At 68.4% G+C, this 362,516-nt stretch carries 348 protein-coding genes, 7 tRNA genes and 3 pseudogenes (1 of these 358 only partly in view); 181 read left to right on the top strand and 177 right to left on the bottom strand.

From position 1 onward, the window contains the following. The 3 genes from EV379_RS17085 to EV379_RS17075 form a co-directional block, all read left to right on the top strand. Window positions 1-1,150: MFS transporter (locus EV379_RS17085; RefSeq protein WP_130507188.1), on the top strand; the 1,150-nt coding region annotated here is incomplete at its 5' end. Between the two features lie 103 nt (window positions 1,151-1,253). Further along, window positions 1,254-2,072, top strand: coding sequence for a GntR family transcriptional regulator (locus EV379_RS17080; RefSeq protein ID WP_130507187.1), 819 nt, complete (start codon window positions 1,254-1,256; stop codon window positions 2,070-2,072). A 49-nt stretch (window positions 2,073-2,121) separates the two neighbouring features. Continuing rightward, the gene (locus tag EV379_RS17075) at window positions 2,122-2,889 is read left to right on the top strand and encodes a GntR family transcriptional regulator (RefSeq protein WP_130507186.1); all 768 of its coding nucleotides are present in this window, start codon (window positions 2,122-2,124) and stop codon (window positions 2,887-2,889) included. Window positions 2,890-2,958: 69 nt separating this feature from the next. Here the strand turns inward: EV379_RS17075 and EV379_RS17070 are convergent, their stop codons facing one another. The 5 genes from EV379_RS17070 to EV379_RS17050 form a co-directional block, all read right to left on the bottom strand. Continuing rightward, window positions 2,959-3,927 (bottom strand): carbohydrate ABC transporter permease, encoded by a 969-nt coding sequence (locus tag EV379_RS17070; RefSeq protein ID WP_130507185.1) that lies wholly within the window; start codon window positions 3,925-3,927, stop codon window positions 2,959-2,961. Next, the gene (locus EV379_RS17065) at window positions 3,924-4,820 is read right to left on the bottom strand and encodes a carbohydrate ABC transporter permease (RefSeq protein ID WP_130507184.1); all 897 of its coding nucleotides are present in this window, start codon (window positions 4,818-4,820) and stop codon (window positions 3,924-3,926) included. The genes EV379_RS17070 and EV379_RS17065 overlap by 4 nt, the downstream gene beginning before the upstream one ends. 71 nt (window positions 4,821-4,891) lie before the next feature. Beyond that, window positions 4,892-6,193, bottom strand: coding sequence for an extracellular solute-binding protein (locus tag EV379_RS17060; protein WP_130507183.1), 1,302 nt, complete (start codon window positions 6,191-6,193; stop codon window positions 4,892-4,894). A gap of 97 nt (window positions 6,194-6,290) precedes the next feature. Further along, window positions 6,291-7,388 carry an enolase C-terminal domain-like protein gene (locus tag EV379_RS17055; protein WP_130507182.1) on the bottom strand — a complete coding sequence of 366 codons (1,098 nt, stop codon included), beginning with the start codon at window positions 7,386-7,388 and terminating at the stop codon, window positions 6,291-6,293. Between the two features lie 37 nt (window positions 7,389-7,425). Next, entirely contained in the window at window positions 7,426-9,369 is a 1,944-nt protein-coding gene (locus EV379_RS17050; protein WP_130507181.1) for a DUF8034 domain-containing protein, read from the bottom strand. Window positions 9,370-9,492: 123 nt separating this feature from the next. On the opposite strand from EV379_RS17050, the gene EV379_RS17045 reads away from it, so the two are divergent. From EV379_RS17045 to EV379_RS17035, 3 genes are all read left to right on the top strand, one after another. Further along, window positions 9,493-10,836 carry an MFS transporter gene (locus EV379_RS17045; RefSeq protein WP_130507180.1) on the top strand — a complete coding sequence of 448 codons (1,344 nt, stop codon included), beginning with the start codon at window positions 9,493-9,495 and terminating at the stop codon, window positions 10,834-10,836. An 88-nt stretch (window positions 10,837-10,924) separates the two neighbouring features. Beyond that, window positions 10,925-11,611 carry a response regulator transcription factor gene (locus EV379_RS17040; RefSeq protein WP_130507179.1) on the top strand — a complete coding sequence of 229 codons (687 nt, stop codon included), beginning with the start codon at window positions 10,925-10,927 and terminating at the stop codon, window positions 11,609-11,611. Between the two features lie 59 nt (window positions 11,612-11,670). Then, entirely contained in the window at window positions 11,671-12,720 is a 1,050-nt protein-coding gene (locus EV379_RS17035; protein ID WP_130507178.1) for a sensor histidine kinase, read from the top strand. 31 nt (window positions 12,721-12,751) lie between these two features. On the opposite strand, the gene EV379_RS17030 is transcribed toward EV379_RS17035, so the two are convergent. The 7 genes from EV379_RS17030 to EV379_RS17000 all read right to left on the bottom strand — a co-directional run bounded on the left by EV379_RS17030 (window position 12,752) and on the right by EV379_RS17000 (window position 23,436). Next, a complete protein-coding gene (locus EV379_RS17030; RefSeq protein WP_130507177.1) occupies window positions 12,752-14,914 on the bottom strand; it encodes an alpha-galactosidase in 2,163 nt (720 codons plus the stop codon). A 46-nt stretch (window positions 14,915-14,960) separates the two neighbouring features. Continuing rightward, window positions 14,961-17,408 (bottom strand): glycoside hydrolase family 38 N-terminal domain-containing protein, encoded by a 2,448-nt coding sequence (locus EV379_RS17025; protein ID WP_207226301.1) that lies wholly within the window; start codon window positions 17,406-17,408, stop codon window positions 14,961-14,963. After that, window positions 17,405-18,250, bottom strand: coding sequence for a carbohydrate ABC transporter permease (locus tag EV379_RS17020; RefSeq protein ID WP_207226300.1), 846 nt, complete (start codon window positions 18,248-18,250; stop codon window positions 17,405-17,407). The genes EV379_RS17025 and EV379_RS17020 overlap by 4 nt, the downstream gene beginning before the upstream one ends. Then, complete coding sequence (locus EV379_RS17015; RefSeq protein WP_130507176.1) at window positions 18,247-19,215, bottom strand: carbohydrate ABC transporter permease; 969 nt, start codon at window positions 19,213-19,215, stop codon at window positions 18,247-18,249. Before EV379_RS17015 ends, EV379_RS17020 begins: the two co-directional genes overlap by 4 nt. Window positions 19,216-19,316: 101 nt before the next feature. Next, entirely contained in the window at window positions 19,317-20,609 is a 1,293-nt protein-coding gene (locus EV379_RS17010) for an ABC transporter substrate-binding protein (protein WP_130507175.1), read from the bottom strand. A gap of 366 nt (window positions 20,610-20,975) precedes the next feature. Next, window positions 20,976-22,172, bottom strand: coding sequence for an ROK family transcriptional regulator (locus EV379_RS17005; RefSeq protein ID WP_165397401.1), 1,197 nt, complete (start codon window positions 22,170-22,172; stop codon window positions 20,976-20,978). 175 nt (window positions 22,173-22,347) lie between these two features. Further along, a complete protein-coding gene (locus EV379_RS17000) occupies window positions 22,348-23,436 on the bottom strand; it encodes a mandelate racemase/muconate lactonizing enzyme family protein (RefSeq protein WP_130507173.1) in 1,089 nt (362 codons plus the stop codon). 154 nt (window positions 23,437-23,590) lie between these two features. Between EV379_RS17000 and EV379_RS16995 the strand changes: the two genes are divergently transcribed. The 6 genes from EV379_RS16995 (at window position 23,591) to EV379_RS16970 (ending at window position 28,223) form a co-directional block, all read left to right on the top strand. Beyond that, window positions 23,591-24,295, top strand: coding sequence for a GntR family transcriptional regulator (locus EV379_RS16995; RefSeq protein WP_207226299.1), 705 nt, complete (start codon window positions 23,591-23,593; stop codon window positions 24,293-24,295). A 48-nt stretch (window positions 24,296-24,343) separates the two neighbouring features. Further along, complete coding sequence (locus EV379_RS16990; protein WP_130507171.1) at window positions 24,344-24,973, top strand: signal peptidase I; 630 nt, start codon at window positions 24,344-24,346, stop codon at window positions 24,971-24,973. A 129-nt stretch (window positions 24,974-25,102) separates the two neighbouring features. Next, window positions 25,103-25,705, top strand: coding sequence for an alternate-type signal peptide domain-containing protein (locus tag EV379_RS16985; protein ID WP_130507170.1), 603 nt, complete (start codon window positions 25,103-25,105; stop codon window positions 25,703-25,705). Between the two features lie 105 nt (window positions 25,706-25,810). Next, complete coding sequence (locus EV379_RS16980; protein WP_130507169.1) at window positions 25,811-26,455, top strand: hypothetical protein; 645 nt, start codon at window positions 25,811-25,813, stop codon at window positions 26,453-26,455. Further along, the gene (locus EV379_RS16975; RefSeq protein WP_130507168.1) at window positions 26,452-27,438 is read left to right on the top strand and encodes a hypothetical protein; all 987 of its coding nucleotides are present in this window, start codon (window positions 26,452-26,454) and stop codon (window positions 27,436-27,438) included. The genes EV379_RS16980 and EV379_RS16975 overlap by 4 nt, the downstream gene beginning before the upstream one ends. 8 nt (window positions 27,439-27,446) lie before the next feature. Beyond that, complete coding sequence (locus tag EV379_RS16970) at window positions 27,447-28,223, top strand: LPXTG cell wall anchor domain-containing protein (protein ID WP_130507167.1); 777 nt, start codon at window positions 27,447-27,449, stop codon at window positions 28,221-28,223. A 198-nt stretch (window positions 28,224-28,421) separates the two neighbouring features. On the opposite strand, the gene dcd is transcribed toward EV379_RS16970, so the two are convergent. Together dcd and EV379_RS16960 are read right to left on the bottom strand one after the other, a co-directional pair. Further along, window positions 28,422-29,027 carry a dCTP deaminase gene (gene dcd / locus EV379_RS16965; RefSeq protein ID WP_130507166.1) on the bottom strand — a complete coding sequence of 202 codons (606 nt, stop codon included), beginning with the start codon at window positions 29,025-29,027 and terminating at the stop codon, window positions 28,422-28,424. 9 nt (window positions 29,028-29,036) lie between these two features. Then, window positions 29,037-29,714 carry a hypothetical protein gene (locus EV379_RS16960; RefSeq protein WP_165397420.1) on the bottom strand — a complete coding sequence of 226 codons (678 nt, stop codon included), beginning with the start codon at window positions 29,712-29,714 and terminating at the stop codon, window positions 29,037-29,039. A 118-nt stretch (window positions 29,715-29,832) separates the two neighbouring features. On the opposite strand from EV379_RS16960, the gene EV379_RS16955 reads away from it, so the two are divergent. Next, window positions 29,833-29,906 (top strand) — tRNA-Gly (locus tag EV379_RS16955). 73 nt (window positions 29,907-29,979) lie between these two features. Here the strand turns inward: EV379_RS16955 and EV379_RS16950 are convergent. Then, on the bottom strand, window positions 29,980-30,978 hold the full coding sequence (locus EV379_RS16950; RefSeq protein WP_207226298.1) for a hypothetical protein: 999 nt from the start codon (window positions 30,976-30,978) through the stop codon (window positions 29,980-29,982). A 97-nt stretch (window positions 30,979-31,075) separates the two neighbouring features. Between EV379_RS16950 and EV379_RS16945 the strand changes: the two genes are divergently transcribed. Further along, entirely contained in the window at window positions 31,076-31,675 is a 600-nt protein-coding gene (locus tag EV379_RS16945) for a TetR/AcrR family transcriptional regulator (protein WP_165397400.1), read from the top strand. A gap of 12 nt (window positions 31,676-31,687) precedes the next feature. Here the strand turns inward: EV379_RS16945 and EV379_RS16940 are convergent, their stop codons facing one another. Continuing rightward, the gene (locus tag EV379_RS16940; protein ID WP_207226296.1) at window positions 31,688-32,407 is read right to left on the bottom strand and encodes an NAD(P)-dependent oxidoreductase; all 720 of its coding nucleotides are present in this window, start codon (window positions 32,405-32,407) and stop codon (window positions 31,688-31,690) included. Between the two features lie 293 nt (window positions 32,408-32,700). Between EV379_RS16940 and EV379_RS16935 the strand changes: the two genes are divergently transcribed. The 3 genes from EV379_RS16935 (at window position 32,701) to EV379_RS16930 (ending at window position 34,986) form a co-directional block, all read left to right on the top strand. After that, window positions 32,701-33,351 carry a hypothetical protein gene (locus tag EV379_RS16935; RefSeq protein ID WP_165397399.1) on the top strand — a complete coding sequence of 217 codons (651 nt, stop codon included), beginning with the start codon at window positions 32,701-32,703 and terminating at the stop codon, window positions 33,349-33,351. Window positions 33,352-34,138: 787 nt separating this feature from the next. Beyond that, window positions 34,139-34,264 carry a hypothetical protein gene (locus EV379_RS17570; protein ID WP_278044047.1) on the top strand — a complete coding sequence of 42 codons (126 nt, stop codon included), beginning with the start codon at window positions 34,139-34,141 and terminating at the stop codon, window positions 34,262-34,264. Continuing rightward, a complete protein-coding gene (locus EV379_RS16930) occupies window positions 34,261-34,986 on the top strand; it encodes a Type 1 glutamine amidotransferase-like domain-containing protein (protein ID WP_130507163.1) in 726 nt (241 codons plus the stop codon). Before EV379_RS17570 ends, EV379_RS16930 begins: the two co-directional genes overlap by 4 nt. Window positions 34,987-35,317: 331 nt before the next feature. Here EV379_RS16930 and EV379_RS16925 read toward each other — a convergent pair whose 3' ends face one another. After that, the gene (locus EV379_RS16925) at window positions 35,318-35,755 is read right to left on the bottom strand and encodes an SRPBCC family protein (protein ID WP_130507162.1); all 438 of its coding nucleotides are present in this window, start codon (window positions 35,753-35,755) and stop codon (window positions 35,318-35,320) included. 226 nt (window positions 35,756-35,981) lie between these two features. Here EV379_RS16925 and EV379_RS16920 point away from each other — a divergent pair, with 226 nt between their 5' ends. Further along, a complete protein-coding gene (locus EV379_RS16920) occupies window positions 35,982-38,852 on the top strand; it encodes an HAD-IC family P-type ATPase (RefSeq protein ID WP_130507161.1) in 2,871 nt (956 codons plus the stop codon). A gap of 49 nt (window positions 38,853-38,901) precedes the next feature. Here EV379_RS16920 and EV379_RS16915 read toward each other — a convergent pair whose 3' ends face one another. Continuing rightward, entirely contained in the window at window positions 38,902-39,942 is a 1,041-nt protein-coding gene (locus EV379_RS16915; RefSeq protein WP_130507160.1) for an NAD(P)-dependent alcohol dehydrogenase, read from the bottom strand. 134 nt (window positions 39,943-40,076) lie between these two features. Then, complete coding sequence (locus EV379_RS16910) at window positions 40,077-40,904, bottom strand: CPBP family intramembrane glutamic endopeptidase (protein ID WP_130507159.1); 828 nt, start codon at window positions 40,902-40,904, stop codon at window positions 40,077-40,079. Window positions 40,905-41,164: 260 nt separating this feature from the next. On the opposite strand from EV379_RS16910, the gene EV379_RS16905 reads away from it, so the two are divergent. The 5 genes from EV379_RS16905 to EV379_RS16885 are packed head-to-tail and all read left to right on the top strand — an operon-like array spanning window position 41,165 to window position 43,938. Next, complete coding sequence (locus tag EV379_RS16905) at window positions 41,165-41,560, top strand: PadR family transcriptional regulator (protein ID WP_130507158.1); 396 nt, start codon at window positions 41,165-41,167, stop codon at window positions 41,558-41,560. Between the two features lie 2 nt (window positions 41,561-41,562). Then, entirely contained in the window at window positions 41,563-41,958 is a 396-nt protein-coding gene (locus EV379_RS16900) for a DUF1048 domain-containing protein (protein ID WP_130507157.1), read from the top strand. A gap of 2 nt (window positions 41,959-41,960) precedes the next feature. Continuing rightward, complete coding sequence (locus EV379_RS16895) at window positions 41,961-42,335, top strand: DUF1048 domain-containing protein (protein ID WP_130507156.1); 375 nt, start codon at window positions 41,961-41,963, stop codon at window positions 42,333-42,335. Beyond that, window positions 42,332-43,177: an ABC transporter ATP-binding protein gene (locus EV379_RS16890; RefSeq protein ID WP_130507155.1), complete on the top strand. Its 846-nt coding sequence runs from the start codon at window positions 42,332-42,334 to the stop codon at window positions 43,175-43,177. The genes EV379_RS16895 and EV379_RS16890 overlap by 4 nt, the downstream gene beginning before the upstream one ends. Next, window positions 43,174-43,938: an ABC transporter permease gene (locus EV379_RS16885; RefSeq protein ID WP_130507154.1), complete on the top strand. Its 765-nt coding sequence runs from the start codon at window positions 43,174-43,176 to the stop codon at window positions 43,936-43,938. The genes EV379_RS16890 and EV379_RS16885 overlap by 4 nt, the downstream gene beginning before the upstream one ends. 122 nt (window positions 43,939-44,060) lie before the next feature. Here EV379_RS16885 and EV379_RS16880 read toward each other — a convergent pair whose 3' ends face one another. Continuing rightward, window positions 44,061-44,696: a TetR family transcriptional regulator gene (locus tag EV379_RS16880; RefSeq protein WP_130507153.1), complete on the bottom strand. Its 636-nt coding sequence runs from the start codon at window positions 44,694-44,696 to the stop codon at window positions 44,061-44,063. Between the two features lie 112 nt (window positions 44,697-44,808). Between EV379_RS16880 and EV379_RS16875 the strand changes: the two genes are divergently transcribed. Then, the gene (locus EV379_RS16875) at window positions 44,809-45,594 is read left to right on the top strand and encodes an SDR family NAD(P)-dependent oxidoreductase (protein ID WP_130507152.1); all 786 of its coding nucleotides are present in this window, start codon (window positions 44,809-44,811) and stop codon (window positions 45,592-45,594) included. Window positions 45,595-45,699: 105 nt separating this feature from the next. On the opposite strand, the gene EV379_RS16870 is transcribed toward EV379_RS16875, so the two are convergent. The 5 genes from EV379_RS16870 to EV379_RS16850 form a co-directional block, all read right to left on the bottom strand. Continuing rightward, window positions 45,700-46,371 (bottom strand): cation efflux transmembrane domain-containing protein, encoded by a 672-nt coding sequence (locus EV379_RS16870; protein WP_130507151.1) that lies wholly within the window; start codon window positions 46,369-46,371, stop codon window positions 45,700-45,702. Then, the gene (gene cmtR, locus EV379_RS16865) at window positions 46,368-46,721 is read right to left on the bottom strand and encodes a Cd(II)/Pb(II)-sensing metalloregulatory transcriptional regulator CmtR (protein WP_130507150.1); all 354 of its coding nucleotides are present in this window, start codon (window positions 46,719-46,721) and stop codon (window positions 46,368-46,370) included. Before cmtR ends, EV379_RS16870 begins: the two co-directional genes overlap by 4 nt. A gap of 107 nt (window positions 46,722-46,828) precedes the next feature. Further along, the gene (locus tag EV379_RS16860; protein WP_130507149.1) at window positions 46,829-49,288 is read right to left on the bottom strand and encodes a beta-glucosidase family protein; all 2,460 of its coding nucleotides are present in this window, start codon (window positions 49,286-49,288) and stop codon (window positions 46,829-46,831) included. A gap of 42 nt (window positions 49,289-49,330) precedes the next feature. Beyond that, entirely contained in the window at window positions 49,331-51,202 is a 1,872-nt protein-coding gene (locus tag EV379_RS16855) for a sulfatase family protein (protein WP_130507148.1), read from the bottom strand. A gap of 77 nt (window positions 51,203-51,279) precedes the next feature. Beyond that, on the bottom strand, window positions 51,280-51,903 hold the full coding sequence (locus EV379_RS16850; protein ID WP_165397398.1) for a TetR/AcrR family transcriptional regulator: 624 nt from the start codon (window positions 51,901-51,903) through the stop codon (window positions 51,280-51,282). A gap of 96 nt (window positions 51,904-51,999) precedes the next feature. Between EV379_RS16850 and EV379_RS16845 the strand changes: the two genes are divergently transcribed. Next, a complete protein-coding gene (locus tag EV379_RS16845; RefSeq protein WP_165397397.1) occupies window positions 52,000-53,304 on the top strand; it encodes an MFS transporter in 1,305 nt (434 codons plus the stop codon). 61 nt (window positions 53,305-53,365) lie between these two features. Here the strand turns inward: EV379_RS16845 and EV379_RS16840 are convergent, their stop codons facing one another. Continuing rightward, window positions 53,366-54,262 (bottom strand): aldo/keto reductase, encoded by an 897-nt coding sequence (locus tag EV379_RS16840; protein WP_130507146.1) that lies wholly within the window; start codon window positions 54,260-54,262, stop codon window positions 53,366-53,368. A 133-nt stretch (window positions 54,263-54,395) separates the two neighbouring features. Between EV379_RS16840 and EV379_RS16835 the strand changes: the two genes are divergently transcribed. The 6 genes from EV379_RS16835 to EV379_RS16805 all read left to right on the top strand — a co-directional run bounded on the left by EV379_RS16835 (window position 54,396) and on the right by EV379_RS16805 (window position 60,081). Continuing rightward, window positions 54,396-55,259: a helix-turn-helix transcriptional regulator gene (locus tag EV379_RS16835; RefSeq protein ID WP_130507145.1), complete on the top strand. Its 864-nt coding sequence runs from the start codon at window positions 54,396-54,398 to the stop codon at window positions 55,257-55,259. 155 nt (window positions 55,260-55,414) lie between these two features. Then, window positions 55,415-57,073, top strand: coding sequence for an FAD-dependent oxidoreductase (locus EV379_RS16830; RefSeq protein WP_130507144.1), 1,659 nt, complete (start codon window positions 55,415-55,417; stop codon window positions 57,071-57,073). 112 nt (window positions 57,074-57,185) lie between these two features. After that, the gene (locus EV379_RS16825) at window positions 57,186-57,449 is read left to right on the top strand and encodes a hypothetical protein (protein ID WP_130507143.1); all 264 of its coding nucleotides are present in this window, start codon (window positions 57,186-57,188) and stop codon (window positions 57,447-57,449) included. An 84-nt stretch (window positions 57,450-57,533) separates the two neighbouring features. Then, the gene (locus tag EV379_RS16820; RefSeq protein ID WP_242616432.1) at window positions 57,534-58,349 is read left to right on the top strand and encodes a thioesterase family protein; all 816 of its coding nucleotides are present in this window, start codon (window positions 57,534-57,536) and stop codon (window positions 58,347-58,349) included. Continuing rightward, window positions 58,346-59,488 (top strand): glycerate kinase, encoded by a 1,143-nt coding sequence (locus EV379_RS16815; RefSeq protein WP_242616431.1) that lies wholly within the window; start codon window positions 58,346-58,348, stop codon window positions 59,486-59,488. The genes EV379_RS16820 and EV379_RS16815 overlap by 4 nt, the downstream gene beginning before the upstream one ends. Window positions 59,489-59,730: 242 nt before the next feature. Beyond that, a complete protein-coding gene (locus EV379_RS16805) occupies window positions 59,731-60,081 on the top strand; it encodes a YtxH domain-containing protein (RefSeq protein WP_130507141.1) in 351 nt (116 codons plus the stop codon). A gap of 37 nt (window positions 60,082-60,118) precedes the next feature. On the opposite strand, the gene EV379_RS16800 is transcribed toward EV379_RS16805, so the two are convergent. Together EV379_RS16800 and EV379_RS16795 are read right to left on the bottom strand one after the other, a co-directional pair. Next, complete coding sequence (locus EV379_RS16800) at window positions 60,119-61,627, bottom strand: sensor histidine kinase (protein WP_130507140.1); 1,509 nt, start codon at window positions 61,625-61,627, stop codon at window positions 60,119-60,121. After that, window positions 61,624-62,346 carry a response regulator transcription factor gene (locus tag EV379_RS16795; protein WP_278044055.1) on the bottom strand — a complete coding sequence of 241 codons (723 nt, stop codon included), beginning with the start codon at window positions 62,344-62,346 and terminating at the stop codon, window positions 61,624-61,626. Before EV379_RS16795 ends, EV379_RS16800 begins: the two co-directional genes overlap by 4 nt. 170 nt (window positions 62,347-62,516) lie before the next feature. On the opposite strand from EV379_RS16795, the gene EV379_RS16790 reads away from it, so the two are divergent. The 3 genes from EV379_RS16790 to EV379_RS16780 all read left to right on the top strand — a co-directional run bounded on the left by EV379_RS16790 (window position 62,517) and on the right by EV379_RS16780 (window position 64,290). Continuing rightward, the gene (locus EV379_RS16790) at window positions 62,517-63,179 is read left to right on the top strand and encodes a GNAT family N-acetyltransferase (RefSeq protein ID WP_130507138.1); all 663 of its coding nucleotides are present in this window, start codon (window positions 62,517-62,519) and stop codon (window positions 63,177-63,179) included. A 9-nt stretch (window positions 63,180-63,188) separates the two neighbouring features. Further along, window positions 63,189-63,674 (top strand): 2'-5' RNA ligase family protein, encoded by a 486-nt coding sequence (locus EV379_RS16785; protein ID WP_130507137.1) that lies wholly within the window; start codon window positions 63,189-63,191, stop codon window positions 63,672-63,674. A 352-nt stretch (window positions 63,675-64,026) separates the two neighbouring features. Beyond that, entirely contained in the window at window positions 64,027-64,290 is a 264-nt protein-coding gene (locus EV379_RS16780) for a hypothetical protein (protein WP_130507136.1), read from the top strand. Between the two features lie 76 nt (window positions 64,291-64,366). On the opposite strand, the gene EV379_RS16775 is transcribed toward EV379_RS16780, so the two are convergent. Beyond that, the gene (locus tag EV379_RS16775) at window positions 64,367-64,579 is read right to left on the bottom strand and encodes a hypothetical protein (RefSeq protein WP_130507135.1); all 213 of its coding nucleotides are present in this window, start codon (window positions 64,577-64,579) and stop codon (window positions 64,367-64,369) included. A gap of 184 nt (window positions 64,580-64,763) precedes the next feature. Here EV379_RS16775 and EV379_RS17275 point away from each other — a divergent pair, with 184 nt between their 5' ends. The 4 genes from EV379_RS17275 (at window position 64,764) to EV379_RS16760 (ending at window position 68,305) form a co-directional block, all read left to right on the top strand. Next, the gene (locus EV379_RS17275; protein WP_165397396.1) at window positions 64,764-64,928 is read left to right on the top strand and encodes a hypothetical protein; all 165 of its coding nucleotides are present in this window, start codon (window positions 64,764-64,766) and stop codon (window positions 64,926-64,928) included. A 2-nt stretch (window positions 64,929-64,930) separates the two neighbouring features. Further along, window positions 64,931-65,191, top strand: coding sequence for a DUF7218 family protein (locus EV379_RS16770; RefSeq protein WP_130507134.1), 261 nt, complete (start codon window positions 64,931-64,933; stop codon window positions 65,189-65,191). 88 nt (window positions 65,192-65,279) lie between these two features. Continuing rightward, a complete protein-coding gene (locus tag EV379_RS16765) occupies window positions 65,280-66,380 on the top strand; it encodes a carboxylate-amine ligase (RefSeq protein ID WP_130507133.1) in 1,101 nt (366 codons plus the stop codon). A 113-nt stretch (window positions 66,381-66,493) separates the two neighbouring features. Further along, window positions 66,494-68,305, top strand: a complete 1,812-nt coding sequence (locus EV379_RS16760; RefSeq protein WP_130507132.1) for a flotillin family protein — start codon at window positions 66,494-66,496, stop codon at window positions 68,303-68,305. 191 nt (window positions 68,306-68,496) lie between these two features. On the opposite strand, the gene EV379_RS16755 is transcribed toward EV379_RS16760, so the two are convergent. Further along, window positions 68,497-69,789 (bottom strand): serine hydrolase domain-containing protein, encoded by a 1,293-nt coding sequence (locus tag EV379_RS16755; protein ID WP_165397395.1) that lies wholly within the window; start codon window positions 69,787-69,789, stop codon window positions 68,497-68,499. A gap of 128 nt (window positions 69,790-69,917) precedes the next feature. Next, on the bottom strand, window positions 69,918-71,219 hold the full coding sequence (locus EV379_RS16750) for an ATP-dependent DNA helicase (RefSeq protein WP_130507130.1): 1,302 nt from the start codon (window positions 71,217-71,219) through the stop codon (window positions 69,918-69,920). 134 nt (window positions 71,220-71,353) lie between these two features. Between EV379_RS16750 and EV379_RS16745 the strand changes: the two genes are divergently transcribed. Further along, the gene (locus tag EV379_RS16745; RefSeq protein ID WP_130507129.1) at window positions 71,354-72,619 is read left to right on the top strand and encodes a hypothetical protein; all 1,266 of its coding nucleotides are present in this window, start codon (window positions 71,354-71,356) and stop codon (window positions 72,617-72,619) included. Between the two features lie 215 nt (window positions 72,620-72,834). After that, window positions 72,835-73,737, top strand: a complete 903-nt coding sequence (locus EV379_RS16740) for a hypothetical protein (protein WP_130507128.1) — start codon at window positions 72,835-72,837, stop codon at window positions 73,735-73,737. 133 nt (window positions 73,738-73,870) lie between these two features. Here the strand turns inward: EV379_RS16740 and EV379_RS16735 are convergent, their stop codons facing one another. The 12 genes from EV379_RS16735 to EV379_RS16680 all read right to left on the bottom strand — a co-directional run bounded on the left by EV379_RS16735 (window position 73,871) and on the right by EV379_RS16680 (window position 83,302). Then, window positions 73,871-75,871: a bifunctional copper resistance protein CopD/cytochrome c oxidase assembly protein gene (locus tag EV379_RS16735; RefSeq protein WP_130507127.1), complete on the bottom strand. Its 2,001-nt coding sequence runs from the start codon at window positions 75,869-75,871 to the stop codon at window positions 73,871-73,873. 214 nt (window positions 75,872-76,085) lie between these two features. Next, window positions 76,086-76,376: an HU family DNA-binding protein gene (locus EV379_RS16730; RefSeq protein WP_083362472.1), complete on the bottom strand. Its 291-nt coding sequence runs from the start codon at window positions 76,374-76,376 to the stop codon at window positions 76,086-76,088. Between the two features lie 339 nt (window positions 76,377-76,715). Then, window positions 76,716-77,021 carry a 30S ribosomal protein S14 gene (gene rpsN / locus EV379_RS16725; protein ID WP_047408199.1) on the bottom strand — a complete coding sequence of 102 codons (306 nt, stop codon included), beginning with the start codon at window positions 77,019-77,021 and terminating at the stop codon, window positions 76,716-76,718. Window positions 77,022-77,023: 2 nt separating this feature from the next. Next, window positions 77,024-77,191 carry a 50S ribosomal protein L33 gene (gene rpmG, locus EV379_RS16720; RefSeq protein WP_011187086.1) on the bottom strand — a complete coding sequence of 56 codons (168 nt, stop codon included), beginning with the start codon at window positions 77,189-77,191 and terminating at the stop codon, window positions 77,024-77,026. Continuing rightward, window positions 77,191-77,427 (bottom strand): 50S ribosomal protein L28, encoded by a 237-nt coding sequence (rpmB, locus tag EV379_RS16715; protein ID WP_055841436.1) that lies wholly within the window; start codon window positions 77,425-77,427, stop codon window positions 77,191-77,193. The genes rpmG and rpmB overlap by 1 nt, the downstream gene beginning before the upstream one ends. Window positions 77,428-77,618: 191 nt before the next feature. After that, window positions 77,619-78,041 (bottom strand): Fur family transcriptional regulator, encoded by a 423-nt coding sequence (locus tag EV379_RS16710; protein ID WP_130507126.1) that lies wholly within the window; start codon window positions 78,039-78,041, stop codon window positions 77,619-77,621. A gap of 64 nt (window positions 78,042-78,105) precedes the next feature. Next, the gene (locus EV379_RS16705) at window positions 78,106-78,690 is read right to left on the bottom strand and encodes a DUF1349 domain-containing protein (protein ID WP_130507125.1); all 585 of its coding nucleotides are present in this window, start codon (window positions 78,688-78,690) and stop codon (window positions 78,106-78,108) included. Between the two features lie 89 nt (window positions 78,691-78,779). Next, on the bottom strand, window positions 78,780-79,265 hold the full coding sequence (locus EV379_RS16700; RefSeq protein WP_130507124.1) for a hypothetical protein: 486 nt from the start codon (window positions 79,263-79,265) through the stop codon (window positions 78,780-78,782). Then, window positions 79,262-80,449, bottom strand: a complete 1,188-nt coding sequence (locus tag EV379_RS16695) for a serine/threonine-protein kinase (RefSeq protein ID WP_242616430.1) — start codon at window positions 80,447-80,449, stop codon at window positions 79,262-79,264. Before EV379_RS16695 ends, EV379_RS16700 begins: the two co-directional genes overlap by 4 nt. A gap of 152 nt (window positions 80,450-80,601) precedes the next feature. Continuing rightward, window positions 80,602-81,489 carry a metal ABC transporter permease gene (locus tag EV379_RS16690; RefSeq protein WP_130507123.1) on the bottom strand — a complete coding sequence of 296 codons (888 nt, stop codon included), beginning with the start codon at window positions 81,487-81,489 and terminating at the stop codon, window positions 80,602-80,604. Then, window positions 81,486-82,301, bottom strand: a complete 816-nt coding sequence (locus tag EV379_RS16685; protein WP_130507122.1) for a metal ABC transporter ATP-binding protein — start codon at window positions 82,299-82,301, stop codon at window positions 81,486-81,488. Before EV379_RS16685 ends, EV379_RS16690 begins: the two co-directional genes overlap by 4 nt. Further along, entirely contained in the window at window positions 82,298-83,302 is a 1,005-nt protein-coding gene (locus EV379_RS16680; RefSeq protein WP_130507121.1) for a metal ABC transporter solute-binding protein, Zn/Mn family, read from the bottom strand. Before EV379_RS16680 ends, EV379_RS16685 begins: the two co-directional genes overlap by 4 nt. A 112-nt stretch (window positions 83,303-83,414) precedes the next feature. Between EV379_RS16680 and EV379_RS16675 the strand changes: the two genes are divergently transcribed. Next, on the top strand, window positions 83,415-83,918 hold the full coding sequence (locus EV379_RS16675) for a GNAT family N-acetyltransferase (protein ID WP_207226294.1): 504 nt from the start codon (window positions 83,415-83,417) through the stop codon (window positions 83,916-83,918). Window positions 83,919-84,094: 176 nt separating this feature from the next. Here the strand turns inward: EV379_RS16675 and EV379_RS16670 are convergent, their stop codons facing one another. From EV379_RS16670 to EV379_RS16640, 7 genes are all read right to left on the bottom strand, one after another. Next, window positions 84,095-84,988, bottom strand: coding sequence for a glycine betaine ABC transporter substrate-binding protein (locus EV379_RS16670; protein WP_130507119.1), 894 nt, complete (start codon window positions 84,986-84,988; stop codon window positions 84,095-84,097). Between the two features lie 83 nt (window positions 84,989-85,071). Beyond that, window positions 85,072-86,001 (bottom strand): ABC transporter permease, encoded by a 930-nt coding sequence (locus EV379_RS16665; protein WP_130507118.1) that lies wholly within the window; start codon window positions 85,999-86,001, stop codon window positions 85,072-85,074. Beyond that, window positions 85,998-87,323 carry a quaternary amine ABC transporter ATP-binding protein gene (locus tag EV379_RS16660; protein WP_242616504.1) on the bottom strand — a complete coding sequence of 442 codons (1,326 nt, stop codon included), beginning with the start codon at window positions 87,321-87,323 and terminating at the stop codon, window positions 85,998-86,000. Before EV379_RS16660 ends, EV379_RS16665 begins: the two co-directional genes overlap by 4 nt. A gap of 564 nt (window positions 87,324-87,887) precedes the next feature. Further along, window positions 87,888-89,297 carry a dihydrolipoamide acetyltransferase family protein gene (locus EV379_RS16655; protein WP_130507117.1) on the bottom strand — a complete coding sequence of 470 codons (1,410 nt, stop codon included), beginning with the start codon at window positions 89,295-89,297 and terminating at the stop codon, window positions 87,888-87,890. Between the two features lie 83 nt (window positions 89,298-89,380). Next, window positions 89,381-90,391 carry an alpha-ketoacid dehydrogenase subunit beta gene (locus EV379_RS16650; protein WP_130507551.1) on the bottom strand — a complete coding sequence of 337 codons (1,011 nt, stop codon included), beginning with the start codon at window positions 90,389-90,391 and terminating at the stop codon, window positions 89,381-89,383. Window positions 90,392-90,402: 11 nt separating this feature from the next. Continuing rightward, window positions 90,403-91,527: a thiamine pyrophosphate-dependent dehydrogenase E1 component subunit alpha gene (locus EV379_RS16645; protein ID WP_130507550.1), complete on the bottom strand. Its 1,125-nt coding sequence runs from the start codon at window positions 91,525-91,527 to the stop codon at window positions 90,403-90,405. Window positions 91,528-91,552: 25 nt separating this feature from the next. Then, entirely contained in the window at window positions 91,553-92,707 is a 1,155-nt protein-coding gene (locus EV379_RS16640; protein ID WP_242616428.1) for a histidinol-phosphate transaminase, read from the bottom strand. 90 nt (window positions 92,708-92,797) lie between these two features. On the opposite strand from EV379_RS16640, the gene EV379_RS16635 reads away from it, so the two are divergent. Then, entirely contained in the window at window positions 92,798-93,205 is a 408-nt protein-coding gene (locus EV379_RS16635; protein WP_130507115.1) for a phage holin family protein, read from the top strand. Window positions 93,206-93,223: 18 nt separating this feature from the next. On the opposite strand, the gene EV379_RS16630 is transcribed toward EV379_RS16635, so the two are convergent. After that, window positions 93,224-94,630 carry an alpha/beta fold hydrolase gene (locus EV379_RS16630; RefSeq protein WP_130507114.1) on the bottom strand — a complete coding sequence of 469 codons (1,407 nt, stop codon included), beginning with the start codon at window positions 94,628-94,630 and terminating at the stop codon, window positions 93,224-93,226. Continuing rightward, window positions 94,627-95,007, bottom strand: a complete 381-nt coding sequence (locus EV379_RS16625; RefSeq protein WP_130507113.1) for a hypothetical protein — start codon at window positions 95,005-95,007, stop codon at window positions 94,627-94,629. Before EV379_RS16625 ends, EV379_RS16630 begins: the two co-directional genes overlap by 4 nt. Before the next feature lie 215 nt (window positions 95,008-95,222). Here EV379_RS16625 and EV379_RS16620 point away from each other — a divergent pair, with 215 nt between their 5' ends. Next, window positions 95,223-95,750: a low molecular weight protein-tyrosine-phosphatase gene (locus EV379_RS16620; protein WP_055841776.1), complete on the top strand. Its 528-nt coding sequence runs from the start codon at window positions 95,223-95,225 to the stop codon at window positions 95,748-95,750. Continuing rightward, entirely contained in the window at window positions 95,747-97,135 is a 1,389-nt protein-coding gene (gene purB, locus EV379_RS16615) for an adenylosuccinate lyase (protein WP_130507112.1), read from the top strand. The genes EV379_RS16620 and purB overlap by 4 nt, the downstream gene beginning before the upstream one ends. 103 nt (window positions 97,136-97,238) lie before the next feature. On the opposite strand, the gene EV379_RS16610 is transcribed toward purB, so the two are convergent. From EV379_RS16610 to EV379_RS16580, 7 genes are all read right to left on the bottom strand, one after another. Then, the gene (locus EV379_RS16610) at window positions 97,239-97,583 is read right to left on the bottom strand and encodes a hypothetical protein (protein WP_130507111.1); all 345 of its coding nucleotides are present in this window, start codon (window positions 97,581-97,583) and stop codon (window positions 97,239-97,241) included. Beyond that, a complete protein-coding gene (locus EV379_RS16605) occupies window positions 97,580-98,230 on the bottom strand; it encodes a hypothetical protein (RefSeq protein ID WP_130507110.1) in 651 nt (216 codons plus the stop codon). Before EV379_RS16605 ends, EV379_RS16610 begins: the two co-directional genes overlap by 4 nt. A gap of 93 nt (window positions 98,231-98,323) precedes the next feature. Continuing rightward, a complete protein-coding gene (locus EV379_RS16600) occupies window positions 98,324-99,697 on the bottom strand; it encodes an NAD(P)(+) transhydrogenase (Re/Si-specific) subunit beta (protein WP_130507109.1) in 1,374 nt (457 codons plus the stop codon). Then, complete coding sequence (locus EV379_RS16595; protein ID WP_130507108.1) at window positions 99,694-100,026, bottom strand: NAD(P) transhydrogenase subunit alpha part 2; 333 nt, start codon at window positions 100,024-100,026, stop codon at window positions 99,694-99,696. Before EV379_RS16595 ends, EV379_RS16600 begins: the two co-directional genes overlap by 4 nt. Next, window positions 100,026-101,177 (bottom strand): Re/Si-specific NAD(P)(+) transhydrogenase subunit alpha, encoded by a 1,152-nt coding sequence (locus EV379_RS16590; RefSeq protein WP_130507107.1) that lies wholly within the window; start codon window positions 101,175-101,177, stop codon window positions 100,026-100,028. The genes EV379_RS16595 and EV379_RS16590 overlap by 1 nt, the downstream gene beginning before the upstream one ends. 228 nt (window positions 101,178-101,405) lie before the next feature. Next, the gene (locus EV379_RS16585) at window positions 101,406-102,050 is read right to left on the bottom strand and encodes an NADPH-dependent F420 reductase (protein WP_130507106.1); all 645 of its coding nucleotides are present in this window, start codon (window positions 102,048-102,050) and stop codon (window positions 101,406-101,408) included. Next, on the bottom strand, window positions 102,047-103,081 hold the full coding sequence (locus EV379_RS16580) for an LLM class flavin-dependent oxidoreductase (protein WP_130507105.1): 1,035 nt from the start codon (window positions 103,079-103,081) through the stop codon (window positions 102,047-102,049). Before EV379_RS16580 ends, EV379_RS16585 begins: the two co-directional genes overlap by 4 nt. A gap of 147 nt (window positions 103,082-103,228) precedes the next feature. On the opposite strand from EV379_RS16580, the gene EV379_RS16575 reads away from it, so the two are divergent. After that, window positions 103,229-103,615 (top strand): winged helix-turn-helix transcriptional regulator, encoded by a 387-nt coding sequence (locus EV379_RS16575; protein ID WP_242616427.1) that lies wholly within the window; start codon window positions 103,229-103,231, stop codon window positions 103,613-103,615. Window positions 103,616-103,732: 117 nt separating this feature from the next. On the opposite strand, the gene EV379_RS16570 is transcribed toward EV379_RS16575, so the two are convergent. The 4 genes from EV379_RS16570 to EV379_RS16555 all read right to left on the bottom strand — a co-directional run bounded on the left by EV379_RS16570 (window position 103,733) and on the right by EV379_RS16555 (window position 107,272). Then, window positions 103,733-105,127, bottom strand: coding sequence for an HNH endonuclease signature motif containing protein (locus EV379_RS16570; RefSeq protein WP_165397394.1), 1,395 nt, complete (start codon window positions 105,125-105,127; stop codon window positions 103,733-103,735). 245 nt (window positions 105,128-105,372) lie between these two features. Then, complete coding sequence (locus EV379_RS16565) at window positions 105,373-106,308, bottom strand: serine/threonine dehydratase (RefSeq protein WP_130507103.1); 936 nt, start codon at window positions 106,306-106,308, stop codon at window positions 105,373-105,375. An 81-nt stretch (window positions 106,309-106,389) separates the two neighbouring features. Next, entirely contained in the window at window positions 106,390-106,788 is a 399-nt protein-coding gene (locus EV379_RS16560; protein ID WP_130507102.1) for a RidA family protein, read from the bottom strand. 193 nt (window positions 106,789-106,981) lie between these two features. Next, window positions 106,982-107,272, bottom strand: coding sequence for a DUF4287 domain-containing protein (locus EV379_RS16555; RefSeq protein WP_130507101.1), 291 nt, complete (start codon window positions 107,270-107,272; stop codon window positions 106,982-106,984). A 160-nt stretch (window positions 107,273-107,432) separates the two neighbouring features. On the opposite strand from EV379_RS16555, the gene hrpB reads away from it, so the two are divergent. Further along, the gene (hrpB, locus tag EV379_RS16550) at window positions 107,433-109,988 is read left to right on the top strand and encodes an ATP-dependent helicase HrpB (protein WP_130507100.1); all 2,556 of its coding nucleotides are present in this window, start codon (window positions 107,433-107,435) and stop codon (window positions 109,986-109,988) included. A gap of 152 nt (window positions 109,989-110,140) precedes the next feature. Here hrpB and EV379_RS16545 read toward each other — a convergent pair whose 3' ends face one another. Continuing rightward, complete coding sequence (locus EV379_RS16545) at window positions 110,141-110,527, bottom strand: hypothetical protein (RefSeq protein ID WP_130507099.1); 387 nt, start codon at window positions 110,525-110,527, stop codon at window positions 110,141-110,143. Window positions 110,528-111,306: 779 nt separating this feature from the next. On the opposite strand from EV379_RS16545, the gene EV379_RS16540 reads away from it, so the two are divergent. Next, window positions 111,307-111,939: a hypothetical protein gene (locus EV379_RS16540; protein WP_130507098.1), complete on the top strand. Its 633-nt coding sequence runs from the start codon at window positions 111,307-111,309 to the stop codon at window positions 111,937-111,939. 1 nt (window position 111,940) lies between these two features. Here EV379_RS16540 and EV379_RS16535 read toward each other — a convergent pair whose 3' ends face one another. From EV379_RS16535 to EV379_RS16500, 8 genes are all read right to left on the bottom strand, one after another. After that, window positions 111,941-112,459, bottom strand: coding sequence for a hypothetical protein (locus tag EV379_RS16535; RefSeq protein WP_130507097.1), 519 nt, complete (start codon window positions 112,457-112,459; stop codon window positions 111,941-111,943). 51 nt (window positions 112,460-112,510) lie between these two features. Further along, window positions 112,511-113,890, bottom strand: a complete 1,380-nt coding sequence (dnaB, locus tag EV379_RS16530) for a replicative DNA helicase (protein ID WP_130507096.1) — start codon at window positions 113,888-113,890, stop codon at window positions 112,511-112,513. A gap of 488 nt (window positions 113,891-114,378) precedes the next feature. Further along, on the bottom strand, window positions 114,379-114,828 hold the full coding sequence (gene rplI / locus EV379_RS16525) for a 50S ribosomal protein L9 (protein ID WP_055841351.1): 450 nt from the start codon (window positions 114,826-114,828) through the stop codon (window positions 114,379-114,381). A gap of 11 nt (window positions 114,829-114,839) precedes the next feature. Next, on the bottom strand, window positions 114,840-115,103 hold the full coding sequence (gene rpsR, locus EV379_RS16520; RefSeq protein WP_035835236.1) for a 30S ribosomal protein S18: 264 nt from the start codon (window positions 115,101-115,103) through the stop codon (window positions 114,840-114,842). Window positions 115,104-115,176: 73 nt separating this feature from the next. Continuing rightward, entirely contained in the window at window positions 115,177-115,689 is a 513-nt protein-coding gene (locus EV379_RS16515) for a single-stranded DNA-binding protein (protein ID WP_130507095.1), read from the bottom strand. 5 nt (window positions 115,690-115,694) lie between these two features. Continuing rightward, window positions 115,695-116,072 (bottom strand): 30S ribosomal protein S6, encoded by a 378-nt coding sequence (rpsF, locus tag EV379_RS16510; protein WP_083362447.1) that lies wholly within the window; start codon window positions 116,070-116,072, stop codon window positions 115,695-115,697. A gap of 160 nt (window positions 116,073-116,232) precedes the next feature. Beyond that, a complete protein-coding gene (locus EV379_RS16505; RefSeq protein ID WP_130507094.1) occupies window positions 116,233-117,555 on the bottom strand; it encodes an ABC transporter substrate-binding protein in 1,323 nt (440 codons plus the stop codon). 83 nt (window positions 117,556-117,638) lie between these two features. Further along, a complete protein-coding gene (locus EV379_RS16500) occupies window positions 117,639-119,066 on the bottom strand; it encodes a CCA tRNA nucleotidyltransferase (protein ID WP_130507093.1) in 1,428 nt (475 codons plus the stop codon). A 302-nt stretch (window positions 119,067-119,368) separates the two neighbouring features. Here EV379_RS16500 and EV379_RS16495 point away from each other — a divergent pair, with 302 nt between their 5' ends. The 6 genes from EV379_RS16495 to EV379_RS16470 all read left to right on the top strand — a co-directional run bounded on the left by EV379_RS16495 (window position 119,369) and on the right by EV379_RS16470 (window position 127,376). Then, window positions 119,369-121,621, top strand: a complete 2,253-nt coding sequence (locus EV379_RS16495) for a DUF6049 family protein (protein WP_130507092.1) — start codon at window positions 119,369-119,371, stop codon at window positions 121,619-121,621. Next, window positions 121,614-123,230, top strand: a complete 1,617-nt coding sequence (gene murJ, locus EV379_RS16490) for a murein biosynthesis integral membrane protein MurJ (RefSeq protein ID WP_242616426.1) — start codon at window positions 121,614-121,616, stop codon at window positions 123,228-123,230. The genes EV379_RS16495 and murJ overlap by 8 nt, the downstream gene beginning before the upstream one ends. A gap of 155 nt (window positions 123,231-123,385) precedes the next feature. After that, window positions 123,386-124,363, top strand: a complete 978-nt coding sequence (gene trxB, locus EV379_RS16485) for a thioredoxin-disulfide reductase (protein ID WP_130507090.1) — start codon at window positions 123,386-123,388, stop codon at window positions 124,361-124,363. A gap of 69 nt (window positions 124,364-124,432) precedes the next feature. Further along, window positions 124,433-124,756 carry a thioredoxin gene (trxA, locus tag EV379_RS16480; RefSeq protein WP_047408337.1) on the top strand — a complete coding sequence of 108 codons (324 nt, stop codon included), beginning with the start codon at window positions 124,433-124,435 and terminating at the stop codon, window positions 124,754-124,756. A 234-nt stretch (window positions 124,757-124,990) separates the two neighbouring features. After that, complete coding sequence (locus tag EV379_RS16475) at window positions 124,991-126,304, top strand: aminotransferase-like domain-containing protein (RefSeq protein WP_130507089.1); 1,314 nt, start codon at window positions 124,991-124,993, stop codon at window positions 126,302-126,304. A 73-nt stretch (window positions 126,305-126,377) separates the two neighbouring features. After that, window positions 126,378-127,376 (top strand): D-alanine--D-alanine ligase family protein, encoded by a 999-nt coding sequence (locus EV379_RS16470; RefSeq protein WP_130507088.1) that lies wholly within the window; start codon window positions 126,378-126,380, stop codon window positions 127,374-127,376. 1,320 nt (window positions 127,377-128,696) lie between these two features. Here EV379_RS16470 and EV379_RS16465 read toward each other — a convergent pair. The 8 genes from EV379_RS16465 to rpmH all read right to left on the bottom strand — a co-directional run bounded on the left by EV379_RS16465 (window position 128,697) and on the right by rpmH (window position 134,171). After that, complete coding sequence (locus EV379_RS16465) at window positions 128,697-129,659, bottom strand: ParB/RepB/Spo0J family partition protein (protein WP_130507087.1); 963 nt, start codon at window positions 129,657-129,659, stop codon at window positions 128,697-128,699. 2 nt (window positions 129,660-129,661) lie between these two features. Continuing rightward, window positions 129,662-130,585: a ParA family protein gene (locus EV379_RS16460; protein ID WP_278044054.1), complete on the bottom strand. Its 924-nt coding sequence runs from the start codon at window positions 130,583-130,585 to the stop codon at window positions 129,662-129,664. Between the two features lie 509 nt (window positions 130,586-131,094). After that, complete coding sequence (gene rsmG / locus EV379_RS16455; protein WP_130507085.1) at window positions 131,095-131,724, bottom strand: 16S rRNA (guanine(527)-N(7))-methyltransferase RsmG; 630 nt, start codon at window positions 131,722-131,724, stop codon at window positions 131,095-131,097. 14 nt (window positions 131,725-131,738) lie between these two features. After that, window positions 131,739-132,320: a Jag family protein gene (locus tag EV379_RS16450; protein ID WP_130507084.1), complete on the bottom strand. Its 582-nt coding sequence runs from the start codon at window positions 132,318-132,320 to the stop codon at window positions 131,739-131,741. Between the two features lie 7 nt (window positions 132,321-132,327). After that, window positions 132,328-133,311, bottom strand: coding sequence for a membrane protein insertase YidC (yidC, locus tag EV379_RS16445; RefSeq protein WP_130507083.1), 984 nt, complete (start codon window positions 133,309-133,311; stop codon window positions 132,328-132,330). An 8-nt stretch (window positions 133,312-133,319) separates the two neighbouring features. Continuing rightward, a complete protein-coding gene (gene yidD, locus EV379_RS16440; RefSeq protein ID WP_055841305.1) occupies window positions 133,320-133,628 on the bottom strand; it encodes a membrane protein insertion efficiency factor YidD in 309 nt (102 codons plus the stop codon). Next, complete coding sequence (rnpA, locus tag EV379_RS16435) at window positions 133,625-134,008, bottom strand: ribonuclease P protein component (RefSeq protein ID WP_130507082.1); 384 nt, start codon at window positions 134,006-134,008, stop codon at window positions 133,625-133,627. The genes yidD and rnpA overlap by 4 nt, the downstream gene beginning before the upstream one ends. A 25-nt stretch (window positions 134,009-134,033) precedes the next feature. Next, a complete protein-coding gene (rpmH, locus tag EV379_RS16430; protein ID WP_047408363.1) occupies window positions 134,034-134,171 on the bottom strand; it encodes a 50S ribosomal protein L34 in 138 nt (45 codons plus the stop codon). A gap of 423 nt (window positions 134,172-134,594) precedes the next feature. On the opposite strand from rpmH, the gene dnaA reads away from it, so the two are divergent. The 11 genes from dnaA (at window position 134,595) to EV379_RS16375 (ending at window position 146,527) form a co-directional block, all read left to right on the top strand. Continuing rightward, window positions 134,595-136,070 carry a chromosomal replication initiator protein DnaA gene (dnaA, locus tag EV379_RS16425; RefSeq protein WP_130507081.1) on the top strand — a complete coding sequence of 492 codons (1,476 nt, stop codon included), beginning with the start codon at window positions 134,595-134,597 and terminating at the stop codon, window positions 136,068-136,070. A gap of 437 nt (window positions 136,071-136,507) precedes the next feature. Further along, the gene (dnaN, locus tag EV379_RS16420; protein ID WP_120253995.1) at window positions 136,508-137,656 is read left to right on the top strand and encodes a DNA polymerase III subunit beta; all 1,149 of its coding nucleotides are present in this window, start codon (window positions 136,508-136,510) and stop codon (window positions 137,654-137,656) included. A gap of 96 nt (window positions 137,657-137,752) precedes the next feature. After that, window positions 137,753-138,643, top strand: coding sequence for a phosphogluconate dehydrogenase (NAD(+)-dependent, decarboxylating) (gene gnd, locus EV379_RS16415; RefSeq protein ID WP_130507080.1), 891 nt, complete (start codon window positions 137,753-137,755; stop codon window positions 138,641-138,643). Between the two features lie 44 nt (window positions 138,644-138,687). Next, window positions 138,688-139,911 (top strand): DNA replication/repair protein RecF, encoded by a 1,224-nt coding sequence (gene recF, locus EV379_RS16410; RefSeq protein WP_130507079.1) that lies wholly within the window; start codon window positions 138,688-138,690, stop codon window positions 139,909-139,911. Beyond that, window positions 139,904-140,479, top strand: coding sequence for a DciA family protein (locus tag EV379_RS16405; RefSeq protein ID WP_130507078.1), 576 nt, complete (start codon window positions 139,904-139,906; stop codon window positions 140,477-140,479). Before recF ends, EV379_RS16405 begins: the two co-directional genes overlap by 8 nt. A gap of 121 nt (window positions 140,480-140,600) precedes the next feature. After that, window positions 140,601-142,580 (top strand): DNA topoisomerase (ATP-hydrolyzing) subunit B, encoded by a 1,980-nt coding sequence (gene gyrB / locus EV379_RS16400; protein WP_130507077.1) that lies wholly within the window; start codon window positions 140,601-140,603, stop codon window positions 142,578-142,580. Between the two features lie 146 nt (window positions 142,581-142,726). Beyond that, window positions 142,727-145,309 (top strand): DNA gyrase subunit A, encoded by a 2,583-nt coding sequence (gene gyrA, locus EV379_RS16395; protein WP_130507076.1) that lies wholly within the window; start codon window positions 142,727-142,729, stop codon window positions 145,307-145,309. After that, a complete protein-coding gene (locus EV379_RS16390) occupies window positions 145,302-145,706 on the top strand; it encodes a DUF3566 domain-containing protein (protein WP_130507075.1) in 405 nt (134 codons plus the stop codon). Before gyrA ends, EV379_RS16390 begins: the two co-directional genes overlap by 8 nt. 70 nt (window positions 145,707-145,776) lie before the next feature. Then, window positions 145,777-145,850, top strand: a tRNA-Ile gene (locus EV379_RS16385). Window positions 145,851-145,917: 67 nt separating this feature from the next. Continuing rightward, window positions 145,918-145,990, top strand: a tRNA-Ala gene (locus EV379_RS16380). Window positions 145,991-146,080: 90 nt separating this feature from the next. Next, the gene (locus EV379_RS16375; RefSeq protein ID WP_130507074.1) at window positions 146,081-146,527 is read left to right on the top strand and encodes an NUDIX hydrolase; all 447 of its coding nucleotides are present in this window, start codon (window positions 146,081-146,083) and stop codon (window positions 146,525-146,527) included. Window positions 146,528-146,608: 81 nt separating this feature from the next. Here the strand turns inward: EV379_RS16375 and EV379_RS16370 are convergent, their stop codons facing one another. Next, entirely contained in the window at window positions 146,609-147,133 is a 525-nt protein-coding gene (locus EV379_RS16370) for a DNA helicase (protein WP_130507073.1), read from the bottom strand. Between the two features lie 134 nt (window positions 147,134-147,267). On the opposite strand from EV379_RS16370, the gene EV379_RS16365 reads away from it, so the two are divergent. Then, window positions 147,268-147,807, top strand: a complete 540-nt coding sequence (locus EV379_RS16365; RefSeq protein ID WP_130507072.1) for a peptidylprolyl isomerase — start codon at window positions 147,268-147,270, stop codon at window positions 147,805-147,807. Window positions 147,808-147,958: 151 nt separating this feature from the next. Next, window positions 147,959-148,669 carry a rhomboid family intramembrane serine protease gene (locus EV379_RS16360; protein WP_242616425.1) on the top strand — a complete coding sequence of 237 codons (711 nt, stop codon included), beginning with the start codon at window positions 147,959-147,961 and terminating at the stop codon, window positions 148,667-148,669. A 212-nt stretch (window positions 148,670-148,881) separates the two neighbouring features. On the opposite strand, the gene EV379_RS16355 is transcribed toward EV379_RS16360, so the two are convergent. Beyond that, window positions 148,882-149,124 (bottom strand): cell division protein CrgA, encoded by a 243-nt coding sequence (locus EV379_RS16355; RefSeq protein ID WP_055841269.1) that lies wholly within the window; start codon window positions 149,122-149,124, stop codon window positions 148,882-148,884. A 78-nt stretch (window positions 149,125-149,202) separates the two neighbouring features. Here EV379_RS16355 and EV379_RS16350 point away from each other — a divergent pair, with 78 nt between their 5' ends. The 3 genes from EV379_RS16350 to EV379_RS16345 are packed head-to-tail and all read left to right on the top strand — an operon-like array spanning window position 149,203 to window position 150,794. Next, window positions 149,203-149,997: a class E sortase gene (locus EV379_RS16350; RefSeq protein ID WP_130507070.1), complete on the top strand. Its 795-nt coding sequence runs from the start codon at window positions 149,203-149,205 to the stop codon at window positions 149,995-149,997. Window positions 149,998-150,000: 3 nt separating this feature from the next. Next, a complete protein-coding gene (locus EV379_RS17270) occupies window positions 150,001-150,159 on the top strand; it encodes a hypothetical protein (RefSeq protein WP_165397393.1) in 159 nt (52 codons plus the stop codon). After that, window positions 150,156-150,794, top strand: coding sequence for an anthranilate synthase component II (locus EV379_RS16345; protein ID WP_130507069.1), 639 nt, complete (start codon window positions 150,156-150,158; stop codon window positions 150,792-150,794). Before EV379_RS17270 ends, EV379_RS16345 begins: the two co-directional genes overlap by 4 nt. Window positions 150,795-150,869: 75 nt before the next feature. On the opposite strand, the gene pknB is transcribed toward EV379_RS16345, so the two are convergent. The 7 genes from pknB to EV379_RS16310 all read right to left on the bottom strand — a co-directional run bounded on the left by pknB (window position 150,870) and on the right by EV379_RS16310 (window position 159,820). After that, window positions 150,870-152,567, bottom strand: coding sequence for a Stk1 family PASTA domain-containing Ser/Thr kinase (pknB, locus tag EV379_RS16340; RefSeq protein ID WP_130507068.1), 1,698 nt, complete (start codon window positions 152,565-152,567; stop codon window positions 150,870-150,872). A 64-nt stretch (window positions 152,568-152,631) separates the two neighbouring features. Next, complete coding sequence (locus EV379_RS16335; protein WP_130507067.1) at window positions 152,632-154,371, bottom strand: protein kinase domain-containing protein; 1,740 nt, start codon at window positions 154,369-154,371, stop codon at window positions 152,632-152,634. Continuing rightward, the gene (locus EV379_RS16330) at window positions 154,368-155,822 is read right to left on the bottom strand and encodes a peptidoglycan D,D-transpeptidase FtsI family protein (protein ID WP_130507066.1); all 1,455 of its coding nucleotides are present in this window, start codon (window positions 155,820-155,822) and stop codon (window positions 154,368-154,370) included. Before EV379_RS16330 ends, EV379_RS16335 begins: the two co-directional genes overlap by 4 nt. Next, entirely contained in the window at window positions 155,819-157,237 is a 1,419-nt protein-coding gene (locus EV379_RS16325) for an FtsW/RodA/SpoVE family cell cycle protein (RefSeq protein WP_423203253.1), read from the bottom strand. The genes EV379_RS16330 and EV379_RS16325 overlap by 4 nt, the downstream gene beginning before the upstream one ends. Beyond that, window positions 157,224-158,459, bottom strand: coding sequence for a PP2C family protein-serine/threonine phosphatase (locus tag EV379_RS16320; RefSeq protein WP_130507065.1), 1,236 nt, complete (start codon window positions 158,457-158,459; stop codon window positions 157,224-157,226). Before EV379_RS16320 ends, EV379_RS16325 begins: the two co-directional genes overlap by 14 nt. Before the next feature lie 4 nt (window positions 158,460-158,463). Continuing rightward, window positions 158,464-159,099, bottom strand: a complete 636-nt coding sequence (locus tag EV379_RS16315) for an FHA domain-containing protein FhaB/FipA (RefSeq protein WP_130507064.1) — start codon at window positions 159,097-159,099, stop codon at window positions 158,464-158,466. Then, a complete protein-coding gene (locus EV379_RS16310; RefSeq protein ID WP_130507063.1) occupies window positions 159,071-159,820 on the bottom strand; it encodes an FhaA domain-containing protein in 750 nt (249 codons plus the stop codon). The genes EV379_RS16315 and EV379_RS16310 overlap by 29 nt, the downstream gene beginning before the upstream one ends. Before the next feature lie 239 nt (window positions 159,821-160,059). Between EV379_RS16310 and EV379_RS16305 the strand changes: the two genes are divergently transcribed. Continuing rightward, window positions 160,060-160,143: transfer RNA gene (locus EV379_RS16305), tRNA-Leu, on the top strand. Window positions 160,144-160,298: 155 nt separating this feature from the next. Here the strand turns inward: EV379_RS16305 and EV379_RS16300 are convergent. Both EV379_RS16300 and EV379_RS16295 read right to left on the bottom strand, forming a co-directional pair. Next, entirely contained in the window at window positions 160,299-161,006 is a 708-nt protein-coding gene (locus EV379_RS16300) for an esterase/lipase family protein (RefSeq protein ID WP_130507062.1), read from the bottom strand. Then, window positions 161,006-161,482 carry a MarR family winged helix-turn-helix transcriptional regulator gene (locus EV379_RS16295; protein ID WP_130507061.1) on the bottom strand — a complete coding sequence of 159 codons (477 nt, stop codon included), beginning with the start codon at window positions 161,480-161,482 and terminating at the stop codon, window positions 161,006-161,008. Before EV379_RS16295 ends, EV379_RS16300 begins: the two co-directional genes overlap by 1 nt. 89 nt (window positions 161,483-161,571) lie before the next feature. On the opposite strand from EV379_RS16295, the gene EV379_RS16290 reads away from it, so the two are divergent. The 3 genes from EV379_RS16290 (at window position 161,572) to EV379_RS16280 (ending at window position 163,995) form a co-directional block, all read left to right on the top strand. Beyond that, window positions 161,572-162,189: an NAD(P)H-dependent oxidoreductase gene (locus tag EV379_RS16290; RefSeq protein WP_130507060.1), complete on the top strand. Its 618-nt coding sequence runs from the start codon at window positions 161,572-161,574 to the stop codon at window positions 162,187-162,189. 61 nt (window positions 162,190-162,250) lie between these two features. After that, window positions 162,251-163,150 (top strand): hypothetical protein, encoded by a 900-nt coding sequence (locus EV379_RS16285; protein ID WP_130507059.1) that lies wholly within the window; start codon window positions 162,251-162,253, stop codon window positions 163,148-163,150. Beyond that, complete coding sequence (locus EV379_RS16280; protein ID WP_130507058.1) at window positions 163,147-163,995, top strand: DUF2510 domain-containing protein; 849 nt, start codon at window positions 163,147-163,149, stop codon at window positions 163,993-163,995. Before EV379_RS16285 ends, EV379_RS16280 begins: the two co-directional genes overlap by 4 nt. 24 nt (window positions 163,996-164,019) lie before the next feature. Here the strand turns inward: EV379_RS16280 and EV379_RS16275 are convergent, their stop codons facing one another. Beyond that, window positions 164,020-164,406 (bottom strand): DUF1304 domain-containing protein, encoded by a 387-nt coding sequence (locus EV379_RS16275; RefSeq protein ID WP_130507057.1) that lies wholly within the window; start codon window positions 164,404-164,406, stop codon window positions 164,020-164,022. 127 nt (window positions 164,407-164,533) lie between these two features. Between EV379_RS16275 and EV379_RS16270 the strand changes: the two genes are divergently transcribed. Beyond that, window positions 164,534-165,109, top strand: coding sequence for a TetR/AcrR family transcriptional regulator (locus EV379_RS16270; RefSeq protein ID WP_130507056.1), 576 nt, complete (start codon window positions 164,534-164,536; stop codon window positions 165,107-165,109). A gap of 73 nt (window positions 165,110-165,182) precedes the next feature. On the opposite strand, the gene EV379_RS16265 is transcribed toward EV379_RS16270, so the two are convergent. From EV379_RS16265 to EV379_RS16250, 4 genes are all read right to left on the bottom strand, one after another. Then, the gene (locus EV379_RS16265) at window positions 165,183-166,220 is read right to left on the bottom strand and encodes a DUF2804 domain-containing protein (RefSeq protein ID WP_130507055.1); all 1,038 of its coding nucleotides are present in this window, start codon (window positions 166,218-166,220) and stop codon (window positions 165,183-165,185) included. Window positions 166,221-166,253: 33 nt separating this feature from the next. Beyond that, the gene (locus EV379_RS16260; protein ID WP_130507054.1) at window positions 166,254-166,931 is read right to left on the bottom strand and encodes an HAD hydrolase-like protein; all 678 of its coding nucleotides are present in this window, start codon (window positions 166,929-166,931) and stop codon (window positions 166,254-166,256) included. 77 nt (window positions 166,932-167,008) lie between these two features. Continuing rightward, the gene (gene nucS, locus EV379_RS16255; RefSeq protein ID WP_130507053.1) at window positions 167,009-167,704 is read right to left on the bottom strand and encodes an endonuclease NucS; all 696 of its coding nucleotides are present in this window, start codon (window positions 167,702-167,704) and stop codon (window positions 167,009-167,011) included. A 149-nt stretch (window positions 167,705-167,853) separates the two neighbouring features. Then, on the bottom strand, window positions 167,854-169,122 hold the full coding sequence (locus EV379_RS16250; RefSeq protein WP_130507052.1) for an MFS transporter: 1,269 nt from the start codon (window positions 169,120-169,122) through the stop codon (window positions 167,854-167,856). 145 nt (window positions 169,123-169,267) lie between these two features. Between EV379_RS16250 and EV379_RS16245 the strand changes: the two genes are divergently transcribed. After that, complete coding sequence (locus tag EV379_RS16245) at window positions 169,268-170,341, top strand: LacI family DNA-binding transcriptional regulator (RefSeq protein WP_130507051.1); 1,074 nt, start codon at window positions 169,268-169,270, stop codon at window positions 170,339-170,341. 13 nt (window positions 170,342-170,354) lie between these two features. Here the strand turns inward: EV379_RS16245 and soxR are convergent, their stop codons facing one another. After that, window positions 170,355-170,810, bottom strand: a complete 456-nt coding sequence (gene soxR / locus EV379_RS16240; RefSeq protein ID WP_130507050.1) for a redox-sensitive transcriptional activator SoxR — start codon at window positions 170,808-170,810, stop codon at window positions 170,355-170,357. 92 nt (window positions 170,811-170,902) lie between these two features. On the opposite strand from soxR, the gene EV379_RS16235 reads away from it, so the two are divergent. Both EV379_RS16235 and EV379_RS16230 read left to right on the top strand, forming a co-directional pair. After that, window positions 170,903-171,412, top strand: a complete 510-nt coding sequence (locus tag EV379_RS16235) for a flavin reductase family protein (RefSeq protein ID WP_130507049.1) — start codon at window positions 170,903-170,905, stop codon at window positions 171,410-171,412. Window positions 171,413-171,514: 102 nt separating this feature from the next. Beyond that, window positions 171,515-172,138 carry a superoxide dismutase gene (locus tag EV379_RS16230; RefSeq protein ID WP_130507048.1) on the top strand — a complete coding sequence of 208 codons (624 nt, stop codon included), beginning with the start codon at window positions 171,515-171,517 and terminating at the stop codon, window positions 172,136-172,138. A 9-nt stretch (window positions 172,139-172,147) separates the two neighbouring features. Here EV379_RS16230 and EV379_RS16225 read toward each other — a convergent pair whose 3' ends face one another. Further along, a complete protein-coding gene (locus EV379_RS16225; protein WP_130507047.1) occupies window positions 172,148-173,485 on the bottom strand; it encodes an MATE family efflux transporter in 1,338 nt (445 codons plus the stop codon). Window positions 173,486-174,080: 595 nt separating this feature from the next. Between EV379_RS16225 and EV379_RS16220 the strand changes: the two genes are divergently transcribed. After that, complete coding sequence (locus EV379_RS16220; RefSeq protein ID WP_207226290.1) at window positions 174,081-175,073, top strand: ABC transporter ATP-binding protein; 993 nt, start codon at window positions 174,081-174,083, stop codon at window positions 175,071-175,073. Beyond that, complete coding sequence (locus tag EV379_RS16215) at window positions 175,070-176,794, top strand: ABC transporter permease (protein ID WP_130507046.1); 1,725 nt, start codon at window positions 175,070-175,072, stop codon at window positions 176,792-176,794. The genes EV379_RS16220 and EV379_RS16215 overlap by 4 nt, the downstream gene beginning before the upstream one ends. 159 nt (window positions 176,795-176,953) lie before the next feature. Here the strand turns inward: EV379_RS16215 and EV379_RS16210 are convergent, their stop codons facing one another. From EV379_RS16210 to EV379_RS16200, 4 genes and pseudogenes are all read right to left on the bottom strand, one after another. Then, window positions 176,954-178,384 (bottom strand): FAD-binding oxidoreductase, encoded by a 1,431-nt coding sequence (locus tag EV379_RS16210; protein WP_130507045.1) that lies wholly within the window; start codon window positions 178,382-178,384, stop codon window positions 176,954-176,956. Window positions 178,385-178,581: 197 nt separating this feature from the next. Further along, window positions 178,582-178,689 (bottom strand): annotated as a pseudogene (locus EV379_RS17565) (YccF domain-containing protein); the annotation flags it as partial. Between the two features lie 32 nt (window positions 178,690-178,721). Then, entirely contained in the window at window positions 178,722-180,161 is a 1,440-nt protein-coding gene (locus EV379_RS16205) for an FAD-binding oxidoreductase (RefSeq protein WP_130507044.1), read from the bottom strand. Between the two features lie 232 nt (window positions 180,162-180,393). Then, window positions 180,394-180,765 (bottom strand): YccF domain-containing protein, encoded by a 372-nt coding sequence (locus EV379_RS16200; protein ID WP_130507043.1) that lies wholly within the window; start codon window positions 180,763-180,765, stop codon window positions 180,394-180,396. 113 nt (window positions 180,766-180,878) lie between these two features. Between EV379_RS16200 and EV379_RS16195 the strand changes: the two genes are divergently transcribed. Next, the gene (locus EV379_RS16195; protein ID WP_130507042.1) at window positions 180,879-182,840 is read left to right on the top strand and encodes a M13 family metallopeptidase; all 1,962 of its coding nucleotides are present in this window, start codon (window positions 180,879-180,881) and stop codon (window positions 182,838-182,840) included. 137 nt (window positions 182,841-182,977) lie between these two features. Beyond that, entirely contained in the window at window positions 182,978-183,901 is a 924-nt protein-coding gene (locus EV379_RS16190) for a serine hydrolase (protein WP_130507041.1), read from the top strand. 94 nt (window positions 183,902-183,995) lie between these two features. On the opposite strand, the gene EV379_RS16185 is transcribed toward EV379_RS16190, so the two are convergent. The 3 genes from EV379_RS16185 to EV379_RS16175 all read right to left on the bottom strand — a co-directional run bounded on the left by EV379_RS16185 (window position 183,996) and on the right by EV379_RS16175 (window position 186,015). Next, window positions 183,996-184,739 (bottom strand): Pr6Pr family membrane protein, encoded by a 744-nt coding sequence (locus tag EV379_RS16185; RefSeq protein ID WP_242616423.1) that lies wholly within the window; start codon window positions 184,737-184,739, stop codon window positions 183,996-183,998. Between the two features lie 120 nt (window positions 184,740-184,859). Further along, window positions 184,860-185,294, bottom strand: coding sequence for an NUDIX hydrolase (locus EV379_RS16180; protein WP_242616422.1), 435 nt, complete (start codon window positions 185,292-185,294; stop codon window positions 184,860-184,862). A gap of 19 nt (window positions 185,295-185,313) precedes the next feature. After that, window positions 185,314-186,015 (bottom strand): polysaccharide deacetylase family protein, encoded by a 702-nt coding sequence (locus EV379_RS16175; protein ID WP_207226288.1) that lies wholly within the window; start codon window positions 186,013-186,015, stop codon window positions 185,314-185,316. A gap of 291 nt (window positions 186,016-186,306) precedes the next feature. Between EV379_RS16175 and EV379_RS16170 the strand changes: the two genes are divergently transcribed. Then, on the top strand, window positions 186,307-187,692 hold the full coding sequence (locus EV379_RS16170) for a glycine--tRNA ligase (protein WP_130507040.1): 1,386 nt from the start codon (window positions 186,307-186,309) through the stop codon (window positions 187,690-187,692). A 240-nt stretch (window positions 187,693-187,932) separates the two neighbouring features. Here EV379_RS16170 and EV379_RS16165 read toward each other — a convergent pair whose 3' ends face one another. Together EV379_RS16165 and EV379_RS16160 are read right to left on the bottom strand one after the other, a co-directional pair. Then, on the bottom strand, window positions 187,933-188,661 hold the full coding sequence (locus EV379_RS16165) for a GNAT family N-acetyltransferase (protein ID WP_130507039.1): 729 nt from the start codon (window positions 188,659-188,661) through the stop codon (window positions 187,933-187,935). A 15-nt stretch (window positions 188,662-188,676) separates the two neighbouring features. Next, window positions 188,677-190,047 carry a glutamyl-tRNA reductase gene (locus EV379_RS16160; protein WP_130507038.1) on the bottom strand — a complete coding sequence of 457 codons (1,371 nt, stop codon included), beginning with the start codon at window positions 190,045-190,047 and terminating at the stop codon, window positions 188,677-188,679. Between the two features lie 252 nt (window positions 190,048-190,299). On the opposite strand from EV379_RS16160, the gene hemE reads away from it, so the two are divergent. The 9 genes from hemE (at window position 190,300) to EV379_RS16115 (ending at window position 198,077) form a co-directional block, all read left to right on the top strand. Further along, window positions 190,300-191,481 carry a uroporphyrinogen decarboxylase gene (gene hemE, locus EV379_RS16155; protein ID WP_242616421.1) on the top strand — a complete coding sequence of 394 codons (1,182 nt, stop codon included), beginning with the start codon at window positions 190,300-190,302 and terminating at the stop codon, window positions 191,479-191,481. Next, complete coding sequence (locus EV379_RS16150) at window positions 191,478-193,001, top strand: protoporphyrinogen/coproporphyrinogen oxidase (protein ID WP_130507036.1); 1,524 nt, start codon at window positions 191,478-191,480, stop codon at window positions 192,999-193,001. The genes hemE and EV379_RS16150 overlap by 4 nt, the downstream gene beginning before the upstream one ends. 223 nt (window positions 193,002-193,224) lie before the next feature. Next, the gene (locus EV379_RS17450) at window positions 193,225-193,668 is read left to right on the top strand and encodes a hypothetical protein (protein WP_242616420.1); all 444 of its coding nucleotides are present in this window, start codon (window positions 193,225-193,227) and stop codon (window positions 193,666-193,668) included. 33 nt (window positions 193,669-193,701) lie between these two features. Beyond that, window positions 193,702-194,127: a phage holin family protein gene (locus tag EV379_RS16140; protein WP_130507035.1), complete on the top strand. Its 426-nt coding sequence runs from the start codon at window positions 193,702-193,704 to the stop codon at window positions 194,125-194,127. After that, a complete protein-coding gene (locus EV379_RS16135; RefSeq protein WP_130507034.1) occupies window positions 194,111-194,422 on the top strand; it encodes a DUF3618 domain-containing protein in 312 nt (103 codons plus the stop codon). Before EV379_RS16140 ends, EV379_RS16135 begins: the two co-directional genes overlap by 17 nt. Before the next feature lie 43 nt (window positions 194,423-194,465). Beyond that, window positions 194,466-195,194 carry a hydrogen peroxide-dependent heme synthase gene (gene hemQ, locus EV379_RS16130; RefSeq protein ID WP_242616419.1) on the top strand — a complete coding sequence of 243 codons (729 nt, stop codon included), beginning with the start codon at window positions 194,466-194,468 and terminating at the stop codon, window positions 195,192-195,194. Beyond that, window positions 195,194-196,255, top strand: a complete 1,062-nt coding sequence (locus EV379_RS16125) for a ferrochelatase (protein WP_130507033.1) — start codon at window positions 195,194-195,196, stop codon at window positions 196,253-196,255. The genes hemQ and EV379_RS16125 overlap by 1 nt, the downstream gene beginning before the upstream one ends. Beyond that, the gene (hemC, locus tag EV379_RS16120; protein ID WP_130507032.1) at window positions 196,252-197,226 is read left to right on the top strand and encodes a hydroxymethylbilane synthase; all 975 of its coding nucleotides are present in this window, start codon (window positions 196,252-196,254) and stop codon (window positions 197,224-197,226) included. The genes EV379_RS16125 and hemC overlap by 4 nt, the downstream gene beginning before the upstream one ends. A 92-nt stretch (window positions 197,227-197,318) precedes the next feature. Further along, entirely contained in the window at window positions 197,319-198,077 is a 759-nt protein-coding gene (locus EV379_RS16115; protein ID WP_242616501.1) for a uroporphyrinogen-III synthase, read from the top strand. Between the two features lie 19 nt (window positions 198,078-198,096). Here EV379_RS16115 and EV379_RS16110 read toward each other — a convergent pair whose 3' ends face one another. Continuing rightward, complete coding sequence (locus tag EV379_RS16110) at window positions 198,097-198,681, bottom strand: MarR family winged helix-turn-helix transcriptional regulator (RefSeq protein WP_242616418.1); 585 nt, start codon at window positions 198,679-198,681, stop codon at window positions 198,097-198,099. A gap of 77 nt (window positions 198,682-198,758) precedes the next feature. On the opposite strand from EV379_RS16110, the gene idi reads away from it, so the two are divergent. The 10 genes from idi to EV379_RS17445 all read left to right on the top strand — a co-directional run bounded on the left by idi (window position 198,759) and on the right by EV379_RS17445 (window position 207,684). Further along, window positions 198,759-199,331, top strand: a complete 573-nt coding sequence (idi, locus tag EV379_RS16105; RefSeq protein WP_130507030.1) for an isopentenyl-diphosphate Delta-isomerase — start codon at window positions 198,759-198,761, stop codon at window positions 199,329-199,331. Beyond that, on the top strand, window positions 199,328-200,395 hold the full coding sequence (locus EV379_RS16100) for a polyprenyl synthetase family protein (RefSeq protein WP_130507029.1): 1,068 nt from the start codon (window positions 199,328-199,330) through the stop codon (window positions 200,393-200,395). Before idi ends, EV379_RS16100 begins: the two co-directional genes overlap by 4 nt. Beyond that, on the top strand, window positions 200,392-201,291 hold the full coding sequence (locus tag EV379_RS16095; RefSeq protein ID WP_130507028.1) for a phytoene/squalene synthase family protein: 900 nt from the start codon (window positions 200,392-200,394) through the stop codon (window positions 201,289-201,291). Before EV379_RS16100 ends, EV379_RS16095 begins: the two co-directional genes overlap by 4 nt. Then, the gene (gene crtI / locus EV379_RS16090) at window positions 201,288-202,940 is read left to right on the top strand and encodes a phytoene desaturase family protein (RefSeq protein ID WP_130507027.1); all 1,653 of its coding nucleotides are present in this window, start codon (window positions 201,288-201,290) and stop codon (window positions 202,938-202,940) included. The genes EV379_RS16095 and crtI overlap by 4 nt, the downstream gene beginning before the upstream one ends. Beyond that, window positions 202,937-203,293, top strand: a complete 357-nt coding sequence (locus EV379_RS16085) for a lycopene cyclase domain-containing protein (RefSeq protein WP_130507026.1) — start codon at window positions 202,937-202,939, stop codon at window positions 203,291-203,293. Before crtI ends, EV379_RS16085 begins: the two co-directional genes overlap by 4 nt. Next, a complete protein-coding gene (locus EV379_RS16080; protein WP_130507025.1) occupies window positions 203,290-203,634 on the top strand; it encodes a lycopene cyclase domain-containing protein in 345 nt (114 codons plus the stop codon). Before EV379_RS16085 ends, EV379_RS16080 begins: the two co-directional genes overlap by 4 nt. Next, window positions 203,624-204,511 (top strand): prenyltransferase, encoded by an 888-nt coding sequence (locus tag EV379_RS16075; protein WP_130507024.1) that lies wholly within the window; start codon window positions 203,624-203,626, stop codon window positions 204,509-204,511. The genes EV379_RS16080 and EV379_RS16075 overlap by 11 nt, the downstream gene beginning before the upstream one ends. A 57-nt stretch (window positions 204,512-204,568) precedes the next feature. Further along, window positions 204,569-205,558 carry a porphobilinogen synthase gene (hemB, locus tag EV379_RS16070; RefSeq protein WP_130507023.1) on the top strand — a complete coding sequence of 330 codons (990 nt, stop codon included), beginning with the start codon at window positions 204,569-204,571 and terminating at the stop codon, window positions 205,556-205,558. Next, window positions 205,555-206,880: a glutamate-1-semialdehyde 2,1-aminomutase gene (gene hemL / locus EV379_RS16065; protein WP_130507022.1), complete on the top strand. Its 1,326-nt coding sequence runs from the start codon at window positions 205,555-205,557 to the stop codon at window positions 206,878-206,880. The genes hemB and hemL overlap by 4 nt, the downstream gene beginning before the upstream one ends. A 234-nt stretch (window positions 206,881-207,114) precedes the next feature. Then, complete coding sequence (locus tag EV379_RS17445; protein ID WP_242616417.1) at window positions 207,115-207,684, top strand: hypothetical protein; 570 nt, start codon at window positions 207,115-207,117, stop codon at window positions 207,682-207,684. A 13-nt stretch (window positions 207,685-207,697) separates the two neighbouring features. On the opposite strand, the gene EV379_RS16055 is transcribed toward EV379_RS17445, so the two are convergent. The 7 genes from EV379_RS16055 to EV379_RS16025 all read right to left on the bottom strand — a co-directional run bounded on the left by EV379_RS16055 (window position 207,698) and on the right by EV379_RS16025 (window position 215,630). Beyond that, a complete protein-coding gene (locus EV379_RS16055) occupies window positions 207,698-208,822 on the bottom strand; it encodes a winged helix DNA-binding domain-containing protein (RefSeq protein WP_130507021.1) in 1,125 nt (374 codons plus the stop codon). Window positions 208,823-208,832: 10 nt separating this feature from the next. Next, window positions 208,833-209,885 (bottom strand): MDR family oxidoreductase, encoded by a 1,053-nt coding sequence (locus EV379_RS16050; protein ID WP_130507020.1) that lies wholly within the window; start codon window positions 209,883-209,885, stop codon window positions 208,833-208,835. 52 nt (window positions 209,886-209,937) lie between these two features. Next, entirely contained in the window at window positions 209,938-210,768 is an 831-nt protein-coding gene (locus tag EV379_RS16045; RefSeq protein ID WP_130507019.1) for an ABC transporter permease, read from the bottom strand. Continuing rightward, window positions 210,765-211,676, bottom strand: coding sequence for an ABC transporter ATP-binding protein (locus EV379_RS16040; protein WP_130507018.1), 912 nt, complete (start codon window positions 211,674-211,676; stop codon window positions 210,765-210,767). Before EV379_RS16040 ends, EV379_RS16045 begins: the two co-directional genes overlap by 4 nt. A gap of 210 nt (window positions 211,677-211,886) precedes the next feature. Then, window positions 211,887-212,294 carry an aspartate 1-decarboxylase gene (panD, locus tag EV379_RS16035; RefSeq protein ID WP_130507017.1) on the bottom strand — a complete coding sequence of 136 codons (408 nt, stop codon included), beginning with the start codon at window positions 212,292-212,294 and terminating at the stop codon, window positions 211,887-211,889. An 11-nt stretch (window positions 212,295-212,305) separates the two neighbouring features. After that, window positions 212,306-214,699 (bottom strand): glycoside hydrolase family 3 C-terminal domain-containing protein, encoded by a 2,394-nt coding sequence (locus EV379_RS16030; RefSeq protein ID WP_130507016.1) that lies wholly within the window; start codon window positions 214,697-214,699, stop codon window positions 212,306-212,308. A 127-nt stretch (window positions 214,700-214,826) separates the two neighbouring features. Further along, window positions 214,827-215,630 (bottom strand): isocitrate lyase/PEP mutase family protein, encoded by an 804-nt coding sequence (locus EV379_RS16025; RefSeq protein ID WP_130507015.1) that lies wholly within the window; start codon window positions 215,628-215,630, stop codon window positions 214,827-214,829. A gap of 110 nt (window positions 215,631-215,740) precedes the next feature. On the opposite strand from EV379_RS16025, the gene EV379_RS16020 reads away from it, so the two are divergent. After that, the gene (locus EV379_RS16020) at window positions 215,741-216,664 is read left to right on the top strand and encodes an LssY C-terminal domain-containing protein (RefSeq protein ID WP_130507014.1); all 924 of its coding nucleotides are present in this window, start codon (window positions 215,741-215,743) and stop codon (window positions 216,662-216,664) included. After that, window positions 216,661-217,134, top strand: a complete 474-nt coding sequence (locus EV379_RS16015; protein ID WP_130507013.1) for a hypothetical protein — start codon at window positions 216,661-216,663, stop codon at window positions 217,132-217,134. The genes EV379_RS16020 and EV379_RS16015 overlap by 4 nt, the downstream gene beginning before the upstream one ends. Window positions 217,135-217,219: 85 nt before the next feature. On the opposite strand, the gene trhO is transcribed toward EV379_RS16015, so the two are convergent. Continuing rightward, a complete protein-coding gene (gene trhO / locus EV379_RS16010; RefSeq protein WP_130507012.1) occupies window positions 217,220-218,134 on the bottom strand; it encodes an oxygen-dependent tRNA uridine(34) hydroxylase TrhO in 915 nt (304 codons plus the stop codon). Between the two features lie 86 nt (window positions 218,135-218,220). Here trhO and EV379_RS16005 point away from each other — a divergent pair, with 86 nt between their 5' ends. The 5 genes from EV379_RS16005 to EV379_RS15985 all read left to right on the top strand — a co-directional run bounded on the left by EV379_RS16005 (window position 218,221) and on the right by EV379_RS15985 (window position 223,796). After that, on the top strand, window positions 218,221-218,757 hold the full coding sequence (locus EV379_RS16005) for a YbhB/YbcL family Raf kinase inhibitor-like protein (RefSeq protein ID WP_207226349.1): 537 nt from the start codon (window positions 218,221-218,223) through the stop codon (window positions 218,755-218,757). 30 nt (window positions 218,758-218,787) lie between these two features. Then, window positions 218,788-219,369, top strand: a complete 582-nt coding sequence (locus tag EV379_RS16000) for a cupin domain-containing protein (RefSeq protein ID WP_130507010.1) — start codon at window positions 218,788-218,790, stop codon at window positions 219,367-219,369. 215 nt (window positions 219,370-219,584) lie between these two features. Then, a complete protein-coding gene (gene speB / locus EV379_RS15995) occupies window positions 219,585-220,583 on the top strand; it encodes an agmatinase (RefSeq protein ID WP_130507009.1) in 999 nt (332 codons plus the stop codon). Beyond that, window positions 220,573-222,225 carry a thiamine pyrophosphate-binding protein gene (locus EV379_RS15990; RefSeq protein ID WP_242616416.1) on the top strand — a complete coding sequence of 551 codons (1,653 nt, stop codon included), beginning with the start codon at window positions 220,573-220,575 and terminating at the stop codon, window positions 222,223-222,225. The genes speB and EV379_RS15990 overlap by 11 nt, the downstream gene beginning before the upstream one ends. Window positions 222,226-222,278: 53 nt before the next feature. Then, the gene (locus EV379_RS15985) at window positions 222,279-223,796 is read left to right on the top strand and encodes a sodium:solute symporter family protein (RefSeq protein ID WP_207226286.1); all 1,518 of its coding nucleotides are present in this window, start codon (window positions 222,279-222,281) and stop codon (window positions 223,794-223,796) included. A 75-nt stretch (window positions 223,797-223,871) separates the two neighbouring features. Here the strand turns inward: EV379_RS15985 and EV379_RS15980 are convergent, their stop codons facing one another. After that, the gene (locus EV379_RS15980) at window positions 223,872-224,576 is read right to left on the bottom strand and encodes a LysE family translocator (protein WP_130507006.1); all 705 of its coding nucleotides are present in this window, start codon (window positions 224,574-224,576) and stop codon (window positions 223,872-223,874) included. Between the two features lie 142 nt (window positions 224,577-224,718). Here EV379_RS15980 and EV379_RS15975 point away from each other — a divergent pair, with 142 nt between their 5' ends. Beyond that, on the top strand, window positions 224,719-225,786 hold the full coding sequence (locus EV379_RS15975; RefSeq protein ID WP_130507005.1) for an enoyl-CoA hydratase/isomerase family protein: 1,068 nt from the start codon (window positions 224,719-224,721) through the stop codon (window positions 225,784-225,786). A gap of 146 nt (window positions 225,787-225,932) precedes the next feature. On the opposite strand, the gene EV379_RS15970 is transcribed toward EV379_RS15975, so the two are convergent. Together EV379_RS15970 and EV379_RS15965 are read right to left on the bottom strand one after the other, a co-directional pair. Further along, window positions 225,933-226,823 (bottom strand): CPBP family intramembrane glutamic endopeptidase, encoded by an 891-nt coding sequence (locus EV379_RS15970; RefSeq protein WP_242616415.1) that lies wholly within the window; start codon window positions 226,821-226,823, stop codon window positions 225,933-225,935. A gap of 63 nt (window positions 226,824-226,886) precedes the next feature. Continuing rightward, entirely contained in the window at window positions 226,887-227,666 is a 780-nt protein-coding gene (locus EV379_RS15965; protein ID WP_130507004.1) for a helix-turn-helix domain-containing protein, read from the bottom strand. A 75-nt stretch (window positions 227,667-227,741) separates the two neighbouring features. Between EV379_RS15965 and EV379_RS15960 the strand changes: the two genes are divergently transcribed. From EV379_RS15960 to EV379_RS15935, 6 genes are all read left to right on the top strand, one after another. Continuing rightward, window positions 227,742-228,314, top strand: coding sequence for a VOC family protein (locus EV379_RS15960; RefSeq protein WP_130507003.1), 573 nt, complete (start codon window positions 227,742-227,744; stop codon window positions 228,312-228,314). Between the two features lie 158 nt (window positions 228,315-228,472). Next, complete coding sequence (locus EV379_RS15955) at window positions 228,473-229,138, top strand: GntR family transcriptional regulator (RefSeq protein WP_130507002.1); 666 nt, start codon at window positions 228,473-228,475, stop codon at window positions 229,136-229,138. 26 nt (window positions 229,139-229,164) lie between these two features. Next, on the top strand, window positions 229,165-230,703 hold the full coding sequence (locus tag EV379_RS15950) for an MmgE/PrpD family protein (protein WP_130507001.1): 1,539 nt from the start codon (window positions 229,165-229,167) through the stop codon (window positions 230,701-230,703). Further along, window positions 230,703-231,602 carry a methylisocitrate lyase gene (gene prpB, locus EV379_RS15945; protein ID WP_130507000.1) on the top strand — a complete coding sequence of 300 codons (900 nt, stop codon included), beginning with the start codon at window positions 230,703-230,705 and terminating at the stop codon, window positions 231,600-231,602. Before EV379_RS15950 ends, prpB begins: the two co-directional genes overlap by 1 nt. Before the next feature lie 42 nt (window positions 231,603-231,644). Continuing rightward, complete coding sequence (locus tag EV379_RS15940; RefSeq protein ID WP_130506999.1) at window positions 231,645-232,766, top strand: bifunctional 2-methylcitrate synthase/citrate synthase; 1,122 nt, start codon at window positions 231,645-231,647, stop codon at window positions 232,764-232,766. Window positions 232,767-232,946: 180 nt separating this feature from the next. Further along, entirely contained in the window at window positions 232,947-233,513 is a 567-nt protein-coding gene (locus tag EV379_RS15935) for an acyl-CoA thioesterase (RefSeq protein ID WP_130506998.1), read from the top strand. 162 nt (window positions 233,514-233,675) lie between these two features. Here the strand turns inward: EV379_RS15935 and EV379_RS15930 are convergent, their stop codons facing one another. Beyond that, complete coding sequence (locus EV379_RS15930; RefSeq protein WP_130506997.1) at window positions 233,676-234,356, bottom strand: DUF6226 family protein; 681 nt, start codon at window positions 234,354-234,356, stop codon at window positions 233,676-233,678. A gap of 335 nt (window positions 234,357-234,691) precedes the next feature. Between EV379_RS15930 and EV379_RS15925 the strand changes: the two genes are divergently transcribed. Next, on the top strand, window positions 234,692-235,108 hold the full coding sequence (locus EV379_RS15925; protein ID WP_130506996.1) for a YciI family protein: 417 nt from the start codon (window positions 234,692-234,694) through the stop codon (window positions 235,106-235,108). Between the two features lie 14 nt (window positions 235,109-235,122). After that, window positions 235,123-236,499 carry an RNA polymerase sigma factor gene (locus tag EV379_RS15920; protein WP_130507542.1) on the top strand — a complete coding sequence of 459 codons (1,377 nt, stop codon included), beginning with the start codon at window positions 235,123-235,125 and terminating at the stop codon, window positions 236,497-236,499. A gap of 25 nt (window positions 236,500-236,524) precedes the next feature. Here EV379_RS15920 and EV379_RS15915 read toward each other — a convergent pair whose 3' ends face one another. Together EV379_RS15915 and EV379_RS15910 are read right to left on the bottom strand one after the other, a co-directional pair. Then, window positions 236,525-237,190 carry a GntR family transcriptional regulator gene (locus tag EV379_RS15915; RefSeq protein ID WP_242616414.1) on the bottom strand — a complete coding sequence of 222 codons (666 nt, stop codon included), beginning with the start codon at window positions 237,188-237,190 and terminating at the stop codon, window positions 236,525-236,527. Window positions 237,191-237,311: 121 nt separating this feature from the next. Beyond that, window positions 237,312-237,884 (bottom strand): DUF1097 domain-containing protein, encoded by a 573-nt coding sequence (locus tag EV379_RS15910; protein ID WP_165397392.1) that lies wholly within the window; start codon window positions 237,882-237,884, stop codon window positions 237,312-237,314. Between the two features lie 201 nt (window positions 237,885-238,085). On the opposite strand from EV379_RS15910, the gene EV379_RS15905 reads away from it, so the two are divergent. The 10 genes from EV379_RS15905 to EV379_RS15860 all read left to right on the top strand — a co-directional run bounded on the left by EV379_RS15905 (window position 238,086) and on the right by EV379_RS15860 (window position 247,164). Continuing rightward, a complete protein-coding gene (locus EV379_RS15905) occupies window positions 238,086-238,829 on the top strand; it encodes an MBL fold metallo-hydrolase (protein WP_130506994.1) in 744 nt (247 codons plus the stop codon). Between the two features lie 24 nt (window positions 238,830-238,853). After that, window positions 238,854-239,639, top strand: a complete 786-nt coding sequence (locus tag EV379_RS15900; RefSeq protein ID WP_130506993.1) for an NAD-dependent epimerase/dehydratase family protein — start codon at window positions 238,854-238,856, stop codon at window positions 239,637-239,639. Then, window positions 239,636-240,631: a phosphoglycerate dehydrogenase gene (locus tag EV379_RS15895; RefSeq protein ID WP_242616413.1), complete on the top strand. Its 996-nt coding sequence runs from the start codon at window positions 239,636-239,638 to the stop codon at window positions 240,629-240,631. The genes EV379_RS15900 and EV379_RS15895 overlap by 4 nt, the downstream gene beginning before the upstream one ends. Then, on the top strand, window positions 240,628-241,434 hold the full coding sequence (locus EV379_RS15890) for a hydroxypyruvate isomerase family protein (RefSeq protein ID WP_130506992.1): 807 nt from the start codon (window positions 240,628-240,630) through the stop codon (window positions 241,432-241,434). The genes EV379_RS15895 and EV379_RS15890 overlap by 4 nt, the downstream gene beginning before the upstream one ends. After that, complete coding sequence (locus EV379_RS15885; RefSeq protein ID WP_130506991.1) at window positions 241,431-242,099, top strand: hypothetical protein; 669 nt, start codon at window positions 241,431-241,433, stop codon at window positions 242,097-242,099. The genes EV379_RS15890 and EV379_RS15885 overlap by 4 nt, the downstream gene beginning before the upstream one ends. Next, a complete protein-coding gene (gene otnK / locus EV379_RS15880) occupies window positions 242,096-243,319 on the top strand; it encodes a 3-oxo-tetronate kinase (protein ID WP_130506990.1) in 1,224 nt (407 codons plus the stop codon). Before EV379_RS15885 ends, otnK begins: the two co-directional genes overlap by 4 nt. Continuing rightward, window positions 243,316-243,966 carry a class II aldolase/adducin family protein gene (locus EV379_RS15875; RefSeq protein WP_130506989.1) on the top strand — a complete coding sequence of 217 codons (651 nt, stop codon included), beginning with the start codon at window positions 243,316-243,318 and terminating at the stop codon, window positions 243,964-243,966. The genes otnK and EV379_RS15875 overlap by 4 nt, the downstream gene beginning before the upstream one ends. Continuing rightward, complete coding sequence (locus EV379_RS15870) at window positions 243,963-244,640, top strand: substrate-binding domain-containing protein (RefSeq protein WP_130506988.1); 678 nt, start codon at window positions 243,963-243,965, stop codon at window positions 244,638-244,640. Before EV379_RS15875 ends, EV379_RS15870 begins: the two co-directional genes overlap by 4 nt. A 92-nt stretch (window positions 244,641-244,732) precedes the next feature. Next, a complete protein-coding gene (locus EV379_RS15865; RefSeq protein ID WP_130506987.1) occupies window positions 244,733-245,722 on the top strand; it encodes a nucleoside hydrolase in 990 nt (329 codons plus the stop codon). Between the two features lie 122 nt (window positions 245,723-245,844). Next, window positions 245,845-247,164 carry an MFS transporter gene (locus tag EV379_RS15860; protein WP_130506986.1) on the top strand — a complete coding sequence of 440 codons (1,320 nt, stop codon included), beginning with the start codon at window positions 245,845-245,847 and terminating at the stop codon, window positions 247,162-247,164. Between the two features lie 130 nt (window positions 247,165-247,294). Here the strand turns inward: EV379_RS15860 and EV379_RS15855 are convergent, their stop codons facing one another. Both EV379_RS15855 and EV379_RS15850 read right to left on the bottom strand, forming a co-directional pair. After that, the gene (locus tag EV379_RS15855) at window positions 247,295-248,038 is read right to left on the bottom strand and encodes a GntR family transcriptional regulator (RefSeq protein ID WP_130506985.1); all 744 of its coding nucleotides are present in this window, start codon (window positions 248,036-248,038) and stop codon (window positions 247,295-247,297) included. 151 nt (window positions 248,039-248,189) lie between these two features. Further along, window positions 248,190-249,026, bottom strand: coding sequence for a BtpA/SgcQ family protein (locus tag EV379_RS15850; RefSeq protein WP_130506984.1), 837 nt, complete (start codon window positions 249,024-249,026; stop codon window positions 248,190-248,192). Window positions 249,027-249,361: 335 nt separating this feature from the next. Here EV379_RS15850 and EV379_RS15845 point away from each other — a divergent pair, with 335 nt between their 5' ends. Next, on the top strand, window positions 249,362-251,665 hold the full coding sequence (locus EV379_RS15845; protein ID WP_130506983.1) for a heavy metal translocating P-type ATPase: 2,304 nt from the start codon (window positions 249,362-249,364) through the stop codon (window positions 251,663-251,665). Between the two features lie 85 nt (window positions 251,666-251,750). Here EV379_RS15845 and EV379_RS15840 read toward each other — a convergent pair whose 3' ends face one another. From EV379_RS15840 to EV379_RS15830, 3 genes are all read right to left on the bottom strand, one after another. Then, on the bottom strand, window positions 251,751-252,170 hold the full coding sequence (locus EV379_RS15840) for a cytidine/deoxycytidylate deaminase family protein (RefSeq protein ID WP_130506982.1): 420 nt from the start codon (window positions 252,168-252,170) through the stop codon (window positions 251,751-251,753). Between the two features lie 114 nt (window positions 252,171-252,284). Continuing rightward, window positions 252,285-253,241: a nucleoside hydrolase gene (locus EV379_RS15835; RefSeq protein WP_130506981.1), complete on the bottom strand. Its 957-nt coding sequence runs from the start codon at window positions 253,239-253,241 to the stop codon at window positions 252,285-252,287. A 93-nt stretch (window positions 253,242-253,334) separates the two neighbouring features. Continuing rightward, the gene (locus tag EV379_RS15830; RefSeq protein WP_130506980.1) at window positions 253,335-254,651 is read right to left on the bottom strand and encodes an MFS transporter; all 1,317 of its coding nucleotides are present in this window, start codon (window positions 254,649-254,651) and stop codon (window positions 253,335-253,337) included. A gap of 180 nt (window positions 254,652-254,831) precedes the next feature. On the opposite strand from EV379_RS15830, the gene EV379_RS17635 reads away from it, so the two are divergent. After that, window positions 254,832-254,981 carry a Mu transposase domain-containing protein gene (locus tag EV379_RS17635; protein WP_423203266.1) on the top strand — a complete coding sequence of 50 codons (150 nt, stop codon included), beginning with the start codon at window positions 254,832-254,834 and terminating at the stop codon, window positions 254,979-254,981. An 83-nt stretch (window positions 254,982-255,064) separates the two neighbouring features. Here EV379_RS17635 and EV379_RS15825 read toward each other — a convergent pair whose 3' ends face one another. Then, window positions 255,065-256,258 (bottom strand): AI-2E family transporter, encoded by a 1,194-nt coding sequence (locus EV379_RS15825; RefSeq protein WP_130506979.1) that lies wholly within the window; start codon window positions 256,256-256,258, stop codon window positions 255,065-255,067. 148 nt (window positions 256,259-256,406) lie between these two features. Further along, entirely contained in the window at window positions 256,407-256,913 is a 507-nt protein-coding gene (locus EV379_RS15820; RefSeq protein WP_130506978.1) for an SRPBCC domain-containing protein, read from the bottom strand. A 253-nt stretch (window positions 256,914-257,166) separates the two neighbouring features. Between EV379_RS15820 and EV379_RS15815 the strand changes: the two genes are divergently transcribed. Then, a complete protein-coding gene (locus EV379_RS15815; RefSeq protein WP_130506977.1) occupies window positions 257,167-258,708 on the top strand; it encodes a leucyl aminopeptidase in 1,542 nt (513 codons plus the stop codon). A gap of 186 nt (window positions 258,709-258,894) precedes the next feature. On the opposite strand, the gene EV379_RS15810 is transcribed toward EV379_RS15815, so the two are convergent. Then, window positions 258,895-260,511, bottom strand: a complete 1,617-nt coding sequence (locus EV379_RS15810; protein WP_130506976.1) for a phytoene desaturase family protein — start codon at window positions 260,509-260,511, stop codon at window positions 258,895-258,897. Window positions 260,512-260,567: 56 nt separating this feature from the next. Then, window positions 260,568-260,990, bottom strand: coding sequence for an META domain-containing protein (locus EV379_RS15805; protein WP_130506975.1), 423 nt, complete (start codon window positions 260,988-260,990; stop codon window positions 260,568-260,570). 125 nt (window positions 260,991-261,115) lie between these two features. Between EV379_RS15805 and EV379_RS15800 the strand changes: the two genes are divergently transcribed. Continuing rightward, window positions 261,116-262,678, top strand: a complete 1,563-nt coding sequence (locus EV379_RS15800; RefSeq protein WP_130506974.1) for an SLC13 family permease — start codon at window positions 261,116-261,118, stop codon at window positions 262,676-262,678. Between the two features lie 78 nt (window positions 262,679-262,756). After that, window positions 262,757-263,164 carry a phage holin family protein gene (locus EV379_RS15795; RefSeq protein WP_130506973.1) on the top strand — a complete coding sequence of 136 codons (408 nt, stop codon included), beginning with the start codon at window positions 262,757-262,759 and terminating at the stop codon, window positions 263,162-263,164. A 142-nt stretch (window positions 263,165-263,306) separates the two neighbouring features. Here EV379_RS15795 and EV379_RS15790 read toward each other — a convergent pair whose 3' ends face one another. Next, on the bottom strand, window positions 263,307-264,260 hold the full coding sequence (locus EV379_RS15790) for a LysR substrate-binding domain-containing protein (RefSeq protein ID WP_130506972.1): 954 nt from the start codon (window positions 264,258-264,260) through the stop codon (window positions 263,307-263,309). Between the two features lie 181 nt (window positions 264,261-264,441). On the opposite strand from EV379_RS15790, the gene EV379_RS15785 reads away from it, so the two are divergent. Further along, window positions 264,442-268,152: a proline dehydrogenase family protein gene (locus tag EV379_RS15785; RefSeq protein ID WP_130507539.1), complete on the top strand. Its 3,711-nt coding sequence runs from the start codon at window positions 264,442-264,444 to the stop codon at window positions 268,150-268,152. A gap of 104 nt (window positions 268,153-268,256) precedes the next feature. Here the strand turns inward: EV379_RS15785 and EV379_RS15780 are convergent, their stop codons facing one another. Then, window positions 268,257-268,622, bottom strand: coding sequence for a GntR family transcriptional regulator (locus EV379_RS15780; RefSeq protein ID WP_130506971.1), 366 nt, complete (start codon window positions 268,620-268,622; stop codon window positions 268,257-268,259). 125 nt (window positions 268,623-268,747) lie between these two features. Here EV379_RS15780 and EV379_RS15775 point away from each other — a divergent pair, with 125 nt between their 5' ends. Beyond that, window positions 268,748-269,500 (top strand): ABC transporter permease, encoded by a 753-nt coding sequence (locus EV379_RS15775; protein WP_130506970.1) that lies wholly within the window; start codon window positions 268,748-268,750, stop codon window positions 269,498-269,500. Window positions 269,501-269,570: 70 nt separating this feature from the next. On the opposite strand, the gene EV379_RS15770 is transcribed toward EV379_RS15775, so the two are convergent. After that, window positions 269,571-270,008: an Lrp/AsnC family transcriptional regulator gene (locus EV379_RS15770; protein ID WP_055841017.1), complete on the bottom strand. Its 438-nt coding sequence runs from the start codon at window positions 270,006-270,008 to the stop codon at window positions 269,571-269,573. Between the two features lie 344 nt (window positions 270,009-270,352). Here EV379_RS15770 and ddaH point away from each other — a divergent pair, with 344 nt between their 5' ends. The 3 genes from ddaH (at window position 270,353) to EV379_RS15755 (ending at window position 274,042) form a co-directional block, all read left to right on the top strand. Next, window positions 270,353-271,138, top strand: coding sequence for a dimethylargininase (ddaH, locus tag EV379_RS15765; protein WP_130507538.1), 786 nt, complete (start codon window positions 270,353-270,355; stop codon window positions 271,136-271,138). Next, window positions 271,135-272,370 (top strand): ornithine--oxo-acid transaminase, encoded by a 1,236-nt coding sequence (gene rocD, locus EV379_RS15760; RefSeq protein ID WP_130506969.1) that lies wholly within the window; start codon window positions 271,135-271,137, stop codon window positions 272,368-272,370. Before ddaH ends, rocD begins: the two co-directional genes overlap by 4 nt. Window positions 272,371-272,542: 172 nt before the next feature. Then, window positions 272,543-274,042: a peptide MFS transporter gene (locus EV379_RS15755; protein ID WP_130506968.1), complete on the top strand. Its 1,500-nt coding sequence runs from the start codon at window positions 272,543-272,545 to the stop codon at window positions 274,040-274,042. A gap of 110 nt (window positions 274,043-274,152) precedes the next feature. On the opposite strand, the gene EV379_RS15750 is transcribed toward EV379_RS15755, so the two are convergent. The 4 genes from EV379_RS15750 to EV379_RS15735 all read right to left on the bottom strand — a co-directional run bounded on the left by EV379_RS15750 (window position 274,153) and on the right by EV379_RS15735 (window position 279,371). Next, on the bottom strand, window positions 274,153-274,764 hold the full coding sequence (locus EV379_RS15750; RefSeq protein WP_130506967.1) for a phosphoribosylanthranilate isomerase: 612 nt from the start codon (window positions 274,762-274,764) through the stop codon (window positions 274,153-274,155). A 127-nt stretch (window positions 274,765-274,891) separates the two neighbouring features. Next, window positions 274,892-276,415, bottom strand: a complete 1,524-nt coding sequence (locus EV379_RS15745; protein WP_130506966.1) for a carboxylesterase/lipase family protein — start codon at window positions 276,413-276,415, stop codon at window positions 274,892-274,894. Window positions 276,416-276,529: 114 nt separating this feature from the next. Next, the gene (locus tag EV379_RS15740; RefSeq protein WP_130506965.1) at window positions 276,530-278,071 is read right to left on the bottom strand and encodes a carboxylesterase/lipase family protein; all 1,542 of its coding nucleotides are present in this window, start codon (window positions 278,069-278,071) and stop codon (window positions 276,530-276,532) included. 10 nt (window positions 278,072-278,081) lie between these two features. After that, entirely contained in the window at window positions 278,082-279,371 is a 1,290-nt protein-coding gene (locus EV379_RS15735) for an MFS transporter (protein ID WP_242616412.1), read from the bottom strand. Window positions 279,372-279,586: 215 nt separating this feature from the next. On the opposite strand from EV379_RS15735, the gene EV379_RS15730 reads away from it, so the two are divergent. Then, window positions 279,587-280,297 (top strand): phosphatase PAP2 family protein, encoded by a 711-nt coding sequence (locus EV379_RS15730; protein ID WP_165397391.1) that lies wholly within the window; start codon window positions 279,587-279,589, stop codon window positions 280,295-280,297. Between the two features lie 38 nt (window positions 280,298-280,335). On the opposite strand, the gene EV379_RS15725 is transcribed toward EV379_RS15730, so the two are convergent. Next, window positions 280,336-281,538 carry an ROK family protein gene (locus tag EV379_RS15725; RefSeq protein WP_165397390.1) on the bottom strand — a complete coding sequence of 401 codons (1,203 nt, stop codon included), beginning with the start codon at window positions 281,536-281,538 and terminating at the stop codon, window positions 280,336-280,338. Window positions 281,539-281,564: 26 nt separating this feature from the next. Beyond that, on the bottom strand, window positions 281,565-282,170 hold the full coding sequence (locus tag EV379_RS15720; RefSeq protein WP_130506962.1) for a TetR/AcrR family transcriptional regulator: 606 nt from the start codon (window positions 282,168-282,170) through the stop codon (window positions 281,565-281,567). A gap of 81 nt (window positions 282,171-282,251) precedes the next feature. On the opposite strand from EV379_RS15720, the gene EV379_RS15715 reads away from it, so the two are divergent. Then, entirely contained in the window at window positions 282,252-284,498 is a 2,247-nt protein-coding gene (locus EV379_RS15715; protein ID WP_130506961.1) for a glycoside hydrolase family 3 C-terminal domain-containing protein, read from the top strand. 157 nt (window positions 284,499-284,655) lie between these two features. Further along, on the top strand, window positions 284,656-285,948 hold the full coding sequence (locus EV379_RS15710; RefSeq protein ID WP_130506960.1) for a CoA transferase: 1,293 nt from the start codon (window positions 284,656-284,658) through the stop codon (window positions 285,946-285,948). Between the two features lie 138 nt (window positions 285,949-286,086). Here the strand turns inward: EV379_RS15710 and EV379_RS15705 are convergent, their stop codons facing one another. The 4 genes and pseudogenes from EV379_RS15705 to EV379_RS15695 form a co-directional block, all read right to left on the bottom strand. After that, window positions 286,087-286,338, bottom strand: a complete 252-nt coding sequence (locus tag EV379_RS15705) for a hypothetical protein (RefSeq protein ID WP_242616411.1) — start codon at window positions 286,336-286,338, stop codon at window positions 286,087-286,089. A gap of 45 nt (window positions 286,339-286,383) precedes the next feature. Next, window positions 286,384-286,566: pseudogene (locus EV379_RS17630) on the bottom strand (DUF2510 domain-containing protein); the annotation flags it as partial. A gap of 307 nt (window positions 286,567-286,873) precedes the next feature. Beyond that, window positions 286,874-288,115 (bottom strand): annotated as a pseudogene (locus EV379_RS15700) (alpha-hydroxy acid oxidase); the annotation flags it as partial. After that, entirely contained in the window at window positions 288,109-288,837 is a 729-nt protein-coding gene (locus EV379_RS15695; protein WP_130506957.1) for a FadR/GntR family transcriptional regulator, read from the bottom strand. The gene EV379_RS15695 and the pseudogene EV379_RS15700, both read right to left, overlap by 7 nt. A gap of 194 nt (window positions 288,838-289,031) precedes the next feature. On the opposite strand from EV379_RS15695, the gene EV379_RS15690 reads away from it, so the two are divergent. Then, window positions 289,032-290,030, top strand: coding sequence for an aldo/keto reductase (locus tag EV379_RS15690; RefSeq protein ID WP_130506956.1), 999 nt, complete (start codon window positions 289,032-289,034; stop codon window positions 290,028-290,030). Window positions 290,031-290,184: 154 nt separating this feature from the next. Here the strand turns inward: EV379_RS15690 and EV379_RS15685 are convergent, their stop codons facing one another. Continuing rightward, complete coding sequence (locus EV379_RS15685; protein WP_130506955.1) at window positions 290,185-291,180, bottom strand: NYN domain-containing protein; 996 nt, start codon at window positions 291,178-291,180, stop codon at window positions 290,185-290,187. 136 nt (window positions 291,181-291,316) lie between these two features. Continuing rightward, window positions 291,317-292,180, bottom strand: coding sequence for an AraC family transcriptional regulator (locus tag EV379_RS15680; RefSeq protein ID WP_130506954.1), 864 nt, complete (start codon window positions 292,178-292,180; stop codon window positions 291,317-291,319). Between the two features lie 101 nt (window positions 292,181-292,281). On the opposite strand from EV379_RS15680, the gene EV379_RS15675 reads away from it, so the two are divergent. The 3 genes from EV379_RS15675 to EV379_RS15665 all read left to right on the top strand — a co-directional run bounded on the left by EV379_RS15675 (window position 292,282) and on the right by EV379_RS15665 (window position 298,415). Beyond that, a complete protein-coding gene (locus EV379_RS15675) occupies window positions 292,282-295,221 on the top strand; it encodes a DUF5107 domain-containing protein (protein ID WP_130506953.1) in 2,940 nt (979 codons plus the stop codon). A gap of 125 nt (window positions 295,222-295,346) precedes the next feature. Then, a complete protein-coding gene (locus EV379_RS15670; protein ID WP_130506952.1) occupies window positions 295,347-297,494 on the top strand; it encodes an alpha-galactosidase in 2,148 nt (715 codons plus the stop codon). 3 nt (window positions 297,495-297,497) lie between these two features. Further along, entirely contained in the window at window positions 297,498-298,415 is a 918-nt protein-coding gene (locus EV379_RS15665) for an aldose 1-epimerase family protein (protein WP_130506951.1), read from the top strand. 91 nt (window positions 298,416-298,506) lie between these two features. On the opposite strand, the gene EV379_RS15660 is transcribed toward EV379_RS15665, so the two are convergent. From EV379_RS15660 to EV379_RS15620, 9 genes are all read right to left on the bottom strand, one after another. Further along, on the bottom strand, window positions 298,507-299,490 hold the full coding sequence (locus EV379_RS15660) for a serine hydrolase domain-containing protein (RefSeq protein ID WP_130506950.1): 984 nt from the start codon (window positions 299,488-299,490) through the stop codon (window positions 298,507-298,509). Window positions 299,491-299,669: 179 nt separating this feature from the next. Continuing rightward, window positions 299,670-301,097 carry a rhamnulokinase gene (locus tag EV379_RS15655; protein ID WP_130506949.1) on the bottom strand — a complete coding sequence of 476 codons (1,428 nt, stop codon included), beginning with the start codon at window positions 301,095-301,097 and terminating at the stop codon, window positions 299,670-299,672. Next, entirely contained in the window at window positions 301,094-303,130 is a 2,037-nt protein-coding gene (locus tag EV379_RS15650; protein ID WP_130506948.1) for a bifunctional aldolase/short-chain dehydrogenase, read from the bottom strand. Before EV379_RS15650 ends, EV379_RS15655 begins: the two co-directional genes overlap by 4 nt. Before the next feature lie 60 nt (window positions 303,131-303,190). Continuing rightward, window positions 303,191-304,375: an L-rhamnose isomerase gene (gene rhaI, locus EV379_RS15645; protein ID WP_130506947.1), complete on the bottom strand. Its 1,185-nt coding sequence runs from the start codon at window positions 304,373-304,375 to the stop codon at window positions 303,191-303,193. Window positions 304,376-304,489: 114 nt separating this feature from the next. After that, the gene (locus tag EV379_RS15640; protein WP_130506946.1) at window positions 304,490-304,858 is read right to left on the bottom strand and encodes an L-rhamnose mutarotase; all 369 of its coding nucleotides are present in this window, start codon (window positions 304,856-304,858) and stop codon (window positions 304,490-304,492) included. A gap of 104 nt (window positions 304,859-304,962) precedes the next feature. After that, complete coding sequence (rhaS, locus tag EV379_RS15635) at window positions 304,963-306,015, bottom strand: rhamnose ABC transporter substrate-binding protein (RefSeq protein ID WP_130506945.1); 1,053 nt, start codon at window positions 306,013-306,015, stop codon at window positions 304,963-304,965. A gap of 61 nt (window positions 306,016-306,076) precedes the next feature. Beyond that, the gene (locus EV379_RS15630; RefSeq protein WP_130506944.1) at window positions 306,077-307,144 is read right to left on the bottom strand and encodes an ABC transporter permease; all 1,068 of its coding nucleotides are present in this window, start codon (window positions 307,142-307,144) and stop codon (window positions 306,077-306,079) included. Further along, complete coding sequence (locus EV379_RS15625; RefSeq protein ID WP_130506943.1) at window positions 307,137-308,186, bottom strand: ABC transporter permease; 1,050 nt, start codon at window positions 308,184-308,186, stop codon at window positions 307,137-307,139. Before EV379_RS15625 ends, EV379_RS15630 begins: the two co-directional genes overlap by 8 nt. A gap of 2 nt (window positions 308,187-308,188) precedes the next feature. Beyond that, window positions 308,189-309,712: a sugar ABC transporter ATP-binding protein gene (locus tag EV379_RS15620; RefSeq protein ID WP_130506942.1), complete on the bottom strand. Its 1,524-nt coding sequence runs from the start codon at window positions 309,710-309,712 to the stop codon at window positions 308,189-308,191. 191 nt (window positions 309,713-309,903) lie between these two features. Here EV379_RS15620 and EV379_RS15615 point away from each other — a divergent pair, with 191 nt between their 5' ends. Next, complete coding sequence (locus EV379_RS15615; RefSeq protein WP_207226283.1) at window positions 309,904-310,911, top strand: LacI family DNA-binding transcriptional regulator; 1,008 nt, start codon at window positions 309,904-309,906, stop codon at window positions 310,909-310,911. Between the two features lie 21 nt (window positions 310,912-310,932). Here the strand turns inward: EV379_RS15615 and EV379_RS15610 are convergent, their stop codons facing one another. From EV379_RS15610 to EV379_RS15600, 3 genes are all read right to left on the bottom strand, one after another. Next, the gene (locus tag EV379_RS15610; protein ID WP_130506941.1) at window positions 310,933-311,886 is read right to left on the bottom strand and encodes a 2-hydroxyacid dehydrogenase; all 954 of its coding nucleotides are present in this window, start codon (window positions 311,884-311,886) and stop codon (window positions 310,933-310,935) included. 99 nt (window positions 311,887-311,985) lie between these two features. Next, window positions 311,986-313,455, bottom strand: a complete 1,470-nt coding sequence (locus tag EV379_RS15605) for an MFS transporter (protein WP_130507535.1) — start codon at window positions 313,453-313,455, stop codon at window positions 311,986-311,988. A gap of 5 nt (window positions 313,456-313,460) precedes the next feature. After that, entirely contained in the window at window positions 313,461-313,886 is a 426-nt protein-coding gene (locus tag EV379_RS15600) for a MarR family winged helix-turn-helix transcriptional regulator (RefSeq protein ID WP_341273539.1), read from the bottom strand. A 219-nt stretch (window positions 313,887-314,105) separates the two neighbouring features. Here EV379_RS15600 and EV379_RS15595 point away from each other — a divergent pair, with 219 nt between their 5' ends. Together EV379_RS15595 and lplAB are read left to right on the top strand one after the other, a co-directional pair. Next, window positions 314,106-314,996 (top strand): alpha/beta fold hydrolase, encoded by an 891-nt coding sequence (locus EV379_RS15595; RefSeq protein ID WP_130506940.1) that lies wholly within the window; start codon window positions 314,106-314,108, stop codon window positions 314,994-314,996. A gap of 141 nt (window positions 314,997-315,137) precedes the next feature. Further along, a complete protein-coding gene (gene lplAB, locus EV379_RS15590) occupies window positions 315,138-316,187 on the top strand; it encodes a lipoate-protein ligase LplAB (RefSeq protein WP_130506939.1) in 1,050 nt (349 codons plus the stop codon). A 167-nt stretch (window positions 316,188-316,354) separates the two neighbouring features. Here the strand turns inward: lplAB and EV379_RS15585 are convergent, their stop codons facing one another. After that, on the bottom strand, window positions 316,355-317,374 hold the full coding sequence (locus tag EV379_RS15585) for a zinc-dependent alcohol dehydrogenase (protein WP_130506938.1): 1,020 nt from the start codon (window positions 317,372-317,374) through the stop codon (window positions 316,355-316,357). A 141-nt stretch (window positions 317,375-317,515) separates the two neighbouring features. Here EV379_RS15585 and EV379_RS15580 point away from each other — a divergent pair, with 141 nt between their 5' ends. Continuing rightward, window positions 317,516-318,448 carry a LacI family DNA-binding transcriptional regulator gene (locus EV379_RS15580; RefSeq protein ID WP_207226281.1) on the top strand — a complete coding sequence of 311 codons (933 nt, stop codon included), beginning with the start codon at window positions 317,516-317,518 and terminating at the stop codon, window positions 318,446-318,448. Between the two features lie 112 nt (window positions 318,449-318,560). On the opposite strand, the gene EV379_RS15575 is transcribed toward EV379_RS15580, so the two are convergent. Beyond that, window positions 318,561-318,890, bottom strand: coding sequence for a TFIIB-type zinc ribbon-containing protein (locus EV379_RS15575; protein WP_130506937.1), 330 nt, complete (start codon window positions 318,888-318,890; stop codon window positions 318,561-318,563). Window positions 318,891-318,997: 107 nt separating this feature from the next. On the opposite strand from EV379_RS15575, the gene EV379_RS15570 reads away from it, so the two are divergent. After that, on the top strand, window positions 318,998-319,903 hold the full coding sequence (locus tag EV379_RS15570; RefSeq protein WP_130506936.1) for a DNA-methyltransferase: 906 nt from the start codon (window positions 318,998-319,000) through the stop codon (window positions 319,901-319,903). 4 nt (window positions 319,904-319,907) lie between these two features. Here the strand turns inward: EV379_RS15570 and EV379_RS15565 are convergent, their stop codons facing one another. The 6 genes from EV379_RS15565 to EV379_RS15540 form a co-directional block, all read right to left on the bottom strand. Next, on the bottom strand, window positions 319,908-320,399 hold the full coding sequence (locus EV379_RS15565) for a GNAT family N-acetyltransferase (RefSeq protein ID WP_130506935.1): 492 nt from the start codon (window positions 320,397-320,399) through the stop codon (window positions 319,908-319,910). 13 nt (window positions 320,400-320,412) lie between these two features. After that, window positions 320,413-321,444: a LacI family DNA-binding transcriptional regulator gene (locus EV379_RS15560; RefSeq protein WP_130506934.1), complete on the bottom strand. Its 1,032-nt coding sequence runs from the start codon at window positions 321,442-321,444 to the stop codon at window positions 320,413-320,415. 43 nt (window positions 321,445-321,487) lie between these two features. After that, window positions 321,488-322,963 carry a GH1 family beta-glucosidase gene (locus EV379_RS15555; RefSeq protein ID WP_130506933.1) on the bottom strand — a complete coding sequence of 492 codons (1,476 nt, stop codon included), beginning with the start codon at window positions 322,961-322,963 and terminating at the stop codon, window positions 321,488-321,490. Next, the gene (locus tag EV379_RS15550; protein ID WP_130506932.1) at window positions 322,963-323,865 is read right to left on the bottom strand and encodes a carbohydrate ABC transporter permease; all 903 of its coding nucleotides are present in this window, start codon (window positions 323,863-323,865) and stop codon (window positions 322,963-322,965) included. The genes EV379_RS15555 and EV379_RS15550 overlap by 1 nt, the downstream gene beginning before the upstream one ends. Next, window positions 323,862-324,959, bottom strand: coding sequence for a carbohydrate ABC transporter permease (locus EV379_RS15545; RefSeq protein WP_130506931.1), 1,098 nt, complete (start codon window positions 324,957-324,959; stop codon window positions 323,862-323,864). The genes EV379_RS15550 and EV379_RS15545 overlap by 4 nt, the downstream gene beginning before the upstream one ends. Window positions 324,960-325,056: 97 nt before the next feature. After that, complete coding sequence (locus tag EV379_RS15540) at window positions 325,057-326,373, bottom strand: ABC transporter substrate-binding protein (protein WP_130506930.1); 1,317 nt, start codon at window positions 326,371-326,373, stop codon at window positions 325,057-325,059. A gap of 287 nt (window positions 326,374-326,660) precedes the next feature. On the opposite strand from EV379_RS15540, the gene EV379_RS15535 reads away from it, so the two are divergent. The 3 genes from EV379_RS15535 (at window position 326,661) to EV379_RS15525 (ending at window position 330,294) form a co-directional block, all read left to right on the top strand. Further along, complete coding sequence (locus EV379_RS15535) at window positions 326,661-327,485, top strand: M15 family metallopeptidase (protein ID WP_242616410.1); 825 nt, start codon at window positions 326,661-326,663, stop codon at window positions 327,483-327,485. 104 nt (window positions 327,486-327,589) lie between these two features. After that, a complete protein-coding gene (locus EV379_RS15530; protein WP_242616409.1) occupies window positions 327,590-328,885 on the top strand; it encodes an MFS transporter in 1,296 nt (431 codons plus the stop codon). A gap of 140 nt (window positions 328,886-329,025) precedes the next feature. Further along, window positions 329,026-330,294 carry an amidase domain-containing protein gene (locus EV379_RS15525; protein ID WP_130506929.1) on the top strand — a complete coding sequence of 423 codons (1,269 nt, stop codon included), beginning with the start codon at window positions 329,026-329,028 and terminating at the stop codon, window positions 330,292-330,294. Between the two features lie 98 nt (window positions 330,295-330,392). Here the strand turns inward: EV379_RS15525 and EV379_RS15520 are convergent, their stop codons facing one another. Beyond that, window positions 330,393-332,798, bottom strand: a complete 2,406-nt coding sequence (locus EV379_RS15520) for a cadherin-like beta sandwich domain-containing protein (protein ID WP_130506928.1) — start codon at window positions 332,796-332,798, stop codon at window positions 330,393-330,395. A gap of 217 nt (window positions 332,799-333,015) precedes the next feature. Here EV379_RS15520 and EV379_RS15515 point away from each other — a divergent pair, with 217 nt between their 5' ends. Further along, window positions 333,016-333,669 (top strand): amidase domain-containing protein, encoded by a 654-nt coding sequence (locus tag EV379_RS15515; protein WP_130506927.1) that lies wholly within the window; start codon window positions 333,016-333,018, stop codon window positions 333,667-333,669. A 129-nt stretch (window positions 333,670-333,798) separates the two neighbouring features. Here the strand turns inward: EV379_RS15515 and pgm are convergent, their stop codons facing one another. Next, window positions 333,799-335,424, bottom strand: coding sequence for a phosphoglucomutase (alpha-D-glucose-1,6-bisphosphate-dependent) (pgm, locus tag EV379_RS15510; protein ID WP_130506926.1), 1,626 nt, complete (start codon window positions 335,422-335,424; stop codon window positions 333,799-333,801). A 73-nt stretch (window positions 335,425-335,497) separates the two neighbouring features. Here pgm and pheA point away from each other — a divergent pair, with 73 nt between their 5' ends. Next, window positions 335,498-336,457 (top strand): prephenate dehydratase, encoded by a 960-nt coding sequence (gene pheA / locus EV379_RS15505; RefSeq protein ID WP_130506925.1) that lies wholly within the window; start codon window positions 335,498-335,500, stop codon window positions 336,455-336,457. Window positions 336,458-336,564: 107 nt separating this feature from the next. On the opposite strand, the gene EV379_RS15500 is transcribed toward pheA, so the two are convergent. Beyond that, window positions 336,565-337,584, bottom strand: coding sequence for a diacylglycerol/lipid kinase family protein (locus tag EV379_RS15500; RefSeq protein ID WP_242616408.1), 1,020 nt, complete (start codon window positions 337,582-337,584; stop codon window positions 336,565-336,567). Between the two features lie 64 nt (window positions 337,585-337,648). On the opposite strand from EV379_RS15500, the gene serS reads away from it, so the two are divergent. From serS to EV379_RS15465, 7 genes are all read left to right on the top strand, one after another. Next, complete coding sequence (serS, locus tag EV379_RS15495; RefSeq protein ID WP_130506924.1) at window positions 337,649-338,917, top strand: serine--tRNA ligase; 1,269 nt, start codon at window positions 337,649-337,651, stop codon at window positions 338,915-338,917. Continuing rightward, entirely contained in the window at window positions 338,914-339,726 is an 813-nt protein-coding gene (locus tag EV379_RS15490) for an HAD family hydrolase (protein ID WP_130506923.1), read from the top strand. The genes serS and EV379_RS15490 overlap by 4 nt, the downstream gene beginning before the upstream one ends. A 125-nt stretch (window positions 339,727-339,851) precedes the next feature. Further along, a tRNA-Ser gene (locus tag EV379_RS15485) sits at window positions 339,852-339,936 on the top strand. Between the two features lie 87 nt (window positions 339,937-340,023). Then, window positions 340,024-341,238, top strand: coding sequence for an LCP family protein (locus tag EV379_RS15480; RefSeq protein WP_130506922.1), 1,215 nt, complete (start codon window positions 340,024-340,026; stop codon window positions 341,236-341,238). A 95-nt stretch (window positions 341,239-341,333) separates the two neighbouring features. Next, window positions 341,334-341,424: transfer RNA gene (locus tag EV379_RS15475), tRNA-Ser, on the top strand. Window positions 341,425-341,612: 188 nt separating this feature from the next. Further along, the gene (locus EV379_RS15470) at window positions 341,613-342,797 is read left to right on the top strand and encodes a low temperature requirement protein A (RefSeq protein WP_165397388.1); all 1,185 of its coding nucleotides are present in this window, start codon (window positions 341,613-341,615) and stop codon (window positions 342,795-342,797) included. A gap of 2 nt (window positions 342,798-342,799) precedes the next feature. After that, a complete protein-coding gene (locus EV379_RS15465) occupies window positions 342,800-343,216 on the top strand; it encodes a pyridoxamine 5'-phosphate oxidase family protein (RefSeq protein ID WP_130506921.1) in 417 nt (138 codons plus the stop codon). A 101-nt stretch (window positions 343,217-343,317) separates the two neighbouring features. Here EV379_RS15465 and EV379_RS15460 read toward each other — a convergent pair whose 3' ends face one another. From EV379_RS15460 to EV379_RS15435, 6 genes are all read right to left on the bottom strand, one after another. Continuing rightward, window positions 343,318-344,295, bottom strand: a complete 978-nt coding sequence (locus EV379_RS15460) for a zinc-binding dehydrogenase (protein WP_130507529.1) — start codon at window positions 344,293-344,295, stop codon at window positions 343,318-343,320. A 48-nt stretch (window positions 344,296-344,343) separates the two neighbouring features. Continuing rightward, window positions 344,344-344,766, bottom strand: coding sequence for an organic hydroperoxide resistance protein (locus EV379_RS15455; protein WP_130506920.1), 423 nt, complete (start codon window positions 344,764-344,766; stop codon window positions 344,344-344,346). A gap of 36 nt (window positions 344,767-344,802) precedes the next feature. After that, window positions 344,803-345,252: a MarR family winged helix-turn-helix transcriptional regulator gene (locus tag EV379_RS15450; RefSeq protein WP_207226279.1), complete on the bottom strand. Its 450-nt coding sequence runs from the start codon at window positions 345,250-345,252 to the stop codon at window positions 344,803-344,805. Window positions 345,253-345,363: 111 nt separating this feature from the next. Continuing rightward, entirely contained in the window at window positions 345,364-345,669 is a 306-nt protein-coding gene (locus EV379_RS15445; protein WP_130506919.1) for a YciI-like protein, read from the bottom strand. 85 nt (window positions 345,670-345,754) lie between these two features. Continuing rightward, the gene (locus EV379_RS15440) at window positions 345,755-346,363 is read right to left on the bottom strand and encodes a pyridoxine/pyridoxamine 5'-phosphate oxidase (RefSeq protein ID WP_242616407.1); all 609 of its coding nucleotides are present in this window, start codon (window positions 346,361-346,363) and stop codon (window positions 345,755-345,757) included. Between the two features lie 162 nt (window positions 346,364-346,525). Further along, window positions 346,526-347,554, bottom strand: coding sequence for an LLM class flavin-dependent oxidoreductase (locus tag EV379_RS15435; protein ID WP_130506918.1), 1,029 nt, complete (start codon window positions 347,552-347,554; stop codon window positions 346,526-346,528). A 54-nt stretch (window positions 347,555-347,608) separates the two neighbouring features. Here EV379_RS15435 and EV379_RS15430 point away from each other — a divergent pair, with 54 nt between their 5' ends. Both EV379_RS15430 and EV379_RS15425 read left to right on the top strand, forming a co-directional pair. Then, on the top strand, window positions 347,609-348,604 hold the full coding sequence (locus tag EV379_RS15430) for an LLM class F420-dependent oxidoreductase (protein WP_130506917.1): 996 nt from the start codon (window positions 347,609-347,611) through the stop codon (window positions 348,602-348,604). A gap of 156 nt (window positions 348,605-348,760) precedes the next feature. After that, window positions 348,761-349,207: a hypothetical protein gene (locus EV379_RS15425; RefSeq protein WP_130506916.1), complete on the top strand. Its 447-nt coding sequence runs from the start codon at window positions 348,761-348,763 to the stop codon at window positions 349,205-349,207. Window positions 349,208-349,290: 83 nt separating this feature from the next. Here the strand turns inward: EV379_RS15425 and EV379_RS15420 are convergent, their stop codons facing one another. Continuing rightward, complete coding sequence (locus EV379_RS15420) at window positions 349,291-350,013, bottom strand: flavodoxin family protein (RefSeq protein ID WP_130506915.1); 723 nt, start codon at window positions 350,011-350,013, stop codon at window positions 349,291-349,293. Between the two features lie 74 nt (window positions 350,014-350,087). Here EV379_RS15420 and EV379_RS15415 point away from each other — a divergent pair, with 74 nt between their 5' ends. Next, a complete protein-coding gene (locus EV379_RS15415; protein WP_130506914.1) occupies window positions 350,088-350,492 on the top strand; it encodes an MmcQ/YjbR family DNA-binding protein in 405 nt (134 codons plus the stop codon). Between the two features lie 39 nt (window positions 350,493-350,531). Further along, window positions 350,532-350,604: transfer RNA gene (locus EV379_RS15410), tRNA-Arg, on the top strand. Here the strand turns inward: EV379_RS15410 and EV379_RS15405 are convergent. Continuing rightward, the gene (locus tag EV379_RS15405) at window positions 350,570-350,875 is read right to left on the bottom strand and encodes a helix-turn-helix domain-containing protein (protein ID WP_130506913.1); all 306 of its coding nucleotides are present in this window, start codon (window positions 350,873-350,875) and stop codon (window positions 350,570-350,572) included. The genes EV379_RS15410 and EV379_RS15405 overlap by 35 nt on opposite strands. Window positions 350,876-350,946: 71 nt before the next feature. Between EV379_RS15405 and EV379_RS15400 the strand changes: the two genes are divergently transcribed. The 16 genes from EV379_RS15400 to EV379_RS15325 all read left to right on the top strand — a co-directional run. After that, window positions 350,947-351,834, top strand: a complete 888-nt coding sequence (locus EV379_RS15400; RefSeq protein ID WP_130506912.1) for a hypothetical protein — start codon at window positions 350,947-350,949, stop codon at window positions 351,832-351,834. Between the two features lie 190 nt (window positions 351,835-352,024). Beyond that, window positions 352,025-352,264, top strand: coding sequence for a hypothetical protein (locus tag EV379_RS15395; RefSeq protein ID WP_130506911.1), 240 nt, complete (start codon window positions 352,025-352,027; stop codon window positions 352,262-352,264). Window positions 352,265-352,370: 106 nt separating this feature from the next. Next, window positions 352,371-352,628, top strand: a complete 258-nt coding sequence (locus EV379_RS15390) for a hypothetical protein (RefSeq protein ID WP_130506910.1) — start codon at window positions 352,371-352,373, stop codon at window positions 352,626-352,628. Beyond that, complete coding sequence (locus EV379_RS15385) at window positions 352,621-352,872, top strand: HNH endonuclease (RefSeq protein ID WP_130506909.1); 252 nt, start codon at window positions 352,621-352,623, stop codon at window positions 352,870-352,872. The genes EV379_RS15390 and EV379_RS15385 overlap by 8 nt, the downstream gene beginning before the upstream one ends. 114 nt (window positions 352,873-352,986) lie before the next feature. Next, window positions 352,987-353,316: a hypothetical protein gene (locus EV379_RS15380; protein ID WP_130506908.1), complete on the top strand. Its 330-nt coding sequence runs from the start codon at window positions 352,987-352,989 to the stop codon at window positions 353,314-353,316. Beyond that, window positions 353,313-354,764, top strand: coding sequence for a terminase large subunit domain-containing protein (locus EV379_RS15375; RefSeq protein ID WP_130506907.1), 1,452 nt, complete (start codon window positions 353,313-353,315; stop codon window positions 354,762-354,764). Before EV379_RS15380 ends, EV379_RS15375 begins: the two co-directional genes overlap by 4 nt. Before the next feature lie 55 nt (window positions 354,765-354,819). Beyond that, on the top strand, window positions 354,820-355,983 hold the full coding sequence (locus EV379_RS15370; RefSeq protein WP_130506906.1) for a phage portal protein: 1,164 nt from the start codon (window positions 354,820-354,822) through the stop codon (window positions 355,981-355,983). Beyond that, a complete protein-coding gene (locus EV379_RS15365) occupies window positions 355,976-357,610 on the top strand; it encodes an HK97 family phage prohead protease (RefSeq protein WP_130506905.1) in 1,635 nt (544 codons plus the stop codon). Before EV379_RS15370 ends, EV379_RS15365 begins: the two co-directional genes overlap by 8 nt. A 4-nt stretch (window positions 357,611-357,614) precedes the next feature. Continuing rightward, window positions 357,615-357,944 (top strand): hypothetical protein, encoded by a 330-nt coding sequence (locus EV379_RS15360; RefSeq protein ID WP_207226277.1) that lies wholly within the window; start codon window positions 357,615-357,617, stop codon window positions 357,942-357,944. Continuing rightward, window positions 357,941-358,324: a hypothetical protein gene (locus EV379_RS15355; RefSeq protein WP_130506904.1), complete on the top strand. Its 384-nt coding sequence runs from the start codon at window positions 357,941-357,943 to the stop codon at window positions 358,322-358,324. Before EV379_RS15360 ends, EV379_RS15355 begins: the two co-directional genes overlap by 4 nt. Window position 358,325: 1 nt before the next feature. Continuing rightward, entirely contained in the window at window positions 358,326-358,763 is a 438-nt protein-coding gene (locus tag EV379_RS15350) for a hypothetical protein (protein ID WP_130506903.1), read from the top strand. Next, window positions 358,763-359,167: a hypothetical protein gene (locus tag EV379_RS15345; protein WP_130506902.1), complete on the top strand. Its 405-nt coding sequence runs from the start codon at window positions 358,763-358,765 to the stop codon at window positions 359,165-359,167. The genes EV379_RS15350 and EV379_RS15345 overlap by 1 nt, the downstream gene beginning before the upstream one ends. A gap of 22 nt (window positions 359,168-359,189) precedes the next feature. After that, window positions 359,190-359,483, top strand: a complete 294-nt coding sequence (locus EV379_RS15340; protein WP_130506901.1) for a hypothetical protein — start codon at window positions 359,190-359,192, stop codon at window positions 359,481-359,483. 140 nt (window positions 359,484-359,623) lie between these two features. Then, complete coding sequence (locus tag EV379_RS15335) at window positions 359,624-361,708, top strand: phage tail protein (RefSeq protein WP_130506900.1); 2,085 nt, start codon at window positions 359,624-359,626, stop codon at window positions 361,706-361,708. Next, entirely contained in the window at window positions 361,705-362,199 is a 495-nt protein-coding gene (locus EV379_RS15330; protein ID WP_130506899.1) for a hypothetical protein, read from the top strand. Before EV379_RS15335 ends, EV379_RS15330 begins: the two co-directional genes overlap by 4 nt. Beyond that, a protein-coding gene (locus EV379_RS15325; RefSeq protein WP_130506898.1) for a fibronectin type III domain-containing protein crosses the window boundary here: on the top strand, window positions 362,199-362,516 show its 5' portion. It continues 1,716 nt past the right edge of the window; the window shows 318 of its 2,034 coding nt (coding positions 1-318); the start codon lies at window positions 362,199-362,201; its stop codon lies off the right edge, out of view. Before EV379_RS15330 ends, EV379_RS15325 begins: the two co-directional genes overlap by 1 nt.

Genomic DNA, 362,516 nt, shown 5'->3' with positions numbered 1-362,516 from the left:
CGTCGAGGCGCAGCTCGGCTGGGCGCTCGCCATCGCCGGGCTCTTGATCGCGCTGCTCGCGCCGATCACGGGCCAGCGCTCCGACGCCTCCGGGCGGCGCAAGTTCTGGCTGGCCGTCAACACGTACATCGTCGTCGCACTGTCGGCGTGCATGTACTTCGTGGAGCCCTCGCCGGCCTTCCTCATGCTCGGCCTCGTCCTCGTGGCGGCAGGCAATGTGTTCTTCGAGTTCGCCGGGGTCAACTACAACGCCATGCTCGCGCAGGTCTCCACGCCGCGCTCGATCGGCCGCGTCAGCGGCTTCGGCTGGGGCATGGGCTACCTCGGCGGCATCGTGCTGCTGCTCATCGTGTACTTCGGCTTCATCAGTCCGGAGGTCGGCCTCTTCGGCGTGACGAGCGAGAACGGCATGGACGTGCGCGTGACGATGCTCGTCGCGGCCGCCTGGTTCGGCCTGTTCGCGCTGCCCGTGCTCCTCGCCGTTCCCGAGTACCACGCGCCGACGACGGCCAGGCGCGAGAAGGTCGGATTCTTCGCCTCCTACGCGCGCCTCGGCCGCGACATCGCCAAGCTCTGGAAGGAGAGCCGTCAGACGGTCTGGTTCCTGCTGGCGAGCGCCGTGTTCCGCGACGGGCTGGCCGGCGTCTTCACCTTCGGCGGGGTGCTCGCGGCATCCGTCTTCGGCTTCTCGGCCGGTGAGGTGATCATCTTCGCGATCGCGGCCAACGTCGTCGCCGGCATCTCGACGATCGCCGTCGGCGCGCTCGATGACCGGCTCGGAGCCAAGCCGGTCATCATGACGGCACTCATCGGCCTGATCGTCAGCGGCACCTTCGTCTTCGTGCTGCACGATGGCGGTCAGATCGTGTTCTGGACGGCCGGCCTCGCGCTCTGCCTCTTCGTCGGCCCCGCCCAGTCGGCCAGCCGCACCTTCCTCGCCCGACTCATCCCTCCAGGACGCGAGGGCGAGGTGTTCGGCCTCTACGCGACGACCGGTCGCGCCGTCAGCTTTCTGGCTCCGACGATGTTCGCCCTCTTCGTCACCTGGTTCGGGGCGCCGTACTACGGCATCCTCGGCATCGTGCTCGTGATCGCGCTCGGCCTGGCCCTGCTGATTCCGGTGAAGGCCACGCAGGAGCAGCTGCGCTAGGCCCGGCCTTCACCGCTTCGCCAGCCGCGATTGGTGCCACAGTGCAGCCGTGGCGCGGCCAGGCGGCCAGCCAGGCCCAAGCTGCTAATATCCTATATTCAGAGTGGAATTCAGGGCGGTCGACGCCCCGAGGCAGGGGTGGCACGCGATGGCAGGCAAGGCAACCGGGAGCGGAAACGCATCACGCAGACCGAGCAGGGCCGTGCTCTCCGACGAGACGCACGACGCGATCATGGAGCTGATCCTCGATCACCAGATCGCCCCGGGCGAGCACATCAACATCGACGCCCTCGCCCGCGACCTCGATGTGTCACAGACCCCGGTGCGCGAGGCACTCGCCCGGTTGGAGTCCGAGGATCTCGTCGTCAAGAAGGCGCTGCGCGGCTACACGGCGACACCGCTGCTGACACCGGAACAGGTCGATGACCTGTTCCGTTTCCGGGCGCTCATCGAGCCGTGGGCCGCATCGCGTGCCGCTGTCGTGCACACCGAGGACGACGCCGCCGCGATCCTGGCCGAACTGGACGGTGCCCGTCAGGTGGACGCCTCCGACTTCGATGCCGCCTATGCGGAGCTCGGCAGGCACGACGCCCGCTTCCACGAGCTCGTCGCGCGCACCTCGGGAAGCGCCTATCTGGCTGATGCCCTCACCCGGACGCACTGCCACATGCACATGCACCGCCTGTACCAGGCCCGGAAGAGCTTCTCGCCGGAACAGCAGAGCAACCCCGAGTTCGTCGAGACGGTCTTCCGCGAGTTCTACACCCCGGAGACCGGCTTCCTGACGGTGCAGGGGCACAGCGAGATCGCCGAGGCCATCTTCGCCCGCGACGCAGACCGCGCCGGCGCCCTCATGCTGGACCACATCGAGGGCTCGCGCATCCGCAACTCCTCCGCGATCCAACTCCTCGGCGGCCGCTGAGCGGTCGCCCCTCCGAGGTTCCGTGCCTCACCGTGCAAGAATCGCAGCTATGGTCAACAGCTACACCTCGGGCACGCTGCGCCTGCCGGCACGGTCGGTGCTCTCCGACGACATCCACGATGCGATCATGGGGCTGCTGCTGAGCCATGAGATCGCGCCGGGCGAGCACATCAACATCGATGCACTCTCACGGCGACTGGACGTGTCGCCGACGCCGGTGCGCGAGGCTCTGGCCAGGCTGGAGTCGGAAGACCTCGTCTCCAAGCAGCCGCTGCGCGGCTTCACGGCCACGCCGCTGCTGACCGCCCGCCAGCTCGACGACCTCTTCCAGTTCCGTGCCCTCATCGAGCCGTGGGCGGCCGGCCAGGCCGCCGCCGAGCACTCGCAGGAGGATGCCGACGCGCTCCTGGCCGAACTCGAGCGCGGCGAGGAGGCGACCGAGATCGACATCGAGCTCGCCTACGCGAAGATGTCCGAGCACGATGCCCGCTTCCACGAGCTCATCGCACGGATGTCAGGCAGCCAGCGCGTGCACGATGCATTCACACGCACACACTGCCACCTGCACCTGTTCCGCCTGTACCAGGCGCGCAAGAGCGTCGCCGATGCCGAGACGGACGACGTGGACTTCGCCGACACGCTGTTCGGGCTCTACTACCAGCCGGCGACGGGGTTCCTGGCCCTCCACGAGCACCGTGGAATCGCGGATGCCGTGCTCTCCGGTGACTCGGAGCGAGCAAGCGCCCTCATGCTCAGCCACATCGAGGAATCCAGGAAGCGCAATGCCCCGGCTGCCCGACTGCTGGGCGGCGCCTGAGGCTCCGCTACAACTCGGAAGGCCCCACTCTCCGCTCGGAGGGTGGGGCCTTCTGCGTGTCGCCTGGGACTAGCTCTTGACCGATCCGGCGAGCACGCCGCGGGTCAGGAACTTCGCCGATGCAACGAAGACCAGCAGAATCGGGATCGCGACGAGCAGGCCGACCAGCGCGATCTCCGGCTGGCGGATCGGGAGGATGTTCGCCCCGGCCGCCGGGTTCAGCGCCGGCGTGGAGCTGAAGAGCACGCCGAGTCCGACCGGGAGGGGCATGACCTCGCCGGAGCTCACGAACACGTAGGGCAGGAAGAAGTTCACCCAGGCCGCCGTGAACGAGAAGAAGGCAAGCATTCCGAGCAGGCCCTTCGAGAGCGGAAGGGCGACCCGCATGAATGTGCCGAACTCGCCGCATCCGTCGATGCGCGCCGCCTCGTAGAGCTCCTTGGGAATGGAGCTCGTGAAGTAGATGTAGGCGAGGAACACGCCGAAGGGGTAGAACGAACTGGTCAGGATGATTGACCACGGTGAATCGTAGAGGCCGAGAGCCGTGACCTCGAGGAAGAGCGGCAGCACGAGCGCGACGGGCGGGACGATCATGGCGATGAGCGTCAGGATCAGCAGCCCACGGCGGAACGGCAGCGGGGCGGTGGCCAGGGCGTAGCCGGCGAGGATCGCCGTCACGCAGGAGATGGCCACGATCATCGCGGTGTACCAGATCGAGTTCCAGAGCCAGGTCAGGATCTGCCCGTCCTGGAACGTCATGAGGTTGTTCCAGGCGTTGACGTAGCCCTCGAACGATCCGAAGGCCATCGGATGCAGGGTCGTGATCTCAACGGCCGTCTTCGACGGCGCCAGGACGAGCCAGATCATGGGGATCACGCTGAGCGCCGCGAAGCCGAGAAGAAGGATCCACACCAGGGTGCGGCTGGTGATGCCGCCAGCACGCTTCTGCCTGGATGAGCGGGATGCGCGTGGCCGGTGGGTGGGGTTGACGCTCGTCAATGCGGAGGTGTTCGGGGCAGTGGGGGTCGACGTCGTCATTTCTTGGTCACTCCTGATTCGTCGAAGAAGTCCGTCTTGAAGATCGCGATGAGCGCGAAGATCACACAGACGGCGAGCAGCATGAGCGAGAGCGCGCTCGCTGCCGCAAGGTCACCGGACTCGAACGCGAAGGCGTAGCTCAGCTGGTTCAGCGACCAGTCCTTGGCCAGGCCCGTGTACACGCTGCTGGAGATGAGGTAGGGCTCGACGAAGACCTGGAGCCCTGCCGCGAAGGTGAGGATCGCCATGTACACGAGGTACTTGCGGATCAGGGGAAGCTTGATCTTCAGGGCGATCTGCGCTCCGTTGGCGCCGTCAATCCTGGCCGCCTCGAGGATCTCGTCCGGGATGGACTGGAGCGATCCGTACTGCACGATGATCCAGTTGCCCGCTCCGGTGGCGAAGGCCATCATCACGAAGATCAGCATGAGGTTGGGCTTCGCCCAGATCTGCGAACCCTCGGTGATTCCGACGGCGTGAAGCAGGTCGCGGTACGGGCTGTACGTCGGCTCAAGCATGAAGTACCAGACCAGGATCGAGACCGCTCCGGAGATCGCCGCGGGCACGATGTATGCGGCGCGCAGTCCGACTGTCCACCTGCTGCGCACGGCGTCGAGCAGAAGAGACATGAGGGAGACGACGATCACCATCAACGGCACGTAGATCAGCACGAAGACGGCCACGTTGATGAGGGCAGGCAGGAATCGGAAGTCCTGGAGCACCGTCAGGTAGTTGGCGAATCCTCCGCCGAGGTTGAGCCGCGACGGCTGCAGCGACGTCACCAACGCCATCACGACGGGGACGATGCCGAACGCCACCAAGAGGATGAAGTAGGGGGCGAACATGAGCGAACCGGCGACGGTCCCCTGCCATTTGATTCGTGAGCGTGCCATGAGAAACGAGCCTTCCGGAAATGTTCCCGGGGTGCTGACAGACGCAATGCCCGCCAGCACCCCGGGAGGTGTTACTTGGTGACGACCGTGTAGCCCGAAGCCTCGGCGAGCTGCTCCAGGTTCTTCTGGAAGTCGGTGACGGCCGTCGCGAGCGGAGCACCGCCGATGACCTCCGTCGAGAGCACCGAGGTCACAGCGCCGTCGGCGTTGAAACGAACGGGCTTCACCGCGGGGCTGATCCGGTTGGCCTGCGCAGCCATCGCCGGGATGACGTCGGAAGCGTAGTACGGGTCGGCGCTGATGGCGGTGGACCACACCTCGAGGGCTGGGCCGTAGGCCGGGTAGGTGACGGCATCCTTCTGGATGGAGTTGTCAGTTGCGAGGAAGGTCACTGCGTCAGCGGCGGCCTGCGGGAACTTCGAGTGAGAGGAAGCAACCCACACTCCGCCGCCCCACTCACCGGAGTACGCCTCGTCCTGGCCTGCCCACTTGGGCATCTCGGCGGCAGCGATGCGGCCGGCCGGGATTCCCCACGACTCTGCTGGCTTGAACACGAACTCACCGAACCACGACGGGCCGACGGTCATGGCGACCTTGCCCGCCTGCGGGTACGCCTTCAGGAAGGCAGCGTCGAAGGGGTCCTGGGTGGCCATCACACCGGCGTCGACCAGAGGCTGCAGGAGCTCGGAGACGTCGGTGCACTCCTTGGCCTCCGGCGCGATGCGGATGGTGTTCGGGTCGACGACGTCGGTCATCGGGCAGCCGTTCGGCCACAGGAAGCCGTTGTAGAAGCCGTTGTTGCCGAGGGTTCCCGCGATGTATCCGGTGCCCTTGAGCTGCATGGCCGTCGCCGCGAACTCGTCCATCGTGGTCGGAACCTTGAGGCCGAGCTCGCTGAAGATCGCGGTGTCGTACCAGAGCACGGTCTGAGCGAGGTCGTTCTTGAGGCAGTAGAACTTGCCGTCGATCTCGCACCAGTCGTTCGCGGTGCCGTAGCCCTCGAAGATCTCCGGTGCAACCGTGTCGTTCAGCGCGGCCGCGTAGCCGTTGGCCGGGTCTGCCCAGGTTGCGAAGTCGTTCGGCGCTCCGGAGAACACCACATCGGGCCAGCCCTTGCCCGTGGTGTTGAAGAGCTGGATCTTCGACACGAGTGTCGTCGGGTCGATGACCTCGATCTTGACGTCAACCTCGTCCTTGACCGCATCCTGGTAGATCTTGGCTGCGGGCTCACGGGTGGCGTCAACCCAGATCAGCAGCTCGGGCGTGCCGGCTGCATCGCCGCCACCGCTGCCGCCGCTGCTTGGGCTACAGGCTGCAAGCCCGAGAACCAGCGCCGCTGCGACCGGAAGAGCAAGTGCAAGACGCTTCTTCATGGTGCTTCCTTTCGTACGGGAAAGAACGAAAGAAAAGCTCCTTCGCTCCTACTGTTCCATTGAACATACACGATAAATCGTGGTTCCTATATCCTATTCAATGAAAATTTACTGCGCCCATTTCGAGCAGGGCGGCGGGTACACCGTTCAGCGCCCACTCACTCTCCCAGCCGATCCCTGGCGTGGTCGTGGCGGTGACATTGCCTGAGGCGTCGACCTCCGCCGGGCGGCGCACCGGGTTCGAGTCGACGAGCGCCTCGTAGTACGTGGTGTTCGATATCGCCAGGCAGAGGTGGCGTGCGGCGAGGCCGCCACCGTGGATCTCGGCGCGCAGGAGGAAGGAGTCGGCGAGGTGCGCAGTGCGCATGGCACCGGTGATGCCGCCGCGCAGGCCGGGGCCGGCACGGACGGCGCCGGCGCAGCCACTCGCGATGAAGTCTGCGGTCGCCATGTGCGCACCCTCGGCGACCTCGCAGACCATGAGCGGCACGTCGACCCGCTCGGCGAGACGCTTGTACGCCGTGACGCTGAACTCCCGCATCGGCTCCTCGTACCAGAGGTAGTCGGCTTCGGCGAGCGCCTTGCCGACGTACGTCGCATCGAGGAGGTCGAAGCCGGCCGAACCGTCATACATCAGCGGCACGTCGGGGCCGACGTGCTCGCGCAGGGCGAGGCTGAGCTTGGCGTCCTGCCGCGGGTCGCCCCACGCGTGGAGCTTGATCGCGGTGAAGCCGAGTTCGAGGCACTGATCGGCAACGTCGAGGTACTCCTCGATCGAGCTGTAGGTGACCGTGGAGGCGTAGGCCGGAATCTCGGACCGGAAGCTGCCGAGCAGCTGATGCAGCGGCATGCCGGCTGCCTTCGCGCCGATGTCCCAGAGCGCGATGTCGATCACAGACATGAGCGCCACCGGGTAGCGCTCCATGCGGTCGCTCTCCCACAGTCGGTTCCACAGGTACTCACGGGCGAGCGGGTCCTGCCCGAGGAGTTCCGCGCGCAGACGGCGCTCGACGGCATCCTGCAGGATGGCCCCGCGCCCGGTGAAGCTGAGGCCGACGATGCCGGTGTCGGTCTTCAGAACCAGCCAGGCGCCGGTGACCGCGGGCTCCGAGCCGGACAGGCCCTTCCGCCAGACGAAGGGAGGGTCGTAGGCGGGAACCTCGACCTGCACGACGTCGACACTGGTGATCTTCATTGATGCTCCTTCGGAGTCCGGGCGGGCAGTGCGCTCATCAGTCCTGGACCCGACCCTTGATCAGCGGCGCCCAATCCTCGCGGCGCGACCACGGGGTCTGGTAGCTGGGCTCGTTGGCGTAGCGCTTCATGCCGAGTCGGATGTTCGAGCCGCTGCCCGGCGCCAGACGCACCTCGAACCACTGCGAGTCGACCGCGATCTGCTCGCCGGTCGAGCCGTCGGCGGCGGCGAGCGCGGCCGAGGTGAACTGGTGCTCGCCGAAACCACCGGCCTGAATGACGACGCTGCGCTCCTCGCTGCCGAGGTTCACGAGCTCGAGGGCCACCGCGTCGGCTTCGATCGTGTGGACGAGCGCCGCGACATCCGCCGGCAGTCCGGGGCGCTGCAGCGCGGTCTCGAAGTAGCGCACGGTCGCGTGCTGGAAGCCGCCGTGCGAGATGTGCATCGGCGCACCCCACATGAGTTGAACGAGCGACTCGAAGTAGACGGGGTTGAACTCCATCCAGGCGTGGATGGCGTAGCCGTCGACCTGCAGCGACACCGTGTCGGGGAAGCCCTCGATGTGCGTGAGGGTGTCCCAGCCGGCCGGGTCGCCGTCGCTGGAGCGCATGCGGCCCAGCTGCTGCTCGATGAGTTCGACGTTGGCCTCGAGCAGGCGCTCGGGGTAGCCGGGGTTGCGCCCCTGGGCGTATTCGTACCAGGCCAGCGTGTTCACGTTGTAGTGCTTGACCGCGAACGGAACGCGGGGAACGAGAACCTCGGCCCAGTCGGTGGAGCGCGGCACGCGCTCGACGCGCTCGCGGTCGGCGTCGGAGAGGGTACGTGCCCACATGTGCACGGCATGGAACGGCGAGGCCGGACGGTAGTCGGCCCAGCCGCTGTCGAAACGCTTGTGCGGAACGAGCCAGCTGCCGTTCTCCTCGCGGCCGAGGCCGAAGTTGATGTCGAGCTGCTTCCTGGCAAGGTCGAAATGGGTGTCGTCGCCGGTCAGCAGGTAGGCATTGGTGCCCGCGTTGACGATCGGCTCGATGATCGTGAGGAAGCCGTGCGGCCAGCGCCAGCCGTAGTGGCCGCCCCACCACTTGCCGTCCTGGTACTCGCCGACCTCGCCGGAGAGACCGACGTTGTCGGGGATCACGCCGTCGACGTTGCCCTCGGCCCGCGCCGCCCAGCGCGCGAGGTAGTCCAGCACCCAGGCGCGGTGCTTCTCCTCGCCGCTGTACAGGAAGGAGTGGGCGAACTGGCCCGTCGCGTTGAGGTTGAGCGGAACGTCGCCGCGCGTCGTGCGCTGGTTCATCAGCTCGATCACCTCGGCGAAGATGTCGTCGTCGAGCCAGTTCGCCCGGCCGCGGCCCTCGTCAAACGGCGCGGAGCGCATGTCCTCGAACGGCGGCAGGTAGTCAACCAGCACGCCGCGGTGGCTGTCGAGGTCCTCCGCCGTCACCACGTGCCGCGGGCCACGGCTGCCGCTCTGCGGAGCCGTGATGATGCCGAGCTCCGCGTCGAAGTTGGGGGCGAGCGGGTCTTCACCGTTGTACATCTTGGTGAATTTGTCTGCGCGCTGGCGGTCGACCAACGACGACGGCTTGGTGAGACCGAAGAAGTAGTGGAAGAGGTTGGCCTCGCCGTGGTGCATCCAGTCGTAGTAGCCGTCGAACTCTCGCTCGATCTGGCCGTACTGGGTCCACTGCCAGGTGATCATGTCCCACATCTTGCGGGCGGTCTCGTAGACCTGCTCGCTGCCGCCGAGGCTGTAGAGCAGGGCGAGGTACATGAAGGCCTCGTACGGGTCGTCCGATCCATCCATCCCCGGCCACTCGTCGCGCCAGATGAGGGTGCCGTCTTCACGGGTGTAGCGGGCGACGAATTCGGCGGATGCCGCATCCACTCGAGCCAGGACGTCGCGCTCGAGCACGGCCCAGCGCGGGGCGTCGACCTGAGCATCGACACGCAGGTGGGTGAAGTGGGGGCGATCCGCCATGGGCAACTCCGATCATGGGCACAAAACCCGCTCTGAGGAGCTCCCCGAGCAGGCATTGACCATTATGCTATAGGAAATGCGATTGGCAATGTGGCGAATCAGGGCCACGGGAGGGCACGGCACGTGACCGGCACGATTGACCCCCTTGCTGTACCGCCGACCGGCCCCATCGAGCTGCCGGCTCGTGCTCGCGGCATCCGCGGCGCCGTCGGCTCGCTCGGCTATCGCAACTACCGGCGCTTCCAGGGCGCGCACCTCTTCCTCCACGCGGCCGGTTGGATGCAGCGCATCGCGATCGACTGGCTCGTGCTCGAGCTGACCGGGAGCATGGCGATCGTCGGGCTGCTGGTGCTCGTGCAGTGGGGGCCGATGCTGCTGTTCGGCCAGTACGGCGCGCTCATCGCCGACCGGTTCCCCCGTCGCCTGACGGTGGCGGTCGTCTACGCCTGCCTCGCCGTGCTCTCCGGTACCCTGGCGCTGCTTTGGTTCTTCGACGTGCTCGAACTCTGGCATGTGCTCGTCATCACGTTCCTGATCGGAATCGTCTGCATGGTCGAGATCCCGGCCCGGGTCGTGTTCCTCAGCGAGATGGTCGACCAGAAGCATCTCCCGAACGCGATCAGCATCTACGCGATCGTGTTCTGGACCGGTGGCATGATCGGCCCTGCACTGGGCGGCGGCCTGGTGGCGATCGACGGCGCCGGCTGGGCGCTGGCCGCGTACACGGCCTCCGCGCTGCTCGTGGCCGGCACCGTGCTGGTGCTGAGGAGGGCCGAGCTGTTCCCGGTTCCGCACGCCTCAGCGTCCCCCGCGACGATGCGCGAGGCCGCGCGCTACGTGCGATCCAAACCAACGATCTTCTGGCCGATGGTGCTGCTGGCGGCCGCCGCGATCTTCGGCATGCCGATCAGCGTCGTGCTCGCGGGCATGGCGCAGGAGGTGTTCAACACCGGGGCCGCAGGCTACGGGCTGTACAGCTCGCTGCTCGCGGCAGGTGCGCTGATCGGCGCGATGGCCTCCACGGCGGTCCGCGCCCTGCGCCTGCGCTTCCTGATCATCCTCGTCGCCATCTTCGGCGCGCTGCTTCTCGCCTCGGCGGCAATGCAGTCGTCCCTCGCCTTCTGCGTGGTGCTGGCCGGCGCCGGCTGCATGCGGGTGCTGTACGAAATCGTCTCGGACTCGCTCGTGCAGCTCTCGTCGAATCTGCGCATCCGTGGTCGGATCGTCTCGCTCTACGTCGCGATTCTCGTCGGCGGCCAAGCGATCGGCAGCCCCCTGCTCGGAGCCATCGCGGATGCCGCTGGCCCCCGCATCGCGCTGGTCATCGCCGGCGCTGTCCCGATCCTCGCGGCCGCGGCCATCGCGGCGCACCTCGCACGCACAGGCTCGTTCCGCATGAAGCTCACGCTCAAGCGCGGGGAGTCGATCCTCAGCATCGTCGGCCCAGGACACAACCCGCTCAGCTGAGCGGCGCGGCTCCGGCTCTCGTCGAGCCGGGCGTGCTCATGCCGACGCATACGCTCACGATATGTGCCGCTCCGTACACTGGGGCCTTATGCGTGTACTGATCGTGGAGGATGAGCCGTTCCTCGCCGACGCCGTGCGCGCCGGCCTGCGGCTGGAGGCGTTCGCCGCCGACATCGCCGGTGACGGCGACACCGCGCTCGAGATGCTCGAACTCAACGACTACGACGCCGTCATCCTCGACCGCGACATCCCGGGCCCGTCGGGCGACGACATCGCGCGGCATCTCGTGGCCACCGGGACGCGGACACGCATACTCATGCTCACCGCCGCAGACCGGCTCGATGAGAAGGTGCAGGGTTTCGAGCTGGGCGCAGACGACTACCTCACCAAGCCATTCGCCATGCGAGAACTCGTCGTGCGGTTGCGAGCGCTCTCGCGGAGGTCTGACACGCCCAGGCCGCCCGTCATCGACATCCACGGTGTCACCATCGACCCCTTCCGCCGTGAGGTCCACCGCGATGGCCGGCTCATCTCGCTCAGCCGCAAGCAATTCGCGGTGTTGCAGGTGTTGGGCGAGGCAAACGGTGGCGTGATCAGCGCAGAGGCGCTGCTCGAGCGCGCGTGGGACGAGAACGCGGACCCGTTCACGAATGCCGTGCGAATCACCATCTCCGGGCTGCGCAAACGACTGGGCGAGCCGTGGGTCATCGAGACCGTCCCCGGCATCGGCTACCGCATGGCGGCGCCGGCGACAACGGCAGCACCGGGTTCGTGATCGCGGGCAGCGAGCGGTGGTGGCGGCTGCAGCGCCTCGTGCACAGCGCACGTTTCCGCATGACGGCAGCGTTCGCCGGTTTTCTCGTGTTGGCCGGGGCAACGTTGCTGCTCGTCGCTTTCGCGGTGCTCCGTTTCGTTCCGGACGAAGCCGTTCAGCGTTCAGGGGACGGCGGCTTCGCGCCCAACCGCTCCGACCTCATCGAGGTGCTCGCGCCGACCGCTGGTTACGCGATGCTCTTCTTCGTCGTGATCGGGGTGGCCGGCGGCTGGCTGCTCTCCGGCCGGCTGCTGCGGCCGCTCGACCGGATTCACGCCGGCGTGCGAGCGGTGGCGGCCGGAGACCTCACGCATCGCATCGCCCTGCGCGGGGCCCCGACCGAGTACGTCGAGCTGGCCGAGGCCTTCGACGGCATGCTGGATCGCGTTGAACACACCGTCGACTCGCAACGGCGATTCGCCTCAAACGCCTCACACGAGCTGCGCACCCCCATCGCGGTGATTCGCACGATGCTCGAGGTCGCCGCGCAGGACCCGGATGGCACAGACTACGACGAGCTCGTGCGGCGGCTCGAGATCACCAACCGGCGCAGCCAGAATCTCGTCGACGCCTTGCTGCAGCTGGCACGAATCGAGGCCGGCCCGCGGACCGCCGGTCGTGTCGAGCTGGCAGCGATCGTCTTGCAGGCCACGGACGCCGTGCACGGCGAAGCGGAGGCCTCCGCTGTCACCATCAGCACGACCGTCGAGCCCTGCGTCCTGGGCGGGGACGCCGTGCTGCTCACCCAGTTGATCGTCAACCTGCTGCAGAACGGGATTCGCCACAACCGCGCCTCCGATGCCCGGGTGCTGCTGTCCGTCGAGAGCACGGCATCCGGGGTCGCCGTGATCGTGGAGAACACGGGCCAAGGAGTCGACCCTCACATCATTCCCACGCTCACCGAGCCGTTCGTGCGCGGATCCTCCCGCATCTCGAGTGGAACGGCGGGCACGGGCCTGGGCCTTGCGCTGGTCGCCACAATCGCCGCAGCCCACGGCGCCCGCCTGCTCGTGGAACCGAGCCAGCTCGGGGGTCTGCGTGTGCGTGTCGACTTCGTCACGCGGCACTGAGCGCACGCATCGGGACCGCGCTGAACGGGACCTAGCCGAGGCGGACGAGCTCGGTGATCGAACTGATGAAGTCGCGGTGCGAGAAACGCAGCGAACCGGTCGCCTCGATCACGTGCTCGCGCTCGTGGAACGCCAGGCCGCGGTTCGCGAGGTAGGAGCCGCTGTGCACCGCGCCGGTGTCGAGCACCCGGTAGTCGGCGCGCGGGTCCAAGCCGGGCAGCCGCAGCTGCCGCGGACCGCGATCCAGCGTGCGGCGCGGCTCGAAACAGAAGACGACGACGCGGTCGCCGTGCACGTACTGCACCGCCGACCGCTCCGCGCCCGGCTCGCCGCCGATCCGGTATTGCTCGCCGAGCTGCACAACCTCACGGATGCCCTTGTACTGCTCGATCAGTCGCGCGGCATCCGCACGCTCCTCCTCCGACCAGTTCGCGAGGTTCCCCCCGATGCCGAGGATTCCGGTCATCGCGACGTGGAAGCGGTACTCGAGCGGAACCTCGCGGAAGGTCAGCGGATTGGGTGAGTCGGTCACCCAGTTCGTCATGGCGATCGCGGGGTAGATCTGGCTGAAGCCGTGCTGGATCGGCTGGCGGTCGATGGCGTCGGTGTTGTCCGAGGTCCAGAACTGGTCGGCGTTCGCCAGCATGCCGAGGTCGATCCGCCCGCCGCCGCCGGCGCAGGCCTCGATGCGCAGCCGCGGGTGCGCGGCGCGCAGACCGGCCATGATGTCGTAGACGCCGCGGGTGTGCTCCACCCAGAGCGAATCCTGCTCGTCGGCGGCGCCAGGCCAGCCGGCCTGGGTGAATGGGCGGTTCATGTCCCACTTCAGGAAGTCGAGGCGGTTCTCGCGGACCAGCTCGTCCAGCCAGGCGGCCGCCCATGCCCGCACATCGGGCCTGGCGAAGTTCAGCACCAGCTGGTTGCGCCGCTCGGCGCGCCGACGGCCGGCGAAGTGCAGCACCCACTCCGGGTGCTCCCGGTAGAGCGCGCTGTCTGGATTGACCATCTCCGGCTCGACCCAGAGTCCGAACTTCATGCCGAGGCCGGTGATGTGTTCCCGCAGGGCGTGCAGCCCGTGCGGGAAGCGCTCCGGGTTCGGCGCCCAGTCCCCCAGGCCGCTCCGGTCGTTGGTGCGCGTGCTGAACCAGCCGTCATCCACCACGAAGAGCTCGACCCCCAGGCCGGCCGCGATCTCGGCGAGCGCCCGCTGGCCCTCCTCGGTGACGTCGAACTCGGTGGCCTCCCACGAGTTGTACAGCACGGGGTTCAGCTCGTCGCCGCTCGGGCGGATGCTCTCGCGGGCGAAGGCGTGCCAGCTCCGTGACGCACCCCCGAAGCCCTCTGTGCTGAGCAGACCGAAGGATGCCGGCGTGCTCAGTGCCCCGCCGGGGGCGAGCGTGAGCACAACGCCGTCGTGCCCGAACCCTCCGCTGACGGAGACGCCGCCCTCCGCACGCCGCTGGGTGCTCAGCCGCCAGGTGCCGCTCCAGCCGAGCGCGATCGTGCGGACGAGGCCCCGCTCTTCTGTGGCGGTGCCGTCGTCGAGCATGATCCACGGGTTGGCGCCGTGGCTGGTGAGGCCGGTCCGGCTGGTGAAGTTCAGCTCGCCGGTCGGCAGCGTGCCGCGTTCGAGCCGGGTCTCGCCCGCCCAGTAGCCGTTGACGGAGGAGTAGCGGTAGTCGTCCTGGTCGTCGATGAACCAGTTCGCCGAATCCAGTCGGTGCACCCGGGCGCCTCCGGCGGCCGTGGCGTCGAGGGAGAGCTCGGTCCAGCGCTCGATGACGTCGGAGCCCTCGCGCACGCGGTAGTGCAGTGTGACCGCCAGCATGCCCTTGGAGTCCAGCAGCGTGAGCGCGAGGTGGCTCTCGGAGTCGCTCCGCTCGATGTGCGCCGTCGTGAACCCGAGCTCCGGGGCGCGGTCACCGCCGTCGAGCACGATGTCCAGGCTGGAGACCCCCCAGCGCGAACCGCCGCTCGGGAGCACCTCCTCCTCGACCTCCGACGGGCGGGAACCGTGGCTGTGCAGACTCCGCGAGCGCATCTTGCGGACGATCTGCGGCCAGTCGGACGCGGGCAGACGCGGCCCCCAGTAGCGCTGGTCGGGCACCCCCAGCTCGGAGAGCCCGATCACGTAGAGCGTGTTCGGGGTCTCCAGGAACCAGGCGTCACCGCTCGCGGATGGGGTGATGGGCATTGCGTCTCCAAGCTGGGTACGGAATCAGGCTGCCGTGAAGGGGCGGTCAGTGTCCGGCGAAGCGGCCGTCGCCCGCGGCGGCGCCGTTGCTGGTGACCGGCCAGATCTGCGGCGGCAGCCGGAACTGCTTGGCGCGCTCGGCGAGCGCCGCGGCATCTATCTCGGCGAAGGAGCAGAAACCGTAGCGGAAGGTGTTCGCCCCCGTCTGCATCTGCGCGAAGTTCGTGTCCCAGTAGTTGTTGACGGGCCAGGCCAGCAGCAGTGGGTTCTCGCCGCGCGGGATCGAGTCGAGCGGCTCCTTGAAGCCGAAGTCGCCGAACTGTGCGCCGGGGGCGTCTGGCATGAACATCGCGACACCGCCGCCGTCGCCCCACATGGCGACCATGCTCTCGGCCGTGACCCAGTTGCGGCTCGCGCCGGGCAGCTGGTCGTCATCGAGCTTCACGAACTCGCCTGCTGTATCGAAGCCCGCCTGCCAGCCGCCGGCCATCGCCAGCGGCACGGAGAGGTAGATCGCCTGCGGAGAGGAGGCCGGCACGAGATCCAGAGTGACCTCGACGTGGATGACGGGGTCATCACCGAGCAGCGAGATCCGCTGCAGCACGGTGACCATGCCCGGCGCATCAAAACGGCGCTCGAGGGTGATTCGCCCGTGCGCCTCAGTGACGGTGCAGGCGCTCACCCGGGTGGCGGAGTCGTGGATCGGCTCCCAGTCGACCCAGCAGGAGGCGTCGACCTTTTCGTTGTCGAGGTCGCGGCGGTAGAAGGACTGCCTGCTGCCGTCGACGAGCTCGTCCGGGCGCTCCCGCACGAACGAGAAGAAGTCCATGCCTCGCCGCGTCGCCAGCAGCTCGCGGCCCTGCGCACGGTCGCGCAGCGACACGATCCGACCGGAGCCGACCTCGTACTGCAGGGTGTGGAATGGCGACTCGATCGTGCCGAGCTGCTTGCTGCGCACCGTCTCCGTGGCGAAGTTCAGCTCGCGCCCCTTCTGCGAGGTGGTCTCCACACTGTGGCTGACCAAGGGTGCGGATGCCGCGATCGGCTCGAGCGCGCCGAGGTCGACGTTCTTCCACGAGAACGGCGCCAGTTCGATCGGCGCGAAGGCGCGCACGTGGGAGCCGGGGAACTCGACGCCCCACGAACGCCCCTGGTAGTGCATCCGGCTGGCCCGGTACGTGCGGCCGAGTGCGGCATCCGAGTCGGGGAACCAGTTGTCGGGCAGCACGGGGTGCACGGTGACGGGGTAGGCGGCGGGGTTGGCGAAGAGCGCCCCCTTGATGCCCTTGTCGGCCGGCGGGTTGCCTGCGAGCTTCTCCAGCGAGTCCATCACGGCGAAGGCGGCCGATTCGTGGCCCTCGAAGGCCGCGACGTCCTTGATCGCCTCGCTGGCCTGGGCCTGCGGGTGGTTCGGGTTGCCGTCGAAGTAGCCCCAGGTGTGCTCGTCGTAGAGATCGATCTTCTCGCGCGCCTGCGCGAGCTCCTGGCTCTCCGTGCCGTTGCCGAGGACCTCGGCGGCGTCGACGAGTGCCTTCGCGATCTGGTTGCTGGCGGTGGCGCGCGGGGCACTGCCGTAGCCGAAGCTCCAGTAGTCGGTCCAGTCGCCGCGGAGGTGCGGCAGCTCGGCATCCGGAACCTGCATCGCCCGTTCGCGCAGGTCCTCGTAGGTGACGTAGCGGATCGCGGGGCCGGCCTCCGCCTCGTTCCAGCGCTGGATCAGCGGCGGCATGAAGGGGTTGGGCGGCGCGTTGTCCCAGAGCACGGGCGAGCAGGTGCTGGTGAGGTAGACGAAGTCGAGCGGGTAGTCGATGTCGGTGAGCCGCTGGCTCAGTTCGCCCCAGCCCTCCGCCATGCGCTCGACCGAGTCGTCCCAGGCGTAGAGCAGCTGGTCGAACATCGTGTAGTGGTTGCCGTTGAACACGCGCAGCTCGCGGCCGGACGGCGCCTCCCACATGAACATGCCCGGGCGGGGCGCGACGGCCTTGCCGAGGTGCGGGTTGATCGCCATCACGAAGAAGTCGACGCCGTTGTCCATCAGCGCATCGGCCAGGGGCCATGGAATGCCGTTGACGTCGTGCTGGCTGGCGACGTTGATGCTGCCGCCGAGCGTCTGCTCGAGGCGCTTCTTGCCGTCGAGCAGACGGTTGATGCCCTTGCGGTCGACGGCGGCCGCGACGTTCCAGCGCAACGCGCCCAGGCCGATGCGACCGGCGTCGTAGAGCGCCTGGAAGCGGCGGATGTCGGCGGCCGAGGCCTGCGCGAACCAGCGCTCGACCGGTTCGGTCACCTCGCAGGTCCACTTCGGGCGGGCGCCGGCCGGCATGTCGGCCGTCTGCTCCAGCCAGTCGAGGGCCTCGGAGATGTACTCGACTTGGAAGTTCCACATGAGCGGCTGCGAGTGGGTGTATCCGACGTCGAGGTGACTGTGCGCGAGCACGAGGATCTCGGAGATCGGCTTGCGGCGCCCACCGGGCATAGCGGGGGTCTGGGTCACTTGGAGGCTCCTGACATGAGGCCGTGGATGAACTCACGCTGGCTGACGAGGTAGCCGATGAGCGGCACGATCGCCGCGAGGAACATGATCCCGAACAGCTGCGCGTAGTTGGTGGAGTACTGACCGAGCGAGATGTAGATGCCGGTCGTGATGGTCTGGCCCTGCAGCGGTCCGAGGATGAACAGCGGGTTGAGGAAGTCGTTCCAGACCCAGAGCCCGAGGAAGATGCCGACGGTCGCGGTCGCCGGCCGCACCAGCGGCATCACGATCTTCCACCAGATGCGCAGATCGGATGCCCCGTCGACGCGGGCGGCCTCGATGACCTCCTGCGGCACGCTGCGGAGGAAGCCGACGTAGACGAAGACGGCGAAGGAGAGGTAGCCGCCACCGATGTTGGAGAGGATCAGGCCCGCATAGGAGTTGGCCAGGCCGACGGCCTGCAGCAGCTCGACGATGGGCAGCAGCACGACCTGCGGCGGCACCATCAGGCCGAGCGCAACGACGCCGAGCAGGATCGCCTTGACCTTCGGGGTGCGCTGCGAGATGTAGAAGCTCAGGGCGGATGCCAGCGGGATCAGCGCCCCGACGGTGAGCGCGGTCACGAGCACCGAGTTCATCAGGCCGGCCTGGATCAGATTGTCCGGGCGCTGCAGCGCGTCGATGATGTTGTCGAAGGTGAACGGAATCGGCGGCGACAGCGGGCTGCTGAGGATCTGCTCCTGCGTCTTGAACGCGCTGGAGAACGCGATGTAGATGGGCAGGATGAACGCCAGCGTGACGAGCCAGGCGAGTGCGAGGTGGCTGCCCTTGCTGAACAGCCGGGAACGGGTGGTGTATCTCACAGCTGGGCCTCCCGGCGGCGAAGGATCGCCGTGACGCCGTAGGCGACGAGGGCGGTCATGACGAGCAGAAGAATGGAGATCGCGGAGGAGTACCCGAAGCGGTTGCTCGTGAACGCCACGTTGACGAGGTAGAACGCGGCCGACTCGGTGGAGCCGGCCGGGCCGCCGCCGGTGAGCACGGCGATGATGTCGTAGAGCTTGAAGGTCGTGATCATGCAGAGCACGACGCAGATCGTCATGCCGGGGGCGATCATCGGGAAGGTGACGTGGTGGAAGCGCTTGAACGCGTTGGCCCCATCCATGCGGGCGGCCTCGTAGAGCTCGGCTGGCACGGCCTGCAGCGACGCCGTGTAGACGACGGTCGTGAAGGCGATGGTGACCCAGGAGACGACGATGCAGATCGACATCGTCGCGAGTTCGGGGGTTCCGATCCAGGAGATCGGGCTGTCGATCAGCCCCATGCCGGCGAGGCTCGAGTTCAGCAGGCCGTCCTGGGTCAGGATGCTGCGCCAGATGAAGGCGACGATCACGCCGGAGAGCACCTGCGGGATGAACACGAGGGTGCGCATGATGCGGAAGTTCGTCGTGGTCTTGTTCAGCAGAATGGCGAACAGGATGCCGAAGGCATTCGAGATGACGGTGACGAACACCACGACGACGAGCGTGAAGACCAGGCTCCTGTGCAGGTTCGGGTCGTTGAACATCTCGGTGTAGTTGTCGAAGCCGACGAACGAGCTCTCCAGCTGCAGCGGGTTGCGGTCGGTGAAGCTCGTCATGATGCTGCGCAGGATCGGGTAGATCAAGAAGATCAGGTACAGGCCGATGGCCGCCCAGGCGATCGGCGCCAGCCCGAGCCCGCGGCGGACACGTGTGCGGGCAGACGTCGGACGGGGACCGGTGGCCGCCCGCCGTTCGCTCGGCGCCAGACCGGGCTCTGGGCGTCGGAGACGTGTGTCTGCAGACATCTGTGTTCCTTTCGTCAAGCTGTGACCGCGGTGGTGTCGGCGAGAGAGCTCGCCGACACCACCGCGCGCGAAGGGTGCTTCGCGGTGTTGCGGATGCCGCGTTACTTCGCGGCCTTGTCCCACTCGGCGTCGAGCGTCGCGAGCTGGCCAGCGACGTCAGTGTTGGCGAAGAGCGACTGCGACAGGGCGTAGAACTTGTCGTTGATGCCGGGAGCCAGCGAGTTGTCGTCGTTGACCCAGCCGAATGCGGCGACCTTGAGGTTGTCGTCGGTGACCAGCGGGTAGGTCTCGGTGAAGACCGAGTTCAGCTTGACGTTGAAGTCGTCCATGGTCAGGTTCTTCATCAGCGGGAAGGACCCGTCGCCCTCGACCAGCGGCTCGAGGCTCGACGGGGCCAGCGACCACGCCTTGGCGAACTCGACGGCCTTCTCGACGTTCTTGGACTTCGAGCTCACCGCGGTGGTGCCACCGACGTTGAACGGAACGACGATCGAGCCGTCATCCGTCGGAAGCGGGAACGCGCCGAGGTTCTCGGCCTGCTCCGGGGTGATGTAGCCGGAACCGGTGAACCAGCTGCCCATGATGTACATGCCGCTCTTGCCGTCAAGGAAGTTCTTGTTGGCGGTGGCGAAGTCGACGCTCAGGGCACCGGCGCTGAAGCCGCCCATGCCGATCAGGTCGACGTACTTCTGCATGGCGGCAACGAACTCGGGGTCGGTGAACTGGGTCTCGCCCTCGTAGCGCTCACGGATCCAGTCGGGGTTGCCGCCCATGACGTCGGCGCTGGCGAGAGCGACGATCGGCATGCTCGCGGACCACGGCTCGGCGCCGGCGAGCTCGATCGGGACGACGCCGGCCGCCTTGAGTGCCTCGACGGCCTGCTCGAACTCGGCGTAGTTCGTCGGAACGGCGATGTTGTTCTCGGCGAAGATCGTCTTGTTGTAGTAGACGAGCGGCAGCACCTGGGCGTTCGTCGGCGGCACGTAGGTCTTGCCGTTGATCTCGGCCCCGCGCGGGATGACGAAGTTCTCGTCGAGCCAGTCCTGCTCGAAGGGCACGAGCAGGCCGGCCGCCTCGAAGTCCTTCGGGCTGATCGAGGCCAGCAGGTCGGGGAACTGACCGGTCGCCTGCAGCTTCTTGGCGTAGGCGTTGCGGTCGGCGTCGGGGCTGACGATCCTGTTGATCGTGACGCCGTCGACCTCTGCGGTTGCGGCAGCGATCGACGTGTCCCAGAACTCGGCTGTGACGGCCGGGGTCTCGAACGTCATGAATGTGAGCTCGACGTCGCCGCCAGCCTCACCGCCACCGGTCGGTGCCGAGGTCGAGCAGGCCGCGAGCGACAGCGCCGCGACCGCGCCGAGGGCAATCGAACTGAGTAAACGTGAACGCTTCACTTCATCCTCCTTGATGATTCCGGCGCGGCACTTCCGCTCGGAACGTGGTGCTGGGTGTTGCTGTGATGTTGGGGTGTTGCGGTGGCGGGCCGCTCCGGATGCCGGGCGACACCGCCGGTCAGGCGACCGTGCGGTCCGCGATCGCGGTCCCACTCGATGCCACGTCCGGCGCTCTGCGGTGCGAGGGCGTGGCCGCGGTACGTCTCGGATCAGAGCGAGCTGATTAACCAAAGCGTTTCGCGTTAATGGAAGGGTAGGCACGCAAACATCGGATGTCAAGTGGACAAAGGTCGATGTTGCAGAACCGTCTCGACGCGCGAACGGGCAGAGTCATAGCTCCGACCGTTCCACGTGAGGAGACACGCCCTAGAGCAGCAATGAGGACGCCCGGGGCGACAGCACCGTATCGAGCACCAGGCACGCAGCGCCGACCGCTGGCACTTCGATGCCGATCGTGGAAGAGCTGATCTTGATCTCGCTGTGGGTCCCCCGAAGATCGGAGGTCTGCACGACGTATGCGATGGACGGCAGCACATGTGATGCAATGCGCTCCCAGTACGCCCCACCGAACACGACCTCGGCGATATCGAGAACGCTGATGAGCGTCACGATCATCGCACCGATATTGCGCCCGGCGCGATGGAATATCCGCAGCGCGTCGCCAACGCCGATCTCGGCATCCGCCAGCAAGCGATTGAACTGAGCATCAACATCGTCTCCCGCGCTGATCACTCCCTCCTCCACGGCCTGCTTGACCAAGTACTCTGCCGTGACCAGGTGACCGACCATCTGAGTCTCGGCGTTCGGGACACCGCTGTCAGGCACGATGATGCGCCCGCCATCACCGGCATTCCCGGTGGCGCCGAAGACCACTCTGCCGTCAACCACGAGCCCGGTGCCGATGCCAGAAGCCAGGTAGACCAGCGCGAAATCCCGGCGACCAGGGTCGCCGATCCACTGCTCAGCGACCGCTGCGGCATTCACTCCGCTCGCAAAGACGACCTCAAGCCCGGTCGACTCCGCGATCGCATTGCGGAGGTGAACGTCGTGCCAACCCTTCATGGTCGGATGCCCGATGACGATACCGCGATCGGCATCGATCGGCCCCTGGGAAGCCAGCCCGATACCGAGAACGCGAGATCGCTCGACTCCCGCCGACACCACGAGCGCCTCGATTTCCTGCACCATCTCCGCGACGACCGCTTCGTGATCGTCCGGTGAGGGCGTTGGCCGATGCGCGCTGGCCACCACAGTGCCCGCGAGATCGACAAGCACATAGGAGACGAACGCCGCATCGAGGTTCACACCCACGGCGAATCGAGATCGCGGTTCCAGGCGCAGCATCACGGGCGGCTTGCCCCGACCCTGAATCTGCGTGCCGGCCTCGACGATCAACCCCTCGTCGATCAAACGGGCAGCCGTGTTCGAGACGGTCTGCGCCGACAGCCCGCTGACCACAGCCAACTCTGCCCGGCTCACCCCGTGCTCAGCACGGCGGATGAGCTCGAAGACGACCGTTTGGTTATAGACCCCGACAGAGGGGAGATTTGTACCGCGAAGCATGCGCACTCTCATTCACCGTTTAATAACCCAACAGTATCGTCGAATTCGGTGCCGGCGATGCTTAATGAGAGGGGAAACTGTGTGCGGCGACGTTCATCATGGCATTGTCGGGCGCCCAAGCGATGCCGTTCGGGTTGTGCGGTTGCTGGCCGGAGACCGGGCGCGGCACCGCACCTCAGGCGACCGTTCGGTCCGCGATCGCGTCGCGGTCCCACTCGATGCCGAGCCCGGCGCTCTGCGGCGCGAGGGCGTGTCCGTTCTCGATGGCCATCTCGGCCGTCGTGATCGCGCGCAGCTGCGGGATGTGCTCGACGTAGCGTCCGTTCGGGATTGCGGCGACGAGACTCACGTGCAGCTCCATCAGGAAGTGCGGGCAGACGGAGACGTTGAACGATTCGGCGAGGTGCGCGACCTTCAGCCACGGCGTGATGCCGCCGACCCGCGCGACGTCCACCTGCACGATGCTCGCCGCACCGCGCTGCAGGTAGTCGCGGAACTGCCCGACCGAGTACATCGACTCGCCGACCGCCACGGGGATGCTCGTCGCCTCAGCCAACCGCACGTGCCCGGCGACATCGTCGGCTGGCAGCGGCTCTTCGAACCAGAACAGGTCGACGTCCTCGAAGGCCTTGGCCCGGCGGATCGCCTCGGCCGCGGTCATCGACTGATTGGCGTCGACCATGATGTCCATGCGCGGGCCGACGGCCTCGCGCACCGCGAGGAGGCGCTCACGGTCTTCCCGGCCGGTCGGCTTGCCGACCTTGAGCTTGATGCCGTGCCAGCCGGCGGCTTGGGAGTCGAGCGCACCGCGCACGAGCTCGTCGGTGCTGAGGTGCAGCCAGCCGCCCTCGGTGTCATAGAGCGGCACGGTGCGGCGGAAGCCGCCGGCCACCTTCCACAGCGGCTCGTCCGCACGCTTGCATTTCAGGTCCCAGAGCGCCGTGTCGACCGCGGCGAGCGCGAGCGAGGTGATCGCACCGACCGTCGTGGCCCTGGTCGATGCGAACAGGCGGAACCAGATCCCCTCGATCTCGGCGGCGTCGAGCCCGACGAGCTGGGGGACGAAGTGGTCGCGGAGCATGGCGAGCACCGCCTGCCCGCCTGTGCCGATCGTGTAGGAATAGCCGGTGCCGACGAGGCCGTCGCTGGTCTCGATCTCGACGAAGATCGTCTCCTGCTTGAGGAAGCTCTGCACGGCGTCCGTACGGACCGTCTCCACCTCGAGATCGACGAGAGAGGCGGTTGCGCGGGTAATTGTTGGCATCAGGCGGCGGTTCCTCGACTTCGTTGGCGTTTCATTAACCATCACAATGGATCAAAGATCAAAGATCAAATAGGATCTTCGATAACAAACCCTATCCATGCCCGTGCGATTGTCAAGAGCATGGCCGTGTGACCATCAGAAACGGATGAGACCAGTGAAGCTCGCTCCCGCGCACCCCCACGGGGAGGCGCTCCTGCGCATACCGCGCCGCTCCGTGCTGACGGACGACGTCTACCTGCAGCTCAAGACGCTGATCATGAACAACGCGATCGCCCCCGGCATCCGCATCAACATCGAGGACATCGCCCGCCAGCTGGAGGTGTCGCCGACGCCGGTGCGCGAGGCGCTGGCCCGCCTCGACTCGGATGGCCTCGTCGACAAGCTGCCGCTGAAGGGCTACCGCACGACCCCGCTCCTCGGCGAGCTCGAGGTGCGCGAACTCTACGAGCTCCGCCTGTTGCTTGAGCCGTTCGCAGCCGGGCGGGCGGCCGTGCGGATCACGGACGAGCAGGCCACCGCGCTCCGGGAGGAATTGGCGACGTGCCCGGTCGCCCCGCGGGAATCCCGCTATGAGGACTACCAGCCGCTCACCAGCCACGACACCCGCCTGCACGAGCTCGTGCTGACCATCGCCGGCAACAGCACGGTGACCGACGCGTTTCAGCGCACGCACTGCCACCTGCACCTCTTCCGACTCTCCTACGCAGGCGAACTCGGCGACACGACGCTCACCGAGCACGGCCGGATCGTGGATGCCGTGACATCCAGCGACCCGATCGCCGCCGAGGCCGCGATGCGCGCGCACCTCGAATCCTCGCGCGACCGAATGCTGACCAGCTTCGCCGCGAAGCCGCGCTGATCAGCAACGCCTGAGCTGAAAGCGCGCAGCCGGCACTAGCCTGTTGGCATGAGCGAGACACGCGAATCCCCCACCGCCGGTGGCGTCGGCGCGGAGAACAGCCCTGAAGACGGCAGCGCCGACACCAGCGCTGCCGTGAAACGGTTCAGTCGCGTGCCGCGCTGGCTCCGGGTCGTCGCCACGGTGCTCACCTGGATCGTGATCGTCGCGAGCCTCGCGGCAATCACCGCGCTCGTCGTCGTGCCGCGAATCGCGGGGGCCTCGCCCTACACAATCCTCACCGGATCGATGATTCCGGACATGCCGCCGGGCACGATCGTCGTCGTCAAGCCGCTGCCGTTCGATCAGATCCGCCAGGGCGATGTGATCACCTACCAGATCGAGTCGGGCAAGCCCATGGTCGTCACACATCGAGTCGTCGGCGTCGACGTCGTCGACGGAAAGACCCGTCTGGTGACGCAGGGCGATGCCAACGACGCCCCGGATGCCGAGTCCGTGCGCGAGGTGCAGGTGAAAGGTGTCGTCTGGTACCACGTGCCGTTCATCGGTTTCGCAACCACCCTGATCGACGACACGAGCAAGGGAATCGCGGTGCGGGTACTCGGCGGCCTCCTGATCGCCTACGCGCTGTACGTCGGGGCTTCTTTGCTGTTCAAACGCAAGAAAGTAACCCGTTAGCGGGGCAGTCCGCTCAGCTTCTTCCTAATTTTTGCTCAGTTCCCACACTGAACATCCTTGCCGTTGCAACGATGGCGTCCTGTGGTTCACGTCCGACCCACTGACCCTACTCACGGCAGGACACCCGAAATGAAGAAGATCACAAAGGCCGCCATCGCCGGCACCGTCGGAGCAGCTCTGCTCGTCGGCGGAGCGGGTTCACTCGCATTCTGGACCGACACGGCCACCGGTCCCCAGATCGACATCCAGTCGGGCCAGCTCGACCTCGGCACCGTCGGCACCGGCACCTGGACCATTCAGCAGAGCGCGGCGGGTGTCTCCCCCGCCCAGGCTGCGGCGGTCACCTTCGCCCCGGCATCGGACAAGATCGTGCCTGGCGACGTTTTGACCACGACGGTCAGCGTCCCCGTCACGCTCGATGGCAAGAACATCAAGGCCAAGTTCGATGTCGCGGTCAAGGCGCTCGTGGCCGGCAACGCGACGGCCACCGCAGCGGACACGGCACTGATCACCGCGCTCAACACCGGTGGCGTCAAGGTCACCAAGATCAACGGCACCGCCGTCGCCGCCGGAACCACGTCGGCCAACCTCACCGCTGGCGCAACTGTTCCGGTTGAGATCTCGGTGACCTTCCCCTGGGGCACAGCGGGCGAGTTCAACGGTGCCATGCTCGGCAAGGTGAAGTTCCAGGCGGACTACACCCTGACCCAGATCCCGGTCGCCACGCCGTAGCGGTCACGTTCTCGTCGGGGGCCGCACTGGCACCCAGGTGCGGTCCCGATGAGAGCGTCTTGCAGTTCCCTACATCTGCACCATTCGACGAACCCGGAGTTGTCGATGAAAACCTCACTCTCGCTCGCAGTCGTGGCCGGCCTCGCTGCCGTGCTGCTGCTCAGCGCACCGGGGTCGATGGCTTTTCTGACGGATGCCACGCCCGGGCCGGCCACGATCATCCAATCCGGCAACCTCAGCATGAGCGTCAGCGCCCCGACGGCGGTTGCCAATGAGGTGTACGGCACCGTTCCCGCCGGAACGGTGGTGCGCAAGAACGGCGCGATCAACACGCCAGGCATCGTCCCCGGCATCCAGCGCCAGAGCTACACCTACACGATCACCAATACGGGCAGCGCCCGCGCAACCGCCAAATTGAGCGCATCGCTCGCATTCAGTGCCCTGGTGGAGCCGCGCTACTCGCAACTGCGCAGTGCGCTGCAAGTCGCGGTATCGATCGACGGTCAGCCCGAGGTCATCGTCGTGGCGGCCGGTTCCATGCCGGCCACGGCGGGAACGGTCGAGGTTCCCGCGCAGCCCCTCGTCTTCGCACCGGGTGTCGCCCATACGGTCGCCGTGCGGTTCTCGATCCCGGCGACAAGCGGCACCAGTTTCGCGACGCTCGGTGGGCGCAGTGCGGCAGCAACGGCGAGCAGCCTGTTCACCCTCACCCCGACCTTCACGCTGACCCAGGTTCCGGTGACGCCATGACCCTCAACGCTCGCCAGACTGATAACGCGCCCCGTCGGCGCCGCGGCGTCCGGCTGCTCGGTATCGCGCTGGTCAGTGCGGCCGCCGCCCTGCTGATTCCGAGCGGTGTCACGGGGGCCTACTGGACGACTGCGGCGACCGGCACGGGCGTCACCCCCGGCGTCGGCGACTGGTGCGCGACGCCAGACCCGGCCACCAACCCGCGTGCGGTGCGCCTCTCCGACATGCCAACGGTGCTCGGCAGTGACAACACGCAGATTCGCATCGTTGCCATCCCCGTCGCGAACAACGCCGCGTGGAACCCCAGCGGCGGCAACCGCAGCCTCGCCGTCAAACTGTCGAGCTGCGCGACAACGACCAACTCCTTCAGCCTGCGCATCACGGCGTGGTCGAACTCCACCAGCCCCGGTGCCATCACCTGGGCCAGCGGATCGGGAATCACACCGGGCTCGCGCCTCAACCTGACCCAGGGCTACGGCCTCGAGATCCAGGCGCTCGCGCGCTGGGGCGTCCTGCCGCCGAGCACCGGAGGAACGCAGGTGACCAATGTGAATGCCCGCCGCTTCAGCTGGCTGGTGAGCACCCCGCGCGCGTTCGACGCGGTGAACGGCCAGCCGAGCTGCGCCAATCGGAACACCTGCACGCCCTCCCTGCTCGAGATCGACGGTGGTGACGCCATCACGGTCAACACCTGGGCGGCCGCCGGCAACCCCACCGCCACCTTCCCACCGTCGTACGTCTACCCCGCCGGCACCTATGCGCGGGTCAACGACAACGCCAGCAGCAATGCCGAATGGGCCCTGACGGATCGCCTGAACGGCCCGAACAATGGCGCAGGCACCGCCAGCGCCGTCACCCTGGTGCCGAGCACCGGCGATACCTCGCTCACAAGCGCCGACGGGAACCTCCTGCAGTGGGTCGTCATGGAATGGTGGGGCGGCACGCCCTCGAACGACATCGTCGCAGAGGTCGTGCTGCAGTGAGCGGCCAGATGACCACACAGACGCGCGAGCGGATGCCGCTGCGCGGCCGTCGCGCGGCGGCCGGCGTCGCCACAAGCACGATGGTCGGCGGCGTGCTGCTCGGCGCGCTGTTCGGCGTCGCGCTGATCGGCTCGGCACCCAGTGCCGCCTGGGCCGCGAGCGACTGCGACCGCGACTGGTCCGTCACGCAGAGCGACGGTGCCCCGATCAACTCGTCCACGATGTTCGCGGACGCGCTGGTAGCCCCCGGAGCCAGCCTCGACGGCGAGTTCCTGGTGACGACGGGGCGCGACATCCGTGGCCCACTCGATCTGCGCGCCGTGCGCTCTGACACGGCGCCCGCCCTCGATGCGGCGCTCGAGCGTGACATCCGGATCACGCTGAGCGGATCGAGCCGGGCAGTGACCATGCAGTTGCAGGAGCTGCTCGACGCGAGCGACCCCGTGCGCGTGATCGACACACTCACGCCGGGGGCGCACAGCATCGGCATCACGGTGGAACTGCCGTTCGGCTCGACGAACGCGACGCAGTTCAGCGAGCTTCCGTTTCAGCTGATGGTGACGGTCTCCGATCAGCAGACGGTGATCGGCGCTGCGCCAGCCGAGTGCATCGACCTACCGAGCGGCGGATCCGGCGGATCCGGCGGCCTCGCGTCGACGGGAGCGCAGACCGCCCCGATGATCGCCTGGGCGGCCGCGCTCGGCGGCGTCGGATTGGCGATCGTGGTGGCCTCGCGCCGGAAGCGGCCTGAGCGTGAAACCGAGCCCCAGACACGAGACAGCTAATCGGACGCGCTGGCTGCGCCGTACGCCCGCCGACGGCGCAGCGATCGCTGTGTCGGCAGGCTCAACCGGCCGAGTTCCCGGTGTGGGCCCGCTTAAAGCCCACGGGCCCGGGGAATTCCCCGGGCCCGTGCACTTTAAGTGGGCCGCGAGCGCGGCCCGAGCGGGTGCGCCCAACCGTCGGCCGCGCGCAGCTGCGGATCAGCCGCCGAGGCTGCCGGCCGTCGTGTCGGCGACCTCGCTGCGGTGGAAGTTCTGGAACGAGCGCGACGCCGTCGGGCCGCGCTGGCCCTGGTAGCGGGAGCTGTACTCGGCCGAGCCGTAGGGCTTCTCCGACGGCGACGACAGCTGGAAGAAGCACATCTGGCCGATCTTCATGCCGGGCCAGAGCTTGATCGGCAGCGTCGCGACGTTGCTCAGCTCGAGGGTGACGTGGCCGCTGAAGCCGGGATCGATGAATCCGGCCGTCGAGTGCGTGAGCAGGCCGAGTCGGCCGAGCGAGCTCTTGCCCTCGAGGCGGGCGGCGATGTCATCCGGCAGGGTCACCAGCTCGAAGGTGGAGCCGAGCACGAACTCGCCCGGGTGCAGGATGAAGGGCTCGTCGGGCTCGACCTCGATGAGGTGGGTGAGCTCCGGCTGGTCCTCTGCCGGGTCGATGAAGGGGTACTTGTGGTTGTCGAACAGCCGGAAGTAGCGGTCGAGGCGCACGTCGATGCTCGATGGCTGGATCATCTCGGGCGCGAAGGGCTCCATGCGGATGCGCTCGGCGTCGAGGTTGGCCTTGATGTCGCGGTCTGAGAGAAGCACGGAGCAAGCTTAACGCGCGCGCCGTTGGGGTAGCGCGAGCAGCGCCGCAGCGAGGAAGCAGAGCGCCCCGATGAACGTGCCCAGGTTGGCGAGCGCGGCGTTCGCGACCGTGCCGGATGACGGGAGCACGATGGCCGCGACGGCCGAGACACCGAAGGCGATCGACCCGGCCATGCCGAACCACGTCGACCACCAGGTGCGCGCGTTCGGATCCCAGAGCGACTCCCGCTTGGTTGTCGCAGCGACGGCGAGACCGCTCGCGATCAGGAAGGCGGCGGAACCGTAGAGATCGGGGCGCCAGACATGTCGCACATCGATGTCGACGCCCGTGCTCTGCAACCACGCCGCGAGCGTGCTCACGTTGAACAGCAGGGTGCCGATGAATTGGATCGCCGCCGAGTACCAGTCGAATTGTTCCCCGCTCGTTGAGCCGTGGTGCGGCAGCGGGCGCCCGGTCAGCGTCAGCTGGACCAGCGCGGCGAGCGTGAAGAACAGTGATCCGATGAAGTAGGTGACGTTGTCGGCGACGACTCCGACGGCCGAGGCGTAACCCGGCCAGGCCCCGAGCGCGAACAGCAGCGAGCCGATCGCGAACCCCCACGACTCGCGGCGCAGGCGCAGGCTGCGCTCGGCGCCGCGCCCCCACCTTCTCTGCGAAGTGACTCCACTTTGCTCAGGCACTGCCATCTCGCTCACAGAGGCACGCTAACGCGAATTTCGCGGGCTGTACAGGCTCGTTCGCGCGTCCCGCGGCCGATGACTTGCTAGCATGATCATCACGCGCATTCGGCAACGGATGCCGCACGCGGATGTAGTTCAATGGTAGAACTTCAGCTTCCCAAGCTGATAGCGCGGGTTCGATTCCCGTCATCCGCTCCACATTTCCTGTCCACTGCGGACAACACGCGGTTCAGCGGCTCACGGCAGAGCGGCCGCCCAACTACGCCACGGCTCACTCGATCGCGGCGGGGTCCCGTCGCCGGTCACGAGCCACGGCCAGGAGGTACAGGCCGAGCCCGAAAACGAACCAGATCGCGAGCACGATGATCGGCATCGTGGTGGCGGCCCCGTCGAAGAACGCCGTGTTGCGGAGGAGGGTGCCGGTGGCTCCCGGCGGCAACAGCTGACCGATCGCGCCCCATGGCTCGGGCAGGATCTCGGGGGCGCTGCTGAGACCAGAGAGTGGGTTGCCGAGCAGCACGAGGATGATCGCGGCCATGACGATACCCGCTGCCTTGAACATGCGCTGCATACCGAGAACAAGAAAGCTCGTCGCGGCGATGCCGAGCACCGCACCGAGACTTGTGAGCCAGTAGTTCCCGGTGAACGTGCCCAGCCAGAACTGCAGCACCGCCGTGAGCGCGAAACCGCCCACAACGGCGAACACGCCCGCCGTGATGAGACGCTGACGTGTGCCGTGAATTGCGGACAGGATGCCGACGGCGGCGATCCATCCACCCAGCGCGATGGGCAATGCGCCGGCCGACAGCCCGACGCCGCGTGGGTCGGCTTCGGAGAACGGCACGACATCGTCGACGGTGACAGGCACATCGACAGCGGCGCCGATCTGCTGACCGGCGGCACCGAGCGCGGTAGCGACGGCGTAGCTTGCCGCGGACGCCGTCTCCACGGTGAGCCCATTTGCCGTGACCACGAACGCCCCGAAGGCCTCCCGTTCCTCGATCAGCGCTCGTGCAGCCGATGCGCTCTCGACGATCGTGACGTCAAACGTGTCGGGGCTGGCCACGTCGAGCCCGTCGATGACCGCGCTCGCGAGTGGTTCGGGGGCGACAAGCCCAACTGCGATGTGCTTGACCTCGGAGTTGATGCTGGGAAGGGCGAATGCAACGAGGAACACCACGATGACCACGATGAGAAGTGAGGTGACGCCGGCGATCTTCTTCCAGCTCGACGGCCCTTGTTGGGCCTGCTCCATAGCTTGTGCGCTCATCCAGGGCTCCCTCGCTCAATCAATAAGATACGCAACGTATTCTACTCACGCTTCTGTCAGTATGGAAACGGCACGTTTCTACGGTGAGGATGGCGGGATGAGCGACGAACGCACGACGAGGCGAAGGGGCGAGGCGCTGACGGCGGCGATTCGCGCCGCAACCGCGGCAGAGCTCGCCGAGCACGGCTACGCCGGCGTGAGCTTCGAGGGTGTCGCGCGGCGGGCACAGACGAGCAAGCCGGTGCTCTACCGTCGCTACCACTCGCGGGCGCACCTTGTCATCGATGCGTGGGCCGCACTCGCGCCGCTCGCGCTGCCTACGCACGGAAGCGGCTCATTGAGTGGCGACCTGCGTGGGGTACTGCACGCGATCGACGCACGCTTCCAGCGGGTCGGCATCGATGCATTCCGACGAGTCATCGCCGAGGCCGACGACGAGCTCCTGGAAGAAATCACGCGCTTCACCTGGGCCGCAGCGACCGACACGATCGCGCTCATCCTGCATGAAGCCCGCGACCGCGGAGAGCTCGGCCCCGCACCCATTCCAGAACGGGTCATGCTCCTCCCCCTGGTGCTCCTGCGCCACGAGCTGTTCTTCACCCGTGGCGCACTGACCCCGGATGCCGTGGCCGAGATGGTCGATCAGGTCTGCGTTCCACTACTGATCGCCACGTCCAACACAGAACTCCCCTTGTGAGCGCGCCAACTCTCAGGCGGGCTTCCAGCCCTTCGGCGTCGTGACCAGCACTCGCGCCCCCGAGAGACTCTTGTCCCCTGCGATCTCGACCAGCGCCGTCGCCACGTTCTCGAACGGAAGCGTCGGCAGACCCGGCACCTTGCCAACGTGCTCAAGCCGCTTCACGGAGGCCGCTGGCAACGCGGGGGCTGCCTTCAGATTCACCGGGTAGACGATCGTGTAGTCCACCCCTGAGCGCATCAGCAACGAATCGGATGCGGCTTTGTCGCCGAAGAACGTGCCCAGCACCGTGCGGTAGATCAATCGGGCGAAGCCCGATGCCAGCTCAGCCGTGTCGCCTGCACCGAATGCCGACACCAGCACCAACCGCCCCGCCTTCGCCAACTTCACCGCTTCGATCACCTGCGGAAGCGTGCGCTGCATGAACGTCGCATCCTTCGTCGAGCCCGTGATCGACACGATCACCGCGTCCGCCCCGGCCGCGGCCGCGGCGAGCGCACCCACATCGACTGCATCACCCTGGGCGACGGTCAGGCCCTTTCGTGGAACCATGGCCTCTGGCCGGCGCACATACGCGACCACCTGGTGACCGGCAGCCAATGCCGCATCGACGATTCGTGCGCCGACGTTTCCAGTGGCTCCAACAACAACGATCTTCATGCTTCCTTCTCCTCTGCGGTCGGCTTGACGTCGGGACTCAGCGCCGCTCGAGCGGGCGATGCCCACCGCCACGCGACCGCCTCGTCGTGATGGGCGTGGCGCAGGACCTCGGCCGAGGCACCGATTCCATTCTAAGGTACGACGCGTATCTAGTGCGCAGTTGTGCCCCCGGGGCGAATCGTGCGCACACGCGCTCCGACGCCGTTCCAAATGGCCGGACCTCAACGAGAAGACTTTCGCAATCGCAGTACTCTGCTGATCGGGGGCCTCAGAGATCTCCAATATTGCGGGGTTGAACAGAGGCAGCGCACGGAAACCGGCCACCGCGCCCGGTGGCACCCCTGCAAGCCGTGGAAGGGATGACAATGCCACACAGTACTTCCCGAGTGCCGTTGCTCGTCATTGCCGCGATCATCCTGGTGGTGGCGACCATCGGCCAGATTGCTCGTGATGAAGCGCGGGGCTTCTCGCTGGGTCTACGGATTCTTCTTCCGATCCTCGGACTCAGCCTTGCCTTCCTGCTCTTTGTCGGCGTGCTTCGGTTCGTAAGTCGACAAGGGCGACAAAGAATCCGGAAGTTACGGAGTGCGGCGCCGGATGTCGTCATGTATACGACGGTGAACACGCTGGCTTTGCGCGACGCTATCCACCTGACCGCCGACGGCGTTTCGCCTGGCATCGAGCTTTCTCCACACCCGACGTTACAGATTGGCGTTGATGGAATTTCGCTCTGGGGCGACGATCGGTTGACAGGCGAGCCAGCGTGTATCTGGTCAGCTCCGTGGTCGGAAGTCGGGGACGTCGACGACGGGGAATTCAACGACCATGGCATTCGGCATCGTGCAGTGCATGTGGCCATTGGCGAGTCGGGTGATGTTCCATTCGTGCTCGTCAGGGAGGATCTTGGCGGCTTCGCAGTCGGAAGAAAGACGATCGAAGAATTCAAGAGGATTCTTCGCGCCCACTCTCCGCGGGCATCCACAGGGACGAGTCAGCCTGGGCCCCAGCTACCGTGATGAAAGCCGAGCATTTCTAGCGTCGGACCTGCACCAGTTGGTACTCCAGCGGGCCCATCTACCCGTCAGTGGCTGGAGCCGTTCGGACGATCGTCTCCCCTCCCCCTGGGAGTGATAGGAATTAGAGATGCTGGGCTTTCGAGTCAACCGCGCTTTGCAGCCGTTCAACGTAGCGACCGCCATTCTGGCCATCGGTGTGGGCGGGTCCATCCTCACGATGGCGGCAAACGATGAGATCACAGCAACCACGGCGATCCTCCTGATCGTGGGTGCTCTTGCATTGTGCTACCTGCTCAGGGTTCTGACGTATCTCTTGTCCCCGTACCAGCTTCGAATTTCGGAGGATCGCGTGAGCTTCCCAGCTCACGTGACTCCTGAGACCTATCGCTGGTGGCGCGCCCTCTTGCCGAGTGCTTCGGTCCGCTACTTCGCTTCGCAGCAATTCGAGGGGACGTTGAGTCGCGCCGGTTTCTCGGGCAGGCTACGATTCCCATCGACCGAGATGACAATCGTTGAGTTTTCGCATCAGGACATAGTGGCAGTGGACATACAAGCGCGAGGGCTATCCGTCCTCGAGGTGACCGTGCGGCGACGTCACGGCTCCGAGCCTTTCGTCTGCAGGGTCCAGACCGGAGTATGGCCAGTGAGTGGGCGTGATCGAGCGGCAGATGCGCTTCGGAAGCTCTCGCATTGAGAAGCGGTGAGCGACTCCGGATGCCGCCGCTCGGCCGGAAGTAACCGGCGCGGCGCGAGCGCCACCTGGATTCCAGCTCGGTAGCCTCGTCGGATGACCTTCGATGCGCACGACGCGGGCACCGGCATTGCCGGAATCCGCCGCGAGATCCTCGTTTTGGGGCGGTTCGGCGATGCGACACCATCGCTTGCAGTCACGGCTGCGGCGGATGCCGCATGAGCGTGCACCTCATCGGCGGCGGCGCGACCACAAGTGCGGATGCCCCGCTCTACGCGCCGTTCGTCGCCGAAGCGGCACTGCGAGCGGGCCATACGGGCCGCGCGCGGCCGCGCATCGCCGTGATCTCACTGCACCCCGAGGCCGAGGAGAAGGCGGCAGCGCTCGGCGAGCTCCTGGCCGAGGCCGCACCGGGAGCTGCGATCGAGCTGCACCTGACCGCGGGGCGGCCCGGCGAGCCGATCGGGCTCGGCGCGATCGCCGACGTCGACGGCATCGCGGTGGGAGGCGGCTACGTCGAGGAGGTGCGCGCCGGGCTCGAGCCGCTGTTCGGCGAGTTGCGCCGGCTGGTCGCCGCCGGCGTGCCCTACCTCGGCGTCTCAGCCGGCGCGATGATTGCGTCGGAGGGCTCGCTCGGAAGCGGCTCGCGCATCGGCGGCGTGGTCGTCTCACCTGAGGACCCCGACGAAGCTGGTGAGGAGCTGGAGATCGACGCCGGCATCGGTCTCGTGGACGTGGCCGTTGAGGTACACGTTGCCCAGCGCGGCATGTTGTCCCGACTGGTCGCTGCCGTCGAATCGGGGCTGGTCGCCGGCGGACTCGGGATCGACGAACGCACGGCCCTGATCGTGGGCGACGGCGGGCTCCGGGTCGAGGGCACGGGCAGCGTCTGGCGGGTGCTGCCGACCGAGGGGGGCGTGCTGGTCTCCACGATCGGCACGTGATGGCGGCCACCCGCAGCCGGACAGGCGCCTAGTCGCATGGCTCGCCCCGCTCGCCCGCATCCCCGCGACCTGACCCAGTCGTGGCCGGATACACCCTCTACGTCCGCCGTCGGCGAGGTGGCGAGACTATTCTCGCTCAACCTCCGGGCAGCGATTGGCGAGAGGAGCCTCCGTGCGGCCGCCACCGCGTGCGAGCTCTCGCACGTCACACTCGCGTCGATCCTCGACGGTCGGGCCTGGCCGGATCTCGAGACCATTGCGAAGCTCGAGCACGGGCTGCAGACTCGGCTGTGGCCCACGGCGTAGTTCCCGACGTTCACTCGTGGAGCGATCAGGCCCCACGTTCAAGGTGCCTCTTCAACGCCGTCATCGTCCGTTCGCTCTCTGCGGCCGCCATGCGCAGCAGGATCGGCTGCACGATGCGGAGGATCCCGTGGGTCGTCAGGTCTCCGAACCGTGTGAGGTGCGTGCCGGCGCCTGTGGCTTCGAGCTCGTACCGGATCACGGCGTCGAGGCTGCCGTTCGGCTTGCTCTGATGAAACTGCAGCACATGCTCTGGCACGTCTTCCACGATCTCGCCGCGCATACGGCCGACCATGGTCGTGTCTTCGTAGCTCAGTGAGCCCTCAGCCTGTGGCGTCCGCTCTTCCGTGCCGCGATACACCGTGGAGTGCCCGAGCCAGCTCGAGTAGGCATCGAGCGCACGGAGGGTCGAGTAGACGCGCATGGCCGACGCATCGATGTCGATGGTGTTCGTGATCCGGACCATGGCACCCGTTTTACACCGTGCCACCCACCCCCACCACCCTGTTGCCAGCGGTCACCGGGCGGATCGATCGCCTCGCGGATGCCGCCGACCATGGGTTCGGCGAGAGCGCTGCGCCCCGCGAGTCAGTGCGATCGTGGGCCATTTCCACCCAAACACCCACGAGCAGGCGCGGATGGGCTAAAAAGTAGGAAGGCAGCATCAGTCACCGAGTGCGCATGAGGAATCCGTGGACACAACTCACACCGAGACGTCGGGCGGGCTGAGCACGGCCGAGGTCGCAGAGCGCGTTGCCGCGGGGAAGACCAACGCGTTCACCCCCGATTCGAGCCGCAGCGCGTGGAACATCGTGCGGGCCAATGTGTTCACGCTGTTCAACGGCATCGTCTTCGCCTGCTTCTTCATTCTGTTTCTTGTCGGGCGTTGGCAGGATGCCCTGTTCGGTTTCGCGGCGTTCGCGAACGCGATCATCGGGTCCGTCCAGGAGTTCCGCGCGAAGGCGGCGCTCGATCGTCTTGCGCTGCTGAGCGCGCCGCACGCCCGCGTGCTGCGCGCCGGTTTCGAAGGCGAGATCGCGCCGGCCGAGGTCGTGCTCGACGAACTGCTCGTGCTCCGCGCCGGTGATCAGGTTCCTGCCGACGCGGACGTCATCAGCGCACGCGGGCTGCAGATCGACGAATCCATGCTCACCGGGGAGTCCGATCCCGTCGACAAGCACCCCGGCGACGAGGCGCTCTCGGGATCCGTTGTCGTCGCGGGCGAGGGTGCGGCGCGCGTGACGCGGGTGGGCGTCGACTCCTACGCCAACCGCTTCGCCGGCGAGGCCAAGAGGTTCTCGCTCGTCTCCAGTGAGCTGCGCAGCTCGATCAACCGTGTGCTGAAGTGGGTGGGCTGGGGCATCGGCCCCATCGGCCTCCTCGTGTTCAACGCCCAGGTCATGGTCGCGGGAGGGTACGCGACCGCGTTCACGACCGGCGCGTGGGTGCAGGCCGTCGTCAACACGATCGCGTCGTTGACCGCCATGATCCCGCTCGGCCTCGTGCTGATGACGAGCATCGCCTTCGCAGTCGGAGCGACCAAGCTCGCGCGCAGGCAGGTGCTGGTCAACGAGCTCCCCGCCGTCGAGGGCCTCGCTCGCGTCGACGTGGTGTGCCTCGACAAGACGGGCACGCTCACGATCGGGGAGATCGTCTTCGACGCCGCTCATCCCCTCGCGGCAGCCCGCGACGCCGCGACCGACGGCTGGCACGGCGCGCTCGCCTGGTACGCGGCCTCGCCAGACGCGAACGCGACCGCCCGCTCCATGCGCGACGCGTACCCGGTCGACTCCGCTCGCCGTGCGGCCGCATACATCCCGTTCTCGTCCGCGCGAAAGTGGAGCGCCGTCGCCTTTGACGGCTCGTCCGAGACGTGGATCATGGGTGCCCCCGAGATGGTGTTCGGGGATGCCGCCACTTCAGGCTCGACCGAGCTCGGCCGCAGCGTGACGACTCTCGCCGAGACGGGACGCCGCACTCTGGTGCTCGCCCGCTCTGCCGTGTCGCTCTCGGAAGCGGATGTCGAGGCCGAACGCCTCCCGCAGGATGTGCAGCCGATGCTGGTGCTCACGTTCCGCGAGCACGTGCGCCCCGATGCCGCGCAGACGCTGGAGTACTTCCGGCAGCAGGGTGTCGGCATCCGCATCATCTCCGGCGACAATCCCCGCACCGTTGCCGCCATCGCCCGTGAGGTCGGCGTCGACGCCTCCGAAGGCTTCGACGCGCGGGCGCTCCCCGAAACGGAGGCGGAGCTCGCCGAGGTGCTCGAGCAGCACACGGTGTTCGGACGCGTCACCCCTGAACAGAAGAAGCGCATGGTGACGGCGCTGCAGAGCCGTGGGCACACCGTCGCGATGACGGGCGACGGCGTGAACGACGCGCTCGCGATCAAGGCAGCCGACATCGGGATCGCGATGAACTCGGGGTCGCCAGCGACGAAGGCCGTCGCGCGACTCGTGCTGCTCGACGGGCAGTTCTCCCACCTCCCCGACGTCGTCGCGGAGGGGCGGCAGGTGATCGCGAACATCGAACGCGTGTCGATGCTGTTCCTCACGAAGACGGCCTACGCGACGGGTCTCGCGATCCTGTTCGGTGCGCTCGTGCTCGAGTTCCCGTTCCTGCCGAGGCAGCTCTCCATCACCGACGGCCTGACGATCGGCATCCCGGCATTCTTCCTCGCACTGATGCCCAACGCCGCGCGCTACATGCCCGGATTCCTCCGCCGCTCACTGAGCTTCGCGATCCCCGCGGGAATCGTCATCGCGCTCGGGTTGACCTGGTACACCTTCGTCGCGACGGGCATCGGGGTCTCGGAGGATCAGCTTCGCACCGGGGCGACTATCATCCTCGCGATCGTCGGGATCTGGGTGCTCGCTGTGCTGTCGCGCCCGCTCAACCGCTACAAGGTGCTCGTGGTCGGCGCGATGTTCATCGGGCTCGTGCTGGTGTTCACCCTCCCGGCCGCGCGGACCTTCTTCGCCCTCGTCGACCCGGGTGAGGAGCTCGCCTTCGCCCTCACCGGCATCACGATCGTGATGATCTCCTGCATCGAGGTGGTGCGGCTCGTCCATCGCCGACTGCTCGCCTCGACCGGCGCGCCCCGCACCGCGCCCTCGACGGCGGGACGGCCGGGCAGCCGTTCGTCGACGACCGGGCGCATCGCCACGACCGTCGTCGCCGTGCTCGCCTACGCCACCGGGTTCCTGTCGACGGGGATCGGCATCCTCGTGCTGCTCAGCCGCTACGAAGGCGAGACCGACGAACGGCTCGCGCTGTCGGTCGTCGGCGCCGCGATCGCGCTGTTCGGCCTGCTGACTGTCACCCTCGCCGCCGGGCTGCGCCGCGGGAGCGGACTCTCGCGCCTACTCATCTCGATCTTCCTCGGCGTCCTCACCCTCCTCAGTGTCCTCGTGGTCGTCTCGAGCGAGGAGTGGGACTGGGGCGCGACGGTGACGGCGCTGGGCGGGGTCGTCATCATCGTGCTGCTCTGGACGCCGCCCGTCGCCCGCGGATTCCGCCAGATCGGGCATTCGTCGATGGCGGACCCGCCGCACGCCGCTTAGGCGACTTCACCCGCCGTTCCCCGGCAACGTGTCACCGAACCGTTGGCGGTCACATGGTCGAGGCGTCGATGACGAAGCGGTAGCGAACGTCCGACGCCAACACGCGTTCGTAGGCCTCGTTGATCTGCTCGGCGGAGATGACCTCGATCTCGGCCCCGAGCTTGTGCTCGGCGCAGAAGTCGAGCATCTCCTGCGTCTCGCGGATGCCGCCGATCGTGGATCCGGCGAGCGCCCGCCTGGTCGTGATCAGCGAGAAGACGTTGACGGAGAGCGGTTCGGCCGGGGCGCCGACGTTGACCAGCACCCCGTCGAGTGCGAGCAGACCGAGGTAGGCGTCGATGTCGACCGGGGCGCTGACCGTGTTGATGATGAGGTCGAAGGATCCGGCCAGCTGCGCGAACGTCTGGGGGTCGTTGGTGGCGAAGTAGTGATCGGCACCCAGTTCGAGCGCGTCCGCCTGCTTCTTCAGCGTCTGCGAGAGCACGGTGACGTCCGCCCCGAGCGCATGGGCGATCTTGACGCCCATGTGCCCGAGCCCGCCGAGCCCGACGATGGCGACCTTCCGGCCCGGGCCCGCTCCCCAGTGGCGCAGCGGCGAGTAGGTGGTGACTCCCGCGCAGAGCAGAGGCGCGGCAACGTCGAGCCCGATGCTGTCGGGGATCCGGACCACGAAGTCTTCGACCACCACGACATGCGTCGAATAGCCGCCCTGCGTGATGGTGCCGTCACGGTCGACGGCGCCGTAGGTACCGGTGAACCCGGCGACGCAGTACTGCTCGTTGCCCGATTCGCATGGCACGCACTGACCGCAGGAGTTGACCATGCAGCCGACACCGACGCGGTCCCCGACCGAATGCCGGGTGACGGCCGCACCGACCTCGACGACGACGCCGGCGATCTCGTGCCCTGGGGCGAGCGGGTAGGCCTGCGGCCCCCAGTCCCCGCGCACCGTGTGGATGTCGGAGTGGCAGATGCCGGCGAACGCGATCTCGATCAGCACGTCGTTGGGGCCGATGTCACGGCGCTCGATGCTGGTCGGCACGAGCGGCTCTGCTGCGGACGGGGATGCGTAGGCCTTGACGGTGAGCATGAATCTCCAAAGTGTTGAGCGGGCGACGTAGTGGAAGGGGGGAATTCTCCGGGCGGGCGACACGGCGGCCGACCCGTGGTGTTCAGTGCTGCTGAGGGGCCGTCGCCGTGGGCGAACACCGCAGTGCTGCGCGCTCAGGCACGGGCACGGCGCGCCTTCCTCTCCAGCGCATCGCGTCGGATGCAGCTGATCAGCACGACGAAGGCAAGCGCCCAGAGAGCGAACTCGATCGCGACGTTCACCGGGCTCGTCCCCACGTCGGCGGCCGGGCTGCTCGTGAAACCGCCGTTCGCAATGGTGAGGCTGAAGTCTCCGAGTGCGTGCAGGACGATGGGCACCCAGAGACGCCCGGTCGCCAGAAACGCACCGTAGTAGAGCGCGCCGGAGAGAGCCGTCACACCCACCTGGAAGAGGATGAAGGCGGGATCCAGCCCCTTGGCAAAGCTGCCGAAGGAGTGCGCGATCCCGAAGGCGAGCGTGGTGAGAACGAAGGTGAGTGTTTCGCCGAAGTGCGCTCGAACCGAGGCCCGGAAGATCCCGCGGAAGTAGAGCTCCTCACCGAAACCCACCATCGTGAAGACGATGGCGACGAGCACAACCGAGCCGATGTTCCAGCTGTTGTCCTCCGGCGTCTGGGCGAGAACGAGGATCGGCTGCACCAGCAGGAGTACCGGAATGATGAGCATCCACCATCGGCGCGGCCGCGTCTCGAACGCGGCGGGCACTCGCCAGACCTGCTGGCCCCAGCCGGACCAGCGAACGAAGAGCACTCCCGCGACGATGAGCAGCAGCACCGGCGCGTGACTGAGCGCGAGGTCAACCGCAGGATCCTCCGGGTGAAGCCACGCGGTCAGCAGGTTGGCGACGCCGGCGGCCAGCAGGATGTAGATGGTGATGGCGACGAGCCCCACCCAGAACCGCTGCGGGACACGAAGGTCCGTCCGGTTTGCCAGTTCGGTCACGTCAGTTCTCCGCTCGTGGGAGCCACGCGCCCCCTGATGAAGATTATCGCGGCGCACCCGGCGGTTGTGACGGGGAGCCGCCGGCTTTCCGGCCCGCCGGCTGGCACACGCTTGCCCGTCGCGACGCCTCCGATCGGCCCGCCACGAACCCGCGAAAAGTTCGTCGCACAATTTCACTATTCAGTGTTGCTATCTACCGGTACTCATGCTTACTATGTACCAGTAGTCAACAACACTGAGTAGCAGAAGGGAGGGGTTCCATGGGAAAGCAGATGACCGAGATGCTCAAGGGCACACTCGAGGGCATCGTTCTCGCAACGCTGGCCGTTCAGCCGGCATACGGCTACGAGATCACGGCGCGATTGCGCGAAGAACAGGGCTTCTCCGACATCGTCGAAGGCACCGTGTACGCCCTGTTGATCAGGATCGAGCAGCGTGGCCTCGTCGACGTGGAGAAGGTCCCGTCCGAGAAGGGCCCACCGCGCAAGGTGTACTCACTGAATGCGCTGGGCAGCGAGTACCTCGACGAGTTCTGGAAGTCCTGGGGCTTCCTCGCAGAACGGATCGAGCACCTCCACGGGCAGGTGCAAACCCGCCAGAGCGACACCACCGTCGAACACGCCACCACCGAACACCCGCAGCACGAAGGAGAATGACCATGGCCGCAAAGTGGATCGAGACCCTCACCGGGTCACTCGAACAGAAGAAGCAGTACAAGCAGGACAAGGCCCGCATCGACGCCCTGCCCGAGCCCTACGGGAGCGCGGCAAAGGCGATGCACCGCTACCTCATGTACTACGGCGGCGTCACCGACGGCGACACCCTCATGACCATGTTCGGCGACCTGGCCGATCTGTGGGAGCGCGCCGCCCTGGACGGCACACCGCTGCGCGACATCGTCGGAGACGACCCGGTCGCGTTCGCCGAGACCTTCGCGGAGGCCTACAGCGGCACGCAGTGGATCGACAAGGAGCGCGCCCGCCTGAACAAGGCGATCAACGACGCGGAGCGGGGTCGGCAGGGAGCCGATGGGCCCCGTGAAGGAGGACAGTGATCATGGCCGGCTGGATTGAGAAGGTCGCAGGAGATCTCCGCGACAAGAAGCGGTACAGGGAGTACAAGGAGCGCGTGAAGCGGCTCCCTGACGGATATCGCCGCGCGGCAGGGGCGCTCGAACGCTACTTGTTGAACCTTGGCCCGAGCGACGACGGGAAGAGCCTGATCGCCATGCTGAACGACCTCGCCGACTTGCTCGAGCAGAGCGTTGCGGCCGGGACCCCTCTCCGCGACGTCGTCGGAGCTGACCCCGTTGAGTTCGCCGACATGTTCATGGACAACTACGGCGGCGGCAGCTGGATCCGCAAGGAACGCCAGCGTCTCGCGAGCGCGATCGATCGCGCCGAGGAAGAGGAAGGCGGTGATTCCCGATGACGAACGAACAGACCCTCGAACCGGCCATCCGGGTGCGCGGCATCCAGAAGTCCTTCAAGGACCTGCACGTGCTCCGGGGCGTCGACTTCGACGTGGAGAGGGGCAGCATTTTCGCGCTGCTCGGCTCCAACGGCGCGGGCAAGACCACCGTGGTGCGGATCCTGTCGACGCTGCTCAAGGCGGATGCCGGCACCGCATCGGTGCACGGCTTCGACGTCGCGGCCAAGCCAGGCGACGTGCGGGAGTCGATCAGCCTGACCGGCCAGTTCGCCGCGGTGGACGAGGTGCTCTCTGGCCGGGAGAACCTCGCGCTGATCGCCAAGCTGCGCCACCTGAAGAACCCGGGTGCGATCGCCGATGAGCTGCTGGAACGCTTCTCGCTCACCGAGGCGGGCGGACGTAAGGCGGCCACGTACTCCGGCGGCATGCGTCGGCGGCTCGACATCGCGATGAGCCTGATCGGCAACCCGCCGGTCATCTTCCTCGATGAGCCGACGACGGGGCTCGACCCGCAGGCCCGCATCGAGGTGTGGCAGACGGTGCGGCAGCTCGCGAACGGCGGCACGACGGTGCTGCTCACCACGCAGTACCTCGACGAGGCCGAGCAGCTCGCCGACCGGATCGCGATCCTGCACAAGGGCACGATCATCCAGAACGGCACGCTCAGCGAGCTCAAGCAGCTCCTCCCGCCCGCCACCGTCGAGTACGTCGAGAAGCAGCCCTCCCTCGAGGACGTCTTCCTCGCGCTCGTCGGGGACACGGGTGAGACGGGCGATGACGCCGAGAACACCGACAGCGACACCGCCGCCGGCGGCGTCCGAGCAGGAAGGGATCCACGATGACCACCAACGTCCTCAGCGACACCCGGGTCCTCACCGGCCGGTCGCTGACTCACATCCTCCGCAGTCCAGACACCATCATCACCACGGCGGTCACCCCGATCGCGCTGATGCTGTTGTTCACCTACGTGCTGGGCGGGGCCATCAACACCGGATCCGACGAGTCGTACATCGACTACATGCTTCCAGGCATCCTGCTCATCACGATCGCCTCCGGCATCGCGTACACCGCGTACCGGCTGTTCCTCGACATGCAGGGCGGCATCTTCGAGCGCTTCCAGTCGATGCCGGTCGCGCGCTCGAGCGTGCTCTGGGCGCACGTGCTCACCTCCCTCGTCTCCAATCTGGTCTCGGTTGCGATCGTCATCGGTGTCGCGGTGCTCATGGGCTTCCGCACCGGCGCCTCCGTCTGGGTCTGGCTCGCGGTCGCCGGCATCCTGATCCTGTTCACCCTCGCCCTGACCTGGCTGGCCGTGATCGCCGGACTCTCGGCGAAGACGGTCGACGGCGCGAGCGCGTTCAGCTACCCGCTGATCTTCCTGCCGTTCATCAGCTCGGCGTTTGTGCCAACCGACACGATGCCGGCACCGGTCGCCTGGTTCGCCGAGAACCAGCCCGTGACGTCGATCGTGAACACGATCAGGGCCCTGTTCGCCGGCCAGCCGGTCGGCAGCGAGATCTGGATCGCCCTCGCCTGGCTCGTCGGCATCCTCGTCGTCGCCTACGCCTTCGCGATCCGGATCTACCGACGCAAGATCAGCTGACGCCCTGACGTCGACCGCACGACGGATACCGCCCGCTGCCCTCTCTGGGTGCGGGCGGTTTCGTCATGCCGCCGGGCGGGCCCTTCGACGGAGCCCCTCTTCGGGCCAGCCCCTGAATCGGTTCAGTCGCCCACCGGGTACAGCTCCACCCCACTGGTGAGCTCGCGCAGCGCACGTGAAGCGAGCGCGGCCGGCGCCCCGGGGTCGGACATCGGATCCTCGGCTGCGGCGCACGCCTCGAGTGCGACACGGAGGGCATCCGTGGCTGCCGATGCAACCAGGCGCACGGCAAAGGGCTCGGCATCCGGCCCGGCGAGGGTCGCAACGATGTCACGCAGCTGCGCCTCGGATTCACCGTTGACCCGGAACCACACGTACTGCAGTGCGGGGTCGTCAGCCGAGGCGCGGAGCAAACCGAGCGTCCAGCGGAGGCTCTCGAGGTCGGCGTCGCTCCGCGGCGTCAGTACTTCCACGATCGTGCGCTCGAGCGCGTCGAGCAGTTCCTCCTGGGGCTCCGCCGCCGCCAGGAGTGCGCGCCAGTCACCGGCTCCGACCGTGAGCAGCGGGGCGACGGCGTCCTCCTTGGTGCTGAAGTAGCGGTAGAAGGTGCGCACGGCGACACCGGCCTGCTTGGCGATCTCCTCGGCGGTCACGGCAGCGGCGCCGCGGTCGGCGAAGAGGCGCGCGGCGGTGCGCGCGATCTCGAGCTGGGTCGCCGCCTTGCGGCGTTCGGTGAGGCTCGGCGCTCTGGATTCCATATGAGGAGCGTACGCCCCCGTGACAGCTGTGCATATCCTGCGATACTGGCACGTCATGCCACTTCGGCGTAACGTGTATATCGATCCCATCCTGATTGAAAGGTTGCACGACATGAACCGTTACACCGGACGCCGCGCCATCGTCACCGGCGGAGGCTCGGGCATCGGCCAGGCCACCGTCCTCCGCATGCTCGCCGAGGGCGGCACCGTCGTCGCCGCCGACGTCAGCGAGGCCGGTCTCGCCGACACCGTGGCCAAGGCCGGCGACGCCGCCGACCGCCTCACGACCGTCGTGGTGAACATCGCCGACGAGGCATCCGTGCGCAGCGCTGTCGCCACGGCCGTCGAGGCGCTCGGCGGGCTCGACGTGCTCGTGAACGCCGCTGGCATCCTGCGCTCGTCGCACACGCACGCGACCACGCTCGATCAGTTCCAGCAGGTGATCACCGTGAACCTCGTCGGCACCTTCCTCATGATCCGCGAGTCGATCCCCGCCCTGCTCGAGGGCAACGGAGCGGCGGTCGTGAACTTCAGCTCGACGTCTGCCACCTTCGCCCACCCGTACATGGCGGCCTACGCGGCCAGCAAGGGTGGCGTGCAGTCGATGACGCACGCCCTGGCATCCGAGTACGCCAAGCAGGGCATCCGCTTCAACTCCGTGCAGCCCGGCTCGATCTCCTCCGGCATGACCGACGGCAGCGGCGAGAGCAAGCAGAGCCAGGGTCCCGGCCTGCCGGATGACGCCGACTTCAGCCTGTTCATGAAGCTCGCCCCCGCCATCAAGCAGGGCTTCGCCGGCCCCGAGGCGGTCGCCGGCGTCGTTGCGATGCTCGCAAGCGACGACGGCGCCTTCGTCACCGGCACCGAGGTGCGGATCGACGGCGGCACGCACTTCTAAGCCAGGGGCCAGTCGCCCGGCACCCCAGAGGTGGCGTGAATCGTGCTCTCCGCGCAGGCGGGAAGCACGGCTCGCGCCACCTCTTCTGCGTATTGCGAGCGCTCGCTAGGGTGCCTCGTGGCCGGCGTCCTCCTCCAGGAGCATCCCGACCGGGGTCGCGCAGGTGTCACCCCTCCACGCCTCGATGCCTTCGCGCACGGCGAATCCGGCGATCACCAGCGCGGCAATCGGGTCGGCCCACCCCCACCCGAGCGTGGAGTTGAGGAGCAGCCCGAGCAGCACGGCGGCCGAGAGGTAGGTGCAGAGCAGCGTCTGCTTGGAGTCGGCGACCGCCGTCGCGGAGCCGAGCTCGCGGCCGGTTCTCCGCTCGATCCAGGAGAGAACGGGCATGACGACGACGCTGATCGCCGTGATCACGATGCCGAGCGGGCTGTGCTGCGGCTCCACCGCCCCGGACAGCGTGAGCACGGCGCTGACGCTGACATAGGCGGCGAGCGCGAAGAAGGCGAACGCGATGACGCGCAGCGTGCCCTTCTCGTACTTCTCCGGGTCCGCCCGGGAGAACTGCCAGGCGACGGCGGCGGCCGAGAGCACTTCGACCAGCGAGTCCAGTCCGAAGCCGATGAGCGCGACCGAGGATGCCGCGGCGCCCGCGAGGATCGAGACGCCGGCTTCGACGAGGTTGTACCCGATGGTGATGCCGACGATCCAGCGGATGCGGCGGCGCAGCAGCGCCGTGCGCTCCGGCGCGGGCGTTGCGCGGTTCGACGCCGTCATCCGGACGCCTCGCAGCACCCCGGAATCGGGCAGCCCGCGTCCTGGCACGGGGCCGATTCGTCGACGGCGAGAACGACGTCGACGAGCGCGCCGAGGGAGCGCGTGATGTGTGGATCCGAGATCTCGTAGCGCGTCTGGCGCCCCTCGGGCTCGGCCGTCACGATCCCGCAGTCGCGCAGGCACGTCAGGTGGTTCGACACGTTCTGCCGGGTGAGGGCCAGAGCGTCGGCCAGCGCGGCCGGATAGCCCGGCCCGTCGAGCAGGGCCAGGAGGATGCGCGAGCGCGTCGGGTCGGCCATGGCGCGGCCCAGCCGGTTCATGGCGTCGAGGCGAGTGCTGGTGGACTGCATGGTGCGACAGTACAGCGCTGACTGTACCGACGCAACCGCCCGCGCCGGCCGAGGCAGCCCCGCCCGCCAGTACGGAGGGCTGCCCCGGCCTTTTCAGCCAAGTCGAGTCAGGACGCGTTCATCTCGACGCCGGTTGACCGCCCGGGGTCGACGACCGAGCTCGCAAGCCGCAGGGTGAAGGTGCCACCCTCGCTCGCCCACTGCCGCCGGTCCGCGTCCCAGTGCTGGAACGCTCGCACCGGAATGGGGATGCGTGCGGTCACGGTTTCACCGGCATCCGCGCGAACGACGGCAAAGCCGGCGAGCCAGGCGATCGGTCGGTCGATCGCCGAGCCGCCAGGCCCGGACAGGTAGGCCTGGACGATGTGCTTTCCGGCGCGCGCACCGGTGTTCGTGACGTCGATCTCGGCCACGACGGCTTCCCCGGCGCCGACCACCTCGAGTGCGCCGAGCTCCCAGCTGGTGTAGCCGAGCCCGGACCCGAACGGCAGCGCCGGCGCGGCCCCGCCCTGGCGCTGCTGCCGCAGCCACGCGCGGTAGCCGACGTTCACACCCTCCGCGTAGGCCAGTTGACCGTCAACGGGTTCGACGTTCCAAACGGGAACGTCCTCGTCGCGCGCCGCCCAGCTCGTCGGCATCCGGCCACCCGGTTCCCGCTCGCCGGAGAGCACGTCGGCCAGCGCGCTGCCGAACTCCTGCCCGGGGAACCAGGCGAGGATGACGGCGGCCACCTCGTCGATCCAGGGCATCGCCACCGGGGCACCGGAGTTCACGACGACGACGGTGCGCTTGTTCACCGCACTCACCCGGCGCACGAGTTCGTCCTGCCCCGCGGGCAGAGCGAGGCTCGGGCGGTCGAAGCCCTCGGATTCCAGTGCCTCCGTCGTGCCGACCACGACCACCGCGACGTCGCTCGTGGCGGCAAGCTCGACGGCGCGTTCGAGCTCCTCCTGGGGGTCGCCGAAGAGGTCCTTCTCTCCGAGCAGGATGTGCGCGAACGACATGCCGACGTCGAACTGGGGGGTGTAGCTGAGCAGCAGCTCGACCGACTGGCCTTCCCGCAGCTCGAGCGTGAACACCCGATGCGGCGGGTTCAGCAGCGCCGCGACGAAGTCTTCCGCCTCGGGGAGCACGGGACCGGAGAAGACAGTCGCGCCGTCCAGGTCGAATCGGAACAGGCCGAGGCCGGCGAATCCGAGCTCATGCTCGCCGTCGCGTGCGGCCACGAATCGGGCGCTGATCTCAACGGTCGCTGCCGTCCCGACGTTGCTGTCGTTGATCCAGGTGAGGCGGCCACTGGGAAAGTCCTCGGTGGCGAACTCCGCACCGTCGGCATCGAGGAAGCGGACGTGGACGCCGCCGTCTCCGCTCCGCTCCTCAAACAACGCCGTGCGCGGGAACGGTCGCAGCTCGTCCTGCGGGGGCAGCCCGGCGGCGAACCGGACGGCGTCATCACCGTAGGCGGCCCGCAGGCCGTCGAGGGGCGATACGACGTGGGAGGGGAAGACCGTGGCCGAGCCGCCGCCCTGGTTGCGCGGTCGAACGGCATGTTGGCCGATCGCAGCGATCGTCAGCCCCGCCCGCGGCGCACAGGGCAGGGTGCCGTCGTTGCGGGCGAGGACCATTCCGTCGGCCGCGGCCTCACGGAGCAGGGCGACGACATCCGCATCGACCCAGGGTTCGACAGCAACCTCGGCCGGACCGTCTTCGAGCGCTCCGACCCGGGAGGCGAGCAGGAGGAGGCGCAGCACCTTGTCGTCGACGGCCGCCTCGGAGACACGGCCATCCTTGACCGCGTCGACCAACGCCTGGCCCCACGCGCCGTCAGGTCCTGGCATGGCGAGGTCCTGCCCCGAGTTGGCCGACGGCACGGTGTCGCGCACCGCCGTCCAGTCGGAGATGACGACGCCGTCAAAGCCCCACTCCGTCTTGAGCGGCTCGCGAAGCAGCTCGTTCTCGGTCATCGTGACGCCATCCACGGAGTTGTACGCCGACATCACCAACCAAGTCCCCTCGTCCACCATTCGCTCGAACGGGGCAAGGTAGAGCTCGCGGAGTGTGCGCTCTGCTGCACGCACGTCGACGGTCATGCGCTCGGTCTCGCTGTCGTTCGCGACGTAGTGCTTGGGCGTGGTCGCGACGCCGTGCGCCTGCACGCTGGCGACGTAGGCTGCACCCATTTCGCCGGTGAGGAACGGGTCCTCGCTGAAGGCCTCGAAGTGGCGACCGCCGCGTGGCGAGCGGTGCAGGTTGACCGTCGGCCCGAGCACGACATCGACGCCCTTGCTGCGCGCTTCCGAGGCGATCAGGCGGCCCAGCCGGCGCACGAGGTCACGATCCCAGCTAGCTGCAACGGATGTCGCCGACGGCAGACTCGCCGACGGATCGCGGTCGTCGAATGACGAACCCCGCACCCCCGTCGGACCGTCAGAGACGACGATCGCCCTGAGGCCGATGGCCGGTTCGTCGTGCAGTGACCAGGTGGAGGCTCCGGTGAGCAGCCGCACCTTCTGTTCCAGCGTCAGGCGCTGGAGCAGCTCGGTCAGGAACGGGGAGGTCAGTGGCATCGTGAATCCTTTGTGAGAGCGAGTGGGTGGGATGGGCAATGGTCAGCCGGCGATCTGAGCGGTGCGCATGAGCGCCAGGATGTCTCCGCCGAGCGAGTAGACCGGCGAGCTCGGCGTGTAGCTGCCGTCGAGCGTGAGCGCGAGGTAGCGCCCCGCGCTCCTCAGGTACTCGGACGGGTGCTCCGCGGCGGCGTCGACGACCTCGCGGTGGTGCCGGACGAGTTCCGGGTCCAGATAGCTGAGGGCGTTGACGGCCTCGAGCCGCACTCCGACGTCCTCGCCGTCGCCGGCCCATCGGGCGATGACCTCGTAGGCGGCCGGGTCGTTGCCGGTGCGCGCCAGCGCCTCGGCGGCGGGGATGCTCACGGACGCGACGGCGTCCTCCGCGGCCCGGCGCAGAGCGTCCTCGGCGCCGGCGATGGCGGGGGCCAGGCCCAGCAGCCCGATCGCACCCCAGCGCCGGATGGTCGGGTCCGGGCTCTCGAGCGCCGCGACGAAGCGCGCGGTGTGCCTGACGTCGCGTTCGAGTCCGGCATCCGCGAGGTCCAGGACCTCGGCGAGCGGGTAGGCACCCGGCACGCGGCTGTTGTCGTAGCCGAGCTGCGCCGAGTCATCGGCGAGGAAGCCGTTGTCATTGACCTCGAGCGTGCGCTCCCGCAGCCGCCGGCGCAGCTCGGCCTCGACATCCGCAAGCTCGACCCGGCCGGCGAGATTGTTGACCTCGTCCGGATCCGCATCGAGGTCGTAGAGCTCGACGGCCGGCTTCGGCTGCCACCACTGCCCCTGCGCGGGGTTGAGCCTCCCCGCGTCGTGCTCGCGCTCCCAGGATTGATACCCGGCCGCGTTCCACGCGAAGGCCTGGTGCTGGATGACGGGGCGGTGCGGCGTGTAGTTGCGCAGGTAGCGGTAGCGCTTGCTGCGCACGGTGCGCACGAGGTCGAACCGCTCGTCCATGCGGTTGCGGCCACCGAAGGCATAGCTCTCGTCGTCCGCCACGAAGTCGCCGAGCGGCGGCTGCTGAACGTGTGCAGGGCAGTCGATGTCGGCCAGGGCGTAGACCGTCGGCACGATGGAGAGCGTCGTCACCGGCGACCCTGTGCGCGCTCCCGGCGGGAACTCCCCCGCGAAGCGAGGCGGCGCCGCGACGATGAGCGGCACGTGGAGCCCCTCCTCGTAGCAGTAGCGCTTGCTCCGCGGCGTGACTCCGCCGTGGTCGGAGGTGTAGAGGATGACGGTGTCGCCTTCGAGCCCGTCGTCGCGGAGCTCGTCGATCAGCCTGCCGACAAAGGCGTCCATCTGCACGATGGCCGCGTAGTAACGGGCGAAGTCGGCCCGGATCTCCTCGGTGTCCGGCAGATAGGCCGGGAGGCGCACCTCGTCGAGGGGAACCGCCGGCTCAAACGTCGAGACCATCTGCGGGGCGAACTGGGAGATCGCCTGCGAGAGCGCCGACTCTGCACCGAAGAGCGCGGATTCGTGGGTGGCATCGAAGTTGAACACCGCCAGGAACGGGCTGCCGTCTGGGCGGTTGCGCCAGTGCGCGGCGGTGGAGCTGTCATCCCACAACGAGTGGGCGTCGACGTCGAGGTTGTAGTCCGTCTTCGCGTTGTTCGTGCAGTAGTACCCGTGCTCCCGCAGGAGCTCCGGATAGGTGCGCATCCAGCTCGGGCGCTCGGCCGCGGAACGCATCCGGTCGGCCGGCGAGTGGCTCTCCGGCGCGACACCGGTCAGCATCCCGAATCGAGCGGGCGAGCACACGGGTGCCGCGCTGTATGCGCGCTCGAACAGCGTGCCCCGTTCCGCAAGGGCATCGAGGTTCGGCGTCGCGGCGAGGGCGTCGCCGTAGGCGCCGAGCCACGGTGGGCAGTCCTCACTGACGATCCAGAGAATGTTCGGCGATGTTCCTGTTCCCACGTCCTGCGCCTTTCGCTATAACTACCGAGTGTTCATTAGTTATAGCAGACGGATCGTGGCATTCACCCCGAGCGGATTCAGCTCCCCACGCGCACTCCGAGGAGGCGGTGAACCGCATCGTCGTAAGTCTTCAACACGTCGAGTTCCGGCCGGAGAAGCTTCTGCAACTGGAGCCCGTCCATCATCGCGACCAGCTGACTCGCCGCGAGGTCGGCGTCAATCGACGAGTCGATCTCGCCGGCCTGGACGCCATCCCGGAAGGCATCCATGAAGAGCTCCCGACTGCGCTCGTATCGGGCAACGAAGTACTCGTGCGCCGGATGCTCCGGGTCGGTCGCCTCGGCGGACAGGGTGATGTAGAGCCGCATGAATCCGGGGTGCTCGAGATTCTCCTGAAGGATGTACCGACCGACCGCGGTGAAGCCAGCGCCGGGCTTCGCGCGATTCATCGCGTCGAGATGCGCCATCCCCCGATGGTCCAGAGTGGCCATCAGGAGGGCCTCCTTGGTCGGGAAGTGATGCAGCAGGCCCTGCGCCGTCAGCCCGACCGCGTCCGCGACATCCTTCAGCGAGCCCTGCCGGTAGCCCTGGCGCCCGAACACCTCGACGGCGGTCTCGACGATCTGCTCTCTCCGCTTGGCACGAGGCGTCCGTGTTGCCCGCACCTGACCGTCAACTCGTTTGTTCTCTTCGATACTCACGCTCTGATCGTAGTCCGCCTCTCCGGATCTATATCTCCCGAACACTCGGTAGGTATGTATACTTGCGACACCCTCACCGAGAAAGGCCACAAAGCCGTGGAACCAACTGCCTCCCCCACCGCCGAATCCCTCCGCGACAGCGCCGTATCGACCGACACCGACGCACTCGGTCGCCCACTGAAGCCGGTATCGCGCGGATTCCAGACATCGATCTTCTTCGCCATGTTCGGCACCTGGCTCGCTCTGATGCCGGCCACGTCGATCACGCTGGCCCTCAAGATCAACCAGATCGACCCGGAGAACAAGGCCGTCAGCCTCTCACTGGTGCTCGGCGTCGGAGCCTTCGTCGCACTCGTCGCTCAGAACATCTTCGGCGCGCTCAGCGACCGAACGACCAGCCGCTGGGGCATGCGCAAGCCCTGGATCCTGGGCGGCATGCTCACCGGGTTGCTCAGCCTCGTCTTCCTCGCCTTCGCCGATTCCATTCCCACCATTGTCGTCGCCTGGGCACTCACGCAGCTGACGTTCAACATCCTGCTCTCCGGCCTCAACCCTGTCGTGCCAGACCAGGTCCCGCAGAAGCAACTCGGCCGGGTGTCCGGCCTGCTCGGACTCACCCACACCTTCGCCGCCGTCGGCGGAGCAGCCCTCGCCCAGGCCTTCCTCCCCGACGTGACCATGGCCATCCTGATCCCCGGCATCGTCTTCGCGATCACCATCGTGATCTTCCTTCTCGTGCTGCGCGATCGCACGCAGGCCAAGGAGGACGTCGCGCCGTTCAGCCTGCTCCTGTTCATCAAGGCGTTCTGGACGAGCCCGCGCAAGGCACCCGATTTCGCGCTCGCGTGGGTCTCGCGCTTCCTCGTGATGTTCGGCAACATGACGCTCTCCAGCTACCAGCTGTACTTCCTGATGGACCGCTTCGGGTTCACCGAGGCCACGGTCGGGCCGGCGATCCTGCAGCTGAGCATCATCACCGCGGTCACGACGACGGTGATGAGCATCACGGTCGGCTTCCTCTCTGACCGCCTCGCGCGCCGAAAGGTGTTCGTTCTCGTCTCGGCGATCATCCTCGCGCTTGCGCACATCCTCGCGGCCGTCGCGCCGAGCTTCGCGGTCTTCGCGATCGCCGCCGGCATCGCCGGGCTGGCTCTGGGTGTCTATCTCGCTGTGGACCAGGCGCTCATCGCTGAGGTGCTCCCGTCGCGTTCGGATGTCGGCAAGGACATGGGCGTGCTGCACCTCGCCAACGTGCTCCCGCAGACCCTGGTCCCCGTGACCGCCCCGCTCTTCCTCGCGATCGGCGGAGGACTCAACAACTACCCCGCCCTGTTCATCGGCGGTGCGATCGTCGGGATCATCGGCGCCATCGTCAACCAATTCATCAAGTCCGTGCGCTGAGGCGCACGCACCCACTCGCTCGGTCGAGGCGTGCTTCCGAGCGGGCGGGCGCCGACGACGCTCAGGCTTCGGGAACGGGCCTGCCGTACGCGGCCAGGGTGATGCTGTCGGGGTCTGGCCCGCCGCGCGTACCGGTGTCGAGGGCATCAATGGCGGCCAGCTGCTGCGGCGTGAGCTCGAAGTCGAAGACATCGATGTTCTCGGCGATGCGGGCGGCCCTGACCGACTTCGGAATCGCGGAGCGGCCCTGCTGCAGGTGCCAGCGCAGCATCACCTGCGCCACGGTCTTATCGTGCTCCCCGGCGATGGCGAGCAGCGTCGCGTCGTCGAAGGTGCTCTTCTCGCCGCCGCGGTACGAGGTGATGCCGCCGATGGGCGACCAGGCCTGGGTGAGAATTCCGTGCCGGGCGTGCAGCGCCTGGAGTTCCCGCTGCTGGAAGTAGGGGTGCACCTCGATCTGATTGACCGCGGGGACGATGCTCGTCTCGGCGAGCAGCCGCTCGAGGTGATCCGGCATGAAGTTGCTGACGCCGATCGCGCGCACCGCTCCGTCGGCGAGCAGCGTCTCGAGCGCCCGGTAGGCATCGAGCGTGAGCGTGAACTCGCTCGGCAGCGGCTGGTGCAACAGGAGCAGGTCGATGGAATCGACACCGAGCTTCGCCGCACTCTTCTCGAAGGCGTGCAGGGTGGTGTCGTAGCCGTAGTCACTGATCCAGACCTTCGTCTCGATGAACACCTCGTCGCGAGGGACGCCCGAGGCACGCAGGCCCGCCCCGACTGCGGCTTCGTTGCCGTAGGCGGCGGCCGTGTCGATGTGGCGGTAGCCGACGCGAAGCGCCTCCTGAACCGCGCCGGCGGTCTCGTCGGGAGAGGCCTGGAACACCCCGAGGCCGATGGCGGGAATCGTGACTGCATTGTTCAGCGTGAAAGTCGTCTGGGTCGCGTTCGTCTGGGTCATGTCTCCACGCTAGGCGGAGAGCACGTGCAGCTGAGAGTCACTGGCATTCACCCCCAAGCGGATGCCGCCGCGCCACGTGGGGGCGAACGCCAGTGACTCCCACGGCCGGCACCCGCTCGGCTAACGTCGCCATATGGACACCCGCAGCGACACCCGGCAGTTCCTCACTGCACTGCGGGCTCGCCTCAGCCCCGAGCAGGCCGGGCTGACCTCTTTCGGCGGGGAACGCCGCGTGCCTGGGCTCCGCCGCGAGGAAGTCGCCCAGCTCGCCGGGGTCAGCACCGCCTACTACACGCGGATGGAACGCGGCGATCTCGGCGGCGTCTCCGACAGCGTGCTGTTCGCCCTGGTGCGGGCGCTGCAGCTGACCGAGGCGGAGAGCGCGCACCTCTTCGACCTGTCCAGGGCCGCAACCGGGCCACGGCGTGAGCTCAGGGCCAAGCCGGAGCCGAAGGTGTCGCCGCGCCTCGCGCAGCTGCTCGACACGATGCGCGATGTGCCCGCGATCGCCATGAACAGGGTCTCCACCCCCGTCGCGTCGAATGCGCTCGGCCGCGCACTGTTCCCGGATCTCTTTCCCGCGGACGCCGCGCCGCTCAACCACGCCCGCTACCTCTTCCTCGACGAGCGGTCGCGCAGCTTCTACCCCGACTGGGAGGACAGCGCGCGCGGAACCGTGTCGAGCCTGCGACTGCTCGCCGGCCACGACCCCAGCGACAGGGCGCTCATGACCCTGGTCGGCGAACTCGCCACCCGCAGCCCCGAGTTCCGCACCTGGTGGGGCGGGCACACGGTGCGCACGCACACCGCGGGCAGCAAACGCATACACCACCCCGTCGTCGGCGACATCACCGTCGGCTACGAGACGCTCGAGGTGCCGTCGGCGCACGGCCTGCGCCTCGTCACCTACCTCGCCGAGCCCGGTACGCCCTCGGCCGATGCCCTCGATCTGCTGCGCAGCTGGGCGGCGGATGCCGTCGACTCCCCCACCAGCTGAGCGCCACCACCCTCAGCGTCAGCCCGGCGGCGGAGTAACGATCGTCGGCCACTCGGCACGGGCCCTGTGTCCGCTCCGAGCCCATGGCCGTCACGCGCCCGCGGCGCTACGCTGGCCTGCGCAACACGATGTCACTCAGCGACGAGGAGATCCCAATGATCGCAGCCGATGAGCTGGTCGCCATCCCGTTGTTCTCCGATCTCGGCGCCACCGAGCTCCGCTTCGTGGCAGACGCGGTCGAGGACATCCGCCTGCTCCCGGGAGAGTTCGCCGCCCACGAGGGCGACGAACGCGCCCTCTTCGTTGTCGTCAGCGGGCTGCTCGAGCTGACGAAGGAGATCAACGGGGTCGAGCGGAGGATCGCCAAACGGCATCCGGGCCAGCTCTACGGCGAGGTGCCGATGATGCTGAGCACGAAGCTGCCGGCCAGCTTCGGCGCCCTCGTGGCCTCGCGGATCCTCCGGCTGGACGTGGAGACCTTCTTCGCCCTCGCCGCGATGGCCCCGCAGGTGGCTGCAAGCGTCGGAGCCGCGGCCATGCGGAATGTCGAGGGTCTCAAAGAACTCGCCGCCGAGACCCGACGCCCGGACATGACCGTGTTCGGTCGCCAACAGGACCAGCAGATGCACGAGATCTGCACCTTCCTGCACCGCAACCGCATCCCCTTCGCGGCCGTCGACACCGGCGGCTCCGCGCAGGCCGCTCCCCCTGTTCCACTCGGCGATCAGCTGCCCGTTGTCGAGCTCGCCGACGGCACCCGCCTCATCGCGCCGAGCGTTCGCGAGGTCGCCGGCGCAGGCGGGCTGCAGCTGGAGCCAGAGCGGGGCGACTACGACCTCGTGATCATCGGCGGCGGGCCTACCGGCCTGACCGCGGCGGTCAACGGCGCGGCCGAAGGCCTGCGCACGCTCGTCGTCGAACGATTCGCCCCAGGCGGCCAGGCGGGCACGTCGACACGCATCGAGAACTACACCGGCTTCCCCTTCGGCGTCTCCGGCGATGAACTGGCCGGCAAGGCGCTGCGCCAGGCGCGCCGCCTCGGCGCGGAGATCGTCGTGACGCGGGCCGTCGAGGCGATCGATGCGGATGCCGGCACGCTCACCCTCGACGGCGGAACCGCACTCGCCGCCTCCGCGGTGATCCTGGCCTCCGGAGTGGAGTGGCGTCAGCTCCGGGTCGAAGCGATCGACCGCTTCGTCGGCAACGGCGTCTACTACGGAGCCGCACGCAGCGACTCCGGTCTCGCCCATGGCGCTGACGTCTTCATCATCGGAGCGGGGAACTCGGCCGGCCAGGCTGCCGTCTTCTTCTCGCGCCACTCTCGCTCGGTGACCATGGTCGTGCGGGGAGAATCGCTCGGGGCGAGCATGTCGCAGTACCTCATCGAGCAGATCGCCTCGAACCCCGGCATCACCGTCGTGCCGCGCTCCGAGGTCGTCGCCGTGCACGGCGGGGAGCACCTCGAGTCCATCGAGGTCCTCGACAAGGAGACCGGCACGGTGACGCACCACCCGGCCGGTGTGCTCTTCGTGATGATCGGCGCCGATGCCGTGACGGCATGGCTGCCTACGACGCTCGCGCGGGACGCGAACGGCTACGTGCTCACAGGGACCCAAGCCAGGGAGGCCGGTGGCTGGCAGCAGGACCGCGACCCGTTCGCGCTCGAAACCACGGAGCCGGGCATCTTCGCGGCCGGAGACGTGCGATCGGGTTCGGTCAAGCGCGTGGCGGCCGGTGTCGGCGAGGGCGGGATGGCCATCGCCTTCGTGCACCAGTTCCTGGCGCTCCGCAACGGGGGCAACGCGCGACGCTAGGCGCGACTGATCGCGACGCCGCGCGATGGTCTTGACTCTCCGCCCCGGCGGCGTATGCTCGTTAACCGTCGAACATTCGTTCGAATTTCACATCGTGGAGAGAGGCCCGATCATGCTCACCGCCGCCGACACCGTGACGCTCTGGCTCGAAGCCGGCGTGCCAGCTCGCATGGTCTGGCGCGGGCAGCGGTGGCGGGTCACCGATCGCCCGACCGAGCTCCTGCGCGAGGTGGACCCGCTGCCGCCGATGATCACCCACGCTCCCGTGCTGCGAGTCGGCTGGCGCTTCCAGGCGGCGGATCTGAACGGTGTCAATCGTGTTTTCGACGTCCGCCGGGCGGGAGACGGCTGGGTCCTCGAGCACATCTACGAGTAGGGCGATCCGCCCCGAACTATGCTGCTCAGGGGAGCCGGCAGCGGTGCCGGCGCACTTTCCCACAATGCATGGCGGGAGAACCACGTGGGCACGATCGAGTCGGAGTCCGGCAGCTTTTTCGAGCGGATCGACGAGCACCGCTATCGGCCGACGGCGCACAGCGGCGGCGCCTGGGATCCGGACGAGCTGCATTTCAGCCCACTCGGCGGCCTGATCGTGCACGCCATCGACCGGCATCGCGCGGGTCACGCGGATGCCGGCCTGGCTCTGTCCCGGATCAGCTTCGATATTCTCGGCCGGCTCGCCAATGACGTCTGCGAGGTCGCCGTCGCCGTGCTCCGCCCCGGCCGCACCATCGAGCTGCTCGAGGCGACGCTCTCGATCGGCGGGCGCCCCGTCATCCGTGCCCGCGCCTGGCTGCTCGCCACGCTGGACACGAGCGCCGTCGCCGGCGGCGGCGACGCCCCGCTGCCCGCCCCGGACAACCTCGACAGCTGGCCGCTGAGCTCGGTCTGGCCGGCGGGCGGGGTCGTCGACTCCGTCGACATCCGGCCGGTCGGCACCCCGCAGACCGGCCGAACGACGGCCTGGATCACCACGGACGTCGAGCTGGTCGCCGGCGAAGCGGTGAGCCCGCTCGCCGGCTACGTCACCCTCGTCGACCTCGCCAATGGCATCGCCACCAGGCAGCCGCCCTCCGAGTGGATGTACCCGAACGTCGACCTGACGATCCACCTGCACCGCCAGCCCGCGGGCCGCTGGGTCGGCCTCGACACGACGGTCGTGTTCGGCCCGAGCGGGCAGGGCATCACCAGCTCGGTGCTGCACGATCTCAGCGGGCCGATCGGGCATGCGCATCAGATGCTCACGGTGCGACCGCTCACACCGCCTCAGTCGTGAGCGCGACACCGGCGAGCGCAGCCCAGCACGGTGCACCGTTGCGTGTCGTCTTCGCGCCCGACTCCTTCAAGGGAACGGCGAGCGCGCGCGACGCGGCACGCGCCCTCGCGGACGGATGGCGCTCTGTACGCCCGGACGACGAGCTGCTGCTGTTTCCGATGGCCGACGGCGGGGAGGGCACGCTCGACGCCTTCGAGACGGCGGTCGCCGGCAGCGTCCGCATGCCCATCACCGTTCAGGGCCCGGACAACCGGTCGGTCGACGCCTCGTGGCTTCTGCTGCCCGGCGCGGCCGGGGAGGGCGAAACGGCTGTGGTCGAGCTCGCCAACACGAGCGGCATCACCCTGCTCGACCCGCTGCTGCCGCTCGACGCGCACACGCTCGGCTTCGGGCAGGCCATCGCCGCCGCGCTCGACCACGGCGTGCACCGCCTGCTGCTGGCCATCGGCGGCAGCGCGTCGAGCGACGGCGGGGTCGGGGCGCTTGCCGCACTCGGCGCGCAGTTCCTCGATGCCGCCGGTCGCCCCATCCGGCTCGGCAACCGCGGCCTGGGCCAGCTCGCGCGCGTGCGCCTTGACGGCATGCGCTCGGTGCCGGACGGCGGAGCGCAGATCCTCTCCGATGTGGGCAATCCGCTGCTCGGCCCGAGCGGCGCCGCGGCGGTGTTCGGCCCGCAGAAGGGCGCGAACCCCGACCAGGTGGACGGCATCGAGTCCGGCCTGCGCCGCCTCGCGCGCCTGCTGCCGGGAGAGGCAGACACCCCCGGCGCCGGGGCCGCAGGAGGCACCGGCTTCGGCCTGCTGCACTGGGGAGCCCGGCTCACGCCCGGGGCCGCGGCAATCGGCGCAGCGATGGGACTCGCGGATGCCGTCGCCACGGCCGCCGTGGTGATCACCGGCGAGGGGCGCTTCGACAGCCAGTCCGCGGCAGGCAAGGTGCCCGCCCACGTCGCGGGGCTCGCCGCGGGATCCGGCGCCAGCGCCATGCTCGTGGCCGGCGCGATCGAGGTGCAGAGCACCGACTTCGCCGCCGCCGTCTCGCTGAGCGAACTGGCCGGCTCGTCTGCGGCCGCGCTGGCCGAGCCGGAACGCTGGTTGCGCGCGGCGGGGGCACGACTCGCAGACACGGTGACGGGGTAGCGTCGACTTAACCCGTCGCGGCGTACAACGCCCACCCCGCACACGTCGCCTTCGTGCAGACGCGCTGGGTTCCGGAGGTTGAGTCGTTTCACGAGCTGGATCTCGTTCCGCGCGGCTGACTCAAGCCGCCCGTTTCCGTCTGTGCGCTTCGAGCGCAAGCCCTCCCGTTATCCGGCGAACGGGGTTAGCGTAATGAGATGCCCCGCCGCCCGGCGCGGGCGGGGAGCGCACAAGGAGCAACCATGAGTTCGCCAAGCGATGAGTTCACCGACAAGGCCGCACACCTCGCCGACACGGCCTCCGACAAGGCCAAAGATTTCGCCGACAAGGCGTCCGACAAGATCTCGGACGTCGTCGATGACGCTTCGGACAAGGCGGAGAAGGTCGCCGACGCCGTCTCGAGTGCGACGGGCGATGCCGTCAAGCAGGTGAAGAAGACCTTCGCGGACGCGCGCGGCAACGAGGTGTTCGACGACCCGGCCGGTTTCCTCCGCAGGCAGCTGCGTGACCGCCCTGGCGTCGTCGTTGCGGTCGCCGCGGTGCTGGCCTTCGCCATCGGCGTCTCCGCCGGGAAGAACTCCGCAGGCAAGTAGTCGAGTCGCCGGCACCCGCCTGGTGCGCCGTCGCCGTCTAGCTCGGCAAAGGCGTGCCGGGCAGGAGCACCGAGAACACCGCGCCGGCCCTGCTCGACGTCACGGAGATCGTCCCCCCGTGCGCCTCGACGATGGCATGCGCGATCGCCAGGCCCAACCCGGTTCCCCCGGACTCACGGTTCCTGGCCGCGTCGGCGCGCACGAAGCGCTCGAACAGCACGGGCACCAGGGCGTCGTCGATGCCGGGGCCGGTGTCGGAGACGGTCAGCGTCACACGGTCGCCGCGCGCGCCGTCGGCGCTGATCCGCGCCGCGACCGTCGTTCCCCGCGGCGTGTGCAGCGCGGCGTTCGAGAGCAGGTTGACGACGAGTTGGTGCAACCGTTCGCGGTCGCCGCGCACCAGGACGGGCTCGTCGGGCACCTCGCTCCGCCAGTCGTGGTCCGGGTTGCTCGCCCGCGCGTCGGCGACGGCCGTGTCGACCAGCTCGGCGAGGTCGATCTCCTCGAGCTGCAGATCGTGCCCCTCGTCGAGGCGGGCGAGCAGCAACAGCTCGCTCACGAGCGAGCCCATCCGCTTCGCCTCTGACTCGATGCGCGCCAGCGCGTACTCCGTGGTCTCCGGCAACACCTCGCTCTCCTGCCGGGTGAGTTCGGCGTAGCCCTGGATGACGGCGAGTGGCGTGCGGAGCTCGTGGCTGGCGTCGGTCACGAACTGTCGCATGCGCCGGTCGGCCGCTGAGCGCGCGGCCAGCGCGGAATCCACGTGTTCGAGCAGCCGGTTCATCGCCTCGCCGAGCTTGCCGATGTCGGTGCGGGGGTCGGCGTCCGCGCTGTCCACGCGCACCGCGATGCCGCTGTCGCCGGAGTCGAGCGGCGTCTGGATCACCGTCTCCGCGACATCGACAACGCGCTCCATCGATCGGAACAGGAGCTTGGCCAGGATGGCCGCGCTGATGACGGCGACGGCGAGCGCGAGCAGCGCGACGACCAGGTTCACGCTCGTCTGTCGCGCCTCGGCCGCGTCGGTGATGGTGAGCGGTATCGCCGTGACGAGGTACTCGCCCTCCTCCTTCGGCTGCACATCGATCCGATAGCGGCCGAGCTCGCCGAGGTCGCGCTCGCTTGTTCCAGCACCCTCCGCCGCGACATCCGCCACCGCCTGCTCTGCGGCGCCGGACAGCGTTGCGCTGTCGCCATCTGAGAATTTCGCGGCGTCGATGACGTCGCCGTTCTGCACGATCGCGATCACGGTGCCGGTTGCCTGCCCGGAGAACTCGGTGAGCGGCTTGACGAAGCCCTTGGCCTGCGCCTGCGCAGTCACCAGTTCAGGATTCCTGGGGCTCTTGCTCCGGTACTTGTCGACGGAGTGCTCGAAGGCCGAGAACGATGCCGTGAGTTGCCCGTCGACGACGGCCGTGACCGTGGAGTTCAGGGACATCCCACCGACGATGATCACGGCCAGCAGCGCGACGCCGAGGATGGCGGCTGTGCCCGCGACGAGCTGCGCCCGAAGCGACCATCCCGCGCCGCGCCCGCGCCCGCTCATTCGCCCGGCCGTAACAGGTAGCCGACACCGCGGACGGTGTGCAGCATGGCGGGGCGCCCGGAGTCGAGCTTCTTGCGCAGGTACGACACGTAGAGGTCGACGATGCTGGCGCGGCCCGCGAAGTCGTAGTTCCAGACGTTGTCCAGGATCTGTGCGCGGGTGAGGGCGCGCCGCGGGTTGCGCATGAAGTAGCGGAGCAGCTCGAACTCCGTCGTGGTGAGCACAATCGCCGCTCCGTCGCGCTTGACCTCGTAACTGCGCTCATCGAGGGTGAGGCCGCCGACGACCAGCAGGGAGTCGTCGTCGGAGATCGTCTCCGATGCGCGGCGCAGCAGGCCGCGCAGGCGGGCGACCAACTCCTCCAGGCTGAACGGCTTCGTCATGTAGTCGTCGCCGCCGGCCGTGAGGCCGACGATGCGGTCGTCGATGGAGTCCCTGGCCGTGAGGAACAGCGTCGGTGTGCCGTTGCCGATCTCACGGATGCGGCGGAGCACCTCGAGGCCGTCGGTGTCTGGAAGCATGATGTCGAGCACAACGACATCCGGCGTGCTTGCCCGGTAATGCGCCAGCGCCTCGCTGCCGTTCTGCGCGATGTCGACGATCCAGCCCTCGTAGCTGAGGGCGAGGCTGACGAGGCTGGTGAGCCCTGGTTCATCGTCGACGAGGAGCACGCGGATCGCGCTGCCGTCCGGCCGATACAGGCGCGGCAGGCGCGCCAGAACCGCGCGGCGACGAGCCGTGGCCGTCGTCGGGCGGGAAGAGCTGTCAGCTTCGTCCACGGTTCATTATCCGCACGCCCATACCCATCCCGAAGGGCGACTGCCCGATTCATAGCAGCTTCAAATAAACGCATGATCGCGCCACACCTCGGGGCGTTACCGTGTGCGGCATGTCACTCACCGCAGCCCGGACTGCGTCCACGCGCGGCACCGCGATCGACTCCGCGCGAGCAGCCGGCGGGTACGCCGCGGCCAGGGCTGAGCTGGCGGCCGACCGCACACTGGAGCGGGCGGTGTTCGCTCCGACGATTCGGACGAGCCGGCTCACGCTGCGCCCGCACACCATGGCCGATGCCGACGCGTGGTACGCGATCCAGTCGGACCCAGAGGTGCTCCGCTTCCTGCCCTGGCCGGAGCGCACGCGGGAGCAGTCGTTGACGCATCTCCGCCGGCGCACCGTGAGCACGGTTCTCGCCCGGCGCGATGACTTCCTCGCACTGGCGGTGGAACGCGACGGCACACTGATCGGCGACGTCTCGATGCACCTCCGCGTTGTCGCGCAGGAGCAGCGCGAGGTGGAGGCCGGCTGGCTGCTCGGCAGCGCCTACTCCGGCCACGGCTACGCCGCCGAGGCGGCGGGTGCCCTGTTGGCGTTCGCGTTCACCGAGCTGCGGGCGACGACGGCATCCGCGGTCATCGACGAGCGCAATGTGCGATCACTGGTGCTGGCCGATCGACTCGGCTTCCTTCGGCAACGCTGCTCGCATGGCCGCTGGCGTCTTCAGCTCACCCATCGGATGCTGCGGACGGGCACGAGCGCGAAGCGGGCCTAGACTCGGCGCATGTCGCGCCTCGTCATCGTCTTGCCACTCATCCCCCTGGGCGTCGGCGACAGCTTCGCGGTGCGGGACTGGCCTCTGCACATCACCGTGTTGCCGCCGTTCCTCAGTAGTGCAGAACCCGCCGCGATCGCGGATGCCGTGGCCACCGCCTGTGCCGAGCATGGAGCACTCCGCGTCGTGGCCGACCACGACGAGTTGTTCGGTCGCCGCCATGACATCCCCGTCACGCTGGTGCGCGAGCACCCCGCGCTGACGGAGCTGCACCGGACGCTCATCGACGCGGTGCGCCCGTTCGCGACCACGCCGGAGGAACCGGCATTCACGGGGGACGGTTTTCGCCCGCATGTCACCATCAAAGGCCTCGCCAGGGTGAACGCCGGCGAGGAGCTCACGCTCAGTCAGATCGCGATCGTCGACATGCTGCCGCGCGCGCACGCGGCCGGCCGCACGGTGCTTGCCACCTACGCACTGCAGCAGCGTCCATGACGCATCGTCACTGCGGCGTGAGCGCGAAGATGGATGCCGCTTCGAAATGTCATTCGACACTCACCCGCACGTGCACCGGCGCAGCACCCCCGAACCCCGTGAGGATGCGACATCCATTCACAGCCTGTTCAAAGTGGTTATCCACAGCCAAGTGCACATGCTGAGCGCCCCTGTTTCCGGCGTTTGCACACGTGTTCACACATTCTTATCCACAGGCAGATCTGTGAAGAAAGCTACGAAACTCTCGCCTGCTCCCCGTCCGAGGTCGGCGGCTTCGACGTACCCCCTTTCGGCTGCACCGTCTCTCGCCTAGCGTTGACAGGCAGGGACGACACTGCACGAGGAGTTGACGATGCCTGAATCCAGCGGGGCCGGCACGGCCGCACAACGCGACCAGCCACTCACGGAGGACCATCAGATGACCGAGGCGCAGAAGGTCGCCGACATCATCGCTCGCACGAGCACAGAGTTCAGCGGGCGGGCGGAGGCGATGATCAGTGCGACCCTGATCGCGCGCTTCGCCGAGAGCGGTCTCGACATCTCAAGCGTCGAGGCAGCACGGGTAGCGCACGACATCGCGCTCGCACCCAAGCTCCGCGACACGCTCGACGACTGATCGGCGCGTCAGAGCTGTCGCTGACGTTCGGGGCCGTTGTCGGTCGAGAACGTTCGGTCTGCGCTGGGCGTTCGAGTCAGTCGACCGGCTCGCCCTGCGTCCGGATGAAGTCCTTCTCCCACTCGGTCAACACCCAGCCTTCACCGTCGATGTCGCGGCCGACGATCGCCTCGATCTGACGGACGATCTCATCGGCCAATGGCGCGTCCAGGTCCCGTTGGATCCGGTGTTTGCTTGCCGCGATCAGCTGCGGCCACCAGTGTTCGATTGCAATGTGTTCGGCTGCCATGGCGCCTCCTCATCACTGTCCACACTGCCACGTCGGATGTCAAAGCAACAGGGGCGCCGCGGCTATCGCGCGCCCCTGTCAAGCCCCTTGCCGCGCCGGCCGGTGCCTGACACCGTTGAGGCTCAGCGCGCGGCCACGTCGTGAGCCGCGCATGCCTACTGCACTGCGAACACGGAGGCACCCCATGAACATCTTGCTGATCATCGTCATCGTTGTCGCTGTCATTCTCGCGATCACGGGAGGTCTGGTCCAATCGCTGAACTTCCTGCTCTGGGTCGGGATCATCCTGGCGGTGATCGCGATCATCGCGTGGCTGATCCGTTCGCTGAGCGGGCGCAACAACGTCTAGCAATGCCGGGAAACCCGAGACTGAAAGACCCTGAGCTCTACGAGGAGCTCCGTCGCGACGGCGCATCGAAGGAGAAGGCCGCCCGCATCTCGAACGCGGCGGCCGCAGAGGGGCGGGCGACCATCGGCCGCCGCGGCGGCCAGTCCGGGGACTACGAGGATTGGACGGTTTCCGCATTGCGGAAGCGGGCGAAAGAACTCGGCCTGCACCACTACTCAGGGAGGCGAAAGAGCGAGCTCATCTCAATGTTGCGCAGCCATTGACGGCAGGTCGCCTCGGGGAGACACTGACAGGGACACATCGCCGGCGACGAGACCGCGGCGCAAAGCTTCGCTTTGAGAGGGGGCCGCCATGGTCCGGTTCGGCATCGAGGAAGAGTTCATGCTGCTCGACCCGTGGCGACTGTCGCCGGTCGCCCGCGCCGAGGGTCTGCGTGAACTGCTCGCGCAGGATGCGGTTCTCGGCGACTTCGTTCATCACGAGTTCCTCGCCTCCCAGATTGAGTACTCCTCCCCCATCTGCACCCGGCTGGACGAGGCACTGAGCCACCTCGGCGCGTTTCGCTCGGCCCTCGGCTCGCTCTCCGCTCGATTCGACGCGGTTGCCGCTGGCACCGGCATGCCATTCGACACCGGTATCGATCCGCCGCTCACACCGGACGCCCGCTACGCGCGCGTGCGGTCCGACATCCGCGCGATGGTGAACGAACACCAGATCAATGCGGTTCACGTACACGTCGAGGTGGCCGATCGGGATGCCGGCATCCGCGCGCTCAACGGGTTGCGCCCGTGGCTGCCTGTGCTGCTCGCCCTCGGCGCGAACTCGCCGTTCTGGATGGGCGCAGACACCGGCTTCGGCAGCTGGCGGGGCCTGGTGCTGCGGCGCTGGGGTGTCGCAGGCGTCCCGCCGCTTTTCCGTGATGCCGATGATTACGCGAGCAGGACACAGCGCCTGGTGAAGAGCGGGGCAATTCTGGACCTGCCCACGATCGCATGGGGGGCGCGCCTGTCGGAGAGGTACCCGACCATCGAGATCCGAGTGTTCGACGCGCAGTTGCGCGCGCAGGACACTGTGCTGCTTGCCGCGCTCGCACGGGCCCTCGTGGCGACGGTCACGGCGCGCCCACCGGTGAGCGTTCCCGACCACCCCGGCGAGTTGATCGATGCCGCGCTCTGGCTTTCCGCCCGTGACGGCACGTCGAACGGGGTGTTCGACGCTCTCTCCGGCGACGTCGTGCCGGCGCGCGCGGCGGTGGCCGGGCTCGTGACGTTCATCGGAGACGCCCTCGATGAGAGCGGCGACCGCGACGAGGTCGAACGGCAGCTGCAGCGCATGCTCGCGGACGGGACGGGGGCCGAACGGCAACGGAGAGCCCACCGCACCGGCGGACAACCGGGTCTGGCTGCATTGTTCTCGATGACGCAGGAGAGCGAAGCACAGCAGACAGCCTGACGGGCGCGCGCGGGTCGCGCCCGGCGGCAATTGCTGCAAGGATTCGATGGAACGTGCTGGGGGGCGCATGCTCAACCGTCGCCCTGCGGCCCTCTCCCATCGAAAGGACCCTTGTGTTCGACTTCTGGTTCGGCCCGATTCCCGCAATCATCGGCGCCGTCGTCATCGTCTTGATCATCGCCCTGATCTACAGCAAGACGCTCTACAAGAACGCAGGGCCGGACGAGGCCCTGATCATCACGGGCAAGCGCTCGAAGCGCACCGTCGTCGACGGGCAGGCGCGCGAGACATCCGGCCAGCGCATCGTCGTCGGCCAGGGCGTATTCATCACGCCGTTCTTCCAGAAGGTGCACAAGCTCGAGCTGCGCTCCCGCGCGATCGAGGTCACGGCCCTCGCTCAGGACCGCAACGGTGTCACGATCACCGTCGACGCCGTCGCCATCGTCAAGGTCGGCGAGGAGCACGCCTCGATTCTGGCCGCCGCCCAGCGCTTCCTCGGCCAGGACAAGAACATCGACTCCTTCGCACAGGAGGTGCTCTCCGGTTCGCTGCGCGCATCGATCGGCGCCACCGACGTGATGACGATCATCCAGCGTCGCGACGAACTCGGTGCGACGGTGCTCTCGACCGCCCGCGAATCGCTCGCGAACCAGGGCCTCGACGTCGACTCCTTCGAGATCAAGGGCATCACCGACGACAACAACTACATCAACGACATCGGTCGCGCCGAGCAGGCCAAGGTGCGCGCGGCGGCCGAGGTGGCCGAGGCCGCATCGACCCGTGAGGCCCGCCAGGCCGCCATCGCCGCCGAGCAGGCCGTTGCCGAGGCCGAGGCCACGCTCGCCCTGCGTCGCGCAGCGCTGAAGCTCGACACCGACCGCGCCGCGGCCGAGTCCGAGGCCGCCCGCCCGCTGGCCGAAGCCACCGCGCAGCAGAACATCATCGAGCAGCAGGAGCTCACCGCACAGAAGCGCGCCCAGCTGAAGAAGGCCGAGCTCGAGTCCGAGGTCAACGCGGTGGCGGATGCCGAGAGCTACCGCATCCGCGTGACCGCAGAGGCACAGGCCGCCGCCGCGGTCGCCGCCGCCAACTCCTCGCGCGACTCCCGTGTCGCCGCCGCTGAGGCCGTGCGGGTCGAGGGTGAGGCCGAGGCCGGCTCGATCCTCGCCAGAGGCAAGGCGGAGGCCGAGGCCACGCGCCTGTCGGCGCAGGCCGTCGCCGAACAGTCCGACGCCCTCATCCAGCTGCGCATGATCGAGTCCCTGCCCCTGATCGCGCACGAGATCGCCGCCCCGATGGGCAACATCGATCAGCTCACTGTCATCTCGACCGACGGCGCATCGCAGCTCTCCAAGAATGTGGCCAGCGGCTTCAGCGAGGTCGACTCCGTGCTCAAGTCCACGATGGGCGTCGGCGTGCGCGAGCTGCTGAACTCGGTCGTCGGCGGGGCGGCCGGCGGCGCTGTCGGCGGCGCCGTCGCCGGGCGTGACCGGGCGGGCGCCGGAACAGACTCTGGCTCAGCGGGTTCGCGCTCCGGCGCGGGCAAGAAGGCCGCATCGGCCGGCGCCGCATCGGCGCCGGAGCTGGTCGCGGCGCCGAAGGTCGTCGCGGCACCTGCGGCTGCGGCTCCCGTTGCCGCTCCCGTTGCCTCTCCCGTTGCCCCGGCTGCGCCGGCCGTGGCACCCGTTGCGCCGCCGGTCGAGCGCGCCGCCGCGGCATCCGGCCCCGTCGACCCGGTGGTGGCACAGGCCATCGCCGCAGCCGAGACCGCCGCGGCCCAGCAGGTGCAGGCCACAGGCGCCGTGCCCGCACCGAACCGTGCAACCCTCGACGCCTTTGCCGCTGAACACGGGATCGACCCCGAGCTGGCCAGCCAGATCCTCACCCGGGTCAGCGCCAAGTTCAAGGCCGGCCGCGCCAAGTAGCCCAGCAGGCATGCCGAGGGCGGCGTTCCCACTCGTGGGAGCGCCGCCCTTTGCGTCCCCGCCGGCCCCGTCCTTCGCCCGCCCAGTCCATTGAGAGCGGCCAAATGGTCACTTGAATCGTTACAAAGCGGCCATTTGACCGCTCTCAACGGATCCTGGCGAGACGCGCGCCGAACGGATGCCTGCGGTGGCTAGCCCGCCGGGGCCGGCTGGCACACCGCAGCGGCCTGCAGCGCGGCGGTCGCCTGCTCCGCCGACCACGGCAGCTCGAGCACCGGAGCGCTCGCCCCACCGGCCGCCGGGGCCTTCGAGGCGATCGAGGCCAACTGCATGGCCAGCTGCTGGGCGAAGCCCTTGCCTGCCGTCGAGTTGTTGAGCATCACCACGACGGTGAAGCCGGTCTGCGGATCGGTGTACGCCGCGGTCAGGAACCCGGAGATCTCACCGTCATGACCGACAAGGGGTCCGAGCGTCTGCACCCCGAGGCCGTAACCCTTCCACGTCGGGGAATCGCCGCCGAGCGAGATCGTGGCCAGCTGGGCGTCGGCCGATCGCTTGCTCAGCAGGCTCCCCTCCGCCAGCACCTGCGACCAGTGCTTGAGCTCGTCGAGAGTCGAGACGACGCCGCCGGTCACGCCGGAGAGCGAGGGTGAGAGCTTCGTCTCATCGTGCATCACGGCGCAGTCCCGGGAACCATCCGCGTTCACCGCTGCTGCATAGCCGTGGGGCGCCGGCGACGCGATGGTGAGATCGTCGCCGACTGGCACACTGGTCTCGCTCAGGCCGAGCGGAGTGAAGATGTAGTCGTCGTACAGCTCAGACCAGCTCTGGCCGCTCGCCGCCGTCAGCGCCAGGCCGAGCACGCCGATCGCCGTCGCGGAATCCTGCCAGGTGGTGCCAGGCTCCGTCCTGGCCGCGGCGAGTCCGCCGGAGATCAGCTCGATGCCCGACCATTCCCGCGTCGGATTGTTCACAAACTGCGCCTGGAACTGCGCCCGGTAGTCGGCGAGGCCCGCCGTGCCCTGGCAGAGCTGGCCGAGGGTGATGCCCTCCAGCCCCGGCTGGTCCGGCAGGTACTTCGCGACCGGGTCGCTCACCGAGAGCGTGCCGGCATCCGCCAACTCGAGCATCACCGTGCAGACCATTGGCCGGTCACCGGCAGCGCTGCGGAAGTGCATGTCCCTGCTGAGCGGGGTCGAGCCTCCCACGGTGCTCACGCCCTGGGCGCTGGTCCACTCGCCGCCCCACGGGGCCCACACCCCGGCAATGGCCCCGGATGACGCAGACCAGGCGATCGCCTGGGCGAGCGCCGCGTCGAGCTGCTCGGTCATCGCCTGCGGCAGCGGCCCATCGTGTTGTTTCGGCAGCTCGGGCACGACGGCTCCGACATCCGCCGAACACGCCGCCAATCCCACCGTCAGCAGCACCATGGCGCCGGCCGCGAACAGCCGCCTCCGCCTGCCCCGTTTACTCTGTGCGTTCAATCGAGCCCCCTCGTTGCGCAAAAACATCCCCCGTATGAGGGGATTCTACCGCCCGTCCTGAGAGCATGCCGAGAACGAGATCGCACCGTTACGGCACGGGGTGCGGTCGGCGCGCGGAGTGCCTGGACTCAGCGTGCGGTGACGGGCCGTTCGCGCTCGGCCTCAGACATGAATCGGCGCACATTCTCGTCGACGATGATGTCGCTGGGGCGGAGCGGGCGCGTGAGGTAGAGCCCCTCCAGGCTGGTCAGTCGGCTGAGCGCGACGTACGTCTGCCCCGGGCTGAAGACCCGGCTGCCGAGGTCGACGATCGCCCGCTCGTAGCTGGCGCCCTGCGATTTGTGGATCGTCACGGCCCAGGCGAGGCGGAGCGGGAACTGCGAGAACTCGGCCACCACGTCTTTGACGAGCTTCTTGGTGAGCGGGTTGTAGCTGTATTTGAACTTCTCCCAGCTCGCCGGCTCGACCTCGTGCTCCTCGCCGCCGATGTCGACGACGACGGTGTCGCTGAGTTCCGTCACGGTGCCGATCGTGCCGTTCACCCAGCGCGGGCCGCCGTCGATCGCGCTGTCATTGCGGAGGAACATCACCTGCGCACCGATCTTGAGCTCGAGCTTGGCGTCGGCCGGGTAGGCACGGCCGCCGAAGTCGCCCATGATCTCGGCCTCTGCCGTGCGCGCGGCACCGGGCAGCCGCGCCAGCGCGCTCGCATTGATGCGGTTGACGGCGTCGTTGCGGGTGGCCAGGGTGATGGCGCCCTCTTCCGGCAACGGCCGGCGGGCGCCCATGCCGTTGAGCGCACCGGCGATCTCGGCCGTGACGCGGCCGTGCCGCACCGCATTCAGCATGCCCTTGAACGCACTGTCGTTCTGGCGGTGGATCTCGGTGAGCTCGAAGATGCGCAGTCCGGCCTCCTGCCAGACCTTCGCGTCGAAGAACCACATGGAGCGGTAGTGATCGGCGTAGTAGGCGCGTTCCTCCGGGTCTCCGGGAACGGGAGCCAGCTGGTACGGGTCACCGAAGAGCACGAGCTGCACGCCACCGAAGGGGGTGAACGGCTTGACCCTGGCCTGGCGGAGGCTGCGGTCGATGGCATCCATCAGGTCGGCGCTGACCATGCTGACCTCGTCGATCACGAGCGTGTCGATGCTGTTGAGCAGTTTCTTCGTCTGATCGTTTTGGTCGATGTCGTGGTCGGCGATGATGCCGATCGGCAGCCGGAACAGCGAGTGGATTGTCTGCCCGCCGACATTGAGGGCCGCGACCCCGGTCGGGGCGGCGATCGCGATCTGCTTCTCGGTGTTCCAGTTGAGGTGGTTCAGCAGCGTGGACTTACCCGTACCCGCGCGGCCGGTGACGAAGACATGGTCTTTCGTGCCCTCGATCGCCTCAAAGACGGCGGCCTGTTCCGGCGACAACGCAAGCGACACGACGCGCCTTTCTGGCAGGGGTTGGTGGGCGGATGCAGCTTTCAACTGTATCCGCTCGCCACGAGATTTCGCCGAGTTGCGCACGGCGCCGTGGCACAGACTCTGCTCAGGCGGGGCCTGAATAGACTGGGCGGGTGAGTACGGGGCCGGGGGACGAGACTGGGCAGGAGCCGCCTGTCGTTCCGACGACCCTGCCGGCCACCAGCCCCTTCGGCATCACCGTTCCAGTGAACGTGATTCCGGACCGCGAGCTCGGCATCGGCCACCACGGCGCCCACTCCGCACTGGACGCACCGCTGCCGCCAGGGGTCACGATCGATACCGACACCGGCGCAACGGTGATGTGGGCTCCCCCGGAGCCGAAGCCGCCTGCGACCCCGTCGACGCTCCTCCGCGTCGCAGCGATCTGGGGTGGCCTCGCCCTGCTGTTGATCCTCGCCATGGCGGCCGGGATCGGCGCACTCAACCGCGACCTCTACAGCGCGTCCGGCTTCGTGAAGCAGTACCTGAGCGCCCTCTCCCGTTCCGACGCCGAGGCCGCGCTGAGCTTCCCAGGCGTTGAGCCGAAGCCAACGGAGCTGGCCGCGGCCGGGCTTCCCACGAAACTCCCCCACACGCTCCTGCGCGACTCGGTCATGCGCGCTCCCAAGGACGCCAGGGTGACCGATGTCGACAGAGGCGAGGACGGCGTGCAGAAGGTGACCGTCGAGTACACGCTCGACGGCACGAAAGCGCAGAGCGTGTTCGAGGTTGAGCGCACAGGCACGAATTTCGGCGTCTTCGACGAGTGGCGCTTCGCCAGCAGCCCCCTCGCCGTGCTCTCGGTCAACGTGCTGCACGACGCGGAGTTCACGGTGAACGGACTCACCCTCGACACGCGCGCACACCACGAGGCCGACGCCGAGCCGACGTTCTCGAATTCGGCATCCTATCTGGCATTTTCCCCGTCGAGCTACGAGCTCAGCAAGGACTCCAGACTGCTGGCCGCCGCCCCTGTGACGGTGCCGGTCACCCAGAGCGGCGTCACGGAGGCGACCGTCGACGTGCAGCCGACGGACGAGTTCGTGCATGACGTGCAGCAGGACCTCAACGGCTGGCTCGACAACACGTGCGCGAGCCAGACGGTTCTGATGCCGACCGGCTGCCCGTTCGGCGTGACCATCGACGACCGGGTCACAAGCGAGCCGGTCTGGACCATCACCGAGTACCCCGTCGTCACCCTCACGGCGACCGACAGCAACTTCGCGATGCCGCAGACACCGGCCGTCGCGCACGTGCAGGTCGAGGTGCAGTCACTCTTCGACGGCGAGGTCAGCACGCTCGACCAGGACGAGCCGTTCAGCATGGCCCTCACGGTGACCCTCTCCCCCAGCGGTCAGCCCCAAATCATCCTGCACTAGCCGCTCGCCCTGCGCCCTGCGCCCCGCGCCTCGAGATGGCGCGATCGGCCCCATGAGGGCGCGCGAAGGGGCAGATTGCGCCATCTCGCTGACGGGTAGCGGCCGCGCACGGAGGCTGTTGTGGATAACTTCTGCGGGGAATGGCGCCGAGGCGCCATGCTGACGGAGTGCATCGACGCGAACCACTTCCCCAGGCGCTGGGTACGGCGTTCGCCGTGGGTGAGGCCGCCGTGCGGGGTGTGAGCGCCAAACGCCTGCGCAGCAGTGACCTCGAATCCCCGTTCCACGGCGTGCGTTCCGCGCGCTCCGACTCCGATTCCGAGCCTGCGCGGGTCGATCCGGTTCGTACGCTGTGCACGGCCTACGCCACGCGGATGCCGACGCACCGCGGTTTCAGCCACCTCACCGCCGTGCGCCTCTTCGGCCTCCCGGTCCCCGAGCGACTGCGCGATGACCAGCGCCTGCATGTGAGCGCCATCGCCCCGCACAGGGCGCCGCGGGGCGCGGGGGTGCGCGGCTACCAGCTCTCGATCGAGCATGCGCAGGCTCCGGGGACCCTGCAGATGCTGGACGGCCTCCGCGTGATCTCCGCCGTCGATACCTGGTGCCAGATGGGTGCCCACCTCACCGTCGACGAACTCGTCGTCGTGGGCGACGGCATCCTGAGGCGCCAGCGCCCGTTGGCGACGCTCGGCGAGCTGCGGAACGCCGCCGAGCGTTACGCCGGCGCACGCGGCGCACGCGCGCTCTCCGAGGCGCTGCCGCTGATTCGTGCTGGAACCGACTCACCCAAAGAGACGGAGCTTCGCCTCGCGATCATCCGTAGTGGCCTGCCCGAACCCGAGGTCAACATCACGGTGTACGACAGCTACGGGCTTCCCATTGCGCGCGGCGATCTGGTCTACCCCCGCTACAAGGTGCTCGTCGAGTACGACGGGGCGCATCATCGCGAAATCGAGCAGCAATACTTCAACGATGTCGACCGCGACGACCGCGTGATCGAGGCCGGCTGGCGCATCATCCACTTCAACCGTTCCCATCGGGCGGCCAGACAGCAGAGCGCACTCGAGTCGGTGCGCCGTGCCCTCGTCGCCCGCGGGTGGATTCCCCCTGCGTGAGCCCCGGCATCCGCCCGCCCGTGCCCCACCCAGGCTCCGACGCAGGCGCCGCGAGGTGGCGCAATCGGCCCCTTGAGGGCGCACGAAGGGGCCGATTGCGCCATTTCGCGGGGCTGGGCGGGACCGGCCGGGGCTAGCGGCCGGCGTTGTCGCGTTCCGCGATGCGGGCGAGGTTCTCGTTGTACGCGTTGAGCTCGGCCTCGTGCGTGCGGTCGGCGTTGCGGTCGCTGCGCTTCGTCTCTTTCGCGTCGGAACGGCTCCACTGGATCGCCACCGTGATCGCCAGCGCCAGCGTCGGAATCTCGCCGACGCTCCAGGCGATGCCGCCGCCCATCTGCTGGTCAGCGAGCGCATCGAGCCCCCAGGAGCGGCCGGTGGCCCCGTACCAATCGGCCAGCAGCAGGCCGGTCCCGGTCATGATCGCCAGGCCGAAGAAGGCGTGGAACGCCATCGTGCCGAGCAGCAGGAGCAGGCGGAACGGGTACGGCAGGCGGTACGGGACGGGGTCGATGCCGATCAGTGATTGCACGAAGAGGTAGCCGGTGATGAGGAAGTGCACCGTCATCCACTGGTGGCCGATGTGGTCGGTCGTCGCCCAGCTGAACAGCGGGCTGAAGTAGAACACCCAGAGCGAGCCGGCGAAGAGCACGGCCGCGACGATCGGGTTGGCGATGATCGAGGCGAAACGGGAATGCACGGCGAGCAGGATCCACTCGCGCGGGCCGCGGCTGCCGTCCTTGCGTGGGCGGATGGCGCGCATCGCGAGGGTCACGGGCGCTCCGGGCACCAGCAGCACCGGGATCGCCATGGTGAGCGCCATGTGGGCGAGCATGTGCGTGCTGAAGAGGAACTTGCCGTAGACGGCCACTCCCCCGCTGCTGACGTAGAACAGGGCGATCATGCCCGCGATCCAGAGCACCGTGCGGTAGATCGGCCACGAGTCACCGCGCTTGGTGAGCCGCCAGACACCCGCGAGGTAGAAGAAGATGCCGAATGCGCAGGCCAGCAACCAGATGAGGTCGATGTTCCACTCGGTGAAGTAGCGCGAGAAGGTGAGTTCAGGCGGCAGCATCTCGCCGCTGAGCAGCTCGGCCGGGGTGCGCGTCGTGGTGAGCTCCGCGCCCGGTGTCACCGGCTTCGGGGTTCGCGCCAGCGCGACGGCGAGCCCGGAGGCGATGCCCATGAACGCGAGCTCGGCGACGACAAAGCCCCAGAACCAGCGGACCCCGTTGGCTGCCGTGGCGGATGCCGCGGCGCCGGCCCGCTGCATCCGCTCGATGAAGAAGGTGCGCTGGATGACGCCGAAGAAGCCGAGCACGATGAGCGCCGCAACCTTCGCCAGCAGGATGACGCCGTAGTCGCTGAGCAGGTTCTCGAAGCTGCCGAGCTGCAGGATCGAGGTGGCAACACCCGAGATCGTGAGCACGAGGAACGCGATCAGCGCCACCGTCGAGTAACGGGCGAGCACCGTGGTCAGGCGGCGGTCGAGCTTGTCGCGCAACAGCACGACCGTGATGAGACCGCCGAGCCACGCGGCGGCGGCGGCGATGTGCAGGCCGAGGCTCGTGACGGCGGCGTTGTGCCCGGCGGTTCCGGCCGCGTGGCCCTGCTGGGCCATGGGGATCAGCGCTGCGACGGCGAGTACGGTGACGAACACGAGCAGGGTGTGGTTGCGCACGGCGAAGCAGAGCACGGTGACGGCCGCACCGACGAGCGTCGTGATGAGCCACGCCTGGCCGAGCTCGATCTGCGTGAGGAACTGGCTGAGCGATGCCCCGAACTGGGCGTCAAGCGAGAGGGTTGCGCCCGTGACCGAGAGATAGGTGAAGAATCCCGTGAACGCGGCCGCAACGGTGAACACGGCTGCGCCGGCCGCCGCCACGTCGAGCGCGGCGTTGAACTCCGGCTGTTTGGGGCTCAGCGCGAAGCAGCTGAGGATGAGTGCGCCGATCATGGCGGCCGCACCGAGGTTGACGAAGAGCTTGCTGACCGGGAGGCCCCAGCGCACCACGGCGCCCGGATCCTGCAGGAGCTGTGGGGCGGCGCCGCCGCCGAAGGTGAGGCCGGCCACGAGCGCCGCGATGGCGAACAACAGAAGCGCGGCTGGGCCGAGGACACGGGTCAGGCGAAGCACTACTCCAGCCTACGCGTTGCGCACTGGGCGACCGCCCGGCTACCTGGGCTGTCGGCGCCGTTTCCCGCGCGAGGGGCATCGCGAGGTGCTCGCGGGGTCGCGCCACGTCGCCGAGGCTGTGGGAGAGGGCTGGCGCCGTGCATGATGCCGGCGTATCACGCCGCAGGGGCCCCGCCGAATCGGCGGAGCCCCTGCGAACGCGTGTAGTCGAGACTTACGCCTTGGCTGCAGCCTTCAGCTTGCTGCCGGCGCTGACCTTGACGGAGTAGCCAGCGGCGATCTCGATGGTGGCGCCGGTCTGCGGGTTGCGGCCGGTGCGAGCTGCACGGTGGGTGCGCTCGACTGCGAGCCAGCCCGGGATCGAAACCTTGACGCCGGCGCTGACGGCCGAGGCGAGCTCGTCGAACAGGCCGCCGAGAACGGCGTCAACAGTTGCCTGGCTCTGGTTGGTCGAAGCGGCGATCTTCGCAACGAGCTCGGTCTTGTTAAGCGACTTGTCAGCCATTGAGTGTCCTCCTCGGACCGTTATCTGTCATAAACAGCTAATCGAATCTGGGGGTGTGCGGCTCGGCTGAGTCGCTCCCCGTGGTCGGTTGACCGCCTCGAATGTAACAGAGATCCCCGGATTCACGCGGATTTCGGGGGCAAACCGCCACATTTTCACGGCGTGTTCGCCCGTGGCGGAGCAAAAACGGTGTTTTGCGGCATCCACGGGCCATTTTCTGCGGATTCGCCGAGAAAAACGACGAGGGCGCCGACCGAAGTCGACGCCCTCTCGGTGCTTGATCACACGAGCATGATCCAAGCGAGGCTGTTACCAGCCAGCGGTCAGCCTGATGGCTACTTACCAGCTGGACTTGGTGATACCGGGCAGCTCGCCGCGGTGAGCCATGTCGCGGAAGCGAACACGGCTGACACCGAACTTGGTGAGCACACCACGGGGGCGGCCGTCGATCGCGTCGCGCGAGCGAACACGGATCGGCGATGCGTTGCGGGGAAGCTTCTGGAGGCCGACGCGTGCGGCCTCACGGGACTCGTCGGTTCCGTTCGGGTCGACGAGGGCCTTCTTCAGCTCAAGGCGCTTAGCGGCGTAACGCTCAACGATCACCTTGCGCTGCTCGTTGCGGGCAATCTTGCTCTTCTTAGCCATTTTTAGCGCTCCTCACGGAAGTCGACGTGCTTGCGCACTACAGGGTCGTACTTCTTCAGCACGAGGCGGTCGGGGTTGTTGCGACGGTTCTTGCGCGTGACGTAGGTGTAACCCGTGCCTGCGGTCGAACGAAGCTTGATGATCGGACGAACGTCCTGCTGCTTTGCCACTAGATCTTCTCCCCACGAGCAAGGATGTCCTTGACGACGGACTCAATGCCGCGAGCGTCAATGACCTTGATGCCCTTGGCCGACAGCTGCAGCGTGACGTTGCGGCGAAGCGACGGCACGTAGTAGGTCTTCTTCTGCACGTTCGGGTCGAAGCGGCGCTTCGTACGACGGTGCGAGTGCGAAATGTTGTGTCCGAAGCCGGGAACAGCTCCGGTCACCTGGCAGGTTGCTGCCATGGTTTCCTCCAATACCGAAGGGCGATTGCCCTTCCCAAGATCCCTTGTCGGCACGCGTCATCCCACTCACAGTGAAGTCGTGGGGGAGTGTTCGTGCGAAACCGGGTGTTAGGTTCACCCGGCCAAGGGGAAAGTCTACGTGGCTCGGGCGTGTCGCGCAAACCGAGCAGGCAGACCGTGCGTGCCGCCCGTCAGGGGCGGGCGGATGCCGCCGCGCTGCAGTTCGGGCAGAGGCCGAATACGTCGACGACATGGGCCGCCTGAGTGAAACCGTGCTCAGCGGCCATCGACTGCGCCCAGGTCTCGACGGCATCCGCCGCGATCTCGACGGTGAGCCCGCAGTTGCGGCAGATCAGGTGGTGGTGGTGGCCCGTTGTGCTGCACGCGCGATAGATGCTCTCACCCTCCGGCGACTGCAGGCTGTCGGCGTCGCCCTCGCCGGCCAGGTCGGCGAGCGCACGGTAGACGGTGGCGAGGCCGATGGGGGAGCCGGTCGCGTGCAGCGTGGCATGCAGCGCCTGTGCGCTGATGAAACCGTCGGTCAGCTCGAGCGCCTCGCGCACAGCCTCACGCTGCCACGTATTGCGCTTGACGACCTCGCGCTTCACCACCATGGCCTGATCACCTCGTTCTCACATCCAGCGTACCCCGCCCCGCTCCCGCAGAGGCTGCCGGCGGTCAGTCGTGCAGGGCGGCGTCCTTCTCGCCGCGCTCGTAGCGGCTGAACTCGACCGTCAGATCGCCATGCATGGGCGCGCAGCAGAACAGGCCGACCCTGAGTTCGGCATCGGGGGAGAAGTACGCGAGGCGCACCAGCCGGAACGGCTCGTCATCGACTTTGGCCCTGATCGCGATGCCGTCGCCGGCCCGGCTGGCGCGCACCGTGATGAGGCGGCCTGCCCACTCGGGCACCGGCCCGACAGACCAGTCGGAGAAGCCGTGGGTGACGACGGCGCCCAGCTGCGGCGCACCGTCGGAGATCTCGACTCCCGCCTTGATCCACTCGGTCTCGGATGCCGCGATGAACACGCCAGCCTGGTCGAACTGTTCGGTGTAGTCGAGCCGGAAGCTCACCTCGACGGAGCCCTCCGCCCCGAACGGCTCCAGCAGCGCGTGCTCTGTGTCGTGCACGAAACCGTAGGCGGTGTGGCGCCACGCGTCGCTCTCGGGGGCCGCGGTGACGCGCAGCACGCCGTCGCCCAGCACTGCCGCAACGGGCGGTGTCGTCCACTCGCCGGACTGGTGCAAGCTCTCGAGGGTCACATGCCCACCTTCCGTTGTGTGCGTCGGCGCCGAGCGGCGCTGCACGAATCCTAGCGAGCTGCCGCACGGCACACACCGGACCGAAGGCGCTAGTCCTCGCCTGGCTCGTCGCGGCTGCACGCGCCCTTCTTCTCCTGACCCCTGTTGCAATTCGGGTCGAAAGTCGGCTCGGTCGATGCAGTCGGGCTGGGCGACGAAGTCTCATCGGGCGTCGGAGTCGTCTCATCGGGTGCCGGGGTCGCCTCGTCGCCCTCCATGGCCGCTTCGAGGTCGGCCCGGACCAGCATGATCGCCGCATGAATACGAGCGGCGCGCGCGGCGCTCAACTGCTCATCAACGGAGGCGTCGAGGAGCGCGGCCTCGACCGCATCGAGCTGCTGCAAGGCCGCGGCGAAGTCGCCGGCCGCCGACGACTCGGTCACGAGCAGAACCGCCGACTGCAATTGCGTGGCCGCGGGAGCGTCGAGCTCTGGCGACGACGACGTGCACGCCGCGAGGGGCAGGAGCGTCATGGCACCGAACAGCGCAACGCCGAGCAGGCGGCGAGTGCGGGCCCAGGGCGTCGGCGCGGTCACGGCGTCACCGCATCCTGGAGCTCGCCCAGGTGCTCACCGAGCGGACCGGGCACCGCCGGATACTCGAGTGCAGGGGCGCTCGGCGTGCTGGGCTCGGTGATCGCGGGACGCATCACGAGCACGACGACAGCCACGACCAGGGCGCTGAGCAGGATTAGGGCTCCGGATGCGACGAGCAGCCGCCGTCGGGAGGAGTGCCGCGGCGCATCCACGGCACCGGTGGCCTCGGTCGTCGGCATCACGCTGGTGGACCCGCTCAAGAGTTCCGTCGGCGCTGCATCGGAGGCCGGCGCGGGGTTTGCTGCGGATGCGAAGACGGTGGTAGCGCTCGGATCCGGGTGCGACTCGAGCGAGCGCAGCGTGGTCGCGACCTCGGCCGCGGTGGGCCGCTCCCCGGGGGCGCGGCCGGTCATCGCGCCGAGCAACCGCGCCCACTCCGCGGGTACGGCTGCCGGAATCTCGGGATCACGCGTGGTACGCGCCAACGCCGACTCGATGGCGCCGCCGGGGAACGCGCGTTCGCCGCTGATCCCCTCGAGGAGCACCAGACCGAGCGCGTAGATGTCGCTCGGAGCCGCAACGGTCTCGCCGAGCGCCTGCTCCGGGCTCAGGTAGCTTGCCGTGCCAACCAGCGTGCCCGTGGAGGTGAGCCGCGCGCTGTCGATGAGCCGTGCGATTCCGAAGTCGGTCAGCTTCCCGCTTGGAGGCAGGCCGGGCAGTCGCGGGGGAGCGACGAGCACATTCGCCGGTTTGATGTCCCGATGCACGATGCCCCGGTCGTGGATGTAGTGCAGTGCCTCGGCAATGTCACACGCGAGGTGCGCGAGCTGGCCGGGGGTCAGCGTCCGCTCTTCGAACGCGGCCCGCAGTTCGGGGCCGTCGACGAGCTCCATCGCGAAGTAGGCCCTGCCCGCTCCCGCGAGCTGCGCGACGCCTGCATCGAAGAGCGTGACGAGCGCCGGATGGTTGAGCCGGGCGAGCAGCTCGATCTCCCCGCGCTGGCGCGCGAACTCGCCGGCATCCGCGGCATCCGGGCGGAACAATTTGAGCGCGACCTCGCGACCCAGCTCGGTGTCGAACGCCCGATAGACCGAGGCCATGCCGCCGACACCGATGAGGGCGTCGACCCGGTAGCGCCCGCCCAGCACGCTTCCGAGCTGGGGGACTGTCGATCCCTGCTGCACTGCCGGCTCCTTTCGCGACCTCCCCACCGTAGCCGATGCACCCCCCGACTGGGTGGCAACGAGGGAGAGGGCCCGACGATCGGGAGCGGCAGTGTCACAGCCGGGCGGAACGGCCCAGAGCGCTCTGCACGCCGGGCTTCACACGCAGCGTTTCACACGCCGACCGCGAGCGCAGGCAGCGTGGTGCGCCGACGGGTCCGGCGCCAGGCGATCACCCGGCACACCACGTAGATCGCGAAGGAGATCGTCGTGATGTACGGGCTGATCGGCAGCGAGCCGCCGATGGCGAGCAGGATGCCGCCGACCGCCGAGACGAGCCCGAACAGCACGCTGAGCACCGGCACGAGCAGCGGCGACGCGCTCACCCGCATCGCGGCTGCCGCCGGCGTCACGAGCAGGGCGAGCACGAGGAGGGCACCGATGATCTGCACGGAGACCGCCACGATCAGGCCGAGCAGGAGCATGAAGGCGAAAGAGAGGAAGCGGGTGGGAACGCCGCGGGCGGCGGCCACGTCGGCGTCGAGGCTGTCGAAGCTGAGCGGGCGCCAGATCAGCAGCATGCCGATCAGAACGACGAGGCTCATCCCGATCAACCAGCCGAGCTGCGGGTCGTCGACCGAGACGATCTGGCCGGTGAGCAGGCTGAACTTGTTCGCGCTGCGGCCCGGGTAGAGCGCAAGGAACAGGATGCCGAGACCGAGGCCGAACGGCATCAGCACGCCGACGATCGAGTTGCGGTCCCGCGCCTTGGCGCCGAGCACACCGATCACGAGCGCGGCGATCAGCGCACCGAACACCGAGCCGACCACGACGTTCACGCCGAACAGCAGGGCTGCTGCGGCGCCGGCGAAGCTCAGCTCGCTGATGCCGTGCACGGCGAAGGCCATGTCGCGCTGCATCACGAAGACGCCGACGAGGCCCCCGACGATGCCGAGCACCGCCGCGGCGATGATGGAGTTGGAGACGAGGGCGAGCAGCGCCCCGTAGTCGCTGAAGTCGAACATCTGCCCGAGGATGTCGCCGGGATCGATGGCGTTCATGCCGGCAGCTCGCTCGCTGCGTGGTGGTGGGTCTCGGCATCCGGAACACCGACGACGATCACGCGCCCGCCGCTGCGGATGCACTCGACCGGGGTGCCGTAGAGCTCGCTGAGCACGTCGGATTGCAGCACCTCGTCCGGGCTGCCGATGCGGAAGCGGCCCCCGGCGAGGTAGAGGATGCGGTCGACCATGCCGAGAATCGGGTTCACGTCGTGCGTGACGAAGAGCACGGCGGTGTCGCGCTCGCGGCGGCGGTCGATCAGCTCGCTGACGCCGCGCTGGTGCTGCAGGTCCAGGCTGAGCAGCGGCTCGTCGCAGAGCAGCAGCAGCGGGTCGCCGGCGAGCGCCTGCCCGACGCGGAGTCGCTGCTGCTCGCCGCCGCTGAGGTTGCCGACGGGGGAGTCGGCGTACCCGGTGGCGCCGACGTCCTCGATCAGGGCGTCGACGCGCTCACGTTCGGACCGGCGAGTGAATGGCAGGCCGAAGCGGTGCCCGTTGACGCCCAGGGTCACGAGGTCGCGCCCGCGCAGGGGAGTGCCCGGCCCGATCAGCTTCTGTTGCGGGATGTAGCCGATGCGCCGATCGCCGCGCTGCACGGGCCCGCCGGCGAAGCTGATGCTGCCAGAATCGAGCTTCTGCTGGCCGAGCACGGTCTTCAGCATGCTCGTCTTCCCCGAGCCGTTCGGGCCGAGCACGGCCACGAACTCGCCGGGCGCGATGTCGAGACTGAGGCCGTCCCAGAGGGTGCGCGCGCCGAAGCCGAGCGCGGCGGACTCGAGGCTGAGTACCGGGGGCTGCAGGGTCGGGCTCATGCGGCGAGTGCCGCTTCGAGGGCACTGACGTTGTCGTCCATCCATGAAATGTAGCTGCTGCCGTCCGGCAGCGTCTCGGCGAAGTCGACGACGGGCACGGATGCCGCGAGCGCGGCCTCGCGCACGAGCTCGGTCTGCGGGCTCGCCGTCTGGGCGTTGTAGGCCAGGAGCGCGACCGGCGTCTCGATGATCGCGAGCATCTCCTGCAGCGCGCGCGGGGCGACGTCGTCGCCCTCCTCGATCGCCTCGCTGAAGGCGGCCGGAGTCTCGTTGTGCAGGCCGGCGGCCTCGAGCAGGTAGAGCGGAACCGGCTCGGTGATCGCGACGGGGGTCTCGGCGAAGGCATCGGCGATGGCGCCCGTGCGGGCTTCGAGCGCGCCGAGCTCGGCGTCGAAGGCGGCGGCGTTGGCCGAGAACTCCGCCGCGTGCCCGGGGGAGCGCTCGGTGAGCTCGGCCTCGATGGCCTCCGCCAGGTGGCGCATGGTGTCGAAGTCATACCAGAGGTGCTCGTTGAAGCCCTCGATGTGGTCGTGGCCGTCGGACTCCGCGGCGTGCTCATCGGAATGCTCGTCCGCGTGCTCATCGTCCGCGTGGTCGTGCTCGTCGGCCGGCAGCAGGCCGGAGATCTCGGAGACGTCGAGCACGGTGCGCTCCTGGCTCTCGGCATCCGCGAGCAGTGGCCCCATGAAGGCGTCGTAGCCGCCGCCGTTCATGATCACCACGTCGGCGCGGCTGACAGCGAGCCGGTCACGGGCCGAGGCCTCGTAGGAGTGCGGGTCGTTCACCGAGCTGTCGATGATGCTCGTCACGGATGCCGCGTCCCCGGCGATCTCGCCGGCGATCTGCCCGTAGACGCTCGTCGCGGCCACGATGCTCAGTTGGTCGCCCGCGCCCGCCTGCTCCGCGCCGGAGGCGCTGGCGCACCCGGCCAGACCCAGGGTTGCGGCGACGACACCGGCCGTGATCGCGAGGGGCTTCGGCACACGGCGTCGACTGTTCATGCCTGCAACGCTACGCCTTATTGATAATGATTGTCAAAACCAATTGGCGGGCGGCGCTTTGGCCCTCAGAGTGGGGACATCGCTGCCGGTGCGGCATGGCAGAGTGGGGGGCGTGGATACTCTCACCGAACGTCTCGTGCTGCACCCCTTCAGTGTCGAGGAGGCGGAGCGCGTGCTGGCAGGGACGCCGGGCGACGAGTATCGCTGGGAGGGCGGCTACCCCTTCGCCGACGAGTTGGACGTCGTGCGCATGTTCCTCAGCATCGTCGAGGAGCAGGGCGACCCGGCCCCCTTCGGTCCGTACATCGTGCGCCGCATCGATGACGGTGCGGCCATCGGAGGCATCGGCTTCTTCGGCGCGCCTTCCGCCGACGGCGTTGTCGAGTTCGGTTTCGGACTCGTTCCCGGTGTGCGCGGCCAGGGGTTCGCGACCGAGGCTGTGCTCGGCGCCCTCGCCATCGCGGCCCAGAACGGCGCCAAGCTCGCCCGCGCCGACACCACCCCGGACAACGTCTCGGCCCAGCGGGTCCTGCTGAAGGCCGGCATGAGCGAGGTGTCCCGCGACGGCGAGACCGTGCTGTTCGAGATCGCTCTCAGCGCCTCAGAGCCGGCCTGACGCCCGGCGCTCATGCCGCGCACTCGGCTTCGGGGGCGGCCTCGTTCCTCGGTCGCTCCCTCGAGCCAGCGTGAGTTTCCACGAAGCCGCGCGAGTGTCCGCGACGCTGCGTGCTTCCGGTACGACGATGGCCCGCACGGTTCCGTGCGGGCCATCGTCGCGTCTGAGCGCTCTCGTTACGGGGTCAGCGAGTCCACGTAGTCCTGGTTCTCGGCGATCCATTGCTCGACCGCCGGCGCGTAGTCGCTGCTCGAGCCGTTGGAGTTGAACATCGCGTTCTCCAGCGAGGCGAGCTGCTTCGAGTCCAGGGTGAAGTCCTTCAGCCAACCGGAGAGCGTCGGGAAGTTGCTCTCGAAGCTCTTGCCGCCGAAGGAGTGCACGCCCTCCGCCTCGCCGAGCAGACCCTTCGGGTCCTTGAGGTCCTTCACGGGGAAGGCGTCGTAGGCCCAGTGCGGCTGCCACAGCGTCACGGCGATGTTCTCGCCGGCATCCGTCGCCGCCTTGAGCTCGCTGAGCATGGCCGGGGTCGAGCTCGTGAGGTAGTCCATGCCCTCGAGCTTGTAGCCAGGGATGACCGCGTCCGTCGTGACCTCGGTGAGCCCGGCTCCCGGTTCGATGCCGACCAGGCGGTTGCCGAACAGTCCGGCGTTGGCGGCGAGCTCGTCGAGCGAGTCGATCGGGGCGTCCGCGTTCACGGCGATGGTGAGCGCGGCCTCGGTGTTCCAGGCGCCGAGGTCGACGAGGTCGTCGCCGTACTTCTCGATGTAGCTGGCGTGCGTGATGGGCAGCCAGGTGTCGAGCACCACGTCGTAGTCGTCAGTGGTCAGGCCCGAGTAGACCGGGGCGACATCGGCGTACTCGAGGGTGACGTTGTAGCCCTTCTCGTCGAGGATCGCCTTCCAGAGCTCTGAGGCGGCGACGCCCTCGTCCCAGCCGTTGAACACGGCAATCGTCAGGTCTTGCTTGTCGCCGTTGTCGAGCACCTCGGATTCCGGGGCGGCACAGCCGGTGAAGGCGAGCAGGGTTGCGGCACCGACGGCGGTCAGTGCGAGCGCGGAGCGCTTTTTCATGGGTGTTCCTTTCGTTCCGCCTGGCCACGGATGACGCAGACGGGGATTGGTACGGGAGGGAGGTGGTGCTGGGTCTGCTTGGCTCAGGCGGGGACGGGCTCCGCGGCGCGCTCGAGCGCCGGTTCTGCCGCATCCTGGCGACGGCGCAGGATGGGCCGACGCGGCGAGCCGATGGCCGCCGTCATCCGGTCGAGGATGATCGCGAGGATCACGACGGAGAGGCCGGCCTCGAAGCCGAGCGCGACGTCGATGCGCCCGAGGCTCTTCACGACCTCACCGCCGAGGCCACCTGCACCGACCATTCCGGCGATCACGACCATCGAGAGCGAGAGCATGATCACCTGGTTGACGCCGGCGAGGATCGTCGGCATCGCGAGCGGCAGCTGGATCTGGCGCAGGATGCGGCCGGGGGAGGAGCCGAAGGCGTTGGCCGCCTCGACGACCTCCTTGTCGACCCCGCGGATGCCGAGTTCGGTCATGCGCACGCCAGGGGCCATCGCGAACACGATCGTGGCGACAATGCCGGGCACGATGCCGACGCGGAACAGGATCAGGGCAGGGATCAGGTAGACGAAGGCCGGCATCGTCTGCATGAAGTCGAGGATCGGCCTGATGATGGCGGATGCCACGCTCGACCGAGCCGCGAGGATGCCGAGTGGCACGCTCACCAGGATGGCGATGGCGCTGGCCACCAGCACGAGGGCGAGGGTATCCATGGCGTTGCCCCACTGGCCGAGCAGCACTATCAACAACAGCCCGAGCGCGGAGCCGACCGCGAAGAGCCAGCCGCGCAGCACGAGCCCGAGCAGCGCGATCACGGCGACGATCACCCAGAACGGCGGCGAGGAGAGCAGCAGGTCAACGAGCTCGTAGAGCCCGCCGAATGCCGCGCGGAGCCCGTCGAAGAACCAGCCGAGGCTACTCGTCAGAAACTCGATGAACGACTCGACCCACTGGCCGAGCGGGATCACCGGGCCGGTCGGCGGGGCGGCATGCAGCACGGACGCGTTCATCGCACGCTCCCCTCAAGCTCGGCATCCGCCGTCTCGAGCGGGCCGCCCGTCGCGAGCAGCGTCTCGGTGACGACGTCGACGGGAATCGTGGCTGGCGGGTCGATCATCACCGGGATCTCGCTGGTGTTGGCCGGCACATTGCCGAGTGCGGCCAGCAGGGTGACGCGCGGGATGACGCCGAGCAGCCGCGTGCGCTCGTCGATCACCGCGAGCGGCAGCGCGCTCTCGACTGAGGCCTCGACGAGTTCGCTGAGGTTGCTGTCGGCATTCACTGCGGAGAGGTCGTGGCGCACGACGAGAGAGAGGTCGGTCTCGCGATTCTTGACCTGCCTGATCACGTCGCGGTCGCGCACGACGCCGAGCAGAATGCGCCCGTTTCCGACGACGTAGGCCGCGGAGGTCTGCAGATCGCGCATGGTGCGGAGCGCCGCGCGGGGGCCGGCGGAGAGCGAGACGATGGCCCGGGCCGGCTCCATCACGCTGGCGGCGGTGAGCACGCGGGCGCGGTCGACGTCCTGCACGAACTGGGCGACGTAGTCGTTGGCCGGGTCGGTGAGGATCTCCTCCGGCGTGCCGATCTGCACGATCCTGCCGTCACGCATCACGGCGATGCGGTCGCCGAGGAACATCGCCTCGTTGAGGTCGTGGGTGATGAAGATGATCGTCTTGCCGAGCTCCGCCTGCAGCTCGACGAGCTGCTCCTGCATCTCGCGGCGGATCAGCGGATCGAGCGCTGAGAAGGCCTCGTCCATGAGCAGGATGTCGGTGTCGGCCGCCAGCGCACGGGCAAGGCCGACGCGCTGCTGCATGCCGCCGGAGAGCTGGCCCGGGAGCTTGTCCTGCCACCCGTCCAGGCCGACGATGCCGATGATGGTGTTCGCACGGGCCCGACGTTCCTCGAGCGGAACACCCTGCACCTCCAGCCCGTACGCGACGTTGTCGATCACGCTCCGGTGCGGCAGCAGCGCGAAATGCTGGAAGACCATCGAGACGTTCTCTCGACGCACCTCCCTGAGCTTCTTCGGCGGCAGGCCGGTGATCACGGTTCCGGCCACCTCGACGGTGCCGCTTGTGGGCTCGAGCAGGCCGTTCAGCATGCGGATGAGCGTGGACTTGCCCGAACCGGATAGCCCCATCACCACGAAGATCTCTCCCCGCTTCACCTCGAAGGAGGCGTCGATCACGGCGGCTGTCTGCTCGGCCGGCAGGGCGGAACGGTCGGCCCCGGCGCGGAGCCGCTGCACGGTGTCGAGCGGCTTCCGCCCGAAGGCCTTGTAGAGACCCTCTGCTCGGACGGCGACGCCGACTGCGGGGGCCGGGATCTGCACCGGAACCGATGGGAGGACCTGCTGGGGGGTCGGATGGCCAATTCTGTCTGACACGTGTTGCACTCCGGGCGCACGCCAAATACCGCTGTTCAGGCGTGTGCTTTCGCTTCTTGCGGCCGGGTCGGAGACGCATGCGGAGCGCGCGGTCTCAAGCGGCAGACTGGATGTCTGCGGCGAATCGCGCTGCTCGCTGGCGGGGCCTCGGGGCCGCCACCGGCATCATCCGACCATACGCCCGGCTGCGCTCCTGCCCAGGCAGGAACCGCGCCGACCGCGGACTGGATTGTGGCCAACTTCGGCCTCAACGACGCTATCAAGCCAGCCAGGAGAGGACTAATCGAGAAGTGCGATTGGCCTGTGGATAACTCCGATTCTCCGAGGCGGATCGCCGCCGTTGCTGGCCACGCGCCGCGAGGGCACCGTTATCCGTTTGTTACCTGAGGGCGCTGCTTTCCGGAGGATTCTCTCGACATTGCGCCCCCAGAGTCGCAGGGTTTCGACAAGCTCAGTCAGCGGATACCCGCTGGTTGAGCTTGTCGAAACCACCTGAGCGTTGCGTCAGTCGAGCAGCAGCGCCGGTTCCTCGATGATCGAGGCCACATCGGCCAGGAATCGGCTCGCGACGTCGCCGTCGACGACACGGTGGTCGAAGCTCGCGCCGATCGTCGTGACGTAGCGGGCCCGCACCTCGCCGTCGACGACCCACGGCTTCTGCTTGATGGTGCCGAGCGCCACGATCGCCACCTCGCCCGGGTTCAGGATCGGGGTGCCTGTATCCATGCCGAAGACGCCGATGTTCGTGATCGTGATCGTGCCTCCGGACATCTCGGCCGGGCTGGTCTTGCCGTCGCGCGCCGTGATGGTGAGCTGCTCGAGCGCGCCGGCCAGCTGCAGCAGGCTCATCGACTGCGATTCCTTGACGTTCGGCACGATCAGCCCGCGTGGGGTGGCCGCGGCGATGCCGAGGTTCACGTAGTGCTTGACGACGATCTCCTCGTCGGTCCACGCCGCGTTCACCGTCGGGTTGCGGCGCACGGCCCAGATCATGGCCTTCGCCATGATCAGCAGCGGCGACACCTTGACGCCCGCGAAGTCGGTCGAGCTCTTCAGGCGCTTGACGAACTCCATGGTGCGGGTGGCGTCGACGTCGACGAAGAGGCTCACGTGCGGGGCGGAGAACGCGCTCGACACCATCGCGTTCGCGATCGCCTTCCGCACGCCCTTGACCGGGATGCGGTCTTCGCGGTCTTCCGGCCACTCCGGCGTCTCGATGTTGCGGAAGACGCTCACCTGCGACGCCGCACGGATCACGTCGTCGCGCGTGACGTCGCCGATCGGGCCGGTCGGTGTCACATCGGCCAGGTCGACGCTGAGGTCCTTGGCGAGCTTGCGCACGGGCGGCTTGGCGATCACCGGGCCGGCGGATGCCGCGGGCGCCGGCACACGGGCGGCGGTCGAGCCGGCAGCCACGGCGCCGGCAGGCGCGCTCTCGGCGACCGGGGCCGCCACGACGGGCGCGGCGGCGTGCACGTGCGGAGTCGCCAGGGTCTCGTGGGCGGCCGCGTGCGAGCGGGCCCGACGGCGACGGCTGCCGCCGGTGGCCGAGCTGCCGTGACCGACGAGCACGGCGCCCGGCTTGTCGTCGGCCTCGACGGAGACGGTGGCCGCGGCATCCGCCGCAACCGCGGCAGCGGCATCGCTGGGCTGCGCGGCCGGAACGGCGGCAGCACCCGAGCCGACGGTGATGATGGCCGTGCCGACGTCGACGGTGGTTCCCTCGTCGACGAGGATGGCGCCGACGACGCCCGCGAACGGCGAGGGCAGCTCGACCAGCGACTTGGCCGTCTCGATCTCGACGAGCACGTCGTTGACGGCAACGGTGTCGCCGACGGCGACCTTCCACTGCACGATCTCGGCCTCGGTGAGACCTTCGCCGACGTCGGGGAGGTTGAAGGTGTGTTCACTCATGGGGTGCCTTCCGTGCAGATGAACAAAGGGTATTCGGCCGGAGCCGAGAAGAGAATGCCGAGGAGAATGCCGGGAGCTCGCCGCTAGTACGCCAGCGCGCGGTCGACGGCCTCGAGCACCCGGTCGGCGCTCGGCAGGAAGTGCGTCTCGACGGCGGCGGGCGGGAACGGCATGTCGAACCCGGAGACGCGCAGCACGGGGGCCTCGAGCAGGTAGAACGCCCGCTCCATGACCGTCGCAGCGATCTCCGATCCCACGCTGACGAAGCCGGAGGCCTCCTGCGCGACGACGAGGCGGGTCGTCTTGGCGACGGACTCGAGGATGGGCCCGTAGTCGATCGGCGAGATCGATCGCAGGTCGATCACCTCGATGCTGGTGCCCTCCTCGGCCGCGAGCTCCGCGGCTTCGAGCAGCACACTGACCATGGCGCCGTGGCCGACCACGGTGACGTCCGTGCCCTGGCGCACGACACGGCTTGCGTGCAGCGGCAGCACCTGCTCCGGCGCGGCGCCGAGCTCCACGACACCCTTGGGCCAGTAGCGGCTCTTCGGTTCGAAGAACAGCACCGGGTCCTCGGATGCGATGGCCTGCTGGATCATCCAGTAGGCGTCGTTCGGGTTCGACGGGCTCACCACGCGGAGACCGGGTGTGTGCGCGAAGTACGCCTCCGGGCTCTCCTGGTGGTGCTCGATCGAGCCGATGTGTCCGCCGTACGGCACGCGGATGACGACGGGCATGCTGAGTCGGCCCTCGTGCCGGTTGCGCATGCGCGCGAGCTGCGTGGTGATCTGGTCGAAGCCGGGGAAGATGAAGCCGTCGAACTGGATCTCGCAGACCGGGCGGTAGCCGCGCATGGCCAGGCCGATCGCGGTTCCGATGATGCCGGATTCGGCCAGCGGGGTGTCGAGCACCCGCTTGTCACCGAATTCGGCGTGCAGGCCCTCCGTCACCCGGAAGACACCGCCGAGCGGGCCGATGTCCTCGCCCATCATCAGCACCTTGTCGTTCGCCGTCATCGCGGCCCGGAGGCCGGCGGTGATGGCCTTGCCGAGCGGCAGGGTGGCGGTGCTCTCGGCGGCTGCCGTCTGGGTCATTGTCGTTGTGCTCATGCCGAACCGTCCTCAAACGAGGCCTCGAAGGATTCGAGCCACGCTTTCTGCTCTGTGACCAGCGGATGCGGCTCCGCGTAGACGTTGTCGAAGATCACCTCGTCGCCCGGCGCCTCGATCTCGAGGGCGCGCCGACGCGCATCGTTGGCGAAATCGGCCGCCTCGGCATCCGTGTCATCGAAGAAGGACTGCTCGGTGCCGCGGGCCTCGAGGAAGGTGCGCAGCCGCGTGATCGGGTCACGCGGGAGCCAGTCGGCCGTCTCGGCGTCGCGGCGGTACTTGGTCGGATCGTCGGCGGTGGTGTGCGCGCCGACGCGGTACGTGATGGCCTCGATGAGGGCCGGACCGTGGCCGGCACGGGCGTCGTCGAGGTGCTTGGCGGTGACGGCGTAGCTGGCGAAGACGTCGTTGCCGTCGATCTGGGTGCCCGGCATGCCGAATCCGGGGCCGCGGAGGGCCAGCGGAACGCGCGACTGCCGTTCGACCGGCACCGAGATGGCCCAGCCGTTGTTCTGCAGGAAGAAGACCTGCGGGGTCTGGTAGCTCGAGGCGAACACGAGCGCCTCGTTGACGTCGCCCTGCGAGGATGCACCGTCGCCGTAGTAGACCATGACGGCCTCATCGGTCTCCGGATTGCCCGTCGCGGTCGTGCCGTCGAACTGCATGCCCATCGCGTAGCCGGTTGCGTGCAGGCTCTGCGACGCCAGCACGAAGCTGTACAGGTGGAAGTTGCCGTTCTCGGCCGGATCCCAGCCGCCCATCGTCACGCCCTTGAGCACGCGGAGGATGTTGACGGGGTCGAGTCCGCGGATCATGCCGACGACGTGCTCGCGGTAGCTCGGGAAGATGTGGTCCTGCGCGCGGGCCGCGCGACCGGAGCCGACCTGGGCGGCCTCCTGGCCGTGGCTCGGCACCCACAGGGCGAGCTGGCCCTGCCGCTGCAGATTGGCGGCATCCCGATCGAATCGGCGCACGATCACCATGTCGCGGTAGAACTGCCGGAAATCGCTGTCGCCGAGGCGCTCGAAATAGGGCAGGAACTCGGCGGCTGCCTCGTTCGGCGCGAATTCACCGTCGGCGGTGAGCATCTGCACGCGGGGCACGCTCTGCTGGTCTGACATGCTGCTCATTGGTTCTGCCACCGTCCTACGCTAGCCGCCTGACCGGGTGGCCCGGTGCGAGTTCGTCGATAATCTGCTGCAACGCAGAGAGGAGCCGCGGCACCGATTCCTCTTCGCCGATGGAGATGCGGATGCCCTCGGGGGCGAAGGCGCGCACCACGAGACCGGCGGCGTTCAGCCGCTCGGCCACTGCGGCGGTGTCGTCGCCGAGCGGCAGCCAGAGGAAGTTCGCGAAGGAACGGGGGAGCGCCCAGCCCTGAGCGGTGAGCGCATCGTGGAGTGCATCACGCCGCGCGGCGATCGTGCGCACCCGCTCGAGCAGCTGCTTCTCGGCTGCGAGCGAGGCCAGGGCCGCGGTCTCGCCCTGAGCGGTGACGGAGAGCGGGATCGCCGTGGAGCGGGCGGCATCGAGGATCGCCTCGGCACCGATCGCGAAGCCGACACGCAGGCCGGCGAGGCCGTAGGCCTTGGAGAAGGTGCGCAGGATGACGAGGTTCGGGTGGCGCGCGGTGAGCGGGGCGGCACCGCGGGGGAGCCCGTTGACGGCGGCGGGCTCCGCGGCGGATCCGGCGGAGACGAACTCGGCGTAGGCCTCGTCGAGCACGACGATGACCTCGGAGGGCACCGTGGCCATGAAGGCCTCGAACTCGTCGGCACCGACGACGGTTCCGGTTGGGTTGTTCGGGCTGCAGATGATCACGAGGCTCGTGGCGTCGCCGATCGCGGCCGCGATGGCTGGGAGGTCGTGGCCGTGCTCCGGCGTGTTCGGCACCCGCACGCTGGCGGCACCGGACACGGTGACGAGGCTGGGGTACGCCTCGAAGGAGCGCCACGAGTAGACGACCTCGGTCCCTGGACCGGATGTCGCGAGCACCAGCTGGGCGAGCAGCGCGACCGAGCCGGAACCGATGTGCACCTCATCCGGGCTGACGCCGTGCCTGGCGGCGAGCTCGGTGCGGAGCGCCAGAGCCGTGGCATCCGGATAGCGATTGAACTGCGTCGCGGCCGCGACGGCATCGACGACGCCGGGAAGCGGGTCGAACGGGTTCTCGTTGCTCGAGAGTTTGAAGGCATCGGCCGCGGCCGCCTTTCCCTGCCTGTAGGCGGGAAGGGCCGCAATCTCGGGGCGCAGGCGAAGCGCTGCGCGCGGATCGGTGGCGCTGGGGGTCGTCTCAGTCACCCTGCCGAGTCTATTGGCCGGGTATGCCGCGAGAGGCATGAGTACGAGATATCTCCGCTCCGGCGAACGGGGAGGTGGAATAGTGGTGCCATGGGTACCTTCCTCCTCCGTCTGATCGTCAACGCCGTCGCACTCTGGCTCACCACGCTGATCGTGGCTGGCGTGAGCGTGCTCCCGTACGACGACACGCAGCTCGCCACCGTGCTCACCTACCTGCTGGTCGCCCTGGTCTTCGGCCTCGTCAACACCTTCATCGGCACCGTCGTGCGGGTCGTCGCCTTCCCGCTGTACATCCTGACGCTCGGGCTGCTCTCGCTCGTCGTGAACGCGCTCCTGCTCATGCTCGCCGCCTGGATCACCTCGCTCTTCGGCTTCGGTCTCGTCGTGGAGGACTTCTGGTGGGGCGTGCTCGGTGCCCTCGTGCTCAGCATCCTCTCCGGTCTGCTCAACCTGATCCTGCGGCCGCTGATGCGCAAGCCGGGCACCGACGTCCGCTAGCGGTCGCCGGCGGCGCGGCTAGCCGCCTGGCCGGGGGAGTCGCTCGGACCGCCAGAGGGTCTCCGTTCCGGGGGCCGAGCCGGCGAAGTCGCGCACGATGCGCTCAAACTCCACCAGCCTGGCCTCCTCCGAGCCGTCGATCAGCCGGGCCGTCTCCCGGTATCGCTCGAGCTCGTGCGCCGCGAACAGTGGTGCTGTGGCATCCGCCCCGTCGAGCACCGGCCGGTTCACCGTGAGGAGCTCGGCCGGGGCTGCCGCCGCACCTCCGAGCGCCGGCACGATGTCCTCGCTGTGCTCGATCGAGAGACCGGGCACGCCGTCGGCACTGACGGCGCCGAGCGGGCCGCCGAGATTCACGTAGGCCGTGACGGTGAGGTCGCCCGCCTCGGCGAGGCGGCCGGCGACGAGGCCGCCCTGGGAGTGGCCGACCACGAGCAGGGGATCGTGGGGATCGGCCCCGGCCGCGGTCAGCGCGTCCCGCACGGCCCGCTCGCTCGCGGCTTGCCCGTCGGCGGTGGCCAGCACATTCGCGGTGAGGTCGAACGGCTCCCGTGTCGGAGTCGGGCCGAAATCGGCCGTGCCGGCCAGGTACACCACCCAGCGCGGCCCGGCAGCGCCGCCGTAGCGTTCGAGCCTGATCTGCGGCGATCCGGGCGCGGATGACGGCACTCGCGCCGCCAGCTCGCCGACCCCGCGCGGTGGGCGAACGGGGCGGGGCTCCGCCGCACTGTGCACCCGTTGCGGTGTCTCGCGGAGTGCCGTGTTCCCAGCGGCCGCGGCGAGCACGGCCAGCGCGGCGATCGCCGCCGCCCCCTGTTCCGCGCCGACGGAACGACCGGCAGGCAGCGCCACGGCGGCCGGGACTCGCAGCAGTCCGGCCGCGAACTCGTCGCCGGAGGTGACGGTTCCGCGCACCAGCCGCACGAAGGCCGGGCTGTTCAGCAACCCCGGATTCGCGTGGATCCACGCGGCGAGCAGGGCGGGCAGCCGGGCGGGAGCGACCCCGAGCGCGCCGCTCACGAGCAGCCCGAGCAGCGCGAGCGGCACCATCGAGAGGGCTGCTGGCACGACGAGGAACGGAAGCGCCCGCCCGGCGGCCCAGGCAGCGAGGTGCGCCCCGGCGCCCCAGAGCGCCGTGACGGTGCGTTCCGCGAGGCCGTACGACTCCGCCGCCAGCACCAGACCGGCCCGCGCCCGAGCGACCTCGTCTCCGAACGCTTGCAGCTGGTGCAGCGCCTCGCCGAGCGACTCGACCGAGCCGGGCTCCGCCCGGCAGCCGGCATCCAGCGCCAGCAGCTGTCGGATGCGCGTGAGCACCTCCTCGACCTTGGCCTGTGTCGCCCCGAGGCGAGCCGCGTCGACGAGCAGTTCCTCGGTCGCGACCGTGGTCGAGCCGTCGCCGGCGAGCGTCAGCGTGTCCGTCACGGTGCCGGCCCGGTTCGCCCGATCCCGGCGCTCTGCAGCAGCCAGCGGAGGCGCTCCCGCTCCTCCTGTGCGGCGACCAGCTCCCGCCAGGCGGCCGCCTCGGCCTCGTGCAGCGCGCCGAGCGCGGCATCCAGACGCGCGTGCAGCGTCTGCAGACGCGCGGCGTACGCGGCGGATGCGCGCGAGCGCCAGCTCGCCGGTGCCTCCGGGAGCCAGCCGGCGACGTCGGGGGCGATGTCGGCGAGCAGCGCGCGAATGCCGTCCAGGCGCGCCTCTGTGCTCGCGCAGAGGCCGTCGGCCGCCTCCACCCGCCAGCCGAGCACGAGCGGTGATGCCGCCTCCGGCCCGTCGTCCCCTGCCGGTCTGATCACGTTCATCCGTCCAGTCTCGGCGCGTTCGGCGGGGGCGCAGATGTCGGTCAGGGAGCCGTGGAGAACCCGCCGCTCCGGCCTCGCTGTGCGCAAGTGGGCCGGCCGCGCGGCTGCGGCTCGCGCGGGCGGCGACGAGCTCGATTCACGCCCTGCGCGCTGCGTCCGGATGCGAACACAAATTCGAACTGCGCGCGGCCCATTTGTGCCCCAGAATGGACTGCATGACGCGCGCTGATTCGCCGAGCGATGACGCGCAGCCCTTCCGCATCAGTTTCGTGTGCACCGGCAACATCTGCCGCTCACCGATGGCCGAAGTTGTGCTGCGCGAGCAGGTCGCGCGCGCCGGTCTCGCCGGGTACATCGTCACGACGTCCTCTGGCACCGGCGACTGGCACGTGGGCGAGCGGGCCGACCAGCGCACGATCGATGCGCTCGCCAGGCGCGGCTACGACGGCAGCATGCACAGGGCCCGCCAGTTCGAGACGGATTCGTTCGGCGACTTCGACCTGATTGTCGCCTTCGACCGCAGCCACGAGCGCATACTGCGGGCGTGGGCCACCGACGAGATCGAGCGCGACAAGGTGCGCATGATGCTCAGTTTCGACGCGGAACAGGCGCATCTGCGCGATATTCCGGACCCCTACTATTCGGACGATGCGATGTTTGACGCAGTTCTTGCGATGATTGAGAGGTCTTCGCAGGCACTATTCCGGCAAATCGCCCCCGCAATCCGACAAGGAGTCCGATGAGTCCCCTGCCCCCTCAGCCGCTCAGCCCGCTCGACGGCCGTTACCAGGCCGCCGTCACCGAGTTGGGAGAGTTCCTCTCCGAGGCCGGGCTCAACCGGGCGCGCGTGCAGGTCGAGGTGGAGTGGCTGATCTACCTGACCGACCACTCCATGTTCGGTTCCGCGCCGCTCTCCGACGAGAAGAAGGTCGCGCTCCGCGCCCTCGTCACCGACTTCGGCCAGGCCGAGATCGACGAGCTCGCCGCCCTCGAGGCCGTGACCCGCCACGATGTGAAGGCCGTCGAGTACCTCGTCCGCCGCCGCCTGGCCGCACTCGGTCTCGACTCCATCGCCGAGCTCACGCACTTCGCCTGCACCAGCGAGGACATCAACAACCTGAGCTACGCCCTCACCGTGCGCGACGCCGTGCAAACCGTGTGGCTGCCCAAGTTCCGTGGCGTCATCGCCAAGCTCGCCGAGCTCGCCGAGGCACACCGCGACGCCGCGATGCTCTGCCACACCCACGGTCAGCCGGCCACGCCGTCGACCATGGGCAAGGAGCTCGCCGTCTTCGTCTACCGCCTCGGCCGCATCGAGGCTCAGGTCTCCGCGAGCGAGTACCTCGGCAAGTTCTCCGGTGCCACCGGCACCTTCGCCGCGCACGTTGTCGCGGCACCGGATGCCGCCTGGCCAACGATCTCGCAGGAGTTCGTCGAGGGCCTCGGGCTCACGTGGAACCCGCTGACCACCCAGATCGAGTCGCACGACTGGCAGGCCGAGCTCTACAACCGTGTCTCGCACGCGAACCGCGTGCTGCACAACCTCGCCACCGACATCTGGACCTACATCTCGATGGGCTACTTCCGTCAGATCCCGCAGGCCGGTGCAACCGGTTCATCGACGATGCCGCACAAGATCAACCCGATCCGTTTCGAGAACGCCGAGGCCAACCTCGAGCTCTCCAGCGCCCTGCTCGACTCGCTCGCCGCGACCCTCGTCACGAGCCGCCTGCAGCGCGACCTCACCGACTCCAGTGCGCAGCGCAACATCGGCGTCGGCTTCGGCCACTCGATGCTCGCCCTCGACAACATCCAGCGCGGACTCGGCGAGATCGACCTTGCACGCGAGGTGCTGTTGGCCGACCTCGACGCGAACTGGGAGATCCTCGGTGAAGCGATTCAAACCGTCATCCGCGCCGAGGTGGCTGCCGGTCGCTCGAACATCGAGGACCCGTACGCGCTGCTCAAGGACCTGACCCGCGGCAAGCGCATCGGCCAGGCCGAGCTCGTCGCATTCGTCGGCGCACTCGACATCGGTGACGCAGCCAAGCAGCGCCTGCTTGAGCTCACCCCGGCCGGCTACACCGGCCTCGCCGACGAGCTCGTGGACCGCCTGCCCCGCGCCTAGAGCGCTCGGCGTCCGGAGGACTTAAGCAGAGGGGGAGGACGGAATCAGTGATTCCGTCCTCCCCCTCTCGCTATCTCCTCCCGAGCGGGAGCAGCGCGAGCGCTTAGTGCGTGGTGTCAGGCGCGTCCGGCGACTCCGGTTCGGCCGTGGCCTGCTTCTTGACGGCAGCGTCATCCTGCTGCTCGATGTCGGCGGTCTCCTCTGCGTCCTGCTTGGAACCCATGGCGAAGAGCGCGAGCACCATCAGCACGACGATGAACGTGATGCCGGTCGAGACGAGCGTGAGCACGAGCTGCTGGGTCGTCAGCAGGACGACGAGGCCCACGAACACCGCACCGATGCCGGCTCCGCCGACGAGTTCGGCCGGGCGCAGGATCTCGCGCCTGCTCGGCTGGTAGGCGGCGCCCAGCGGCTCGAGGGGCTTCTTGGGGTCTGGCTTCGAGGTCACGAGGCATCCGATTCAGGTGAAGTGGTGGGTGCAGGAGTGGTCGGCGTTGCGGATGCCGGCGCGTCGTCCGCGCGGGCAACGGCGGCCGAGTCCCACTTGAGTGAGAAGGCGGCGATGCCGAGGAACACGGCGAGGATTGCGAAGTAGGCGCCGAGCAGGCCGACGGAGACGACGGCGTGCGGGGGCAGGATCATGAGGACGAGGGCGAGGATGACGGTCAGGCCGCCTGCCATGCGCCAGTCGCGTGATGCCGCCTGGGTCGTGCGGGTACGCCAGCCGGCGTAGAACTCGAGCACGCCGGTGCAGGCGGCCCAGACGGTGACGATGAAGAGGAAGGTGCCGAGCCCGTCATCGGGTCCGAGCGCCCCGACGAGGCCGAGCGCGACGAGGCCGGCCGCGGCGCTGATGACGCCGTTCGTGGCGAAGAGGCGACGGCTGAGACGGTCGCCGAGCAGGCGCAGGCTCAGCGCGCCGACGACGAGGCCGCTGACGAGCGCCCAGATGCCGAAGACGATGAGGCCGAAACGCGGGCCATGGTCCTCGGAGAAGGTGATCGCGATGGCCGGTACGGCCAGCAGGATCGCCCGGCCGAGTGGCACGAACCATTCGGTCGAGGTATGCGCTGCGGCAACCCGAGTCTGAGTCACGCTGCGACCTCTTTCATTGCTGGGGGGATGCCTCCAGTCTACGTCGCCATACAATGCCCCCGACCATCCGACTTCGACGCGCGCGGCGGCGCATCACAGCGCCTTCACCGCGGCCAGGATCTTGCCGAGCGAGTCCTTGGCGTCACCGAAGAGCAGAGTCGTCTGCGGTTCGTAGAGCAACTCGTTCTCGATGCCGGCGAAGCCGGGCCGCATCGAGCGTTTCAGGAACACGACCTGCCTCGCGTCTTCGACCGCGAGGATGGGCATGCCGTAGATCGGTGAGCCGGGCGAGGTCTTGGCGGCCGGGTTGACGACGTCGTTCGCGCCGACGACGAGCGCGACATCCGTCAACTTGAACTCGGGGTTCACATCGGCCATCTCCTTGAGCGACTCGTATGGCACGTTCGCCTCGGCGAGCAGCACGTTCATGTGGCCGGGCATCCGGCCGGCGACCGGGTGGATGGCGTAGACGACCTCGATGCCGCGCGCCTCGAGCGCCGTGACGAGCTCGACGAGGGTGTGCTGGCCCTGGGCGACGGCGAGCCCGTAGCCGGGAACGACGATGACCCGCTGCGCGTAGCCGAGCAGCACGGCGACGTCCTCGGCGCTGGAGGATCGCACGGGCCGCTCGCTCTGCGTCGTCGACCCGGCCGTCGAACCGCCGCGGAACGCACCGAACAGGATGCCGGCCACCCCGCGCCCCATCGCGGCAGCCATCGCCCTGGTCAGGATCGTTCCGCTGGCACCGACGAGCGTGCCGGCCACGACGAGCAGCACGTTGCCGAGAACGAGGCCGGATGCCGCGACGGCGAGGCCGGTGAAAGCATTCAACAGCGAGATCACGATGGGAACATCGGCACCGCCGACCGGCAGGACGAGCAGCACACCGGCGACGAGCCCGACGCCGAGCAGCGCCACGGCGATGCCGATCGACCCCGTCGCGATGGTCACCCACGAGCCGACGACGGCGAGCACCAGCACGAGGCCCATGAGCACGGGCAGGCCCGGGAAGAGCACGGGGCGCGTCGTCATCAACTCCTGCAGCTTGGCGAAGGTGATCGCGGAGCCCGCGAAGGAGACCGCACCGACCACGAGCGTGAAGACGATCGCCAGACGCACCCAGGGGTCCTCGTTGTGCGGCAATTCGAGCAGCGCGACGAGAGCGGCCGCCCCACCGCCGACACCGTTGAAGGCGGCGACGAGCTGGGGCATCTGGGTCATCTTGACTCGGCGCGAGACCGGGGCGGCGATGAGGGACCCGATGGCCATGGCGGCGAGGATCCAGGGGATGTTGTCGAGCTGGGTCGAGAGGAACACCGTGATGACCGCGATGAGCGCGCCGGCCGCACCGATGAGGTTGCCACGGCGGGCGCTGCGCGGGGAGGCGAGCCCACGCAGCGCGAGGATGAAGCAGACGGCGGCGATCAGGTAGAGCAGGGCTGTCCAGGTGGGGTCGAGCAGCGTCATCGGCCGCCCTCCTTCCCGCTCGTCGGATTCTGACCGGGTGCCGTCGCCGGCGCCTTGCGCCCGCGGAACATCTCGAGCATCCGGTCTGTCACGACGAAGCCGCCGACGAGGTTGGCGGTGGCGAGCACGACGGCGAGCAGGGCGACCGCGAGAATCCACGCGTCGTCCGCCTGGCCGGCGACGATGATCGCCCCGACCAGGATGATGCCGTGGATCGCGTTCGCCCCCGACATGAGCGGCGTGTGCAGGGTGCTCGACACCTTCGAGACGACCTCGAATCCGACGAACACCGACAACACCGTGATCGTCAACAGGGCCATGCCGTCCATCAGGCCGCTCCTTCCGCTTCGATTGCCGCGGCGGTCGGCGCGTGACGCACCACCCCGTCGTCGGTGAGGCAGGCGCCGGCGACGACCTCGTCGGCGAAGTCCGGGGCGACGACGCCGTCGGCGGTCATCAGCTCGAGCAGATTGGCGACGTTCTTGGCGTAGAGCCGTGAGGCATCGGAGGCCATGGCGGATGCGGCATCCTTCAGCCCGACGAGTGTCACCGTCCCCGCCCCATCGGCCGTCGGCACGAGCACGTCGCTGCCTGCCACCGTGCCCTCGACGTTGCCGCCGCTCTCCGCGGCCAGGTCGATGACCACGGAGCCGGGGCGCATCGCCGCCACCATCTGGCTGGTCACGAGCAGCGGCGCCGGGCGACCGGGGATCGCCGCCGTGGTGATGAGCACATCGGATGCCGCAACGTGCGGCGCGAGCAGGGCGCGTTGCATGGCCGCCCGATCGTCGCCGAGCTCCTTGGCGTAGCCGCCGCTCGCCTCTGCGGCCTCGAGGTCGAGCGAGATGAAGGTGGCGCCCATCGAGGCGACCTCGTCGGCCGATGCCGGACGCACGTCATTGGCCGACACGCGGGCACCGAGGCGCTTCGCGGTGCCGATCGCCTGCAGGCCGGCCACCCCCGCGCCGAGCACGAGAACGCTCGCAGGCGGAATCGTGCCGGCCGCCGTCATGTAGAGAGGGAAGAATCGCGGCAGCCGCATCGCCGCCTCGAGCACGGACCGGTAGCCGGCGATGAGCGCCTGTGAGGTGAGCGCGTCCATCGACTGCGCCCGGGAAATGCGTGGGACCAGCTCGAGCGCGAAGGCCGTGACGCCGGCCGCGGCGAGGGCGCGCACGGTTGGCAGCTCGCTCGCCGGCGAGGCGAGCCCGACGGTCACTGCTCCGCGGCGCAGGCGGGCGGCGGTCTCGGGGCTGAGCGGCCGCACGTGTGCGTAAACGTCCAGCGCGTCAAGCTCGAGTTCGGCGACGAGCTCGGCTCCGGCATCCGCGTATGCCTGGTCGCTGTGCCCGGCCGCCGTTCCTGCTCCGCTCTCGATGAGCACCTCGAGGCCGAGGCCGATCAGTTGGCGCACCGAGTCGGGTGTGGCGGCGACGCGCCGCTCCCCGTCTCGGCGCTCGCGCGACACTCCGACTCTCACCGCCGACTCCCGTCTCACGGGTGCAGTCGACGCCGGCGTGGGGCGGATGCCGCACGCTCCAGCACCGGTGCTGCAGCTCGTTACCCGGAGTGTACGCCACGTCCACCCGGCGAACGCGGAACTGCGGCTCGGAGATTCTCCCGACAAGTTCCGCTCGGGAGGCATGTCGGGGCGATTCGGCGAGAATCTCCGAGCGTGCGCACGTGGGAGCCGGTGCGCCGGCCGCGCCTACGCGGCGAGTCCCTCGAGCCCAGCGGCGGCGAGCAGTTCCGCGCGCTGCACGAAGCGCCCGAAGAGCTCCTCGCCCGGCTGCAGCACACCGCCGGCGGCCAGGGTGCCGATGTGCACGGGGTCGAAGCCGATGCGGTCGAGGAACGCCGCGACGCGGCCGCTCGCCTCCGCGTCATCGCCGGCCACGGCGACAGCACGGCGTCTGGGCGCGCCGACCGGCGCGGCGTCGGTATCCATGTCGTGGTAGCCGAGGTGATTCAGCGACTTGACCAGGCGCACACCGGGATGCCGGCGCTGCACGACCTCGCTCGTGCTGAGCGCCCCGGCCCCGATCAGGATCTTCGGCGTTCCGTCGACGGGCTCCCAGTGGTTGGCTGCGTCCACGACGACCGCCCCGGTGAATCGTTCCAGGTCAACGGTGTCGATCTTGCCGAACGGCACGGCGAGCACGGTGAGCTCGGCGGTGGCCGCGAGTTCGTCCAGGCTGGCGACCCGGGCTCCCGGCGCCGTCATCGCGAGGATCTGCTCGAGGAACAGGGCGTTCGGCGAGCCGGCGATGAGCACCTCGTCGCCGGCCGCGAGCGCGAGCTGGGCGACGGCGGTTCCGACCTTGCCCGCGCCGATTATCCCGATCGTCGTCATGCGCGGAGCGCCGCGTCGACGAGGGGCTTGACCGTGGTGCCGAGCAGCTCGATCGAGCGCAACAGCTGCTGCTGCGGCATGTCGCCGAAGTCCATCTGGAGGAAGTGTCGCATGTGGCCGAGGCTGCCGTGCAGGCTCACGATGCGCTCGGCGATCTCCTCGGGCGATCCGACGAAGAGCGCGCCGCCGGCCGCCGTGTCGCGGTCGTAGGAGAGGCGCGACGGCGCCGCGAAGCCTCGCTGCGATCCGATGACGCCCATTGTGTTGTGCCAGTGCGGCCAGAAGTCGTCGCGGGCGGCGGCACCGGTCTCGCCGATGTAGCCGGGGCTCCCGACCGACACATTGATGTCGGCCTCGGCCATCCCGTTCGCCCTGGCCGTGTTGCGGTAGAGCTCGGTGAGCGGCGCGAAGCGGGCAGGGACGCCGCCGATGATGCCGTAGGCGATCGGCAGGCCGAGCAGGCCGGCGCGCACAGAGGAGGAGGGGTTGCCGCCCGTGCCGAGCCAGATCGGCAGGCTGCCGGCATCCGGTCGCGGAACCACGACGGCGTCGTGCAGCGCTGCTCGGGTCGTGCCGTTCCAGGTGACGCGCTCGCTGGCGTTGATCGCGAGCAGCAGCTCGAGCTTCTCGGCGTACAGCGTGTCGTAGTCGTTCAGGCTGTAGCCGAACAGCGGGAACGACTCGGTCGACGATCCACGGCCCGCCGTGATCTCCGCGCGGCCGTTGCTCAGTGCATCGACGGTCGCGAACTGCTGGAAGACGCGCACCGGGTCATCGGTGCTGAGCACGGTGACGGCACTGGCCAGGGTGATGTTCTCGGTGACGGTTGCGGCGGCCGCCAGAATCGTGGCCGCTGCCGATGCCGGCATCTCGCGGGTGTGGTGCTCACCGATGCCGAAGTAGTCGAGGCCCACCTCATCGGCCACGCGAATCGCTTCGAGCAGATTGCGGGTGGACTGGGCCGTGCTCACAAGCTCGCCGCTCTGCGGGTCGCGAGCGAGGCTGCCGAAGCTGTAGACGCCGAGTTCCATCGGTGCTCCTTCCATTGCGGGTGCATTCACTGAGATCAGGACGCCGGCTCGGATGCGAGCGGGTCTGGGAGTCGTGCTCTCGTTCTCCTATCGTGGGCACCGGGCGCGCTTTTGGCGAAGGGCCGGTAAGTCACTTATCATTAGTAAGTGGATACCGAGCTGACCTCCCTCTACGGCGAGCACATCGACGACGCCGAGTGCCGCCGCTTCCAGATGGCCGCCGAGATCGCCGGGCGCAAGTGGACGGCCTCGATCCTGCTCGCCGGCGCCCGTGGCGCCGAGCGCTTCTCCGAGTACCGCGCCCTCGTTGACGGCATTTCCGACCGCATGCTCTCGGTGCGACTCAAGGAACTCGAGCAGGAGGGGCTGATGCTCCGCGAGGTGACGCCGACGACGCCGGTGCAGGTGCGCTATCGCCTGAGCCCGGCCGGCCGCGAACTCATCGCGGTGCTACACCCGCTCGTGCGCTGGGGCACGAAATGGCGCACCGATGCCGATGCCGGCGCGAACGCGCTCGGGGCCGCGGTCTCTTAACGTCCTTCGGCTGATATCCCCTGTTCACTTCGAAGAACGGGGTATGCCCTGCGGAAGGAATCCGCGAGCTCCTTCACCGGCCCCTTCGATGAACGACCGGCGTAGAGAACTGCCTGGCTATGCCGCGAGTGGTTCGATCTGGATGCGTCCTCCGCGGCGGGGAGTTCGTGCCGGGTCTACGTTGGGTGGCGGGATGAACCAGGGCACATTGTGTCTGATCTCGATCTGCCAGCCGTCATGGTGTATTCGGTGGTGGTGGCCGCTGCAGAGCAGGATCCCGTTGCCCAGGTCGGTTGGCCCTGTGTCCCGTTTCCACCAGCGGATGTGGTGGGCCTGGGTGAAGCTGGGCGGGTGTGGGCAGCCGGGCCAGGCGCAGCCACCGTCGCGGAGGGCGAGCGCTCGGCGTTGGGCGCGGTTGAAGTGGCGCCGGGTGAGTCCCAAGTCCAGCACCTCGCCCTCGCCGCCGAGCACGGCGGGGATGAGGTCGGCACTGGCGGCCAGCCGTCGCGCGCTGGAGGCGGAGATGCACTCGGCCACGCCGTCGATGCGGGCGGCGCCGATGCCGCTGCTGAGTTCGGCCAGGGTCATGGTGACCATCAGGGTCGCGCTGCTCAAGGCGGGCAGGGCGCTCTCGCACCCGAGTCCGTGCCGGGCAATGTCAACGAGGGCGTCCAGCCGCATGGCGGCGATGTCGCGACCGTCGACGAGTGCGGGGTCGAGGTTGTCCCGGTTCGCGTGCAGTTGGGCGCTGACGATGGCGTCGATCGCGGTGAGGAGCACACCGCCGCTTTCCGGGTCGCAGCTGGCGTGCAATTCGATCATGCCGTCCGCGGTGATGCGCTTCGTCAGTGCCCGTTGGTGGCGCAGCTCCTCTTCGCGGGGTCGCACGCCGTCTTGGTCGAGGCGATCGCGCCAGAGCCGGCACAGCGCGGCGATGTCGGCTACGGTCAGCGTCTCGGAGGCAGCGACAAGGGAGTCTTCAGCAACCCGCAGGTGTTCGTGGTCTGCGCGGGGTGCAACCGCTTCGAGCATGCGCACGATGAGGGCCGCCGCATCGGTGCCGATGCGGTGTTCGGCCAGTGCGGCCGCCACGGCGGGGAACGGGGCTTGGATGACGGCGCCGGTGAAGCTGAGGCCGGTGGCGGTGCGTTCGCCCAGACGTTGCAGTTTCGCCGCCTCACCGATCGGCACCCGCATCACATCTGCCAGCAGGCCCGGTGTCGAGGTGGCGCCCTGCTTCGCACTGAGCCGGTCCGGCCCGAGCTCGGGACGAGAGCGGCGACCGAATTCGGCCGCGGCCCGCACCCGGAGCGTGTCGACTGCGCGCGCCACGCACTGCAGCCTCTCGACGGCGGCGAGGAGGCCGTCATCCGGCATGCTCTCCAGCTCCGCCTCCACCCGTCGGCCCATGTGCTCGGCCGCGAGGTGGGCGGCGGGAGTGCACGTGGCACTCTCCCAGACGCTCGTCAGCTCGGCGACGGTGTCATTGAGTGCTTTCAGTGCCTCATTCATCGCGTCACCACCTTCGCTGATCGAGCGGGGTTTCCTCGTTGAAAACAGCCTCTCATCAGGCCCTGACACGGCTTTCTGCGCGATCCGAGCTCCGCAATGCATCTCGTTGTGAGAACACCTCAGAAACTGCGGAATCACGCGTCTGAGGCGCGAAAATCCACTGAAATGCGCGCGAGAAGTGAACGAGAGCTGTGCGATTGCGAGCGCGCAGGGACTGCGCGCAAGCGGGTCACCGACGCTAGACGCTAACCGCCGACGAGGGATCCGGGGTCGGTGTTCGCTCCGCAGACGATCACGGCGATGCGCTCGCCCGAGCGTGGGCGGTAGGCCCCGGATGCCAGGGCGGCCGCCGCGGCGGCCGCTCCGTACTCGCTGGGGATGCGGTAGTCACTCCACAGCGCGGTGCGGGCCGCCACGATGTCCGGATCGCTCACGAGAACACTGCTGAGACCCGTTCCCCCCGCCGCGCTGGCCGCCGCGAATCCGATCTCCCCGACACGCCGGGCGCCGAGCGAATCCGCGGCAACGCCGCCTACCTCGACGTTGACCGGGGTGCCAGCCGCCAGCGCGGCATGCAGCGTTGGCGCCCGCTCCGGTTCGACGGCCACGACGTGTGCCCGGCCGGCGACCGCGGCGAGCACGCCGGCGAGCAGCCCGCCACCTCCGACGGCCACAAGAATCGTTTCAATGCTCGGGTCGTCGGCGAGCAGCTCCTCGGCCAGCACCCCTGCGCCGGCGGCGATCTCCGGCTGATCGTAGGCGTGACAGAACAGCGCGCCGCGCTCCGCGGCAAAGGCGGTCGCCGCCTCGAAGGCCTCAACGTACTCCCGACCGGTCTGCACGACCGTCGCGCCGAGGCTGTGCAGCAGTGCCACCTTCACGGCCGGCGCGGTCTCGGGAACGAACACCGTTGCCGGAACGCCCAACTCTCGCGCCGCGTAGGCGTTCGCGATGCCTGCATTGCCTCCGGATGCCACAACGATGCCGATCCCGGCATCCAGCTCGCCGTGTTCCCGGGCCGCGAGCTGGCGGTTGAACGCCCCGCGGGCCTTGAAGGTCCCGGTGTGCTGCAGGAACTCGAGCTTGAACGAGAGTGTCTCTGTGGCGTGGAACGTCGGCGTGCGCCGCACGAAACCGCGGGTGCGGCGCTCGGCGGCCTGAACATCGTGGCGCGTGATCACGGGTGCCCTCCGGTCGATGAAAGATCAATCATGGCATCCGGCGCAGGGAGGACTCCGGTGCGGTCTCGGCGGGATCGGCCGTCAGTCAATCCGCGCGGCGATCGCCGCGATCTCGACGAGCGCGCCGGGGACGGCGAGACCGGACACGCGAGCCCCGGTCACCAGCCCCGGCTCCTCGGTGGCGAGATCGGACGCGATTGCTCCGTAGGCTGCGGCGATATCGACCCCGTCGACGAAGAGCACCGTCCACTGCACGACATCGTCGACGGTGGCGCCGGCCGCGGCCAGGGCCGTCTTGACGTTTGCGAGCGCACGAATGGACTGCGCGGCGACGTCATCCCCACCGACGAGTGCGCCGTCGGCGTCGACGGCGTTCTGGCCACCGACGTAGATCGTGGTCGCACCGGCCGGCACGACCGCGACGTGGCTGAAGGCCGGGCTGTGCACGAGGCCATCTGGGCGGATCCGTTCAATTGGCATAGTTCACGATTGCACGGAGCATCGGCAGAGGCAATCGCTGCTAACCGGATGGACGGGTTGCCTCATCGATCCGCCGACGTCGTACATCGACCTGAGCGCTGTCGCGGCAGGCATCGCCGAGCGCGCTGTCGCGGCAGGCATCGCCGAGCGCGCTGTCGCGGCAGGCATCGCCGAGCGCGCAGTCGCCGCCTGGCTACTCGCTCGGCTTGCTTGCCTGACCGTCGAGCCAGAGCCGGTCGGTCTCGTCGCGGTGCGTGCCGTCTGTGCCGACGTGCTTGCTCGAGATCTGATCGCCCTTGGTGATCACGTGGACGAGCGCCATCGCGTGCCCCTGACCGAGTCCATAGTCTTCCTTCAGCCAGGCCACGATCGGCGTGGCCTTCGTGCTCGCATCGAAGCCGCGCTCGTGAGCGAGATCGATGAACTGGCGCGGGGTGAGGCCGGTCTTGGTCTCGATGTTGTCGAGGTATGCCTGGAATGACATCGCTGAGTGCTCCTGCCGTGAGTCGCGGGATCAATCACGGAGTAAGGCACCCCGATGGCCCGCCTGCTCCGACAGTAGCGGTCTCGCCGGCGATCGCAATGCCCCCGCCATGTAAACCTCGCCAGCAGCGCGCCGTCTCCGAACGCGAGAGACTGGGGGAGTGACCACTGCGCCGTTCGACCCGTCGAGGCTCGGTCGCGGGCTCGCGTTCGCGGCCGCGGTCACCGATCTGGGCGCCGCCCTCGACCGGAGCAACGCCGTCGTCGTCAGCGCGCCACCTGGCACGGGAAAGACAACGCTTGTCCCGCCGATCGTCGCCGATCGTGTCCCGGGGCGGGTGATCGTCACTCAGCCGCGGCGGGTCGCCGCCCGCGCCGCCGCCCGACGGCTCGCCCAGTTGGACGGCTCGCCCATCGGCTCCCGCGTGGGATTCACCGTTCGTGGCGAACGCCACGTCGGCGCCTCCACCCGGATCGAGTTCGTCACCGCCGGCGTGCTGCTGCGCCGCCTGCTCGATGACCCCGGTCTCGACGGCGTCGGCGCGGTCATCATCGACGAGGTGCACGAGCGAGCCCTGGAGACGGACCTGTTGATCGGACTGCTTGGCGAGGTCCGCGAGCTGCGCGAGGACCTCGTCCTCGTCGCGATGTCTGCGACTCTCGACGCCGAGCGGTTTGCCACGATCCTCGGCACGGAGGCGTCTCCGGCGCCGATCGTGACGCAGAGCGCACCGGCACATCCGCTCGAGGTGCGCTGGGCTCCATGCCCAACGCCCCGGCTGGACGAGCGCGGGGTGGCCTGGGCCTTCCTTGACCACGTCGCGAGCACCGCCGTTGCCGCGCACCGCACCCTGGTGCGCGCCGATCCGGCAGCCGATGCTCTCGTCTTTGCTCCGGGCGCACGTGAGGTGTCCGACATCGCCAGACGCATCCGTGGCCTCGCGACAGAGTTCGATGTCCGCGAACTGCACGGCCTCATCCCCGCTGCAGAACAGGATGCCGTGATCAGCGGTCGGAGCCCGGGCTCTCCCGCACGGATCATCGTCACGACCTCACTTGCCGAATCCTCCCTGACCGTCCCAGGCGTGCGCCTCGTCGTCGACACCTGCCTGTCTCGTGCTCCTCAGCGCGACGCGGCGCGCGGCATGAGCGGTCTCGTCACCGGCCCGACGCCCAAGGCCTCTGCCGTCCAGCGCTCCGGGCGCGCCACGCGGCAGGGACCGGGCGTCGTCGTCCGATGCGTCGACGAACGGACCTTCGCGGCGGCGCCGGCGCAACCTGCCCCCGAGATCGCGGCGGCAGACCTCACCGACGCTGCACTGCTCCTCGCCTGCTGGGGTGCGCCGGGCGGCGTGGGTCTTCGGCTGGTGGATCCGCTTCCCGCCGGCAGCCTGGGTGACGCCGTCGCCGTGCTGCGCGGGCTCGGCGCTATTGATGCCGATGGCCGGGCCACCACGGAGGGGCGAGCGCTCGCCCACATCCCGACGGATCCGCGCCTCGCCCGTGCACTTCTCCTCGGCAGCGGCGTGGTGGGAGGACGCACGGCCGCCGAGGTCATCGCACTGCTGAGCAGCGAGCTGCGCGTTGCGGACGGGGACGCCGCGAGCACGCTCTCCGCTCTGCGCACCGGGCGAAGCCCGGACTCCCGCAGATGGGAGCAGGAGGTGCGACGACTCGAGCGCTTCACCGGGCCGAACGGAGCGGCAGGAGGTGCCGATCAGACGGGTCTCGTCATCGCACTCGCGTTCCCCGACTGGATCGCCCGCCGCGTCGATCACTCACCGCACGGCGCAACGTTCCTCCTCGCCTCCGGCACCCGCGCCGGGATCACCGGTCCGCTGGCGAGTTCCGATTGGCTGGCGGTGGCGGATGTCACCAGGGCTCAGGGGCGGGCGGCCGCGGGAACCGGGGCGACCATTCGTTCTGCGGCCGTTCTCTCCGAGGGCGAGGCTGAACAGGCGGCGGCCCACCTGATCACCGACCGGGTCGAGGCGCAGTTCGTGGATGGGCGCGTCGTCGCCCGGCGCGAACGGCGGCTCGGAGCGATCATCCGCTCTTCCGTCCCCGTGCGCGTCCAGGCCGACGACGGCGGTCGGGATGCGGTCCGGCGCGCCATCGAGGAGCAGGGACTCGGGCTGTTCGGCTGGTCAGACACCGCACATGGTCTGCGGCGTCGACTCGCCCTGCTGCATCGCGAGATCGGGTCCCCCTGGCCGGATGTCTCGGATGCCGCGCTCCTCAGCACCCTCGATTCCTGGCTCGGCCCCGAGCTCTCAGAGCTCGCAAGCGGCACGCCGGTCGCGCGCCTCGATCTTGCCGCGGCGCTCCGCCGTGTGTTGCCGTGGCCGGAAGCGGTCGAGATGGACGCTCTGGCTCCTGAACGGCTCGAGGTACCCAGCGGGTCACGGGTTCGCCTCGACTACCCGCCCATCGACGATTCCGCCGCCCGCCCCGTTGTCGCCGTGAAGCTGCAGGAGTGCTTCGGCTGGGCGGAGACTCCGCGTCTCGTCGGAGGGCGCGTACCGGTGTTGTTCCACCTGCTGTCTCCGGCCGGGCATCCGCTTGCCGTGACCGACGACCTCGCATCGTTCTGGGCCGGTCCGTACGCGCAGGTGCGCGCGCAGATGCGTGGTCGCTACCCGAAGCATCCGTGGCCAGAGGATCCCTGGTCCGCGGTGCCCACCCGGCACACCACGCGCCGAGCCGCCTTGGGTTAGCGACGTAGACGCTCAACCGACCTGCCTGTGAACGAGCACGTAACCTCGCCCACTCGGGCAACACGACAGAGACCAGTTCTCGAGACCCTTGGGGCATTTGGTGGCGCTTGCTCGATGCTCCGCTGTGAGGACTCGACCTCCGAGTAGTCGCGTCAGACTGTCCCAAACGTTAGGCCGAGGAATAGCATCAAGCCCACGAACAACGCGAGCCCTCCTCCGATGAACACCGTTGTACGGATAACCGGTAGGCGAGTAGCGGCCGCCATCGCCGCCGCGATACCTGTGACGAACAGCCACAAGATGGCGAGCAGGAGCGAACAGAGCTGGATTCCGAGCGCGGCCTCGTCCGCGTTCGACGCGGCAGTATCGCCGTACTCCGCGATCGCGGCGCGATAGCTCTGGTACTCGTCGATGTTCAGTGCAAGAAGCATCGTGAGGTAGAACGCCGGGACGAGTCCAGCGACGACCAAGATGATCCACCCACCGGCCGATGATTTGCGCCGGGTCGTGCGGTCGAGTCGTGGATCGATTTCGGTCACGTCCACGAGCCTATCGAGGGCGCGCCGCTCAACACAGTGGACCGCCGTACCGGCTCGCCCGCGGTGAGGAGGCGTCGGGCGGCACTGCAAGGATTGCAACTCAACGTGCCGCTCCGAACACGAGGCGAGACGCTGAGTTGCACAACGACGCTCTGCGTTACGCGTTCACGGCCTATGTGAACGCACGCGTAACCTGTCGCCGCTGGCCCAGTGAATCATTGGATTCGTAACGCAAAGTGTCGTCGGGGTTTCGTGCGCAAAGTGTCGCCCCGAACAGGCCAGTGCAATTACGGGGATCGTGGGGGTGTTCTGCGTCCAGCCAGAGGAACTAGCGAGGAAGCGCGTCTCTCACCCACTCGGACAACGCCACAGAAGCCAGTTCTCGAGACCCCTGAGGGCATTTGGTGGCACTTGCTCGACGACCTCGCGGAGGTGGATCTCGCTCAGGCAGCCGTTGGAGTCTTTGGATGTTCGAGAGGAGCACTCGACCGTGCCTCGCCATTCGGCCACGTGGACGACCATGGCCTCGGTTCCTGTCAATCGAAACCGGAATGGCTAGCGGCCGCGATGTCACCGCCGAGCAATCCGATACTGTTCGGAAAGGCGCGAGTGCCGCGGCAAGTTTCTCGAGAAGCCCCACTCATCGAGTGCTTTTCGGGAGTCGTGCTCTCGCTAGCGTCTGATCATCGGGCCGAGACTGTGACAACAGTTTCATCACATGCCTCTGACTCGCTGACTTTGAAGCCTTTGGATTCACTGACACTCGTGAGAATCGAACAATGCCATCAACAACCGAGAACGCAATACGCCGGCTTCATTTATGGGCGTTGGTCTTTCGTGGCGTCGCTGTCGGTTGGAGCACCCTCACCGTGTTGACCTTTGGTTCCTTGGCCATGTGGGGTCAAACCGGTTTCCATGAGGCCCACCCCTTTCTCGTCGGAGGGACCGTGCTCTCAGTTTTCTACACTGCCGCCCTGATATGGCCGGTGAAGCCAGATGTGCGACACCGTCTGCCACGAATTGTGATGGTTCTACGTTGGCAAGTCGCGACTGGAATCACGATTGCATTCGCACTGGGCTTCGCGGCTCGCGCTGAGCTCCAGATGTCGTTCTGGCTATATGGGACCTACCTTGTCCTTTCTGCCATTTTTCTCATTTCGATCAGCCTGGTTTCCCAAGGCCTACAAAAGCGGTATGCAGAATCTGACGACGAAGCACGAAGAGCCGTGCTGGACGATCTCGTGGGTCGAATTGCGGCGAACACAGCCAACCAACTGCGTTCCGCAATGCCTGAGTTTCTCGCCCTAGCCAACGCCACTGATGAGCCTGCGCAAAAGCAACGTACTTCTTCCGCGCTAGGGCGATGGGCGTGTCGTGTTTTAGGGAAGTTTGATGGCAACGCGCCGCGGTGAACTACCAATGAAAGATCTTCGCTCCATTCGCGCCGACCTGTGGCTCCTTGACCGTCGAACCAGGGAGGTCAATCACCGTACCGCCATATTTGGTGACGGTGCCGCCTCGTACTCCGGCGTTCTCGATTAGACCGGCGACTGACAGAGATCCGGCGAGGCGGCCACCGACCGCCACACGAAGTACCCCGCCGGCGTCGACGTGCACGCTCCCGTTTTGCGCCCCACGCACCTCGCCCGTCGCGTCAGCACCGATTGTCAGCGACCCATTCTGCGCGCCGTGGATTGCAACCTGTGCGCCTGGCTGTACGGCCAGCGACCCGTTGTGGGTTGCGCCTTGAACGATGGTAAGCGTCCCGTTGTGTACACACACTGATCCATTGTGTGCACCGTTTAGCGTACTGTCACCGTCAATGACAAGAGTCGCCTGCTCGACCTGAAGTCCGCCGGCGTCGATGAAAATATCGTTTGGATGAGAGTGATCCACAGTGGCCTCCAAGTGGCTAGTTGTCGCAACCGTCACGAAGCGACACTTTAGGTTGCAAAGCGACGCTCTGCGTTACGCGTTCACGGCCTAGCTCGGGGCGAGGTCCGCGAAGCGCGAGAAGTGGCCGTGGAAGGCCACGGTGACGGTCCGGGTCGGGCCGTTACGGTGTTTGGCGACGATGAGGTCAGCCTCGCCGGCGCGCGGGCTGTCCTTCTCGTAGGCGCTCTCACGGTGCAGGAGGATCACCATGTCGGCGTCCTGCTCAATCGAGCCAGACTCACGGAGGTCGCTGATGGCCGGCATCTTGTCTGCACGCTGCTCGGAACCACGGTTCAGCTGCGAGAGGGCGATGACCGGAACCTGCAGCTCCTTCGCCATGAGCTTCAGTGCACGCGAGAACTCCGAGACCTCCTGCTGGCGGCTCTCGACGCGCTTGCCCGAGGTCATCAGCTGCAGGTAGTCGATGACGACCATCTTCAGGCCGACGCGCTGCTTGAGTCGGCGGCACTTCGCGCGGATCTCGACGAGCGTCATGTTGGGGGAGTCGTCGATGTACAGAGGCGCATCGTTGATGCGGCCGCGCACCTGGGCGATCGTGGTCCAGTCGCGGGCGTCGACGGTTCCCTTGCGCATGTTCTGCAGGGGGACGGAAGCCTCGGCGGAGAGCAGGCGCATGGCGATCTCCGATCGCCCCATCTCGAGCGAGAAGAAGATGGCCGGCATGTTGTTGCCGATGGCGGCTGAGCGCGCGAAGTCCAGTGCGAGCGTCGACTTTCCGAGCGCCGGTCGGGCGGCGACGATGATCATCTGGCCGGGGTGGAAGCCGTTGGTGAGGTCGTCGAGATCGGCGAAGCCGGTCGGAACGCCGGTCATCGAACCGTCGGTGTGGGACGCCGCCTCGATCTCGTCCATCGCGGCCGTGACGGCCTCGGTGAGCGGAACGTAGTCCTCGGTCTCGGTGCTGCCCGTCACGGAGTAGATCTCGGCCTGGGCGTTGTTGACGAGGTCGAGCACCTCGCCCTCGCCGGCGTAGCCCATCTGCACGATGCGCGTGCCGGCCTCGACGAGGCGGCGGAGCAGCGCCCGCTCGGCGACGATCGAGCCGTAGTAGCCGGCGTTGGCCGCGGTGGGCACGAGGCTGGTCAGGGTGTGCAGGTAGTCTGCGCCACCGGCGCGGGCCAGCTCGCCCTGCTTGGTGAGCTCGTCGGTGACGGCGATGACGTCGGTCGGCTCGCCGTGCGAGTAGAGCGCGAGGATCGCGTCGAAGATGAGCTCGTGCTTGGGGATGTAGAAGTCGGGGCCGCGGAGCGTCTCGACGACGTCGGCGACGGCGTCCTTGGACAGGAGCATGCCGCCCAGCGCGCTCTGCTCGGCGAGCAGATCGTGCGGAGGGGTGCGCTCGGTGCGATAGGACTCGGAGCGCGGGGCCTCGGCAGAATCTGCGAGCCCCAGGTGAGCGATCGACACGCGGTGCCTCCTCGGCAACTGGACTACCGGCCTGCGCCGGTCAAGAAAGGGTGGGTCGGGAACAGCTGAACCCATATCCAGTGATAGCGGGTACCTCTGACACTGCTGCTTGCCGCAGGAGAGCGGTTCAACGCAGCCGCTACGACAGGCTCACGAGAGCCGCTGCAGCCACGATACGGACAGCGTCATGGCAACTCAACCCAGCCTGTGGATAACTCTGTGCACAATCTGAGTGAAACGCCGCCAGTGTTGTGCAAAGCCTGTGGGAACAGCTGTGGACAACGGACTTTCTTTTGAGAGAAAACTGGCTTTTATCAGGGCTTAAATCTTTACACAGCTGTGTGAAGAAAGTAGTTTTCCACAGCCCAAATCTCGGCTCACAATCGTGGTCGCCTGTGCACAGAATGGGGGTATTGCGCTGGACGGATGCCGCTTAAAGAGATACGGCGGCGAGCCGAAGCCCGCCGCCGCACCGTTGAGTTTTACGCCTACTTGGCGGCTACCACCTGGAGGGTGATCGCAGCCGAGAGCTCGTCGCGCAGACGAACCGTGGCCTCGTGAGTTCCAACGACCTTGATGGCGTTGGGGATCTCGATCTTGCGCTTGTCGATGGTGCCGAGTCCGGCAGCAGCAACAGCGTCAGCGATGTCGGTGGTCTTCACCGAACCGAAGAGACGGCCTTCAGCGCCGGCCTTGACGACCAGCTTGACCTTGGCGCCCTCGAGGGCGGCCTTGAGAGCCTGCGCCTCTTCGAGCGTGGCGAGCTCACGAGCCGCGCGAGCGGCCTTGATCTGCTCGACCTGCTTCTCGCCACCGCGGCTCCACTGCACGGCAAAGCCCTGCGGAACCAGGTAGTTACGGGCGTAGCCGTTCTTGACCTCGATGACATCACCGGGGGTGCCGAGGCCAGTGACCTCGTGCGTCAGAATCAGTTTCATGTCTTTGCTCCTCAGCGTCCGCTGCCGGCGTATGGCAGCAGGGCCATTTCGCGGGCATTCTTGACGGCACGGGCGATCAGACGCTGCTCCTGCACGGAAACGCCTGTGATGCGGCGGGCGCGGATCTTCCCGCGCTCCGAGATGAACTTGCGCAGCGTGGGGACATCCTTGTAATCGATGACACCAACGCGGATGGACTTCGCGGGAGCGGCGTTCTTGCCACCCTTGGCTCCGCGGAGTGGCTTGCGGCGGTCGCCGCTGCTCTTTCCAGCCATGGTTTTTCCTTTGTCTTGAAGTATTTACACCCAGAGGCCGCGCAGTGCGGCATCCGGAAGCCGGCCCAAGGGCCTAGAAGGGGGTCTCGTCGCCGTAGCTGCCCGGGGTGTTCCACACGTCCTGGCCGCCAGAGGCAGCAGGGGCGCTCGGAGCCCACGGCTCTTCGACTGCTCCGCCGAAGTTGCCACCCTGAGGGGCGGCACCACGGGGGGCACCGGAAGACTGGGCACGCGTGACAGACGCGGTCGCGTAACGAAGCGAGGGGCCGATCTCGTCGACATCCAGCTCATAGCTGGTGCGCTTCTCGCCCTCTTTCGTCTCGTACGAACGCTGCTTGAGACGCCCGGAAGCGATAACGCGGGAACCCTTGGTCAGCGAACCTGCTACGTGCTCAGCGAATTCCCGCCACACGCTTGCGCGCAGGAACAGTGCCTCGCCATCGATCCACTCGTTCTTCGCGCGGTCAAAGGTGCGCGGAGTGGAAGCAATGGTGAAGTTGGCAACCGCCAGTCCGTTCTGCGTGTAACGCAGCTCGGGGTCTGAGGTGAGGTTGCCCACCACGGTAATTACGGTCTCGCCGGCCATCGGGACTAAGCGTCCTTCGCAGCCTTGGCCGGAGCGGCAGCCTTGCGGGCGGCCTTCTCCTCGGCGAGCTTCTGTGCAGCGGCAACCTGAGCGATTCCCTCTTCTGCACGCAGCACCTTGGTGCGCATGACTGCTTCGCTGAGCTTCAGCTGGCGGTCAAGCTCCGTGGTGGTAGCGGGCTCTGCGGTGAAGTCGACGACGGCGTAGATGCCTTCGGTCTTCTTGTTGATCTCGTAGGCGAGACGACGACGGCCCCAGATGTCGACCTTGTCGATCGTGCCACCATCGTTGCGAACAACGTTGAGGAACTTGTCAAGGCTGGGAGCAACGGTGCGCTCATCGATCTCGGGATCGAGGATAACCATCAGTTCGTACTGGTTCATGACTAACCCACCTCCTTCGGACTAAAACGGCTGCAGACGTTCTGCAACAGGAGGGTTGTGCATGTGTTGAACACGGAGGCCAGAGATCCCGGCACGTGAGCAACCTTCCAAGGGTAACGGATGCCGCGCCGGAGCGCCACTCGGCCGGGGCCCGTTGCCGCTACTTCGCCGCGGTGGCCGCGTTCGCGGCATCCTGCGCCTGGCGCAGGCCATCCGCGACCGGCAGGGTGCCGGCGAACACCTCGTTCATGAACGGCCGGTAGGCCGCCTCGACCTTGGCGAAGTTCGCCGTTTCCGGCGGCGTGATGGTCGGGGCGTCGTCGGCCAGCACCTCGAAGAACTTCGCGACGTCGACGTCTTTGCCGCCCCAGAAGTCGAAGTAGGCCTGCTGCGCCGCAACGACGCCCGGCACCGCCGCGCCGCTCGAGCCGACGTAGCTGTTGCCCTCCGTCGAGCCGAGCCACTTGAGCACCCTGGCCGTGGCTTCGGGATGGGCGGTCTCCGCATTGCCTGCGGCGACGATGCCGTTCGTCACGGAGACGCGTCCGGCCGGGCCGGCCGGCATCGAGGCGACGCCCCACTCGAACTCTGCGCCCTCGAAGACATACGGCAGGTTGTAGAGCCCGGACTGGAACAGCGCCATCCCACCCTCGACGAACCGATCGCGGGAGAAGTCGGGGTCCGCGTTGCTCGCGGTCGCCGACGGCGCGACGCGGTGGGTATTGATCAGATCGACCTGGTAGCCGATGGCCTGCGCCGCTCGCTCCTCGCCGAAGGTGTACACCCCGTCGGCGTCGAATGTCCCCCCGTTGGATCCGATCGACGGCAGGATGATCCCCTGGAGGTCGTTGGCGGCGTTGTAGCCGAACTGCGTCACGGCGGAGGCGTCGAATGCGGGATCACTCGCCGACCGCCCGCTGCTGTCGTGCGTGAGCGCCTTGAGAATCGGCAACAGGGTGTCCTGGGCTGGGTCCAGGCTCCAGGTCGCGGTCTCCAGCGTCGCCGGGTCGATCCCGGCTTTGGCCAGCATGGCCTTGTTGTAATAGAGCGCGATGCCGGCATCCGAGAGCTGGGGGACACCCCAGAGGATGCCGTCGCGGGTGAATTCGCGCACGACGGAGCTGTCCCAGTCATTCTTCGCCCTGGCACCGAGTGTCTCGTCGATGTCCATCAGCTTGCCGTCGTCGGCGAGGTCGGTGAGGTACGAGTTGTTCACCCAAAAGATGTCATCGGCCCGGCCGGCCGCGACGTCGTCGTCGAGCTGGGTCCAGTACTGCGTCCACGGAATCACCGTGACGTCGACCGTGATGTCCGGGTTGGACTCGTGGAAGGCCGCGAACGACGCCTTGTAGGCGTCGGCCACCTTGTCGTCCCACACTCGGACGGTCACGATCGTGTTGCCTGAACCGGCGATCGCGCCGGCGAGCAGCACGCCACTGCCCAGCGCCAACGCGGCGACGAGGGCGCCCAGTGCCCCGGTCATCAGGGATTTTCTGCGCAGATTCACGACACCTCCGCGTCGAACGCTACCAGTGGGCGGTCGCCGTTCGCATGGCGGCCACGCGATCAGTCGCGGGCGGCCCACCAGGCGAGCAGCCGCTCGGTCGCGACGGCCTCGCCGAGGGGCCCCTCGTCCAGCCGCAGCTCGAGCAGGAAGCGGTACGCCTCGCCGACCTCGCGCCCCGGGCGGATGCCGAGCAGGCTCATGATCTGCTCGCCGTCCAGATCCGGCCGAACCGCGTTCATTTCCTCTTCTTCGGCCAGCTGCGCGATGCGTGCCTCGATGTCGTCGTAGGCGAATCCGAGCCTGTCGGCCTTGCGCCGATTGCGCGTCGTCACATCGGCGCGCGTCAGGATGTGCAGGCGTTCGAGCTGGTCGCCGGCGTCACGCACATAGCGGCGCACCGCCGAGTCGGTCCACGCGCCCTCGGTGTAGCCGAAGAAGCGTAGGTGCAGCTCGATCAGGAGTCCGACGGCGGCGATCGTGTCGTTGTCGAAGCGCAGCTCACGCAGTCGCTTCTTCGCCAGCTTGGAGCCGACGTAGTCGTGGTGGTGGAAGCTCACGACGCCGCCGGGCTCGAGCCGCCGGGTCGCCGGCTTGCCGATGTCGTGGAGAAGAGAGGCCAGGCGCAGAATCAGGTCGGGGCTCTGCAGCTTGCCGCGCGACTTCTCGTAGCCGATGGCCTGTTCGAGCACCGTCAGGCTGTGCTCGTAGACATCCTTGTGGTGGTGGTGCTCATCGATCTCCAGCCGGAGGGCCGGGAGCTCCGGCAGGACGATCGCGGCGATGCCCGAGTCGACGAGCAGCTGGAGACCGGCGCGCGGGGCATCCGTCTTCAGCAGCTTGGACAGCTCGTCGTTGACGCGCTCGATGGAGATGCGCCTGATGCTCTCGGCGCCGGCCGCCATGGCAGTGAACGCCGCTGCGTCGAGCTCGAATCCGAGCTGGGAGGAGAAGCGGGCCGCCCGCATCATGCGGAGGGGGTCGTCGCCGAAGGACTGCTCCGGTGCCGACGGCGTGCGGAGCCGACCGTCAAGGAGGTCCTCGATTCCGCCTGATGGGTCGACGAGGGCCATCTGCGGCAGCCGCAGGGCGATCGAGTTGACCGTGAAGTCACGGCGGACGAGATCCTCGTCGAGCGAGGTGCCGAACACCACCTCCGGCTTGCGCGTCCCGTCGACATAGCTATCCGTGCGGTAGGTGGTGATCTCAACGGTCTCACCGGCGATCTTCGCGGCGATCGTGCCGAACTGGCGCCCGATGTCCCACTGTGCCTCGGTGATCGGCGTGACGATCGTGAGGATCTGATCCGGCGAGGCATTCGTCGTGAAGTCGAGGTCGTTCGTGCCGCGGTCGAGGAAGGCGTCGCGCACCGGGCCGCCGACGAGGGCGAGCTCGTAGCCCGCCGCCTCGAACGCACCGGCCAACCGGGAGACAGCTGGCGTCGCTGCAAGATCGCCCAGCCGGGCAAGGGCCGCCGCGACACTCTGCATGGTCTCCATATTAACGGTCGCGGGAGAGCAGGCGCGAAGCGCGAAGCGCAGCGTCGCGAAAGGCGCGAAGCGCAGCTTCGCGAAAGGCGGCAGCCCCCACCAAGGAAACCTCGACAACCGAACCCGATGCAGCACTCTGGCGCGCGTGCCCAGCACCGCCGAACGGGGGAGCCACGGAGCGGGTGCAGCACTCACTCAGCGCGGCACCGTAGAATTCCCGCATGGAGGCCGAGTCACTACACACGCATCGGCCTGCGCTTTTTGGGTCCGTCCGCGCCCGGCTGAACGCCCGCGGAGCGCGTGTGAGGCCTCCGCGCCGCGCGCTGGCAGTGCTGATCGCCGCGGCAACACTCACCCCGGCCATGATCGGCGCGAGCGCCACAACGGCAGCCCCAGCGCAGGCCATCACGGCGCCGACCGCAACCGCGGCAGAGCCCACCTCGGTCACGATCACGATCGCCCCGGCGCAGGGAGCCGTCGTGCACCCCGGCGAGGATCTGCCGCTCACGGTGAGCGTCGACAACGGCACCGACCAGACTCTGATGAGCCCCACCGTCACCATCGGCATGAGCGATGACACGCTGAGCGACTCCGCTGAGCTCGCCAGCTGGCTGCGCCCGAGCGACGAGGTCCTCGCTGAGTCGGATGCCGAAAGCTCCGGCATGCCCGACGACGCGCACACCGTCGCAACCGTCGAGCTCCCCAGCCTCGCGGGCGGCACCAGCTCCGTCACGCCCGTGACGGTGCCCGCCGCATCTCTCGGCCTCGACACCGCCGAATGGGGCGCGCAGGGACTCGTCGCGTCGCTCATCAGCGACGGCGCCGTGGTCTCGGCGGCGCGGAGCACAACCGTGCTCGTCACGGGCGAGACTCCCCGCAGTCCTCTGGGCATCGCGATGCCGATCACGACGCCGGCCAGCAGCCTGGGCCTCATCCCCAGTGAGATGCTGGCGGTGTACACCGGTCCGGGCGGGATGCTCACCCGCAGCCTCGACGCCGCGCTCAGCCACAACGTCGCCATCGCCCTCGACCCGAAGATCCTCGTGTCGATCCGCGTCCTCGGCTCCAGCGCGCCGACGTCCGCCCTGGACTGGCTCGAACGGCTCTCAGGCGCGACGAACGAGATATTCGCTCTGCCGTACTCCGACGCCGACATCACCGCCCAGGCGCAACTCGGGGTCAACCCGTTCCTGGCGCCACTCTCGTTCGCCGACGCGATCGATCCCGCGGACTTCACGGCGACGGCCCCGACCCCCACTCCGACCCCGCGCGAGGGGGAGGACACCCCCAGCGCCGAGCCGAGCACGGAGCCGAGCGGTGAGCCAACCGCCGACACCGGTGTCCCCACCCTCGACGAGCTGTTGGCGTGGCCATACTCACTCAGCGGCATCGCATGGCCCGCGCCCGGGCTCGTCAGCGCCCCCGTTCTCCCGGCATTCACGGCGAACGGCTTCGGCACGACCATCGTCTCCGGGTCGAACATCGCTCCGGCCGATTCCGCGCAGCCTTCGGCATCCGGCGTGGCCGGCGAGATGGCGCTGCTCGTCGCCGACACTGAGCTCAACTCCGCCGTCAGCGACGCCATCACCGCCAGACGGGAGAGCGACTGGCAGGCAGCCATGGCACGTGCAACCGCCGCTGCCGCGGTCGCCGCCGACGAGTCGACGCCCCGCGCACTGCTGGCCGCGCTGCCCCGCGAGTGGCCGAGCACTGCGAGCTACTTGAACGCGACGCTCAGCGCGCTCGAGCAACTGCCGTTCGTCTCCTCCGTCGGCCTGCGCGCGCTCAGTGATGCCTCGGCACCCGAGCTGACCGTCGGCGAGACGGGGGAGTCCCCGGAGCGCCTCGCCGCCGTGGCGAATCTGCTCGAACGTGAAACCGCATTGACCGGTTTCAGCACGGCCGTCGCCGACCCCGCGACGATCACCGGGCCGGAGCGGGCGAGCCTGCTCGCACTGCTCGATGTCGCCTGGATTCCAGAGGACGAAGCGTGGCGCGCGGCCGTCGGCGAGGACCTCGCCCGCACCCGCGAGATCCTCGACTCGGTCAGCGTTGTCGAGAGCACCAGCGTGCTCGTGGTCGGTGGCAGCGCCCAGTTCCCGGTGACCGTGCAGAACTCGTACACGCAGCCCGTCACGCTCACCGTCAATCTGCTGCCGTCCAACGGTCGCCTCGTCGTCGATGAATCGGTCGACGTCACGATTGACGCGGCATCCAGCAGCACCGTTCTCGTACCCGTGAATGCCCACGTCGGTAACGGCGCCGTCGACGTGCAGATCACGCTGACGACCTCGGCCGGTGTGCAGCTGGGTTCGCCCGTGACGATCCCGGTCAACGTGCAGGCCGACTGGGAGGGCCTCGGCGCCGCCCTGCTCGGCGCCGCGATTCTGCTGTTCTTCGGCTTCGGCATCTTCCGCAACATCCGCCGTCGCCGGCGCGAGCGGGCCGCGGGCGAGAACCCGGAGAGTGACGACGAGTCCACGACACCTGCTGAGGTGGTTACAGGAGTAGAGGGTCAAGCGGATGTCGACGAGTCAGAGTCACCGCGTGGCTAGCGGCATCGGGCGGGCCAGCGCGCTGCTGGCATCCGGCACCATGGTGTCACGCGTTCTCGGCTTCGTGAAGGTCATTATCTTCGCGCGCATCATCGGGCAGTTCGGCCAAGGCGCCGACGCATTCAACATTGCCAATCAGCTGCCCAATCAGATCTACGTGATCGTCGCAGGGGGCGTGCTGAGTGCCGTCCTGGTGCCGCAAATCGTGCGCTCGTCCCTGCACAAGGATGGCGGCACCGGTTACATCAACAAGCTGGTCACGGTTGCCCTTGTCATCCTTGGCATCACGACCCTCGCCGCGACGCTCTGCGCGCCGGCTCTGACCTGGCTCGTCGTCGGGAACAATCTCCCACCCGAGCAGATGTCGCTCGCCATCGCTTTCGCCTACTGGTGCCTGCCGCAGATCTTCTTCTACGGCCTCTACACGGTGCTTGGCGAAGTGCTCAACGCACGAAAGTCATTCGGCCCGTTCACCTGGGTGCCCGTGTTCAACAACGTCGTGGCAATCGCCGGACTCGTCGCCTTCTCGATTCTGTTCGGGGCGGACCCGAACGGCACCCTGAAGGCCACCGACTACACGACTGCCATGATCGTTGTGCTTGCCGGCAGTGCAACGCTCGGCGTGATCGTTCAGGCAACGTCCCTGCTGTACTTCTGGAAGCGCATCGGCCTCAGCTACCGCCCCGACTTCCACTGGCGAGGGGTGGGCTTGGGTGCAGCGGGAAAGATGGCCAGCTGGACGTTCGGCATGCTGCTCCTGACGACATTCGCCGGCATCATCGAAACGCGGGTCGTGTCCGAGGCCTCTGGCAGCGACGCCTCGGTCGCCGTCATGAGCACAGCCTGGCTGGTCTTCATGCTCCCGCACTCGATCATCACTGTGTCGATCGCGACGGCGTACTTCACCCGCATGAGCGAACACGCGTCGACCGCGAACATCGCGGCCGTGCGCACCGACGCCTCGTCGGCCGTACGTGGAACCTCGCTGATCATCGTGCTGGCCACGGCCGTGATCGCCGTCTGCGCCTACCCCTTCTCGGTCTTCTTTGTCGAACTGTTCTCCCAGGTTCAGGCGCTGGGCAACGTGATCCTCGCGTACATCGTCGGGCTCGTCGCGTTCTGTGTGCTCTTCGTCTTCCAGCGCACCTTCTACGCGCTGGGGGACACCCGCACTCCGTTCTACTTCACCCTGTTCCAGGTCATCCTGGTGACGATCGGCGTGATCGGCTGCTCCTTCCTGCCGACGGAGTGGATCGCCGCCGGCATCGCCCTCGTCGTGAGTGTTGCCGGCGCAGCCCAGACCGTGCTGGCAGGCTTCTTGCTCCGCCGCAAGCTCGGCGGAATCGACGGCCGGCGCATCGTCCGGAGCCTGTCAACGTACGTACTTGCCGCAGTGATTCCGACGGCGCTCGGCGTGTTCCTCATGGCCCAGTTCGGCGCATTCGAGGACGGCGGATTCGCCGTTGCCAGCGTCCCAGGAGCGATTGTCTCGATGCTCGTGGTCGGTTCGGCCATGCTCGTGCTGTACTTCGGCACGTTGCTCATTCTGCGCACATCAGAACTCAAGGTCGTGCTGGATCCGATGCTCGCCCGCATCCGTCGCCGCTAGCGCCACCCCGAATCGTAACCACTCTGAGTGGTTATCCAATCCGATACGCTCAGCGCTCCGGAATACTCCTCACCTAGACTGTGTTTCACACTGGGCAGGCCGCAAGCGGCCGAATCACCAGGCATCGTCACCGCATCACCATTCAGGGAGTATTCGTGCGTCAGGTCATCATCATCGGCTCCGGCCCCTCCGGCTACACCGCTGCCATCTACGCCGCGCGTGCCAACCTCCAGCCGCTGCTGATCGCCAGCTCCGTCGAGGCCGGTGGCGAACTGATGAACACGACGGACGTGGAGAACTTCCCCGGCTTCCCCGAGGGCATCCAGGGCCCGGAACTGATGACGCAGATGCAGCAGCAGGCGGAGCGCTTCGGCACCGAGGTCGTCTACGACGACGTCACCAGCCTCGACCTCAGCGGCGACATCAAGACTGTCACGCTCGGCTCCGGCGAGACCCACGAGGCCCTCTCGGTGATCTTCGCCACCGGTTCCGCCTACCGCAAGCTCGGCGTCGACGGCGAGGAGAAGCTCTCCGGCCACGGCGTCTCGTGGTGCGCGACCTGCGATGGGTTCTTCTTCCGCGAGAAGACCATCGCCGTCGTCGGCGGTGGTGACTCTGCGATGGAGGAGGCCACCTTCCTCACGCGTTTCGCGTCGAAGGTCTACATCATCCACCGCAAGGACTCCCTGCGCGCCTCCAAGATCATGCAGGAGCGGGCATTCAATGACCCGAAGATCGAGTTCATCTGGAACTCCGAGGTCACCGCGATCCAGGGCGACACGGCCCTCAGCGGCGTCGCCCTGCGTGACACCGTGACCGGTGAGGCCTCTGAGCTCGCCCTCGACGGCCTCTTCATCGCGATCGGCAACGACCCGCGCACCCACCTGATCCACGGCCAGCTCGACCTCACCCCAGAGGGCACTATCGCCGTGGCCGGCCGCTCGTCCAAGACCTCCCAGAGCGGCGTCTTCGCCGCGGGCGACGTCATCGACCCGAGCTACCGCCAGGCGATCACCGCGGCCGGCTCCGGCTGTGTCGCCGCACTCGACGCAGAGCACTACCTCGCGTCGCTGCCGGCTGACCTCGCCATCGCGGCGGTGGCCGCCCCAGCCGCGGCTGCAGCGCAGGCCTGAACAGCTCCGGATGCCGGCGCCACCCGCATCCGCATGACCAACTGACCGCATTCACCGAAGGAGAACGCAATGACCGCACGTGCCGTGACCGAAGCCACCTTTGAGGCCGAGGTTCTCAACAACGAGAAGACCGTTCTGGTCGACTTCTGGGCCGAATGGTGTGGCCCCTGCCGTGCCGTCAGCCCGATCCTTGACCAGATTGCGACCGAGCACTCGGAGAAGCTCGACATCGTCAAGGTGAACGTCGACGAGAACCCGCAGCTGGCGATGAAGTACCAGATCACCAGCATCCCGGCGATGAAGGTGTACCAGGGCGGCGAGGTCGTCAAGACCGTCATCGGCGCCAAGCCCAAGCCTGCACTCGAAGCCGACCTGGCCGCCTACCTCGCGTAGCCGACCGGTCCTCACTGAACCCTCGGCCTCACGGCCGGGGGTTTTGTGCTTAAGCCCCACCCAGGCACGGAACCCATTCCTCCTTACGCTCTCCCACTGCATGGTGGGGCTTTTCAGGGGAATGGCCCGGGTTCGGCGGGCAGCGCTTCTTGACAGCACAGCAGGCAGGCCGCTCACCGAGAATCCTGTCTTTTTCCGCGTACTAGCATTGAACAGCACGAGAATGGATGACCAGTGACTGAACAGCACCAGCCCGGCAACAACCTCGACCCGTGGTACTCCCACTACGCCGACCGAGCCGCGGGCCTCCGCGCCTCCGAGGTGCGTGCGCTGTTCGCCGTGGCCTCACGGCCCGAGGTCGTCAGCCTCGCCGGCGGCATGCCGTTCGTCTCGGCGCTGCCCCAGGACCTCGTGATCAACGCCATGGATCAGGTCATGATCAAGCAGGGCGCCACCGCGCTGCAATATGGCTCTGGTCAGGGTGTTCCCGCGCTTCGTGAGCAGATTCTCGAGGTCATGGCCCTCGAGGGCATTCAGGCGAACGCCGACGACGTCGTGGTCACCACCGGCTCGCAGCACGCCCTCGAGCTGGTCAGCAAACTCTTCCTCGACCCGGGCGACGTCGTCATCTCCGAGGGGCCCAGCTACGTCACGGCCATGGTCATCTTCCGCTCGTATCAGGCCGATGTCGACCACGTGCCGATGGATGAGCACGGCATGATTCCCGAGGCCCTGCGCGAGCACATCACGCGCCTCAAGGCTGCCGGGCGCACGATCAAGCTGCTGTACACGATCCCGAGCTTCCACAACCCGGCAGGCGTCACGCTCAGCTGGGAACGGCGCCTTGAGATCCTCGCCATCGCCAAGGAGCACGACATCCTCGTGCTCGAAGACAACCCATACGGCCTCCTCTACTTCGACAGGCCGGCACCGGATGCGATGCGCTCGGTCGAGGAGGACGGCGTCATCTACCTCGGCACCTTCTCGAAGACGCTCGCACCCGGATTCCGTACCGGCTGGGCGCTTGCCCCTCACGCGATCCGGGAGAAGCTCGTGCTCGCCAACGAGGCGGCCGTGCTGTCGCCGAGCTCGTTCAGCCAACTGGTGATCTCCGAGTATCTGGCCACAGCCGATTGGAAGGGACAGATCAACACCTTCCGCGGGGTCTACCGGGAGCGCAAGGAGGCGATGCTCTCGGCACTGGGGGAGTACCTGCCCCAGCTCGAGTGGACGAACCCCAACGGCGGTTTCTACGTGTGGGTCACCCTTCCCGAGCCCCTGGACTCGAAGGCGATGCTCCCGCGCGCGGTCAAAGAACTCGTCGCCTACACCCCGGGCACCGCGTTCTACGGTGATGGCAACGGGCACCAGAACATCCGCCTCTCGTTCTGCTACCCGACCCCGGAACAGATTCGCCTCGGCATCCGGCGACTGGCAACGGTCATCGGCGGCGAGCTCGACCTGCTCGAGACCTTCGCCGGGACCGGCAAACTCGGGATGAGCCCCGGAGCGGCCCAATTCACCTCGCCGCCGCCGAATGTTTCCTAGTGTCCAGCCACTCTGAACCGACACCGGCCAGAGAACGCCTTCTGCACAACTGAAATCGAAGAAAGTCCTGATTATGACTGAAAACATTGCCGCAGAGACTCAGCAGGATTCACCGGAAGCCGCCGGAGCACCCGCAACCCTCGACATCGTCGTACTCGCCGGCGGAATCTCGCACGAGCGCGATGTCTCACTGCGATCCGGCCGTCGCGTGGCTGACGCACTGAGCGGAGCCGGGCACCGCGTCACCGTTCTCGACCCCGACGCGACGCTGCTCGACGCCATCACCACCCGCAACCCGGATGTCGTCTGGCCCGCGCTGCACGGAGCGAGTGGTGAGGACGGAGCACTGCTCAGTCTGCTCGAGGCGGCCGGTGTTGCCTTCGTCGGATCACGCGGCGATGATGCGGCTCTGGCCTGGTCGAAGCCAACGGCGAAGACGCTCGTTGCTCGCGCCGGCATTGCCACCCCCAAATCCATCACCCTGGCGAAGGAGACCTTCCGTGATCTCGGCGCCGCAAATGTGCTCAGCCGTGTGATCGACCGACTCGGAACGGATCTCGTTGTGAAGCCGTCGGTTGGCGGCTCGGCACAGGGCGTCTCGATCGTGGGCGACGCCTCAGAGCTGCCCCGCGCGGTCGTCGAGGCCTACACATACTCCGACGTCGCGCTCATCGAGAAGCGCATCCAGGGTGTCGAGCTCGCGGTTGGCGTGATTGACACGGGCGATGGGCCTCGGGCACTTCCCGCCGTCGAGATTCAGGCCAGCAGTGGCGTCTACAGCTTCGATGCGCGATACAACGCGGGGGAGACCACCTTCTTCACACCCGCGCGCATCAGCGCGACCGCCGCGGCTCACGTCGCCGAAACCGCCGTGGCCGTGCACGAGCTCCTCGGGCTCCGGCACGTCTCCAGGATCGACTTCATCCTGGATGCCGATGGCACCCCGTGGTTCCTCGAGGCGAACGTGCTCCCAGGCCTCACAGAGACCTCTTTGCTGCCTCAGGCGATCGAGGCCTCTGGACAGGAACTTGGGGCCGTCTACGGGGCTCTGGCGGCCGCTGCGCGCTCCTAGAGCACTCACCGAGGAAGGAGGGCGCCGGTCGGTGCCCTCCTTCTGTGTTTCCCCCGTTTCACGTGAAACCTCGGCCTCGCCGAATCGGTGTGGGAGAGGGGGCAGCCGCTGTACCGGCAGGCTTCGCCCCATGAGCCCGTCGAGACCAACGGGCGACGTCTGCCGATGCCTTTCGCTTTGGTCGCTGCAGATCTCATCAACGGGCGCCAGACGTCCATGCCGGTGGCGGTGTTCGCAGGCTGATTCTGACGAACGGTCGGACGGGTATCGAAACTCTCAGTCGACACGGCCACGGACCGCGTCCGCCAATCGGGGATCCGCATCCGGGCGCGCGGGTGTTTCACGTGAAACATCGATGTCGCCTCTGCGTGCGGGGGAGCGTGGTGGTCGCCGGTTGAGCTTGTCGAAACCAGCCAGAGCCTTGTCGGTGACCTTACTCAACGAACGGCGCGACGGCTTGAGTTCGCTGGCAGGGATTCCCGCGGCCGGTCGCGCCTGTCGAAACCCGTCCCGGCATCTCACAAGCCGCGACGTAGGCCACGCAACACGCGCCCGACGTGCTGCGACGCCGGGGGCAGTGTCCGTTGGTTGAGCTTGTCGAACCAACCGTCGACAGGCCTCGCAACGTAACCACGGATCGACCCACCACGTGGGGTGGCCGTCTGAGTGCTCGGAGAGTTTCACGTGAAACGTCGGCCCTGCCCCAACAAGCGGGGGAGAGGGCGCGGTGGAGGCGGGGTGCGACGGTTGAGAGTTTCGAATCACCCGGACCCGTCTCGACTTCTTCATAGAGCGCACCTCGGGCCGAGTCCGTCAACGGCGAACCGCTCCGGTAGTGAGCGTGTCAGGACCCGTCGTGAGGATTTCGACAGGCTCAATCGACGGGCAGTGGCGCCCGGAGGCAATGGTCGGTGCGCGTAGCGAGGCGTCCGTGAGCTGTGCCTCATGGGGTCGGTGCTGCGACGCGGATCGGGCCATGGGTCGAAGGTCGACCTCTCACCAGGCTGCATCAGCGCGCGATGATACTCGGCAGGACGTTCATCAGGTGGGATTCACTCTCGACGCGGCCGTCGCCCTCACTCGACCAGTGGGGTTTGTGGGGGAGGAGCTCCGCCTTCCAGCGCCTCCCTGCCGGGCGCGTAGCGAGGACCTGGAGCAGGCCCCGTTGAGCCCGGTGAGGCGTGTCGAGCGTTTCACGTGAAACACCGGAGTGCCCTGCGCCTCGGCAGGTGTCTGCGCGATAGCCCTCTGGCCCTGCGCCACAAACAGATCTGCCCCATGTTTCACGTGAAACATGGGGCAGAGTGTGCGTTCGGCGCGTTACTTGGTGAAGCCGGGCTCGCCGATCTCGCCGAGAATACGGTTGAGGTCGCTCACGGTGGCGAAGTCGATCGTGATCTGACCCTTGCGTGCACCGAGGCGCATCTTCACGCGGGTGTTGAGCCGGTCGCCCAGACGCTCGGCGATCTCGTTGAGGTGACCCTGGCGTGTTCCTGCGTGAGGCTTCACCTTGGGAGCGGGCTTCGGGCTCTTGCTCGCGGCAGCCTCGGCCGCACGCACGGAAAGATCCTCGTTCACGATCTTGTCGGCGAGGCTCTGCATGGCCTCCGGCTCGACGACCGAGAGAATGGCGCGGGCGTGGCCCGCCGACAACACGCCGGCGGCAACGCGCAGCTGAACGGGGGAGGGGAGCTTGAGCAAGCGCAGCGTGTTGGTGATCTGCGGGCGCGAGCGACCGAGCCGATTGCCGAGCTCCTCCTGTGTGATGCCGAAGTCGCTGAGGAGCTGCTGGTAGGCGGAAGCTTCCTCCAGGGGGTTCAACTGGGAGCGGTGGAGGTTCTCGAGCAGTGCGTCCCGCAGCATGTCGTCGTCTGCTGTGTCGCGGATGACGGCAGGAATGGTGTCGAGCCCGACCTCCTTGGTGGCACGGAGCCGGCGCTCACCCATGACGAGCTCGTACTTACCGGTCAGCTCAGGGTGCGGACGCACGACAATCGGCTGCAGCACGCCGATCTCGCGCACGCTGTGCACGAGTTCGGCGAGATCCTGCTCGTTGAAGACTGTGCGGGGCTGCACGGCATTCGGAACGATGTCGGCCGGGTTCAGATGCGCCAGACGGGCGCCTGGCACCACGAGCAGTTCGTCACGGCCGTCGGCGTCGGCCAGGGCCTGAGCCGCACCGATCGTGTCCGGGAAGAACACGTCGACGGGCCGCCCACGAGTCTCGTCGATCGTGGGGATCAGTGCGCCGATGCCGCGCCCGAGTCCGGTTCGCTTCGCCATGACTACCTGCTTCCTGTACGGGGGGTGACTACGGGTGCGCCTCGACGCGCCATCTCGGCTGCCGCCTCCTGATAGGAGAGCGACCCGGTCGAATTGGTGTCGTAGCTGATGACGCTCTGACCGTAACTCGGAGCCTCGGAGACGCGCACGGAGCGGGGAATGATCGTGCCGAGCACCTGCTGGGGAAAGTGGTCGCGAACGTCCTGAGCGACCTGATTCGCCAGATTGGTGCGCGAGTCGTACATCGTGAGGAGGATCGTCGAGACGCGGAGCACGGGGTTGAGATGCTTCTCGATCATCTCGATGTTCTTCAGCAGTTGGCTGAGCCCCTCGAGTGCGTAGTACTCGCACTGGATGGGGATCAGAACCTCGCTCGCAGCCACAAAGGCGTTGATGGTGAGGAGGCCGAGCGACGGCGGGCAGTCGATGAAGACGTAGTCGTACGGCTCGTCCATCTCCGCGATGTGGAGATCGAGGGCTCGACGCAGGCGCTGCTCCCTGGCAACGAGCGAAACCAGTTCGATTTCCGCTCCAGCCAGGTGAATATTTGCTGGAACGCAGTACAGCTCGCCCTCTTCTGGGCTCTTCTGAACCACCGCGGAGAGGGGGAGATCCTCGATGATCACGTTGTAGATGCTCGGCACATCGGCGCGATGCTCGACACCGAGCGCGGTCGAGGCGTTGCCCTGCGGGTCGAGGTCGATGACCAAGACCTTGGCGCCGAGACGTGCGAGCGCGGCGGCCAGATTGACGGCCGTCGTCGTCTTGCCGACGCCGCCCTTCTGATTCGAGATCGTGAGCACGCGTGTCTTCTCGGGGAGCGGAAGCTTCAACTCCGCGATCGCCTGGCGTCGCCGCGTCAGCGTCGCGACCTCCTCGGCCAGGGGAGCGTGGGACGGCGTGCTGGCCGCCGCATCCTCCGTCAGCGCCGCATGCGTGGCGGCATCCCAGTCGATGGCACCGGTGGTTGGATCGTCCTCTGCGCTCGATACGGTCGGAGCCGAAGTTTCGTCGGCGGATTGTTTCACGTGAAACACTGCTTCTTTCTCGTCGTCAATCAATTCAGTCGTGGCGCCGGCCTCGGTCACGCCGGCGTGGATCTCGACGAGGTCATTCGCGTCAATTTCAGTGCTGTGGGAGCCATTCTCCGGTGACTCGGCGCCGAGTCGTGCGCCGACAATCGCATCAAATGCGGCCAGGGAGACGACGGGGGAGTGGTCGTCGGACGATCTCAGGGTGTCGACTGCATCTGCGGCGGGCGGGGCGGACTCATCGCGCCCCTTCTTGTGGAACCATCCACGGCTCGCGGCATTCGCCATCTGCAATCCATTCCCTGTGTCGGTCGTCTCACGAGAGCGCCGACACCGCGGTGCCGGAACCGAACGAACGAGCACAGCATGCGTCGTACGCAGCAACCGGCGACGAGAGGAGTCGACTAACCCACTGTAGCCCGGATGACGCGGGTTTCTTCGCTCAGAATGCCTTCGCCGAGCACAAGAACCTCGACATCGCGCAATTTGTACTTGCGGATCGCCTTCTCGGCCGCCGTGATCTCGCCAGGGGCGCCTGCGCCCTTCATCAGCACGAGCTCACCGCCGGAACGGAGCAGGGGAGCGGTGAGCGGGATCAGGGTGCGCAGCGCGCTGACGGCCCTGGCCGTCACCTGATCGAACGTGCCCTCGCGCTTGGTCTCCTCGGCGCGAGCGCGCAGAACCTCGACATTGGCCAGTCCGAGTTCCTTCACCTGGTCGTTCAACCACGCGACGCGGCGCTCCATCGGCTCAATCAGGACGAAATTCACGTCTGGTCGGGCGATGGCGAGCACGAGACCGGGGAGGCCAGCACCACTGCCGACGTCGCCGACGAGGCCAGGGCGCAGCAGTGGCGCGACAATCGCGCAGTTCAGGATGTGTCTGGTCCACAGACGGGGAAGCTCGAGCGGCCCGATCAGGCCGAGCTCCTCACCGTGCGTCGCGAGGTTTGTGGTGAATGCCCGCGCCTGCGTCAGCTGCTCGCCGAAGACTTCGGCGGCAACGAGTGGTTCCGACTCAAGGGTGTCAGTCATGGTTTCACGTGAAACTATGCGCGGCGCGTGATGACGGTGTGGCGGTCGCGACCCTCGCCGTTGGACTCGGAGGTGTAACCCCGCTCACCGACGATGTCGTGCACGAGCTTGCGCTCGTAGGAGGACATGGCGGGCAGAGCCGCCGACGCCGCTCCGCCCTCGATGCGCTCGATGGCGCGCGTCACGAGGGCGGTCAACTCGGCCTCGCGGGCGTCGCGGGAGCCGCCGATGTCGAGGATGAGACGCGAGAATCCGCCCGTCTTGCTCTGCACGGCGAGGCGCGTGAGCTCCTGCAGAGCGTTGACCGTGTCCGGCTTCGAGAGCACAGAGATGTTCGCCCCAGCGCCGGCGTTCACCGAGAGGTACGCACGGCCGTTGCGGGCGTCGATGTCGATGTCGCCGTCGAGGTCGCAGATGTCGAGGAACTCCTCGATGTAGTCCGCGGCGATGTCGCCCTCCTGCTCGAGCTGGGCCTGGGAGGGCGCTGCGGTGCGCTCCGTGCCTTCCGCTGCCGCCTCGAAGGTGGCAGCGGTGCCCTGCTCCGGTGCCTCGAGAGCAGAGGCGTCAACGGTGGTGGTGTTCTGAACGTCGGTCATCTGCGTCCTACTTCTGGTCGCCGGGCTTGGTTTGCTTCTTCGCCCGGTTCTTGCTGATCGGCTGCTGCCGCTGGGTCTTCTTGGCCGCCTCTTCGTCGACGACGATCACGGTGCCGTCGGTGGCGACGAGCTTGCCCTTGCGGGCCAGACGCTCCTCGCGGGCCTTGGCCGCCTCGCTGCCGGGGGTCGGCATGTTCCGGATGACGACGAACTGCTGAACCATGGTCCAGATGTTCGAGGTGAGCCAGTAGAACATGACGCCGAGCGGGAAGGCGACACCGGAGAAGGCGAAAACGAGGGGGAGTAGGTAGAGCATGATGCGCTGCTGCTTGAACATCGGGCTCGCCTTGGTCTCCGGCGACATGTTCTTCGAGACGATCTGCAGCTGGGTGATGAACTGCGAGGCGGTCATGAGCACGACCATGACGGCGGCGATGATCATGACGGAAGCGCTGAACGGCTCACCCTCGAGCATCAGCGTCCACTGTGAGGCGAAGGAGCTGTGCAGCGGCGCGACGCCGAAGAGCTCGGCGTCACCGAACTGCTTGGCCAGCTCGGCGTTGAGCGGGCCGACGCCGGTCTTGCCGTGCTGGGCGTCATTGAGCACCGAGAACAGTGCGAAGAAGATCGGCATCTGCAGCAGCAGCGGCAGGCACGAGCTCAGCGGGTTGGTGCCGGTCTTCTTGTAGAGCTCCATCGTCTCGCGCGACATCGCCTCGCGCGAGAACTGGTCCTTCTTGCCCTTGTACTTCTCTTGGATCTTCTTCAGCTGCGGAGCAACCTCCAGCATGCGGCGCTGGTTCTTGATCTGCCTGACGAAGATCGGGATCAGAGCGGCACGCACCACCACCACGAGGCCGACGATGGCCAGCACCCAGGTGAGGCCGGCGGCAGGGTCCATGCCCATCGCGCTGAACAGCCAGTGCCAGCCGACGAGGAGTAGCTCAACAGCCCACTTCAGTGGCCACAGAACGATCGAGATCAAGTCCATTGTTGGGGTCAGCCCTTTCCTTGGCCTGCGACGACGAAGCCGGATGCCGTCACGCGATAGCGCCGCACACGTTTGAGGGGAACGTCGTCGATTCCGCCCTCGGCCCAGGGGTGGCACCGCACGATACGGCGGGCCGCCAGCGCCCCGCCGACGACGACACCGCGATCTTGCACAGCGGTGAGCGCGTACTGGGAGCACGATGGGTAATAACGGCACACATCGCCATAGAGCGGTGAGATCACGGCGCGATAGACGCGCAGGAGTAGAACGACGATGTTGCGCGGCACAAGCAGTGCAGTTGCGACAAGTCTGTTCACGAGGAACTCTCCCGGCGACGAGATGTGCTTGAGTTCGCTGAACGAGTCAAAGACTCCGCGAGCTCACTCCGCAGGGTTTCCCACGAAGCTGTGGAGCAATCGGGCAGCGCGCGGATGACCACGTCGACGCCCGGTTGCACCCGGTCAAGCATCAGATAGCTGGCCGCCTTGAGTCGTCTGCGCACGCGATTGCGTTGCGTTGCACCGCCGACCGTCTTTGCGACGATAAAGCCAAAACGAGCGCCCTGACCGCGCGAAGCAGCTGCTTCGGGATCAGAACGCACATACGTCACGAAGTGAGGCGTGACGAATCTCCGCCCCCGACGTACGACTCCTTTATAGTCGTCGCCCGTCGTGATGCGGTTCGCCTTGGCAAGCACTGGGCTTGAGATCGAGCCTGGGTGCTTAAGCGGAAAGCTCGACGCGACCCTTGCGGCGACGAGCGCCGAGGATCGCGCGGCCGGCACGCGTGCGCATGCGCAGGCGGAAACCGTGCACCTTGGCGCGACGACGGTTGTTCGGCTGGAACGTTCTCTTGCTCATTGTGTGTACTCCACGTCTTGGATCTCCACGAGCCTCGATGTGGCCGGGAAAGAAATTTGGGCAGCCAGAAGGCTGGGGTCAACCTATTAAAACTACGGCCTGAGCAGGCTCCGGTCAAACCGGATGCCTGATCGGCTGCGGATTCTCCATGATCTTCACAGCTTGCGCAGCAGCGACACGCGGGCGCCCCGCCCAATATTCTGCTGGTCTCCGGGTCGGATCTGAGCATTCACCACGAAGTTATCCCCAGCAAGATACCCATAGTTCCGCTAGTTTTGTCTGAGTTACCCACAGCGGTGGATAACTCTGTGAGTACTTTTCATCTTTCTCGGATCCATGGCACCGCCATCCGCACGCAGCACCACTGCCGCGGCCCCGAGGTAGGCACGAGCATCGCAGAAACACCAAGCAGTGTGGAGAACAATGGCCGACGTCGAACAGCCGATCGAGAACACCTGGAGCGATGTGCTCGCGGGACTCACATCGGACAGCACGATCACCCCGATGCTGTACGGCTTCCTCAACCTCGTCGAGCCGAAGGGGATCGCGGCGGGCACCTTCTATCTGGAGGTTCCGAACGACTTCACCGCGAGCATGCTGAACCAGCGCATGCGGACGTCGCTGCTTGCGGCGATGAGTGCCATCGGAACGCCAGCGATCACCAACTTCTATGTCGTCGTCAATCCCGAGCTGGAGAACGACGCAGCGACACAGCAGGCATTCGAGTCCCCGGAGTCCCTGGGGGCGCCTCAGACGATGCCGGCTCAGCAGCCTGTCGCCCCGATGACACCACCCAATGTCGTCGAGACCCCGGCGACCCCACAGTCCGTCTTCGAGCACAGCTCACCGGAACAGTCCAATGACACCCGGTTGAACCCGAAGTACAGCTTTGACAACTTCGTCATCGGCCAGTCGAACCGATTCGCGCACGCTGCGGCGGTCGCCGTTGCCGAGGCGCCGGCCAAGGCATACAACCCTCTCTTCATCTATGGCGATTCCGGGTTGGGCAAGACCCACCTCCTGCACGCCATCGGGCACTACGCCATGAGCCTCTACCCCGGGGTGCGCGTTCGCTACGTGAGCTCGGAGGAGTTCACCAACGACTTCATCAACTCGATCGCCAATAACAGGGGAGCGGTCTTCCAGTCCCGATACCGGAACATCGACATCCTCCTGATCGATGACATCCAGTTCTTGCAGGGCAAGGCCGAGACCCAGGAAGCGTTCTTCCACACCTTCAACACGCTGCACGACCACAACAAGCAGGTGGTCATCACAAGCGACCTGCCCCCCAAGGCGCTCACCGGCTTCGAGGATCGCATGCGCAGCCGCTTCGAGTGGGGCCTCATCACCGATGTGCAGGTGCCCGACCTCGAGACCCGCATCGCCATTCTGCGCAAGAAGGCGCAGTCAGAGCGGATGCAGGCCCCGGACGACATCCTCGAGTTCATCGCAACCAAGGTGTCCTCCAACATCCGGGAGCTCGAGGGAACGCTGATCCGTGTCACCGCCTTCGCCAGCCTCAACCGCACGCCGGTCGACATGAATCTGGTGCAGACGGTATTGAAGGACCTGATCACCCTCGATGAGGACAATGTGATCGCGCCGGCGGACATCATCACGAACACCGCTGACTACTTCAAGCTCACCGTTGACGACCTCTACGGCTCGAGCCGCTCGCAGGCCGTCGCCACGGCCAGGCAGATCGCGATGTACCTCTGCCGTGAGCTCACCAACCTCTCACTCCCCAAGATCGGGCAGCTGTTCGGCAACCGCGACCACACCACGGTGATGTACGCCAACAAGAAGATCAGCGAGCTCATGAAGGAACGTCGCTCGATCTACAACCAGGTCACCGAGCTCACCAACCGCATCAAGCAGAACCACCGCTACAAGTAGGGGCTTGCGCTCGACGCGCCCGGGCCGCCAGAATATTCCACTACTCACATGTTGTGGATAACTTGTGGATAGTTAATGAGCAACTCGCATGAAGCTGTTGAAGAATGCCGTGTTCTTGTGGGTTTCAGCCCTTCGCCGCGGTCCACACCTCATGCATGAGGGCATTAACGCTCACACAGCTTCAACAAGTGACAGCCGCGTAGTTCTCTGTGTATACAACGAATTAACATAGTTATCCACAGTTTCCACAGCGGTTAAGACCGTTAAAGAATTCTTAAAGAGATCTCCCATGCGACAACCTTGTGGACGGCCGAGCCGCCCACGACCCGAAACGAATGACAAGAAACCCACGCCGTAATGGCAGGGGTTAGCATGGAGCCCAGCCAGTCAGCCCCGCTGTCTGGCGCAATCGACAAGCAGCGAACAGGAGCGCCTTCGTGAAGTTTCAGGCCAATCGGGATGTCTTCAGCGAGGCGGTTTCCTTCGCCGTCAAGCTCCTCCCGCAGCGCACAACGCTGCCGATTCTGAGCGGTGTGCTCATCCAGGCCACGGAGACCGGGCTGATCCTGTCGTCGTTCGACTACGAGGTCTCGGCGCAAACGGAGATCGCAGCCGATGTCGAGGAGACAGGCACTGTGCTCGTCTCCGGCCGTCTCCTCGCCGAGATCGCCAACAGGCTTCCCAATGCGCCCGTGCGCTTCAGCACCGAGGAAAGCCGCATCATCGTCAGCAGCGGATCGGCCAGCTTCACGCTGCTGTCCATGCCGGTTGAGGAATACCCGAGCATCCCGCAGATCAGCTCCGAGTCCGGGCTCGTGCCCGCCGAGGAGTTCGCCGCCGCCGTGGCTCAGGTCGCCGTCGCCGCTTCGCGTGACGATGTCACCCCGGTGATCACGGGCGTCCAGCTCGAGGTCAGCGAGAACAGCCTGGGGCTCGTCGCCACCGACCGCTACCGCGTCGCCGTTCGCGAGATCAACTGGGATGGCGGCAACAACGCCAGTGGCGAGACCATCACCGCCCTGGTGCCGGCTCGCACGCTGCAGGAAGTCGGCAAGACCTTCGGCAACGCCGGAACGATCTCGGTCGCCATCACCAACAACGACGACCGGGAACTCATCGCGTTCACGGCGAACAAGAAGACGGTCACCAGCCTGCTGATCAAGGGCAACTTCCCGCCCGTTCGCCGCTTGTTCCCCGAGACCACGCCGAACCACGCCGTGATGAACACGGCGGAACTCATCGAGGCAACGCGTCGCGTCGCCCTCGTCCTGGAACGTGAAGCCGCCCTTCGCTACAGCTTCTCGGCTGACGGCCTCACGCTCGAGGCCATCGGTTCCGAGCAGGCGCAAGCCTCCGAGACGATCGACGCCGTGCTCACCGGCGACGAGATCGTCGTCTCGCTCAAGCCCCAGTTCCTGCTCGATGGCCTGGGCGCCGTCCACTCCGAGTTCGTGCGCATCTCGTTCACTCGCACCGAGAACCCGAACAAGCCAGGCCCTGTGCTGATCACCAGCCAGAGCTCGAAGGAAGAGCCGAGCGCCGACAGCTACAAGTACCTGCTGCAGCCCAACCTGCTGCTGCGCTAGGCCGCATCCTCCAACCCCGAACTTGACGCAACGTCGCGCCACTCGCACGATAGCCACGGCATCCGTCGTGGCTGCACCTCAAGCCAAGGAAACACCATGCACATCGGTCTCATCGGTCTCGGAAAAATGGGCGGCAACATGCGCAGCCGCCTGCGCGCACAGGGCATCGAGGTCACCGGCTTCGATCGCAACCCCGACGTCACGGATGTCGCGACCGTCGCCGAGATGGTCGCCGCGCTGCCCGCGCCCCGCACCGTCTGGGTGATGGTTCCGGCCGGCGCCATCACGGATGCCGTGATCGGTGAGCTGAACGAGCTGCTCGAGCCCGGGGATCTGGTGATCGATGGAGGCAACTCCCGCTTCACCGAAGACTTCAAGCACGCCGAGCTGCTCGGAACCAAGGGCATCGACTACATCGACGCCGGCGTGTCCGGTGGAGTCTGGGGCCGTGAGAACGGTTACGGCCTGATGGTCGGCGGCAGCGCCGCCCAGGTCGAGCGCGTCATGCCCGTCTTCGACGCACTGCGCCCTGACGGCCCGCGTGAGGAAGGCTTCGTGCACGTCGGTGAGGTCGGCGCCGGCCACTACGCCAAGATGGTGCACAACGGCATCGAATACGCCCTGATGCAGGCCTACGCCGAGGGCTATGAACTCCTCGACGCACGCAGCGACCTGATCAAGGACGTGCCGGGAACATTCAAGGCCTGGCAGCGCGGCACCGTCGTGCGTTCCTGGCTGCTCGAGCTGCTCGTGCGCGCGCTGGACGAGGACGCCGATCTCAGCGACATCGAAGGCTACGTCGACGACTCCGGCGAGGGTAGGTGGACCGTCGAGGAAGCCATCGCCAACGCCGTCCCCGTCCCGACGATCAGCGCGTCGATCTTCGCCCGCTTCGTCTCCAGACAGGACGATTCGCCCGCCATGAAGGCCGTCGCCGCTCTGCGCAACCAGTTCGGCGGGCACGAGGTCAAGAAGGCCGAAGGCTAGAGTGACCGGCGGGCTGTCAGAGGGAGCCCGATAAAGTTGGGGCCGTGTTCGTTTCGCATCTGAGTCTCAGCGACTTCCGCAATTATGCGGTCGCCGAGGTCGAGTTGCGCCCCGGTGCGAATCTCATCGTCGGGCGGAACGGGCAGGGCAAGACGAACCTCGTCGAGGCGCTCGGCTATCTCAGCACGCTCGGCTCGCATCGCGTGTCGAACGATCATGCGATGATCCGCGCCGGCCAGGACGCCGCGATCATCCGGGCCAGGCTCGAGCATGGGCAGCGGTCGATTCTCGCTGAGGTCCAGATCAACCGGGTCGGAGCGAATCGGGCACAGATCAACCGATCCGCGATCAAGCCGCGTGAGTTACCGCGCTACTTCTCCAGCGTGCTGTTCGCGCCGGAAGATCTCGCGCTTGTGCGGGGCGAACCGTCTGGCAGGAGGCGCTTCCTCGACCAGCTGTTGATCCTGCGCTCCCCGCGTCTGTCCGGTGTGCTCACCGACTACGACCGTGTGCTGAAGCAGCGCAACACGCTGCTGAAATCGGCCAGGGCACGCGGGGTGCGCGGCGACGCACTGTCGACCCTCGACATCTGGGATGAGCGCCTGGTCGCACTGGGCTCAGAGATCATCGATGAGCGCCTGGAGCTGATCCGCGCGCTCCTCGACCCGCTGCGCCGCGCCTACCACGCCGTCGCCGGCGATGACCACGGCCCCGATCTGCGCCCGCAATTGAGCATTCTCGGCGCGGACATCGACGGTGACGATGAGCTCGGCCCCGTGATGTCGCCCCTTCGGCAGGTCCAGGGCGGGCCTGGCCAGAGCAACGGGCATGACCCCAGGGCCGGCGATGGCCTGAACGGCGGGAGCGGCGGCACGGCTGAGCGCTTCCGCTCTGCACTCGCAGCGGTGCGCGGCAAGGAGCTCGATCGCGCGATCACGCTGGTCGGGCCACACCGCGATGACCTCATCTTCATGTTGAATGCCCTCCCTGCCAAGGGTTACGCGAGCCACGGTGAGTCGTGGTCGTTCGCGCTCGCCCTCAAGCTGGCCGCTGCCGAGATCCTCCGCCGCGAGACCGCAGCCGGCGACCCCGTCTTGATCCTCGACGACGTCTTCGCCGAGCTTGACCAGCAGCGCAGGAGCCGCCTGGCCGACGCCGTCACCGGTTACGAGCAGGTGCTCATCACCGCTGCCGTCCTCGAAGACGTGCCTGCGGCTCTCGCTGCCCATACGATCCACATCCGTGCAGGGGAGGTCGTCGATGCCTGATCTGCCGATTGTGCCGGGGAGCCCAGGGGAACCCGCGGACCAGGACGACGCGGCGAAAGCAACGGTCCAGCACCGGTCTGCCCTGCCGGACGAGACGGAGGCGAGCCGGGTCTACCTGCACCTCAAAGAGGTTTTCGGGGGATTCCCACGCGGAGCACGCCTCAAGCGCAAGAAACGTCTCGACCCGACGGAGAGCCAGGCATTCGGCATCGGCCGCGACCCGAAAGGGCTCGGTGACTCCCTCGAACTGCTCACGAAACAGCTGGGCTGGCGGGCGCCGCTCACCCAGGCCGATCTCCTGAACTCCTGGGCGGATATCGCCGGAGCCGAGACCGCCAAGCACTCGACGCCGCTCGGGATCGACGACGGGGTGCTCACTGTGCAATGCGAGTCGACGGCGTGGGCGACGCAGCTGCGACTCATGCGTGTTGAGATCATGACGCGCATCGTCACGGAGTTCACCGAAGCAGGTGTCGTGTCCATCCGCTTTCAGGGGCCGAACGCCCCTTCCTGGAAAAAGGGCCCCAGATCGATTCCAGGGCGTGGCCCACGCGATACCTACGGCTAGGCAAACAAATTCGGTCAACTGCCGAAATCAAGGCCGTCAGATCGCGAAATCTCCCCGGGGATGGTGCCCTTCTTGGTAGCATGGGGAGTCGCCTAAACGACGGTCAGGAGCCTAATTTCATATGACATCGGAACCGAATACGAGCGATGCAGTGCCCGAATACGGAGCAGACGACATCCAGGTTCTCGAAGGACTTGAGGCGGTGCGCAAGCGTCCGGGAATGTACATCGGTTCGACCGGTCCCCGCGGCTTGCACCACCTGGTCTACGAAATCGTCGACAACTCGGTCGATGAGGCCCTCGCCGGCTACTGCGACGTCATCGACGTGACGATCCTCGCCGACGGTGCCGTGCGCGTGATTGATAACGGCCGCGGCATCCCCGTCGACCTGAACAAGGCTCTCGGCAAATCGACGGTCGAGGTCGTCCTCACCGTCCTGCACGCAGGCGGAAAGTTCGGCGGCGGCGGTTACGCCGTCTCCGGCGGTCTGCATGGCGTCGGGTCCTCCGTGGTCAACGCCCTCTCCAGCCGCCTCGAGGTCGAGGTCAAGCGCCAGGGCCACGTGTGGCGTCAGAGCTACAAGCACGGCGTGCCAGACGCACCGCTCGCCCAGGGCGAGGCCTCGGATGAGACCGGAACCCAGATCACCTTCTGGCCGAGCGCCGACACCTTCGAGACAATCGAATTCGACTACGAGACGCTGCGCGCACGCTTCCAGCAGATGACGTTCCTCAACAAGGGACTGCGCATCAACCTCACCGATGAGCGTGAGTCGAGCCGTGACGACGAGGGCAAGCCGCGTCACAACTCCTACTTCTACGAGCAGGGCCTCCGCGACTACGTCGAGTACCTGAACACCGCCAAGAAGGCCGAGGTCGTCCACGACGAGATCATCTCCTTCGAGTCGGAGGACACCGAGCGCAAGATCGCGCTCGAGGTCGCGATGCAGTGGACGATGGCATACACCGAGAGCGTTCACACCTACGCAAACACCATCAACACGCACGAGGGCGGAACCCACGAAGAGGGCTTCCGTGCCGCGCTCACCACGCTCGTGAACAAGTACGCACGCGAGAAGGGGATCCTCAAGGAAAAGGACGAGAACCTCTCCGGCGACGACGTGCGCGAGGGTCTCACGGCTGTCATCTCGATCAAGCTCGGCGAACCGCAGTTCGAGGGCCAGACCAAGACCAAGCTCGGCAACACCGAGGCGAAGGCATTCGTGCAGCGCGTCGTCGGTGTCGAGCTCGCTGACTGGTTCGACCGCAATCCGAACCAGGCCAAGGACATCATCCGGAAGTCGCTGCAGGCGGCAACGGCTCGCCTTGCCGCCCGCAAGGCTCGCGAGGGTGCCCGTCGCAAGGGCCTGCTCGAGTCCGGTGGAATGCCGGGCAAGCTCAAGGACTGCCAGTCGAAGGACCCCTCGATCTCCGAGGTGTTCATCGTCGAGGGCGACTCGGCCGGCGGTAGCGCCGTGCAGGGCCGCAACCCGGAGACTCAGGCCATCCTGCCGCTGCGCGGCAAGATCCTGAACGTGGAGAAGGCTCGCCTCGACCGCGCGCTCGGCAACAACGAGGTCCAGGCCATGATCACGGCGTTCGGCGCCGGCATCGGCGAGGACTTCAACACCGAGAAGGTCCGCTACCACAAGATCGTTTTGATGGCGGATGCCGACGTCGACGGCCAGCACATCACGACGCTGCTGCTGACCCTGCTGTTCCGCTACATGCGGCCGCTGATCGACCTCGGTTACGTCTACCTGGCGCAGCCGCCGCTGTACCGCCTTAAGTGGTCGAACTCGGCTCACGAGTACGTCTACTCCGACCGTGAGCGTGACGCGCTTCTGGTCGAGGGAGCGGCTGCGGGCAAGCGCATCCCGAAGGACAACGGCATCCAGCGCTACAAGGGTCTCGGCGAGATGGACTACCAGGAACTCTGGGAGACCACGATGAACCCGGAGACCCGCACACTGCTGCAGGTCACGCTTGACGATGCGGCCGCGGCCGACGAGATCTTCTCCACCCTGATGGGTGAAGACGTCGAGAGCCGCCGCAACTTCATTCAGCAGAACGCGAAAGACGTGCGCTTCCTGGATATTTGATCGCACGAGCCGCGAAGCGGCGAGTCGATCAAGGCTTGAGGGAACCGGCCCTTCCGGCCGGTTCCCGAAGCCCTCACGGCACGCGCTGCGGCGAAGCCTCTGAGAGCACCCGTACGAACTTGAGTAAGAAGTAGACGAGAAGACAAATGGCAGACGAAGACAACATCACCGGTGGCGAACAGCTGAGCGCCGACGAGCAGCAGGTCGCCGACACGTTCAAGGCGCACGGCAAGATCGACCAGGTCGATCTGCAGCTGGAAATGCAGCGGTCCTACCTCGACTACGCCATGAGCGTCATCGTCGGGCGTGCGCTTCCCGATGTACGCGACGGTCTGAAGCCGGTGCACCGCCGCGTTATCTATGCGATGTTCGACGGCGGCTACCGCCCGGACAAGGCCTTCTCCAAATGCTCGCGCGTCGTCGGCGACGTGATGGGCCAGTTCCACCCGCACGGTGACAGCTCCATCTACGACGCGCTGGTGCGCCTCGTGCAGCCGTGGAGCCTGCGCTACCCGCTGGCCCTCGGCCAGGGCAACTTCGGCTCACCCGGCAACGACGGCGCCGCAGCCCCGCGATACACCGAGACCAAGATGGCCCCGCTCGCCCTCGAGATGGTCCGCGACATCGACGAGGACACCGTCGACTTCCAGGACAACTACGACGGCCGCACCCAGGAGCCGTCGGTTCTGCCGTCCCGCTTCCCGAACCTGCTCGTCAACGGCTCGGTCGGCATCGCGGTCGGCATGGCCACGAACATCCCGCCGCACAACCTGCGCGAGGTGGCAGCCGGTGCCCAGTGGTACCTCGAGAACCCCGACGCGACGCGCGAAGAGCTGCAAGAGGCGCTCATGCAGCGCATCAAGGGGCCCGACTTCCCGACCGGCGCCCAGATCCTCGGCGTCAAGGGGATCCACGACGCCCAGCGCACCGGCCGCGGCTCCATCACGATGCGCGCCGTCGTCAATGTCGAAGAGATCCAGAACCGTACCTGCCTGGTCGTGACCGAGCTGCCGTACCAGGTCAACCCGGACAACCTCGCGATCAAGATCGCCGACCTGGTCAAGGACGGCAAGATCAGCGGCATCGCCGACATCCGCGACGAGACCTCCGGTCGCACCGGCCAGCGCCTCGTCATCGTGCTCAAGCGCGACGCCGTCGCCAAGGTCGTGCTGAACAACCTCTACAAGCACACCCAGCTGCAGGAGAACTTCGGTGCGAACATGCTCGCCATCGTCGATGGCATCCCGCGCACGCTCTCGATCGACGGCTTCATCCACGCCTGGGTCATGCACCAGGTCGAGGTCATCGTCCGCCGCACCCAGTTCCGCCTGAAGAAAGCCGAAGCAGAGGCACACATCCAGCGCGGCTACGTGAAGGCGCTCGACGCCCTCGACGAGGTCATCGCCCTCATCCGCCGCTCCCCGGATGTCGAGAAGGCACGCCTCGGCCTGATGGACCTGCTCGGCGTCGACCAGTTGCAGGCCGACGCGATCCTCGCCATGCAGCTGCGTCGACTGGCCGCCCTCGAGCGCCAGAAGATCATCGACCGCTTGAACGAGCTCGAGCTGGCGATCGCCGAGTTCCACGCGATCCTCGCATCCGAGACCCGCCAGCGCCAGATCATCATCGACGAGCTGGCCGAGGTCACCGCGAAGTTCGGTGATGACCGCCGCACGGAGATCATGTACGGCTACGACGGCGACATGAGCATCGAAGACCTCATCCCCGAGGAGGAGATGGTCGTCACCGTCACCCGCGGCGGCTACGTCAAGCGCACCCGAAGCGACAACTACCGCAGCCAGCACCGTGGCGGCAAGGGTGTCAAGGGCGCCCAGCTGCGCGCGGATGACGTCGTCGAGCACTTCTTCGTCACGACGACGCACCACTGGCTCCTGTTCTTCACCAACGCCGGCCGCGTCTACCGTGCCAAGGCCTACGAGATCCAGGAGGCCGGCCGCGACGCGAAGGGCCAGCACGTCGCGAACCTGCTCGAGATGCAGCCGGACGAGGAGATCACACAGATCCTCGACATCCGCGACTACGCGGTTGCGACGTACCTGGTGCTCGCCACCCGTGACGGCCTGATCAAGAAGACGGCGCTCTCCGAGTACGACACCAATCGGTCCCGCGGCATCATCGCCATCAAGCTGCGCGAGGGCGACGCCCTGGTCTCGGCGATGCTGCTGAACGAGGACGACGACGTGCTGCTCGTCTCGCGCAAGGGAATGTCGATCCGCTTCAAGGCCAGTGACGAGGCCCTGCGCCCGATGGGCCGCAGCACCTCCGGCGTCGGCGGAATGCACTTCCGCGGTGACGACGAGCTGCTGGACGCATCGGTCGTCAGCGACGAGGGCTACGTCTTCGTCGTGACCGAGGGCGGATACGCCAAGCGCACGTCCGTCGACCAGTACCGACTGCAGAACCGCAACGGTCTGGGCATCAAGGTGGCCAAGCTGAGCGAGGACCGTGGCGATCTGGCCGGCGCGATCATCGTCGAGGAGCAGGACGAGGTCCTTGTGGTTCTTGCCAGCGGCAAGGTGGTACGCTCTGACGTCGCTGAAGTCCCTGCCAAGGGGCGCGACACAATGGGCGTTGTATTCGCCAAATTTGCCGATGACGATCGAATCATCGCCATCGCGAAAAACACCGAACGCAATCTGGAGAACGCCGACGAGGAGTCGGATGCGCCAGAGGGCGAACCCGGGAAGGATGAAACCGTAAATGAGTAGTGTCGCTGACAAGCTGGCGAAGAAATCCAATCGACGTCCGTCGACCAAGCAGGTGCGCCTGAAGCTGGTCTACGTCGACTTCTGGTCGGCCGTGAAGCTGTCGTTCCTGGTCTCGATCTGCCTGGCGATCATCACGATTGTCGGCACGTTCCTGATCTACACGGTGCTTGACTCGACCGGCATCTTCGATGAGGCCGACAAGCTCTTCAAGGACATCACCGGCGGGGCTCAGAGCCTCTCCGAGATCCTCTCCCTGCCGCAGGTGATGGGGTTCACCGTCGTCGTCGCGCTGCTCGATCTCGTCGTCGTGACGGCGCTCGGCGCCATCATGGCCGTGCTCTACAACCTCAGCGTGAAGGTCACCGGCGGCGTGCTCGTCGGCTTCACGAACAATTAGACGCGCGCGGGAATACGTGCCCGATTTCACCTTTCGGGCAGTGGTCAGGTAGTCTCATATCTGCCCATTCGGGGATATAGCTCAGGCGGTTAGAGCGCTTCGCTGATAACGAAGAGGTCCCAGGTTCAAGTCCTGGTATCCCCACGAAATGGCTGGAACAAGTAATTGCACCGGTCATTCCTACGGTGAAGATTCCCAGAATCTTCTCCGCGGGGCCTTAGCTCAGTTGGTAGAGCGCCTGCTTTGCAAGCAGGATGTCGGGAGTTCGATTCTCCCAGGCTCCACAGTCACAGATCAGAAAAGAAGGCCGACGAGAGTCGGCCTTCTTCTGTTTAACCGGTCGATCGAGTCGTCAGCGGCACTAGTGTTGCGGCATGGACATCAGGGTTGCTGCCTACGGGGTGATCATTCGCGACGGGTGCATTCTGCTCGCACACTGGAATGAGCACGGGCGAAGCGGATGGACGCTTCCAGGAGGCGGCCTGGAGGGCGGCGAGAACCCAGCGCAGACCGCCGTGCGGGAGATCTTCGAGGAAACCGGCTACCACGCGGGCCTCGATGTGCTCCTGGGCATCGACAATCACGTCATATCCGCCCGCTCACGCATCGCGGGTGCCACACACCCGCTCAACGCCATTCGCGTGCTCTACCGGGCGCACATCATCTCGGGGGAGATCACCCACGAGCTCGACGGTTCCAGTGACGAGGCGCGGTGGGTTCCACTCGACGAGCTCGAGAGCCTCAAGACCGTCGAGCTCGTGCGCATTGCCCTGGCACTGAATGAGCGTATGCCGGCCAACGGCATCCCCGATGAGCGCTGAGCTGCGCTACCAGCAGACCAGCGGGTGAAGAAAACGAAAAGCCGCCACCCCGCGGGGTGACGGCCGATCGACTGGGTTCGACTAGGCGCGCGGCCCGTCGAACGGGGTCTCGTCATCGGCGACCCAGAGCTCGTCATCCGCTCGGAAGGTCTGCCAGACCGCGTAGGCGACGCCCGCAGCGACCAGCACGGCCGCCGTCAGGGCAATCGTTCCGCCGATACCGGAACTCTTCTTCTCCGGCACGACGACCTTCTGCTGTGCGACGCGGTTGAAGGCGGCACGCACTCGGGCATCACGGGCGACGTCGCCGACGCTCATCACAGCGCCGATGGCGTTGCCGAGTGCGGGCACGACGGCGCGCTCGATCGTTGCACCGGTTCCCCTGGCGAACTCGCGGGCGGTGTCCACTCCCGGGCGTACGTAGGTCGCGTAGCTCTCCCGCACGCGAGGGGCGACCTCTTCGCGGGTGAGGTGGCCGAGCTGACGGCTGGCCTCGCGGGCGACGCCGTTGGCGTGGTCGAGGACGGCCTGCTGGTGCTCCCACAATTCTTCGGCGCTACTGCGCAGGTGGTCGAGTTCTTTGCGACGCTTTCGTGACAGGCTCATTCGGACCCTCCATCGTGTCTCTGGCGAACAGCTACCATCTTGCCACCGAATGGGCTGTGAACGGGGCGAGAGTTTGCAGTTCGTTGCGCGCGAACATCGCGGGACGGCCAGGATGCCTGTGAGAGAATGTTGCTATGTCCAAGCACACCGCTGTCGCAACGCTCAACACCAACTACGGCCCGATCAAGGTGAACCTGTTCGGCAACCATGCCCCGAAGACCGTCCGCAACTTCGTCGGACTCGCCACCGGTGAGCAGGAATGGACCCACCCGAGCACGGGCGAGAAGAGCAACACGCCGCTCTACAACGGTGTCGTCTTCCACCGCATCATCCCCGGATTCATGATCCAGGGCGGCGACCCGCTCGGCCAGGGCATCGGCGGCCCCGGCTACCAGTTCGACGATGAGATCAGCCCCGACCTCGACTTCACCCAGCCCTACATGCTGGCCATGGCCAACGCGGGCATCCAGGGCGGTCGCGGAACCAACGGTTCGCAGTTCTTCATCACCACTGCCCCGACCACCTGGCTCCAGGGCAAGCACTCCATCTTCGGCGCCGTCGAAGACGCCGACTCTCGCGCCATCGTCGACAAGCTCGGCTCGGTTCCCACCGACGGCCGTGACCGTCCCCTCGACGACGTCGTCATCGAGAGCATCACCATCGAGCAGCTCTAGGCTTCGCATGAGCTCGGTGCCGGACTCGGCGGCAAACTACTGCTACCGGCACCCCTCGCGTCAGAGCTTCGTGCTCTGTCAGCGTTGTGGCCGTACCATCTGCCCCGACTGTCAAACAGTCGGGGCAGTTGGCGTTATCTGCCCTGAGTGCATGCGTGAGCAGCGGGCATCGGCGCCCCGCACCAAGTCGGCGCTGTTGACCCGGATGACGGGACGCGGCGCACCGGTTGTGACATACAGCCTCATCGGCATCACCCTGCTCGTCTTCGTGCTGCAGGTCCTGCCCGTCATCGGCAGCCAGGTGACCGGCGCGCTCTGGTACGCCGGCGTGTACTCGCACCCGGGATCGTTCGAGCCGTGGCGCATGATCACGTCGATGTTCGTGCACTCGACCGGCTTCATCTTCCACGTGCTGCTCAACATGTACACGCTGTGGATCTTCGGGCAGTTGCTCGAACAGCTGCTCGGGCGCTGGCGGTTCCTCGCGCTCTACCTGATCGGCGGATTCGCCGGATCGGTCGGCGTTCTGCTGCTGAGTGACCCCCTCACCCCTGTGGTCGGGGCCTCCGGCGCCATCTTCGCTCTGATGGGTGCGTTCCTCGTTATTCAGCGGCGGCTCGGTGGCAATGCCACGCAGCTGCTGGTGCTGGTCGGCATCAACCTCGTCATCGGCTTCATCCCCGGCATGAACATCGCATGGCAGGCGCACCTCGGTGGTCTCATCGGTGGTGCCGTCGTCGGACTGATCTTCGTCGAGACGCGCAAGCGCGATCAGCAGAAGCTGCAGATCGTCCTCCTCGTGGCGTTCTCGCTCGTTCTGGTGCTCCTCAGCCTGCGCTATTTCTTCTTCCCGCTGTTCTGACGGGCCCGAATCTCTCCACAGAGTTCTCCACAGAATCTATCCACAGGGTTATTAACACTGGGGATAATTACACGGATGTAACTTTCCACACGGGTAAACGGCTGTGGATAACTTTCTAATGGGGTTACACCGCTCGGGGTCGCGACCGCCAGCCGACACAAAAATGGTCGCCGCCCCATGGGGCGGCGACCAGATCGTCGATGGGGGTGGCGTCAGCGCCAGCGGGTCGTCATGAGGAAGCCGATGAAGGCGATGCCGAAGCCAACCAGGATGTTCCACGAACCGAGCGCGGCGACGGGCCAGGCGCCCTGGCTGACGTAGAAGACGATGATCCACACCAGCCCGAGCAGCATGAAGCCGAACATCACGGGCTTGAACCAGACCGCGTTCGGGGCGTCTTCACCGGAACGGTTGTCAACCACAGGTGCGGGCTTCGATGATTTCGTGCGTGCCATGCGAGCGATTCTATCCTGATCACCTCGGAGTTGCTGAGCACAGCGGGGCGCCGGGCATGGCTCGAATAGGATTGGGCCATGACCGAGGCCCACGTTGCGACCCCGACGAGGCGGCGTCGCGCCAGGCGACGCGTCAGCGTCGTTGGTGTCCTCGGTGAGTTACTGATCACCGCCGGCGTGCTCGTGCTGCTCTTCCTCGCCTGGCAGCTGTGGTGGAACGACGCCGTGATGGCCAATCAACAGACGAGTTCCGCGGCATCCCAGAGCCAGGAATGGATTGGGCAAGCCGAAGCACCCGTCACCCCGCAGGAGCCGGCGGACCCGGCGACGCCGATCGACTACGGTGAGCCACCCGTGGCCGCCCCTCCCGAACACGGCGAGATTCTCGGCGTGCTCTATGTTCCGCGCTATGGGCCGGAGTATGCGCGCAACATCGCGGTGGGCACGACCTTTGATGTCCTGAACAGCATGTATCTCGGCGTCGGACGCTACGAGAACACCCAGATGCCCGGCGAGGTCGGAAACATGGCGTTGGCGGCGCACCGCAGTGCGTGGGGCGGGGGCATGCACCTGATCAACGAGCTCCAGCTCGGCGACGGGATCTACGTGCAGACGCCGGACGGCTACTACACATACCGATTCCGCAATCTTGAGTATGTGCAGCCGAGTGCTGGTGACGTTCTCGCGCCCGTTCCACGCCAGGAGGGCGTCGCGCCCGCTGAGCGGCTCATCACATTGACCAGTTGCAATCCGCTGCTCTCCACCGACGAGCGCATCATCGCCTACGGCGTGTTCGAGAGCTGGCAGCCTCTCAGCGCTGGGCCGCCGGCCGAGATTGCCGCACAAGTCGCCGCTCAGGCGCAGGAGGGCTGACCGATGTACGGTGCATTGTGGCGGGTTCTCCCCGGACCGATCTGGGTACGCATCATTCTCGTGCTGCTGCTCGTGGTCGCGGTCCTCTACTCCCTCTTCACCTGGGTCTTCCCGTGGGTGGAGACGCTCATCAACAACCAGGAAGCAACGGTCGGAACATGACTCGCATACTCGTCATCGATAACTACGACAGCTTTGTCTACACCCTGAACGGGTATCTGCAGGAGCTCGGCGCAGAGACCGTCGTCGTGCGCAACGACGACTACTCCGCCGCGGATGCCGCTGCGCGTGCCGCCGAGTTCGACGCCGTGCTGGTGTCGCCAGGCCCCGGCAAGCCCGCCGACGCCGGCGTCTCGATCGCGACGGTGCGCGCCGCATTCGCCGCAGGACAGCCGCTGCTCGGCGTCTGCCTCGGGCACCAGGCCATCGCCGAGGCATTCGGGGCGACCGTGACGAACGCCGAGGAGCTCATGCACGGCAAGACCTCACTCGTCAGCCACGACGACAGCGACTTCTACGCAGGCGTACCGCAGCCGTTCACGGCCACCAGGTACCACTCGCTCGCCGTCGTCGAGTCCACGGTTCCCGAGGAGCTCGTCGTGACCTCACGCACGCAGGGCGGCGTGATCATGGGTCTCCGCCACGCGACGGCGCCGCTGTATGGAGTGCAGTTCCACCCGGAATCCGTTCTCACGGAGGGCGGTTACCGTATGCTCGGCAACTGGCTCGAGAGCGCCGGCCTGGCCGGCGCCGCGGACCGGGCCGTCGGGCTCAACCCGCTGGTACGCCTGAGCTGAGTCTCACCCGCGAGGAGACGACTTCGGGCCAACGCTCATGGCCTCGCTCGTTCCTCCGTCAGCCGACGATCAGCGTCAGTCGCCCGAGCAGTAGCTGAGCTGCACCGTTGAGCGCTGCGGCACGTCGCCGACCAACGACTGGTGCGTGATCGGATCGCCCGGCTGTGCCGCGCAGGCTGGGTCGGGCACGGGTTCGGCTGTGAGTTGCAGATCGGGCCCGGCGAGGATCGAGGTCGCCGCGCTGAGTGTCTGGCTCGTGAGATCAGGCAGAGTCACGAGGCCGCTGGACACGGTGAGATTCACGGTGTCACCCTCGTGGGCGGATGCCCCGCCGGCCGGGTCTGTCTCGAGTACGACGTCGGCCGCAATCGTCGGCGAATTCTGCTTCGTCGTGAGCCCGAGGACGAAGCCGGCTTCGCCCAGCTTCGCCTCGGCATCCGCGATGCTGAGGTTGGCGACATCCGGAATGGGAATCACAACCTTGCCAGACGAGACGTACACGGTGATCATGGTCTCTGGACTGACAATGCCTCCAGCGGCCGGCATGGTGCGGATCACCTGATCGACGGGAACCGTCGAGCTGGCCTCCCGCGCCTCCACGGACTGCAGTTCGAGCCCGGCCAGGGCTTCCTGGGCCTCGGCAAAACTCAGCCCGGTGAGTACGGGAACCTCGCGTGAGGTCGGTGGCAGCTCGGTTTCCGTGTTCAGGTTGAGCACCCAGATCATGACCGTGATCACGATCACGATCACGCTCAGCACGCCGGCCCAGATCCACAGCGCAGGTGGGCGGCGCTGCGTGCGCACCATGTTGGTGTCTTCGGAGAGTTGCTTGAGCGCCAGTTCGGAACCGGAGATGCTGTGCGGGTCCTGGCTGAAGAGCGAGGTCGCGGAGGAATCGGGTGCCCGGTGAATGGGAACCTGACCTGCGCCGGCCAGGTCGAGGTCCGCGCGGAACTCGGCGGCGCTCTGGTAGCGCTGCTCGCGGTCCTTCGTCATCGCCCTGGCCACGACGACGTCGAGCGCCGGCGACACCTGGGGGTTGAAGCTGCTGGGCTTGGGTGCGGTCTCAGACACGTGCTGGTAGGCGATCGCCACCGGCGTGTCGCCGCGGAACGGCGGCCGAGACGTCAACATCTCGAACAGCACGACACCGGTCGAGTACAGATCGGTGCGCGCATCAACGATCTCGCCCTTGGCCTGCTCTGGAGAGAAGTAGGAGGCGGTGCCCAGGATCGCGGTCGTCTGAGCAACCGTCGTCGAGGAATCGGAGATGGCCCTGGCGATGCCGAAGTCCATCACCTTCACCTGGCCGTTGCGGGTGATCATGATGTTGCCCGGCTTGATGTCGCGGTGAACGACACCGGCACGGTGCGAGTACTCGAGCGCGGTGAGGACGCCGTCGAGGATGCGAACGGCCTCGGCCGACGAGAGCGGCCCCTGCTTGATCAGATCCTTCAGCAGCGTGCCGTCGACGTACTCCATCACGATGAACGGCAGCTGCGACTCGTGGCCGTTCGCGTCGGTGATCGTCTCCTCGCCGGCGTCGAACACGCGCACGATCGTCGGGTGGGCCATGCGCGCGGCGGCCTGCGCCTCCTGACGGAAGCGCGTGCGGAACGCCGGGTCGCTGGCGAGCGACGGCTTAAGCAGCTTGATGGCCACCGTGCGCCCGAGGCGGGAATCCGTTCCGCGGTGCACGTCGGACATGCCGCCGCGGCCGATGAGGTCGCCAACCTGGTAGCGCCCAGCGATCAGGCGACCTTCCTCAGACACAGCGAATCTCCCTCATGGTTCGGCACACAGCGGACAATGTTACCCGCGAAAATCCGGGCCGGTGCTACTGGCCGGCAGCAGGACCTCCCGCATCGGGCCCGGTGGTCGGTTGTGGCTCCTGCACGTCGACGTCAAGCGCCGGCGAGCTGGGGGAGGCGAACTCACCGCAGAAGTACTGGAAGGTGACCGAGAACGGTGCGCTTCCGGCGGTGATGACCGCCGAGCGCGAACCGTTGGCGCTGGTGTCCTCGACGCTGATGGCCGCACCCTCGCCGGAGACGGCGATCTTGTAGCCGCTCAGGGTCTGCCCGGCCGGGCAGCTCTGTGCCGGCCAGGTGACCTTGACGTCGCTTCCGGGTGCGAACGGCTCGCTGCCGCCCGCCAGTGACGGAGCGGAACTCGGGGCGCTCAACTGCGCCGGAGCCGCCCAGACGGTGACGGTGATCGTCGTGCCGAGCGCGACATTCTTGCCGGTCGGGTTGACGGCGTACACCTTGCCAGCATCGCTGCTGTTGGTCGCGGCGTTGCCCTCCTGAACATCGGCGGTCATGCCGAGGTCGCTGAGCTTGGCGCGCGCCTCATCGGCGGTGAGGCCGATGAAGTCGGCCTCGACGATCGCGGCCGTCGTCGGAGCCGGCGGTGTGGTCGGAGTCGGCGTGGGCGTCGGGGTGCTCGAGGTGGCCGGCGGCTTGGTGGTCTTGTCCGGCGACGGGGAACCCTGATTCGTCAGGGCGAACACGGCACCGATCAGCACGATCGCGAGCAGGGCGATGAGAGCGATCAACGGCCACGTCCACGGGCTGCGCTTCTTCTTCTCTGCCGCGACCGTGTCTGCGCGCGTCATCGAGCCTGCGATGCCCTCGGTGGCAGGCAGCACCGTCGTCGCGACGGTGGGAGCGCCCTGGGCAGGGAAGAGCATCGTCGCGGCGGTATCTGCACCCGCTCCGCCGAGGACGGCCGGTACGGAGGCCGCAGCGGCCTGCACATCGCCGCGGCGGAGCGCCGTGGCGGCCCGGGCGAGGTGCGCCGCAGACGCCGGGCGGTCTGCCGGGTTCTTGGCGATGCAGGCGAAGACCAGGTTGCGCACGGGCTCGGAGATCGTGACGGGCAGCTCTGGCGGTGCTTCGTTGATCTGTGCCATCGCGATTGCGACCTGGGACTCGCCCGTGAACGGGCGCCGGCCGGCGAGGGCCTCGTAGGCGACGATGCCGAGCGAGTAGATGTCGGTGGTCGGCGAGGCCGGGTGACCGGATGCCTGCTCCGGCGAGAGGTACTGCACGGTTCCCATCACCTGGCCGGTGGCGGTCAACGGCACCTGGTCTGCGATGCGGGCGATGCCGAAGTCGGTGATCTTGACGCGGCCGTCCGGCGTGATCAGCAGGTTGCCCGGCTTGATGTCGCGGTGGACGAGGCCGGCAGCGTGCGCGGCGTGGAGTGCCGACGCTGTCTGGGCGACGATGTCGAGCACCTTGTCGCTGGAGAGCACGTGGTCACGCTCGAGAATCGTGGAGAGTGCCTCGCCTGGCACAAGCTCCATCACGAGGTAGGCGCTGCCCTCCTCCTCGCCGTAGTCGAAGACGTTGGCGATGCCCTCGTGGTTGACGAGCGCGGCGTGGCGGGCCTCGGCGCGGAAGCGCTCCAGGAAGCCCGGGTCACCGAGGTACTCGTCCTTCAAAATCTTGATGGCGACCTGACGACCGATGACGAGGTCTGTGGCTTGCCACACCTCGCCCATTCCGCCGATCGCAATTCGCGAAAGGAGTTCGTATCGTCCCCCGAAGGTGAGCCCTGTTGTTGGCCTCATTTATTCAGCACCGCCTCTAGTACCTGTTGTGCGACCGGTGCGGCAAGTAGATTGCCGTACCCCGTTTGGCCCATTCCCCCGCCATCCTCAATGAGGACGGTGATTGCATATTCTGGGTCGTCTGCGGGGGCAAATCCGGTAAACCAGAGTGTGTACGGAGCATCTCCGTCGTTCTCTGCCGTACCCGTCTTACCGGCAACACTGACCCCGTCTATTCTTGCATTACTCGCGGCGCCGTTTTCGACTCCGTTGACCATCATTTCGGTCATCGTCGCCGCGGTTTCTTGGCTGATCGCGCGCTGATACTCGCTCGGCTCGAACGTTTCGAGCGGGCTGAGGTTCGGGGCCGTGATCGCCTCGACCATGTTCGGGTTCATGACCATGCCACCATTGGCGATCGCCGCGGAGACCATCGCCATCTGCAGCGGAGTCGCCCGCACCTCGTACTGGCCGTACGCGGTCATCGCGGTCTGGGCATCGTCGAGCACGCGCGGGTAGACGCTGGCCTCGACATCCAGGGGGATCTGGAACTCGTCGTTGAAGCCGAACTTCTCCGCCTGCTCGCGGATGGCGTCATCGCCGAGTGCGAGACCGAGCTCGGCCATCGGCACATTGCAGCTGAGACGGAGTGCCGTCGCGATGGTCACGGTCTCGCCGCCTCCACAGTCGTCTCCGCCGCTGTTGCGGATGATCGTGTCGGTGCCAGGCAGCTGGAACGTCGGCGGGTTGGGGAACTCACTCTCCGGCGTGTACTGGCCGGATTCGAGCGCAGCCGCGACGACCACGAGCTTGAAGACGGAACCGGGAGGGTTCATGTCGCCGCCGATGGCGCGGTTGATGAGAGGGTCGCCCGGGTCGGCCAGCAGGGCCTCGTAGTTCTGGTCGACGATCTCACTGTCGTGCACGGCGAGCGTGTTGGGATCGTAACTCGGCTTGGAGACCATCGCGATGACGCGGCCGGTCTTCGGCTGCGTCACGACCACGGATCCCGTGTAGTCGCCGAGTGCGTCCCACGCGGCCTGCTGCGCGACGGGGTCGATCGTGACCGAGACGGATGCACCCTTGCGGCCCTGGCCGGTGAAAAGGCGTTCGAGCGAGTCGAGGAACTGGGCGTTCGCGGTGCCGCTGAGGTAGCTGTTCAGCTTGCCCTCGAGCGCGGTCGGCTCGCCGTTGACGGGGAAGAAGCCCGTGACGGGTGCGTAGAGCGCTCCGTTGCTGTAGACCCGCTGGAACAGGTAGTTGTCGTCGCTCGGCACCGATTCGGCGATCGGCGCACCGCCGGCGAGGATCGGGCCGCGCTCGACCTCGTAGCTGTCGTAGAGCGTGCGGGTGTTGCGCGCGTCGTTGCGGAGATTGTCGGCCTGGACGACTTGGATGATCGTCGTCGAGGTGAACAGGGCCAGGAACATCGCGAAGACGACGATGCTCACGCGCTTGAGTTCGCGGTTCATTCGTTCACCACCAGACGCGGTTGATTGCGCACCGAGTCGGAGAGTCTGAGCAGGAGCGCGGCGATGATCCAGTTGGCAACAAGCGATGAGCCGCCGGCGGCCAGGAACGGGGTTGTCAGGCCGGTGAGCGGGATGACGCGGGTGACGCCGCCGATGACGATGAACACCTGCAGGGCGACGACGAAGGCCAGGCCGACGCCGAGGAGCTTGCCGAAGTCGTCCTGCCCGGCGAACCCGATACGGAATCCGCGTGCGATGAAGAGCATGTAGAGCGAGAGGATCGCGAAGATGCCGGCAAGGCCGAGCTCCTCACCGAGGCTGGCGATGATGTAGTCGCTCTGTGGGACGGGGGTGAGGTCAGGGCGGCCCTGGCCGAGCCCGGTGCCGAGCAGGCCGCCGTTGGCGAGGCCGAAGAGGCCCTGCACGAGCTGGTAGCTGCCGCCCGCCGCCTCGTAGACGGCCGGGTTGAAGGCGTCGAGCCAGTTGTTGAAGCGCCCGTTCACGTAGTCGAGCGTCTGGCTCGCGATGAGCGCGCCGCCGAAGAACAGGCTGAGGCCGAGCAGCACCCAGCTGAGTCGCCCGGTGGCGACGTAGAGCATGACGAGGAACAGACCGAAGTAGAGCAAGGCGGTGCCGAGATCGCGCTGGAAGACGATGACAGACATCGAGAGGGCCCAGACCACGATCAGCGGCCCGAGATCGCGCATGCGCGGCATCCGCATGCCGAGGAACTTGCTGCCGACCATCGAGAGGCTGTCGCGATTGCGCACCAGGTAGCCGGCGAAGAACACGGCCAGCGCGATCTTGGCGATCTCACCGGGCTGGAAGGTGGCGAAGTCGCCGATGCCGATCCAGACGCGGGCACCGTTGACCTCATGGCCGAGGCCGGGGACGAGTGGGAGCAGCAACAGGATGACGGCCACGAAGCCGGCCACGTAGGTGTAGCGGAAGAGCACGCGGTGGTTGCGGATGACGATGATGACCGCCAGTGCGGCGATGATCGCCATCGCGCTCCACACGATCTGGCGCACGGCCGCGCTGTCCCAGCCCGTGTCGCCGAGCAGCAGGTCGACGCGGTAGATCATGGCGATACCGAGGCCGTTGAGCACGGTGGCGATCGGCAGGATGAACGGGTCGGCGTCGCGGGCGATGAAGCGCATCGCCACGTGCATGCCGAAGACGAGCAGCGAGAGCCCGGCGCCGAGCACGACGAGCGTCGTGTCGAGGGTGCCGAGTTCGCCGAGCTGCACGAGCACGATGGCGATGGCGTTGATCGAGCAGGCGAAGATCAGCAGAACGAGCTCGAGGTTGCGGAGCTTCTGCGGAATGCGGATGCGACGGACGCTGCCCGTGTTGGTGGAGCTGCGCGTCTGGCGCCCGGCGGCATCCGCCGTGCGTGCGTTAGTCCGGGACACGACTGGCCTCCAGTCGGGTGACGATCTCTCTGGCCTCGCTCAGCGAACCGGCGCTGATCGTGGCTTCGACGATCTTCTGGTCATATGGCTTGAGATCGGCAATGGCGATGTCGGTCTTCTTGTAGACCTCGCTCAGGGCGATCGGGCCGAGGTTCTGTTGCACGCCGCGGTAGATGGCGACGGTGCCGCTCTCACTGCCGACGAAGTAGCGGGTCTGGGTCCACTGGTACGCGACGACGCAGGCGATCACGATGGCGGCGACCAGCGCGATGATGGAGGCGAGCCAGACGGCCCGGCGGCGGGCGACGCGGCGGCGGTCCTCTTCGATGAGTTCGTCGAGGTAATCCTGGGAGTCCGGCTCGAAGTGGCTCTCGCGCACGGGGTGCAGGCGGAACGGCGGCAGGCGCATCGAGCGGACTCGCGGCGGTTCCGGGGCGGCGAAGCTGAGCGGCGACGCGGCCGATCCGACGATGAGCGGGTCGGTGCGGAGCGGCGCGGTCTCACCGATGTCGACGATGACGACGGTGACGTTGTCCGGTGCTCCGGCATCCAGGCTGTCCTTGACCAGGCGCTGGGCGAGATCGTGGGCACGGCCGCCCATCGCGAACTCGGCGCGGATCTGATCGAGCGAGACGACGCCGCTCAGGCCGTCCGAGCAGAGCAGCCACCGGTCGCCGGGGCGCGTGGCCAGGATGGAGGTGTCGATCTCCGGCGCAGAGTCGACGTCGCCGAGCACGCGCATGAGCACGCTGCGACGGGGGTGCACCGCCGCCTCCTCCTCCGTGATGCGGCCGCTGTCGACGAGGCGCTGGACGAAGGTGTGGTCGATCGTGATCTGCGAGACGTCGCCGTCACGGTAGAGATAGATGCGGGAGTCACCGATGTGGGCGATCGCCACCTCGTCGCCGAGCACGGCCAGCGCGCTGACCGTCGTGCCCATGCCGGTCAGTTCGGTGTGCTCGAAGACCGTCTCAGCCAGCAGGGCGTTGGCGGCGACGAGGGCCGCCTGCAGCGCGAACTCGGCCTCCTGAGGGGTCGAGTAGTCCTGATCAGCCTCGGCCATGCGCGTGATCGCGATCGCGGATGCCACGTCTCCGCCCGCGTGGCCGCCCATGCCGTCGGCGACGACGAACAGCCCGCTGCCGGCGAGGCCGGAGTCCTGGTTGTTCGAACGGATGCGTCCGACGTGTGAGACCGCCGCGCTGTCAGAGACCCTCGCCATGCGCCTACCGTCGCAGTTCGAAGCTCGTCGAACCGATCTTCACCGGGGTGTTCAGCGGAATCGGCGTGGGAACGGCAACGCGGACGCCGTCAAGGAAGGTGCCGTTGGTCGAGTCGAGGTCCTGCAACATCCACTGGTCGTTCCACAGCATGAGGCGCGCGTGGTGGGTGGAGGTGTAGTCGTCCCGGATGACGATGGCCGAGTCGCTCGACCGGCCGATCGTGATCTCGTCGCGACCGAGCGGGAACTCGGCTCCCGCCTTGGCTCCGGAGGTGATGACGAGACGCTGCGCGGCGCCGGCCGTTGCGGTCTCGCGACCGAAGTTCGGGGCGAGGGCGTTCGGCTCGGCCGCGGAGGCCGCCGAAACCGGGGCATGGGCGGCGAACAGGGGAGCGGCGGCCGCACCGGACGCGGCGCCGACTGGACTGCCAGCGCCAGTTGAGCCGCCACCGTTTGCAGCTGGCGAAACCACGGGGCTCGCGGCATCCGACGTCGGCTGCAGCTTGCGCACCCGCTGGCCGAACAGATCGGAACGCAGCGCGTAGACGATGGCGAAGACGAAGAGCCAGAGCAGCAGCAGGAAGCCGAGCCGCAACACCAGCAAGGTGAGCTCACTGGTCACGGGGCCCCCAGAATCCATCCATGTCATGGCGCTGCGTCGCATCGCCGAAGCTCTCTGGTTGCTGCGCGCTCGGCGCGGCCTGAGCGAGCACCCGGAAGGTGATGTTGGTGCGGCCGATGGTGATGACGGACTCCGGTTCGAGCACGGCTTCAGTGACCGGGGCCCCGTTGAGCTTCGAGCCGTTCGTGGAGCCAAGGTCGCGCACCTTGGCGCGCCTGCCGTCCCAGAGGATCTCGACGTGGCGTCGGCTGGTGCCGGTGTCTTCGACCGTGATGTCGGCATCGCTGCCGCGGCCGATCACGGTTCGCGCCTTCAGCAGCGGGTAGCGCTTGCCGTTGACGTCGACGACGGGGGCCCAGGCGACTTCGCCCTTGACGTTGCTTGAGTCGACCTGCACGATGCCGAGGCTGAGCCCCGGGTCGCTCTGCAGCCCGATGCTGAGTGCCCCGGCGAACTGGAAGCCCTGGCTTGCCGCGTGCTGCTGCACGAGCTGGGCGAGTTCGTCGGTGAGGGCGGGGCCGAGCGCGCGCATGCGGCTGTAGTCGTCGGCGTTCATGCGCACGACGAATTTGTTGGGCACGAGCACGCGGTCGCGCGAAACGACGGCAGCCTTGGTGTCGAGTTCCCTGCGCAGGGCAGAGGTGATCTCAACCGGCTGCAGCCCCGAGCGAAAAGTCTTCGCAAAAGCGCCGTTGACGGCACGCTCGAGACCCTTCTCGAAGTTGTCCAGTAAGCCCACTAGCTCTCCCGCTTTCCGGTTCTGATGACTATCAAATGTTAGTCGGGCCCGCTGGGAACCCGCCTTTGTATGCGCACTTCTGTGCTCTCACCCGCATGTTCACGGGCGAGAACCGGTCGAAACTCGCCCTTGAGGATGACAGGTCTGCTGGATGATCGCACCTTTTCGGGCCCTCCGACACTCCCGCCGAATCGCTCAAATGGTGCTCGCGTCGCGAAGATGCTAATCTCGTCAAGTTCGCGCGAGTGGCGGAATTGGCAGACGCGCTGGCTTCAGGTGCCAGTGCTCGAAAGGGCGTGGGGGTTCAAGTCCCCCCTCGCGCACGCGAATTGAGTTCCTTGCCAAGGAATTCAGAAACAAGAAGGCCCCCGAGAAATCGGGGGCCTTCTTGTTTGTGTGCAGCAGAGTGAGCGCAGGCCGGCCGTGCGGCACCGAGCTCGCAGAAACGGTCGTGGTTCGGGCGCGAGAGCGTGGCTTCCTACGAGTTCGACGCGCCTGTCCCGTGGATGGCATCCACGGCGGCCTCGACGGTGTCGCCGAGTAGCTTGTTGCCGAGCAGGAGGAAGTGGCCGTTGATCGGCAGCTCGATGTTCTGCCCGCCCTCGATCGCACTCTTGCCTGGGATGTGCGGGTCGAACTCGGCGTAGACCGAGACGATCTTCTCGTTGGTGTGCAGGTGGGTGAGAAGTTCCTTGAGCACCTCATCGTTCGGCGAGAAGGCGCGCAGCGTGGATGTCGGCAGAAACTGCGCGTAGCTTGAGCCGTTGAACGGCGTCGAGATCGCGACCATGCCAACCAGGCCCGGGTGTTCGGACACCATGAGCTTCTTGCCGATGAGGCCTCCCTTGCTGTGCGCGAGCAGCACGAACTCCGTGATGCCGTGCTCGACGGAGAGCTGCCTGAGCGCGGCGGCGACCACCTCGGCCGAGCGCAGCACCGGCATCCGGTTGAATGACAGCTCGGGAATGGCGAAGACGCGATAGCCGCGCCTGTTCAGCCGCGTGGCCAGCGGCTCGAGGAAGAGCCAGGTCTCGTAGACGCCGGGCAGCAGCACGACGGCCGGCAGCTCGGGGTCTCCGACGCCGAAGTGACGCGGCGTCCGATGCCGGAACAGCGATCGCCACTGCTGCCAGCCCGCGTAGACATAGTCCAGCCACCACCAGAACGGCCGCAGCAGACGCTTCATCACGGCCTCGCGGACTCGCTCTGTGCGGCGAAGAGTGCGAGCGTTGCGATGGCCTCGTCGAGCCGCTGTTGGGGGAGTGTCGGTGCGTGGCCGGCAACGATGGCGCGCCCCCGCTCGACGAGCCGGCGCCCGGATGCCGTCAGGCGAACGCTCTTGTCGCGGCGCGAACCAGCCGACACCTCTGCCACCAGGAACCCACTCTGCGCCGCGGCGTCGACGTGGCGACTCACGCTGCTCTTGTTCACGCCGAGCAGGGTGGCGATCACCTGCTGGTTGTATGCGCAGTCCGGGTCGTCGATGGTGCAGAGCAGGGCGTAGCGGGTCAGTGGCACACCGAGTTCCCGTTGGAGCTCGGCGTCGAGCGCCGATTCCATCGCGGCCGCGGTGTGTCGAGCCTGCAGCCAGAGCGCGATCACCCGATCCTCGGCCTCGAGTTCTGCCGCCGGATCGCCGATCCTGCCGAGTGTGTTTGCCATGGCCTCATTCTAACGAATATGGTTGCCCGTGCAACTGTTGCGTGTAGAACTGACGCGGGGGCGCGCCCGCATCGGAATGAAAGGCCATCATGCATGTTCTCGTCGTCTTCGACCACCCCTACGGCGCCGAGGCGCACGAGAACGTGCCGCACCGGCGCAGTCTCGCGGCGGCCGCGCTCGAGGCCGTCCGCACCGGGCTCGCCGACGCGGGCCACAGCGTCGACGTCGTCGACCTCGTGGCGGAGGGCTTCGACCCGGTGATGAGCGCCACGGAGCTGCGGGCCTGGCGCACCGGAGGCGAGATGCGCTCGGATGCCACCGCGCTGCAGCACCGGCTGAGCGCCGCTGACCACCTCGTCTTCGTCTTCCCCGTCTGGTGGATGGCGATGCCGGCCGGCACCAAGGGATTCCTCGATCGGGTGCTCTCCAAGGGTTATGCCTTCGACGAGCCCACCATCGGTGGCGCCCTGCGCGGCAGGCTGACGCGGCTGCGCGCGGTGAGCGTGGTCTCGGTCATGACGACGGATGCCGCCCTCTACCGCTGGTGGTTCGGCCGCCCGGCCACCGCGATACTCGGTCGCGGCACGTTCCGACTCATCGGCATCCGCCGCTTCAGGCACATCTCCATCGGGCGCTCGACCCAGCGCGGGGCGGCCGGTCGTGCGCGAGCACTCGCCGGGGTGCGCCGGCGATTCGCCGCGCTCTGAGCGGTATCCGAGCGGTCGGCAGCTGTCCGCTCCGGCTCTCCGCGCCCGGTAGCGTCGGAGTATGAGTGAATCTGTACCGCTTCTCGGCCTGCTACTCGACGTCGACGGCCCGATCGCCAGCCCCATCACGCGTTCGATCGCGATCGACTCTGTGACGCGTGACCTCGTGACGCTGGCGGATGCCGGCATCCCGATCGTCTTCAACACGGGCCGCTCAGATGCATTCCTGCGAGAGGAGGTCGTCGCGCCGCTCGTCGCAGCCGGACTTCCCGCGCACGCCCGCGTCTTCGCCGTCTGCGAGAAGGGGGCCGTCTGGTTCCCGATCACGCCGGCCGGTGCAGGCAAGATCGAGGTCTCCGAGGAGCTCGCGGTGCCGAGTGCATACGGCGAGGCGATCGAGCGGCTCGTCTCCGAGCGGTTCTCCGACTTCATGTTCTTCGACCAGACCAAGCGGGCGATGGTCTCGGTCGAGCAGCACAAGCACGTTCAGAGCGCCGACTACCTGCAGCAGCAGAAGGAGTTCGACGCGGCCGCCTTCGCCGAGATGGGGCTGCACGACCTCGGCATCGAGCACAACGGCGTGAACGCGGCGGCATCCGATGGAACCGTCGGGTACCGGGTGGACTCGACGATCATCTCGACCGACATTGAGTCGATTCAACTCGGCAAGGACCTCGGGGCGATGCGCGCGATCGAGATGCTGCTGCCCGGCGGCGCCCTGCCCGTGCAGTGGCGCACGGTCGGCGACTCGCGCACCGACTACGCAATGGCGGATTGGCTGCACGAGCAGGGGCATACTGTTGCCCATGTCGATGTGCGCCCGGCCGACGGTGTGCCGGAGAAGCCGTACCCGGTGCTCACGGCCGGCGACCTGATTCATGACGAAGCCGGTGCGGCGTTCCTCGCCCGCTGGGTCGAGATGGTGCGCGGCACCGCAACGCAGGATGGAGACGTGCGATGACCACGAATGGCTTGCCGAGCGCCGGCTGGTATGCCGACCCGCAGGATGCCGCGCAGTTGCGCTGGTGGGATGGTGCTCGGTGGAGCGATCACACCGCTCCCGTGCCGGAGCCGGTGGCCCCCGCGGCCCCCGTGTTTGCTGGACCGCTGCCGACCGTGCCGAAGTACGGGGAGATGGCTCCCGCCGCGCAGCCGGTCGGCGCACAGCCGGGCACCGCTGAGCCGGTCGCGGCCCAGCCGTTCGTTGCTCCGTCCTACGCGCCGAGCGCGCCCTCCTACTCGGCCCAGCCGTACCCGGCGCAGCCGATCTCGCGGCAGTACGCCGGGCAGCCATACGCGGCGCAGCCCTACGGGATGACGATGACGCAGGGTCGGGTGCCGGATGGCACTCCGACGGCGAACTGGCTCATCTGGGCGTACACGCTGCTTCCGCTGTTGTCGGTGCTCACGCTCTTCGCCTGGGATTTCGAGGGCTACATGCTCGCCTCGATGACCGACCCGGCTGCCAGCACGATGATGATGCTCGACCCCGGCTACCTGCTGCTCAGTGTCGGCAGCTGGGTGATCGCGGCCGGCATGATCGTGCTCGCGGTGCTCGACTGGCGCTGGCTCGGTCAGCAGGGCTACTCGCGGCGTTTCCACTGGGCGTGGGCGATCCTGAGCAACCTGGTCTACGTGATCGGACGCTGCGTGGTCGTCAACCGCCAGGCCGGCCGGGGCTTCGCCCCGATGTGGGCGACGCTCGCGGTGAGCGTGCTCTCGCTCGTGCTCGTGATCGTGTGGTTCATGCAGATGATGAACGTCATCATGGCCATGGTCTCGACGACGCCGGGCATCGCCTCCTGACGTCAGAGGCGGCCGCGGAGGGCATCAGCCGAGCAGCGTGATCAGCAACAGGATCAGGCCGATGGCCGGGGCGCTCAACTGCACGAGGGCCGCACGCGCCTTGCGCCGATCCGAGATCAGCAACACGAGCCCGGCGGCGACCATCGAGCCGGCTCCCGCGAACAGCAGCGCGGCTCCTGGCGCGAGCGCGCCGTTGGCGGCCAGGGCGATGCCGACGCCGACGGTGATCGCCAGGAACAGGTTGTAGAAGCCCTGGTTGAAGGCCAGGGGCTTGGTCGTCTCGGCATCCGCGGCACTGGTTCCGAAGGTCCTGCGGGTCGACGGCGCCGTCCAGCGCAGGGATTCGAGCACGAAGATGTAGACGTGGATGACGGCCGCGATGCCGAGGAAGACGAGGCTCAGGGCGAGCATTGCTCTGCTGCTTTCTGACGGCCGTTGGGCTGGGCCCTGGCGTCGGGTTGTGATTGTGTACCGATCGGTTCAATATAGAATGGAACCGATCGGTGCGCAAGTGCCGATCGTGGAAACGGGAGGGCGCATGGGGCGCACGCAGGCTTTTGACACCGCGACGGCCGTCGCCGCCGCACGCGACGTCTTCTGGGACAAGGGCTTCGAGGCGGCCTCGCTGGCCGACCTCGAGGAGGCGACCGGGCTCAATCGCTCCAGCCTCTATCGCGCCTTCGAGAGCAAGCGCGGCCTCTACGATGCGGCGGTCGCCGACTACCTCGACACCGTCATCGCCCCGCGCCTGGCCCGGCTCCGTGACGCGGAGGACCCCGCGGCCGCGCTGCGCGAGTACTGGGCGACGCTCTCGGCGTTCATCACCATGACCCCGCCGGACTCGCCTCGCCGCGGCTGCCTGCTGCTGAACAGCGCGAGCGGAATCGCCGGCTACGACGAGCAGCAGCGCGCCGTGGTCGACGGCTACAGGGCTTCGCTCCAACGGGCATTCGAAAGCGCGCTGGGCCCGGCCGATGCCGGTCTCCCCGCTGAGGAGGTCGAGCGACGCGCCAGGCTGTTCGTCGCGATCACCGCGAGTGCTCTCCTGCTCAGCCGGGTGAACCCCGGCGAGGCCGCAGCGCTGATCGCGACGGCGGCGACCGTCGGCGGCTGAGCGCGGCACGGGCAGGAGACCGCGAGCGGCAGCTGACGTGGTTGCCGGCAGTCGTGCCAACCGGCGACGGTGGTCACCAGCGGTTGTGCACGTGCTCTGCCCAGCCGAAGAGACCGTCGATCCGCAGCGTTGTGCCGTCCTCGTCGGTCGCGGTGCCGGAGTAGGTGCCGAAACACTGGTGCGTCTCCGAGCCGATCACGAGCATGTTCGTCTGCGCTGAGCGGTCGAACTCCGGTGTGAAGACGAGGTCGAGGTGCTCGCCCCGGATCCGCCACGGCGCGAGGAAGTCGCCCTGCGAGTACTCCCAGTCCAGCTCGTCGCCATACTTGGTGATGCGGCCGTCGACCGAGAGCGCGTTCTCGGTCGAGCCGGTTCCCGCCGTCCACCTGCCGCCGAGCTGCAACCCGAGTGTGCGACCGTCGACGATGCCGGATGCCGCGCCCCAGTTCCACGTCATCGAGTACGGCCAGCGGCCGCGGCCGTGATCGAGCACAGCCCAGGACCGGGCGCGCGGCAAGCGGTGGCTCACGCCATCGATCGTGATCGTCCCGCCGGCCGGCCTGGCGACGTCCTTGACCGTGTACTGGAACAGTCTGTCGCTCCACGGCACGACGACGCCCATGGCCTCGTGGCCTGCAGGCCGCTCGGCGAGCACGTCGATGGTCACCCGGGGTGAGACGGCGCGCAGCCGGGTGCCCGGCGAGCCGGCATCCGCCTCGCCGAGCTCGTCGATGTCGATGCTGAGAGCCTTCGTGCGGGTGCGGGCCGACCCGGTGCCGAGCGTGCCAGGCAGGGTCGCGCTACCGCTCAGCGGGCTGATCGCCACGAGATCGATCTCCTCGCCGCTTCGCCGATCCTTCACCCAGAGTTGGTGCAGGCTCGCGTAGTCGAGGCTCGACACCGTGATGCCGACGATGTGCGTCGGTGTGGTGACCGCCCAGTACTCCCAGCGCTTGTTGCGCCCCCAGCCGAAGCTGCCACGGCCGATTCCGTCGGTGGTGACCAGGGGATGCCGCGCCCAGCCGACCGCCGCCGGGTTCAACCGGCCGTTCGGCAGGCAGAGCTCGACGGGCGCGGTGAGCTCACGCTCGTGGGTCGTCTGGGTTCGCATCGTCGGGAACTCCGTCGTTGGGGTGGTGCGAGGTCAGCCGAGCAGCTTCTTCGCGAGCTGGTCGGTCGAGTAGACGGTGCCGATGGCGTCGACGGCCTCCGCGGGGGAGCCGTAGCCCCACTCGACGAGGATCGTCGGAATGCCGTTCGCCGCGGCGCCGACGGTGTCGTAGCTGCGGTCGCCGACCATGACGGTGCGACTGACGTCGACACCCTGCGCGGTGAGGCGACGGACCGCCTCGGCGACGACGTCGGCCTTGGCGCTGCGGCTCTCGTCGTCGGTCGCGCCGCAGATCACGTCGAAGTAGCGGTCGAGGCCGAAGTTCTCGAGGATGCGCGTGGCGACGCTCTCCGGCTTGCTCGTGGCCAGGGCCAACGGAACGCCGGCGGCGTGGATGCGCTCGAGCAGACCGGCGACACCGGGGTACACCGCGGTGTCGATGGCGGAGCCGTTGTAGTCGGCGCGGTAGGTGTTGATCGCCTCCCAGGCCTGCTCCTCGCTCATGCCGGCGCGCTCACGGAAGGAGTCGAGCAGGGGCGGGCCGACGTAGGCGAGCAGCTCCGCGTCATTCGGAACGGGCCGCCCGAGGATCTCGAAGGTGCGCGCGAGGGAGGCCGTGATGCCAGGGGCCGAGTCGGTGATCGTGCCGTCAAGGTCAAAGAGAATGGCGGACCACAGCGCGGTCGCGGTTGTCAAAGTCGGGGTACTCACCGAGCCATACTAGGTTCCCCGGCTGTGAAACTCCGCTTTCGCTCGGGTTTCGCGCCGGGGTGTCGCAGAGGGCGCGCTCAGAACAGGCGGTGGTGTCCGTCGTCGAGGCCGCGCATCGCGTCGTAGTCGAGCACGAGGCAGCGGATGCCGCGGTCCTCGGCGAGGGTGCGCGCCTGTGGCTTGATCTCCTGCGCCGCGAACACGCCCTGCACGGGGGCGAGGTGCGGGTCGCGGTTCATCAGCTCGAGGTAGCGGGTCAGCTGTTCGACGCCGTCGATGTCGCCGCGGCGCTTGAGCTCGACGGCGACGGAGCCGCCCGCGGCATCCCTGGCCAGGATGTCGACCGGGCCGATCGCCGTCATGTACTCGCGCCGCACGAGGGTGTGGCCGTCGCCGAGCAGCTCGATCTGCTCGGCCAGGAGCTTCTGCAGGTGCGCCTCGACGCCGTCCTTCTGCAGGCCGGGGTCGATGCCGAGCGGGTGGTCGCTGTCGTGCTCGACCTCATAGATGCTGACGACGAGCTTGTCGGCGGTCTTGGTGTGCGTGACCGTCCAGAGCTCGGTGATGCCGGCCGCGGCCTGGTCCTCGTCCGGCTCGCTCGCCGAGAGCGTGCACGGCGGACTCATCCAGTTCAGCGGCTTGTAGCTGCCGCCGTCGGAGTGCACGAGCAGGCTGCCGTCGGCCTTGACCATCAGCAGGCGCTTCGCGAGCGGCAGATGGGCGGCGAGGCGGCCGGCGTAGTCGACGGAACAGGTAGCAATGACAAGGCGCACCGTACGAGTGTAAACGCTGGGGTGCTGTGCTCTCGGGCGCGCCCTCTGCGCCACTGTGAGTGCTGTGCGCCACATGCTGCGGCGCACAGCACAGCAACTGGCGCAGAGCGCCGCGCGGGCTCTGCCCGGCCCGGCACGGACACGAGTGGCTAGTTGGCGGGAACCCGGCGCGATGCCTCGCGGGCGGCCGGAGCGCAGAGCCCGGCGAGCACGAGCAGGCCGAGCAGCACGATCAGGGCGTTCAGGATGCCGAAGTGCTGGCCGAGGAAGCCGAGCAGCGGCGGGCCGGCCAGGAAGGCGCAGTAGCCGATGATCGCGACGGCGCTCACCCTGGCCGCAGCGTGCTTCTCGTCATCCGCGGCCGCCGACATGCCTACGGGGAAGCCGAGCGCGCAGCCGAGGCCCCAGAGCACGGTGGCGACGATGACAACGGGCAGGCTGCCGCCGCCGAAGATGAACAGCGAGAGCCCGGCGACGCCGAGCGCCGCGCAGGCCCGCAGAACGGGCACGCGGCTGAAGCGGTCGAGGATCGGGCCTCCGGCGACGCGGCCAACGGTCATCGCGGTCACGAAGACGCCGAAGACGATGGCGCCGGTGGTGTTGTCGAAGCCGTGGCCGTCGACGACCGCGAGGGCGATCCAGTCGTTCGCCGAACCCTCCGCGAACGAGGTGCCGAGCACGATGACGCCGATCAGAAGCAGGCGGGTGTCGGCGAAGACGGCGAGATTCTCGCGGAGGCGGGCGACCCACGGCTGGCGCGGCGCCGCCGTGTGCGGGTCATCGCCGACCGACTCGCGAATCGGGATGAAGCGCACCGTAACGAACACCGCGGCGACGATGAGCAGCGCGATGGCGGCAAGGTGGGCGGCGACCGGCAGGTGGATGGCCGATGCGCCTGCGCCCAGCGCCGCTCCGGCCATCGTGCCGAAGCTGAAGAAGGCGTGCATGAGCGGCATCAGCGTCTTGCCGATCTCGCGCTCGGCGGCCGCGCCCTCGACGTTCATCATGACGTCGACAGAGCCGTTGCCGAATCCGAAGATCGCCATGCCGATGACGATGACCGGAAGCACCCCGAACACGCTGCTGCCGAGGCCGATGAAGACGAGGCCGCCTGCGACGAGGCAGAGGCTGAAGATCATGCCGATGCGCGCACCGAAGCGGGCCAGGATGGCCGCGGAACAGGTGAGGCCGATGATCGAGCCGACCGACATGCCGAGGATGACGAGGCCGACCGTGTCGAGCGAGATCTGCAGGTCGTCGCGCACGGCGGGGATGCGGGCGACCCAGCTGGCGACGCTGAGCCCGCTGAGGAAGAAGATCGTGAACACGGCGTTGCGCCAGGCGACGAGGCCGCGTCGCGGGCTGGCAGGCACGGCCGCCGACGGTGTCCTGGTGGATGGTGAGGTCGACTCTGACATGCGTTCCCGATGCTTGGAGGTGGAGGCGGTGTCGTTCGCGCCTGGGAGACATCGTATCGAATCGATTCGATCCGTCTAAACTACCGAGGTGGGCGGAAGCCGGTCAAGCGCGTCTTGCCGGGCGACCACCGAGAGGAGCAACGAGATGACGGATGCCGCGGCACCCCATCCCCGACCGACCCTCGCCGACGTCGCCGCCCACGCCGGCGTCTCGCCGTCGACCGCCTCCCTCGCCTTCAGTGGCTCCGGCCCGGTCTCCGAGGCCACCCGCGAACGAGTGCTGGAGTCGGCGCGCCAACTCAACTACGCCGGGCCCGACCCCCGCGCCCAATCGCTGCGCCGCGGCCGCTCCGGAATCGTCGGCGTCGTGCTCGAGGAACGGGTGCGCGCCGCCTTCCTCGACCCGGTGAAGATCCAGATGCTCGACGGCATCTCCGACGGCATCGCCTCGATCGGTGCCGGCCTGCTGCTGCTCACCGATACCGGCGACGGCGCCGTGAACGTCGGCAACGCCCCCGTCGACGCCGTCGCGCTGATCGGCTGCAGCCCGCGGCTCGCCCACTCCGTCGCGCAACTGCGCCAGCGCGGCATCCCGATGGTCGCCATCGAGGGGCACGCGGGCGACGACATCATCGAGATCTCGATCGACAACGAGGATGCCACGCGCCGCGGTGCCGAGCACCTGCGCGCGCTCGGCCACAGCCGGGTCGCTCTCGTGACCCTGCCGCTGGACCCGGACCGCCGCGACGGGCCGCTCAGCCCGGAGCGGGAGGCCGCGAGCACCTCCGCCACGACGAGCGAGCGCATCGCTGGCGCGCGCGCCGTCTTCCCCGAAATCGGGGGAGTGGTTGCGACGGCGAGCGACGTCGAGGCGGGGCGACTGGCGGCGCTCATGCTCCTCGCCGATCCGGAGACCCGGCCGACCGCGGTGATCGCGCAGAGCGATCTGCTCGCGGCCGGAGTGATCAGGGCGGCGGAGGAACTCGGCCTCAGCGTTCCCGGCGACGTCAGCGTGCTCGGCTTCGACGGCGTGCAGGTCGACGGCCTCGCGCCCTACGACCTGACGACGCTCGTGCAGCCGTCAGCGGCCAAGGGGCGCGCGGCCGGCGAGGCGCTCGTGCAGATGCTGGCAGGCGAGCACCCGCGTGACCGCTGCTTCAGCAGCGTCTTCCACCAGGGCAACACCACCGCCGCGCCCCGGGCACTCGCCGCACGCTGAAACCGCGCCAGGCTCAGAACCCGAGCACGCGTCGGGGTCCAGGGCCGTCGTCGCCGAGCCTGTCGCGGGAGTTCACGACGGCGCAGCGCGTCTGCGAGAGGCAGCCGCATCCGATGCAGCCGGTCAGCTCCTCCTGCATGCGCGCCAGGATCGCCTGCTGACGCGCGAGATGCTCAGACCACGAGGCAGAGATGCGCGCCCAGTCGGCCCGGGTCGGCGGGTGATCGCTCGGCAGGGTCGCGAGGAGCTCGGCGACCTCGCCGAGCGTGACCCCGTAGCGCACCGACACCTGAATGAAGGCGATGCGGCGCAGCACGTGCCGGGGGAACTGGCGCGTGTTGCCGGCCGAACGCACCGCGGGCAGGAGCCCGATGGACTCGTAGTAGCGCACCGTCGACACCGGAACCCCGGCCCTCCGTGCGATCTGCCCGATGGGCAGGAGGTCGGCTGACGTGGGGGTGTCCGTCACGGTGCGGGCCTCCTTGATCTCAAGTTCACTTGAGATGTTAGCGTTGCGGAGGCGCCGCGCGAAACGCTGCTCGGCGCGCGAACAGGAGAACAATGTCTGAGGATCCAGCCGCCGCGATGATTGATCAGTTCAAGGCGGCGTTCCGTCGGCACCCGGCCGGCGTCGCGGTGATCACCGCGGAGGGCCCGGACGGACCGGTCGGTCTGACCGCCTCGAGCGTCTCCTCCGTCTCGGCTGAACCGCCGGTTCTCGTCTTCTCCGTGACGACGAAGGCCGGCTCTGCCGGCCACGTGCTGGCAGCGGCGACGTGCGTCGTCCACCTGCTGCGCTCCGAGAACGTCGAGATCGCGCGTTCATTCGCCCGGAGCGGTGCGCCGCGCTTCGTCAGCGAGCAGGGCTGGACGACCAGGGCGACGGGGGAGCCGCTGCTCCCGGATGCCGCGATGATGCTGCGCTGCCGGATCGCGGAGACGGTCGCGGTCGGTGGTTCGACGCTCGTCATCGCCGAGGTGCTCGAGATCGACGAGGGCGTCGATGGCAGCCCGCTGGTCTACCACGACCGTGCCTTCCACGGCCTACAGCAGCACAGCATCCTGAACTGAGCCCGGCCGGCCATCTCGCTGGTCCATCTCGCCGACCCGCCACGCTGACCCACCACGCTGAGCCACTCCATGGCTCAGCCAGCAACCCATCGAAAGGAAGCAATGTCTCTCTACACACTGCCGGAGCTCGGCTACGACTACGCGGCACTCGAGCCCGCCATCAGTGGCCGCATCATGGAGCTGCACCACGGCAAGCACCACCAGGCCTACGTCACGGGTGCCAACACGGCGCTCGCCCAGCTGGCCGAGGCGCGCGACGCCGGCGAGCTCGGCAACGTGAACAAGCTGCAGAAGGATCTCGCCTTCAACCTCGGCGGGCACGTCAACCACTCCATCTTCTGGACCAACCTCACGCCGGGCGGCAGCGAGCGGCCTGACGGCGAACTCGCCGCGGCCATCGACGATGGCTTCGGCTCCTTCGAGAAGTTCCAGGCGCACTTCACCGCGACGGCCCTCGGCGTGCAGGGCTCCGGCTGGGCGATCCTCGCCTGGGACATCCTCGGCGCGCAGCCCATCATCGTGCAGCTCTACGACCAGCAGGGGAATCTGCCTGCCGGCCTCATCCCGCTGCTCATGCTCGACGTCTGGGAGCACGCGTACTACCTCGACTACCAGAACGTGCGGGCGAGCTACGTCAGCGCATTCTGGAACATCGTCGACTGGCAGAACGTGGCCACCCGCTTCGAGCGTGCCCGCGACAACACGAGCGGGCTGATCACGCTCTAGCGGCCGCGATCAGGCGCGCGTCGTTCCGACCACCATCCAGCGATCACCCCGGGCGCGCAGCCCGAGGGTGATCGCCCTGGCCCCCAGGTAGCCGAGCGCGAACGCCGCCATCAGCCAGGCGAGGCCGGCGGCGTCCGGGGCGGCCCATGCGCCGACCGCGAGGGCGAGCGGAACGAAGGCGGCGAAGTTCAGGATGCCGGTGAGCGCGAGGTAACGGGCGTCGCCGGCGCCGATCAGCACACCGTCGAGCACGAAGACGAGCCCGCCGAGCGGGACGGAGAGCCCGAGAACGAGCAGTGCAGGCGGCAGCAGCGCTGCGACATCCGCGTCACTCGTGAACGCCCAGCCGAGCACGCCGGCAAGGCTCATCACGAGCAGGCCGATGAGCGCGCCACCGCCGATGCCCCACTGCAGGCAGCGGGCCAGCACCGCGCGCACGCTCGCGACGTCGCCGGCGCCGAGGCCCTTGCCGACGAGTGCCTGGGCGGCGATCGCGAGGGCGTCGAGGGCGAAGGCGATCGTGGCGAACAGCGTCATGGCGATCTGGAACGCCGCGAGCGGGGCCGATCCCAGCCCGGTGGCGACGAACACGGCGAGCAGCATCGAGGCGCGGAGGCTCACCGTGCGCAGGAACAGCCAACCGCCGGACGTCGCCCCGCCGAGCACCCCGGCGTGGTGGGGCAGCAGCCCGGCACCGACGCGGCGGGCGTGCCCGGCCACGACGACGAGGTACACGGCGACCATGCCCCACTGTGCGAGGACGGTTCCGATGGCGGAGCCGGCGATGCCGAGGCCGAGAACGTAGATGAAGAGGTAGTTGAGCGCGATGTTCACCGCGAAGCCGATTCCGGCAACGAGCAGCGGGGTGCGGGTGTCCTGCAGACCGCGCAGCAGGCCGGTCGCGGCGAAGACGAGCAGCATCGCTGGCAGCCCGAACATCGAGATGCCGAGGTAGATCACGGCCTGCTCTGTGACGGCGGCTTCCGCGCCGAACAACCCGGCGAGCCAGGGGGAGCAGAACCAGCCGCCGACGGCCAGGAGCACGCCGAGGCCGGTGGCCAGCCAGATGCCGTCGACTCCGGATGCCACAGCGCCCCGTTCGTCGCCGGCGCCGAGTCGGCGCGCGACCGCGGGCGTGGTGCTGTAGGCGAGGAACACCATCAGGCCGATGATGGTCTGAAGCACGGCGCTGGCGATGCCGAGGCCGGCGAGGGGAATCGCGCCGAGGTGGCCGATCATCGCCGAGTCGGCGAGCAGGAACAGGGGTTCCGCGATGAGCGCACCGAGCGCGGGTACCGCGAGGCGCAGGATCTCGCGATCGATGGGGCGGCGGCGGAAGACGTTGATGGCTCAAGCCTAGCGATGGCGTGTGGGCGCGACCGGCGGGGTGACGGGCGGAGTCGTGGGCTGACGGCCCGCCCACAGGCGCCAACCGACCCCCCCGGCCATCCCGATTCGCGGAGTCGCTCAGGGCTTCGCGTGCGTCGCTGCTCCTTCGTCGCTGCTCCTTCGTCGCTGCGCCGCTCGCTCGAGCCAGCGTGGTTCCTCCTGTGTGCGTCCGCGCGCTCGCTCAAGCCAGCGTGGTTCCTTCCGCGTGGTTCCTGTCGCGCGCCTCCGCACGCTGGCTTGAGGGAGCAGCCGAGGAACGAGGCCGCCCCCGAAGCCCTGACAGCGCACGAGGCTGAGCGCTCGACGCCCGGGTGCGGGTGCGGTTCTCGATGTTTCCTTGGTGAGGGCTGCCGCCTTTCGCGACGCTGCGCGTCGCGCCGAAGCCCTGACAGCGCACGTGGCTGAGCGCTCGACGCCCGGGAGCGGGTGCGGGTGCGGTTCTCGACGCTTCCTTGGTGTGGGCTGCTGCCTTTCGCGACGCTGCGCGTCGCGCGGCGTTAGGAAACTGTGAGAAATCCCACAACTGGCGCCGCATCGGCGTAGCGTCACGACTATGAGCACGGTGATTGAAACACGGGGCTTGCAGAAGCACTTCGGCCGGGTGGTTGCGCTCGACGGGCTCGACCTCAGCGTCGCCAGCGGCGAGGTCCACGGCTTCCTCGGCCCCAACGGCGCAGGCAAGTCAACGACCATCCGGGTGCTGCTCGGTCTGATGCGCGCGAGCGGCGGCTCGGCATCCGTCTTCGGCAGGGACCCATGGGCGGATGCCGCGGCGCTGCACGCCCGTATCGCCTACGTTCCCGGCGATGTGAGCCTCTGGCCGAACCTCTCCGGTGGCGAGGCGATCGACCTGCTCACCCGGCTGCGCGGCGGCGATGCAGACAAGCGCGCATACGCGAGCAGGCGGGCGGCGCTCGTCGAGGCCTTCCAGTTCGATCCGAGCAAGAAGGCCCGCACCTATTCCAAGGGCAACAGGCAGAAGGTCGCACTCATCGCCGCCCTGGCCACGCCGGCCGAGCTGTACATCTTCGACGAGCCGACATCCGGCCTCGACCCCCTGATGGAGGCGGTGTTCCGCGAGCAGATCGGACAGCGGGTCGGCGAGGGGACGAGCGTGCTGCTGAGCAGCCACATCCTCAGCGAGGTCGAGCACCTCTGCGACCGGGTGAGCATCATCCGCGCAGGCAGAACCGTCGAGAGCGGGACCCTCGCCGAGCTCCGCCACCTCACCCGCACCGAGGTGTCGTTCGCGGCGGAGGGGCAGGGCGGCAGCGCCCTCAGTAACGCGCAGCTCGCCACGATCCCCGGCACCCACGAGCTGCTGCGCGACGCCGCCCGTGTGCGCTTCACCGTGGACAGCGACGACATGCCGGCGGTGCTCGCGGCGCTGGCCGCGCTGCGGGTGAGCGGGCTCACGGTGAACCCGCCATCGCTCGAGGAGCTGTTCCTCCGCCACTACGGCGGGCAGGCGGATGCCGCGGCGCCCGCCCAGCCGCCGAGCGCCGACGCCACGCTGAGCGAATCGCGGGGGGAGGCAGGGCGATGACCGCCACGCTCGCGCCGACGGCGGTGCGCGCGCCGGCCGCCGCGCAGCCCCCGCGCACGCTGCTCCCGCTCGTCAGGCAGCGCTTCCGCCGCGACCGCGTGCAGCTCCTGGCCTGGATCGCCGGATTCGCCCTGCTCGCCTCCGTCGGCAACACCGCGGTCGAGAGTACCTATGGCACGGAGGCGCAGCGCGTCGAGGTGCTGCAGCTGATCCAGCAGACGCCGGCCGTGCTGATGCTGCGCGGCACCCCGCAGGGCCCGGCCGCCGACGCGTTCCAGTACTTCCTGCTGTTCGCCTTCCTGGGGGTGCTGATCGGGCTGATGTCGACGTTCCTCGCCGTGCGGCACAGCCGAGCGGAGGAGGAGTCCGGTCGCGCAGAGCTCATCGGGGCGACGCCGGCCGGGCGCAGCACGCCGCTCGTCGCGACGGTGATCGAGGGCACGGTGCTCTGTGTGGTGATCGGCGTCGTGTCGGCGCTCGGCTACCTGCTCGGCGGTGCCGACCGGGAGGGGAGCTGGCTCGCCGGTGCCGCGCTCGCCGTCACCGGTGTCGCCTTCCTCGGCGTCGGGCTCTTCTCCGCGCAACTCATGCGCACCTCGCGCGGGGCGAACGGGCTGGCCGCCGCGGTCGTGACGCTCTCCTATGTGCTGCGCGGGCTCGGGGATGCCACGGGAACCGTGCACGCCGACGGCGTGAGCATGACCGCGGCGTGGCCGAGCTGGCTGAGTCCGATCGGGTGGGGGCAGGCCGTCGCGCCGTTCTCCCCTCAGACCGGGCAACTACTCTGGCCACTCGCCCCCGGGCTGGCGCTCGGCGCCGTGCTCGTCGTGGCCTCGCTCTGGATGCAGGCGCACCGCGACGTCGACTCGAGCGTGATCCCCGAGCGGGCCGGCCGCCTGAACGCCCCGCGCTCGCTCAGCGGACCGCTCGGGCTGAGCTGGCGCATGCAGCGCAACGCCGTGATCGGCTGGATGGTGGCCGGCGCCATCTTCGGCCTGCTCATCGGCGCGCTGGGCGAGACGATGCTGAAGCTCGTGCAGGCAGGAGACACGGGTGCCGCCGACGTGACGCAGACGCTCGGCAACACCCTCTCGACGCTGGCCGGGCCGGGCGCGGAGGGGTCGTTCATCGATCTGTTCACGGCGGCCATGTTCAGCCTCGTCGGCATCATCGCGGCCGTCGGAACCGTGCAGGCGATGGTCAGGGCGCGGCAGGACGAGGCAGCCGGAACCGCCGAGATCGTGCTCGCCGCGCCCGTAACCCGGCTGCACTGGTTCGGCGGCTACCTCGCGGTCGGGGTGTTCACGGCGGTGCTCGTGCTCGGCTCAGCCGTGCTCGGAGCCGTGATCGGGCTCACCCGCTCCGCCGGTCTCGGTGATCGCGCGGCCTCCGTCGCGCTCGCCGGGCTGGCCCAGCTGCCGGCGGTACTGCTCCTGCTCGCGATCGTCGCGCTGGTGTTCGCGGTGCTGCCGCGCACCACAATCTGGCTCGCCTGGGTCGTGCTGCTGCTCGCGATCGGGATCGGGCAGTTCGGTGGGCTGCTCGGGCTGCCGGATGCCGTGCGCGACGCGTCCCCGTTCTCACACACGCCCATCGTCACGGCCGCGACCGCGGCAACCGTCGACTGGAGCGCCACCTGGGTCATGCTCGGGCTCGCGGTCGTGGTGTCGGCGCTCGCCGCGGTGCTCGTGCGTCGGCGGGACCTCGCCCTCGGCGGGTAGCCGGGTGGGCGGGGCGGCGGCATCCGTTTGGGAGGAGATGGTGCCGACGGGAGACAGTACCCGTGGGAGAACATGCGATGGGGAGGAGGGAATCTGCGATTCCCTCCTCCCCATCAACCTTCCTCCGCCGCTTCGGGTGCGGCCGAGAAAGCTCTGGGCTCAGCCGAGCGGGTGTGCCGAGCGGATCGTGTCGTTCGGGTCGTAGCTGAGCTTCGCCGCGCGCAGGCGGGCCAGGGTGTCGGTGCGGTACAGCTGTTCCGGCGCGGTGCGCACCTCGCGGAAGTTGATGTAGTCGGTGGCGCTCCGCCACGGCGCGACCGCCTCGAGCACCGCCTGTGCCGCCGCCAGTACGACGGCGGCCGCCTCCGGTGTCGGCGTCATGCCGACGGCGTAGAGCAGGTATCGCCCCGGCATCGAGTTGACCGCGCCGCCGTCGGGGGCCGGAATCGCGAGCTGCCCGCCGACGTGACGGATGTCGACGGCCAACAGCGGAGACGCGGCGTCCGGGCCGGCAAGCGTGAGCACCGCATCGATGGCGGCACGGGGCAGCTCCTCGAGGTTGATGCCGTCGCCGACGGCCGGCACGGGGCCGGGAGGGTCCATGTGGATCTCGCCGAGGCGGCTCGCGGGCATCACTCCGAAGGTGTCGATGGCGGCGCCGAGTGCGCGCAGCGGGGCGAGCAGCGCTGCGGCGTCGGCCGAGCGCTCGGCCTCCGAGCCGGCGCCCTGATCGATCGCGATCGCGCCGTCGATGACGGCGAAACTCTGGCCGCGCAGGAACTCCGGCAGTTCGGGCAGCGGAGGCACGCGCAGCAGTCGGAAGCAGCTCGTTGCGCTCTCGTCGAGATCGCGGGTCCACAGCTCCCAGGCGCTGAACACCTCGTCTGCGCTCTCAAGCGGGAACATCAGCATGCCGGCGTAGACATCGCGCACGGCGAAGACGCGGAAGGTGATCGCGGTCACGACGCCGTAGTTGCCTCCACCACCGCGGAGCGCGTAGAACAGCTCACTCTCCTCCGTGGCCGACGCGCGCAGCATGCGCCCAGCTCCGGAGACGACCTCGATCGTCGTGACGTGCGAGGTGGCCAGGCCGAGGCTCCGACCGAACCAGCTGACGCCGCCGCCGAGCAGGTAGCCGGCGACGCCGACATCCGGGGCCGATCCGGCCAGGGCCATCAGGCCGTGCTCGGCGAGGGCCGCGGTGACGTCGCCCCAGAGCACGCCGGAGCCGACGCGGACGGTGAGCGCCGTTGGATCGACCTCGATGCTGGAGAGGGCGCTCGTGCGCACCAGGATGCTGCCGGTCAGATCGCCGAGTGGTCCGGCGAGGTGCCCGGTGGTCTGGGCGACGGCCCGGATCCCGTGCTCGTTGGCGAAGAGCAGCGTCGCGCGCACATCGGCCGCGCTGCTCGGCGCGACGACGGCGTCGGGGTGCTGGTCCGCGCTGAGGTTCCAGGCCTGCCTGGCGGTGTCCCACCCGGCGTCGATCGGGGTGGTGACGGTGCCGTCGATGCGTGCCGCGAGGGCGGCGAAGGCCTGCGGGGCAAGCGGGGCAGGCGCGGCGGCTGGGGAAGATTCTGCGATGGTCATGGCGACTTTCTTCTCGGGATGCGGCGCGACCGGAATGCTGGCGGCCCTCGTCGCAGATACGCGTGAGGCGGGCAGGGGAGCCCACAACCGATGCGTTGCGTGGCGATGTGCCAACGCAACGAGAAGCAACGCTATGGCGACCAGACGGCACAGTCGTCGGGGCCAGCCCTGAACTCGCGCCCGGGAGCGCCGCCGACTCAGATGTCGACGATCTCCGTGCCGAGCGGAGCGAGCGACACGGGCACCATCGTGAAGTTGGCGATGCCGAACGGGATGCCGATGATCGTGATGCGGAGCGCGATACCGGGCCGCGGCCGCGACCCGGCCCGGCTCGGCGCTAGTGCAGCGGGTGTGCCGAGCGGATTAGCCCTGCCGGGTCGTAGCGGCGCTTCGCGGCGCGCAGCCTGGCCAGGGTGTCGACCGGGTAGAGCCGATCGGCCGGAGTGCGCACCTCGCGGAAGTTGAGGTAGTCGGCGGCGGCACGCCACGGGGACAGGGCCTCGAGCACCGTCGCCACCGCGGCGTGCAGGGCGTCGACGGACTCGGGGTCGGGGCTCATGCCGCCCGCGAACAGCAGGAAGCGCCCGTGCAGCCGGTTGACGGCACCGCCGCCCGGCATGGCCACGGCGAGCTGGCCGCCGATGTGGCGGATGTCGACGAGCATCAGCGGGGTCTCGGCGTCCGGCCCGGCCAGCCGGAGGAGCACGTCGATCGCGGCATGTGGCAGCTCGTCGAGATTCACGCCGTCGCCGGTCGCCGGCACCGGGCCGGGAGGATCCATGTGCAGTTCGCCGAGCCGGCTGACCGGCATAACGCCGAAGGTGTCCAGGAACGGGCCGAGCGCGCGCAGCGGGGCGAGCAGGGCCACGGCATCCGCCGTGCGCTCCGCCTCGTCGACTGGCATGCCGGTGGCCTGCTCGATGGCGACGGCGCCGTCGATGATGACGAGCTTCTGCCCGCGCAGGAACTCCGGCACGTCGGGCAGGTCGGGGACCCGCATCAGCCGGAAGCAGGTCATCGCGCTCTCGTCGAGCTCGCGCGTCCACGACTCCCAGGCGCTGAGCAGCTCGTCGGCCCGCTCCATCGGGAACAGCATCATGCCGGCGTAGACGTCGCGCACGGCGAACACGCGGAACGTGACGGCCGTGACGATGCCGTAGTTGCCACCACCCCCGCGGAGCGCGAAGAACAGCTCGCTCTCCTCGTCAGCGGTGGCGCGCAGCATCCGCCCGTCGCCGGAGACCGCTTCGATGGCGGTCACGTGCGAGGTCGCCAGGCCCATGCTGCGGGCGAACCAGCTCACGCCGCCGCCGAGCAGGTAGCCGACGACGCCGACATCGGGAGAGGATCCCGCCAGGGCCATGAGGCCGTGCTCGGCGAGGGCGGTTGTGACGTCGCCCCAGAGCACACCGGCGCCGACCCGCACGGTGAGTGCGTCTGGGTCGATCGTGATCCCGGTGAGGGCGCTGGTGCGCAGCAGGATGCTGCCGGCCAGGTCACCGAGCGGGCTGGCCAGGTGACCGGTGCCCTGCGCGACGACGCGCAGCTGGTGCTCGTCGGCGAAGTACAGCGTGGTGCGGACGTCCTCGGCGTGACGTGGTGCGATGACGGCGTCCGGGCGCTGGTCTGCGCTCAGGTTCCAGGCGAGTCGCACGGTGTTCCAGTCGACGTCGCTCGGTGTGGAGACGACGCCGTCGATGCGGGCGGCCAGCTCGCTGTACGCGGCGGGGTGCAGCGGGACGAGCGTGGTGAATACGGGGGATTCTGCGATGGACATGGTTGCTTTCTTCTCGGAGGGGGGGTGCGACCGGAGGGGGGCCTGGTCCCGTCGCAGGAGGCGGGAGAAGAGGCACACGTTGCCTGAACCGAGTCGATGCGAATCGATTGTCAGCCGCACCGAGAGAAAACGTTATGTGGCCCGGATGCCCGAGTCGTCGGGGTTCGCCCCCAACCGGGGCCGGGCCTGGCACCCATGCCCACCCGCGGCATCCACTGGGTCTGCCGCCGACTCAGATGTCGACGATCTCCTTGCCGAGCGGCGCGAGCGACACGGGGACCATCTTGAAGTTGGCGATGCCGAACGGGATGCCGATGATCGTGATGCAGAGCGCGATGCCGGAGAGGATGTGGCCGATGGCCAGCCAGATTCCGGCGACGATGACCCACACGACGTTGCCGAGGAACGACCAGACGCCGGACGTCGGCTTGTTGACGACGGTCTTGCCGAACGGCCAGAGCGCGTAGAGGCCGATGCGGAAGGAGGCGATGCCCCACGGGATCGTCACGATCAGGATGCAGCAGATGATGCCGGCCAGGAGGTAACCGAGGAACAGCCAGAAGCCGCTGAGCACGAGCCAGATGATGTTGAGCAGCGTCTTCATAGCCATCAGTGAAGCAGTTCCCCGTCGCCGGTGCACATCGACTCGGCGAAAGTGCACTTCGCGCTCGGCGGAATCCCAGCTGCGGCGTCATGCGTTCCCAATAGGCTGTGGCAATGACCGCTGCGACGACTGCTTCTGGAATTGTGCTCGACGAACTCGACCCCGCGGTGCGCCCGCAGGACGATCTGTTCCGCCACGTGAACGGCAAGTGGATCGCGCGCACCGAGATCCCGGCCGACAAGGCGCGCTACGGCTCGTTCTACGTGCTGCACGAAGAGGCAGAGAAGGCCGTGCGCGACATCATCATGGAGTCGCAGGACGCGGAGCCGGACACCGAGGCGCGCAAGGTCGGCGACCTCTACGCCAGCTTCCTCGACGAGGAGCGCATCGAGAGCCTCGGCGTCACGCCCATCGCCGGCCAGTTGGCCGCCGCGGCATCCGTGGCATCGATCCCGGAGTTCCTCGCCGCCCTCGGTGAGCTCGAGCGCTCCGGCGTGAGCGGTTTCTACCAGCTCTTCGTCGACAACGACCCTGGCAACCCTGAGCGCTACCTCGTGTTCGCCGAGCAGGGCGGAATCGGGCTGCCGGACGAGAGCTACTTCCGCGAGGAGAAGTTCGCCGACGTGCGCGAGGCCTATCGTGCCCACCTCGCGCGCATGTTCGGACTCGCCGGTCTCAGCGATCCGGCCGAGCGGGCCGAGCGCGTGTTCGCGCTGGAGACCGCGATTGCCGCCGTGCACTGGGACAACGTCGCATCGCGCGACAGCGAGAAGACCTACAACCTGATGAGCTGGGCGGATGCCGCCAGCCTCGTCCCGGCCGACCTGGCCGTGTGGCGCGACGCCATGGGCGCACCGACCGGTGTCTTCAACGAGCTCGTGCTGCGTCAGCCGAGCTTCACCAGCGGCATCGGCGCTCTGCTCGTGCCCGACCAGCTCGATGCATGGCGCGACTGGCTGAGCTGGCAGGTCGTGCGCGGCAGCGCCGCGTACCTCACGAGCGACATCGTCGAGGCGAACTTCGACTTCTACGGCCGCACGCTCACCGGAACGCCGGAGATGCGCGACCGCTGGAAGCGCGGCGTCTCGTTGGTGGAGGGCGCGCTCGGCGAGGCCGTCGGCCACATCTACGTCGAGAAGCACTTCCCGGAGACCGCGAAGGCCGCGATGGACGTGCTCGTCGCGAACCTCGTCGAGGCCTACCGCCAGTCGATCACCACCCTGGAGTGGATGAGCGCCGAGACGCGCGAGCGCGCCCTCGACAAGCTCGACAAGTTCACCCCCAAGATCGGCTACCCGGCGAAGTGGCGCGACTACTCGGCGCTCAGCATCGACGCAACCGACCTGATCGGCAACGTGCGGGCGACGAGCGAGTTCGAGTTCAACCGCGAGCTCGGCAAGATCGGCAAGCCGATCGACCGCGACGAGTGGTTCATGACGCCGCAGACGATCAACGCCTACTACAACCCCGGGTTCAACGAGATCGTGTTCCCCGCGGCGATCCTGCAGCCGCCGTTCTTCGATGAGGCACGGGATGCCGCGGCCAACTACGGCGCGATCGGCGCCGTCATCGGCCACGAGATCGGCCACGGCTTCGACGACCAGGGATCCAAGTACGACGGCGACGGCCGCCTCACCGACTGGTGGACGGAGGCCGACCGTGCCGCGTTCGAGGAGCGCACGGCATCCCTGATCGCACAGTACGACGCCCTCGCTCCCGCCCAGGTGCCTGACCACCACGTGAACGGCGCCCTCACCATCGGCGAGAACATCGGAGACCTCGGCGGGCTCGCCATCGCGTGGAAGGCCTACCTGATCTCGCTCGACGGGCAGGAGCCGCCCGTGCTCGACGGGCTGACGGGTGCGCAGCGCTTCTTCCTCAGCTGGGCGCAGGCCTGGCAGATGAAGGGCCGCGACGAGGAGGTCATTCGCCTGCTCGCAATCGACCCGCACTCACCGAACGAGTTCCGCTGCAACCAGATCGTGCGCAACATCGACGAGTTCTACAGCGCGTTCGACGTGAACGAGACGGATGCCGCCTGGCTCGCCCCGGAGGAGCGCGTCACGATCTGGTGAGCGTGGTCGCTGGCCGTCGTCGGCTGTCAGCTGCCGGGGTTACACTCATCCTGACCCGCAGCAGATCTCTCCCGCTGGGGGCACTCTGCGCGGAGGGGTGAGCCGCGCGATCCGCATCCAGCCTCGAAGGAACCCGTGTGACAACCCCCGCTCAGCAGTCGGAACGCCGTGTGCGGCAGGCGGCACTCGAGCGGGGCAGGCACCAGGGCGGCGAGACGAACGAGAACTTCGGGCGCGGTTTCGCTGCGCTCGGCCAGCTCGCCCTCGACGGCGTGCAGGTCTCGGCGCGCGCCAGCGACCTCGCAACGGGGCGCGTGCTGTTCTCTGTCGATGACCACGTCGCGATGCCGGCCGCCGACATCGGCAAGGTGCTGCTCCTCATCGAGGTCGCTGCCCAACTGAGCGACCCCGACCGCGCGGACGACGGTCTCGGTGAGCTCGTGATCCTCGATCGGGGCGCCGGCGATGCCGCGGGCGCTGCCGGCATCTGGCAGCACCTGCAGGCGCCGTCGCTGCCCGTGGCAGATCTGGCCGCGCTCGTCGGAGCGAGCAACGACAACCTGGCCAGCAACGTCTTGCTGCGGGTCGTCGGGCTCGAGGCCGTGCGCAGACGTGCAGAGTCGCTCGGGCTCTCGAAGACGGCGCTGCTCGACGTCGTGCGCGATCAGCGCGGCCCGGACGACGCCCCGCAGCTTTCGGTCGGCTCGGCGCAGGAACTCTGCTGGCTCTTCACCGCCATGGCCCGCGGCGAGGTGGTGTCGCCAGCCGTCTCGCAGCGCGTGCTCGGCTGGCTCTCGCTCAACGCCGACCTCTCCATGGTCGCCAGCGCCTTCGGCCTCGTTCCGCTCGCGCACCGCGAGCCCGATCACGGCCTACTGCTCGTGAACCTGACCGGAACGGAACCAGGGGTGCGCAGCGAGGTCGGCGTGCTGCGCGGCCCGCGCGCCGGCGTCAGCTACACGGTCTCGATGAGCTTCGCCGACACCGCCCTCGCGGCCAGGCTCGAGGTGCTCGACGGCATGCGCCAGGTCGGACTCGACCTGTTGGAGTACGTGCACTGAGGCAGCGCGACGCGAAGCGTCGCGAAAGGCGGCAGCCCCCAAATCAGGAAACCTCGAGGGCTTTCGCCGATGCGGGCCAGTCGCCCCGCCCGCCTCAGCCCGTCGGCGCTGCCGGCAGTTTGCGGTCGATCCAGCCGAGCAGGGCGGCACCGACCAGGAAGATGACGACGACCACGCCCGTGTTGAGCAGTGCCGCCGGGTAGCCGATCTCCGTGGCCCGCATGAACGGGTACGGGTAGTGACCGGACACCGCCCCTGCCACGAAGGTGTAGGCGATCCAGGCGAGCGGCGCGGCCATCGACCACCAGATCGTCGAGCGGTCGACGCGCGGCCGCGGGCCGACGACGAACCAGCCGAGCACGGCGAGGAGCGGGCCGGCCTGGTGCATGAAGAAGTTCGAGACCTCTCCGGCCTTGGAGAGCTCCTGCAACCCGGCCAGCACGGTGTTGTAGACGATGCCCGTGATCGCCATGCAGAGCACGGCGTCGAGCCGGGCGATCCGGAAGATCGGCCCGTCGCGGTGGGGGTCGATCACGAGCATGAGGCAGGTCACGCCGACGAGCACGTTGGAGAGGATCGTGAAGTAGCTGAAGAGCAGTCCGAGCAGCACGACGGTCTGGCCGACGTCAGGGATCGTGTCGACGAGGATCGTGTAGATCTCCATGCTGACGCCCGTGAGCGTCATCGCCGCGACGACACCGTGCCAGACGCGGGCGGCCGTCGTGCCCGTGAGCGCGGATGCCCAGTGCCGCGCTGGCGCACCGGCGACGGCGGCCCTGCCGGCCTCGTCCACGCTGGTCGTGCGGCCGGTCGGGGCGTAGTCGTCTGAATCCGTCACGCCTCCGGTTCTACCACGCCGGCACCGGCCAGCGCACGGGCCGGGCGGAAACCGCGTCGCACGGCGTGCGGGCGCCGTGGCTTCAACCGGTCCCCGCGCGGGCGCCGAGGCTGGCGGGCGCTAGTCGATCAGCTCGGCCGCCGCGAGCCGCTGCAAGACCTCCGCACCGGCCGGCGGGCAGCGGTGGACATCCGCAGCCTCGACCCAGTGCAGCTCGCTCACCTCGGCCGACGGCGAGGGGGTGACGGATGCCGCGACGGCGGCATCCACCCCGAAGACGTGCATGCGCACGAGCCGGCCGACGGGCTCGCCGTGTGCCTGCACCGCCACGGTGAAGAGCTCGTGGAGGTCGCCCGGCCTGAGGTCGATCGACATCTCCTCGCGGGCCTCGCGCACCGCGGCATCCGCGATGGACTCGCCGGCATCGATCTTGCCGCCCGGCATGAACAGCACGTCGCGCCCGCGGGCCGTGACCATGAGCACGCGGCGATCGCGGATCAGCGCGACGGCGGCCACGGCGATGTCGGGGAGTGTGTGGTTGGGTGTCGGGGTCACCGCTCCATTCAACCGCAGCTCAGGGGTGCTGCTCGCTGCTGAAGACGTCGTTCAGGGTGACGGTCTGCAGTCCGCGCTCCTGCAGGATCGCCAGCAGCTGCGGGAAGACCTTCGTGACCGGGTCGAAATTGAGGTGGCCGATCACGATGTGCTGTGGCAGGAACCACTGCGTGGCGAAGTCGACCACCTGCTGTTCGGTGATCAGCCCGGAGTCGGAGAGTGTGCCGTACCAGAGGGTCGGAACCGTGTAGCCGATGCTCGCCGCAAGATCGTCGACGCGCTCGTCGTGGTATCCGAATGGCGGCCGGAAGAAGGGTCTGGCGTCGACGCCCCACGTCTCGTGGATGAAGTCGTGCGTGCGCTGGAGCTCCGAGAGCACCTCGTCATCGGGCAGGGAGGTGAGATCGGCGTGCGACCACGTGTGATTGGCGAGTTGGATCTGCCCGGACGCGACGAGCGGGCGCAGCGCCTCGGCATTGGCGTCCCACGCGTCATAGCAGCCGGTGACGAAGAGCGTGAGTCGTGTTCCGCTCTGGGCGGCGAAGGCGGCGTAGGCCGCGATCACGGCGGCGCTGCTGCCGTCATCCGCTGTCCAGGCAAGCAGCTGGCCGTCACCCGGCAGCTCGGTCAGCGTTCCGCCGCCGACGGGAACCCGCGCAAGTTGCGGGGCCGCTGGCGGTGGCGTGACGACGGGCTCTGGGGCAGGCGGGTGCGCTGGCACGGGGCGCGGCGCGGGCCGCGGCGGGTGAGGCGCGGATGTCGGCACCTCGGGCTCCGCGGCGCACGAAGCCAGCAGCAGTGCGGCTCCGGCCGCACCGATCGTCAGAAATCCCCGCCTGTCCAACACATGCCCCCCGGCTCCGCCATCGCGGTGTGGCTCGATCCTACGACCGTGGGGCCGGGAACCCGGCTTTGCGTCCCCGGCGTGGTGCGGGGTGCGGCGCCCCCACCGTAAACTAGGAAGACTGTTCGCCGGGCCCTTCCGCCCTGATCACGCCCCATTGGAGCCACCATGGCCGCACCCAGCCGTCTCGACGCCGTCATCGCCCTCGCCCGCCACCGCGGATTCGTTTTCCAGGCCGGTGAGATCTACGGGGGTTCGCGCTCGGCCTGGGACTACGGGCCGCTCGGCACCGAGCTCAAGGAGAACATCAAGCGCCAGTGGTGGCGCTTCATGGTGCAGAGCCGCGACGACGTCGTCGGCCTCGACTCCAGCGTGATCCTGCCCAAGCAGGTGTGGGAGGCATCCGGACACGTCGAGGTCTTCAGCGACCCGCTGGTCGAGTGCCAGAGCTGCCACAAGCGCTTCCGCGCCGACCACCTGGAAGAGGAGTACGAGGAGAAGAAGGGCCGCGCGCCCGAGAACGGCCTCGACGACATCGCCTGCCCCAACTGCGGCAACCGCCACACCTGGACGGAGCCGCGCGCGTTCTCCGGCCTGCTGAAGACCTTCCTCGGCCCGGTCGACGACGAGTCGGGAATGCACTACCTCCGCCCGGAGACGGCGCAGGGCATCTTCGTGAACTTCGCCAACGTGCTGCAGGCCTCTCGCCTCAAGCCCCCGTTCGGCATCGGCCAGATCGGCAAGAGCTTCCGCAACGAGATCACACCAGGAAACTTCATCTTCCGCACCCGTGAGTTCGAGCAGATGGAGATGGAATTCTTCGTCGAGCCCGGAACCGACGAGACGTGGCAGGAGTACTGGATGGAACAGCGCATGAGCTGGTACACCGGTCTCGGCATCAGCCCGGAGAACCTGCGCTTCTTCGAGCACCCGAAGGAGAAGCTCTCGCACTACTCCAAGCGCACCGTCGACATCGAGTACCGCTTCGGCTTCACCGGCAGCGAGTTCGGCGAGCTCGAGGGCATCGCGAACCGCACCGACTTCGACCTGAAGACCCACTCCGAGAAGTCGGGCAAGGACCTCTCCTTCTTCGACCAGACGAAGAATGAGCGCTGGACGCCCTACGTCATCGAGCCGGCCGCCGGCCTCACCCGCTCGCTGATGGCGTTCCTCGTTGACGCGTACCACGAGGAGGAGGTGCCGAACGCGAAGGGCGGCGTCGACACCCGGACCGTGCTCAAGCTCGACCCGCGCCTGGCACCGATCAAGGCCGCCATCCTGCCGCTGTCGCGCAACGAGCGTCTCTCGCCGATGGCGCGTGACCTCGCCGCCGAGCTGCGCCAGAGCTGGAACATCGACTTCGACGACGCCGGCGCCATCGGCCGCCGCTACCGCCGCCAGGACGAGATCGGCACCCCGTTCTGCATCACGGTCGACTTCGACTCGCTCGACGACCAGGCCGTGACCGTGCGTGACCGCGACACCATGCAGCAGGAGCGCGTGCCGCTCGCGACGCTGTACACATACCTCGCCGAGCGCCTGAAGGGCGCCTAACGGCGAATTGATCCAGTGGATCAATTCGCCGCCAGGCGAAAGGCGGCAGCCTTAACCAAGGCAACCCCGGGAACGCGACGCGATCTCGGGGTTGTTGCGTTGGTGGGCATTGTTGCCCTGAGCGCCAGAAGCCGCGTTATGCCGTAGAAACAACTACCGCGTAACGCGGTTTTTGGCGCGCGGCCCCGCGCAACCCCGCGCAACCCCGCGCTACGGCGAGCAGCGGTGATCCGGCGGCTCTCAGGGTGTGTGCGGCGCCGGGGTGTCTTCGCGGGCGCGCCACTCGTGCGCGATCATCCCGTAGATGCCGGTGTCACTCCACTCGCCCTTGTCCCAGTACGACTCGCGCAGGGTCGCCTCGTGCAGCAGGCCGAGCCGCACGCACAGCCGGGCGGATGCCTCGTTGCGCGGGTCGAGGTTGGCGATGACGCGGTGGGCGCCGATGCCGTCGAAGGCGAGGCGCAGCGTGGCCTCCGCCGCCTCGGTTGCGTAGCCCCTGCCGGCGAAGTCGGGGTGGAACACCCAGCCGATCTCGAGCTCGGCCGTCTCGACGCTGCTGAGGCGCAGCATGACGTCGCCGATCACGCGGCCGGCGCTTCCTGCCACCCGCTCGTCGTCCGCGGCCAGCTCGCAGGCCAGGAAGATGGCGCTGTCCGCGGTGCCGTCGAGCGTGCGCAACTCGGCGCGGCGCCGGGTGTGGGCCGCGCCCTCCTCGGCGGTGCGGCGCGGCCAGGGGATGTAGCGCAGCACCTCGTCGAGCCGCTGGTACTCCCACACGTCGGCGACATCGTCGACCGTGAGCGGGCGCAGGATGAGCCGTTCGGTCTGGATGGGCGCGATCGCGAGCGGGCCGCTGTCGAAGGGGAAGCCGTGGAAGTAGCCCGGAGGGGGAGTCGGGGCCTCCGCGGAATCGGGCAGACCGGGCGCCGGCGCTGCGAGGTCAGGGGTGGTGTCCGGTGCCGAGCTCATCGCCGTCCGATCGTGCTAGTCGTTGGCCGCGCGCAGGCGGTCGCCGCCGACCGGGCAACCGGCCGCGGTGCCCGTGATGCTCGGGATGTCGGAACCGGCGCGTGCGGCATCCGGGGTCTCGATCTTCAGGCCGAAGAGGGCGTCAAGGCCGTCGAGCCAAGCCTGCTGCTCGCCGTCGCGGGCGAGCTCGCGGGAGCGCACCATGGGCGTGTGCAGCAGCACCCCGGCGAGGTGGCGCAGCGACTGCTCGATGCGTCCGTCCGGATCGCCCTTGCTCTGCGCGCGGGCGATCTCGGCGTCGAGGAGGTCGAAGACGTGGCTGCGGAGCGCGACGACGGCGGGGGCGAGTGACTGCTCCTCCGCGACCTTCGTGAAGGTGCGGGCGGCCTTGCCGACGATGGCGCGGGCCTCCTGCGTGGCGTTCAGCTCCTCGAGCGGCGCGTGGATGCTGATCGTCTCGAGGTCGAGCAGTTCGACGCCGGTCAGCTCGGCCACATCGGGGTCGATGTTGCGCGGCAGGCCGAGGTCGATCAGCAACTGGCGGGCGCTCGGCGTTGCCGCTGCCTCGCGGCCGGCGCTGAGCAGGGCGGCGTCGACGACGTGGGTCTCGGCGGTCGTGCAGGTCACGATGAGGTCGACGGATGCCGCGACGCCCGCGAAATCGGCGTGCGCGACGGGCAGGATGCCGTGGTTGGTTGCGAAGCGCTCCGCCCGGCCGGACGGCGAGTAGACCCGCACGTTCTCGGCTCCGCGGTCGCGCAGCGCGGCCAGCGACGCACCGGCGTAGCGCCCGGTGCCGACGAGCAGAACGCTCGTCTCGGCCCAGTCGCTGACACGGCTCTCGGCGAGTTCGAGCGAGAGTCGGACGAGGGAGCGGCCGGCCGAGCCGATGCCGGTGCGGTTCTTGACGCCGCGCGAGGTCTGCGATGCGCGCTGGAAGAGGCGCTCCAGCTCGGGGCTCGTCGTTCCGGCTGTGCGTGCCTGCTCCAGAGAGCGGCGAACCTGGCCGGCGATCTCGCCCTCGCCGACGACGACGGATTCGAGGCCGGCCGAGACGGCGAAGAGGTGCTCGGCCACGCCGTTGCCGTGCACGAGCTGCAGGCTGTCGCGCAGCACCTCGCTGCTCACCCCGGTGCTGGCGCTGACCGCGTCGATCGCGGCGAACACGGTGGGCAGGGGTGACTGGCCGAAGGGGGCGTCGAGATCGAGGTAGGTCTCGAAGCGGTTGCAGGTGGCAACGACGACGGCGCCCTGCAGGGCCGGAGCCCCGGGAAGCGCGCGGTGTTCGCTCACGATGCGCTCGCCCATGGCCGCCGCGTCGACAGAGAGCTGTTCGAGCAGATCGAAGTGAGAGTTCTTGTGACTCGCAGAGAGGCAGATGAGCACCTGAGAATTCTACAGCTCGTCGAAGCCGCTTGCTGGCAGCAGCCTGACCGCAGATGGCACGACGTGACGGGAGGTGAAAGTGGGCGGGGGAGGCCACGTTTCACGGCAGCGGCCGCCGGTCGCGCCGAAGGCCTCCCGTCGTGCTGTTGGCGCCCGGGCGGATGCCGCATCCTGCGGCCGCGGATGCCGCGCCCACCGGCCTCCGGCGGCGGCTCCGAGACGGCGCGCAGCCGGGTGCGAGACAATGGCCACGTGAACCACGACGCTCGCCAGACTCTGCCGCCTCAGCACCCCCTCGCCACCGGCCTCACCAGCCGCTCGCGCCTGATCCGCGCCTACCGCGGCGACCGGCCAGAGGTGACGCCGGTCTGGTTCATGCGCCAGGCCGGGCGCTCGCTGCCCGAGTACCGCGAACTGCGCGTCGGCACGAAGATGCTCGACGCCTGCCTCGACCCTGCCCTGGCCAGTGAGATCACGCTGCAGCCCGTGCGCAGGCACGGGGTGGATGCCGGAATCTTCTTCAGCGACATCGTCGTTCCGCTCAAGCTCGTCGGCGTCGAGGTCGAGATCGTGGCCGGCCGCGGGCCCGTGATGGGCAAGGCCGTGCGCACCGCGGCCGACGTGGCCGAGCTCACCGCCCTCGACCCCGACGTTCTCGATGCTTCGCTGGCTCCGATCTCCGAGGCCGTCGCGCGCACCGTCGCGGCACTCGCCGACATCGCGCCGTCGCACCGCGTCGACGGCGAGCCCGCATCTGTAACCCCCTTGATCGGTTTCGCCGGAGCGCCGTTCACGCTCGCGGCCTACCTCGTCGAGGGCGGGCCGTCGAAGGACCACCTCGCCGCCCGCGCCCTGATGCACTCCGAGCCAGAGGCCTGGGCCGCGCTGATGCGCTGGACCGCCGAGGTGACAGGGCGCTTCCTGCGCGCGCAGATCCTGGCCGGCGCCAGCGCCGCGCAACTCTTCGACTCCTGGGCCGGCGCGCTGTCGCTTGAGGACTACGAGGAGCATGTCGCCCCGGCATCCGCCCACGCTCTGAGCTTCGTCAGCGACCTCGGCTACTACGAGCGCGGCACCGACGGGGCGGCCGATCCCGAGCGGGTCTGGAACCGCGTTCCGATCGTGCACTTCGGCGTCGGAACGAGCGAGCTGCTCGCGGCCATGCACCGCGTCGGAGCCGACGTGGTCGGCGTCGACTACCGCCTGGCCATCGACGAGGGCATCCGTCGCCTCGGCGGCGACGTGCCGGTGCAGGGCAACGTCGACCCCGCGCTGCTCGGCGCGCCGTGGCCGGTGCTCGAGGCCCACGTGCGCGATGTGCTGCGTCGCGGCGAGAGCGCACCGGCCCACGTGCTCAATCTCGGCCACGGGGTGCCGCCGGAGACGGACCCCACCGTGCTCAGCCGCGTCGTCGAACTGGTGCACGGCCGATGAGCGCCGAGCAGAACCCGGCGCCAACCGTTGACGTCGCCGTCGTCGGGGCCGGCGTTGCCGGTCTGGTCGCCGCGCGCGCCTGCGCCAGGCTCGGACTCTCGGTGCTGATCCTCGAGGCCGCGGATGCCGCGGGCGGCTGCGTCGGCCGCACCGAGCTCGCCGGCCTGAGCCTCGACACCGGTGCAGAGGGCTTCGCGACCCGCAACGACTCCGTGGCAGAGCTGCTCGGTGAGCTCGGGCTCGGCGGCGAGATCGTCGATCCGAACCCTGCAGGAGCCTGGCTGCGCCTGCCGCCGCTGACCGGGACGGACGCCATCACGGTGCCGATGCCGAAGCTCTCGCTGCTCGGCATCCCCTCGTCGCCCCTCGCCGATGACGTGCGCGCCGCGATCGGCTGGAAGAACTCCATCCGCGCATACTCCGACCGCCTGCGCCCCGTGCTCACGATCGGCACGGAGAAGAACTTCGGCAAGCTCGTCGAACAGCGCATGGGCAAGGCCGTGCTCGACCGACTCGTCTCGCCCATCTCATCCGGTGTCTACTCGGCCGACGCGCACGACCTCGAGGTCGATGTCGTCGCACCGGGGCTGAACGCCGCGCTCACCCGCGCCGGGTCGCTCTCCGGGGCGGTTGCCCTGCTGAAGAGCGACGCCAAGCCGGGAGCGGGCGTGCGCGGCATCCGCGGTGGCATGCACCGCCTCGTCGACGCGCTGCTTGCCGAGGCCGCCCACTTCGACGCCGAGCTGCGCCTCGGCTCCCGTGTGACGGGCCTGCGTGAGAACGCCGACGGCACGTGGGCGCTGACCGCGACCGAGCGGCCCGCGCCCGAGTCCGACGCGCCGGAGCCCGACGCGCTGGCGACCGAAACACCGGTGACCGAGCGGGTCGAGCGCGTGGTCACCGCCCGCACCGTCATCCTGGCCGCGCCCGCGACCGTCTCGCTCGGTCTTCTGGCCGCGGCGCGGCCAGAGTGGAGCGAGGCGAGCGATTCCGCATGGGCCTCCGGCTCCGCGGTGGAGATCGTCACGCTCGTGCTCGACGCCCCGGAGCTCGATGGCGCTCCGCGCGGTACCGGCGTGCTCGTGGCCGCCGACACACCAGGCACCACCGCGAAGGCGCTCACCCACTCCACCGCGAAGTGGGCGTGGCTGGCCGAGGCAGCTGGGCCGGGGCGTCACGTCGTGCGCCTGTCGTACGGCCGTCTCGGGCAGGAGAGCCCGAGCGCGGCGCTCGACGACGCCGAGCTCACCGCCCTCGCCCTGCGCGACGCGAGCGCCATCCTCGGCGTTCCGCTCGCCGCGTCCCAGCTCGTCGATTCGGCGCGCACGCCGTGGCGCGACGCACTCTCGCACGCCGCCATCGGCCAGCGGGAACGGGTCACGGCCCTGCGCGCGCGGCTCGAGGAGGAGACGACGCTCGCCGCGACGGGATCCTGGCTGGGCGGCACGGGGCTTGCCTCAGTGATTCCGGATGCCACGGCCGCCGCCTCCGGCATCCGCCGCCACTTCGTGCACCTCTAGCCGCGCCGCGCCGCGGGCCGCGCCGTTCCCCGCGCCATTCACTGCGCCGTTCTCTGCGCCGTTCACTGCGCCAACTTCTGCGCTGTGCGCCACAACACGTGGCGCGCAGCGCGGGAACCGGCGCGGAGTGCAGGCCGCGCCCCGATGCATCTCGAAAATGGAATATTTCGACTTCGCCGGTTCGGGATGCCCGGAACGGGGCTACTCTAGGCAAGGCGACGCTGTGCAGAGCAGCGAAACAGATCGGGGTGTCATGAAGGGCAAGCTTCTCTTCGTTTCCGGTGCGGCGGTGGGCTACGTGCTCGGCACGCGCGCCGGCCGCAAGCGATACGAACAGATCAAGGATGCCGCGCAGAGCGTGTGGAACACGCCGCTCGTGCAGCAGGGCGTCGACCAGGTCAAGGGTTTCGCCCTCGCCAGGGTCGGCACCGTCTCCGACGCCTTCTTCGACAACGCGAAGAAGCTCGTGAATGCGGCGACCAAGCAGGGCAAGGCGGCGGCCGATACGGCGTCAGACACCGCGACCCAGGGCGCCACTCCAGCCCAGGCGAGCGCGACGTCGACCGCCGCGAAGCCGGCCACAGCGAAGCCGACCGCCACGAAGCCGACGGCTTCGAAGCCGACGGCTGCGAAGTCGGCCAAGACCACTCCGAAGGCCGAGGGCTGATCGCATCCGATCGCCAGGAAAGGTGCGTGCGTGATGAGCGAACATGACGGAAACCCACTGAAGGCGGCGAACAGGCGGTCCCTCTTTGAGCTGATCGGCGACCTTCCCGGGTTGCTCGTCGACCTGGTCCGCGCCGAGATCGAGCAGTTCAAGGCCGAACTCAGCGAGAAGGGTCAGCGCATCGGCCTCGGCGTTGCGCTCATGGCCGTTGCCGCCGGGTTCGCCTTCTTCGGACTCGCAGTGCTCGTCGCCTGTGCCGTGCTCGCGTTCGCGCTCATCGTTCCGGCCTGGCTGGCCGCGCTGATCGTGGCCGGGATCCTCTTCCTGCTCGCCATTCTGCTGATCTTCATCGGTCGCGGCCGTATCCAGGCCGGCCTGGCCAAGAGCGAGTTCGACGTCGATCTGCGCCGTGACATGGACGTCTTCAAGGGAGAGGGATCGTATGACCGCCACGCCTGAGAGCAGCGCGACCGCCTCGAGCACGGCCGCCGCGCAGCAGCAAGCGCCGCGCCGCAGTCGGGCCGAGTTGCAGGCCGACGCCGCGCGCGCACGCGCAGAGCTCGCCGCAACCCTCGACGCCATCGAAGACAAGCTCAACGTTCCCAAGCAGATCGGGCTCGCAGCCGACCGCACGGGCGCCCGCGTGCGCCGCATGGCGGCAGAGAACCCGCTCGCCCTCGGTGCCGTCGCTCTGGCGGCGGCGACCGCCGTCGGCCTCGGCGTCTGGGCCATCATTCGCGCGGTCCGGAACTAACACTGCTTTTGCCCCGCGGCGCAAAGCGGAGCAGACTAGGGGCATGACTGCCCCGACTGATCGTCAGGTCCCATCCGACATGCTCGAACCCGAGGGATCGCCGCAGGGTTACACTCTGTTCGCCGTCTTGCGCCGCGATCCGAACAACCCCGATGATTTCGACGGCCACGATGTTCCGCACTTCGTGCACGAACTCGATGACACCATCGCGCTGGTCCAGGCGCAGGGCGTGACCCTCCGCGGCATCTACGACGTGTCCGGCCTCCGTGCCGACGCCGACGTCATGCTCTGGCTGCACGGTCCGGATGCCGAGGGCCTGCAGTGGGCGCTGCGCGAGATGCGTCGCGCACGCATGCTCAAGAGCCTGTTGCCCACGTGGAACGCCATGGGCGTCCACCGCGATGCCGAGTTCAACAAGAGCCACGTTCCCGGCTTCCTGCGCGGGCTCGAGCCCAAGGGCTGGATGACCATCTACCCCTTCGTGCGCAGCTACGAGTGGTACCTGCTGCCCGAGGCCGAGCGCAGCCAGATGCTCGCCGACCACGGCCGCAAGGGTGCAGCGTTCACGGGCGCGATCGCCAACACGGTTGCCGCATTCGCCCTCGGCGACTACGAGTGGCTGCTGCCGATCGAGAGTGACGAGCTCACCGATCTGGTCGACATGATGCGCGAACTGCGCGCGACCGATGCGCGCATGCACGTGCGTGAAGAGGTGCCCTTCTACACCGGGCGCCGGATCGAAACCGCTGAACTTGTGGAGGTGCTGCAGTAGTGGCCCAGTACGACGCCATCCTGCTTTCCAGCTTCGGCGGCCCGGAGGGGCAGGACGAGGTCATCCCGTTCCTGCGCAATGTGACTGCCGGGCGCGGGATCCCAGACGAGCGCCTCGAAGAGGTCGCCCACCACTACCGCCACTTCGGCGGTGTGAGCCCGATCAACGCCCAGAACCGGGCGCTGAAGGCGGCTCTCGAGGCCGAGCTCGCCGCGCGCGGCATCGAGCTGCCCGTCTACTGGGGCAACCGCAACTCCGCCCCGTTCTTCGCCGACACCGTGCGCGAGGCGCATGCGGCGGGAGACGACCGGCTGCTCGGACTGGTCACGAGCGCGTACACCTCGTACTCGGGCGTCGGCCAGTACCGCGAAGACTTCGAGAAGGCGCTGGCAGACACCGGCCTCGGCGAGCAGATGTCGATCGACCGCGTCCGTGAGTTCTTCGACCACCCCGGCTTCGTCACGCCCTTCGTCGAGGGCGTCTCCTCCGCCGTGCACCAGCTGCGTGCCCAGGGCATCGCCGACGAGGCCATCCACGTGCTCTACGTGACCCATTCGATCCCGAACACGGCGGCAGAGGCATCCGGACCGTCGTTCGGCCCCGGCGGTGCCTACGTCGCCCAGCACCTGGCCGTCGCCTCGTACATCCACGGCGAGACCGCTCCAGCGGCCGCATGGTCGCTCGTCTACCAGTCGCGCTCCGGCGACCCCCGCACCCCCTGGCTCGAGCCGGACATCAACGACGCCATCGACGAGCTTGCCGTTGCCGGCCTCGTCAAGGCCGTCGTGATCGTGCCGTTCGGTTTCGTCAGCGACCACATGGAGGTCATGTGGGACCTCGACAACGAGGCCGTCGCAACCGCGGAGGGCCACAGCTTGATCGCCGTGCGCGTTCCGACTCCGGGCGTGCACCCCGCCTTCGTCTCCGGACTGGTCGACCTCGTGCTCGAGCGCGTGAATGACGTCCCCGTCGACGAGCGCCCGCACCTGACCGAGTTGGGTCCGTGGGCAGACCACGAGCGCGTCGGCGCGGCGGATGCCGGCAACGGGGGTGCGGCATGAACGCCGTGATCCGGGTCGGAACCCGCGGCAGCGCACTCGCGATGGCCCAGACGACGGCCATCGCCACGCGCATCGGCAGCGCCGCGAAGGCCGAGATCGAGATCGTGCCGGTGACAACCCACGGTGACACCTCGCGCGAGTCGCTCGCCAGCATCGGCGGCACAGGGGTGTTCGCCTCCGCGCTGCGCGAATCGCTGCTCGCCGATGAGTGCGATCTGATCGTGCACTCGCTCAAGGACCTGCCGACCGGCGACTACGCCGGCCTCCGCCTGGCCGCGACGCCCAAGCGAGCCGACGCCCGCGACACTCTCTGCGCCCGCGACGGCCACACGCTCGAGACGCTGCCGGAGGGCGCGCGCGTCGGAACCGGCTCGCCCCGCCGCATCGCACAGCTACGTGCCCGGCGCCCCGACCTCGACATTGTCGACATCCGCGGCAACATCGACTCGCGGCTCGCGCGGGTCAGCGACGACTTCGCCGCCGACGACCCGCAGCGCCTCGACGCGGTCCTGCTCGCCGCCGCCGGCCTCGGCCGCCTCGGCAAGCTGGAGCACGTGACCGAGTACCTCGACCTCTACGAGTGGCCAACCGCGCCCGGTCAGGGCTCACTGGCCATCGAGGTCCGCGCCGGAGCACTCGACCGGGGACTCTCCACTGCTCTGGAGGCGGTGAACCACGGCGCGACCGCCGCGACTACGCTCGCAGAGCGCCTCGTGCTGGCCGGCCTCGAGGCCGGTTGCTCAGCACCGGTCGGGGCGACGGCCAGTATCGACAACGAGCTGTTCTTCCTGACCGCGACGGTATATAGCCTGGACGGCATGCGCTCGATCACGAGTTCGCACGCTGCATCCCCGGAGAGCCACTCGGCCGCCCACCTGGCCGAGGCCGCCCGCGATGTCGCCGAGCGCGTCGTCGCTGAACTTCTCGGCAACGGCGCCGCGGAACTTGCCGCCGTGAAGGGAACGCCGTGACCACGAGCTCTGCAGCCTTCGAGAACGAGGGCAAGGCCGACAAAGCCCAGCATCCGGACAAGGCCCAGACCCCGGACAAGGCACAGAAGCCACTGACCGGGTGGCGCGTCCTCGTGCCCCGCGGCGGCCCATGGGGTGACAGGGTGGCAGCCAGCCTGCGTTCTCAGGGTGCCTCTCCCAAGGTCGCACCGATGATCAACTTCGCCCCGACCGATGACGCGGCCGCGTTGGAGGCCGCTCTCGCCAAGCTGGCGGCAGGTGGCTTCGACTGGGTGACGGTCACGAGCGCGACCACCGTCGATGTGCTCTCATCGCACCAGGCCGTTGTGCCTGCCGCGACGAAGATCGCGGCCGTCGGCGAGACGACAGCGGCAGCGCTCACCGCGGCCGGCTACCCGGTCGCTCTCGTGCCGGCGGAGGACAACTCCGCCAGAGGTCTACTCGAGGAGTGGACCGCAGCAACCGACGGCGCCATCCCCCTGCGCGTTCTCGCTCTCCGCTCCGCGATCGCCAAGCCGCTGCTGAGCGTCGGGCTCGCCCGCATCGGCCACCACGTCGAGGCGGTCGTCGCCTATCGTACGGTCGGTGTCCCGGTTGAGGAGACGGTCGTCGCCGACGTCGCGGAGGGGCGCGTCCAGGCCGTCCTCGTGACCTCCGGCAGCGTCGCGGAGCAGGTGCAGAAGCAGCTCGGTCCCATCCCGGACGGCACCCTCGTCGTCTGCATCGGACCGCAGACCGCCAAGGACGCTCGCGCGATCGGGCTGCGCGTTGACGCGATCGCTGACGAGCGCACGGCCGAATCCCTCATCGAGGTGCTCGTGCGCGCCGCTCAGGCACGCAGCGCCGGCTGAGCAGCGCGCGCCGCTCGAGCTAGTCCGCTCGAGCTTCCTTGTTGACGAGCTCTTCCGCGACCTCGTTCTCGAGTGCGGCAAGGTTGTTCAGAAAACGGATGACGACGTCCCGCTCGTCCGGGCTCAGCTCGGCCGCGACATCGAAGCGTCTCGCGTGCCTGCGCCCGATCGTGGCACGCGCATCGGCGTGCGTCTCATCCGTGACCCCGATGACCACCGCCCGGCGATCGCTCGGGTGCTTGGACCGCGTGATGTGCTTCGCCTTCTCGAGGCGATCGAGCATCTTGGTGATCGACGCCGTCGAAATGTGCAGGTGGTCGGCGAGCATTCCGGCCGTGACGAGGACGCCCGAGTTCTTCGCGGCGATGATGAAGCGCAGAGCTTTCATGTCGGTTTCGTTCAGCCGCATGTAGCTGCGCGACTCCAGGCTGATGCGTTCCTCTGACTCCCGCCAGGCCTTGATCGCACGCAGCACGGCCACGATCTGGTCGAGCTCCTCCGGCGCACGATCGCTGTGGTGCACATAGTTGCCTGCCGGATCGATGATGCGCGGGTCGAGCATCGACGCGGAGGGGTCCCACGAGCTCGGCTGCGCTTTCGTCATGGCCTTAGTGTACTGGCGGAAGTGTGTCATGCTTAGTTAGAAGCTAACTTGGCTAGGTAATTCGCAGGGAGTGCAGAGTGTCTGGATTTCACGTATCTGGCGACAGGGTCGTTCTGCTCACCGAGGACGGCGTCGCCAGTGGGAGCGCCGACAAGGAGCGGGTGCACGGTGAGCGCACGCCACTCCACCTCGCCTTCTCCTGCCACCTGTCCAACAGTGCAGGCGAGCTCCTCGTGACGCGGCGTGCGCTGGGGAAGCGGAGCTGGCCTGGCGTGTGGACGAACTCCTTCTGCGGGCACCCGGCACCGGGCGAGCTCATCACCGACGCCGTCGTCAGGCATGCCGCGAGAGAGCTCGGCCTGCACCTCGACCCTGTGGACAACGCGCTTGTGCTCGAACTGCCGGACTTCCGCTACCGTGCCGTCGACCCCGCCGGCATCGTCGAGAACGAGATCTGTCCCGTCTATCGCGCCGTGACGGACGAGGTGCTCCGCCCGGACCCGGCCGAGGTGCTCGAGACCGCATGGGTTCGACCGGAAGACCTGGCGCGGGCGGTCGCGCTCACGCCCTGGGCGTTCAGCCCCTGGCTGGTGCTCCAGTTGGAGCGTCTCGCCGTGCCGGGGCGTCTCACAGTGGAGGTGGCGACATGACCGCGGTTCTCACGCGCTTCATCTCGGAGCAGGATGCCGCAGCAATCGAGTCCAGGCTTGCCGGGCACTGGGCGCGCCGCATCGGGGCCGCTGCGGCCTTCGGTGCCGACTACGAGGGGCTGTGGTCGGGGATCGCGCGCTCGGCGACGGGCGGCAAGCTGCTCCGCCCTGCCCTCGTGCTCGGCGTGCACGAACAGCTGGGCGGCGGGTTCGGCGACGCGGCGGTCGAGGTCGCGGTCGCCTTTGAGCTGCTGCACACGGGATTCCTCGTGCACGACGACGTCATCGACCGCGACCTGGTTCGACGGGGGCGCCGCAACATCCTGGGCGAGCGGGTCGACCAAGCGCTCGCCGCCGGAATCGGCGGCGCAGACGCCGAACGGTGGGCTCAGGCATCCGCGATCCTGGCCGGCGACCTGCTCATCCACGATGCGCAGGGGTTCGTCGCGCGCGTTGCGGTTCCCGAGCCCATCCGCATCGCGCTGCTCGAGCTGCTCGACGAGGCCGTGTTCGCATCGGCGGCCGGCGAACTCGCCGACGTCGCGCTCAGTGCCGGCACCGCGACACCCGGCCTGCACGCGGTGCTGGACATGACGACGTGGAAGACGGCGCCGTACTCCTTCTCAGCCCCGTTGCGTGCCGGCGCAATCCTTGCCTCCGCCCCGGCGCAGACCGAGGCGGTGCTCGCCCGCTTCGGCAGCCTCGTCGGTCGGGCATTCCAGCTCAGGGATGACCTTCTGGGCGTCTTCGGCGACGAAGCCGTCACCGGCAAGAGCACGATCGGCGACATCCGGGAGGGCAAGGTGACGGCGATGATCGCGTACGCACGCGAGACACAGAGCAGGGCGGAGCTGCGCGGGCTGCTCGGCGGAGACGCGTCGACCGGTGACGTCGCCAGGCTGCGCTCGCTTCTCGTCGAGTGCGGGGCCGTCGACTATGTCGAGGGCCTCATCGCGCACGCGGTCGCGGAGAGTCTCGCCGTGCTCGACGCCGCGCCGCTGCCGGACGCATTGCGCACCGAGCTGGCCCGACTCAGCCACCAGGCGACGGAGCGTGTCGCATGAGTCGGCCGCTCGAGCGCGGAACGCTGGGTGCGGCGGCCGGCGCCGATCTGGCACTCTACGGGCGTGCTGCGCACCGGGGCGCCGCCGTCGTGATCCGCGAGTACTCGAGCTCATTCGGGCTGGCGAGCCGGCTGCTCTCCCCGGCCATCCGGCCCGAGGTCGAGAACATCTACGCGCTCGTGCGCGTGGCCGACGAGATCGTCGATGGGGCGGCTGCGGCCGCCGGGCTGAGCACAGCGCAGCAGGCCGAGTGTCTGGACGCGATGGAGGCGGAGACGCTGCGGGCGATGCACACCGGCTACAGCAGCGATCTCATCATCCACGCCTTCGCCCGTAGCGCCCGCCGTACGGCCATCGGCCCCGAGCTGCTCATCCCGTTCTTCGCGTCGATGCGCCGCGATCTCGACCCGGCTCCGTTCACCGCCGAGCAGCTGCGGGAGTACATCTACGGTTCGGCTGAGGTCATCGGCCTGATGTGCCTGCGGGTCTTCCTCCTCGACGAGTACGTCAACGACAACGAGCGACGGCGGCTCGAGCACGGCGCCAGGAAGCTGGGTGCCGCGTTCCAGAAGATCAACTTCCTGCGCGACATCGCGGCCGACTACGACTCGCTGGGGCGGCGCTACTTCCCCGGCGTCGAACCGCGCGCCATCACGGAGGAGCAGAAGGCGGCGATCGTGGCCGACATCCGTTCTGACCTCGACACGGCCAACGCCGTGATCCCACGCCTGCCGAACGGATGCCGCCGCGCGATTCGTGCGGCGGCCGCCCTGTTCGGAGAGCTCACCGCGCGCATCGACGCCACCCCGGCCGCCATGCTCGCCGAGCAGCGGGTGCGGGTGCCGACGGCGCGAAAACTGCGCATCCTCGCGGCGGCGCTGGTGGTGCCGGGATGAGCCACACACTGAACGTGCAGGCGAGGGTGCCGATCGGCGGCCGTCGCGGGAACAACCAGGCGGGGAGGGCGTCTGCGACGGTCATCGGGGGAGGCATCGCCGGGCTCGCGACGGCGGCTTTGCTCGGGCGGGAGGGCTACGCGGTCACACTGCTCGAGGCGAGCGACCAGCTCGGCGGGCGGGCGGGGACCTGGGAGGCGGACGGATACCGCTTCGACACCGGGCCGTCGTGGTACCTCATGCCTGAGGTGTTCGATCACTTCTTCCGCCTGCTCGGCACCTCCTCGGCTGAGCAGCTCGAGCTGCAGCGCCTCGACCCCGGCTACCGCGTCTTCGCGGAGGGGAGCGAGAGCCCGATCGACGTCGTGGCCGACTTCGAGGGCAATGTCGCCCTGTTCGATTCGATCGAGGCGGGCGCCGGCGAGGCGCTCCGGCGGTACGTCGCCTCGGCATCCGACGCCTACGAGCTCGCCATCGGGCGTTTCCTCTACAACACCTTCGACGACCCGCGCAGCTTGATCGGCGTCGACGTCCTGCGCCGTGGTCCAGCCATCGCGCGACTCGGAACGCGCTCCCTCAGCGACCTCATCGAGACGCACGTGAGCGACCCGCGACTGCAGCAGGTGCTCGGCTACCCGGCCGTCTTCCTGGGCTCATCGCCGTTCGAGGTGCCGAGCCTGTACCACCTGATGAGCCATCTCGACCTGGCCGACGGGGTCTACTATCCGCTCGGCGGTTTCAGCACCGTGATCGAGCGCATCGCCGCGCTCGCCGTCGCCGAGGGTGTCGAGGTGCGGACGGGGGCGCGGGTGACCGAGATCACGACCGCCGCTCGGCCGAGGCGGTTCGGCCGCGCCCGCGGCGTCGCACACCGGGCAACGGGGGTCAGCTACACCGACGCATCCGGTGCCGTGCACTCCGTCGAGAGCGACGTCGTCGTCTCGGCCGCCGATTTGCACTTCACGGAGACGCAACTCGTTCCGGAGGGACTGCGGAGCTACCCGGAAGAGTGGTGGGACGAGCGCAATCCGGGCCCTGGCGCCGTTCTCGTGATGCTGGGCGTGCGCGGATCACTGCCAGAGCTCAGCCACCACAACCTGTTCTTCACCGAGAACTGGGCAGACAACTTCTCGGCGATCTACGGCACGCCGAGCTTCATCCCCGAACCGGCATCCATCTACGTCTGCCGCCCGAGCGCCACCGATGGCTCGGCAGCACCCGTCGACCACGAGAACCTCTTCGTGCTCGTTCCCGTGCCGGCCGATCCGGGCATCGGAGCCGGTGGCCTCGGCCGGGGTGGGGCGGCACAGGTGGAGCGGGCAGCGGATGCCGCAATCCAACAGATCGCGTCGTGGGCTGGCATCCCCGATCTGGCGCAACGGATTGTGCTGCGCCGCACCGTCGGCCCAGCCGACTTCGCCACCGATCTCAACGCCTGGCGGGGCGGAGCGCTCGGACCGGCACACACGCTGCGGCAGAGCGCGTTCTTCCGGGGCAGGAACGCGTCATCGCGCATCGATGGGCTCCTCTACGCCGGCGGCAGCACGATCCCGGGGATCGGCCTGCCGATGTGCCTGATCAGCGCCGAACTCGTCGTCAAGAAGCTGCGCGGTGAACGCAGCGGGTCACCACTGAAGGCACCGCTGTGACGGCGCTCTACCTGCTCATCCTGGCCGGCACGATCGCGTGCATGGCGCTGCTCGACCGCCGATTCGGCCTGTTCTTCTGGCGGGATGCGCGGCGGGCGTCCCTGGTGCTCGGCCTCGGCGTTGCCTTCTTCGTGCTCTGGGACATCGCCGGCATCGCGCTCGGGATCTTCCTGCGTGGACAGAATGAGATCTCGACCGGCATCATGCTCGGCCCCGAGTTCCCGCTCGAGGAACTCCTCTTCCTCGTCTTCCTCTGCTACCTGACGATGGTTGTGTTCAACGGGGCCAGGCTCCTGCTCGACCGTCGGGTGCGTGTCGACGATACGGCGCGCGTCGGGAAGGGGGCGCGATGAGTTACCTCGTGCTCAGCGCCGTTGCCCTCACGATCGCGGTCGGGGTTGCGGCATCCGCACTGCTCATCAGGCGGCCCGCCCGGCTCGGGTCCGCCGTGGCCGCCGCCGCGCTCACGGCTGCGGTGCTCGTCGTGCTGACGGCGGTCTTCGACAGCCTCATGATCGCCGCAGGGCTGATGGAGTACACCGCGGAGCACCTGCTCGGCTGGTTCATCGGCCTGGCGCCGATCGAGGACTTCGCCTACCCGATCGCCGCCGTGATCCTGCTGCCTGCGCTCTGGCTGCTCGCCGCGCCGCGGCCACGCTACCAACGCACGGTTGGGGCCGATCATGCGCAGTGACGCGGCGGTTCGACGTGGCGTGCTGCGCCAGCTGGTGACCGCCTCGCGGCCGCTGAGCTGGATCAACACGGCGTTCCCGTTCGCCGCCGCCTACTACCTCAGCACGGGCGAGGTCAATGCGGCACTCGTCGTCGGCTCGGTCTTCTTCCTGATCCCGTACAACCTCGCCATGTACGGCATCAACGACGTCTTCGACTACGCGTCCGACGTCGCGAACCCCCGCAAGGGCGGGGTCGAGGGGGCGCTGCTCGACACCGCCATGCACCGCACGACGCTCGTTGTCGCCGGGGCGCTCTGCGCGCCCTTCATCGTGGTGCTCTGCGCCCTGGGCTCGCCGGCATCCTGGCTCGTGCTGGCGGTGAGTCTGTTCGCCGTGGCCGCCTACTCCGTTCCCGGACTGCGCTTCAAAGAGATCCCCGTGCTCGATTCGCTCACCTCGAGTACCCACTTCGTCTCGCCTGCGGTGTACGGCCTCGTGTTGGCCGGAGCCGCGATCAGCCCCGAGATCCTCGCAATCCTCTGTGCATTCTTCCTCTGGGGGGTCGCGAGCCACGCCTTCGGCGCCGTGCAGGACGTCGTGCCCGACCGGGAGGGTGGGATCGGTTCCGTCGCGACGGCATTCGGGGCCGCCGCGACGGTTCGCCTCGCGATGGCCTGTTGGGCCGCTGCTGGGCTCGTGCTCTGCTTCATCGGGTGGCCCGGCGCGCTCGCGGCAGTCCTCGTCGTCCCGTACATCGCTCTCGCGTGGCCGTATCGTTCGGTCAGCGACGCCGATTCCGGTAGCGCCAACGGCGGCTGGCGCCATTTCCTGTGGGTCAACTACCTCGTCGGCTTCCTCGCCACGCTGCTGCTGATCCTGACGGCGCTGGGCTCCTGAGCCTGACGGCACCTGGCTCCTGAACCCGACGGGCCCGGATGCACGTAGGCTGATTGGGTGACTGTTACTCCCCGTATTCGTCCACGCCGCCTGCGCACCACCCCCGCGATCAGGCGCATCGCCTCCGAGACCCGGCTTCACCCCGGCCAGCTCGTGCTCCCGATCTTCGTCCGCGAGGGCGGCGGTCCCGTCCCCATCTCCTCGATGCCCGGAGTGGTGCAGCACACGCTGGAGAGCGTGAAGGGCGCCGTTGCGGATGCCGCGGCCGCCGGCGTCGGCGGCGTCATGCTGTTCGGCGTGCCAGAGCACCGCGACGCGACGGGTACGGGAGCGACAGATCCGCAGGGCATCCTGAACCTCGCGACACGCGTCGTCGCCGATGAGGTCGGCGACGCCCTCGTCGTGCAGACGGACCTCTGCCTGGATGAGTTCACCGACCACGGGCACTGCGGTGTTCTCGACGTGCGCGGCCGCATCGACAACGACGCGACGCTCGAACGCTATCGCGAGATGGCGCTCGTGCAGGCGGCATCCGGCTCCGAACTGCTCGGCCTCTCCGGGATGATGGACGGCCAGGTCGCCGCGGTGCGCGAGGCCCTCGACGGAGCGGGTTTCGTCGACACCGCCGTCCTCGCCTACTCGGCCAAGTACGCCTCGGCGTTCTACGGCCCGTTCCGCGACGCCGTGGAGTCGACCCTCGACGGCGATCGCCGCAGCTACCAGCTCAACCCCAGTAACCGCCGTGAGGGGTTACGCGAGGCGATGCTCGACATCGAGGAGGGCGCGGACATCGTCATGGTGAAGCCGGCAGGCAGCTACCTCGACGTGCTCGCCGACGTCGCCGCCGCCAGTGATATTCCCGTTTGGGCATATCAAGTGTCCGGCGAGTACGCGATGATCGAGGCCGCCGCGATGCACGGGTGGATCGACCGCAAGCGTGCCGTGCACGAATCGGTGCTCGGCATCCACCGTGCCGGCGCCGACGTTGTGCTCACCTACTGGGCAACCGAACTGGCCGGATGGCTGAACACTGGAGATGTCGCATGAGCAGCAATGAGAGTCTTTTCGAGCGCGCGCAGGCCGCGATCCCCGGAGGGGTGAACTCCCCGGTCCGGGCATTCCGCTCCGTCGGTGGCACGCCGCTCTTCCTCGTCGAGGCGTCGGGTGCATACGTCACCGACTCGGCCGGGCGCGAATACGTCGACCTCGTCGCGAGCTGGGGCCCTGCGATCCTCGGCCACGCGCACCCCCAGGTGGTCAAGGTCGTTCAGGATGCCGCCGCCCGCGGCCTCTCCTTCGGAGCCAGCACCCCGGCGGAGACCGAGCTGGCCGAACTCATCGAGCAGCGTGTCGCCCCCGTGCAGAAGGTGCGTCTCGTCTCCACCGGCACCGAGGCCACGATGACGGCGATCCGGTTGGCGCGCGGCTACACCGGCCGTGAGCTCCTCGTGAAGTTCGCCGGACACTACCACGGACACTCCGACGGACTTCTGGCCGCCGCGGGTTCCGGACTGGCCACCCTCGCACTGCCTGGATCGGCCGGCGTCACGGCGGCCACGGCCGCGCAGACCCTCGTGCTGCCGTACAACGACCTCGAGGCGGTCCGCGCGGCGTTTGCGACGCACGGGCCCAACATCGCCGCCGTGATCACCGAGGCCGCCGCCGCGAACATGGGTGTCGTCGCCCCCGACCCCGGGTTCAACGCCGCCCTCGCCGAGATCGTGCACGCCAACGGCTCCCTCCTCATCATGGACGAGGTACTCACCGGATTCCGGGTCGGCAGCGCGGGCTACTGGGGCCTCGAGAACCCGTTCACCGAGAGCTACGCACCCGACCTCTTCACCTTCGGCAAGGTCATCGGCGGCGGGCTGCCCGTCGCCGCGCTCGGTGGCCGCGCCGAGGTCATGGACTACCTCGCCCCGCTCGGACCGGTCTACCAGGCCGGCACGCTCTCGGGGAACCCGGTCGCCGTGGCCGCCGGCCTCGAGACGCTGCGCCTCGCCGACGACGCCGTCTACGCGCAGCTGAATGCGAGCGCACTGCTCATTTCAGAGTCGGTCTCGGCCGCGCTGGCCGCCGAGGGCGTCGCGCACCACGTGCAGCGGGCGGGCAACCTGTTCAGCTTCGTCTTCGGCGAGCACCTCTCACATGGTGCCCGCAACTATGACGAGGTGCTGACGCAGGAGTCCTATCGGTACCCGGCCTTCTTCCAGTCGATGCTGGGCAACGGTGTCTCGCTACCTCCTTCGGTATTCGAGGCGTGGTTCGTCACCGCGGCGCACGACGAGCGCGCGATCACGCGCATCCTCGACGCGCTGCCGGATGCCGCTCGCGCCGCCGCCGCCGCGCAGCCCGTTCTCGTCGACTGACGGATTCGACAGCGTGACGCGCAGCGTCACGAAAGGCGGCAGCCCGATCCAAGGAAGCCTCGGGAACGGCCACCGGTGCTGGGAGTTCCCGCGGTAGCCCGGTCCAGGGAAGCCTAGGGAACGGCCACCGGTGCTGGCAGTTCCTTCGGCTGAGAGGCACCCGACAGAGCATCGTCACCGCATTGTGAGGTTTCTGATAGGGCGAATGTCTGCGGCTCTTGGCAGACTGGGTGTATGGCCTCCCTGCGCGTACACCCCGACCGGCTTGAGATCCAACTCACTGCAGCCGAAAAGGCGTTGGCGCTGCGCCGCGAAGAGATCTCCGTTCCACGTGCGGCCATCCGCTCCGTCACGATCACCGATGACCCGTGGATCTGGATCCGCGGCATCCGTGCACCGGGCGCGCTCATTCCGCTCGTGCTTGCCATCGGCACCTGGAAGTTCCACGGCGGCAAGGATTTCCTGATCATCAAGAACAAGCGCCAGGCAGTGATCATTGATATTGCCGATGAGGAATATGCCCGTCTCATCGTGAGCACGAATCACGCGGTCGATCTCGTCGACACGCTCAACGTCGGTGGTGCGGCCGCTGCCGAGGTCGACGCCGCGGTCGCAGGAGGCGCGAAGTCGACGGTGACCACGGTCGGCGCGAAGCCCAAGGCCAAGCCCAAGCCCAAGGCCAAGCCGGTCGTCGCTGCCAAGCTCGCGGACGCCAGCGCGGAGGCTGCCGTCGGAGACGCCGCCGCTGCAGCCGTGGCCACGAAGCCGCGCGCCACCCGCGCTCGCGCGGCCGAGTCGGCGTAACCACACCACGGGGTTACTTCGGAGTGGCGCCCAACCACTCGACGGCTGCGGGCACGCCGAGGAAGCGGCCGTAGCGATGCGCGGCCTGCTCTGTTGCCTCGCGCTCGGCGGCGGTGAATACACGCAGCGTCGCGATCTGCACCGTCACGTCGCGGGCACGGAGCACGTGCTTCCACTGGCCGGCCATCACCCCGTCGATCAGCACCGTGTGCAGCAGCCGACCGAACTCCGCGGTCGGCTTATATTCCGGTGGCTGCATGAGCGTCTTGCTCGGGAAATACGACATCACATACTCGTCATAGCCCTGCACCAGATCCACCCGCGGGACTGCCGGCGCCGTGGCGACGGTGCCTGGCTCCGCCCACCAGCACGCGAAGTCCTCGACCCCAACCGCGGTGAACCGATCGGGTTCCCTGTCGTTGGCAACGGCGAGCCCATCCTTGGCGTCACGCAGCGTGAGCCCGCTCCACACGGCAAAGTCTTTGAGCGTGACCGGCCCCCGCGTGGCGATGAAGCGAGCCACCAGCGTTGAGAGCGCCCGTTCGCGGTCGAATGCGGTGTCGGCCGTCGGCACGCGCTCGTCGAAGAGCGCGTAGCTCCGCGCTGTGCCGAGCGTCGTGCCGCTGATCACCCGCCGCGTCAGTTCCGCCTCCATCATCACGAGGCCCATTGCCATGCCGCCGAACGCGAGCCCCGACCGCGCGAGATGTTCCTGGAGCTGCGCGCGACTGCGGTGTCGCCCCCCGGCGAGCTCGGTCTCGATGAGCGCGAGGGCTCGGTTCAGCGTCGCAGAGTCGAGGCCGTTCCGCCGGAGGTACGGCGCGTTGATGCGCTGCACGCGCGGCGCGGTCAGCTCCAGCAGCCAGCGTGCCTCGGCAGGGGCAACGAAGTGCCAGGTCGGTCGCAGTACGTGGGTGCGCAGGATGTCGCCGGCGTCCACGGCGGCGGCGAGGCTCGCGGCATCCGGCCGGTTCGTCATGCGCTGGGCCGTCGCCCAGAGTGCGTAGCCGTACTCCTGCGCCTGCATGGCCGTGAAGTGCGCCACGATGCCACCCGGGCTCTCGGCGATGGGATTCCACAGCGCATGGCTGTGCATGCGGCGGGCGATCGCCTCCGTGCGGGTGAGCTGCGCCGTCATGGGGCCGGCCTCAGGCGCGCACGTTCACGATCGTGCGACCGCGCACCGTTCCGGCCAGGATCGCCTCCGCGGTCTCCGGCACCGCGGAGAGTCCGATCTCGGTGCTGAGCTCGTCGAGGCGCGCGAGCTGCGCCTCGCCGGCCAAGCGCAGCCATGCCGCCTCGCGGAGCGCGATGGGTGCGTCGACGGAGTTCACGCCGAGCAGGTTGACGCCGCGCAGGATGAATGGCAGCACCGTCGACGGCAGCTCGGCACCGGCGGCGAGGCCGCAGCTTGCAACGGAGCCGCCGTAGCTGATCTGGGCGAGCACCGTGGCCAGGCTCGTTCCGCCGAGCGAATCGATGGCTCCGGCCCACCGCGTGCTCTGCAGCGGCTTGCCCGGCTGGAGGAGCTCGGCGCGGTCGATCACGGTCGCCGCCCCGAGTGCGCGCAGGTAGTCGCCCTCCGTCGCCGCCCTGCCGGATGCCGCCGTCACGCTGTAGCCGGCTCGGGAGAGCAGCATCACCGCAACCGATCCGACGCCGCCGGCCGCGCCCGTCACCAGGATCTCACCGGAGCGCGGGCCGATGCCCTGCCGCTCCAGGGCCATGACCGCGAGCATGGCCGTGAAGCCCGCCGTGCCGAGGGCGGCGGCCCTGCGCGGGCTGATCGCGCTCGGCAGGCGCAGCAGCGAAGCGCCGTCGACGACGGTGCGCTCACTGAGCCCGCCGTGCCGGCTCTCACCGAGCCCGGCCCCGTTCAGCACGACGCTGTCGCCAGGCGCCCAGCGGGGGTCGCCGCTGGCCGTCACGGTTCCGACGACGTCGATGCCGGCGATGAGGGGCAGGCGTCGCACGACGCCAGGCCGCCCGGCGACCGCGAGGCCGTCCTTGTAGTTGATGCTGGAGTAGCTGACGTCGATGCTGACGCCCGTCGCCGTGCTCGGCAGCGGGCGGTCGTCATCGCCGGCCGCGCTGAAGAAGTCATCGTCGAGGGTGCGCAGCACGCCACGCCGTCGCGCGGCCGCCTCGCCGTTCTCCCCGGAAACCTCATCGACAACAATCGCCCGGAATTGGCTGCTCATGCCCCCAGCCTAATCAGGGCGGGCCTATCCGGCCGGGGCACGAGCATCCGGATCACGTGACGTCGCGGCGCCAGCTCGTGAAGTAGCCGCCGACGGTCGCGGCAATTGCGATGGCGAGCAGGATGATCCCGCCCTGCCACCACAGCAGCGCCTCGCTTCCGCCACCCGGCGTGGCGATCGAGTAGAAGCTCGCGCCGACGAGGGCATCGCTGGCCGCGCCGGGCAGGAAACGGGCGATGCTCGCCGTGACCTCGTTGAATGAGGCGGCGAGACGCAGCGTCGGTTCGACGAACTGGGTGAACGCGATCACGATGATGAGCGCGGCGACCTGGCTGGGAACCAGCGTGCCGAGGCCGACGCCGACGGCGGCCCAGAGCGCCATGGCGAGCACGCCGCGGGCGATCATCGTCCAGCTGTCCTCCGCACCGAGCCCGGTCTCAAGATCGAAGGCTCCGAGCGCCGCGGCACCGAGCCCAACCGTCGCAAGCCACGCGACGACACCGAGCCCGGCACCGACGATCAGCATCGACAGCACCTTGGCCGAGAGCACGATGCCGCGGCGGGGCGTCGCCAGGAACGTCGGCGTGAGTGTCTGGTGTCGGAACTCACCGGTCACCGCGAAGGCGCCGAGCAGCACGGGGAAGACGTAGCCGATCGTGGTCGCCATGCTGTAGATCACGGCGTGCAGGTTGAGGCCTTCCGGCAGGGGGGAGACCCCGGCCGATGCGCTGGCATCCGCGTTGGATGCCGCCCAGCCGAACAGTGCGCCGAGCCCGCCGGCCATGGCGCCGACGTAGAGGAACAGGGTGAGCGCCAGGATCCACCACAGGCGGGTGGTGAAGAGCTTCGCGAACTCGGCGGAGAGTGCATTCAGGAATGTCATCGTGCGTCCCCTTCCGCCTCGTTGGAGACAAGCGCGAGGAAGGAATCCTCCAGGCCGGCCTTCTGTCGGTGCAGCGCGCTGATCTCGACGCCGGCGGCGAAGGCGATGCTGCCGACCTGGGCGGGGTCGGATGCCGCGACGAGCAGCCCGCCGCGCCCGATCGTGTACTCGAGGCCGGCGGCTCCGAGGGCGGACGCGAGGGCCTCGCGGTTCGGCGAGTCGGCGACGACGTGCGGGGCCTTCTCGTTGTCGAGACTGGAGAGCGGTCCACGGTGGACGAGTTGCCCGCGGGCGATGATCACGACCTCGTCCACGCTCTGCTGCACCTCGCTGAGCAGGTGCGAGCTCACCAGCACGGTGCGGCCCTCTGCCGCGAGTTCCCGCAGGAACGTGCGGATCCACTTGATGCCCTCGGGGTCGAGGCCGTTGATCGGCTCGTCGAGCACCAGCACGCCCGGGTCGCCGAGCAGGGTGCCGGCGAGGCCGAGGCGCTGCCGCATGCCGAGCGAGTAGCCGCCGACGCGGCGGTTGCCGTATTCGGCCAGGCCGACCTTCTCGAGCACGATGTCCACGCGCGCCGTGTCGAGTCCTGCCGCCTTCGCGTAGACACCGAGGTGATTGCGCGCCGTGCGACCGGGGTGGAAGCTCGCGGCCTCGAGCGCCGCACCGACGGTCGTCAGCGGGCTCGGCAGCTTGCGGTACGGCACGCCACCGAAGGTGGCCGTTCCGCTGGTCGGCTTCACGAGGCCGAGCAGCATGCGCAGGCTCGTCGTCTTGCCTGCACCGTTTGGTCCAAGGAAGCCGGTGACCCGGCCGGGCTCGACGGTGAACGAGAGGTCGTTGACGGCGTTGACCGCGCCGAAGCGCTTGGTCACCCCGGCGAACTCGATGGGCACTCCGATGGGCATGGAATCCTCTCAACTGCTGCACGCAACGCGAAGCGTTGCGAAAGGCGGCAGCCCGTATCAAGGAAGCCTACGAAACCGCCACCGATGCTCGGCGGGTAGCCCGCCACTGGACGGGGGAACCCCCGCCACGCCCTCAGCCTATTGAGTGCGCCAGAGCCTCGGCATCCCTCGCGCGGGGGATAACGCACCGGCCGCGCGGCGGAGACCCGGCTACGCGTGCGGCGGGCGCTGCAGCCCGGCCACGAGAGATTCCGCGGCATCCGAGCCCACCGCGATGGTCCGGTTCGCGGCATCGACGTGCACGACACGCGGCTCGAAGACGAGCGCCTCGTCGCTCGGCATCTGGCCGTATGCGATGACGATCACGATGTCGCCGGGGTGCACGAGGTGGGCGGCAGCGCCATTGATGCCGACGACGCCGCTGCCGCGCTCGCCCGAGATCGTGTAGGTCTCCAGCCGTGCGCCATTCGTGACGTCGACGACGGCCACCTGCTCACCTGGCAGGATGCCGGCCGCGTCGAGCAGATCGCGATCGATCGTGATCGAGCCGACGTAGTCGAGGTCGGCGTGGGTGACGGTCGCACGGTGGATCTTGCCGCTGAGCATTGTTCTGAGCACGAGAAACGAGCCTAACCGCGCGAGCGGGCGGCGGCACGCCTGGCACGTCCAGCGGCCGGCGACAGCGCGTTGAGCACCGCGATGATGCGGTCGATCGTGTCGAAGGAGACCTTGCCGCCCGAGTTCGCGACGAGGGCGCGCAGCGGCATCCCGCCGACCACGGCCTCCATCATCGCCTTCGCATCGCTGTCGGCGGTGTCAGGCAGCTGCTTCGAGATCACGCCGAGGAGCGCTCCGTGCAGGCGCCGCCCCAACCAGGTGCTGGTCAGGTCGTTGATGGCCGAGTCGGTCGTGTACGGCAGCAGCCCGCGGGCCTGCGGAACCGGGCGGCCGAGCAGGCGGCCGAACTCGGCCTCGCTCGCGACGGCGGCGGCGGGACGGGCGACGGGCGCCGGGCGGGATCCCGTCTCCACCACGACGGTCTCGGCGACGCGGATGTCACGCGAGGAGGCGCCGACGCGGAGCTCGTAGCTGCCGGGCTCGCTGGCCCAGTCGGCGGCCGCGACGTCGTACACGGCGAAGGAGCGCGCGTCGAGCGTGAGGCGCACGGTCTGCGTCTCGCCGGCGGCGAGGTGCACCTTCGTGAATGCCTTGAGCTCCTGTTCCGGCCGGTGCACGGCCGAATCATTGGCGTGCACGTAGAGCTGCACGACCTCGGAACCGGCGCGCGGACCCGTGTTCTTCAGCTCGAGTGTCACCGTGAGCTCCGGGGCGGTTCCGCTGACCGTGAGTGGCCCGAACTCGAACGTGGTGTAGCCGAGACCGTGCCCGAAGGCGAAGCGCGGGGCCACGCCGAAGCTGTCGTGGAAGCGGTAGCCGACGTAGAGGTTCTCGCGGTACTGCACCTGGGTGAGCGTGGTCGGGAAGTTCGCGCTGGCCGGCAGATCGGCCGCCGCGACCGGGAAGCTCTCGCCGAGCCTGCCGCCCGGCTCCGCATCGCCGAAGAGCACGTCGACGATCGCCGGGCCGCCGGCCTCGCCGCCGAGGTAGCTCTCAAACAGGGCGGCTGCGTCGTCGGCCCACGGCAACTCGAGCGGGGCGCCGTTGACAAGCACGATCACGGTGCGGGCGTTCGCGGCGGTCACCCGGCGCACGAGCTCGTTCATGCCGTCGGGGAAGACGATGTTCTCGCGGTCGATGCCCTCTGCCTCCTTGCCGGCCGGGATGGCGAGCATGAGGATGACGGTGTCTGATGCCGCGGCGAGCTCTGCGGCATCCTGCAGCTGCGCGGGCGAGGCAGAACCGTCGCCCAGCTCATAGCCGGGGGCGAAGCCGAGCGTGGCGTCGTCGCCGAGTCGCGTCCGCAGGGTGTCGAGCATGTTTTCGACCTTGCGCGCGTTGACGAGGGAGCTGCCGACGCCCTGGAAGCGCGGCGTCTCTGCTGCCGGCCCGATGATGGCGATGCTGCCCTCTGCGCGCAGCGGCAGGATGCCGTCGTTGGTGAGCAGCACGGCGCCGGCGGCCGCGGCACGGCGGGCGAGCTCGTGATGGGCGTCGAGGTCGACCGCGCTCGGGCGGCCGGCGGCCTCGGCGCGGGCCCGCAGGGCAAGGGCGGCGACGCGCTCGGCCGCACGGTCGACGTCGGCCATGCTGAGGCTGCCGTCGGCGATGGCCTTCTTGACCCGCTGGGCCCAGGCGCCGCCGTTGCCGGGCATCTCGAGGTCGAGGCCGGCGCGCACGGCGGTCGGGCGGTCGGCGACAGCGAACCAGTCGCTCATCACCAGGCCGTCGAAGCCCCACTCGTCGCGGAGGATCTCGGTGATCAGGCGGCGGGATTCGCCGGTGTGCTCACCGTTGAGCAGGTTGTACGAGGACATGACCGTCCACGGCGCCGACTCGCGCACGGCGATCTCGAAGCCGTGCAGGTAGATCTCGCGCAGGGTGCGCTCATCGATGACCGAGTCGAGCCGCATCCGGTACGTCTCTTGGTTGTTGGCGGCGAAGTGCTTGATCGAAGAGCCGACGCCCTCCGACTGCACACCGCGCACGAGCGCAGCGGCGACCGTGCCGGCCAGGTGCGGGTCCTCGGAGAAGTACTCGAAGACGCGGCCGCCTCCCGGGTGGCGCTTGATGTTGAGGCCGGGTCCGAGCAGCACACCGACGTCCTTGGCGCGGGCCTCCCGGCCGAGCGCGGCGCCGACCTCTTCGAGCAGTGGAACGTCCCAGCTGCTGGCGAGAACGGATGACGAGGGGAAGCACGTCGCCGGCAGCATCTCGCCGCCGCCGACGTGGTCGCCGTCCGCCGCCTGCTTGGCGACACCGTTCGGACCGTTCGCGAGCAGCACCGGTGGTACCTCGCCGACGCCGGCGGTCAGCCACATGCTCGTCCCGGAGAGCAGCTGGACCTTCTCATCGAGCGAGAGGGCGGCGACGATGTCGACCGCCTGGACGGTGTGTGCGGTCATCGATTCCCTCGTCTGCTCTTGTCGCCGTGCTGTCGGAGCCCGTGATCCGGCACGGAGCCTCCCGATTCTAGCGAGCCTGCGGGCACCGCCATTCAGTGATACACGATGCCGGTGCGGTCGCTCGGCGTCAGTTGAGGGCGCGGGTCGCCGTCGGGATCACGCCGCCCGCATAGAGGGCGGATGCCACATCCTGCAGGGCGGTCAGTGCGACGCGTTGCACATACGGTCCGTACGAGACGCGCGCGACGCCGAGCTCGGCCAGACGGGCGGGGGAGGGCAGCTGGGGGAGCCCGATCACGCTGAGCCGGCGCTCGCCGAAGGCCTCGACTAGTTGCACGACGACGTCCTCCCCGAAGTTGCCCGGAACGAAGACGCAGGCGGCTCCGGCGTCGAGGTAGGCGCGGCCGCGTTCGATCGCATCGGCGACGATGACGTCGATCGCCCGGTCACCTCCGCGCAGGAAGGCGTCGGTGCGCGCATTCAGCACGACGGGAACGCCCTCGGCCTCTCCGGCCGCGACGACGGCGGCCATGACGGCGGTCGCCTCGCGCAGCGGCTTCAGCTCGTCCTCGATGTTCGCACCGACGACGCCGACGGCGATCGCACGGCGCATGGTGTCTCCCGCATCGCCGTAGCCGGCCTCGAGGTCGGCGGTCACGGGCAGCTCGGTTGCGGCCGTGATGCGGCCGACCATGTCGAGCATGAGGTCGCGGGGGATCGCCTCACCGTCGGGGTAGCCGAAGCTTGCGGCGATGGAGTGGCTCGCGGTGGCCAGGGCACGCGTCTCCGGCAGTGCGGCGACGGCCCTGGCGCTGACGACGTCCCACACGTTCACGAGCTGCAGCAGCTCTGGGGCTTCGTGCAGGCGCAGGAGTTCGTCGGCGCGGGCGGAGGGCGTGGCATCCGTGGTCGGTGAGGTCGTGTTCGTCATGTGCATCACAGTAGTGAGGCACCATGTGGGCGCGTTCGCTGGAATCGGACGTGACCGTCTGGCGCGGGTGGCTCGGGCAGCGCGGCCCGCGGAGCGGATACGATGACGTCATGCCAGCACCCGCGGCTCTGAACACCGAGAAACGCCAGTCGCCACGGCGCGCCGGGCGCCGTTCGTTCAGCGCGGCGCTCGACAACTTCTTCTTCGTCTTCGCCGGCCTCGCCGCGGTGTGGCTGGCCGTGCTGCTCGCCACCGAGAGCCTGGAATGGGGCTGGGCCGGGCTGCTGTTCCTGCTCGCATTCTGGCTGCTGCTCGCCTACCTCGTGCTGCCGCGCCTGCACCGCATCCTCACGCAGCTCTACGTTCCCAACTACTTCATCGGACGCACCCGCACGAGCGACGGGCTCCTCGGGGATCCCGTCAACCTCGCACTCCTCGGCAGTACAGAGCAGCTGGAGCAGACCATGGAAGCGGCCGGGTGGACCCGCGCCGACGACCTGACGCTGGCGTCGAGCTGGCGCATCGTCCGGTCGACGCTCTCTCGGCGCAGTTACGACGAGGCGCCGGTCAGCCCGCTGTTCCTGTTCGAGCGTCAGCAGGACTTCGCCTACCAGCAGGAGGTGGCTGGCAATCCGGCCAAGCGCCATCACGTGCGCTTCTGGCGCTGCCCGGATGGCTGGATGCTTCCGGGCGGGCACCGGGTGGAGTGGCTCGCAGCCGGGACCTTCGACCGCGCCGTCGGCTTCTCGCTGTTCACGCTGCAGATCACGCACAAGATCGACGAGAACACCGACGTCGAACGCGACCACATCATCGCCACCGTGCGCGGTGCGGAGTCGGCCGCGCGCCTGCTCGTCATCCGTGACTTCTCGACCGGCTATCACTCCCGCAACGGCGGCGGTGATTCGATTCAAACGGACGGCGACATGCCGGTGATCGATCTCCGCGGTGTTGTGGACGCCGGTGCAGGCGAGTCAGAGCCGGCGCCAGGTGCCGAGCCGCCGGCGACCGTGGAAGTGCGGGGCATCTCGTGAAGCGGCCGGCCCCCATCGCCGTCGGCGCGATCCTGATGATCGCCAGGGTGCTCTCCGGGTTCACTCTCATCGCCTTCGCCCTGGCCGACGTGCCCGGTTTCGTGCAGAACGAGCTGCTCGACGGCGAGACGCTGACGCCGGACGAACAGCTCGTCGCCGAGGGCGTCGTGCGCGTGGGCGCGCTCGGCTACGGCGTCTGGCTCGCCTTCTACCTCGTGCTCGCCTGGCTCGTCTGGCGGGGGGTGAACTGGGCGCGCATCACCGCCATGTCGCTGGCGACGATCAGCATCCTGGTGCCGTTCATCGACTGGTGGCGTTCCGGGCTCGACATCTCTCTGCGCACGACGCTGCTCAGCCTCGCGCTCGACATCCTCATTCTGCTCGCGCTCTCCAGCCGGGCGGCTAGGTCGTACGCCCGCCGCACGGAGCAGGCGCAGCCCCCGGTGACGGAGCCCGCCCCCGCTGAGTGACCCCGTTCCCGTTGATTGAGCCTGTCGAAATCAGGCGCGGCGAGGTTTCGAGAGGCTGAGCCAGCGACAGAGGCAGGCCGGGCGCCTAGACGACGACCGCGTGCTCGCCGCAGAACGTCGGCGCGGCGCTCGCGCAGCTCTCGCACACGACGAGCTGTTCGCGGCACGAGAGGTCGGTGCAGTTCTGCATGCGCTTGGTGGCATCGCCGCAGCGCACACAGCCGCCGATGACGGCCGTGTGGTCGCTGAAGTCGATCGAGCCGCGCTTGTCGAAGACGTAGAGCGAGCCGTCCCAGAGGCCGTCGTCGCCGAAGGCCTCGCCGTAGCGCACGATGCCGCCATCGAGCTGGTAGACCTCGTCGAATCCGCGGCTCTTCATCAGGCCGGAGAGCACCTCGCAGCGGATGCCGCCGGTGCAGTAGGTGACGATCGGCGTGCCCTTGAGGTGGTCGTACTTGCCGCTGTCGAGCTCGCTCACGAAGTCGCGCGTGGTAGCGACATCCGGAACGATCGCGTTCTTGAAGCGCCCGATCTCGGCCTCGAAGGCGTTGCGGCCATCAAAGAAGACGACCTCGGTTCCGGATGCCGCGCGCTCGGCGACGAGCGCGTTCAGTTCGCGCGGCGCCAGCTTGGTTCCGCCGCCGACGACGCCATCGCCGTCGACGCTCAACTCGCCTGGAGCACCGAAGGAGACGATCTCGTCGCGCACCTTGACGCTGAGTCGGGGGAAGTCGAGGCTGGCACCGCTCTCGTCGAGCCCGGTGCCATCACTCCACTTGAAGTCGATGCCCTTGAAGGGTGCGTACTGCTTCGTCTTGCGCACGTAGCGCTTCATCGCGGCGAGGTCGCCGCCGAGGGTGCCGTTGATGCCGTGCTCCGAGAGCAGGATGCGCCCGCGCAGGCCGAGCGACTCGGCGAGGTCGCGCTGCCAGAGGCGAATCGCCTCGGGGTCGGCGAGCGGCGTGAATGCGTAGTAGAGGAGGATTTTGGCTGTGGCCACCGGCCAAGTTTACGGGCGCCCGGCTGAACGGACGCTGGTCTCACCGCCGCCGTCACTAGGCTGGAGGCAGGAGCGAGAGGACGATGATGTTCAATTACGACCCGTATGCAGAGCTGGCGACGCTGAAGAATTTCGCACCGCTCACCGTGCGCAGCGAGAGCGTGCGCGATGGCGAGCCGTTCGCGCGAGCCCAGTGGGCCACCGGCCGTGGAGGCAGCGACACCTCGCCCCAGCTCAGTTGGTCCGGCGCGCCGGCCGGGACGCTGAGCTACGCCGTGACCTGCTTCGACCCCGATGCCCCGACCGGGTCCGGCTACTGGCACTGGGCGGTCTGCAACCTTCCGGCGAGCGTGACCTCGTTGCCGGAGAACGCCGGGGCGCCGGGCGGCGCGCTGCTGCCGGCCGGGGCGCTCACCCTGCCGAACGAGATCCGCCTCACCTCGTTCATCGGCGCCGGCCCACCACCGAGCACGGGCGTTCACCGCTACATCTTCGCGGTGCACGCGCTCGACGTCGCCCGCCTCGACCTCGACCCCGGCTCGACCCCGGCCGTGCTCGGCTTCAACCTGCACTTCCACACCCTGGCCCGCGGCACGATCACGGGCACCGCCACCGCCGACTGACGCGCGACATCCGGTAACGTGACACGCACCATGCGTGCCATGCCGATCGAACCCAGCAATCGCCCCGTCGCGATCGGCTCACGCCTGCGCGCCGCGCGCCAGGCGCAACAGCTCACGATCGACGAGGTCGCGCGCATCACGGGCCTCACCAAGGGATTCCTCTCCCGCGTCGAGCGCGACATCACCTCACCGAGCGTCGCGTCACTGATCACGCTGTGCGCTGTGCTCTCGATCTCGGTCGGGTCCCTCTTCGAAGAGGCCGATGTGCAGCTGGTGCGCGCAGGAACGGGCCCGCGCATCAACCTCGGCGGAATCGACAGCGACGAGCGTCTGCTGACGCCGCGCAACGAGGCGCGCATCCAGATGATCCGCTCCGTCGTCGCCCCCGGCGGCCACGGCGGAGATCAGCTCTACTCCGTGAACGCCGATATCGAGACGGTGCACGTGCTCGACGGCTCGCTCACGGTGCGCTTCTCCGACGCCGAGTGGGTGCTCGAGGCGGGGGATTCCCTCACCTTCAACGGCCACGAGCCGCACAGCTGGAGCGTTGCCGGGCCGGAGAGCGCCACGCTGATCTGGGTGCTCGCTCCAGCCCCCTGGGCCTCCGCCTAACCCCACCCACCCCGCGAGAATCCGGGCTTCTCCGCGCGCTCACGTGCGGCCGATCGCGTCGTCGCGCCCACTTTCTTGCGGATCGGGGTTGACGAAAGCTCACCACGGAAGTAGCTTTACAGGCAACATTCGATGCCCACTGAACAACACGCGCACAACCCCGCGACGACGTGAACAGCAGCAGGGCGACGAGCTCCAACGAGGAAGTTGCACACATGACTCCGCCTATCGGCCCCATCGATTCCGCCCGCACGCCGCGTTTCGCCGGGCGGGACGGCTTCGCCCGCCTGCCACGACTCGACCAGGTCGAGCACGCCGACATCGTCGTGGCCGGCGTGCCGTTCGACAGCGGTGTCTCCTACAGGCCGGGCGCCCGCTTCGGCCCGAACCACATCCGGGACGCCTCCCGCCTGCTCCGGCCATACAACCCGGCTCTCGACGTCTCGCCGTTCGACATCGCACAGGTGGCGGATGCTGGCGACATCGCGGTCAACCCCTTCAACATCGGCGAGGCGATTGACACGATTCAGCAGGCGGCCACCGATCTCACCGCGAACGGCACCCGTCTGGTGACACTCGGCGGCGACCACACGATCGCACTCCCGCTGCTCCGTGCGGCGGCCGAGCGCCACGGCCCAGTCGCCCTGCTGCACTTCGACGCGCACCTCGACACCTGGGACACCTACTTCGGTGCGGAGTACACCCACGGGACGCCGTTCCGACGGGCCTTCGAAGAGGGCATCATCGACACGGAGGCGCTCAGCCACGTCGGAACGCGCGGGCCGCTCTACGGCAAGCGCGACCTCGAGGAGGACCGCCGCTTCGGATTCGGCATCGTGACCTCCGCCGACGTCTACCGGCAGGGCGTCGACGAGGTCGCCGCCAAGCTGCGCGACCGGATCGGTGACCGCCCGCTCTACATCTCCATCGACATCGACGTGCTCGACCCCGCCCACGCGCCAGGCACAGGCACCCCGGAGGCCGGCGGCATCACGAGCCGCGAACTGCTCGAGATCCTCCGCGGCTTCGTCGGGCTCAACATCATCGGCGCCGACGTCGTCGAGGTGGCCCCCGCCTACGACCACGCCGAGATCACCGGCGTCGCCGCCGCCCACGTCGCCTATGACCTCGTGTCGCTGCTCGCGCTCCGCACGGCCGACGAGGCTTCAGCCCAGGGGCCTGCCGCCGGGGTCGGTGCCGACCGTGTCCGATAGCGCAGCGCGGGGCGGCCACCGGCGCAACGGCGGCGACGTCGTCGTGGAGACGCTCACGGCCCTCGGCACCAGCACCGTCTTCGGAATTCCCGGCCAGCACGCCCTCGGCCTCTTCGACGCACTCAGTCGCAGCGAGCTGCACTTCGTCAGTTCCCGGGTCGAGAACAACTCCGGCTTCGGCGCGGACGGCTACGCCAGGGCGACGGGCGAGGTCGGCGTTCTCTTCCTCTCGACGGGGCCTGGCGCCCTCACGGCGCTCGCCGCGCTGCAGGAGGCCTACGCGACCGGGGTGCCCCTGCTCGTGATCTCGAGCCAGATTCCCCGTTCCGGCCTCGGCGGTGCCCGCAAGGGCATGCTGCACCAGCTCGATGACCAGCGGGCCAGCGCCAGCAACGTCACCAAGAGCACGGCCCTGGTGCGCGAGGCGAGCCAGATTCCCTCCGCGATCGCCGCGGCCTGGGCCCTGGCGCAGACGGCGCCGGCCGGACCCACCTGGGTCGAGGTCCCGCAGGACGTCCTGCTCGAGGTCACCCACGTTCCCCCCGTGCGCACGGTGAGCGCCCCGATTCCCGCCGTCCCGCCCCGCGCGGAGCTGGCGGATGCCGCCGCGGCACTGCTGCGGTCCGCCGAGCGCCCGGTGATCCTCGCCGGGGGTGGCGTCCGCCGCTCGGCCGGCGGTGCGGAGGCCCTGCTGCGCCTCGCCGAGCTGCTCGATGCACCCGTTGTCAGCACCGTCGGCGGAAAGGGCGCAATCGCGTTCGAGCACCCGCTCTCCGCCGCCAGCTGGATCGAGGATCGCTTCACCACCGAGCTGCTCGAGAACGCGGACGTGCTCCTCGCCGTCGGCACCTCGATGGGCGAGGTCACCAGCAACTACTTCACCTTCGCGCCGCGCGGCACGCTCATCCAGGTCGATGCGGAAGCCCGCGTGCTCGAGTCGAACCACGAGGCGCTCGCGCTGCACTCCGACGCGGCGCTCGCGCTCGCGGCGATCGCCGAGCGCCTGCCGGAGCGGGCATTCGACGCCGAGCGCTCGCGCGGCGCGGTCATCGCTGCCGAGCTCCGACTTGCGGTCGAGCAGCGGCTCGCCGGCCAGGGGCTCGAGCGCGAGCTCGGCGTGCTCGCCGACATCCGTTCGGCCGTTCCCGCCGACGCCCAGACCTTCTGGGACATGACGATCGCCGGATACTGGGCCTGGTCGGCGTGGAACCCGCTCGATGGCGCATTCCACTCGGCGCAGGGCGCCGGCGGGCTGGGCTTCGGCTTTCCCGCCGCCCTGGCCGCCGCGATCGGGACCGGGCGGCGCACCCTGGCCGTCTCCGGCGACGGCGGGGCCATGTACTCGATCGCCGAGCTGGCGACAGCCAGGCAGCACAACTCCGCGGTCACCTGGCTCATCATCGACGACGGCGGCTACGGCATCCTGCGCGAATACATGACGGACGCATTCGGTCAGGCGACGGCGACGGAGCTGTCCAGGCCGGACTTCGTCGCGCTCGCTGCCGCCTTCGACGTGCCGGCGCGCGAGGCGACACTCGACACACTCGGCGAGGTCTTGGGGGAGAGCTTCGCCACACAGGGACCGACGGTCGTGGTCCTGAAAACGGTGCTGCGCATGTTCGCACCGACCCACCTGAGCTAGCCCACCACGGGCTGGATCTCCACCTGCACCACCTCAGTCACGCAAAGGATCCAATGATGGATATTGCAATCATCGTCATCTACCTCGCCGCCATGCTGGCCTTCGGCTGGTGGGGCAAACGCCGCACCAAGAACTCCAGCGACTTCCTCGTCGCCGGGCGCCGGCTCGGGCCGATGCTCTACACGGGCACCATGGCCGCCGTCGTGCTCGGCGGTGCGTCGACGGTCGGCGGTGTCGGCCTCGGCTACAAGTACGGCATCTCCGGCATGTGGCTGGTCGTGGCGATCGCCGTCGGGCTCCTGGTGCTCAGCCTCGTCTTCGGCAGCCGCATCCAGAAGCTCAAGGTGTACACGGTCGCCCAGATGCTCAAGCTGCGGTACGGCATGGATGCCACCTCCTCCAGCGGCATCGTGATGATGGCGTACACGCTGATGCTGTCGGTGACCTCGACCATCGCCTACGCGACGATCTTCAACGTGCTCTTCGACGCCAACCGCACCGTCTCGGTGATCATCGGCGGCGGCATCGTGCTGCTCTACTCCTCGATCGGCGGCATGTGGTCGATCACGCTCACCGACATGGTGCAGTTCGTGCTGAAGACCATCGGTGTCTTCTTCCTACTGCTCCCATTCGCCTGGATCCACGCCGGCGGCTACGAGGGCATCGTCGAGCGTCTCGGCTCCTCGGTGTTCGACCTCGGCGCGATCGGTGTCGACACAATCGTGACCTTCTTCGTGATCTACACCTTCGGCATGCTCATCGGCCAGGACATCTGGCAGCGCGTGTTCACGGCGCGCTCACCCAAGGTCGCCAAGTGGGGCGGAACCGCCGCAGGCGTCTACTGCCTGCTCTACGGCGTCGCCGGTGCGCTGATCGGCACGGCCGCGGCATCCTTCATGCCGAACATGGAGTCCTCCGACGACGTCTACGCGGCCATCGCCACGCAGATCCTGCCGGTCGGCGTCAGCGGCATCGTGCTGGCCGCTGCCGTCGCCGCCATGATGTCCACGGCCTCCGGTGCGCTCATCGCCACCGCGACCGTCGCCCGTGCCGACGTGATGCCGCTCGTCCGCCGCCTCCTCGGCCGCCCGGCCCAGCCCATCACGAGCGCGAACCCCGAGCACGACATGCGCTCGAACCGGCTCTACGTCGTGGTGCTCGGCCTCGTCGTGATCGTCGTGGCGACGCTGCTCAACGACGTCGTCGCGGCACTCACCGTCGCCTACGACATCCTCGTCGGCGGCCTGCTGGTGCCGATCCTCGGTGGCTTCCTCTGGAAGCGGGCCACGGGCGCCGGTGCGCTGTGGTCGATGGGCGTCGGCACGGTCGTCACCCTCGGCACCATGGTCGTGGTCGGGGACGTGCTGGCGAACGAGCCCATCTACTTCGGACTCGCAGCCGGCCTGATCGCGTACATCGTCGCGAGCCTGCTGAGCAAGCCCACCCCGGCGAACGTGCTGAAGATCTGGACGGACCGCCTGGCCGGCACCATCGACAGCGACACCGACGATGCCCCACATGCCGTCACCGATCTGATCGCGACGGCGGAGGGTCGACGCGTCAAGCGCTGAGCGAGGAGCGAAACCGGCGGGGCGGGGGAGCTGTGCACTCCCTCGCCCCGCCTTCGTCGTGGCCCGGGCCGTGGCTCAGCTCTTGGAGCCGGCGAAGGCGAGAACGCCGCCGAGACCGATCATCATCGCGCCGCCTGCCCCGGCCAGGTGCTCGATGCGCGTGGGGGACTTGGCGAACCAGCTGCGTGCTGCACCGGCCGTGAACGCCCACAGGCTGTCGCCGATCAGGGCGAGCACGATGAAGACGAGGCCGAGCTCGGCCAGTTGCAGCGGGATCGCCCCGGCGCTGTAGTCGACGAACTGCGGCAGCACCGCCACGAAGAACACGATCGTCTTGGGGTTGGTCAGGCCGACGAGGAACGCCTCACCGAGGATGCGGGTGGTCGGATGCCGGACGGAGCGCGTCAGCCTGGCGAAGCGCGTGGGCGACGGAACCTCCGCCGGCGTGTTGCCGGCCGGGGTGCTCTCGGCCGTCGCGGGTGCCCCGGCATCCTTGCGGTGCCGGATCGCCTGGATGCCCAGGTAGACGAGGTAGCCGGCGCCGGCGAACTTGATCACCGTGAACAGCGTCGCGGACTGGGCCACGATCGTGCCGACGCCGAGCGAGACCAGCAGCAGGGCGGGCAGGGCGCCGAGCGAGTTGCCGAGCACACTGAGCAGCCCACCCGTGCGGCCGAGCGTGAGGGTGCGGCCGATCACGAACAGCACGCTCGGTCCGGGCAGAGCGATGAGCGCGATCGAGGCGAGCGCGAAACCGAGGAGGTTGGGCCAGGGAACCATCTGGGAATGCTACTCCGGGCCGCGCGGACGCGGCCAGCGGGATCGCAGTTTGACGCCTTCCCGCGCACGGAGAGACGTCAAACTGCGATCCCGACTGGCCGGCGGTGGGTGGCGCGCGGATGGCGGGCGATAACGTGATGGCATGAGCGAAGAACCGCAGGTACTTGTCAGCGTTGCCGACGGGGTCGGACGGCTCACGCTCAACCGACCGCGCGCCCTCAACGCCTTGAACGCGGCGATGATTGCGGTGCTGAGCGAGACGCTCCTCGCCTGGCAGCACGACAGCGAGGTCTCGGTGGTGCTGCTCGACGGTGCAGGCGAGCGGGGGCTCTGTGCCGGAGGCGACATCCGCGAACTCTACGCACACACCATCGCGGGCACGCACGATCTCTCCCGCGGCTTCTTCCGCGCGGAGTACCGCCTCAACGCCCTCATCGCCGAGTACCCGAAGCCCTTCGTCGCGATCATGGACGGCGTCACGATGGGCGGCGGCATCGGCCTGGCCGGGCATGCCGGCATCCGCGTCGTCACCGAGCGCTCGCAGCTGGCCATGCCGGAGACCCGCATCGGCTTCTGTCCGGACGTCGGCGGCACGTGGTTGCTCGCCCGGGCGCCCGGCGAGCTCGGAACCTACCTCGCCCTCAACTCGGCCAGCATGGATGCGGCCGACGCGATCGACGCCGGCTTCGCCGACTTCTACGTCGAGAGTGCGACGCTGCCGCACCTGCTGCAGGCGCTCGCCGAACGGGCAGACCCCGGCTCGCCGGCCGAGATCGTGATGCTCTTCGACGAGACGCCGGAGCGGGCAGAGGATGCCGCGGCGCCGCTCACCGCGCGCCGCGCCTGGATCGACGCCTGCTACTCGGCCGACACCGTCGCGGGGATCATCGAGCGGCTGCGCGCCAGGCCGGAGGCGGAGGCGCACACCGCGGCCGAAGAGCTGGAGGCGCTCTCGCCACTCGGTCTCACGGTGACACTCGCCTCGGTGCGGGCGGCCGCGACGGCGCCGGGCCTCCGCGCCGTGCTCGAGCAGGAGTACGGCGTGTGTGCGTGGATGATCGAGCAACCCGACCTCGCCGAGGGAATCCGCGCGCAGGTGATCGACAAGGACCGTCGACCGCGCTGGAACCCGCAGACCCTCGCCGAGCTGCCGGCCGGCATCGCCGACCGTGCGCTGGCGCACCGCGCGCCGGAGCCGCTCTGGGACTGAGCCAGTCGGGTGAGCTCCCCGGTGGTTGAGCGCTCCGCTGGTTGAGCGCTCCGCTGGTTGAGCTCCCGGTGGTTGAGCGCTCCGCCGGTTGAGCTTGTCGAAACCAGGTGCGGGCTGATTTCGACAAGCTCAATCAGCGGGCGTCCTTAAACAGCGAGCGGGGCCCTGCCGAAAAGGCGGGGCCCCGCTGCGAGTGAGCGGTCGCGGTTACGCGAGCGGCGCCTGCGCGACCAGCGCGGGGTCGCCCTCGCGGGCGGCGACGCGGCCACGGATGAAGATGAGCAGCACGAGGCCGGTCGCGACCACCGCGATGTTGCCAGGCCCGCGATCGCCGTCAGGGATCCAGACGCCGGGTAGGTGGTCTGCAGGAAGATGCTGGGGTCGGTCGTGGCGTGCAGCAAGATCGGCCAGATGATGTTGCCCGTCACGCGCAGCGCGAGGTACATGCAGATGCCGAATGCGAAGGTGTAGCCCAACTGCATGAGAGTCGCGAAGAGCGACTGGCCGGTGAGCAGGTTGCCTGCGTGCAGACCGGCGAAGACGGCGGCTGACACGGTTGCCACGGCGATCTCCGAGTGCCCGGCCTTGCGCATGAGGTTCACGACATAGCCGCGGGTGAGCACCTCCTCGGCGAATCCGATGAACAGGCTGGCGAAGAGCCATGCCGCGACAACGTCGAATCCGGCTTCGGCGTAGTCGATCGTTGCAAAGCGCAGGATGTTGAACAGGAGCACCACGGCCACGGCGATCCACATCCACCAGCTGCCCCGGATGGGCTGGCGGCCAAACAGCTCGCGGAGCCACCCCAACGAGAGTCCGAAGGCCATCAGGATCACGCAGCCGAGGAAAATCGGGAGGGCGACCGTGGCGAGGATGTACGCCGCGCTGCCGGGCTCGGCCTGCTCTGCCAGCGGCAGAAAGAGGAGCCCGCCCAGCTGGTACAGCGCGTAATACGCGGCGGCGAGGATGACGGCCTTCCACCAGCCACCTCGTTCCCAGAAGCGCTTCCAGGGGGACATCGAGGCAATCTCAGGCATGTGTTCCATTTCTGTGAGGTCGTGGTGGCCTTTCCCGAGGCTATCGATCCGAGCGCGACGGCCTCAACTGACGCGCCGCGTCTGCTCGGGAGTCTCGCCGAGGACCTTCTTGTGCGCGCGGGAGAAGTGGGCGTAGTCGGCGTAACCCAGCTCGGCGGCCAGCTCCGAGAGATCGCCAGCATCGCCCCGCAGCCGCGCCGCGGCCTGCTGCAGGCGTCGGCAGTCGATGAGCCATTTGGGGCTCACCCCGACATGTGCTCTCACCAGCCGTTCCAGCGTGCGTGCCGACAGTCCGACGCGAGCGGCGAGCTCGTCGACCCGGGTGATGCTCGCGTCCGTCTCGGCGAGTTCGCAGACCGCGTTCACGGCAATGGCCCGCTGATCCAGCCCGCGTGCCAGTGGGCTGAGCCAGCGGCCGAGCAGCTCGACCAGGCGTTGCCGCGCGGCATCCGAAGCCATTGCTTCGCTCACTGCGCCGAGCGGCGCACCAGGCAGGGCCTCGCCGCGGCCGAGCAGTTCGCGTGGGGGAGTCTGCGTGAGCACGGATGCCGCGGCCGGCCGGAACAGCACGCCGACCGCCCACGAGGCCCCACGCAGTTCGTGCACGTCGAGGCGAGGGTCCGGGCCGAAGAGCCGGGCGTGACCCGGTTCGAGCACAGCGTTGAACGCCGGATAGCTGAGCACGCGTTGCGGACGCACCTCGCCGGGTGGAATGTCCCACCGCACGACCCAGACGTGCCGCACCAGCTCGGCCAGGCCGGAGCCCAACTCGAAGCGGTCGAACACGACCTCGCGCGGCGCCTCGGGCGCGGCGGGGTTCAGATGGCCGTGCGACTGCGGCATGTGCCCTCCTCACCCCATGTACGCGTTGTCGCAAAAGTACAAGACAACGCCGACAGTCGTTTCTAGCCTGAACGCATGACGACAGACAGCACGAGCCTAGACAGCACGAACACAGACAGCACGAACACGGCCACGAACACGGAACTCACGGAGCCCGTGACGGGCCTGCACACCACCGCCGGCCTCCCGCACGGCAAGACCTCGATCACCCCGCACATCGTGGTCACCCCGGCGGCGGCAGCACTCGAGTTCTATCGCGATGTGCTTGGTGCCCGCATCATCGACATCACCCGGTTTCCGGGCGGCTCCGATCTCATTGCACACGCCGAGCTGGATTTCGGCTCCGGCGGCATCACGATGAGCGACGCCCTCGAGAGCTACGGGCTCGTGGCGCCGGAGCCGGGTGGGGCCGTCACGTACTCCTTGGCGGTCTACGTGTCGAATGTCGATGACGTCGCACGGGCCGCCGCGGCGGCCGGGGCGACGGTGCGGGAGCAGCCGATGACCTTCGTCTCCGGCGACCGCTTCGCGTCAGTCGTCGACCCGTTCGGAGTGCGCTGGAGCGTGATGACCCGCGTTGAAGACCTCTCCGAAGCGGAGAGTTCGGCCAGAGTTGCCGCATGGGCGGCGCAGCAGCACGCCGAGTAGCCCGCCCCCCAATTGCCCCCAACTGTATACATTCGGCCCGAATGTCGCGGTCAAAGTGGCGCAAATCGTCCGATGCGGCATAGTCTGTATACATGGCGACGATTTGTCGCTGTGAAGCAGGCGCCGTCGGACGTGCGCCGCTGCGGCGAGGGGGAAGCATGCGGGCAGGTGAAAAGGCGTACGACACCCTGCGCGGCGAGATCCTCGACGGCGTCCTCCGCCCGGGCACCGTGCTCGCGGAGGTCGAGCAGGCCAATCGTCTCGGTGTCTCCCGCACGCCGCTGCGCGAGGCCCTCGCGCGGCTGACCGCCGACCGCCTCGTCACCTCCCTCTCCGGACGTGGCCTCGTGGTGAGCGAGATCTCTGGCGAGAACATCGTCGGACTCTACGAGCTGCGCCAGGCGCTCGAGGGCCAGGCCGCCATGCTCGCTGCCCGTCGCCGTGACGACGTGCCGTTCCGCCGGCTGCGCGATCGCCTCGCCCAGGCGCCGGAACTCCTCGAGCAGGGCGAGACGGGCCTGCGCGAATATTTCAGCATCGTCGACGACATCGACCTCGCCATCGACGACGCCGTCGACAACGAATACCTCGTCGCCGCCCTGCAGAATGTGCGCCTGCACTCGAGCAGAATCCGCCGGCTCGCGAGCCACGATCACGAGCGGCTGCGGCAGGCGGCGGCCGAGCACCTGCTCATCGTCGAGGCCATCGTCGCCGGCGATGCCTCGCTGGCCAGCCACGCCACCCATGTGCACCTGCACAAAAGCTTGACCAATGCACTCTCCAGCGCGGAGAGTGAAGCAACGAGCAGCGCAGGCATCGCCTGAGCCCGCAGCACGACGAAAGGAACCCCGTGCAGCAGCATCACCTCCGAGTGCACCGCAGTGACGAGAACCTCGCCCGCGAGGACCAGCTCGCCTACAAACTGGCCGTTCTCGCCGCCGACCCGGTGGAGGTGAGCGACGAGGTCACCGAGATGGTGATCAACCGCGTCATCGACAACGCGGCCGTCGCCGCGGCATCCCTCACCAGGGCCCCCGTCGTCTCCGCGCGCTCGCAGGCCACCTCGCACCCCGTCTCGGTTCACGGCGTCGGTGCGACGGTGTTCGGGCTCGACCAGGCCCGCCGCACCAGCCCGGAGTGGGCGGCATGGGCCAACGGGGTCGCCGTGCGCGAGCTCGACTACCACGACACCTTCCTGGCTGCCGAGTACTCGCACCCGGCCGACAACATCCCGCCGATCATCGCTGTCGCGCAGCACCTCGCCGAGAAGCGGGGGCTGACCGGGCGCGACGTCGTGCGCGCCATCGCCACCGGCTACGAGATCCAGGTCGACCTCGCGAAGGCGATCAGCCTGCACAAGCACAAGATCGACCACGTGGCCCACCTCGGCCCGAGCGCCGCAGCCGGCATCGGAACGCTGCTCGGCCTCGACGCCGACACGATCTTCCAGGCCATCGGGCAGGCGCTGCACACCACGACGGCGACGCGGCAGTCGCGGAAGGGCGAGATCTCGTCCTGGAAGGCGCACGCCCCCGCCTTCGCGGGCAAGATGGCCGTCGAGGCAGTCGACCGGGCCATGCGCGGCGAGACCAGCCCGACCCCGATCTACGAGGGGGAGGACGGCGTGATCGCCTGGCTGCTCGACGGGCCGGATGCCGCATACGAGGTGTCACTGCCCGAGCCGGGCGAAGCCAAACGCGCCATCCTCGACAGCTACACCAAGGAGCACTCGGCCGAGTACCAGGCGCAGGCGATCATCGACCTCGCCCGCCGCCTGCACAACGAGTACCCGCTGATCTTCGACGACGTCGACGGCATCGAGAGCGTGGTGCTGCACACCTCGCACCACACGCACTACGTGATCGGTTCCGGCGCGAACGACCCACAGAAGTACGACCCGACGGCCAGCCGCGAGACGCTCGACCACTCGGTGCCGTACATCTTCACGGTTGCCCTGCAGGACGGCAGCTGGCACCACGTCGACTCCTACAAGCCGGAGCGCGCCCAGCGGCCGGACACCGTCGAGCTGTGGAACAAGGTCACGACGGTCGAGGACCCGGAGTGGACGCGGCGCTACCACTCGCTCGATGTCGCCGAGAAGGCCTTCGGCGGCCGCGTCGTCATCACGATGAAGGACGGCAGCGTCATCTCCGAGGAGATCGCCGTCGCCGACGCCCACCCGCTCGGCGCGCGTCCGTTCGCCCGTGCCGACTACATTGCGAAGTTCCGGATGCTGGCAGAGCCCGTGCTCGACGAGGCCGAGATCGAGCGCTTCATCGCCCTCGCCGAGCGCCTGCCGGAGCTCACGGCCGAAGAGCTCGGTGGGCTCACGATCCACGCGGCGCCGGGTGTGCTGGCATCCGTGCAGAACCCAGAGGGAATCTTCTGATGTTGTACGCCCAGGCCACCCCGGCCGAGAAGCGCATCGCCTTCCGTGCCGGCCTCGCCGGCGGCGAGCTGCTGCGCTTCCCCGGTGCGTTCAACCCGCTCTCGGCGCGGCTGATCGAGCGCAAAGGCTTTGACGGCGTCTACATCTCTGGCGCCGTGCTCAGCGCCGATCTCGGCCTGCCCGACATCGGCCTGACAACGCTCAGCGAGGTCGCCGGCCGAGCCAAGCAGATCGCCCGCATGACCGAGCTGCCCGCAATCGTCGACGCCGACACCGGCTTCGGCGAGCCGATGAACGTGGCGCGCACCGTGCAGGAGATTGAGGATGCCGGTCTCGCCGGCATGCACATCGAGGACCAGATCAACCCGAAGCGCTGCGGCCACATCGACGGCAAGCAGGTCGTCGACGAGTCGACTGCGCTGAAGCGCATCCGGGCGGCCGTCGACGCCCGCCGCGACCCCAACTTCCTCGTGATGGCGCGCACGGACATCGCCGCCGTCGACGGGTTGAACGCGGCACTCGACCGGGCCAAGAGGCTCGTCGATGCCGGCGCCGACGCGATCTTCCCCGAGGCGATGCGCTCGCTCGAGGAGTTCGAGGCGATGCGCGCGGCCGTCGACGTTCCGCTGCTGGCCAACATGACCGAGTTCGGCAAGAGCCAGCTGTTCACCACGCAGCAGCTCGCCGACATCGGCATGAACATGGTGATCTGGCCGGTGTCGATGCTGCGCCTGGCGATGGGCGCGACGGCCCGCGGGCTCGACACGCTCACCGAATCCGGCACGCTCGAGCCGCTGCTCGGCGAGATGCAGCACCGGGCAGACCTCTACGAGCTCATCGACTACGAGGGCTACAACCACTTCGATTCCGGAGTGTTCAACTTCACCGTGCAGCGTTAGCCCGCGGCATCCGAACCACAAGCGCACAGGAAGCAGACGACGATGACTGACGCCAAGCCCGAAATCTACAAAGGCCTCGCCGGGGTGCCGGTTGACTACACCGCGATCTCCAAGGTGAACCCAGAGACGAATTCGCTGCTGTACCGCGGGTACCCGGTGCAGGAGCTGGCAGCGCTGTGCAGCTACGAGGAGGTCGCCTGGCTGCTCTGGTACGGCGAGCTGCCCACCCGCGAGCAGCTCGACGAGTTCACGGCCCTGGAGCGCGCATCGCGGGCGATCGCGCCGAATGTGCTCAGGGCGATCGACGACCTGCCGCTGAGCACCCACCCCATGGACGTCTGCCGCACAGCCGTGAGCATCATCGGCGCCAACGATCCGGATGCCGAAGACAACGCGCAGGAGCAGAACCTCCGTAAGTCGAAGCACCTGTTCGCCCAGCTGCCGGCGATCGTCGCCTATGACCAGCGCCGCCGCCACGGCCTCGGGCTCGTCGAACCGCGTGACGACCTCGACTACTCCGAGAACTTCCTCTGGATGACCTTCGGCGAGGAGTCGGAGCCGGTCGTCGTCGACGCCTTCCGCACCTCGCTCGTGCTCTACGCCGAGCACTCCTTCAACGCGTCCACCTTCACGGCGCGGGTCATCGCCTCGACGCTCTCCGACGTCTACTCGGCCGTCACCGGCGCGATCGGCGCACTCAAGGGCCCGCTGCACGGCGGGGCCAACGAGGCCGTCATGCACACCTTCGACGAGATCGGCTCGGCCGACAGGGCCGCGGCCTGGCTGGATGAGGCGCTCGCCCGCAAGGCGAAGATCATGGGCTTCGGGCACCGGGTCTACAAGAACGGCGACTCCCGCGTGCCGACCATGCGCACCGCGCTCGAGTCGATGGTGGAGCACTACGACCGGCCGGACATGCTCGAGCTCTATGACGCACTGGAAACGGCGATGGGGGAGCGCAAGAACATCAAGCCGAACCTCGACTATCCGGCAGGCCCCACCTACCACCTGATGGGATTCGACACCGAGACGTTCACGCCGATCTTCGTCGCAGCCCGCGTGGTCGGCTGGACGGCGCACGTGATGGAGCAGCTCGCCTCGAACGCGCTGATCCGTCCGCTGTCCGTGTACAACGGCGTCGACCAGCGGGAGCTCCCCGCCTGAGTTCCCGTCGACTGAGGAGGAACGACGAAGCCCTCGCACACTGAATTCAGTCGTGCGCAGGGCTCAGGGCTTCAGTCGCTAGCGCTCCTTCAGCCGTCGTGGGTGGGCGGCACCGTGCGGCGTTTGAGGATTCGCACAACGGATGCGGCGGCATCCGCACCCCGGCGCTAGCGTTGCGGGATGCACATGTTCTTCCGCACGATGCTGCACTTGCTGGTCTTCTCGCGCCGGAAGCCCCGGCTCGGGCACTACGACGTCGCCAGCACGAACTTCGTGGTGTTGCCGACCGATCAGGACATCCTGAACCACATGAACAACGGCGTCTACCTCTCGATCATGGACGTCGCCCGCTTCGACATGCTCGTGCGCAACGGCGTCTGGGCGATCTTCAAGGAGCGCGGGTGGTACACGGTTGTGGTGTCGGAGACCATCAGCTTTCGCAAGTCGCTCGAGCTGTGGCAGCGTTTCACGGTTGAGTCGCGCATTCTCGGCTTCGACGAGAAGGCCGTGTATGTCGAGCATCGTGCTGTGCGCCCGGACGCCGACGGCAACCCCGAGATCTACGCGCAGGCCTTCATTCGTGGGCGCTTCTTGAAGAAGAGCGGCGGCACTGTTCCCATGGACGAACTGCTCGAGGCCGTCGGCGAGGTGCCTGAGGGCATCGAGGTGCCGGACTGGCTGCTCAGCTGGGCCACGGATGTCGCACTGCCGCCCACCCGGGCAGAGGCGCCCTCCGTCTGGAGCTAGGCCCGCTCGCGCCTGCACGCACCTGCTCGCCTCGTGACTGCGTCCGCTCCGCGCGCCGCGTCCTCGGTCCGCTCGCGGCCCGCGAAAAGTGCACCGGCCCGTTGAATATACCGGGCCCCTGCAGTTATCGCGGGCCCGCAGACGTCTCGGGTGGCGCGGTCGTCACGCCGGTGCGCGTTTGCGGAGCGGCCATGGCTGCCAGCCGCGGGGGAGTTCGTTGAGCACGGCGGCACCGTGCGCGAGGCGCTCTGCGCTGATCCCAGTCGGCGTGTCGCCGCCGATGCGCGAGCCGGCTATCGCGCCGGCGGGATCGACTGTGACGAGCCGGAGGTGCAGCTCGCGTCGCGGTCCGACCGGGTATCGCTCGGTGAATCCACCAGCGGCCACCGCGAGCACGAGCTCCTCAAGTTCTGACGCGGTCCCCTCGACCGACTCATCGCATGCTTCGCAGCCGCAGAAAGGAAACGGGAACTCGTGCAGTATCCCAGCGTTGAGGATCACACCGGGATAGGCGGTTAGAGCAATCAGCAACGGGGCTCCCTCGGGATCACGGGGGATCACGCGTACGATTTCTAGGACGCCGCGCTGCGCGTGCAGCAATTCGGTCGCGGCACCGGCAGCCGACTCATGCCGCACCTCGACGTCATACTCCCGGTCGAGGTGCGCGATAAGTGAGTGCGCCACCGTGTGTAACCCCGCGAAACGCTCCGGATGCACGGAGACGCCGTAACTATTCTCGGGCGGGCCGTCCACTCCCCAGCGGGAGCCATACGGGATCGGCCGACCGCCGGCGTCGAGGAAGACGGCGCTCGGCAGTGCGGGGCGCTGATAGCGCAGGGTCATGGCCAGAGCATAGCCGCGACGGACGCCGACGAGGCGGCGCAATTCCACGCCGCAGGTCTGCGCTCCCGCGCCGGGGCCCGCGAAAAGTGCACCGGCCCGGTGAATATGCCGCGCCCCTGCAGTTATCGCGGGCCGGGAGAGCCAGCCGCCGGCGCGCGAGTGATCCGGGACTGATGCCAGGGGTGGGGCTGTTGCTGCGGCATCCGGAAATCTAGGGTGGAGGCCGTCAGAAACTATTTCTGAGAAATTTCGGATGCCGTGTCGATCTGGGCCCCGCTCGTTCGACGCCTGGGTATGAGGCGGTTCCGCCTCCCACCAAGTGAAAGGGAACGATCATGAAGTTCATGATGCTGCTGCAGTCCGACGAGAGCAACTCCGTGACCAACGGTCCTGAGGAAGAGATGCTCAACGCGATGGGCCGCTACAACGAGGAGCTCATCAAGGCCGGCGTGATGCTGGCCGGCGAGGGCCTGCACCCCACCTCCGAGGGTGTGCGACTGACGTACGACGGGGAAGATCGCACCGTCGTCGACGGCCCGTTCACCGAGTCGAAGGAACTCCTCGCCGGCTACTGGCTCATCGATGTCGCGTCCAAGGAGGAGGCGATCGAGTGGGCCAAGCGGATTCCGATCCCAGAAGGCCAGGTCGAGGTCCGCCAGGTGTTCGCGCTCGAGGAGTTCGACCAGAGTAACGAGTACGTGCAGAAGGAGAAGGTCTGGCGCGAGGAGACCGGCGCGTCGCGCACCGCGTGACCGACCGGGCGGTGATGGCGGAGCCCGCTGCGAGCGAAGCAGTGGGCGCCGCGCGTCGCGCCGTCGAGGCCGTGTGGCGGATCGAATCCGGTCGACTCATCGCCGCGCTCGCCCGCGTCACCGGTGACGTCGGCATGGCGGAGGAGCTCGCGCAGGACGCCCTCGTTGCCGCGCTCGAACAGTGGCCGGAGTCCGGGGTCCCGCGCAACCCAGGCGCGTGGCTCACCACGGTCGCCAAACGCCGTGCCGTCGACCAGTGGCGGCGGCAGGCGGCGTTCGGCCAGCGTGCCGCCGCGCTCGCCGAGGAGCTGCGCACCGCGGATGCCGCGGCCGAGGTCGCCGCGGCGGCATCCGGCCCCGCGCCATCGGCCGCCGCATCCACGGCGATGGCCGGGGCTCCGCTCGCCGTGCAGACGCGGCCGGATCTGGCCGTGCTGCAGCCGATCGACGACGAGCTGCTGAGGCTGATCTTCGTCGCCTGCCACCCCGTGCTCAGCCAGGACGCCCGGGTCGCGCTGACGCTGCGCCTGCTCGGCGGGCTCAGCGCCGAGCAGATCGCGCGTGCCTTCGTCGTGCCGACGGCGACGATGCAGCAACGCATCGTGCGGGCCAAGAAGTCGCTCGCGGCGGCCGGCGTGCCGTTCGAGGTGCCGGAGCGCGCCGAGTTCCCGGCCAGGCTCGACTCGGTGCTTGCCGTGATCTACCTCGTGTTCAACGAGGGCTACGCCGCGAGCTCCGGCGACGACTGGATGCGGCCGGAGCTCTGCCGCGAGGCGCTGCGGCTCGGCCGCGTGCTCGCCGAGCTGCTGCCGCGCGAGCCGGAGGTGCACGGGCTCGTCGCGCTGATGGAGATCCAGTCATCACGGCTCGGCGCGCGCACCACCGCGACGGGGGAGCCGATCTTGCTGCTCGAGCAGGATCGCAGCCGCTGGAATCAGCTGCTGATCCGGCGCGGTCTCGCGGCCCTGGCCAGGGCAGAGCGTTGCCAGCAGGCGCGAGGCGGCGCGGCCGGCTCCTACCAACTGCAGGCCGCGATCGCCGCCTGCCACGGACGGGCGGTGACCGCGGATGCCACCGACTGGGCGCGCATCGCCGAGCTCTACGATCAGCTGGCCAGGCGTGTGCCGTCGCCGGTGGTCGAGCTGAACCGGGCCGTCGCGCTCTCCATGGCGCGCGGGCCGGCCGTTGCGCTCGTCCTCGTTGACGCCCTCGTCGCCGAGGGCCGGCTGGCGAGCTACCACCTGCTGCCGAGCGTGCGCGCGGATCTGCTGCAGAAGCTCGGACGCACCGAGGAGGCCAGGGCCGAGTTCGAGCGCGCGGCGGCGCTCACCGGCAACGAGCGGGAGCGTGCCCTGCTGCGCAACCGTGCCAGGTCGCTCGGTCGCGACTAGCGGGGCTGCGGCCAGACGCGGTGCGTCAGGCCTCGAGCAGCCGCTCGGTCGCGCCGATCACGTGCTCACGCATGGCAGCCGCGGCAGCGGGCCCGTCGCCGGACGCGATCGCGTCGAGGATCGAGCTGTGTTCGGGTGCCGCGAACTTCGCGCCGGTGCGTCCCAGTTTGGAGAAGAGGCGGAAGCGCTGGATCTGCCCGCCGAGCGCGGTGTAGGCCATCGCCAGGAACGGGTTGCCGGCCTGCGCGGCGATCAGCATGTGGAAGCGGTCGTCCGAGCGCCAGTACTGGTTGAATCCCTCCGCCGCGACATCGGCAAGGGCCGCGGACTGGTGGAACTCGTCGACCGTCTCGCGCAGCGCGCCGATGAACTCGTCGGTCTTGCGCAGCGCGGCCTGCTCGGCCAGCGTCGGCTCCAGCACGAGGCGAGCCTCCATCAGCTGCTGCACCTCGAGCCGCGTCATCATCGGGGCGACCCGGTATCCGCGCAGCGCCTCACGCTCGACCAGACCGGTGTGCTCGAGCCTGGCCAGGGCTTCGCGCAGAGGCGTCTGGCTCACATCGAGTTCGCGGGAGAGCGCACCGATGTTCAGGCTCTGGCCCGCGCCGCGATCGCCCGACATGAACTGCTGCAGCAGAACGTCGTACATTTGATCGGCAATCGGCCGCTTGGTCCCTGGCTGCTCGATCATCCTCACAGCTTAGCCTCAACCTCGACGCGGTTGCGGGCGGTGGCGGCGCGGAATGTCGAGTTCGTTCCGAGCGGGTTCGGCTGCCCAGAAAGTGTTGTCGGCATGGCCGCTCCGGCGCGATTCACGCGCGTTCGGCGCGCGGCCGGCCGGTCAGGCGGTTGTAGATCAGGTAGAAGGCGAGACCGGTCAGATTCATCGACACCGTGACGAGCAGGGCGGCGACGATGTTGCCGGAGACCGCTGCCGTGTTGCTGAAGAACACGGCGAAGAGTGTCGAGAACCCGATGAACATCCCCGGCACGGAACTCAGCGCTGGCGCCCGCCCGACCATGATCATCAACGGGTTCGCGACGGCGAGCACCACGGCCGCGCACACCCACTGCGGCACGTCTGGGCCGAGCACCGACTCGAGGGCGGATGTCGCCGCGAGAGTCCCGGCCCCGAACACCGCTCCGACCGCGAGGCAGCGTGCGAGCACCGGCAGCCTGGCTGGCCTGCCCGTTCCGGCCAGGCCCGCCGCGGCCCAGCCGAGGAAGATCCCGTAGGTCGGCAGGCCGAGCAACGCCCCCAGTGCGACGGTCGACACGGCAAGCAGGGTCGCGGCGATCTCGGGTGGCAGCGCCAGGCGGAACCGGCCCGCCCGCCCTGCCTCGATGGGAGCCTGCCGCTCGCGGACATTCAGATCGATACTCACGTTCCACCTCGGCAGTGATCGGTCGTGCGGGTCATGGGAAGCCCACGAGGCACGCCGGTTTCTGAGCTGCTCCTGTGAGTGGCAGCGCCGAGTTCGACTCGTTCCAGAGGGTGCTGTAGTCTGTGGGTACGGCTATAGTATAGCCGTTGAGAGTTTGGAGGCGATGATGCACAGGAGCGTATCGACGACGGTGAGGCCGTCATGAACGCGTACACCGCCCACCCACTTGTAGAGGGATTCCCCGGCAAATCGTCATCGCACGGTGCATTCGGGTGGAGCAGCATGTGGCTCCTCGACGATGGCGAGCGGCGGGTTCTCGTCGACGCGGGCCAGCCCGCGTACATCCCTCTGATTCACGAGGGCCTGGCCAAGCTGGGACTGACCCCGGATGATGTCACCGACGTCCTGCTCACCCACATGCACTGGGACCACGTGGCGAACTTCACGATGTTCGCAAATGCGACGACCTGGGTGGGGGAGAAGGAGCTTGCCTGGGCCGCCGATCAGCCGGCCGGGACGAAGTTCATCCCCGACCTGCACGTGCAGGAGCTGCTCCGGCGCACGAACGGGGTCGAGCGGATGTCGGCAGGCCAGGAGATTCTGCCAGGGATCCACGCGATCGCGAGCCCAGGGCACACCCCCCACCACCTCGCATTCTTCACGGAGCGCACCGCGCAGGGCATGATCTTCGCCGGCGACTCCGTCAAGAACATCCACGAGCTCGCGACGCTGCGCGCCGACTCGAGCATGGACGACGAGCAGAGCGTTGCGACGATCGACCGCCTGCGCTCACTTCTCACGGACACCTCTGGAGTGCTCCTCCCCGGCCACGACGTCGGGCTCACCGTCGTCGACTGCGAGGTGCAGCGTGTGCGACCGCAACACGCGGTAATCGGCTACTTCGCCGACGCGACCGGTGGCGAGCAAGACCGCAGCATCGGCTGAGGCCGCTGCGACGAAAGGACCAAGATGACAACAGTGCTCTACACCGGTGGCACCGGACGAATGGGCGGCGTGATCCGCGAGGGCCTCGCTGGGCGCTACGACCGCGTCGTGCTCTACGCGCGGAGCGAGAGCGACCGGCCGCTGCACGCCAACGAGGAGATCGTCATCGGCGACCTCGCCGACCTTGATCGGCTCACCGAGGCGGCAGCGGGCGTCGACGTCATCGTGCACCTCGGCGGAGTCGCCGATGAGGCGCCGTACGACGAGATCCGCACCTCCAACATCGACGGCACGTACAACGTCTACGAGGCTGCACGACGGGCCGGGGTACGCCGGGTCGTCTACGCGAGCTCGAACCACGTCGTCGGGTTCCACCCGGCCAGCGAGGTGCTTGACGAGACCGCGCCGCTGCGGCCGGACACCTACTACGGCGTGTCCAAGGCATTCGGTGAGGCGCTCGCGAGCCTCTACCACGACAAGTGGGGCATCGAATCGGTGCTCCTGCGCATCGGCACATTCCGCCCCGCCCCCGAAGACCGACGACAGCTCGGGCTCTGGCTGAGCTGGCCGGACGGCGTCGAGCTGACGCGCTGCGCGATCGAGAGCGGCCCGGTCGGCTGCCAGGTCGTCTACGGCTGCTCGGCGAACACCGATCGCTGGTGGAACGCCGATGCCGGCTGGGCCGCAATCGGCTTCGTCCCCAAGGATGACGCCGCCAACCACACCGAAGGCGTCGACTTCGCCGCCGCTACGCCGGAATTCCACGGCGGAGCGTTCACCGCTTCTAGCTACGAGGGAGGGATCTGGTGAGCACTGCCGCCGATTTCACCGATGTCCTGATCACCACCGCCTTCCTGCACGCCGGCGACGAGGCCGACCGGATGCTGCGCGCCGCCGGGCTGACCACGCGTCACGTGCCTGACCTCGCCACCCTGCCCGCCGCCGAGCGCGCCGAGCTGCTGGCCGGGTCGCGTGCGATCATCGCGGGCACCATGCCGCTGACCGCCGCAGACCTGAGCGCGGCCGAGCGCCTCGAGATCGTCGTGCGCACCGGCGTCGGCTACGACAGCGTCGACGTCGCCACGGCGACGGCTCGCAACATCCCGGTCTGCATCACCGCCGGAGCCAACCGACAGGCCGTCGCCGAGCACGTCTTCGCGCTGATGCTGGCCACCGCTCGTCGTGTGCCGGAGAACATCCAGAACCTGGCGAACGGCAGCTGGCAGCAGCTGACCGGTCGGGAGCTGCGCGGGGCGACCCTCGGCATCCTCGGTCTCGGTTCCATCGGCAAGGCCGTCGCAGGCATCGCCGCCGGATTCGGCATGGAGATCGTGGCCTACGACCCGTACTTCGACGAGGACTTCGCCGCGGCCAACGGCATCCGACGCGCGGAGCTCGACGAGGTTCTGGCGCAGGCTGACGTCGTCACGCTGCACCTCTTCCTCGACGACTCGACGCGCAATCTCATCAACGCCGACCGCCTGCGCACCATGAAGTCCGACTCGATCCTGATCAACACCGCGCGCGGTGGGATCGTCGACGAGGACGCGCTGGTCGACGCCGTCCGCAACGGCGTGATCGGCGGCGCGGCGCTTGACGTGTTCGCCACCGAGCCGTTGCCCCAGGACAGCCCGCTGCTGCACACGCCGGGAATCCTCGCGACCACGCACGTCGCCGGAGCGACCCGCGAGGCACGTGGCACGTCCGGCCTGATGGCCGCAGCCAACGTCATCGATGTGCTCACCGGAGTCGCCGGCCCCCAGTTCGTCGTGAATCCCGGCTACGAGGCGGTGCTCGCGTGATCGTCGAGACGAGCTCCGGATCCGTCCGGCTCGCGGCGAACCTCAAGTGGATGTACACGGAGGTGCCGTTCGAGCAGCGCTTCGACGCGGCCGCCGCCTCGGGGTTCACCGGCGTGGAGTTCGCCTCACCATACGAGCTGTCGGCCGACGCGATCCGCCGGATGCTCGACCAAGCAGGCCTCGAGCAGGTGCTGATCAACACGCCGGCGGGGCCCGCGGGCTCGACGACGGTCATGGGTGCTGGCTTCGTTCCGGGAGCGCGCGACGAGTTCCGCGCCGGAGTGCTCTCCGCGCTGGAGTACGCGACGGTCCTCGGCACGCCCGTGATCCACGTGATGGCCGGACTGCGACCGGCCGACGCCGATCCAGAGCGCGCCTTCGCCGGCTACGTTGCGAACATCGGCTGGGCGGCGGAGCAGGCGCGCAGTGCCGGCATCCGCATCGTGCTCGAGGCGATCAACAAGCGGGATCAGCCGCGCTACGGCCTGGAGTCGATGGAGACGGCGGCCGCGGTCGCCGAAGCCGTCGATCCCGACACGGTCGGCGTGCTCTTCGACGTCTACCACGCCCAGGTCGATCGCGGGAATGTGATCGAGCGCTTTGAGCGCCTCGCCCCGCTCGTCGGGCACGTTCAGATCGCCGACAACCCCGGACGGGGCGAACCTGGAACGGGGGAGATCGCTTACGAGCGCGTGCTCGCCCGGATCGCCGCCAGTGACTACGCGGGCTGGATCGGCTGCGAGTACGGACCCGTCGCCGACACCCACGATGGCCTGACATGGACAGAGAGGATCAGCGCATGAGCGACGCACGCATCGCACTCATCAGCGCAACGCCGCTGGCAATCGGCCCGGCGGCCGCCGCGATGAGCGAGGCGTTCCCGACCGGGACCGTCTGGAACCTGCTCGATGACCGCCTGCTCGCCGACGCCCAGCTCGAGGGCGGCATCAGCGCGCCGCTGGCCGCGCGGATGGACCAGCTCATCGAGCTGGCGATCGCCGGAGGAGCCGACGGCGTGCTGCTGACCTGCTCGCAGTACGGCGCGCGCGCCGACGTTCGCGACGTCACGGCCGACGGTGTCGCCGTGCTGTCGGCCGACGGGCCCCTCTTCGCCGAGGCCGTTGCGCACCGCCCGGCGCGCGTGCTGCTCGTCGCCTCGCTGGAGTCAGCCGCCGCGGACAGCTCAGCGCGTCTCGCCGCCGCCTTCGAGTCGGCCGGCGTCACGACGGAGATCCGGTCGCTCGTCGTTCCGGCCGCAGCGAAGCCGCTCCCCGCCGACAGCCTCGCCGAGGTGCTCGCGGATGCCGTGGCGACCGTCGCAGCCGACTACGAGCTGATCGTGCTCGCCCAGTTCTCGCTGGCGCCCGCCGCGGCCGTTCTCGCCGAGAGCTTCGCCGTTCCGACGCTCGACGGCCCGCGTGCCGCCGCCGCCCGCTTGGCGGCCGACATCGACGGGCGCGGTCGATGATCGGGGTCATCGCCGATGACGTCACCGGCGCGACCGACGTCGCAGCGGCCCTCAGTCGCTCCGGGCTGCGGACGCTGCTCTCCCTGACCGCCGACATCGGCGAGGGAGCAGGCGACGCCGACGCCATCGTGATCGGGCTGAAGACCAGATCGATCGCGGTGCAGGATGCCGTCGCCCAGAGCCTCGCCGCGCTCGCGGCACTCCAGCGCCTCGGCGCCGATCGCTTCTACCTGAAGTACTGCTCGACCTTCGATTCGACGGCGGAGGGCAACATCGGCCCCGTGACCGAGGCGCTCGCGGCCGAGCTCGGCGCCGGCATCGTCGTGACGACCCCCGCGGCACCGCTGCACGGCCGAACGGTCTACCGCGGCCACCTGTTCGTCGGCGACGCCCTGCTGCACGAGACCCACATGCGCGAGCACCCGGTCACCCCCATGCGTGATTCATCGGTGCCGAGGCTGCTCGCCCCGCAGGTGACCGGGACCGTCGACCTGCTCCCGCTCGAGACCGTCCGCGATGGCGCAGAGTCGGTCCGTGCCGGTATCGCCGCCGCCGCGGCATCCGGCATCGCCCATCTCGTCGTCGATGCGGTCATCGAAGCCGACCTCGCCGTCATCGCAGAGGCCGTGGACGGCGACGTGCTCGTCGCCGGATCCGCCGGGCTCATCGGTGCGATCGCGCTGCGCCGCCCGGCATCCGACCGCGTCGTCGCCGGCCCACCGAGCGGTCGGACGGCGATCCTCGCCGGCAGCTGCTCGCGCCGCACCCTCGAGCAGATCGCACGCTTCCGTGCCAGCGGTGGCGAGGCCTTCCAGCTCGTCGCCGAGCCGGGGGAGTCGGCGTCCGAGCTGGCCGAGAGCGCACTGGCGTGGTGGGACGCGCAGCCGGCCGATGCCTCGGCGCTGATCTACTCCTCCAGTCCAGCCGAGGAGCGGGACGCCAGCCGCGACCTCGGTGCGCTGTACGAGCAGACCGCCGGCCTCATCGCGACGCAGCTGGCCGACCGCGGCCTGCACCGGATGCTGATCGCCGGTGGCGAGACCTCTGGCGAGGTCGTCAAGGCGCTCGGAACGCGGACCGCCGTCGTCGGCGAGGAGGCGGCGCTCGGTGCCCCGTGGATCCACGACACCGACCGTGACCTGCACCTCGTCCTGAAGTCAGGGAACTTCGGCGACCCCGATCTGTTCGTCGACGTGGCACGGAGCGGGGAGGCGCGATGAGCGGCGAGGACGCTGCGGCGCAGATCGAGCGCGTCGCGCGGTCGATCCATCGACGGGGGCTCACCCACGGCCGCACCGGCAATCTGGCGATCCGCGATGGTGAGCGCATTCTGGTCACGCCGACCGGGGTGAACCTTGGTGAGGTCGAGGCGGGCGAGCTGTCTGTCCTGGATGCCGCCGGGCACCACCTGGGCGGGCCGAAGCCGACGAAGGAAGCGTTCCTCCACGTCGCGATGCTGCGTGTGCGCCCAGACCTGAACGCCGTCGTGCACACCCACTCGCTCTACTCGGCCGCGCTGTCGTGCCTGGACGGGCTGGACCCGGAGCGTCCGCTCCCGCCTCTGACGGCGTACTACGGGATGCGGGTCGGCGAGCTCCGGCTGCTGCCGTACTTCGCGCCGGGGGACCCGGCCGCCACGGCCGCCGTCGAGGAGGCCGCCCGCGCCGGACACGCGCTTCTGCTGCGCAACCACGGCCCCGTCGTGGCCGGTGTCGACCTCGATTCCGCGCTCGACGCGCTCGAAGAGCTCGAGCACACCGCCCAGGTGTACTTCATCACCACGGGGCACCCCACCGCTCCGCTCACCGCGGAGCGACTGGCCGCGCTGACGTCGCGCACCGCCCCCGAAAGGACCCATCCCGCATGATCACCCTCTACAGCGGACTCGTCGTGCAGCAACCGCTCGTCGAATCGCTCATCCCCGAATTCGAGGCCGCGAGCGGCAGCAGGGTCGAGGTGACCTTCGAGCCGACCTCGGTGCTGCTGGAACGCATCGGCGCCGGCGAGCGTCCCGACATGGTCCTCGGCGTCGCCGGCTCGGTGCGCGGCCTCGCCGATCAGGGCATCCTCGACGGTGACGCCGTTGCCGAGATCGCGGTCTCGGCGGTCGGATTCGCGCGGATGCCGGAGGCGCCAGCCCCCGCTGACGACTCGGCGCAGGCGTTCCTCGACTATCTGCTCGGCGCCAGGGCGGTCGCGTACTCGCTCTCCGGTGCGAGCGGGCTGCACTTCGCCGAGGTGATGCGTCAGCGCGAGCTGCTGGAGCGCCTCGACGTGCGAGCCGTCCGATTCACCGCTGGACTCACGGCGGAGGCCGTCGTCGACGGGCGCGCGGATGTCGCCATCCAGCAGGTCAGCGAGCTGCGCTCGGTCGCCGGCCCCCACATCGTCGAGCCGATCCCGCACGAGCTGCAGTCCTACGCGCGGTTCGCAATCGGCGTGCGGGCGGGCGCCCCCGAGGCGGCAGGCGCATTCGCGTCCTACCTGACGAGCACCCGCGCGAGCGAGGCGTTCGCGGCGGTCGGGCTGAGCGCCCCCTGAGCACACCCTGGCCGTCACGCTTCACCGCGGCGGCCGACAGAGAGTGAATCCGCGCGACAGCACGACGCGCGAACAGAGAACTAAGGAATGTCATGAAGAGAAAAGTTGTAGTGGACACCGACACCGGTGTGGATGACGCGCTGGCGCTGATGCTCCTGGCGGCCGACCCGGACGTCGAGATCCTGGCCGTGCTGAGCGTCTTCGGCAACTGCCACGGCGACCGCGCGGCCGACAACGCGCGCTACGTGCTCGACACCTGCGGGCGCCAGGACGTGCCGGTCTACCGGGGCTGCGATGTGCCGCTGAAGCAGGAGCTCAAGTTGTCCTCCGGCGTGCACGGCGACGACGGCTTCGGCAACACCGGCCTGCGCCCGGCCGTCTCGGTGCCCACCGAGCCGAACGGCATCCAGGTCCTGCTCGACCTCGTCAACGAGCACGAGGGCGAGATCGACTACCTCGCGCTGGGCCCGCAGACCAACCTGGCCACGGCGCTCCAGACGGATCCGCTGCTGCTCGAGCGCCTGAAGAGCGTGACGATCGTCGGCACCCTCGGGCCGGCGCTCTACAACGACACCGAGCCGTGGGCCGACCGCCGCTTCCGCGTCTCCCGCGACCCCAACGTCTCCTTCGACATCGACGCCGCGCAGGAGGTCGCGAGCCGCCCGGGCAACGTGACCTGGTGTGGTCCGTACGTCACGCGTCAGGCGCTCGTGCCGGAGAACTTCTTCCTCGACATCGCCGCGTCCACCGGCTACGCGCCGGCCGAGCTGATCACGAAGATCAGCCACGACTACGCCGGTTTCTACTCCCGCTCCTATCCCCAGCCCGACGACGCGCGCGTCATGGGGATCAACGACAGCCTCGCGGTGGCCACGCTGCTGCGCCCCGACCTCGTCGCGGGTGCCGTCCAGCGGCCACTGGCGACCTTCGAGGACCCCGAGACGGGCGAGCGGTTCCTGGCCGGCGTGCACCCGGAGAAGGGAGAGACCCGGCCTCAGCACCGCGTGATCTTCGACATGGACTTCAACGGGGTCCTGGAGATGATCGACGAGACGCTGCGGCGCCCGCTGCCGTGGCGCTGACGCCGCCGCGCACTGGGGTGACGATTTCTCACCCCCGCCCCCAAATTCTCGCTATACTATAGTCAGAAGTTTCCCCCGCAATGATTCCGCTTGACCCCCGAGCAAAGGAGCTCCCCCCTCCCATGTCTAAAGTTCAAGACCCCGTGCTCCGTGAGGGCACTGAATCCCCCCAGGCGCTGAAGCGGCGCCAGGCCAGGCAGCTGTTCGCACTGAGTGCCGGTCACGCACTGGAGTGGTACGACTGGGCGATGTTCGGGCTCCTGTCCGTCTACCTCGGCCAGGCGTTCTTCCCGGCGGAGAGCGTTGTTGCGGCGACCTTGAACTCGCTGGCCGTGTTTGCCGTCGGCTTCGTCGTGCGGCCGATCGGTGGCGTCTTCCTCGGCCTCGTTGCCGACCGTCTGGGCCGGCGGCCCGTCATGGTCGGCGCCGTCGGCATCACCGCGGCCGCGAGCCTCGTCATCGGAATCACCCCGACGCACGAGACGCTCGGCATCTGGGCCGGTGTGATTGTTCTGCTCTGCCGCATCCTGCAGGGCTTCTCAACCGGTATTGAGGGATCGCTCGGCGCGGCGTACGGCGTGGAGCTCGTTCCGGAGCGCCCCGGGTACGTTGCCGGCTTCATGGCGACGTTCAACAACCTGGGCAACATGCTCGCTCCGCTCACGGCGCTCGTGACGACCATGCTGATCGGCCCGGAGGGAATGGCCGAATGGGGATGGCGCGTGCCGTTCATCCTCGGCGGTCTGCTCGGCTTCATCGTGCTCTGGCTGCGTCGCACCCTGCCCGAGACGCTTCCGCCGGTGACCGACGGCTCGACGGCCCCCGCCAGCGGGAAGTCTGCTGAGGTCTGGCGCGGCGTTCGCAAGTACTGGCTCAGCGTCCTCGCCGTGGTGTTCATCGTCGGCGCGGTCCAGGCCTACAACTACACCTGGCTGTCCGGCCTGCCCTCGATGGCGACCGGCACATACAACGAGGACCCGACCGGCGTCTTCGCCGTGTCGACGACTCTCGGCGGCATCCTCACCGTTGGAGCACTGGTCCTCAGCCGTTTCCTCGACAAGTGGAACCTGTCGCGGGCCTTCGTGGTCGGACGCATCCTCGCGATCCCGACGATCTTCCTCGTACTCCTCTACACCGGCGATGGCGTCGGCCAGCTTGCCGCGGTGATGCTGGGTGGCTCGCTCGTCCTGCTGCTCAACCTCACCATCTTCAGCACGGTCGCGAACCTGATGATCCCGCAGCAGTTCCGAGGCACAGCCGTTGGGCTCGGCTACGGCATCGGCGTCGCCCTGTTCGGTGGCACAGCGTCGTACCTGTTCGTCTACCTGCGGAGCATCGATCTCGGGGCTCTCTTCCCGGTCTACGTGGCCACCCTGTGCGCCATCAGCCTCGTGCTCTACCTGGTCGCGAAGCGCCGGAACGGTGTCTTCGCCGGCAAGTAGCCCGTCGTAGCCCGAACAAACGCCGCGTTGCCGGCCCACCGCTCTGCGGTGCGGTCGGCAACGCGGCGTTGTGCTGTCTGCGAGCTGGCCGGCGGACGGCGAGGAGCGGCCGGTGCGAGCTGGGTGCCGGCTAGCGGGCCGAGCGCCGTGGGGTCGAGCTGGCTGCGGCCTCCGCGGCCTCGTGCACCGCGCGCTCGTCGGCGAGAGTGCGCTGCCGCGCCGACTCGATGTGGGATCGCATGAGCTCGGCGGCAGCGACCCCGTCGCCGCGGCGGATGGCCTCGAGGATCTCCCTGTGCTCCTTCGCCGCCTCCAGCGCGTGCGTTCTGCCTGCCCGTCCGCTGAAGCGGAACCGCTGGAGCTGGCTGCCCAGTGCCGTGAATGCCCTGTGGATGAATGGGTTGCCGGTGTTGGCGCTCAGCAGGGTATGGAACGACTCGTCGGCGAGCCAGCTCTCCTTGAGCGACTCCGCGTTCGTGACATCGCCCGCGTGCTCCATCGACTCGATGGTGTCGACGAGCTGCTGCAGGAAGGCGGGGGTCGAGCTGGTTGCGGCCTCCGCGGCGAACGCCGGCTCGAACAGGAGTCGCGCATCCATCAACTGCTGGATCTCTGTCGGCGAGAGCAGAGGTGCGACCTCGTAGCCGCGCAACGGATTCCGCCGAACGAAGCCAGTCGGTTCCAGGCGGGCGAGAGCCTCTCGGATGGGCGTTGCGGACAGGTTGAGCTCGCGCGAGAGCGCATGGATGTTCAGCCAGTCCCCGGGTGGGCGCCGGCCCCTGATGACTTGGAGGAGGAGCTCCTCGTAGGCCCGGTCGGCGAGGGGCACGCGGGTGGAACGTCGCCTCGACGGCGGGACGTGGTCCTCGGTCACTCGAACTCCTCACAACACATGGGCGGTAAAAGTATCGCAGCTTGACGCCGGTCGGGGGGCGTGCGCGGGGCATGTGGCGGAGCGGGACGATGGATGCGGACATGCCGTTGGGCCCGCGTCGGATGGCGCGGGCCCAACGGTCGTTCGGTTGCTACGCGGCCTTCTTCTCCTTGCCACCGCGCCACAGTCCCACGAACTCGCGGGCCAGCTCGGTGCTGGCCGGCAGGTCCATGTTGCGGTCGGGCTTGGAGCCGTAGCCGAACACGGCGCCGTCGGCGACCTCGGCGTAGGTGGCGGCGTGCTGCGCGGTCATGCCCGAGCCGAGGATGACCGGGGCGTCCGGGATGGCGTCCTTGACCTGGCGCAGGCGGTCAAGGCTCGGCGGCATGCTCGTGTCGTCACCGGCGAGGATGATGGCGTCCGCGCCGCCGCGGTGCAGCATGTCGGCGGCGATGACGCCGACCGGGCGCTCGACGATCGGGCGGGCGTGCTTGGTGAGCAGGTCGGCGAGGGTGAGGATGTGCTCGCCGCCGATGCTCTTCTTGTAGCGGGCCACGAGGTGCGCCTCGCTGTTGATGATGCCCTGGTCGGTCACCGAGGCATCCGTGAGGATGTTGAGCCGGATGAACTGGGCGTCCACCGCTGCTGCGATGCCGAGTGATGCCTTCCAGGAGTTGCGGAGGATGTTGATGCCGAGCGGGAGGTCGGTGTGGCGGGCGACCTCGCGGGCGACGACGGCCGCGGCGGCGACGGTCTCCGGCTCGATGGTGACCGGGTAGAAGGGGTAGTCGTGGAAGTTCTCGACGAGCAGTGCGTCGACGCCACCCTCTGCGAGTGACGTCGCGTCTGCGACAGCGCGGTCGATGACGTCGTTCAGGTCTCCGGAGTAGCCAGGGGCTCCGGGAAGCGCATACATGTGGACCATGCCGATCACGGGGGCCTTGTCGGCGAAGACGCCGGTGAAGCGCTGGAGGTAGGGGTTGCTCATGTGATTTCTCCTTACAAAAGTGGTCGGAGCATCAGCACGCGTTGACTGCGAACATCTGCTTTGACGTTGTGCCAGTGCCCTCTGCGAGCTGCATCGGGCGCCGCGAAATGAGGTGTGAACGAGACGCGATCCGCGACCTCATTCGGCGACACTTCAAATAATATTCGATTCTTTACGACTGTCAAGACGGGCCGGGCGAGCGGATGGCGGCGCGAAGAGTGGCGTCGCCGCTGGCGCCCTCGGGTGCTGTGGCCGGGCGGCAATGCACACGAGGGCTGGACGGGAATACCCCACTGGGGTATAGGGTTGGGGTGACTGACGGAAGGCATTGCAGCATGCACAACGAGAATCAGCGCACCGCGGCTGGCGGCCACGACGGGCACGCCGGCCAGGCGTCGAGCGGTCACGACAGGGGTGGGCACGCCGATCACAGTGGGCACGCCGGCCACCTCGATCACGCGGACCCTGATGTGCACGCCGGGCATCAGACCGGGAACGTGAACCACGCCGGTCACGCCGGCCACGGGTCGGACGACGACCACGCCGTGCACAGCCATGCCGGGCATAGTGGGAGCAGCCACGCCGGGCACAGCGTCGCGATGTTCCGTGACAAATTCTGGTGGAGCCTTGCGCTCTCCATTCCGGTCGTCTTCTTCAGCCCGATGGTGGCGCACCTGCTCGGCTACCACCTGCCCGAGTTCCCCGGATCCACCTGGATCCCGCCGGTCCTCGGCACGGTGATCTTCTTCTACGGCGGCATGCCGTTCCTGCAGGGCGCCGTGCGCGAGCTGCGCTCCAGGCAGCCAGGCATGATGACGCTGATCGCGATGGCGATCAGCGTCGCCTTCATCGCCTCCTGGGCCACGAGCCTCGGTCTCGGCCTCGAGCTCGACTTCTGGTGGGAGCTCGCGCTGCTCATCGTGATCATGCTGCTCGGGCACTGGATCGAGATGCGGGCGCTCGGTGCGGCATCCGGTGCCCTCGACGCCCTCGCGGCCCTGCTGCCCGACACCGCCGAACGGATCGAAGGAGCTATCACCGGCAACGCGATCAGCGAGGTGCCGATCGGCGAACTCGCCGCAGGCGATGTCGTGCTCGTGCGCTCCGGTGCGCGCGTGCCGGCCGACGGTGTGATCGTTGACGGGGCGGCCGAGGTCGACGAGTCGATGATCACGGGGGAGTCCGCGGCCGTGCCGCGCAGCCTCGGCGACACCGTCGTGGCCGGGACCGTCGCCACCGACAGCGCGATCCGGGTGCGGGTGACCGCCGTCGGCGACGCCACGGCGCTCGCCGGCATCCAGCGGCTCGTCGCCGAGGCCCAGGCCTCCGGTTCGCGCGCGCAGGCCCTCGCCGACCGTGCGGCGGCGCTGCTGTTCTACTTCGCCGCCGCTGCCGGCCTCGTGACCTTCATCGTCTGGATGCTCCTCGGCAGCCCGGATGACGCCATCACCCGCACCGTCACGGTGCTCGTCATCGCCTGCCCGCACGCCCTCGGGCTCGCGATCCCGCTGGTGATCGCGATCTCGACCGAGCGTGCGGCCAGGGCCGGCGTGCTCGTGAAGGACCGCCTCGCCCTCGAGCGCATGCGCCACATCGACGTCGTGCTCTTCGACAAGACAGGAACGCTCACCCGAGGCGAGCACGCCGTGAGCGACGTCGCCGTGGCCGACGGGCAGACGCGTAGCGAGGTGCTGCGCCTGGCGGCGGCGACTGAGCAGTCCAGCGAGCACCCGGTCGCCCGCGCGATCGTCGCGGCCGCGCTCGCCGATGCGCACCACGCAACTGTCGTGGCGGACGCAGCCGGTACCCCGGTCGGTGCGCGCTTCGGGCAGGTCACCGAGTTCCGTTCCTACACCGGCGTGGGCGTGCGTGCCCGCGTCGACGGTGACGACTACGCCGTCGGTGGCCCGCGCCTGCTCGAGGCCGACTCCATCGCCGCCCCCGATGCCATCCGGGGGTCGGTCGATGCGTGGAAGGCCCGCGGTGCCTCCGTGCTTTACCTCGTGCGCGCCGCCGGGAGTGCCGACGGCCAGGCCGTGCTCGGCGCTTTTGCCCTGCAGGATGCGGTGCGCGCCGAGTCACAGGATGCCATCGCGGCGCTGCACCGCCGCGGCATCCGCGTGGCCATGATCACCGGGGACGCCCAACAGGTGGCGGATGCCGTCGGCGCCGACCTCGGTATCGACGAGGTGTTCGCCGAGGTGCTGCCCGGCGACAAGGACGCCCACGTGGCGGCGCTGCAGAAGCGCGGGCTCACGGTCGCCATGGTCGGCGACGGCGTGAACGACGCCCCGGCGCTCGCCCGCGCGGATGTCGGCATCGCGATCGGGGCCGGAACCGACGTGGCCGTCGAGTCCGCCGGTGTTGTGCTGGCCGCCAACGACCCCCGTGCGGTGCTCTCGATCATCGAGCTCTCACATGCGAGCTACCGCAAGATGATCCAGAACCTGGTCTGGGCGGCCGGCTACAACATCGTCTCGGTGCCGCTGGCCGCCGGCGTGCTGGCCGGGGTCGGCTTCGTGCTCTCGCCGGCGGCCGGCGCCGTGTTGATGTCGCTCTCGACGATCGTGGTGGCGCTGAACGCCCAGCTGCTGCGCCAGGTCAGCCTCGACCCCGCCCGCCTCGCCCCCGCCGCCTGATCACTCCGGTTGGCTCGGGGGAGCGCCAGCGACCGAATCAACCGCGCGAGACGAGCAGGCGGCGAAACCCGCTAGTTGTGCCTCTTTAGTCGTCGTAGGAGCGAGCGCGGATCCACGGCATAGGCAGGAGTTCGACGGGGGTCACTGCGGCGACGACACCGTCCCCCGTGTCGATGAGGACACGCAGATCCTGACCAAACTTCGGGATCAGTTCACGGCACACCCCGCACGGGTTGATGACGTGCGGAACATCGTCAACCCCGAGCCCGACAGAAACGATCGTGGTGATGGCTTCGTCGCCGCCGATTTTCGCGTTGGCGACCGCGCTGCTTTCAGCACACACTTTGACGCGCGGGGTGGCGAGACTCACGCCGAGATACACGGCTCCCGAGATGCCGCGTGCAGCGGCGGCAACCCGAACGGCGCCTGGATCGTGCACGCGAGACAGGAGGGCCGCGGCGGCCTCGACGAGTTCCGTGTCTGTGGGGAGGAGATCTTGAGTCATAGTCGTACCTTTCCGAATACACGGGACAAAGACGAAGCCTTCGACCGTGTCCAATACCCACGGCCGAAGGCTTTCACTGCTGGCCGCGCTCAGAGCGGGCAGCAGTCCGTCGCACTAGTTCCTGGTTCCGAAAGCGGTGACGGACTCGACGAGCGCGTCTGCCACGGCTGCCGCGTCAATGTCCAGCAACACATCAACGTTGGGGACACCGCCCCAACGGTCGATCATCTGCACGACTGTCTGTCCGCGGGTGTGCTTGCCGTCCAGTTCAACATCGACGCGCAGATGACGCACCTGGAACCAGTCCGGGTTGATGGCGTAGGCAATGCATGGAACATCGTTCAGGTGCATGCCTTCTGACTTCCACTCTGGCATCTCAGTGGTGTCCTGGTGGCGGTCGGGGTAGCCGATCATTTCGCACAGGGCGCGGCCCATGGGTGAACCTGATGCCCACAGCTTCTCTACCCGGTCAGGGGTGACCGAGAACTTGCGGCACACGTCAAGACCGACCTGTGTCAGCTTCGCACCAGATTGCACGACGATTTCGGCAGCTTCAGGATCGTTGAAGATGTTCGCGCTGGCAACAGGAGAGGCGTTGCCCCACGTGAGAGCTGCTCCACCCATGTAGATGATGCGACGGACGTTCTCAGCAAACTTCGGCTCCAACGAGATCGCGAGAGCGACGTTCGTGAGCGGTGCGAGCGCCATGATGCTGATCTCGCCCGGGTTTGACATGACGAGGTCGATCATCTTCTGCACGGCCTCGGTTGGGCCATCAGTGCCGGGAGCCGGATCGGGGTACTCCCAGTACCCAACGCCGCTTGGGCGGTGAATGTGCTCGGCGAAGTTCGGCTCCCCGACGAGAGGGCGGGGAGCGCCAACCCAAATCGGCAAGTCAGGGCGACCCGACAGGTGTGTGATCTTCCGTGCGTTGGCGGTTGCCTTCTGAACGTTTACGTTCCCGAAGACGGTGGTGAGCGCCTCGACGTGGAACTTGTCCGTTGCGAGTGCCCAGAACAGTGCGCCGGCGTCGTCGATGCCGGGGTCAGTGTCAATGATGAAGCGTTCCATGGTTCCGTTCTTTCTATGGTGCCTGTGTCAGTGGGGAACCTCTGCGATACCGGCACCGTTGCCGACGTTGCCGGTATCGCGCAGAGAGTCGGACTACTTACCGACGAAGATGCCGTTGCGCTTCTTGGCTACGAGGTACAGAACCACGCTGATTGCGCACAGGGCGGCGATGTATACCGGGAACATCCAGAACATGCCCTCGCCCTGCAGCCACAGCAGCAGGTACGAAGCGGTGCCACCGAAGAGCGCAACGCCGAAGCCGTAGCCGAGGCCGAGACCCGTGCCGCGGATGTGTTGGGGCAGCAGCGAGTTGGAGACCGTGACGAAGATCGTCATGTTGAGAAGCAACACGATCGCGCCACCGAACATGACCCCTGCGAAGGTTTCGATGCCGGGCTGTGTGTAGAGCAATGACAGGAAGATCGTCGGAATTGCCAGGACGCGAGCGACGACGAAGACCTTTGACATCGCGAAACGGTCAAGAACCTTGCTGAGGAACAGTGCGCCAAGAGTCATGAAGATTCCGAAGCCGGTGGTGATGGCGAAAACAGCGGCTGGGTCTTCCTGGAAAGCAGCGCGCGCGAGGTTGGGCAGGCCAGCGATCCACGTGTAGTTGTAGGCCTGGATGGCACCGACGATGAAGACGGTGGCCAGAACGCTCAGCCAGTACTTGCGTACGTCGCCCCATACCGAGGGGAGCTGCTTCTTCTCAGCCTTTGCTTCGCGTGCGCCGTCGATGTCGAGCGTCTCAGGCAGCGTGCTGCGCAGCCACAGCACGATGAGACCGAACAGTCCGCCGATGATGAACGGAATGCGCCAGCCCCACTCTGCGAGGTTGTCACCCGTGAGCAGTTGTGTGAGGAACAAGATCGACAGCGGTGCGAGCAGGTTTCCGAGGTTGTTGAAGAATCCGAAGAAGCCCGAGACATAACCGGGGCGGTTCGGAACCAGTTCGAGTGCGTAGGCGGTGCCGAGAGGCGCCTCGACGCCGGCAGACAGGCCCTGCAGCAAACGCATGGCGACGACGATGATCGGCGCGGCAGCACCGATGGTCTCGTACCCCGGCAGGACGCCGATGACGAAGCTGCCGAAGGACACGGCTGCGATGGCGAAGATCATGATCTTGCGGCGGCCAAGACGGTCGGCGATGGATCCGAAGACGATGCCGCCAATGGGGCGAGCAATGAATCCAACGGCGAAGACGGCGAGCGCATTCAGTGTCGATGCGAGTTCGTTGTCTGCGGGGAAGAAGTGGGCCCCAAGGTACGAAGAGAGCAGACCGAAGATCGCCCAGTCGTACCATTCGAGGGCGTGGCCCCAGCTGAGCGCGCGAAGGTTCTTACGCTCGGTTTTGGTGGCATTGCCTGTCAGCTGTACTGACGAGGGCGCCGCGACGTCTTGCGTGATCATGGAGCTCCCTTGCTCAACTTTCCCGGGGGATAGTGCTCAATTTCTGCGAACGCCTCGGTTCGGGCGGCAGGTCTCGGATCACTATAGTATAGCGCCGCCCGTTTGGGTATTCGGATCTTGCTACGGGGTGACGACGGCGAACTTCCACGCAGTTTCGCCAGAAAGTGACGCCGCTGCCTTCTGCGCCGTTCGAGATCAGCACGGGCATGCACGCGCAAGGTGAACAGGAGCGCCCATCTGGTCTGGGCGAGGAACTTCTACTCTGTCCCGTTCAGTCACATCGGCGCTCTGGTTGGCCTTCGCGTCACCGAGACGATGCTGGACGTCTAGCGGTGTGACGAGCGCCTGACCAGATCAAGCAATCGGTCCATGGTCTTTCCCCTGGCTGGGGGAGAGCGCGCGGGGGTAGACCGCTACTGCCGTTGCTTGGCCGGGATCAGCACCTCGCGGATGAGCAGGATGATCCCGGCCGAGACGGGGATCGCGACGAGGGCACCGCCGAGTCCGGCGAGCGTGCCACCGGCCAGGGCCGAGATCAACACGATCGAGCCCGGCACCTGCACGGCCTTGCTCATCACCCGCGGCGTGAGGATGTACGCCTCGACCTGCATGTAGACGAGCATGGAGAGCAGCGTGATGAGCGCGGCCGTCGGCGAGACGAAGAGCGCGATCACGGTCATGAACGCCGTGGTGATCACGGTTCCGACCAGGGGGATGAGCGTGATGAAGAAGACCGCGACGCCGATGATGAAGGCGTAGTGCACGCCGACCAGGCTGAGCAGGATGACGCTGAACACCGAGTTGATGAAGGCGAGGATGACCATTCCGCTGAGGTAGCGGCCGACCGAGTCCATGATGCGGTTGGCGTAGCCGGAGAAGACCTCACGCTTGGATGCGGCGACGAGCGAGTAGGCGGCCGTCTTCATCGTGTCGAGCGTCGCGACGAACCAGATGGTGAGGATCGCGACGAAGAAGCCGGAACTCAGCGCGTTCGTCACCGCGAATCCGACCTGGAGTGCCCCGCCGCCGACGGTCGCCCAGAACTTGGGGTCGGCGATCGTCTTCTGGACCCAGTCGACGACCGTGCCGACGAGGCCGCCGGTGTTCTCATCGAGCTGGGTGAACCAGCCGCTCTTCTCGAGCGCGGCGACCTGCTGCGGCACCGTGGTCACGATCTGCTGCACCTGCTCGATGATCAGCGGGATGATGATCAGCAGGATCGTGGCCAGCATCGCGACGATGAGCGCGATCACCGTGACGAGCGCCCACGCCCGCGGCATGCCGAGCTTCTGGAACCAGCGGATCAGCGGGTCGAGCCCGAGGCTGATGAAGAGCGCCGCGAACACCGAGATCAGCACGGATCCGAGGTTGTACAGCGTGAGCGCGAGAACCAGGGCGATGAGCACACCGATCGTCACGGTGAAGCCCCACACCAGCGGGCGGGTGTGGAACATGCTCGGCTTCTCGCGCTGACGCAGCGAACGAGGCACGCTGCCTGCGCCGAGGTGGGCCGAGTGCGCCGACGGCGCCTTGCCCTCCACCGCGTTCCGCGCGGCTGCACGACCCTGTTCGTTGTGTGCGCGATGAACGAGAGATCCGCGAGGCATGGACGCCCTTCCTGGTCACCGGCCGCCTCGTGGCAGCCGACTGGCTGTCCTCAGTATTGCGGGTGCCTCTCCGGATGCCGCGCGCACGCGCCGCGCAACACCCGCTTCGCGCGGGGCGCTCAGGTGCAACGCGAGGCGGCGCGGTGGCTCATGCACTCTTCGCGGGGATCTCCAGCTCCTTGTAGTAGCCGGAGTGGGCCGGGTAGTAGTGTTCCCATTCCGGCAGCGCATGGCCGGCGCGGGACGCGATGAGCCGATCGAGGTAGTAGTCCCAGCCCGGGCCCATCGTGGCGGCATCCTTCGACTCGTGCAGCCGCTGACCCAGTGTCAGCGTGGTCATGCCTCCCGCCTCGGTGAGGTGGCAGAACACCCGCATCTTCTCGATGCCCTCTCGCGACTCCACCAGGAAGCGGTGCGGCGGCGCGCACTCGAGAATCGTCACGTACTCCCACTCGGCGTCGGGTTCGCTCGTCATCCGGAACTTGACCCCGCCTGTCGTCGGCTGACCCGTGTAGGTGCCTATCCAGTTCTCCATCTGATGCGGATTCGTCAGGCTGAACCACACGTTCTCGATCGGCGCGGCGAACAGCCGGTCGAGCAACAGGTACAGCCCGTCGGGGCGGTGAGCGAATCGTCCGGTGGGTTGGGGTGACATGACGACCTCCGCAGGGTTCAGCGCCAAGATCCGCGTGGGCCGACAATGCCCGTGCGGGTCATTCTTTTCTTCAGGCTACCCCCGAAGTGCCGGCCGGTGGCAAGCAAAATCGGCGGTGCCACGATCCGCCGGCTGAGGCTGCAGTCGGCCCAGCTGTACTGAGGCGTTCTGCGCTACCATCACGAGAAGACCCGACCCGAGCAGCCCGAGCGCACCCCGGCACCTGGCGCTCGCGCTCGAGTGAAGGGGAACCATGTCAGTCCGTGACCACAAGCTCATTCCGAACGACTTCAGCGCCCTGCCGTCGCAGGCCGCACCGACCGCGGTGAGCCTCGTCGACACCTTCTCCGCCGAGCTCGATGCGACCGGCCACGTCGTCGGCGCCGACGGCGATGTGCCCGCCGCGCTCGGCCTCGACCGCGCCGCGCTGGCGAAGCTGGGCTTCGAGGCGAAGGCCGGCCAGACGCAGACGGTGCTCACGGCATCCGGCGGCCTCGTCATCGCGGTCGGGCTCGGTGCGCCGGATGAGTCCGCGAGTGCGGATGCCGCACGCGCCGCCCTCCGTGATGCCGCCGCGGCCTTCGCCCGCGCCGCATCCGCGCACGCCCGCATCGGCCTGGACCTCTCCGGCCTCCCCGGACTGGACGCCGCAGGCGTCGAGGCTGTGACCGAGGGCGTGCTGCTGGCCCGCTACCGGTACAACGCGCTCAAGGCGAAGCCCAAGGGCACCGCGCTGGCCGCGCTCGAACTGCTCGGCACCGCAGGGATTGCCGGGGCGGATGACGCCGTCCGCCGTGCCCAGATCGGCGCCCGCGCCGGCAACATCACCCGCGACCTCTGCAACACCCCGCCCGGCCACCTCACCGCCACGGACATCGCCGAGCTCGCCGTCGAACTGGGGCGCGAGCACGGCTTCGCCGTCGAGGTGTTCGACAAGCAGGCCCTGATCGAGCTCGGCTGCGGCGGGCTGCTCGGCGTCAACGCCGGCAGCGCCGAGGAGCCGCGCATGGTCAAGCTCCGCTACATGCCGTCTGCCGGCTCGGAAAGCGCGCCTGTCGGGGCCGGACACCTCGCGCTCGTCGGCAAGGGCATCATGTACGACTCCGGCGGAATCAGCCTCAAGCCCTCCGACCCCATGCACCTGCTGATGAAGATGGACATGGGCGGGGCGGCCGCCGTGCTCGGCGCCTTCACCGCGTTCCGCGATCTCGGCCTCGGCACGGCCGTGACCGGCTTCCTGATGTGCACGGATAACATGCCGTCCGGCACCGCGACCAAGCTCGGAGACGTGCTCACCGCGCGGAACGGTAGAACGGTCGAGGTGAAGAACACCGACGCAGAGGGCCGCCTCGTCATGATGGACGCCCTCGCGCTCGCCGTGGAGGAGAAGCCGGACGCGATCGTCGACATCGCCACCCTCACCGGGGCCGCATTGATGGCGCTCGGCCAGTCGACGGCCGCCGTGCTCGGCAACAACCAGGCCATCGTCGACCAGCTGCGCGCCGCCGCATCCGTCGTCGACGAGCCGGCCTGGCAGCTGCCGCTGGAGAAGAAGTACCGCAAGCAGCTCGACTCCGACGTCGCCGACCTCGGCAACATCGGTGGGCGCTTCGCCGGAGCGACGACCGCCGCGCTGTTCCTCAACGAGTTCGTCGACGGCCTGCCGTGGGCACACCTCGACATCGCCGGAACGATGCAGTCGGATGCCGACGACTCCTGGCGTTCGCAGGGTGCGACCGGCTACGGTGCGCGCCTGCTCACGGAGTTCGCGCAGCGCTTCACCAAGGTGCAGTAGCCCGCCAATAACGCAGGAGCAGAGCCTCGCCGGGCTGAATGACCGGCCCGCGCTGCTGTGCTCCTGCGTTTTTCGGAGTCGAGCCAGCCGCGCCGGTTAGGTTCGTGACAACCCCGCGAGCATCGCCTGCGGTTCCCGAGTTTGCCTGGCTGAGGGCTGCCGCCTTTCGCGACGCTTCGCGTCGCGCTATTCCGACTCCTCCAGCACCGCCATGGCCGCGTTGTGCCCTCCGAGGCCGCTGACGGCACCGCCGCGCACGGCACCCGAGCCGCAGATCAGCACGCGCGGGTGCGCCGTCGCGACACCCCAGCGCTCCGCCGCGGTCTCCCGCGGGGCGTCGTCCTCGAGGAACGGCCACGACAACGGCCCGTGGAAGATGTTGCCGCCCGGCATGTTCAGCGCGTGCTCGAGGTCGAGCGTCGTCTTCGTCTCGATGCACAGTTCGCCGTCGGCATCCCGCATCACCACGTCCTCGATCGGCTCGGCGAGCACCGAGTTGAGCGAGGCGAGCACGGCGGCCTGGAGCCGTTCCCGTGTCGCATCGTTGTTGGCCTCGGTCAGCCAGCGGTCGGGCGCGTGCAGCGCGAAGACGGTGAGGGTGTGCGCCCCGGATGCCGCCAGCTCCGGCCCGAGGATCGACGGGTCGGCCAGCGTGTGGCAGTAGATCTCGCAGGGCAGCACCTCGGGGATCACGCCGCGGGAGGCCTCGTCGTACGCTCCCTCGAGCTGGCTGTAGCGCTCGTTGATGTGGAAGGTCCCGCCAAAGGCCGCCTCAGGGGTCACCGTAGCGTCGCGCAGCTTCGGCAGCCGGCTGAGCATGAGGTTGACCTTGACCTGCGCGCCCTCCGGGCGGGCGGCGACGGCATCCGCGCCGGTGTCGGCGTCGGCAATGCCGATGCCGGCGCTCGCCGCACCACCGGCCGCGAGCAGGCGGTCGAGCACGAACGGCGCGACGTTGGCGAGAACGGTGCCGCCGACAACACGGCGCTCGTGGCGGCCGCGCCGGTAGCGCACCTCGCCGTCCGCACCGATGCTCGTGACCTCCGCTCCGGTCACGATGCGTGCGCCTGCGAGCCGCGCCGCGCGCTCGATCTCGCCGGAGACGGCGCCCATGCCCCCGATCGGCACGTGCCAGTCCCCGGTCTCGTTGCCGATCACGTGGTAGAGGAAGCAGCGGTTCGCGTCGAGCGACGGATCGTCGACGGAGGTGAAGGTTCCGATCAGGCCGTCGGTGGCGACGACGCCGCGCACGAGGTCGCTGTCGAAGCGCTCGGTGATGACCTGGCCGAGCGGCTGCTCGAAGAAGCTGGTCCAGAGGGCGTCGTCGCCGAGCAGCCGGCGGGCCTCGCTGCGCGTCGGCAGCGGCTCGCAGACACTTGGGAAGAGCGCGGCGGCGACGCGGGCGGTGTCGGCGTAGAAGTCGTTCCACGCGGCGAAGTCACCGTCGGCGCCGACACGGGCGAAGGAGGCGCGGGTGGAGCGGCGGTTCGAGTTGTCGACGAGCAGGCCCGTCGTGGTGTCGGCGGGATCCGGGGTGTACGAGCTGTACCGGCGCTGCGCCAGCCGGATGTCGAGTCCGAGCTCCTCGATGATGCGGGCTGGCAACAGGCTCACCAGATAGGAGTAGCGCGAGAGCCGGGCGTCGACGCCGCTGAACGCCTCGGCAGAGACGGCGGCGCCGCCGAGGTGGTCGTCCCGCTCCAGCAGGAGCACGCTCTTGCCTGCCTTGGCCAGATAGGCGGCGGCGACGAGGCCGTTGTGCCCGCCGCCGACAATCACAACGTCGTGAGTAGCTTCAGTCATGAGCCGAGCCTATCCGCGGCGGATGCCGCGAGCCGCCGCCGTTGCTCTGCGCCTGACTACTCGACGAACTTCAGCGTGCCGATCTCCTTGTCGGCGTTGTCCATGATCGTCATCGTCTCGCCGGAGATCGTCGCCGAGTCGAGTGCTGACAGCCAGGTGTCGACGCCCTCGCAAGCCATGAGTGTCGAGGCAACGTCGATGAAGTCGATCGTCGACCCCTCAACCTCCCACGCGCCGGTGAGCTGATTGCAGCCATCCGAGCCGGCCACCTTGCCGTCTTCGGTGAAAGCGAGGAAGGGGAGTCCAGCGGTGTCCGCTGTGCCCCAGAAGCCGACGGGGTCCGGCTCGGCCGGCGCACCGACGCCGTAGACCTGGCATCCGCTCAGTGCCAGACCGGTCGCCGCTGCGATCGCGATGGCCGCTGCGACGCGGTGTCGTCGCGGCGAGCCCAACAGTGTTCCGAGGGGAAATCTCTTCATCGTGACCATCCGTTCGTGGCTCGTGTCGGCCCGCTCGGGGCCCGATGGGCTCCACGGTAGCGCGCCGCGTGGGGCCGCTGCGAGAAATGGCATCGAAACGTTAGGCACAGCGTTAGTGTCATGCTGTGGACCCCATCGCGATAACGCTCATCATCCTGTTGGTGTCTGTCGCCCTGTTCATGTCGAACCGCATTCCGGTCGGCGCCATCGCGCTTGCTGTCGCCGTCGCGCTGTGGGCGACGGGCGTGCTCACACTGCAGCAGTCCCTCGCCGGTTTCGGCGACCCGACCGTTCTGTTCATCGCATCACTCTTCGTCGTGAGCGAGGGCCTGGATGCCACGGGCGTCACGACCTGGGCCGGCCAAAAGGTGATCGGTGCAGCGGGCAAGAACCCGCGCAAGCTGCTCGTCCTCGTGATGCTGCTCGTTGCCGTGCTCACCGCGCTGATCAGCGTGAACGGCGCCGTGGCGGCGCTGCTGCCCGTCGTCGTGGTCGTCGCTGTCCGCGCCGGCCTCGCCCCATCGCGGATGCTGCTGCCGCTCGCCTTCGCCGCCCACGCGGGGTCGATGCTCGCCCTCACCGGGACGCCGGTGAACATCATCGTCTCCGAGGCCGCCGTCGACGCCGGCGAGGGCGCATTCGGCTTCTTCGAGTTCGGCCTGGCCGGTGTGCCCCTCGTCATCGGCACCCTGTTGATCACCATGGCCTTCGGCAACAAGCTGGTGCCGGAGCGCACGGCGAGCCTGATGCCGCGCGACCTGAGCGACCACGCCAGGGTGCTGCGCAGTCAGTATGCGCTGACCACCCCGCCGGCCGAGCTGATCGACGCCAGCGGCGGTGTCGCGGAGGTTGTCATCCCGCCGCGCTCGACCCTCATCGGCCTCACGGTGTTCCCCGGCATGTGCACGCCGAGCGGCGACCTGGTGATCCTCGCGGTGCAGCGGAAGGGCGAGAACCTCGAGGGCAAGGATGCGGCCCTGGCCGCCGGCGACACGCTGCTGCTCGAGGGCAGCTGGGCCGCCCTGGACGAGCACACGGCAGACCCCGATGTGCTGGTGGTCGACTCGCCCGATCTGCTGCGCCGCACGGTGCCGCTCGGCCCCCGCGCCGGCTGGGCGATCGGCATCCTGACCGGCATGGTCGTGCTGCTGGCGACCGGGCTGGTGCCGGCAGCGATCGCCGGTATCGTGGCGGCGCTGGCCATGGTGCTCACCCGCACGGTGTCGGTGCCGCAGGCCTACCGCAGCATCTCGTGGACGACGGTCGTGCTCGTGGCCGGGATGATCCCGCTCTCGACGGCGTTCATGCAGACCGGCGCGGCCGACCTCATCGCCGACGGCCTGCTCGGCGTCGTCGGCGATTCCGGGCCGCAGCTGGCCCTCTTCGCACTCTGCCTCATCACCGTTGTGCTCGGTCAACTCATCAGCAACACGGCCACGGTGCTCATCGTCATCCCGGTCGCCGTCTCGGTGGCCGCGACGATGGGCGTCTCGGTGCTGCCGTTCCTCATGGGCCTCACGGTGGCCGGCGCCGCCTCCTTCCTCACGCCCATCGCCACCCCGGCGAACATGATGGTGATGGGCCCCGGTGGCTACCGCTTCACCGACTACTGGAAGCTCGGCCTGCCGCTGCTTCTGCTCTTCCTCGCCGTCGCCACCTTCTACGTGCCGCTGATCTGGCGCTTCTAGGAGCCCCTCGCCGCTGGCGGTGCGACTCGGCGCGCCCGTGTACCCCGGATGCCGCGGCTCCGGCCCTACGATGAGCACATGATCCGCTTCCTGATTCGCACCGCCATCTTCATCGCGTCCGCCGCCATCGGCCTGCTCGTGGCGATGTGGCTGGTGCCGGAGGTCACCCTCAGCTGGAGCGGCGCGACCGTGGCGGTGCTGGTGTTCGCGATCATCCAGAGCGTGGTCAGCCCGTTCCTGTTCAAGATCGCCGCGCGCAACGCGCCGGCCTTCCTCGGCGGCATCGGCCTCGTCTCCACCTTCGTCGCGCTCTTCGTCGCGTCGCTGTTCCCAGGCGGACTCGAGATCGAGGGCTGGCGCGCGTGGATCGTCGCGCCCGTCCTGGTGTGGCTGGTCACCGCCTGCGCCACTTTCTTCCTGCCGATGATCTTCCTGAAGAAGACGGTCGACAAGAAGCGCAACGGCACAACGACCCTGCCCATCTAGCGCCGCGCTCCGGCATCCGCGCTCCGGCATCCGCGCCGAGCTCGAAGAAACGGTCCGCTTCGCGCCTCGAAGCGGACCCTTTCTACGAGTTCGGCGCTGGCTTCTGCGAGTTCGGCGCTGGCGCGAGGTGGATGCCGCTGGCTCAGGCGGGGGAGAGCTCCGCGACGGCCCGCGCGAGGGCCTCGCGCACGGCCGAGACGCCCGGGCGCTCGGCGCTGGAGCGCCGCGCCGAGGTGAAGACGTCACGGTGCGGGGTGCCGGGCAGCTCGAGCAGCCGCACCGTCGGGTTCTCGCCGGCCCAGACGAGGTCGGGCAACAGCCCGACGGCGTTGCCGGAGCGGATCAGGCGGATGTGCGCCATGAGGTCGGCCGTCTCGAAGCGCACATCGGGCTCGAAGCCTGCCGCGCGGCAGAGCTGCGTGGCCCAGGCACGGGCCGCCGTGCCCTCCGGTTCCATCACCCACGGCAGTGCGGCGGCCTCGGCGAGAGTCCGGATTGCTTGAGCATCGGTCGCGGCCCCCGAGGCTCCCTGATTGGGGGCTGCCGCATTTCGCGACGCTACGCGTCGCGCGGTAGCGAGGCGGATGACGTCGGTGACGAGGTGCACGCGGTCGAGGTCGGGGCGGTGCTCACGCGTGTGGTCGGGGTACTGCTCGGCGATGACGAGGTCGAAGTCGCGGGCGGACACCTCGAACAGGCCGGCATCCGGCTCGCGCTCCGTCATCTCCACCCGCAGCTCCGGGTAGTCGGCGGCGAGGATCGTGAGCGCCTGCGGGATGACGGCGTGCGCCGCCGACTGGAACACGGCCAGGCGCACGGTTCCGCTCACGGTGGTGAGGGATGCCGCGAGCTCGCCCTCTGCCCGTTCGAGGGTGTCGAGCACCTCGGCGGCCCGTGCAACGAGCAGCTCGGCCTGCGGGGTCAGCAGCACCCGGCGTCCGGACTTCTCGAGGAGGGGGACGCCCACCTCCTTCTCGAGCAGTGTCAACTGCTGCGACACGGAGGACGGGCTGTACGCGAGGGCGTCGGCAACGGCGGCGAGCGTCCCGCGCAGTTTCACCTCACGGAGCAGGCGCAGTCGGCGCACGTCAAGCATCGGATTCTCCCTGTGATCGGGCCTGGCAATCCATCGATTCTACTAACTGATATTCGTCATAAACATTCGCTTTACCGAAGTGTTGCGCGGCCTCACACTGGAGAAACACGCAGCAGATCTGCAGCAAGCGCACCGCCGCGCCCCCGTGTTTCATCCCGTCGAAAGAACTAGTCTCGTGACCATGCCGCACCTCTCCAGCTCCGAACTCCAGGCTGAGGGCCCCGACGCCCGCGAACTCGAGACGGCGACCATCGCCCTCGTGAAGAAGTGGCTGGCCGACAGCGCCAACGCCCCGGCCGATCCCGCCGCCGAGCGCCTCGCCGGTGTGCTGAAAGACCCCAACGGGCTCGACTTCACCGTCGGCTTCGTCGACGGTGTCATGCGGCCGGAAGACCTCATGGTCGCCGGACACAACCTGCAGGCCGTCGCGGCGAAGACGCCGCGCTTCCTGCCCTGGTACATGCGCGGCGCCATCGGCCTGGGCGGCGTGCTCGGCCCCGTCATCCCGTGGGTCGTCATCCCCGTCGCGCGCCGTGTGCTGCGCGAGATGGTCGGCCACCTCGTCGTCGACGCCTCGCCGGAGAAGCTCGGCCCCGTGATCGAGCAGCTGCGTTCCGGCGGCAACCGCCTCAACCTCAACCTGCTCGGCGAGGCCGTGCTCGGCCAGAAGGAGGCCGACCGCCGCCTCGAGGGCACCCGCGCGCTGCTCGCCCGCCCCGACGTCGACTACGTCTCGATCAAGGTCAGCGCCGTCTCGAGCCAGCTCTCGATGTGGTCGTTCGACGAGGCCGTCGAGCGCACCGTCGAGCGCCTCACCCCGCTCTACGAGCTGGCCGCGAACTCGGCACCGGTCAACGGGCGCACCAAGTTCATCAACCTCGACATGGAGGAGTACCGCGACCTCGACCTGACGATCGCGGTCTTCGAGCGGATCCTCGACCAGCCGCAGCTGCTGAACCTCGAGGCCGGCATCGTGCTGCAGGCCTACCTGCCCGACGCGCTCGACGCGCTGCAGGGCCTCACCGAGTGGTCGAAGGCCCGCCGGGCCCGTGGCGGCGCCCCGATCAAGGTGCGCCTCGTCAAGGGCGCCAACCTCGCGATGGAGCACGTCGACGCCGCCGTACACGACTGGCCGCTCGCCACCTACTCGACGAAGCAGGACAGCGACACCAACTACAAGCGCGTGCTGAACTGGGCGCTCACCTACGAGAACACGGATGCCGTCCGCCTCGGTGTGGCCGGGCACAACCTGTTCGACGTCGCATTCGCCTGGCTGCTCGCCGGCCAGCGCGGTGTGCAGTCCAACATCGAGTTCGAGATGCTCCTCGGCATGGCAACCGGTCAGGCCGAGGCCGTGAAGAAGGACGTCGGCGAGCTGCTGCTCTACACGCCGGTCGTGAACCCGGCCGAGTTCGACGTCGCCATCGCCTACCTGATCCGCCGTCTCGAAGAGAACGCCAGCCAGGAGAACTTCATGTCGGCGGTGTTCGAGCTGAACAGCTCGGCCGCCCTGTTGCAGCGCGAGACCCGCCGCTTCAGCGCATCGCTCGCCGAGCTCGACACCGTCGTGCCAGGGCCGAACCGCACGCAGAACCGCTCGACGGAGCGCGCTCCGGTGCTCATCGACGTGATCGACGCGCTGCGCCCGCCCGCCCCGGTGACCGAGGAGGCCTCCGACCCGAACCTGACCGCCATGGTGCTCGGGCTCAGCCGCGGGGAGATGGCCGAGGCGCTCGAGGAGTACGAGCCGGAGGCCGCGGCATCCGCCCAGCCGACTCAGACGGCCGATGCGGTCGTCAGCGCCGCGGTCGACACGGCCGCCGAAGCCTCGGAGACTTCTGGTTTCCGCAATGAGCCGGACACTGACCCGGCCCTGCCGGCCAACCGGGCGTGGGGTCGCGCGATCCTCGGCCGCGTCGCCGAGTCGCAGATCGGCGTCGACGTGATCGAGGCCGCCTCGATCAGCGACGCCGCCGTGCTCGAGCGCGTGATCGACACCGTCGCCCACACCGGCGTCGAGTGGGGCCGTCGCAGCGGCGCGGAGCGCGCCGAGGTGCTGCACCGCGCCGGCATCGCCCTCGCCGCCAACCGCGGCCGACTGATCGAGGTGATGGCCGCCGAGACCGGCAAGACCATCGCAGAAGCCGACCCCGAGATCAGCGAGGCGATCGACTTCGCCCACTACTACGCAGAGCGCGCGAAGGACCTCGATGCCGTGCAGGGTGCGCGCTTCGTGCCGTCAACGCTCACTGTCGTCACCCCGCCGTGGAACTTCCCCGTCGCCATCCCGGCAGGCTCCGTGCTCTCGGCGCTCGCCGCCGGCTCAGGCGTCATCATCAAGCCGGCCAAGCTGGCCCGCCGCTCCGGCGCGATCATGGTCGAGGCCCTCTGGCAGGCCGGCGTCCCGCGCGAGCTGCTCGCCCTCGTCGACTTCGCCGGCGAGGCCAGGCACGAGCTCGGCCGCCAGCTCGTTTCGCACCCCTCCGTCGACCGCGTGATCCTGACCGGTGGCTACGAGACGGCCCAGCTGTTCCGCTCCTTCCGCCCCGACCTGCCGCTGCTGGCCGAGACGAGCGGCAAGAACGCTGTGATCGTCACGCCGAGCGCGGACCTCGACCTGGCGGCATCCGATGTCATCAAGAGCGCGTTCGGTCACGCCGGCCAGAAGTGCTCGGCCGCGAGCCTCGTGATCGTCGTCGGCTCCGTCGCCCACTCCAAGCGCTTCGAGAGCCAGCTGGTGGATGCCGCGAGCTCGCTGAAGGTCGGCTACCCGGCCAACCCGGAGACGCAGATGGGTCCGATCGTCGAGCCGGCCTCCGGCAAGCTGCTGCACGCGCTCACCGAGCTCGGCGCAGGCGAGAGCTGGCTGGTGGAGCCGAAGCAGCTCGACGCCACCGGCAAGCTGTGGTCGCCCGGTATCCGCACCGGTGTCGCGCCTGGCTCCTACTTCCACCTCACCGAATTCTTCGGCCCGGTGCTCGGTGTGATGCACGCCCGCAACCTCGAGGAGGCGATCCGCTTCCAGAACGCGGTCGACTACGGTCTGACCGCCGGCCTGCACTCGCTCGACGCCGAGGAGCTCGCGCTCTGGCTCGACACCGTCGAGGCGGGAAACCTCTACGTCAACCGCGGCACGACCGGTGCGATCGTGCAGCGCCAGCCCTTCGGTGGCTGGAAGCGGTCCTCGGTCGGTGCTGGCACCAAGGCAGGCGGACCGAACTACCTGATCGGACTCGGCGGCTGGGTGAACAACCCGGGCGCGCACAGCCAGACGCTGCACCTGCGCGGCCTCGACGACCGGGTCAGCGCCCTCATCGAGGCGTCGCAGTCCTCGCTCGGCTACGAGGAGTTCGACGTGCTGCGGCGCAGCGCGCTCAGCGACGCCATCGCCTGGGCCGAGGAGTTCGGCACCGCGAAGGACGTCTCGGCGCTCGGCCTCGAGCGCAACGTGTTCCGCTACCGCCACCTGCCCGTCACGGTGCGGGTGTCTGAGGCGGCCAGCCTCGGCCACGCCCTGCGCGTGATCGCGGCCGGCGTGCTCTCCCGCTCCCGCTTCGAGGTGTCCAGCGCCCTCGCGCTGCCCGCCGCGGTGCAGGCGCAGCTGGAGTCGCGCGACATCGTCGTGAAGACCGAGTCGGATGCCGCGTGGCTTCAGCGTGCGGCATCAGGCGGCATCACCACCTCCCGCGTGCGCATCGTCGACGCGATCGGTGGCGGAGCGTCCGCCGCGCTGTCCACCGCGCTCGGCGGCAGCCCGGACGTCGCGATCTACGATCACGAGGTCACCCAGGCCGGCCGCATCGAGGTGCTGCCGTTCCTGCGCGAGCAGGCGATCTCGATCACGGCTCACCGCTTCGGCAACCCGAGCACCCTCTCAGAGGGCGTGATCTAACAGGCGGGCCACCCCCAGCCAACGTCAAAAACAGGAGCAGAGCACCGCGGAGCGCCATACGGCCCCGGCGGAGCTCTGCTCCTGTTTTTCTCTCTGCGTTCGGGTCAGCTGTGCGCGAGCGCGGCGCGTACGGCTTTGATCGCGGCATCCGGTGCGACGCCGAGCTGGCCGGCCCGCTCCGCGAAGGCGTGCGCGGCCAGCTGCAGCTGCGTCGCGGTGGGGTCGCCCGTCTCCGCGACGAAGCTGCCTGCGCGTCCGCGCGTCTCGATGACGCCGTCCTTCTCGAGCGCCCGATAGCTGCCGGCCACCGTGTTCACCGCGAGGCCGAGCTCGGTGGCGAGGCCGCGCACCGTCGGCAGGCGGGTGCCAGCTGGCAGGCGGCCGTCTTGCACGGCGGCGAGCAACTGCATCCGCAGCTGCTCGAATGGCGGCGTCGTCGACGCCTTGTCGATGCTGAGTGCCAGGTGCATTGTGCCTCCATGTCGGCGATCGCGCGTGTCGATCCTGCCGACAGCGTAGCGGGGTGGCATCCGGGCGTTGGCACGAAGCCGCGCCGCCCTCGCCAGCGTGCGCGTCGCGCCGCTACGCTCGATCCGTGCCGTGGTTGCCTGAGCTGGTCCCCACCATCGTCGGCGTCGCGCTGCTGATGGCGATCGCCGGCGTGCTCGGCTGGAGATTCCGTATGCAGGCGCCGTTGGCGCCCGTGCTCGCAGTGCTCCGCGGGGCGGCTCAGCTCGCCGCGGTCAGCCTCGTGCTGGCCGGCATCATCGGCAATCCGCTGTTGGTGGCGATCGGGCTCGTCGTCATGTTTGTCGCGGCCGCCGCGACAAGCACTCGCCGGCTCGGTTTCTCGCCCGTCCGATTCGCCGAGGTCGGGCTGGCGATGGGCCTCGGCGTCGGCGTCAGCCTCCTCATCGTGTTCGGCAGCGGCGCGATCGAGTTCTCGCCACGCTACGTGTTGGCCGTCGGTGGCATCGTGATCGGCAACGCCATGGCGATCGCGACCCTGACCGGGCGCCGTTTCACGGAGGCCGTGATCGACCACTGGGACGAGGTGGAGGGCTGGCTCGCCCTCGGTGCGACCCCGCGCCGGGCCACACGGGATCTCGCGCGCCAGGCCTCGCATTTCGCGCTCGTGCCCTCCATCGACCAGACCAAGACCACGGGTCTCGTCACCCTGCCCGGCGCCTTCGTCGGTGCCATCTTCGGCGGGGCGTCGCCGCTGGAGGCCGGCCGCTTTCAGATCGTCGTCCTGGCCGCCGTGCTGTGCGCGGGTGTGATCGTCGCCGTTGTGCTGGTCAGCGCGCTTGGCCCTGTGCGCCAGAAGCCGGTTGCGGCCCGCGTGTGAGCTGAACCCCGTTGTCACGTTTCGGCAGGCTCAACCAACCACCCCGTCGAGTGAGCTTGTCGAAATCAGCTCAGTCGCTGCCGCGCTGCACGAGGCGTGAGAGCACGATCGCGCTGCGGGTGTGGTCGACGTTGGGGGCGATGCGCAGGCGCTCGAGTGCGTCCTCGAGGCTCGGGATGTCGCGGGAGCGCAGGTGCACGATGGCGTCGGCGCTGCCCGTGACGGTGCCGGCATCCACCACCTCCGGCACGGCCGAGAGGATGCGGCGCAGCTCGTCGGGGGCGACGGTGCCCCGGCAGAACAGCTCGACGTACGCCTCGGTGCTCATGCCATCGACGGCCGGATCGACCTGGATGGTGAAGCCGCGAATCGTGCCGTCGGCGACCAGCCGGTCGACGCGGCGCTTCACGGCGGACGCCGAGAGGCCGACGACCGAGCCGATGTCGCCATAGCCCGCGCGGGCGTTCTGGCGGAGGAGGTCGAGAATGCCGCGATCCAGATTGTCCATGTTCCGAGTCTACGCCGTTTCCTTGCGTTAGCCCCGGTGAGAACGCCGAATTTCAGCGCGGGTCGGCGAGTATCGCAGCTTCACGCCGTGTGAAACTGAGGGTGGCGTCTGAAGTGGTCAATGACCGACCGCCTCAGGCTCAACGAGCGACCTGGTCCGCCATCTGCAAGACAGTGTGACCTCGCGGCGGCCGTTTGGTGAGCCGTGGGACCACTCCATCGTTGACCAAGGAGGCTCTCGTGCCCAGTACAACCACCCCAGAAATCCAGACCGGCCAGCCGGCCGGCCAGCCGGCCACGAAGGCGGAGGCCAGGCAGCGCAAGGCCATCGCCCGCTCCGTGCTGATGTGCAAGCCGGAGCACTTCACCGTCGTCTACCGCATCAACCCGTGGATGGATCCGGCGCTGCCGACCGACACCAGCCTCGCCGTGCGGCAGTGGCAGACGCTCTACGACGTCTACATCAGCCTCGGCTTCGACGTGAAGCTGATCGACCCCATCGAGGGGCTGCCGGACATGGTCTACGCGGCCAACGGCGGAATGGTGATCGACGGCATCGCATACGGTGCCAGCTTCACCCACCCCGAGCGCCAGCCGGAGGGCCCCGCGTACATGAAGTGGTTCGGCGACAACGGCTTCACCGTCGCCGTGCCGGAGGAGATCAACGAGGGCGAGGGCGACTTCCTGCTCGTCGGCGACACGATCCTGGCCGGAACCGGCTTCCGCAGCGACTCCCGCTCGCACCAGGAGCTCGGCCGCGTCTACAACCGTGAGGTCATCACCCTCACCCTGATCAACCCGAGCTTCTACCACCTCGACACCGCGCTCGCCGTGCTCGACAGCACGCCGGGCCAGGAGCACATCGCCTACCTGCCGAGCGCCTTCGACGCACCGAGCCTCGCGATTCTGCAGGAGCGGTACCCCGACGCCATCATCGTCAACGAGACGGATGCCGCCATCCTCGGCCTCAACTCGTACAGTGACGGCCTCAACGTCGTGATCGCCAGCCGCGCCAAGGACTTCGAGCGCCAGCTGATCGAGCACGGCTACAACCCCATTGGCGTCGACCTCTCCGAGCTCCTGCTCGGCGGCGGCGGCGTCAAGTGCTGCACCCTGGAGCTGCGCCGATGACCCTCTCAACCACCTCAACGACCCCGCGTCAGTTCGCGGCCATCGTGCTTGAAGAAGAGCACGCCGCACACAACTACCACCCGCTGCCCGTCGTGGTGGCATCCGGTGACGGTGCATGGGTCACCGACGTCGACGGCCGTCGCTACCTCGACTGCCTCGCCGCATACTCGGCCGTCAACTTCGGCCACTCCAACCCCGTGCTGCTCGACGCCGCCCGCGCCCAGCTCGGACGCATCACGCTCACCAGCCGTGCGTTCCACAACGACCAGCTCGGTCCGTTCGTCACCGAGCTCGCGACGCTCGCGGGCAAGGACATGGTCCTGCCGATGAACACGGGCGCAGAGGCCGTCGAGTCCGGCATCAAGGTGGCCCGCGCCTGGGGCTACCGGGTCAAGGGCGTCGCGCCGGATGCCGCCAACATCATCGTGATGGCCGGCAACTTCCACGGCCGAACCACCACGATCATCAGCTTCAGCGATGACGAGGACGCCCGCGCCGACTTCGGTCCGTTCACGCCCGGCTTCCGCTCCGTGCCGTACGGCGACGCCGCGGCGATCGAGGCGGCGATCGACGAGAACACCGTCGCCGTGCTGATTGAACCGATTCAGGGCGAGTCCGGCATCGTCGTGCCTCCCGCCGACTTCCTGCCGGCCGTGCGCGAGATCACCAGTCGCCACAACGTGCTGTTCATCGCCGACGAGATCCAGTCCGGCCTCGGCCGAACCGGTGCGACCTTCGCCTGCGGCCTGGTCGGCGTCGTCCCCGATCTGTACCTGCTCGGCAAGGCGCTCGGCGGCGGCATCGTTCCCGTCTCTGCGGTCGTCGGCAACAGCGACATCCTCGGCGTGATCCAGCCGGGCCAGCACGGCTCGACCTTCGGCGGCAACCCCTTGGCCGCGGCCATCGGCCTCGCCGTGGTCCGCATGCTCGCGACCGGCGAGATGCAGGAGCGCGCCCGCGTCCTCGGCGAGCGGCTGCGTGCCGACCTCGCCGCGCTCATCGGACACGGTGTCGTCGCGGTGCGCGGCGCAGGGCTCTGGGCCGGCATCGACATCGACCCGGAGCTGGCCAGCGGCCGTGCCGTCTGCGAGGCGCTGATGGAGCGCGGCGTGCTCGCCAAGGACACGCACGGATCCACCATCCGCCTCGCCCCGCCGATCGTGGTCGAGGCCGCCGATCTGGACTGGGCCGTCGAGCAGCTGCGCGCCGTGCTGACGGAGCTCGCCGGCTAGACATCGTCCGCGCGCTCCCAACTGCGTGCCGGGAGCGCGCTCTGCGCCACGTGCAGCACTGTGCGCCACATCACGTGGCGCGCAGCGCGGAACGTGGCGCAGAACGCAGATCAACGCGGCGCGATCACGCCCAGATAGTGCCGCGCCAGCCCTCGGGTGTCACACTTAAGACATGAGTACCGAGCCTGAGGGCATCGCAACACCCGCATCGACCTCGGAGGCTGCGGCCGCGGCGGCCGCAGATCACAGCTTCTTCGGCCAACCCCGCCCTCTGGCGACGGTGTTCGGCGTGGAGATGTGGGAGCGGTTCAGCTTCTACGGCATGCAGGGCATCCTGCTGATCTACCTGTACTTCGCCGTCAGCGACGGCGGGCTCGGGATGCCGCAGGCCACCGCCGCCGGCATCGTCGGCGCCTACGGCGGCGCCGTCTACCTCTCGACCATCCTCGGTGCCTGGCTGGCCGACCGCGTCCTCGGCTCGGAGCGCGTGCTCTTCGTCAGCGCGATCGTGATCATGTGCGGCCACCTCGCCCTCGCTCTGCTGCCCGGCTTCAGCGGGGTGATCGTCGGCCTCATCATGGTTGCGATCGGGTCAGGCGGGCTCAAGGCGAACGCCACGAGCGTAGTCGGCACGCTCTACTCGCCCGGTGACCCGCGGCGCGACGCCGGGTTCTCGATCTTCTACCTCGGCATCAACCTCGGCGCGTTCCTCGGCCCGATCCTCACGGGCCTGCTGCAGAGCACGCTGGGCTTCCACTGGGGTTTCGCCCTCGCGGCCGTCGGCATGGCCATTGGCCTGACCCAGTACGCGTTCGGTCGCAAGCGTCTGCCTGCCAGTGCACACGATGTGCCGAACCCGCTGCCCCGTGAGCGCCGACCGCTCGTCATCGGCGTCGCGGTCGCCGCGGTGCTGCTCGTGCTCGCCCTCGTGCTGCTCGGCGTCATCCGGGCCGAGAATCTGGCCCTGATCGTGATCATGCTCACGGTGGTGGCGGCGATCGCCTACTTCACGGTCATCCTCTCCAGCAAGAAGGTCTCGGCCACGGAGCGCTCGCGTGTCTTCGGCTTCATCCCGCTGTTCATCGCGAGCGTCGCCTTCTGGTCGCTGTACCAGCAGCAGTTCACCGTGCTCACGATCTACTCAGACAAGCAGCTCAACCGCGACCTCTTCGGCTGGGTGATGCCGATCTCCTGGGTGCAGTCGATCAACCCGATCTTCATCATCGTGCTCTCCGGCGTCTTCGCCGCCATCTGGACCAAGCTCGGCACCCGCCAACCGTCGACTCCGGTCAAGTTCGCGCTCGGCACCGCGATCATGGGTGTCGGCTTCCTGCTGTTCCTGCCGTTCGCCGGCGGTGCGGCCAACAGCACGCCGCTGCTGGCGATCATCGGCATCCTGCTCGTGTTCACCATCGCCGAGCTGCTGCTCTCGCCCGTCGGCCTCTCGGTGGCGACCAAGCTCGCCCCGCAGGCGTTCACGACCCAGATGGTTGCGCTGTTCTTCCTCTCCGTCGCGCTCGGGACGGCCATCTCCGGCCAGCTGGCCGGGCTGTACTCGAGCGAGAACGAGGTCGCCTACTTCGGCATCCTCGGTGGCATCGCGATCGTGCTCGGCGGGATCCTCGCACTGTTCACGAAGCCGGTGCTGAAGCTGATGGCCGGCGTGCGCTGACCCATTCGCGTGGCGGGCGCGGCCCGCTAAAAGTGCAGCGGCCCGGTGAATTCACCGGGCCGCTGCACGTTAAGTGGGCCGTCGCGGTGCGGCCTACGCGGCGCCGGCCGTCAGGCGGCGCGGGCAGCCGCGAGGAAGGCGGTGATCAGCGCGGCGTCCTTGACGCCGCGGCTGCTCTCGACACCGCTCGAGACGTCGACACCGCCTGGACCGGCCTCGGCGATCAGCCGCCCAACGTTGCCAGGGTGCAGGCCGCCGGCGAGGAGCCACTGGCCATGCGGTGGATCGGCGAGGAGCGCGCCGGTGTCGAAGGGTTCGCCGGCGCCGGGGGTCGGCGCGTCGATGAGCAGGCGATGCCGACGGAGGCCGCTCGGGTCGGTCGCGAGGGCGCTCAGGTACTCGTCGAGGGAGAGGGCCCGGATGGTGTCGAAGCCCTCCTCGCGGAGTCGATCGAGTTCACTCACCGGCTCACCGCCGTGCAGCTGCACGGTGCTGACGCCGGCGGCACGCGCCGTCTCGACGACCTCGTCGAATGGCTGCCCGCGGAAGACGCCGACCGTGTGCACGGAGGCGGGAACCGCTTGCACGAGCTCGCGCACCGTGGCCGCGTCGACCGTGCGCGGGCTGCCGGCCGCGAACACGAAGCCGACGGCATCCGCACCGGCCTCGAGGGCGGCGGCCAGGGTGACGGGCTCACTGAGCCCACAGATCTTGACGAACATGCCTCCAGCTTGGCATGCCCCTGGCTGGGGGTACGTTCACCTTTGCGCGGTCACGGCTGCGTGTGAGATTGTGGTGGCTCGGCTGAGCGGACGTGTAGGGCGCCGCTCAGCCGAGGTTCTTGAGGGATCAGCCGAGCAGCGGACGCACGTTCGCGTAGCCGTCGGGGATCACGGATGACGGCACATCGAAGACCCGCGTGAATCCGGTCGGTCCGCTGTATGCCGGCCAACCCGGGTCACCGGTGGTCACGAATGCGACCGCCTCGGCGTGCACCTCATCGGCCAGGATTTGCGGCGGGTTGTCCCCGGCGATGGCGGCGATCTTCTCGCTGCCGAGGCAGTCGAAGAAGAACGGCACGTCGATGCAGTGCATGGCGTAGTGGTAGGTGGGCGACTCCCACGAGAAGCGGTACACCCAGGTGCGGCCGAGCTCGGCCTGAGCGGCGCCGGCCTCACGCGCGGCCACGAGACGCAGGATGAAGCTGCGGAACAGGATGTCGGTCAGGTAGCGGCCGAAGGTCGCGGCTGTGCCACGCTTCGCGACATCAGGGTTCGCGGCGAGGTAGGCCTTGCGCACGGGCTTACTCAGCCCGGCCTTGCCGAGCAGCAGGCCCTTCGGCACGAAGCGCAGCTTGCCCTTGGCCTCGTCGAGGGCCATCGAGAACTCGTCGTCGGTCGCGCCGAGCACGAGCGGCTTGTCTGCGCCGACACCCTGGCGGATCGAGTCCATCGTCGGCTGGGTGATCACGACGCCGTCAACCATGGGGGCGAGGGCGATGCCCTCCGTCGCGATGGCCTTGATGCCGTCCATCGGGGAGAGCGGGCCGTCGGCCGGCTCCTGTGCCTTCTGCTGGAGCTCGAGGATGCGCTCCTCGCTGAGTGTGGCGAATCCGGCCCGCGTCGGCTCGACGCCGGCAAGCTCGGCCAGACGGAGCGAGAGGGTTGTCGCGCGCTCGCGGCTGACATCGCCGACGGCGCCCGAGATGCAATAGACGCCGTGGAAGAGGTGCTGGGCGCTCTTCATGCCGAGCAGAGTGAGCACGGCACCGCCGCCGGCCGACTGCCCGACGATCGTCACGCGGGACGCATCGCCGCCGAACGCGCCGATGTTCTGCTGCACCCACTCCAGGGCGAGCAGCCAGTCCAGCACGCCGCGGTTGTCCGGTGCGCCGTCGATCAGGCCGAAGCCGTCGAAGCCGAGTCGGTACGAGATCGACACCGTGACGACGCCGTCGCGGTTGAACGACGCCCCGTCGTACCAGGGGCTCGCGGGGGAGCCTGCGGTGAAACCGCCGCCGTGGATGTACACGAGCACCGGCAGGGCGGCGTCGCCACCCGGAGTCGGCGTGAACACGTTGACGTTCAACGTCGACGCACCGGGGATCGAGGGCTCCGGAATCAGCGTGATCTCTGACAGCGTCTCGCGCTGCGGGGTCGCGCCGAACTCGAGGGCGTCACGGACGCCCTCCCACGGTGCGTGCGGAATCGGGGCGGCGAAGCGCAGCGCGCCGACCGGCGCCTCGGCGAAGGGAATGCCGAGGAAGGCGGCGGATGCCGCGCCGGATGTCGGGCGCCAGCGCCCACGCACCACGCCGGCCGTCGTGCGCACCTCGGGGGCGACGCTCGTGTCGAGTTCGATGGGGAGGCTCATGGTGAAGTCCTTAGCTCGTTCAGTGAAGTGTGCCGGAAATGCGGGAGGAGAGCCACCGCAGAGCACTGATCGGCCCGGCGATGCTCTCCTCCTGCGGTTCTGGTGTCGGTGTGGCTAGAGCGCCGGTGCCGGCTGCGGGAGCAGCATGCGCACATCGGCGAAGGCGTCGGCCTGCACCGACGACTCCGGCACGTCGTAGACGCGGGCCTCGCGGTCGACGTTGTTCCACGCCGGCCAGTCGGCCGCGCCGGCGGTGATCAGGGCCAGCGCCCCGCCGTGCACCTCGTCGGCGAGCTTCTGGGACGGCTCGGCTCCGGCGATGTTCACGACCCGTTCGGCGCCGAGCTGGTCGAAGAAGAACGGCACGTCGAGGCAGTGGCAGGCGGATCCGATGGTCGGGGACGACCACGCGAAGCGGTAGATCCAGGTGCCGGCCGCCGCGTCGCTGCCCTCGGCGAAGGAGGCGCGTGCCTCGGCGATGGCGACGGAGGGCGCGCGGAACATGAAGTCCGTGAGGTACTGCCCGACGAGGTCGGCTGTGCCGAGGCCCTCGTGCGCGGCGAGGTAGCCCGCGACGATCTCCTCTGAGCTCTGCAGTCGACCGAGCAGCGCGGCGGCAGGCACTGCGGCCAGCGCATCCTGGGCGCCGGCGAGCACCATGTTGAACTCCTGGTCGGTTGCACCGAGGATCACGGCCTTGTCAGAGCCGATGCCGGCGGCGTATGCCTCGCGGCTCGGCAGCGGGATCAGCTCGCCGTCGACGACGGGGCCGAGCACGAGGCCGTCACCGGCAAGGGCGACCAGGCCGGCGATGGGGTCTGCCTCCTCGTCACCGCCGCCCATGCTCACCGAGGAGATCTGAGCCTGCAGTTCGAGCACGCGCTGCTCCGTCAGGGTGCCGAGTCCGGCCCGTGTCGGTGCGACGCCGCCGAGCTCGGCGAGCCGGCGCCCCGCGGCCTCCGCCGCATCGAGTGTCGTCGCGGTCGGCACGCCGGAGATCGAGTACACACTCTGGAAGAGGTGCTGCGCGCTCGGGATGCCGAGCAGGGTGAGCACTGCCCCACCGCCGGCCGACTGCCCGACGATCGTCACGCGGGCCGGGTCGCCACCGAATTCGGCGATGTTCTGCTGCACCCACTCGAGGGCGAGCATCCAGTCGAGCACGCCGCGGTTGAGCGGGGCGTCCTCGATGAAGCCGAAGCCGTGGAAGCCGAGGCGGTAGGAGACCGAGACCAGCACGACGCCGTCGCGGTTGAACGGGGCGCCGTCGTACCAGGGGCTCGACGGCGAGCCGGACACGTAGCCGCCGCCGTGGATGTAGACGAGCACGGGCAGGGCCGAGGCCTCGCCTGGCGTCGGCGTGAAGACGTTGACGTTGAGAGTCGACTCACCGGGAAAGGCGGGCTCGGGGATCATGGTCATCTCGCCGATGACCTCGCGGTGCGGGGTGGCACCGAACTCGACGGCATCGCGCACCCCCTCCCATGCCCCGTGCGGGACCGGAGCCGCGAAGCGGTGCTCGCCGATCGGCGGCTCGGCGAACGGGATGCCGAGGAATGCCGCTGAGGGGGAGCCTGCGGCATCCGGGGCTTCACGCCAGAAGCCGCGTACGGCTCCCGCGCTGGTCTGGACGATGGGAGGGGTGGCGATGGTCACAGCTGTTCTCCTAGCGAACGCTCTTGATGGGGACGAGGACGAAGGCGGCGATGATCACGGCGACCATGCCGAAGACGAACAGTGCGGGGTATCCGCCCAGCGCCGAGATGATGATGCCGGCCACAGCGGGGCTCATCGCCTGCGGGATGTTCGTGGCGACGTTCAGAATGCCGAGGTCCTTGCCGGCGGCGACACCGTCGCCAGGCAGCACCTCGGTCATGAGCGCCGTGTCGCACGCCATGTAGAGGCCGAAGCCGAAACCGTTGATGATGCCCATGAGCAGCATTCCGGTGAAGTTCGGCATCAGCAGCGGCATGGCGAGACCGATGACCATGATGATGGTCGCGGCGTAGATGAACACCTTGCGGCGGCCGATCTTGTCGCTCCACCAGCCGGCGAGCACGATCGAGATGAGCGTAGGCACGACGCCGGCCATCGCGAGCAGGCCGGCGCTCGCTGCTGCCTCGTCGAGTGGCATCTTGATGTAGTCGGTCAGGATGTAGAGGTTGTATGCGGCGATCACGAAGTAGCCGAGGATGAAGAAGAAGCGTGCGGCGAAGGCCCAGGCGAAGTCCGGGCTCTTCTTCGGGCTGATCCAGAAGCCGGCGAAGAAGGCCTTCCAGCTCCAGGGCTCGACCACGCCGCCGACGCTCGAGCTGTCGCGGTTGATGATGACGAAGAGGATCGTGACGATGAGCACACCCGCGCCGAACACGGCGTAGCCGACGCCGATGTTGTGGATGAACTGAGCGGCGGCGACCGTGCCGAGCGCGGCGCCGATCATCGTGCCGACGCCGACCATGGCCGAGGCCATGCCGCGGCGGGAGCGCGGGAAGCGGTCGGGAACGATCGCCGACATCGGGCCCTGAAGCGCGTTCAGCGAGACCTGGATGATCACCCAGAACACCGTGATCCAGAGCACATTCTGCATGCCGCCGAGACCGAGCAGGAAGATCATCGCGACGGCGGCGCCGATCAGCATCCACGGTGCGCGGCGGCCGAGGCGCGAGCGGGTGCGGTCGCTGAATGCACCGACGATCGGCTGGGCGAAGAGGGTGAAGATGAACGACACCGTGCTGACGATGGCGAGATTCGCGATCTTGTTGTCTTCGTCCAGTAGCGCCACCTGGGCGGGCAGCAGGATGCCGGTGAGCGCCGCGTAGGTGGCGAACAGGAACACCGAGGTGACGGCGATGGACGGCAGCAGCGGCTTGGTGGCAAGCGGGCTGCGGAGCGCGGTCGACGAGAGTTCGGTGCGGCCGTCGCTATCGACGTCGGAGCCGGGGGTTTGAGTGGACACGATTCTCCTCTTCGTTGAGAAAGGGTGCTGCAAAAGGGGGCAACGCGTTCAAAACCAAACGACGTTTGGTAATCAGTATGAGGCCAAGGGGCCAATAGTTCAAGCGTTGAACTTTGGCGCGGGCGCACTTCCGATTCGAAAACCGAGTCATGTATGGTTTCCCCCATCGCAATGACGGGCGTCTTGAAAGGGCGGACATGACAACGGTGTCGGAAGTGCAAACGAAAAAGGCCACGCGGCCTCGGGTTCTCCTCTGGATCGGACTGGCGGGTCTCGCCGTGTTCCTGATCTTCGCGGCCAGCGTCGCGGCGAACCCCACCAGCCCGTTCACGCAGGACATCGACGACGCCTGGCGCCGGCTGATCGGTGCGTCGAGCGTCGAGCAGGCCGAGGGGCCGTTCCCGATGTTCTTCCAGCACTTCGGTCAGATCCCCGGTGCCGTGCTGACCCTGATCCTGATCCCGGCCTGGCTCTTCATCATCCGCCGCTGGCGCTCGGCCGTGTTCTTCCTCACCGCCGAGCTCGTCGGCAACTTCGGTGTCTCACAGCTCACCAAGAATCTCGTCGACCGGCCGCGCCCGGCCGACGACATCGCGGCCGGCCTGTTCGGCCCCCTGTTCCAGGTGGACCACGGCTCGCTGCCATCCGGTCACGCGGTCAGCGCCGGCATCCTGCTCGTCGCCGTCGCCGCGATCCTGCCGGCCTCGAAGCGCTTCGGCTGGTGGATCGTCGGCACCGTGCTCGTGCTCGGCATGATCTGGCAGCGCACCTTCATCAACGCGCACTGGTTCTCCGATGCCATCATCGGCGTCGTCGGCGGTGCCTCGGCGACGCTGCTGCTGTGGTGGGCCTTCTCGACGCTGCTCCAGAAGGACTACGGCAAGCCGCTGTTCGGCGGCGCCCGGAAGTCGGTCGAAGCGAGCTGACGGCAGGGACCCACGGCAGCAGCTGTCGGCCCGTCGCGCTAGTCGCGGCGGGCCGACAGCTGCATCGGGTCGAAGAGCAGTCGGTCGCGCGCGTTCCACACGGCGCCGTTGAGAGCCGCGTCGGCGCCGAGCGTGCCGGCCAGAATGGCCGGAGGCGTCCAGCCGGCGGCGACGGCGATGGGCGGGACCAGTCGGCGGAGGCGCGGCTCGACGAGATCGGTGAGCTCGGCCCAGTAGCCACCGAGCACGATGGCGGCCGGGTCGAAGCTCAGCGTGAGGACGCTCAGCGTGCGGGCCAGCCATTCGGATGCCGGCTCCCAGGCCGCGACGGCCTGCTCGTCGCCGGCCCGAAGCCGCCGCACGAGCTCCCCGAGCGCAACCGTCAGGCCGGCGCTCTGCCGAAGCCCGTCGAGGCCCGCATCCCGCAGCACGACGTCTGGGCCCGCGACGGTGACCAGGCAGCCGTGCTGTCCGCACAGGCACGGCTCGCCGTTCGGGACGATGGCGATGTGGCCGAATGCCCCTGCCATGCTCCTGGACCCGACGACGAGTCGGCCGCCTGCGATCGCGGCCCCGCCGATTCCGGAGTTGCTCTTGATGTAGAGCATCTCGTCGATTCCGGGCAGCAGCGAATGCTCGGCCTGCGCGGCCAGCGCCGCGTCCGGGCAGAGGCGGGCGTCCGGAGCGAGGCGGGGCTCGCGGGCCCGCAGCTCGCCGAGCAGATCGATGGGGCCCCAGTCGAGGTCGGTGTCGGCCACCACGATGGCCGGGTCGCCGCTGACCGGTGCGAACACCACGACGACGGAGTCGAGCACGCGGCGGCCGATGCGGGCGGCCTCGTCGAGCGCCCCGCGCAGCGTGTCGGCCAGCACGTCGATGATCGGGCCTGGCTGACCCATCGGCCGGCCGTGATGGCGTTCAGTGCGCAGCAGTTCGTCGCCCGCCAGGGTGGTGAGCAGCGCGGTCGCCACGTCGGCGTCCAGCTGGAGCACCAGGATGGCCATGTCGTCGGCCGCCAGGCGCAACAGGGTGCGCTTGCGGCCCGTGCCGGCCCGCGCGGGCGAAGCGCCTTCATCCCCCTCGCGCAGCACGCCGACCTCGACCAGCGCGGCCGTGAGCGCGGTGATGGCGCCCTTGGTCAGGCCGGTGGTCTCGGCAAGTCTGGTGCGCGACTGCGGACCGTTGCTCGCCAGTTGCCTGGTGAGGAGGCTGAGGTTGTGGCGGCGGATGTCGCTGCTCACCCGCGAGCCGTCCCGGGACGGCGACATCATTCCGCCGTCTGGGTGCCCGAACCGCCGATGCTCAGGAGGCTGGCGAGGTAGTCGATGTGCTCGGCCATGTCGATGCTGGGGTCGAGCGTCCACTGCGTCTGCAGGCCGTCGGCGAGGGCGATCATGATCGTCGCCACTTTCTCGGGGTCGAGGTGGGCCGGCAGGGTGCCCTGCTGCTGGCGGGACCGCACGTTCTCGGCGAAGAGCAGTCGGAACTGCGCCGTGCGCTGCACGAAGAAATCGTGGGCGGGGTGGGCTGGATCGGTCGCCTCGGCCGAGAGCCGCGAGTAGAGCTGGGCGAGGCCGGGAACCTCGGTGTTGTGGCGCATCACGGCGGCCAGCCCGGAGAGGGCCTCGAGCTCGCTGCTCCCGTCGAGGTAGACGGCGGCATCCACCTCGTCGCGCTTCTGCAGAACGGCGGTGAAGAGCTCTTCTTTCGAGCTGAAGTAGTGCAGCAGGCCGGCCTGGCTCAGGCCGACGGCCTCGGCCAATTCGCGCACGGAGGCGCGGCTGTAGCCGTTCTGCGCGATCACCTGGAGCGCCTCGGTCAGAATTTCCTCGCGCTTGGCGACCCCTTTTGCGTACGAGCCTCGCTGTGCCATAGCTGAATGCTACGGAACTTCCTTGGAAATGAAAACCGAGTCATGTATGGTTTTCACAATCTCACCGAAGAGGAGCACGGAATGACCGAGAAATCAGCCGCGGAAATTGTGGCATCACTCACTCTGGAAGAAAAGGCCTCGCTCACCAGCGGCGCCAACTTCTGGACCACCAAGGCGGTTGAACGAGCCGGAGTTCCGAGCATCGTGCTGACCGACGGCCCGCACGGCGTTCGCCTGCAGCGGGAGAGCGCCGACCACCTCGGCCTCGCCGACAGCATCCCTGCCACGTGCTTCCCGCCCGCCGTTGGCCTCGGCGCGAGCTTCGACACCGAACTCCTCGAGCGCGTCGGCGTCGCACTCGGCGAGGAGGCCAAGACCGAGGGCGTCGGAGTGCTCCTCGGACCCGGCATCAACATCAAGCGCTCCCCGCTCTGTGGGCGCAACTTCGAGTACCTCTCCGAGGACCCCATCGTCTCCGGCATCCTCGGCTCCGCCCTCGTGCGCGGCCTGCAAAGCCAGGGCGTCGGCACCTCCCTCAAGCACTTCGCGGCCAACAACCAGGAGAACGACCGCATGCGCTCGAGCTCCGACGTCGACCCGCGGCCGCTCCGCGAGATCTACCTGCGCGGCTTCCAGCGCGTCGTCGAGGACGAGCAGCCCTGGACGGTCATGTGCTCGTACAACAAGCTCAACGGCGTGTACACCTCAGAGAACCCGTGGCTGTTGAACACCGTGCTGCGTGACGAGTGGGGCTTCACCGGCGTCGTCGTCTCCGACTGGGGCGCCGTCAACGACCGCGTCACGGGCGTCGCAGCCGGTCTCGACCTCGAGATGCCGTCCAGCGACGGCCGCACCGACGCCGAGCTCGTCGCCGCCGTGCGTGCGGGCGAGCTCGACGAGGCCGTGCTCGACCTGGCGGCTCTTCGCACCGTCGAACTCGCACTCAAGGCCCAGGCCGGTGCAGACGCCAACGCCGGCTACGACGTCGACGCCCACCACGCCCTCGCCCGCGAGGCCGCCGCCCGCAGCATCGTGCTGTTGAAGAACGAGTCCGAACTGCTGCCGCTGGCGCCGTCGGCATCCGTCGCGATCATCGGCGAGTTCGCCCGCACGCCCCGCTACCAGGGTGCAGGCAGCTCGATGATCAACCCGACCAAGCTCGACACCGCGCTCGAGGAGATCGGCGCGCTCGCGGAGCAGTCGAGCTTCGCCGCCGGCTTCACCCTCGATGGTGACAACTCGGATGCCGCAGCGCTCCGTGACGAGGCCGTCGCGGCCGCCGCTGCCGCCGACGTCGCCGTGGTGTTCCTCGGCATCCCCGCCGCAGAGGAGTCGGAGGGCTTCGACCGCGAGCACATCGAACTCCCCGCCGTGCAGCTCGAGCTGCTTGACGCCGTGCTCGCCGTCAACCCGCGCACCGTCGTCGTGCTCTCCAACGGCGGCGTCGTGCGCCTCGGTGACTTCGAGGCCCGCGTTCCGGCGATCCTCGAGGGCTGGCTGCTCGGTCAGGCCGGCGGTGGCGCAACCGCCGACGTGCTCTACGGCGTCGTCAACCCCTCCGCCCGTCTCTCCGAGACCTTCCCGATGCGCATCGAAGACAGCCCAGCCTTCCTCGAGTTCCCGGGCGAGCACGGCCACGTGCGCTACGGCGAGGGCCTGTTCGTCGGCTACCGCTGGTACGACGCCCGCAAGCTTGCGGTGCAGTACCCCTTCGGCCACGGCCTCTCGTACACGACGTTCGCCTACTCGGGCCTCGAGCTCACGGCGGACGAGGCCGGCATCACCGCAACGGTCACCGTGACTAACACGGGCGGCCGCGACGGCCGTGAGGTCGTCCAGCTCTACACGGGGCTCGCCGCCTCCGGCGTGCAGCGCGCACCGCAGGAGCTCAAGGGCTTCGCCTCGGTGGAACTCGCGGCCGGGGAGAGCCGCACCGCGAGCATCACGGCGCGTCGCGAGGACCTCACGTACTGGGACACCCGCATCGACGAGTGGATCCTCGAGAGCGGCGAGTACACGGTTTCCGTCGGTGCGTCGAGCCGCGACATCCGCGAATCGGGCACGGTCACCGTTGCGGGCGACGCCGTGCTGCTGCCGCTCGGCCCAGACACCTCGCTCGGTGAGGTCATGGCCGACCCCGTGGCCGGCCCGATGGTTATGCAGGCGCTCGCCGCCAGCTTCGGTGGCGACAACGCCGTGGCCGGCGGCGAGGAGATCTTCAAGATGATCGGCTCGCTCCCGATCAGCCGTCTGAAGACCTTCGCCAGCCTGGGCTTCGACGTCGACGGCATCGGCCAGTTGCTCGACGCGGCCAACGCCGGGCGCTAGCCAGACGTGCCTCCCGGGCCTGCTGGCCCAGCTGTCGGGAGGCGATAGCGCCGAAGGGAGGCCAGAATCTCGGATTCTGGCCTCCCTTCGTGCTTTCCGCCTCCCGCAGCGCAGCCCGGGACGGGCCGGCGGCTGGGCGCGGGCGTATGCTCGCCGCATGGGAAGCGTGCTGGAGCGTCTGGAAGCCGCCGTCGGAGCCGACCGGGACCGGGTGGGCATCGAGCCGGGCCAGACGGGGCTGACGGCGCGACTCCGCGCCGGGGAACTGGCCACCGACAGCGTTGCCTTCGTTGCGGGCCAGGCCGCCCGGTTGCTCGGACTGCCCGACGTCTCGGTGAGCCCGCGCCGTGTCGGGGTCAACTTCAGCAGTTACAACTACCTCAGCATCGACGGGGAGCCGGCCGCCGCCTGGGCGCCACTCAGCGGCTTTTTCCCCACCTCCGACGGCTGGGTGCGCACGCACGCGAACTACCCGCACCATGCACTCCGGCTGCGTCTCGCATTCGAGCTGCCCGACACCGCGGGTCGCAAGGAGTTCGCGGCGGCGCTGGCCGGGATGAGCGCGGCGGAGGCCGAGGCTCGCGCCGTCGCGGCCGATGCCCTCTGCGTGCGCGTGCGCCGGCCGGAGGAGTTCGCGGGGCTGATCGCGCCGGCTCCGCTGCTGGAGTGGGATCGGTCCGGTGGCTGGTCCAGTCGTGAGGCGGATCGCGTGCCGCGCGTGCTCGACCTCTCCCGGGTGATCGCCGGACCGACGTGCACGCGCGCGCTGGCATTGCTCGGTGCAGATGTGCTCAGGGTCGACCCCGTTGAGCCGGCGGAGATCGCCATGCAGCACATCGACACGGGGGCGGGAAAGCGCTCGATCACACTCGACCTGGGTGAGGAGCGCGGAACGCTGGAGGCGCTGCTCGCCGGTGCCGACGTCGTCGTGCTCGGCTACCGGCCGGGCAGCCTCGACCGCTTCGGACTCGACGAACAGAGTCTGCGCGCCCGGCATCCGCACCTCGTTGTCGCCGCGCTCAGCGCCTATCCGCAGGGCAGCGCATGGGCGGAACGTCGTGGATTCGACTCGTTGGTGCAGGCGGCATCCGGCATCGCGGTGGTCGAGGGCAGCGCAGAGAAACCCGGGGTGCTTCGCGCGCAGGCACTCGATCACGCCACCGGATACATGCTCGCCGGTGGAATCTGCGCGGCGCTCGCCGAGGGGAGCGCGGCCACCATGCGGGCCTCACTCGCGGCGACGGCGCAGGCGCTGATCGGGCTCGGCGTGTCCGAGCAGGCCGAGGAGCCGCTGCCGGGTGCCGAGCACAGCGACGCGCTCGCGGCCGAGCTGGAGACCGTGCCGAGCGCCTACGGCGAGCTGCGCCGCGCCCGCGCGATCATCGAGCTCCCTGGCCGTTCGCAGGGCCCGGTCGTGCCCCTCGGCAGCTCCACCCCCGCCTGGCTCTGAGCCGCGCCGCAACCCCGTGAATCGCGTGGCCAGCCCGCGGGCCACGCTGTCGTGAGAACAGGCAAAGCCGCAGTGGACGCACTGAACACAGGCAGGGGCGGTCCACAGCCGTGCAGTTTGCCTGCATTGCCGGCGCGCTTACGACGGTGGGTTATTGAGGCGCTCCCACCACGCGAGGATCCGCTCTGGCACCGTGAAGACACGGATGAGGACCGCGATCGTCGTGAAGGCGAGGACAAGCAGGATTCCGATGGCGAGGCCCGCCGTCTCGAAGAGGCTCGGGGCGGGTGCGAGGTTCGTCACAAAGCCGAACAGCATCAGTGAGCTGAAGATCACATTGCCGACCGACCCGATGCGGCCGAACGGGCTGATCGCAATCAGAGACTTCACCGTCAGCGGGACGACCGGCTTCGCAAGCTTGAAATCGGTGTCTGACCACGCGGAGCCGTCCCACCAACGATGTAGGTCGGATGCCGTGGGATCCGGGTACCAGCCGGGAGGGGCCGACGCGCCCACCGGGGGTTCCGAGGGTGGGGGGAATGAATGCACGGATCGATCATGGCAGTCGACCGTGCGAAGGGCTAGACGCGATCGGGAGGACGGAATCCGTGATTCCATCCTCCCGATCGCCTGTTCTCCTCCGGGGGTGTTACTCCTTCGGGGCGGATGCCGCCGGCTTGCGCGTCGCGGGGGACCTCGTCGCCGTCGCCGCGGTCTTCGCTGCAGCAGTCTTCGCCGGCGCCTTCTTGGCCGGGGTGGCCCTCGCGGCCGGAGCCTTCGCCGGAGCCGCCTTCGCGGCCGCACCCTTCGCCGCCGGAGCGGCCTTCGCGGCCGCCTTCGGTGCGGCAACGGCCTTCGCCGCGGGAGCTGCCTTCGGTGTGCGCACCGTGCGCGGCTTCGCCTCGGCGGTGGCGGCCGCGGCATCCGCAACGGCACGGGGGATCGGCGCCAGGCGGGTCAGCTGCGTCACGTGCTGCGGGCCGAGCTCGGCCAGCGTGGAGACCTCGAGCAGCTTCATGGTGCGCTCGATCTCGGTCCGCAGGATCGAGATCGTCTTGTCGACACCGCGGCGTCCGCCGGCCATGAGGCCGTAGAGGTACGCGCGGCCGATGAGGGTGAAGTCGGCGCCGAGGGCGATCGAGGCCACGATGTCGGCACCGTTCATGATGCCGGTGTCGATCTGCACCTCCATGTCCTTGCCCACCTCGCGGGCGACGGACGGCAGCAGGTGGAAGGGAATCGGGGCGCGGTCGAGCTGGCGGCCGCCGTGGTTGGAGAGCACGACGCCGTCGACGCCGAGGTCGGCGAGGAGCTTCGCGTCCTCGACGGTCTGCACGCCCTTGACCACGAGCTTGCCCGGCCACATCGAGCGGATGATCGCGAGGTCGTCGAAGGAGATCGTCGGGTCCATGGCGTCGTTCAGCAGCTCGCCGACGGTGCCGCCGGTCGAGGAGAGCGAAGCGAACTCGAGTTTGGGGGTGGTGAGGAAGTTGATCCACCAGGCCGGCCGGGGGAGTGCGTTGATGACGGTGCCGGGCGTCAGCTGCGGCGGAATCGAGAAGCCGTTGCGCTTGTCGCGGTGGCGTGCACCGGCGACGGGGGTGTCGACCGTGAAGAACAGGGTGTCGAAGCCGGCCTCCGCCGCGCGACGGACGAGGTTGTACGAGACCTCGCGGTCCTTCATCACGTAGAGCTGGAACCAGTTGCGGCCGGTGGGGTTGGCCGCCTTGACGTCCTCGATCGAGGTGGTGCCGAGCGTCGAGAGGGTGAACGGGATGCCGGCGGCACCGGCCGCGCCGGCGCCAGCCGTCTCGCCCTCGGTCTGCATCATGCGGGTGAAGCCGGTCGGCGCGATGCCGAACGGCATGCTGCTCGGCCCGCCGAGCACCGTTGTCGTGGTGTCGACGACGGGCACGTTGCGCAGGATCGCCGGGTGGAACTCGACGTCCTCGAACGCCTGACGGGCGCGCTTCAGCGAGATCTCGCCCTCGGCCGAGCCCTCGGTGTAGTCGAACGGCGCCTTCGGCGTGCGGCGCTGGGCGATCGTGCGCAGATCAGCGATCGTGAGCGCCTTCTCGAGACGGCGGTCGGTGGCATTCAGCGTCGGCTTCTTGAACTTCATCAGTTCGGCGAGCTCGATGGGGTTGGGGAACTGGCGTTTCACCATGTCGGTGTCTCCTCGTGGGTTGCGTGGCTGTGGGTCTCGGCGTAGTAGCCGGCGATGTGCGCGTGAATGCGGATGCCGGCGGCCGCGGCATCCCGGCCGTCGATGGCCTCGACGATGCCGTGGTGCTCCGCGCGCAGGCGGTCGAGCATGCGTTGCGGGTCGGCGATGGCCGACAGGCCGGCCAGCGCATAGCTCTCGACCGCGTCGCGCAGCCCGGCCATCATGGCGGTCACGACCTGATTGCCTGAGGCCTCGGCCAGTGCCACGTGGAACTGGGCGTCGAGGGCGAGGAACTCGGCCGGGGTCAGTCCGTCGGCGTCCATCGCGGCGAGCAGTGTGGTGGCGGCGGCGAGCGAGGGTGCGGGGGAGGACTCCGCGAGCCCGGAGGCGATCTGGGTCTCGAGCAGCAGACGGGTCTTGACGATGTCGGCGACGGGAAAGCCCTGGGCCGCGACCTGCAGGCGCATCAGCGCCGACATGCCGCCCTGCGGTGTCGCGACGATGATCGCGCCGGCGCTCGGACCGCTGCCTGTCTGGGTGCGGATGAGCCCGAAGCCCTCGAGCACGCGCACGGCCTCGCGCACACTGGAGCGGCCGACGCCGAGATCGGCCGCGAGGGCGCGCTCCGGCGGCAGGTGGTCGCCAGGTTGCAGGCCGCCGTCGAGGAGCTCCCGCTCGATGTGGCGCAGCACGAGCTCCCAGGCGCGTGGCTCTACGGGCATGGTGTCCTCTGCGGTGAGTCGGCGGGTGCGGCGCTGCTGGCACGCGCATGTGGTCGGACCACTGTGGTCTGACCACAGAGTAACACGGTCGATCCCGTCATGCGGCGACATCCTGGCCGCACGCGGAATAGCCGTGAGCCATGCTCGTTGGAAAGTACGGGGCATCCGCCCGCCGCGAGCAGAGGAGACAGCACATGACCGTTCCCGCCATCCAGACCGACACAGCCACCCGGGTGCCCATCGGTGATTCCGATCTCTCGATCTTCCCGCTCGCGCTCGGCGGCAACGTCTTCGGCTGGACGGCCGACGAGACCGCCTCCTTCGAGGTGCTCGATGCCTTCGTCGCGGGCGGCGGCAACTTCATCGACACCGCCGACGGCTACTCGCACTGGGCGCCGGGCCACAGCGGAGGCGAGAGCGAGAGCGTCATCGGCCGCTGGGCGGCGTCGCGGGGCAACCGCGACGACCTCGTGATCGCCAGCAAGGTGAGCACGCACCCGTCGTTCAGCGGGCTCGCCCCCGACAACATCCGGGCCGCTGCGGATGCCTCCCTCGCCCGCCTCGGCACCGACCACATCGACCTCTACTACGCGCACTTCGACGACGAGAGCGTTCCGCTCGCCGACACCGTCGGTGCCCTCTCCGAACTGGTCGACGCCGGCAAGGTGCGCTACATCGCGCTCTCCAACTACTCGCCGGAGCGCATCGACGAGTGGTTCCGCGTGACAGCCGAGAACGGGCTGCACCGGGCCGTCGCCCTGCAACCGCACTACAACCTCGTTGAGCGCGACTTCGAGCATGGCCTGCGCGAGCGGGCGGAGCGCGAGGGCCTCGCGGTGTTCCCCTACTTCGCGCTCGCCAAGGGCTTCCTGAGCGGCAAGTACCGTGATGCGCCGGATGCCGCGGCCCCCGCAGTGGATTCGGCGGCGACTCCCGAGAGCCCGCGCGCCGGAGCGGCGCGCGCGTACCTCGATGAGCGCGGCCGCGGGGTGCTCGCGGCGCTGGACGCGGTCGCGGCGGTGCACGCGGCATCCGTGGCCAGCGTCGCCCTCGCGTGGCTCCGGCAGCAGCCGACCGTCGTGGCACCGATCGCCAGCGCGCGCACGGCCGAGCAGTTGCCAGACCTCATCGCCTCGGCGTCGCTGCAGCTGAGCGCGGCCGAGCTCGCGCTGCTGACGGAGGCCTCCGCCTGACCTCCCGTCCGCTGGTTGAGCCGCCCATCCGCTGATTGAGCCTGTCGAAATCAGGGTTTCGACAGGCTCAACCAGCGCGACGCGAAGCGTCGCGAAAGGCGGCAGCCTTTACCAAGGCAATGTCAGGAACGGCGACCGATGCTTGTGGCGACGCTCAGGCCTCCGGCAGCGCCGAGAACGTCAGCTGCGTGCCGAGCGGGCGGAGTCGGATGCGGCGCGAGGGGTGCGTCTCGTCGATCTCGACCCGCGGCTCCATCGACTTGACGAAGTCGGTGAAGGACGAGAAGCCGAGGGCGCGCTCCTGGAACGTCGGGTCCATGCGCAGCATCTGGTTCTTCACGTTGCCGCTGGCCTGCCAGTCCTCGTCGTACTTGGCCGCGCCGAGTTCGAGTGCCCGGGTGAGCAGATCGCCGGCCGCCTCGTGCGCTGCCTTCGCCTGGCGTGCCGACTTCGGCTTGCTGCCGCGCTTGGCCTGGGCCGAGTCGTCGCCGGGCGCCGCGGCATCCGCACCGGTCGAGGTGGCTGCGGCAGCATCGGCATCGGTCTTGCGCTTCGGCCGCGCCTGCGCGGCGCTCCGCACGGTTCCCGGCAGCGCGTCGTAGTCGGCGAACTCGTCGCAGGCGGCGGCGAGTGCCTTGCTCGTGCCGCCGGCCACGCCGATTCCGACGACGTAGCGGCCGAGCAGCTTGGCGCGCTGGGCCAGCGCGATGTAGTCGGAGTCGCCGGCGACGATCACGACGTGGGTGAGGTCGGAGAGGCGGAACAGGTCTTCGACGACGTCGACGGCGAGACGGATGTCTGCACCGTTCTTCATCGATGCGACAACCGGGAACAGCTGCACCAAGTCGACGGCACGGTCGATCAGCTGGCGGCGGTAGCTCGCGTTGATGGGGACCGACCAGTCGGCGTATGCACGGCTCACGCCGATCGTGCCGAAGGAGGAGGCGAAGTCGAGGATGGCGCCGAGGTCGACCGTGGCCTCGTCGAGGCGGTTGGCGACCTCGGGGGACGTCCCGCCGTTGCCGGGAACGACGTCGCGCGCGTGGTCCTTCTGGAACTGCCCGCGGGTGTGCAGCTGGTTGTAGCGGGAGATCACGATGTTGTCGAAGTCGATGTAGACCCCGACCCGGGTCTCGGCGGATGAGTTCATGTGATGCCCCTCGGCGGCGCTCGCCGTCCACGGGGGCCGAGGATTCGGCGTGCCCGGGCGGCACCACCTCTATTCTGCCGCCGGGAGGGCCCGCGCCGCGACCGTGGGATGGGTCGGGGCCCGCCCGCGGGCGCTGTCAGCCCTTGCGCAGCTCGCGGTAGGCGCTCGGACTCTCGCCGTGGGCCTGGCGGAACTGCCGCGAGAAGTACAGGGGGTCTGAGTAGCCGGTCTCTCGCGCCACCTCGGACACCGAGAGATCTGTGCCGTCGAGGAGCTGCCTGGCTCGCGCCATCCGCAGCGTGATGTGGTGGGCGAGGGGTCCGCCGCCGGTTGCCGCACGGAAGAGGGCGCCGAGGTGGGAGGGCGAGACGCGGGCCTCGCGGGCGAGCTCCGGAACGCTCACGGGGCGGTCGAGCCTGTGCGCCAGGTAGTTCATCGCGCGCTGCAGCGGGTCGTTGCTGTCAGCGACCGCGAGGTCGGAGACCAGCGTCGTCAGGAGATTCCACGCGAGCCCGGCGGCGCGCACCAGCCGCGGCGGGGACGGGTCCTTCTCGAGGATCGCCACGATGTGTTCGGCCAGCTGGGTCGTGCGGTCGACCTCGCGGAGCACGGCGACCGGCGACCGTTCGGAGTCGACGCAGGCGGCGACGAGCTCATCGGCGTCGCTGCCCCGCACGTGCAACCACCAGATCGTCCATGGCTTGTCGTCGCTCGCGCCGTAACGATGAGCGCGGCCGGCCGGAAGGGCGACCAGCGCCGGGGCCTGCACGGTGTGCCGTGCGCCGTCCAGCTCCACCCAGCCAGAGCCGGCGACGCAGAGCATGATCACGGATTCCGCGGCGCCGCCTGGGCGCGAACGCTCGTGCCCGCGCGCATGGGGGAACCAGCCGGCATCCGTCACCTGCAGGCGGCGGGTGATCGGGCGCGCGTCGGCCTCCGCCACGAGCGGGCGAGGAACGATCGCGATGCGCTGCCGGGGGAATCCATCGGGTCGTGCCATGGTTCCACTCTCTCACCTCGGCGCGGCTCTCGGTGTTTTGTCCATGTTTTGCGGCGAATCCTCACTTCAGCGGCGGCGGGGAGCTGCATAGCGTTGGGCAGGTGAACAGCCCGACGACTCCTCCCCGCATCCACCTGCCCGACGCCCCCGCGGCCCTCGCCGGTGAGCTGGCGACCGGAGCAGCCATCGCGTGGCGCGAGAACCTTGACATCCTCAGCTACGACACCGCGGAGCCCGACCGCTACCCGATGTTCTTCGAGCACCGCGTCTACCAAGGCTCGAGCGGGCGGGTCTACCCGATCCCGTTCACCGACAAGATCGAGACCGAGCCGGCGATGCGCTCGTGGGACGCCGTGCACCTGGAGAACCGCTGGCTCCGCCTGGTGATCCTGCCCGAGCTCGGCGGGCGCATCCACATCGGCTACGACAAGAGCGCTGACTACGACTTCTTCTACCGCAACAACGTGATCAAGCCGGCGCTCGTCGGCCTCGCAGGCCCGTGGATCAGCGGCGGCGTCGAGTTCAACTGGCCGCAGCACCACCGCCCGGCGACCTACCTGCCCGTCGACGTCGAGATCGAGCACGGCGACGACGGCTCCGTCACCGTCTGGTGCTCCGACCATGACCCCTTCTCCCGCATGAAGGGCATGCACGGCATCCGCATCCGCCAGGACAGCGCGCTGATCGAGCTCGTCGCCCGCCTGCACAACCGCACGAGCGAGACCGAGACCTTCCTCTGGTGGGCCAACGTCGCCGCCAGGGTGCACGACAACTACCAGTCCTTCTTCCCGACCGATGTGCAGTGGGTGGCCGACCACGCCCGCCGCGCGGTGACCGCGTTCCCGGCCGCCGACCGCCCGTACTACGGCTTCGACTACACCGAGCACGCGGCCACCGGCGGGGACCGGCTCGACTTCTACAAGAACATCCCCGTGCCGACCAGCTACATGGTCACCGGAACGCAGGACGACTTCTTCGGCGGCTACGACCACGACGTCGACGCGGGGTTCGTGCACTGGGCCGACCGCCACATCGCGCCGGGCAAGAAGCAGTGGACGTGGGGCAACTCGGAGTTCGGCCGCACCTGGGATGCACACCTGACCGAGGATGACGGCCCGTACATCGAGCTGATGGCCGGTGTGTTCACCGACAACCAGCCCGACTTCACCTTCATCGCCCCGGGCGAGACGAAGGCCTTCTCGCAGTACTGGTACCCGATCCAGCGCATCGGCGTCGTGCACCAGGCCAACCTCGAGGCCGCCGTGCACCTCTCGATCACCGCGAGCTCCGAGCAGGAGACCCGGGTGAAGCTCGGAGTCGCGAGCACTGGCATCCGCTCCGGCCAGCGCATCGAACTGCGCCGGGGCGCCGAGCTGGTCGAGGCATGGACCGTCGACCTCGCGCCCGAGACGCCGTTCACCATCGAGCAGGCCCTGCCCGGCGCGGTGGATGCCACGGAGCTCACCCTCGACGTCGTCGGCGTGCTCAGCTGGACCCCGCGGCCGCACGTGCAGCAGCCGGAACCGGATCTGGCGACCGAGCCGCCGATGCCGGCGGAGATCGACTCGATCGACGAGCTGTACTACACGGGCGTGCACCTCGACCAGTACCGCCACCCCACCCGCTCAGCACTCAGCTACTGGCGCGAGGCGCTGCGGCGTGACCCCGGCGACATCCGCAGCAACCTCGCCATGGCCACCCACGCGTACAAGAGCGCCGACTATGCGACCGCGCTCGAGTACGCGCAGCGCGGCCTTGAGCGTGCCCGCTCGCGCAACCTCAACCCGGAATCCGGTGAGCTCTCCTACCGGCTCGGCAGCATCCTGCGCCGCCTCGGCCGGCCGGATGAGGCCTACAGCGCCTTCGCCAAGGCTGCGTGGGATCGGAAGTGGCGCCAGAGCTCGGAGTTCGAGATGGCCCGCCTGGATGCCGTCGTCGGAAACGACGCCCGCGCGCTGCAGCACGCCGGCGCGGCGGTGCGCCTCGACGCGGACGATCTGCGCTCGCGCGCCCTGTTGACGGTGCTGCTGCGCCGCACTGGTGACACGGCTGCGGCCGACGCGCTGCTGGCGGAGACCCGCGCGCTCGACCCGCTGGACCAGCTGGCCAGGACCCTCGACGCGACGCTCGACGAAGCGCAGACGACCCGGGATGCGGCGACGCAGCTCGACATCGGCTTCGACCTGGCCGGTTTCGGCGAGCTCGACGGCGCCGTGGCCGCGTTCACCTTGGCCACCGAACTGCCCAGCTCGGCCGCAGGCAACGCGGTGCCCATCGCGCTCTACGCGAAGGCCTCGGTTCTCGACCGACTGGGTCGAAGGGATGCCGCGGCCGCCGCGCGCGCCGAGGCGAGCTCGGTGTCTGCCGCCCGCACCTTCCCCAGCACGCTCGATCAACACGACGTGCTGCGCGAGGCCATCGCCAGCGACCCGCACGACCTGCAGGCGTTGTCGCTGCTCGGCATGTTCCTCTACCACCAGCGTCGCCACGAGCCGGCCTTGGCGCTGTGGGAGCGGGCCCTGGAACTCGGCAGCACCGATGCAACCGTGCTGCGCAACGCGGGCGTCGCCCGCTACAACCTGCTCGGTGACGCCGAGACGGCGCGCGACTACTACGAGCGCGCCCTGGCATTGCGCCCGACCGACGCCCGGCTCTGGTTCGAGTCGGACCAGCTGCTGAAGCGCATCGGCGTTCCCGCCGAGGACCGCCTCGCCCGCATCCCGTTCGCCGCCACCTCCCGTGATGACCTCGCCGTGGAGTACGCGAAGCTGCTGACGGAGCTCGGCCGGCCGGCAGAGGCCGTTGAGTTGCTCGAATCCAGGCCATTCCAGCCGTGGGAGGGCGGAGAGGGCCAGGCGCTCGCCGCCTGGGACGGTGCCCGCGCGGCGCTCGGCCTGCCGCTCGGCGATCCGCCCGTCTCGCTCGGCGAGGTGCGCATGCTCATCGATGTTCCCCAGCCCGTGCGCGAAGACGGCCGCATCGACTACTTCGCCACCTCGCTGCCCGAGCTCCTACTCTTCACGCGCATCGAGGATCTGTAGGCACGAAGCGGCCGCACCGGGCAGCGGTTTCGTCCATGCCCGTCGTGAGAAATGTTATGTCCGCTGAGCTCGCGTGGACCATAGGATGAGCGGATGCTCAGAGTAGAGGACGCACAAGGATGGCAATGACGGCAGTAGACGGCTCGGTTGTACAGCTCCGCGCTGGCGGAACCAGCATCATCGCGTTGGTGGATGCCGGCAGGCTCCCGCGCATCGTGCATTGGGGTGCCGATCTCGGCGAGCTCGATGACGCCGCCCTCGCGGCGATCGTGCTGTCAGCGCTGCCTGCCATCGGAGATAGCGCCGTGAGCTACCCGCAGCCCGTTCCCGTGCTCCCGCAGCTGGCCGAGGGCTGGCTGGGCCGCCCCGGTCTCAGCGGCAGCAGCGACGGCACCCGGTGGGCGCCGAAGTTCGGCGCGGCGACGACCAGCGTCGACACCCGTGACGGCGGCCAGGTGCTGCGCTCCGACGCGGTGGACGCCGAGTACGGTCTCAGCCTCTCGATCGAGATCGAGGTGTTGGCCAGCGGCCTCGCGCGCCAGCGGGCAACTCTCGTCAACGAGCGGGGCGAGAGCTACCGGGTCGACGGCCTCGAGCTGGCGTTCCCCGTTCCGGTCACCGCGACGGAGGTGCTCGACTTCACCGGCCGCTGGTCGCTCGAGAAGGTGCCGCAGCGGCGCCCGTTCCACATCGGCGCCTGGCTGCGGGAATCCCGCGGCGGCAAGCCCGGCCTCGAGCACACCATGCTGCTCGCCGCAGGCGAAGCAGGCTTCGGATTCCAGAGTGGCGCCGTGTGGGCCGTGCACCTGGGCTGGAGTGGCAACCAGGTGCTCGCCGCCGAGCGCATGCCGAGCGGGGTGCAGCACCTCTCCGCCGGCGAGATCATCCTCCCGGGCGAGGTCACACTCGCCGCCGGCGAGCGCTACACGAGCCCGTGGCTCTACGGCTCATGGGGCAACGGCCTCGACGAGCTGGCCGGCCGATTCCACGAGACGATCCGGGCCTGGCCACAGCACCCGTCACGCCCGCGCCCCATCATCCTGAACACCTGGGAGGCCGTCTACTTCAACCACGACCTCGACACCCTGAGCGCGCTGGCCGAGAAGGGCGCCGCGCTCGGTGTCGAGCGCTTCGTCGTCGATGACGGGTGGTTCCTCGGCCGCCGCAGCGACAGAACCTCGCTCGGCGACTGGACTGTCGACCCCGCAGTCTGGCCCACTGGCCTGGAGCCGCTCGCGCGGCGCGTGCGCGAGCTGGGCATGGAGTTCGGGCTGTGGTTCGAGCCGGAGATGATCAACCTCGACTCCGAGCTCGCCCGCACCCACCCGGAGTGGATCTTCGACGCCGGGCATGGCGCCGGCATCCCCTCGCGTTACCAGCACGTGCTCGACCTCGGGCACGAGGGCGCGTACGAGCACGTGCGCGACGGCATGTTCGCCCTGGTCAGCGCGCTCGACATCGCGTACATCAAGTGGGATCACAACCGCTACCTGCTGGATGCCGGCCACTCGCCGAGCGGGCGGCCGGGGGCGCGCGTGCAGACGCTGCAGGCGTACCGCCTCATGGCCGAGCTCAAGGAGGCCTTCCCCGGCCTCGAGATCGAGTCCTGCGCCAGCGGCGGCGGCCGCATCGACCTCGGCGTGCTCGCACACACCGACCGCGTCTGGCCGAGCGACTGCAACGACCCGCACGAGCGGCTCGAGATCCAGCGCTGGACCGGGCTGATGGTCCCGCCCGAGTACCAGGGCACCCACATCGGCGCGGCGGAATCGCACACCACCCACCGCATCCACCCGCTCGACTACCGCGCGGAGAAGGCGCTCTGGGGTCACCTCGGTGTTGAGTTGAATCTGCTCGAGGAGGACGAGGCCACGCTGGCGACGGTCGGCAGCTGGATCGCGTTCCACCGCGAGCACCGCGGCCTGCTGCACAGCGGCCGCGTCGTGCACGCCGATCTGCCGAACGCCGCGACCCGGCTGCAGGGCGTCGTCGCCAGGGACGGCGCGGAGGCGCTCTATGCCTTCAGCGTCACAGAGCGTCCGGCGAACTGGCCGCCCGGCCGCGTGACGCTGCCAGGGCTCGACGCCGAGCGCAGCTACAGGGTGAACCCCGTGTTCCCCGGCACCCCGCTGCCGGAGGGCGCCGTGGTTCCGCCGTGGTTGCTCAGCGGTGTCACGCTGCCCGGATGCGTCCTCGGCACGGTCGGCATCGAGGCGCCGTCGCTCGACCCTGACACCTCTGTGCTGTTCCACGTCACCGCGGTCGACGCCTGACCCGTGTTCGAACTGACGGCCGGTGGCCATGACGGAGACGGCGGCGCGCGCGTGCGCGCGGTCGTCTCCGCCAGGGGCGCCAGCCTGCGTGCGCTCCGGGTCGACGGGGTCGAGCTCATCTGCTCGACCCTCGACCCGACGCCGCCGCTGTCGGCCGGGACCGTGCTCGTGCCCTGGCCGAACCGGGTCGATGGCGCCAGCTGGGTTCACGACGGGCGGCGGCTCGAGCTGGACGTCACCGAGCAGGCAGCGGGCAACGCGATCCACGGGCTGTTGGCCGACCACGACTACACTCTGCTCGAGCGCGGGGAGTCCTGGCTCGAGCTGGCCGCGCCTGTCGCCGGGCACGCCGGCTACCCCTTCGAGCTGCAGACGGAGCTGCGCTACGAGCTGAGCCAGAACGGGATCACGGCGACGCACCGCATCCGAAACAGCGGCGATGCGCCTGCCCCGGTCGCGCTCGGCGTGCACCCGTACCTGCGGGTCGGCGACTGGCCGGTCGACGAGCTGCGGTTCAGCCTGCCGGCCAACGCGATCCTGCCGCTGGATGAACGGCACTTCCCCGGCGAACGACGGTCGGTGCGCGGCGCGGCCGAGAGCCTGCGCGCCGGGCGCCGCGTCGCCGAGATCGTGTCACACGCCTGCTTCACCGAGCTGGAGCGCAGCGATGGCCGGCTGCACGCCGAGCTGATCGCGCCGGACGGCCGCGGGGCGCGGCTCTGGGCCGACCCCGACTTCGGCTACGTCCAGATCTACGTCACGCCCGACTTCCCAACGGATGCCGGCTACACCACCGCGATCGCGATCGAGCCGATGACCGCGCCGCCGAACGCGCTCCGCAGCGGCGAGGGCCTGCGCTGGCTCGCGCCAGGCGAGGCGTGGGAACTCAGCTGGGGCATCCAGGCCATCCAGGCCCTCTAACCGGCGGAGCCGATCTCGCGGCCCGCTTTCTGTGCGCGGGCCCGGTGAATTCACCGGGCCCGCGCAGAAAAGACGGGCCGTCAGCGGGCGCTCAGCGGGTGCCGGCGACGACCGCGTTGTGCAGGCGGTCGATGTTCACCCCGAAGCGCGCTGGCTCCATCACGTTGGTCAGCAGCGTGAAGCAGGCGCCCTGCTCCGGGTACACCCAGAACTCGGCGCCGCCCCAACCGCTGTGCCCGTAACCGTCACCGGCCAGCAGGCCGGGGCTGTTCTGTCGGAGCCTGAAGCCGAGGCCCCACGTCTCGCCCGGGCGGCCGGGGGCGGGGGAGAACACCGGCAGGCCATCGGTCTGGGAGCTCTGCAGTGCCGCCACGGTTGCCGGATGCAGCAGCGAGCCGTCGTTGACGAGCAGCGCGCGTCCGATCGCCAGCAGGTCTTCGGCGCGGGCGAAGGCGCCCGCACCCGGGTGATGCGGGTGCACGGCGTCGTAGTCGAGGCCGACGTCGGCCGCGCCGAAGATCGGGTGCGGCTCGCAGTCGACGTCGAAGGTGAATCCGTCGGCGCCGGCATCCGCGACCAGCTCGGCGACGGCCTGCTCCCATGGCGAACCGTTCGCGTGTTCGATCATCGCCGCGATGCCCTCGAAGGCCAGGGTGGAGTAGCGCACGGCGGCGCCCGCGGCGAACTCCGAGCCGTCCGCTAGCAGGTCGGCGCGGCGCCCGGTCGCCGAGTCGAAGGGCGGGTCGCCGATGCCGGAGCTGTGGCTGAGCATGTGGCGCAGCTCGACGGTGTCAGCCCGCTTCGCGCCGAACTCGGGGATCGCCGCGGTCAGCGGGTCGGTGAGCGCGAGGCGGCCACGCTCGACGGCACGCAGGGCGGTCATCGCGACGATCGGCTTGGTGACGGAGAACAGCGGGAAGTGGTCGCCGACGGATGCCGCGCGCTCACCGCTCGCGCCGAAGGCCACGAGTTCCTGCACGCCCTCGGCCGTCGCGATGCCGAGCACCGCGGCAGGCAGGTGCGCGGATTCCGTCTCGCGGCGCACCCAGTCGATGGCGTGGTCGTAGCTGCTCATGGTGCCCTCCTGGCGACGGGATGTGCTGATCGGCCGTGCGTCGGCGCCGCTCTGGTGCCGCGCCGACCCTGCGCGGTACTTCCCGCGTTATGCCGTAGTTGTTTCTACCGCACAACGCGGTAACTGGCGCGCAACGCCGCAACAGCACGCCACGATCGGCGTCACGAGCTCCGCCGCGCTCAGCGGTCGCGCGGCTCGTAGCGGCGGGGCGCAAAGCTGCGAGCGACGAGCGCGCGCAACTCCGCGAGGTCGCCGTCGATGAAGCCCTGCGCCCGCGCCTGCACCAGCACGTTGCCGAGCGCTGTTGCCTCGACCGGCCCTGCGAGCACCGGCAGCCCGAGGTGGTCGGCTGTCAGCTGGCAGAGCAGTTCATTCTGCGAGCCGCCGCCCACGATGTGCACAGCATCGACGGTTCGGTCGGCCAGGTGGGCTGCGGTTCGCACGGCATCCGCGAACGCCTCGGCGAGGCTCTCGATGATGCTGCGCACGACCTCGGCTCTGCTGGCTGGGGCCGTCAGACCGTGTTCGGTGCAGTACTCGGCGATGCGCCGCGGCATGTCGCCGGTCGCCAGGAAGCGAGGGTCGTTCGCATCGAACACGGCGACGGCCGCCGTCACGGCCGCCGCTGCTGCAAGCAGCTCGACGAGGTCGATCGCGGTGCCGTCGGCCTTCTCCCAGCTGCGCACCGACTCGCTCAGCAGCCAGAGGCCCATCACGTTGTGCAGGAAGCGGACGGTGCCGTCGACGCCACCCTCATTGGTGAAGTTGGACTCTCTGGCCGCGTCGCTCAGCACCGGATGCTCCAGCTCAAGGCCGACGAGCCCCCAGGTCCCACACGAGATGTACGCGGCGCGCTCGGCCCGCATCGGCACGGCGAGCACGGCAGAGGCGGTGTCGTGCGAGCCGACCGCGATCACGTCGATCGGGCGGCTGGCACCGAGCTCGGCGGCAACGGCCGGCAGGATGGATCCGATGCGCGCACCGGCGTCGACGAGCCGGGGCAGCACGGATGCCGGCAGCTTCAGCCGGGCAAGCAGCTCGGTATCCCACTGGCCGTTCGTGACCGAGAGCAGCCCCGTCGTTGAGGCGTTGCTCCGCTCGGCGACGCGGCGCCCGGTGAGCCAGTACGCGAACAGATCGGGGATGAGCAGCGCGCCGTCCGCCAGCTCAAGCACGCCGTCGAGACGGTCGGTGGTGAGCTGGTACAGGCTGTTGAACGGCAGGAACTGCAGCCCGTTCCTGGCGTAGAGCTCGGCCAGGGGAACGAGGGCGTGTGCGGCCTCGACGCCGCGCTGCGTGCGCTCGTCGCGGTAGTGGAACGGTGTTCCCAGCATCCGCTCGCCCCGGAGCAGGGCGTAGTCGACGGCCCAGGAGTCGATGCCGATGCTGCTGAGTTCCGGCTCCTCCCGCAGCGCGGTGCCGAGGCCGGCCAGCGCGCTGCGGTAGAGCCCGAGCACGTTCCAGTGCAGGCCGTCGATCGTCTGCACCGGCGTGTTGGCAAAGCGCGTGACGGTGCGCATCTCGATCGCGTTCTGCCCGACCTTCGCCACGATGACGCGGCCGCTCGTCGCCCCGAGGTCGACGGCCGCGACCGTGCCGGCGCTCATCGCAGGAAGGCGGCGGCGACGCCGGCGTCGACCGGGATGTGCAGGCCGGTGGTGTGCGAGAGGTCGGAGGAGCAGAGCACGAACACGGCGTTCGCCACGTTCTCCGGCACGACCTCGCGCTTCAGGATGGTGCGCTGGGCGTAGAACTTGCCCAGGTCCTCCTCTTCGATGCCGTAGGTTGCCGCGCGGTTGGCGCCCCAGCCGGAGGCGAAGATGCCGGAACCGCGCACGACGCCGTCCGGGTTGATGCCGTTGACCTTGATGCCGTGCTCGCCGAGTTCGGCGGCCAGCAGGCGCACCTGGTGGGCCTGGTCGGCCTTTGTCGCCGAGTATGCGACGTTGTTCGGGCCGGCGAAGACGGAGTTCTTCGAGGAGATGTAGATGATGTCGCCGCCGAGCTTCTGGGCGATGAGCACGCGCGCGGCGTTCTTCGACACCAGGAAGGAGCCCTTGGCCATCACATTGTGCTGGAGGTCCCAATCCGCCTCCGTGGTGTCGAGCAGCGCCTTGGAGAGCGAGAGCCCGGCGTTGTTGACGACGAGGTCGAGGCCGCCGAAGGCGAGAACGGCCTCGTCGATCGCGGCCTGCACCGCAGCCTCGTTGGAGACGTCGGCCGCAACACCGATGGCGACGTCGGTTCCGCCGAGTTCGGCCGCGGCGGCCTGCGCCTTGACCAGATCGAGGTCGGCGATGACGACACAGGCGCCCTCGGCGGCCAGGCGCACGGCGATGGCCTTGCCGATTCCGGATGCCGCGCCGGTGACGAGCGCGATGCGGCTGGCGAGGGGCTTCGGCTTCGGCATCCGCTGGAGCTTGGCCTCCTCGAGGGCCCAGTATTCGATGCGGAACTTCTCGGCCTCATCGATCGGCGCGTAGCTGGAGAGGCCTTCCGCGCCGCGCATCACGTTGATGGCGTTCACGTAGAACTCACCGGCGACGCGCGCCGTTTGCTTGTTGGCTCCGTAGCTGAACATGCCGACACCGGGCACGAGCACGATGAGCGGGTCTGCGCCGCGAATGGCGGGACTCGCCGCGTCGGCGTTGCGGTCGTAGTAGGCCTGGTAGTCGGCGCGGTAGGCGGTGTGCAGCTCCTGGAGTCGTGCGATCGACTCGTCGATGCCGGCATCCGCCGGCAGGTCGAGCACCATCGGCTTGACCTTGGTGCGCAGGAAGTGGTCGGGGCAGCTGGTGCCGAGCGCCGTCAGGCGGGGGTGCTCGCTGGAGGCGAGGAAGTCGAGAACCTCGGCGCTGTCGGTGAAGTGACCGACCATCGGCTTGTCTGTCGAGGCCAGGCCGCGGATGACGGGCGCGAGCGCTGCCGCCTTGGCACGCCGTTCCGCATCGGGCAGGGCGCCGAAGCCCTCGAGCGCTGGGCCGAACGGCTCCGCTGTTGAGTGCTCAGCGATGTAGGCGGCCGCGGTGTCGATGATCCACAGCGAGTTCGCCTCTGCCGCCTCGCTCGTGTCGCCCCACGCTGTGATGCCGTGGCCGCCGAGGATGCAACCGATGGCGGCCGGGTTCTTGGCCTTGATGGCGGCGATGTCGAGGCCGAGTTGGAAGCCGGGGCGACGCCACGGTACCCAGACGACCGTGTCGCCGAAGATCGTGGCGGTCAGCGCCTCGCCGTCGGCCGCCGTCGCGATGGCGATGCCGGAGTCCGGGTGAAGGTGGTCAACGTGGGCGGCGTCGACGAGGCCGTGCATGGCGGTGTCGATCGAGGGGGTGGCGCCGCCCTTGCCGTGCAGCGTGAAGTCGAAGGCGGCGACCATCTCGTCTTCGCGGTCGAGGCCGGGGTAGACATCGACGAGAGCGCGCAGGCGGTCGACGCGCAGCACGGCCAAACCGGCTTCGCTCAGCGTTCCGAGGTCTCCGCCCGAGCCCTTGACCCACATCAACTCGACCGGCTCGCCCGTGACCGGGTCGGTCTCCAGGCCCTTGGCGCTCGTGTTGCCGCCGGCGTAGTTGGTGTTCTTGGGGTCGGCGCCGAGGCGGTTGCTGCGGGCGATGAGGTCTGCTGCTGCCTGATTCGTCATGGTGTCGCTGCTTTCGTTGCTGAGGGCGGAAATGTGGCGGTGTTTGGTCGATGCCGCGGGCTACGCGCCCCAGCTCGACTGGGTGCCGCCGACGCGCTCCGCCGCGATCTGGGCCTGGTAGCCGGACGCCGCGTACGCCGCCATCGGGTCGGCAGGCAGGCCACGCGACTCGCGCCAGGCCGCGAGCGGGCCGCGCACATCGGTGTAGAAGGCGTCCATCAGGATGGCGTTGGCGCCGAGCACGTCACCGGTGGCCTGCGCGGCATCCAGCGCGATGCGATCGACGAGCAGCGCACGGGCCGTCATCTCCTGCACGTTCAGCACGGAGCGGATCTGACCGGGGATCTTGTCCTCGACGTTGTGGCACTGGTCGAGCATGAACGCGACCGGCGAGGTGCCGCTCTCGGTCGCGGGGCCGTAGCCGCCGCCGCGCACGACCTCGTACATGATGCGGAACAACTGGAACGGGTCGGCCGCGCCGACGATCAGGTCGTCGTCGGCGTAGAAGCGCGAGTTGAAGTCGAATGAGCCGAGCTTGCCGAGGCGCAGCAGCTGGGCGACGATGAACTCGATGTTGGTGCCAGGGGCGTGGTGGCCGGTGTCGAGGCAGACGAAGGCCTTCTCGCCGAGCGCGGTGACGTGGGCGTAGCTGGTGCCCCAGTCGGGAACATCGGTGTGATAGAACGCCGGCTCGAAGAACTTGTACTCGAGCACAAGGCGCTGCTCGTCGCCGAGCCGGTCATAGATGGCCTGCAGCGACTCGGCGAGCCGGTCCTGGCGGCCGCGGATGTCTCCCTGGCCCGGGTAGTTGGTGCCGTCGGCGAGCCAGATCTTCAGATCGCTCGAGCCGGTGGCGTTCATCACATCGATGCACTCGAAGTGGTGGTCGATGGCCTTCTGGCGCACGACTGCATCCGTGTGGGTGAGGCTGCCGAACTTGTAGTCGTCGTCCTGGAAGGTGTTGGAGTTGACTGTGCCGAGCTCGACGCCGACACCGGCCGCGAACTCACGCAGGGCGCTGTAGTCGTCGACCTTGTCCCACGGGATGTGCAAGGCCACCTTCGGTGCGAGGCCGGTCAGCCTGTGCACCTGCGCGGCATCCGTCAGCTTCTCCTGGATGGTGCGCGGCGTACCGGGGGTCGAGAAGACCTTGAAACGGGTGCCTGAGTTGCCGAACGCCCACGATGGGAGCTCAATGGCCTGGCCGTCGAGCTGGCCGGCGATGGAATCGAAGGTGGTGGTCATGGGCCTTGTCACTTCTCTAGACGTGTCGACGATGCCGACGAGTGTGTGTGCTGCGGGTGAAAGTTTGGGGGGAACGAATCTGAAACAACTCGGCGAGTGAATCTATGAATCGTTTCAATTTGTGGGGGAAGAGTCAAGGCCGGCGCGAGTCGCGGTCAGCTGCTCCTCCAGGTTGAAGACCTCATCGAGAACGAGGAAGCCCTCGTCGGGTGCCGCACCGTCGAGGTCTTCGAAGTACTCGGCCATCGACGCCTGCCAGCGCGCATTGACCGCGGTGTCGGCCATGCCGGCGAGGGCGTCGGTCAGGGAGGGGGTTTCGAAGTAGCCGATCAGCAGCCCGTCTGGGCGCAGGAAGATCGAGTAGTTGTGCCAGCCGCAGCGCTCGAGTGCCTCGAGCATCTCGGGCCACACGGCCGCGTGGCGCTCCGTGTAGGCATCGATGCGGTCATGCTTGACCTGCAGCTGGAAGCAGACACGCTGCATGTGGCTAGTCCTTTGAGTGGTGTTCATGGAGGCTTCGGTGGGTGGAGGACCGAGAGTCCGGCCGGCGACCCACCTCGCCGGCCGGACGGTGATCACAGCGGGACTTAGAAGTCGAAGTCCGCGATGTTGTCCTTGTTGAACACGTAGGGGTCGCCGAGCAGCACGACACTGTCGGCGCCAACCGTGTACGAACCGAGCTTGCCGGCCTCGAAGGTGTCACCCTCTGCACCGGTGATGTCACCGACGATGAGCGCCTTCGCCGCGAACGCGGCCAGGTAGCCGAGGTCGGCCGGGTTCCACAGGGCGAACGCCGTCATCGTGCCGTCGTCGATGTAGTCGCGCAGCTGGTTCGGCGTTCCGAGACCGGTGAGAGCAACCTTGCCCTTGAAGTCAGAGGTCTGCAGGTAGCGAGCGGCTGCAGCGATTCCGACGGTGGTGGGAGAGACGATGCCCTTGAGGTTCGGGTGGGTCTGCAGCAGGGCCGCGGTCTTGTCGAACGAGGTCTGGTCATCGTCATCGCCGTAGACGGTCTCGACGAGCGTGATGTCCGGGTGGTTCTCGGCCAGATCGGCCTTCATGAGCTCGATCCAGGCGTTCTGGTTCGTCGCGTTGGCGCTGGCGGAGAGGATGGCGATCTCGCCGGCGTCACCGATCTGCTCTGCGATCATGTCGACCTGCACCTTGGCAATGCCGGCGGAGTCGGCCTGGTTGATGAAGACATCGCGGAACTGTGCCTCGGTGTCGGAGTCGTAGGTGACGACCTTGATGCCGGCGTCACGAGCCTCGTTCAGTGCGTCGCCGATGGCCTTCGGGTCGTTGGCCGAAACCACGATCGCGCCGACACCCTGCTGGGTAAGTGTGTTGATGTAGCTGACCTGGGCATCGGGGCTGGCCTCTGCCGGCCCGACCTGCGCGAATGTACCGCCGAACTCATTGACGGCGGTTTCGCCACCCTTGTCTGAGGTGTCGAAGTACGGGTTGCCGAGATTCTTCGGCAGGAAGGTGACCGCCAGGTTCGCGCTGCCGGCATCGCCGCCAGCGGTCGTGCCGCCGTCAGTGTTGGCCGAGCAGCCGGAGGCCAGAAGCGCAACGCTCACGGCGAGTGCTGCGATGGCGCCGACACGGGTCTTGCCCGAGAAACGGTTGTGGATCAACATCGTTGTTCTTCCTATCTATGGGGTGAAGCCGATGTGTGATTGCATCGACGACAAGGTGGACTTAGGCCTTGGCTGCGGGGGTCCGACCTCGTTTGAGCCTTCCCGGGCCCTGCCTCTTCTTCTGAAGCCAGGCCAGGAAGCTTGCTGACACCACCGAGAGCACGAGCAGCACCCCGGTGATGATGTTGATGACGTCGGACGTGACGTTGGCCAGGCGCAGCGCGCTGGCGAGCACGCCGATCAGGAGAACGCCGGCGATGACTCCGTGCAGCGCACCGCGGCCGCCGAAGATCGACACCCCGCCGAGGAGCACCGCGGCGATGACCTGGAGCTCGAGCCCCGTCGCGTTGTCGCCGCGGGCGCTGCCGAATCGCAGCGTGTAGTAGATGCCGGCGAAGGCCGAGAGCGTGCCGGTCAGGATGAAGAGGATCATCTTCGTGCGGTTGACGTTGACGCCGGAGAACGTCGCGGCATCCGGGCTCAGGCCGATCGCGAAGATGCCCCGGCCGAACGGTGTGAAGTGCAGCAGAACGGCGAAGACGATCGCGAGAAGCACGAACGGGATCATGATCGACGGGATGCCGGTCTCGCCGATCTTCGACTTGGCGAGGCTCGTCCAGAACTCGTCGAAATCGGTGACGGCCGTTGTGCCGAGCAGGCCGACGGCGAGTCCGCGGTACAGCGCGAGCGTTCCGATCGTCACGGCCAGCGATGGCAGACCGACGGCGGTCACGAGGAAGCCGTTCAGTGCCCCGCCAACCGCGCCGGCGATGATCGCAACGGCCGCTGCGGCGGGGATGGGCAGACCGCCCTGGTGCAGGATGCCGACGAGCACGCTGCTCAGCCCGACCATGCTCGCAACCGAGAGGTCGATCTCGCCCGTGATGATGACCAGCGTCATCGGCAGCGCGATGAGCAGGATCGGCGCGACATCGAGCAACAGGTAGGTCATCGTGATCGGGCTGCCGAAGTTGCGCACACCGAACGTGGCTCCGATGATCACCAGGATCAGCAGTCCGATGACGGCGCTTTCGCGGGTGAAGAGGATGCGGCGCCACGCGGGCCGGCCGTAGTCGCGGTAGACGCGGGGAGCGGTCGTCTGGGCCGGAATGGTTGCGGTGCTAGACATTCGAGTCGTCCCTCTCTTCCAGGAGCTTGCGGGTCTGACGGAGCGAGAGCACCCGGTCGAGAACGATGGCGCCGATGATGAGCACGCCGACGACGGCACGCTGCCAGAAATCGGGAACGCCGAGGATCGGGAGCGCGCGGTTGATCGTGAGCAGGAGTGCAGCACCCAGGGCGGCGCCCCAGACCGTGCCGCTGCCGCCGAAGATCGCCACGCCGCCGATCACCGCCGCGCCGACGGCATCCAGCTCGAAGCCACTGCCTGCCTGCGAGTTGACGGTGCCGTAGCGGGCTGCGTAGAGCACGCCGGCCAGGCCGGCCAGAGCGCCACAGGCGACGAAGGCGATGAGGATGCGCTTGGTGACACGCAGGCCGTACAGTTCGGCCGCGGCCGGCTCGGAACCGATCGCGTAGAACTCGCGTCCACCGCGGGTGTTTCGCATGTACCAGCCGGCCGCGACGAGCACGATCACGGCGATGATGGTCAGCACCGGGATCGAGAGCAGCGAGCTGGTGCCCAGGGCGAGGAAGTCCTTGGGCATGTCCGATGCGTTGATCCGGTCACTGCCGGCCCAGAGCACATTGATGCCGCGGTAGGCGTAGAGCGTTCCGAGCGTGATCACCAGCGCCGGCACCTTCGCAAAGGCCACCAGTGCGCCATTGATGAGTCCGAGCAGCCCGCCGAGCACGATGCCGGCGACGAACACGGCGATGATCGGGATGCCGGGGATGTCGATGAAGAGACGGCCGGTCAGGTATGCGGTGAGGCCGAGGACCGAGCCGACCGAGAGGTCGACGCTGCGGGTGATGATCACGATCGCCTGGCCGATGGCCACCAAGATCAGGATCGCCGGCGTCAGCAGCAGATCGCGCCACCCGTCGGGGCTGAACAGGAAGTTGGGGTTCTTGATCGTCGTGACGAGGATGACGAGGATCAGCGCGAGCAGGATGCTCGTCTCTCGTGCGCGCAGGAAGGAGTACAGGCCGAGCGTGAATCCACTGCGGCTGGGGGCGGGCGTCTGGGCTGAGGGTGGGGTCAGCGTCATGGTCACGAGTGGTGCTCCGATGCGTGCGTCGCGGCGTACATAACAGTTTCTGAGGTGGCTTCTGCCCTGCTCAGCTCGGCGGTGAGGCGGCCCTCGCGCATGACGAGCACGCGGTCGGCCATGCCGAGCACCTCTGGAAGCTCTGAGGAGATCATCAAGATGGCGAGACCCTTCCCGGCGAGCTCCGAGAGCAAGCGGTGGACCTCGGACTTGGTTCCGACGTCGATGCCGCGCGTCGGCTCGTCGATGATCAGGACGCGGGGGTTCGTGGCGAGCCACTTCGCCAGCACGACCTTCTGCTGGTTGCCGCCGCTCAGGGTGCCGACCACGGTGTCGAGCGCGTTGGTCTTGACCTCGAGACGGCTGGCCCAGATGCGGGCGGCGGCGTTCTCGGCGCGGGAAGTGAGCAGCCCGAACTTCGTCAGCTGCTTCTGGATGGCCATGGTCGTGCTGCGACTGACGGTGGCGTCGATCACGAGGCCCTGCTTGCGGCGGTCCTCAGGCACCAGGGCGAGGCCGAGGCTCATGGCCGCAGCCGGATTGCGCCGGGGAACGGTCGTGCCTGCGATGCGCACGGTGCCGGCGTCGTAGTTGTCGACGCCGAAGATGGCGCGTGCGATCTCGCTGCGCCCGGCGCCGACGAGGCCGGCGAGGCCGACGATTTCTCCTGCGCGCACGGTGAAGTTGACGTCGTGGAAGATGCCGGCGGAGTTCAGGCCGACGACCTCGAGTACCGGCTCGCCGATCTCTGCTGGCTGCTTCGGGAAGAGATCGGCGACATCGCGGCCGACCATGCGGCGCACGATCTCGGGAACGGTGGTCGACTCGATGCTGTCGGTGGAGATGTACTCGCCGTCGCGCATGACGGTGATCGTGTCGCAGAGCGCGAAGACCTCGTCGAAGCGGTGGGAGATGAAGACGAGCGCGCGGCCTTCGTCGCGGAGGCTCCTGGCCACTGCGAAGAGGCGTTCGACCTCGACACCGCTGAGCGCGGCCGTCGGCTCGTCCATGATGAGCACGCGGGCGTCAAGCGAGATGGCCTTGGCGATCTCGATGATCTGCTGATCGGCGATCGACAATCCCTCTGCCGGACGATCGGGGTTGATGCGCACGTCGAGGCGGGCGAAGAGCCCCTGAACCTCTCTGCGCATCCGCTTGCGGTCGATCTTGCCGAAGCGGTTGGTCGGCTGGCGCCCCATGAAGATGTTCTCGGTGACCGAGAGATCGGGGAACAGCGTCGGCTCCTGGTAGATGACGGCGATGCCGGCCGCCTTCGATTCGGCGGTGGACGAGAAGTCCACCTCTTCGCCGCGGAGCAGGAAGTCGCCGCTGTCTCGCTGGTAGAGGCCGGCGACGATCTTGACGAGTGTCGATTTGCCCGCGCCGTTCTCGCCGACGAGCGCGTGGATCGAATTCATCTGCACGGTCAGGCTGGCTGACTTCAGAGCAACGACGGCGCCGAAGGACTTTGCAACGTTTCGAAGCTCGAGCGCGGCTGGCCCGACGGTGCTGGGAGTTATCGACATTGACGGACCTAACCTCCACAGTGAGGAGCTATTGAATCGTTTTAATCTTTTCGAACGTGAGCAATCTATGCCCAGGATCGGGCACTGTCAAATCGAAACGGGGTCGAATTGATACGTTTTATTGCGTAGTCTCAGAGCTGCCGTCGTCCGGTGGCGTTGGCTGGGCGGGTGCCCAGGGGGAGAGGGAAGCCGTGTCCGTGAGTGTGAGGGATGTCGCTGCGCTCGCAGGCGTCTCAGTCGGCACCGTGTCCAATGTGATGAACCGCCCCGACAAGGTGGCGCCGGACACCGTCGCCCGTGTGCAAGAGGCGATCGAGTCGCTCGGCTTCGTGCGCAATGAGGCAGCCAGGCAGCTGCGCGCCGGCCAGAGCCACAGCATCGGCCTGATCGTGCTCGACGTCCGCAACCCCTTCTTCACGGATGTCGCGCGCGGCGCAGAAGACCGCGCGGCGGATGGCTCGCTCTCTGTGTTGCTCGGCAACAGCGACGAGAAGCCGGAGCGCGAGGCGGCATACATCGACCTCTTCCAGGAGCAGCGCGTGCACGGCGTGCTCATCTCGCCGCTGAGCGAAGACCTGAGCCGCCTGCGTGCGCTGCGCGATCGCGGCACTCCGACGGTTCTCGTCGACCGCCAGGACGGCGAACGGGAGTTCTCCTCCGTGTCCGTCGATGACGTCGCCGGCGGCTATCTGGCCGTGCGCCACCTGCTCGACCTCGGCCGTCGTCGCATCGCCTTCGTTGGCGGGCACCTCGGCATCCGTCAGGTCGCCGACCGCCTGCGCGGTGCGCAGAATGCCGTGGACGAGGTGTACGGAGCGAGCCTCGAGGTGATCGACTCCGAGGGCCTCACCGTGCTGCACGGGCGCTCCGTCGGCGAGGCGCTGCGCGACCGCGCAGCATTCGCCAGGCCCGAGGCAGTCTTCGCGGTCAACGACCTGCTCGCGGTCGGCATCCTGCAGGCGCTGACAATGCTCGGTGAGGTGCGCGTGCCGCAGGACGTGGCGCTGATCGGCTACGACGACATCGATTTCGCCGCAGCCACCGTCGTTCCGCTCAGCTCGATCCGGCAGCCGAGCACGCTCATCGGGTCAACAGCCGTCGACCTCTTGCTGCGTGAGGCGGCCGGCGGGGCGGATTTCGTGCGCGAACAGATCGTGTTCCAGCCGGAGCTCGTCGTGCGCGCCTCCACCGTCGGCTAGCGCCCGGCGAGCGGGGCTGAGCTAGCTGCGGACGACCACGTTGCGTGGGGCGTCGCCCTGCAGCATCCGCTCGATCTGATCGGCCAAGAGGCGAGCCATGCGCGGCATCATCGCCGTCGACGCCCCGCCGACGTGGGGCGAGATCAGCACGTTCGGCAGCGTGAACAGCGGATGCCCGGCCGGCAGCGGCTCCGGGTCCGTCACGTCGAGGGCCAGCCGCAGCCGGCCCCTGCCGGCGTGCGCGAGCAGCGCGGCCGTGTCGGCGACCGGACCGCGCGCGATGTTCACCAGCAGCGCGCCGTCCGGCATCGCCGCCAGGAAGGCGTCGTCGACGAGGTGGTGGGTGCTCTCGCTGAGCGGGACGCCGACCACGACGATGTCGGCCTGCGGAAGCAGCTCCGGCAGTTCAGCGATGCCGTGGATCGGGCCGGTCTCGCCCTGGCGGGCGCTGGATGCGACGCGCACGACGTTCACCTCGAACGGGAGGAGCCTGGCCTCGATCGCCTGGCCGACGCCGCCGTAGCCGATGATGAGCACGGTGCGGTCGGCGAGGCTGGCGTGCCGGGCCGGCGCCCAGCGACCCTCGCCGGCGGCGCGGACGAAGTCGGGGATCCCGCGCTGCGAGGCCAGGATGAGGGCGAGCGTGAGCTCGGCTGTCGATGTCTCGTGCACGGACGCCGCATTCGCGAAGACGTGCCCGCCGGGCAGCACATCGGCCACCCCGTCGTAGCCGATCGACTGGCTCTGCACGAGCCGTGTGCTCGTGCCCGCGAGGTTCGCGAGCAGGGGCGTCGCGCCCATGTACGGCTGCACGACGATGTCGATGTGGGGGAGCGGCGCCGGGCCCTTCATGTCCCAGTCAATCAGCTCGACGCCGTCCGGCACCGGCCCGAGCGCTGCCCGCAGGGCGTTGCCGGGCAGGCTGACGACGAGTGGTGGCTGGGACTCGGGGGTGACGGATGCCGCTGAGCTCATGCTTCGAGCGTATCGCTGTTGCTCCGCGCCACTTCAGGCGCAGCCAGCCGGTAGAGCCGTCCAAACCGTCAGGCAGTGGTGGCGGTTCTTGACGTTTCCTTAGCGGCGGCCGGCGCCTTCCGCGGCCTCGGCCTCTGCGCGCTCGCGCTGGTACTTCGGCAGCGGGATCGGCGAGGTGAGCGCGACCTGCTCCGAGAACTCCTCGGGCGTCACGCGGTTCTCGCTGACCACGGCGATCGGCGTGGTCGTTGTCGGCACCGGCATCCGCACGCCGTCGATCCGGCCGTCGAGCGACTCTGCCTCGATCAAGGCGCTGAGCGGGCGGCCGCTGTGCGTCAGCACGAGGCGCCAACGGGCCTGCGGGTGCGGCTGCAGGCGCAGCTCATGGGCAATGACGAGCCAGCCGACTCCGATCGCGAAGCCGACGAGGCCGGCGACCGCGGCGACGCCGAGCGCCCAGCGCGGGCCCATCGCGTTCGCGACCCAGCCGACGATCGGGGCGCCGACGGGGGTTCCGCCCATCAGGATCGCCATGTAGAGCGCCATCACGCGGCCGCGCACGGCCGGCTCCGTCGTGGTCTGCACGAAGCCGTTCGCCGTGGTGAGCATGGTGACGGCGGCGAAGCCGATGAAGATCACGGAGGCGGCGAAGGTCCAGAACGACGGCATCAGCGCGGAGATCAACGAGGCGACGCCCAGGCCGCCGACGGCGATGATGATCACGCCGAACCGGGCCCGCTCGCGCCGCGCGGCGAGCAGTGCGCCGGAGAGAGAGCCGATCGCGAGGATCGAGGAGAGCAGGCCGTACTCGCCGGCGCCTCGACCGAATTCGACGGCCATGGTCGAGGACACGATCGGGAAGTTCATGGCGAAGGCGCCGACAAGGAACACGATGATGAAGACGACGATGAGGTCTGGCCGCTTCGACACGTAGCGGAAGCCCTCGACGAACTGCCCGCGGGAGCGGGGAGCCCGCGGCATCCGGCGCAGCCTGCTCGAGTTGAGCATGGCGAGGGCGATCAGCACGCCGATGAAGGTGAAGGCGTTGACGATGAACACCCAGCCGGAGCCGATGAGCACGATCAGCAGGCCGGCGACGGCCGGACCGATGAGGCGGGCGGCGTTGAACGAGGCCGAGTTGAGGGCGACGGCGTTAGCCATGTTGTGTTCGCTGACCAGGTCGGAGACGAAGGTCTGGCGGGCGGGGCCATCGATGGCGTTGACGATGCCGAGCAGCAGCGCGAAGAGGTAGAGGTGCCAGAGCTCGGCGTGGCCGAGCAGCAGCAGCAGGCCGAGCGCGGTGCCGAGCAGCATCAGCGACGACTGCGTGAAGAAGAGGATCGTGCGCCGGTCGAAGCGGTCGGCGATGAGGCCGGTGATCGGCACGAGCACGAGCTGCGGCCCGAACTGCAGTGCCATCGTGATGCCGACGGCCACGGCGTCGTTGTCGGTCAGCTGGGTGAGCACGACCCAGTTCTGTGTCGTCGCCTGCATCCACGCACCCACGTTGGAGACCAGCGCGCCGATGAACCAGACGCGGTAGTTGTAATTCGAGAGGGAGCGGAACATGGCACTCACTGGGTGGCTAATCTCCTGAGAATTTCGGCGGCGGATGCCAGGGTGGCCCGCTCTTCGCTGCTGAGCTCCCGCATCTGGCGGGTGAGCCAGCGGTCGCGCTTCTTGACTGTTTCTGTGACCACGGTGTGGCCGGCCTCGGTGAGGCTGATGTTGACCTTGCGGCGGTCCTCCGCGTCGGCCTCGCGGACCAGGTAGCCCAGGCCCTCGAGGCAGTTGACGGTGCGATTCATCGACGGCGACGAGATGTGCTCGCGCTCGGCGAGGGCACCGAGCGTGTGGTGCCCGTGCACGTAGAGCGCGGCGAGCACAGAGAACTGTCCGTCGCTGAGGTCGTCATCGGCTTTCTCGGCCCGCAGCCTGCGCGCGAGTCGAAGGGTGGCCATGCGTACGTCTGAGCTCTGCTCGGCAATAGTCTTGGCCACGATTCATTAGCATAGCTCATTAGCCTTGCTAAGTAAATTCAAGCTGCCGCGGACCCCGGTCAGGCCTGCCCGGGAGGGGGCCTCGGGTGGTTGAGCTTGGCCTGACCTGAGCTTGTCGAAGGGTCGAAACCCGGCAGGAACCGAGAACTGTCCAAAGATTTCCTTGGATCTGGCTGCCGCCTCTCTCGACGCTGCGCGTCGAGCTGCCAGAATGGCCGCATGGGCCAGCCGAGCAGCGACATCGAGATTCCGAGCCGCACCTACACCGATGCGCACGGCGTGCACATCCACTACTACTCCTGGCCGGTGCCGAATCCGCGCGCCGTGGTCCAGCTCGCGCACGGCGTCGGCGAGCACGCGCTGCGCTACCTCGAGCTGGTCGGCGCGCTGAACACGGCCGGCTACTCGGTGTACGCCGATGACCACCGCGGCCACGGCCGCACCGGGTTCGAGCAGCACGGCGGTGACCTCGACCGCATGGGCAAGCTCGGCCCAGGCGGGCTGCGCGCCACGCTCGACGCGCTGCATCAGTTCACCGGCATCATCACGGCCGAGGCGCGGGCGGAGCACCCCGGCCTGCCGCTCGTCCTGCTCGGGCACTCCTGGGGCTCGCTGATGTCGCAGATCCTCGTGAATAAGCACCCCAACGACTTCGACGCCGTCATCCTCACCGGCACCGCGTACCGGATGTTCGGCTCCATGGAGAGCGGCGACCTCAACCGCAGGCACACCCATCTCGGCACGACCGGGGTCGAGTGGCTGAGCCGCGACCCCGCCGTGCACAGTGCCTTCCTCGCCGACCCGCTCACCACGACCACACCGCTGATGAAGCTGTTCGGGCCGATCGACGCGCTGCGCCTGCTCGGCCGCCCCGCCCGCCACCTGCCGGATCTGCCGCTGCTGGTGCAGGTCGGCGACGACGATTCCCTCGGAGCGGAGAAGAGCGCACTCAAGCTCGTCGAGTCCTACCGCACGCGCTCCGGGCTCACCGACGTGACGCTGATCGTCTACCCGGGCGCACGGCACGAGGTCTTCAACGAGATCAACCGCGCCGAGGTGATGGCCGACACGATCGGGTGGCTGGACGAGCGGATGCCGGCGCGCGACTGACGTACGCACACCCGCACCGGCACCCGCACCCGCACCGGTTGCGGTTCCTGAGATTTCCTTGGCTGGGGCTGCCGCCTTGCTTGCCGCTGTCGCGGCAAGCCTTTCGCGACGCATCGCGTCGCGCAGTCGTAGGCTGAACGCGTGCATGGTGAATACAAGGTTCCTGGCGGCAAGCTTGTCGTCGTCGACTTCGAGGTCGTCGAGGGTGCGATCAGGGGATTCCGGCTCGCCGGCGACTTCTTCCTCGAGCCCGACGAGGCGCTCGACGCGGTCAATGCCGGTATCGAGGGCATGTCGGCCAACGCCGATGCGGCCAGCTACGCCGCCGCGGTGAAGCAGGCGCTGCCCGCGGATGCCGTGCTGCTCGGCTTCTCGGCGGAGGGGGTGGCCGTCGCCATTCGCCGCGCCCTGTCCGCCGCGACCAGCTGGAGCGACTACGACTGGCAGATCGTGCACAGCAAGGCGGTCTCGCCTGCGATGCACCTGGCGCTGGACGAGGTGCTCGCCACCGAGGTCGGCGACGGCGTGCGCGGCCCGCTGCTGCGCATCTGGGAGTGGGACGAGTCGGCCGTCGTCATCGGCAGCTTCCAGTCGCTGAAGAACGAGGTCGACCCGGAGGGCGCGGCAGCGCACGGCTACGACGTTGTCCGCCGCATCTCCGGCGGCGGGGCCATGATGATGGAGAAGGGCGCCATCATCACCTACTCGCTCTACGTGCCGGCATCCCTCGTCGGCGGCATGAGCTTCGCCGACTCCTACGCCTTCCTCGACGCGTGGGTGCTGCAGGCGCTGCAGTCGCTCGGCATCGAGGCGAGCTACCAACCGCTCAACGACATCACCAGCCCGAAGGGCAAGATCGGCGGCGCCGCGCAGAAGCGCCTCGGCAACGGCGGCGTGCTCCACCACGTGACGATGAGCTACGACATGGACGGCGACGTGATGACGCAGGTGCTGCGCATCGGCCGCGAGAAGCTCAGCGACAAGGGCATCGCGAGCGCCGCCAAGCGCGTCGACCCGCTGCGCAGCCAGACCGGGCTCGCCCGCGAGGAGATCATCGAGCGCATGAAGGAGACCTTCGCCGGGCTCTATGGCGCGACCCCCGGCGAGCTGACGGATGCCGAGTACGCGGCAGCGGAGGAGCTCGTCGAGACCAAGTTCGGCACGGAGGCCTGGCTCAACCGCGTTCCCTGACGGATGCCGCGGCGGGCCACGCGCCTGCGCCCGCGTTGCGCCCGCGTCGGCACCGCGCGACACGCTTCGCGGCGCCGGACCACACGCCCAGTGCGCCAGTTACCGCGCTACGCCGTAGAAACTACTGGCGCAAAACGCGGTAACTGGCGCGCAACTCGACGAGGCGATCAGTCGAACGTGACCATCACCTTGTCGGCCGCGCCGGGCGTCGCCGCCAGCTCGAGCGCCTCCAGCGTCTGCTCCGCCGGGAAGCGGTCGCTGATGATCAGCTGGTACTTCCGCCAGTTGGCGATGATGTCGTCGGTCACCTCGAAGATCTCGCTCGGGTATCCCATCGACATGATGATGGAGATCTCGCTCGTGAGCAGCGCGCCGAAGTCGACCTCGACCGGCTTCTTGTGCACGGCCGGGATGACGAGGCGCGCGCCCTGCTTGACGATCCCGAACACGGTCGTCGGCACCGCGGCGACTCCGGCCGCGTCGATGTAGACGTCGGTGGCCGGGCGGGGTCCGCGCTGACCGACCGCGGCGGGCGCCTCGCCGTGCAGCTCGATCAGGCGGGAGGCGACATCCTCGTCGAGCGAGTTGATCACGGCATCCGCGCCGACCTCGAGCGCCTTGGCCAGGCGCCCGGGCAGCACATCGATCACGACGACGTGCTCGACGCCCTTGGCCTTGAGGCTGAGCAGTACACCGAGCCCGATGGGGCCTGCGCCGAACACGACGGCGCGCTCGCCGACGGTCGCGCCCGAGCGGTTCACGGCGTGCCGCGCGACGGCCATCGGCTCGTTGAGGGCCGCGACCTCGAAGGGGATCTCCTTCGGGATGACGCGGAAGTGCACGCCGGCGACGGCGTCGAGCAGAACGATGTGTGAGGAGAACGCGCCCTGGGCTCCGCCGGAGCCAATGATGCCGTCGGAGGCCGCCATCGGGTTGATCACGACGTGGTCGCCGACCTCGACGCCCCGCACCTCGGCACCGACGGCCTCAACCTCACCGGCCGGCTCGTGGCCGAGCGGGGTCGCGCCCTGGCGCGGCGGGATCCCGCCGTACAGCGTGTACATGTGGTCGGAGCCACAGATGCCGCAGGCGCGGATGCGGACCAGCACGTCCGTCGGGCCCGCGACGGGCCGATCGATCTCGACGACATCCGTCGTTCCGGGGCCGGTGACCATGACAGCTCTCATCGAACCGTGTCCTTTCTCGTGCCAGCGGATGCCGCGGCGACCGCTGCGCTGCTAAATCGAATTAGTCCAGTCTAGTGTTGAGGGAAAGGCGGCGGGCATGACGCTCGGTCGCCTCACAGGATTGCGAGAGGAGGTCGGCGGGTGGCAGCTGCGCGCGCAACGATGAAAGACGTCGCCAGGGCGAGCGGGGTCTCGCCGGCCACGGTGAGTTTCGTGTTGAACGACACACCGGACCAGACGATCGCGCCGGCGACCCGCGAGCGCGTTCGCCGCGCGGCCGCCGAGCTCGGCTACCTGCCGCACGGTGTCGCCAGGGCACTGCGCGAGGGCAGCTCCCGCATCGTCGTGCTGAAGGCCGCGCGCCTGCCGCACGGCGGCACGAGCCTCGCCGGCTTCATCGATGGCCTCGACGAGGAGCTCGAGCGCCTCGGCTTCACCCTGCTCGTGCGCTACGGAGAGCGGCCTGGCGACAGCGAGCAACTTGCCACGGCGATCGCCCCGCGGGCGGTGCTCGATCTCGACAGCTACTACTTCGGCGCCGCCGCCGAGGGCGCGGACGGCGGCTGGGTGAATGGGCTCGCCGCCCACACGGCCGTGCAGATCGGCTACCTGATCGAGCGGGGCCACGAGCGGATCGGCATGGCGGTGACCGCGAACGAGCGCATCGCGCACCTGGCCGGGCTCCGGCGCGGCTACGCAGAGCGCACGGCCATGAATGCCGGCCTGCCGGCCGTGCAGAGCTTCGTGCTGCCGGGAACGGCGGAGGGCGACCGCGCGGCGCTCGCAGAGTTCACAGCGCGGAATCCCGCGATCACGGCGGTCGCAGGCACCGACGACGAGAGTGCGCTGCGCGTGCTCTCCGCCGCGCAACGTCTGGGCATCGCCGTGCCGCGCGCCCTCGCCGTGATCGGCTTCGATGATTCCGCCGCCGGCGAGCTCTTCAGCCCGGCGCTGACCACGGTGCGCATCGACACCGCGGCGTTCGGGCGCCGCGCGGCACGCACCGTGCTCGGGCTCGACCCGGGGTCGGAGCTTCCCGGCCCGGCCAGCGTCATCCGGCGCGAGTCGGCCTGACGGCTGCGGCCCGCGCGCCAGTTACCGCGCTACGCCGTAGAAACTACTGGCGCATAGCGCGGTAACTGGCGCGCAACTGCGGGCGTGAGTTTCGGGCGGAGACGCCCGCGGCTCAGTCGAAGAGCTCGCTGAGCCAGTTGTCCTTCTTGCGCTTGCGGCCGTACTGGTCGGTGCTCTGACCGCCTCCGAACAGCTCGCGCGGGTTGAAGCCCTGCTGTGGCTGGTGCTGGTATCCGGGCTGCTGCTGGTAGCCGTGCTGAACGGGCTGCGCCGGCGCCTGGGCCGGAGCCTGCTGGGCCGGTGCCGCGCCGAAGGAGCGCTCGATGATCTTGTCGAGCTCGCCACGGTCGAGCCACACGCCACGGCACTGCGGGCAGTAGTCGATCTCGATGCCGGAGCGCTCACTCATCACGAGCTGGGCGTTGTCGATGGGACAGTTCACGGGGGACTCCTCAAATGGGGGTTCGACGCAGGACTGCGGCGCCGTCAGAGTAGCAAGGAGCCGGCCGAGAAAACTGAGTGCGGCATGAGGGTGCCTAGACTGGGCGGATGCCCGAATCTGCCGCTCCCGACCCCGAGGTCACGGAGCCGAGCGCGCCGCCGAGCGGCCGGGTGATCCACGCAGACAACCTCGCGGTGCTCTCCGAGTTCGCGGATGAGTCGTTCACGCTGATCTACCTGGACCCGCCGTTCAACACGGGGCGCTCGCAGAGCAGGGCGACCAGCACGAGCGTGCGCAGCAAACCGGATGCCGACGGCGCCCACGCCGCCGGTGCCGTGAGCGGATTCAAGGGGCAGTTCTACGAGCGCATCCGCGGCGATCTCATGCGCTACGACGACCGCTTCGAGGACTACTGGCAGTTCCTGGAACCGCGGCTGCTCGAGGCCTGGCGCCTGCTCGCGGATGACGGCACGCTCTACCTGCACCTGGACTACCGTGAGGCGCACTACGCGAAGGTGCTGCTCGACGCCCTGTTCGGCCGGGAGTGCTTCCTCAACGAGATCATCTGGGCCTACGACTACGGCGCCAAGTCGAAGAGCCGCTGGCCGACCAAGCACGACACGATCCTCGTCTACGTGAAGAACCCGGCTGCCTACTACTTCGACTCGGCCACGGTCGATCGGGAGCCGTACATGGCGCCCGGCCTGGTCACCCCGGAAAAGGCCGAGCGGGGCAAGCTGCCCACCGACGTCTGGTGGCACACGATCGTCTCACCGACCGGCAAGGAGAAGACCGGCTACCCGACACAGAAGCCGGCCGGCATCCTGCGGCGCATCATCCAGGCCTCGTCGCGCGAGGGCGACACCGTGCTGGACTTCTTCGCCGGCAGCGGGACCACCGGAGCCGTCGCGGCCGAGCTCGGCCGCAACTTCGTGCTGATCGATCAGAATCAGGCCGCGATCGACACGATGCGGGGCCGCTTCGCCGCCCTGGAGACCGTCACCTTCGAGTAGCCGGCTACTCCGCCGCCTCCAGCACGACGTAACGGACGCCGTCGTGCTCGAAGCTCGTCGCCTGCGTCATCCCCATCCGCAGATGCGCCGCTCGAGATGCCCGGTTGTCTTCCCGGATGAACGTGCTGACCGCCGCGTGATCCATGTGCTCGCGCTCTGCCGCGAACAGCCCGCTCGCCAGGCCCCGCCCGCGGTAGTCCTCCGCCACACAGATCGGGCCATGGAGGTAGGCGCCCGGATTCGTGCCTGAGCGGAGCATGGTCTGGATGATCGGGATGTGGGCCTGTGCCTCGCGCGGGGTGAACGCGACGTAGCCGGCGATGCGGTCATCGTCCCGCGCGACGATGACCCACCCACTCGCGATCGCGTCGGCGAACCACTCGGCCGAGAAGCGTGCGGAGAGCGTACCGCCCGACTCCTCCTGGTTCGCCTCCTGCACCTCCAGGATGCCGGCGATGTCCTCTGGCGTCGCGGGGCCGATGACGGGGGAGTTCACGGGCGGATGCCGGCTAGGCGGAGGCGCGGCGCACGAGCGTCGTCTGCAGCACCGAGTGCGGCTCGTACGGCTTGCCCTCGATCACCTGCACGAGCAGCGCCGCCATGGCCGCGCCCATCTCGACCGACGGCTGGTGCACCGTCGTGAGCTGCGGGGTCGCCGTCTCGGCGAAGTAGTTGTCGTCGAAGCCGACGACGGCCACGTCATCCGGAACGCGTCGACCGGCCTCGGCGATGGCCTGGTAAGCACCGGCCGCCATCTGGTCGTTCGCCGCGAAGACGGCGTCGATTCGCGGATCGCGCTCCAGCAGCCTGCGCATGGCCTCGGCCCCGGATGCCAGCGTGAAGTCGCCCTGCTCGACGAGCGAGTCGTCGAGCCCGCGCTCCTCCATCGCCCGCCGCCAGCCGAGCAGGCGGTCGACGCCCGGCGGCATGTCGACGGGGCCGGCGATGGTGGCGATCCGGGTGCGACCGAGCCCGATCAGGTGCTCCGTCGCCGCCATGGCGCCGCCGGAGTTGTCGACGTCGATGTAGAGCGTCTCGCCGTCGTCCGGCAGCAGTGGCCGCCCACCGTAGACGATCGGCAGGCTGCCGCTCAGCCGCGCGTAGGAGTGGTCGCCGGTGTGGTGCGAGACGACGAGGGCACCGTCCACGTTGCCGCCGAGCAGGTAGCGCCTGGTCTTCTCCGAGTTCGTCTCCGACTCGATCAGCATCGTGAGCGTGTACTCGGTGTCGGCCAGGTGCAGCGCGACCCCCTGCACCAGCTGGGCGAAGAAGGGGTCGGCGAAGACCTTCGCAGAGGACTCAGGCACGATCAGCGCGATCGCCTGCGTGCGCCGGCTCGCCAGCATGCGGGCTGCGCGGTTCGGCACGTAGTTGAGCTCGGCGATCGCCCGGTTCACGGCCTCGACGATGTCGGGCGTGACCGTGAGCGAGCCGTTGACGACGCGGGAGACGGTCGCGCGCGACACGCCGGAGAGCGCCGCCACCATCTCCAGCGTCGGCGTGGGTGTCTGAGCCGGCTTGTCACCGAGCTGTGCGCCCATCACTGCCTCCCGCGGTGGTCTGTGGAATCCACCCTAGTGCGCCTCAGCCGACGCGTTCGGTAGGAGCAGAAGCGGATCCGGCGAGCGATCCGGCAACGCGATCGGCGGCATCCGCCTTCGCCCTCCTGATGATCTCGCTGTAGGCGAGTCCGCTGTCCTTGATCGTGCGCTCCTGGCTGTCGTAGTCCACCCGCACGATGCCGAAACGCTTGTCGTAGCCCCACGACCACTCGAAGTTGTCGAGCAGCGACCAGACGAAGTAGCCGCGCACATCGGCACCGCCGGCGATCGCGTCGGCGATGGCGTCGACGTGGGCCTGCACGAAGGCGGTGCGCTCCCGATCGTGCACGGCACCGTCATCCGCAACGACGTCGTCGTATGCCGCACCGTTCTCGGTGACGTAGAGCGGCGGGATGCCGGGGTACTCGCGGCCGAGCCGGAGCAGCAGCGTGGTGAGCCCGGCGGGGTTCACCTCCCAGTCCATCGCCGTGCGCGGCAGGCCGCGGCTCGGGAAGGTGATGTGCTCGGAGCCGATCCACGGCGAGCTGATGGCGCGGTCGGTCGCGCCGGAGTGGCCGTCGCTGCCCGTGGAGTCCGGGTGCCCGCTGACCTGGTCGTCGTGGTAGTGGTTCACGCCGAGGAAGTCGATCGGAGTGGCGATCACCTCGAGGTCACCCTGCTTGACGACGTCGCGGATGCCGAACTGCTCCAGATCGCTGAAGGCATCGTCCGGGTAGCTGCCCGTGACGATCGGTTCGAGGAAGATGCGGTTCTGCAGCAGGTCGAAGCGGCGGGCCGCGTCGAGATCGACGGGGTCGGTTGGATCGAGCGGAATCGCGTTGCTGAGGTTCAGCGTGATGCCGATCTGCAGCGGCTCTGCACGTGTCGCCGAGAGCTCGCGCAGGCGGTTCACGGCGAGACCGTGGGCGAGGTGCTGGTGGTGGATGGCCGCGACCGTTGCCGCCGGGTCCTGCCGCCCCGGCGCGTGCACGCCCGCACCGTAGCCGAGGATCGACGAGCAGAACGGCTCGTTGAAGGTCGTCCAGTGCATGACCCGGTCGCCGAGCGCGCCGTAGACGGCCTCGGCGTAGTCGGCGAAGCGGGAGGCCGTGTCGCGCGCGGCCCAGCCGCCCTGTTCCTCGATGGCCTGCGGCAGATCCCAGTGGTAGAGGGTGAGCCACGGCAGGATGCCGGCATCCTGCAGCTCGTCGACGAGCCGCGAGTAGAAGTCGAGCCCCTGCTGGTTCACGGCCCGCCCGCCAGGCACGACGCGCGCCCAGCTCGTGGAGAAACGATAGGAGTCGAGGCCGAGGCGCTGCATGATCGCAACGTCTTCCGGCACGCGGTGGTAGTGGTCAACTGCGAGCTCCGGCGTCTCGCCGTTGGCGACGGCACCGGGAATGCGCGAGAAGGCATCCCAGATGGAGTCCTCCTTGCCGCCCAGGTGCGCCGCACCCTCGATTTGGGCAGCGGCGGTCGCCGAGCCCCAGATGAATGTCGGGGGAAAGTGATTCGTCATCAGCCCTTCACCGCTCCTTGCATGATTCCTGAGATGAGTTGTTTGCCGGCCACCACGAAGAGGATGAGCAGCGGGATGGTCGCCATGACCGCGCCGGTCAGCACGATCGAGTAGTCGATGTAGTAGCCGGACTGCAGCTGGCCGAGCGCCGTCTGCAGCGTCGGGTTGCCCGGGTTCAGCACGATCAGCGGCCACAGGTAGTCGGTCCAGGCCATCATGAAGGTGAACAGGCCGAGGATCGCCATGGCCGGTCTGGCCGCGGGAACGGCGACGGTGAGGAAGGTGCGGAACTGGCCGGCGCCGTCGACCCTGGCGGCCTCGATCAGCTCGTCCGGGATGACGTCGACGAGGTACTGCCGCATGAAGAAGACACCGAAGGCCGTGACAAGCATCGGCACGATCACGGCGCCGAGCTCGCCCGTCCAGCCGAGCTGGCGCATCACCATGAACAACGGGATGATGCCGAGCTGGGTGGGGATCGCCATGGTGGCGATGACGAACACCATGAGGCCGTCGCGGCCGCGGAAGCGGAGCTTGGCGAAGGCGTAGCCGGCGAGCGTCGAGAAGGTCACGACCGAGAGGGTGATGACGCACGAGACGATCAGGCTGTTGCCGAGTGCCTTCCAGAAGGGGATCGCGTCCAGCACGATCGCCGCGTTGCTGAGGAAGTTGCCGCCAGGCAGCATCGGCAGCGTCTCGCCGCGGGTCGCGTTGGTTCCGCTGCCGACGACGAACGACCACCAGAGCGGGTAGGCGGTGGCGAGCACGAATGCGCCGAGCAGGCCGTAGAGGAGGAAGCCGGGGCGGTTGCCCGCGCCGGCGCCGAAGCGCAGCTTGCGGCGGCGGGGCTGGTACGGGCGGGGGCTCGCCTCGGGCGTTGCCCGCTGCAGGGTGGCGCTCATGCGCGGTCTCCTTGGTGGTCGTCGCCGTGCGTTGCAGTGCCGGTGGCGCGGGCGGATGCGGCATCCGCCGTCTGTCGTTGCAGCGCCTTGCGGGTGCGCCGGTCGGCGACCTTCTGCTCGCCGCTGGCGATGCGCCGCGAGAGCAGGAAGTTGAGCAGGCCGATGATCACGATGAGCAGGAACAGCAGCCAGGCGATGGCCGATGCCTCGCCGAGGTTCTGGCGGAAGAAGGCCATCTCCCAGAGGTAGAGCACGGTGGTCTGGAACTGGCGGTCGGCGCCGCCGATGCCGCCGGCGGATGACGCGTCGAAGAGCTTCGGCTCCGTGAAGATCTGCAGGCCACCGATCGTCGCGGTGATCACGACGAAGACGAGGGTGGGGCGGATGCTGGGGATCGTCAGTGAGAAGAAGCGGCGCACGGCGCCGGCACCGTCGATCGCGGCCGACTCGTAGATGTCGCGCGGCACGGCCTGCATGGCCGCGAGCAGGATGAGGGCGTTGTAGCCGGTCCAGCGCCAGTTGACCATCGTGGCGATGGCGAAGTGGCTGGCGAAGACGTCATGCTTCCACGCGATCGGGTCGATGCCGACGAGGCCAAGCAGGTTGTTCGCGAGGCCGGACTGTTCGTTGAAGATGCTCGAAAAGATGAGGGCGACAGCGACGGGGGTGACGACGTAGGGCAGCAGCACGCTCATGCGCCAGAACGTCTTGGCGCGGAGGTTCTGGTCGAGGATGGCTGCCAGGACGAGGGCGATAAAGATCTGCGGGATCGCGGAGAGCAGGAAGATGCTCACCGTGTTGAAGATCGAGTTCCAGAAGAAGCGGTCGGTGAGCACCTCGCCGAAGTTCGCGAGGCCGACGAAGTCGCCCTGGCCCTGCAGCAGGTCCCAGTCGTGCAGCGAGACGACGAGCGTGTAGAGCAGCGGGAAGAGACCGACGAGCCCGAACAGCAGGAAGAACGGCGAGATGTAGAGGTAGGGAGATGCGTGGTTGTCGAGCCGGCTGAAGCGCTGGCGCAGACTCTTCCGCGCCGGCGGTTGTTCCGCCTCGTGGCTGTCGAGATCGGCTGGTGGCCGATGGAGTGTTGAGGTCATCGTGTGTCCGATTCCGGTGCGGGAGTGCTGGTAATGGGAGGGGTCCCCGAGAAGGTGCTCATCGGGGACCCCGGTTGTGGTGCGCTGGTGTCGCCGACTACTCGACGAGCTCGTTCAGCAAGCTGATCGCCTCGTCCCAGCCGCTCTGCGCGTCGGCTTCGCCGCTGTCGAGCTTCTGCGTGACCGGGCCGAAGACGTTCTCCTGGATGACGGAGTCGTCCGGTCCCTTGAACTGGGCGACGACACCCTCAGAGCGACCGGCGAGGATGGCGCCGACCGGAGCGTCGTTGAAGAAGGCGTTCTGCTCACCGCTTGCGGCCAGTTCCTCCTGGGCCGCGACGGTGCTCGGGAACGTACCGGCTGCGGCGAACTGTCCGAGCTGCTGCTCGGCCTCGGTCAGCCAGGATGCGAGCTTGGCCGCCTCCTCCTTGTGCTCGGACGTCTCGGGGACGGCCAGGAACGCGCCGCCCCAGTTGACCGCGCCGCCGGGGAAGACGTCGGCGAAGTCCCAGCCGGTTGTGGCGTCGCCGCCTCCGGCCTCGGTGTTGCCCTGCACGACACCGAGCATCCAGCCGGGGCAGACGAAGGTGGCGAAGGTGCCGTCGGTGAACGACTTGCCGCCGTTCCAGTCCCACTGTGCCTGCGCGGCCGAGAGGCCGTCAGCTGCGGCGCCTGCAAGCTGGCCCCAGCGCTCCTGGAGCGCGGTGTTGCCCTCGACGTTCAGCTCGCCGTCGGCCGTGTAGTAGCCCTCTGGCAGCTGGTTGACCATCGAGTTCCAGACGAAGCCGGACTGGTCGTACCAGGCCTTGCCGGTCGCGGCCTTGTACTGGTTGCCGACCTCGAAGTACTTGTCCCAGGTGGCGTCGGCGCCGCCGAACAGCGTTGCAACCTCGGTGCGGTCGCTCGGCAGGCCAGCAGCCTCGAACAGCTTTCCGTTGTAGCAGAGGCCGACGGGTCCGACGTCGGTGCCGTAGCCGATCACGCGGCCGTCGGCGTCGGTGCTCTGGGCGAACTTCCAGTCCACCCAGTCGGCCTTGCGGTCGTCGACGCCGTAGTCACGCAGGTCGACGAACTGGTCGGAGACCTCCATCACGGAGCCGAGCCAGCCCTCCTCGAGGGCGACGATGTCGGAGAGGCCGGAACCGGCGGCGATCTTGGTGAAGGTGTCCGTGCGGGCGTTTCCGCCGGTGTCGATGTTCGTGGCCGTGATGGTCACGTTCGGGTTCTCGGACTCGTACTGCTTGTAGAGCTCGTCGTAGCCGAACGTTCCGAAGGTCGTGATGGTCAGTTCGACCTTCTCGTCACCGGATTCGGTGGATCCGCCGGCCCCGGCCGAGCAGCCGCTTGCGAGTAGGGCGATGGATGCCGCGCCGGCGACGGCCGCGGCGATTGTTGTGCGTCGTGAGAGTTTCACGGTCACTCCTTTGTGTGCGTGGGTGGGATTCTGCAGTGCCAGGACGCGCAGAGAGCGCTCTCTCGCGATGGCGTGAGAGCGCTCTCATGAGCGTGTACCGATGATAGGGACACGATCGGGCGGTTGTCAAGAGAGCGCTCTCACGAGTGTGTGATCGCTCGTGGATTCGACTGCGGGATCGCTCGCGGAATCGCCCGGGCTCCACGCCTCCCGCCTCGCTCCCGCCTCCCGCCCCGCCCTCCGTCGGCTCGACGCGAGCTCTCAGCACGACGCGTTACGCTGTGAACGTGTCAACTCCCCGCCGATCTGCCCGGCCGTCGCGCCGTGTGCGGCAGCGGCGAACCATCGCAGCCGCCGCGGGAATCGTGGTCGTCGTCATCGCAGCGATCGCGATCGGAGCGGCCAGCTCGGCCGGAACCGACGAGGCGAAGCCGACGGCATCCGTCACCACGAGCCCCAGCGCGACACCGACCCCGGAGGAGACTCGCCCGACGCCGGAGGTGCCGGCCGAACCGACGGTCGTGCCGAGCTTCGACAAGTCCGCACGCTCGATCGACGACCCGAACAGCATCTGGCTCGTCGTCAACAAGCTGCGCCCGCTGAATCCGGCCGACTACGCGCCGGCCGACCTCGTCGAGGTCCCCGTTGCTCACACGTGGACGCCGCTGATGCGCGCGGAGGCGTCCGACGCCGTTGTCGCACTGTTCCAGGCGGCATCCGCCGAGGCCGGTCTGTCGCTGGCCTCCAACAGTGCCTACCGCAGCTACTCCACCCAGGTCGACCTCTACGCCGGCGACGACAACCTCACCGCGCGCCCCGGCTACAGCGAGCACCAGACCGGCCTCACCATGGACATCGGTGCGGCGTCGGGCAACTGCTCGCTCCGCACCTGTTTCACCGACACCGCAGAGGGCGCCTGGCTGCGCGACAACGCCTGGCGCTTCGGCTACCTGCTGCGCTACCCGGCCGACAAGACCGCGATCACCGGCTACGACTTCGAGCCGTGGCACTTCCGCTACATCGGCGTCGATCTCGCCACCGAGATGCACAACACGGGCATCACGACGCTTGAGGAGTTCTTCGGCCTCCCGGCCGCTCCCGCCTACCCGTAGTCGTCCTCCCCGGCGACGCCAGGACCGCTTGGGTCGGCGCGCGCGATGCAGCAGACTGGATCGCGCGGGCGCACGCGGGCTCCGCGCGATCGACGAGGAACGTGATGGCTGCTGACACGGGTGCTGGGCAGGGCGGGCGCGCCGACGTCGCGCCCCTGGTGACCGCGGGCGCGAGGCGGCTCAGCCGGCACCACAGCTGGATGCCGCTCACGATCCTGATCGTGAACCAGCTGCTCGCCGGTGTCGGAGTGGCCTCCGGCATCGCGGTCGGCGGCATCCTCGCCCGCGAGCTCACCGGAACCGTCACTCTCGCCGGGCTCGCTCAGACCTCGAGCGTTCTGGGCGCGGGGCTGGTCGCCATCCCGATGGCCAGACTCGCCGTCTCGGTCGGCCGCCACTGGGCGCTGGCCAGCGGCTACGCCTTGGCCTTCCTCGGCGCGGGGCTTGTGCTGATGGCGGCGATCACCGGCGTGCTGCCGCTGTTGTTCCTCGGCCTCGGCGCCTTCGGCGCCGCCAGCGCAGCCGGGCTGCAGGCGCGCTTCGCCGCCACCGAGGTCGCGTCTCCCGGCTACGAGGCCCGGTCCATGTCGCTCGTGCTCTGGGCCACGACCCTCGGCTCCGTCGCCGGCCCGAACCTCTCCACGCTGGGTGCCGAACTGGGTTCTTCTCTGGGCTTCGAGCCCCTCGCCGGGCCATTCGTGTTCTCGGCGCTGGCCTTCGCGGCATCCGCCCTGCTGGCCGCCGCACTGCTGCGCACCCCACCGGCCGGCCGTCTCGCGGCCGATGACGCCGGTGACGCCGGGGTCGCCACGCGCGTGCGCACCGTCGAGGCGCTCCGCATCGCACTGCGCTCTCCCCGTGCGACTGTCGGCGTCGTCGCGATCATCTGCTCACATACGGTGATGGTTGGCGTGATGGTGATGACACCGGTCACCATGCACGAGCACGGCCTCTCGCTCAGCCTGCAGGCGCTCGTGATCAGCATCCACATCCTCGGCATGTACGGCGCCAGCCCGCTGATGGGGTGGCTCGCCGACCGCTGGGGCTCCGGCCGGGTGATCGCACTCGCGGTCGTGATCTTCACGGCCGCCGCCGTCATCGGCATCACGGTGCCATCCGACAACATGATCGCCGTCCCGATCGCGCTTGGCCTGCTCGGCCTCGGCTGGTCGGCAGGGATGATCGGTGGCTCAGCGCAGCTCACCGAATCCGTCGAGCCCGCGGTGCGCGTGCCGTTGCAGGGCGCGACGGATGCCGCGATGAACCTCGCGGCCGCGGCGTCGGCGGCGGTGGCCGGCGTCATCCTGGCCTGGGGCGGATTCCCGGCGCTGAATGCCCTCGCCCTGCTCGTCCTGGTGCCGCTGGTCGTGCTGGGAGTGCGGGCTCAGCGGGCGCGCTGACCCCTCAGACAGATCGATCTACTCCCCCCTTCGGGGGTCAAAACTGTGCTTTTCTCATGGTTTGCGCAGCCTTTCCCCAGTGCTCTGACATCTGGGCTTGTTCTGGTCGATAGTCCACTTTGGCTGATCAGAAACGATTTATGCGTCACCGCTTACCCTCACCCCACACCTTCTCCGGCCAGCGCTCCGCTGTCGCGGGCGGCGCGGCCGGCATTGCGATCGCCGTCTGCTCCTTCCTCGTACTGACCATCGGAGCCCAGCCGATCGGCGCCGATTCCGCGAACTCCGCGGATGCCGCCGCGCTCGACTCGGCAGCCTCGTCCAGTCGTTCCGCCGCCACCATCACGTCGGCTCCGGCGGCGGTGAAGCAGGCCGTCGCGCTCGCCGAACCCGCCGTCGCCTCCGGCCCCGTCACCGGTGGAACCGTCGTGACCCTCACCGGCGAGGAGCTCACGCAGGTGAGCGCGGTGCAGGTCGGCGGAGTGCCGGCCGCCGTCGTCGAGGCGACCCCGACCACCCTCAGTTACCAGGTGCCGGTCGCCGCCGACCTCAGCACGGGAACCGTGCCCGTCGAGCTCTTCGACGTGACCGGTGCGGCGGTCTCCGTCGCCACCGAACTGCCGGCGGCCGAGACGAGCGCGAGCGCCGCCGGCACCGCGGCCCTGCCGGCCGACGGTGGCGCTGCCGCGGCCGACAGTGCAAGCGAAGCTGCCGCTGCCGGCGCCACCGCGAACGCCGCCTCCGGCGACGCCGCCGTGCCCGGCCTGCACGGCGTGCTCGCGCCGCCGGCGCCCGAGCGCGGCAGCGAGATGCTGCGGGCCCTCGTCCTGACACCGGCTGCCGCCGCCGCCGCGGAGGCTGCCAAGGCCGCTGCTGCCGCGGATGCCGCCGCTTCGGCATCCGCCAGCCAGGCCGCCCCGGCGATGCTGAGCTTCGAGTACCTGCCTGACCCCCGCGTCACCGCTCAGACCGACTACCTGCTGCAGCACTGGGCCGACTACAACCCCGCATACATGGCGATCTACGGCAATGACTGCGCCAACTTCACCAGTCAGGGGCTCATCGCCCGCGGCTGGCAGATGGACGCGGAGTGGGGCTACAGCGAGGCCGGCGGTGGCTCGGCAGCCTGGGTCAGTTCGACGGCGTTCCGCGACTACATGGCCGCGCACCCCGAGCGCGGCGTTGCCATCGGCGACGACCAGCGGGCCTCTCTCAAGGTCGGCGACATCGCACAGTTCGACTGGGACAACTCCGGTGATCGCGACCACACGGCCACCATCACACGCATCGACAAAACCGAATCCGGCGTCAAGGTCTACGTCGCTGGGCACAGCAAGGACTCCGACTACTGGGACGTCGACGTGGCGATCGCGGGCGGCGGCTCCGTCTCCTACTGGGGCCTCAGCTAGCCCAGCGCCGCTCGCAGACGCACAGCACAGCGCACAACGCACGATGGCGCCCCACCCGGGAAGGGTGGGGCGCCATCGTCGGCGTGAGCGCGCGGCGCCTAGGCGGCCCGGCGGCGGCGCAGCCCGGCGAGCAGGAGCATCAGGGCGCCGAGGATGCCGAGGCCTGCCGCGGCCATAGCCCCGAGGCCGGCGTCGGCTCCGGTCGATGCGAGCGCCGTCGTTCCGCCTGAGGCGGTTCCGCCGTCGGTGGTCGGAGTGGGCTTCGGCTCGACGTACTCCACGGGATCCGTGGTCGAGACGGCGCCGATCGTGCCGTCCCGCAGCACGGTGAACCATGCGGTCGTGCTCAGTGCGGTGCCGTCCATGGCGGTGCCGTCGAACACGAGTCGGTGGGCGCCGCTCTCCGCGTTCGCCGGGATCCGAGCGGTCAGCGTGATCGTCCCGTCGGCCTTCACCGTTCCGGTTGCCAGCACGACGGGCGTCGAGTGCATCGTGATCGTGGCGGTGCTCCCCGGACGCAGGTTCGTGCCGCCCACGCTGAGCGGCGCGTCTGCCGCCGAGTCACCCGCGACGAACCCGAGGGCGAAGGTGACGCTGGGGGACGGTGCCGCTTCACGGGTGACGACGACCGTCGTGGTTTTCACGGTCACGCCGTCCTGCGCCGTCGCCACGATCGTGATCGTGTTCTCGCCGACCGCGAGCGGCACCGACGGCGGCACGATGGCGGATGCCACCGGCGTGCCGTTGACCGTCAGACTCGTTGTCGCCTCCGCCGCCGCGGCGTTAACCGTGATCTGCTCGGTGAGGTAACCGACGGTCGCGGTGTACTCGGTCGTTCCCGCGGCGAATGCGGGGCTGAGGGTGCCGTCCGAGAGCGTGATGCCTGCCAGATCGGCGTTCGCGGAGGGAGCCTGCCGTGTGACGGCGATGGTGTACTCGCGGGTCTCGCCGTACAGGGCCGTCACCGTGACCGAGATCGTGCTGGCCCCAACGGGGACGGCGAGCGATGCGCCTGCAGTCTCGGTGCCCTGGATCGCGAGCGTCCAGTCCGGGTTCGCGGCCGAGGCGGCGACGTCGACGGATGCGACGTCGAATGGCAGCGCGAGGGTGTACGCGGTCGTGGCGGCGTCGAACGCCGGCGACAGGTCACCACCGGTCACCGTGAGAGCGCTCAGATCCAGGTCTGGTGCAGCACGGGTCACGTTCACGGTGCGCGTCGTTTCCGTCACGCCGTCTTCGGCGGTTGCCGACACGGTGATGGTGTTTGCGCCAACGGCCAGGGCGATCGGGGCGGAGGCGGTGCCGGATGCCGTGTCGTGGCCGTTGATGCGGAGGATGGCCGTGGCATCCGCCACAACGCCGGTGACCGTGGTCGAGGTCGTCAGGTACGGAACCGTCGCCGTGTAGGTGACCTCGCCGTTGGAGAACGCGGGGGAGATGGTGGCGTTCGAGAGCGAGAGCCCCGTCAGGTCGGCGTTGCTCGATGGCTGGGCGCGGGTGATCACGACGACGTAGTTCTTGCTCGCGCCGTTCGCGGCGGTGATGGAGATGCCAAAGCTATTGCCAGACGGGCCGAAGCCCAGTGAAACCGTCGCGGGTGCGCCGTCGGTGATGACCGCGTTGTTGATGGTGATGGTGTGGCCGGGGGTCGACGCGGTGAGTGTGATCTGCATCGACCGGGTGGCGTACGGCACGGTCGCCGAGTACTGCAGCGTCGCCGGGTCGAAGGCTGGGCTCAGGGTGCCGATGGACAGCTCGATGTCGGCCAGGTCGACATCGGCGGTGGGGGCCGGGCCGCGCGTGATGTGCACGGTGTACTGGCGTGAGGTGCTGTCCGGCGCGGTGACGGTCACCAACGCCAGGTTGGTCCCGACGCCGAGGCGAATCGTCTCGCCGACCTCGTTGCCGCTGTTCGTGACGACGACTGTGTTGCCTGCGCTCGCGCCTGGCGTCACGGTGATGCTCGTGGTCGTGTACGGCACGTCGACGGTGTAGCCCGTCGTCGCGCTGGAGAACGCGGGGGAGAGGGTGCCCTCCGAGACGGTCAGGCCGTCGAGGTCGAGGTTGTAGACGGGCGCGGGGGTGGCCTCCCGGGTCACAAGCAGTCTGTACTGCGCCGTCGTGACGCCGTCGGCGGCCGTGACCTCCGCCGTCATGGTGACGGTCGCTCCCGCAGCAACGAAGCCTGGCTTGCTCTGTATCCCACTGGCGAGTACGTACTTGGCGTCCCACGCGTTGAAGGCAAGGATCGTTGCCCCCGGGTCGCTCGCCGTCGGCGTGAACGCCAGATGCGACACCGCGTTAGGGAGCGTGATGGCCATTGGAATGTTGGGGTCGGAGCTGAACGGTGTCGTGATGGTTCCAGTCGACACCGTGATGCTGCTGAGCGTCGCATCGTTCGATGGCGCGGCCAGCGCCGCCGGGGCGGCCACGAGCGCGAGGCCGGCGGCAAGCGTGAGAGAGAGCGTCAGCGCTAGGGCGCGACGAAGTCGGGTTAGGGTCATGGCGCTGAGCCTACTGAGAATCGCCCTTATCGCTCGCGCCCCTTTTCGGGTGCCATCAGGGAATTGTTCGGAAATTGGCCGCCCGGTGACTAAAATTTGTGGACACTGTACATCATTTTGGGGAATTCGTTAGTGGAGTCCTCTTGTGGCGCGCGAGCATGATTTTCACAGCTCCTTCGTGCTGAACTTGAGTGTTCGTCACTGAAAGTTGTCACCTGTGTCTCGTCCCCGCTGGATCCCCATCGCCCTCGTGCTCGCGGTCGCCGCTGTCGCGGTTGCCGGTTTTGCGCTTGCACCCGAAATCGTGCGGATGACGCAGCAGAGCGGACCGGCATCCGGCGCCTCTCAGGGCGCAGCCGCCGGACAGAGCTCCGTGCAGCAGAGCGATGACCCGGCCGTGCAGGCGCAGCTCGACTACGTGCTCGCGTACTGGAGCGACTACAACCTCGACGACTACGGCATGCTCGACGGCAACGACTGCGTCAACTTCACCAGCCAGTCGCTCCTCGAGCGGGGCTGGCAGATGGACGAGGACTGGTGGACGGAGGGCACGGGCACCGACTTCGATTACAGCTCGCCGTGGGTGAGCTCGACGGCCTTCCGTGACTACCTCGACGAGTCCGGCCGGGCTACCGCGCTCAGCGACGAGCAGCGCGATCAGGTGAAGCTCGGCGACGTCGTGCAGTTCGACTGGGACAACTCGGGCGACCGGGACCACACCGGTGTCGTCACACGGATCGACACCGCTGGCGACGATGTCACGATCTACTTCGCCGGGCACACCGACGACAGCGACTACCGCTCGGTCGACGACGCCATCACCGTGGACCACCCGGGCGGAACCGCCTACTACTGGAGCATCCCCGAGTAACCGCTCGATCTCCACATGGCGGGACGGAGCGCCCGGACCAGCACCGGATGTGGTTCCCGAGATTGCCTGTCTCAGGGCTGCCGCCTTTCGCGACGCTTCGCGTCGCGCTGGTTGAGCCTGTCGAAACCCTTACCCGAGCGCGGCGTCGACGATCAGGCGTGCCTCGCCCTGCACCTGACGCAGGTGGTCCTCGCCGAGGAACGACTCCGCGTAGATCTTGTAGACGTCTTCCGTGCCGCTCGGGCGGGCCGCGAACCAGGCGTTCTCGGTGACGACCTTGACCCCGCCGACCGCCGCGTCGTTGCCCGGTGCCCTGGACAGCTTCGCCAGGATCGGCTCGCCGGCGAGCTCCGTCGCCGTGATCGCGTCGCCGTCGAGCTTGCCGAGCGCCGCCTTCTGCGCGGGGGTCGCCGCGGCATCCAACCGCTCGTAGACGGGGTCGCCGTACTGCGCGACGAGCTCCGCGTACAGCTCGGACGGGCTCTTGCCGGTGACGGCGCGGATCTCGGCGGCGAGCACGCAGAGCAGGATGCCGTCTTTGTCGGTGGTCCAGACGGTGCCGTCGAAGCGGAGGAACGAGGCGCCGGCGCTCTCCTCGCCGCCGAAGCCGACGGAGCCGTCGACGAGGCCGGGCACGAACCACTTGAAGCCGACCGGCACCTCCCAGAGGCGGCGGCCGAGGGCGGAGGCGACCCGGTCGATCATGCTGGAGGAGACGAGGGTCTTGCCGATCGCGGCATCCGCCCGCCAGCCGGTGCGGTGCGTGTAGAGGTAGTCGATGGCAACGGCGAGGAAGTGGTTCGGGTTCATCAGGCCGCCGTCTGGTGTGACGATGCCGTGCCGGTCGGCGTCGGCGTCGTTGCCGGTGAGGATGTCGAAGTCGTCGCGGTGCGCCAACACGGATGCCATCGCGGACGGGCTCGACGGATCCATGCGGATCTTGCCGTCCCAGTCCAGCGTCATGAAGCCCCACTGCGGGTCGACGAGCGGGTTCACGACGGTGAGGTTGAGCGCGTAGTGGTCGCGGATCGCGGCCCAGTAGCCCACCGACGCCCCGCCGAGCGGGTCGGCGCCGATGTGGATGCCGCTGGCCCGGATGGCCGCGATGTCGATGATGTTCTCGAGGTCCTCGACGTAGCGGCTGCGGAAGTCGTAGGTCTCGACGGCGCTCGGCTCCGCACGCTTGACCTCGAGCAGCTCGCCGGCGATGAGCTCGTTGGCCCGGTTCGCGATCCAGCCGGTCGCGTCCGAGTCGGCCGGTCCGCCGTGCGGCGGGTTGTACTTGAATCCGCCGTCGCTCGGCGGGTTGTGGCTCGGGGTGACGACGATGCCGTCGGCCTCGCCCTCCGCCCGCGTCACAGGGTCGTTGTTCCAGCGCAGGATCGCGTGCGAGAGCGCCGGCGTCGGCACGAAGTCATCGAACTCGTCCACGAGCACGCGCACCTGGTTGCCGACGAGCACCTCGAGGGCGGTCGTCATGGCCGGTGCGCTCAGCGCGTGCGTGTCCGCGCCGATGAACAACGGTCCGGTGATGCCCTGCTGCGCGCGGTACTCGACGATCGCCTGCGTCGTCGCGGCGATGTGGTCGTCGTTGAAGCTCGTCTTCAGCGCGTTGCCCCGGTGGCCGCTGGTGCCGAACGCCACCCGCTGCTCTGTGATCGCGGCATCCGGTTTCAGCTCGTAGTAGGCGCGCACGAGCGCCTGAACGTCGATGAGGTCGGATGCCTGGGCCGGGGTTCCTGCGCGATCAGTCATGCCCCCAGTCTGGCACCGCGCACCAGTGCCTGCCATGCCCGATCGCGGTGGCCGCCCCATTAGGCTGTGAGCCATGTCCGATCAGAGCCCGACGCCCGCCGAATCCAGCTACAGCTACCTGGGCCCGGCAGGCACCTTTACCGAGGCGGCGCTCAAGCAGGTTCCGGATGCCGCGGGCAAGACGTGGCACGCCGTGAACAATGTGGCAGAGGCTCTCGCCGACGTCGTCTCCGGTCGCAGCACCGCCGCGATGATCGCCATGGAGAACTCCGTCGACGGCGGCGTCTCCGCGACCCAGGACGCCCTCGCGAACGTGCCGGGCCTCCGCATCATCGGCGAGTACCTCGTCCCCGTGAACTTCGTGCTTGTCGCCCGCCCCGGCACGACGCTCGCCGATGTGCGCACCGTCAACGCGCACCCCGTCGCGTACGCGCAGTGCGGCACGTGGCTGAACGAGACGCTGCCTGGCCACGGGCACATCCCGGCATCCAGCAACGTCGCAGCGGCCGCTGCGCTGCTGAACGACAGCCACGCGGATGCAGCCATCGCCCCGCCCGGCATCACCGAGCACTACCCGCTCGAGGTGCTCGCCGAAGACATCGGTGACAACGGCAACGCGGTCACCCGCTTCGTGCTGGTGAGCCGCAGCCGCGCCATCCCGGCGCCGACCGGGGCAGACAAGACCAGCCTGATCGTCGAGCTGCCCGACGACGTCTCCGGCTCACTGCTCGGCATGCTCGAGCAGTTCTCCACCCGGGGCGTGAACCTCAGCCTCATCCAGTCGCGGCCGATCGGCGACTCGCTCGGCCGCTACCGCTTCATCATCGACGCCGACGGGCACATCGCCGACGAGCGCATGGCCGACGCGCTGCTCGGACTCCGCCGTTTCAGCCCGAACGTGATCTTCCTCGGCTCCTACCCGCGGGCCGACAAGCAGACGATCGAGTTCACCTCGCGCTACGACGACGCGATCTTCATCGAGGCGCGGCAGTGGCTGCGCGGGCTGCTCGACCCCAACCACACCGCTGGTTGAGCCTGTCGAAACCCGCTGGTTGAGCCTCCGCTGGTTGAGCTTCCGCTGGTTGAGCCTGTCGAAACCCGCTTGTCGGGTTCGGGCTGCTCAAGCAACCGGCCGCGCCGCTACGACGCGTCCGGCACGCGCACGATGAGCGATGCGGCATCCGTCGTGAACGTCACGGCCGTCGCGACACCGAACTCGTCGCCGTCGATCTCGAGCTCCTGTGCGCCCTCTTCGACGCGCAGCTCGATGCCGGTGCCACGCAGGTAGACCATCTCGCTGCGCTTGTCGCCGCCGGTGAGGTCGAGAAGCTGTCGGCCGACCGCCGTCTTACGCAGCACCCGGTTCTCCCAGCTGATCCGGCGCCAGATCATCAGCCAGCCCCAGGCGTTCTTCGGCTGCAGCACGGCGACGTCCAGCAGGCCGTCGTCGAGTTCGGCATCCGGAATCAACTCGATGTTGCCAGGGAGCTTTCCGAGGTTGGCGACGAGCACGGTCGCGACCCGCACCCGGTGGGAGTGCCTGCCCTCCATCCGGTAGTGCAGGTGGAACGGCTTGGAGGCCGGCAGGATCCGCAGCCCGGCGTCGACGTAGGCGAGCCAGCCGACGCGCTTCTTCAGGGCCGGGTCGGTGTTCGAGATCATCGCGGCGTCGATGCCGACCCCCGACATCACGAGCGAGAGGTGCTGCTCGGTGTCGCCGTGCGGTCGCGTCACGTCGACGAGGAGTGCGTCGATCGGCCGATCGGCGCCGGCGAAGGCGATGTCGAGTGCCAGGGGCACGTCGTTGACGGGCAGCTCGAGGTTGCGGGCGAGCAGGTTGCCGGTTCCGGCCGGAACGATGCCGAGCGGCACTCCGCTGTTGCGCAGCGTTGCCGACACCGAGCGCACGGTGCCGTCGCCACCGGCGGCGATCACGAGCGCCACGTTCTGGGCGATGGCGTCGGCGGCCATGCCCTTGCCCGGGTCGTCCACCGCGGTCTCGATCCAGAGGGATGCCGCCCAGCCGTGCTTCTTCTCGGCGGCGCGCACAGCCTGCTTCAGTGTGGGGACGTCGCCCTTGCTCGGGTTGAACACGATCGCCGCGCGGCGGTGCTTCACTTCGGCGCCTGCGGCCGGGTTCGCTTCAGTCGTGGGTGGCACGCCGTCCACGCTACGGCATCGGGGATCGGAGAGAGTGGACGAGCGGGATTGTTAGACTGGCCGGGTGATTGATCCCGTACTCCTCCGCGAAAACCCCGAGCTCATCAAGGCATCGCAAGAGGCGCGCGGTGATTCCGTCGAACTCGTCGACGAAGCGCTGGCCGCCGACGCCGAGCGCCGTGCCGCGATTGCGCATTTCGAGCAGCTGCGCTCAGAGCAGAACGCGTTCAGCAAGAAGGTCGGCAAGGCCGCTCCGGAGGAGAAGAAGGCCCTGCTCGCCGAGGTGCAGGAACTCTCGGCGCAGGTGAAGGTCGCCAGCGCGGCATCCGTCGACGCAGACGCCCGCTTCACCGAGCTCGTCCGGGCCATCGGCAACCCCATCGTCGACGGCGTGCCCGCGGGCGGCGAGGAGAACTTCATCACCCTGCGCGAGGTCGGCGGCACGCCTGCCTTCGACTTCGAGCCCCGAGACCACCTCGAACTCGGCGAGATGCTCGGCGCCATCGACATGGCTCGCGGTGCCAAGGTGAGCGGTGCACGCTTCTACTTCCTGAAAGGCATCGGCGCCCGGCTCGAGCTCGCCATCATGAACATGGCCCTCGACCGCGCGCTCGCCGCCGGTTTCACGCCGCTCATCACGCCAACGCTCGTGCGCCCCGAGATCATGGACGGCACCGGCTTCCTCGGCAAGCACGCCGACGAGATCTACTACCTCCCGGCCGATGACCTTTACCTCACGGGCACGAGCGAGGTCGCCCTCGCCGGCTACCACGCCGACGAGATCCTCGACCTCAGCGGGGAGCCGCTGCGCTACGCCGGCTGGTCGACCTGCTACCGCCGCGAGGCCGGCTCGGGCGGCAAGGACACCCGCGGCATCATTCGTGTGCACCAGTTCAACAAGCTCGAGATGTTCGCCTACGTGCTGCCGGAGAACGCCGAGGCCGAGCACGACCGCCTCGTTGCGATGCAGGAGGACATGCTGCAGTCGCTGGGCCTCAGCTACCGCGTGATCGACGTCGCAGCCGGTGACCTCGGCTCGAGCGCCGCTCGCAAGTTCGACATCGAAGCGTGGGTTCCCACGCAGGGTGCCTTCCGCGAGCTCACCAGCACGAGCAACTGCACCACGTTCCAGGCGCGCCGCCTCGACATCCGCTACCGCACCGAGTCGGGCAAGACGAGCCCGGTCGCGACGCTCAATGGCACGCTGGCCACCACCCGCTGGATCGTCGCGCTACTCGAGACGCACCAGCAGGCCGACGGCTCCGTGCGCGTTCCTGAGGCGCTCCGGCCCTACCTCGGCGGCATCGAACTGATCGAGCCGCTGACGAAATGACCTCAGAGCGCTGGCTCGTCGCCCTCGACGTCGACGGAACAATCCTTCACGAAGACGAGACGCTGACGGAGGCCGTGCGCTCCGCCGTCGCGGCAGCCCAGGCGGCCGGCCACGAGGTCACCCTCGCCACCGGGCGCAGCTGGGAGAGCAGCTGGCAGGTGCTTGAGAAGATCGGCCTCACCCCCGAGTACGTCGTCTGCGCGAACGGTGCGCTCATCATGCAGCGCGACCCGAGCGAGCCGCGCGGCTACCGTCGTGCGCACGTGGAGACGTTTGACCCGGCACCGGTGCTCGACCGCATCCGGGGCCACCTGCCTGAGGGGCGGTTCATGGTCGAGGACGCCACCGGGCGCCGGCTGTACACCGACGGCATGCTCGACTGGAACCTCGACAACGCCCGCCAGGTGCGCTTCGAGGAGCTGAGTGCCGCCCCGGCCACCCGTGTCGTCGTGCTCTCGCCCGACCACGATCTGCAGGACTTCCTCACGATCGTCGAGCGCATGGGCCTGCACCAGGTGACGTACTCCGTCGGCTGGACCGCGTGGCTCGACATCGCTCCCGAGGGTGTGAACAAGGCCACCGCGCTCGAGCGGGTGCGAGCGGCGCTCGACATCCCGCGTTCCCGTATCCTGGTGGCCGGCGACGGGCGCAACGACATCGACATGTTCGAATGGGCGGGCGCCGAAGGCCGCGCCATCGCCATGGGGCAGGCGCCGGATGAGGTGAAGGATGCCGCGGGCGAAACCACCGGCGCCATCGAGGATGACGGCCTCGCCACCGTGCTCGACGCCTTCGTTTCAGGCAACTGACAGCATTCTCCAGCGGGCTCGCAGAATCGACTGTCATTCTGGAAATCCTGCTATCGGCTAGAATCGGGCGTTGTTCGATTCTTTTTCGCCGTGGCTCGCCAGCGACGGTGTTGAGGGAATGACCGGGAGGGCTGTCCGAGCGGCCGATGGAGCCAGTCTTGAAAACTGGTGATGTGAAAGCATTCGTGGGTTCGAATCCCACGCCCTCCGCACTACGTGTTTCGAAGGCCTTGCGCCTCGAAAACCAATGAAGGGATGTCAGTGAGCGAAGATTTGCGCCCCCGCTCTCGTCGGGCAATGAAGACGCCGACGATCGCCAGGCACGGTCGGCTGAAGAAGTCGAACCCCTTCGCCACCATTGCCAAGGTCCTCGCCGCGACGCTCGCCGTCGTGATGGTCAGCGGCGCTTCAGTCGCAGCGATCGCCGCCTACGACCTGGCCCGCAGCGTGAAACCCAGTATTGCTCTCGTCGGAGACGACGAGAGCCCCGTCTCGATCCCGAAGATCGGCGCTTGGGAGGGTGGGGTCAACCTGCTCCTTGTCGGTAGCGACAGCCGCAAGGGTCAAGACCCGGCTTTCGGTGACGAAGACGACACCGGCGATCTGAACGACGTCACGATGCTGCTCCACATCTCCGCCGACCACTCCAGCGCGACGGTGGTCAGCTTCCCGCGCGACATGTTCGTTTCCATCCCGTCTTGCCCCGACCCGGAGGATCCGGAGTCGCCATTCGACTCGATGAGCTACCAGAAGCTCAACACGACGCTGATGTACGGCGGATTGCCATGCACCGTGCTCACCGTTTCCGAGCTCACCGGACTCGACATCCGATTTGCAGCCGAGGTTCAGTTCAGCGGCGTCATCGCAATGTCCAACGCCGTGGGCGGAGTTCCCGTCTGCGTCGGCGCACGCATCGAAGACGAGTACACGGGAGTGTTCCTCGACCCGGGTGAGCACACACTCATGGGCGTTGATGCGCTGCAGTTCCTGCGTACTCGCCACGGTGTCGGCGACGGGAGTGACCTCACTCGCATCAGTAATCAGCAGGTCTTCCTCTCCTCGCTGATGCGGACGGTCAAGAGCGCGGACACGCTCAGCGACCCGGCCAAGCTCTATTCGCTGGCCAAGGCGGCGCTCACCAACGTCGTGCTCTCTGAGCAGCTGCAGAACATCGACAACATGGTGGCCATCGCGATGGCGCTGAAGGACATCCCGCTCGACCAGATCAACTTCGTGCAGTACCCGACCGGTGGTGCCGAGGGCGGCGTCGTGCCCAATGTCGAAGCAGCGGACGCTCTTATGGCAGCGCTGATCAGCGACCAGCCCATTCAGCTCGCTGGCGAGACGGGCGGGTCTATCCCCGACCCGAATGCTCCGGTCGACCCGAATGCGACCGTCGATGCTCCAGCCGACCCGGCCGCGCCGACCACCGCCGTGCTGCCAAGCGACGTGAAGGGCCAGAGCGCCGGCCAGTACACCTGCTCCGATGGCCGCACTCTTGACGACCAGTAGACCGTCCGGCGGCTAAGCTGGATTCACCGATGGTCAAAACCACTCGCAAAAAGCGGTTATGATTGTCGTCGTGTGTTCGCCTCGGTGAGCACCACGGAACCGTCGCATAGTTCGGCCTAGTGCACCACCCTGCTAAGGTGGAGTACCCTTTACAGGGTACCGTGGGTTCAAATCCCACCGGTTCCGCACTTGTGAAAAACCCCCGCTTCGGCGGGGGTTTTTGCGTTCCGCGAGGAGCGCCATACAAGGACTTCGCGACGTTGCAAGGACGGGATCTGCCGAGGAGTCCTTGCGATCGCACTGTTTCCTTGCGAACGGATGCCGCGCATACTGAGATTCGCCGTGGCATCGTTGCCCGGTGCAAGGAGGTTGCCGTGTCCGAGCTCTCCGCGACACAGGAACAGCGGGAAGAAGCGCCCCGGCGCACGGCCGACTGGTACGAGCTGTTCTTCGATCTCGTCTTCGTCGTCGTCATCGCCCTCTCCGCCCACCTGATCGAGGTGGACCCGAGCCCCGACACGGTGCTGCTGTTCGTGCTGCTGTTCTTCCCGCTGTGGTGGGCGTGGGTGAACCTCATGATCACCAACAACCTCTTCGGCAGGCGGCATCCGGCCATCCCCGTGCTCGTCGTCGTCGCCATGCCGGGGCCGGCGATGATGGCCATCGCGATCGCGGGGGGCATCTCCGAAATGGCGTGGCTCTACGCCGTCGGGGCGGCCTGGATCCGTCTCGTGCTGCTCGTGATGTGGCTGATCCCACGGGCGCTCGGAGCCGTCAGGGTGCCGCTCTGGCGTCCGCTCGCCTACAACCTCGGCACCGCAATGCTCTGGCTCGGCTCGATTCTCGTGCCGGAGCCGTACCGCTACCTGCTCTGGGGCGTGGCGGTGGCGGCCGAGGTGTTCCTGCTCGCGCTGCGCCGCGGCGGTTTCGCGTTCGAGATCTACGAGCAGGCGTCGATCTCCCACCTCCTCGAACGCGTCGGACTGTTCGTCGTGATCGTGATCGGTGAGGCCGTCTACCTGAGTGTCACCGCTCTGGCCGAGCACCCGAGCGTCGGCGGGGGAGCGGCGGCGCTGTTCGGGCTCGTGCTCTGCGCCTTCCTCGCCCGCGCCTTCTTCCGCTGGGGTGCGCCGACCGCCGAGGTTGGCCTGCTGCGCGCCCAGCGCAGCCACTCCTTCTCGGTGATGCGTGACGTCACCATGTACCTGCCGTTCCTCCTCGTCACCGCGCTCACCCTCATCGCCGCGGCCATCGGAAGCGCGGTCGAGCGGGGCAACGAGGCACTCGAGCTGCCGGTGCGTGTTCTCCTCGCCGTCGGCATCGGCGGCTTCTACCTCGCCAACGCGCTCGTCGGCGTGCGCCTCGGCCGCCCGCTCGGGCGCATCCTGCAGCTGCTGGTTCCCGGCCTCGTGCTGCCGGCGCTGGCCTGCTTCCTCAGTGGGTCGCTCGCCGCCTGGGCCACACTCGCCCTCGCCGCGCTCGCGCTGGTGCTGCTCGACCTGGTCAGTCGGCTGCTCGGGGCGCGTGCGGCGGCTGCGGCCGGCATCCCTACGATGTAGCCATGGAACTCTCCGACATGATCGCGTATGTACGCGGCATCGGTAGCGGCGTGGTGGCCACGACGGCGGCTCACGGCGCTCCGCAGGCCGCCTACCTCGATCTCACGGCGACGGACGGGGGCGAGCTGGTCTTCAACGCCCGTTCCGACTCCCGCAAGGTCGCGAACATCGTGCGCGACGGGCGGGTGGCCGTGGTCATCGGGGGTGCGGACGGCACCACCCTGCAGTGTGAGGGCACGGCCGTGATCGCCGACGGCCCGCAGCTGGAGCGCTGCGCAACCGCGTACGCGGCGGCGTTCCCGCACGTCGAGCCGGTGCGTCCGGGCGTCGTGCTCGTCGTGGTCACGTTGAGCTGGGCCCGCCACCGCGACTACCGCGGGGCGCCGGTCTCGCGCGACGTCGACCTCGCCGTGGGATGAGCGCAGCCGCACGGCAATAAGGAGATAGCGCCCTCACAAGGACGATTCGGCCGGAATCATCCTTGCAAGCGCGCTATCTCCTGAAAAGCGGATGCCGCGGGCTACGGCTTCAGCAGCACCTTGCCGACGCGGCCGGGCTCGGCGCTCGCCGCAACGGCGGCCGCGATGTCGCCGAACGCGTAGCTCGCCGCGACGGGGAGGGTCATCGAGCCGTCGAGCACGCGCGTGATCAGCTCCTGGAAGAGCTGGCCCCGGAGCTCGGCCGGCATCTCGCGGCTGACGACGCTGCCCCAGAAGCCCTTGACCGTTGCCTGCTTGAAGATGACGTCGCCGGAGGCGAGCTCGAGTGTCGGGGAGGCCATGGCTCCGAAGACGACGAGGGTGCCGTTGACGGCCAGGGCTGAGAGCACATCGCCGGCCGCACGCCCGCCGACGGAGTCGATGCCGACCCGGAGCGGGGCGCCACCGGTGAGCGCGGTGAGCTGTTCACGCCAGTCGGGGCTGTCGGTGGCGATGACCCGCTCGATGCCCTGGGCGCGGAGCTCCTCGACGCCCTCTGCTCGACGGACCAGGCCGACGACGTTGATGCCACGGGCGGCGCCCAGCTGGGCGACGAGACGGCCCACGGCGCCGTTCGCCGCGTTCTGGATGAGCCAGTCGCCCTCGTGGAGGTCGAGCGAGTGCAGCAGGCTGAGCGCGCTGAACGGCATGGAGACGAGCTGCGCGGCGATCTCGTCCGGCAGTGCATCCGGCACGGGGATGAGCCCGGCGGCGTTGGCCACGAAGTACTCGGCCCACACGCCGAAGGTGCCGCCCGTCGTGACGCGCTGGCCGACCGCGAGCTGCTCGACGCCCTCGCCGAGGGCATCGACGATGCCGACGGCCTCGGTTCCGGACTGTGCCGGCAGCTCCGGCTTGAAGCCGTAGGTGCCGCGCACGGTCCACAGGTCGTGGTTGTGGATGGGCGAGAGGAGGGTGCGCACCCGGACCTGGCCGGGGCCGGGCTGGGGGAGCGGACGTTCCTCGACCGCCAGCACGGCATCGGGCTCACCGAAGGTGTGGTGGACGAGTGCTCGCATCGTGGCGGTGCTCGTGGCGTCGGTGCTCATGGTGTCCTCGTTCATTGTTCAGTCCTCCGAGACCGTGATGGTGACGTCGATGTTGCCCCGGGTGGCGTTGGAGTACGGGCACACCTGGTGGGCGGCATCCGTCAGCGCCTGCGCCTGCGCGGCGTCGATTCCGGGAAGGGTGACCTCGAGCAGCACGCCGAGCTGGTAGCCGCCCTCATTGTTGGGGCTGATCTGCACGCGGCTGCCGACCGCCGAGTCCGCGATGGTCACCTTCTGGCTGCGGGCGACGGCCTGCAGTGCAGAGTGGAAGCAGGCGGCGTAGCCGGCCGCGAAAAGCTGCTCGGGGTTGGTGCCTGCACCCGAGCCGCCCATCTCCTTGGGGATGGCGAGGTCGAGCTGGAAGGAGCTGTCGCTCGTGGTGACCTTCCCGTCGCGTCCGGCGCCCGTTGACAGGGCTTCGGCGGTGTAGAGGACGTTCATCTGTGCCTTTCGTGTGTGGTTCAGTTCGTGTGCGGCTCAGCGCCGCGTGTCCGGGTGCGCGCTCACGGCGTGCATCGTCGCGGTGAGGCGCTGCAGCGTGTCGATGAGTGCAGCCGCGGAGAGTTCATTCGGCAGACCGGTGCCTGCGGCGATCCGTGCGGGGATGTGGGCGAGCTCGGCGCGGAGCTCGCGGCCCCGTTCGTCGACGGTCACCGTGACGACGCGCTCGTCGGGGGACTGGCGCACGCGGCGCACCAGCCCGCCCTGCTCCATCCGTTTGAGCAGCGGAGACAGCGTGCCCGAGTCCAGCTGCAGGTGCTCGCCGAGCGAGGACACCGTCTGGTCGCCCTCGAGCCACAGCGTCACGAGCACGAGGTACTGCGGATACGTGAGACCCCACGGTTCGAGCAGCGAGCGGTACGCCTGGGTCGTCGCGCGGGTAGCGGCGTAGAGGGAGAAACACACCATCTCATCGGTCACGGCCATGACTTTATGGTCGCACACAATTCAATTGTGCACAATTTAACGGATGTCGGTCGAAAGCGCGAACGGCCGAACGTCAGCCCGTGCTGCGACTCAGCGGTGGCTCAGCGGCGCCTATGCGGGGCGGACGGGAGTCGCGGCATCGCGGCCGACGACCGTCGTCCACGGGCGGGCGTTCCACGACGTCACAACGCCGCTGAGCACATAGGGATCCGACTCGGCGAATGTCCGTGCGATTTCCACCGCGTCATCACCCTGGAAGATGAGCAACCCCGAGTATGGGCCGGTGCCCACCGCGCCGCCGAGAAGCAACTCGCCGCGTTCGACGGCGGCCCATGCCTCGGCGAGGTGCGCTGCCCTGTACAGCTCTCGAATCTCCAGGTAGTCGTCGCCGTAGCTGTACTCAAGCACCGCGTGCATTGTCGTCCTCCTGAGGGGGTGGCGCGGATGATGGCGTGCGCGCATCACGATCAAACTACGCGATGGGAGCGCGCGAGGCTCCGGCTCAGCCTGCGCGCGGTCCCACAATCGCGTGCGTGCGAGCCCAGCTGCCACCGTCTCTCAGGTACTCGATCCGGATGTGCCGCCGATCGGGCGAGCCCTGCCAGAACTCGACGCGCGTCGGTTCAATCCGCCACAGCACCCACTCTCCGGGGGCGACGTCCTCCCGCGCCGCCGCCGATCGCGCCGCGAGATCCGCAGCGCTGGCCGCGGGCGTCGCCTCCCGAACGAGGCCTCGCACCCGCACGGCCCGCACAACGGGCTGCCACCAGAAGTTCAACGCCGCCACCGGATGCGCGGCCAGCTGCGCCCCCTTCCGGGACGATCGTGGCCCAGCGAAGGCCCACCCCTCGTCGCTCACCTCTTTGATGATCAGTGTGCGGGCATCGGGGACGCCATCCGCATCGAGCGTCGCCAGTGAGGCGGCGTGCGGCTCGGGTGCTCCCGCGTGCACGGCTGACCTCAGCCAATCGTCGAACATCTCGATGGGGTTGTCGGGGAGAGAGGTGAGATCAAGGACGGGCGGGGTTCCGGTGAGCGAGGGCTGCGCGCGCAGCCACTCGGCGCCGACGCGTCGTTCACGGGCGGCCTGGCTCCTGCGTGTATCCGTCACATGCTGACGGTGCCACAGGCACGGGGCGATGTGCAACGGATGCCGCCCCGGCCACTCGCGCCGCACCAGGAGAAAGTGCGCTTGCAAGGACGGATCAGGCCGAAACGTCCTCGCAAACGCACTATGTCCTTGCGGTCGGGCTGATGGGCGAACGGATGCCGGCTAGCCGCGGTTCGGGGTCCAGCCGATCGCGGGTGCGACGTGGTCGGCGATCGTCTGCAGCAGACGCGCGTTGTACTCGACGCCGAGCTGATTCGGCACGGTGAGCAGCACGGTGTCGGCGGCCTGCACCGCGGCATCCGCGGCGAGCTCGGCCGCAATCTGGTCCGGCTCGCCCGTGTAGCTCTTGCCGAAGCGGGCGATGCCGCCGTCGATGTAGCCGACCTGGTCCTGGCTCTCGCTCGAGCGGGCGCCGAAGTATGCGCGGTCCTCGTCGGTCGTGATCGGGATGACGCTGCGGCTGATCGAGACGCGCGGCGTGCGCTCCCAGCCTTGCTCGGCCCAGGCCGCCCGGTACATCGCGATCTGCTCGGCCTGCAGCTGGTCGAACGGAACGCCGGTGTCCTCGGTGAGCAGCGTGGAGCTCATCAGGTTCATGCCCTGCTCGGCCGCCCACTGCCCGGTGGCGCGGCTGCCTGCGCCCCACCAGATGCGGTCGGCGAGGCCGGGCGACTGCGGCTCGATCGCGAGCGGCTCGTAGCTGCCGGTCATCTGCGGGTTCGGCTCGGCGACGCCGGCACCTGCGATGGCCGCCCGGAACAGCTCGGTCTTGGCGCGGGCGAGGTCGGCATCCGTCACGCCCTCCGGCGGAACGTAGCCGAAGGTGCGGGCGCCGTTCATAGCCGGCTCGGGTGACCCGCGGCTGACGCCGAGCTGCAGCCTGCCGCCGCTGATCAGGTCGGCCGCGGCCGCCTCCTCGGCCATGTAGAGCGCGTTCTCGTAGCGCATGTCGATGACACCCGTGCCGATCTCAATCCGCGAGGTGCGGGCGCCGATCGCCGAGAGCAGCGGGAACGGCGACGCCAGCTGCTTGGCGAAGTGGTGCACCCGGAAGTAGGCGCCGTCGATGCCGATCTCCTCGGCGGCCACGGCCAGCTCGATGGATTGCAGCAGCACGTCGCTTGCGTTGCGCGTGCGCGAGCCGGGAATGGCCTGATAGTGCCCGAAGGAGAGGAATCCGATGCGTTTCACTCCGAGTGCAGCGCTCGCGGCGCCGGGCTTATTCCTGCCCCTAGACTGCCGAGCATGCGATTCGGTACTTTCATTCCCCAGGGTTGGCGCCACGACCTCGTTGACATCGATCCCAGTGAGCACTGGGACACCATGCGGGCACTGGCCCAGTCGGCGGATGCCGGCCCGTGGGAGTCCATCTGGGTCTACGACCACTTCCACACCGTGCCGGCGCCGACCGATCAGGCCACCCACGAGGCGTGGACGCTGATGAGCGCATTCGCCGCCGTGACCGAGCGTGTGCGCATCGGCCAGATGTGTACATGCATGAGCTATCGCAACCCCGTCTACCTCGCCAAGGTCGCGGCGACCGTTGACATGATCAGCGGCGGGCGCACCGAGATGGGCATCGGCGGCGGCTGGTACGAGCACGAATGGCGCGCGTACGGCTACGGCTTCCCCGGCATCGGCGAACGCCTCGGCCGCCTCCGCGAGGGCGTCGACATCATGAAGCAGGCGTGGACGACCGGCGAGGCCACGCTCGACGGCGAGTACTACCGGGTGAGCGGCGCGATCGTGCAGCCAACGCCACCGCAGCGGGGCGGCATCCCGATCTGGGTCGCCGGCGGCGGCGAGAAGGTCACGTTGAAGATCGCGGCCCAGTACGCCGACTACACGAACTTCACCGGAACGCTCGCGGAGTTCGACCACAAGAGCGCCGTGCTGCGCGGGCACTGCGAGACGATCGGCCGCGACTTCGACAGCATCACCCGCTCCTCCAACTTCAACACGATCGTCGCCGATACCGAGGCGGAGGTCGCCGACCGCATCAACGCCGTCGAGGCGCGCATGGCCAGGCACGTCGGGGCGGATGTCGCCGCCGCCTACGTCCACGAGAACTACCGCTCGGGCTCCGTCGCGGTCGGCACGCCGGAGCAGGTGATCGAGCGGCTGCAGGAGCGCAAGAGGCACGGCCTCGGCTACGCGAACCACTACTTCCCGGAGGCCGCGTACGACCGCGCGACGCAGCAGCTGTTCGAGCAGGTCGTGATCCCGGCGCTCGCCGACTGAGACGCGCTCTGTAGACTGAATACGCAAGCGACGAGGGCGCCCTTACCGGGGCGCCCGTGCGCGTTAAAGCGAGCCACAGCACGGCACATCCGCTCAGCCACACCACGGCACAACGCGCTCAACCACGCTTGCACGCACTCAAGGAGAATCACAGTCATGAAGTCGACCCGCATGGTCACCACCGCCGCACTCGCCCTGGGTGCCGCTCTCGCTTTCACCGGTTGCGCCGCGGAGGCCAGCACCGACGCCGCAGCACCCGCGACCACCGTCGAGGCCTGCACGGAGGTGCGCAACGTCACCAACGGTGCGCTCAACACCCTCGCCGGCGACATCACCGCCGACCCCGCCAGCGTGACCGAGTACTTCGGCCAGCTGACCGACCGCGTCAACGCACTCGTCGGCACCGTCGAGAACGAGGACGCCGACAAGGCGTTCGGCGACTTCTCCGCCGCACTCGGTGAGGCAGGCGCCTACGTCGCCACCGTCCCCGTCGCGACCGAGGCGCCCGCAGAAGAGGCCGAGGCCGACCCCGCCCTCGTTGCCGTCGTCACCGGCGTTCAGGATGCAGCCGTCGAGGCCGCAGCGAACTGCTCGGCCAAGTAACGCAACTCCCCGTTCCAACCCGGATGCCGGGGCGACGCTCGTCGCCCCGGCATCCGTCGTTTCGGCTCCCGCTCGCCGCGCTGCTACCGGTACTCCGGGTTGGCCTGGAAGTCGAACCGCTCGCCCTTGTCCCACGCCTGGCGCAGGTTGCCGAATGCGGGGATGCCGTCGTGTGCGCGGAGCATGGCGGCCAGGTGCATCAGGTTCCAGCTCATGAACGTCGTGTTCCGATTGGTGAAGTCGCTCTCCGGGCCGCCGGAACCGGGGTCGAGGTAGCTCGGGCCTGGCCCGATCGCGCCGATCCCGCCGGCATCGGCAGCCGGCGGAATCGTGTAGCCGATGTGTTGCATGCTGTACAGCAGGTTCGAGGCGCAGTGTTTGACACCGTCCTCATTGCCCGTGATGATCGCACCGCCGACCTTGCCGTAGTAGACATACTGCCCGGCCTCGTTGAACAGGCCGGACATCGCGTAGAGGCGCTCGACGATTCGTTTGGTGACGGAGCTGTTGTCGCCCAGCCAGATCGGCCCGGCGATCACCAGGATGTCGGCGGCGCGCACAGTCTCGAACAGCTCCGGCCAGGCATCCGTCTGCCACCCGTGCTCGGTCATGTCCGGGTAGACGCCTGTCGCGATGTCGTGGTCGATCGCCCGCAGCACGTCGACGTGCACGCCCTGTTTGCGCATCAGCGCGGCGCTCAGGTCGATGATGCCCTGGGTGTTGCTGATCTCCGGCGAGCGTTTGAGAGTGCAATTGATGAACAACGCTCGCAGGCCCGTGTAGTCAAAAGAGGTCGGGGTACTCATGCCGAGAGTCAAGCATCGCGGCTCGGCGTTGGCTAGGGGTTCACGTGGCCACGCCAATCACCTAACCTGTCGGGATGGAGCACCCCAAGCTCTTTGAACCCGGCGACCCGCTGGTGCAGCGGGTGCGCGAGCTGTGCCTCGACTTACCGGAGGCGGTCGAGGTCGAGGCCTGGGGGAGGCCGACCTTCCGAGCGCGAAAGCCGATCTTCGTGCACACCGGCTCATCGATGACGCGGCCATACTCGATCGTCATCAAGACGGATCCCGAGGAACATCCCGCCCTGGAGCAGGACGCCCGCTTCTTCCACGCGCCATACTACGACGGCGCCCGCTGGCTCGGGATCGACTTCGACGGGCCAGCCGTCGACTGGCAGTTCCTCGCCGAATTGATCGAGACCTCGTACCGCCAGGTGGCCGTGACACGCCAGCTGAACCTGCTCGAATTGGCGAGACCGCGAGGCCTGGGTTATAGTAGCTAAGTTGCTTCGGCGGGCCTGGCCCGCACAGAAGGTCAACATGCGCCCGTAGCTCAACGGATAGAGCATCTGACTACGGATCAGAAGGTTAGGGGTTCGAATCCCTTCGGGCGCACATCACCAGAAACGGTCTCAGCTTCAGCTGAGGCCGTTTTTGCGTTAATGCGCATTCCCTCCGCCAGCCATTCGAGCGATACGCCGGTGGCAGCAGCCCAGCGCACGAATGTCGTCGCGCTCAGCTCGGTCTTGCCGTTCTCGTAGTTGCTGACGGAGTTGCGAGAAACGCCGATCAGCTCGGCGAGATCTGCCTGCTCCATGCCAGCGAGCAGACGAGACTTGCGCAGCCTGTCGACTAATGTCCACGTGGGATTGTCCATGATCGTCATGCACACAAAGTAGCACCATTCGTGCCCAATATCTCGACACGCCGCATTCAATGCACAGAGTTATTCACAATGTGAAGAACTCTGTGGATCATGCACAACATCTCGACATGCGGGCGCTCGTGAGCGACAACAGTGGGCGCTTGCTGCGCGACAAGCTTTGGTTCGATGGCGGGTTCTCGATCATCCCCAACTCCTGGGCGCGTGACGCGCGGATTGGGAACGCAGCTCGCGGTCTGCTCGTGCAGCTCGCCAGCCACGAGCCGGGTTTCGTGATCACGATAGATGCCCTCACACGTGCCTCGAAGAACGGTCGCGATGCGATCCACTCGCAGGTCACAGAGCTAGAGCGCACCGGCTATCTGAAGCGATACCGCACCCGCAGCCGGGGTCAGTTCGCCGGCATCAACTGGCGGCTGACCGACCCGCACGCCCCTGTGGACAACCCCGGAACGACGCTCGAAGGCTTCGAGGAGCTTCTACCGGCTGCGAAGACAAAAGCCCTGATCACACCAGCGGGGGAAAACCCGGCGCTGGTTTATCCGTCGCCGGGAAATCCGTCGGCGGAAAATCCCATGACTATAGAAAACAAACTTAAGAACACTTCTAGAGATAGTCATGCAGACGTAACTACAGAAGCGCCTGTGGATAACTCGCCGTCGTCGGCTCGTGTTCAAGGCAAGATTGAGCCGCAGAGCGGCACGCCCTCCGAGGAGGTCTTCGACCTCGCATCGTCGCTGCGCTCCGCTACAGAAGCCGCACCCGCCGTGCCGTGGTGCCCCAACCGGCGCGGCCACCAGTTGCACGACTACGACGCCAACTCGATGCGTTGCCAGCACTGCGGCGAACGCCCGCCGCTCTTCGAGGCTGGCCCCATCCCTGTCTTCGACACTGCGCTCGGTGAGTGGATCAATCCCGAGACCGGAACCATCATCAACCCTCTCGCTGGCGAACTCGCATGAGCCGCGATCCGCTCACCGCATGGCTGATCGCCCGCCACGGCCTGCCAGTACGTCACCGAGCGCGCCGCACGATCCACCCAACCCGGCCTCAAACATGGCCTCTGAGTGTCTGGGTGGCCGCGTCGTGCGCGTCTGCCCCCGTCGCGTGGGCGCTCGCCCTCGTGTTGTTCGCAATGACAGGAGTGCTCGCATGATGCGACCCGAGACGGCCACCGTCGCCGCCCACACCGATCTCGTCAACCTCGCCGAGGACATGCGCCAGCTCTCCACGGCGTTCATGTCGGTGTCGTCCACCGATCGCGCGCTCCTGGCGATGGCCAGCATCCAGACTCTCGAAGTGGCCGAGCTGCTGAACTCGGGCGAGTGGACGCTGGAGGCCGCCCTCGCCTGGCTCGAAGCCGGCGTCAAGGCCATGGAGCGCGTCGCATGAGGTTCGATGATCTGGCACCCGAAGTGCTGTTCGCTGCCGGTGCCGTCGCCTGGGCGATCTACGGCATCGTCGTCCTCGTCGAACACCTCATCGAACGGAGCAGCCGATGAGCGAGCCCCTGGTCATTGTCGATTCGTCCGCGTGCTCGCACGTCGTCGCCTGCTCGGTCTGCCACGGCTCCTGGGTCTTCCTCTCGAAGACCACCGCCGATGAGGAAGCCCAAGCACACCGCCTCATCGAGCGCCTCGCAGCCCTGCCCATGTGCAGCGAGGTCGGATGCAAGGGCAACGCCGTGACCCGGGGCGTATGCCGGCCGCACTACGACGCCCGCCGATACCAGGAACGGAAGGCTCCTCGTGGCTGAAGGGTCAAGCCGGGGCGCTGCCTGGAACGCCCTGCGCCTCAAGGTGCTGGAGCGTGACCGCTACATCTGCGCGTACTGCGGAGGCGAGGCGACCGAGGCCGACCACGTGATCCCGAAGAAGCTCGGTGGCAAGGACGAGCTAGCCAACCTGGTCGCCGCGTGCAAGCCCTGCAACTCGTCCAAAGGCGCGCGACTAGGCAGCCGGATCACCTGGTTCAACCGCAATTGGCTGAGCCGTGTCTGATCCGCCGGCCGCCGTCGTGTCGGTGCCCCCGGTTTTCTGTGGGCACCCCAGATCACCCCGCCCCCAGCCCTCATTTTCACGCGCAAGTTCAAACATTTCGACCAAGGAAAAGCCATGACAGCGAACGCCGAGCAACGCCCCATCGAGGCCACCGTAGACGCTCAGATTGACGCCGATTTGCGCCAGAAAGCCGAAGAATCCGGCGAACTCACCTTCCTCGGCTCGATCGAGGCGTTCATCGCGGTAAGCCGCTGGCTCGGCCCCGAGCACGGCCCCGCCTTGGTGACCCTGCGCGCCCTCGCCCGCCAGCTCGACCAGCGCGTGACGGCCGCCATGGTCGCCCAGTTCGGCGTCGCGTTCCGAGACCTCCGCTCGCAAGCACCATCCGCCCCGCCGGCCTCCGATGGCGTCGAGGACATCATCGACGAGGCCCGCAGCTCGTGACGCTGCTGCTGGAGGCCCCGGCATCCTCCCCGCCGTGGATGCCGACGCGGTACTCGCTGCCGCTCGCCGAGGACTTCACCACGCACGGCGACTGGCTGCTGCGCCTGGTCGATGTCGTGTGGAGGCTCCCGGACGGCTCGGCGCTTGAGCTGGACGAATGGCAGCGCTGGCTGATCCGCGCGATGCTGGAGACCTACCCGGCCGGGCACAAGCGCGCAGGCGAGCTGCGCTATCGCCAGGTGCTCGTCTCGGTCAGCCGGCAGAACGGCAAGAGCGTGCTCGGCGCGATCCTCGGCCTCTACGGGCTCGTGAGAGAAGCCGGCGCGCTCGTCATCGGCATCGCATCATCGGCCGAGCAAGCCCGAATCATCTACGCCCGCCTACTGTCCGTCATCCGTGGCAACAAGTCCCTCGCCGCCCGCTTCGCCCGCCTGACCGACACACGTGGTATCCAGTCGCTCGACGGCGGCCGCTACGAGATCAAGCCCTCGAAGTCTGCCGCCGTCCAGGGCCTCGACCTCACCGTTGGCCTGGTGGACGAGCTGCACATCACCAAGCCCGAGCTGTGGTCGGACATGGTGAACGGCTCCGCCGCCCGCCGCTCCGGAGTCGTCATCGGCCTCACGACCGCCGGCGACGACTCCAGCGAGCTGCTGCTCCAGCTCTACAAGAACGCCGAGGATCCCGGCGCGCGATTCGGATTCTTCATCTGGGAGGCCCCCGAGGCCCGCATCCCCGAGGACGACGAGACGCTAGGGGCCTACCTCTGCGCGGCATCCCCCGGGCTCGCGTGCGGCCGGCTCGACCTGGAGACCGCCATCAGCGACGTGCGCGGCCTGCCCGAGCCGGACGCGATCCGCTACCGCCTCAACCGCTTCACCGCCTCCTCCAACGCCTTCATCACCCTCGACCTCTGGAGCAAGCAGCGCCGGCCCTCCGGCCAGGCCTTCCCGAGCGGCCGGCCGATCTTCACCTTCGATCGCACGCCCGACTGGGGCTTTGCCGCCATCACGGCCACCGTCAAGGCCGGCCCCGACACCCATTCCGAACTCGTCGCGTCGATCACCAACCCGAACCTGGAACAGCTCGTCGCCGTCGCCGTCGAGCTCAACCGATTCTCGCCCGTCGTGTTCGCCATGGACGGGTACGCGCTCAAAGACCTCGGCCTCGAACTCAAGAAGCGCGGCCTGCCCGTCTGGATCGCCAACCAGGGCGACGTGATCAACGCCTCCGCGCTGCTCTACGCCAAGCTCAGCACCGGCAAGCTCTGGCACGCCGGCGACCCGCTGCTCACGCTCCAGGTGCCGCGCACCGTGCGGAAGAACATCGGCGAGCAGTTCCGCATCAGCCGTGGCGACTCGTCCATCGAGATCGACGGCGTGCTCTCCACCGCCATCGGCGTGTTGGCCGCAGAGACGCGCAGCGACGACACGCTGCAAGTGTTCTAGCTTTTGGAATCCTTAGCCTGCTCTCCGTTCGATCACAGACACGGAGGGCAGGCACATGGGGCGCATCGCGGATTGGCTGCTCGGCCCGGTTCCCGCCGAGCCGACGCACACGCGATCGGAGGAAACGCTGGCATCTGACCCGAGCACCGCGCTAGTCATCCCGCCGCGTGCCGGCTCCGGCAGCACCCGGTCGGTCAGCGCCGGCGAAGCGCTCGGAGTGTCGATGGCCTACCGGGCTATCCAGATTCACGCCGTCGCCAGCAAGCAGCTCTCGATAGTCGCACTCCGCGAGCGAGACGGCAAAGCACTCCCCATCGCCCCGTCCCTGGTGCGCCGCCCCGACGTTCGGCTCACCCGCTCGTCGTTCGTCGAACAGTGCGTCGTCTCCCTCGCCAGCCAGGGCAACGCCTACTGGCTCAAGTCGTTCGAGGCTCCCGGCGTCGTGCGCAACGTCCAGTGCCTCAACCCGCTCGACGTGGTGCCCATGGGCGACGCGAACGGCGAGCTCGCCGGCTACAGCTACCGGGGTCGCGATCTGAACATTGACGAGGTGCAGCACCTCAGCCTGCTGCGCGTTCCCGGCTCCCTCAAGGGCCTCGGCCCGATCCAGGCCGCACAGGTCGAGCTGCGCGGAGCCCTCGATCTCCGCGACTACTCGCAGAACTGGTTCCAGGACTCCGGCATCCCCAACGGCGTGCTGAAGTCCGATCAGCACCTCCAGTCCGACACGGCCGCCCAGGCGAAAGCGACGTGGAACGAGTCGCAGGGAGCCAAGAAGGGCGTCGCCGTCCTCGGTGCCGGCCTCAGCTACCAGCCGATCTATCTCTCGCCGGCCGACGCCCAATTCCTCGAGTCGCAGAAGTTCACCGTCACCCAGATCGCTCGCCTGTTCGGCGTGCCGGCCTCGCTCATGCTGGCATCCGTCGAGGGCTCCGCGCAGACCTACGCGAACGTCGAACAGGACTGGCTGGGCTACGTCCGGTTCGCGCTCATGGCGTACCTGGTCGAGATCGAGGATGCCCTCTCCGACCTGCTGCCGCGCGGCACCGTCGCCAAGTTCAACATCGAGGCGCTGCTCCGCGCCGACACCACCACCCGCTACGGCGCACACAAGACCGGCATCGAGGCCGGCTTCCTCACCATCCCCGAAGTGCGCGCGATCGAGAACCTGCCGCCGCTGCCCGAGACCACGACGCCCAAGGAGATCCCCAATGACTGACATCGACACCCTGCTCGCCAAGCACTCCACCCGCGAGCTGGCGATTCGCTCCACCGACACCGAGCGCCGCGAGATCACCGGCATCGCCGTCCCCTGGGGCCAGCGCGCCGACATCGGCGGATGGTTCACCGAGGAGTTCGAGCGCGGCGCGATCCAGGACTCCGACGACGCCCTCTACTTTTACGGCCACCGCGAGCCCATCGGCCGCATCATCTCCCACCGCGACACGGAGGAAGGGTGGGAGATCACGGCCCTGGTCTCCAGCACCCGCGCCGGCGACGACGCCCTCACCCTCGCCCGCGACGGCGTACTCACCCGGCACTCGATCGGATTCCGCTTCGACCAGTACGAAGTCGATGAGTCGGGCGACGTGCCCCACATCACGCACAAGCGCTCAAAGGTGGACGAAGTGAGCCTCGTTCCCTTCCCCGCCTACGACGGCGCGACCGTCACCGACGTTCGCCACTCCCTCACCACCACCATCACCCAACCCCGCAAGGAGACCAGCATGTCCGGAACCGCTACCGACGACGCCCTCGACGTTCGCGCTCTCGCCATCGAGAGCAGCGAAGCGCTCGCAGACCTGGAGCGCCGCTTCGCCCTCATCCCGACCACGCCCACGGTCGCCGCGCCTGCCGGCGACACCCGCTCGGCCGGCGCATTCCTCAAGGCCCTCGTGGCCGGCGACGAGGACGCGATCCGCTCGTACAACGCCTCGCAGGAACACCTCTTCGACGAGGCGCAGACGCGCGCCTACGCCGGCGGCACGAGCGCCGACGCACCGGTCAAAGATGCCTGGGTCGGCGACCTCACCCGCATCTTCGACGCCTCCAGTGGCGTTCTCGCAAGCGCGTTCGCCACCGGCACCCTGCCCGCCCAGGGCAACAACATCGAGTACGCCCAGCTCCTCGCCAACACCACGACTGTTGAGGAGCAGGCCAACGAGGGCGACGACCTCAAGTTCGGCAAGGTCACGCTGGAGACGAAGACCGCCCCGGTCAAGACCTACGGCGGCTACACCCAGCTCACCCGCCAGCAGATCGAGCGCAGCACCCTGCCAGTGCTGAACCGCTCCCTCCAGGCGCTTGCCCTCGCCGCCGGCGCCAGAAAGAAGCTCGTCCTCCGCGCCGCGTTCAACGCCCTGGTCACCGCCCGACGCGCCATCGCCGGCGACGCCGGCGTCGTCCTGCTCGGCGCAACGCTCGCCGCCTCGACCGCCGCGCAGTGGACGGCCGCCATCATCGACGCCGCGATCAAGTACGACGCCGAGAACGCCGGCATCGACGCGATGCTCGTCTCGCCCAACGTGTTCAAGCGCCTCGACGCCCTCACAATCGCCGGCGACAAGGCCCTCAAGGTCACCGACGAGAGCAAGTCGATCGGCACGCTCAACCTCGTCGGCCTGACGGGCAGCCTCGCCGGGCTGAAGGTCGCGGCCGACCCCGGCCAGACCGGCGATCAGGCCTCGTTCGTGAACGGCGAGGCGATCCGCCAGTACGACAGCTCGCTCGTCAGCCTCCAGGACGAGAACATCATCAACCTCTCCAAGGACTTCAGCGTCTACCGCTACGGCGCAGTCGCCCCCGAGGTTCCCCAGTTCGTCGTCCCGATCAAGTTCGGAGCGTAAGGCCATGGCCTCCGCCGACCTCATCACTCGCCTCACCGACTACGTGAAGGCCGACGCACACTCAGTGTCGTCGTCCGACGAGAAGTTCATCGAGACGTGCCTGGACGAGGCGGAGGCCCTGGTCTCGGCCCGGGTCGGAACGGCCACCGTGCCGACCCCGATCCTGGAGCGCGCGCAGATCGAAGTCGGCTCGGAGCTGTACAACCGGCGGAGCGCCCCGAACGGCATCAGCCAGTTCTCGGCCCCCGACGGCTCAGCCATCCGCGTCGCCCGCGATCCGATGGTCGCCGCCTACCCGATCCTCCAGCCGTACCTCCCGCTGGGGCTCGCATGAGCGGCGACCTGCTCGTCCTCCGCGAGGATCTGGTCGATTCCCTCGCCGGCCTCGACCTGAACACCTACACCCACATACCCGGCCGGATGGCGCTGCCTGGCGCATTCGTCATGGCCGGCTCCCCCTACATCGAGCAGGGCCAGACCTTCGGAGAGCGAACCGTTCGCTTCGAGGTCGTGCTCTGCACCCAGCAAGGCGACAACGCCTCCGAGACGCCCGCCCTGGACGAGCTGATCGAGGGCGCTCAGGCCCGTCTGGAGGCCGCCGGCTGGCAGGTCGAGCAGATCAGCCAGCCCTACACCCAGAGCTTCAACAACGCCCAGGGCCTCGTCACCGCCATCACCGTCACGACCGACGTGACCTTCACACAAGGAGTCTGAAATGGGTTCACCCCGCATCAAAGGCAACAAGAAGCCCGTCCTCACCCTCGGCACCCCGGGGGCTGACCAGTCCGCCGACATCATCTCGTGGTCGATCGAGAACGAGGAGGCCGACTCCGACGTTGTGACGTTCGAGGACGCGGCCTCCGGCGGAGCGCGCCAGTACTTCCTGCGCGGCGCTGCGATCCAGTCCACCGCCTCGACCTCATTCTGGCGGTACGTGTGGGAGAACACCGGCGAGACGGACATTCCGTACACGGTCGCCCCGCACGGCAACGCCATCGCGACCGCCGAGGAGCCGCACTTCGTCGGCACGCTGACCATCGGCGCGAAGCCGACCATCGGCGGCGAAGCCTCGACCTCGCGCTCGTCCGCGTTCCAGTTCGACTACGAGTTCGAGATCGAGGGCGAGCCCGTCATGGACTCGGGCACCCCGTAATGACCACCCAGGCGGGCAGCGGCTTCCACCAGGGCGGCACCGTCCTGGTGGAGGGCGTCGCCGAGGTCAGCCGGCGGTTGCGCGCCGCCGGCTCCGACCTCAGCGAGATGTCGGAGCTAATGCACCGCCTGGGCAACATCGTCATCGCCAACGCGCGCGTTCCCGCCAAGTCGGGGTCGCTCGCCAGCACACTCCGCGCGGGCAAGGGCAAGACCAAAGCCGTTGTCCGCGCGGGGTACCGCAACCGGGGAGCCCACGCCGGCGTTGTCCACTACGGCGACCCGCACCGAGGCACCCGCCCCCAGCCGTTCCTCACCGACGCGCTCAAGCGCTCCCAGGGCCGCATCGTGAGCGAACTCTCCGCCGGCATCACCACGATCCTCCACAACAACGGGCTCAAGTAGCCCCCAGCAGAAACGAGACCCCATGGCAACGTTCGACTTCGACTCCCTCACCCTCGGCGAGGTGGCCACGATCGAGGATCTCTCCAATCAGTCCATCTCGACCATCGCCGACGCGACCTCGCCCAAGGGCAAGGCCCTCGCCGCTCTCGCCATGGTCGTCAAGCGCCGCAGCGGCGAGCCGGGCTTCACCTTCAACCAGGCCATGGGCCTGACCCTCGACCAGGCGAACGAGGTGATCGGCCTGAACGAGCCCGAGCCCGGGCAGGACACCGACGAGGGAAAAGGCGAGCCCTCCGACGAGAGCGCGATCGAGTAAAGGCGAGCTTCGTGCTCCTCGGCATCGCGCCGACGGAGTACGACCAGCTCACCCTGGGCGAGCGCGACGCCATCGCCCAGGAAGCCAGCCGGCGTAACCGGCGACCCCGCTAACAGCCCCACCCAGGAAGGACGCCCGAGATGGCCGGTAACACCGTCGTCGTCAGCATCACCGGAAACGCCAAGAGCCTCCAGCGCGCGCTCGGTGACAGTGAGACCGGCCTCTCGAAGTTCGGCAAGGTCGCCGCCGCCATCGGCGTCGCTGCCGGCGTCGCCGTCGCCGCGATCGGCACCAAGGCCGTCCGCAGCGCCTCCGACCTGGAGCAGGCCATGGGCGGTATGTATGCCGTGTTTGGCCAGAGTGGCACTCAGATGGAAGCGTGGGCGACCAAGGCCGCCAACTCGGTCGGCCTGGCCAAGAGCGAGTACGCCTCACTCTCCACCGTGCTCGGCGCCCAGCTCAAGAACATGGGCGTCGCCCAAGACCAGCTCGCCGGCCAGACTGACAAGCTCGTCGGCCTCGGCGCTGACCTCGCCGCCCAGTTCGGCGGCTCGACCTCGGATGCCGTGTCTGCCCTCTCCTCGCTGCTGCGCGGCGAGCGTGACCCGATCGAGCGCTACGGCGTCTCGATGAACGAGGCCGCGCTGAAAGCGAAGATGGCGGAGATGGGGCTGTCCGGCCTGACCGGCGAGGCCGAGAAGAACGCCAAGCTCCAGGCCACCCTCGCACTGCTCTACCAGCAGACCGCCGACGCCCAGGGCGCATTCTCCCGCGAGAGCACCACCCTCGCCGGTGCGCAGCAGCGCCTCGCCGCCGGCAGCGAAAACCTGTTTGCCACCCTCGGTTTCTCGCTTCTGCCGGCAGTGACCGCCGTGAGCGCCGCCCTCGGAACTCTCGTGAACCGGGTGCAGGAGTCGGCCGCGTTCGAGGCGTTCACCGGCTACCTCACCGACGCCTCCAACAGCTTCGCCGACTTCGTGTTCGGCCTCCTCAACGGCACCGCCACCCTCGACTTCAGCGGCATGTTTCAGGGCCTCCTCGACGCCGCCGTGAGCGGCATCCAGTCGGCGGCCAACTGGCTCGCAGCCGGCGGCGCGGCCACCATCGTCAACAGCATCGTCGCCGGCCGAAGCGCCGTGTTCGACGCCGCACTCCAAGTCTTCCCCGCGATCCTGCAAGCACTGGTCGCGGCCATCCCCGCGATCGTCACCGGCCTCGTCGTGCTCGTCACCCAACTCGCCCAGATGCTTGTCGCCCAGGCCCCGCTCATCCTCGCCGGCGCGATCCAGTTGTTCCAGGGGCTCCTCAACGCGCTCATCGAGGTGCTGCCGGTGCTGCTTGCCGGCATCATCGCCCTGCTGCCCCCGATCCTGGAAACCCTCATCGCGATGATCCCCGTGCTGCTAACGGCCGCCGTCCAAGTCTTCACCTCTCTGGTCGAAGCATTGCCGGTCATCCTGCCGCTACTCATCACCGCCATCGTGGCGCTGCTGCCCAAGCTGATCGAGACGCTGCTGAACCTCATCCCCGCGATCCTGGATGCGGCCGTCCAACTCTTCACATCGCTCGTGGAGTCGCTGCCGATCATCCTGCCGCTGCTCGTCGTAGCGATCCTTGAGCTGCTGCCCAAGATCATCACCACCGTCATCGGGATGATCCCCAAACTGATCGATGCGGCCGTGAAACTCTTCACCGGCATCGTGGAGGCCATCCCCAAGGTGCTGCCCCAGCTCATCCGAGCGCTCATTGACCTGGCACCCACGATGATCTCCACCCTCATCGGCCTCGTGCCCCAGCTCATCCGCGCCGGTGTCGATCTGATCGGCGGCCTCGTCCAAGGCCTCTGGAACGCCGGCGGCGCAGTCGGCTCCGCACTGCTCGACATCGCCGGCAGCGCTATCGACGGATTCCTCGGATTGCTCGGCATCCACTCGCCGTCTCGCCTGTTCGCCGGCTACGGCAAGAACGTGATCCAGGGCCTCGTCAAAGGCCTCGACGGCAACGCACGCCTGGTGGACAAGAGCCTGGACGGGCTCGCCGGCCGCGTCTCCGACTTCGGCCCCACCCTTGCCACCCCCGACCTCAGCTTCACAGCATCGGCCGGCGGCACCGCCCCGGCCCCGACCTACCAGGTGTACGTCAACACACTCAACCCGACCGCCGAGACCGGCCGAATCATCGTCCAGTCCATACGCGACTACGAGACCGCAGGAGGCCGGCTGTGATCATCGAGCGGCCCCTCCGCGGGAAAGTTGACGTGCAGGCGTTCGAGGGCGGCCTGTGGGTCACCTACATCGCCAACGCGACCGGCGTCTCCATCCGACGCGGCGGTAGCCGAGACGGCCTCGGCGTGAAGACCGACGTCGGTCTGTGCTCGTTCACTCTCAAGAACACGCAAGACCCGCTCGCCGGCGGCACATTCGTGCCCGGCCAAGCGGTGCGGGTCGTCGGACTGCTCGGCCCGCTCTTTACCGGGCGTCTGGTAGACATCGCGTCCGCGTACCCGCTCGACAAGCAGAACGGTCAGAGCCGGGCAATGGTCACCGTGACCGTGGCCGACGCGGTGCGAGTCCACGCCAGCACGCCGCGCTATGGGGTCACCATCGCCGCCGGCTTCGAAACGTTTGAGTCGCGCATCAACCGTCTGGCCGGGTCCGCTCAGGCTCCGGTCCAGGTGCCGACCGTCGGAGCACCCCGGGAGGTGTACAGCTTCTAATGGCCACATTCGACGCAGGTCTCGCCGCCGGCTACGTTCTCCGCCTGGAGGTCGCTCAGGGGCCACAGACCGGCAACAGCTCCACTGTCTTCTGGTCGCTCCGCATCATCAAGGGCGCCGGCGAGGGCCGCCGCGCGGAAGGCCCGCACTACTGGTCTGCGAACCTCGGTGGCATCCCGGTTGGCGGCTCGATCCCCGCCTATGACTTCCGCAACTACGGCGAGCTGTACCTGGCCGATAGCTCCGTCAACCTCGCGCACAACGCCGCCGGGTACCTCACCGCGTCATTTAGCGCCAGCTACGACGACAACAACAGC

Source organism: Microterricola gilva (genome assembly GCF_004217495.1).
GTDB classification, from domain to species: domain Bacteria; phylum Actinomycetota; class Actinomycetes; order Actinomycetales; family Microbacteriaceae; genus Microterricola; species Microterricola gilva.
This window is presented reverse-complemented; position numbering and strand designations above follow the sequence as displayed.

What these genes read in the sequence shown, in the direction of transcription:
- EV379_RS16625 (WP_130507113.1), bottom strand. Translation starts at nt 95,007, where the DNA reads ATGAACGTGATCAGACCGGCAGGGGACGACGGGCCGGAGGCGGCATCA.
- EV379_RS16280 (WP_130507058.1), top strand. Translation starts at nt 163,147, where the DNA reads ATGACCACGAATGGCTTGCCGAGCGCCGGCTGGTATGCCGACCCGCAG.
- EV379_RS16895 (WP_130507156.1), top strand. Translation starts at nt 41,961, where the DNA reads ATGGCCGGCTGGATTGAGAAGGTCGCAGGAGATCTCCGCGACAAGAAG.
- EV379_RS15555 (WP_130506933.1), bottom strand. Translation starts at nt 322,963, where the DNA reads ATGACGAATCACTTTCCCCCGACATTCATCTGGGGCTCGGCGACCGCC.
- EV379_RS17000 (WP_130507173.1), bottom strand. Translation starts at nt 23,436, where the DNA reads ATGCCAACAATTACCCGCGCAACCGCCTCTCTCGTCGATCTCGAGGTG.
- EV379_RS15780 (WP_130506971.1), bottom strand. Translation starts at nt 268,622, where the DNA reads ATGCACCTGGCACTCAGCATCGACAAGGCGTCGACGACGCCGCCATTC.
- EV379_RS15830 (WP_130506980.1), bottom strand. Translation starts at nt 254,651, where the DNA reads ATGATCACGCAAGACGTCGCGGCGCCCTCGTCAGTACAGCTGACAGGC.
- trxA (WP_047408337.1), top strand. Translation starts at nt 124,433, where the DNA reads ATGACCGCACGTGCCGTGACCGAAGCCACCTTTGAGGCCGAGGTTCTC.
- EV379_RS15625 (WP_130506943.1), bottom strand. Translation starts at nt 308,186, where the DNA reads ATGACGCTGACCCCACCCTCAGCCCAGACGCCCGCCCCCAGCCGCAGT.
- EV379_RS15465 (WP_130506921.1), top strand. Translation starts at nt 342,800, where the DNA reads ATGGAACTCTCCGACATGATCGCGTATGTACGCGGCATCGGTAGCGGC.
- EV379_RS16250 (WP_130507052.1), bottom strand. Translation starts at nt 169,122, where the DNA reads ATGTCAGAGTCGACCTCACCATCCACCAGGACACCGTCGGCGGCCGTG.
- EV379_RS16880 (WP_130507153.1), bottom strand. Translation starts at nt 44,696, where the DNA reads ATGGAATCCAGAGCGCCGAGCCTCACCGAACGCCGCAAGGCGGCGACC.
- EV379_RS15865 (WP_130506987.1), top strand. Translation starts at nt 244,733, where the DNA reads ATGAAGAGAAAAGTTGTAGTGGACACCGACACCGGTGTGGATGACGCG.
- EV379_RS16095 (WP_130507028.1), top strand. Translation starts at nt 200,392, where the DNA reads ATGAGTCGGCCGCTCGAGCGCGGAACGCTGGGTGCGGCGGCCGGCGCC.
- EV379_RS16980 (WP_130507169.1), top strand. Translation starts at nt 25,811, where the DNA reads ATGAAAACCTCACTCTCGCTCGCAGTCGTGGCCGGCCTCGCTGCCGTG.
- EV379_RS16210 (WP_130507045.1), bottom strand. Translation starts at nt 178,384, where the DNA reads ATGACCATCGCAGAATCTTCCCCAGCCGCCGCGCCTGCCCCGCTTGCC.
- EV379_RS15785 (WP_130507539.1), top strand. Translation starts at nt 264,442, where the DNA reads ATGCCGCACCTCTCCAGCTCCGAACTCCAGGCTGAGGGCCCCGACGCC.
- EV379_RS16195 (WP_130507042.1), top strand. Translation starts at nt 180,879, where the DNA reads ATGACCGCTGCGACGACTGCTTCTGGAATTGTGCTCGACGAACTCGAC.
- EV379_RS15900 (WP_130506993.1), top strand. Translation starts at nt 238,854, where the DNA reads ATGACAACAGTGCTCTACACCGGTGGCACCGGACGAATGGGCGGCGTG.
- EV379_RS15850 (WP_130506984.1), bottom strand. Translation starts at nt 249,026, where the DNA reads ATGAGCAACCCCTACCTCCAGCGCTTCACCGGCGTCTTCGCCGACAAG.
- EV379_RS16050 (WP_130507020.1), bottom strand. Translation starts at nt 209,885, where the DNA reads ATGAGCAGCCAATTCCGGGCGATTGTTGTCGATGAGGTTTCCGGGGAG.
- EV379_RS16885 (WP_130507154.1), top strand. Translation starts at nt 43,174, where the DNA reads ATGACCACCAACGTCCTCAGCGACACCCGGGTCCTCACCGGCCGGTCG.
- EV379_RS15695 (WP_130506957.1), bottom strand. Translation starts at nt 288,837, where the DNA reads ATGCCCGTAGAGCCACGCGCCTGGGAGCTCGTGCTGCGCCACATCGAG.
- EV379_RS16825 (WP_130507143.1), top strand. Translation starts at nt 57,186, where the DNA reads ATGCTCACCGCCGCCGACACCGTGACGCTCTGGCTCGAAGCCGGCGTG.
- EV379_RS16870 (WP_130507151.1), bottom strand. Translation starts at nt 46,371, where the DNA reads ATGACGGCGTCGAACCGCGCAACGCCCGCGCCGGAGCGCACGGCGCTG.
- EV379_RS16370 (WP_130507073.1), bottom strand. Translation starts at nt 147,133, where the DNA reads ATGAGCCTGTCACGAAAGCGTCGCAAAGAACTCGACCACCTGCGCAGT.
- EV379_RS16770 (WP_130507134.1), top strand. Translation starts at nt 64,931, where the DNA reads ATGCCGGGAAACCCGAGACTGAAAGACCCTGAGCTCTACGAGGAGCTC.
- EV379_RS16950 (WP_207226298.1), bottom strand. Translation starts at nt 30,978, where the DNA reads ATGAGCGCACAAGCTATGGAGCAGGCCCAACAAGGGCCGTCGAGCTGG.
- yidC (WP_130507083.1), bottom strand. Translation starts at nt 133,311, where the DNA reads ATGGACTTGATCTCGATCGTTCTGTGGCCACTGAAGTGGGCTGTTGAG.
- EV379_RS16580 (WP_130507105.1), bottom strand. Translation starts at nt 103,081, where the DNA reads ATGGAACTCGGCGTCTACAGCTTCGGCAGCCTCGCTCGCGACCCGCAG.
- EV379_RS16465 (WP_130507087.1), bottom strand. Translation starts at nt 129,659, where the DNA reads ATGGCGAAGCGAACCGGACTCGGGCGCGGCATCGGCGCACTGATCCCC.
- EV379_RS17035 (WP_130507178.1), top strand. Translation starts at nt 11,671, where the DNA reads ATGACGGCAGCGTTCGCCGGTTTTCTCGTGTTGGCCGGGGCAACGTTG.
- EV379_RS16350 (WP_130507070.1), top strand. Translation starts at nt 149,203, where the DNA reads ATGACCGAGGCCCACGTTGCGACCCCGACGAGGCGGCGTCGCGCCAGG.
- rhaS (WP_130506945.1), bottom strand. Translation starts at nt 306,015, where the DNA reads ATGTTGATCCACAACCGTTTCTCGGGCAAGACCCGTGTCGGCGCCATC.
- cmtR (WP_130507150.1), bottom strand. Translation starts at nt 46,721, where the DNA reads ATGCAGTCCACCAGCACTCGCCTCGACGCCATGAACCGGCTGGGCCGC.
- EV379_RS17050 (WP_130507181.1), bottom strand. Translation starts at nt 9,369, where the DNA reads ATGGCGGATCGCCCCCACTTCACCCACCTGCGTGTCGATGCTCAGGTC.
- EV379_RS15975 (WP_130507005.1), top strand. Translation starts at nt 224,719, where the DNA reads ATGAGCGAAGAACCGCAGGTACTTGTCAGCGTTGCCGACGGGGTCGGA.
- EV379_RS15875 (WP_130506989.1), top strand. Translation starts at nt 243,316, where the DNA reads ATGAGCGGCGAGGACGCTGCGGCGCAGATCGAGCGCGTCGCGCGGTCG.
- EV379_RS16100 (WP_130507029.1), top strand. Translation starts at nt 199,328, where the DNA reads ATGACCGCGGTTCTCACGCGCTTCATCTCGGAGCAGGATGCCGCAGCA.
- rpsN (WP_047408199.1), bottom strand. Translation starts at nt 77,021, where the DNA reads ATGGCTAAGAAGAGCAAGATTGCCCGCAACGAGCAGCGCAAGGTGATC.
- EV379_RS15915 (WP_242616414.1), bottom strand. Translation starts at nt 237,190, where the DNA reads ATGATCGAGCAGCCAGGGACCAAGCGGCCGATTGCCGATCAAATGTAC.
- dnaA (WP_130507081.1), top strand. Translation starts at nt 134,595, where the DNA reads ATGGCCGACGTCGAACAGCCGATCGAGAACACCTGGAGCGATGTGCTC.
- EV379_RS16900 (WP_130507157.1), top strand. Translation starts at nt 41,563, where the DNA reads ATGGCCGCAAAGTGGATCGAGACCCTCACCGGGTCACTCGAACAGAAG.
- EV379_RS15925 (WP_130506996.1), top strand. Translation starts at nt 234,692, where the DNA reads ATGAAGTTCATGATGCTGCTGCAGTCCGACGAGAGCAACTCCGTGACC.
- EV379_RS15710 (WP_130506960.1), top strand. Translation starts at nt 284,656, where the DNA reads ATGGGAAGCGTGCTGGAGCGTCTGGAAGCCGCCGTCGGAGCCGACCGG.
- EV379_RS15935 (WP_130506998.1), top strand. Translation starts at nt 232,947, where the DNA reads ATGCACATGTTCTTCCGCACGATGCTGCACTTGCTGGTCTTCTCGCGC.
- EV379_RS16905 (WP_130507158.1), top strand. Translation starts at nt 41,165, where the DNA reads ATGGGAAAGCAGATGACCGAGATGCTCAAGGGCACACTCGAGGGCATC.
- EV379_RS15430 (WP_130506917.1), top strand. Translation starts at nt 347,609, where the DNA reads ATGCGATTCGGTACTTTCATTCCCCAGGGTTGGCGCCACGACCTCGTT.
- EV379_RS15560 (WP_130506934.1), bottom strand. Translation starts at nt 321,444, where the DNA reads ATGGGCGCACAGCTCGGTGACAAGCCGGCTCAGACACCCACGCCGACG.
- EV379_RS16765 (WP_130507133.1), top strand. Translation starts at nt 65,280, where the DNA reads ATGGTCCGGTTCGGCATCGAGGAAGAGTTCATGCTGCTCGACCCGTGG.
- EV379_RS16710 (WP_130507126.1), bottom strand. Translation starts at nt 78,041, where the DNA reads ATGGTGGTGAAGCGCGAGGTCGTCAAGCGCAATACGTGGCAGCGTGAG.
- EV379_RS16025 (WP_130507015.1), bottom strand. Translation starts at nt 215,630, where the DNA reads ATGACGAACACGACCTCACCGACCACGGATGCCACGCCCTCCGCCCGC.
- EV379_RS15815 (WP_130506977.1), top strand. Translation starts at nt 257,167, where the DNA reads ATGTCAGTCCGTGACCACAAGCTCATTCCGAACGACTTCAGCGCCCTG.
- EV379_RS15820 (WP_130506978.1), bottom strand. Translation starts at nt 256,913, where the DNA reads ATGTCACCCCAACCCACCGGACGATTCGCTCACCGCCCCGACGGGCTG.
- EV379_RS15795 (WP_130506973.1), top strand. Translation starts at nt 262,757, where the DNA reads ATGATCCGCTTCCTGATTCGCACCGCCATCTTCATCGCGTCCGCCGCC.
- otnK (WP_130506990.1), top strand. Translation starts at nt 242,096, where the DNA reads ATGATCGGGGTCATCGCCGATGACGTCACCGGCGCGACCGACGTCGCA.
- EV379_RS16450 (WP_130507084.1), bottom strand. Translation starts at nt 132,320, where the DNA reads ATGACCGACGTTCAGAACACCACCACCGTTGACGCCTCTGCTCTCGAG.
- EV379_RS16045 (WP_130507019.1), bottom strand. Translation starts at nt 210,768, where the DNA reads ATGACATTCCTGAATGCACTCTCCGCCGAGTTCGCGAAGCTCTTCACC.
- EV379_RS17275 (WP_165397396.1), top strand. Translation starts at nt 64,764, where the DNA reads ATGAACATCTTGCTGATCATCGTCATCGTTGTCGCTGTCATTCTCGCG.
- EV379_RS16645 (WP_130507550.1), bottom strand. Translation starts at nt 91,527, where the DNA reads ATGTCAGACCAGCAGAGCGTGCCCCGCGTGCAGATGCTCACCGCCGAC.
- EV379_RS16620 (WP_055841776.1), top strand. Translation starts at nt 95,223, where the DNA reads ATGACGCGCGCTGATTCGCCGAGCGATGACGCGCAGCCCTTCCGCATC.
- EV379_RS15980 (WP_130507006.1), bottom strand. Translation starts at nt 224,576, where the DNA reads ATGGTTCCCTGGCCCAACCTCCTCGGTTTCGCGCTCGCCTCGATCGCG.
- EV379_RS15460 (WP_130507529.1), bottom strand. Translation starts at nt 344,295, where the DNA reads ATGCGAGCACTCGTCCACCACACCTTCGGTGAGCCCGATGCCGTGCTG.
- EV379_RS16470 (WP_130507088.1), top strand. Translation starts at nt 126,378, where the DNA reads ATGACTGAAAACATTGCCGCAGAGACTCAGCAGGATTCACCGGAAGCC.
- EV379_RS16990 (WP_130507171.1), top strand. Translation starts at nt 24,344, where the DNA reads ATGAGCGAGACACGCGAATCCCCCACCGCCGGTGGCGTCGGCGCGGAG.
- EV379_RS16235 (WP_130507049.1), top strand. Translation starts at nt 170,903, where the DNA reads ATGTCTGAGGATCCAGCCGCCGCGATGATTGATCAGTTCAAGGCGGCG.
- EV379_RS17075 (WP_130507186.1), top strand. Translation starts at nt 2,122, where the DNA reads ATGGTCAACAGCTACACCTCGGGCACGCTGCGCCTGCCGGCACGGTCG.
- rpsR (WP_035835236.1), bottom strand. Translation starts at nt 115,103, where the DNA reads ATGGCTGGAAAGAGCAGCGGCGACCGCCGCAAGCCACTCCGCGGAGCC.
- EV379_RS16295 (WP_130507061.1), bottom strand. Translation starts at nt 161,482, where the DNA reads ATGGCAAACACACTCGGCAGGATCGGCGATCCGGCGGCAGAACTCGAG.
- EV379_RS15405 (WP_130506913.1), bottom strand. Translation starts at nt 350,875, where the DNA reads ATGACGATCATGGACAATCCCACGTGGACATTAGTCGACAGGCTGCGC.
- EV379_RS16655 (WP_130507117.1), bottom strand. Translation starts at nt 89,297, where the DNA reads ATGAGTGAACACACCTTCAACCTCCCCGACGTCGGCGAAGGTCTCACC.
- EV379_RS16285 (WP_130507059.1), top strand. Translation starts at nt 162,251, where the DNA reads ATGAGTGAATCTGTACCGCTTCTCGGCCTGCTACTCGACGTCGACGGC.
- hemC (WP_130507032.1), top strand. Translation starts at nt 196,252, where the DNA reads ATGAACGCCGTGATCCGGGTCGGAACCCGCGGCAGCGCACTCGCGATG.
- EV379_RS15660 (WP_130506950.1), bottom strand. Translation starts at nt 299,490, where the DNA reads ATGAGCAGCTACGACCACGCCATCGACTGGGTGCGCCGCGAGACGGAA.
- EV379_RS15380 (WP_130506908.1), top strand. Translation starts at nt 352,987, where the DNA reads ATGACAGCGAACGCCGAGCAACGCCCCATCGAGGCCACCGTAGACGCT.
- EV379_RS15490 (WP_130506923.1), top strand. Translation starts at nt 338,914, where the DNA reads ATGACCTCAGAGCGCTGGCTCGTCGCCCTCGACGTCGACGGAACAATC.
- EV379_RS16405 (WP_130507078.1), top strand. Translation starts at nt 139,904, where the DNA reads ATGCCTGATCTGCCGATTGTGCCGGGGAGCCCAGGGGAACCCGCGGAC.
- EV379_RS16315 (WP_130507064.1), bottom strand. Translation starts at nt 159,099, where the DNA reads ATGGATTCTGGGGGCCCCGTGACCAGTGAGCTCACCTTGCTGGTGTTG.
- EV379_RS15750 (WP_130506967.1), bottom strand. Translation starts at nt 274,764, where the DNA reads ATGTTCGTCAAGATCTGTGGGCTCAGTGAGCCCGTCACCCTGGCCGCC.
- gyrB (WP_130507077.1), top strand. Translation starts at nt 140,601, where the DNA reads ATGACATCGGAACCGAATACGAGCGATGCAGTGCCCGAATACGGAGCA.
- EV379_RS15940 (WP_130506999.1), top strand. Translation starts at nt 231,645, where the DNA reads ATGACTGACGCCAAGCCCGAAATCTACAAAGGCCTCGCCGGGGTGCCG.
- EV379_RS15455 (WP_130506920.1), bottom strand. Translation starts at nt 344,766, where the DNA reads ATGAACGTCCTCTACACCGCCGAAGCCCTGTCAACGGGCGCCGGACGC.
- EV379_RS16555 (WP_130507101.1), bottom strand. Translation starts at nt 107,272, where the DNA reads ATGTCATTCCAGGCATACCTCGACAACATCGAGACCAAGACCGGCCTC.
- EV379_RS16730 (WP_083362472.1), bottom strand. Translation starts at nt 76,376, where the DNA reads ATGGCTGACAAGTCGCTTAACAAGACCGAGCTCGTTGCGAAGATCGCC.
- EV379_RS15720 (WP_130506962.1), bottom strand. Translation starts at nt 282,170, where the DNA reads ATGGCACAGCGAGGCTCGTACGCAAAAGGGGTCGCCAAGCGCGAGGAA.
- EV379_RS16345 (WP_130507069.1), top strand. Translation starts at nt 150,156, where the DNA reads ATGACTCGCATACTCGTCATCGATAACTACGACAGCTTTGTCTACACC.
- EV379_RS15630 (WP_130506944.1), bottom strand. Translation starts at nt 307,144, where the DNA reads ATGTCTAGCACCGCAACCATTCCGGCCCAGACGACCGCTCCCCGCGTC.
- EV379_RS15415 (WP_130506914.1), top strand. Translation starts at nt 350,088, where the DNA reads ATGGAGCACCCCAAGCTCTTTGAACCCGGCGACCCGCTGGTGCAGCGG.
- EV379_RS15370 (WP_130506906.1), top strand. Translation starts at nt 354,820, where the DNA reads ATGGGGCGCATCGCGGATTGGCTGCTCGGCCCGGTTCCCGCCGAGCCG.
- EV379_RS16135 (WP_130507034.1), top strand. Translation starts at nt 194,111, where the DNA reads ATGACCGCCACGCCTGAGAGCAGCGCGACCGCCTCGAGCACGGCCGCC.
- EV379_RS15620 (WP_130506942.1), bottom strand. Translation starts at nt 309,712, where the DNA reads ATGTCGATAACTCCCAGCACCGTCGGGCCAGCCGCGCTCGAGCTTCGA.
- EV379_RS17270 (WP_165397393.1), top strand. Translation starts at nt 150,001, where the DNA reads ATGTACGGTGCATTGTGGCGGGTTCTCCCCGGACCGATCTGGGTACGC.
- EV379_RS16570 (WP_165397394.1), bottom strand. Translation starts at nt 105,127, where the DNA reads ATGAATGAGGCACTGAAAGCACTCAATGACACCGTCGCCGAGCTGACG.
- EV379_RS15840 (WP_130506982.1), bottom strand. Translation starts at nt 252,170, where the DNA reads ATGACTCAAGATCTCCTCCCCACAGACACGGAACTCGTCGAGGCCGCC.
- EV379_RS17030 (WP_130507177.1), bottom strand. Translation starts at nt 14,914, where the DNA reads ATGCCCATCACCCCATCCGCGAGCGGTGACGCCTGGTTCCTGGAGACC.
- EV379_RS15530 (WP_242616409.1), top strand. Translation starts at nt 327,590, where the DNA reads ATGGCTGCTGACACGGGTGCTGGGCAGGGCGGGCGCGCCGACGTCGCG.
- rplI (WP_055841351.1), bottom strand. Translation starts at nt 114,828, where the DNA reads ATGAAACTGATTCTGACGCACGAGGTCACTGGCCTCGGCACCCCCGGT.
- EV379_RS17070 (WP_130507185.1), bottom strand. Translation starts at nt 3,927, where the DNA reads ATGACGACGTCGACCCCCACTGCCCCGAACACCTCCGCATTGACGAGC.
- EV379_RS15450 (WP_207226279.1), bottom strand. Translation starts at nt 345,252, where the DNA reads ATGGCCGTGACCGATGAGATGGTGTGTTTCTCCCTCTACGCCGCTACC.
- prpB (WP_130507000.1), top strand. Translation starts at nt 230,703, where the DNA reads ATGTTGTACGCCCAGGCCACCCCGGCCGAGAAGCGCATCGCCTTCCGT.
- EV379_RS15335 (WP_130506900.1), top strand. Translation starts at nt 359,624, where the DNA reads ATGGCCGGTAACACCGTCGTCGTCAGCATCACCGGAAACGCCAAGAGC.
- EV379_RS16670 (WP_130507119.1), bottom strand. Translation starts at nt 84,988, where the DNA reads ATGAAAAAGCGCTCCGCGCTCGCACTGACCGCCGTCGGTGCCGCAACC.
- EV379_RS16790 (WP_130507138.1), top strand. Translation starts at nt 62,517, where the DNA reads ATGTCACTCACCGCAGCCCGGACTGCGTCCACGCGCGGCACCGCGATC.
- EV379_RS15790 (WP_130506972.1), bottom strand. Translation starts at nt 264,260, where the DNA reads ATGCTTGACGTGCGCCGACTGCGCCTGCTCCGTGAGGTGAAACTGCGC.
- rocD (WP_130506969.1), top strand. Translation starts at nt 271,135, where the DNA reads ATGACCCTCTCAACCACCTCAACGACCCCGCGTCAGTTCGCGGCCATC.
- EV379_RS15745 (WP_130506966.1), bottom strand. Translation starts at nt 276,415, where the DNA reads ATGAGCCTCCCCATCGAACTCGACACGAGCGTCGCCCCCGAGGTGCGC.
- EV379_RS16005 (WP_207226349.1), top strand. Translation starts at nt 218,221, where the DNA reads ATGTTCAATTACGACCCGTATGCAGAGCTGGCGACGCTGAAGAATTTC.
- EV379_RS15525 (WP_130506929.1), top strand. Translation starts at nt 329,026, where the DNA reads ATGCGTCACCGCTTACCCTCACCCCACACCTTCTCCGGCCAGCGCTCC.
- EV379_RS16205 (WP_130507044.1), bottom strand. Translation starts at nt 180,161, where the DNA reads ATGTCCATCGCAGAATCCCCCGTATTCACCACGCTCGTCCCGCTGCAC.
- rhaI (WP_130506947.1), bottom strand. Translation starts at nt 304,375, where the DNA reads ATGACCACCACCTTCGATTCCATCGCCGGCCAGCTCGACGGCCAGGCC.
- EV379_RS15960 (WP_130507003.1), top strand. Translation starts at nt 227,742, where the DNA reads ATGACGACAGACAGCACGAGCCTAGACAGCACGAACACAGACAGCACG.
- EV379_RS16215 (WP_130507046.1), top strand. Translation starts at nt 175,070, where the DNA reads ATGACCGCCACGCTCGCGCCGACGGCGGTGCGCGCGCCGGCCGCCGCG.
- EV379_RS16515 (WP_130507095.1), bottom strand. Translation starts at nt 115,689, where the DNA reads ATGGCCGGCGAGACCGTAATTACCGTGGTGGGCAACCTCACCTCAGAC.
- hemQ (WP_242616419.1), top strand. Translation starts at nt 194,466, where the DNA reads ATGACTGCCCCGACTGATCGTCAGGTCCCATCCGACATGCTCGAACCC.
- EV379_RS16220 (WP_207226290.1), top strand. Translation starts at nt 174,081, where the DNA reads ATGAGCACGGTGATTGAAACACGGGGCTTGCAGAAGCACTTCGGCCGG.
- gyrA (WP_130507076.1), top strand. Translation starts at nt 142,727, where the DNA reads ATGGCAGACGAAGACAACATCACCGGTGGCGAACAGCTGAGCGCCGAC.
- EV379_RS15770 (WP_055841017.1), bottom strand. Translation starts at nt 270,008, where the DNA reads ATGGACAATCTGGATCGCGGCATTCTCGACCTCCTCCGCCAGAACGCC.
- EV379_RS16150 (WP_130507036.1), top strand. Translation starts at nt 191,478, where the DNA reads ATGAGCGCCGAGCAGAACCCGGCGCCAACCGTTGACGTCGCCGTCGTC.
- EV379_RS16985 (WP_130507170.1), top strand. Translation starts at nt 25,103, where the DNA reads ATGAAGAAGATCACAAAGGCCGCCATCGCCGGCACCGTCGGAGCAGCT.
- EV379_RS16390 (WP_130507075.1), top strand. Translation starts at nt 145,302, where the DNA reads ATGAGTAGTGTCGCTGACAAGCTGGCGAAGAAATCCAATCGACGTCCG.
- EV379_RS17445 (WP_242616417.1), top strand. Translation starts at nt 207,115, where the DNA reads ATGGCCTCCCTGCGCGTACACCCCGACCGGCTTGAGATCCAACTCACT.
- EV379_RS15885 (WP_130506991.1), top strand. Translation starts at nt 241,431, where the DNA reads ATGAGCGACGCACGCATCGCACTCATCAGCGCAACGCCGCTGGCAATC.
- EV379_RS15680 (WP_130506954.1), bottom strand. Translation starts at nt 292,180, where the DNA reads ATGGCACGACCCGATGGATTCCCCCGGCAGCGCATCGCGATCGTTCCT.
- EV379_RS15610 (WP_130506941.1), bottom strand. Translation starts at nt 311,886, where the DNA reads ATGAGCTCAGCGGCATCCGTCACCCCCGAGTCCCAGCCACCACTCGTC.
- EV379_RS15340 (WP_130506901.1), top strand. Translation starts at nt 359,190, where the DNA reads ATGGCAACGTTCGACTTCGACTCCCTCACCCTCGGCGAGGTGGCCACG.
- EV379_RS16840 (WP_130507146.1), bottom strand. Translation starts at nt 54,262, where the DNA reads ATGACCCAGACGAACGCGACCCAGACGACTTTCACGCTGAACAATGCA.
- EV379_RS16650 (WP_130507551.1), bottom strand. Translation starts at nt 90,391, where the DNA reads ATGACCCAGACGGCAGCCGCCGAGAGCACCGCCACCCTGCCGCTCGGC.
- EV379_RS15360 (WP_207226277.1), top strand. Translation starts at nt 357,615, where the DNA reads ATGGCCTCCGCCGACCTCATCACTCGCCTCACCGACTACGTGAAGGCC.
- EV379_RS16330 (WP_130507066.1), bottom strand. Translation starts at nt 155,822, where the DNA reads ATGAACCGCGAACTCAAGCGCGTGAGCATCGTCGTCTTCGCGATGTTC.
- EV379_RS16775 (WP_130507135.1), bottom strand. Translation starts at nt 64,579, where the DNA reads ATGGCAGCCGAACACATTGCAATCGAACACTGGTGGCCGCAGCTGATC.
- EV379_RS15395 (WP_130506911.1), top strand. Translation starts at nt 352,025, where the DNA reads ATGATGCGACCCGAGACGGCCACCGTCGCCGCCCACACCGATCTCGTC.
- rpsF (WP_083362447.1), bottom strand. Translation starts at nt 116,072, where the DNA reads ATGAACCAGTACGAACTGATGGTTATCCTCGATCCCGAGATCGATGAG.
- EV379_RS15595 (WP_130506940.1), top strand. Translation starts at nt 314,106, where the DNA reads ATGGGCCAGCCGAGCAGCGACATCGAGATTCCGAGCCGCACCTACACC.
- EV379_RS16680 (WP_130507121.1), bottom strand. Translation starts at nt 83,302, where the DNA reads ATGAACAGTCGACGCCGTGTGCCGAAGCCCCTCGCGATCACGGCCGGT.
- EV379_RS16230 (WP_130507048.1), top strand. Translation starts at nt 171,515, where the DNA reads ATGTCTCTCTACACACTGCCGGAGCTCGGCTACGACTACGCGGCACTC.
- EV379_RS15985 (WP_207226286.1), top strand. Translation starts at nt 222,279, where the DNA reads ATGATGGATATTGCAATCATCGTCATCTACCTCGCCGCCATGCTGGCC.
- EV379_RS16890 (WP_130507155.1), top strand. Translation starts at nt 42,332, where the DNA reads ATGACGAACGAACAGACCCTCGAACCGGCCATCCGGGTGCGCGGCATC.
- EV379_RS16945 (WP_165397400.1), top strand. Translation starts at nt 31,076, where the DNA reads ATGAGCGACGAACGCACGACGAGGCGAAGGGGCGAGGCGCTGACGGCG.
- EV379_RS15965 (WP_130507004.1), bottom strand. Translation starts at nt 227,666, where the DNA reads ATGCCGCAGTCGCACGGCCATCTGAACCCCGCCGCGCCCGAGGCGCCG.
- EV379_RS16320 (WP_130507065.1), bottom strand. Translation starts at nt 158,459, where the DNA reads ATGGCGAGGGTCTCTGACAGCGCGGCGGTCTCACACGTCGGACGCATC.
- EV379_RS15545 (WP_130506931.1), bottom strand. Translation starts at nt 324,959, where the DNA reads ATGACCTCAACACTCCATCGGCCACCAGCCGATCTCGACAGCCACGAG.
- EV379_RS16560 (WP_130507102.1), bottom strand. Translation starts at nt 106,788, where the DNA reads ATGCCAATTGAACGGATCCGCCCAGATGGCCTCGTGCACAGCCCGGCC.
- EV379_RS16110 (WP_242616418.1), bottom strand. Translation starts at nt 198,681, where the DNA reads ATGACGAAAGCGCAGCCGAGCTCGTGGGACCCCTCCGCGTCGATGCTC.
- rpmB (WP_055841436.1), bottom strand. Translation starts at nt 77,427, where the DNA reads ATGGCAGCAACCTGCCAGGTGACCGGAGCTGTTCCCGGCTTCGGACAC.
- EV379_RS15655 (WP_130506949.1), bottom strand. Translation starts at nt 301,097, where the DNA reads ATGAGCGCCGGCACGGTCGCGGCCGTCGACCTCGGGGCGACGAGCGGC.
- EV379_RS16685 (WP_130507122.1), bottom strand. Translation starts at nt 82,301, where the DNA reads ATGAGCCCGACCCTGCAGCCCCCGGTACTCAGCCTCGAGTCCGCCGCG.
- EV379_RS16360 (WP_242616425.1), top strand. Translation starts at nt 147,959, where the DNA reads ATGCGTGAGCAGCGGGCATCGGCGCCCCGCACCAAGTCGGCGCTGTTG.
- EV379_RS16780 (WP_130507136.1), top strand. Translation starts at nt 64,027, where the DNA reads ATGCCTGAATCCAGCGGGGCCGGCACGGCCGCACAACGCGACCAGCCA.
- EV379_RS17040 (WP_130507179.1), top strand. Translation starts at nt 10,925, where the DNA reads ATGCGTGTACTGATCGTGGAGGATGAGCCGTTCCTCGCCGACGCCGTG.
- EV379_RS16300 (WP_130507062.1), bottom strand. Translation starts at nt 161,006, where the DNA reads ATGAAGCGTCTGCTGCGGCCGTTCTGGTGGTGGCTGGACTATGTCTAC.
- EV379_RS16270 (WP_130507056.1), top strand. Translation starts at nt 164,534, where the DNA reads ATGGGGCGCACGCAGGCTTTTGACACCGCGACGGCCGTCGCCGCCGCA.
- EV379_RS16930 (WP_130507163.1), top strand. Translation starts at nt 34,261, where the DNA reads ATGAGCGTGCACCTCATCGGCGGCGGCGCGACCACAAGTGCGGATGCC.
- EV379_RS15520 (WP_130506928.1), bottom strand. Translation starts at nt 332,798, where the DNA reads ATGACCCTAACCCGACTTCGTCGCGCCCTAGCGCTGACGCTCTCTCTC.
- EV379_RS16935 (WP_165397399.1), top strand. Translation starts at nt 32,701, where the DNA reads ATGCCACACAGTACTTCCCGAGTGCCGTTGCTCGTCATTGCCGCGATC.
- EV379_RS16915 (WP_130507160.1), bottom strand. Translation starts at nt 39,942, where the DNA reads ATGCTCACCGTCAAGGCCTACGCATCCCCGTCCGCAGCAGAGCCGCTC.
- EV379_RS15390 (WP_130506910.1), top strand. Translation starts at nt 352,371, where the DNA reads ATGAGCGAGCCCCTGGTCATTGTCGATTCGTCCGCGTGCTCGCACGTC.
- EV379_RS16600 (WP_130507109.1), bottom strand. Translation starts at nt 99,697, where the DNA reads ATGACGCTGCTCGACCCCACCTGGACAGCCCTGCTCTACCTGATCGCC.
- EV379_RS16170 (WP_130507040.1), top strand. Translation starts at nt 186,307, where the DNA reads ATGGCCGCACCCAGCCGTCTCGACGCCGTCATCGCCCTCGCCCGCCAC.
- EV379_RS15690 (WP_130506956.1), top strand. Translation starts at nt 289,032, where the DNA reads ATGACCGTTCCCGCCATCCAGACCGACACAGCCACCCGGGTGCCCATC.
- EV379_RS16690 (WP_130507123.1), bottom strand. Translation starts at nt 81,489, where the DNA reads ATGAACGCCATCGATCCCGGCGACATCCTCGGGCAGATGTTCGACTTC.
- EV379_RS16500 (WP_130507093.1), bottom strand. Translation starts at nt 119,066, where the DNA reads ATGCAGAGTGTCGCGGCGGCCCTTGCCCGGCTGGGCGATCTTGCAGCG.
- EV379_RS16245 (WP_130507051.1), top strand. Translation starts at nt 169,268, where the DNA reads ATGACGGATGCCGCGGCACCCCATCCCCGACCGACCCTCGCCGACGTC.
- rsmG (WP_130507085.1), bottom strand. Translation starts at nt 131,724, where the DNA reads ATGACTGACACCCTTGAGTCGGAACCACTCGTTGCCGCCGAAGTCTTC.
- EV379_RS15670 (WP_130506952.1), top strand. Translation starts at nt 295,347, where the DNA reads ATGACGGCAGTAGACGGCTCGGTTGTACAGCTCCGCGCTGGCGGAACC.
- EV379_RS16800 (WP_130507140.1), bottom strand. Translation starts at nt 61,627, where the DNA reads ATGAGCGGGCGCGGGCGCGGCGCGGGATGGTCGCTTCGGGCGCAGCTC.
- EV379_RS15970 (WP_242616415.1), bottom strand. Translation starts at nt 226,823, where the DNA reads ATGCCTGAGATTGCCTCGATGTCCCCCTGGAAGCGCTTCTGGGAACGA.
- EV379_RS15420 (WP_130506915.1), bottom strand. Translation starts at nt 350,013, where the DNA reads ATGAGTACCCCGACCTCTTTTGACTACACGGGCCTGCGAGCGTTGTTC.
- hemL (WP_130507022.1), top strand. Translation starts at nt 205,555, where the DNA reads ATGAGCAGCAATGAGAGTCTTTTCGAGCGCGCGCAGGCCGCGATCCCC.
- purB (WP_130507112.1), top strand. Translation starts at nt 95,747, where the DNA reads ATGAGTCCCCTGCCCCCTCAGCCGCTCAGCCCGCTCGACGGCCGTTAC.
- EV379_RS16665 (WP_130507118.1), bottom strand. Translation starts at nt 86,001, where the DNA reads ATGAACGCGTCCGTGCTGCATGCCGCCCCGCCGACCGGCCCGGTGATC.
- EV379_RS15860 (WP_130506986.1), top strand. Translation starts at nt 245,845, where the DNA reads ATGTCTAAAGTTCAAGACCCCGTGCTCCGTGAGGGCACTGAATCCCCC.
- EV379_RS16585 (WP_130507106.1), bottom strand. Translation starts at nt 102,050, where the DNA reads ATGACGACGATCGGGATAATCGGCGCGGGCAAGGTCGGAACCGCCGTC.
- ddaH (WP_130507538.1), top strand. Translation starts at nt 270,353, where the DNA reads ATGTGCAAGCCGGAGCACTTCACCGTCGTCTACCGCATCAACCCGTGG.
- EV379_RS16165 (WP_130507039.1), bottom strand. Translation starts at nt 188,661, where the DNA reads ATGAGCTCGGCACCGGACACCACCCCTGACCTCGCAGCGCCGGCGCCC.
- EV379_RS15585 (WP_130506938.1), bottom strand. Translation starts at nt 317,374, where the DNA reads ATGAGAGCTGTCATGGTCACCGGCCCCGGAACGACGGATGTCGTCGAG.
- EV379_RS15755 (WP_130506968.1), top strand. Translation starts at nt 272,543, where the DNA reads ATGAGTACCGAGCCTGAGGGCATCGCAACACCCGCATCGACCTCGGAG.
- rpmH (WP_047408363.1), bottom strand. Translation starts at nt 134,171, where the DNA reads ATGAGCAAGAGAACGTTCCAGCCGAACAACCGTCGTCGCGCCAAGGTG.
- EV379_RS15350 (WP_130506903.1), top strand. Translation starts at nt 358,326, where the DNA reads ATGGGTTCACCCCGCATCAAAGGCAACAAGAAGCCCGTCCTCACCCTC.
- EV379_RS15480 (WP_130506922.1), top strand. Translation starts at nt 340,024, where the DNA reads ATGAAGACGCCGACGATCGCCAGGCACGGTCGGCTGAAGAAGTCGAAC.
- EV379_RS16030 (WP_130507016.1), bottom strand. Translation starts at nt 214,699, where the DNA reads ATGACCGCACACACCGTCCAGGCGGTCGACATCGTCGCCGCCCTCTCG.
- pgm (WP_130506926.1), bottom strand. Translation starts at nt 335,424, where the DNA reads ATGACTGATCGCGCAGGAACCCCGGCCCAGGCATCCGACCTCATCGAC.
- crtI (WP_130507027.1), top strand. Translation starts at nt 201,288, where the DNA reads ATGAGCCACACACTGAACGTGCAGGCGAGGGTGCCGATCGGCGGCCGT.
- EV379_RS16200 (WP_130507043.1), bottom strand. Translation starts at nt 180,765, where the DNA reads ATGAAGACGCTGCTCAACATCATCTGGCTCGTGCTCAGCGGCTTCTGG.
- EV379_RS15550 (WP_130506932.1), bottom strand. Translation starts at nt 323,865, where the DNA reads ATGAGCGCCACCCTGCAGCGGGCAACGCCCGAGGCGAGCCCCCGCCCG.
- EV379_RS17570 (WP_278044047.1), top strand. Translation starts at nt 34,139, where the DNA reads ATGACCTTCGATGCGCACGACGCGGGCACCGGCATTGCCGGAATCCGC.
- EV379_RS16055 (WP_130507021.1), bottom strand. Translation starts at nt 208,822, where the DNA reads ATGACGGCGCAGCTCACCCGCACGGAGGCGATCGCCCGCCGCATGCAC.
- EV379_RS16375 (WP_130507074.1), top strand. Translation starts at nt 146,081, where the DNA reads ATGGACATCAGGGTTGCTGCCTACGGGGTGATCATTCGCGACGGGTGC.
- EV379_RS15905 (WP_130506994.1), top strand. Translation starts at nt 238,086, where the DNA reads ATGAACGCGTACACCGCCCACCCACTTGTAGAGGGATTCCCCGGCAAA.
- EV379_RS15640 (WP_130506946.1), bottom strand. Translation starts at nt 304,858, where the DNA reads ATGCAGCGTGTCTGCTTCCAGCTGCAGGTCAAGCATGACCGCATCGAT.
- EV379_RS16635 (WP_130507115.1), top strand. Translation starts at nt 92,798, where the DNA reads ATGGGTACCTTCCTCCTCCGTCTGATCGTCAACGCCGTCGCACTCTGG.
- EV379_RS15810 (WP_130506976.1), bottom strand. Translation starts at nt 260,511, where the DNA reads ATGACTGAAGCTACTCACGACGTTGTGATTGTCGGCGGCGGGCACAAC.
- EV379_RS15845 (WP_130506983.1), top strand. Translation starts at nt 249,362, where the DNA reads ATGCACAACGAGAATCAGCGCACCGCGGCTGGCGGCCACGACGGGCAC.
- EV379_RS17055 (WP_130507182.1), bottom strand. Translation starts at nt 7,388, where the DNA reads ATGAAGATCACCAGTGTCGACGTCGTGCAGGTCGAGGTTCCCGCCTAC.
- speB (WP_130507009.1), top strand. Translation starts at nt 219,585, where the DNA reads ATGACTCCGCCTATCGGCCCCATCGATTCCGCCCGCACGCCGCGTTTC.
- EV379_RS15715 (WP_130506961.1), top strand. Translation starts at nt 282,252, where the DNA reads ATGACCGAGAAATCAGCCGCGGAAATTGTGGCATCACTCACTCTGGAA.
- EV379_RS16975 (WP_130507168.1), top strand. Translation starts at nt 26,452, where the DNA reads ATGACCCTCAACGCTCGCCAGACTGATAACGCGCCCCGTCGGCGCCGC.
- EV379_RS16595 (WP_130507108.1), bottom strand. Translation starts at nt 100,026, where the DNA reads ATGGACGGCATGGCCCTGTTGACGATCACGGTGTTGTCGGTGTTCGTC.
- EV379_RS16505 (WP_130507094.1), bottom strand. Translation starts at nt 117,555, where the DNA reads ATGACCGGGGCACTGGGCGCCCTCGTCGCCGCGTTGGCGCTGGGCAGT.
- EV379_RS16960 (WP_165397420.1), bottom strand. Translation starts at nt 29,714, where the DNA reads ATGGCAGTGCCTGAGCAAAGTGGAGTCACTTCGCAGAGAAGGTGGGGG.
- EV379_RS16355 (WP_055841269.1), bottom strand. Translation starts at nt 149,124, where the DNA reads ATGGCACGCACGAAATCATCGAAGCCCGCACCTGTGGTTGACAACCGT.
- EV379_RS15685 (WP_130506955.1), bottom strand. Translation starts at nt 291,180, where the DNA reads ATGAACTCATCCGCCGAGACCCGGGTCGGGGTCTACATCGACTTCGAC.
- EV379_RS16290 (WP_130507060.1), top strand. Translation starts at nt 161,572, where the DNA reads ATGCATGTTCTCGTCGTCTTCGACCACCCCTACGGCGCCGAGGCGCAC.
- EV379_RS16925 (WP_130507162.1), bottom strand. Translation starts at nt 35,755, where the DNA reads ATGGTCCGGATCACGAACACCATCGACATCGATGCGTCGGCCATGCGC.
- EV379_RS16275 (WP_130507057.1), bottom strand. Translation starts at nt 164,406, where the DNA reads ATGCTCGCCCTGAGCCTCGTCTTCCTCGGCATCGCGGCCGTCATCCAC.
- EV379_RS15650 (WP_130506948.1), bottom strand. Translation starts at nt 303,130, where the DNA reads ATGACGAATCAGGCAGCAGCAGACCTCATCGCCCGCAGCAACCGCCTC.
- EV379_RS15835 (WP_130506981.1), bottom strand. Translation starts at nt 253,241, where the DNA reads ATGGAACGCTTCATCATTGACACTGACCCCGGCATCGACGACGCCGGC.
- EV379_RS16020 (WP_130507014.1), top strand. Translation starts at nt 215,741, where the DNA reads ATGCCAGCACCCGCGGCTCTGAACACCGAGAAACGCCAGTCGCCACGG.
- EV379_RS15955 (WP_130507002.1), top strand. Translation starts at nt 228,473, where the DNA reads ATGCGGGCAGGTGAAAAGGCGTACGACACCCTGCGCGGCGAGATCCTC.
- pheA (WP_130506925.1), top strand. Translation starts at nt 335,498, where the DNA reads ATGTCCGATCAGAGCCCGACGCCCGCCGAATCCAGCTACAGCTACCTG.
- EV379_RS15445 (WP_130506919.1), bottom strand. Translation starts at nt 345,669, where the DNA reads ATGCACGCGGTGCTTGAGTACAGCTACGGCGACGACTACCTGGAGATT.
- EV379_RS15355 (WP_130506904.1), top strand. Translation starts at nt 357,941, where the DNA reads ATGAGCGGCGACCTGCTCGTCCTCCGCGAGGATCTGGTCGATTCCCTC.
- EV379_RS17005 (WP_165397401.1), bottom strand. Translation starts at nt 22,172, where the DNA reads ATGCTTCGCGGTACAAATCTCCCCTCTGTCGGGGTCTATAACCAAACG.
- EV379_RS15570 (WP_130506936.1), top strand. Translation starts at nt 318,998, where the DNA reads ATGCCCGAATCTGCCGCTCCCGACCCCGAGGTCACGGAGCCGAGCGCG.
- EV379_RS15805 (WP_130506975.1), bottom strand. Translation starts at nt 260,990, where the DNA reads ATGAAGAGATTTCCCCTCGGAACACTGTTGGGCTCGCCGCGACGACAC.
- EV379_RS17015 (WP_130507176.1), bottom strand. Translation starts at nt 19,215, where the DNA reads ATGTCTGCAGACACACGTCTCCGACGCCCAGAGCCCGGTCTGGCGCCG.
- EV379_RS15930 (WP_130506997.1), bottom strand. Translation starts at nt 234,356, where the DNA reads ATGACCCTGCGCTATCAGCGCCCCGCACTGCCGAGCGCCGTCTTCCTC.
- EV379_RS15605 (WP_130507535.1), bottom strand. Translation starts at nt 313,455, where the DNA reads ATGTTCCGCTCCCTCTCGAATTACAACTACCGCGTCTGGTTCATCGGC.
- EV379_RS16540 (WP_130507098.1), top strand. Translation starts at nt 111,307, where the DNA reads ATGCCATCAACAACCGAGAACGCAATACGCCGGCTTCATTTATGGGCG.
- EV379_RS16970 (WP_130507167.1), top strand. Translation starts at nt 27,447, where the DNA reads ATGACCACACAGACGCGCGAGCGGATGCCGCTGCGCGGCCGTCGCGCG.
- EV379_RS16140 (WP_130507035.1), top strand. Translation starts at nt 193,702, where the DNA reads ATGAGCGAACATGACGGAAACCCACTGAAGGCGGCGAACAGGCGGTCC.
- EV379_RS16000 (WP_130507010.1), top strand. Translation starts at nt 218,788, where the DNA reads ATGCGTGCCATGCCGATCGAACCCAGCAATCGCCCCGTCGCGATCGGC.
- EV379_RS16040 (WP_130507018.1), bottom strand. Translation starts at nt 211,676, where the DNA reads ATGCCCATCGGAGTGCCCATCGAGTTCGCCGGGGTGACCAAGCGCTTC.
- EV379_RS15365 (WP_130506905.1), top strand. Translation starts at nt 355,976, where the DNA reads ATGACTGACATCGACACCCTGCTCGCCAAGCACTCCACCCGCGAGCTG.
- EV379_RS16830 (WP_130507144.1), top strand. Translation starts at nt 55,415, where the DNA reads ATGATCGCAGCCGATGAGCTGGTCGCCATCCCGTTGTTCTCCGATCTC.
- EV379_RS15920 (WP_130507542.1), top strand. Translation starts at nt 235,123, where the DNA reads ATGGCGGAGCCCGCTGCGAGCGAAGCAGTGGGCGCCGCGCGTCGCGCC.
- EV379_RS16075 (WP_130507024.1), top strand. Translation starts at nt 203,624, where the DNA reads ATGCGCAGTGACGCGGCGGTTCGACGTGGCGTGCTGCGCCAGCTGGTG.
- EV379_RS16080 (WP_130507025.1), top strand. Translation starts at nt 203,290, where the DNA reads ATGAGTTACCTCGTGCTCAGCGCCGTTGCCCTCACGATCGCGGTCGGG.
- EV379_RS16265 (WP_130507055.1), bottom strand. Translation starts at nt 166,220, where the DNA reads ATGCGAACCCAGACGACCCACGAGCGTGAGCTCACCGCGCCCGTCGAG.
- EV379_RS16875 (WP_130507152.1), top strand. Translation starts at nt 44,809, where the DNA reads ATGAACCGTTACACCGGACGCCGCGCCATCGTCACCGGCGGAGGCTCG.
- EV379_RS16835 (WP_130507145.1), top strand. Translation starts at nt 54,396, where the DNA reads ATGGACACCCGCAGCGACACCCGGCAGTTCCTCACTGCACTGCGGGCT.
- EV379_RS17060 (WP_130507183.1), bottom strand. Translation starts at nt 6,193, where the DNA reads ATGAAGAAGCGTCTTGCACTTGCTCTTCCGGTCGCAGCGGCGCTGGTT.
- EV379_RS17065 (WP_130507184.1), bottom strand. Translation starts at nt 4,820, where the DNA reads ATGGCACGCTCACGAATCAAATGGCAGGGGACCGTCGCCGGTTCGCTC.
- EV379_RS16365 (WP_130507072.1), top strand. Translation starts at nt 147,268, where the DNA reads ATGTCCAAGCACACCGCTGTCGCAACGCTCAACACCAACTACGGCCCG.
- gnd (WP_130507080.1), top strand. Translation starts at nt 137,753, where the DNA reads ATGCACATCGGTCTCATCGGTCTCGGAAAAATGGGCGGCAACATGCGC.
- EV379_RS15425 (WP_130506916.1), top strand. Translation starts at nt 348,761, where the DNA reads ATGAAGTCGACCCGCATGGTCACCACCGCCGCACTCGCCCTGGGTGCC.
- EV379_RS15870 (WP_130506988.1), top strand. Translation starts at nt 243,963, where the DNA reads ATGATCACCCTCTACAGCGGACTCGTCGTGCAGCAACCGCTCGTCGAA.
- EV379_RS16860 (WP_130507149.1), bottom strand. Translation starts at nt 49,288, where the DNA reads ATGCCACTGACCTCCCCGTTCCTGACCGAGCTGCTCCAGCGCCTGACG.
- EV379_RS15345 (WP_130506902.1), top strand. Translation starts at nt 358,763, where the DNA reads ATGACCACCCAGGCGGGCAGCGGCTTCCACCAGGGCGGCACCGTCCTG.
- EV379_RS16785 (WP_130507137.1), top strand. Translation starts at nt 63,189, where the DNA reads ATGTCGCGCCTCGTCATCGTCTTGCCACTCATCCCCCTGGGCGTCGGC.
- EV379_RS16805 (WP_130507141.1), top strand. Translation starts at nt 59,731, where the DNA reads ATGAGTTCGCCAAGCGATGAGTTCACCGACAAGGCCGCACACCTCGCC.
- EV379_RS15825 (WP_130506979.1), bottom strand. Translation starts at nt 256,258, where the DNA reads ATGCCTCGCGGATCTCTCGTTCATCGCGCACACAACGAACAGGGTCGT.
- EV379_RS16335 (WP_130507067.1), bottom strand. Translation starts at nt 154,371, where the DNA reads ATGAGGCCAACAACAGGGCTCACCTTCGGGGGACGATACGAACTCCTT.